This is a genomic window from Plantibacter sp. AC185 (assembly GCF_979258065.1).
Genome location: NZ_OZ409831.1, coordinates 1,471,733 through 1,916,144, shown reverse-complemented (window position 1 = coordinate 1,916,144; position 444,412 = coordinate 1,471,733). Strand labels below are relative to the sequence as shown.

442 protein-coding genes, 1 tRNA gene and 2 pseudogenes (2 of these 445 cut by a window edge) are annotated in these 444,412 nt (G+C 69.6%); 233 read left to right on the top strand and 212 right to left on the bottom strand.

The window, feature by feature from the left end:
- Positions 1-165, top strand: partial view of an NADPH-dependent FMN reductase gene (locus ACZZZB_RS09150; RefSeq protein WP_192018993.1) — the final stretch only. 420 nt of this gene lie to the left of the window's left edge; only the last 165 of its 585 coding nucleotides appear in the window; the start codon falls outside the window, past its left edge; the stop codon is at positions 163-165.
- A gap of 114 nt (positions 166-279) precedes the next feature.
- Here ACZZZB_RS09150 and ACZZZB_RS09145 read toward each other — a convergent pair whose 3' ends face one another.
- Positions 280-1,395, bottom strand: a complete 1,116-nt coding sequence (locus ACZZZB_RS09145; RefSeq protein WP_463529507.1) for a zinc-binding alcohol dehydrogenase family protein — start codon at positions 1,393-1,395, stop codon at positions 280-282.
- Positions 1,396-1,495: 100 nt separating this feature from the next.
- Between ACZZZB_RS09145 and ACZZZB_RS09140 the strand changes: the two genes are divergently transcribed.
- Positions 1,496-2,062 carry a TetR family transcriptional regulator gene (locus tag ACZZZB_RS09140; RefSeq protein WP_229940595.1) on the top strand — a complete coding sequence of 189 codons (567 nt, stop codon included), beginning with the start codon at positions 1,496-1,498 and terminating at the stop codon, positions 2,060-2,062.
- On the opposite strand, the gene ACZZZB_RS09135 is transcribed toward ACZZZB_RS09140, so the two are convergent.
- Positions 2,059-2,373 (bottom strand): hypothetical protein, encoded by a 315-nt coding sequence (locus ACZZZB_RS09135; protein WP_137242740.1) that lies wholly within the window; start codon positions 2,371-2,373, stop codon positions 2,059-2,061. The genes ACZZZB_RS09140 and ACZZZB_RS09135 overlap by 4 nt on opposite strands.
- A 73-nt stretch (positions 2,374-2,446) precedes the next feature.
- On the opposite strand from ACZZZB_RS09135, the gene ACZZZB_RS09130 reads away from it, so the two are divergent.
- Entirely contained in the window at positions 2,447-3,064 is a 618-nt protein-coding gene (locus ACZZZB_RS09130; RefSeq protein WP_463529506.1) for a hypothetical protein, read from the top strand.
- Positions 3,065-3,090: 26 nt separating this feature from the next.
- Here the strand turns inward: ACZZZB_RS09130 and ACZZZB_RS09125 are convergent, their stop codons facing one another.
- Entirely contained in the window at positions 3,091-3,360 is a 270-nt protein-coding gene (locus tag ACZZZB_RS09125) for a hypothetical protein (protein ID WP_463529505.1), read from the bottom strand.
- 70 nt (positions 3,361-3,430) lie between these two features.
- Positions 3,431-4,477 carry a LacI family DNA-binding transcriptional regulator gene (locus ACZZZB_RS09120; protein ID WP_137242738.1) on the bottom strand — a complete coding sequence of 349 codons (1,047 nt, stop codon included), beginning with the start codon at positions 4,475-4,477 and terminating at the stop codon, positions 3,431-3,433.
- Positions 4,478-4,643: 166 nt separating this feature from the next.
- Between ACZZZB_RS09120 and ACZZZB_RS09115 the strand changes: the two genes are divergently transcribed.
- The 9 genes from ACZZZB_RS09115 to ACZZZB_RS09075 all read left to right on the top strand — a co-directional run bounded on the left by ACZZZB_RS09115 (position 4,644) and on the right by ACZZZB_RS09075 (position 21,957).
- Complete coding sequence (locus tag ACZZZB_RS09115; protein ID WP_137242737.1) at positions 4,644-5,939, top strand: ABC transporter substrate-binding protein; 1,296 nt, start codon at positions 4,644-4,646, stop codon at positions 5,937-5,939.
- Between the two features lie 77 nt (positions 5,940-6,016).
- Positions 6,017-6,934 carry a carbohydrate ABC transporter permease gene (locus tag ACZZZB_RS09110; protein ID WP_137242736.1) on the top strand — a complete coding sequence of 306 codons (918 nt, stop codon included), beginning with the start codon at positions 6,017-6,019 and terminating at the stop codon, positions 6,932-6,934.
- Between the two features lie 2 nt (positions 6,935-6,936).
- Positions 6,937-7,860, top strand: coding sequence for a carbohydrate ABC transporter permease (locus ACZZZB_RS09105; RefSeq protein WP_463529504.1), 924 nt, complete (start codon positions 6,937-6,939; stop codon positions 7,858-7,860).
- 2 nt (positions 7,861-7,862) lie between these two features.
- A complete protein-coding gene (locus tag ACZZZB_RS09100; RefSeq protein WP_463529503.1) occupies positions 7,863-9,830 on the top strand; it encodes a glycoside hydrolase family 127 protein in 1,968 nt (655 codons plus the stop codon).
- 203 nt (positions 9,831-10,033) lie between these two features.
- Entirely contained in the window at positions 10,034-16,294 is a 6,261-nt protein-coding gene (locus ACZZZB_RS09095; protein ID WP_463529502.1) for an OmpL47-type beta-barrel domain-containing protein, read from the top strand.
- A gap of 184 nt (positions 16,295-16,478) precedes the next feature.
- On the top strand, positions 16,479-20,324 hold the full coding sequence (locus tag ACZZZB_RS09090) for an OmpL47-type beta-barrel domain-containing protein (protein ID WP_463529501.1): 3,846 nt from the start codon (positions 16,479-16,481) through the stop codon (positions 20,322-20,324).
- Positions 20,325-20,523: 199 nt separating this feature from the next.
- A complete protein-coding gene (locus ACZZZB_RS09085; protein WP_137242733.1) occupies positions 20,524-21,009 on the top strand; it encodes a DUF2975 domain-containing protein in 486 nt (161 codons plus the stop codon).
- Positions 21,009-21,221 carry a helix-turn-helix domain-containing protein gene (locus ACZZZB_RS09080; RefSeq protein WP_137242732.1) on the top strand — a complete coding sequence of 71 codons (213 nt, stop codon included), beginning with the start codon at positions 21,009-21,011 and terminating at the stop codon, positions 21,219-21,221. Before ACZZZB_RS09085 ends, ACZZZB_RS09080 begins: the two co-directional genes overlap by 1 nt.
- Before the next feature lie 70 nt (positions 21,222-21,291).
- The gene (locus ACZZZB_RS09075) at positions 21,292-21,957 is read left to right on the top strand and encodes a DUF805 domain-containing protein (protein ID WP_463529500.1); all 666 of its coding nucleotides are present in this window, start codon (positions 21,292-21,294) and stop codon (positions 21,955-21,957) included.
- A gap of 18 nt (positions 21,958-21,975) precedes the next feature.
- On the opposite strand, the gene ACZZZB_RS09070 is transcribed toward ACZZZB_RS09075, so the two are convergent.
- Positions 21,976-23,250: an RNA polymerase sigma factor gene (locus ACZZZB_RS09070; protein ID WP_192019611.1), complete on the bottom strand. Its 1,275-nt coding sequence runs from the start codon at positions 23,248-23,250 to the stop codon at positions 21,976-21,978.
- Between the two features lie 22 nt (positions 23,251-23,272).
- A complete protein-coding gene (locus tag ACZZZB_RS09065; RefSeq protein WP_463529499.1) occupies positions 23,273-23,716 on the bottom strand; it encodes a YciI family protein in 444 nt (147 codons plus the stop codon).
- 214 nt (positions 23,717-23,930) lie between these two features.
- Here ACZZZB_RS09065 and ACZZZB_RS09060 point away from each other — a divergent pair, with 214 nt between their 5' ends.
- Positions 23,931-24,134: a three-helix bundle dimerization domain-containing protein gene (locus ACZZZB_RS09060; RefSeq protein WP_064295795.1), complete on the top strand. Its 204-nt coding sequence runs from the start codon at positions 23,931-23,933 to the stop codon at positions 24,132-24,134.
- A gap of 20 nt (positions 24,135-24,154) precedes the next feature.
- Here ACZZZB_RS09060 and ACZZZB_RS09055 read toward each other — a convergent pair whose 3' ends face one another.
- Positions 24,155-24,343 (bottom strand): hypothetical protein, encoded by a 189-nt coding sequence (locus ACZZZB_RS09055; protein ID WP_137242728.1) that lies wholly within the window; start codon positions 24,341-24,343, stop codon positions 24,155-24,157.
- Between the two features lie 189 nt (positions 24,344-24,532).
- Between ACZZZB_RS09055 and ACZZZB_RS09050 the strand changes: the two genes are divergently transcribed.
- Both ACZZZB_RS09050 and ACZZZB_RS09045 read left to right on the top strand, forming a co-directional pair.
- Entirely contained in the window at positions 24,533-25,333 is an 801-nt protein-coding gene (locus ACZZZB_RS09050; protein WP_079704551.1) for a sugar phosphate isomerase/epimerase family protein, read from the top strand.
- A 391-nt stretch (positions 25,334-25,724) separates the two neighbouring features.
- Positions 25,725-27,161, top strand: coding sequence for a glucose-6-phosphate dehydrogenase (locus tag ACZZZB_RS09045; RefSeq protein ID WP_079000708.1), 1,437 nt, complete (start codon positions 25,725-25,727; stop codon positions 27,159-27,161).
- Between the two features lie 84 nt (positions 27,162-27,245).
- On the opposite strand, the gene ACZZZB_RS09040 is transcribed toward ACZZZB_RS09045, so the two are convergent.
- Positions 27,246-28,427, bottom strand: a complete 1,182-nt coding sequence (locus ACZZZB_RS09040; RefSeq protein WP_079704553.1) for an alcohol dehydrogenase catalytic domain-containing protein — start codon at positions 28,425-28,427, stop codon at positions 27,246-27,248.
- Positions 28,428-28,517: 90 nt separating this feature from the next.
- A complete protein-coding gene (locus ACZZZB_RS09035) occupies positions 28,518-29,441 on the bottom strand; it encodes a LysR family transcriptional regulator (protein ID WP_086472698.1) in 924 nt (307 codons plus the stop codon).
- Between the two features lie 72 nt (positions 29,442-29,513).
- Between ACZZZB_RS09035 and ACZZZB_RS09030 the strand changes: the two genes are divergently transcribed.
- On the top strand, positions 29,514-30,452 hold the full coding sequence (locus tag ACZZZB_RS09030) for a DMT family transporter (protein ID WP_463529498.1): 939 nt from the start codon (positions 29,514-29,516) through the stop codon (positions 30,450-30,452).
- A gap of 6 nt (positions 30,453-30,458) precedes the next feature.
- Here ACZZZB_RS09030 and ACZZZB_RS09025 read toward each other — a convergent pair whose 3' ends face one another.
- Genes ACZZZB_RS09025 through ACZZZB_RS09010 form a run of 4 tightly spaced genes read right to left on the bottom strand, consistent with a single transcriptional unit; the run spans position 30,459 to position 32,317 of the window.
- A complete protein-coding gene (locus ACZZZB_RS09025) occupies positions 30,459-30,842 on the bottom strand; it encodes a hypothetical protein (protein ID WP_463529497.1) in 384 nt (127 codons plus the stop codon).
- Positions 30,842-31,459 (bottom strand): Asp23/Gls24 family envelope stress response protein, encoded by a 618-nt coding sequence (locus ACZZZB_RS09020; RefSeq protein WP_079706159.1) that lies wholly within the window; start codon positions 31,457-31,459, stop codon positions 30,842-30,844. Before ACZZZB_RS09020 ends, ACZZZB_RS09025 begins: the two co-directional genes overlap by 1 nt.
- The gene (locus ACZZZB_RS09015; protein WP_079704557.1) at positions 31,456-32,007 is read right to left on the bottom strand and encodes an RNA polymerase sigma factor; all 552 of its coding nucleotides are present in this window, start codon (positions 32,005-32,007) and stop codon (positions 31,456-31,458) included. The genes ACZZZB_RS09020 and ACZZZB_RS09015 overlap by 4 nt, the downstream gene beginning before the upstream one ends.
- A 7-nt stretch (positions 32,008-32,014) precedes the next feature.
- Complete coding sequence (locus ACZZZB_RS09010) at positions 32,015-32,317, bottom strand: hypothetical protein (protein WP_085511243.1); 303 nt, start codon at positions 32,315-32,317, stop codon at positions 32,015-32,017.
- 131 nt (positions 32,318-32,448) lie between these two features.
- On the opposite strand from ACZZZB_RS09010, the gene ACZZZB_RS09005 reads away from it, so the two are divergent.
- Positions 32,449-32,970, top strand: a complete 522-nt coding sequence (locus tag ACZZZB_RS09005; protein WP_079704559.1) for a MarR family winged helix-turn-helix transcriptional regulator — start codon at positions 32,449-32,451, stop codon at positions 32,968-32,970.
- 282 nt (positions 32,971-33,252) lie between these two features.
- Here the strand turns inward: ACZZZB_RS09005 and ACZZZB_RS09000 are convergent, their stop codons facing one another.
- Positions 33,253-33,570: a DUF7882 family protein gene (locus ACZZZB_RS09000; RefSeq protein ID WP_194643152.1), complete on the bottom strand. Its 318-nt coding sequence runs from the start codon at positions 33,568-33,570 to the stop codon at positions 33,253-33,255.
- Positions 33,571-33,671: 101 nt separating this feature from the next.
- The gene (locus tag ACZZZB_RS08995) at positions 33,672-33,986 is read right to left on the bottom strand and encodes an ArsR/SmtB family transcription factor (protein WP_064295809.1); all 315 of its coding nucleotides are present in this window, start codon (positions 33,984-33,986) and stop codon (positions 33,672-33,674) included.
- An 82-nt stretch (positions 33,987-34,068) separates the two neighbouring features.
- Here ACZZZB_RS08995 and ACZZZB_RS08990 point away from each other — a divergent pair, with 82 nt between their 5' ends.
- Positions 34,069-35,304: an MFS transporter gene (locus tag ACZZZB_RS08990; protein WP_463529496.1), complete on the top strand. Its 1,236-nt coding sequence runs from the start codon at positions 34,069-34,071 to the stop codon at positions 35,302-35,304.
- Positions 35,305-35,326: 22 nt separating this feature from the next.
- On the opposite strand, the gene ACZZZB_RS08985 is transcribed toward ACZZZB_RS08990, so the two are convergent.
- On the bottom strand, positions 35,327-35,818 hold the full coding sequence (locus ACZZZB_RS08985; RefSeq protein WP_463529495.1) for an Lrp/AsnC family transcriptional regulator: 492 nt from the start codon (positions 35,816-35,818) through the stop codon (positions 35,327-35,329).
- Positions 35,819-35,909: 91 nt separating this feature from the next.
- Here ACZZZB_RS08985 and ACZZZB_RS08980 point away from each other — a divergent pair, with 91 nt between their 5' ends.
- Complete coding sequence (locus tag ACZZZB_RS08980; RefSeq protein WP_194599807.1) at positions 35,910-36,578, top strand: YitT family protein; 669 nt, start codon at positions 35,910-35,912, stop codon at positions 36,576-36,578.
- A gap of 93 nt (positions 36,579-36,671) precedes the next feature.
- On the opposite strand, the gene ACZZZB_RS08975 is transcribed toward ACZZZB_RS08980, so the two are convergent.
- A complete protein-coding gene (locus ACZZZB_RS08975; protein WP_463529494.1) occupies positions 36,672-37,898 on the bottom strand; it encodes a pyridoxal phosphate-dependent aminotransferase in 1,227 nt (408 codons plus the stop codon).
- Between the two features lie 82 nt (positions 37,899-37,980).
- Positions 37,981-38,829, bottom strand: a complete 849-nt coding sequence (locus ACZZZB_RS08970; protein WP_463529493.1) for an Abi family protein — start codon at positions 38,827-38,829, stop codon at positions 37,981-37,983.
- Between the two features lie 361 nt (positions 38,830-39,190).
- Here ACZZZB_RS08970 and ACZZZB_RS08965 point away from each other — a divergent pair, with 361 nt between their 5' ends.
- The 4 genes from ACZZZB_RS08965 to ACZZZB_RS08950 all read left to right on the top strand — a co-directional run bounded on the left by ACZZZB_RS08965 (position 39,191) and on the right by ACZZZB_RS08950 (position 45,357).
- A complete protein-coding gene (locus ACZZZB_RS08965) occupies positions 39,191-40,177 on the top strand; it encodes a 3-oxoacyl-ACP synthase III (RefSeq protein ID WP_194718740.1) in 987 nt (328 codons plus the stop codon).
- Positions 40,171-42,849, top strand: coding sequence for an alpha/beta fold hydrolase (locus tag ACZZZB_RS08960; RefSeq protein ID WP_463529492.1), 2,679 nt, complete (start codon positions 40,171-40,173; stop codon positions 42,847-42,849). The genes ACZZZB_RS08965 and ACZZZB_RS08960 overlap by 7 nt, the downstream gene beginning before the upstream one ends.
- Positions 42,846-43,814: an NAD-dependent epimerase/dehydratase family protein gene (locus tag ACZZZB_RS08955; RefSeq protein WP_463529491.1), complete on the top strand. Its 969-nt coding sequence runs from the start codon at positions 42,846-42,848 to the stop codon at positions 43,812-43,814. The genes ACZZZB_RS08960 and ACZZZB_RS08955 overlap by 4 nt, the downstream gene beginning before the upstream one ends.
- A 412-nt stretch (positions 43,815-44,226) precedes the next feature.
- Entirely contained in the window at positions 44,227-45,357 is a 1,131-nt protein-coding gene (locus ACZZZB_RS08950; RefSeq protein WP_463529490.1) for an epoxide hydrolase, read from the top strand.
- A gap of 8 nt (positions 45,358-45,365) precedes the next feature.
- Here the strand turns inward: ACZZZB_RS08950 and ACZZZB_RS08945 are convergent, their stop codons facing one another.
- Complete coding sequence (locus ACZZZB_RS08945) at positions 45,366-45,812, bottom strand: MarR family winged helix-turn-helix transcriptional regulator (protein WP_463529489.1); 447 nt, start codon at positions 45,810-45,812, stop codon at positions 45,366-45,368.
- A 63-nt stretch (positions 45,813-45,875) separates the two neighbouring features.
- Between ACZZZB_RS08945 and ACZZZB_RS08940 the strand changes: the two genes are divergently transcribed.
- From ACZZZB_RS08940 to ACZZZB_RS08890, 11 genes and pseudogenes are all read left to right on the top strand, one after another.
- Positions 45,876-46,244, top strand: coding sequence for a VOC family protein (locus tag ACZZZB_RS08940; RefSeq protein WP_463529488.1), 369 nt, complete (start codon positions 45,876-45,878; stop codon positions 46,242-46,244).
- A 33-nt stretch (positions 46,245-46,277) separates the two neighbouring features.
- Positions 46,278-46,811, top strand: coding sequence for a P-loop NTPase family protein (locus ACZZZB_RS08935; protein ID WP_463529487.1), 534 nt, complete (start codon positions 46,278-46,280; stop codon positions 46,809-46,811).
- 142 nt (positions 46,812-46,953) lie between these two features.
- On the top strand, positions 46,954-48,000 hold the full coding sequence (locus ACZZZB_RS08930; protein WP_192019625.1) for an NAD(P)-dependent alcohol dehydrogenase: 1,047 nt from the start codon (positions 46,954-46,956) through the stop codon (positions 47,998-48,000).
- Between the two features lie 191 nt (positions 48,001-48,191).
- Positions 48,192-49,553 carry a type III glutamate--ammonia ligase gene (gene glnT / locus ACZZZB_RS08925; protein ID WP_064295821.1) on the top strand — a complete coding sequence of 454 codons (1,362 nt, stop codon included), beginning with the start codon at positions 48,192-48,194 and terminating at the stop codon, positions 49,551-49,553.
- Between the two features lie 5 nt (positions 49,554-49,558).
- The gene (locus ACZZZB_RS08920) at positions 49,559-50,557 is read left to right on the top strand and encodes an alpha/beta fold hydrolase (RefSeq protein WP_463529486.1); all 999 of its coding nucleotides are present in this window, start codon (positions 49,559-49,561) and stop codon (positions 50,555-50,557) included.
- Between the two features lie 58 nt (positions 50,558-50,615).
- A complete protein-coding gene (locus tag ACZZZB_RS08915) occupies positions 50,616-51,353 on the top strand; it encodes a TetR/AcrR family transcriptional regulator (protein WP_463529485.1) in 738 nt (245 codons plus the stop codon).
- A 168-nt stretch (positions 51,354-51,521) separates the two neighbouring features.
- A complete protein-coding gene (locus ACZZZB_RS08910) occupies positions 51,522-52,841 on the top strand; it encodes an ammonium transporter (protein WP_463529484.1) in 1,320 nt (439 codons plus the stop codon).
- 145 nt (positions 52,842-52,986) lie between these two features.
- On the top strand, positions 52,987-53,667 hold the full coding sequence (locus tag ACZZZB_RS08905; RefSeq protein ID WP_191940116.1) for a DedA family protein: 681 nt from the start codon (positions 52,987-52,989) through the stop codon (positions 53,665-53,667).
- Positions 53,668-53,672: 5 nt separating this feature from the next.
- Complete coding sequence (locus ACZZZB_RS08900; RefSeq protein ID WP_228501443.1) at positions 53,673-54,908, top strand: sensor histidine kinase; 1,236 nt, start codon at positions 53,673-53,675, stop codon at positions 54,906-54,908.
- Positions 54,905-55,573 carry a response regulator gene (locus tag ACZZZB_RS08895; protein WP_137242701.1) on the top strand — a complete coding sequence of 223 codons (669 nt, stop codon included), beginning with the start codon at positions 54,905-54,907 and terminating at the stop codon, positions 55,571-55,573. Before ACZZZB_RS08900 ends, ACZZZB_RS08895 begins: the two co-directional genes overlap by 4 nt.
- Before the next feature lie 118 nt (positions 55,574-55,691).
- Positions 55,692-56,801, top strand: a pseudogene (locus tag ACZZZB_RS08890) (acyltransferase family protein); the annotation flags it as partial.
- Between the two features lie 165 nt (positions 56,802-56,966).
- On the opposite strand, the gene ACZZZB_RS08885 reads toward ACZZZB_RS08890, so the two are convergent.
- Positions 56,967-57,542, bottom strand: coding sequence for a TetR/AcrR family transcriptional regulator (locus ACZZZB_RS08885; protein WP_137243165.1), 576 nt, complete (start codon positions 57,540-57,542; stop codon positions 56,967-56,969).
- Between the two features lie 46 nt (positions 57,543-57,588).
- Between ACZZZB_RS08885 and ACZZZB_RS08880 the strand changes: the two genes are divergently transcribed.
- Entirely contained in the window at positions 57,589-58,635 is a 1,047-nt protein-coding gene (locus ACZZZB_RS08880; RefSeq protein ID WP_463529483.1) for an NAD(P)-dependent alcohol dehydrogenase, read from the top strand.
- Positions 58,636-58,638: 3 nt separating this feature from the next.
- On the opposite strand, the gene ACZZZB_RS08875 is transcribed toward ACZZZB_RS08880, so the two are convergent.
- The 3 genes from ACZZZB_RS08875 to ACZZZB_RS08865 all read right to left on the bottom strand — a co-directional run bounded on the left by ACZZZB_RS08875 (position 58,639) and on the right by ACZZZB_RS08865 (position 62,141).
- Positions 58,639-60,540: an FAD-binding monooxygenase gene (locus tag ACZZZB_RS08875; RefSeq protein ID WP_463529482.1), complete on the bottom strand. Its 1,902-nt coding sequence runs from the start codon at positions 60,538-60,540 to the stop codon at positions 58,639-58,641.
- A 133-nt stretch (positions 60,541-60,673) separates the two neighbouring features.
- Positions 60,674-61,207, bottom strand: a complete 534-nt coding sequence (locus ACZZZB_RS08870; protein WP_463529481.1) for a hypothetical protein — start codon at positions 61,205-61,207, stop codon at positions 60,674-60,676.
- A 34-nt stretch (positions 61,208-61,241) separates the two neighbouring features.
- Entirely contained in the window at positions 61,242-62,141 is a 900-nt protein-coding gene (locus tag ACZZZB_RS08865; protein ID WP_463529480.1) for a pentapeptide repeat-containing protein, read from the bottom strand.
- Positions 62,142-62,376: 235 nt separating this feature from the next.
- Between ACZZZB_RS08865 and ACZZZB_RS08860 the strand changes: the two genes are divergently transcribed.
- Positions 62,377-62,733, top strand: a complete 357-nt coding sequence (locus ACZZZB_RS08860) for an XRE family transcriptional regulator (RefSeq protein ID WP_463529479.1) — start codon at positions 62,377-62,379, stop codon at positions 62,731-62,733.
- A gap of 130 nt (positions 62,734-62,863) precedes the next feature.
- On the opposite strand, the gene ACZZZB_RS08855 is transcribed toward ACZZZB_RS08860, so the two are convergent.
- Entirely contained in the window at positions 62,864-63,433 is a 570-nt protein-coding gene (locus ACZZZB_RS08855; RefSeq protein WP_463529478.1) for a hypothetical protein, read from the bottom strand.
- Between the two features lie 105 nt (positions 63,434-63,538).
- Between ACZZZB_RS08855 and ACZZZB_RS08850 the strand changes: the two genes are divergently transcribed.
- Entirely contained in the window at positions 63,539-63,955 is a 417-nt protein-coding gene (locus ACZZZB_RS08850; RefSeq protein WP_079704590.1) for a hypothetical protein, read from the top strand.
- Between the two features lie 21 nt (positions 63,956-63,976).
- Here ACZZZB_RS08850 and ACZZZB_RS08845 read toward each other — a convergent pair whose 3' ends face one another.
- On the bottom strand, positions 63,977-64,822 hold the full coding sequence (locus tag ACZZZB_RS08845; protein ID WP_463530552.1) for a helix-turn-helix transcriptional regulator: 846 nt from the start codon (positions 64,820-64,822) through the stop codon (positions 63,977-63,979).
- A gap of 100 nt (positions 64,823-64,922) precedes the next feature.
- On the opposite strand from ACZZZB_RS08845, the gene ACZZZB_RS08840 reads away from it, so the two are divergent.
- The 3 genes from ACZZZB_RS08840 (at position 64,923) to ACZZZB_RS08830 (ending at position 67,887) form a co-directional block, all read left to right on the top strand.
- Positions 64,923-65,678, top strand: coding sequence for an SDR family oxidoreductase (locus tag ACZZZB_RS08840; RefSeq protein ID WP_463529477.1), 756 nt, complete (start codon positions 64,923-64,925; stop codon positions 65,676-65,678).
- A 189-nt stretch (positions 65,679-65,867) separates the two neighbouring features.
- Positions 65,868-66,836 carry an alpha/beta hydrolase gene (locus ACZZZB_RS08835; RefSeq protein ID WP_192004184.1) on the top strand — a complete coding sequence of 323 codons (969 nt, stop codon included), beginning with the start codon at positions 65,868-65,870 and terminating at the stop codon, positions 66,834-66,836.
- 64 nt (positions 66,837-66,900) lie between these two features.
- Positions 66,901-67,887: a CdaR family protein gene (locus ACZZZB_RS08830; protein ID WP_192004185.1), complete on the top strand. Its 987-nt coding sequence runs from the start codon at positions 66,901-66,903 to the stop codon at positions 67,885-67,887.
- Between the two features lie 51 nt (positions 67,888-67,938).
- On the opposite strand, the gene ACZZZB_RS08825 is transcribed toward ACZZZB_RS08830, so the two are convergent.
- Positions 67,939-70,377, bottom strand: coding sequence for a glycoside hydrolase family 2 TIM barrel-domain containing protein (locus ACZZZB_RS08825; protein WP_463529476.1), 2,439 nt, complete (start codon positions 70,375-70,377; stop codon positions 67,939-67,941).
- A 167-nt stretch (positions 70,378-70,544) separates the two neighbouring features.
- On the opposite strand from ACZZZB_RS08825, the gene ACZZZB_RS08820 reads away from it, so the two are divergent.
- Positions 70,545-71,603, top strand: coding sequence for a LacI family DNA-binding transcriptional regulator (locus tag ACZZZB_RS08820; protein WP_463529475.1), 1,059 nt, complete (start codon positions 70,545-70,547; stop codon positions 71,601-71,603).
- A 51-nt stretch (positions 71,604-71,654) separates the two neighbouring features.
- On the opposite strand, the gene ACZZZB_RS08815 is transcribed toward ACZZZB_RS08820, so the two are convergent.
- Positions 71,655-72,554, bottom strand: coding sequence for an NAD-dependent epimerase/dehydratase family protein (locus tag ACZZZB_RS08815; RefSeq protein WP_463529474.1), 900 nt, complete (start codon positions 72,552-72,554; stop codon positions 71,655-71,657).
- A 65-nt stretch (positions 72,555-72,619) separates the two neighbouring features.
- On the opposite strand from ACZZZB_RS08815, the gene ACZZZB_RS08810 reads away from it, so the two are divergent.
- Positions 72,620-72,931: a metalloregulator ArsR/SmtB family transcription factor gene (locus tag ACZZZB_RS08810; protein WP_064295846.1), complete on the top strand. Its 312-nt coding sequence runs from the start codon at positions 72,620-72,622 to the stop codon at positions 72,929-72,931.
- Between the two features lie 73 nt (positions 72,932-73,004).
- Here ACZZZB_RS08810 and ACZZZB_RS08805 read toward each other — a convergent pair whose 3' ends face one another.
- Positions 73,005-73,901 (bottom strand): alpha/beta hydrolase fold domain-containing protein, encoded by an 897-nt coding sequence (locus ACZZZB_RS08805; RefSeq protein WP_463529473.1) that lies wholly within the window; start codon positions 73,899-73,901, stop codon positions 73,005-73,007.
- Between the two features lie 172 nt (positions 73,902-74,073).
- On the opposite strand from ACZZZB_RS08805, the gene ACZZZB_RS08800 reads away from it, so the two are divergent.
- Entirely contained in the window at positions 74,074-74,568 is a 495-nt protein-coding gene (locus ACZZZB_RS08800) for a GNAT family N-acetyltransferase (RefSeq protein WP_079704598.1), read from the top strand.
- A 24-nt stretch (positions 74,569-74,592) separates the two neighbouring features.
- Here ACZZZB_RS08800 and ACZZZB_RS08795 read toward each other — a convergent pair whose 3' ends face one another.
- Complete coding sequence (locus ACZZZB_RS08795) at positions 74,593-75,486, bottom strand: DUF808 domain-containing protein (protein ID WP_463529472.1); 894 nt, start codon at positions 75,484-75,486, stop codon at positions 74,593-74,595.
- A 133-nt stretch (positions 75,487-75,619) separates the two neighbouring features.
- Here ACZZZB_RS08795 and ACZZZB_RS08790 point away from each other — a divergent pair, with 133 nt between their 5' ends.
- The 4 genes from ACZZZB_RS08790 to ACZZZB_RS08775 all read left to right on the top strand — a co-directional run bounded on the left by ACZZZB_RS08790 (position 75,620) and on the right by ACZZZB_RS08775 (position 78,831).
- A complete protein-coding gene (locus ACZZZB_RS08790) occupies positions 75,620-76,021 on the top strand; it encodes a (R)-mandelonitrile lyase (RefSeq protein WP_463529471.1) in 402 nt (133 codons plus the stop codon).
- 131 nt (positions 76,022-76,152) lie between these two features.
- A complete protein-coding gene (locus ACZZZB_RS08785) occupies positions 76,153-77,325 on the top strand; it encodes a hypothetical protein (RefSeq protein WP_463529470.1) in 1,173 nt (390 codons plus the stop codon).
- A 210-nt stretch (positions 77,326-77,535) separates the two neighbouring features.
- A complete protein-coding gene (locus ACZZZB_RS08780) occupies positions 77,536-78,480 on the top strand; it encodes an alpha/beta fold hydrolase (protein ID WP_463529469.1) in 945 nt (314 codons plus the stop codon).
- Between the two features lie 90 nt (positions 78,481-78,570).
- On the top strand, positions 78,571-78,831 hold the full coding sequence (locus tag ACZZZB_RS08775) for a hypothetical protein (protein ID WP_064295852.1): 261 nt from the start codon (positions 78,571-78,573) through the stop codon (positions 78,829-78,831).
- Between the two features lie 40 nt (positions 78,832-78,871).
- Here the strand turns inward: ACZZZB_RS08775 and ACZZZB_RS08770 are convergent, their stop codons facing one another.
- Positions 78,872-81,163, bottom strand: coding sequence for an FdhF/YdeP family oxidoreductase (locus tag ACZZZB_RS08770; RefSeq protein WP_463529468.1), 2,292 nt, complete (start codon positions 81,161-81,163; stop codon positions 78,872-78,874).
- Positions 81,160-82,038, bottom strand: coding sequence for a formate dehydrogenase accessory sulfurtransferase FdhD (fdhD, locus tag ACZZZB_RS08765; protein WP_463529467.1), 879 nt, complete (start codon positions 82,036-82,038; stop codon positions 81,160-81,162). The genes ACZZZB_RS08770 and fdhD overlap by 4 nt, the downstream gene beginning before the upstream one ends.
- Positions 82,039-82,131: 93 nt before the next feature.
- On the opposite strand from fdhD, the gene mobA reads away from it, so the two are divergent.
- Genes mobA through ACZZZB_RS08750 form a run of 3 tightly spaced genes read left to right on the top strand, consistent with a single transcriptional unit; the run spans position 82,132 to position 84,313 of the window.
- Positions 82,132-82,809 (top strand): molybdenum cofactor guanylyltransferase, encoded by a 678-nt coding sequence (mobA, locus tag ACZZZB_RS08760; protein WP_463529466.1) that lies wholly within the window; start codon positions 82,132-82,134, stop codon positions 82,807-82,809.
- Positions 82,806-83,078 carry a DUF6457 domain-containing protein gene (locus ACZZZB_RS08755; protein WP_192004195.1) on the top strand — a complete coding sequence of 91 codons (273 nt, stop codon included), beginning with the start codon at positions 82,806-82,808 and terminating at the stop codon, positions 83,076-83,078. Before mobA ends, ACZZZB_RS08755 begins: the two co-directional genes overlap by 4 nt.
- Positions 83,075-84,313: a molybdopterin molybdotransferase MoeA gene (locus tag ACZZZB_RS08750; RefSeq protein ID WP_463529465.1), complete on the top strand. Its 1,239-nt coding sequence runs from the start codon at positions 83,075-83,077 to the stop codon at positions 84,311-84,313. The genes ACZZZB_RS08755 and ACZZZB_RS08750 overlap by 4 nt, the downstream gene beginning before the upstream one ends.
- Before the next feature lie 12 nt (positions 84,314-84,325).
- On the opposite strand, the gene ACZZZB_RS08745 is transcribed toward ACZZZB_RS08750, so the two are convergent.
- From ACZZZB_RS08745 to ACZZZB_RS08695, 11 genes are all read right to left on the bottom strand, one after another.
- Entirely contained in the window at positions 84,326-85,138 is an 813-nt protein-coding gene (locus ACZZZB_RS08745; RefSeq protein WP_463529464.1) for an HAD family hydrolase, read from the bottom strand.
- Entirely contained in the window at positions 85,135-86,289 is a 1,155-nt protein-coding gene (locus tag ACZZZB_RS08740) for a cysteine protease StiP family protein (RefSeq protein ID WP_463529463.1), read from the bottom strand. Before ACZZZB_RS08740 ends, ACZZZB_RS08745 begins: the two co-directional genes overlap by 4 nt.
- On the bottom strand, positions 86,286-87,680 hold the full coding sequence (locus tag ACZZZB_RS08735; RefSeq protein WP_463529462.1) for a phosphoribosyltransferase domain-containing protein: 1,395 nt from the start codon (positions 87,678-87,680) through the stop codon (positions 86,286-86,288). Before ACZZZB_RS08735 ends, ACZZZB_RS08740 begins: the two co-directional genes overlap by 4 nt.
- Positions 87,677-88,870, bottom strand: coding sequence for an HpcH/HpaI aldolase/citrate lyase family protein (locus ACZZZB_RS08730; RefSeq protein ID WP_138945983.1), 1,194 nt, complete (start codon positions 88,868-88,870; stop codon positions 87,677-87,679). The genes ACZZZB_RS08735 and ACZZZB_RS08730 overlap by 4 nt, the downstream gene beginning before the upstream one ends.
- A 2-nt stretch (positions 88,871-88,872) precedes the next feature.
- On the bottom strand, positions 88,873-89,730 hold the full coding sequence (locus tag ACZZZB_RS08725; RefSeq protein ID WP_463529461.1) for a hypothetical protein: 858 nt from the start codon (positions 89,728-89,730) through the stop codon (positions 88,873-88,875).
- Positions 89,731-89,733: 3 nt separating this feature from the next.
- Positions 89,734-90,285, bottom strand: a complete 552-nt coding sequence (locus ACZZZB_RS08720) for a TerD family protein (RefSeq protein ID WP_064295863.1) — start codon at positions 90,283-90,285, stop codon at positions 89,734-89,736.
- Positions 90,285-90,800, bottom strand: coding sequence for a hypothetical protein (locus ACZZZB_RS08715; RefSeq protein WP_463529460.1), 516 nt, complete (start codon positions 90,798-90,800; stop codon positions 90,285-90,287). Before ACZZZB_RS08715 ends, ACZZZB_RS08720 begins: the two co-directional genes overlap by 1 nt.
- A 54-nt stretch (positions 90,801-90,854) precedes the next feature.
- Positions 90,855-92,066, bottom strand: a complete 1,212-nt coding sequence (locus ACZZZB_RS08710; RefSeq protein ID WP_079704610.1) for a toxic anion resistance protein — start codon at positions 92,064-92,066, stop codon at positions 90,855-90,857.
- 52 nt (positions 92,067-92,118) lie between these two features.
- Positions 92,119-92,697, bottom strand: a complete 579-nt coding sequence (locus tag ACZZZB_RS08705; RefSeq protein ID WP_463529459.1) for a TerD family protein — start codon at positions 92,695-92,697, stop codon at positions 92,119-92,121.
- 58 nt (positions 92,698-92,755) lie between these two features.
- Positions 92,756-93,346, bottom strand: coding sequence for a TerD family protein (locus ACZZZB_RS08700; RefSeq protein WP_138945985.1), 591 nt, complete (start codon positions 93,344-93,346; stop codon positions 92,756-92,758).
- 129 nt (positions 93,347-93,475) lie between these two features.
- Positions 93,476-94,699 carry a TerC family protein gene (locus ACZZZB_RS08695; RefSeq protein WP_079704613.1) on the bottom strand — a complete coding sequence of 408 codons (1,224 nt, stop codon included), beginning with the start codon at positions 94,697-94,699 and terminating at the stop codon, positions 93,476-93,478.
- A 122-nt stretch (positions 94,700-94,821) separates the two neighbouring features.
- Between ACZZZB_RS08695 and ACZZZB_RS08690 the strand changes: the two genes are divergently transcribed.
- Positions 94,822-95,313: a MarR family winged helix-turn-helix transcriptional regulator gene (locus tag ACZZZB_RS08690; RefSeq protein ID WP_463529458.1), complete on the top strand. Its 492-nt coding sequence runs from the start codon at positions 94,822-94,824 to the stop codon at positions 95,311-95,313.
- A 10-nt stretch (positions 95,314-95,323) separates the two neighbouring features.
- Here the strand turns inward: ACZZZB_RS08690 and ACZZZB_RS08685 are convergent, their stop codons facing one another.
- A complete protein-coding gene (locus ACZZZB_RS08685) occupies positions 95,324-95,821 on the bottom strand; it encodes a GtrA family protein (RefSeq protein ID WP_159876993.1) in 498 nt (165 codons plus the stop codon).
- 4 nt (positions 95,822-95,825) lie between these two features.
- Positions 95,826-97,346: a glycosyltransferase family 39 protein gene (locus tag ACZZZB_RS08680; RefSeq protein ID WP_463529457.1), complete on the bottom strand. Its 1,521-nt coding sequence runs from the start codon at positions 97,344-97,346 to the stop codon at positions 95,826-95,828.
- Between the two features lie 207 nt (positions 97,347-97,553).
- Between ACZZZB_RS08680 and ACZZZB_RS08675 the strand changes: the two genes are divergently transcribed.
- Positions 97,554-98,207, top strand: a complete 654-nt coding sequence (locus tag ACZZZB_RS08675; protein WP_463529456.1) for a hypothetical protein — start codon at positions 97,554-97,556, stop codon at positions 98,205-98,207.
- A 1,018-nt stretch (positions 98,208-99,225) separates the two neighbouring features.
- Here the strand turns inward: ACZZZB_RS08675 and ACZZZB_RS08670 are convergent.
- The 3 genes from ACZZZB_RS08670 to ACZZZB_RS08660 form a co-directional block, all read right to left on the bottom strand.
- Complete coding sequence (locus tag ACZZZB_RS08670) at positions 99,226-100,497, bottom strand: HNH endonuclease signature motif containing protein (protein ID WP_229939333.1); 1,272 nt, start codon at positions 100,495-100,497, stop codon at positions 99,226-99,228.
- Between the two features lie 272 nt (positions 100,498-100,769).
- Positions 100,770-100,943, bottom strand: coding sequence for a CsbD family protein (locus ACZZZB_RS08665; RefSeq protein ID WP_086472763.1), 174 nt, complete (start codon positions 100,941-100,943; stop codon positions 100,770-100,772).
- Between the two features lie 199 nt (positions 100,944-101,142).
- Complete coding sequence (locus ACZZZB_RS08660; RefSeq protein ID WP_137242670.1) at positions 101,143-101,871, bottom strand: VIT1/CCC1 transporter family protein; 729 nt, start codon at positions 101,869-101,871, stop codon at positions 101,143-101,145.
- 160 nt (positions 101,872-102,031) lie between these two features.
- Between ACZZZB_RS08660 and nhaA the strand changes: the two genes are divergently transcribed.
- On the top strand, positions 102,032-103,333 hold the full coding sequence (gene nhaA / locus ACZZZB_RS08655; protein WP_463529455.1) for a Na+/H+ antiporter NhaA: 1,302 nt from the start codon (positions 102,032-102,034) through the stop codon (positions 103,331-103,333).
- A 99-nt stretch (positions 103,334-103,432) separates the two neighbouring features.
- On the opposite strand, the gene ACZZZB_RS08650 is transcribed toward nhaA, so the two are convergent.
- The 8 genes from ACZZZB_RS08650 to ACZZZB_RS08615 all read right to left on the bottom strand — a co-directional run bounded on the left by ACZZZB_RS08650 (position 103,433) and on the right by ACZZZB_RS08615 (position 108,720).
- Positions 103,433-103,822, bottom strand: coding sequence for a type II toxin-antitoxin system VapC family toxin (locus ACZZZB_RS08650; protein WP_161578572.1), 390 nt, complete (start codon positions 103,820-103,822; stop codon positions 103,433-103,435).
- Positions 103,819-104,085, bottom strand: coding sequence for a hypothetical protein (locus tag ACZZZB_RS08645; protein ID WP_191940151.1), 267 nt, complete (start codon positions 104,083-104,085; stop codon positions 103,819-103,821). The genes ACZZZB_RS08650 and ACZZZB_RS08645 overlap by 4 nt, the downstream gene beginning before the upstream one ends.
- Positions 104,086-104,185: 100 nt before the next feature.
- A complete protein-coding gene (locus tag ACZZZB_RS08640; protein WP_463529454.1) occupies positions 104,186-104,515 on the bottom strand; it encodes a CHY zinc finger protein in 330 nt (109 codons plus the stop codon).
- Positions 104,512-105,108, bottom strand: coding sequence for an energy-coupling factor transporter transmembrane component T family protein (locus ACZZZB_RS08635; protein WP_463529453.1), 597 nt, complete (start codon positions 105,106-105,108; stop codon positions 104,512-104,514). The genes ACZZZB_RS08640 and ACZZZB_RS08635 overlap by 4 nt, the downstream gene beginning before the upstream one ends.
- Positions 105,109-105,112: 4 nt before the next feature.
- Entirely contained in the window at positions 105,113-105,823 is a 711-nt protein-coding gene (locus tag ACZZZB_RS08630; RefSeq protein WP_463529452.1) for an energy-coupling factor ABC transporter ATP-binding protein, read from the bottom strand.
- Positions 105,820-106,968: a thiolase family protein gene (locus ACZZZB_RS08625; protein WP_463529451.1), complete on the bottom strand. Its 1,149-nt coding sequence runs from the start codon at positions 106,966-106,968 to the stop codon at positions 105,820-105,822. Before ACZZZB_RS08625 ends, ACZZZB_RS08630 begins: the two co-directional genes overlap by 4 nt.
- Positions 106,961-108,118, bottom strand: coding sequence for a class I adenylate-forming enzyme family protein (locus ACZZZB_RS08620; RefSeq protein WP_463529450.1), 1,158 nt, complete (start codon positions 108,116-108,118; stop codon positions 106,961-106,963). The genes ACZZZB_RS08625 and ACZZZB_RS08620 overlap by 8 nt, the downstream gene beginning before the upstream one ends.
- Entirely contained in the window at positions 108,115-108,720 is a 606-nt protein-coding gene (locus tag ACZZZB_RS08615; RefSeq protein WP_274499086.1) for a biotin transporter BioY, read from the bottom strand. The genes ACZZZB_RS08620 and ACZZZB_RS08615 overlap by 4 nt, the downstream gene beginning before the upstream one ends.
- A gap of 94 nt (positions 108,721-108,814) precedes the next feature.
- Here ACZZZB_RS08615 and ACZZZB_RS08610 point away from each other — a divergent pair, with 94 nt between their 5' ends.
- Complete coding sequence (locus ACZZZB_RS08610; protein WP_159877011.1) at positions 108,815-109,426, top strand: TetR/AcrR family transcriptional regulator C-terminal domain-containing protein; 612 nt, start codon at positions 108,815-108,817, stop codon at positions 109,424-109,426.
- Between the two features lie 107 nt (positions 109,427-109,533).
- Complete coding sequence (locus ACZZZB_RS08605; protein WP_202939515.1) at positions 109,534-110,034, top strand: MarR family winged helix-turn-helix transcriptional regulator; 501 nt, start codon at positions 109,534-109,536, stop codon at positions 110,032-110,034.
- A gap of 28 nt (positions 110,035-110,062) precedes the next feature.
- Here ACZZZB_RS08605 and ACZZZB_RS08600 read toward each other — a convergent pair whose 3' ends face one another.
- The gene (locus ACZZZB_RS08600) at positions 110,063-110,911 is read right to left on the bottom strand and encodes a DNA/RNA non-specific endonuclease (RefSeq protein WP_202939514.1); all 849 of its coding nucleotides are present in this window, start codon (positions 110,909-110,911) and stop codon (positions 110,063-110,065) included.
- Between the two features lie 234 nt (positions 110,912-111,145).
- Here ACZZZB_RS08600 and ACZZZB_RS08595 point away from each other — a divergent pair, with 234 nt between their 5' ends.
- The 6 genes from ACZZZB_RS08595 (at position 111,146) to ACZZZB_RS08570 (ending at position 117,328) form a co-directional block, all read left to right on the top strand.
- Positions 111,146-112,447 (top strand): ABC transporter substrate-binding protein, encoded by a 1,302-nt coding sequence (locus ACZZZB_RS08595; RefSeq protein ID WP_137242659.1) that lies wholly within the window; start codon positions 111,146-111,148, stop codon positions 112,445-112,447.
- Between the two features lie 89 nt (positions 112,448-112,536).
- Positions 112,537-113,601: a carbohydrate ABC transporter permease gene (locus ACZZZB_RS08590; RefSeq protein ID WP_192019902.1), complete on the top strand. Its 1,065-nt coding sequence runs from the start codon at positions 112,537-112,539 to the stop codon at positions 113,599-113,601.
- Positions 113,598-114,497 carry a carbohydrate ABC transporter permease gene (locus tag ACZZZB_RS08585; RefSeq protein ID WP_229939317.1) on the top strand — a complete coding sequence of 300 codons (900 nt, stop codon included), beginning with the start codon at positions 113,598-113,600 and terminating at the stop codon, positions 114,495-114,497. The genes ACZZZB_RS08590 and ACZZZB_RS08585 overlap by 4 nt, the downstream gene beginning before the upstream one ends.
- Positions 114,498-114,591: 94 nt before the next feature.
- The gene (locus ACZZZB_RS08580) at positions 114,592-115,566 is read left to right on the top strand and encodes a LacI family DNA-binding transcriptional regulator (protein WP_463529449.1); all 975 of its coding nucleotides are present in this window, start codon (positions 114,592-114,594) and stop codon (positions 115,564-115,566) included.
- A gap of 161 nt (positions 115,567-115,727) precedes the next feature.
- Positions 115,728-115,982: a hypothetical protein gene (locus ACZZZB_RS08575; RefSeq protein ID WP_192019903.1), complete on the top strand. Its 255-nt coding sequence runs from the start codon at positions 115,728-115,730 to the stop codon at positions 115,980-115,982.
- A 65-nt stretch (positions 115,983-116,047) separates the two neighbouring features.
- Complete coding sequence (locus ACZZZB_RS08570; protein ID WP_463529448.1) at positions 116,048-117,328, top strand: hypothetical protein; 1,281 nt, start codon at positions 116,048-116,050, stop codon at positions 117,326-117,328.
- A 27-nt stretch (positions 117,329-117,355) separates the two neighbouring features.
- Here the strand turns inward: ACZZZB_RS08570 and ACZZZB_RS08565 are convergent, their stop codons facing one another.
- From ACZZZB_RS08565 to ACZZZB_RS08555, 3 genes are all read right to left on the bottom strand, one after another.
- The gene (locus ACZZZB_RS08565; protein ID WP_463529447.1) at positions 117,356-118,360 is read right to left on the bottom strand and encodes a zinc-dependent alcohol dehydrogenase; all 1,005 of its coding nucleotides are present in this window, start codon (positions 118,358-118,360) and stop codon (positions 117,356-117,358) included.
- Positions 118,361-118,557: 197 nt separating this feature from the next.
- Positions 118,558-120,030, bottom strand: a complete 1,473-nt coding sequence (locus ACZZZB_RS08560) for a serine hydrolase domain-containing protein (RefSeq protein WP_463529446.1) — start codon at positions 120,028-120,030, stop codon at positions 118,558-118,560.
- Positions 120,031-120,073: 43 nt separating this feature from the next.
- Complete coding sequence (locus ACZZZB_RS08555) at positions 120,074-120,358, bottom strand: MerR family transcriptional regulator (protein WP_079704638.1); 285 nt, start codon at positions 120,356-120,358, stop codon at positions 120,074-120,076.
- A 160-nt stretch (positions 120,359-120,518) separates the two neighbouring features.
- Between ACZZZB_RS08555 and ACZZZB_RS08550 the strand changes: the two genes are divergently transcribed.
- Positions 120,519-120,944 carry an Hsp20/alpha crystallin family protein gene (locus ACZZZB_RS08550; RefSeq protein WP_071261327.1) on the top strand — a complete coding sequence of 142 codons (426 nt, stop codon included), beginning with the start codon at positions 120,519-120,521 and terminating at the stop codon, positions 120,942-120,944.
- A gap of 138 nt (positions 120,945-121,082) precedes the next feature.
- Positions 121,083-121,409: a hypothetical protein gene (locus ACZZZB_RS08545; protein ID WP_426738671.1), complete on the top strand. Its 327-nt coding sequence runs from the start codon at positions 121,083-121,085 to the stop codon at positions 121,407-121,409.
- A gap of 12 nt (positions 121,410-121,421) precedes the next feature.
- Here ACZZZB_RS08545 and ACZZZB_RS08540 read toward each other — a convergent pair whose 3' ends face one another.
- Genes ACZZZB_RS08540 through ACZZZB_RS08525 form a run of 4 tightly spaced genes read right to left on the bottom strand, consistent with a single transcriptional unit; the run spans position 121,422 to position 124,222 of the window.
- Positions 121,422-122,381 carry a hypothetical protein gene (locus ACZZZB_RS08540; protein WP_463529445.1) on the bottom strand — a complete coding sequence of 320 codons (960 nt, stop codon included), beginning with the start codon at positions 122,379-122,381 and terminating at the stop codon, positions 121,422-121,424.
- A 20-nt stretch (positions 122,382-122,401) separates the two neighbouring features.
- Entirely contained in the window at positions 122,402-123,157 is a 756-nt protein-coding gene (locus ACZZZB_RS08535; protein WP_426738673.1) for an enhanced serine sensitivity protein SseB C-terminal domain-containing protein, read from the bottom strand.
- Positions 123,158-123,197: 40 nt separating this feature from the next.
- Positions 123,198-123,890: a cation diffusion facilitator family transporter gene (locus ACZZZB_RS08530; RefSeq protein ID WP_192019912.1), complete on the bottom strand. Its 693-nt coding sequence runs from the start codon at positions 123,888-123,890 to the stop codon at positions 123,198-123,200.
- The gene (locus tag ACZZZB_RS08525) at positions 123,887-124,222 is read right to left on the bottom strand and encodes an ArsR/SmtB family transcription factor (protein ID WP_085511700.1); all 336 of its coding nucleotides are present in this window, start codon (positions 124,220-124,222) and stop codon (positions 123,887-123,889) included. The genes ACZZZB_RS08530 and ACZZZB_RS08525 overlap by 4 nt, the downstream gene beginning before the upstream one ends.
- Before the next feature lie 212 nt (positions 124,223-124,434).
- On the opposite strand from ACZZZB_RS08525, the gene ACZZZB_RS08520 reads away from it, so the two are divergent.
- Positions 124,435-124,998: a manganese efflux pump MntP gene (locus ACZZZB_RS08520; RefSeq protein WP_202939510.1), complete on the top strand. Its 564-nt coding sequence runs from the start codon at positions 124,435-124,437 to the stop codon at positions 124,996-124,998.
- A gap of 7 nt (positions 124,999-125,005) precedes the next feature.
- Here ACZZZB_RS08520 and ACZZZB_RS08515 read toward each other — a convergent pair whose 3' ends face one another.
- The 3 genes from ACZZZB_RS08515 to ACZZZB_RS08505 all read right to left on the bottom strand — a co-directional run bounded on the left by ACZZZB_RS08515 (position 125,006) and on the right by ACZZZB_RS08505 (position 128,437).
- Positions 125,006-126,448, bottom strand: coding sequence for a sugar porter family MFS transporter (locus ACZZZB_RS08515; protein ID WP_463529444.1), 1,443 nt, complete (start codon positions 126,446-126,448; stop codon positions 125,006-125,008).
- A 64-nt stretch (positions 126,449-126,512) separates the two neighbouring features.
- The gene (locus tag ACZZZB_RS08510) at positions 126,513-127,190 is read right to left on the bottom strand and encodes a response regulator (RefSeq protein ID WP_463529443.1); all 678 of its coding nucleotides are present in this window, start codon (positions 127,188-127,190) and stop codon (positions 126,513-126,515) included.
- A complete protein-coding gene (locus ACZZZB_RS08505; RefSeq protein ID WP_463529442.1) occupies positions 127,187-128,437 on the bottom strand; it encodes a sensor histidine kinase in 1,251 nt (416 codons plus the stop codon). The genes ACZZZB_RS08510 and ACZZZB_RS08505 overlap by 4 nt, the downstream gene beginning before the upstream one ends.
- Before the next feature lie 166 nt (positions 128,438-128,603).
- Here ACZZZB_RS08505 and ACZZZB_RS08500 point away from each other — a divergent pair, with 166 nt between their 5' ends.
- Entirely contained in the window at positions 128,604-129,311 is a 708-nt protein-coding gene (locus ACZZZB_RS08500; RefSeq protein ID WP_194643297.1) for an ABC transporter ATP-binding protein, read from the top strand.
- Positions 129,308-130,618: an ABC transporter permease gene (locus tag ACZZZB_RS08495; protein WP_463529441.1), complete on the top strand. Its 1,311-nt coding sequence runs from the start codon at positions 129,308-129,310 to the stop codon at positions 130,616-130,618. The genes ACZZZB_RS08500 and ACZZZB_RS08495 overlap by 4 nt, the downstream gene beginning before the upstream one ends.
- Positions 130,619-130,800: 182 nt before the next feature.
- Here the strand turns inward: ACZZZB_RS08495 and ACZZZB_RS08490 are convergent, their stop codons facing one another.
- Positions 130,801-132,111, bottom strand: a complete 1,311-nt coding sequence (locus ACZZZB_RS08490; RefSeq protein WP_463529440.1) for an FAD-dependent oxidoreductase — start codon at positions 132,109-132,111, stop codon at positions 130,801-130,803.
- A 58-nt stretch (positions 132,112-132,169) separates the two neighbouring features.
- Between ACZZZB_RS08490 and ACZZZB_RS08485 the strand changes: the two genes are divergently transcribed.
- The 3 genes from ACZZZB_RS08485 (at position 132,170) to ACZZZB_RS08475 (ending at position 135,512) form a co-directional block, all read left to right on the top strand.
- Positions 132,170-132,766 (top strand): hypothetical protein, encoded by a 597-nt coding sequence (locus ACZZZB_RS08485; RefSeq protein WP_463529439.1) that lies wholly within the window; start codon positions 132,170-132,172, stop codon positions 132,764-132,766.
- A 465-nt stretch (positions 132,767-133,231) separates the two neighbouring features.
- A complete protein-coding gene (locus tag ACZZZB_RS08480) occupies positions 133,232-134,506 on the top strand; it encodes an HNH endonuclease signature motif containing protein (RefSeq protein ID WP_463529438.1) in 1,275 nt (424 codons plus the stop codon).
- A gap of 562 nt (positions 134,507-135,068) precedes the next feature.
- On the top strand, positions 135,069-135,512 hold the full coding sequence (locus ACZZZB_RS08475) for a BLUF domain-containing protein (RefSeq protein WP_463529437.1): 444 nt from the start codon (positions 135,069-135,071) through the stop codon (positions 135,510-135,512).
- A 42-nt stretch (positions 135,513-135,554) separates the two neighbouring features.
- Here the strand turns inward: ACZZZB_RS08475 and ACZZZB_RS08470 are convergent, their stop codons facing one another.
- Entirely contained in the window at positions 135,555-136,268 is a 714-nt protein-coding gene (locus ACZZZB_RS08470; protein ID WP_463529436.1) for an HAD family hydrolase, read from the bottom strand.
- An 80-nt stretch (positions 136,269-136,348) separates the two neighbouring features.
- On the bottom strand, positions 136,349-136,903 hold the full coding sequence (locus ACZZZB_RS08465) for a hypothetical protein (RefSeq protein ID WP_463529435.1): 555 nt from the start codon (positions 136,901-136,903) through the stop codon (positions 136,349-136,351).
- Between the two features lie 99 nt (positions 136,904-137,002).
- On the opposite strand from ACZZZB_RS08465, the gene ACZZZB_RS08460 reads away from it, so the two are divergent.
- The 5 genes from ACZZZB_RS08460 to ACZZZB_RS08440 all read left to right on the top strand — a co-directional run bounded on the left by ACZZZB_RS08460 (position 137,003) and on the right by ACZZZB_RS08440 (position 141,816).
- Entirely contained in the window at positions 137,003-137,752 is a 750-nt protein-coding gene (locus ACZZZB_RS08460; RefSeq protein ID WP_463529434.1) for an ABC transporter ATP-binding protein, read from the top strand.
- On the top strand, positions 137,752-138,576 hold the full coding sequence (locus tag ACZZZB_RS08455) for a hypothetical protein (RefSeq protein WP_463529433.1): 825 nt from the start codon (positions 137,752-137,754) through the stop codon (positions 138,574-138,576). Before ACZZZB_RS08460 ends, ACZZZB_RS08455 begins: the two co-directional genes overlap by 1 nt.
- A gap of 14 nt (positions 138,577-138,590) precedes the next feature.
- The gene (locus ACZZZB_RS08450) at positions 138,591-139,817 is read left to right on the top strand and encodes a serine hydrolase domain-containing protein (RefSeq protein ID WP_463529432.1); all 1,227 of its coding nucleotides are present in this window, start codon (positions 138,591-138,593) and stop codon (positions 139,815-139,817) included.
- A 68-nt stretch (positions 139,818-139,885) separates the two neighbouring features.
- The gene (locus ACZZZB_RS08445; protein ID WP_463529431.1) at positions 139,886-141,157 is read left to right on the top strand and encodes a sensor histidine kinase; all 1,272 of its coding nucleotides are present in this window, start codon (positions 139,886-139,888) and stop codon (positions 141,155-141,157) included.
- Positions 141,154-141,816 (top strand): response regulator, encoded by a 663-nt coding sequence (locus ACZZZB_RS08440; RefSeq protein ID WP_463529430.1) that lies wholly within the window; start codon positions 141,154-141,156, stop codon positions 141,814-141,816. The genes ACZZZB_RS08445 and ACZZZB_RS08440 overlap by 4 nt, the downstream gene beginning before the upstream one ends.
- A 259-nt stretch (positions 141,817-142,075) precedes the next feature.
- Here ACZZZB_RS08440 and ACZZZB_RS08435 read toward each other — a convergent pair whose 3' ends face one another.
- Complete coding sequence (locus tag ACZZZB_RS08435; protein WP_463529429.1) at positions 142,076-143,776, bottom strand: AAA family ATPase; 1,701 nt, start codon at positions 143,774-143,776, stop codon at positions 142,076-142,078.
- A gap of 607 nt (positions 143,777-144,383) precedes the next feature.
- Here ACZZZB_RS08435 and ACZZZB_RS08430 point away from each other — a divergent pair.
- From ACZZZB_RS08430 to ACZZZB_RS08420, 3 genes are read left to right on the top strand one after another with little or no spacing between them, the layout of a single operon-like run.
- On the top strand, positions 144,384-145,427 hold the full coding sequence (locus ACZZZB_RS08430) for an ABC transporter substrate-binding protein (RefSeq protein WP_463529428.1): 1,044 nt from the start codon (positions 144,384-144,386) through the stop codon (positions 145,425-145,427).
- 50 nt (positions 145,428-145,477) lie between these two features.
- Entirely contained in the window at positions 145,478-146,533 is a 1,056-nt protein-coding gene (locus ACZZZB_RS08425; protein ID WP_463530551.1) for a FecCD family ABC transporter permease, read from the top strand.
- Positions 146,530-147,315: an ABC transporter ATP-binding protein gene (locus tag ACZZZB_RS08420; RefSeq protein WP_463529427.1), complete on the top strand. Its 786-nt coding sequence runs from the start codon at positions 146,530-146,532 to the stop codon at positions 147,313-147,315. The genes ACZZZB_RS08425 and ACZZZB_RS08420 overlap by 4 nt, the downstream gene beginning before the upstream one ends.
- On the opposite strand, the gene ACZZZB_RS08415 is transcribed toward ACZZZB_RS08420, so the two are convergent.
- The 6 genes from ACZZZB_RS08415 to ACZZZB_RS08390 all read right to left on the bottom strand — a co-directional run bounded on the left by ACZZZB_RS08415 (position 147,281) and on the right by ACZZZB_RS08390 (position 156,585).
- The gene (locus ACZZZB_RS08415) at positions 147,281-148,189 is read right to left on the bottom strand and encodes a PhzF family phenazine biosynthesis protein (protein ID WP_463529426.1); all 909 of its coding nucleotides are present in this window, start codon (positions 148,187-148,189) and stop codon (positions 147,281-147,283) included. The genes ACZZZB_RS08420 and ACZZZB_RS08415 overlap by 35 nt on opposite strands.
- A 9-nt stretch (positions 148,190-148,198) precedes the next feature.
- Positions 148,199-150,385 (bottom strand): alpha-galactosidase, encoded by a 2,187-nt coding sequence (locus tag ACZZZB_RS08410; protein ID WP_463529425.1) that lies wholly within the window; start codon positions 150,383-150,385, stop codon positions 148,199-148,201.
- A 27-nt stretch (positions 150,386-150,412) separates the two neighbouring features.
- The gene (locus ACZZZB_RS08405) at positions 150,413-152,404 is read right to left on the bottom strand and encodes a DUF2264 domain-containing protein (RefSeq protein ID WP_463529424.1); all 1,992 of its coding nucleotides are present in this window, start codon (positions 152,402-152,404) and stop codon (positions 150,413-150,415) included.
- Positions 152,401-154,332 (bottom strand): heparinase II/III family protein, encoded by a 1,932-nt coding sequence (locus ACZZZB_RS08400; protein WP_463529423.1) that lies wholly within the window; start codon positions 154,330-154,332, stop codon positions 152,401-152,403. The genes ACZZZB_RS08405 and ACZZZB_RS08400 overlap by 4 nt, the downstream gene beginning before the upstream one ends.
- Before the next feature lie 29 nt (positions 154,333-154,361).
- On the bottom strand, positions 154,362-155,390 hold the full coding sequence (locus ACZZZB_RS08395; RefSeq protein WP_463529422.1) for a hydroxyacid dehydrogenase: 1,029 nt from the start codon (positions 155,388-155,390) through the stop codon (positions 154,362-154,364).
- Between the two features lie 103 nt (positions 155,391-155,493).
- Entirely contained in the window at positions 155,494-156,585 is a 1,092-nt protein-coding gene (locus ACZZZB_RS08390) for a LacI family DNA-binding transcriptional regulator (protein ID WP_463529421.1), read from the bottom strand.
- Positions 156,586-156,726: 141 nt separating this feature from the next.
- Between ACZZZB_RS08390 and ACZZZB_RS08385 the strand changes: the two genes are divergently transcribed.
- From ACZZZB_RS08385 to ACZZZB_RS08375, 3 genes are all read left to right on the top strand, one after another.
- Positions 156,727-157,722, top strand: a complete 996-nt coding sequence (locus ACZZZB_RS08385; RefSeq protein ID WP_338000138.1) for an ABC transporter permease — start codon at positions 156,727-156,729, stop codon at positions 157,720-157,722.
- Positions 157,719-158,606 (top strand): carbohydrate ABC transporter permease, encoded by an 888-nt coding sequence (locus tag ACZZZB_RS08380; protein ID WP_079704680.1) that lies wholly within the window; start codon positions 157,719-157,721, stop codon positions 158,604-158,606. Before ACZZZB_RS08385 ends, ACZZZB_RS08380 begins: the two co-directional genes overlap by 4 nt.
- A gap of 83 nt (positions 158,607-158,689) precedes the next feature.
- Complete coding sequence (locus tag ACZZZB_RS08375) at positions 158,690-160,348, top strand: extracellular solute-binding protein (protein ID WP_463529420.1); 1,659 nt, start codon at positions 158,690-158,692, stop codon at positions 160,346-160,348.
- 13 nt (positions 160,349-160,361) lie between these two features.
- Here ACZZZB_RS08375 and ACZZZB_RS08370 read toward each other — a convergent pair whose 3' ends face one another.
- Both ACZZZB_RS08370 and ACZZZB_RS08365 read right to left on the bottom strand, forming a co-directional pair.
- Complete coding sequence (locus ACZZZB_RS08370; protein WP_463529419.1) at positions 160,362-163,214, bottom strand: hypothetical protein; 2,853 nt, start codon at positions 163,212-163,214, stop codon at positions 160,362-160,364.
- A gap of 48 nt (positions 163,215-163,262) precedes the next feature.
- The gene (locus ACZZZB_RS08365) at positions 163,263-163,922 is read right to left on the bottom strand and encodes a HEAT repeat domain-containing protein (protein ID WP_463529418.1); all 660 of its coding nucleotides are present in this window, start codon (positions 163,920-163,922) and stop codon (positions 163,263-163,265) included.
- A gap of 106 nt (positions 163,923-164,028) precedes the next feature.
- On the opposite strand from ACZZZB_RS08365, the gene ACZZZB_RS08360 reads away from it, so the two are divergent.
- Positions 164,029-164,355, top strand: a complete 327-nt coding sequence (locus tag ACZZZB_RS08360; protein WP_463529417.1) for an NIPSNAP family protein — start codon at positions 164,029-164,031, stop codon at positions 164,353-164,355.
- Positions 164,356-164,400: 45 nt separating this feature from the next.
- Here the strand turns inward: ACZZZB_RS08360 and ACZZZB_RS08355 are convergent, their stop codons facing one another.
- Positions 164,401-165,483 carry a sensor histidine kinase gene (locus ACZZZB_RS08355; RefSeq protein ID WP_463529416.1) on the bottom strand — a complete coding sequence of 361 codons (1,083 nt, stop codon included), beginning with the start codon at positions 165,481-165,483 and terminating at the stop codon, positions 164,401-164,403.
- Complete coding sequence (locus tag ACZZZB_RS08350) at positions 165,480-166,136, bottom strand: response regulator (protein WP_463529415.1); 657 nt, start codon at positions 166,134-166,136, stop codon at positions 165,480-165,482. Before ACZZZB_RS08350 ends, ACZZZB_RS08355 begins: the two co-directional genes overlap by 4 nt.
- Before the next feature lie 227 nt (positions 166,137-166,363).
- On the opposite strand from ACZZZB_RS08350, the gene ACZZZB_RS08345 reads away from it, so the two are divergent.
- From ACZZZB_RS08345 to ACZZZB_RS08335, 3 genes are read left to right on the top strand one after another with little or no spacing between them, the layout of a single operon-like run.
- Entirely contained in the window at positions 166,364-166,516 is a 153-nt protein-coding gene (locus tag ACZZZB_RS08345; RefSeq protein WP_426738123.1) for a hypothetical protein, read from the top strand.
- The gene (rffA, locus tag ACZZZB_RS08340) at positions 166,516-167,730 is read left to right on the top strand and encodes a dTDP-4-amino-4,6-dideoxygalactose transaminase (RefSeq protein WP_463529414.1); all 1,215 of its coding nucleotides are present in this window, start codon (positions 166,516-166,518) and stop codon (positions 167,728-167,730) included. Before ACZZZB_RS08345 ends, rffA begins: the two co-directional genes overlap by 1 nt.
- On the top strand, positions 167,721-168,953 hold the full coding sequence (locus ACZZZB_RS08335; RefSeq protein WP_463529413.1) for a rhamnosyltransferase WsaF family glycosyltransferase: 1,233 nt from the start codon (positions 167,721-167,723) through the stop codon (positions 168,951-168,953). The genes rffA and ACZZZB_RS08335 overlap by 10 nt, the downstream gene beginning before the upstream one ends.
- Positions 168,954-168,986: 33 nt before the next feature.
- Here the strand turns inward: ACZZZB_RS08335 and ACZZZB_RS08330 are convergent, their stop codons facing one another.
- The 4 genes from ACZZZB_RS08330 to ACZZZB_RS08315 all read right to left on the bottom strand — a co-directional run bounded on the left by ACZZZB_RS08330 (position 168,987) and on the right by ACZZZB_RS08315 (position 173,011).
- Complete coding sequence (locus ACZZZB_RS08330; protein WP_463529412.1) at positions 168,987-169,493, bottom strand: hypothetical protein; 507 nt, start codon at positions 169,491-169,493, stop codon at positions 168,987-168,989.
- Between the two features lie 127 nt (positions 169,494-169,620).
- Positions 169,621-170,949, bottom strand: a complete 1,329-nt coding sequence (locus tag ACZZZB_RS08325; RefSeq protein ID WP_463529411.1) for an MFS transporter — start codon at positions 170,947-170,949, stop codon at positions 169,621-169,623.
- Positions 170,949-171,965, bottom strand: coding sequence for an alpha/beta hydrolase (locus ACZZZB_RS08320; protein WP_194643373.1), 1,017 nt, complete (start codon positions 171,963-171,965; stop codon positions 170,949-170,951). The genes ACZZZB_RS08325 and ACZZZB_RS08320 overlap by 1 nt, the downstream gene beginning before the upstream one ends.
- Positions 171,962-173,011 (bottom strand): alpha/beta hydrolase, encoded by a 1,050-nt coding sequence (locus ACZZZB_RS08315; RefSeq protein ID WP_463529410.1) that lies wholly within the window; start codon positions 173,009-173,011, stop codon positions 171,962-171,964. Before ACZZZB_RS08315 ends, ACZZZB_RS08320 begins: the two co-directional genes overlap by 4 nt.
- A gap of 110 nt (positions 173,012-173,121) precedes the next feature.
- Here ACZZZB_RS08315 and ACZZZB_RS08310 point away from each other — a divergent pair, with 110 nt between their 5' ends.
- The 3 genes from ACZZZB_RS08310 to ACZZZB_RS08300 all read left to right on the top strand — a co-directional run bounded on the left by ACZZZB_RS08310 (position 173,122) and on the right by ACZZZB_RS08300 (position 176,720).
- Positions 173,122-174,129: a LacI family DNA-binding transcriptional regulator gene (locus ACZZZB_RS08310; RefSeq protein WP_463529409.1), complete on the top strand. Its 1,008-nt coding sequence runs from the start codon at positions 173,122-173,124 to the stop codon at positions 174,127-174,129.
- A 78-nt stretch (positions 174,130-174,207) separates the two neighbouring features.
- Complete coding sequence (locus ACZZZB_RS08305) at positions 174,208-176,529, top strand: carbon starvation CstA family protein (RefSeq protein ID WP_463529408.1); 2,322 nt, start codon at positions 174,208-174,210, stop codon at positions 176,527-176,529.
- The gene (locus ACZZZB_RS08300; protein ID WP_463529407.1) at positions 176,529-176,720 is read left to right on the top strand and encodes a YbdD/YjiX family protein; all 192 of its coding nucleotides are present in this window, start codon (positions 176,529-176,531) and stop codon (positions 176,718-176,720) included. Before ACZZZB_RS08305 ends, ACZZZB_RS08300 begins: the two co-directional genes overlap by 1 nt.
- 26 nt (positions 176,721-176,746) lie before the next feature.
- Here ACZZZB_RS08300 and ACZZZB_RS08295 read toward each other — a convergent pair whose 3' ends face one another.
- Together ACZZZB_RS08295 and ACZZZB_RS08290 are read right to left on the bottom strand one after the other, a co-directional pair.
- The gene (locus ACZZZB_RS08295) at positions 176,747-177,262 is read right to left on the bottom strand and encodes a hypothetical protein (protein WP_191940212.1); all 516 of its coding nucleotides are present in this window, start codon (positions 177,260-177,262) and stop codon (positions 176,747-176,749) included.
- Positions 177,263-177,272: 10 nt separating this feature from the next.
- Positions 177,273-177,569: a hypothetical protein gene (locus ACZZZB_RS08290; RefSeq protein WP_079704698.1), complete on the bottom strand. Its 297-nt coding sequence runs from the start codon at positions 177,567-177,569 to the stop codon at positions 177,273-177,275.
- 379 nt (positions 177,570-177,948) lie between these two features.
- Between ACZZZB_RS08290 and ACZZZB_RS08285 the strand changes: the two genes are divergently transcribed.
- On the top strand, positions 177,949-179,220 hold the full coding sequence (locus ACZZZB_RS08285) for an HNH endonuclease signature motif containing protein (RefSeq protein WP_463529406.1): 1,272 nt from the start codon (positions 177,949-177,951) through the stop codon (positions 179,218-179,220).
- A 213-nt stretch (positions 179,221-179,433) separates the two neighbouring features.
- On the opposite strand, the gene ACZZZB_RS08280 is transcribed toward ACZZZB_RS08285, so the two are convergent.
- Both ACZZZB_RS08280 and ACZZZB_RS08275 read right to left on the bottom strand, forming a co-directional pair.
- The gene (locus tag ACZZZB_RS08280; protein WP_463529405.1) at positions 179,434-180,750 is read right to left on the bottom strand and encodes a hypothetical protein; all 1,317 of its coding nucleotides are present in this window, start codon (positions 180,748-180,750) and stop codon (positions 179,434-179,436) included.
- On the bottom strand, positions 180,747-181,934 hold the full coding sequence (locus ACZZZB_RS08275; protein WP_192019717.1) for an ATP-binding protein: 1,188 nt from the start codon (positions 181,932-181,934) through the stop codon (positions 180,747-180,749). The genes ACZZZB_RS08280 and ACZZZB_RS08275 overlap by 4 nt, the downstream gene beginning before the upstream one ends.
- A 197-nt stretch (positions 181,935-182,131) precedes the next feature.
- Here ACZZZB_RS08275 and soxR point away from each other — a divergent pair, with 197 nt between their 5' ends.
- A complete protein-coding gene (gene soxR, locus ACZZZB_RS08270) occupies positions 182,132-182,575 on the top strand; it encodes a redox-sensitive transcriptional activator SoxR (RefSeq protein ID WP_255377972.1) in 444 nt (147 codons plus the stop codon).
- An 18-nt stretch (positions 182,576-182,593) separates the two neighbouring features.
- On the opposite strand, the gene ACZZZB_RS08265 is transcribed toward soxR, so the two are convergent.
- From ACZZZB_RS08265 to ACZZZB_RS08250, 4 genes are all read right to left on the bottom strand, one after another.
- On the bottom strand, positions 182,594-182,983 hold the full coding sequence (locus tag ACZZZB_RS08265; RefSeq protein ID WP_192019716.1) for an MmcQ/YjbR family DNA-binding protein: 390 nt from the start codon (positions 182,981-182,983) through the stop codon (positions 182,594-182,596).
- Positions 182,984-183,006: 23 nt separating this feature from the next.
- The gene (locus ACZZZB_RS08260) at positions 183,007-183,528 is read right to left on the bottom strand and encodes a hypothetical protein (RefSeq protein WP_463529404.1); all 522 of its coding nucleotides are present in this window, start codon (positions 183,526-183,528) and stop codon (positions 183,007-183,009) included.
- Positions 183,529-183,608: 80 nt separating this feature from the next.
- The gene (locus ACZZZB_RS08255; RefSeq protein ID WP_463529403.1) at positions 183,609-184,394 is read right to left on the bottom strand and encodes an MBL fold metallo-hydrolase; all 786 of its coding nucleotides are present in this window, start codon (positions 184,392-184,394) and stop codon (positions 183,609-183,611) included.
- Between the two features lie 59 nt (positions 184,395-184,453).
- The gene (locus ACZZZB_RS08250) at positions 184,454-185,104 is read right to left on the bottom strand and encodes a TetR/AcrR family transcriptional regulator (protein WP_463529402.1); all 651 of its coding nucleotides are present in this window, start codon (positions 185,102-185,104) and stop codon (positions 184,454-184,456) included.
- A gap of 198 nt (positions 185,105-185,302) precedes the next feature.
- Here ACZZZB_RS08250 and ACZZZB_RS08245 point away from each other — a divergent pair, with 198 nt between their 5' ends.
- Both ACZZZB_RS08245 and ACZZZB_RS08240 read left to right on the top strand, forming a co-directional pair.
- The gene (locus ACZZZB_RS08245; RefSeq protein WP_463529401.1) at positions 185,303-185,671 is read left to right on the top strand and encodes an antitoxin HicB; all 369 of its coding nucleotides are present in this window, start codon (positions 185,303-185,305) and stop codon (positions 185,669-185,671) included.
- Positions 185,672-185,771: 100 nt separating this feature from the next.
- Positions 185,772-186,551, top strand: coding sequence for a CPBP family intramembrane glutamic endopeptidase (locus ACZZZB_RS08240; RefSeq protein WP_197977368.1), 780 nt, complete (start codon positions 185,772-185,774; stop codon positions 186,549-186,551).
- 3 nt (positions 186,552-186,554) lie between these two features.
- Here ACZZZB_RS08240 and ACZZZB_RS08235 read toward each other — a convergent pair whose 3' ends face one another.
- The 4 genes from ACZZZB_RS08235 to ACZZZB_RS08220 form a co-directional block, all read right to left on the bottom strand.
- On the bottom strand, positions 186,555-187,265 hold the full coding sequence (locus ACZZZB_RS08235) for an SOS response-associated peptidase (protein ID WP_463529400.1): 711 nt from the start codon (positions 187,263-187,265) through the stop codon (positions 186,555-186,557).
- 17 nt (positions 187,266-187,282) lie between these two features.
- Entirely contained in the window at positions 187,283-188,266 is a 984-nt protein-coding gene (locus ACZZZB_RS08230; RefSeq protein ID WP_463529399.1) for a TerC family protein, read from the bottom strand.
- Positions 188,267-188,625: 359 nt separating this feature from the next.
- Positions 188,626-189,663: a LacI family DNA-binding transcriptional regulator gene (locus ACZZZB_RS08225; protein ID WP_086472833.1), complete on the bottom strand. Its 1,038-nt coding sequence runs from the start codon at positions 189,661-189,663 to the stop codon at positions 188,626-188,628.
- Entirely contained in the window at positions 189,656-191,239 is a 1,584-nt protein-coding gene (locus ACZZZB_RS08220; RefSeq protein ID WP_191940226.1) for a sugar ABC transporter ATP-binding protein, read from the bottom strand. Before ACZZZB_RS08220 ends, ACZZZB_RS08225 begins: the two co-directional genes overlap by 8 nt.
- Positions 191,240-191,507: 268 nt before the next feature.
- On the opposite strand from ACZZZB_RS08220, the gene ACZZZB_RS08215 reads away from it, so the two are divergent.
- The 5 genes from ACZZZB_RS08215 (at position 191,508) to ACZZZB_RS08195 (ending at position 199,995) form a co-directional block, all read left to right on the top strand.
- Positions 191,508-192,506, top strand: a complete 999-nt coding sequence (locus ACZZZB_RS08215; RefSeq protein WP_086472835.1) for an ABC transporter substrate-binding protein — start codon at positions 191,508-191,510, stop codon at positions 192,504-192,506.
- A gap of 117 nt (positions 192,507-192,623) precedes the next feature.
- Positions 192,624-194,150, top strand: coding sequence for a sugar ABC transporter ATP-binding protein (locus tag ACZZZB_RS08210; RefSeq protein ID WP_079704714.1), 1,527 nt, complete (start codon positions 192,624-192,626; stop codon positions 194,148-194,150).
- Positions 194,147-195,271 (top strand): ABC transporter permease, encoded by a 1,125-nt coding sequence (locus ACZZZB_RS08205; RefSeq protein WP_124768368.1) that lies wholly within the window; start codon positions 194,147-194,149, stop codon positions 195,269-195,271. The genes ACZZZB_RS08210 and ACZZZB_RS08205 overlap by 4 nt, the downstream gene beginning before the upstream one ends.
- Positions 195,268-196,311 (top strand): ABC transporter permease, encoded by a 1,044-nt coding sequence (locus ACZZZB_RS08200; protein ID WP_079704715.1) that lies wholly within the window; start codon positions 195,268-195,270, stop codon positions 196,309-196,311. Before ACZZZB_RS08205 ends, ACZZZB_RS08200 begins: the two co-directional genes overlap by 4 nt.
- A 72-nt stretch (positions 196,312-196,383) precedes the next feature.
- Positions 196,384-199,995 carry a family 43 glycosylhydrolase gene (locus ACZZZB_RS08195; RefSeq protein WP_463529398.1) on the top strand — a complete coding sequence of 1,204 codons (3,612 nt, stop codon included), beginning with the start codon at positions 196,384-196,386 and terminating at the stop codon, positions 199,993-199,995.
- Positions 199,996-200,085: 90 nt separating this feature from the next.
- Here the strand turns inward: ACZZZB_RS08195 and ACZZZB_RS08190 are convergent, their stop codons facing one another.
- Positions 200,086-201,018 (bottom strand): NADP-dependent oxidoreductase, encoded by a 933-nt coding sequence (locus ACZZZB_RS08190; protein ID WP_463529397.1) that lies wholly within the window; start codon positions 201,016-201,018, stop codon positions 200,086-200,088.
- Between the two features lie 91 nt (positions 201,019-201,109).
- Here ACZZZB_RS08190 and ACZZZB_RS08185 point away from each other — a divergent pair, with 91 nt between their 5' ends.
- Positions 201,110-201,604 (top strand): MarR family winged helix-turn-helix transcriptional regulator, encoded by a 495-nt coding sequence (locus tag ACZZZB_RS08185; protein ID WP_463529396.1) that lies wholly within the window; start codon positions 201,110-201,112, stop codon positions 201,602-201,604.
- 12 nt (positions 201,605-201,616) lie between these two features.
- Here ACZZZB_RS08185 and ACZZZB_RS08180 read toward each other — a convergent pair whose 3' ends face one another.
- On the bottom strand, positions 201,617-201,970 hold the full coding sequence (locus tag ACZZZB_RS08180) for a MerR family transcriptional regulator (RefSeq protein WP_463530550.1): 354 nt from the start codon (positions 201,968-201,970) through the stop codon (positions 201,617-201,619).
- Between the two features lie 212 nt (positions 201,971-202,182).
- On the opposite strand from ACZZZB_RS08180, the gene ACZZZB_RS08175 reads away from it, so the two are divergent.
- Complete coding sequence (locus tag ACZZZB_RS08175; RefSeq protein WP_463529395.1) at positions 202,183-203,688, top strand: SulP family inorganic anion transporter; 1,506 nt, start codon at positions 202,183-202,185, stop codon at positions 203,686-203,688.
- Positions 203,689-203,718: 30 nt separating this feature from the next.
- Here the strand turns inward: ACZZZB_RS08175 and ACZZZB_RS08170 are convergent, their stop codons facing one another.
- Both ACZZZB_RS08170 and ACZZZB_RS08165 read right to left on the bottom strand, forming a co-directional pair.
- On the bottom strand, positions 203,719-204,297 hold the full coding sequence (locus tag ACZZZB_RS08170) for a TerD family protein (RefSeq protein WP_463529394.1): 579 nt from the start codon (positions 204,295-204,297) through the stop codon (positions 203,719-203,721).
- Between the two features lie 121 nt (positions 204,298-204,418).
- Positions 204,419-205,171 carry a GAF and ANTAR domain-containing protein gene (locus ACZZZB_RS08165; RefSeq protein WP_463529393.1) on the bottom strand — a complete coding sequence of 251 codons (753 nt, stop codon included), beginning with the start codon at positions 205,169-205,171 and terminating at the stop codon, positions 204,419-204,421.
- Between the two features lie 85 nt (positions 205,172-205,256).
- Here ACZZZB_RS08165 and ACZZZB_RS08160 point away from each other — a divergent pair, with 85 nt between their 5' ends.
- Positions 205,257-205,976, top strand: a complete 720-nt coding sequence (locus tag ACZZZB_RS08160) for a tyrosine-protein phosphatase (RefSeq protein ID WP_124768373.1) — start codon at positions 205,257-205,259, stop codon at positions 205,974-205,976.
- Between the two features lie 97 nt (positions 205,977-206,073).
- Positions 206,074-206,244, top strand: a complete 171-nt coding sequence (locus tag ACZZZB_RS08155; RefSeq protein ID WP_192004800.1) for a hypothetical protein — start codon at positions 206,074-206,076, stop codon at positions 206,242-206,244.
- Positions 206,245-206,287: 43 nt separating this feature from the next.
- Here the strand turns inward: ACZZZB_RS08155 and ACZZZB_RS08150 are convergent, their stop codons facing one another.
- From ACZZZB_RS08150 to ACZZZB_RS08135, 4 genes are all read right to left on the bottom strand, one after another.
- Positions 206,288-206,974, bottom strand: coding sequence for a potassium channel family protein (locus tag ACZZZB_RS08150; RefSeq protein ID WP_240043972.1), 687 nt, complete (start codon positions 206,972-206,974; stop codon positions 206,288-206,290).
- Complete coding sequence (locus ACZZZB_RS08145) at positions 206,967-208,346, bottom strand: TrkH family potassium uptake protein (RefSeq protein WP_463529392.1); 1,380 nt, start codon at positions 208,344-208,346, stop codon at positions 206,967-206,969. Before ACZZZB_RS08145 ends, ACZZZB_RS08150 begins: the two co-directional genes overlap by 8 nt.
- A 251-nt stretch (positions 208,347-208,597) precedes the next feature.
- Positions 208,598-211,573 carry a helix-turn-helix transcriptional regulator gene (locus tag ACZZZB_RS08140; protein ID WP_463529391.1) on the bottom strand — a complete coding sequence of 992 codons (2,976 nt, stop codon included), beginning with the start codon at positions 211,571-211,573 and terminating at the stop codon, positions 208,598-208,600.
- Positions 211,570-211,752, bottom strand: coding sequence for a hypothetical protein (locus ACZZZB_RS08135; RefSeq protein WP_192004280.1), 183 nt, complete (start codon positions 211,750-211,752; stop codon positions 211,570-211,572). Before ACZZZB_RS08135 ends, ACZZZB_RS08140 begins: the two co-directional genes overlap by 4 nt.
- Positions 211,753-211,945: 193 nt before the next feature.
- Between ACZZZB_RS08135 and ACZZZB_RS08130 the strand changes: the two genes are divergently transcribed.
- Positions 211,946-212,134, top strand: coding sequence for a hypothetical protein (locus ACZZZB_RS08130; RefSeq protein WP_463529390.1), 189 nt, complete (start codon positions 211,946-211,948; stop codon positions 212,132-212,134).
- A gap of 49 nt (positions 212,135-212,183) precedes the next feature.
- Here the strand turns inward: ACZZZB_RS08130 and ACZZZB_RS08125 are convergent, their stop codons facing one another.
- Together ACZZZB_RS08125 and ACZZZB_RS08120 are read right to left on the bottom strand one after the other, a co-directional pair.
- Positions 212,184-213,041, bottom strand: a complete 858-nt coding sequence (locus ACZZZB_RS08125) for an SDR family oxidoreductase (protein WP_463529389.1) — start codon at positions 213,039-213,041, stop codon at positions 212,184-212,186.
- A gap of 11 nt (positions 213,042-213,052) precedes the next feature.
- Positions 213,053-213,280, bottom strand: a complete 228-nt coding sequence (locus tag ACZZZB_RS08120) for an RNA-binding S4 domain-containing protein (RefSeq protein ID WP_124768382.1) — start codon at positions 213,278-213,280, stop codon at positions 213,053-213,055.
- Positions 213,281-213,380: 100 nt separating this feature from the next.
- Between ACZZZB_RS08120 and ACZZZB_RS08115 the strand changes: the two genes are divergently transcribed.
- From ACZZZB_RS08115 to ACZZZB_RS08080, 8 genes are all read left to right on the top strand, one after another.
- Positions 213,381-213,527, top strand: a complete 147-nt coding sequence (locus ACZZZB_RS08115; protein ID WP_157579891.1) for a hypothetical protein — start codon at positions 213,381-213,383, stop codon at positions 213,525-213,527.
- Between the two features lie 120 nt (positions 213,528-213,647).
- A complete protein-coding gene (locus ACZZZB_RS08110; RefSeq protein WP_463529388.1) occupies positions 213,648-214,844 on the top strand; it encodes a M20/M25/M40 family metallo-hydrolase in 1,197 nt (398 codons plus the stop codon).
- Positions 214,841-215,737 carry an oxidoreductase gene (locus tag ACZZZB_RS08105; protein ID WP_463529387.1) on the top strand — a complete coding sequence of 299 codons (897 nt, stop codon included), beginning with the start codon at positions 214,841-214,843 and terminating at the stop codon, positions 215,735-215,737. The genes ACZZZB_RS08110 and ACZZZB_RS08105 overlap by 4 nt, the downstream gene beginning before the upstream one ends.
- A 45-nt stretch (positions 215,738-215,782) precedes the next feature.
- Entirely contained in the window at positions 215,783-216,943 is a 1,161-nt protein-coding gene (locus ACZZZB_RS08100) for a hypothetical protein (RefSeq protein ID WP_124768385.1), read from the top strand.
- A 16-nt stretch (positions 216,944-216,959) separates the two neighbouring features.
- Entirely contained in the window at positions 216,960-217,529 is a 570-nt protein-coding gene (locus ACZZZB_RS08095; protein WP_137242572.1) for a hypothetical protein, read from the top strand.
- Between the two features lie 45 nt (positions 217,530-217,574).
- Positions 217,575-218,090 carry an ASCH domain-containing protein gene (locus ACZZZB_RS08090; RefSeq protein ID WP_191940243.1) on the top strand — a complete coding sequence of 172 codons (516 nt, stop codon included), beginning with the start codon at positions 217,575-217,577 and terminating at the stop codon, positions 218,088-218,090.
- A 36-nt stretch (positions 218,091-218,126) separates the two neighbouring features.
- On the top strand, positions 218,127-218,612 hold the full coding sequence (locus ACZZZB_RS08085; protein WP_229939788.1) for an NUDIX domain-containing protein: 486 nt from the start codon (positions 218,127-218,129) through the stop codon (positions 218,610-218,612).
- Entirely contained in the window at positions 218,609-219,271 is a 663-nt protein-coding gene (locus ACZZZB_RS08080) for an HAD-IA family hydrolase (protein WP_463529386.1), read from the top strand. The genes ACZZZB_RS08085 and ACZZZB_RS08080 overlap by 4 nt, the downstream gene beginning before the upstream one ends.
- Here ACZZZB_RS08080 and ACZZZB_RS08075 read toward each other — a convergent pair.
- The 6 genes from ACZZZB_RS08075 to ykgO form a co-directional block, all read right to left on the bottom strand.
- A complete protein-coding gene (locus ACZZZB_RS08075) occupies positions 219,221-220,894 on the bottom strand; it encodes a RecQ family ATP-dependent DNA helicase (RefSeq protein WP_463529385.1) in 1,674 nt (557 codons plus the stop codon). The two genes, ACZZZB_RS08080 and ACZZZB_RS08075, sit on opposite strands and share 51 nt — an antisense overlap.
- Positions 220,895-221,102: 208 nt before the next feature.
- Complete coding sequence (locus ACZZZB_RS08070; RefSeq protein WP_463529384.1) at positions 221,103-221,912, bottom strand: class I SAM-dependent methyltransferase; 810 nt, start codon at positions 221,910-221,912, stop codon at positions 221,103-221,105.
- Positions 221,909-222,706 (bottom strand): ABC transporter ATP-binding protein, encoded by a 798-nt coding sequence (locus ACZZZB_RS08065; protein ID WP_079704734.1) that lies wholly within the window; start codon positions 222,704-222,706, stop codon positions 221,909-221,911. The genes ACZZZB_RS08070 and ACZZZB_RS08065 overlap by 4 nt, the downstream gene beginning before the upstream one ends.
- Positions 222,703-223,707: an ABC transporter substrate-binding protein gene (locus ACZZZB_RS08060; RefSeq protein ID WP_274499164.1), complete on the bottom strand. Its 1,005-nt coding sequence runs from the start codon at positions 223,705-223,707 to the stop codon at positions 222,703-222,705. Before ACZZZB_RS08060 ends, ACZZZB_RS08065 begins: the two co-directional genes overlap by 4 nt.
- 34 nt (positions 223,708-223,741) lie before the next feature.
- The gene (locus ACZZZB_RS08055) at positions 223,742-224,803 is read right to left on the bottom strand and encodes a FecCD family ABC transporter permease (protein WP_463529383.1); all 1,062 of its coding nucleotides are present in this window, start codon (positions 224,801-224,803) and stop codon (positions 223,742-223,744) included.
- Positions 224,800-224,922: a type B 50S ribosomal protein L36 gene (gene ykgO, locus ACZZZB_RS08050; RefSeq protein ID WP_064295097.1), complete on the bottom strand. Its 123-nt coding sequence runs from the start codon at positions 224,920-224,922 to the stop codon at positions 224,800-224,802. Before ykgO ends, ACZZZB_RS08055 begins: the two co-directional genes overlap by 4 nt.
- 317 nt (positions 224,923-225,239) lie before the next feature.
- Here ykgO and ACZZZB_RS08045 point away from each other — a divergent pair, with 317 nt between their 5' ends.
- On the top strand, positions 225,240-225,584 hold the full coding sequence (locus ACZZZB_RS08045) for a hypothetical protein (protein WP_463529382.1): 345 nt from the start codon (positions 225,240-225,242) through the stop codon (positions 225,582-225,584).
- Between the two features lie 19 nt (positions 225,585-225,603).
- Here ACZZZB_RS08045 and ACZZZB_RS08040 read toward each other — a convergent pair whose 3' ends face one another.
- Complete coding sequence (locus ACZZZB_RS08040) at positions 225,604-226,506, bottom strand: serine hydrolase domain-containing protein (protein ID WP_463529381.1); 903 nt, start codon at positions 226,504-226,506, stop codon at positions 225,604-225,606.
- Between the two features lie 74 nt (positions 226,507-226,580).
- On the opposite strand from ACZZZB_RS08040, the gene ACZZZB_RS08035 reads away from it, so the two are divergent.
- Positions 226,581-227,051 carry a hypothetical protein gene (locus ACZZZB_RS08035; protein ID WP_274499168.1) on the top strand — a complete coding sequence of 157 codons (471 nt, stop codon included), beginning with the start codon at positions 226,581-226,583 and terminating at the stop codon, positions 227,049-227,051.
- Positions 226,951-227,439 (top strand): TetR-like C-terminal domain-containing protein, encoded by a 489-nt coding sequence (locus ACZZZB_RS08030; protein WP_274500053.1) that lies wholly within the window; start codon positions 226,951-226,953, stop codon positions 227,437-227,439. Before ACZZZB_RS08035 ends, ACZZZB_RS08030 begins: the two co-directional genes overlap by 101 nt.
- Here the strand turns inward: ACZZZB_RS08030 and ACZZZB_RS08025 are convergent.
- On the bottom strand, positions 227,398-227,970 hold the full coding sequence (locus ACZZZB_RS08025) for an RBBP9/YdeN family alpha/beta hydrolase (protein WP_463529380.1): 573 nt from the start codon (positions 227,968-227,970) through the stop codon (positions 227,398-227,400). The two genes, ACZZZB_RS08030 and ACZZZB_RS08025, sit on opposite strands and share 42 nt — an antisense overlap.
- A 99-nt stretch (positions 227,971-228,069) precedes the next feature.
- Between ACZZZB_RS08025 and ACZZZB_RS08020 the strand changes: the two genes are divergently transcribed.
- The 3 genes from ACZZZB_RS08020 to ACZZZB_RS08010 all read left to right on the top strand — a co-directional run bounded on the left by ACZZZB_RS08020 (position 228,070) and on the right by ACZZZB_RS08010 (position 229,749).
- Complete coding sequence (locus ACZZZB_RS08020; RefSeq protein WP_426738159.1) at positions 228,070-228,525, top strand: Lrp/AsnC family transcriptional regulator; 456 nt, start codon at positions 228,070-228,072, stop codon at positions 228,523-228,525.
- A 105-nt stretch (positions 228,526-228,630) separates the two neighbouring features.
- Complete coding sequence (locus ACZZZB_RS08015) at positions 228,631-229,137, top strand: GNAT family N-acetyltransferase (protein ID WP_191941229.1); 507 nt, start codon at positions 228,631-228,633, stop codon at positions 229,135-229,137.
- Positions 229,138-229,212: 75 nt separating this feature from the next.
- A complete protein-coding gene (locus ACZZZB_RS08010; protein WP_463529379.1) occupies positions 229,213-229,749 on the top strand; it encodes an MOSC domain-containing protein in 537 nt (178 codons plus the stop codon).
- 26 nt (positions 229,750-229,775) lie between these two features.
- Here ACZZZB_RS08010 and ACZZZB_RS08005 read toward each other — a convergent pair whose 3' ends face one another.
- The 3 genes from ACZZZB_RS08005 to ACZZZB_RS07995 all read right to left on the bottom strand — a co-directional run bounded on the left by ACZZZB_RS08005 (position 229,776) and on the right by ACZZZB_RS07995 (position 231,164).
- Positions 229,776-230,093: a transcriptional regulator gene (locus ACZZZB_RS08005; protein ID WP_463529378.1), complete on the bottom strand. Its 318-nt coding sequence runs from the start codon at positions 230,091-230,093 to the stop codon at positions 229,776-229,778.
- Positions 230,093-230,602 carry a hypothetical protein gene (locus ACZZZB_RS08000; protein ID WP_463529377.1) on the bottom strand — a complete coding sequence of 170 codons (510 nt, stop codon included), beginning with the start codon at positions 230,600-230,602 and terminating at the stop codon, positions 230,093-230,095. The genes ACZZZB_RS08005 and ACZZZB_RS08000 overlap by 1 nt, the downstream gene beginning before the upstream one ends.
- Positions 230,603-230,744: 142 nt before the next feature.
- On the bottom strand, positions 230,745-231,164 hold the full coding sequence (locus ACZZZB_RS07995; protein ID WP_463529376.1) for an Lrp/AsnC family transcriptional regulator: 420 nt from the start codon (positions 231,162-231,164) through the stop codon (positions 230,745-230,747).
- Between the two features lie 70 nt (positions 231,165-231,234).
- Between ACZZZB_RS07995 and ACZZZB_RS07990 the strand changes: the two genes are divergently transcribed.
- Entirely contained in the window at positions 231,235-231,861 is a 627-nt protein-coding gene (locus ACZZZB_RS07990; RefSeq protein ID WP_463529375.1) for a LysE family transporter, read from the top strand.
- Positions 231,862-231,896: 35 nt separating this feature from the next.
- Here ACZZZB_RS07990 and ACZZZB_RS07985 read toward each other — a convergent pair whose 3' ends face one another.
- Both ACZZZB_RS07985 and ACZZZB_RS07980 read right to left on the bottom strand, forming a co-directional pair.
- A complete protein-coding gene (locus ACZZZB_RS07985; protein WP_463529374.1) occupies positions 231,897-232,418 on the bottom strand; it encodes a tetratricopeptide repeat protein in 522 nt (173 codons plus the stop codon).
- A 76-nt stretch (positions 232,419-232,494) separates the two neighbouring features.
- A complete protein-coding gene (locus ACZZZB_RS07980; protein WP_463529373.1) occupies positions 232,495-233,022 on the bottom strand; it encodes a GNAT family N-acetyltransferase in 528 nt (175 codons plus the stop codon).
- A gap of 136 nt (positions 233,023-233,158) precedes the next feature.
- Here ACZZZB_RS07980 and ACZZZB_RS07975 point away from each other — a divergent pair.
- Positions 233,159-233,296: pseudogene (locus ACZZZB_RS07975) on the top strand (epoxide hydrolase N-terminal domain-containing protein); the annotation flags it as partial.
- Between the two features lie 61 nt (positions 233,297-233,357).
- Here ACZZZB_RS07975 and ACZZZB_RS07970 read toward each other — a convergent pair.
- Positions 233,358-233,654 (bottom strand): iron-sulfur cluster assembly accessory protein, encoded by a 297-nt coding sequence (locus tag ACZZZB_RS07970; protein ID WP_079704745.1) that lies wholly within the window; start codon positions 233,652-233,654, stop codon positions 233,358-233,360.
- A 94-nt stretch (positions 233,655-233,748) separates the two neighbouring features.
- Between ACZZZB_RS07970 and ACZZZB_RS07965 the strand changes: the two genes are divergently transcribed.
- A complete protein-coding gene (locus ACZZZB_RS07965; RefSeq protein ID WP_463529372.1) occupies positions 233,749-234,267 on the top strand; it encodes a hypothetical protein in 519 nt (172 codons plus the stop codon).
- A gap of 34 nt (positions 234,268-234,301) precedes the next feature.
- Here the strand turns inward: ACZZZB_RS07965 and ACZZZB_RS07960 are convergent, their stop codons facing one another.
- From ACZZZB_RS07960 to ACZZZB_RS07950, 3 genes are all read right to left on the bottom strand, one after another.
- Positions 234,302-234,817, bottom strand: coding sequence for a MarR family transcriptional regulator (locus ACZZZB_RS07960; RefSeq protein ID WP_463529371.1), 516 nt, complete (start codon positions 234,815-234,817; stop codon positions 234,302-234,304).
- Positions 234,818-234,884: 67 nt separating this feature from the next.
- Complete coding sequence (locus tag ACZZZB_RS07955) at positions 234,885-236,120, bottom strand: DUF2254 domain-containing protein (RefSeq protein ID WP_463529370.1); 1,236 nt, start codon at positions 236,118-236,120, stop codon at positions 234,885-234,887.
- A gap of 141 nt (positions 236,121-236,261) precedes the next feature.
- Complete coding sequence (locus ACZZZB_RS07950) at positions 236,262-237,740, bottom strand: TrkH family potassium uptake protein (RefSeq protein WP_463529369.1); 1,479 nt, start codon at positions 237,738-237,740, stop codon at positions 236,262-236,264.
- Positions 237,741-237,834: 94 nt separating this feature from the next.
- Between ACZZZB_RS07950 and ACZZZB_RS07945 the strand changes: the two genes are divergently transcribed.
- From ACZZZB_RS07945 to ACZZZB_RS07910, 8 genes are all read left to right on the top strand, one after another.
- Positions 237,835-239,301: an alanine/glycine:cation symporter family protein gene (locus tag ACZZZB_RS07945; protein WP_274499182.1), complete on the top strand. Its 1,467-nt coding sequence runs from the start codon at positions 237,835-237,837 to the stop codon at positions 239,299-239,301.
- Positions 239,302-239,420: 119 nt separating this feature from the next.
- Positions 239,421-239,966: a hypothetical protein gene (locus ACZZZB_RS07940; protein WP_463529368.1), complete on the top strand. Its 546-nt coding sequence runs from the start codon at positions 239,421-239,423 to the stop codon at positions 239,964-239,966.
- Between the two features lie 136 nt (positions 239,967-240,102).
- Positions 240,103-241,314: an inorganic phosphate transporter gene (locus ACZZZB_RS07935; protein ID WP_202939206.1), complete on the top strand. Its 1,212-nt coding sequence runs from the start codon at positions 240,103-240,105 to the stop codon at positions 241,312-241,314.
- Between the two features lie 11 nt (positions 241,315-241,325).
- The gene (locus tag ACZZZB_RS07930; protein ID WP_085512127.1) at positions 241,326-241,634 is read left to right on the top strand and encodes a hypothetical protein; all 309 of its coding nucleotides are present in this window, start codon (positions 241,326-241,328) and stop codon (positions 241,632-241,634) included.
- Positions 241,635-241,660: 26 nt separating this feature from the next.
- Positions 241,661-242,368, top strand: a complete 708-nt coding sequence (locus ACZZZB_RS07925; RefSeq protein WP_463529367.1) for a DUF3349 domain-containing protein — start codon at positions 241,661-241,663, stop codon at positions 242,366-242,368.
- An 81-nt stretch (positions 242,369-242,449) separates the two neighbouring features.
- The gene (locus ACZZZB_RS07920) at positions 242,450-243,316 is read left to right on the top strand and encodes a hypothetical protein (RefSeq protein ID WP_463529366.1); all 867 of its coding nucleotides are present in this window, start codon (positions 242,450-242,452) and stop codon (positions 243,314-243,316) included.
- 132 nt (positions 243,317-243,448) lie between these two features.
- Positions 243,449-244,918 carry an MFS transporter gene (locus ACZZZB_RS07915; protein ID WP_192004311.1) on the top strand — a complete coding sequence of 490 codons (1,470 nt, stop codon included), beginning with the start codon at positions 243,449-243,451 and terminating at the stop codon, positions 244,916-244,918.
- Positions 244,911-245,915 (top strand): alpha/beta hydrolase, encoded by a 1,005-nt coding sequence (locus tag ACZZZB_RS07910; protein ID WP_463529365.1) that lies wholly within the window; start codon positions 244,911-244,913, stop codon positions 245,913-245,915. Before ACZZZB_RS07915 ends, ACZZZB_RS07910 begins: the two co-directional genes overlap by 8 nt.
- On the opposite strand, the gene ACZZZB_RS07905 is transcribed toward ACZZZB_RS07910, so the two are convergent.
- Positions 245,910-246,731, bottom strand: a complete 822-nt coding sequence (locus ACZZZB_RS07905; protein ID WP_463529364.1) for a sulfite exporter TauE/SafE family protein — start codon at positions 246,729-246,731, stop codon at positions 245,910-245,912. The genes ACZZZB_RS07910 and ACZZZB_RS07905 overlap by 6 nt on opposite strands.
- Positions 246,732-246,838: 107 nt before the next feature.
- On the opposite strand from ACZZZB_RS07905, the gene ACZZZB_RS07900 reads away from it, so the two are divergent.
- The 3 genes from ACZZZB_RS07900 to ACZZZB_RS07890 all read left to right on the top strand — a co-directional run bounded on the left by ACZZZB_RS07900 (position 246,839) and on the right by ACZZZB_RS07890 (position 248,009).
- Entirely contained in the window at positions 246,839-247,120 is a 282-nt protein-coding gene (locus tag ACZZZB_RS07900; protein ID WP_079704757.1) for an ArsR/SmtB family transcription factor, read from the top strand.
- 112 nt (positions 247,121-247,232) lie between these two features.
- Positions 247,233-247,529 (top strand): hypothetical protein, encoded by a 297-nt coding sequence (locus ACZZZB_RS07895; RefSeq protein ID WP_079704758.1) that lies wholly within the window; start codon positions 247,233-247,235, stop codon positions 247,527-247,529.
- A 126-nt stretch (positions 247,530-247,655) separates the two neighbouring features.
- A complete protein-coding gene (locus tag ACZZZB_RS07890; RefSeq protein WP_463529363.1) occupies positions 247,656-248,009 on the top strand; it encodes a hypothetical protein in 354 nt (117 codons plus the stop codon).
- Between the two features lie 79 nt (positions 248,010-248,088).
- Here the strand turns inward: ACZZZB_RS07890 and ACZZZB_RS07885 are convergent, their stop codons facing one another.
- Together ACZZZB_RS07885 and ACZZZB_RS07880 are read right to left on the bottom strand one after the other, a co-directional pair.
- Complete coding sequence (locus ACZZZB_RS07885; RefSeq protein WP_274499192.1) at positions 248,089-248,721, bottom strand: NAD(P)-dependent oxidoreductase; 633 nt, start codon at positions 248,719-248,721, stop codon at positions 248,089-248,091.
- Positions 248,722-248,747: 26 nt separating this feature from the next.
- Positions 248,748-249,413, bottom strand: coding sequence for an SDR family NAD(P)-dependent oxidoreductase (locus ACZZZB_RS07880; protein WP_192004314.1), 666 nt, complete (start codon positions 249,411-249,413; stop codon positions 248,748-248,750).
- 120 nt (positions 249,414-249,533) lie between these two features.
- Between ACZZZB_RS07880 and ACZZZB_RS07875 the strand changes: the two genes are divergently transcribed.
- Positions 249,534-250,097, top strand: coding sequence for a TetR/AcrR family transcriptional regulator (locus ACZZZB_RS07875; protein WP_159877231.1), 564 nt, complete (start codon positions 249,534-249,536; stop codon positions 250,095-250,097).
- Between the two features lie 246 nt (positions 250,098-250,343).
- Positions 250,344-251,351 carry a glycosyl hydrolase gene (locus ACZZZB_RS07870; protein WP_206428294.1) on the top strand — a complete coding sequence of 336 codons (1,008 nt, stop codon included), beginning with the start codon at positions 250,344-250,346 and terminating at the stop codon, positions 251,349-251,351.
- Between the two features lie 104 nt (positions 251,352-251,455).
- Here the strand turns inward: ACZZZB_RS07870 and ACZZZB_RS07865 are convergent, their stop codons facing one another.
- Entirely contained in the window at positions 251,456-252,661 is a 1,206-nt protein-coding gene (locus ACZZZB_RS07865) for an ROK family transcriptional regulator (RefSeq protein WP_463529362.1), read from the bottom strand.
- 92 nt (positions 252,662-252,753) lie between these two features.
- Here ACZZZB_RS07865 and ACZZZB_RS07860 point away from each other — a divergent pair, with 92 nt between their 5' ends.
- The 10 genes from ACZZZB_RS07860 to ACZZZB_RS07815 all read left to right on the top strand — a co-directional run bounded on the left by ACZZZB_RS07860 (position 252,754) and on the right by ACZZZB_RS07815 (position 265,664).
- On the top strand, positions 252,754-253,623 hold the full coding sequence (locus tag ACZZZB_RS07860; RefSeq protein ID WP_086472883.1) for a LacI family DNA-binding transcriptional regulator: 870 nt from the start codon (positions 252,754-252,756) through the stop codon (positions 253,621-253,623).
- A gap of 154 nt (positions 253,624-253,777) precedes the next feature.
- Positions 253,778-255,076, top strand: coding sequence for an ABC transporter substrate-binding protein (locus ACZZZB_RS07855; RefSeq protein ID WP_192004317.1), 1,299 nt, complete (start codon positions 253,778-253,780; stop codon positions 255,074-255,076).
- A gap of 82 nt (positions 255,077-255,158) precedes the next feature.
- Complete coding sequence (locus tag ACZZZB_RS07850) at positions 255,159-256,118, top strand: carbohydrate ABC transporter permease (RefSeq protein ID WP_085512119.1); 960 nt, start codon at positions 255,159-255,161, stop codon at positions 256,116-256,118.
- Positions 256,115-257,035 carry a carbohydrate ABC transporter permease gene (locus ACZZZB_RS07845; protein WP_236555343.1) on the top strand — a complete coding sequence of 307 codons (921 nt, stop codon included), beginning with the start codon at positions 256,115-256,117 and terminating at the stop codon, positions 257,033-257,035. Before ACZZZB_RS07850 ends, ACZZZB_RS07845 begins: the two co-directional genes overlap by 4 nt.
- Positions 257,032-259,518 (top strand): glycoside hydrolase family 2 protein, encoded by a 2,487-nt coding sequence (locus tag ACZZZB_RS07840; RefSeq protein WP_463529361.1) that lies wholly within the window; start codon positions 257,032-257,034, stop codon positions 259,516-259,518. The genes ACZZZB_RS07845 and ACZZZB_RS07840 overlap by 4 nt, the downstream gene beginning before the upstream one ends.
- 11 nt (positions 259,519-259,529) lie before the next feature.
- A complete protein-coding gene (locus ACZZZB_RS07835; protein WP_463529360.1) occupies positions 259,530-260,528 on the top strand; it encodes an ROK family protein in 999 nt (332 codons plus the stop codon).
- Positions 260,525-263,260 (top strand): CIA30 family protein, encoded by a 2,736-nt coding sequence (locus ACZZZB_RS07830; protein ID WP_463529359.1) that lies wholly within the window; start codon positions 260,525-260,527, stop codon positions 263,258-263,260. The genes ACZZZB_RS07835 and ACZZZB_RS07830 overlap by 4 nt, the downstream gene beginning before the upstream one ends.
- Positions 263,260-264,465: a mannose-6-phosphate isomerase, class I gene (manA, locus tag ACZZZB_RS07825; protein WP_463529358.1), complete on the top strand. Its 1,206-nt coding sequence runs from the start codon at positions 263,260-263,262 to the stop codon at positions 264,463-264,465. Before ACZZZB_RS07830 ends, manA begins: the two co-directional genes overlap by 1 nt.
- Positions 264,466-264,663: 198 nt before the next feature.
- Positions 264,664-265,116: a VOC family protein gene (locus ACZZZB_RS07820; RefSeq protein ID WP_463529357.1), complete on the top strand. Its 453-nt coding sequence runs from the start codon at positions 264,664-264,666 to the stop codon at positions 265,114-265,116.
- 17 nt (positions 265,117-265,133) lie between these two features.
- A complete protein-coding gene (locus ACZZZB_RS07815) occupies positions 265,134-265,664 on the top strand; it encodes an N-acetyltransferase family protein (RefSeq protein ID WP_463529356.1) in 531 nt (176 codons plus the stop codon).
- A gap of 3 nt (positions 265,665-265,667) precedes the next feature.
- Here ACZZZB_RS07815 and ACZZZB_RS07810 read toward each other — a convergent pair whose 3' ends face one another.
- Positions 265,668-266,096, bottom strand: coding sequence for an NUDIX hydrolase (locus tag ACZZZB_RS07810; RefSeq protein ID WP_463529355.1), 429 nt, complete (start codon positions 266,094-266,096; stop codon positions 265,668-265,670).
- A gap of 655 nt (positions 266,097-266,751) precedes the next feature.
- Here ACZZZB_RS07810 and ACZZZB_RS07805 point away from each other — a divergent pair.
- The 3 genes from ACZZZB_RS07805 to ACZZZB_RS07795 all read left to right on the top strand — a co-directional run bounded on the left by ACZZZB_RS07805 (position 266,752) and on the right by ACZZZB_RS07795 (position 270,412).
- Complete coding sequence (locus ACZZZB_RS07805; protein WP_463529354.1) at positions 266,752-267,039, top strand: hypothetical protein; 288 nt, start codon at positions 266,752-266,754, stop codon at positions 267,037-267,039.
- 208 nt (positions 267,040-267,247) lie between these two features.
- Positions 267,248-267,460, top strand: a complete 213-nt coding sequence (locus tag ACZZZB_RS07800) for a hypothetical protein (RefSeq protein ID WP_411557629.1) — start codon at positions 267,248-267,250, stop codon at positions 267,458-267,460.
- Positions 267,461-268,066: 606 nt separating this feature from the next.
- Entirely contained in the window at positions 268,067-270,412 is a 2,346-nt protein-coding gene (locus ACZZZB_RS07795; RefSeq protein WP_463529353.1) for a DUF6923 family protein, read from the top strand.
- Between the two features lie 143 nt (positions 270,413-270,555).
- Here the strand turns inward: ACZZZB_RS07795 and ACZZZB_RS07790 are convergent, their stop codons facing one another.
- Together ACZZZB_RS07790 and ACZZZB_RS07785 are read right to left on the bottom strand one after the other, a co-directional pair.
- Complete coding sequence (locus tag ACZZZB_RS07790; RefSeq protein WP_463529352.1) at positions 270,556-273,834, bottom strand: DUF5979 domain-containing protein; 3,279 nt, start codon at positions 273,832-273,834, stop codon at positions 270,556-270,558.
- 346 nt (positions 273,835-274,180) lie between these two features.
- Complete coding sequence (locus ACZZZB_RS07785; protein ID WP_463529351.1) at positions 274,181-275,959, bottom strand: sigma-70 family RNA polymerase sigma factor; 1,779 nt, start codon at positions 275,957-275,959, stop codon at positions 274,181-274,183.
- 410 nt (positions 275,960-276,369) lie between these two features.
- Here ACZZZB_RS07785 and ACZZZB_RS07780 point away from each other — a divergent pair, with 410 nt between their 5' ends.
- From ACZZZB_RS07780 to ACZZZB_RS07770, 3 genes are all read left to right on the top strand, one after another.
- Complete coding sequence (locus ACZZZB_RS07780) at positions 276,370-276,918, top strand: hypothetical protein (RefSeq protein ID WP_463529350.1); 549 nt, start codon at positions 276,370-276,372, stop codon at positions 276,916-276,918.
- Between the two features lie 334 nt (positions 276,919-277,252).
- Positions 277,253-278,764: a helix-turn-helix transcriptional regulator gene (locus tag ACZZZB_RS07775; RefSeq protein ID WP_463529349.1), complete on the top strand. Its 1,512-nt coding sequence runs from the start codon at positions 277,253-277,255 to the stop codon at positions 278,762-278,764.
- 469 nt (positions 278,765-279,233) lie between these two features.
- The gene (locus ACZZZB_RS07770; RefSeq protein ID WP_463529348.1) at positions 279,234-282,779 is read left to right on the top strand and encodes a DUF5979 domain-containing protein; all 3,546 of its coding nucleotides are present in this window, start codon (positions 279,234-279,236) and stop codon (positions 282,777-282,779) included.
- A gap of 142 nt (positions 282,780-282,921) precedes the next feature.
- On the opposite strand, the gene ACZZZB_RS07765 is transcribed toward ACZZZB_RS07770, so the two are convergent.
- The 4 genes from ACZZZB_RS07765 to ACZZZB_RS07750 all read right to left on the bottom strand — a co-directional run bounded on the left by ACZZZB_RS07765 (position 282,922) and on the right by ACZZZB_RS07750 (position 285,182).
- Positions 282,922-283,305, bottom strand: a complete 384-nt coding sequence (locus ACZZZB_RS07765) for a YybH family protein (RefSeq protein ID WP_463529347.1) — start codon at positions 283,303-283,305, stop codon at positions 282,922-282,924.
- 86 nt (positions 283,306-283,391) lie between these two features.
- On the bottom strand, positions 283,392-283,874 hold the full coding sequence (locus tag ACZZZB_RS07760; RefSeq protein ID WP_463529346.1) for an RNA polymerase sigma factor: 483 nt from the start codon (positions 283,872-283,874) through the stop codon (positions 283,392-283,394).
- Positions 283,875-283,906: 32 nt separating this feature from the next.
- Complete coding sequence (locus ACZZZB_RS07755) at positions 283,907-284,404, bottom strand: hypothetical protein (RefSeq protein ID WP_463529345.1); 498 nt, start codon at positions 284,402-284,404, stop codon at positions 283,907-283,909.
- A gap of 704 nt (positions 284,405-285,108) precedes the next feature.
- Positions 285,109-285,182 (bottom strand) — tRNA-Gly (locus ACZZZB_RS07750).
- Positions 285,183-285,455: 273 nt separating this feature from the next.
- On the opposite strand from ACZZZB_RS07750, the gene ACZZZB_RS07745 reads away from it, so the two are divergent.
- Positions 285,456-286,547, top strand: coding sequence for an alpha/beta fold hydrolase (locus ACZZZB_RS07745; protein ID WP_463529344.1), 1,092 nt, complete (start codon positions 285,456-285,458; stop codon positions 286,545-286,547).
- A gap of 358 nt (positions 286,548-286,905) precedes the next feature.
- Here the strand turns inward: ACZZZB_RS07745 and ACZZZB_RS07740 are convergent, their stop codons facing one another.
- The 3 genes from ACZZZB_RS07740 to ACZZZB_RS07730 form a co-directional block, all read right to left on the bottom strand.
- Positions 286,906-288,276: an LLM class flavin-dependent oxidoreductase gene (locus ACZZZB_RS07740; protein WP_192004341.1), complete on the bottom strand. Its 1,371-nt coding sequence runs from the start codon at positions 288,274-288,276 to the stop codon at positions 286,906-286,908.
- A gap of 83 nt (positions 288,277-288,359) precedes the next feature.
- Positions 288,360-289,784 carry an APC family permease gene (locus tag ACZZZB_RS07735; protein WP_463530549.1) on the bottom strand — a complete coding sequence of 475 codons (1,425 nt, stop codon included), beginning with the start codon at positions 289,782-289,784 and terminating at the stop codon, positions 288,360-288,362.
- A gap of 94 nt (positions 289,785-289,878) precedes the next feature.
- The gene (locus ACZZZB_RS07730) at positions 289,879-291,300 is read right to left on the bottom strand and encodes an HNH endonuclease signature motif containing protein (protein WP_463529343.1); all 1,422 of its coding nucleotides are present in this window, start codon (positions 291,298-291,300) and stop codon (positions 289,879-289,881) included.
- Positions 291,301-291,446: 146 nt separating this feature from the next.
- Between ACZZZB_RS07730 and ACZZZB_RS07725 the strand changes: the two genes are divergently transcribed.
- Entirely contained in the window at positions 291,447-292,901 is a 1,455-nt protein-coding gene (locus ACZZZB_RS07725) for a threonine/serine exporter family protein (RefSeq protein WP_085512105.1), read from the top strand.
- Between the two features lie 131 nt (positions 292,902-293,032).
- On the opposite strand, the gene ACZZZB_RS07720 is transcribed toward ACZZZB_RS07725, so the two are convergent.
- The 11 genes from ACZZZB_RS07720 to ACZZZB_RS07670 all read right to left on the bottom strand — a co-directional run bounded on the left by ACZZZB_RS07720 (position 293,033) and on the right by ACZZZB_RS07670 (position 304,510).
- Positions 293,033-294,268: an MFS transporter gene (locus tag ACZZZB_RS07720; RefSeq protein ID WP_463529342.1), complete on the bottom strand. Its 1,236-nt coding sequence runs from the start codon at positions 294,266-294,268 to the stop codon at positions 293,033-293,035.
- A gap of 49 nt (positions 294,269-294,317) precedes the next feature.
- Positions 294,318-294,458 carry a hypothetical protein gene (locus ACZZZB_RS07715; RefSeq protein ID WP_159877259.1) on the bottom strand — a complete coding sequence of 47 codons (141 nt, stop codon included), beginning with the start codon at positions 294,456-294,458 and terminating at the stop codon, positions 294,318-294,320.
- Positions 294,448-294,900, bottom strand: a complete 453-nt coding sequence (locus ACZZZB_RS07710) for an SRPBCC family protein (RefSeq protein WP_191940288.1) — start codon at positions 294,898-294,900, stop codon at positions 294,448-294,450. The genes ACZZZB_RS07715 and ACZZZB_RS07710 overlap by 11 nt, the downstream gene beginning before the upstream one ends.
- Before the next feature lie 154 nt (positions 294,901-295,054).
- Positions 295,055-295,741, bottom strand: coding sequence for a response regulator (locus ACZZZB_RS07705; protein WP_159877263.1), 687 nt, complete (start codon positions 295,739-295,741; stop codon positions 295,055-295,057).
- Positions 295,738-298,233: a sensor histidine kinase gene (locus tag ACZZZB_RS07700; protein WP_463529341.1), complete on the bottom strand. Its 2,496-nt coding sequence runs from the start codon at positions 298,231-298,233 to the stop codon at positions 295,738-295,740. The genes ACZZZB_RS07705 and ACZZZB_RS07700 overlap by 4 nt, the downstream gene beginning before the upstream one ends.
- Before the next feature lie 76 nt (positions 298,234-298,309).
- Entirely contained in the window at positions 298,310-298,918 is a 609-nt protein-coding gene (gene kdpC / locus ACZZZB_RS07695; RefSeq protein ID WP_191940291.1) for a potassium-transporting ATPase subunit KdpC, read from the bottom strand.
- A gap of 34 nt (positions 298,919-298,952) precedes the next feature.
- Positions 298,953-301,118: a potassium-transporting ATPase subunit KdpB gene (kdpB, locus tag ACZZZB_RS07690; RefSeq protein WP_463529340.1), complete on the bottom strand. Its 2,166-nt coding sequence runs from the start codon at positions 301,116-301,118 to the stop codon at positions 298,953-298,955.
- 95 nt (positions 301,119-301,213) lie between these two features.
- Positions 301,214-302,887 carry a potassium-transporting ATPase subunit KdpA gene (gene kdpA / locus ACZZZB_RS07685; protein ID WP_194643523.1) on the bottom strand — a complete coding sequence of 558 codons (1,674 nt, stop codon included), beginning with the start codon at positions 302,885-302,887 and terminating at the stop codon, positions 301,214-301,216.
- Entirely contained in the window at positions 302,887-302,976 is a 90-nt protein-coding gene (gene kdpF / locus ACZZZB_RS07680) for a K(+)-transporting ATPase subunit F (RefSeq protein ID WP_056009336.1), read from the bottom strand. Before kdpF ends, kdpA begins: the two co-directional genes overlap by 1 nt.
- 209 nt (positions 302,977-303,185) lie before the next feature.
- The gene (locus ACZZZB_RS07675) at positions 303,186-304,106 is read right to left on the bottom strand and encodes a phosphotriesterase family protein (RefSeq protein WP_463529339.1); all 921 of its coding nucleotides are present in this window, start codon (positions 304,104-304,106) and stop codon (positions 303,186-303,188) included.
- Positions 304,103-304,510 carry a carboxymuconolactone decarboxylase family protein gene (locus ACZZZB_RS07670; RefSeq protein WP_463529338.1) on the bottom strand — a complete coding sequence of 136 codons (408 nt, stop codon included), beginning with the start codon at positions 304,508-304,510 and terminating at the stop codon, positions 304,103-304,105. Before ACZZZB_RS07670 ends, ACZZZB_RS07675 begins: the two co-directional genes overlap by 4 nt.
- Before the next feature lie 53 nt (positions 304,511-304,563).
- Here ACZZZB_RS07670 and ACZZZB_RS07665 point away from each other — a divergent pair, with 53 nt between their 5' ends.
- Positions 304,564-305,112 (top strand): CGNR zinc finger domain-containing protein, encoded by a 549-nt coding sequence (locus tag ACZZZB_RS07665; protein ID WP_463529337.1) that lies wholly within the window; start codon positions 304,564-304,566, stop codon positions 305,110-305,112.
- Positions 305,113-305,154: 42 nt separating this feature from the next.
- Here ACZZZB_RS07665 and ppk2 read toward each other — a convergent pair whose 3' ends face one another.
- Both ppk2 and ACZZZB_RS07655 read right to left on the bottom strand, forming a co-directional pair.
- Positions 305,155-305,979, bottom strand: a complete 825-nt coding sequence (gene ppk2, locus ACZZZB_RS07660) for a polyphosphate kinase 2 (RefSeq protein WP_463529336.1) — start codon at positions 305,977-305,979, stop codon at positions 305,155-305,157.
- A 180-nt stretch (positions 305,980-306,159) separates the two neighbouring features.
- On the bottom strand, positions 306,160-306,837 hold the full coding sequence (locus ACZZZB_RS07655; RefSeq protein WP_191940296.1) for a FadR/GntR family transcriptional regulator: 678 nt from the start codon (positions 306,835-306,837) through the stop codon (positions 306,160-306,162).
- A gap of 138 nt (positions 306,838-306,975) precedes the next feature.
- On the opposite strand from ACZZZB_RS07655, the gene ACZZZB_RS07650 reads away from it, so the two are divergent.
- The 3 genes from ACZZZB_RS07650 (at position 306,976) to ACZZZB_RS07640 (ending at position 310,842) form a co-directional block, all read left to right on the top strand.
- Positions 306,976-308,646 (top strand): 2-isopropylmalate synthase, encoded by a 1,671-nt coding sequence (locus ACZZZB_RS07650; RefSeq protein ID WP_463530548.1) that lies wholly within the window; start codon positions 306,976-306,978, stop codon positions 308,644-308,646.
- 50 nt (positions 308,647-308,696) lie between these two features.
- Positions 308,697-309,863 carry a hypothetical protein gene (locus tag ACZZZB_RS07645; protein ID WP_463529335.1) on the top strand — a complete coding sequence of 389 codons (1,167 nt, stop codon included), beginning with the start codon at positions 308,697-308,699 and terminating at the stop codon, positions 309,861-309,863.
- Positions 309,864-309,975: 112 nt separating this feature from the next.
- Complete coding sequence (locus ACZZZB_RS07640) at positions 309,976-310,842, top strand: helix-turn-helix transcriptional regulator (protein ID WP_463529334.1); 867 nt, start codon at positions 309,976-309,978, stop codon at positions 310,840-310,842.
- A gap of 25 nt (positions 310,843-310,867) precedes the next feature.
- On the opposite strand, the gene ACZZZB_RS07635 is transcribed toward ACZZZB_RS07640, so the two are convergent.
- Entirely contained in the window at positions 310,868-312,094 is a 1,227-nt protein-coding gene (locus tag ACZZZB_RS07635) for an MFS transporter (RefSeq protein WP_426738267.1), read from the bottom strand.
- Positions 312,095-312,321: 227 nt separating this feature from the next.
- Between ACZZZB_RS07635 and ACZZZB_RS07630 the strand changes: the two genes are divergently transcribed.
- Together ACZZZB_RS07630 and ACZZZB_RS07625 are read left to right on the top strand one after the other, a co-directional pair.
- Positions 312,322-312,969 carry a TetR/AcrR family transcriptional regulator gene (locus tag ACZZZB_RS07630; RefSeq protein WP_064296018.1) on the top strand — a complete coding sequence of 216 codons (648 nt, stop codon included), beginning with the start codon at positions 312,322-312,324 and terminating at the stop codon, positions 312,967-312,969.
- Positions 312,970-313,032: 63 nt separating this feature from the next.
- Complete coding sequence (locus ACZZZB_RS07625) at positions 313,033-315,924, top strand: MMPL family transporter (protein WP_463529333.1); 2,892 nt, start codon at positions 313,033-313,035, stop codon at positions 315,922-315,924.
- A gap of 501 nt (positions 315,925-316,425) precedes the next feature.
- On the opposite strand, the gene ACZZZB_RS07620 is transcribed toward ACZZZB_RS07625, so the two are convergent.
- From ACZZZB_RS07620 to ACZZZB_RS07610, 3 genes are all read right to left on the bottom strand, one after another.
- Positions 316,426-317,676, bottom strand: coding sequence for a type II toxin-antitoxin system HipA family toxin (locus ACZZZB_RS07620; protein ID WP_463529332.1), 1,251 nt, complete (start codon positions 317,674-317,676; stop codon positions 316,426-316,428).
- Entirely contained in the window at positions 317,673-317,993 is a 321-nt protein-coding gene (locus ACZZZB_RS07615) for a helix-turn-helix domain-containing protein (protein WP_229939967.1), read from the bottom strand. The genes ACZZZB_RS07620 and ACZZZB_RS07615 overlap by 4 nt, the downstream gene beginning before the upstream one ends.
- A 137-nt stretch (positions 317,994-318,130) precedes the next feature.
- The gene (locus tag ACZZZB_RS07610) at positions 318,131-318,778 is read right to left on the bottom strand and encodes a pyridoxal 5'-phosphate synthase (protein ID WP_191940303.1); all 648 of its coding nucleotides are present in this window, start codon (positions 318,776-318,778) and stop codon (positions 318,131-318,133) included.
- Between the two features lie 157 nt (positions 318,779-318,935).
- Here ACZZZB_RS07610 and ACZZZB_RS07605 point away from each other — a divergent pair, with 157 nt between their 5' ends.
- A complete protein-coding gene (locus tag ACZZZB_RS07605) occupies positions 318,936-319,781 on the top strand; it encodes an alpha/beta fold hydrolase (protein WP_463529331.1) in 846 nt (281 codons plus the stop codon).
- Positions 319,782-320,088: 307 nt separating this feature from the next.
- Here ACZZZB_RS07605 and ACZZZB_RS07600 read toward each other — a convergent pair whose 3' ends face one another.
- Positions 320,089-321,588: a PucR family transcriptional regulator gene (locus ACZZZB_RS07600; protein ID WP_137242516.1), complete on the bottom strand. Its 1,500-nt coding sequence runs from the start codon at positions 321,586-321,588 to the stop codon at positions 320,089-320,091.
- Between the two features lie 73 nt (positions 321,589-321,661).
- Here ACZZZB_RS07600 and ACZZZB_RS07595 point away from each other — a divergent pair, with 73 nt between their 5' ends.
- The 6 genes from ACZZZB_RS07595 to ACZZZB_RS07570 all read left to right on the top strand — a co-directional run bounded on the left by ACZZZB_RS07595 (position 321,662) and on the right by ACZZZB_RS07570 (position 329,771).
- The gene (locus tag ACZZZB_RS07595; protein WP_085512084.1) at positions 321,662-322,798 is read left to right on the top strand and encodes a DUF917 domain-containing protein; all 1,137 of its coding nucleotides are present in this window, start codon (positions 321,662-321,664) and stop codon (positions 322,796-322,798) included.
- Positions 322,795-324,405, top strand: coding sequence for a hydantoinase/oxoprolinase N-terminal domain-containing protein (locus tag ACZZZB_RS07590; protein ID WP_191940307.1), 1,611 nt, complete (start codon positions 322,795-322,797; stop codon positions 324,403-324,405). The genes ACZZZB_RS07595 and ACZZZB_RS07590 overlap by 4 nt, the downstream gene beginning before the upstream one ends.
- Before the next feature lie 108 nt (positions 324,406-324,513).
- On the top strand, positions 324,514-326,106 hold the full coding sequence (locus ACZZZB_RS07585) for an ABC transporter substrate-binding protein (protein ID WP_191940308.1): 1,593 nt from the start codon (positions 324,514-324,516) through the stop codon (positions 326,104-326,106).
- 2 nt (positions 326,107-326,108) lie between these two features.
- Positions 326,109-327,161 carry an ABC transporter permease gene (locus ACZZZB_RS07580; protein ID WP_463529330.1) on the top strand — a complete coding sequence of 351 codons (1,053 nt, stop codon included), beginning with the start codon at positions 326,109-326,111 and terminating at the stop codon, positions 327,159-327,161.
- Positions 327,162-327,165: 4 nt separating this feature from the next.
- Positions 327,166-328,986 carry a dipeptide/oligopeptide/nickel ABC transporter permease/ATP-binding protein gene (locus ACZZZB_RS07575; RefSeq protein ID WP_463529329.1) on the top strand — a complete coding sequence of 607 codons (1,821 nt, stop codon included), beginning with the start codon at positions 327,166-327,168 and terminating at the stop codon, positions 328,984-328,986.
- Positions 328,983-329,771 carry an ABC transporter ATP-binding protein gene (locus ACZZZB_RS07570; RefSeq protein WP_463529328.1) on the top strand — a complete coding sequence of 263 codons (789 nt, stop codon included), beginning with the start codon at positions 328,983-328,985 and terminating at the stop codon, positions 329,769-329,771. The genes ACZZZB_RS07575 and ACZZZB_RS07570 overlap by 4 nt, the downstream gene beginning before the upstream one ends.
- 362 nt (positions 329,772-330,133) lie before the next feature.
- Here ACZZZB_RS07570 and ACZZZB_RS07565 read toward each other — a convergent pair whose 3' ends face one another.
- The 5 genes from ACZZZB_RS07565 to ACZZZB_RS07545 all read right to left on the bottom strand — a co-directional run bounded on the left by ACZZZB_RS07565 (position 330,134) and on the right by ACZZZB_RS07545 (position 335,701).
- A complete protein-coding gene (locus ACZZZB_RS07565; RefSeq protein ID WP_463529327.1) occupies positions 330,134-331,522 on the bottom strand; it encodes an MFS transporter in 1,389 nt (462 codons plus the stop codon).
- A 209-nt stretch (positions 331,523-331,731) separates the two neighbouring features.
- Positions 331,732-332,730, bottom strand: coding sequence for an ABC transporter substrate-binding protein (locus tag ACZZZB_RS07560; protein WP_463529326.1), 999 nt, complete (start codon positions 332,728-332,730; stop codon positions 331,732-331,734).
- A gap of 60 nt (positions 332,731-332,790) precedes the next feature.
- Positions 332,791-333,642, bottom strand: coding sequence for an ABC transporter ATP-binding protein (locus tag ACZZZB_RS07555; RefSeq protein ID WP_085512078.1), 852 nt, complete (start codon positions 333,640-333,642; stop codon positions 332,791-332,793).
- Positions 333,639-334,694, bottom strand: coding sequence for a FecCD family ABC transporter permease (locus tag ACZZZB_RS07550; RefSeq protein WP_064297044.1), 1,056 nt, complete (start codon positions 334,692-334,694; stop codon positions 333,639-333,641). Before ACZZZB_RS07550 ends, ACZZZB_RS07555 begins: the two co-directional genes overlap by 4 nt.
- A complete protein-coding gene (locus tag ACZZZB_RS07545) occupies positions 334,691-335,701 on the bottom strand; it encodes a FecCD family ABC transporter permease (RefSeq protein WP_463529325.1) in 1,011 nt (336 codons plus the stop codon). The genes ACZZZB_RS07550 and ACZZZB_RS07545 overlap by 4 nt, the downstream gene beginning before the upstream one ends.
- A 169-nt stretch (positions 335,702-335,870) precedes the next feature.
- Between ACZZZB_RS07545 and ACZZZB_RS07540 the strand changes: the two genes are divergently transcribed.
- Both ACZZZB_RS07540 and ACZZZB_RS07535 read left to right on the top strand, forming a co-directional pair.
- A complete protein-coding gene (locus tag ACZZZB_RS07540; RefSeq protein ID WP_463529324.1) occupies positions 335,871-337,145 on the top strand; it encodes a CaiB/BaiF CoA transferase family protein in 1,275 nt (424 codons plus the stop codon).
- Between the two features lie 71 nt (positions 337,146-337,216).
- Positions 337,217-338,050, top strand: coding sequence for an FAS1-like dehydratase domain-containing protein (locus ACZZZB_RS07535; RefSeq protein ID WP_463529323.1), 834 nt, complete (start codon positions 337,217-337,219; stop codon positions 338,048-338,050).
- Between the two features lie 37 nt (positions 338,051-338,087).
- Here the strand turns inward: ACZZZB_RS07535 and ACZZZB_RS07530 are convergent, their stop codons facing one another.
- From ACZZZB_RS07530 to ACZZZB_RS07520, 3 genes are all read right to left on the bottom strand, one after another.
- Complete coding sequence (locus ACZZZB_RS07530; protein WP_463529322.1) at positions 338,088-339,032, bottom strand: PDR/VanB family oxidoreductase; 945 nt, start codon at positions 339,030-339,032, stop codon at positions 338,088-338,090.
- 123 nt (positions 339,033-339,155) lie between these two features.
- On the bottom strand, positions 339,156-339,782 hold the full coding sequence (locus ACZZZB_RS07525) for an MSMEG_1061 family FMN-dependent PPOX-type flavoprotein (protein WP_191940317.1): 627 nt from the start codon (positions 339,780-339,782) through the stop codon (positions 339,156-339,158).
- Positions 339,783-339,907: 125 nt separating this feature from the next.
- Positions 339,908-340,465 (bottom strand): TetR/AcrR family transcriptional regulator, encoded by a 558-nt coding sequence (locus ACZZZB_RS07520; protein WP_086472932.1) that lies wholly within the window; start codon positions 340,463-340,465, stop codon positions 339,908-339,910.
- 172 nt (positions 340,466-340,637) lie between these two features.
- Here ACZZZB_RS07520 and ACZZZB_RS07515 point away from each other — a divergent pair, with 172 nt between their 5' ends.
- A complete protein-coding gene (locus tag ACZZZB_RS07515) occupies positions 340,638-341,642 on the top strand; it encodes an SDR family NAD(P)-dependent oxidoreductase (protein ID WP_463529321.1) in 1,005 nt (334 codons plus the stop codon).
- A 257-nt stretch (positions 341,643-341,899) separates the two neighbouring features.
- Here the strand turns inward: ACZZZB_RS07515 and ACZZZB_RS07510 are convergent, their stop codons facing one another.
- Complete coding sequence (locus tag ACZZZB_RS07510) at positions 341,900-343,096, bottom strand: ROK family protein (RefSeq protein WP_463529320.1); 1,197 nt, start codon at positions 343,094-343,096, stop codon at positions 341,900-341,902.
- Between the two features lie 117 nt (positions 343,097-343,213).
- Here ACZZZB_RS07510 and ACZZZB_RS07505 point away from each other — a divergent pair, with 117 nt between their 5' ends.
- The 3 genes from ACZZZB_RS07505 (at position 343,214) to ACZZZB_RS07495 (ending at position 345,462) form a co-directional block, all read left to right on the top strand.
- Positions 343,214-344,350: a Gfo/Idh/MocA family protein gene (locus ACZZZB_RS07505; RefSeq protein ID WP_463529319.1), complete on the top strand. Its 1,137-nt coding sequence runs from the start codon at positions 343,214-343,216 to the stop codon at positions 344,348-344,350.
- Positions 344,347-345,093, top strand: coding sequence for a ThuA domain-containing protein (locus tag ACZZZB_RS07500; protein WP_207568176.1), 747 nt, complete (start codon positions 344,347-344,349; stop codon positions 345,091-345,093). Before ACZZZB_RS07505 ends, ACZZZB_RS07500 begins: the two co-directional genes overlap by 4 nt.
- A 102-nt stretch (positions 345,094-345,195) precedes the next feature.
- On the top strand, positions 345,196-345,462 hold the full coding sequence (locus tag ACZZZB_RS07495; protein ID WP_463529318.1) for a DUF7218 family protein: 267 nt from the start codon (positions 345,196-345,198) through the stop codon (positions 345,460-345,462).
- A gap of 22 nt (positions 345,463-345,484) precedes the next feature.
- On the opposite strand, the gene ACZZZB_RS07490 is transcribed toward ACZZZB_RS07495, so the two are convergent.
- The gene (locus ACZZZB_RS07490; protein ID WP_463529317.1) at positions 345,485-345,802 is read right to left on the bottom strand and encodes a DUF7882 family protein; all 318 of its coding nucleotides are present in this window, start codon (positions 345,800-345,802) and stop codon (positions 345,485-345,487) included.
- Positions 345,803-346,053: 251 nt separating this feature from the next.
- Between ACZZZB_RS07490 and ACZZZB_RS07485 the strand changes: the two genes are divergently transcribed.
- Positions 346,054-346,335, top strand: a complete 282-nt coding sequence (locus tag ACZZZB_RS07485) for a DUF7882 family protein (protein WP_064297054.1) — start codon at positions 346,054-346,056, stop codon at positions 346,333-346,335.
- A gap of 60 nt (positions 346,336-346,395) precedes the next feature.
- Positions 346,396-346,545, top strand: a complete 150-nt coding sequence (locus tag ACZZZB_RS07480; protein ID WP_463529316.1) for a hypothetical protein — start codon at positions 346,396-346,398, stop codon at positions 346,543-346,545.
- Between the two features lie 67 nt (positions 346,546-346,612).
- On the opposite strand, the gene ACZZZB_RS07475 is transcribed toward ACZZZB_RS07480, so the two are convergent.
- Complete coding sequence (locus ACZZZB_RS07475; RefSeq protein WP_159877319.1) at positions 346,613-346,813, bottom strand: hypothetical protein; 201 nt, start codon at positions 346,811-346,813, stop codon at positions 346,613-346,615.
- A 103-nt stretch (positions 346,814-346,916) separates the two neighbouring features.
- Between ACZZZB_RS07475 and ACZZZB_RS07470 the strand changes: the two genes are divergently transcribed.
- Complete coding sequence (locus ACZZZB_RS07470; protein ID WP_085512067.1) at positions 346,917-347,258, top strand: hypothetical protein; 342 nt, start codon at positions 346,917-346,919, stop codon at positions 347,256-347,258.
- Positions 347,259-347,308: 50 nt separating this feature from the next.
- Here the strand turns inward: ACZZZB_RS07470 and ACZZZB_RS07465 are convergent, their stop codons facing one another.
- Both ACZZZB_RS07465 and ACZZZB_RS07460 read right to left on the bottom strand, forming a co-directional pair.
- Positions 347,309-347,614 (bottom strand): DUF7882 family protein, encoded by a 306-nt coding sequence (locus ACZZZB_RS07465; RefSeq protein ID WP_137242495.1) that lies wholly within the window; start codon positions 347,612-347,614, stop codon positions 347,309-347,311.
- Positions 347,615-347,774: 160 nt separating this feature from the next.
- A complete protein-coding gene (locus ACZZZB_RS07460) occupies positions 347,775-347,975 on the bottom strand; it encodes a DUF2795 domain-containing protein (RefSeq protein WP_161578564.1) in 201 nt (66 codons plus the stop codon).
- A 183-nt stretch (positions 347,976-348,158) separates the two neighbouring features.
- On the opposite strand from ACZZZB_RS07460, the gene ACZZZB_RS07455 reads away from it, so the two are divergent.
- Positions 348,159-348,821, top strand: a complete 663-nt coding sequence (locus tag ACZZZB_RS07455) for a dihydrofolate reductase family protein (protein ID WP_124768480.1) — start codon at positions 348,159-348,161, stop codon at positions 348,819-348,821.
- 27 nt (positions 348,822-348,848) lie between these two features.
- Here the strand turns inward: ACZZZB_RS07455 and ACZZZB_RS07450 are convergent, their stop codons facing one another.
- Positions 348,849-349,589 carry a GAF and ANTAR domain-containing protein gene (locus ACZZZB_RS07450; RefSeq protein WP_124768481.1) on the bottom strand — a complete coding sequence of 247 codons (741 nt, stop codon included), beginning with the start codon at positions 349,587-349,589 and terminating at the stop codon, positions 348,849-348,851.
- Complete coding sequence (locus tag ACZZZB_RS07445; protein WP_124768482.1) at positions 349,586-350,290, bottom strand: GAF and ANTAR domain-containing protein; 705 nt, start codon at positions 350,288-350,290, stop codon at positions 349,586-349,588. The genes ACZZZB_RS07450 and ACZZZB_RS07445 overlap by 4 nt, the downstream gene beginning before the upstream one ends.
- Before the next feature lie 208 nt (positions 350,291-350,498).
- On the opposite strand from ACZZZB_RS07445, the gene ACZZZB_RS07440 reads away from it, so the two are divergent.
- The 7 genes from ACZZZB_RS07440 (at position 350,499) to ACZZZB_RS07410 (ending at position 356,386) form a co-directional block, all read left to right on the top strand.
- The gene (locus ACZZZB_RS07440; protein WP_137242492.1) at positions 350,499-351,497 is read left to right on the top strand and encodes an SDR family oxidoreductase; all 999 of its coding nucleotides are present in this window, start codon (positions 350,499-350,501) and stop codon (positions 351,495-351,497) included.
- Between the two features lie 5 nt (positions 351,498-351,502).
- On the top strand, positions 351,503-352,981 hold the full coding sequence (locus tag ACZZZB_RS07435; protein ID WP_463529315.1) for a phytoene desaturase family protein: 1,479 nt from the start codon (positions 351,503-351,505) through the stop codon (positions 352,979-352,981).
- 33 nt (positions 352,982-353,014) lie between these two features.
- Positions 353,015-353,596 (top strand): SRPBCC family protein, encoded by a 582-nt coding sequence (locus ACZZZB_RS07430; protein WP_124768485.1) that lies wholly within the window; start codon positions 353,015-353,017, stop codon positions 353,594-353,596.
- A gap of 12 nt (positions 353,597-353,608) precedes the next feature.
- Positions 353,609-354,115: a DUF6328 family protein gene (locus tag ACZZZB_RS07425; RefSeq protein ID WP_086472945.1), complete on the top strand. Its 507-nt coding sequence runs from the start codon at positions 353,609-353,611 to the stop codon at positions 354,113-354,115.
- Positions 354,116-354,155: 40 nt separating this feature from the next.
- Positions 354,156-354,578, top strand: a complete 423-nt coding sequence (locus tag ACZZZB_RS07420) for an HIT family protein (protein ID WP_202938652.1) — start codon at positions 354,156-354,158, stop codon at positions 354,576-354,578.
- A gap of 78 nt (positions 354,579-354,656) precedes the next feature.
- A complete protein-coding gene (locus tag ACZZZB_RS07415; protein WP_463529314.1) occupies positions 354,657-355,754 on the top strand; it encodes a type I restriction endonuclease in 1,098 nt (365 codons plus the stop codon).
- A gap of 92 nt (positions 355,755-355,846) precedes the next feature.
- Positions 355,847-356,386, top strand: a complete 540-nt coding sequence (locus ACZZZB_RS07410) for a flavin reductase family protein (protein WP_082916284.1) — start codon at positions 355,847-355,849, stop codon at positions 356,384-356,386.
- On the opposite strand, the gene ACZZZB_RS07405 is transcribed toward ACZZZB_RS07410, so the two are convergent.
- Complete coding sequence (locus tag ACZZZB_RS07405; protein ID WP_463529313.1) at positions 356,387-357,349, bottom strand: proline dehydrogenase family protein; 963 nt, start codon at positions 357,347-357,349, stop codon at positions 356,387-356,389. It abuts the gene before it with no gap.
- Positions 357,350-357,451: 102 nt separating this feature from the next.
- On the opposite strand from ACZZZB_RS07405, the gene ACZZZB_RS07400 reads away from it, so the two are divergent.
- The gene (locus ACZZZB_RS07400; protein ID WP_229939514.1) at positions 357,452-358,024 is read left to right on the top strand and encodes a YdeI/OmpD-associated family protein; all 573 of its coding nucleotides are present in this window, start codon (positions 357,452-357,454) and stop codon (positions 358,022-358,024) included.
- Positions 358,025-358,044: 20 nt separating this feature from the next.
- Positions 358,045-358,650, top strand: coding sequence for a maleylpyruvate isomerase family mycothiol-dependent enzyme (locus ACZZZB_RS07395; RefSeq protein WP_463529312.1), 606 nt, complete (start codon positions 358,045-358,047; stop codon positions 358,648-358,650).
- Between the two features lie 379 nt (positions 358,651-359,029).
- On the opposite strand, the gene ACZZZB_RS07390 is transcribed toward ACZZZB_RS07395, so the two are convergent.
- From ACZZZB_RS07390 to ACZZZB_RS07380, 3 genes are all read right to left on the bottom strand, one after another.
- Positions 359,030-360,301 carry an HNH endonuclease signature motif containing protein gene (locus ACZZZB_RS07390; RefSeq protein WP_463529311.1) on the bottom strand — a complete coding sequence of 424 codons (1,272 nt, stop codon included), beginning with the start codon at positions 360,299-360,301 and terminating at the stop codon, positions 359,030-359,032.
- Between the two features lie 716 nt (positions 360,302-361,017).
- A complete protein-coding gene (locus ACZZZB_RS07385; protein WP_463529310.1) occupies positions 361,018-361,449 on the bottom strand; it encodes a hypothetical protein in 432 nt (143 codons plus the stop codon).
- 142 nt (positions 361,450-361,591) lie between these two features.
- Entirely contained in the window at positions 361,592-362,239 is a 648-nt protein-coding gene (locus ACZZZB_RS07380; RefSeq protein ID WP_079704852.1) for a TetR/AcrR family transcriptional regulator, read from the bottom strand.
- A 132-nt stretch (positions 362,240-362,371) separates the two neighbouring features.
- Between ACZZZB_RS07380 and ACZZZB_RS07375 the strand changes: the two genes are divergently transcribed.
- The 6 genes from ACZZZB_RS07375 to ACZZZB_RS07350 all read left to right on the top strand — a co-directional run bounded on the left by ACZZZB_RS07375 (position 362,372) and on the right by ACZZZB_RS07350 (position 370,208).
- The gene (locus ACZZZB_RS07375; RefSeq protein ID WP_229939518.1) at positions 362,372-364,030 is read left to right on the top strand and encodes an ABC transporter substrate-binding protein; all 1,659 of its coding nucleotides are present in this window, start codon (positions 362,372-362,374) and stop codon (positions 364,028-364,030) included.
- Between the two features lie 168 nt (positions 364,031-364,198).
- On the top strand, positions 364,199-365,071 hold the full coding sequence (locus tag ACZZZB_RS07370) for an ATP-binding cassette domain-containing protein (RefSeq protein WP_191940331.1): 873 nt from the start codon (positions 364,199-364,201) through the stop codon (positions 365,069-365,071).
- Positions 365,068-365,865 carry an ABC transporter ATP-binding protein gene (locus ACZZZB_RS07365; RefSeq protein WP_056009243.1) on the top strand — a complete coding sequence of 266 codons (798 nt, stop codon included), beginning with the start codon at positions 365,068-365,070 and terminating at the stop codon, positions 365,863-365,865. Before ACZZZB_RS07370 ends, ACZZZB_RS07365 begins: the two co-directional genes overlap by 4 nt.
- On the top strand, positions 365,862-366,845 hold the full coding sequence (locus ACZZZB_RS07360; RefSeq protein ID WP_194643585.1) for an ABC transporter permease: 984 nt from the start codon (positions 365,862-365,864) through the stop codon (positions 366,843-366,845). Before ACZZZB_RS07365 ends, ACZZZB_RS07360 begins: the two co-directional genes overlap by 4 nt.
- Before the next feature lies 1 nt (position 366,846).
- Positions 366,847-367,899 (top strand): ABC transporter permease, encoded by a 1,053-nt coding sequence (locus ACZZZB_RS07355; RefSeq protein WP_463529309.1) that lies wholly within the window; start codon positions 366,847-366,849, stop codon positions 367,897-367,899.
- On the top strand, positions 367,896-370,208 hold the full coding sequence (locus ACZZZB_RS07350) for an exo-beta-d-1,3/1,6-glucosidase (RefSeq protein ID WP_463529308.1): 2,313 nt from the start codon (positions 367,896-367,898) through the stop codon (positions 370,206-370,208). Before ACZZZB_RS07355 ends, ACZZZB_RS07350 begins: the two co-directional genes overlap by 4 nt.
- A gap of 139 nt (positions 370,209-370,347) precedes the next feature.
- Here ACZZZB_RS07350 and ACZZZB_RS07345 read toward each other — a convergent pair whose 3' ends face one another.
- From ACZZZB_RS07345 to ACZZZB_RS07335, 3 genes are all read right to left on the bottom strand, one after another.
- The gene (locus tag ACZZZB_RS07345; protein ID WP_079704859.1) at positions 370,348-370,650 is read right to left on the bottom strand and encodes a DUF7882 family protein; all 303 of its coding nucleotides are present in this window, start codon (positions 370,648-370,650) and stop codon (positions 370,348-370,350) included.
- A 181-nt stretch (positions 370,651-370,831) separates the two neighbouring features.
- The gene (locus ACZZZB_RS07340) at positions 370,832-371,098 is read right to left on the bottom strand and encodes a hypothetical protein (RefSeq protein ID WP_086472956.1); all 267 of its coding nucleotides are present in this window, start codon (positions 371,096-371,098) and stop codon (positions 370,832-370,834) included.
- On the bottom strand, positions 371,095-371,415 hold the full coding sequence (locus ACZZZB_RS07335; RefSeq protein WP_064297077.1) for a DUF7882 family protein: 321 nt from the start codon (positions 371,413-371,415) through the stop codon (positions 371,095-371,097). Before ACZZZB_RS07335 ends, ACZZZB_RS07340 begins: the two co-directional genes overlap by 4 nt.
- Before the next feature lie 193 nt (positions 371,416-371,608).
- On the opposite strand from ACZZZB_RS07335, the gene ACZZZB_RS07330 reads away from it, so the two are divergent.
- Positions 371,609-372,172: a Dps family protein gene (locus ACZZZB_RS07330; protein ID WP_086472957.1), complete on the top strand. Its 564-nt coding sequence runs from the start codon at positions 371,609-371,611 to the stop codon at positions 372,170-372,172.
- Between the two features lie 92 nt (positions 372,173-372,264).
- On the opposite strand, the gene ACZZZB_RS07325 is transcribed toward ACZZZB_RS07330, so the two are convergent.
- Positions 372,265-372,393 carry a hypothetical protein gene (locus ACZZZB_RS07325; RefSeq protein ID WP_255467562.1) on the bottom strand — a complete coding sequence of 43 codons (129 nt, stop codon included), beginning with the start codon at positions 372,391-372,393 and terminating at the stop codon, positions 372,265-372,267.
- Positions 372,394-372,510: 117 nt separating this feature from the next.
- On the opposite strand from ACZZZB_RS07325, the gene ACZZZB_RS07320 reads away from it, so the two are divergent.
- On the top strand, positions 372,511-373,689 hold the full coding sequence (locus tag ACZZZB_RS07320) for an aromatic acid exporter family protein (RefSeq protein WP_463529307.1): 1,179 nt from the start codon (positions 372,511-372,513) through the stop codon (positions 373,687-373,689).
- A gap of 23 nt (positions 373,690-373,712) precedes the next feature.
- Here the strand turns inward: ACZZZB_RS07320 and ACZZZB_RS07315 are convergent, their stop codons facing one another.
- On the bottom strand, positions 373,713-374,552 hold the full coding sequence (locus ACZZZB_RS07315; protein ID WP_229939522.1) for an SDR family oxidoreductase: 840 nt from the start codon (positions 374,550-374,552) through the stop codon (positions 373,713-373,715).
- 202 nt (positions 374,553-374,754) lie between these two features.
- Between ACZZZB_RS07315 and ACZZZB_RS07310 the strand changes: the two genes are divergently transcribed.
- The 3 genes from ACZZZB_RS07310 (at position 374,755) to ACZZZB_RS07300 (ending at position 378,533) form a co-directional block, all read left to right on the top strand.
- A complete protein-coding gene (locus tag ACZZZB_RS07310; RefSeq protein ID WP_463529306.1) occupies positions 374,755-376,539 on the top strand; it encodes a glycoside hydrolase family 15 protein in 1,785 nt (594 codons plus the stop codon).
- 130 nt (positions 376,540-376,669) lie between these two features.
- Complete coding sequence (locus ACZZZB_RS07305; RefSeq protein ID WP_463529305.1) at positions 376,670-377,578, top strand: SMP-30/gluconolactonase/LRE family protein; 909 nt, start codon at positions 376,670-376,672, stop codon at positions 377,576-377,578.
- Positions 377,579-377,636: 58 nt separating this feature from the next.
- The gene (locus tag ACZZZB_RS07300) at positions 377,637-378,533 is read left to right on the top strand and encodes an SDR family oxidoreductase (protein WP_192004391.1); all 897 of its coding nucleotides are present in this window, start codon (positions 377,637-377,639) and stop codon (positions 378,531-378,533) included.
- A 96-nt stretch (positions 378,534-378,629) separates the two neighbouring features.
- On the opposite strand, the gene ACZZZB_RS07295 is transcribed toward ACZZZB_RS07300, so the two are convergent.
- The 3 genes from ACZZZB_RS07295 to ACZZZB_RS07285 are packed head-to-tail and all read right to left on the bottom strand — an operon-like array spanning position 378,630 to position 380,390.
- Positions 378,630-379,703, bottom strand: coding sequence for a YihY/virulence factor BrkB family protein (locus tag ACZZZB_RS07295; RefSeq protein ID WP_240043967.1), 1,074 nt, complete (start codon positions 379,701-379,703; stop codon positions 378,630-378,632).
- The gene (locus tag ACZZZB_RS07290) at positions 379,696-379,938 is read right to left on the bottom strand and encodes a DUF3618 domain-containing protein (RefSeq protein WP_064297084.1); all 243 of its coding nucleotides are present in this window, start codon (positions 379,936-379,938) and stop codon (positions 379,696-379,698) included. The genes ACZZZB_RS07295 and ACZZZB_RS07290 overlap by 8 nt, the downstream gene beginning before the upstream one ends.
- The gene (locus tag ACZZZB_RS07285) at positions 379,935-380,390 is read right to left on the bottom strand and encodes a phage holin family protein (protein ID WP_071261765.1); all 456 of its coding nucleotides are present in this window, start codon (positions 380,388-380,390) and stop codon (positions 379,935-379,937) included. The genes ACZZZB_RS07290 and ACZZZB_RS07285 overlap by 4 nt, the downstream gene beginning before the upstream one ends.
- Positions 380,391-380,557: 167 nt before the next feature.
- Here ACZZZB_RS07285 and ACZZZB_RS07280 point away from each other — a divergent pair, with 167 nt between their 5' ends.
- Positions 380,558-381,472, top strand: coding sequence for a VOC family protein (locus tag ACZZZB_RS07280; RefSeq protein ID WP_079704870.1), 915 nt, complete (start codon positions 380,558-380,560; stop codon positions 381,470-381,472).
- Positions 381,469-382,101: an alpha/beta hydrolase gene (locus tag ACZZZB_RS07275; protein WP_191940339.1), complete on the top strand. Its 633-nt coding sequence runs from the start codon at positions 381,469-381,471 to the stop codon at positions 382,099-382,101. The genes ACZZZB_RS07280 and ACZZZB_RS07275 overlap by 4 nt, the downstream gene beginning before the upstream one ends.
- Positions 382,102-382,118: 17 nt before the next feature.
- Here ACZZZB_RS07275 and ACZZZB_RS07270 read toward each other — a convergent pair whose 3' ends face one another.
- A complete protein-coding gene (locus ACZZZB_RS07270; protein WP_124768505.1) occupies positions 382,119-382,583 on the bottom strand; it encodes an Lrp/AsnC family transcriptional regulator in 465 nt (154 codons plus the stop codon).
- Between the two features lie 106 nt (positions 382,584-382,689).
- On the opposite strand from ACZZZB_RS07270, the gene ACZZZB_RS07265 reads away from it, so the two are divergent.
- Both ACZZZB_RS07265 and ACZZZB_RS07260 read left to right on the top strand, forming a co-directional pair.
- The gene (locus ACZZZB_RS07265; RefSeq protein ID WP_463529304.1) at positions 382,690-383,163 is read left to right on the top strand and encodes a DUF2000 domain-containing protein; all 474 of its coding nucleotides are present in this window, start codon (positions 382,690-382,692) and stop codon (positions 383,161-383,163) included.
- A 59-nt stretch (positions 383,164-383,222) separates the two neighbouring features.
- The gene (locus ACZZZB_RS07260; RefSeq protein ID WP_086472966.1) at positions 383,223-383,921 is read left to right on the top strand and encodes a Pr6Pr family membrane protein; all 699 of its coding nucleotides are present in this window, start codon (positions 383,223-383,225) and stop codon (positions 383,919-383,921) included.
- A 68-nt stretch (positions 383,922-383,989) separates the two neighbouring features.
- Here the strand turns inward: ACZZZB_RS07260 and ACZZZB_RS07255 are convergent, their stop codons facing one another.
- Positions 383,990-385,030: a medium chain dehydrogenase/reductase family protein gene (locus ACZZZB_RS07255; RefSeq protein ID WP_463529303.1), complete on the bottom strand. Its 1,041-nt coding sequence runs from the start codon at positions 385,028-385,030 to the stop codon at positions 383,990-383,992.
- Positions 385,031-385,123: 93 nt separating this feature from the next.
- Positions 385,124-385,669, bottom strand: a complete 546-nt coding sequence (locus tag ACZZZB_RS07250) for a TetR/AcrR family transcriptional regulator (protein ID WP_463529302.1) — start codon at positions 385,667-385,669, stop codon at positions 385,124-385,126.
- Positions 385,670-385,726: 57 nt separating this feature from the next.
- Between ACZZZB_RS07250 and ACZZZB_RS07245 the strand changes: the two genes are divergently transcribed.
- A complete protein-coding gene (locus ACZZZB_RS07245; protein ID WP_085512028.1) occupies positions 385,727-386,212 on the top strand; it encodes an SRPBCC family protein in 486 nt (161 codons plus the stop codon).
- 8 nt (positions 386,213-386,220) lie between these two features.
- Here ACZZZB_RS07245 and ACZZZB_RS07240 read toward each other — a convergent pair whose 3' ends face one another.
- Complete coding sequence (locus tag ACZZZB_RS07240) at positions 386,221-386,982, bottom strand: YqjF family protein (protein ID WP_463529301.1); 762 nt, start codon at positions 386,980-386,982, stop codon at positions 386,221-386,223.
- Positions 386,979-388,187 carry an FAD-dependent monooxygenase gene (locus ACZZZB_RS07235; protein WP_274499262.1) on the bottom strand — a complete coding sequence of 403 codons (1,209 nt, stop codon included), beginning with the start codon at positions 388,185-388,187 and terminating at the stop codon, positions 386,979-386,981. The genes ACZZZB_RS07240 and ACZZZB_RS07235 overlap by 4 nt, the downstream gene beginning before the upstream one ends.
- A 129-nt stretch (positions 388,188-388,316) precedes the next feature.
- Here ACZZZB_RS07235 and ACZZZB_RS07230 point away from each other — a divergent pair, with 129 nt between their 5' ends.
- Positions 388,317-389,300 (top strand): alpha/beta fold hydrolase, encoded by a 984-nt coding sequence (locus ACZZZB_RS07230; RefSeq protein ID WP_124768512.1) that lies wholly within the window; start codon positions 388,317-388,319, stop codon positions 389,298-389,300.
- A gap of 62 nt (positions 389,301-389,362) precedes the next feature.
- Here the strand turns inward: ACZZZB_RS07230 and ACZZZB_RS07225 are convergent, their stop codons facing one another.
- Together ACZZZB_RS07225 and ACZZZB_RS07220 are read right to left on the bottom strand one after the other, a co-directional pair.
- The gene (locus tag ACZZZB_RS07225; RefSeq protein WP_463529300.1) at positions 389,363-390,826 is read right to left on the bottom strand and encodes an FAD-dependent monooxygenase; all 1,464 of its coding nucleotides are present in this window, start codon (positions 390,824-390,826) and stop codon (positions 389,363-389,365) included.
- A gap of 153 nt (positions 390,827-390,979) precedes the next feature.
- Positions 390,980-391,573 (bottom strand): class I SAM-dependent methyltransferase, encoded by a 594-nt coding sequence (locus tag ACZZZB_RS07220; protein ID WP_463529299.1) that lies wholly within the window; start codon positions 391,571-391,573, stop codon positions 390,980-390,982.
- 109 nt (positions 391,574-391,682) lie between these two features.
- Here ACZZZB_RS07220 and ACZZZB_RS07215 point away from each other — a divergent pair, with 109 nt between their 5' ends.
- The 3 genes from ACZZZB_RS07215 to ACZZZB_RS07205 are packed head-to-tail and all read left to right on the top strand — an operon-like array spanning position 391,683 to position 393,542.
- Entirely contained in the window at positions 391,683-392,060 is a 378-nt protein-coding gene (locus tag ACZZZB_RS07215) for a GntR family transcriptional regulator (RefSeq protein ID WP_138946205.1), read from the top strand.
- Positions 392,053-392,904 (top strand): ABC transporter ATP-binding protein, encoded by an 852-nt coding sequence (locus ACZZZB_RS07210; RefSeq protein ID WP_463529298.1) that lies wholly within the window; start codon positions 392,053-392,055, stop codon positions 392,902-392,904. Before ACZZZB_RS07215 ends, ACZZZB_RS07210 begins: the two co-directional genes overlap by 8 nt.
- Positions 392,901-393,542 (top strand): ABC-2 transporter permease, encoded by a 642-nt coding sequence (locus ACZZZB_RS07205; RefSeq protein WP_463529297.1) that lies wholly within the window; start codon positions 392,901-392,903, stop codon positions 393,540-393,542. Before ACZZZB_RS07210 ends, ACZZZB_RS07205 begins: the two co-directional genes overlap by 4 nt.
- Positions 393,543-393,553: 11 nt before the next feature.
- Here ACZZZB_RS07205 and ACZZZB_RS07200 read toward each other — a convergent pair whose 3' ends face one another.
- The 3 genes from ACZZZB_RS07200 to ACZZZB_RS07190 all read right to left on the bottom strand — a co-directional run bounded on the left by ACZZZB_RS07200 (position 393,554) and on the right by ACZZZB_RS07190 (position 397,543).
- On the bottom strand, positions 393,554-394,789 hold the full coding sequence (locus tag ACZZZB_RS07200; RefSeq protein WP_463529296.1) for an MFS transporter: 1,236 nt from the start codon (positions 394,787-394,789) through the stop codon (positions 393,554-393,556).
- Between the two features lie 155 nt (positions 394,790-394,944).
- Positions 394,945-396,342, bottom strand: coding sequence for an alpha/beta fold hydrolase (locus ACZZZB_RS07195; protein ID WP_463529295.1), 1,398 nt, complete (start codon positions 396,340-396,342; stop codon positions 394,945-394,947).
- Positions 396,343-396,346: 4 nt separating this feature from the next.
- On the bottom strand, positions 396,347-397,543 hold the full coding sequence (locus ACZZZB_RS07190; RefSeq protein ID WP_463529294.1) for a DUF418 domain-containing protein: 1,197 nt from the start codon (positions 397,541-397,543) through the stop codon (positions 396,347-396,349).
- A gap of 46 nt (positions 397,544-397,589) precedes the next feature.
- Between ACZZZB_RS07190 and ACZZZB_RS07185 the strand changes: the two genes are divergently transcribed.
- Positions 397,590-398,168, top strand: coding sequence for a TetR/AcrR family transcriptional regulator (locus ACZZZB_RS07185; protein WP_463529293.1), 579 nt, complete (start codon positions 397,590-397,592; stop codon positions 398,166-398,168).
- A gap of 621 nt (positions 398,169-398,789) precedes the next feature.
- Here the strand turns inward: ACZZZB_RS07185 and ACZZZB_RS07180 are convergent.
- The 8 genes from ACZZZB_RS07180 to ACZZZB_RS07145 all read right to left on the bottom strand — a co-directional run bounded on the left by ACZZZB_RS07180 (position 398,790) and on the right by ACZZZB_RS07145 (position 406,679).
- Positions 398,790-399,395, bottom strand: a complete 606-nt coding sequence (locus ACZZZB_RS07180; protein ID WP_463529292.1) for a DUF6578 domain-containing protein — start codon at positions 399,393-399,395, stop codon at positions 398,790-398,792.
- Entirely contained in the window at positions 399,392-399,994 is a 603-nt protein-coding gene (locus tag ACZZZB_RS07175) for a GNAT family N-acetyltransferase (protein WP_463529291.1), read from the bottom strand. The genes ACZZZB_RS07180 and ACZZZB_RS07175 overlap by 4 nt, the downstream gene beginning before the upstream one ends.
- 94 nt (positions 399,995-400,088) lie before the next feature.
- Complete coding sequence (hpaD, locus tag ACZZZB_RS07170; protein ID WP_463529290.1) at positions 400,089-401,228, bottom strand: 3,4-dihydroxyphenylacetate 2,3-dioxygenase; 1,140 nt, start codon at positions 401,226-401,228, stop codon at positions 400,089-400,091.
- A gap of 52 nt (positions 401,229-401,280) precedes the next feature.
- Positions 401,281-402,795, bottom strand: coding sequence for a 5-carboxymethyl-2-hydroxymuconate semialdehyde dehydrogenase (hpaE, locus tag ACZZZB_RS07165; RefSeq protein WP_463529289.1), 1,515 nt, complete (start codon positions 402,793-402,795; stop codon positions 401,281-401,283).
- Entirely contained in the window at positions 402,792-403,538 is a 747-nt protein-coding gene (locus ACZZZB_RS07160) for a GntR family transcriptional regulator (protein WP_463529288.1), read from the bottom strand. The genes hpaE and ACZZZB_RS07160 overlap by 4 nt, the downstream gene beginning before the upstream one ends.
- Positions 403,535-405,040: a fumarylacetoacetate hydrolase family protein gene (locus ACZZZB_RS07155; RefSeq protein ID WP_463529287.1), complete on the bottom strand. Its 1,506-nt coding sequence runs from the start codon at positions 405,038-405,040 to the stop codon at positions 403,535-403,537. The genes ACZZZB_RS07160 and ACZZZB_RS07155 overlap by 4 nt, the downstream gene beginning before the upstream one ends.
- A 59-nt stretch (positions 405,041-405,099) precedes the next feature.
- Positions 405,100-405,912: an HpcH/HpaI aldolase family protein gene (locus ACZZZB_RS07150; protein ID WP_463529286.1), complete on the bottom strand. Its 813-nt coding sequence runs from the start codon at positions 405,910-405,912 to the stop codon at positions 405,100-405,102.
- Positions 405,897-406,679, bottom strand: coding sequence for a 2-keto-4-pentenoate hydratase (locus ACZZZB_RS07145; RefSeq protein ID WP_463529285.1), 783 nt, complete (start codon positions 406,677-406,679; stop codon positions 405,897-405,899). The genes ACZZZB_RS07150 and ACZZZB_RS07145 overlap by 16 nt, the downstream gene beginning before the upstream one ends.
- Positions 406,680-406,836: 157 nt before the next feature.
- Here ACZZZB_RS07145 and ACZZZB_RS07140 point away from each other — a divergent pair, with 157 nt between their 5' ends.
- The gene (locus tag ACZZZB_RS07140; RefSeq protein ID WP_138946222.1) at positions 406,837-408,210 is read left to right on the top strand and encodes an MFS transporter; all 1,374 of its coding nucleotides are present in this window, start codon (positions 406,837-406,839) and stop codon (positions 408,208-408,210) included.
- A 6-nt stretch (positions 408,211-408,216) separates the two neighbouring features.
- Here ACZZZB_RS07140 and ACZZZB_RS07135 read toward each other — a convergent pair whose 3' ends face one another.
- The 3 genes from ACZZZB_RS07135 to ACZZZB_RS07125 form a co-directional block, all read right to left on the bottom strand.
- Positions 408,217-408,915, bottom strand: a complete 699-nt coding sequence (locus ACZZZB_RS07135; protein ID WP_463529284.1) for an IclR family transcriptional regulator — start codon at positions 408,913-408,915, stop codon at positions 408,217-408,219.
- 79 nt (positions 408,916-408,994) lie between these two features.
- The gene (locus ACZZZB_RS07130; RefSeq protein WP_463529283.1) at positions 408,995-409,879 is read right to left on the bottom strand and encodes a TolB family protein; all 885 of its coding nucleotides are present in this window, start codon (positions 409,877-409,879) and stop codon (positions 408,995-408,997) included.
- A gap of 66 nt (positions 409,880-409,945) precedes the next feature.
- Positions 409,946-410,518: an NADPH-dependent F420 reductase gene (locus ACZZZB_RS07125; protein WP_463529282.1), complete on the bottom strand. Its 573-nt coding sequence runs from the start codon at positions 410,516-410,518 to the stop codon at positions 409,946-409,948.
- Positions 410,519-410,623: 105 nt separating this feature from the next.
- Here ACZZZB_RS07125 and ACZZZB_RS07120 point away from each other — a divergent pair, with 105 nt between their 5' ends.
- Entirely contained in the window at positions 410,624-411,106 is a 483-nt protein-coding gene (locus tag ACZZZB_RS07120) for a MarR family winged helix-turn-helix transcriptional regulator (protein ID WP_079001201.1), read from the top strand.
- Positions 411,107-411,203: 97 nt separating this feature from the next.
- A complete protein-coding gene (locus tag ACZZZB_RS07115; RefSeq protein WP_463529281.1) occupies positions 411,204-411,485 on the top strand; it encodes a hypothetical protein in 282 nt (93 codons plus the stop codon).
- An 80-nt stretch (positions 411,486-411,565) separates the two neighbouring features.
- Here ACZZZB_RS07115 and ACZZZB_RS07110 read toward each other — a convergent pair whose 3' ends face one another.
- Positions 411,566-412,774, bottom strand: coding sequence for a cysteine desulfurase-like protein (locus tag ACZZZB_RS07110; protein ID WP_463529280.1), 1,209 nt, complete (start codon positions 412,772-412,774; stop codon positions 411,566-411,568).
- A 327-nt stretch (positions 412,775-413,101) separates the two neighbouring features.
- Here ACZZZB_RS07110 and ACZZZB_RS07105 point away from each other — a divergent pair, with 327 nt between their 5' ends.
- Positions 413,102-413,596: an FBP domain-containing protein gene (locus ACZZZB_RS07105; RefSeq protein ID WP_463529279.1), complete on the top strand. Its 495-nt coding sequence runs from the start codon at positions 413,102-413,104 to the stop codon at positions 413,594-413,596.
- A 59-nt stretch (positions 413,597-413,655) separates the two neighbouring features.
- On the opposite strand, the gene ACZZZB_RS07100 is transcribed toward ACZZZB_RS07105, so the two are convergent.
- Positions 413,656-414,261, bottom strand: coding sequence for a TetR/AcrR family transcriptional regulator (locus ACZZZB_RS07100; protein WP_463529278.1), 606 nt, complete (start codon positions 414,259-414,261; stop codon positions 413,656-413,658).
- 97 nt (positions 414,262-414,358) lie between these two features.
- Here ACZZZB_RS07100 and ACZZZB_RS07095 point away from each other — a divergent pair, with 97 nt between their 5' ends.
- A complete protein-coding gene (locus ACZZZB_RS07095; protein ID WP_137242445.1) occupies positions 414,359-415,159 on the top strand; it encodes an SDR family NAD(P)-dependent oxidoreductase in 801 nt (266 codons plus the stop codon).
- A 51-nt stretch (positions 415,160-415,210) separates the two neighbouring features.
- Here ACZZZB_RS07095 and ACZZZB_RS07090 read toward each other — a convergent pair whose 3' ends face one another.
- The 3 genes from ACZZZB_RS07090 to ACZZZB_RS07080 all read right to left on the bottom strand — a co-directional run bounded on the left by ACZZZB_RS07090 (position 415,211) and on the right by ACZZZB_RS07080 (position 419,227).
- Positions 415,211-416,086, bottom strand: a complete 876-nt coding sequence (locus ACZZZB_RS07090) for an endonuclease domain-containing protein (RefSeq protein ID WP_463529277.1) — start codon at positions 416,084-416,086, stop codon at positions 415,211-415,213.
- A gap of 109 nt (positions 416,087-416,195) precedes the next feature.
- On the bottom strand, positions 416,196-417,344 hold the full coding sequence (locus ACZZZB_RS07085) for a substrate-binding domain-containing protein (protein WP_085512005.1): 1,149 nt from the start codon (positions 417,342-417,344) through the stop codon (positions 416,196-416,198).
- Complete coding sequence (locus ACZZZB_RS07080; protein ID WP_463529276.1) at positions 417,341-419,227, bottom strand: hypothetical protein; 1,887 nt, start codon at positions 419,225-419,227, stop codon at positions 417,341-417,343. The genes ACZZZB_RS07085 and ACZZZB_RS07080 overlap by 4 nt, the downstream gene beginning before the upstream one ends.
- Positions 419,228-419,427: 200 nt before the next feature.
- Here ACZZZB_RS07080 and ACZZZB_RS07075 point away from each other — a divergent pair, with 200 nt between their 5' ends.
- The 14 genes from ACZZZB_RS07075 (at position 419,428) to ACZZZB_RS07010 (ending at position 431,845) form a co-directional block, all read left to right on the top strand.
- Positions 419,428-420,447, top strand: coding sequence for a hydroxyacid dehydrogenase (locus ACZZZB_RS07075; RefSeq protein WP_198425031.1), 1,020 nt, complete (start codon positions 419,428-419,430; stop codon positions 420,445-420,447).
- Complete coding sequence (locus ACZZZB_RS07070; RefSeq protein ID WP_463529275.1) at positions 420,447-422,459, top strand: DUF2264 domain-containing protein; 2,013 nt, start codon at positions 420,447-420,449, stop codon at positions 422,457-422,459. Before ACZZZB_RS07075 ends, ACZZZB_RS07070 begins: the two co-directional genes overlap by 1 nt.
- A gap of 104 nt (positions 422,460-422,563) precedes the next feature.
- On the top strand, positions 422,564-423,832 hold the full coding sequence (locus ACZZZB_RS07065) for an ABC transporter substrate-binding protein (protein ID WP_124768539.1): 1,269 nt from the start codon (positions 422,564-422,566) through the stop codon (positions 423,830-423,832).
- Between the two features lie 96 nt (positions 423,833-423,928).
- Entirely contained in the window at positions 423,929-424,837 is a 909-nt protein-coding gene (locus ACZZZB_RS07060) for a carbohydrate ABC transporter permease (protein WP_124768540.1), read from the top strand.
- Positions 424,837-425,799 (top strand): carbohydrate ABC transporter permease, encoded by a 963-nt coding sequence (locus tag ACZZZB_RS07055; protein WP_159877437.1) that lies wholly within the window; start codon positions 424,837-424,839, stop codon positions 425,797-425,799. Before ACZZZB_RS07060 ends, ACZZZB_RS07055 begins: the two co-directional genes overlap by 1 nt.
- A complete protein-coding gene (locus ACZZZB_RS07050) occupies positions 425,796-426,497 on the top strand; it encodes a hypothetical protein (protein WP_463529274.1) in 702 nt (233 codons plus the stop codon). Before ACZZZB_RS07055 ends, ACZZZB_RS07050 begins: the two co-directional genes overlap by 4 nt.
- A gap of 49 nt (positions 426,498-426,546) precedes the next feature.
- Positions 426,547-427,425: a lysostaphin resistance A-like protein gene (locus ACZZZB_RS07045; RefSeq protein ID WP_463529273.1), complete on the top strand. Its 879-nt coding sequence runs from the start codon at positions 426,547-426,549 to the stop codon at positions 427,423-427,425.
- 41 nt (positions 427,426-427,466) lie between these two features.
- Positions 427,467-428,126, top strand: coding sequence for an IMPACT family protein (locus ACZZZB_RS07040; protein WP_463529272.1), 660 nt, complete (start codon positions 427,467-427,469; stop codon positions 428,124-428,126).
- A gap of 85 nt (positions 428,127-428,211) precedes the next feature.
- Entirely contained in the window at positions 428,212-428,823 is a 612-nt protein-coding gene (locus ACZZZB_RS07035; protein WP_192004425.1) for a DUF1349 domain-containing protein, read from the top strand.
- 69 nt (positions 428,824-428,892) lie between these two features.
- Positions 428,893-429,270 carry a PadR family transcriptional regulator gene (locus ACZZZB_RS07030; RefSeq protein ID WP_159877445.1) on the top strand — a complete coding sequence of 126 codons (378 nt, stop codon included), beginning with the start codon at positions 428,893-428,895 and terminating at the stop codon, positions 429,268-429,270.
- Positions 429,267-430,028, top strand: a complete 762-nt coding sequence (locus ACZZZB_RS07025; protein WP_463529271.1) for a hypothetical protein — start codon at positions 429,267-429,269, stop codon at positions 430,026-430,028. Before ACZZZB_RS07030 ends, ACZZZB_RS07025 begins: the two co-directional genes overlap by 4 nt.
- Complete coding sequence (locus tag ACZZZB_RS07020) at positions 430,025-430,669, top strand: hypothetical protein (RefSeq protein ID WP_463529270.1); 645 nt, start codon at positions 430,025-430,027, stop codon at positions 430,667-430,669. Before ACZZZB_RS07025 ends, ACZZZB_RS07020 begins: the two co-directional genes overlap by 4 nt.
- Before the next feature lie 51 nt (positions 430,670-430,720).
- Positions 430,721-431,314, top strand: a complete 594-nt coding sequence (locus ACZZZB_RS07015) for a short chain dehydrogenase (protein WP_411557768.1) — start codon at positions 430,721-430,723, stop codon at positions 431,312-431,314.
- A gap of 117 nt (positions 431,315-431,431) precedes the next feature.
- Entirely contained in the window at positions 431,432-431,845 is a 414-nt protein-coding gene (locus ACZZZB_RS07010) for a phage holin family protein (protein ID WP_229939553.1), read from the top strand.
- Positions 431,846-431,868: 23 nt separating this feature from the next.
- Here the strand turns inward: ACZZZB_RS07010 and ACZZZB_RS07005 are convergent, their stop codons facing one another.
- On the bottom strand, positions 431,869-433,161 hold the full coding sequence (locus ACZZZB_RS07005) for a helix-turn-helix transcriptional regulator (RefSeq protein WP_463529269.1): 1,293 nt from the start codon (positions 433,159-433,161) through the stop codon (positions 431,869-431,871).
- 101 nt (positions 433,162-433,262) lie between these two features.
- Between ACZZZB_RS07005 and hxlB the strand changes: the two genes are divergently transcribed.
- The 5 genes from hxlB (at position 433,263) to ACZZZB_RS06980 (ending at position 437,179) form a co-directional block, all read left to right on the top strand.
- Complete coding sequence (gene hxlB, locus ACZZZB_RS07000) at positions 433,263-433,880, top strand: 6-phospho-3-hexuloisomerase (protein WP_463529268.1); 618 nt, start codon at positions 433,263-433,265, stop codon at positions 433,878-433,880.
- A 69-nt stretch (positions 433,881-433,949) separates the two neighbouring features.
- A complete protein-coding gene (gene hxlA / locus ACZZZB_RS06995; RefSeq protein WP_085511986.1) occupies positions 433,950-434,576 on the top strand; it encodes a 3-hexulose-6-phosphate synthase in 627 nt (208 codons plus the stop codon).
- A gap of 270 nt (positions 434,577-434,846) precedes the next feature.
- The gene (locus ACZZZB_RS06990) at positions 434,847-436,382 is read left to right on the top strand and encodes a carboxylesterase/lipase family protein (RefSeq protein ID WP_463529267.1); all 1,536 of its coding nucleotides are present in this window, start codon (positions 434,847-434,849) and stop codon (positions 436,380-436,382) included.
- Between the two features lie 104 nt (positions 436,383-436,486).
- On the top strand, positions 436,487-436,663 hold the full coding sequence (locus ACZZZB_RS06985; protein WP_159453388.1) for a hypothetical protein: 177 nt from the start codon (positions 436,487-436,489) through the stop codon (positions 436,661-436,663).
- Between the two features lie 351 nt (positions 436,664-437,014).
- Positions 437,015-437,179 (top strand): hypothetical protein, encoded by a 165-nt coding sequence (locus ACZZZB_RS06980; protein ID WP_162852292.1) that lies wholly within the window; start codon positions 437,015-437,017, stop codon positions 437,177-437,179.
- Between the two features lie 90 nt (positions 437,180-437,269).
- On the opposite strand, the gene ACZZZB_RS06975 is transcribed toward ACZZZB_RS06980, so the two are convergent.
- Complete coding sequence (locus ACZZZB_RS06975; RefSeq protein ID WP_463529266.1) at positions 437,270-438,019, bottom strand: type 1 glutamine amidotransferase; 750 nt, start codon at positions 438,017-438,019, stop codon at positions 437,270-437,272.
- A gap of 135 nt (positions 438,020-438,154) precedes the next feature.
- Here ACZZZB_RS06975 and dcd point away from each other — a divergent pair, with 135 nt between their 5' ends.
- Positions 438,155-438,745 (top strand): dCTP deaminase, encoded by a 591-nt coding sequence (gene dcd, locus ACZZZB_RS06970; protein ID WP_056009122.1) that lies wholly within the window; start codon positions 438,155-438,157, stop codon positions 438,743-438,745.
- Positions 438,746-438,808: 63 nt separating this feature from the next.
- On the top strand, positions 438,809-439,336 hold the full coding sequence (locus ACZZZB_RS06965) for a hypothetical protein (RefSeq protein WP_071261813.1): 528 nt from the start codon (positions 438,809-438,811) through the stop codon (positions 439,334-439,336).
- A 31-nt stretch (positions 439,337-439,367) separates the two neighbouring features.
- Here ACZZZB_RS06965 and ACZZZB_RS06960 read toward each other — a convergent pair whose 3' ends face one another.
- Positions 439,368-439,853, bottom strand: a complete 486-nt coding sequence (locus ACZZZB_RS06960) for a MarR family winged helix-turn-helix transcriptional regulator (RefSeq protein ID WP_463529265.1) — start codon at positions 439,851-439,853, stop codon at positions 439,368-439,370.
- 45 nt (positions 439,854-439,898) lie between these two features.
- On the opposite strand from ACZZZB_RS06960, the gene ACZZZB_RS06955 reads away from it, so the two are divergent.
- Together ACZZZB_RS06955 and ACZZZB_RS06950 are read left to right on the top strand one after the other, a co-directional pair.
- Positions 439,899-440,849, top strand: a complete 951-nt coding sequence (locus ACZZZB_RS06955) for an EamA family transporter (RefSeq protein WP_463529264.1) — start codon at positions 439,899-439,901, stop codon at positions 440,847-440,849.
- Positions 440,846-441,283: a DUF1905 domain-containing protein gene (locus tag ACZZZB_RS06950; RefSeq protein ID WP_463529263.1), complete on the top strand. Its 438-nt coding sequence runs from the start codon at positions 440,846-440,848 to the stop codon at positions 441,281-441,283. The genes ACZZZB_RS06955 and ACZZZB_RS06950 overlap by 4 nt, the downstream gene beginning before the upstream one ends.
- 60 nt (positions 441,284-441,343) lie before the next feature.
- On the opposite strand, the gene idi is transcribed toward ACZZZB_RS06950, so the two are convergent.
- Positions 441,344-441,889 (bottom strand): isopentenyl-diphosphate Delta-isomerase, encoded by a 546-nt coding sequence (gene idi / locus ACZZZB_RS06945; protein ID WP_463529262.1) that lies wholly within the window; start codon positions 441,887-441,889, stop codon positions 441,344-441,346.
- An 85-nt stretch (positions 441,890-441,974) separates the two neighbouring features.
- Between idi and ACZZZB_RS06940 the strand changes: the two genes are divergently transcribed.
- The 3 genes in view from ACZZZB_RS06940 to crtI are tightly spaced (each overlapping or abutting the next) and all read left to right on the top strand, a layout consistent with a single transcriptional unit that may run on beyond the window.
- Positions 441,975-443,048, top strand: a complete 1,074-nt coding sequence (locus tag ACZZZB_RS06940; RefSeq protein ID WP_124768556.1) for a polyprenyl synthetase family protein — start codon at positions 441,975-441,977, stop codon at positions 443,046-443,048.
- Complete coding sequence (locus ACZZZB_RS06935) at positions 443,045-444,013, top strand: phytoene/squalene synthase family protein (protein ID WP_463529261.1); 969 nt, start codon at positions 443,045-443,047, stop codon at positions 444,011-444,013. The genes ACZZZB_RS06940 and ACZZZB_RS06935 overlap by 4 nt, the downstream gene beginning before the upstream one ends.
- Positions 444,010-444,412 carry the beginning of a phytoene desaturase family protein gene (gene crtI, locus ACZZZB_RS06930; RefSeq protein WP_463529260.1) on the top strand. It continues 1,178 nt past the right edge of the window, so the window shows 403 of its 1,581 coding nt (coding positions 1-403); its start codon is at positions 444,010-444,012; the stop codon falls past the right edge of the window. Before ACZZZB_RS06935 ends, crtI begins: the two co-directional genes overlap by 4 nt.

Below are 444,412 nucleotides of genomic sequence, written 5' to 3'. Positions count from 1 at the left end.
TGCGTCATCAACCCGTACACGGCCTACCTGTCGGAGCGGGACTGGGAGCGTCCCGAGGCGCTGAAGGCGGACCGCGCCGAACGTCTCGCGAAGACGATGAGCGTGCATGCGGAGCTGTCGGCGCTCCTCGCCGAGCGGAGCTACCGCTCGGTCTGGGAGGTGTGAGACGCGGTCTCGCCAAGACGATGAGCGTGCACGCGGAGCTGTCGGGGCTCCTCGCCGAGCGGAGCTACCGCTCGGTCTGGGAGGTGTGAGGGCTGAGCGCCACGGTCCCGCGCCTCACAACCGCACGACGAGCTTGCGGGCTGAGACGCCGCCGTGGAGTCGGTCGAGGGCCGGCTGGATCGCTTCGAGGCCTTCGCCGACCACCTCGGGGGCTGGCGCGCAGACGTGTCGTCCGCCTGCGAGCGCGCCCGGCAGGTAGTCCTCCCACAGCATCGGCCCGACCTCGTTGGTCATGAGGGAGCTGCCCCACACGTACCGCGCCGAGATCCCCGCCCGACGGGCACGGATCTGGAGCGCGACGTTGGCCGCCACGAGCCGGGTCATGGTGCGGACGAACGTCAGACTCGGGCCGGCCCGACGAGGCAGTGACCCGAACGACACCGACGGGCTCGCGAGTGCGACGCGGCGCGCACCGGTGGCGGCGGCGACGGCGACGGCGGGTTCTGCGGAGCCGGTCCCGACGGCGAGCACGCCGACGACCGAGGAACCACGGAGGGCGTTGACCAGATCCGCCACGACGGTCGGGCTGCGGTAGTCGAGCACGATGTCGGCACCGAGCTCGCGCATCCGGTCGTGGTTGTGCGGCGAGGCGGTGGTCACGACCCGGTGGCCGGAGGCGACAGCGAGCTGGATGGCGTTGCTCCCGACGCTCGTGGCGCCGCCCCAGACGACGACGGTCGTCCCGGTGGGAGTGGGGTGCTCCGAGGGGTGGAGGAGCGCGAGGTGGTCGCGTTGGAAGAGGGCGGTCGCGGCCGTGGAGATCCCGAGCGGCAGGACGACGGCGTCCTCGTCTCGCAGACCGTCCGGGATCGGGGCAGCGAGGTCCGCCCGCACGACGGTGAACAGCTGGAACCCGCCCTCGGCGTCATGGCGCCGACCGCGCTCCATGCCGACCGCGTACGCGACGACCCGGTCGCCCACGGCGAAGCGACGGACGTCCGGCCCGACGGACACGACCTCGCCCGCGACGTCCTCACCGAGCACGGCGGGCGAGGGGAGCCACCGGTACATGAGGTTCCCGGTCTGCTGCTTGACGTCGTCGAGCGGATTCACCGCGACCGCACGGTTCCGGATGAGGAGTTCGCCCGGGCCGGGTTCGTGCATCGCAGCGGGACCGACGACGAGGTCCGCGCGGGGTGCTGGCAGCCAGGCTGCGGTGTTCGTCGGCATGAGGCCTCCAAGGGTGTTGCGGATTGGCGTAGCGATGATGACACGGTGTGCCATCACTCTACACCTGACGACACGACGTGTCATCGGCTATCCTGATCGCATGGCACGCTGGGCACCCGACGCCGCTCTCCGACTCGAGAGCGCTGCGATGGCGCTGTTCGCCGAGCGGGGCTTCACGGCGACGACCGTCCCGGAGATCGCCGAAGCCGCCGGGCTCACCACCCGCACGTTCTTCCGTCACTTCGCCGACAAGCGCGATGTGCTCTTCCTCCGCGAGCGCGAGCTCCCGACCGTGGTCGGACGGCTGGTCGCTGCGGCGCCACCAGGACTCGACGCGCTCGCGCTCGTGATGTCCGGCCTCGAGACCGTGGCCGCCGGTGAGCTGCAGCGCTGGCGGGACGACATCGCGGCCCGCCGCGCCGTCATCCGGTCGGAACCGCAGCTGCGCGAGCGGGAACGGCTGAAGTCGGCGGTCCTCACCGACGCGATGCACGATGCCCTCATGGAGAGTGGTGTCACGTCAGCCGACGCGGCGCTCGCCGCATCCATCGGTTCGGCACTCTTCGACGCCTCCCTCGAGCAGTGGCTCGCCGGACCGGGCGACGTGCTCCTCGTCGACGTGCTCCGCGCGATGCGCGCCCGACTCGGCGACCTCGCGGGTCGCTAGGGCCGATCCCGGCTCCGCGTCTGCTGCTCGGGGAGCCCGACCTGCCACAGGATGAACGCCACCGCGCTGCAGACCGCGAGCGCGGCGCCGATGATCAGTGCAGCCGTGCCGGTGGAGGCGAGCCAGTCGTGGTGGCTGATCCAGCCGGGATCGTCCTGCGGGAAGTCGAGGAACGACGCGTAGGTCGAGATGCTCACGACGCCTGCCCCCAGGAACGCCGCGGCCAAGACTGATGCGCACCAGGACAGGGTCAGCCAGCCTCGGGCCTGGGTCGCGCCCGGGCGCGCTCGTGTGCCTCGCGATTCCCCCATGCAGCGAGGCTATCGCGACGCCGTGCCACGAGGTCGATCGATGGAGCGGCGTCCGATGGTCGAGGATGAGGGCATGTCGAAGCAGCAGTCGGGCTCGCAGGAGCACCGCGATCCCACCACCAACCCGTACCGGATGAGTCGACGGCGCATCACGACGTGGACTTGCGCGCTCATCGCCTCCGTGGTGCTGCTCGTCGTCGTCGCGATCGTCTTGGCCGCCATCGGCGGCGACAGTGCCGAGTCCTGGGTCGCGATCGTCCTGTTCGTGGCGTTCGGCGTACCCGTCGCTGCGGCCGCCGTCTTGGGCGGGTTGGCGATCGCCTCATGGGGGTGGGTGGCCGGCACGGTGTTCGGTGTCGGGTGGCTGACGCTGCTCGTCGTCGTCGTGAACAACGGGTTCCATCTGCTCTTCGACGGTCAGGCTGTGGGACCCGTGATCTATGACGAGGCGATCTGGCAGGCAAGCGGGGTGGGCGGACTGGTCGTCGGTGGGGTGTTGTTCTTCGTCGCCGGCTGGCAGGGCGATGTCCCGATGTGGATCGGCGGGCCGGCCGGGGGAATCGACGTCTCGCGCAGGCGCTTGAGGGGTAGAGAAGGCGACTCGGTCGGCTCTGGCGCGGTGGTCCCGCCACCGAAGCGGAAGCCGCGTCCGAAACCGAAGCGTCGCCCGAAGCAGCAGCGACGTCGCTGACGGCTCACGCGGCCCGGGCGGACCGGTCAGTCGCCGCCGCCCCCACCGCCCCCGTCTCCGCCGCCGCCGGAGTCGCCGCCACCGCCACCGTCCCAACCGCCGGAGTCGCTTCCGCCGTGGTGGCCGCCTCCATGGTGACCGTCGCTGTCGACGATGAACGGCATGCCGGAGTCCGAGGTCGTACCACCGCGATGCTTCGACCCGCCGCTACGTCGTCTGGCCTGCACGGTGATCGTGAAGACGATGACCGCGACGGCGGCGAGGACCACGATCATGATGACGGTTGAGCTGTCCATGGCTCGACCGTAGCGATGTCCGACGGCTGTCGCATCACCCGCGCGGCGAGTATCGGCGTCCGACCGGACTTCAGCGCCTCGGGATCGTGGAACCGCGGAGGACGAGGCGGCCCGGCAGGTATTCGACCCCCTGCGCGACCTCCGTGCCCTCGATCGCCTCGAAGATGCGGGTGGCGGCGAGCCGGCCGAGCTGTTGCAGGTTGGCGTCGATCGACGACAGCTCCGGGCGCGAGTTGGTGGCCAGGATCTCCCAATTGTCGAAGCTGACGACCGCGACGTCGCTCGGGACGTCGCGCCCGAGGTCGCGGACGGTGTCGAGCACGCCGCGGGCGATCTGGTCGGAACCGGCGACGATGCCGTCGATCTCCGGGTGCTGTGCGAGCAGCATCGCCGCCGCATCGCGACCCCAGTGCTCGGTCCACTCCGAGAACATCGGCGAGCCGACGAGCTCCAGTCCCGCCGCCGCGAGGGCGTTCTGCACGCCCGTCACGCGGTCCCTGGCAGCCGCGTACTGCGGCTCACCCGTGATCATCGCGATGCGGGAGCGCCCGCAGGCGATCAGGTGCTCGACGGCGAGGCGCCCGCCGTCGCGGTTGTCGGGGGTGATGGACACGTCCGTCGGATCGTCGGACGGTGCGTACGCGTAGACGACGGGGACGGGCAGCTTGTGGCCGAGCGAGGGCCGTGGGTCGGTGCTGCGACCCACGACGATGATGCCGTCGACGCGCCGGGTGAGCAGCGCGTTGAGGTGGTGCTGCTCGCGGATCGCGTCGCCGCGGGCGTCGCAGAGGAACACGTTCACCTGGCCTGCGCCGAACGCGTCCTCGGCGCCCATGAGGATGGGGATCACGAACCGGCCTTCGAGGTCGCTCGTGAGGAGGCCGACGGTGCCCGTCCGGCCGTTGATGAGGCTCCGGGCGAGTTCGTTCGGGGTGAACGAGACGGACTTCGCGGCATCGAGCACGCGCTGTCGGGTCTTCGGCGCGACCTCGCTCCGCCCGTTGATCGCCTTCGACGCCGTGGCGATCGAGACGCCCGCGATGCGCGCGACGTCACCGAGGGTCGCCGCCCGACCGGCAGCGATCCCGGTCGTCGCCGAAACATCGTTGTCTGGCATGAAACGCCCCCTCTTCATCTCTCGGAAACGTTACCGGATATTCCTCTTGACGCTACTCTGATCCCAGGCTAGCTTTACCGAAAGGGCTTTCGACAGTTTCGAAACCTCTCCCGAAGCACCGCCGGACCCGACCGGTCCGCTCAACGAAGAGTCAGAGGAGTCACACATGCGCAGCACGCACATCACACGCAAGCAGCGGGTCGGAGGGGTGTTGGCGGCCAGCGCCCTGCTCCTCGGCCTCGCCGCCTGTTCGTCCAGCGGCGGTGGGAGCGCCCCGCTCGCCAGCGCCGGACCCGAGGGCGTCGACGACGGCTCGGAGCTCACGCTCTGGACCCGCGCCCCACTCGAGAAGCAGGCGAAGCTCCTCGTGGAGGCCTACAACGCCTCGCACGAGAACCAGGTGAAGCTCACCGTCGTCCCGAACGACGACTACGTCGCGAAGGTCGGTGCGGCGGCCGGCTCCGACAGCCTCCCCGACCTGTTCGCCGCCGACATCGTGTACGTCCCGAACTGGGTCGAACAGGGCCTCTTCCAGGACCTCACCGCGAACATCGACGGGCTCGACTTCAAGGACGAGATCAACCAGGGCCACCTCGCCGCCGGCACCGCGGACGGTAAGGAACACGTCCTCCCCTTCGTCCTCGACCTCTCGATGCTCTTCTGGAACAAGGAACTCTACAAGGAGGCGGGCCTCGACCCCGAGCAGGGTCCGACGACCCTCGCCGAGTTCGCCGAGGACGCCAAAGCCGTGCAGGCGCTCAACAAGCCGGACACCTACGGCACCGCCACGGGCCTCAACTGCGGCGGCTGCCTCGTCTTCACCTGGTTCCCCAGTGTGTGGGCCGACGGTGAGCAGGTCATGAACGAGGACGGCACCGAGTCGCTCCTCGCCGAGGACGGCGCGAAGGAGGTCTACAGCACGTGGGCCGATCTGTGGAAGTCGGGCGCCGTGCTCCCCTCCTCGAAGGACGAGGCCGGACCCACCTGGACCGCCGGCTTCACCGAGGGCAAGGTCGGCGTCATGCCCTACCCGGCGACGCTCCTCTCCTCGACCCCGTTCGACGTCGGCGTGTCCGGCATCCCGGGGCCGAAGGGCGGCGACTCGACCTTCGTCGGTGGCGACGGCATCGGTGTCTCCAAGGACAGCAAGAAGGCCGCGCAGTCGTGGAACTTCCTCAGCTGGCTGATGTCCGAGGACGCCCAGGTCGGTGTTCTCGCAAAGGACAACGACGTGGTCTCCCGCTCCGACCTCGCGGAGAACGAGTACTCGAGCAAGGACCCGCGCCTGGTCACGATCAACGAGGTCGCATCGAAGGGTGACACCCCGTACTCGTTGAACTTCCAGGAGGCCTTCAACTCGCCGACCAGCCCCTGGCTGACGCTCGTGCGCAACGCGGTACTCGAGGGCACCGACTCCGTCGACGCCGACAACGACGCCATCACGGACGTGCTCTCGCAGTAGTCCGACCGCCGGTGCGCCGCCGTGATCCCCCCATCGCGACGGCGCATCGGCACCCACCCGTTCGAAAGGTCCCACCCATGAGTACCACCCTCGCCAGACGAGGCCCGACGGACTCGGTCGGTGCCAGGAAGCGCCGCGCCGCGCAGGCCCGTACCGGCTGGCTGTTCGCGCTCCCGACCGCCGTCTTCGTCATCCTCCTCTTCCTCGTCCCGCTCGGGCTCGTCTTCCAGATGGCGGGGTCCGACTGGCCGCTCCTCGGCGGCAACCAGGGTGTGAACTTCCCCGAGAACTTCCCGAAGGCGATCGACAACCGCTTCTTCCTCGACTCGGTCGTCTTCACGCTGAAGTACACCGTCATCGCGACGGTCCTCCTCATCGGCCTGGGGCTCGGCCTCGCGCTCCTCGTCCAGGAGTCCAGCCGATGGAAGGGCTTCCTCCGCACCGCCTTCCTCATCCCGAGCGCGCTCGGCCTCGCCTCGGCGTCGCTCCTGTTCTACGTGCTGTACTCGCCGATCGCCGGCCCGTTCGCGGACCTCACCAAGGCGATGGGCTTCACCTTCCTCGGGACCCCGGACGCGGCGCTCTGGTCGACGGTCTTCCTCATCGTCTGGCGTTTCGCCGGCTTCTACATGCTGCTCATGCTCGTCGGGCTGCAGGGCATCCCGGAGGAGGTCTACGAGGCCGCCCGCATCGACGGCGCGTCGCGTTGGCAGACCTTCCGCGACATCACCGTCCCGCTGCTGAAGCCGACCCTCGCCCTCACCACGGTGATGTGCGTCACCGGCTCGCTCCTCGCGTTCGAGCAGTTCTACATCCTCACCAAGGGCGGTCCCGACAACAGCACCATCACCATCGTCCAGCTCATCTACAACGTGGCGTTCCAGGGCCCGAACAACCTCGGCGTCGCCGGCGCGCTGTCGGTCATCGTGCTCGCCGCGCTCATCGTCATCAACATCGTGCAGATCCGCGCGTTCAGCAAGAAGGTCGAGGACTGAGCATGACCATCACCCGAAAGGAACCGGCCACCGTCACCTCGACGATGCCCGACGTCCGTGGTCACGGACGCACTCGCGGCCGCGGACGGGACGGGAAGCCGACGAACTTCTTCGGTATCGCCATCCGGATGCCGTTCTGGATCTTCACCGCGGCGCTCGCCGTGATCTTCCTCTACCCGCTCGTCTGGACCGCCGTCCGCTCGGTGTCTCCGCTTGCCGGTACGAACCAGACCGAGGGGTGGGGGCTCGGCAACTACATCACCCTCGCCGGGTACCAGGACGGCATCCTGCAATACATCGGCAACTCGGTGTTCGTCTCGCTGCTGACCGTGATCCTCACGCTCGTCATCTCGCTCTTCGGCGGGTACGCCTTCGCGAGGTTCCAGTTCCGCGGCAAGAACGCCCTGTTCCTCGCCACCATCGCGATCCTCATGGTCCCGTACGCCACGCTGCTCATCCCGCTCTACGTGCTCCTCAACCTGGTCGGTCTCTCCAACTCGCTCGTCGGGGTGGCGCTCGTGCTCACCATGTTCCAGCTGCCGTTCTCGACCTTCATGATGCGGATCGCCTTCGAGTCGATCCCGAAGGAGCTCGACGAGGCGGCGATGGTCGACGGCTGCAACTCCTGGACCGTGCTCTGGAAGGTGCTCGTCCCGGCGGTCAAGCCCGGCCTCATCACCGTGGGACTGTTCGCGTTCTTCGCCGCCTGGAACGACTTCATGGCGCCGCTGATCCTCATCAACGACTCCGCGAAGATGACCCTGCCGCTCGCCGTCTCCAACCTGCGCGGCCAGGTCCAGGGCGTCGTGGACTACGGCGCGACCGAGGCCGGCGTCGTCGTCCTCGCGTTGCCGTGCATCCTCCTCTTCCTCATCCTCCAACGTCACTACGTGCGCGGCTTCATGTCCGGCGCATTCAAGGGGTAACCATGAGCACCACCATCAGGACCACAGCAACGGGCACGGGGACCAGCATGGCCCCGGTCGTCCCCACCACCGGTGCGCTCACCCCGCTCGGGCTCGACGAGGTCGGCATCACCGAGGGGTTCTGGGCGGACCGCCAGCGCGTGAACGGCACCGCGACCCTCGCGCACGTCGAGCACTGGCTGGAGCGGGAGGGCTGGATCCGCAACTTCGACCTGGCCGCCGCCGGCACCCTGCCGGAGGGTCGCCGGGGTCGCGAGTTCGCCGACTCCGAGGTCTACAAGTACCTCGAGGCCGTGGCCTGGGAGATCGGGCGACGGGGCGGTGACGACGCGCTCGAATCCCGGTTCCGCAGCGTCGTGGACCGCGTCGTCGCCGCACAGGAGTCCGACGGGTACCTCAACACCCGCTTCGGCCGGCCCGGCCAGGGCGCGCGCTGGTCGGACCTCGAGTGGGGCCACGAGCTCTACTGCCTCGGTCACCTGTTCCAGGCGGCGGTGGCGCGAGCGCGCACGAGTCCCGGTGCCGACGACGGCCTGCTCGGCATCGCGACGCGTGCCGCCGACCTCATCTGCGAGGTGTTCGGCGCAGACGGCATCCAGTCCGTGTGCGGGCACGCCGAGGTCGAGGTCGGTCTGGCCGAGCTCTCCCGCGTGACGGGGGAGTCGCGGTACCTCGACCTCGCGTCGCTGTTCGTGGAACGTCGTGGCCACGGGGTCCTCCAGGACATCGAGTGGGGGCGCGCCTATTTCCAGGACGACCTCCCGATCCGCGACGCCGAGGCGCTGCGGGGACACGCTGTCCGGGCGAACTACCTCGCCGCCGGTGCGACCGACATCGCGGTCGAACACGGGGACACCGGGCTGCTCGACGCGCTCCGCGGCCAGTGGGACCGCACGATCGCCCGGCGCACCTACCTGACCGGTGGCCAGGGGTCGCACCACCAGGACGAGGCCTTCGGTGAGGACTTCGAGTTGCCGTCCGATCGCGCGTACTCCGAGACCTGCGCCGGCATCGCCTCCATCATGTTCAGCTGGCGGCTCCTCCTCGAGGACCGCGACGTCCGGTACGCGGACCACATCGAGCGAGTGCTGTACAACGTCGTGGCGACGTCGCCGTCAGCCGCCGGCACCGCGTTCTTCTACGCCAACACGCTGCACCAGCGGACGCCCGGGGAGTCGAGCCCGGACGACGAGGTGTCGCCCCGGGCGTCGTCGTCGGAGCGCGCGCCCTGGTTCGACGTCTCCTGCTGCCCGCCGAACGTCGCCCGCACGCTCGCGAGCCTCGCGGCCTTCATCGCGACGACCGACGACCACGGCGTGCAGATCCATCAGTTCGCCTCCGCCACGATCGACACCGTCGTCGGCGGTGAGCACGGCGGCCGGTTCCGGGCCGAGCTGGTGACGGAGTACCCGCGGACCGGGGTGGTCTCGCTTCGGATCGTCGAGGCTCCCACCCAGGCACTCACGGTGTCGCTGCGCGTCCCGTCCTGGGCGGACGACGCCCGGCTCGTGGTGCAGACGGCCTCGGGCTCCCGCGACGAGCATGAGGTCCCGACCGGGTACGCGGACGTCACCCGCGCGTTCTCCGCCGGCGACGTCGTCGAGCTGTCCTTCAGCATCCGGCCTCGGGTGACGCACCCCGACCCGCGCGTGGACGCGATCCGTGGCACCGTCGCGATCGAGCGCGGCCCCGAGGTCTACTGCGTCGAGTCGGTCGACCTTCCGGGTGGCGACGAGTCGCTCGCCCGCGTCGAGATCGACGAGCACGCGGACATCGAGGAGGCGTCCGACGGGCGCCTGACGGTCGTGCTCCGGACCCGCCCGGTCGTGGACGCCGCCTGGCCGTACGCGGACGGGTTCGACGCCCCGGGTGACGCCGATCCGTTCACCGCGAGCATCGCCCCGTACCACTCCTGGGCGGAGCGCGGTCCGTCGACGATGCGCGTCTGGATCCCCACGACGCGGAGCTGACCGACGCCCGCGGAGCGCCGTTGAACGCCCGACACCACACCGGAACAGCTGGACTTTCGGTATGGTGTCGGGCGCTTTCGTCGTGCTGTCATCCGATTTCCGCCCGGTGTGCCGAAACTTCCGAAAAGCCTTGCGAATGCTGCGAATGTCCCGATAACCTCCCCGGGAGTGTCCTACTCACTGACGAGAGGGAATTAGACAGCGTGGTCAGAACACAGCAATCCACCCCCAAGCGGGGGTCGCGTGGATGGCGTGGCGGGATCGCGGCGACAGCCGCTCTCGCCGTCATCGGCACGACCTTCCTCACGGCGCCGGCGCAGGCCGCGAACGCCGACATCGGCTACCCGACGTTCTCGGGCAGCGACACCCCGGTCCCCGCCACCGGCACCGGCTACACGGCCGGCAACCAGCTGCAGGCGATCTTCGACGCGGACGTGGCCGCTGGAGCCGGAGCCCTCGGCGGGCCCGACTTCTGGATGGACCGGATGCTCCAGCGCACCGGCACCACCGGCAGCTTCGGCGACGACAACCAGTGGCTCTTCAGCCGCGGCCGTGCCGTGTTCATGAAGGAGCACGACCCGTCGAAACTCGGCTTCGGCGGCCAGGTCGCCTACTGGGAGGCCATCGACGGCAAGGCCGCGTACACGGTCGCGGCGAAGATCGACGGCTCCGACGTGACGCTCACGGAGGACACGGCGAGCCGGGTGCAGACGCCGAGCTACTGGCGCAGCGTGCACCGCCACGCGGCCTCGGGGATCGAGGTCGTCCAGACGAAGTACATCACCGACGGGAACGTCGCGGTCACCGGGCTGCAGGTCCGCAGTACCAACGGCGCGCACACCGTGCAGCTCACGGCCAGCTCGGCCTACACGACGACCGTCGAGGGCGATGAGCTCACCGGCGTCGTGTCCGCGGCCAACAAGCTCACCACGATCTTCCCGCGGCTCTCCGGCGACGGCTTCACGCCGGACGGCGGCGGCATCACGGCCAGCCTCGCCGTCCCGGCCGGCGGCACCGTGTCCACCAAGGTGCAGCTCGGGTTCGTCACCGACGAGATCGCGGAGTCGCGCACCCAGTACGACGCCGTCCGCGGACTCGCGCCCGACGCCTCGTACACGGCGCAGGTCACCGCGTACAACCAGTGGTGGGCCGACAACGTGCCCTACCTGGACACGCCCGAGGACAACATCGACAAGACGCTGTACTACCGCTGGTGGCTCATGCGCTTCAACTTCCTCGACGCCGACATCCCCGGCAACGACTACCAGTTCCCCACCTCGATGGAGGGCGTGCTCGGCTACAACAACGCCATCGTGCTCACCACGGGCATGTTCATCGACGACCTCAAGTACTTCCGCAACCCGATCTACTCCTACGGCCCCTGGGTGTCGGCGGGGGAGACCTCGAAGAGCTACAAGTTCGTCGACAACCCCGGTGACCCGGCGAACTGGTCGAACAGCTACACGCAGTACATCTCCGAGGCGGCGTGGCGCTCCTACCAGCTGCACGGCGGGCCGACGGCGATCGCCGAGAACCTGGCGGAGTACGCCGAGGACGACGTGAAGGGCCTGCTCGACGCGTACGACACCGACGACAGCGGCCTCATCGACTACAACTGGGGTGCCATGACGGGCAACGACGCCGACGCGGTGTCGTTCCACGAGCGCCCGAACGCGTACATGGACCGCACCGAGAACGCGTACCTGTACTCCAACGCGCTCGCCTCGGCCGCCGCCTACCGGACGGCCGGCAATGAGGCGAAGGCCGTCGAGATGGACGAGTTCGCGCAGGGCATCAAGGACAAGGTCGTCGAGCTCCTCTGGGACGCCGACGCGAAGGTCCTGAAGCACCGGTTCACGTCCGACGGCAAGCTGGCGAAGTGGAAGGAGATCAACAACTTCTACCCCTTCACCGTCGGCCTCATGCCGAAGCCGGGCGACGCGGACTACGCCGACGACTACGTCAAGGCGCTCGACCTCTTCGCGGACGACGCCCAGTACCCGATCTTCCCCTTCTACACGGCGAACCAGGCCGACCAGGCGGACTACGGCGGACCGGGCAGCAACAACTTCTCGGTGATCAACTCCACCGTGACGTTCCGCATGCTGGCGAAGGTGCTCCGCGACTACCCGACGAAGGCGATCGACGCCGAGTGGTACAAGAAGCTCCTGTACTGGAACGCGTGGTCGCACTACCAGAACGGTGGCGACAACCGCCTGCCCGACCAGAACGAGTTCTGGTCCGACGGCGACGCCGACCCGCAGAACATCGGCTACCGCTCCTGGATCCACCACACGATCCTCGGCGCGACGAACTTCACGATGATCGAGGACACCATGGGGCTCCGTCCGCGGAGCGACGCGAAGATCGAGCTGGACCCGATCGACATCGACTGGGACCACTTCACGGCGAACAACATCGCCTTCCGCGACCAGGACCTCACCATCACCTGGGACGCACCGGGCGGTGAGCGCCACTACGGCGACAGCATCCCGGAGGGCTACTCGGTGTTCCTCGACGGCAAGCTCGCCTTCACCATCGACTCCCTGAGCAAGGTCGTCTACGACCCCGCGACGGGCACGGTCGAGGTGGCGGACGACGTCACCGTCCTGTCCTCGACGACCGCCTCGCTGCAGGCGCCGCAGGACGTCTCCTTCGCCGCCGGCGACCGGGTCGTGGACCTCTTCGCCAAGGCGGGCGCCGACGTGGACCCGGCCAGCGCCGGATCCGCGAACGCCGCCGAGGGTGCCGAGGTCAGCGCGAGCTTCTCCGCGCCGAGCCGTCCCGCCACCGCGGCGGTGGACGGCACGACCGCCAACGAGCCCTTCTGGGGCACCGCTGGGTCACCCAACGCGAAGGACTCGCTCGTGGTCGAACTCGGAGGCACCAAGACCTTCGACGACGCCAGGGTGTACTTCTACAACTCCTCGTCCACCGCCACCGTGCAGGGGTACTCGGAGCCGGCGACGTACTCGCTCGAGGTCCGGAACGGCGACACCTGGACGGCGATCCCGGCCCAGGCGCGTGGCCCGGTCTACCCCCGAGCCAACTACAACCATGTGCAGTTCCCCGAGGCCACCGGCGACGCCGTGCGGCTGACGGTCAACCACGCCGCCGGGTTCAAGACGGGGGTCAAGGAGCTCCAACTCTTCGCGACCGGCGTTGCGGCACCCGCCTCCACCAACCAGGCTCCGTCGGTGAACGCCTGGGTCGACCAGGCGAACTCCGCCGGCGGCACGCTCGCGCTCGTCGGCGAGGTCAAGGACGACGGGCTGCCGCTCGGCGACGTGACCTCCTCGTGGTCCGTGGTCGACGCCCCGGACGACGGTCTCGTCATCTTCGGTGACGCCACCGCGGCGTCCACGACCGCGAGCTTCACCGCCGAGGGTTCGTACACGCTGCGCCTCACGGCCAGCGACGGCGAGCTCACCAGCACGAAGGACCTCGTGGTCCAGGGTGCGGCGTCGGCGGGCGGTCAGAACGTCGCCCGCGAGGCGACGCCGACTGGCGAGTTCACGGCGGGATGGAACAACGTCAACGCGGTGAACGACGGCACGGTCCTCCACAGCGGCGGATCTCAGGCCGACATCTGGGGCACCTGGTCGGGGAGCCGCCCGGCCACCCGCTGGCTGCAGTACGACTGGGCGAACCCGGTCCGGGTCGACGCCGCAACGGTGTCGTTCTGGGCCGACCAGACGGACCCCTCCTCCGGCGCCGGTGTGAACGTGCCGAAGTCCTGGAAGGCGCAGTACTGGACCGGCGACGCCTGGGCCGACGTCACGGGCGCTTCCGCCTACGGCGTCGAGCGCGACGCACCGAACGCCGTCGACTTCGACGCCGTGACCACCACCAAGCTCCGCCTCGTGCTGAGCGCGGCCGGTCCCGGCACCGGAGCCGACCCGTACGCCGGTGTCGCGGTCAGCGAGTGGGAGGTGTTCGCGGTCGCGCCGACGGCGATCGAACCCATCGATGTGCGCACCACCACGGGTGTCGTGCCGACACTGCCGTCGACGGTCGACGCGACGTTCGCGGACGGCAGCCACGCCGACCTCCCGGTCTCGTGGGCGTCGATCACACCCGAGCAGGTCGCGGGTGAGGGCAGCTTCTCCGTCGTCGGTCTCGTGACCGGCTCCGCGGTGCCGGCGAAGGCGACCGTCTGGGTGCGGGCGACCGCTCCCGGGCAGATCAACGCCGTCGACCCGGTCGCGGTCACCACCGCAGCCGGGGTCGCACCCGCACTGCCGACCTCGCTCGGTGTCCTCTACAACGACGGGTCCCGCGAGGACCTGCCGGTGATGTGGGCCACCGTCGATCCCGCGTCCTATGCGGCTGAAGGTGTCTTCGAGGTCGCGGGGACGGTCGAATCGGCCCTGCCGGGAGCGAAGTCGGCGACCGCCACCGTGACGGTCGGCGCCGGTGGCGGCGAGGAGGACGACACCGCTCCGGTGGTCGCCCTCACCGCCGACCCGGCGGCCCCGGCATCGGGCTGGCACACGGGAGCGGCGACCGTCTCGGTCACCGCGACCGACGACCGCGACTCGGCGCCTGTCGTCGAGGTGTCGGTCGACGACGCCGCCTGGGCTCCGTACACCGGTCCGATCGCCGTGAGTGGTGACGGTGTCCACACCGTCGCCGCCCGCGCGACGGACGCCACCGGCAACCGCTCCGCCTCCTCCGACGTCACCGTCCGGATCGACGCAACAGCGCCGTCGGTGACCCCGGTCGCCGACGCCGCGGCCCGCACGGTCAAGGCGACCGCGACGGACGCCGGTTCCGGCCTCGCCTCCATCGAGGTCCGCATCGGTGACGCGGCGGAGTGGACGCCCTACACCAAGGCGGTCCTCGTGGGCCTGGAGGAGACCACGGTCCACTTCCGTGCCACCGACACCGCGGGCAACGTGTCTGCGGACACCACGGTCGTCGTGCAGAAGAGCGACGGTCAGCTCCGCCGGAACGTCGCGATCGGCGCCGTCCCCACGGCCTCGTTCACGGCCGCCTGGAACACGGTGAACGGCCTCAACGACGACGTCGCTCCGACCTCATCGGGTGATGTCACGCCGAACGACAACGCGACCGTCTGGGGCGCGTGGCCGGAGATCGGTCAGCAGTGGGTCCAGTACGACTGGGCGGAGGCGGTCACCGTCGGCGAGACCGGGGCGTACTTCGTCTCGAACCTCGACGACGCGGGCCTCGGCATCGAGGTCCCGGCGTCCTGGAAGGCGCAGTACTGGGACGCCGAGGCCGGAGACGGCGCCGGCGCATGGGTCGACGTCGAGGCGCTCGGTGCGTACGGGACCGAGGTCGACGCGTTCAACCCGGTCGCCTTCACCCCGGTGACGACGACGAAGCTGCGTCTGCTCCTCGAGGCCTCGGGCACCGAGAGCGGCAAGGGCAGCCTCGGGATCAAGGAGTGGCAGGTGTTCGAGGCGGCCGACCAGCCGGTCCCGGACGTCACCGCTCCCGTCGTGACCACCACGGTCACCCCCGAGCGGCCCGCCTCCGGATGGTTCCGCGAGGACGTGAGCGTCTCGGCGACCGCCGTCGACGACCGCGACCTCGTCGCGACCCTCGAGGCGCGGGTCGGGACCGGCGAGTGGGCGGTGTACACCGGCCCGGTCGTCGTGACCGATGACGGGGTCGCCACGGTGTCCTTCCGTGGAACGGACGCCGCCGGCAACGTGTCGGAGCCGTCGGTCGTGGAGGTGCGGCGCGATGCGACCGTCCCGACAGCCGCAGGGACGTTCGACGGCACCGCGCGCACCGTCACCGTGACCGCCGAGGACGAGCACTCCGGTGTCGCCTTCACGGAGGTCCGGGTCGGGGACGGGGTGTGGTCCACGTACACCGCACCCGTCGCCACGGGTGATGCGGCGACCACGGTGGCCGTCCGCGCCACCGACGTCGCGGGCAACGTCTCGGAGTCCGTCTCCGTCGACGTCCCCGCGAAGCCGGTCACGCCGGAGCCGACGCCGACCCCGGTCGACCCGACGCCGACGCCCGGCCCGAGCGAACCGAGCGGTTCGCTGACGGGTGACGAGGTGCTGCGACTCGGCGTCACGAGCGTGGCCCCCGGCGGAGCGCTGCCGGTGTCGCTGACGGGAGCCCAGCCGGGCGCGGTGTTCCGCGTCGAGCTGCGGTCGACGCCGGTGACGCTCGGGACGCTCACGGTGGGTGCCGACGGCACGGCGAACGCGGTGTTCACCGTCCCGTACACGACCACGGCCGGCGTCCACACGCTCGCCCTGGTCCTGCCTGGCGGCGAGGTGACGGCCCAGGTGACCGTCATCACGCCGGGTGCCAGCACGCCGGACGCCATCGCGTCGACCGGTGTGCCCGAGGAGGCCGCCACGTTCGGTCGCCTCGCCGCCCTCGCGGTGCTCCTCGGAGCCGCCGCCGTGCTGATCGCCCGCCAGCGGGCCGGACGCACGCAGCTCGAGCGCGGACCGACCGGACCGCTCGTCTGATCGCCTCGGCAGGCCCGGGGAGCGCATCCCGCTCCCCGGGCCTGCCCCGGCTGCCGCCCCTGCCCCCTGCCGGTCCCTGAGCCCGTTCACCCCGGTCCGTGAGCCCCTACCCCGGTCCCCTACCCCGGTCCCTGAGCTTGTCGAAGGGCCACCCGCACCACCACACCGATCACTGGAGATCCTCGTGTCCCGTCCCCTCCGCCTCGCCGCTCTCGGAGCCGCGACCGCCGTCCTCGCCTCACTGCTCACGGTCGTCGTCGGTTCACCACCGGCTGAGGCGGCCACGCAGAACCCCATCATCGGCGACGGCTCCGTGTACTCGGCGGACCCCGCCACCCTGGTCGTCGACGACGAGCTCTACATCTACGCGGGGCGGGACGAGGCCGGCCCAACCACGAACGACTTCATCATGAACGAGTGGCAGTCGTTCTCCACCGGCGATCCCGACTCCGGCACCTGGGAGCGCCACCCGTCGCTCATGCGTCCTGAGACCGTCTTCGACTGGGCGACCTCCGGCCGCGCCTACGCGGGGCAGGTCGTGGAGGGTGCCGACGGCCGCTTCTACTGGTACGTCCCGGTCCACGAGGCGGCGAGCACGTCGGAGGACCAGTTCGGCATCGGCGTCGCGGTCGCCGACGACCCGCTCGGCCCGTGGACGGACGCGGTCGGCGGCCCGATCATCTCCCAGGCCATCCTCGGCAACACGATCCACAACATCGACCCCACGGTCTTCGTCGACGACGACGGTCGTGTCTACCTCTACTGGGGCAGCTTCAGTCAGCTCCGCGCGGTCGAGCTCGAAGCCGACATGGTGACGCTCACGGGTGACGTGCGCACGATCTCCTCCGGTGTCGACGGCTTCTTCGAAGCGGCGTGGCTGTTCAAGCGCGGCGCCACCTACTACCTCGCCTACGCGGCGAACAACGCCGGACCCGACTCCACCTGCACCCCGGCGACCTACCACGCGTGCATCGCGTACTCCTCGGCCGATTCGCCCTTCGGGCCGTGGACCCAGCGCGGCCGCGTCCTCGCCCCCGTGTCGTCCACGACCTCGCACCCGGCCATCACCGAGTTCCAGGGCGAGTGGTACATCGCGTACCACACGGCCGACGCCGTCGGCGGGAACCACTTCCGTCGCTCGGTCGCCATCGACAGCGTGGAGTGGGACGACACGACCGTGCCGCCGACCATGCGCGAGGTCGTCACGACCCCGGAGCGCGGCCCCGACCTCAGCCCACGGCGCAACGTCGCACCCTGGGCGACCGCCTCGGCCTCGAACGAGCCCGTCCCGACGCAGTACTGGATCGACGCCCTCAACGACGAGACGATCCGACCGAACCCGCTGCCGCCCGACGTGTGGGGCAGCTGGTCGGCGGAGCGTCCCGCCCAGCAGTGGATCCAGTACGACTGGGACCGCCCCGTGCGCATCGACAGCGCATCGATCAAGTTCTTCCGCGACGTCGCACCGGGGACCGGCAACGGGGTGTCCGACCCGTCGAGCTGGAGGCTGCAGTCCTGGAAGTCCGGAGCCTGGGTCGACGTCGTGAACCCGAGCGGCTACCCGACCTCCACGACCGCGGAGCACACCGTGACCTTCGAACCGGTCACCACCACCCGGCTCCGGGCGGTGCTCAACGCCTCGTCCAACGGGGCGAACCCGCCGGCGTATTCGGCGCTCGCCGTCGAGGAGTGGCGCGTGCTGGCCGCCGAGACGACGGGGTATCAGCCGGTCGTCGTGTCGACGATCACCGGGACGCAGCCCCTCCTCCCGGAGACCGTGCTCCTCGACGACGCGACGGGCGGCTCCGTCCGCGCGACCGTGCACTGGGACCCCGTCCCCGCGGACCAGCTCGCCGCGCCCGGATCCTTCACCGTGCTCGGCACCGCCGAAGGCTATGCGGCCGGCCGCGTCGAGGCGACCGTGACGGTCATCGACGGCACGGTCACCGAGGACACCCAAGCGCCGACGCTCGACGTCGAGACGATCGGCGTCGACGGCGCGGGGGACTGGTTCCTCGGTGACGTCACGCTGCGGGCGACGGCGCTCGACGCGGCGGACCCCACGCCGCTCATCGAGTTCCAGCGGGACGGCGGCGACTGGACCGCCGTCGCCGGGCAGCGGACGGCCGTGCAGACGATCACCGGTGACGGACCGCACAGCGTGGCCATCCGGGCGACGGACGCCGCCGGGAACACCTCCGAGGTCTGGAACGCGTCGTTCCGGATCGACTCCGGTGTACCGACCGTCGACGCGGCGTTCGATGCGGAGAGCCGCGCGGTCACGGCGTCGGCCGCCGATCCTGGCGCGCCGGAGACCGCGTCCGGTCTCGCGGGCCTCGAGGTCGCCGTCGACGGACAGGACGCCTGGGAGCCGTACACCGCGCCGGTCATGCTCGACCTCGAGGCGCACGACGTCTACCTGCGTGCGAGCGACACCGCCGGCAACGTGTCGGCGGTCACCGCCATCACCGTGCAGCGCTCGGCGGACGCCCCGCTCGAGGGCGACATCGCGTCGTTCGCCACGGCGACCGCCTCCTACTCCTCGCCGTGGACCACGGTCGACGCCGTCAACGACGGCAGTGCCTCGGGTGCGTCCTGGGGCACCTGGCCGATGGTCGGTGAGCAGTGGGTGCAGCTGAGCTGGGACCGCGAGGTCACGCTCGACGCCGCGTCGGTGCACTTCTTCGCCGACGCCGCAGACGAGGCGAACGTGGGGGTGATCCCGCCGCGCAGCTGGGTGGTCGAGACGCTCGCCGCGGACGGCTCCTGGGTGCCGGTCGACACCACGGACCCGTACACCCGGGACCGCGACGTCGCCAACGCCGTGGGCTTCACACCGGTCGCGACGTCGGCCCTCCGGGTGCGCATGCAGGCTTGGGGTGCGGCGGAACAGGGCGGATCCGTCGGGATCCTGGAGATCACGGTGAACGCGGTCGCTCCGGCGGGGGAGCCGGACACGACGGCGCCCACCGTGACGCTCGCGTCGAGTCCGGCCGAGCCGACGGGCGAGGCCGGTTGGTATCGCGAGGGCGTGTCGGTCGCGGTCGACGCTGACGACGACGTCGACGACGCCCCGATGGTCGAACTCCGGCTCGGCGACGGCGCGTGGACGCCGGCGGAGGAGGTCGACGCGTTCGACCCGGAGACGCGGGTGCTGATGCTCGGCGCCGATGGCGTGTACGTGGTCGCGGCCCGCGCGACCGACGCTGCTGGGAACGTCTCCGAACCGGTGGCCCTGTCCGTGGACATCGACACGACCGCGCCGGAGGTCGAGGCGGTCACCACACCGGAGGCCCCCGCGACCGGACCGGTCACCGTGCGGTTCGACGCGACGGACAAGGGTTCCGGGGTCGCCCTGGTCGAAGCGGCAGTGAGGTCGGGCGACGCGGGTTCGGGTGGTGCCGGCCAGGACGATGCCGGCTGGTCGCCGGTCTCCGATGCCGGGCTCGTGCTCGACGAACCGGGCGAGCACCTCGTGCGGTACCGCGCCACCGACGTCGCCGGCAATGTCGGCGCCGAGCGTTCGGTGACCGTCACGGTCGTCGAGACGCCCGTCGACCCGGAGCCGGGGGACGGCGCCCGGGTGGTCCTCGGTGCCTCATCGGTGACGGCGGGCGGTTCCCTCGCGGTCGCCGGTTCGGGTTTCGGCGCCGGTGAGCAGGTGACGGTCACGCTCTTCTCCGACCCGGTGCGGCTCGCCACCTTCACCGCCGACGGCTCGGGTGCCGTCTCGGGTGTCGTCGCCGTGCCGGTCTCGACGCCGAACGGGGTGCACACGGTCGAGCTCCGAGGTGTCACCACCGATCGCGCGGCGACGGCCTCGCTGCAGGTGACGGGCGGTGGAGCCCTCCCGGGCACGTCTGTCGGAAGCCCCGGTGCCTCGGCGCCCGGAGCCGGCGGGGGCGGTGGTGGCGACGACCTCGCCAGGACCGGCGCCGCGCCGGCCGCGGCGCTGCTCATCGCCGCACTCGCCCTCCTCTCCGGTGTGCTGCTCGTCGCGAGGCGTCGTCAGGAGGCGTTCCGAGGTTGAGTGCGCCCTTCGACAGGCTCAGGGACCGGAATTGCTCTGGGACCGGGATGGCCCTGGGACCCGACGGACTCGGGGACTGGAAGGGCTCTGGGACCGGATGGGCTCAGGGACCGGAATGGCTCAGGGAGCGGGATGGCGTCGGCTTGCGCAATCTATCGAATAACGATAGCTTTCCATTGTTCTTCGATGGAGGTGCGCGATGCGCGGAGTGACGGTCCTGGTGCTGCGGGTGATCCTCGCGGTCGCTCTGGTGGGTTCGCTGGTGGTGCAGGTGGTGATGGTCCCGTTGCTCTGGGCGGACCTCGACGGCGTGGACGAGGTGCCGCGGACCCTGTTCGCGATCATCGTGATCGCCGAGATCATCACCTTCCAGCTCTGCGCCGTGTGTGTCTGGGCGCTCCTCGACCTGGTCCGTCGGGGGCGGGTCTTCTCGGCTCGCTCGTTCCGGTTCGTCGACGTCATCATCGGTGCGATCGCCGTGTCCGCGCTGCTCACGTTCGGGCTCGCCGTCCTCCTCGCTCCGGGCGGGATCGCGCCGGGGGTCATCGGTCTCCTCTGCGGCGCCGCGCTCGTGACCGCCGGTGTCGCCCTCGTGGTCGTGGTCATGCGGTCCCTGCTGCGTCAGGCCGTCGACCGCGAGATCGAGGCGCAGGGGCTCCGTTCCGAGTTGGACGACGTGATCTGATGCCGATCATCGTGGACATCGACGTCATGTTGGCTCGCCGCAAGATGTCGGTCGGTACCCTGTCGGAGCTCGTGGGGGTGACACCGGCCAACCTCGCGGTACTGAAGAACGGCCGTGCGAAGGCGGTCCGATTCACGACGCTCGAAGCGCTGTGCGTCGCACTCGACTGCCAGCCGGGCGACCTCTTGCGCTGGGAGGCCGCGTCGGAGTGATCCGCCCCGATGCCCCGGTCGCCATGCCGGGCATACTGGAGGCACCTCGACCAGCGATCCGGAAGCAGTCATGACGTATCCTCCGAACCCTCCAGGTCCGCAGTCCCAGCTGCCGTACGGGCAGCCGCAGTACGGCCAACCGCCCTACGGCCAGCCGCAGTACGGCCAGGCACCGTACGGTCAGCCGCAGTACATCGCGCCCCCGCCCAGGGGCGCCAGCTCGCCGGAGGACCTGTCCCTGCCGCTCTACGGGGCGACGTTCCGCCAGGCCACCAGGCGGTTCTTCAAGCAGTACGCGAACTTCTCGGGTCGGGCGTCGCTCAGCGAGTACTGGTGGAGTGCGCTGCTCACGACGCTTCTGATGCTCATCCCGACGCTGCTGATCACCATCGGCGCGATCATGACCGCAGTCTCCGCGGCGACGGCTGCCGCGCAGGAGCAGGGGCTGTCCGGGAGCGAATACGACCTCGCGGACCCTGGACCCATGGGGTTCGGCGTGCGCGTCCTGCTCATCGTCGGCGTCGTACTGTTGCTCGTCGCCTGGGTGGCGCTCATCGTGCCGAGCCTGGCGATCGCCTGGCGGCGCCTGCACGATGCAGGGTTCCCCGGCCCGTACTATTTCCTCACCCTCGTGCCGTCTGTCGGGAGCATCATCGTCCTCGTCCTCATGCTGCTGCCGTCGAAGCCCGAGGGGCAGCGCTTCGATCGCCCCTCGCAGGTGTCGTCCGGACGCTGAGGTCGCAGGAGACGCGGTTCACTGCGGCAGTCCGGCGGCCTTCCGCAGCAGGACGTCGCGCTCACGGTCGTTCGCTGCGAGGTGCGCGGCGGTCAGGAGTTCCGAGCGGGCCTCCTCGGTGCGCCCCAGCCGTGCGAGCAGTTCGCCGCGGACGCTCGGGATGAGATGCGACCCCCGCAGCGACGCATCGTCGGCGAGGCCGTCGACGATGCGGAGCGCCGTCGCCGGGCCGGTCGCCATCGACACCGCGATCGCGCGGTTGAGTTCGACGACCGGATTAGGGGCGATCCGTTCGAGCGCCTCGTAGAGGATCACGATCTGCTCCCAGTCCGTCGCGTCCACGCTGGGGGCGACCGAGTGGCACTGCGCGATGGTCGCCTGCAGTGCGTAGGCGCCGCGTCCGCGGCCGAGCGCGTCGGCGCGGGCCAGCGCCGCCGTTCCGCGGCCGATCTGCGCCCGGTCCCAGCGCTCGCGGTGTTGGTCGGCGAGCAGGGTCGCGGAGCCGTCGGGTGCGACGCGGGCGGCGAAGCGTGAGGCCTGGAACTCCATGAGCGCGACGAGCGCGTGCGCCTCCGGCTCGCGGGGGACGAGCGCGACCAACCGTCGGCCCAGCCGCAGCGCCTCGTTCGCGAGCTCGGCGCGGATCCAGGTCGGTCCGCTCGTCGCCGCGTACCCCTCGGTGAAGAGCAGGTAGACGACGCCGAGGACGGCCGACAGGCGCCGCGGCCACTCGGCCGGGTCCGGCGCCTCGAAGTGGACGTTGGCCGCGGCGAGCGTCTTCTTGGCGCGGGTGATCCTCGCCTGCACCGTCGGCACCGGGACGAGGAGCATCCGGGCGATCTCCTGGGTGGTGAGCCCGCTGACGACCCGCAGCGTCAGCGCCACCTGCGACTCCCGCGACAGCACCGGGTGGCAGGCGGTGAAGACGAGACGCAGGACGTCGTCCCCGATCGGCTCCCAGTCGAGGTCGCTCGCCTGCTCAAGATCCCGGGCGAGCGACCGGTACCGCTCGTCCAATGCCGCCCGGCGTCGCCAACCGTCGATCGCGCGACGTTTCGCCACCATCGTCAGCCACGCACCCGGGTTGCGCGGCACGCCGTCGCGCGGCCACTGCTCGAGGGCCTCCAGCAGCGCCTCCTGGGCGAGATCCTCCGCCAGACCGAGGTCGCCGGTCAGCTTCGTGAGGGTGGCGACGATCTGCGCGCTCTCGATCCGCCAGACGCTGTCGACCACGCGGCGGGCGGCCTCATCGCCGTCCGCCGCGCCGGTGTCGGTCAGGTCGGCGTCGGTCATGTCCGTCTCGCGTCGGTCGTGCTCAGGCCGGGTCGGCCGCGGGCTTCGCCACGCCTTCCTGCGCCCGCCACTCCTGCTCCTTCTGGAGGTACTCGTTGTCGGCGTGGTCGGCGAAGTCCGTCTCGTCGGTCACGCGGCGCACCTCGATCTTGTTGCCGGGGCCGAGCGGCGCACGGCCGGCCCATTCGATGGCCTCCTCGCGGGTGGCCACCTCGATGGTCCAGAACCCGTTGAAGAGTTCGTGGAGTTCGCCGTAAGGGCCGTCGGTGACGATCGGGGCCTCGGTCGTGAACTCGACCACGGCTCCCTGTGCGGCGTCGGTGAGGCCGTCACCGCCGACCATCACGCCGGCGTTGATCATCGACTCGTTGTAGGCGCCCATCGCGTTGATGACCGCTTCGAAGTCCATGTCCTCGAGCCTCTCGACGGACCCGCTGTTGCGCATGATGAGCATGTATTTCGACATCGTCTTCTCCTGTCGTCAGGGGCGCTGATCGCCCGCCTCACTCTGACGTCGAACGGCGAACACGGAAATCGACATCGCGGTCAGAATATCCTCGGCGGGTGCCCGATGGGGAGGGTGAACGGATCGCGGCGGCCAGGTGTCCGGCGGGAGAACAGCGGCGGACGGAAGTCGCGATTCACAGCCCAGGCAACAACTGTGGGTTGATACTGAGTCCATGGCAACTGAGATCGACCACGAAGAGATCATCCGTCAGCTCACTGCGAAGCTGAGCGAGAAGTACTCGGGGGTCGATTCCGCTCGGATCGGCGAGCTCGTGCGCGAAGAGGTCAGCGCGCTCGCCGAGCGTCCTGTCCAGGATTACGTGACCGTCCTCGCCGAGCGCGCGGTCAAGAAGTCCCTCAAGCGCTCCGAGAAGTAACGGTCCCGCCACCGGTCGGACTACGGCCGGTCGGGTCTGCTCGTCAGCGCCTCGATCGAGACCACGATCACGATGCAGATGACGAGCACGGTGAACACGTTCGGGTTCAGGGTCAGCGCGTAGACGACCACGGCGATCAGGGTGAGGGCGCCGATGATGACGATCGCGCGCAGTGGTGATCTCCGCTTCGTCCGGTTCGGTTCTGACATGGTGCACCCTCGCTGATGGTCGGTCGATTCTCCAGCCTATGAGTGCCTCGGCGCCCCGCACGTCCAGTCTCTGTCGCTAGACTCACCTCGGGTACTTTTGTCGACGAGTCGACAGAAGCGGTTCCGCGCTGTGGGAGACACGCGCGGAAGCGCCCGTCGGTGCCCGCCCGAAGCTACGAAGGAGTACCCATGAGCGCACCGTCCGTGCAGCTGTACACCGTCCGCGACGCCATCGCCGAGGACCTGCAGGGCGCCGTCGCCCGCATCGCCGAGATCGGCTTCACGAAGGTCGAGCCCTACGCGTTCGTCGAGCGCGCTGCCGAGTTCGAGACCGCTTTCGCCGCCGCTGGTGTCACGGCCCCGTCCGGCCACGCGCCCGTCATCGACGCCGCCGACCCGGCGGTCGCGTTCGACGCGGCATCGCGGCTCGGGATCGGGACGGTCATCGACCCCTTCATCCCCACCGATCGCTGGCAGACCGCCGACGACGCGGCACGTCTCGCCGAGCGCGTCAACGAGCTCGCCGTCCAAGCAGCGGCGTCCGGCCTGAAGTTCGGTTACCACAACCACAACTGGGAGTTCTCGACCCACGTCGACGGGCGCCCGATCTTCGAGCTGTTCGTCGAGCAGCTGTCGCCCGAGGTCGTCCTCGAGATCGACACCTTCTGGTCGACGGTCGGCGGTGCCGACACCCCGGCGTTCCTCCGTTCGCTCGGTGACCGCGTGCAGTTCCTGCACATCAAGGACGGCATCATCTCCGGTGACATCGCCACCGCACTGCCGAGCAGCGAGAGTGCGCTCGTCGTGCCCGACGCGCTCGCTCAGGCGTTCGCGAACCAGCAGCCCGCGGGTCAGGGCCAGGTCGACATCCCGGCGATCCTCGCTGCCGCACCGCACGCGACCCGCGTCGTGGAGTTCGACGGCTACAGCAAGGAGATCTTCGGCGGCGTCGCCGAGTCCTACGCCTGGCTCGCCGAGAACGACAAGTAGGCGCGCACCTCGACAGGCTCGGTGAGCGGGGCGCCCGTTCCCCGAGCTGCGCCGCACTGAGCCTGTCGAGGTGTCGAAGGGCCCACGGGGAGTCGTTCTGTGGCCGTGGACGTGTGCTCGGGGGCACTTCGACAAGCTCAGTGACCGAAGTTGGCTCAGTCACCGAGGTCGGCTCAGTGACCGAGGTCGGCTCGGTGAGCGGGGCGCCCGTTCCCTGAGCCTGTCGAAGGGCCTACGGGGGAGTCGTTCTGTGGCCGTGGACGTGTGCTCGGGGGCACTTCGACAGGCTCAGTGACCGAAGTTAGCTCAGTGACCGAAGTTGGCTCAGTGACCGGGGCGCGGGCGTGCGCAACCCCACGACGATCATCCGGCTCTCGGTCAGGATGGAATCATGAGCGACCAGTCCGACACCACCACCCAGCCCGATCCCGACACCGTACCCGGCATTCCGGATGCGGAGTCGCTGGAACCGACGAAGCGCACCATCGCGATCCTCGGCGCCAACGGCGACCTGGCCAAGCGGCTCCTGATCCCCGGTCTCGGTGAGGTCGTCGACGCCGCCCGCGACATCTCACTGCAGATCATCGGTGCCGCTCGCACGCCGCAGCCGAACGAGGAGTGGCGTGCGACCGTCCGCGCCAGCCTCGAGGACGCCGGCATCGGCGCCCGGACCGTGGACGCGCTGGTGTCGACGACGGAGTTCATCCCCACCGACGCCTCCGACCCCGACGAACTGCGTGCACTGCTCGACGCCTGCACCGGCTCGCCGATCCTCTACATCGCGCTCCCGCCGTCCGCCGGGCGCAAGGTCGCCGAGGCGCTCGCGCAGATCGACCTGCCCGACGACCTCCTCATCGCCATCGAGAAGCCCTTCGGCGACGACCTCGCCGACGCCCAGGCACTCAACGCGGCGCTCGCCGACGTCGTGCCGGAGGAGCGTCTGTGGCGCATCGACCACTTCCTCGGCAACGCGACCGTCCTCGGGATGCTCGGTCTCCGCTTCGGCAACCGACTCCTCGAGGCCGGCTGGAACGCGGAGCAGATCGAGAAGGTGGAGATCCTCTACGACGAGGAGCTGGGGCTCGAGGGGCGTGCAGCGTTCTACGACCAGACCGGCGCGCTCCGCGACATGCTGCAGAGCCACCTGCTGATGGTCCTCGCCCTCACCGCGATGGAGCGGCCGGACGCGGTGACGCCGACCGACGTCCACGACCGCATCGCCGAGGTCCTCGGCGCCGTCCGGCTGTGGAAGGACGATCCGTCGACCGCCCGTCGCGCCCGCTACACCGAGGGCCGGGTCGGCGACCGACTTTTCCCCTCCTATGTGGACGAGCCCGACGTCGACGCCTCCCGTGAGACGGAGACGCTCGCACAGCTCCTGCTCCAGGTCGACACCCCGCGCTGGCAGGGGGTGCCGTTCGTCCTGCGCTCCGGCAAGGGGATCGGCGACCCGCGCCGCGAGGTCGCCGTGCACTTCCGACGCTCGGCGGCGCCGACCGGACTGGACGCTCCCGACGGACACGCCGACACCGTCCTCCGCATGTCGCTCAAGGGCGGCGCGGTGCACCTCGACCTCATCGTGACCGGAGCCGATGACGTCGACGGCCTGCGCCGGGTCGAGCTCGAGGCGGACCCTGGAGCCGCGACCCTGAGCGCCTACGCGCAGGTGCTCGCCGGCCTCCTCCAGGAGAACACGCTGCTGTCTGTGCGGGGCGACATCGCCGAGCAGTGCTGGCGCATCGTCACCCCGGTCGTCACCGCGTGGGCCGCTGGCGAGACGCCGCTCGAGGAGTACGAGGCGGGGAGTGCCGGTCCGACGGACTGGTGACCGGGTCCTGACACACTGCTGACCGCCTGACACAAGACGACCCGCGCCGAATGATCGGCGCGGGTCGTTTCGTGCAGCGGGCAGCTATGCCGACGGCTTCAGGACGACCTTGATGCAGCCGTCCTCCTTCTTCTGGAAGGTCTCGTACATCGCCGGAGCTTCTGCGAGCGGCACCCGGTGGGTCGCGAGGTCGAGCACGCCGAGCGGGTCGGTGCTGTCCTCGACGAGGGGGAGCAGCGTCGGGATCCAGCGGGCGACGTTGCACTGACCCATCCGGAGCGACACCTGCTTGTCGAACATCGACTTCATCGGCATGATGTCCGCCTCACCGGCGTAGACGCCGCTCAGGGACACGACGCCGCCACGGCGGACGAGCTCGAGCGCGGTGTGCAGGGCGGCGAGCCGGTCGATGCCGGCGTGCTCCATGGCCGGTCGCGCGATCGCGTCGGGCAGCACGCCGACGGCCGTCTGCGCCGCAGCCGCGATCGGTGAGCCGTGGGCCTCCATGCCGACGGCGTCGACGACCCCGTCCGGGCCGCGTCCGCCGGTGGCGTCGCGGAGCTCAGCGACCACGTCATCTGAGAGGTCGAGTGCACGGATGCCGTAGCGCTCGGCGAGGGCACGGCGCTCCGGCACCGGGTCGACGGCGAAGACCTCGAGACCGCGGTGCTTGGCGATGCGAGCCGCGAGCTGGCCGACCGGGCCCAGGCCGAGCACGGTGATCGAGCCGCCGTCCGGCACCTCGGCGTACTCGACGCCCTGCCAGGCGGTCGGGAGGATGTCGCTCAGGTAGAGGTAGGACTCGTCGGGCAGGTCGCGACCGACGACGATGCAGTTCGCGTCGGCGAGCCGCACCTGCAGGAACTCGGCCTGTCCGCCCGGCACCTGGCCGTAGAGCTTCGTGTAGCCGTACAGGGAGGCGCCGCTGCCGTGCTCGGTGACCTGGGTCGTCTCGCACTGCGACTGGAGCCCGTTGCGACACATGAAGCACTCGCCGCACGCGATGGTGAAGGGGATGACGACCCGGTCGCCGACCGCGACCCGGGTGACCTCGGAGCCGACGGCTTCGACGACGCCCATCGTCTCGTGGCCGAGGACGTCGCCGCGGTCGAGGAACGGGCCGAACAGTTCGTAGAGGTGGAGGTCGGAGCCGCAGATGGCTGCCGAGGTGACACGGATGATCGCATCGGTGGGGGCGGTGATCGCGGGGTCCGGGACGGTCTCGACCGACACCGACCGGCGACCCTGGTACGTGAGTGCGCGCATGGATGCTCCTTCGTCGTTGTCCATCCACCCTGCGCCTCCCGGGCGTCGGGCGGCTGGGGGTGGACGTCTCGTCGGAGGGCTGATACGAGCTCAGTGTGTCGCGTCTGCGGCCACGCGCTGGAGGCTGGCGAGCACCGACCGGACCGCGGACCGCGCCATCGCCTCCGGTCTCGCCAGGACGTCGACGTGCCGGACGAGGACCGCGCCGGCGACCGGTCGGAGGACCATGCCGTCGACGGCCAACGGTGCCGCCGTGGTGCGCGGCATGACGGCGATCGCAGCCCCCGTGCGGACGACCTGGGCGGCGACCGAGAACTCGTTGATGCGGTGGTCGATGCGCGGCGCCCGGCCGCTCAATGCGCCCAGATGATGGAGGACGCCGGCGAGCGGGAAGCCCTCGTGCGTGGAGATCCAGCGTTCGTCGCGCAGATCCTCCGGTCGCAGCTCCGACCGCGCCGCCAGCGGATGCGCCTCGTGCATCGCGATGTCGAGGGGTTCGACGAGCAGCGGTGTCACGACGAGGCGGTCGAGCGGCCACGCCGGTTCGTGCGGGAGGCGGTGGGCGATGACGAGGTCGTAGTCGGCGGTGAGCCCGGCGAACCGGTCCTGCGCGACGTCGGCGTCGGCGAGGATGAGCCGCGGAACCGGACCGGTCGCATCGGCTCCGGGAATGGGGCCGCTCGCGAGCAGCGGTCCGAAGAACGCCAGCCCCGCGCTGTGGAACGCAGAGACGCTCACGGGGCGCTGCTCGTGTTGGAGGAAGGAGTCCACGGCGTCCCTGGCCTCGGCGAGTGCCTCCTCGACGCGCGCGGCGGCGACCGCGAGGGCTTCGCCGGCCTCCGTGAGGACGAGCCGACGTCCATGCTTCTCGGTGAGCGGCACCGGCATGGTGGCCTGCAGCGCGGCGAGCTGCTGTGACACGGCCGAGGCGCTGACGTGCATGGCTGCGGCGACCGCGGCGACGCTGCCGCGATCGCCGAGTTCGCGGAGGAGGCGGAGGCGCGCGGGATCCATAAGTCATTCCTTCATCGTCGATCCAGACACTGCCTGTTGTTCTGTCGTGTCCGTCTCCTGGAGAGTAGCGGCATGGCCCGCCGCGCACCCTCCGAACTCATCGTCGATGTGCTGCTCGTCGGGGTCGCGGCGGTGTGGGGCGCCAGCTTCCTCGCCGCGAAGGACCTCGCCGCCGTCACCGGTGTGCCGGCCGCGGTCGCCCTGCGGTTCCTGGTGGCGGTGATCGCCATCGGGCTCATCTGTCTCGTGCGACGGGAGCGGCTCCCTCGCGGACGGGGCCTGCTGATCGCGGCGGCACTCGGCTGCTCGCAGGCCGCGATCATCGGCCTCGAGACGTGGGGCGTGCACCTGACCTCGGCGACGAACGCCGGGCTGCTCATCAGCCTCGCGCTCGTCATGACGCCGGTCCTCGACGGTGTCGCGTCGCGATCCTGGCTCCCGCGGTCCTATTTCGTCGCCGCGGTCGCGGCCGTGGTCGGTGTCGCGCTGCTCGTGTCGGACGGCGGTCTCCGCGCACCCACCGCGGGCGACGCGCTCGTGATCGCTGCGGCCGTCGTCCGTGCGGTGCACGTGACGTCGAGTGCGCACCTGACGCGAGGTCGAACCGACAGCACGCTCGGCGTCGTCTTCGTCCAGATGCTCGTGTGCGCCGGGGCGTTCAGCCTCATCGCCGGTGAAGGGCTCGCGGCAGCTGTCACGCGGCTCGATCTGCGCGGCTGGCTGGACGTGCTGTTCCTCGGTCTGCTGTGTTCCGTGTTCGCGTTCGTCGTCCAGCTGTGGGCGGTGCGGCGGACCTCGGCCTCGCGCGCGAGCATCCTCATGGGGACGGAACCCGTCTGGGCGCTCCTCGTCGGCGTGCTCATCGCGGGGGAGGTGATCGGCTCGCTGGGTGCGCTCGGTGCGGCGCTGATCATCGTGGCGAGCTATGTCGGCCAGGCGATCGAACGCCGCCACCGCGCGCGGACGAGCGGCACGGCACCCACGGTGCAGCAGGAGCCGGCGCCCGTCTGACGGGGTCTACAGCGTGGTCGCCGCGCTCGTGAGCGGCGTTCCCAGCGATGCTGCGTCCTCGATCCGGCACACGCGGACGTCGATCTCATGGATCGGCGTCCCCTCCATCGACGTCGCGAGTACCCCGCGGATCGCATCGCCGACGAGGCGCAGGGTCGCCGGGACCGGGGCCCCGTCGGTCACGCCGATGGTCGCGCCGATCGTCAGCGCGCCGTCGGCTCCGCGACCGACGGCAACCTTCGTCGGCCCGTCGTCGTCACGGCCGACCGCATCGGCGACGGTCCGTAGGACCGCTCGGATCGGAGACCCGGACGCGTAGACCGTCGTGACCCCCGGTGTCGCGGCGACGACGGCGGTGAGCTGCTGCGAGAGTGCGGCATCGGTGTCCATCAGGAGTCCTCCGGCCGCGCGACGCGCTGCGTGTGGATGTCGATGATCGTGACGTCGACGGCGACCACGTTGAGCTCGGTGTGCGTGGCCAGTTCCGCGACGACCCGATCCCGGATGAGCTGCGACAGCCGTTCGAGGTTGTTGCCGAACGCGGCCGAGGCGGTGATCGCCACCGTGATGGGCGCGTCCAGGGTCGTCACATCGCCGTCGAGGCGCACCCGACCGACGATGACCCCGCCGACGCTGTCGCCCACCCCGCGGATCAGGGTGCGGACGGAGCCTTCCGTGATGCGCAGGTGTACCTCGGGGTCCGGGTGCCTGAGCGGGATGTCCCGACCGGCGTGCGCCTCGAGCGAGATGTTCTGGAGCACCGCGTGCATCCAGGAGCGGTCCTGCTCGGAGTGCGTCGCCGCCTCCGACTTGAGCAGTGCCCAGGTCTGGGTGCGCAGCCGGAGGAGGGCGTCGAGGGCGAGTTGGCAGCCGGGGGAGGCTTCGATGTCGGGGTCGAGGGGCTCACGGCCGCTGTCGAGGTAGTCGGAGAGCTCGTCGATGGTGTGCCCGTCGAGGTCGGCGCCGGCCAGGCCGTCGAGCATGGACTCGTGGTCGTCGTCGTTCATCGCCACACCTCCATCTCCCGCAGGACGGTCTGTCTGGCTCGCGCGAGCTGACCGCGCACCGTCGACGTCGGGACCCCGAGCGACTCGGCGATCTCGACGTACGACAGCCCGCCCGTCTCCTTGAGCATCCAGCACTCGCGCTGCATGGCGGGCAGTCGGTCGAGGACCGAAGCGAGTGCGCTCATCTGCATGCGCACCTCGACGACCCGTTCCGGGGACTGATGGGACGGGGCGGGGGCATTCCAATCCTCGATCTCGCTGTGTTCGCGGCGGCGTCTGATGCGGTCGATCGCCCGGTTCGAGACCATGCGCATCAGCCAGGACTTCACCGCGTTCGGGTCGTTCAGCCGGTCCAGCTGGCCCCACGCCTGGATGAGGACGTCCTGCACGACGTCCTCCGCCTCCGACTGGTTGCCCAGCACGCGGACGGCGTAGGCGCGCATGAGCGAACCGTGCCGGAAGACGAGGACCTCGAAGGCGGTGGCGTCTCCGTCGGCGGCGCGCTCGGCGAGGATGCCGTCCGGGAGCACCTCGAGCGAGCGCTTCACGGAGTGGTTAGAGGACGGCGAACGCGGTGAAGGCGACGGCGGTCGCGGACACGATCGCGGACGCGGCGACCGCGGCGACGTACGGAAACTGGAGCGTCTTCGCCGGGCCGTTCTCCACCGCCTCCTTGGCGCGGAGCAGGGAGACGAAGACCCCGAGGTCCTTGCCGGTGCTCGAGGCGGCGACGAAGCGGCCGTCCCGGAACTCGACCATGCCGGCGTACTCGCCGTCGACCGAGGCGACCCAGAGGGTCGCGTCCGGCTCAGCCCAGGCGACCGTGGTCGTCGTGCCTCGCTCCAACACCGTGCTCATGACTGCTCCTTGCTCAACGTTCGTGTTGTTAGAGAATCTAGTTATTCATGCGTCTGCATGTACCCCACTTGACATGGCGATCCGGACTCCGCTAGACAATCTCGTTACGAGAACCACTACTGTTGGACTTCATGACCGCCCAAGCCGTTGACGCCCAGCACTACTGGTACGAACAGGACGAGCACGAGCGTGGCCGCCGCATGCTCGAGGCCATGCGTCTGTACCGTGCCGCCGAGGCCGCCATGCGTCGTCGGACCCGCGACGAGATGCACATGGGCGAGAACGACCTCCTCGCGCTGCGGTTCATGCTGCGCGCCAAGCAGGAGCACCGCCTGGTCAGCCCGACGGATCTCGGTGCCTACCTGGGCATCAAGACCTCCTCGGTCACGGTCATGCTCGACCGCCTGGAGGCAGCGGGCCACGTGGTTCGTCGGCCGAGCGAGACCGACCGTCGCCGCGTCACTGTCTCGACCACCGACTTCGCCGACTCCGAGGTCCGCAAGACCTTGAGCCACATGCACCACCGCATGATGGAGGCGACCACCGGGATCGAGCCGGAGATCGCGGCCGGCATCGTCGACTTCCTCGACCGCATGCGCGAGGCCGTCGACTCGATCGACCGCACCGAGCCCGAGGGACAGCCGCAGCACTGAGTGGTCGGACTGAGCCGTCGATGGGCTGGGAGGTCACTCCGTCGGCCCCCTGGTCTGAGGGGAAACAGCGAGGCGGGCCGCACGGTCTGATCCGTGTGACCCGCCTCCGAATGTCTTCGACGATTTCGACCGCGCGCTGCGGGCCCTCCAGGCACCGCTCGAGCCGACTCTCAGAAGTCCCCGACCTTCGATGATCCGATGGTAATCGAGCACGTGTCGGACGACCGATGCTTGAACGGTCGGACCGCTTGTGCTACCCGGGATCGTGCCGGTGGCTGTGCCTCAGTTGTCGGCGGACAGCTCCGGGTAGTCGGCCTCCGGCATCAGCTCGAGCCCCGCCGGCGTGTAGGTGCGGTCGAGCATGGCCTGCAACCAGGCACGGTTGAGCGCGACCGGGCGGGAGCCGGTGAACCGGAAGACGATCGGGACGCCGGTCTCGATCCAGATCGCGTAGCGGCCCGAGCCGTGCGCGGGGTCGATCGTCCACGAGAGGAGGAACGCCTCACCCTTGCGGAGTTTGGAGACGACGACCATCTGCACATGGGCGAGGGTCCGGTCCTCGAGTTCGAGTGCTTCGTTCCCGTACCGCAGCGTTCCCATGTTCCCCAGCCCCCTGTCGTCGTGTGCGCGGTCGATCACCGCGCCGACAATTCTGGCAGCTCCCGTCCACGAGCGGCGAACCCGAGGGGCGGGGGCACCGGTCAGTCGGCGTCGAGGACGGCGTCGAGGAGGCCCGGGAACCGGGTGTCGAGGTCGTCACGCCGCAGGGTGAGCGTGCGGTGGCGACCGTTCGGCTCGTTCCGGATGACGCCGGCCTCGCGGAGCACCTTCATGAGATGGGACTTCGTCGACTTCGGGATCGTGGGGTCGAGGGCGGTGCAGTTCGCGGCGTCCATCGGTCCGTCCCGAAGCTGCCGCACCATCTCGAGTCGGTCGGGATCGCTGAGCGCGAAGAGCACGGCCGGCAGCTCGATCGCCTCGCGGTCGGGGTGCGTGAGATCGGCTGGTGCGGGCATGGTTCGATAATAGTTGAACAATGAGCGGAAAGCGCGTATCGTCCAATCGTTCGATATTTTTGGAACCAAAGGATGCCGCCCCGTGCAGACGACGACCCCGTCACCCCCGACCCGACCCGTGCCCACCGCGGCTGCCGGCGCGCCCGTGCTGCCGCGCCGTCGCTTCGGCTTCGTCCTCGCTGGGCTCGGCAGCACGCTCATGCTCGCCGGCGCCAGCGCTCCGTCACCGTTCTACCCGGAGCTCCAGGAGCGGCTCGGCATCGGCCCGATCGGCGTCACCATCGCCTTCTCGGCCTACGCGCTCGCCCTGCTCGTCGCGCTCCTCACGATCGGCTCGGTCTCGGACCACCTCGGACGTCGCCCGGTCATCACCGCAGGGTTCGTCGTGCTCGCCGCGAGCATGCTGCTCCTCTGGCACGTCGACTCCGGAGCGCTGCTGTACCTCGCCCGCGTGCTCCAAGGGCTCGCCAGTGGGGCACTGCTCTCCACGCTGTCGGCGACCATCATCGATCTGGCCCCGCCCGAACGGCCACGCGCGGCGACCCTGCTGAACGCCATCGCACCGATGATCGGTCTCGCCTCCGGCACGATCCTCGCGGGCGTCCTGCTGCAGACGGTCGCCGACCCGTCGAGCTGGACGTTCCTGCCGCTGGCGATCGCCTATCTGCTCATCGCGGCGTCCATCTGGATCGTGCCGGAGACCTCCGCCCGCGCTCCCGGATGGGCTCGCGCCATCCGTCCCCGCGCAGCCGTCCCCGTCGACGCCCGACGGTTGTTCGTCGTGAGCATCCCGATCGTCCTCGGCGGGTGGGCGACCGGCGGGCTGTTCCTCTCCCTCGGGCCGAGCATCATGCACACGGAACTCGGCGTCGACGGCCAGCTCGGGGGTGCGCTGCTCATCGGGCTGCTGCCGGCCGCTGGGGCCGTCGCCGCCGCGGTGCTGCACCGTCGCCGACCCGTCGTCGCGGCCGTCTACGGGGCGTCCGCACTGTCCGCCGGGACCGTGCTCCTGCTCGTCGCGCTGATCCTCGGGTCGCTCCCGATCGCGGTGGTCGCCGTCGTGATCGCCGGAACCGGGTTCGGCACGGCGTTCATGGGCACGATCGCCTCGCTCGTCCCGCTCGCGCCGGCCGACGAGCGCGCCGAGCTGTTCGCCGCGCTGTACATCGTCGCCTACCTGTCCTTCGGGGTCCCGGCCGTCATCGCGGGTCTCCTCGCCTCGGCCATCGGGCTCCACGCCACGGTCCTCGGCTACGGCACGGTCGTCGCGATCGCCGCGGGCACCGCCGTCGTGGTGCGTGCCCGATCAGCGCGCTGACGGCTTCAGTGCAGTGGCGGATTCAGCGCGCTGACGTCCCCGCGGCGAGGCGATCGAGGAGGGTCGACGCGCGGTAGGGGATGACCTCGATGAGTGAGACCTTCGTGTTCGTCCGGACCACGCCCGGAGCCGCGAGCAGCACCCCGGCGATGCGGTGCAGGTCCTCCGTGTCGTGCGCGACGACCTTCGCGAAGAGGTCTGCGTCGCCGGTGGTCGCGTGTACTTCGACGATCTCCGGGATCGACTCGAGGGCCGCGTAGGCCTCCGTCGCGAGGTCCTGCCGGATGGAGATCTCGATGAACGCGGTGAGGGGGTAGCCCAGCGCCGACAGTCGCACCCGGCGACTCGGGGCGCCGAGTGCGCCGCTCGTCTCGAGTCGACGCAGGCGGGCGTGGACGGTGTTCCTCGCGACGCCGAGGCTGCGTGAGAGGGCGAGCGCCGTCATGGACGGGTCGTCATCGAGCGCGGTCAGGATGCGCGCGTCGAGGTGGTCGATGGTGGCGGGATGAGGCATGTTGCTCACTCTCAGGCTGGGAATCGAGCACGATGACCACTGCACTCTACTCGTGTTGCGCAAGACGATGAGCTGACGCATCGTTGGCGGAATGAGCACCCAGCAGCCGAGCGCCGCGCCGTCGAGCGCGCAGCAGGCTCCCTCCACACCTGCCCCGGCCCCGTCTCCGGTCCGACACGGGGTGGTCGAGGACATCCTCGGCCTGCTCGTCGGCGTCACGGTGGTGTCGTTCGGGCTGTTCATCTTGAAGGCCGGTTCGGCGGTGACCGGCGGGACGGCCGGACTGTCGCTCCTCGTCAGCTACCTCGCGCCCGTGCCGTTCCCGGTGCTGTTCATCGCGATCAACCTGCCGTTCTTCCTGCTCGCGATCCGCGGCAAGGGCTGGGTGTTCACGCTGCGGAGCGGCGGCGCGATCGTGCTCGTGTCCGTCCTGTCCGGGGTGCACCCGCTGTTCCTGCCGGTCGGGCACATCGACCCGTTCTACGCGGCCGTCGTCGGCAACGTGCTCTGCGGCGTCGGCATCCTGATCCTGTTCCGACACCGAGCCAGTCTCGGTGGGTTCAACATCGTCGCGCTGATCCTCCAGGACCGGTTCGGCATCCGCGCGGGCTACGTCCTCATGGCCGTCGACACCGTGGTGGTGCTCGTGTCACTCGTCGCCGTGCCGCCGCTCAACGTGCTCGTCTCGGCGCTCGGCGCGGTCCTGCTGAACCTCATCCTCGCGCTGAACCACCGGCCGGGTCGCTACCTCGGCGTCTAGGGCAGGAGATCCGCCCGGCAGCAGGACGCGCTGCTCGACGACATCCTGCCACCGCGCTGATGTCCTGCTGCCGCGCCTCCTGCTTGACGGCGCCTACTGCTTGTAGGACGACAGGAAGTTGCCGAGCCGCTCGATCGCGTCGGTGAGAACACGCTCCTCCGGCAGGGTGACGACCCGCAGGTGGTCGGGGTCCGGCCAGTTGAAGCCCGTGCCCTGGACGAGCAGGATGTGCTCCGCCACCAGCAGGTCGTGGACGAGCTGCTCGTCGTCGTGGATCTCGTGGACCTCCGGGTCGAGGCGAGGGAAGGCGTAGAGCGCGCCCATTGGCTTGGTGCACGAGACGCCCGGGATGGAGTTGAGACCGGCCCAGGTGGCGTCGCGCTGCTCGAGCAGGCGGCCGCTCGGTGCGATGAGGGCGTCGATCGACTGCACGCCGGAAAGCGCCGCCTGCACGGCGTGCTGCGCCGGCACGTTCGGGCACAGACGCGTGGACGCCAGGAGGTTGATGCCCTCGAGGAAGCCGCGCGCATGGTCACGCGGTCCCGTGATGACGAGCCAGCCGGACCGGTAGCCGGCGACGCGGTAGGTCTTGGACAGGCCGTTGAAGGTGAGGCAGAGGAGGTCGGGGGCGACGGTCGCCATCGGGATGTGGACGGCGTCGTCGTACAGGATGCGGTCGTAGATCTCGTCGGCGAGCAGCAGCAGCCCGTGCTCGCGTGCGACCCCGGCGATCTGCTCCAGCACCTCGCGGGAGTAGACCGCCCCCGTGGGGTTGTTCGGGTTGATGACGACGATCGCCTTGGTGTTCGGCGTGATCTTGGAGCGGATGTCCTCGATGTCGGGCGCCCAGTCCGCCTCCTCATCGCAGCGATAGTGCACCGGGGTGCCGCCCGCGAGGCTCGTCATCGCCGTCCACAGCGGGTAGTCGGGCGCGGGGATGAGCACCTCGTCGCCGTCGTCGAGCAGGGCCTGCATCGTCATCGTGATGAGCTCGGAGACGCCGTTGCCGAGGAACACCCACTCCGGGTCGACGCGGGGGAACCCCTCCATCTCCTCGTAGCGGTAGGAGACGGCCTGGCGCGCGGAGAGGATGCCGCGGCTGTCGCTGTACCCGTGGGAGTGGGGGAGCGCGGCGATCATGTCGCGCACGATCTGGTGCGGTGCCTCGAAGTCGAAGATGGCGGGGTTGCCGGTGTTGAGTTTGAGGATGCGGTGCCCGTCGGCCTCGAGACGCACGGCCTCGACGAGGGCCTTCCCCCGGATCTCATAGAGGACGCTTTTCAGCTTGGAGGACTGGTCGAGGGTGCGGCGGGTGGTCATCCCCACAGGCTACTGCGGCGACCTGCGCGCGTGGCAGTGCCACTGCCAACCGCATGGCTCGTGAGGCATTCGGGCGGGATGGTCACGCGTCGCTGGGATCCGAGACCCCCTGCCAGTACAAGGAGCTGCTCGTCACCAAGCGGTGAACCGCGTCCGCGAACGTGGTGTCGTTGCGGACCTGCATGACCATGTGCCCGAGGACGGAGATGACGCCCCACGGTGCGCCGACGAAGTCGCGAGGCCTGACTCCCGGCGCAAACGCTCCGGAGAACAATCGTGGCTGATCCTGTTGGACAGGCCGGTTCCAGATGCGGCTGTGGTGCGCGCACACGTTCCTGAATACGGCGACCGCACGAAGGTTGGACGAGGCCGAAGACAAGAGCCCGTCGTCGTAACCGAAGCGCTTCGCCACCCGCCGCTGGGTCTCCCGGTCGGCGAGAAGCCCGAACATCCGAGACAGCGTCCCGAACGACATCGCCTCGGTCGCGACCCAGAGCGGCACCGAACCGTCTCCCGTCGCGCGATGATGCCTGACGTGACGCTCCTTCGACCGCGCGATGTCGTCGCGAATGTCTGAGAGCAGTTTCGCTCGGTGGCTTCTCCCGCTGGCATCGACTCTGTCCGAGTAGGTCGTCTCCTGGAGATACTCGGCCCCCAGGCCGCCCGGTGTACACAGATTTGCGATCAACGACGCCCGGAGCGCCACTTCGACCTCGGAGATGCCTTCGAGCAGGAGGTTCCGAAGCTCAGCGTCGAGGCGGTAGATGTCGAGGACCTCCAAGAACTCCGTTCCATGAAGGAATGCGTTCCTCCCTGCACTCGGATCGATCTGGAAATACCGCCAGTACCCAGAGAGCCGGAAGTAGCCGTGTGTCATGAGCGCGCGGGGGAGATGGCCCGCCTCGTCGACGAGTCCCCGGGCTTCGAGCAACCCGACTTGCTCAGAGATCGAAAGTGAGCGCTTACCCCCGCCCGCCGCGTGCGTCGACAATGGCCCCCCGACCGATACAAAAAGGCCCCCCGACCGATCCCGGCATCCGCTGAAGGACACTGCAGGATCCCCGGGGGGAACTGTTAGGACAATCGTAACAGGCCCATCCCGTGGCGAACATGCTTGTGGACAGTTCGCGGTGGCGCTGTCGGGCTGGGTACCCGCTGTCAACAACGGGGACACGATTCGTCCACGTTCAGGGTAGAGGAGTACCGTCAGACGCTGGCGGTCAAGACTGCCTGGTCAGAGGCACGGAGGAATCGTGACCGGAAACGCAACTACCCGATTCGACAATGTGGCCATGTTGTCGGTGGCGAGCACGCTGCCGTCCGCAGTGGTGACCTCGGTCGAGATCGAAGAGGGCCTCGCGGCCGCGATGAAACGCGCCCGCCTCCCGAAGGGCATCCTGCGACGTGTCGCCGGTGTGGTCGAGCGACGACACTGGGGGCCCGGCGAGAACTCGGACGACGCCACGGTGTCCGCCGGTCGCCGTGCGCTCGCCGAGGCCGGCATCTCGCCCTCGCAGATCGGGCTCATGATCAACACCTCGGTCACGCGGCAACACCTCGAGCCCTCCGTCGCCGTCCGCATCCACGACGGTCTCGGCCTCCCGAGCTCGGCCATCAACTTCGACATCGCCAACGCCTGCCTCGGCTTCGTGACCGGCATGACGATGGCGGCCGCGATGATCGAGTCCGGCCAGATCGAGTACGCGCTCATCGTCAACGGCGAGGACGCGAGCGAGGTGCACGCCAACACGATCGAGCGCCTCAGCGGCAGCACCATCGATCGCGACGACTTCATGAGCGAGTTCGCCTCCCTCACCCTCGGCTCCGGGGCCGCCGCCGCCGTCATCGGGCCGGCCGACCGTCACCCCGAGGGACACCGCATCCTCGGCGGCGTCACCCGCGCTGCGACGGAGTTCAACCACCTCTGCGTCGGCAGCGTCGACGGCATGTTCACCGACGCCCGAGCGCTTCTCAAGGGCGGGCTCGACCTCGTCGTCTCCGCCTGGAAGGAAGCCGCCGGCGACTCGTGGCGCTGGTCGAAGATGGACCGCTACATCACCCACCAGGTGTCGTCCATCCACACGGACTCCATGGTGAAGGCCGCCTCGCTCGACCGCAGTCGCGTGCCGGTCACCTATCCCTACCTCGGCAACGTCGGACCGGCCTCCATCCCGATCACCCTCGCCGACCAACAGTCGACGCTGAACAAGGGCGACCGCGTCCTCCTCATGGGCGTCGGCTCGGGGCTGAACACCGGCCTCATGGAACTCGCGTGGTAGCGGGCACGGTCGCCGCGAACGTCGGCCTGCGGACCATGGGCGTGCGCGCCGCCGGTCTGCCGGGCCTGCCCGCGCGGTACTCGCACCGCATCGACGTCCCCGGTCGCCTGGCCGACGACGGCGTGACGAGGAACTGGCACTACCTCGACACCGCCGAGGCGCTCAGCGACGCCGGTGTCGAGCCGGTCGGCACCATCCTCGCCGTCCACGGCAACCCGACCTGGTCGTACCTCTGGCGTTCGCTCATCACCCGGTCCGTCGAGCAGGCCCAGGCCGGCGGGACTGCCTGGCGCGTCGTCGCCGTCGACCAGCTCGAGATGGGCTGGTCCGAGCGGACCGAGGTCACCCGCACGCTCGAACAGCGGATCGCCGACCTCGCAGCCTTCTCCGACGCACTCGGCCTGACCGGTCCAGTCGTCACCCTCGGTCACGACTGGGGCGGCGTCATCTCCCTCGGCTGGGCCACCGAGCACCCTGAGCTCCTCGTCGGGTCGATGCTGCTCAACACGGCCGTGCACCACCCGGAGGGCACCCCGATCCCCGCGCCACTGCGGCTCGCCGGCGCTCGCGGCATGCTCGGTGCCGGCTCGGTCCAGACGACCGCCTTCCTCGACACGACGTTGTCGCTCGCCTCCCCGCCGCTCGACCGCGACGTCCGCGAGGCATACCGCAGCCCGTACTCCGCGCCCGCGCGCCGTCGCGGCATCGGCGCGTTCGTCGCCGACATCCCGGCGACCCCGGAGCATGTCAGCTTCCCGCGTCTCGAGCGCCTCGCCGACGACGTCGCCCAGCTCCGCGTCCCGGCGCTCATGCTGTGGGGCCCGCGCGACCCGATCTTCAGCGACCGCTACCTCGACGACCTCGCCGACCGCCTCCCGCACGCCGAGGTCCACCGCTTCGCCGGCGCGGGTCACCTCGTCATCGAGGACGCCCCGGTCGCCGAGTCGTTGCTCACCTGGCTCGACGACAGCCTGCCGCAGGGCGCGCCGGTCGAAGCGGCTCCGATGGAGTCCGCCGCCGCGACGACCGAGCAGCCCGATTTCGAACCGCTCTGGCGGCGGTTGGACGAGCGGCGTACCGACGACAGCGATGCGATCGTCGAACAGCGCGGTTCGGGTGCGGCCCGTCGCGTCAGCTGGCGGCAACTCGACGACCGCGTGACACGCCTGGCCGCCGGCCTGCACCGCTTCGGTGTCCGGCGCGGCGACCGCGTCTCGCTGCTCGTCACGCCCGGCGCCACGCTCACCGCCGTGATCTACGCCTGCCTGCGCATCGGTGCGGTCGTGGTCGTCGCCGACGCCGGTCTCGGCGTCAAAGGCCTCCACCGTGCGGTCCGAGGCGCGTGGCCCGCGTACGTCATCGGCGAGACCAAGGGCCTCGCCGCTGCGCGCGCGCTCGGTTGGCCGGGCATGAAGATCTCCGCCGCCCGCCTCCCCGGCGCGACCGCGACGGCCCTCGGCGTCTCGCACAGCCTCAAGGACCTGCTCGACACCCGTACGACGCCTGAGCTGCCCAGCGAACCCGGCCCGACCGACCTCGCGGCGATCCTGTACACCTCGGGATCGACCGGCCCGGCGAAGGGCGTGAAGTACACCCACGCGCAGCTGTCGTCCTTGCGTGACGTCCTCTCGGAACACTTCGCGATCACCGCCGATTCGGGGCTCGTCACCGGGTTCGCGCCCTTCGCGCTGCTCGGCCCGGCGCTCGGAGCCCGTTCCTCGACGCCGGAGATGGACATCTCGGCGCCCCGGACGCTCACCGCTCGAGCGGTCGCTGCGGCCGTGGCGGAGACGGACGCCGACATCGTGTTCCTCTCGCCGGCCGCCATCCTGAACGTGGTCGCGACGGCCGACGCGCTCGACAGTGCGGACCGTCAGGCGCTCCAGGGCGTCAGGACCGTGCTCTCGACGGGCGCGCCCGTCAGCCGCCAGCTCCTCACGGCACTCGTGGGTGTCCTGCCCAACGCCTCTGCGCACGCGGTGTACGGCATGACCGAGTGTCTGCTCGTCTCGGACATCACCCTCGACACGCTGCCCGACGAGGACACCGAGCACGCGGGGGTGTGCGTCGGGACGCCCATCGGCGGCGTCGACGTGCGCATCAGCCCGCTCGACGAGGCCGGACGCGCCACGGGTGCGCCGACGCAGGACGCGGACCGCCTCGGCGAGGTCATCATCTCGGCCGAGCACCTCAAGTCGCAGTACGACCGGCTCTGGCTGACCGACCTGGCCGCCGTCCGCGACGTCGCCGATGACGGACGCTGGCACCGCACCGGCGATGTCGGGCATCTCGACGCCGATGGCCGCCTCTGGATCGAGGGCCGTCTGCCGCACGTGATCGCGACCCAGGACGGACCGATCGCTCCGGTCGGATCGGAGCAGGCGATCGAGACGGTGCCGCTCGTTCGCCGCGCCGCCGTCGTGGGCGTCGGCCCCGAGGGCCTCCGCCAGTGCGTCGCGATCGTCGAGACGACCGCGGGCACGAAGCGGGTCCAGCTCGCCGAGGCCCAGCTCGCAGCACAGGTGCGGGACGCCTCACCGCAGCCGCTCGTCGCCGTCTTCGTGGTCCCCGAGCTGCCGACCGACATCCGCCACAACTCCAAGATCGACCGCACCCACCTGTCGGTGTGGGCGGAAGGCATCCTGGCCGGTGAACGGCTGAGCACCCCGTGACCGTCCTCGTCACCGGCGCGAGCGGCATGCTCGGCCGCGAGGTCGCCCTCGAGCTGCTCCGCGGTGGACATCCCGTCCGGGTGCTGCAGCGTGGACCGTCGGCACTCACCGACGTCGAGGAGGTGCGCGGATCCATCACCGACGCATCAGTCGTCGAGTCGGCGATGGAGGGTGTCGACGCGGTCGTGCATCTGGCCGCGAAGGTCTCGTTGGCGGGTGACCCGGCGGAGTTCGAGCGGGTCAACGTCGCCGGGGCCGAGGTCGTCCTCGACGCGGCTGAGACCGCGGGCGTCTCGCGGTTCGTCCACATCTCCTCGCCGTCCGTCGCGCACGGTGGCTCTGCGCTCGTGGGTGTCGGTGCGGAACCGGCCGATCCGGGCGCGGCTCGCGGTGAGTACGCGCGCACGAAGGCGCAGGGCGAGCTGCTCGCCCTCGCGCGGGACCGCCGCGGCTTCGCGGTCGTCGTCGTGCGGCCGCACCTCGTCTGGGGTCCAGGCGATCCGCAGCTCGTCGAGCGCATCGTCGACCGTGCGCGCCGCGGCCGGTTGCCCCTGCTCGACGACGGCACCGCGCTCATCGACAGCACGTACGTCGCGAACGCAGCGTCGGCCATCGCCGCGGCACTCGAACGTGCGGAGACGGCACATGGCCGTGCGTTCGTGGTGACGAACGGGGAGCCGCGTCCGGTCGGCGAGCTGCTGGCAGGCATCTGCCGTGCTGCCGGCGTGAAGCCGCCCGCCTTCAGCGTCCCCGCCGGTGTCGCCCGAGCTGCCGGTGGGCTCGTCGAGCGCCTGTGGAGCATCCGCCCCGGCGCCGATGAGCCGCCGATGACGCGCTTCCTCGCGGAGCAGCTGTCGACCGCGCACTGGTTCGACCAGCGCCAGACCCGCGCGGCCTTGCACTGGACGCCGGCTGTCTCGATCGACGAGGGCCTCGAGCGCCTGGCGGCGCACTACCTCGCCTGAATCAGACACCGGGCAGGTGTCCTGCAGTCGGTCACTGATACTCAGAACCAGACCCGCCGCAACGTTCCAGACACCCGAATGCCGGCTCAAGCGGCGGCGGGGTCTGGGCCACAACCGGGCGAGGGAGCCCGGTACAGATCATGTTACGCGCTGAATCCGGTCGTTTCGGCGGAATGCTCGGTCCGTTCGCAAGATGGCTATCCGAACCTCGGTACCGGAACCCAGCCCCGCCGCTGCGATCCAGACATTCGGGTGCCGGCTCAAGCGGCGGCGGGGTCTGGGCCACAACCGGGCGAGGGAGCCCGGTACCGGCGATGCTACCGGTCGCGACGGGCGGTGTCATCAGTGGGTTGTGCAGCATCGCGCCCTCGTCTCATGCCCCCTGTCGGACGTCTGCTCTAGCGTCGAGCGCATGCGTTCGTTCCGGATCCAGGTGCCCGATGCCGACCTCGAGGACCTGCGGCGGCGTCTCGACGCGGTTCGCCTCCCCGCCGCGATCGGTGACGCCGGCGAGGAGAGCGCCCTCTCGCTCGACCGGTTGCGGTCGCTCGTCGTCCGCTGGCGGGACGGCTTCGACTGGCGGCGCATCGAACGCGAACTCGATGACGTGCCGCAGTTCGAGGCGGAGGTCGACCGGCAGCGGCTGCATGTCGCGCGGCTACCGGCGCCGGACGGCGTCACGGTGACGGTCCCGGTGATCGCGTTCCACGGCTGGCCCTACTCCTTCATCGAGATGCTGCCGCTGGCGAAGGAACTCGCAGGACGCACGGTCGACCTCGGCGACGGCCGGACACTCGGCTTCGAGGTCGTCGTCCCCTCCCTGCCCGGGTACGGGTTCTCAGCGCCCCTCGCAGGCCGGCCGTTCACCGGCCCGGTGGTCGCCGAGCTCATGCACGCGCTCATGACCGAGACGCTGGGGCACGCGAGCTACCTCACCTACGGCGAGGACGTCGGGTCGACGACGAGCGACTGGCTCGCGGCGCTCCATCCCGAGTCGGTCGTCGGTCAGTTCGCGACGCATGCCGCCTTCCCGTCGGCGTCCCGAGCGCGCGACCTCACCGCCGAGGAGCAGGACTGGCTCGATCGACACGACCAGGAGTGGGCTCGCGGTCTCGCCTATGCCCGGGTGCAGGCCACCAGGCCCGAGATCCTCGCGACGGCCCTCAACGATTCGCCGGTGGGCCTCGCCGCATGGATCGTGGAGAAGCTCCTCGCGTGGGCGGGAGAGGGCGACTGGTGGACCGACGACGAGCTGCTGACCACGGTCTCGCTGTACTGGTTCACGCAGAGCGTCGGATCATCGTTCCGGCCGTATCGCGACCACCCGAAGCAGCCCGAACTCCCGCTGATCGACGTGCCCGTGGCCGTCGCCGTGCAGACGGGCGAACGCGGATTCCCGCGCTCCTACGCGGCGAGGGCGTACAGCGACATCCGGAGCTGGACGGAACTGGATCGCGGGGCGCACTTCACGGCCTGGCAGGTCCCGGTCGCTGTGGCGGACCGGATCCAGGCGTTCGTGGAGACCCTTCCCATCACCGACTGACGGGCGCCTCAGCGCTCGTCGTCGCGAAGTGATCGGATCATGCTGCGCAGGACGACGAGTGCCTCCCGCTGCTGATCGGCGTTCAGGCCGCTCAGCATTCGGACCTCGACCGATCGCACGGCGGCGGTCGCCTGCGCGAGGTGCTCACGACCGAGCGGCGTGAGCCGGGTCGGCAGCGCCTTGCCGACGGGGGCCTGTTCGGGGCGGCTGACGAAGCCGTCGCGCTCGAGGGCCTGCAGGAGCACGTTCATCGACTGTCGGGTGACGAAGGCGCCGCGGGCGAGGTCGGAGTTCGACAGCCCAGGTCGCTGGGCGAGGAGTTCGAGGCAGGAGTAGTGCGTGATCGTCATGCCGAGTGGTCGCAACACCGCCTCCATCGCTGAGCGGAGCGCGCTCGACGCCTCCTTCAGGAGGTACCCCAGCGAGGTGTCCAGTTCGATCCCGTCTTGACTCATGTCAGTATTCTGACATAGGCTGAGTGTGTCAGGTAATTGACACGACAGAAATGGACGCACATCATGCCCGTCACCGGACCGGACTTCATCTCCCTCCAGGTCACCGACCTCGACGCCTCGCAGGCCTTCTATGAGCAGTACCTCGGCCTCGTCCGCTCGCAGGCCGGCCCGCCGCACGCGGTCGTCTTCGAGACGTCGCCGACCGCCTTCGCCCTGCGCGACATCGTCCCCGGAACCGATCTCGCCTCCGCACCCCAGCCTGGGATCGGCGCGGCGATCTGGCTGCACGCCACGGACGTCCAGGAGATCCACGACACGCTCGTCGCCGACGGGCACACGATCGTCTCGGCTCCCATCGACGGCCCGTTCGGTCGCACCTTCACCTTCGCCGACCCGGACGGCTACCAGCTGACCCTCCACGACCGCGCCTGAGCTCGTCCGCGTCCGACCGGTCAGAATGGACGGATGCGACGATCGAGAGTGCACGTGATGGGTGCGAGTGGCAGTGGCGTGACCACGCTCGGGCGGGCGCTCGCCGACCACTGGTCCGTCCCGCACGCCGACGCCGACGACTACTTCTGGGTGCCGACCGACCCGCCCTATGTCACCAAGCGTTCTGACGCGGAGCGGGTGCAACTCATGCGCGAGCTGTTCGTACCGCGCGAGGCCTGGGTCCTGTCGGGCTCGATGCCCGGCTGGGGTGACGAGATCGTCGCCGAATGCGACGCGATCGTCTTCGTGATTCTCGATCCGGCCGAGCGGCTGCGGCGTCTGGAGGCCCGAGAGATCGAGCGGCGGGCCGGCGAACCGCATGACGACCGTGCGTGGCGGGAGTTCCGTGAATGGGCGAGCGGCTACGACGACCCTGCGTTCGACGGCCGGAGTCGGGCGTCGCACGAGGCCTGGCTCGTGACCCTGCCGCAACCGGTCCTCCGGGTCGACGGTGGTCTGTCGCGAACCGAACTCCTCGACGTCGTCCTGGCCTGGGAACCGTCCTGACGGGTGTCGACGGCCCGGGCTGTCAACGGGGTGCCGGCCGCCGGATCGAGGCGCATACTGGAACGGTCAGACTTATCTGACACACGTCGCTTAGTGAGCGACTGCGGCGTGCGGTTCCGACGCTCGAGGAGGATGTCTCACCATGAAGGCACTGCGGTACACGAAGATCGGCTCGGCCCCCGAGGTCGTCGAGATCGAGAAGCCGACACCGGGGCCGGGTGAGATCCTCCTGAAGGTCACCGCCGCCGGTGTCTGCCACTCCGACGACTACGTCATGAGCCTCCCCGAGGAGGACTACCTCGCGCAGCAGTACCCGCTGCCGCTCACGCTCGGACACGAGGGCGCCGGCGTCATCGAGTCGTTCGGTGAGGGTGTCGAGACGGGTCTGCAGATCGGTGACGCGGTCGCCGTCTACGGACCGTGGGGCTGTGGTCACTGCCTGAACTGCTCGCAGGGCAAGGAGAACTACTGCACGAACGCCGTCGCCGAGGGGATCCGTCCTCCCGGACTCGGCAGCCAGGGCTCGATGGCCGAGTACATGATCGTCGACGACGTGCGTCACCTGGTGCCGATCGGCGACCTCGACCCCGTGAAGAACGTGTCGCTCACCGATGCCGGCCTCACGCCGTACCACGCGATCAAGCGCAGCCTGCCGAAGCTCGGAGCCGGCACCTTCGCCGTCGTCATCGGATCCGGTGGCCTCGGTCACGTCGGCATCCAGATGCTCAAGGCGCTCTCCGGCGCGACGGTCATCGTCCTCGACGTGAGCGACGAGAAGCTCGAGCTGGCGAAGCACGTCGGCGCCGACGTCACGCTCATCAGCGACGAGTCGGCCGCGGGCAAGATCCGCGAGCTGACCGGTGGCGTCGGGGTCGACGCGGTGTTCGACTTCGTCGGCGCCAACCCGACGATCGCCACGGCCACCGCGGTCGCCGCCATGGAGGCCGACGTGACGATCGTGGGCATCGGCGGCGGATCGGCGACCATCGGCTTCGGGTCGATCGCCTACGACGCCGCCGTCCGGGTGCCGTACTGGGGTTCGCGGAGCGAGCTCATCGAGGTCTTCGAGCTCGCGAAGGCGGGCAAGGTCGACGTCGAGGTGCAGCCGTACTCGCTCGACGACGCCCCGAAGGCCTACGAGGACCTGCATGCGGGCACGATCCGCGGTCGCGCGGTCATCGTCCCGTAGCCACGACTCGCGGAACCGGCGTCCGTCGCACTCGCGGCGGGCGCCGGTTCTGTGTTCCAGTGCACCTCAGTGCAGGGTTCACACCCCGGAAACATTTTCGACACTGCATCGAAACTCCACCCACGCATACTTTCAATACAGTATCGAAATGAGTCGCGGCGAGGGCAGCGACGCAACCGGAGGAGCATCCCATGACCGTCGTCGAGACCGTTACCACCGTGGAGTCCGTCCGCGCCCGACTGCAGGAGGCCGGCGTCAAGTACGCCATGGCGAGCTTCGTGGACATGCACGGCAGCATCAAGACCAAGTTCGTCCCGCTGTCGCACCTCGAGCGAATGGCCGGGGGATCGGAGCTCTTCACCGGGGCTGCGCTCGACGGCCTCCCGCAGGCGATCAGCGACGAGGAGCTCTCCGCGCGCCCCGACCTCGACAGCGCCGTGCAGTTGCCGTGGCGGAAGGACGTCGCCTTCTTCGCGAGCGACCTCTACACGAAGGGCGAGCCGTTCGAGGCGGCGTCGCGTAACATCCTCAAGCGCCAGCTCGACGCGGCGGCCGAGATGGGCTTCACTTTCAACCTCGGGATCGAGACCGAGTTCTTCGTCCTGAAGGACACCCCGGAGGGCGTGACCGAGGTCAGCGACCGCGACGACCTCGCGAAGCCCTGCTACACGGCGACCGCCGCGCTCGACAACCTCGATTGGCTCACCGAGCTGGTCGAGGCGATGACCGAGATGGGCTGGGGCGTGTACTCGTTCGACCACGAGGACGCCCCGGGGCAGTTCGAGATCGACTTCAACTACTCCGACGCGCTCACCATGGCCGACCGCGCCGTGTTCTTCCGGCTGATGGCCAACGAGATCGTCCGCAAGCACGGCTACTTCGCGACCTTCATGCCGAAGCCGTTCGCCGACCGGAGCGGGTCGGGTGCGCACTTCAACATGTCGCTCGCCGACATCGAGACCGGCGAGAACCTCTTCGAGACCGATGACGACCCGCGTGGTTGCGGCATCTCGGAGCTCGGCTACAAGTTCATCGCCGGTGTCCTCAAGCACGCGCCGGCACTCTCGGCGGTCATCGCGCCGACGGTCAACAGCTACAAGCGGCTCGTGCGTCAGGGCAGCATGTCGGGTTCCACCTGGGCGCCGGTCTTCGTGAGCTACGGCAACAACAACCGGACGAACATGCTCCGCGTGCCGCTCCAGGGCGGGCGCGTGGAGTGCCGGGCGGCCGACATCAGCTGCAACCCGTACCTCGGGGCGGCGCTCATCCTCGCCGCAGGCCTCGAGGGCATCCGTGAGGACCTCGACCCGGGAGCGCCGCACACCGAGAACATGTACGACTACACCGAGGCGCAGGTCGCGCAGCTCGGCATCGGCATGCTGCCGCGCAGCCTCGGCGAGGCGGTCGACGAGTTCGCCACCGACTCGCTGTCGCGTGCCGTGTTCGGCGAGGCGATGTACGACGCGTTCATCGACTACAAGCGCCAGGAGTGGAACGAGTACCAGGCGCACGTGTCGGACTGGGAGACCGCTCGCTACCTGAAGTTCTTCTGATCCCGATGCACCAGGTCCTCGACCTCGGGAGGTTCGCACTGGAGTCCGGCGCGGACCTCCCGGAGGCGCGGCTCGCGTACACGACGCAGGGCGCGCTGAACGCCGACGGCGACAACGCCGTCCTGCTCCCGAGCTACTACACCGGGACGCACGCGAGCTACGAGCCGTGGATCGGGTCGGGCCGGGCGCTCGACCCGGCCCGCTGGTTCATCGTCTCGGTGAACCTGTTCGGCAACGGCGTCTCGACGTCGCCGTCGAACGCGGCTGAGGAGGTGCGCGGTGCCGCGTTCCCCGAGGTCTCGATCGGCGACGACGTCCGTGCGCAACGGCAGCTCGCCGAGCACCTCGGTGTTCGTCGCTGGCGGCTGATCGCCGGCTGGTCGATGGGCGCGCTGCAGGCGTACGAGTGGGCGGTGCGGTACCCGGAGTTCGTCGACGCGTTCCTCCCCGTCGCCGGTGCCGCGCGGTGTTCCCCCCACAACGCCGTCTTCCTGGCGGGTGTCGAGGCGGCGCTCCGGGCAGATCCGGCCTTCGATGGCGGCCGCTACACGACACCGCCGCGGGCCGGACTCCGCGCATTCGGGACGGTGTATGCGGGGTGGGCCTACTCGCAGGCGTTCTTCCGCGACGGGACCTACCGAGAGCTCGGGTACGCCGACGTCGCCGACCTCCTCGAGGGCTGGGCGGCCGACCACGAGCGGTGGGACGCGAACGACCTGCTCGCGATGCTGCGCACCTGGCAGCGGGCGGATCCCGGGCGAGGGGTCGAGGGCGGGTTGGCCGCGGCGCTCGGCGGAGTGCGCGCGCGGAGCCTCGTCATGCCGTCGTCGACCGACCTCTACTTCACCGTCGAGGACAACGTCCTGGAGTCGGCGATGATGCCTCGGAGCGAGGTGCGGGTGATCGAGTCCGACCTCGGCCATGTGGCGGGGCGGCCTGGCGTGCGTGCCGCCGAGACGGCCGTGATCGAGGCGGCCATGCGGGAGCTGCTGGGCGAGAGGTGAGCTGCTGTGCCCGCCCGTAGGATTGGCGGAGGTGTCCGCGAGCAGGGAGTGGTGATCGATGGCCGGCCGCACAGGAGCATCGCCCGGTCGTCCTCGCGCGAGCGGCATCGCCGCCGAGGATCCTCGTGAGGAGATCATCCAGGTCGCGACCAGGCTGTTCGCCGAGCGCGGGTACGAGCGCACGAGCATGACGATGCTCGCCGAGGCGTGCGGGATGAAGCAGTCCTCGCTCTACTACTGGTTCGCCAACAAGCGTGAGGTGCTGCGGGCGACCGCCGCCTCGAACCGCCAGTCGGTCGGCGCCGCGGAGGCCCTCGGCCCGATCGAGGCTGAGGTTCCCGCGAAGCTCTACCGCGTCCTCTACGAGGACGGCGTCGCGATCTGCGAGGCGCCCTTCGACTACAACGAGATCGAGCGGCTCGCGGCGGAGCATCCCGACGACCTCGCGTCGTTCTGGGACGACTACCGCACGCTGTTCTCGTTCATCGCCGGACTCATCCGCGACGGCGTCGAGCAGGGGACCCTCGTGCTCGGCGGCAGCGAGACGCCGGAGTGGGCGGCAGCGGCCGCACTCCACGCCAACGAGGGCATGCAGAAGGCCTACCGCTATGGCTCCGGCGACATCGCCGCGCAGTACCCGCCGGTCGAGGCCGCCGAGGGTGCGAGCGAGACGGACCGCATCAGGGCCTTCGCGCGGCGCACCGCCTCCGCCACCCTCCACAGCCTGTTGGTCGACCGCGCTGCACTCGCAGACGTCGAGCGGGCTGCCCTCGCGCTCGACCTCGCGGCCGGCTGATCCCCCGACGGTACGCCGCGGCCCTCTGGAGGGTGTCCGCTCCGCTGATCCCGTAACGAACACGAAACGGATTCGATACTGCATTGAAACCGGTCGTCACGACAATTGGATGACCTATTGAAAATGCGGTCGTCCGCTTCGGATCCCGCGCGAACCCTGGAGGTCCGGATGGATACGGCTGCAATCGCGGGCAACACGGCATGGCTCCTGACGGCGGTGGTGGCCGTGGCGCTGATGCTGCCCGGTCTGGCGATGTTCTACGGCGGGATGGTCAGTCGTCGCGTCACCATGAACATGATGATGATGATCTTCGCGTCGTTCTGCCTCGTCGGGATCCTCTGGGTCGCGTTCGGCTACTCGATGGTCTTCGGCGACAGCCTCGGCGGCCTCGGGCTCATCGGCGACCCCACCGAGTACCCGGGCCTCGGTCAGTTGCTCGTCGCGCCTGAGGGGAGCGCCCTTCCGCCGCTGGCGCTCGCCGCACTCCACCTGATGTTCGCCGGTCTCACGATCGGGATCGTCGCCGGTGCTGCCGCCGGTCGGATGAAGTTCAGCGCATGGATGGTCTTCGCCGGTGTCTGGTCGACGCTCGTCTACTTCCCGGTCGCGCACTGGGTCTTCGCCTTCGACTCCGCTGACGGCAGCGTGCAGGGCGGGTGGCTCGCCAACACGATCGGCTCGATCGACTACGCCGGCAGCACCGCGATCCACGTCAACTCCGGGGTCGCCGCACTCGCCCTCGCCATTGTCCTGGGCAAGCGGAACGGCTTCCCGTCGCAGCCCAAGGCGCACAGCCTCCCGCTCACGCTCCTCGGCGCCGGCCTGCTCTTCGTCGGCTGGATCGGCTTCGACGGCAGCGCCCTCGGTGCCGCCGACAACAACGCCGCCGTCGCCGTCTTCAACACCGTCGCCGCGACCTGCGCGGGCGTCATCGTCTGGCTCGTCGTCGAGAAGCTGCGCGACGGTCACCCCACCACCCTCGGTGCCTGCTCGGGCGCGATCGCCGCACTCGTCGCCATCACCCCGTCCTGCGGTGCGGTCACCCCGCTCGGCTCGCTCGCGATCGGTGCCGCAGCAGCAGTCGTCTGCTACTTCGCGGTGAGCCTCAAGGTCCGCCTCGGGTTCGACGACGCCCTCGACGTCACCGCCCTGCACTTCGTCGGCGGCGTGGTCGGTGGCCTCCTCATCGGTGTCCTCGCGGTGCCGCTCGCGCCGAGCGGTGGAGAGGGGCTCCTCGCTGGTGGCGGCTTCCTGCTCCTGGGCAAGCAGGCGCTCGCGATCGTCGCCGTCTTCGTCTACACCTTCTCCATCACCTGGGTGCTCGCGAAGGTGCTCGACAAGACGATGGGCATCCGAGTCTCGGCCGAGACGGAGGCACAGGGTCTCGACGTCGTCCTCCACGCCGAGAACGCCTACGAGGTCAGCACGCACGAAGCGCTCGCCCCGCGTGGGCACGCCGAACCGAAGGTCCCGGCCGTCGTCGACTAGGACCGGCACCGGCGAGGACCGGCACCGGCGAGGACCGGCACCGGCGAGGACCGGCACCGGCGGCGTCGCAGAACACCACCGGGGTAGGGGGTCCGCGATACCCCAGGGTGATGCTGCGGCGCCGTCCGCTTCGTAGCGTCGGAGCATGGACGTCATCAACGAGCTCATCCTCAACGCAGTGACCTCACCGTGGCTCTACGTGGTGATGTTCGCGACCGCCGTCATCGACGGGTTCTTCCCGCCGATCCCGAGCGAGACGGTGCTCGTCGCCGCGGCAGCCGTCGCGGTCTCGACCGGCGGATCGAACCTCCTGCTCCTCTGCGCCGTCGCGGCCGTGGGTGCGGCGATCGGCGACAACATCGCCTACCTCATCGGCCGCGGGGTCGGCACGACGCGCTTCGCGTGGATGCGGCGTCCCCGGATCGCGGCGGCTTTCGATCGGGCAGGGCGGACGCTCGGGCATCGAGGCGCCCCGCTGATCCTCGGGGCGCGGTACATCCCGGTCGGCCGCGTCGTGGTCAACATGTCCGCCGGTGCCCTCCGATACCCGTGGCGACGGTTCCTGCCGCTCAGTGTCATCGGGGGCGCGACCTGGGCCGCCTACAGCGCGATCATCGGCGTGGTCGCCGGCAAGCTCTTCGAGGACCAGCCGTTCCTCAGCTCCGTGCTCGGTGTGGGCGTCGCGCTCGTCCTCGGCCTGGTCGTCGACCGGGTCGCAGCCATCCGTCGTCGTCGCCGTGAGCGGTCCGATGCGGCCGGCGACGGGACGCCGGCGGAGTCAGACACCGAGGAGCACCCGCCGGCCCTGGCGCTGATGGGACAATGACCCTCATGGATCGGACGGCGCGCGGCACCTCCCGCCGCACCGTCGGACTCTTCGTCCTCGCGGGCGTCGGCGTCGTCCTGCTGAGCGTCCTCGTTCCGATCCAGAGCCTCCTCTACGGCACCGTGCTCCCGGCGTCGTTCCTCCTCGGAGCCGCGGTCTGTGGCGCGCCACTCCTGTCCGTCGTGCTCCCACGCGTCGCGGTCGTGCTGTTCTCCGCGGCGGCCTTCGTGCTCCCGCTGGTCGCCTCGCCCGACCACGATCCGGTGTGGCCGTGGCCATGGTCGGTGCCCGCGCTCATCGCCTTCGCCGTGTTCGTCGGTGTCGTCACCTTCCTCCACGACTGGCTGTTGGGACTCATCCCGTTGCTCGTCGGCATCGCGGGCTCGCTCGTCGCGGCGCTCCTCGTCCCGTCCGCCGCCGACGCGACAGCCATGGCCGCGGACCTCATCGTCGCGTCATCCGTCGCGGGGGTGGCATATCTCGTGGCGCTGCTCGTCTCGGGACGCGTCCGGGTGGGCGAGGAACTGACCCGGGAGCGTGAGATCTCCGCCGCCGAGCAGTCCCGGCGCGTGCTCGTCGAGGAGCGTACCCGGATCGCCCGCGAGCTCCACGACGTGGTCGCGCACAGCATGTCCGTGATCCAGGTGCAGGCCTCGACGGCGAAGTACCGCGTGCCCGGCCTAGCCGAGGACGCCGCGGCGGAGTTCGACGACATCGCCGCCACCGCGCGCGGCTCGCTCGTCGAGATGCGGCGTCTGCTCGGCGTCCTGCGCACCGAGGACCAGGTCGCAGAACTCGCTCCGCAACAGGGCTTGGACGACCTCCCGGCGCTCGCCGACGGCCTGCGTCGCGTCGGCGCCGACATCACCCTCTCGATGGACCGTGGCGACGAGGGTGTCCCCGTCCCGCCGACCGTGCAGATCGCGGCGTTCCGCATCGTGCAGGAGGCGATGAGCAATGCGGTCCGGCACGCACCGGGCGCGCCCATCGTCGTCGACGTCCGAGTCGATGCGACCGCGGTGCAGCTGCGCATCCACAACGGTCCTGCGCAGAGCGCGGGGGAGCACGGCGCTGGTCACGGCCTCCGCGGCATGCTCGAACGCGCCGCCCTTCTCGACGGCACCCTCGACGCCGGCCCCGACGGTGTCGGCGGTTGGCTCGTGACGGCCGTGCTGCCCACCGGCGAGCCGACCTCGACGCCCTCTCGCCCCCGATCCAGCTCGACGAAGGACCGCCAATGACGATCGACGTCCTCATCGCCGACGACCAGGCCATGGTCCGAGCGGGGTTCGCCGCGCTCCTCGACGCCCACGACGGGATCCGGGTGACGGGGCAAGCCGCGAACGGAGCCGAAGCGGTCACGCTGTCGGCGCGGCTCGACCCCGACGTCATCCTCATGGACGTCCGCATGCCCGAGCTCGACGGCATCGAGGCGGCGAAGCGCATCCTCGGCCCGGGCTACCCGGCGGCGAAGGTCCCCCGCATCATCATGCTCACCACCTTCGACATCGACGACTACGTCTACGACGCCCTGCAGGCCGGGGCGAGCGGCTTCCTGCTCAAGGACGCGCTGCCCGAAGACCTCGTGCACGCCGTGCGGGTGGTGGCGGCCGGTGACGCACTGCTGGCCCCCAGCGTCACCCGGCGGATGATCGCCCAGTTCGCCGCGCAGAAGCCCCGCGCCTCGCATGGCGCCGCGCGACTGGCGGAGCTCACCGAGCGCGAGCGCGAGGTGCTCGTCCTCATCGGCCATGGGCGGTCGAACAGCGAGATCGCCGCGACCCTGTTCATCGCGGAGCAGACCGTGAAGACCCATGTCGGCAAGGTCCTCGCCAAGGTCGGCGCGCGCGACCGCGTGCAGGCCGTCATCTTCGCTTACGACACCGGACTCGTCGCACCGTGCTGACGCGGACTCCGCGCGTCGGCGCCTCACCCCTGGGTACGGGGCGCGACGACACCGCCGGGTGATGTGCCCTCGGGTGCCGCGTTCGTAACCTCCTCGGACATCACCGAGGAGGACCGTCATGGCCATCACCCACGCAGCACCGATCGACGCCAGAATCGATCGCACCAGACCGGTCCGCACCGGGCTCGATCGCACCCGGGGTGACCGTGACCGCGGCATCGACCTCGTGCGTGCCTGCTGCATCGTCGGTGTCGTCGTCCTGCACGCGATGATGGTCGGCGTGACGGTGACCTCCGCCGGTCCCGTGTTCGAGAACGCGAGTGACGGCAGCGCCTGGATCGCCCCGCTCAGCTGGATCCTGCAGGTCATGCCGCTCTTCTTCGTCATCGGCGGGTTCGCCGGCCTGCTCGCGTACCGACGCCACCGGTCGCACGGTGCGCCGGCCTCGGCGTTCGTCGCCGCGCGGCTCCATCGCCTGTTGCTCCCTGCGATCGTCACCATCGGTTATGTGGGAGCCGCCCTCGCGATACTGACCGTGGCCGGTGTCCCCGCCGACCTCGTCGCCATGGCCGGCTTCCGGTTCGGCCAGCCACTCTGGTTCCTCGGCGTCTTCCTGCTCTGCCAGGCACTGCTGCCTGCGCTCGCCGCCGCCCACGAGCGCGCACCGCTCCGGTCGATCGCGTCACTCGCCATCGCCGCCGTGCTGGTCGACGTCCTGCGTGCTGCCACTGGTGTCGACGCCCTCGGATTCATCAACCTCGTCCTCGTCTGGACCGCGCTCCAGCAACTCGGGTTCTTCCTGGCGGACGGCTCGATCGGCGCGCTCAGCCGGCGTGTCCGGGCGCTCGCCGGTGTCGGGGCGGTCGTCGTCCTCGTGCTCACCTGGTGGGCCGGCGTGTACTCGAGCGACCTCATCGCGAACATCAACCCGCCCACCGCGGCGCTGCTCCTCGTCGGGGTCGCCCACACGGCACTGCTGTCGCTCGTCCGCGAGCGACTCACTCGGCTGAGCGCGCGTCGCCGGGTCGCGTTCGTGACCGACTTCGTCACCCGTCGCGCCATGACGATCTACCTCTGGCACATGCCGGTACTCCTCGCCATGGCCGGTGCGTCGGCAGTGTTCGCGCTTCTGACCGGCATCGCCCTCCCCGCGCCGGACAGCCTCGGGTGGTGGTTCGGACGGCCCCTCTGGCTGGCGGTGGCACTGACACTGACCGCACTGGTCGCGACGGTGTTCGCCCGTGTCGAGGCGGTTCCGCCTCCGGTCGCGATCGGTGCACGACGGCGCCTCGCGATCGCCGTCCTACTGGGGCTGGGCGCGATCGTGGCGCTCCTCGTGATCGGTACGACGGTGCTCAGCGCGGCGCTCGCCGTGGTGCTGATCCTCGCCGCGCTATTCCTGAGTGCAGAGGCCGGCGCGGATCGTCGCAGCCAGCGCCGAGCGCCGACGGTCGTGGACCTCGGGTGCGTCGGCGGACGTGGCGACCACGGTCATGGACGCCTGCGCCCACGTCGCCGCGGTCGAGATGAGCAGCGCCCAGACGTCGGCCGGGTCGAGGTCGGGACGGATCGATCCCGCTCGCTGCTCCGCCTCGATGTCCCGGAGGTGGCGGCGGTCGTGGTCCTCGAGGCCGCTGTAGAGGTACCCGGTGCTCTCGCGTTCGAGCCGCTTCCACATGACGAGGCGGGCGAGCGCCGGATCGGCGAGGTAGTCGTCGTACAGCCGGGCCGCGTACTCGGGGAGCTCGGCCGCCGTGAACGGCACGCGATCGCCGTTGGCGATGACGTGCGCGTCGAAGACGGCGTCGAACAGCTGGTCCTTGGCGCCGTAATAGGCGTAGATCATCGGCTTGCTCATGCCTGAGCGCTGGGCGATCCTGTCCACCCGTGCGCCGGCGATGCCGTGGGTGGCGAACTCCTCGGTCGCGGCGTCGAGGATGCGCTGACGAGTCTGTTCTGCGGTGTTCATCGATCGAGTGTATCGATACTACCAACTAGTAGGTAGTATCGGTCGTATGCGCACAACCGCCCTCATGTCCACGGCCGCCCCTCGGTCGCTCCAGCAGACCGTCATCGAACGCCGCGAGCTCCGACCGGACGACGTCGATGTCCGCGTCACGCACTGCGGCGTCTGTCACAGCGACCTGCACGCGCTCGCCTCCGTGGGCCCGGGTGCGGGGCTCGTGCCCGGTCACGAGTTCGTCGGCGAAGTCATCGCCGTCGGCTCGGACGTGACGTCCTTCGTGCCCGGCGACGCCGTCGCCGTCGGCAACATCGTCGACTCGTGCGGAACCTGCACGATGTGTCTGCGCGATCAGGAGAACTTCTGCGTCGAGTTCCCGACGCTCACGTACGCCGGCCGCGACCGCGTCGACGGCAGCACGACGCTCGGCGGGTACTCCGGGCGCTACGTCGTGCGCGACAGCTTCGTCTACCACCGCCCGATCTCCCTCGACCCGGCCGGTGTCGCACCCCTGATGTGTGCGGGCATCACCGTCTGGGAGCCACTCCGCACCAACGGCGTGGGGGAGGGGACGCGACTCGGCGTCGTCGGCCTCGGGGGTCTCGGTCACCTCGCCGTCCGCCTCGGTCGCGCGCTTGGCGCCGAGGTCACCGTCTTCACCACGTCTGAGGGCAAGGCGACCGATGCGCTGCGGCTCGGGGCGTCCCGAGTGGTGGTCTCGACCGATGCCGACGCCATGGCTGCGGCAGCCGGCAGCCTCGACCTCGTCATCGACACCGTCTCGGTGGAGCACGATCTCGTGCCGTATCTCCGCGTCCTCGACCTCGACGGGACGCTCTGCTCGCTCGGCTACCTCGGCCCGATCGACATCCAGGCCATGGACCTGCTCCTCGGCCGGAAGCGTCTGACGTCGGCCGGGAGCGGTGGTCGCCGGTGGACGCAGGACCTCCTCGACTTCTGCAGCACCCACGGCGTGACAGCGGACGTCGAGGTGGTCCCGGCAGCCGACGTGGACGTCGCGCTCGATCGGCTGGCCCGCAACGACGTCCGGTACCGCTTCGTGCTGGACCTCGCCGACATCGACGCCGAGCTCGCCTGACGATCAGGCGTTCGCGGTCGTCGTCTGCCGTCCCATCACGCCGTCGAAGAACGCCGCGAGCTCTGCGGTGGCCGTGAGCGGGAGCACGTGGGCGACGTACTGGTCCGGACGCACGACGACGACGGCACCCGCTCGGTCGACGCCGCGGTCGGCGAAGATGTCGACGTCGGGATGGCGGGCGTAGACCTTCTCGTAGTCGATGAGGCCGAACGGGCCGACGCGCGGCAGGAACACCGGCGGGACGGCGCCGAGGTCGATGTCGGTGTGGCGCTGTTGGTAGACGATCTTCACGTCGAACCAGTCGTCGGCCAGCACGCCGTCGGGGACCAGGTGGAGGGGCGACTCCGGTGCGTCCTGCAGCCAGGCAGCCAGCTCCGTCGATCGGTCCGACGACGGCGAGGCGTCATCCGCGAAGACGTAGATCCGCCAGCGCCCGTCGGCCGTGGCGTGGTGTCCGAGATGGATGTGGTTGGCATCCGCGACGCGCGAGGTGAGTGCGGACTTGAACCGCTTGCCGATCGGGAAGCCGCTCGCGAGGTGCTGGTGGGTCGCCTCGCCGACGATTTCCGACGGGGTGTACTCGGTCATGAAGCCCGCCGGGAACTCCGCCGTCCGTACGTAGAAGTCGGCGAGCTCGGAGGGATCGTCGAACTCCTCCGGCCGCTTGGCCATGAGGCTCGACCACTCGCGGTCGAAGTCGATGAGCTCCCGGGCGACGACCTGACGCTCGGCCGAATACGTCGCCAGCAGGCTCTCGGGGCTCCGGCCCTCGAGCACGTGGCCGAGCTTCCACGCCAGGTTGAAGCCGTCCTGCATCGACACGTTCATCCCCTGCCCGGCCTTCGCGCTGTGGGTGTGACAGGCGTCACCGGTGATGAAGACGCGCGGCGTGCGCGAGCCGAGTTCGTCGATCGGGACGTCGTCGAAGCGGTCCGTCAGGCGATGGCCGACCTCGTAGACGCTGTGCCAGGCGACATGCTTCACGTCGAGCCGGTAGGGGCTCAGGATGGTGTTCGCGTGGTCGATGATCTGCTCGATCGAGGTCGACCGCACGGCCTCGCTGCCGCCCGACGGCACCTCGCCGAGATCGACGTACATCCGGAAGAGGTGTCCGCCCTCGCGAGGGATGAGCAGGATGCTGCCGCCGGAACCCGACTGGATGGCGCACTTCGTGCGGATGTCGGGGAAGTCGGTGACGGCGAGGGCGTCCATGACGCCCCACGCGTGGTTCGCCTGGTCGCCGGCCAAGGTGCAGCCGATCGCCTGGCGGACGGCACTCCGGGCACCATCGGCTCCGATGACGTACTTCGCGCGGACGGTCCTGGTCTCGCCGGCGGACTCGTCGCTCGTGTCCAGCAGCGTGACCGCGACCGGGTACTCCGCGTCGTCGTCGATCTCGAGTCCCTGGAACGCCCACCCGTAGTCGGGTCGCATCCGGGTCGGGGCGTTCGCCATGTACTCGGCGAAGTAGTCGAGCACTCGGGCCTGGTTCACGATGAGGTGCGGGTACTCGCTGACGCCGGTGGTGTCGTCGAGTGGCCGGGCGCCGCGGACGATCTGACCTGGGTCCTCGGCGTCGGGCTGCCAGAACGCCATCTCGGTGATGCGATACGCCTCGGCGGTGATGCGCTCGGCGAAGCCGAAGGCGTCGAAGGTCTCGACACTGCGGGCTTGGATGCCGTCCGCCTGACCGATCGCGAGGCGTCCCGGTCGACGCTCGACGATGCGCGTGGTGATGGACGGGAAGCGGGACAACTGGGCGGCCGCGATCATGCCGGCCGGTCCGCTGCCGACGATGAGGACGTCCATCTCGTCCGGGAGATCGTCGGGTCGGTCGACCCCGACGCCCGCTGCGGGCAGGACCCGCGGATCACCGGAGACATAGCCGTGGTGGTGGAACTGCATCGATTCCTCACTTCATCGTCAAGAATTCGATAATGGAACACGCTGTTCGCTTATCGCACGGCAGACATTACCCTGCACCGGCGCACGCTGGAAGACCGTTCGCCGGTGCAGGTGCAGCTCGAGTCGCGGGAGATCAGCCCTTCGTCGCCCAGGTGCCGAGGTCCTTGACCTCGACGGCCGTGGGCAGAGCGTCCTTGTCGCCGAGGAAGGCCTGGCAGGCGACCAGCGGGGCGTCGGGGGACACTCCGGCCGTCGCGTTGCCGTCCGGGGTGCAGTCGAACTGACCCAGGACCTTGATGGGCTGGTAGCTGCCCGTGCCGCTGAGCTTCCATTCGTCCGTCGTCGGCACGGGGAGCGCGGAACGGTCGGCGTCCTTGATGTCGCCGTCCGTCAGCGTGACCGAGTAGGTGACGAAGTACGGGGTCTTCCCCTCGTCCGACGGCGTCGACTGCACGCCCATCTCGGCGAGGTCGCTGAGCTTCCCCTCCCGGACGTCGTCGATGGCGAACGACATCTCGACGCCCGTCCCGACCTCGACGGTCACGCCCATGCCGAGCGCCAGAGCGTCGTCGGGTGCCTGCTGCGGGCTCGAGCACCCGGTGAGGGCGATCCCGGCGGTCGCTGCGACGAGGGCGGTCAGGGCGAGGGTGCGGTGCAAGCGGATCATGTCATCGACGGTATCGGGGACGGCCGCCCGAGGCCTACGGGGACAACTCCCCATCTGTCGGGGAGGAGGTGTGACTCGCCGTCGTCCAGTGCCCCGGCCGGTCGAGGGTGGCCGGCAGGAGCGTCGCCTCGTCACCTCGTGCCGCGTCGAGCTGCATCTGGGTGAGGAACAGGGCGTCCGAGAGGTCGGCTCCGTCGAGTCGTGCACCGCGGAGATCCGCGCCGAGCAGGTCGACGCCCGCCAGGTCCGCTCCACGGAGGTCTGCGCCGATGAGGATAGCCCCGCGCAGGTCTGCTCCGCACAGTCGACGAGCGCGCAGGTCGCGGCCGGCGAGGTCCGCCGAGGGGTGGAGGTCGTCGCCCGGCTCGGTGTCGGCGCCGGCAAGGTACCCGCCCCGCGCCTCCTCGCTGACGTCGATCAGCACACTTCGGATGTCAGCGCGGAGGGACTCGACGTCGCAGGCGAGGATCCCGGAGGTGCCACCGTCGAGCGTCCGCTGGATCCCGGTACGGAGCCGGCTGACGTGCACCACCAGGTCTGACGCGGCCGTCCGCTCGGCGGCTTCGACGAGGTACCAGCGCATCTCCTGCAGCTGGCGCACCACGGAGAACGTGGCGAACATCTCGGCGCTCGTGTCGGGGCGTTCCCGCCAGCTCGTCCCGCTGAAGAGCTCCTGCGAGACGAGCTGGCCCGCGCCGAAGCAGTCGAAGACGGTGCATCCGCTGAACCCTCGTGGGCGCAGGGATTCGTGGATGGTGCAGGAGAAGTCGTCCGCCAGATTGAGGCAAGGCGTGCCTGCTGGTTTGTCGATCGGGAAGTCGGTCGATCGTTGGAACCCGAAGGCGGTGCAGCAGAGCGCGAAGCAGTCAGCGCAGTTCGCGCGAAGCGCCGAGCGGTCGTCGGAGGGGGTGGAGGAAGCGTCGATGGACGTCATGTGTGGGTGTTCTTTCCGGAGTGGTTTCGAGTGGGAGCCGGGGTGCAGGGGAACTCCGCAGGGAGCTCCCTTTCCGGGCGCACGAAATCACCGCCCCTCGTGGGAGGAGCGAACGGGTGTCGCTGGAGGGGCTCTGGGTCACAGAGGGAGAGAACGGTTCACTGCCCTCAGGGTATCGGAGGGTGCCGAATCGGCATGCTCGATCGGATTGCAAGCAGAACCCAAGGGTTCTAAGGTGAACAGCGATTTCGTGAATGGCAGAAGGGTGATGACGATGAGTGAGAAGCCAGTGAGTTGGGGGAGCGCGCGCGCGAAGTTGGGCCGAGATCCGGAGCGCGTCGCCGCCGCTCGTCATGCCGCTAAGGCAGAAGTGCTCGCTTATCAACTGGTCACGCTGCGGAAGGAAGCTGATCTGACGCAGACGGAGCTCAGTAAGACGATGGGCGTATCGCAGCGACGTGTGTCGGCCATCGAACACGGGCAGCTCGAGTCGTTCGAACTCGACACCATCAGGAAGTACGTCGCCGCGTTGGGTGGTCAGGTCCGGGTTGTCGCCGACTTCGGGGATCGCAGCGTCACCCTTGCGAGTTGACCTTCTCGCAGGCCTGTGATCGCATCGAGCAGATGAGTGTGCGTCCACTGGTCCTCTCGGGTGGCCCTCAGGCAAGTCCAGCACACCTCGCCTGGCCGTTCGACCGCGTGGATGGCTGAGACCCAGGGGGTCAGCGGACCGAAGGGGTGAAGGCTGAGCTCGAGCGTGACATCGGAATCGCGCCGGGGAACGGCTCGCGTTTCGGCTCCCAGCCCGGGTTGGCCGCCCGCAGCTCGGCGATCTTCTTCGTCTGCCCGTCCCAGATCCTCGTGAGGACGTTGCCGGTGCGTCGGCTCAGCATCGTGGTGATCAGGTTGAGTGGCGAGATCGGGACGGGCATCTCGACGTCGAGCAGGATGCAGAGCCGACCCGAGTACAGGAAACCCGGATCGTGGTTCACGAACCACCCGCCGCCGCCGATCCGCAGGTAGGTCTCGCCGATGTATCGCGTGGCGCCATCGGTGAAATCGGTGTCCTGCTCCTGCGCGAAGACATGGCGGTCCGGCCAACGGTCGATGATGAGCTGCTCGAGGGAGACGAGCGAGTCCCGCGTGTAGTCGGTGACGACCTCGCGCGGTGTGAGGAAGTCCTCGAATCGCGCGAGGCGTGGTTGCATCATCTCCAGCCACTCGATCAGCAGCTTGTCCTGCTCTGGTGTGTGTGACTGCTCGCCGGTCTCGGTGCGTCCGTCGTCGCTCATCCCTCGAACGTACGCGGTGCGCGACGGGCAGGGAATGGGGACATCTCCCCTCGGTGTGGTTGGCTGGGCCACATCTGATCGAATTCGTGACCCTAGGAGGTAGCCGTGCGTGTCTTCGGTGTCTTTGCCCTCGTACTCGCCGCTCTCGGCCTCGTGGTCGCCTCGCTGGTCGTGATCGGCAATCCGGATCTGGCCGCACCCGGTCCGCAACTCCTGCCGTACCAGGCGTACGACTCCTGGCGCTTCACCCTCGGCCTCCTGCTGTGGGGTGCGGGTGTCTGGCTCGCGGTCGGCATCCTCGCGGTGTCGCGTCAGCCGGGGCTCGCATGGCTCGTGCTGCTCGCGTTCATCCCGCTACTCGTGGTCGACCTGATCGGCGGCGGGCTGATGCCGAGCTTCGTCCTGGCGCTCCTCGCGGTCGTCGTCCTCGGCCTGGTCGTCCCGGTGATCGTCGGGGTCGTCGGCGTCGCGATCGGCGGGGCTGTCCGGCGTCGGAAGCTGCGGACAGCACCGACGGCCTGAACCGTTCGGCCGGCGCTTCCGCTACCGCGCACCCTCGAAGGTCTGCGTCCCGAGCACGGCGAGGAGCTTGAGCTTGCTTGCGGCCTCGGTGTGCGGCGCGGCCGTGAGGACGAGGAGTGCCTGCGACTGGTCCTCGGTGAACAGGGCCTGGCAGTCCAGCTCGATGGGGCCGATCTCGGGGTGGATGAGCACCTTGTGGTCCTCGAAGCGCCGCCCGACCTCGTGCGTCGCCCACAGCCGCCGGAACTCCTCACTGTGCCCGGTGAGCGCCTCGACGATCTCGCCGGCCGGCGACTGCGCCCCCAACGAGCCGTAGGCCGCACGCAGCGACGCGACCTGCGCGCGACTCTGCCGGTCCCGGTCCTCGGCGGGGTATCGCTCGCGTTCCTCGGGGTGCAGGAACCAGCGGTAGATCGCGCTGCGCTCCAGGCCCCGGTACCGGTTCGCATCGCCGAACAGCGCCCGGGCCGGGTCGTTCTGGACGAGCGTCTCGCCGAGCGCCGACAGGATGAGCGCGGGTGCGTCGGTGAGCCGGTCGAGGACGCGCAGAAGCGCCGGCGCGACGTAGTCGGTCGCTGCGAGGCGGGTCGGTGCGTTGTGTCCGGCGATCCGATACAGGTAGTCGCGTTCCTCGGCACTCAATCGGAGCGCCCGCGCGAGTGAACCCAGCATCTGCGTGCTCGGCTGCGGACCCCGCTGCTGCTCGAGCCGCGCGTAGTAGTCGGTCGACATCGCTGCGAGCTGTGCGACCTCCTCGCGTCGGAGCCCGGCCGTCCGTCGCCGAGGTCCGCTGCTCAGACCGACGTCCGCGGGCTGCAACGCCGATCGGTGTCGGAGGAGGAAGTCGGCGAGCGCTGGGCGATTCATCACGCCAGTATCCGCCTCCGCGGCCACGCGATCCAGGGATCGCGGATCCATGGATCGCTGCACCCTGGTGCGGCCGTCGTCACCGACGGAGACTCGATGCATGCAGATCACCGGAAACACCGTCTTCATCCCTGGCGCGACGAGCGGCATCGGCCTCGCTCTCGCACGACGCCTCCACGCAGCCGGCAACACCGTCATCATCGGCGGGCGACGCACCGAACTCCTCGAGTCGATCGCCGCCGACGAGCCCGGCCTCCACACCGTGCGGATCGACACAGCAGATCCTGCGAGCATCGAAGCCGCGGCGAAGCAGGTCATCGCGGAGCACCCGGAGATGAACGTGCTCATCACGATGGCCGGCGTCATGCGCGGCGAGGACTGGACCGGTTCCGACTTCGTCGCGACCGCCGAGGAGATCATCACGACGAACGTCCTCGGGCCCATCCGGCTCATCGGCGCGTTCAGCGAGCAGCTCCGCAGCCGACCGGACGCCACGATCATGACCGTCTCCTCGGGCCTCGCTTTCACCCCGCTGCGGGTGACGCCGACCTACAACGCGAGCAAGGCGGCCATCCACATGCTGAGCGAGTCGATCCGCCTCCAGCTGGCGGACACGGGCGTCCGTGTCGTCGAGCTCGTCCCGCCGGCCGTCCGCACTTCGCTCATGCCCGGCCAGGAGGAGAGCGACTTCGCGATGCCACTCGACGCGTTCGCCGACGAGGTCATGGGCCTCATCGAGTCGCAGCCCGACGCCACGGAGATCCAGGTCGAGAACGTCAAGTTCCTGCGCTACGCCGAGGTCCGCGGCGAGTACGACCAGACGGTCGCGATGCTCAACCGCCTCGACCCGCACTAGGCGCGTTCGTTCGCCCGGATCTGCACGAAATCAGGCTGAGATCGTGCAGAATCGGGCGACTCAGCGCGTGCGGAGCCCGCCAGATGGCGGTGCGATGCCGGGAAGACGGGCACGTTCGGCGGGTGAGTCGGGCAGTCGCGAGCAGCAGACTGGGGACACCGTCATCCGCTGTGGACATTGGAGTTCATCATGACCGCGACCGCGAACCACCCGCCCTTCGATCCCGAGCTCGCCGCGGTCCTCGCCGCCGTCGGCGATCTGATGCCCTCGACCCTCACCGCCGACATGATCCCGATGCTGCGCCAGGCGTCGCCGGTCTCGCTCCCCGTGGACGAGATGCTCGCCGAAGCCGGGGTCGAGCGCCGCGATCTGACCATCGCCGGGTACGAGGGTGCCGAGATCTCCGTCTCCGTGCTCGCGCGAGCCGGCAAGGTCGGCACCGGCCCCGGAGTGTTCCACACTCACGGCGGCGGGATGGTCATGGGCGACCGCTTCGTGGGGCTCGGCCAGTTCCTGCCGTGGATCGTCGAACTCGACGCCACGGTCGTCACCGTCGAGTACCGACTCGCACCGGAGTTCCCCGACCCGTACCCGGTGGAGGACTGCTACGCCGCACTCGTCTGGACGGCGGAGCACGCGCAGGAACTCGGCATCGATCCGGCTCGGTTCATCATCGCCGGAGCGAGCGCCGGTGGAGGGCTCGCCGCTGGTGTCGCGCTCCTGGCCCGCGATCGGAGCGGTCCGGAGCTCGCCGGCCAGGTCCTCATCTACCCGATGCTCGACGATCGCGACGCCACCGTCTCGACCACGCAGATCGACGGGGTCGGCGTCTGGGACCGGGGCAGCAACATCACCGGCTGGACCGCACTGCTCGGCGACCGTGTCGGAGGCGACGACGTCTCCATCTATGCCGCCCCGGCACGCGCAATCGATCTGACCGGCCTGCCACCCGCCTTCATCGACTGCGGCAGTGCAGAGGTCTTCCGTGACGAGGACGTCGCCTACGCGACGTCGCTCTGGCAGGCCGGCGTCCAGGCCGAGCTCCACGTGTGGCCGGGTGGGTTCCACGGATTCGACATGCTCGCGCCGCACGCCGAACTCGCCCGGGCCATGACCGCCGCCCGGAACGCCTGGGTCGCTCGCCTGCTCGCGCCCTGAGGTCATCGCCTGTGACGACCCGGTTCCCTATGCTGGGTCGTCACAGGCACATCGGAGTGACGCCATGCAGGAACTCGTCGGCCGCCTCACCGCCTTGGATCCCGAGGCGAGTGAAGGTCTGAAGGTCATCGCCTACTTCGACGCGCTCGTCGCGGGCGGGGTGAACACCGAAGCGCTCACCCGCGGAGCAGCCGTTCTGGCCGGGGTGCCAGCAGGAGCGCGTACCCCGGAGGCTGCCGTCCGCGTCGATCCTGCCGGCCACCGGCTGCCCGTCGAATCCGCGGACTGGCCGACGCGCACGGTCGCCGGTGACGGGTCCGTCTGGTTGGAACGCGTCGGAGTCGCCCACGCCAACGACGCAATCGTGCTCGAACGGTTCGCGCTCGCCGTGGCCCTCCTGCGGTCGCGGCGTCACCCGCAGGCGGATTCGTCGGTGCAGATCCTGCTCGATGCCGATCGTTCCGAGTCGGAACGATCGCAGGCCGCCGAACGACTGTCCCTCTCCGGCTCCGCCCTGCGGGTGATCGCGACGTCACCGTCGGTGCACCCGCAGGGCGGTCCGTCGGCCCTCACGGTCGGCACCGGTGGCGTGCTGCGGGCGACGATCATCAGCGGTCCCGACTCGGTGCCGGGACCGTCTACTGTCGACGGCGTCGCCGGAATCGGACGCCCGGGCGTCGCGACCCAGCTGGCGCGATCGTGGGCGGACGCGCAGATGGCCATCAGCATGACGGACGCCTCCCACCGGGTCGTCGACATCGCGGACCTCGGTATCCTCGCTGACGCGGTCCGGGAGTTGGCCGCCACCGCGGCTGGGGTGCCGGACGTCTCGGCGCTCGCCGCACTCGACGATCGTGCCGTGCGGGTGCTCGACGCGCTGGTGCGAGGTGACAGTGTGCGGTCAGCAGCGCAGGAGCTCGGCATGCACCACTCGACGTTGCAGGGCAAGCACGAGCACTTCACCCGGATCCTGGGATACGACCCTCGTGAGCCGGTCGGCCGGGCGCGCTACGAACTCGCCTCGCTGCTGCTCAGATCCATGGGGCGTTGAGTCGCCCCGTTCTGCACGGAATACGGCGATATCCGTGCAGAATCGGGCGACTCAGCGAGCCGCTGCCTCCAGATCCACGACGACGTCGTCGAGGCCGGCGCCGCTCACCGTCACCGTGATGGCACCGGGCCCGCTCGGCCGGACGATCGCCAGCGCCCGTCCGTCGAAGGTGGTGCGCGTGGTCGCGTCGAAGCGCTCGGTCGTCTTCGGGGTGCCGGTTCCGAAGCCCGCGAGCCGACCCGCGCCCGCGACGCTGACCGAGACCGCGCGGTCGGCGCCGGTGACCAGGACGCCGGCCGCGTCACGCAGCTCGATCGCGATGAAGGCGAGATCGGTGTCGTCGGCGCGGAGCGTCGTCCTGTCGGCGGTCGCCACGAGCCTGGTCGGGCCGGTGGCGGAGACGAGCGCGGTGCGGCCGACCTCCGCGCCCGAGCGGAACGCGACCGCCTCGAGCGTGCCCGGCCGGTAGACGGTCTCGAACTCGGCGAGCTTCGGCCGGCGTCCACCCACCGGCCCACGCGCCACCTCCACACCGTCGAGCAGTAGGGCCACCTCGTCGGCGTCGGCGGCGACCTCGACCGTGACCGGCGCGCCCTCGAAACCGGGCCATGTCCACGAGTCGACCGAGTCGCTCCACGCCCACGGGGACTGCATCGTGATCGTCTGCCCGTGCCGTTCCGGTCGGAGCACCGCGATGGCCGGCTCGGACCGCAGACCGAAGACGATCTCCCGGTAGTACGACACCGGCCGCCGCCAGCCGGTGATGTCGAAGTCGCCGCACCACGCGGTGAGGTACGGGAACTCGCGCTCGAGTGCACCGTTCGCCTCGGGATCTTCAGCGTAAGAGGTCGCACCGATGCCGACCTCGCCGAGGTAGTCCCAGCCGGTCCAGGTGAAGTCACCGATCACGTTCGGGTTCGCCTCGACGAGCGGCCAGAGGTCGCCGATCTGGGTCGGGAAGGTCTCCGAGCCGACGATCACGCGGTGCGGGAACCGCTCGGCATCGCTCGCGTAGCGGCCGTCCGCGTAGTTGAGGCCGAGGACGTCGAGGGCCGCACTGGACTCCTCGGTGCGCGTCGTGACAGCTTCGGAGGAACCGATGAGGCTCATCATGTTCGCGCCCGCTTCGCCCATCAGCTCGTTCAACCCTTGGTCCGCCGCCATGATGCCGTCCAGATCGTCGAGCACGGCCAGGGTCGCGTTCACGCCGTTCGTCACGAGTCGTGTCGGATCCAACGCCCGCACGTGCTCGGCGAGTTCCCGCGCCTGGATCGCGCCGTGCGGGGTGCCGACCTCGACGATCTCGTTGCCGATCGAGTACATGATCACGCTCGGATGGTTCATGTCCTTCGCCACCATCGACTCCAGATCGGCCCGCCACCACTGCGCGAAGTCGAGGGAGTAGTCGTTGTCCGTCTTGCCCCGGCCCCACATGTCGAAGGCCTCGTCCATGACGAGCATGCCGATGCGGTCGCAGGCGTCGAGCATGGCGGGCGACGCCGGATTGTGGGCCGCGCGGATCGCGTTGAAGCCGGCGTCCTTGAGGAGCTGGATACGCCGTTCCTCGGCGCGCGCGATCGACGCTGCACCGAGCGGACCGTTGTCGCTGTGGATGCAGGCCCCGCGCAGGAGTACCGGCTCACCGTTGATGCGGAGACCCTTGCGCGGGTCGACGGTGACCGTGCGGATGCCGTGGACCGTGTGGACGACGGCTGCCTCGTCGGCGGGTCGGTCGTCGACCTCGAGCGAGGTCCGCGCCGAGTACAGCGCCGGTGAGTCGACGCTCCACAGGGCCGGGTCCGGCACGTACAGGCGCTGGCGGATGAGCGCGCTATCGCCTGGCGCGACGGTGACCGGCGTGCGCTCGCCCTCGACCACGCTCCCGTCAGGGCCGGCGAGTTCCGTCGCGAGGATGCGTGCACTCCTGGTGAGACCCCGGTTGACGACGGTCGTCGCCACTTCGAGCACCGCCTGGTCGTCCTCGACCCGGATCGTCGTGATGCGGACACCGTCGGGCTCGATGTGCGTGGGTTCGTCGACGTGCAGGAGGACCGGGCGGTGCAGGCCGGCTCCGGCGTACCAGCGGGAGTCCTGCCCTGCGCGGGTCTCGATGCGCAGCGTGTTCGTCTCGCCGAAGCGGAGGAACGGGGTGAGCTCGACGAAGAAGCGCGCGAAGCCGTCGGCACGATTGCCGGCGAACTCGTCGTTGAGGTACACCATCGCGTGTCTGAACGCGCCCTGGATCTCGAGCCGGACGATGCGACCGGACCACTCGGCAGGGACCTCGAAGGTCTTCACCTGGCTGAAGGCGCCGGCGGGGAAGTAGGCGGCCCCGCCCTTGGCGAGTGCGTCCGGCGACCGCTCGGCGTCGCGCAGGGCGTCGTGCGGGAGGGTCACGGCTCGCGAGTCGTCAGCGCCGCCCTGGACAGCGGCGAAGGGGCCTCGGGGTGCGCGGACGATCCAGTCGCCGGTGAACGGGATGGTGGTCATGACGTGCTCCAGTGCAGATCGGGATGACGAAAGTTTTTCGGCGTCGTGCGCCGTGATCCCGACGGTAAGCGAGACTGCGTGACGTCGTCAACGCGTCGATTCGAAACTGTTTCGCTAGGCTGGGCGCGACCGGCGGCCGCCCGCTGTGGGACGAGGGAGGGGACTCCATGGCACGAACACCGATGACGGGTCCGACGCTGGCGTCGATCGCAGAGCGCGCCGGTGTCTCGATCGCGACCGTCTCGAAGGTGATCAACGGTCGATCGGGCATGTCCGAGGCGACCCGTGCCCGGGTCGAGACGGCCGTGCGCGAGCTCGGGTACCGCCCGACACCCCGGTCGATCCCCGGTGCTCCACGAAGCATCCACGTCGTGTTCGACACCCTGCACAGCGTCTACTCCCTCCGTGTCCTCGACGGCATGGTCGCCGCGGCACAGCGGTCGGACATCGATCTCGTGACGCGGGTGCTGTCGCCCGGTTCCGGCTTCGGGTCCACGGATGCGACCGGAGACGAGGTGGCGCTCGACCGCGGCTTCGTCGACGGCGTCGCGGCGCGAGGGGCGATCGGCATGATCGTCGTCACGACGCCCATCGCCGCCGACGTCGTCGACGCGTGCCTCGACGCGGGCATCGCGCTCGTCGCGGTCGACTCGCCTGATCCGCTCGACCGCTCGGTCGCGAGTATCGGTTCGAGCCACGCCGCCGGCGGGCAGCAGGCGGTCGAGCACCTCGTCGGCCTCGGGCATCGGCGGATCGCCTTCGTGGGCGGACATCCGGCGAATCCCGGCCTCCATGCGCGGGCGGTCGGCTATCGAGAGGCGCTCTTGTCGGCCGGTGTCAGGCTCGACCCAGGGCTCGTCTCGGAGGAGGGGATGGGCACCTCGGCGCGGGCGGTCGAGCGCATGCTCGCACTCGACGACCCGCCGACCGCCGTGTTCGCGACCAACGACGCCGACGCCTTCGCCGTCATCCGCACGGTCGTCCAGGCCGGTCTCCGCGTGCCGGAGGACGTGAGCGTGGTCGGCTACGACGACACGTACTCGGCGATGCTGACCGTTCCGCTCCTGACGACCGTCCACACCTCGATGCACGACATCGGCCGGGCGGCGGTCGACACCGTCCTCCGCCTGCATGCCGGCGAGCGGCCGTTCTCCCATCACCTCGAGCTCGCGACGACGCTCATCGCGCGGGAGTCGACGGGGCCGGTCCCGCCCTCGACGCCCTGAGTTGCCCGAATCTGTGCGTTTCAGCCCGAATTTCGAGCAGTTTCGGGCGACTCAGCGGGACGAGCGCGGCAGGCGGAGGTCGTGGAGCGTGAAGCGGCCGACGGGGAGCGCGGCACGGATCCGGGACTCGTCGAAGCGGCGTGAGGGACGGAGGTCCGCGGGGAGTTCCGGTGCCGCTGGGGCCGCCTCACTCACGCCCTCGGCCAGCATCTGCGCCTGCGCCTTCGCCACCAACGGCGTCTTCATGAGGCGTTCCGTCGCGCGCGCGAGCAGGCGGATCGTCCACACGGGGACCGGGACGTAGAGCGGGCGGCGTCCGGCCACGTGCGCGATCCGGCGCACGGCCGCACCCAGCTCGAGCTCCTCGGCGCCCATGACCGCGACGGTCGGTTCCGACACCCGGCCCTCGAGTGCTGCGACGAGGACGTCGACGGCGTCCGCGACCGGCACCGGACGCACGCGGCGCTCGCGGTAGCCGACGGTCGCGAACACCGGGAAGGTGCGGACGGCCTTCGTGACGTGATCGACCATGTGGTCGCCGGCGCCGTAGATCATGCCGAACTTGAGGACGGTGTGCGCGATGCCCGAGCCCCGCACGATCTCCTCGGCCGCCCACTTCGTCTCGTGGTACCCGGAGCCGCAGTCGGGTCGCGCGCGGAGGAAGCTCACCAGCACGATGCGACCGACGCCGGCGCGACGGGCCGCGTCCACGACCGACCGGGTGCCATCGACGTGCACGCGCTGGAAGGTCTGCTCGCCGAGCTCGCGGTTGATCCCGGCGCAGTGTGCGATCGCGTCGCAGTCGGCGAACGCGGCGGTCAACGCCTCGACGTCGTCGATCTCCACGCCGGTGCGTCGGGAGACGACGACGATCTCGTGCCCGTCGTGCTGCAGTCGCTCGGCCAGGTGTCGTCCGACGAACCCGGTCCCACCGGTGATGGCCACTCGCATGCTGTCTCCTTCGCTTGTTAGCAATATAGCGAAACTGTATATCGCAATTGTGCTAGATTGCAAACATGGCAGATACAGCGTCGGACATCTTCGCCGCGCTCGCTCATCCGACGCGGCGGCAGATCCTGCAGGACCTCAAAGACGGCGAGCTCGCCGCGGGGGAGATCGCCGCACGCTTCGACGCCACCGGTCCGACCATCTCGCGGCACCTGAGCGTCCTGCGCCAGGCCGGCCTCGTCTCCGAGCGCCGCGATGCGAACCGCATCCTCTACTCGCTCGTCGGTGAGCGCCTCGCGCTGTCGGTGGGCGACTTCCTGTCGACCGTGTGCCCGGAGCAGATGGTCCTGCGTGAGGTCCGCAAGCGCCGGACCGCGTAGCTCGGTCTCGATCCGGCGCTGAGTCGCCCGAAGATGTCCGATTCCGCCGCGATCTCGAGCCGTTTCGCGCGACTCAGCGCAGCCCGCGCGTGACGCTGCGGACGATCGTCTGCGTGGCGGCCTCTCCGGCGCGGGTCGGCAGTAGTGCCCAGACGTGGAACTGTCCGGTGCCCTCGTGGTAGTCGACGCTGACGCCGGCCGCTTCGGCTCGTTCGACGAGCAACTCTGCGTCGGGGTTGAGGACGTCGCGGGTCCCGCTCAAGAGCGTGAGTGGTCCGAGCCCGGCGAAGTCGCCGAAGAGGGGGCTCACGGTCGGATCGGTGATGTCCAGATCGCCGCGCCAGTGCTCCGCGAACACGCGTCCGCCGGGCGTCGCCAGCCAAGGGTCGCTCGGCTGCACGAGGGGGATCCGCGGGTTGCTCCAGGTGAGGTCGAGCGCCGGTGACAGCAGGGTGGTCATCGGCAGGACGACGCCCTCGTCCCGGAGTCGGAGCGCAGCCGACAGGGCGATCTGACCGCCGGCCGAGTCGCCCGCGAGGACGGTCGGCCCGTGCCGCTCGATGCTGCGCCGGACCAGCTCGACGACGCCGTTCTGCGCCACCGCCGCGGTGCCGTAGGGCACGAGCGGGTAGATCGGGAGTGTGACCACGGCGCCGGTCTCCGCGGCGATGGTGGCCGCCAGCGTCCAGTGCTGCGGTGCGATCTCGCCGACCCAGCCGCCGCCGTGCGCGTACACGACCCCGCCGATCGCCGGTCGTCGCGTGGGGGACACGGTGTACACCGGCCACTCTCCGAAACGTTCGACGTCGACCCGGACGTCGCTGCGGAGGGTGCTGGGTGGACCGTAGGACGCCGGCCGGAGGGTGCGCTCTCGGATCCGGCGACGCGCGCCGGCCTCACTCACGAAGGCGCGGTTCGCGCGGATGAGTCGGAGCGCTGGGCCGACGACGACGCCTGGGATGGTGAGCACGGTGCCTCCGCGGTTGACGGGTTCCTGGGGCTCGCCACGGTAGCAGCGCAGGCTGGGCAGGAGTCCCCGTCATGCTGGAGGTGAAGCGCTCCGACGGGTCTTCGTCGTGGGACACTGGCAGACGGCGTCGACGTGCCGATCGCGCCGCAGCAGCCCGTCCCGAAGGAACCGCATGCCCGAGCTGAACCCCGTCGTCATCGAGCGAGTCGCCTGGGACGACGAGCGGGCCGTGCGGCTCCGCGCCGCGATGGACGAGGAGATGGACGCCCGGTACGCGTCGGCCTGGGAGGACTGGGACCCCGAGGCCGCCGAGCGAGCGCTGACCGCGTTCACCGTCGATCCTGCCGACATCAGTGCGACCTTCCTGGCCCTCATCGACGGCGAGCCGGTCGGCCACGCCGCCCTGCGCCGACTGCACGGCGAATGGGAGCTCAAGCGCGTCGTCACCCTCCCGGCTCATCGCGGGCGGGGCGTCTCGAAGCGTCTGATCACCGCCGTCGAGGACACCGCCCGTGCCGAGGGGGCGTCCCGCCTCATCCTGCAGACCGGCGACCGCCAGCCCGAGGCCGTGCGGCTCTACGAGTGGCTCGGCTACGAGCCCATCCCGATCTACTCGCCGTACGAGGTCATCCCGATGTCGCTCTGCTACGCCCGCCCGCTCCGCTGACGCTCGGCGGCGCGACTGTCGTCGCTAGTGAGCAGCCTTCGCGGGCTGGTTGCGTGAACGCAGGCGCGAGATTCCGGTCACGATCGCGACGACGATCAGACCGAGGACGAGTCCGAACACGGCGGACATCGCTGTGTCGGCGATCCAGACGACGACCGGTCCGGCGGCCTCGATCGCGTGGGTGACGACGTGCACGAGGTCGTACGGGCCGTGCCAGAACGTCTCGGCGAGGTTCGCGATCACGAGGTGGCCGCCGACCCAGAGCATCGCGACCGTGCCGACGATGCTGATGACGCGGAAGACCGCGGGCATCGACGCGACGATCCGTGCGCCGGTGCGGCGGACGCCGCGTGACGGGTTCTTCATGAGCCGGAGTCCGATGTCGTCGATCTTCACGAGCAGGGCGACCGCGCCGTAGACGACCGCGGTCATGACGAGGCCGATGACCATGAGGGCGCCCAGTGTCATCCAGATGCCGAGCCCCGAGTCGAGGCTGGCGAGGGAGATGAGCATGATCTCCGTGCTGAGGATGAGGTCGGTGCGGACCGCCCCGGAGACGAGCTTCTTCTCGTCGCGGACGTCCTCCTCCGCCTCCGCGTGGTGCATGCCGAACCACTCCATGACCTTCTCTGCACCCTCGAAGCAGAGGTAGGTGCCTCCGATGATGAGGAGGAACGGCAGCACCCAGGGGGCGAACGCCGTGAGCAGCAGGGCGATCGGGATGATGATGACGAACTTGTTGATGAGGCTGCCGCGGGCGATCCGCCACACGACCGGCAGTTCCCGCGCGGGGGTGAGCCCCTGCACGTACTGCGGGGTGACGGCCGCATCGTCGATGACGACGCCGGCGGTCTTCGCACTCGCCTTGAGGGCTGCGCTGAGGATGTCATCGACAACGGCGAGCAGGCCGACCGACATGTGCTTCTCCTTGGCTCGGGGATCACGCCGCCGCAGGCTCGGCAGGGACGGAGTCCACAGTACTGTCGTGATCGCCGAAGGGTGTACTGCTGGACACTCCCTCGCCGACGTGCACGGCCGTAGCGTCGTCCGTATGCAGATCCAACCGAAACCCGCGACGATCAAGAACCCCGCCGAGCAGTTCACCGGCGACGTCTACCTCGACCTGCTGGCCGCGCCGCAGCAGGACGGCCAGCACATGATGGTCGCGAAGGTGCGGTTCCTCCCCGGCGCCCGCACCGCATGGCACTCCCATGCCAACGGGCAGACCCTCCACGTCACCGAGGGAGTCGCCCTCATGGGCACGCGCGACGGTGCCGTTCTCGTCGTCCAGCCGGGCCAGACGGTCTACACCCCACCCGGCGAGGAGCACTGGCACGGAGCCACGCCCGACGACTACATGGAGCACCTCGCGATGTTCGAACAGGCGGACGACCCGGCAATGAGCACGACCTGGCTCGAGCACGTCGCCGAAGCCGACTACCACCGCCCCTGACCGACTGCCCGACCGCGACCCGGCTTCTCCGCTGTGGAGAAGCGGGGTCCTCCCCGGAGGTAGGGAGGCCTCCCTTCCATGCGGATGCCACCCCGGTACTGTTGGCACTCACGACAGATTGGGGATTTCGAATGGTCGAGACCACACCGCGCCGCTCACGGTCGGCCGTGCTCGCGCTGACCTTGACGATCGGAACGCTCGTCGCGGCGGCGATCATCGGCGGATACTTCATCATCGTCGGCGATCAGGCCGACATCGCCGGGCGGGTCTGGCTCACGCTGCTGCTGCTCGCGGCCTTCGTCGGGGCCGTGTCGCTCGACGCCGCAGCCGGCCACGGACCCAACAAGTGGTACCTCGCGGTGTCGACGTTGGTGAACATCTTCCTCGTCACCGTCGGCCTCCTGAAGCTGTGGAACGGGTGGCTCCAGCCGCCGAACACCTCCGACGGGTTCGTCTGGTCCACGCAGATCATGCTGTTCCTCGGCATCCTCATCATCGTGCGTCTGGCGCTCATCATCATCCAGGTGTACTTCCTCCACTTCGTCACCCGCGCCACGTCCACCGTGGTCAGGGCCACCGGCATCGTGACGATCGCGCTCATCATCGCCACGGTCCTCGTGCTCGTGCTGCCCATGGCGTTCCCAGAGGGCACCTGGGCTGACTGGTGGTGGCGCATCGCCGCGGCCACGACACTCGCTGCGGCGATCTCCGCCGTGATCCCCGTCATCGTCCGGGCGTTCTCGCCGAAGCCGGAGGGCGAGCGGGTGTCCTACGGGCAGCAGCCGTACCGTCCGGAGGTGTACCAGCAGGCCGCACCCGGCTACCCGGTTCAGAGCTACCCGGGGCAGCAGGGCTACCCGGGCCAGCAGCCGTACCAGGGGCAGCCGTACCCGCAGCAGCCGCACCAGGGGCAGCAGCAGCCGTACCAGGGGCAGCAGCAGCCGTACCAGGGGCAGCAGCAGCCGTATGGCGGCCAGCCGAATCCCGGCCAATATGGGCAGGGCTACCAGGGGCAGCCGTACCAGGGGCAGCCGGCCCCGCAGCAGTTCACCCCGCAGCAGCCGGGCCAGCAGTGGCCCACGCCGTCCTGGCAGGGCTCCGCGCCCGGGCAGCCTGCTCCGGCACAGCCCGCGCCGCAGCAGTGGGGGCCTCCGCAGCCGCAGGTTCCCTCGTCGCCGGTTCCGCCTGCGTCTCCGCAGCAGGACCAGCAGCGTCCGCAGGAGTCCCGCCCTCCGCAGGAACCGAAGCAGCCGACGGAGCCGCAGCAGCAGGCGCAGCCGCAGAGCCCGCCGCCCGCCGAGTAGGCGAACCGACGACGGAGCCGGCTGGAAGCTGACCGCTTCCAGCCGGCTCCGTCGTCGGTCGCACTCGAAGCCGGGCTCCGCTTGCGTACAACTGCGTAGCTATGTCGGGCACGTCTTCGCCCAGCGGCGGATGTGGCGATGCGCTCGCTCCGTGAGTATGGAATCGGCGCGGTGCGACCGCCCGCCGCCGACTCCTCACGATGGGTGACGATGCGCAAGCTCCTGAAGGTTCCACTGATCTCGATCGCCACGATCGCCGGCCTCGTCGCGGCGGGCCTCGCGACGACGAGCATCGTGAACGCCGTCGCGAGTTCGTCGGAAGCGAGCGAACTGCAGCCCTACGGGCAGTTGGTCGACGTCGACGGCAAGGACATGAACGTCGTCATCAGTGGTTCCGGCGCCGAGACGATCGTCCTGCTGCCCGGGCAGGGCACCGCGGCACCCGGCCTCGACTTCGAGCCGCTCGTCGACGAGCTCCGCGACCAGTACCGGGTGGTGGTCGTCGAGCCGTTCGGCTACGGCCTCAGTGATCAGACGGACGTGCCCCGGACCTCGGCCAACATCGCCGGAGAGGTGCACGCCGCCCTGCAGCACCTCGGCATCGACCGCTACGTCCTCGCCGGACACTCGATCGCCGGCATCTACGCCCTCGAGTATCTGGAGCGGTTCCGCGCCGAGGTGACGGCGTTCATCGGGATCGACACGAGCGTCCCGACCCAGCCCGGAAGCGACGAGCCGACGCCGACCGACGGCGTCGACACGCTGCACGCGCTCGGCATCCTCCGCCTCCTCACCGCCATCGCGCCCGACCCGTACGAGGGCCTCCCGTACGACGCCGACACGAAGCGCCAACTCGCGATCCTGACGAACCGCAATGCGATGTCGCCGACGCTGCTCGACGAGATCGCCCACACGCCCGGCAACTTCAAGGCGGCCCGATCCCAAGCGTTCCCGGCCGACCTGCCGATCCTCATGTTCGTCGTCGGCGACGACCCGGAACTCTCCGACTGGGTGCCCCTCCACGAGGAGCAGCTCGCCGGAGTCGACCGGGGTGAACTCGTCCGACTCGACGGCGGCCACTACCTGCACCACACCGAGGCGGCGGTGATGGGCGAGGACATCAAACGGTTCCTCGCCGACACGCCGGGAGACTGAATCCCCGGCCGATCCGGGCTGGCGTGTCGTCGGATGTCGGGTTAGGCTCACTCTCTATCGAACGTATGTTCGAACGACGGGAGGCCACGCATGTTGATAACGAGCACCGAGATCGCGGTCTGGACGACGCCGGCAGGCGTGCCGGAGCGACTGTTCTGGGACGGAGCCCGGTACCTCGTCACCGACACCCCGACCCCGCTCGAGCCGAACGTCTCGTTCGTCACCCATCCGCCCGCGGCGACCCCCGCCTGGCGGTTCCAGGCGACCGCTGCAGACGGCCGGTCCTTCGTCTTCGACATCCGACTCGACGCCGCGCGCGGACGCTGGCAGCTCCTCCGAGCGTACGAATGAACCGCTCAGACCATCGCCCGGGCCGACGTCGCTCCGGCTGTCAGGCGGCCGGCTGCAACCGCACGACGATCGCCTTCGAGACCGGGGTGTTGCTGCGGTCGGCCGTCGAGTCGAGCGGGACGAGGACGTTCGCCTCGGGGAAGTACGCCGCGGCGCATCCACGAGCGGTCGGGTAGGAGACGACGCGGAAACCGCGGAGCTCCCGATCCGGCTGCCCGGCCCACTCGCTGAAGACGTCCACCGTCTGCCCGTCCTCCAAGCCGAGGTCACGGAGGTCGTCCGGGTTGACGAAGACGACGTTCCGGCCCTTCTTGATGCCGCGGTACCGGTCGTTCAGGCTGTAGATCGTCGTGTTGAACTGGTCGTGCGAGCGCAGGGTCTGCAGGAGCAGCCGACCGGGCGGGCAGTGGATCGGTTCGAGCTCGTTGACCGTCAGCAGGGCGCGACCCTCGGGGTTCGTGAACGTGCGGGAATCCCGCGGTCCGTTCGGCAGGACGAAGCCGTCCTCGCGGCGGATCTGCTCGTTGTACCCCTCGCAGCCCGGCACGACCCGTCCGATGTGTTCGCGGATCGTGTCGTAGTCGTCCTCGAACGCCTGCCAGGCGATGCCCGAGTCCTCACCGAGCGTCGCACGCGCGAGGCGCGTGATGATGGCGACCTCGGAGAGCAGACCGGGCGCTGCCGGCGGGATACGGCCGTGCGAGGCGTGGACCGCGCACACCGAGTCCTCCACGCTGACCATCTGCGGTCCGCTCGCCTGCAGGTCGATCTCGGTGCGCCCGAGGGTCGGCAGGATGATCGCCGCCTCGCCCGTGACCGCGTGCGAGCGGTTGAGCTTCGTGGAGATCTGCACGGACAGCTGCGTTCCGCGGATCGCGGCCTCGGCGGCGGCGGTGTCGGAGATCGCCGCGACGAAGTTGCCGCCGAGCGAGATCCAGGTGCGGACCTCGCCCCGCTGCATCGCTCGGATCGCGTTCACCGCGTCGACCCCGTGCTCCCGCGGCATCGGGACCGCGAACTCGCGCTCCATGGCGGCGAGGAAGGACTCGGGCATCTGCTCCCAGATACCCATCGTCCGGTCGCCCTGCACGTTGCTGTGCCCGCGGATCGGCGATGCCCCGGCGCCAGGCTTGCCGATGTTCCCGCGGAGGAGGAGCAGGTTGATGATCTCCTTGATCCCGTTGACCGCCGCCTTGTGCTGGGTCAGACCCATCGCCCAGGTGACGATCGTCGCCTTCGACGCGATGTAGCGCTCGGCGAGTTCGTCGATCTGCTCGCTCGTGAGGCCGGTCGCCTCGAGCACGGCGGCCTCGTCGAGGTCGGCCAGGTGGGCCGTCAGCTCCTCGAGTCCGAGGCAGTGCTCGGCGAGGAACGCGTGGTCGAGGATCGTCCCCGGAGCTGCCGCCTCGGCCTCCAGGACCCGCTTCGAGACCGCCTGCAGCAGCGCCATGTCGCCGCCGAGCCGGATCTGCAGGAACTGGTCGGAGATGACCGTGCCGCGCCCGACCATGCCGCGGACCGTCTGCGGGTTCTTGTACCGCTCGAGCGCCGCCTCGGGGAGCGGGTTCACCGAGACGATCGTCGCGCCCGCTTGCTTCGCGTCCTCGAGCGCCGTGAGCATGCGCGGATGGTTCGTGCCCGGGTTCTGGCCCATGACGATGATGAGGTCGGCCTGCTCGAAGTCCTCGTACCGGATCGTCGACTTCCCGACGCCGATCACCTCGCCGAGCGCCGTGCCGGTGGACTCGTGGCACATGTTCGAACAGTCGGGGAGGTTGTTGGTCCCGAAGGCGCGAACGAAGAGCTGGTAGACGAAGGCCGCCTCGTTCGACGCGCGGCCGCTCGTGTAGAACACGGCTTCGTCGGGGGACGCCTGCCCACGCAGCTGCTCACCGACGATCGCGAACGCCTCGTCCCAGCTCACCGGCCGGTAGTGGTCCGAACCGGCCGGCTTGTAGACGGGCTCCGACAGCCGACCCTGCATGCCGAGCCAGTACTCCGACTTGTCGGCGAGATCGCTGAGCGGGTGTTCGGCCCAGAAGGCGCTCGGGATGACGACCGGCGTCGCCTCCCAGATGACGGCCTTCGCGCCGTTCTCGCAGAACTCGAGCTTCTTGCGGTCGTCCGGGTCGGGCCAGGCGCAGCTCATGCAGTCGAAGCCGCCGCGCTGGTTGATCGAGGTGAACAGCTCCGCGGTCCGCTTCGGTCCGAGCTGCCGGAGGGCGGGCTCCATCGAGTGCAGGATGCCGGGCAAGCCGACGGCGACGTGCTTCGGGTGGGTGACCTCGATGTCGGCGTCCGTGACGTCCTCGACGGGCGGTTCGGCGCTCATGCGTTCGCTCCGGTCTGGAGTGCTGCTGGTGCCGAGCCTTCGGCCGGGTCGGCGAGCCGGTGCGCTCCGCTGTAGACGACCATCGAGTCGCCACGGAGGAAGCCGACGAGCGTCATCCCGAGTTCGGTGGCCAGTTCGGCGGCGAGCGACGACGGAGCGGAGACGGCGGCGAGCATCGGGATGCCGGCCATCGAGGCCTTCTGCGTGAGCTCGAAACTCGCGCGCCCCGACACCATCAGGACCATGGAGCGGAGCGGGAGCAACCCCTCCTTCGCCGCCCATCCGACGACCTTGTCGACGGCGTTGTGTCGGCCGACGTCCTCGCGGAGCACGAGCATCTCGCCGGTGCGGGCGTCGAACAGGCCGGCCGCGTGCAGACCGCCGGTGCGTTCGAAGACCGCCTGCTGTGCCCGGAGGCGGTCGGGGAAGGTCACGAGGAGCGCCGGGTCGAGGAGGAAGTCGTCGTCTGCGACCGTGTACCGCGAGCTCGTCCGGACGGCGTCGATGCTCGCCTTGCCGCAGAGGCCGCACGAGCTGGTGGTGAAGAAGTTCCGTTCCAGGCTCGGATCGGGGGCGGGGACGCCGGGGGACAGGGCGACGTCGAGCACGTTGTACGTGTTGACGCCCTCGTCCGTCGCGCCGGCGCAGTACCGCGCGGTCCGGACGTCGTCACCCCGACCGATGACGCCCTCCGAGACGAGGAAGCCGATCGCGAGGTCGACGTCGTGGCCGGGCGTCCGCATCGTGATGGCGAGCGAACGACCACCGACGCGGATCTCGAGCGGCTCCTCGACGGCGAGGACGTCCTCGCGGGTGCGTGCGGGCTGTCCCACCGTGATGCGGGTGACGCGTCTGCGCGCCGTGATGCGAGTCATGGCTCATGGCTATCACCACCATCGGACGAGGGCAAGGTGCCTCACCGGATCCGCAGCCGCCTCGGGGGCTGGATCGCGGCTTAGGCTGGTGCCATGTCCGTCGACGCGATCATCCTCGCGGGAGGGCGGTCCTCCCGTCTCGGCGGCGTCGCGAAGGCGTCGTTGTTCCGCGACGGCCGGACGCTCCTCCAGCTCGCGGTCGATGCTGCGCGGGCGGCCGGCGGCCGTGTCGTCGTGGTCGGCCCCGAGGCCCGGACGACCGCTCCGGTCCGCTTCGTCCGTGAGCGCCCCGTCTTCGGCGGCCCTGCCGCGGCCATCGCCGCAGGCCTGGACGCCCTGCGTGATGGCGTCGCGGCCGAGGGCCCCACGCAGGTCGCCGTCCTCGCCTGCGACATGCCGGATGCCGCACCTGCGCTCGCCGCGGTGCTCGACGCCGCCACAGCCGCGACCGGGACCGAGACCGACGGCTGGGTCGCTGTGGACGACTCCGGTCGTGAGCAGCCGCTGCTCGCCGTCTACGACCGGGAGGCCCTGGAACGCCGGGTCGCCGCACTCCGGGCGTCGCAGCCGAGCGGTGACCTCGCGGGTGTCTCCGTCCGCCAGCTGCTCGCCGGACTCGTCCTCCGACAGGTGCCCATTCCCGACGGCGGCTCGGCCGACGTCGACACCTGGGCCGACGCCGCCGGACTCGGGGTCGTCACCGCCGTCGAGTCGCCGACGCCGACCGCGTCCACCACACCGACCGCCGACCCTGAGGAGCGTCTCCGATGACCGATGACCTGCATGCCGTCCTCGCCGACTGGACCGACCGGGTGTCCGCCGAGCTGGAGCTCGGCGACGTCGCGGTCGACATCGACGCCGTCCTCGGACTCGCGGGCACGGCCGCGCACGCCGTACGGCGTCCGGCCGCCCCGCTCACCACCTACCTCGTCGGCATCGCCGTCGGGAAGGCGCTCGCGATCGGGGCGGATCCGGTCGCCGCCGCCGAGGCTGCGACCGCGGCCGTCGAGCGGCTGGTCGCCTCGGACTCGACCGCATGACGAGGTCCTCCTGGTCGGACGCCCGCACCATCGCGCATGCGGCGGGTGCCGCGCAGCGGTCCGACGTCGTCGACACCCTGGCGCTCACCGAGGCCCTCGGACACGTCCTCGCGGCGCCGCTCGTCTCGCCCATCGCGATCCCGCACTACGCCTCCTCGGCGATGGACGGCTGGGCGGTGGCCGGGGTCGGCCCGTGGACCTTGCTGACCGGTGGAGACGCCGAGCGCGCACGATCGGTCGGACTCGGCGACGGTGTCGCGGTCGACGTCCTGACCGGTGGACTGATCCCGGCGGGCGCCGAGGCGGTCCTCCAGCTCGAGCACGGCGTGGTCGAGCAGAGTTCGGGTGCTGCCAGCCTCCACCTCGCGCCGTCCGCGCCGAGCGAGGAGCCGCGGCCGGGGCGGCACATCCGGCCCGCCGGAACCGAGTCACCCGCGGGGTCGACCGTCCTCGACGCCGGCACGCGTCTCGGTCCCGTGCACCTCGCGGTCGCCGCCGGCGCCGGCTTCGACCGCGTGCCCGTCGTGCCGCTGCCGCGGGTCCGCCTGGTCCTCACGGGCGACGAGGTCGTCACGAGCGGCGTGCCCGCGCCCGGGTTCGTGCGCGACAGCTTCGGCCCATCCCTCCCGGGAGTGATCGCCTCGCTCGGTGGCGTCGTCACGTCCAGCGTCCGTGTCGGCGATGATGCGTCCACCACGGCCGCCGCCCTCGGGCTGACGAGTGCGGTCGGCGTCCCGGCCCGCCAGCAGCGGGACCTCGTCGTGACCACGGGTGGTACCGGTGACTCGCGCGCCGACCATGTCCGAGCGCTGCTCCGCGACGCCGGCGCGGACTTCCTCGTGGACGGCGTCGACGTCCGCCCGGGTGGCCCTGCGCTGCTCGCGCGGCTGCCGGACGGTCGTCTGTTCGTCGGGCTGCCCGGCAACCCGCTCGCCGCACTGCTCAGTGTCCTCACGCTCGTGCACCCGGTGCTTGCGGGCTTCCAGGGACTCGAGCTCCCGGCCCTGCGACCGGCGGTGCTCGCCTCGCCCGTCGACGGGGCTCGCTCAGGGACGGTGCTGCGCCCCTACCGCTCGGTGCACGATGCGGACTCGCCGACGCCGCATGCGGAGCCGACGCCCTGGCACGGGGCAGCCATGCTCCGCGGGCTCCCCGACGCCGATGGCGTGCTCGTGTGCCCGGGCTCCGGCACAGCCGCGGGCGGCCTGGTACCGAGTCTCGACCTGCCCTGGTGATCGGGCCTCGGGTCAGCGGCCCCGGACGGCTGCCGCCGTCATCAGCCGCAGCAGTTCCTCGCCGGCGAGGATGCCGCGCCGCTCGGTGACCGTCAGCGTGTCGATCGTGAAGCCCTCGTCGTCGAGCTCGCCGTGCGCCGGCCGGAACGCGAGGTCGGCGGTCTCCAGCATCGACTGGTCGAGGAGCGAGTCACCGGCCGCGAGGACGAGTGGTCCGTCGAGGCGGCGGGCGACTTCACTGACGGCATCGTGCTTCGTGAGCGTCCGGGGTACGCAGTAGAGCTTGCGTCCCTGCAGGGACACCGTCCATCCGAGCCGTTCGCACTCCTGCTCGACCTGTTCGAGCCAGCCCGCCGGGATCGCGTCGCGCTCGACGATCGAGTAGAAGAACAGCGCATCCGCGACGTTCGTCTTGAGGATCCAGGTGGGCGACGCCAGCTCCTCGAAGCGCGCGAGCGCCTCGTCCAGCGGAGCGGTGTGGTCGGTGAGGTGCGCTCGCACCCGGTCACGCCAGTCGGCGTCGGGGACGCCGTCGACGAGGATCTCGCCGCCGTTGCTCGTGATCGCGTATGCGGGCGCGCCGCCCGGCAGCTGCACCCGCTGATACTGCGCCACCGTGCGCGTCGTGACCGGCATGAACACGGCCTGCGAGCGCAGCTCGATCAGCAGTCGCTCCGACTCGCGCGTCATGAACGAGATCGGCACACCGTTCCAGAGCTCCGAGACGACGATCGACGGCGCCTCGGGGTCAGGCGTCTGGAGCCAGAACGCCTTCGGCGAGTAGATGAGGGTGCGGTCGAGGTCGCAGGCGACGAGGGCGCTCACTGGGCGTCTCCCGCCGCGGCGTCGCTCAACGGGTTGATGAGTCCGACACAGCTGTAGGGCAACCCGGGCACGACCTCGACCGGCACACCGCGCTGCTCGGCGAGCAGGAGCACGTGCGCGACGTCGTCGAGGGCGTCCGGTGACACGAGCACCTTCCACGGCACCCGGCGGAGCAGGACGCGGGTGGTCTCGCCGACACCCGGCTTCACGAGGTTCACCGTCGGGATGTCGTACTGTTCCCGGATCCGCTCGACGGCCTCCCAGCCGATCCAGCTCGGTTCGCGATCGGCCGCCGAGGCCTCCTCGACGCCCGCTACGACGTCGTCGACCACCTCGGCGAAGCGGCTGGAGACCGCGTCGAGGAAGGCGCCGGAGACGTCGTGACTGCTCAGCTCGCGGTAGAACTTGGCGCCGTGGAACTGGTCGTCGGAGAGCAGCTCGCGGTTGTACACCGTGCGGGACACGAGGCCGGAGACGGTGGAGTTCAGGCACGCCGAGGGGATGAGGTAGTCGTCGCGGGTGCCGTACACGGGCACGCAGTGGCCGGGGTCGGCGAGGACCGCCAGCTCGTCGGAGAAGCGGATGCCGTCGGTCTCGGCGAAGAGTTCCAGCGCCGCCGTCAGTTCGCGCGCGATGGCGCCCTTGCCGGTCCAGCCGTCGACGAACGCGATCTGCTCCGGGTCGTGGTGCGCCGCGAGGTAGCGCAGCGCGGTTCCGTCGACGCCGACACCGCGCACGATGCTCATCGTGTAGTGCGGCACGTCGATCCCACGGACCTCCTGCGCCCAGCGACGCATGAGGATCCCGATGGGCGTTCCGGCGCGGGCGAGGGAAACCAGCACCGGCCGGTTCGCACGGGACGCCAGGACGAGGTCGGTGACGACACCGACGGCCACCGCGAGACGTCGGCTCGAGCGCGCGAGGGCGTCCCGGTAGAGCTCCTCGTACTCGGGGGAGGGCAGGTACTCGATGGGCAGCGACTCGGCGTAGTGCGCGCGACCGCTCTGGATCGCGGCCTCGCGTTCGGAGGCGTCGGCCTCGAGGCGGGTGTCGCCGAGGTCGGTGAGCAGCCAGCGCACCTCCGAGGCGTCGTAGGACCCGAAGTCCGGTCCGGTGAGCGGCTCGGGGAGGGCGGCGGCGTCGATGGTCACGGTGCGGGGTTCCATTCGGCTGGGGTCGGGACGGATTCGGAGAGGAGGACGACGATGACGTGGTCGGTGACGGTCCGCAGTGCCTCGACGACGCCGTCGGGCCGAAGCAGGAGCTCGCGGTCGGCGCCCGGCTCCGGGAACAGGACCACCGCCGCGAACCGTGAACCACCGCGGGAGAGGTTGTAGGCGAAGCGGGGTCCGAAGCCGTCGATCGTGCGGTCGTGACTGGTGAAGGACACCGCGCTCGCGATGGCGTAGTCGTCACGGTCGATGACGGCGATGGGGGACCGCGTGGTGGTGGAGAAGCGTGTCGCTCCGCGGGCGCGGTCGAGGTGGGCGGCGACGGCCAGCGGGACCGCGATGAACTCCTCGGAGCCGAGCACCACCACCTCGCCGTCCGGCAGCTCCGGAAGGACCCGGTCGGCGATCGCGGCGGTCACCGCGTCGTCCAGGCGTCCTGTCGCACCGAAGCGCGCGCTCCGCACGGGCGGCAGGTCGGAGGCGTCCACGACGACGACGTCGCCGGTTGCGGTCGATCCGGCTACCGACGCGGCGGGTGCGGCGTCGATGACCGCCCGCGCGCGGGCGAGGACGTCCTCCGGAAGGTCGACGGCACCCACGCCGAGCGCCACGACGGTGATCCGGGTGCCGAGGCTGTCGGCGAGTTCATCGAAGCGCTGTCGGTCCGCATCCGAACGCAGGTCGATGAGGCCTGCGACCACCCAGTGCGCCTGCGGCGTGGTGGCGTGCAGCGCGGTGATCGTGTTGCGGACGGTGCGTCCGGTGCTCAACTCGTCGTCGACGAGCACCGTGGTGCCGCCGACCGTGGCCCACGCGGGGTCGCTCGGGTACAGGCGGTGGTCGCTCGCGTGCGAGTGCTCCTCCTCGAACGGTGTGAAGGGCACGTCCGCCTCGTGCCTCGTGGAGTGGAGGTACGGCGAGCCGAGCGCGTCGGCGACGATGTGGCCGAGCCCGGTCGCCGTCTCGGCATAACCGACGGTGACGAGCTCCGGCCCGGCCGGTGGCGCCGCATCGCGGAGCTGGGCGAGGTGCTCGCGGACGGCGGTGAGGGCGGCGAGACCGTCAGCATCCGGCCGTTCCCGACGGGCCAGGAGCTGCGCCACGGTGTCGAACGGAGTCGTCTCCGGATCGCCGCCGTCGAGCGCGCTCCGCACCAGCAGTCCGAGCAGTTCGCCGGCGGCGAGTGCCAGACCGGGCACGGTCGGCACGTGTTTGGCGAGGACCGTCGACACGAGCAGCTGCGCGCGTTTGGGGTTGTCGCGGAGCGCGAGACCGACGAGGTCCTCCACCGGGATCAGGCTCCGGGACGCGTTCGAGCGCAGGCCGATGCCGACGGCGTCACTGACGAAGCCGCCCGTCCATACGGTCACCGCATGCTCGTCTCGAGGAGGTCGACGAAGGTCGTCTCCTCCGCTGCCACCCCGAAGGCATCCGCGCGGAGCAGGGTCTTGCGCGCCCATGCCTGGTGCGGCTTCATCTCGTTCATCTTGTTCCGGTAGGGGGAGGCGTTGGCGCCGCCACCCACGTCGCCGACGACCGAGAGGGCGTCGACGTACTCCTCGTGGCTCACGACCGACATCGCGTGGACGACCGGCACGTGGCTCGGGTGGATGACCGTCTTGCCGAGCAACCCGTTCGCCTGGTCGAGCGCGATCTCGCGGATGAGGCCGTCGAGTCCTTTGAGGAGCAGCTTCTGACGCAGCTGCGCCTCGTTCGCGTCCTGGAACGGCGTCATGCGCAGCTGCGGGCGCATGAGCCGCTCCGCGTTGTGGAAGTGCTCCCAGACCGTGCCGGTGATGACGAAGTCGTCGCCCGGTCGACCGAAGACGTTGACGACGTCGGCGATGACCGAGGAGACGAGTTTCACGTCGTACACGGTGAGGTCGCGGGAGCGCCGGAGCGAGAAGGCGCTCGAGAGGTCGGTGGCGCCGATCCGGACCGCGAGTACGTCCTCGCGGTGGGCCTTGGTGACGTCGACGATCCCGGAGAGGGTGTCGTCGCGGGTCTCGCGGTGGATCATCCGCGGCGACTCGAGGATCGGCATGACCCGGAGCCGACGCGCGCCGTTCGACCCGTCCTGCCCGTAGTCGCGCTGCACGCGACCGAGCGCTTCGAAGAAGCGGTCCGCCACCCCGTCGCTGTTCTCGTACTTGGGGATGACGAAGCCGCTCAGGAGGTCGAGTCCCGGACCGAGGAGCCCGGCGACCCGCTCGAGCTGCTCGGGCGTGCGGACGCGGATGAAGAGCAGCGGCAACACCGGGCGCTTGGACCCCGAGCTCTTGGCGGCGAGCTGCTGCATCGCCTCCGCGACGTTCGTCTCGGCGAACTCGACCGCGTCGTCGGGGACCGAGTCCTCGAGGCACAGCACCATGCTCAGGCAGCCGTGCTTCGCCTGCTTCACGACGTCCTTCGCGAGCGTCGGGCGCGTGCCGGGACTGTAGAGCGTGGCGCCGAGTGCCGCCGCCACGTGTTCCGGCGGGGAGTCGATGCTGATGGGGCTCGGGAGCTTGTGGAACAGCCGCGACGCGCGCTTGTCGTCGACGTAACTGAAGTGGCGCATGGTCATCGTCTCCGGGGTTCGCGGGCGACGACGTACGGCGTCGGCTCGAAGCCGAACTGCTGCAGGAGCGTCTGGAGGGGGATCTCGGCGGGAAGGGGTTCGAGGCGGAGTTCGAGTCTCGACCCGATGCGCAGCAGCGAGACGACCGGCGGTGCGCCGGTGTCGTCAGCCGCGGCGAAGCTCTCGCCGTCGAAGAGCTGGACCGTCAGCGGACGACCGGCTGCGCCGACGAACAGCGCTCGCCGGATGAGGTGCACGTGACGGAGTGCGAGGATCGCGTCGCCGCCGTCGAAGCCGAGCAGCGGCCGGTTGCCGGGCGTCGTCACGGGCGTGCCGTCGACACCGTCGGCGGTCGCGACGCCCGTCACGAGTTCGACGGCCTCCCACACGATCGCCGTCGCTCCGCCGACGATGAGGCTGCCGATCGCGGACTGACGAGGGTCGAGCCGGACCAGCGGGGTCTCGTCGTCGAGGACGCGGACCTCCTCGGCCGTCGGGGCGGGGAAGGGCTGTGGGGTGCTGGGCGTCGACGGGGGCGGCGACGCCGCGTTCACCGAGGGGGTCACCACGGCGGGCGTCGAGGGCCCGCCAAGCGTGAGTCCCGTCGACGGTGCCGACGGTGCCGACGGTGCCGACGGCGCTGTCGATGCCGCCGGGGCAGGGGGTGCGGCGGCGGGCGTCGACGGCCCGCCGAGCGTGAGTCCCGTCGACGGTGCTGCCGACGCGGCGGGCGCTGCGGGGGCAGGTGCCGCCGGGGCGCCCGCCACCGGCTCGACCTGCGCCACCGGCTCCGGCCTCGGCTTCACCCGACGACGGAGGTAGTCGATGTCCCGTCGCACCGGGGAGGTGTTGAGCGGCACGGCTCAGAGGTCGATTCTGAAGTCGCGCGCCACGCCGGCGAGACCACCGGCGTACCCCTGCCCGAGGGCACGGAACTTCCAGTCCGAGCGGTGCCGGTACAGCTCGGCGAGGAGCAGCGCCTGGCTGCTGCGGACCTCGGCGATCGGCACGTCGAAGCGCACGAGCTCCCGACCGTCGGGCGTGGCGACGCGGACGAACGCCGAGCGCACGGGCGAGAAGTCGCCGGGACCGCGGACGTCGGGGTCGATGTAGAGCAGGAAGGCGATCTTCGACACGGCATCCGGCACGCGCGACAGCTCGACGTCGATCTCCTCGTCGTCGGCCTCGGACGAGAAGGTGACCGCGCCGTCCTGGCTCTCGACCTGGTTGAAGAACACGAGGTGGTCGTCGGACAGCGCCTTGCCGTCGTCGCCGCACATGATCGCCAGCGGCACGGGTTCGCTCTGCGGCCCACGGCTCGCGATGACGTCCCAGCCGAACCCGATGAGCACGGCGTCGAGACCGGGGTTCTCGGCGGTGAGCGCGGCGTTCGCGCCCGCGATCAGCGACGCCATCAGTGCGCACCCAGCACGAGACCGGCGTCGGGCTCCTGGAACTTGTCGGAGAGGAACCGACCGTGCGTCGAGAGTTCGGCGATCGCGCCGATGCGGATCTGGTTGAGGAGGTCGCGGATGGTCTCCTCGATGAGCTCCAGCTGACGGGCGAAGACGATCGTGCTGCGGGAGTCGTCGGTGCGGTCCGCGGCCGGCAGCGCGAGGAAGGAGCGCAGCGGGCTCGGGAGGTAGTCCGTCACCATCGCGGCGAGGAGCACGCGCTGCTCGGTCGACGCACCCTGGTCGGCGATCGTCGCGACGACGAGGCGCAACTGGTCGTCGATCTGTCGGAGCTGCGAGGTGAGCAGCGTGGGCAGGTCGCGCCCCACGGAGCGCACCGAGTTGCGGAGTTCGTCGAGGTGCCGGGCCGTCTGCTCGTCCTCGGTCTCACCGACGGGTGCCGGCGTGGCGTCGACGACGCCGAGCGGCTCGGCCCCGCCGGTCCGCAGTGCGTTCAGCAGTCGTCCGAATGCCATCCCTCGTCCCCTTCGTCCTCAGCGACCCGTGCGCCCGGTCACCCGAGCGTGAGGCTACCGCAGTTCGCGCTGCTCGGCCTGACGGCTGCGCTCGAGGTACGGCTTCGCCTTCTCGAGGCCCGACTCGAGCGCGTTGACGGTGCCCTCCATGTTCTTGGCGGCTTCGGCACGGAAGGTGTCGATCGCGTCCATGGTCTGGAAGACGTTGTCGAACGCGCGCTGCAGGGTCTCGACGCTGACGCCCGCGGTGGAGGCCTGCTGGTGGATGCGCGTGGTCTGGTCCTTCAGCATCTCGCTCGTCTGCAGGATCATGTTGTTCGTCGTGGTGTTGATCGCGTCGATCTGGTCGAGGACCATCTTCTGGTTCGCGAGGGCCTGCGCGACGACGACGGCGGTCCGCAGGGCGGCGATCGTCGTGGTGCGAGCGCGGTCGACACCCTTGATGAGCTCGAGGTTGTTCTTGCGGATGAGGTCCATCGCGAGGTAGCCCTGCACCGAGACGGCGAGCTGCGTGAGGATGTCCTGGTGGCGCTGGCGGACGGGGAAGAGGACGTCGGCCTCGAGCTTCTGGGCCTCCTCGATGCGTCCGGAGGAGCGGGCTTCGTCGATCTTGGCGACGCAGGCGGCGTCGAGGGCCTTCGCGAAGACGGCGTACTCGCTGAGCGCCTGCATCGTCTCCCAGAGCTGGACCTTCTCGCCGGCGAGGGCGGCGTTGTCCTTCAGGAGCTCGTCCTGGCCGGCCATGAGCGACTTGATGATCTTGTCGAGCTGGGTCTGCGCGGACTCGTACTTCTGGAAGTACTTGGCGAGTTTGTTGCCGCCCGGGATGAACCCGAGGATCTTGCGGCCGACGCCGAGGTCCGCCTGGTTCGGCGTGAGGTCCTCGACGGTGCTGCGGAGGTCGCCGAGCGTGGTCGCGACCTTGATCTGCGCGCTGTCACCCGAACGCTTCGCGCCGGCGACCGAGGTCGACGAGCGGTCGAGCATGCGGGAGGAGTACCCGCTCGACTGCACCATCTCCTTGCCGCCGATCTGGGAGATGCCCTCGATCTTCTGCGTGAACTCGGGTGAGCGCGGGTCGAGCGTCGCGACCTCGGTCACGAAGGAGCGCGCCTGCTGCTGGATCTCCGTCTGGCGCTCCGCCGGGACCGGGACCATGCCCGGTGCCTCTTCGGCCTGCACGACGTCCGGTGCATCCGGAGCGTGCAGCACGAGGGAGGCTGCTGCCTGTTCGTTGGCGTCTGGCGGAGTGAGTGGCGTGCTCATGCGGTCGACCTTGCTCTCGTGTGTGGCTTGCTCGTGGTGGAGGCGTCGGTGCTCAGCCGAGCGGGACGCCGAAGTCGCCGGCGATGCCGGCGAGACCGGTGGTGTAGCCCTGGCCGACGGCCTTGAACTTCCACTCGGATCCGTTGCGGTAGAGCTCCGAGAACAGCATGGCGGTCTCGGGGGCGGCGTCCTCGCTGAGGTCGAAGCGGACGATCTCGGTGCCGTCCTGGTCGACGATGCGGCAGTACGCGCCGCGGACCTGGCCGAAGTTCTGGCGACGCTCGTCGGCCTTGTCGATCGACACGGCGATGATCACGCGCTCGACGTCTGCCCCGACCGCGTTCAGATCGACCGAGATCTGCTCGTCGTCGCCCTCGCCGTCGCCGGTGCGGTTGTCGCCGAGGTGCTTGACGGAGCCGTCCGCTGAGGCGGGCTGGTTGTAGAAGATGAAGTCGGCGGAGGAGCGCACCTTGCCGTTCGCGCCGACGAGCAGCGCCGAGGCGTCGAGGTCGAACGCCTCACCGCTCGTGGTGCGCGGGTCCCACCCGAGACCGATCGTCGCGACGGTCAGGCCGGGGCTGGTCTTCGTGAGCGAGAGGTTGTTGCCCTTTTCGAGGGTGAGTCCTGCCATGGTGATCGCTTCTCCTTCGGAACTGCGCTGTCGCGCGGGGGACTGCTGCGGGTGGTGCTCAGAGCGCCTGGGCGGCGGGGCCGAGGAGGTCCATGACGGAACGCCCGTTGGCGCGCTCGCCGATCGCCTTGAAGGTCCAGCCGTTGCCCTCGCGCGAGACCTTCGACATGATCATCGCGGTGTGCGGACCGGAGTCGGTGAGCTGGTAGCGGGCGACCTCGGGGGAGCCCGGGGTCGAGTCGTCGATGATCCGGCTGAAGGCGTTCTGCACGGTGTCGAAGGTCTGGCGGCTGTAGCTGCTGATCACGAAGACGATCTGCTGGACGGACGGGGCGACCTTCGAGAGGTCGACGAGGATCGTCTCGTCGTCGCCGTCGCCGGCACCCGTGAGGTTGTCGCCGGTGTGGCTGGCCGAGCCGTCCTTGCTCGCGAGCTGCTGGAACCAGATGGTGTCGAGCACCTTGCCGGTGGCGTCGAAGAAGATCGCTGAGGCGTCCAGGTCGATGTCGGGTGCGGACGAGCGGCCGAAGAAGCCGCGCTTCACCGGTGCGACGCCGTCCCAGCCGAGACCGAGGCGGATCCGCGTGAGCGAACCGCCGTCCTGCTTCGTCAGTGAGAGCGACTGGCCCTTTTCCAGACTCAGACCCATGGTTCCGTCTCCTAGATGCTTCATCGTGTTGCTGGTGGTGAGGTGTGGGACGTGCGCCCCCGGCCGAAGCTGGGAGCGCACGTCCACGTTATCGGTTCAGCCGGGCGAGCGCCCGGATTCCCGGTCCGTTCAGAGCAGGCCGCGTGAGTCGGAGCTCTTCGCCTGCAGCTCGTGGGCCCGGGCGAGCAGCCGCTGGAGCTCCTCGTCGTCGGCCGCCTTCGCCTGGTGCTTGGGCTTCAGGTTCGCGAACGACTTCTGGCGCTCGACCATGCGGGTGTAGCTCGTCTCGAGTTCGACCTCGTCCACGTGGTGGCCGTCCGGGATGTCCTCCGGGGAGTCGGCGTGGTCGACGATCTTCTTCGCCTGGGTGCGGGCGTCGCTGATGATCGTGTGCGCACGGCCGGCCGGGCTGAGGAGCGAGGCGAGGACCGTGACGGTCAGGATGCCGATGATGACGATGAGCGAAAGGCCCGTGCTGATCTCGAACACCGGGATGTGCTCGCCACCGTTGAGGAACGGCAGGGTGTTCTCGTGCAGCGCGTGCAGGACGAGCTTCACACCGATGAATCCGAGGATCGCCGCCAGACCGTAGCTCAGGAAGATGAGGCGGTCGAGTAGGCCGTCGATGAGGAAGTAGAGCTGACGGAGGCCGAGCAGCGAGAACGCCGTCGCGGTGAAGACGATGTACGGGTTCTGCGTGAGGCCGAAGATCGCGGGGATCGAGTCGAGCGCGAAGAGCAGGTCGGTGCCGCCGATGGCGACCATGACGAGCAGCATCGGCGTGAGGACCTTCTTGCCGTTCTCGATGGTGACGAGCTTGTCGCCGTCGTAGCGGTCGGTCGTCTTGAAGAGACGCTTGGCGAGACGGATGACGAAGTTGTTCGCGTCGTCGCTCTCCTCTTCCGGGCGGAGGAGCTTGATCGCCGTGAAGATGAGGAACGCGCCGAAGATGTAGAACAGCCAGGACCAGGCGTTGACCGCGGCGGCACCGAGGAAGATGAAGCCGGTGCGGGCGATGAGGGCGAAGACGATGCCGAAGAGGAGCACCTTCTGCTGGTCGGCCCGCGGCACGCGGAAGCTCGACATGATGATGAGGAAGACGAAGAGGTTGTCGACCGACAGGGCCTTCTCCGTGATGTAGCCGGCGAAGTACTCGGATCCGAGTGTGCCGCCGCCGAAGAAGAGGACGCCGAGGCCGAAGACGATGGCGATACCGACGTAGAGGGCCGACCACTTCGCGGCTTCCGGCAGCGTCGGCTCATGGGCCTTGCGCACGTGGAAGATGAAGTCGAAGGCGAGGAGGGCCAGAATGCCGACGATCGTCAGCAGCCAGACGTATCCGGGGATTTCCATGGGCTGTGTTCTCCGCAGCGCTCGAGGTGGGGGACGGTTGATGTTTAGTTGGTGCCGTCCCACTATATAGTTGGTATGGTCGAACCAACACCCGAATGCACGTATTCAGAAAGAATTCAGCTATGAGCGATGACGTCGACCCCGCCGAGGCGGGAGCCGTCATCCAGGCGTCCCTCGCGACGGTGCTCCGCTGGTCCACCAGGGCCGACAATCGGCGTTCGCTGCACGACGCCGAGGGTGCCGCCCTCACCGCCACGGACGCGTGGCTCCTCGAATACGTCATCACTGCCGGACCGATCCGCATGTCCACGGTCGCGGGCTGGATGGACGTCGACAAGTCGACCGCGACGGCCGAGGTGCGTCGCCTCGAGAAGGGTGGTCTCGTCGTCCGGGCGACGGATCCGAGTGATCGCCGCGCGGTGCTCGTGAGCGCGACGGAGGAGGGACGGACCGCCCTCGAACGACACCGGCAGGCGGCGCAGCAGGTCTACAACACCCTCGTCGGCAAGTGGAGCGAGCGCGATCGAGCGGAACTCGCCCGGTTGCTCTCGCGGTTCGTCGACGAGTTCTCCTGGGTCAGCGACGCCGTCTCGCAGCACAACGCGAGTCGCTGACTGGACGGCCTCACGGGTCGACGCGCACTGGGATCGGCCCCGTCCGCTCCGCCCGCGGTCCGTACACCCAGAAGCGGTAGAGCACGAAGCGGAACGCGGAACCGAGGGCCAGCCCGACGATGTTCGCCGACACGTTGTCCGCCAGCGGCGTCGTCAGGTGCATCGCGTCGTGGGAGACCCAGAGGCAGGCCAGGGCGATCGCGCCGCCCGCGAGACTCACCAGACCGAATTCGAGCGCTTCGCGGGCGACGTCCGAGCGCCGATGCGCGCGGAAGGTGAGGAGCCGGTTGCCCACCCAGTTGGCCACGATGGCGAGTGTCGTCGAGATGCCCTTCGCCACGAGCAGCCCGGAGGTGCCGGTGTGGAGGAACACGGTGTACGCGAGGAGGTTGAAGACCCCGACGTCGACGAGGAAGCCGGCGCCGCCGACGAGGCCGAAGGTGGCGACCTCGCGGACGATCGGTCGCCGGAGCAGTGCGCGCGGATCGGGAAGGGCTCGGATCACCATCGCGTCACGACCTGACCAGCTCGAAGACGATGCTGCGGTGGACGGGGATCCGCTGCTCGACGTGGTAGCCGAGCGCCTCCAGATCCGCCACGTTCGGAGAGGTGCTCGAGCCCTCGACGACCCAGACCGTGTCGTGGCCGATGAGCCGGTCGTGGATCTCGGACAGCGGCGCGGCCAGGTCCCAGAGCTCTGGGCGGTCACGGTAGCTCGTCTCGAGCGCGACGTCGTCGAGGCCGGCGAAGGCCTGCGGGTAGAGGTCGATCGCGAGCCGCGACTTGCGCGAGGGCTTCACCGACTGGTCGAAGACGACCGCGTCGCCCGGCGAGGCATGGGCCTGGACGACCTCGGCGGTCTGCCGGAGGTCGCTGCCGTCGTCCTTCGCGAACGGGCCGCGCTGTTCCGCGAGGACCGGGGTGGCGAGCGCCAGCACGAGCGCGACACCGATCGCGGTCGCCACCGCGCGGTCCACCCGCTTCGGCAGGAGGTCGACGATCGCCCGGAGTCCGAGCGCCATCATGATGGCGACGGCCGGGACGCAGAAGGTGACGTAGCGGAGGTTGTACATCGGCGTCACGAGGGTGTTGCCGATGATGAGCAGCGCGGTCGGTGCGAGCGCCCAGACGGCGATCATCGCCAGGGCGCGACGCTGTCGGGAGGATCGGCGGACCACGAGGACCCCGATGGGAGCGAGCACGATCAGCAGCCACGCGACCACGGCGAAGGCCGGCGTCTGGAACCACTGGCCGACGAGCACCGATTCCGGCGTCGCGTAGTCCCGCCTGCCGAGGAACGCGATCTGCTCGCGCTGCGCGATGCCCGCGATCACGATCGGAGCGCCGAGGACCAGTGCGCCGACCAGGGACCAGCCCCACGCTCGCATCACTCGCCGCCCTGGGCGTTGGAGCACCATCCACGTGGCGTGCACGAGGAGGAGCATCGCGAGGTACAGGAACAGGTACATCGAGGCGGCGCTCGCGATGGCGAAGAGTGCCCAGCTGCGGCGTGATGTGGACCGACGACGCACGAGCGACACGAACCAGACCGTCAGCCACACGACCGCGGCCATGCCCAGCGCATAGGAGCGCGTCTCGGCGCCCATCCTGGTGACCTGGGGGATGACGGCGAACACGAGGCCCGCCGTGATGCCGATCGCCGGGGTGAAGATGGACCGTGCGAGCACGACCGTGCCGGCCGCGGCCAGACCGACGCCGATCGCGCTCGGGAACCGCGTGACGGCCTCGGCGGTCCCGAAGGCACCGGTCCAGACGTGCAGGAACGCGTAGTACAGGCCGTGGACGGCGTCGATGTGGCCGATCATCCCGAACATGACGGGGAGGGGGCGTTCGGCGGCGAGGACGCTCGCCGCCTCGTCACCCCAGTACGACGGCGTCCCGATGCCGATGAGGGAGACGACGGTGGCGAACAGGCCGACGACCCATGGAGCGGCGCGGCCGCCGAGGAGGGTGTGGAGGGCGTCCCACCGACGGCGCGAGGGCGCGGTCGGCACGGTGATCGTCGCAGTCATGGGTTCCCCTCGGACGCGACAACCTGGCGCGTCGTCTCATCGTCCGCCGCTCGGATGAACGCCAGCAGAGAGATTCCTGTGAGGGGGTGGGGGATCCCGCCCGGACCCGACGGCAGGTGGTGGGCCGCCCCGGTGGGGAGTTGTCCCCATCGCGTGGCGGTGGCGCGCGGGACAGACTGCTGGAGTCCGCCGCCGAAAGGAATCCCGATGCAGCTCTCCCGCGTCACCGCCCTGATCACCCTCCCCGTTGCAGCCATGCTCGTGCTGGCCGGGTGCTCCACGCCGTCGGCCCCCGACGCGAAGCCGACTGAGAAGCCTTCGTCGTCCGCGACGTCGAAGCCGACCTCGACCGGGTCGGCGGACGGCGAGGTCACCGAGCCTGGCGCGCAGGTCGGGATCGACGAGCCGATCGTCTACGAGTCGCAGGGCACCGACGGCGTCACCGCGCTCATCAGCGCGAAGCTGACTGAGGTCACCCCCGCGACGGCCGACCAGGTCGCGTTCCTCAAGACGCAGTTCGACGGCGGGGAACTCGACGGCTACGACATCACGCTCATCCGGCTCGAGATGACCAAGGTGTCGGGCGACCCGGTGGCGTTCAACAGCGACGCGACCTCCTTCTCGCCCGTCGACGCCGATGGCGAGAAGGTCCAGGAGGCCACGCTCATCGGGTGGGACGAGTGCGGATCCGAGTCGTTCACCGAGGAGTTCGACGGTGGCACGCCGATCACGCAGTGCTACGTCGCGGCGGCTCCCGCCGGTGGCAAGGCTCCGGCCGGCCTCATGTACGACGGCGGTTTCACCGACCCGAACCCCTACGACTCCTTCGACGGCGACCCGATCCTGCTCATCAAGGACTAGCTGTACTGCAGGCCTGAGTGCCCTTCGACAGGCTCAGGGACCGGAGCGTCGCGGGTGAACCTCTCCCGGTCACGGAGGTGGCGCAACCGGAGTGCCCTTCGACAGGCTCAGGGACCGAATCGTTCCGGGTACACCTGTCCCGGTCACTGAGCTTGTCGAAGTGCCCACGAGGATGCCGTTCGGCACGTCGTCGGGCTCTGGGACCGGAGCGCTTCCGGGCCCACGTCTCCCGGTCACCGAGGTGATGCGGCCCGAACTCCCCTTCGACAGGCTCAGGGACCGGAGCGTCGCGGGTGAACCTCTCCCGGTCACGGAGGTGGCGCAACCGGAGTGCCCTTCGACAGGCTCAGGGACCGAATCGTTCCGGGTACACCTGTCCCGGTCACTGAGCTTGTCGAAGTGCCCACGAGGATGCCGTTCGGCACGTCGTCGGGCTCTGGGACCGGAGCGCTTCCGGGCCCACGTCTCCCGGTCACCGAGGTGATGCGGCCCGAACTCCCCTTCGACAGGCTCAGGGACCGGAGCGTCGCGGGTGAACCTCTCCCGGTCACGGAGGTGGCGCAACCGGAGTGCCCTTCGACAGGCTCAGGGACCGAATCGTTCCGGGTACACCTGTCCCGGTCACTGAGCTTGTCGAAGTGCCCACGAGGATGCCGTTCGGCACGTCGTCGGGCTCTGGGACCGGAGCGCTTCCGGGCCCACGTCTCCCGGTCACCGAGGTGATGCGGCCCGAACTCCCCTTCGACAGGCTCAGGGACCGGAGCGTCGCGGGTGAACCTCTCCCGGTCACGGAGGTGGCGCAACCGGAGTGCCCTTCGACAGGCTCAGGGACCGGAGCGTCGCGGGTGAACCTCTCCCGGTCACGGAGGTGGCGCAACCGGAGTGCCCTTCGACAGGCTCAGGGACCGAATCGTTCCGGGTACACCTCCCCCGGTCACTGAGCTTGTCGAAGTGCCCATGAGGAACCCTTCGACACGTCGACAGGCTCAGCGCGGCGCAGCTCAGGGGCCGGCGGGGGTCAGAACGGCGCGGGATCCGGTTCGGTCCGGTGGCGTTTCCCATCGGGCGTTGTCCAGTCGAGTACCCCGCCGGGTCCGTGGTCGAGGTTCCATCCGGGCAGATGCTTCATCCGGTGGTGATGTCGGCAGAGACAGGCGAGGTTCCCGACATCTGTCGTCCCGCCGTCCTCCCAGGCGACCGAATGATCAAGGTCGCAGGCTCTGGCGCGCCTGCCGCAACCGGGTGCACGACAGGTGCCGTCCCGAAGCCGCACCGCGCGTTGCAGGTCGGCCGGAACTCGGTACTGATTCCGCCCGACGGAGAGCAACGCGCCGGTCTCGGGCTGGACGAGGATCCGGGTGAAGCTGGGTGCGTTCACCGCGATACGGGCTGCGGTCTCCGGGTCGATCGGACCATAGCCATCGAGCATGCCGGGTGCGTCGGAGACGCCGGCCATCGTGAGCGCCGGGACGGTGATCTGCACGGTCGGCTTGATGTGCTCCTGGACCTCGATCGGGTGCGGCAGGACTGGGCTGGTCATGATGTCGTCGGGTGTGACGCCGGTGAGCGCGAGCGCCGCAAGGGCGTCAGCCTGCAGCTGAGCGCACGTGCGGGTGTCACCCGCTGAGCGGGAGTCGGTGGCTGCTGCTTCGACGCGCTCGATGATGCCTTGCGCGATGGGCGCGGTGGTGAACAGGTGCACCCATGCCATGCCGTCGGCGGCCGGCTCGAACTCGACGCGGCGGTCGGCCTCGGAGCGGACCGCGCGTGCGGTGATCGACTCGGGGTGGAGTCGCTCGCGCAGCACTCGGGCGCGGCCCTTGAGCCTGGCGGCGGTCATGCGCTCCGCCACGGGGAGGACTGCTTCGAGGAACGCGGCCCGGCCCGCGGGTGGGACGTCGCAGAGCTGGTCGGTGATCACCTGTGCGTGCCGCGCCGAGATGCGGCCCGCTTCGAGCGACGCCAGCACGGCCGGTGCGTCGTTCACGAGACGTTCGGCGTCGTTGGTCGCACGCTGGATCGTCCGTTCCGGCGTTCGCGTCGCCATCGCAAGGGCCGCGCAAGTGGAGCGGCGGGAGAGGTCCTGCCGTTCGGCCGGCGGGAAGATCGCCGGGACCGTGGCGTCGGCGAACGCGTCCGCATAGGCGGCGGAGCGGGCCAGGAGGCGCGCTTTGCGGGCGTCGAGGACGGCTTGTTGCCGGTGGAGCTCTGCCCATTCGTCCGAGAACTCCGCGAGCTGCGCGGCGTACTCGTCGCCGACGCGGATCGCGGTGAGGGTGGTCTCGGTCATGGAACCAGTCCACCATGGACCACTGACATTCCAGATGCTGAGTCGGGACGGCTGTGGAAGTTGCTCGTGGGCCCTTCGACAGGCTCAGGGAGCGGAGGAGGCATGCCGGACTCGTGGGGTTCACCCGTGGGCCCTTCGACAGGCTCAGGGACCGGGGGAGGTCCACCGGGTTGGCGGGGTTTCTCCGGGGGCGGTGAGCCGAGTCGGCCCCCCCGCAGACAGACGAACGCCGGTGACCCGAGCGGGGCACCGGCGTTCGTGTGATCGGGAGGTCAGTTCTTGAACGCGTCCTTCACGTTCTCACCGGCCTGCTTCACGTCGGACTTGGCCTGGTCGGCCTTGCCCTCCGCGACGAGCTTGTCGTTGTCGGTCGCCTTGCCGACGGCCTCTTTGGCCTTGCCCGCGAGGTCTTCGGCGGCGTTCTTGATCTTGTCTGCTGCGCTCATATGGTGCTCCTCACATGTTCTTCGGGCTGTCGATCCGCACTGATCGAATCCGACAGGGCGACCTGGTGGACGCCCTTCACTTCTACACCCGGGAGCTCCACGTCCGGGCGGGGCTCCAGCAGACTCCCAGAGAACTCCCCGGACCGCTGCACCAGCACACCCGTCGTCGGTTCGTCCCCGACAGCCAGGACCCTGGCCATCAGACCACGCCGCTCGTGCCGAGCAGGGTGCCGATGGCGAAGGTGACGGCGAGGGCGAGCGCTCCACCGACCACGACCCTGACGGTCGGGCGGAGCGCGGGGTTGCCGCCGATCCTCGCGCTCGTGAAGCCGGTGAGCGCCAGCGCGATGAGCACGACGACGAAGGTGATCGGGACGCGCACCTCGGGTGGCGGCAGCAGGATCGCGAGCAGGGGGAGCAGCGCCCCGATCGTGAAGGCGAGCGCCGACGCGCCGGCGGCCGCCCACGGGCTGACGACCGCGTCCTCGGTGATGCCGAGTTCGGCCTCGAGGTGTGCCGTGAGCGGGTCGTGCGCGGTCAGCTCCTCGGCGACCCGCCTCGCGGTCGTCGGCTGGAGCCCCTTCGCCTCGTAGATCCCGGCGAGTTCCGCGAGCTCCGCCTCGGGGTCGTCGGAGAGCTCCCGCCGCTCCTTCGCGATGAGGGCCCGCTGGCTGTCCCGCTGGCTGCTCACCGACACGTACTCGCCGAGGGCCATGGAGATCGCGCCACCGACGAGCCCCGCGACACCCGCTGCGAGGAGCGGGGCGCTGTCGGTCGTGGCACCGGCGACTCCGACGACGAGGGACGCGACGGAGACGATGCCGTCGTTCGCGCCGAGCACACCCGCACGGAGCCAGTTCAAGCGGCCCGCGAGGTCACCGCGGTGCGGTTCGTCCGGGTGGCCGCCGGTCGGTGGTGAGGAGCTCATGGATGCATCCAAGCACTGCGCAGGCCGCCTGCGCACGGTTCCCGGCCGATCCCCCACCCGATCGCCTAGAATGGAGGCTGGTGCGCCGGGAAGTCTGGTCGGCGGGCGATCGATCGAGATCGCTCTGCTGCTCGACCGAACCCTCACCCGAAGGATCCGCATGCCCGACGCGCACCGCTCCCACGACCTGCCGGCCGACCAGGCCCCGCACTCGATCTGGCGAGGCATCCACCAGACGCTCCAACAGGACACCGTCGGTGGTGCCCTCCTCGTCGTCGCCACCGCACTCGCGCTCGTGCTCGCCAACACCGGCGCCTCCGAGTTCTACCTGAGCGTCCGGGACTTCACCTTCGGTCCGGAGGCGCTCCATCTGAACCTCTCCGTCGGTGCCTGGGCGGCCGACGGGCTCCTCGCGATCTTCTTCTTCGTCGTCGGCTTGGAGCTCAAGGAGGAGTTCGTCGCCGGCAAGCTCCGGAACCCCAAGACCGCCGCGCTCCCCATCGCCGCTGCGGTCGGCGGCGTGGCCGTGCCCGCCGTCATCTACGTCCTCGTGAACCTGAGCGCCGGGCCCGACGCGCTGCAGGGATGGGCGATCCCGGCCGCCACGGACATCGCGTTCGCCGTCGCCGTGATCGCGGTGGTCGGCACGTTCCTGCCGCCGGCACTGCGGACCTTCCTGCTCACGCTCGCCGTGGTGGACGACCTCATCGCCATCAGCATCATCGCGATCTTCTACACCGACCACATCGAGTTCCTGCCGCTGGCGCTCGCCGCGGTGCCGCTCGCCGTCTTCGCCGTACTCGTCCAGCGTGGCGTCCGGGCCTGGTGGGTGCTCATCCCGCTCGGTCTGTGCACCTGGGCGCTCATCCATGCCTCCGGGATCCATGCGACCGTCGCCGGCGTGCTGCTCGGCTTCATGGTGCCCGTCTTCTCGACCAAGCGCGCCCGCGTTCAGGTGGGGACCACCGCCGAGGGGCGCCCGGTCTACGACGGCCTCGCGGCGCACTTCGCCGATCGCTGGAGCGTCGTCTCCACGGCGGTCGCCGTCCCGATCTTCGCGTTCTTCTCCGCGGGCGTGGTCATCGGCGGGATATCCGGGCTCGTCGAGTCCTTCCAGGACACCATCGCGCTCGGCATCATCGCCGGGCTCGTCCTCGGCAAGCCGATCGGCATCCTCGTGACGACGTTCCTCGTCACCCGTCTGCCCGGCCTCGGCCTCGACCCGTCGATCCGTTGGGTCGACCTCGTCGGGATGGCGTTCGTCGCGGGCATCGGGTTCACGGTGTCGCTGCTCGTCGGTGAGTTGTCCTTCGGCGTCGGCAGTGCGTCCGACGACCACGTCAAGGTGGGCGTGCTCGCAGGGTCGCTCATCGCCGCCACCATCGGTGCCGCGATCCTCGCCGCCCGCAACCGCGTCTACCGGCGGGCGGTCACGGCTGGATCCGAGCAAGCGCCGAGGTAGGTGCGGGCATCCGATCAGAGCCCTGCAGGGTGGTACCGCATCGTGTGGGAGTGGCTTCCGGAAGAGTGTGGCTGGAGCGCCTCGCGCAGCGCTGCGGTGTCACGACCCGAGATCAGGGATCAGGCGGCCGGCGCGGCTCGCGATGCCGGCCAATTGACGGTCGAAGGTCGCGAGGGAGACATCGTACTTCTCTGCCGTGGCGAGAACGCACGTATCGGGCATCTTCAGCCCCCACTGTGCTCGCAGTCGGGCCAGGGCGAGCGGTTCGTCGGAGCCGAGTTCGGCCACCTCGACGCCAATGCCTCTCAGGTCGTGCCAAACCTGATCCTCGATATTGCGTTTCGCGGGCCCCACGAGGATCTCGGCAGCGGTGAGTGGGTGAACGAGGTAGCCGGTGGGGTGTTCTTCGAGCAGGGCGACAGCGGCGCCGTGGTGAGCATCCGACCCATCGAGGAAACCGATCAGAACGCCCGCATCGAGGACGATCACTCGGCCCAGCCTTCGCGGACCTGATCCAAGTAGTCGGCTTCATACAGTCCGGTGTACCTGCCCGCTGTGTCGAGGATGCGCGCGCGACGGCGCTCCGCGGTGGACTGCTCGCCGGCTTCAAGCGCCTTCGCCCCTGCATCCAAGAGGTTCAACAGCAAGGCGCTCTCACGATCCTCGTTCGGCCAGTGCATCCGAGCGACCTCGAGTGCGTGTTTCACCTGCGGCGTGTGGGTGAGGTTCGTGCGAGCGTGCTTCGTGGGCATAACTCAGTGTAACACTGCGCGTGTCGGTGTAACACCGAATTCTGCCGACCGCGCGATTCCCGAGCGTGCACCGTGGGCTCGATGCAGTGAGCGTCTACGGTCACGGCTGGAAGTAGTACGCCGAGTGCAGGCGGCAGCCCGGATTGAACCGGGCGTCGCAGTTCGGGCAGGCGTCGACCTCCAGGTAGCGGTCGATCGTCAGTTCCGTCGAGCACACGCCGCACAGGATCGCCTCGCGGCCGCGCTGCTCGCGAGGCCACTGCTCGGCCGGGTGGTCGGCGCACTCCGCGTGGCACAGGTGGCACGGGTAGTACTCGCCGCAGCAGGCGAAGCGGATCGCGATGACGTCGAGCGCGGTCGCGTAGTGGACGCAGCGTGTCTCGTCGTCGACCGTTTTGCCGTGGACGCGCACGGTGTCGTCGCCGCTCATCGGACGCCCCGGGCGGTGAGGGCCTCACCGAGCTCGTCTGCGTGCTTCAGCGACACCACGAGGAACGGCACGACGAAGGTCACGAGGTTCGACCCGGCCCCGCGCGCCCGCTGCGCTTCCCGGACGCTCGTGGCCAAGCGGGCGAGGACGGGCACCGTGTTGATGGCGACGGCGAGCATCAGGGCGATGCGCGAGGGGTCGACACCGAAGCGACCCAGGGGCTGGAGGACGCGCTCGAAGGCGTCGAGCAGGTCGGCGACGCGCGTGCTCAGCACGAGGAGCGCCGCGAGCAGGATGGCGGCGACGATCCGGGACGTGTTCGACACCGCGGACTCGACGTCGAGGAACAGCAGTTGGCCGGCCACCGTGATCGTGATGATCCAGCGGATGAGCAGGAGCTGCCGTCCGAGCTCGCCGAGGCCGAGGCCCGAGGCGAGGTAGGCGAGGACGGTCACGGTGGTGGCGATGCCCGCGGTCCACCAACTCGTCGGCAGGAGCGAGATCGCGAGCACCACGACGAGGATGCCAAGCGCCTTCGGGCCGGCCGGCGCGCGATGGAGCCAGCCGGAGCCAGGGCGGTAGAGGGTGATCACGCCGTCACGACCGCAGACTCGCGCGGTAGGCCGCGATCACGTCCTCGGGTCCACCCTGCGCGACGACCCGCCCGCCGTCGAAGAGCAGCGCGGTGTCGCAGCGGGCGGCGAGTTCCAGGTCGTGGGTGACGAGGAGGAGCTGATGGCCCGCCTCGGGATGCAGGAGGTGGTCGGCGACGGCGGCGCTGTTGCGGGCGTCGAGGTAGGCGGTGGGTTCATCGGCGATGAGCAGCGCCGGCCGCCGGATCACGGCCCCGCAGAGCGCCAACAACTGCTTCTGGCCACCGGAGAGTTCGTAGGCGGACCGGTCGGCGAGCGTTGTCAGACCGAACTCGTCGAGCGCGTCGGCGACCTGGGCGGCGATGTCGGCCTTCGATGCCTTCGTGCCGCGGAGGGAGAACGCGACGTCCTCCGCCACCGTCGGCATGACGATCTGTGCGTCCGGGTTGCTGAACACGATGCTGACGAGTCGTCGAAGCGTCGCCGTGTCCTTCGCGGCGTCGACGCCGTGGACCTGGACACTGCCGGCGGTCGCTCGCGTGAGGCCCCCGACGAGCCGGGCGAAGGTGGACTTGCCTGAGCCGTTCGCCCCGATGACCGCGATGCGCGCGTCGTCGAGGTGGAGCGTCACGTCGTCGAGAGCGACGGTGTCGCCGAGACGTGCGGTGACGCCGTCGAGACGGATGGCGGATGACTGGTCGATGTCCCCGATCATCGCACGACCTCGAACACCGCGGCGACGCCGAGACCGCCGCCGACCGAGGCCGCCGCCACCCCGATCGTGCCCGCCGGAGCCCCGCCGCGGACGAGCCGCGAGAACAGGCGGACCACGGCGACCGCACCGCTCGCGCCCCACGGATGACCGAGCGCGAGGGCGCCACCGTCGGCGCAGAGACGCTCGTCGTCCTCGGCGACACCGAGTCGGTCGAGCACGGCGAGCGTCTGGGCCGCGAACGCCTCCACGATCTCGAACGCGGCGACCTGCGCGAGGTCCACGCCGGCCCGATCGAGGGCGTCGAGGATCGCCGGCGCGGCCCCGATCCCCGGGAGTGCCGGGTCGCAGCCGACGACGGCGTGTGCCCGGACGGCGAGGCCGGGCGTCGTGCTCCCGTGGGCGGGCCCGCCGGGCATGACGAGCACGGCTGCCGCACCGTCGCTCACCCGGCAGGTGTTGCCTGCCGTGAGTGAGCCTTCGGAGAAGAGCGGGGTGAACCGGGGGAGCAGACGCTCGATCCCGCTGCGCGGCGCCTCATCGTGCTCCGCCGCCCCGACCAGCGCGACGAGCTCGTCGGTGAACCGCACGGCGGCGACGGCGCTCGCCGCTCGGTGCGTGCTCCGCGCCGCGTAGGCGTCCTGGCGGCCGCGGGAGATCCCGTCGTGCTCGGCGAGGTCCTCCGCGGCCCTGGTCATGTCGGGGTCGTGCCATCCCGCCGGTGCGAACGGTGCCCGCGCGTAGGCGATGCCGTCGACGGAGCGGGTCGGCGCGGTCGACGCGCTCTCGACCCCGCCGGCGATCCGTGGCCGATGGTCGCCGGCGCTGATCGCCGTGGACGCCTCGATGATCGCCGCGAGGCCGCTGCCGCACTGCCGGTCGACGGTGAGCCCTGGAACGTCGAAGCCGAGGCCGGCCCCGAGTGCGGCGACGCGGGCCGGGTTGCCGCCGGGGCCCATGCAGTTCCCGAGGACGACGTCCCCCACCACCGGCGGCAGGCCCAGGACGTGCGTCGCATCGTCCTGCACGGCGCGGACGACGGGGACCGCCAGCTGCTCGACCGTGAGTGCGGCGAGGGCGCGCCCGCGCGTCGCGATCGGCGTCCGTCGGGCCGCGACGATGCGCGGGAGGGCGTGCGACTCAGTCAAGGGACGCCACCGTCCCTGCCGCGAGTCGGTCGGCGAGCTCCGCGCGGGCGGCCTTGCCGGTGACGGTGCGGGGCAGCTCGTCGACGACGAACCAGCGTCGGGGCCGAGGGGTCGGGGGCAACAGCGGTGCGAGGGCGTCGCGGAGCATCGCGCGGGTCGGACGCGCGCCCGGGTGCAGTTCCAACACGGCCGTCACGAGCGATCCGACCCCGGCGTTCGGCAGACCGAGCACGACGGCGTCGTCCACCTCGTCGAGTCGGCGCAGAGCCTCCTCGACATCGGCGGGGATGACGGTCGCCGCGGCCGTGAGGATCGCATCGTCGGATCGTCCGAGGAGCGTGACGATCCCGTCGTCGATCCGTGCGCGGTCGCCGACGGAGGACCAGTCGCCGTCGCGTCGGAGCGGGCCCGAGCCCCCGAGGTACCCGGTCGCGACGAACGGCGATCGGACCCAGAGGACGTCGTCGTCGCGGACCTCGAGCTCGACGCCGGGGAGCGCGCGGAGGCCCGGCCGATCCGGATCGACACCGTCGTCGACCGCCACGAAGGAGAGCTCGGCGGCTCCGTAGTAGGACACGACACGGATGCCGAGGTCCTCCGCCCTGGCGCGGAGTCCGGGGTCGAGTGAGGCGCCTCCGATCAACGCCACCCGCAGGCGGGGCGGCACCTCGCCGTCGAGCAGTGCCCGGAGGCCGTTCGGGGTCCCGTGGAACCGGGTCGCGTCACGGGCGTCGTCGGGGGTGAGCGCGTGGGTGGTCGGGAGGGCGAGCGAGCAACCGACGGCGGCCGCATGGGCGACCGAGAACAGCGACAGCGACGACGCGGGCGGCGACGACAGCGCCAGGACGTCGTCCGGCCCGAGGTCGAGCAGCGCGCCGACGGCCGGAAAGGAGTCCGCCCACGACGCGGCGGTCCTGAGCACGATGCGCGGCTCGCCCGTGGTGCCGGAGGTCAGCGTCGCCCACCCCTGGCCAGGCTGTGGACCGGACGCGGTGCTGCGGTCGCGGACGGAACGCCAGTACGACACGCTCCACCGGTCGTCGCCGATCAACGGCACGCCGCCGGCCGCCCGCACCTCGAGCGCCCGACGGACGAGGTCGGTCGGCGCCCCGCCGCGCAGCGGGACGAGGTGCCCTGGACGCACGGTCATCCGATCCGGGCGGGCTCGCCGGGACGCGTGGAGCCGGCGCCGGCCGCGTTGCGGAACGCGCGCGGGTAGGCGCGGGCGAGCGTCATCGTGATGACCGTCGCGAGCACGACCTTCACGAGGTCGCCGGGCACGAACACGAGGCTCTGCAGGGCGGTCTCGCCGAGTGGCAGGCGGGTGACGAGCGACTGCACCGGGATGCCGAACGCGTAGATGACGCCGATGCCGCCGACGAAGACGCCGAGCGCGGTACGCCACCAGCGCAGCCGACTCCTGCCAGCGTGCACGATGAGCCCGATCACGAAGACGCCGACGATCCAGCCGAGGAGATATCCGGCACTCGGTCCGACGAAGACGCCGATCCCGCCGCGACCGCCGGACAGGAGGGGCAGGCCGATGGCGACGAGCGCCAGCAGCACGAGCATGGAGAGCATGCCGCGCCACGGGCCGAGGATCGCGCCGGCGAGCATGACGCCGAGGGTCTGCGCCGTGATGGGCACCGCGCCGAGCACCGAGAACGCGCCGGGCAGGCCCAGGGCGGCCACGATGGCGGCGAACACGGCGATGCGTGCGATGTCGGTCGCGTCGATCCGGAGTCTGCTCATGCTGGGTCCTTCGTCGGGATGGTCGGTTCGCCTGGGGCGGGTGGATCGCACCTGAACGGTGTTCACCTGAACAGCGTTCACTATAGTGGTGCTCATGTCCGGTCCCGAAACAGTGCGTCGCCATCGGCGCGACGATGTGGCTCAGGTGGCCCTCCGCATCCTCGACGATCACGGCCTGGCCGACCTCACGATGCGCCGCCTCGCCGCGTCGCTCGACGTCCAGCCGAGCGCGCTGTACTGGCACTTCGAGAACAAGCAGACCCTCATCGCCGAGCTCGCCGACCGGATCGTCGATGCGCACCCGGCACCGGGTGACGCGGTGTCCGAGGCCGGTTCCGACTGGCGCGAGCGGACGCGCGTGGAGGCGGAGGCGCTGCGCGACGCCCTCCTCGCCTATCGCGACGGGGCCGAGGTGGTGTCGAGCACCTACGCGCTCGGGCTCGGTTCCGGACGTGCGCTCACCCGGCTGACGGATGCGGTGTCGGTGGCCGGGTTCGACGAGGCGACGAGTCGACGTGCGGGCACGGTGCTGCTCCACTTCATCCTCGGGCACGTGTCGCACGAGCAGCAACGGATGCAGTACGACAGCGTCGGCGTGCTGGCAGACGCTGCGACGGATCCGCTCGGACAGGAGGACCAGGCACAGGCGTTCGCCTTCGGGGTCGGTCTCCTCGTCGACGGCCTGGCGGCGCTCTCCGTCCGCTGACGGCTCTCGGTCCGCCGATAGCACAGCGTGGATGGAACCGCCCACCGTCTGGATCGGTGGCGGCCCACGGTAGCGTTGGTGCAGGCAGGACGTGAGGGAGGCCGGTGATGGCGAAGGGTGATGACGACGACGTCGACATCGTCATCGACGCCTGGGCGAACGCACTGCCCGACGTGGACTTCGCACCGCTCGACGTGGTGTCCCGTCTCCGTCGGCTCGTGCCGCACCTCCAGGAGGTTCGACGACTGTCGTTCGCCGCGAGCAACCTGCGGCCGTGGGAGTTCGAGTTCCTCTCCATCCTCCGCCAGCACGGAGCGGACGGGCTGACGCCGTCCATGCTCGCCACCCGACTGGGTATCACGAGCGGCAACCTCGCGAGTCAGCTCGATCGCCTGGCCGCTCGCTCGCTCGTCGCCCGACAGAAGAACGAGGCCGACGGCCGGAGCAAGATCGTCGTCCTGACGACGCTCGGTCAGCAGCGGGTCGACGAGGCGATGCGTCGACTGGTGGATGACGAGAAGGCGATGCTCGCCGGGCTCAGCCATGAGCAGGTGGCCGTGCTCATCGAGAGCCTCCGGGTCATCGGCGCGGCGCTCGAGCGTCGGTAGGGCTCTGGGTCGAGGTTCCGGACCTGCCTCAGAACCGCAGGTCGGACGGGCCGCTCAGCTCGATCCAGGTGTCGGTGTCCGGGCGCACCGTTGCGGGAGCCGGCTCGAGGACGTCGGCGGAGGCGAGGGCACCGAAGTCGAGACCGGTGACGCTCGCGAGGTCGAGGATCGGCAGCTGGAAGGTCCGGAACGGGCCGAGTGGGGGCACGGCGGTGGCATCGTGCGTGTCGTCGATCGCACTGGACCGGCCGAGGTCGAGGTCGTCGAGCTGCGCCGACTGGTCGAGGAGGTAGCCGCTCGCCGCGAGCGCTCCGTCGTTCGACCACGCCGCCACCTTCCAGAACTGCCGCGGGATCTGCACGCCGCGGTAGAGCGGGTCCGTGTCGGCGAACACCGGCCCGGTGAAGACCGACAGCCGCCGGCGCCCGGCCGAGGCGTACTCGAGGACGAGGTCTTCCAGACCGTTCCAAAGCTCGAGTGACTGGTTGAAGTCCGCAGCCTGCGGGGCGGCGTTCGTGTAGCAGAAGGTGTCGACGTTGGCCTGCCGGGCGATCTCGACGGGCCCCCAGACCGGGTCCCTCCGCCGCACGAGGTGGCCGCGGTCGAGGTCGTTGCGCGCGTAGAGTTCCGGGCCGGCCTGCTCCTCCACCGGGACGCGGTCGTCGAGGTGCCAGTCGTCGCCGCGCCCGAGGTCGAGGAGGGCGGCGCCGTCGATGTCGACCCCGGTCGCGGCTGCCAGGCGGCGTTCGGGGTCGAGGAGCACGGTGAAGTGCGTGTAGTCGAGACGGCGGAGGCGCGCCAGCTCGGCGGGGTCGGCCGGGGCCGGGAGCTGCAGCTGGTCGGCGAGGTCGAGGAAGCCTGAATCGAAGCCGGTCATGGCAATGAGTCGATCATGAATCCGATCGAATCGGAACGGGGACCCGCCCGATGGCCACGACGTCACCGACCGTTCACGATCATGCACCCGTTCCGCAACAAATGAGAGCGCTCTCTTGACCTCGTCCAACCCAGCGCTTAGTGTGTCCTGCATGCCCGTGGGAACGTTCCCACGGCGTCGCGTCGCGGATCCCGGATGGGTGGCCGGCCGACACCGAAGCGCACACACAAAGGAGTGACTGTGAACAGCAAACGCCGCGGCATCACCGCCGCATCCATCGCGGGGGCATCGATCCTCGCCGTCCTGGCCTCGGGGTGCAGTTCCCCCGCCGGCAGCGGCGGAGACGAGAAGATCACCCTCTCGGTCACCACGTTCGGCACCATGGGGGTCGACGCCAACTACGAGAAGTACATGGAGGAGCACCCCAACATCACCATCGAGGCCACCAACTTGGAGGGTGGTGGAGCTGCGCGCGACGACGCCTACGCCAAGATCGCCGCCGGAACCGGCCTCAGCGACGTGGTGGCCATCGAGGAGGGCTGGCTCGGAACCATCTCCGAGGTCAGCGACTCCTTCGTCGACCTCCGCGACTACGGCATCGAGGACGTCAAGGACACCTGGCTGGACTGGAAGTACGAGCAGGGCACGGACGCCGACGGTCGCGTGATCGGCGCCGGTCTCGACATCGGCCCGCAGGGCATCTGCTACCGCGGTGACCTGTTCGCGGCAGCCGGTCTGCCGAGCGAGCGCAGCGAGGTCGCCGCGTACTTCGGCGGCGAGGACGCGACCTGGGACCGCTTCTTCGAGGTCGGTGAGGAGTACGTCGGTGCCACCGGGAAGGCGTTCTATCACAGCCCCCGGTTCTTCTGGAACTCCTTCGTGAACCAGCAGGAGGAGGGCTACTACAAGGCCGACGGCGAGACCCTGAACATCGAGGGCAACGACGTGCTGAAGGAGCAGTTCGCGAAGATCGTCGAGGCCGAACAGGCCGGACTCGGTGCCGGTCTTCCCGGCTGGGACGTCGGCCCGGAGGCCAAGGAGGGCAAGTTCGCGACCTACATGTGCCCGAGCTGGATGCTCGGCATCGTGCAGGGCTACTACGACGAGGGCACGACCGACAGCGGTTGGGACTTCGCCGACGTGATGCCCGGCGGCGCGGCCAACTGGGGCGGTGCGTTCCTCGGCGTCGCCGAGAACTCCGAGCACAAGGAGGAGGCGGCCGAGCTCGCCCTCTGGCTCGCATCCCCTGAGGCGCAGGCCGCATCGTTCGAACTCGCCGGTCCGTTCCCGAGCACGCTCGACGGCCAGGAGCTCGTGAAGGACTCCACCAACCCGTTCTTCAACGACGCACCGGTGGGCGAGATCTTCGCCGCACGGTCCGAGGGGGTCGTGGCCCAGGTGAAGGGTCCTGAGGACTCCAACATCCAGGACAACGTGTTCGGTCCGATCCTCGACCGCGTGAGCCAGGGCGAGATCACCGACGGTGACACCGCCTGGAACGAGGCGCTCAAGCTGCTCGACCAGCTCGTCGGCTGACCTCCTCTCCGACGCAGCTCGCCGGGGCGTCCGTTCGCACGCGGACGCCCCGGTACCCCTCCCGCTCCCTCTCCCGGATTGGCAGAGCCATGACCAGCACCGCAACCGTCCGCCGGCCACCTGCCGCGTTGACGTTCCGACAGAAGCTGAACCGCTTCGACTACCGCGCCTCGCCGTACCTGTACATCGCGCCGTTCTTCATCCTCTTCGCCCTCATCGGCATCTTCCCGATCGTCTACACCTTCAACGTGTCGCTGTACGAGTGGCATCTGTTGAAGGGCCAGGGGGACTTCGTCGGACTCGACAACTACGTCTCCGTCCTCTCGGACCCGTTCTTCTGGAACGCGTTCGGCAACACCGTCAGCATCTTCCTGCTCTCGGCGGTGCCGCAGCTCGTCATCGCGACGCTGATCGCCGCCCTCCTGGACCAGACGCTCCGCGGTCGCACGTTCTGGCGGATGAGCATCCTGCTGCCGTACATCGTGGCGCCGGTCGCCGTCGCAGTCATCTTCCTGCAGATCTTCAACCAGTACCACGGACCGGTCGCCGGCCTCCTCGAGCTGTTCGGGCTCGACCCGATCCGGTGGGCGTTCGACGTCTTCCCCTCGCACGTCGCCATCGCGAGCATGGTGAACTGGCGGTGGACCGGCTACAACGCCCTCATCCTCCTCGCAGCGATGCAGGCGATCCCACGGGACGTCTACGAGTCCGCCGCGCTGGACGGCGCGAACAAGCTCCGACGGTTCTGGTCGATCACGATCCCGATGATCCGTCCGACGCTCATCTTCGTCGTCATCACCTCGACGATCGGCGGGCTGCAGATCTTCACGGAACCGAAGCTGTTCGACCCCCGGAGCAACGGCGGATCCGACCGGCAGTTCCAGACAATCGTCCTGTACCTGTACGAGCTCGCCTTCCCGAGGCGGGACTTCGGTCGAGCATCCGCCACCGCCTGGATCCTGTTCCTCGTGATCATCCTCGCGGGCCTGATCAACTTCGCGATCACCAGGGCCATCCGGACGAACGACGCACGTCCGGTGCGGATCCCGAAGGTGCGCGACACCCTCATCACGACGCGGTCCGTCAGCACCAGCCCGGCCCGCTCGCGTTCAAAGACCACGAGCACCACCGACCAGCGAGGCGGACGAGCATGAGCACCCTGATGGAACGCACGCGGACCGAACCGGCCGCGACCACGGAGGCCCCGCGATACCGCAAGGGCAAGGACCACGAGCGGCCGGGCATCCTCACCTACGCCATCCTGATCGCGTTCTTCGCCATCTCGGCGTTCCCGTTGTGGTGGTCGTTCGTCATCTCGAGTCGGCAGTCCTCCGACACGAACCTCGTGCCGCCCGCCGTCCTCCCCGGCCCGAACTTCCTCGGCAACGCGGCGAAGGTGTTCGAGACCGCGCCGTTCCTGCAGGCGCTCGCGAACAGCGTCATCATCTCGGGCGCGATCACGGTCTCGGTGGTGTTCTTCTCGACCCTCGCCGGCTACTCCTTCGCGAAGCTGAAGTTCCGGGCCAGCAACGGGCTGCTGCTCGCGGTGATCGCCACGATGGCCATCCCCACGCAGCTCGGCATCATCCCGTTGTTCATGCTCATGGCCGAGTGGGAGTGGGTGGGAACGCTCCAGGCGGTGATCCTGCCGGGGCTCGTGACCGCGTTCGGTGTGTTCTTCATGCGCCAGTACCTCGTCGACGTCATCCCCGACGAGCTCATCGAGGCCGCGCGCGTCGACGGCGCGTCGATGTGGGGCACCTTCTGGCATGTCGCGCTGCCGGCCGCCCGCCCGGCGATGGCCGTCCTCGCGCTCTTCACCTTCATGGCCGCGTGGACCGACTTCCTCTGGCCACTCCTCGTCCTCGGTCCGCGGAACCCGAGTGTGCAGACGGCGCTCGCGGCCCTGAGTGCGAGCGGCGGACAGACCCCGGACCACTCGCTCGTGCTCGCCGGCGCGGTGCTCTCGGTGATCCCACTGTTGATCCTCTTCGTCCTCGCGGGGAAGCAGCTCGTGGCGGGCATCATGCAGGGCGCGGTCAAGGGATGACGCCTGCGCCGCATACAGTGTCTTCACACCGGCACGACTGAGGAGACACACCATCGACACCGAGACGGACTCCACCGTCCCCACGCTCATCGCGGTGGCAGCGCTCGCGGGCGTCTCCAAGTCCACCGCCTCCCGCGTCATCAACGGGTCCTCCCAGGTGACGCCGGAGGCGGTCGCGTCGGTGACCGCCGCCGTCGAGCAGCTGCACTACGTCCCGAACCGCGCGGCACGCAGCCTCGTGCGTCGGCGTGCGCAGACGATCGCGATGGTCATCCCGCAACGCACCGCCGAGTTCTTCGCCGATCCCTACTTCGCCGAGGTCATCCAGGGTGCTGCGATGTACGCGTCGTCGACCGACTACACGCTGACCCTGCTGATCGAATCCGACGTCGACCCGGACAAGACCCGTCGGTTCCTCACCGGCGGCAACGTGGACGGCGCGCTCGTCCTCTCGCATCACACGAGCATGCAGGCGTACGCGAAGCTGTCGACGTCCCTCCCGGTCGTGTTCGGGGTGCGGGCGCTCGAGGAGACGACGCCACCTGGGCACGTCGTCGACGTCGACAACGTGGAGGCGGGCGCCTTGGCGACCCGGCGTCTGGTGGAGGCCGGTCGGTCCCGCATCGCCACGATCACCGGCCCGCTCGACACCGCGGCCGGTATCGACCGCCGTGCCGGGTGGCGGCGCGCCCTCCTCGAGGCGGGACTCGAGCCGGGACCGGAGGAGGAGGGGGACTTCACGCCGACGAGCGGCGCGCGGGCGATGGAACGGCTCCTCGCAGACGGCCGGCAGGTCGATGCGGTGTTCGCGGCGTCGGCGCAGATGGCGACGGGCGCGCTCGGTGTGCTCCGCGACCGCGGGATCCCGGTGCCGACGCGGATCGCCATGACCTCGGTCGACAACAACGTGTTCGCGGTGGACGCCTATCCCGCGTTGACGACGGTCGATCTGCACACCGCGGAGAAGGGTGCGCTGCTCGTGCAGACGCTGCACCGCCTCATCGCCGGCGACGATGTCCCGGAGATGACGACGATCCCGTGCGAGCTCGTGGAGCGCGCCTCGGTCTGACCCCGCTGCGTGGTCGTCCCGGCGGGATCGACGTCGGTCGTGGCTTCGAGCCGGTCATGGCCTCACGCGTTCGGGAAGATCGGGGGCGCTGAACGCGAGCGATTCTCGTTCCTGATGAACTCATACTTCAGTTTCTATCCAACATATGATATTTTACCTGTATGTCCTCGAACGTCCGGAACCCACACCGATCCGACGACGCCCGCGTCCTGATGGCGCTCGTGTCGTCCACCTTCCTCCTCGACGCGTTGATCGTGTTCGGCATCGGCTTCCTCCCCGGCGTCTCTCCGTTGGAGGGTGAAGCCACCGCGGTGACCGCCCTGGTGCTGACGGCAGCCCTGTTCGCCGTCCAGTTCGTCATCGTCGCCGTCCTCGCTCGCCTCGCCCGAGCCTCGGTGCTCGACCCCATCGCCTGATCCATCCGACGTGACCGCGCTCGTGGTCGCCACCAACCCGAACACCGCCAGATCGGAGCATCACCATGCATGACCACAACGACCGTCCGACGCGGAGACGCGGTCTCCGACCGAGCGCGTGGGCGCTCGCAACGACCACCGCCCTGTCCTTGCTCGTCCTCGCCGCACCGCAGTCCGCCTCGGCGGCGGCGGTCATCGACCCCATCGGTGACGCCCGGGCCGGTGAGGGCCTCGTCATGTCGTTCACCACCGGCGAGACCGGCACCCTCGTCGTGACCGCTCCGGAGCATGCGACGATCGGCATCGTGACGACCGGCGGCTGCGACACGCGCTACGCCACCCAGGTCCGCTGCGGTACGGACGCGAAGGTCTGGACGTCCGAGCTGATGGCGACGATGCGCGTCGACCCCGACGCTCCAGCCGGGACGCTGACCGGCGGTTCGATCGCATTCGAGGTGCGCGGGACCGTGGTCGCGTCGACCCCCTTCACCATCGAGGTGCTCCCACCGCACCTCGCCCAGGCTGCGGCGGGGCAAGCACTCACCGTGGAGGTGCCGGTCAATGGCGGCACCTCAGGGGTCATGCGGTTCACGGCTCCCGATCGGACGACCATCGTGGGAACCGGTGCGCCGGACTGCGTCATCGGCCCCGACGGCTCGACCGCCGACTGCGGCACGGAGAGCAGCGTCTGGGACGGCGTGCAGACCGTCGACCTGGCTGTGGACGCCGATGCCCCCTACGGCACCCTCCGCGGAGGCACCATGGGCTTCGTCCAGAACGGTCGGATCGCGTCCACCACGCCGTTCGAGCTCGAGCTCACGCCCGGCGCCGCGACCATCACTGCGCCGGCCGACGGCGTTCTCGCGCCCGATGCGACGCTGAGCGGGACCGCGCCCGGCGGCACAGAGGTCGGGATCGAGGTCGACGGTGTTCCGATCGGGACCGCTGAGGCGACGATCGAGGAGACCTGGGCCTTCCGGCCCACCGAGTCGCTCGCCGAGGGAACACACACGGTGACGGTCCGAGCCCGTGCCGGTGGACTCGCCGGTGCTGCGACGGACCTCGTCGTCACCGTCGTCGCCCCATCGGAGCCGGTCGCGCCCGAGATCCCCGAGAACCCCCGGGTACCCGAGGGTCCTGCGCTTCCGGGCGGGCAGCAGGTGGAGCCCGCGACCTCGACTGCGACCGCCATCAGTGCAGGGTCGTCACATCGAGCGAGTGAAGACACGCTGGTGCGGACCGGCGCCGACGCGGCCCCGTTCGCGCTCGCGATCGCCCTGCTGCTGGGAGGTGCGTTCGTGGGTGTCGTCGGCCTCGCCCGCTCCCGCATGAACGGTCTCGGCTGATCTGAGCCGGTCCCGGCCCCGCGCGATTCAGAAGCGGATCTGTGTCTTCGGTCCGCCGCCGGCCGCGCGGGGGAGTCCCTCGGCGAGCACCCGTGGCACCTCGTCGAGGGTGATCACGGAGCCGATCAATCGGCGGACCGTGTCGCCCATGGTCGCGAACCGCCGCGCAGCCTCGTCGATGTCGGCCGAGCCACCGAGCACCGCGTGGACGGTGGCGTCGAGGGCGATGAGTCTCCCGGACGGGAGTCCGACGTCGCCGCCGGGCACGCCGAGCAGGGCGATGCGGGCGCCGGCGGTGGCGTTGTCGAGGAGGCGACGGGTGACCTCGGCTGAACCCGTCGCCTCGATGATCACGTCGAAGCGCTCGTCTCCGAGGTCGGTCGGGTCGCGGGTCTCGAGGCCGAACCCGGCCACGAAGCTCCGGTCGGAGTCGCGTCGGGCGACGACGGCCACGCCGGCTCCGGCGTCGGCGGCGAAGAGCGCGGCGAACATACCGAGGGTTCCGGCGCCCCAGACGAGCACGCGGTCGCCGGGGCCCACCTCCGTGAGCCGGACGCCACGGAGCGAGCAGGAGGCGGGCTCGACCATCGCGCCGAGGTCCGCTTCGACCCCGGCCGGGAGGCGATGGACGGCGCGTTCGGGGACGACCAGGAGCTCCGCGAGGGCACCGTCCAGTTGCCCGAGGACGCCGAGTTCGAGGTGGTCGGGACAGAGGTGGTGTCGGCCCGAGGTGCAGAGCGTGCAGACGCCGCACCCGATGAAGGTGTCGCCGGTGACGAGGTCTCCCGCTGCAGTCGAGGTGACACCCTCGCCCACCGAGACCACCCGACCGGCCCACTCGTGGCCGGGTTGGAGCGGCAGGGTCGTGCGGCCGTCGGCGAGGTACGGCATGGTGCCTCGGAAGAGCGCGACATCCGTGCCGCAGAGTCCTGCGCGCTCGATGTGGATGAGGACCTCACCCGGTCCGGCCTGTGGATCCGGGCGATCGAGGACGGTGGCCTCGTTCGGTGCGGTGATGCCTACGGCTCTCATGCGGTCTCCTCGTCGTGACGGCGCTGGTCAGAGCGTAGTGGGGGTATGCCGCCGTCGATCTGCATGCGGAAGGACGAGGTGTCCTCGTGGGCACTTCGACAGGCTCAGTGACCGGAGGGGGTGTGCTCGGGACGCTCTGGTCCCTGAGCCTGTCGAAGGGCAGTCGGGCCGGGTGGCCTCGGCTCGCCCGCGTCAGTTCACCAGGACGACTTGCCTCCGCCTGCGACGACCGCGCTGGGCCGCTGCACCTCGGCGAGTCGGGAGGTCCGGAGCGGCGTCGTCTCCCACCAGGCGTCGAAGGTGCCGGCCGCCGGGTCGATCTCGAGGTGCATGCGGTGGGGTGTCTCGATGAAGATCGCGTCGACGCGGAGGACCCGCGCTCCGTCCTCGCCGCCGGTGCCCCAGGCGGCACTCGCCGTGATCGGTCCATGCGTCCGCCACGCGCCGACACCGGGGACGAGCTCCACCCGGTCGTCGCCCTCGTGCACGACCAGCACGGTGTCGTCACCCTCGCCCGCCGTCACCTCGAGCGCCGTCAGCTGCGCCAGGCCGGTGTCGGCGGCGGCCGCGAACGTCCGTCCGACGAGTTCGCGCAGTGACGAAGCCGCGCCGGTCTCGTCCGACACGTCGAGCGGCGGCAGGGCGAGCCCCGCCAGGTGTGCGAGCAGCGACTGATCGGCGTCCGAGGTCGGACTGCGGTCTGCGTCGCTGCGCTCGGCGGTCCCGAAGGCCGGCAGCAGGTGCTCCCACGCGGCGTTCAGCACGGCCTGCATGTCGAGACTCTGCCCCGTGATCGCCAGGACGACGTCGTGCTCCGGCAGGACGACGCAGTACTGACCGTAAGCGCCGTCGCCGCGGAACCCGTGACGGGCCATCCAGAACTGGAACCCGTACCCCTGCGCCCAGTCCGACTCAGGGTCGTCGCCGTTCGCGATGTGGGATCGTGTCGCCTCGGCGACCCAGGCGGCCGGCAGCAACTGTCGACCAGCCCACTCGCCGCCCTGCAGATAGAGCTGACCGAGTGCGGCGATCGCTTCCGTCGTCGCGTGCAGGCCGCTGTACCCGAGCTCGAAGCCCTCGTCGTCCTGCTGCCAGTCGAACTCGCCGATACCCAGTGGCTCGAGCAACCGCGGTCGCAGGTAGTCGGTGAGCGTCCCGCCCGTGACGCGCTGGACGATCGCCGCGGCAGTGTAGGTGCAGGGCTGGTTGTACGCGAAGACGGTTCCCGGGTCCTCGTCGGGCGGGAGGAGCAGGAAGCCGCGGACGAGGTTCGTCGGGTCGATCGCAGCGGCCCGCATGATCGTCTCCTCGCGGTGGCCGCTCGCCATCGCGAGCACGTGGCGCACGCGCATGGCGCGGCTGCGGGGGTCGGTGATCTCGGCGTCGAGCTCCGGGAAGTGGCTGATGATCGTGTCGTCGAGTCCGAGCAGACCCTCCTCGACGGCGAGGCCGACGGCGGTCGAGGTGAAGCTCTTGCTCAGCGAGTACAGCAGGTGCACCCGCTCGGCCGAGTACGGCGCCCACCAGCCCTCGGCGACGACGTTCCCGCCGCGCAGGAGCATCAGGCTGTGCGGTTCGACGTTCGGCGTGTGCTCGAGGGCGGTGATGAACGCCTCGATCCCGGCGGCGTCGACGTGCTGGGCGGACGGAGTGCTTCGCTGCAGGCTCATCCCTCCATGCTGCCACCTGCCGGCGGCCGGATCGACCCGACCCTCAGTCCTGGTCGGCGTCGAGCTGGTCGCGGAGCCCCTGGTTGATGTCCTCGAGATCGAGCACGCGAGCGATGCCGGCGAGGTTGACGCCGTCGTCGCGGAGGTCGGTGACGCGCTTGAGTCGCTCGATGTCGTCCTCGCTGTAGCGACGGGTGCCGCCTTCGGTCCGGGACGGGGTGAGGAGGCCTTTGCTCTCGAAGAGCCGCAGGGACGCCTCCGGGACGCCGGCGAGCTGGGCTGCGACGGCGATGCCGTACACGGGTGTCGCGCCGTCACGATCGGCCATGCTTGAGATTTCCTTTGAACGGGTTGCACTGGATCAGGTTTCGGATGTATAAAAAATCTACACCACGAAGTACAGATCCGAACCCCCGGATCTGAGACTTCCGGGCACTGACAATCAATGAGCCCGATCCGTCATCGGGCGACAGGGAAGGAGAACACCCATGGCAATGACCCTCGACCCCATCAGCCAGCTCGACCGCTTCGCGGCCTCCGTACTGGACTCCGTGCGCGCACCCCGGCCCATGCCGGTGGACCTGTTCCGTGACGGCGACCGGTACATGATGGTCGCCGACCTCCCCGGCATCGACCCCGGATCCATCGACGTCGACGTCGACGGTGGTCAGCTCACCATCCGTGCCCAGCGCACGGCCGACAGCCGCGAGGGTGTCCGCTGGCTCGCACGTGAGCGCGGTGGCGGCCACTTCCTGCGGCAGTTCACCCTCGGCGAGGGAGTCGACCTCGACGGCATCACCGCGTCCTACGACAGCGGTGTGCTCTCCGTGATCATCCCGGTGAGCGAGCGTGCGAAGCCGCGGAAGATCACCGTCGACTCCACGACCGACCACCCGCAGTCGATCAACGCCTGAGCCGGGATCGACACTGACCCGGGATCGACACTGAGCCGGGATTGACACCCGTCCGGATCGAACGAACCGAACGCCCCGCCCACGATCCGTGGGTGGGGCGTTCGCCCGTGTGCGACCGGCGGTCGGCATACTGGGGGCATGTCCCGCGTCCAACGGATCCTCGTAGCGTCAGCCCTGCTCGTGATCGCCGCACTCGGCCTGTTGGTCGCGGCGACGCAGACCACGATGATCTGGTACCAGGCGCCGGGTGCCGACGGCATCGCGACGGAACAGGTCGCGGTGTTCGAGCCGGCGGTGGTCGGCACTGTGGTCGCCGCGGTGGCGGTGCTCGCGCTCCTGGCGCACCTGGTCCTCGTGATCCGACGCGCGGTGCCTCGGATGCAGTGGGTCGTCGCCATCGCGCTGACCGTCGTGACCGTGATCGCCGCGGTCCTCGTGTCCATCGCGGACCGGCCGGTGTTCTAGCGCACGTCGAGCTCAGCCGAGCAGCTCGGCCAACAAGGCCCGAGTCGTCTCCTCGCTCGCCCCGGGGGCCTGCAGACGCACCCAGTCGTCGCCACGTCGAGCGTGCGCCGAGTGCTCGCTCCCGGCCGCATCCACGGCGCCGACCGGACTGTCCTCGCGAAGCACCCACGCACCTCCGGGGAGCACCGTGAACCGGACGAGCTCGCGGGAGTCCGCGGACAGCAGTCGGCAGTCGAGTCCGCCGACCCGCTGGAGCGAGTCCTGCACGAGGTGGTAGCTCGGTGTCGCGGTGCTCACGTAGCTCGCGCCGGTGGCGGCTGCGCCGAGGTGTGCTGCAGCGATGTCCACCGGCAGCGCCGTGGCGCACGAGCGCGAGGTGGGCGCCGATGACGGGGGTGCGGCGGGCGCCGGAACCGGGGCTGCCGCGAGCGCTGCGCGAGCCAGTTCCTCTGTGCGCGTCCCTGCCGGGTCGTCGACCCCCGCCGCATCGACCTCGATGAACCGCTCGCCGTCGAGGGCGTGGACGGAGCAGGCGCCGTCCGAGCACATCGTCCCGTTGATCTCGCCGACGCTCGCGCTCCAGTCGGTGTGCTCGTACCAGTGGTTGAAGGTTGCCCAGTGGTCGACACCCTCTCCGACGAGTCGGACGGTCAGTGAGGTGCCGGCCGCCTCATCGGCCCAGGCGCAGACGGTCCCGCCGTCCTGCAGGACCGGGGCGTCGTCGACGGTGAGCGGTTGCGGCGCGGCTGCGGCGCCCAGGAAGGATGCGACCTCCGCGTCGGGGACGAGCGCGTCGCAGGCGAGCCCCGGGAAGGTGGACGTCGGCGCGGGTGGGAGCGCCGCCGATGCATTCGGTGCGGATCCGGTCGGAGTCCCGGTGGGCACCCCCGACAGTGGCGCGCTACACGCTGTGAGGACGCCCAGCAGCGCGGCGATCGTGAGGACGCGTGCGCCACGTGCGATCGCGGGCACCGTTCGACTCAGCCCACTGCTCATCGTCGCCGGAACAGCCCTCGCTTGCGGCGATGGAACGGCGGGACACTGGTCAGGAGATGCTTCGCGCCAGGCGCCACGTACATGACGTCGATCGGCACGCTCGCCGAGTACGTCGCGAGGGCGCGTGCGAGCGGACCGCTGATCGTCTCACGGGCGGTCGGGGCGCCGACGATGACGAGGAGGTAGCACTCGTCGAACGTGCCGCCCTCCTGCGGGGTGACCTTCCAGCCCAGCACCGCTTCGTCGACCTCGCCGTACTCGGCGAGGACCGCGGTCAGGGTCTCGGTCATCCCTGGTGGGATGCGAGCCGGCTGTCCCACCATGACCTCGGTCTCGCGCTCGACCACGCGTGGTGTGAGCACCGCCTCGCCGTCGAGCAGCTGGGCGACTTCGCCGGGGAGGAACTCCTTGCCGTGTGTGGAATGCGGGTTCAGGACCAGCCTCGCGCCTCGGGTCATCTGCCACAGGACGCGGCAGGGGAGGGCGAGGAGGTGCTGTTCGAACGACGGGACGACCTGGAGCGTCTCCTGGAAGCGCGCCTTCGAGGTGTAGAACGGCTGCACCGAGCTGCCGTCCGAGTCGAGGAGGTCAGCCAGGGTCGCCATGCCGTCGTCGGTCACGGTCCCTGCCACGATCACGGTGCTCTCGAGGAGCGCCGTCAGGAACGCGGGGGCGTTCGAGCGGTCGTTCGCGGCTGCGGCGAGGAGGGCTTCGATGTCGGGAGCGTCGGGTGCGTCGTCGGCGGCAGGCATGCCAGCAGCGTATCCCGGCCGTGTGGGAAGGTGCGCGTGCTCAGCAGCAGTCGCAGGTGTCCGTGTTCTCCGAGGTGAGCGATGAGACCGGCCGCTTGCACGCGTCTCCACGCCAGGCTTCGACGCCCTCACGGACCGCGAAGCCGGCGATGACGAGGGCGGCGACGCCGTCCGCCCAAGCCCAGCCGAGGGTGCTGTTGAGGACCAGCCCGATGAGGACCGCGGCCGACAGGTAGGAGCAGATGAGCGTCTGCTTCGAGTCCGCGACGGCGGAGGCGGATCCGAGTTCCTTGCCGGTCCGGCGTTCGAACAGCGAGAACGCCGGCATGATCACGACGCTGACCGCCGCGAGGACGATACCGACGGTCGAGTGCTGGACTTCGGCGAACCCGAGCAGCGAGCGGGCGGCGTCGACGCTCACGAACGCGGCGAGGCCGAAGAACGACAGGGCGATCACCCGGAGGGCGATCCGTTCCCGACGATGGGGATCGGGGCTCGAGAACTGCCAGGCGACCGCGGCGGCGGACAGGACCTCGACGATCGAGTCGAGACCGAAGCCGACGAGGGCCGCTGATGAGGCGACGGTCCCGGCCGACAGGGCGATGACGGCCTCGACGACGTTGTAGGCGATGGTCGCCGCGACGATCCAGCGGATCCGGCGCTGCAGCGTCGCGCGTCTGGCGGGGCTCAGCTGGGCGCGGAGACGGGGGCTCGGCAGGCCGACGGCGCTCATGCGCAGGTGCAGCTCTCACCCGAGCAGCAGGCGGGATCGACGACCAGGACGAGCCGGAGGAGGTCGTCGAGCGCCGGCGCCAGGTGGCTGTCCGCCAGGCGGTACCAGGTGTTGCGTCCTTCCTTGACGCCTTCGACGAGGCCGCAGCCGCGGAGACAGGCGAGCTGGTTCGACATGACCTGTCGGGAGACGCCGAGTGCGTCCGCGAGGTCGGAGGGGAAGGCCGGTGCCTCGCGCAGGGTCAGGAGGATGCGGGCCCGGGTCTCGTCCGACAGGGCGTGCCCCAGCCTCGCAAGCGCAGCGGTGTGCGTCAGGGTCGCGGTCGGCGTCATGGTGTCGGTCACGCGAACGACAGTACACGAAACGCTGTATCGAGCAACCCTCGCGGTCGCCCGAACAGCCGCGTTAGGCGAGGCGAAACGCTGGCAATCGGGCGTCTCGGCTTGCCGCCGCCGCACCGCGCTGGCAACGTTGACGGGTCCTCGCGGCATGGCGCCCGAACGCATCTCCGCGTCCAGGACGCATCACAGGAAGACCTCGCGACATGACGTTCTGGCCGCTGCTCCTCATCGCGCTCGGCGTCTCCGCCGACGCCTTCGCCGTCGCCCTCACCAAGGGCCTGCACATGCGGCGGTTCAACGTGCGTCACGCGCTCGTGATCGCCGGGACCTTCGGACTCTTCCAAGCGGTCATGCCGCTCATCGGCTGGTTCCTCGGCACGCAGTTCGCGCGGTACATCACGGAGGTCGACCACTGGGTCGCCTTCGGCCTGCTCGCCCTCGTCGGCGGCAAGATGCTCTGGGAGGCGTTCTCGAGCCACGAGGACACCGAGGTCGACTCCGACCGCATCGACGTCCGGCGACTCCTCATCCTCGCGCTCGCCACGAGCATCGACGCGCTGGCCATCGGCATCACGCTCGCGTTCCTGCCCGGCTCCATCGTCGAAGCCGTCGTCCTCATCGGACTGACGACGTTCGTGCTCGCGTTCCTGGGCGTCTTCATCGGCCGTCGCGTCGGTCAGCGCTTCGGCAAGCCGGCGGAGATCGCCGGAGGGGTCATTCTGATCCTCATCGGCACCAAGATCCTGATCGACCACCTCACCGGGTAGTCGGAGGTCACCGCTTCCGGGTGAAGATGGCGCCGGTCGACACGTCCTCGCCGAGCGCCTCGAGGCTCCGCCCCCGCGTCTCGGGTACCTGGGTGGCGACGAACAGGAGCGCGAGCGCGCCGACACCCGCGAACACGAAGAAGGTCCCGGTGATGCCGAGGCCGTCGACGAGCGACGGGAAGTACAGCGCCAGGAACCCGTTGGCGACCCAGAGCATGAAGATCGAGACGCCCATCCCGAGGCCGCGCATCTGGAGCGGGAAGACCTCGGCGAGGTAGACCCAGACCGCCACGTTGAGGAACGTCTGCATCGAGCCGACGAACACGACCACGAGGACCAGGATGACCCAGGGACGCATCGGGTCGCCCGGCTCGAGCATCATCGACGAGAAGCCGATGAGCAGATGGCACGCGGTCGTGAGCGAGAAGCCGATGACGAACGTCTTCCGTCGGTCGAGTCGGTCCATGTAGGTGAGGGCGATGAAGCCACCGACGACGGCGATGATGCCGGGCGCGATGTTGGCGATGAGCGCGGCGCTCTCGTCGAAGCCCGACTCCACGAGCACGGTCTGCCCGTAGTACATGATCGAGTTGATCCCGGTGAGCTGCTGGGCGATCCCGACGCCGACACCGACGAGCAGGATGCGCACGAGCCAGGGGTTGCGGAGGACGGCCCCGAGCCCGATCCGGTGTTCGTCGCGCTGCGCGGTGATGGACGCGTCCACCTCCGCGAGTTCGGCGATGGCGCGGTCGTCGGAGCGGACGGTCCGCAGGACGTCCAGCGCGTCCTCCCGGCGACCGTGGTCGACCAGCCAGCGCGGCGACTCGGGCATCCGCAGCATGCCGACGAACAGCGCGACCGCCGGGAGGGCGCAGACGGCGAACATGATGCGCCACACGCTCGTGTGCTCGCTGAACACGGTGCCGATGACCGCGTTGATCACGAACGCCGACAACTGTCCGAGGACGATCGCGACCTCGTTCCGGCCGGTGATCGACCCACGGATCTCGTAGGGCGCGAGCTCCGCCAGGTAGACCGGGACGACGGCGGAGGCACCGCCGACGGCCAGTCCGAGGAGGACGCGACCGGCGACGAGGAGCTCGACGTTCGGCGAGCAGACGACCACGAGCGTCCCGACGAAGAAGAGCACCGCCAGTACGATGATGCTCCGCCGCCGGCCCCATGCGTCCGACACCCGACCGCCGAGCAGTGCACCGACGGCGGCCGCGAAGACGAGTGAACTCGTGACGATGCCCTCGGTGATGGGCGTGAGCCCGAGTTCCGCGGTCATCGGACGCAGCGCCCCGTTGATCACGCCGGTGTCGTAGCCGAAGAGCAATCCGCCGAAACAGGCGACGATCGAGATCAGGCCGAGGTGGCGGCGGTGCGGCCCGGACGTGAGGGCCGGCAACGTGCTCGCCGTCTGTCGGGCTGTGGGGGATCCGGCCATCGTGTTTCCTCGTCTGCTGGGCCCGCGCGCCGAACGGCGTCGTGGACAGGACGACAGTACCGGTTCAGTCGTCGGCGCCCGGCCGCAGCAGGCCGCTCTCGTACGCGAGGATGACGAGCTGGGCGCGGTCGTGGGCGGCGACCTTCGTCATGATGCGGTTCACGTGGGTCTTCGAGGTGTGCGGTGAGATGACGAGGTCGTCGGCGATCTGCTGGTTCGACCGTCCGCGGGCCACGAGGAGCAGCACCTCGAGCTCCCGTTCGGTGAGCAGCGTCAGCTCTGCGGGGATCGGGCGTGGACTCGTCGGTTCGTCCGCAGCGACGACGTACTTCGTGATGAGGCTCCGGGTCGCCGCGGGGGACAGGAGTGCGTCGCCGGCGTGCACCGCGCGCACGGCGCGGACGATCTCCTCCGGCTCCGAGCCCTTGCCGATGAAGCCGCTCGCGCCGGCTCGCAGGGTGGCGATGAGGTTCTCGTCCTCCTCGAACGTGGTGAGGATGAGGACCCGGGTGTCCGCGAGCTCGGGGTCCGCGCAGATCGCCGAGGTCGCGCCGATGCCGTCCAGCACCGGCATGCGGATGTCCATGAGCACGACGTCCGGTCGCAACTCCTGCGCGAGCGACACCGCCTGCGCGCCGTCGACGGCTTCGCCCACGACCTCGAGGTCGGCCTCGGACGAGAGGATGTCGGCGACGGCCTGGCGGATGAGTGACTGGTCGTCGACGACGAGCACGGTGGTCATGCGGGGGACTCCTCGGGGTGCGTCGGGGTCGGGTGTGTCGGACCGGCGTGCGTCGGCTCGCCGGTGGGGAGGGTCGCAGACAGCCGCCAGCCGCCCGGGGTCGCGCCGACGTCGACGGTCCCGCGGACGGCCGCGACGCGCTCACGGATGCCGAGGAGTCCGTGCCCGGGGGTCGGCGCCGCGTCGGCCGGCTCACGCGGGACGCCTGGTGCCGTCGGATTGCTCACGCTGACGATGATCCTCCCGTCGCCGCCTTCCACGAGCACGTGCGCCCGACGCTCCGGACCGTGCTTCAGTGCGTTCGTCAGCCCCTCCTGGACGACGCGGTAGGCGACCGTGTCCGTGGCGGTCGAGAGCTTCGGTGCGTCGGGGTCGATCCGTGTCGTGATGTCGAGGCCTGCGGTGGTGAACTCGGCGATCAACGCGTCGAGTCGGTCGAGTCCCGGCTGCGGCAGCGTTCCGCGGGAGCCTGCGCCAGCGTCCCCGCCGTCGCTGCGCAGGACCTCGAGCAGGTCACCGATCTCGCCGAGCACCGTCCGCGACGCCCGGCGGATCGAGACGAGCGCCTCCTTCGCCTTCTCCGGTCGCGACTCCAGGGAGCTCGACGCCACCCCGGCGTTCAGACTGATCACCGAGATCTGATGGGCGACGGTGTCATGGAGGTCGCGCGCGATCCGGAGACGCTCCTCCGTCACCCGACGCCTCGCCTCGGCCTCGCGGGTCTGTTCGGCCCGTTCCGCGCGTTCGGTGATCGCCAAAATGTACGCGCGGCGCGAGCGCGTCCCGTCACCGGCCGCCGCGGCGAAGGCGATCATCACCGCGAACTGGACCGTCCGCGGATCGAAGCTGCCGATCGACGCGAGCAAGCTGAGGAGGGCGACCGCGACCATCGTCGCGACTGCCGTGATGAGGGTCGTCCGCCGCGCAGAGCGCACGGCCACCCCGAACATCGCGATCGCGGCCGCGATCACGACACCGGGAGCGAGGGTCCCCGTGATCGCCGCCGCACCGTAACAGGCGATGACGGCAGCGAGCACCGGGATGGGCCAGCGCCGACGGAGCGGGAGGAGGAGCGCGGGCGCGACGACCAGGGCGACGACGAGCGGGCTGCCCGGCCGGAACTCCGCGTTGGGGAACGGGATGAACGCCGAGGCGATGATGAGGACCGCGGCGACCACATCGCCCACCCACGCCGGGGGTCTCGGATGCGGATCGCGCACCCGGTGATCCTGCGTCGCGGAGGTCATGGGCCCAGTCTGCCGGGAACCGGCGCCCGGCGACTCCTCCGCACGTGGCATTCCGCGGTACCACGGACGCGGTACACGGGTGTCCGCCGGAGGGGGACGCGTCGGACGGGCGTCGCGGCGAGTCTGGAGTGGTGCCGGAGCACCCGGCCCCAGACGAGGAGACACCATGCAGAGCACCACAGCGCCGCCGATCATCTCGGTCCGGGACGTCCGGCGTTCCTACGGTCGCGGTCAGAACCGGTTCGAGGCGCTGAAGGGGGTGAGCTTCGACATCCAGGCCGGCGAGAGCGTCGCGATCGTCGGGAAGAGCGGCTCCGGCAAGTCGACGCTCATGCACGTGCTCGCGCTCCTCGACGCACCGAGTTCCGGCACCGTCGAACTCGAGGGGGTCGACACGAGCACCCTCCGCGGTCGCCGCCTCAACACGACCAGGAACAAGACCTTCGGGTTCGTGTTCCAGCAGTTCTTCCTCACCGCCAACGCGACGGTGCTCGAGAACGTCCTGCTCCCCATGAAGATCGCCGGCGTCCGCCGTGGTGACCGACGTCGCCGGGCGCTCGCCGCACTCGCGCAGCTCCAGCTCGAGGACAAGGCGCGGAACCGCGCGGTGAACCTCTCCGGCGGGCAGAAGCAGCGGACGGTGATCGCCCGCGCGCTCGTCAACAACCCGCGGATCATCTTCGCCGACGAGCCGACCGGCAACCTCGACACGGCGACCGGCGCCGTCGTGGAGGACATCCTCTTCTCCCTCAACCGGGAGAGCGGCATCACCCTGATCGTCGTCACGCACGACGAGGAGTTGGCGGCACGCTGCGACCGGCGGATCCTCATCCGCGACGGACTGCTCGTCGAGGACGAGGCGGTGGCCGCATGAGAACCGTCGACCTCATCGGGACCGCTGTCGCGAACACGTTCCGGTCCAAGACCCGGACCATCCTGACCATCCTGGCGATCTTCGTCGGAGCGTTCACCCTCACCCTCACCAACGGGCTCGGCACCGGCATCAACGCCTACATCGACGACACGGTGTCGAGCGTCGGTGCGTCCGACACGATGACCGTCACCAAGACGGCCGACACCGGCGGCGGTCTGGGTGCGGCGACGAGCGGGCCGAAGGAGTACGACCCGGACGCGGTCGCCTCCACCGGTGCCGGTGCGCCGGGATCGACCGTCGTCGCCCTGACACCGACCGATCTCGACGAGCTCGGCGGGATCGACGGCGTCCTCGACGTGCAGGCCGTCAAGTCGATCTCGACCGACTACATCGAGGCGGGCGGCGGCACGAAGTACGTCGTCGGTGTCGGTGGACTCATCTCCGGGCAGAGCGTCACGCTGCTGGACGGTGCACAGCCCGACGACGACACCGACACGCTCCAGCTCGTGCTCCCCACGTCCTATGTGGAACCGCTCGGCTTCAGCAGCGACGCCGACGCGGTCGGGCAGACGGTCACGGTCGCGATCACGGATGCGCAGCGCACGCAGCACACCGTGGATGCGACCGTCGTCGGAGTCGCCGAGGAGAGCCTCGCCTCGCCCACCGGTGCCTCGATCGTGCCGAACGCCGCGCTCACCGACCTCCTCTACGCGACGCAGAACATCGGCGTCCCGTCCGACCAGGTCGAGCGGTACGCGCAGGCGTCCATCCGGTTCGGCGCGGACGCCACCGACGAGCAGGTCACGGCGTTGAAAGACCGACTGGCCGACGCGGGCTACACCGGCACGACCGTCGCGGACCAGCTCGGCACCATCAAGACGGTGATCGACGGGATCGTCCTCGTCCTCAACGCCTTCGCGATCATCGCGCTCCTCGCGGCCAGCTTCGGGATCGTGAACACGCTGCTCATGTCCGTGCAGGAGCGCACCCGCGAGATCGGTCTGATGAAGGCCATGGGGATGGGCAGCGGGAAGGTCTTCGGGCTGTTCAGCCTCGAGGCCGCGTTCATCGGCTTCCTCGGCAGCGCGATCGGCGTCGGTGTCGCGGTGCTCGCCGGCACCGGCATCAGTGCCGCGCTGTCCGGATCGCTCCTCGCCGACCTGCCGGGCCTCGACCTCATCGCGTTCGACCCGGCGTCGCTCGGGATCATCGTCCTGGTCGTCATGGTGATCGCGTTCCTCGCCGGCACCCTGCCCGCCGCCCGTGCCGCCAAGGCCGATCCGGTGGAGTCGCTCCGCTACGAGTGATGCGCGGAGGTCCGGCATGCCGGGTGGCGACTGTGGGGCGTGGCGGAAGCGGCGCCCCACAGCCGCGCCGGCGCCAGGTTGAGGAGCAGCGCCGGCGCAGACGCTCAGGTCGCGTCTGCGGCGTCCACGTTACGACAAGCGGCCGTCCCGTCGTCGGAGGTTGAGGCTCCGCGCCCGCTCTTCTACGCTTCGCGCTGTGGGGTGGTGACGTGCTCGGGCCTGAGTCCGATCCCGATGAACCTCGCCGCAAGCGGTCGGATGACGGGGCTGGCGAGCCGCATCAGCCGGATCACCCACCGCGGCGCGATGTGGGCACCCGTGGTGGTGCGGGAGATCACCCGATGCCCCGCTCGCTGGATGCGCTGCATGATCCTGACCGGCAGCTCACGTCGACGTTGGACGGCCGCGAGGACCCCGGACGGTGCGTCCCCTGCGGCGAGGTGGCCGGCGATCGCGTTGGACAGGGCGACCGCATCCTGGATCGCGTAGTTGACCCCGACGCCGAACATCGGTGACATCGCGTGCGCGGCGTCGCCGATGGCCATGAAGCCCGGGCGGTACCAGCGGTCGAGGCGGTTGAGCTGGACCGAGAGGAGCTTGACCTGGTCCCAGCCGGTCAGGGTGTCGACCACCGGGCGCAGGACGGGCGCGGCATCGACGATCCTCTGCCGGAGCGACGGCAGGCCTTCGGCTCTGAGCTGCTCCGCGCCGCCCTTCCGGATGACCATGCCGGACTGGTACCGGTCACCCCGGTCGATCGTGAGCACCATGCCGCGAGGCGAGAGGTAGGCGAGAGTCGGGGGCGGAGGGTCGGCCGGCTTCGGCAGGCTGAACCACAGGACGTCGATCGGGACGCCGCTCTCGTCGGGGATGAGTCCGGCCGCGTCGCGGAGTGCCGAGGTGCGTCCGTCCGCCGCGACCGTGAGGGTGGCTCGGATCTCGATGTCGGTGGAGGTGCTGGTCGCTGGGTCGGTGTCGGTTGCTGGGTCGTCGGCGGTCGTCGTGGTCGCGCGCAGGCCGCGGACCCGGCCATGCTCCACGACCAGGCCGGTCGCCTCGGTGCAGAGGCGGAGCTCGAAGTTCGGCAGTACGGCGGCCTCCTCGGCGAGGAAGTTCAGGAAGTCCCATTGCGGCGCGAGGACGAGGAACCGGTCGGGTGCCGGCAGGGTGCGGAAGTCGACCATCGTCATCCGTAGGCCGTCGATCACGGCGTCCATCGTCTCTAGCCGGTTGAGCGGCAGCCGCAGGAACCGCTCGCGCAGGCCGAGCTCGCCGAGCAACGTGATGGTCGACGGGTGGATCGTGTCGCCGCGGAAGTCGCGGAAGAAGTCGGCGTGTTTCTCGAGCACGGTCACGCGGAGGCCGGCCCGGGCGAGGAGGTAGCCGAGCACCATGCCGGCCGGGCCGCCACCCGCGATGACGCAGTCGCGGTCGCTGGTGTGGTCGACGGTGTGGTCGCCGTGATCGCTGTCGGTGCGGGTCGTCGGTTTCATCGCGCTGCTCCCGTCGGTCTCTTCCGGACACTACTCCGGAACCCATATCGTCGACATCATGCGTCTGTTGCAGCGGGCAGGACTGCCGCTTCTCGTCTCCGGAACGATCGTGCTCGCGCTGACGGCGTGCACCGGTGGGAGTGGGCCCGCTGGCGGCTCCGCCGGCAGTGCATCGCCCGCTGCGTCGGTGCCGGCGGAGTCGTCGAGCGGGGGCTCGGGAGACGGATCGTCCCTGCAGGTCGACTGCGCGGCGGTGGAAGCGGCCGTCGCGCCGTACATCGAGGGACTCGTCGCGCGGGAGGACAACGGGGCGGACGAGTACGGGACCGTCTGCGGCTGGGAGGCGCCGGAGGGGACGATCGATGCGGCGGACATCCGGTCGGTGGAGGTCGTCGTCTCGCCCGAATCGAGCGAGGCGCTGTCGGCCGATGAGCTCGCCGCCGCCGGGCTCACGCCGATCCCGGATACGACCATCGAGGCTGCCGGAGGGACCGCTTACAGCGCGACGGTCGAGACCGGTGTCGCCGCGGTGATCGTCACGACGGTGGTGCTGCCGGAGACGGAGATATCCGTCACCGGTGGGCAGTGGGCGGGTCATCCGTCGCTCGACGGGCCTGCCGCGATCGCGGTCGTGAAGGCGCTCATGGGCCGGTGAGTGGACTGGGAGCCGCGGAGTCCCTCCGGTCCCCGAGCAACCCTCGCCCGTCCCTGAGCAACCCTCGCCCGTCCCTGAGCAACCCTCGCCGATCCCTGAGCAACCCTCGCCGGTCCCTGAGCCTGTCGAAGGGTACTCGCAGGCACTTCGACAAGCTCAGTGACCGGGAGAGGTGCACCCGCGCTCACTCCGGTCTCCGAGCAACCCCTGCGGTCCCTGAGCCTGTCGAAGGGCGCACGAGGAAGCGTCCAAGACCAGCGACACCCATCCGGTCCCTGAGCCTGTCGAAGGGCACTCGTAGGCCCTTCGACAGGCTCAGTGACCGGGAGAGGTGCACCCGCACTCACTCCGGTCCCCGAGCAACCCCATCCGGTCCCTGAGCCTGTCGAAGGGCACGCGAGGAGACTTCCACATCCGATACCACTCAGCATCTGGAATGTCAGTGGTCCATGGTGGACTGGAGTCATGGCCGAGACCACCACCACCACCGCGATCCGCGCGAGCGACGAGCACGCCGCGCGCCTCGCGGAGTTCTCGGACCACTATGCGGACATCCAGCGTCGGCGTGCTGCTCTGGACGCCGAGGAGGCCCGGCTGCTTGCTCGATCTGCCGCCTACGCGGACGCCTTCGCAGACGCCACGGTCCCCGCCATCTTCCCGCCCGCGGAACGTCAGGCCCTCTCCCGCCGGTCGACCTGCGCAGCCCTCGCGATGGCGACGCGCACGCCTGAGCGGACGGTTCAGCGTGCGACCAACGATGCCGAACGGCTCGTGAACGAAGCGCCGGCTGTGCTTGCCTCACTTGAGGCCGGTCGTATCTCCGCCCGGCACGCGCAAACCATCACCGACCAGCTCTGCGACGTCCCGACCGCAGGGCGAGCGGTGTTCCTCGCCGAGGTCCTGCCGGTCGCCGAACAATCCACCAATGCGTACCTCCGGAAGCGTGCCCGCGTGCTCCGCGAGCGTCTCCACCCCGAGTCCATCACGGCTCGCGCAACCCGTTCGGAGGCGGACCGTCGGGTCGAGTTCGAACCTGCCGCCGACGGCATGGCGTGGGTGCACCTGTTCACGACGGCACCGATCGCGCAAGGCATCATCGAGCGGGTCGAGACGGCAGCTGCGGAATCGCGCAAAGCCGGTGACACCCGCACCTGCGGACAACTCCAGGCCGACGCGCTCGCGGCGCTTGCACTCACCGGCGTCACACCCGACGACGTCATGTCCAGCGCGGTCCTCCCGCACCCGATCGAGGTGCAAGAACACATCAAGCCGACCGTGCAGATCACGGTCCCGGCGCTCACGATGGCCGGCGTGAGCGATGCCCCGGCGACGCTCGACGGCTACGGACCCATCGACCCGGAGACCGCGGCGCGTATCGCGGTGAACGCCCCAAGCTTCACCCGGATCCTCGTCCAACCCGAGACCGGCGCGGTCCTTTCCGTCGGGCGGAATCAGTACCGGGTTCCAGCCGACCTGCAACGCGCGGTGCGGCTTCGGGACGGCACCTGTCGCGCACCGGGCTGTGGCAGACGAGCCCGGGCCTGCGATCTCGACCATTCGGTCGCGTGGGAGGACGGCGGCGGGACGGATGTCGGCAATCTCGCCTGCTTGTGTCGACATCACCACCGGCTGAAGCACCTCCCAGGCTGGAACCTCGACCACGGACCCGGCGGGGTGCTCGAGTGGACTACACCTGACGGCAAACGCCATCGGACCGAACCGGACCCCGCACCGTTCTGACCATTTCCGGTCCCTGAGCCTGTCGAAGGGTTCATCGTGGGCACTTCGACAGGCTCAGCGACCGGGAGAGGTGTGCCTGGAACCGATTCGGTCCCTGAGCTTGTCGAAGGGCACTCGGGTTGCGCTGACTCAGTGACCGGGAAGGGTGTGCCCGGAACGTTGAGGGGTCCTGGTGGGCACTTCGACAGGCTCGGTGACCGGGAGAGGCGTACCCGGAACCGATTCGGTCCCTGAGCCTGTCGAAGGGCACTCGGGGTGCGCTGCCTCAGTGGCCGGGGAGAGGTGTGCCCGGAGCGTTGAGGGGTCCTCGTGGGCACTTCGACAGGCTCAGTGACCGGGAAAGGTGCGCCCGAACCGTTTCGGTCCCTGAGCCTGTCGAAGGGGTTTCTCGTGGGCACTTCGACAGGCTCAGTGACCGGGGAGAACAGGCTCAGTGACCGGAAGAGGTGTGCCCAGAACGTTTCGGTCCCTGAGCTTGTCGAAGGGCACTCGGGTTGAGGGCACGCAGCGCGGGGAGCGGCTTCCGGGACCGCCCCCGCACCTCGCCGGGTAGGCTCCAAACGTGGGCACCGACGAAGACCAGATGCTGTCACTCGTGTACGCGAGCACGGCGACACAGCCGTTCAGCGATGACGACCTCACCGCCCTGCTCGCCGTCTGCCGCGAGAACAACGCCCGCGCACAGCTCACCGGCATGCTCGTTTACCGCGACAGCCGGTTCCTCCAGGTCCTCGAAGGACCGGAGCCCGCCGTCCGTGAGCTCATGGACACCCTCGCGGCCGACCCACGCCACACCGGCATCCGCGTGATGTTCGAGGAGCCCATCCGCGAACCCCAGTTCGCCGCCTGGACCATGGGCTTCGAACGCGCCGACACCGGCTCCGCCGCAGACCTCGACGGCTACCGCGACACCTTCGACGACCTCGACCGCGACGACCCGACCGCCACCATGCGCGCCCTGCAGGAACTCGCCCGCTGGTTCCGCAGCCGCGCCACGCGGAGCTGAGCCGCGCTCAAGCCCGCGGTCAGCCCGCGCTCACACCCGCAATCAGCCTGCGAGCTTGCCGATCGGGCTGTCCGCGAGGTTCGCGAGCAGCTCGGCGACGTCGCCGTAGACCGCGACCGCACCGGCGTCACGGAGCTCCTGCTCGCCGAACCCGCCGCTTCGCACGCCGATGCACTCCACACCGGCCCGCGCAGCCGCCTCGATGTCCCAGACGGCATCGCCGACCATGACGGCCCGCGACGCCGGCACGCCCGCACGATCGAGCGCGACCTCGACGATGTCGGGCTCCGGCTTGGCGGTCTCGACGTCGCCGGACGAGGTCGCCGCGAAGATCGCATCGTCGACGTCGAGTAGTTCCCGCAGGATCTCGAGTTCGTTCTCCGGAGCCGACGTCGCCAGCACGACCGCGATCCCGCGCCCCGCCAACTCGCCGAGCAGCTCGCGCGCACCGCCGATCACCCGCAGCCGGGAGGTGTTCTGGAGGTAGTACTCGCTGTGCAACTCCTTCGCCCGCTCGCCGTACTGCTCGACCTCGTCGGAACCGTCCAGCAGCGATTCGAGCAGCTCACCGCCGTCCTTGCCGATCGAACGGTGGATGCGCCATGCGTCGACCGGCCTGCCGGCATCGGCGAACGCGCGATCCCACGCGTCGACGTGCAGGTAGTTCGAGTCGACGAGCGTCCCGTCGATGTCGAAGAGCACCGCGATGCGGTCGTCGGAGTTCTCGGGGACGGTGGTGTCAGCTGATTCGGACATGCATCCAGTCAAACCCGCGAGCCCGCGATTGTGAAGCGGTGGTCATTCGCCGCAGAACGTGCGAGCCGCAGTGCCGCCCGCTACTGGAACCGGCTGGTGAGGATCACCGAGCTGGTCGCGTCGTCGAGGAACACCTGCGTCACTCGACCGTCCTGCGAGAAGGCGTCGTCGAGAGCGGACGAACGCACGAACGGTCCCGGCGGCAGCGCGTCGTCGAGTCCGGCGTCGAGGTCCGGAAGCTCCGCCTCCGCGTCCGAGCCCGCCTCAGCGGGGGCGAGCGCCCGCAGTTCCGCGTACCCGGCCTCGTCCAGGACGACGACCGCGTCGATCCAGTACGTGCTCGGGCCCGGAACCCGCTCGTCGCCCATGGTCCCCGACATCCAGGTCGCCGAGAGCGCGCTGGCGAGTTGTGGGAATCGGTCGGTGAGTGGGCCGAGCTCATGCCGGATCTCACCGGTGCCCGAGCGGGTGGCGGAGTCCGATGCCGATGTGGATGCCGCTGTCGTCCGGTCCGGCGCGGGTGATGACGCGCAGCCGGCGAGCAGACCTGCGACCACGGTGACCACTGTGGCCACGACGGTCGCGCGCGGCGCGAGACGGTGACGTCGATCATGCATCCGAGCAGTCGTGTCCATGCCAGCAGCCTAGAGGTCGTCGATCACTGTCCGTTCGGCCAGCCCGGGACTGTGCGGCAGGCGGGGGTGCCCGGAACGGCTTGCGCCGAGGCTGGAGCCATGAACCTCTCCACCGCCCATCCCATCGAGGCTCGCGGGCTCCGCAAGACCTTCCACGGTCGCCCGCGCGTCGATGACGTGTCCTTCACCGTCGCCCCTGGCCGGGTCGTCGGACTCCTCGGCCCCAACGGCGCCGGGAAGACCACCACCATCCGCCTGCTGCTGGGACTCGCCCGTCCCGACGCGGGGGACGGTCTCATCCTCGGCCGCCCGTACCGCGAGCGTGATCAGCCGGCGCGCACCATCGGCGCCGTCCTCGACGCGGGCGGACTCCACCCGGCTCGCACCGGTCGGCAGCACCTCCGCATCGCCGCCGCGCGGATCGAGGTCGACGCCTCCCGGGTCGACGCGGTCCTCACCGAGGTGGGGATGGCACGCGACGCCGACCGCCCCGCCGGCGGGTACTCGCTCGGGATGCGTCAGCGCATCGCGATCGCCGCAGCCCTCCTCGGCGAGCCGGCCGTGCTCATCCTCGACGAGCCGTCGAACGGCCTGGACCCGGCAGGCATGCAGTGGCTCCGCCTCCGGCTGCGTGCGTTCGCCGACGCGGGTGGGACGGTGCTGCTGTCGTCCCACCTTCTCTCCGATGTCCAGGACATCGCGGACGACGTGGTCGTCATCACCGACGGTCGCGTGCTGGCGCAGTCGTCGATGGTCGACATCCTCGCCGCGTCGGACGGCGACCTCGAGGCGTACTACCTCCAGGTCACCGGAACCGCCCAGCTCACCGAGAACGGGCAGGTGCGCTGATGTTCCGCGCTGAACTCATCGGGCTCGTCACCACGACCGCGACGAAGGTCACCGCGGCGGTCGCCGTCGTGGGACTCATCGTCACGCAACTCGCCTTCGTCACCCTCATGCCCGCCCTCGCCGACGGCGAGATCGGACCGGGACTCGACGCCCTCGGGAGCGACTTCCCCGTCCTGGACCTCGCCACCCGTGCCGTCCAACTCGACGCGCTCAACCCCCTCGGTGCGTCGATGGGCAGCGGCTCCATCGGCGTCGCACTCCTGGCGATCACTTTGCTCGGTGTGCTCGCCGGCACGAGTGACGACCGCTACGGCGGCATCGTCGGGGCTGTCCTCGCCTCGCCGAAGCGGTTCCGCATCGTCGCAGCCAAGGCGGGCGCGGTCGCACTCGTCGGCGCCGCCCTCGGTGTCGTACTCGCCCTCGTCAGCCTGGTCACGCTCGTGATCACCCTGGCAGCGGCCGGGACGCCGTTCGTCCTCGGTCTCCCGGACCTCGCGGCACGGTTCGGGCTCGGTGTCCTCGCGGTCACCGCCCTGTCGGTCATCGGCCTCGCGGTCGGACTCATCGTCCGCACCCAGCTCGCCGGCGTCCTGACGATGATCGGGATCCTCATCCTCGAACCGATCGTCGTCTCCTCGATCCAGCTGATCACCGGCGGCATCGTGCCGGTCTGGACCCAGTTCCTGCCCGTCGCCCTCGCACAGGGCGTCATCCACGGCGGAACGGACGGGCTCGGACCGATCGTCGTCATCTTCGCCCTCGTGGCCCTCACCGCCGCCCTCACTGCGGCCGCATCCGTTGCGCTCTCGCGCCGCGACATCTGAAAGGAACCACCCACATGAACGACCAGACCCAGACCCACACTCAGACCAAGACGCAGCACCAGACCCGTCACCGCACGATCATCGCCGTCTCGGCCGCCGCCGCCCTGCTCGCCGGAACCGTCTCCCTGAGCGCCTGCTCCAGCGCAACGGAGCAGACCGCCGGTCCCGGCTCGGAATCCGGCCCGCTGCAGGACCGGATGCAGTCGCTCGTCGACGCCGGTTACCCCGCGGCGCTCGCCTCGGTGATCGGGCCGGACGGTGAGGCGATCGATGTCGCCGCCGGCATCGGCGACCTCGCGACCGACGAGCCGGCCCCGGTCGACGGCGAGGTGCGGATCGCGAGCAACACGAAGATGTTCGTCTCGACCGTCGTGCTCCAGCTCGTCGAGGAGGGGAAGGTCGCCCTCGACGCCCCGATCGACACCTACCTCCCTGGGCTCATCACCGGCGACGGTATCGACGGCACCCGCATCACGGTTCGTCAGCTGCTCCAGCACACGGCAGGGCTCCCCGAGTACGCCGACCAGATCGCCGCCGACGCGTTCGCGGCACAGGAGCGGTACACCTCGCCCCGCGACATGCTCGACATCGCCCTCGCCAAGCCGGCCGTGTTCGCGCCGGGGGAGCGGTGGGCGTACAGCAACACGAACTACCTCGTGCTGGGGCTCATGGTCGAGAGCGTCACCGATCGAGCGCTCGCCCAGCAGATCGACGAGCGCATCGTCAAGCCACTCGACCTCGAGCACACGTACTTCCCGGCGCCGGGCGAACGTGAGCTGCGCGGTGAGCACCCGCACGGGTACCACGCGAAGACCGTCGGCGACCTCCTGGACATCACCGCGCTCGACACCTCGTTCGCCTGGTCCGCAGGTGCGCTCGTCTCGACGCCGCACGAGCTCAACGTCTTCATGAAGGCCCTGCTCGACGGTGAACTCCTGAACGAGGAGACCCTCGCCGAGATGCAGACCACGGTCCCGGCTGGTGACGAGCTGTGGCCGGGGGCGGGCTACGGGCTCGGCCTGCAGAGCTACCCGCTGAGCTGCGGCGGTGTGGCATGGGGCCATGGCGGCGACATCCCCGGAACCCAGACGCGCAACGCGGTCGGTCCCGACGGCACGGCTGTCACCATCGCCGTCACCTCGCTGCCGTGGGCGGTCGTGTCGCCCGACGACAACGAGCGGTTGATGAAGCAGTACCGGATCGTCGTCGACGCCCTCGACGCGATCCTCTGCGAGCGATGATCACTTCCCACCGGACGCCGAGCGCCGGCCCCAACCGGGGTCGGCGCTCGGCGTGGTTGACTCGACCCATGACCTCTCCCGCGCGGCCCGCCCCTGTCGCGGCCCGTCTGCGCTCGGCGCTCCCGCCGGTCCTGGTCCTCGCCGGTGCGGTGGGGTACCTCGGGGTCGTCCCGTGGGTCGACGAGCTGCACGCCGTGCCGGGTCGGATCCCGCCGTGGGTGCACGCGGCCCTGGTCGTGCTCCAGGCCGTCGCGTTGCTGCTGCGGGCCCGTTACCCGGTGGTCGTGTTCGGGGTCGTGGTCACGCTCGACCTCGTGATCCTCGGTAGCACCGGCGGCGAGCTCGGGATCGGCTCGTTCGGCGTGATCCTCGCCACCTATGCGCTCGCTCGTCACGAGGAGCGGCGGACGGTCGTCCGCGCGCTGGTGGCTGGCGCGTTCGCGACGACGGTGGTCGGCGGCATCGCGATGGTCTTCGGGTCGTCCGAGGAGCCGCTCATCCTCGTGTTCGCGGCCGTCGCGCGCATCGTGTTGCAGTACGTGCTCCCGGCCGGTGTCGCCGAGTACGCCAGGGGTCGTGAGCGCTTGCTGTCGGCGATCGAGGACCAGGCGCGTATGGCCGAGAACGAGCGTCGGATCAGCGTGCAGAACGACCTCCGCGCGGAACGCACCGCCCTCGCGCGGGAGCTGCACGACATCGCCGGACACCACCTGTCGGGGATCATCGTCAGCGCGCAGGCGGCCAGTGCTCTGGTGGAGCGCGACCCGGAACGCGCTCGGGAGATGCTCCAGACGGTGCAGTCGGACGCACGAACGACGCTCGTCGACCTGCGGCGGACGGTCGGCCTGCTGCGCAGCGATGACGCGGACGCCCAAGGTGGCGGAGACGGATCGACCCTCGGCCCGGCGACCACCCCGACCATTGCGGCGATCCCGGAACTCGTCGAGGCGGCGCGGTCGCGGGGGCAGCACGTCGCCTACACCGTGACCGGTGAGCCTCGTGTGCTGGGGCCGCTCGCGGAGACGGCCGCGTACCGGACCGTCCAGGAATCGCTGGCGAACGCCGCCCGCCATGCGCCCGGAGCCGTCTGCCGTGTGGCGGTGCGGTTCGAGGCGGACGCGATCGAGCTCATCGTGACGAACGCCGCGTCGTCGCAGCGGCCTGCGTCGCCGTCGCGCGACGGCTACGGTCTCTGGGGCATGCGCGAGCGTGCCGAGCTCATCGGGGCGCGATTGACCGCGGGGCCGACGGACGACGGCGGGTGGCGCAACCGCCTCACCATTCCTGACGAGCACCGTCCTGACGAGCAGGGTCCCGACCAGCACCGGAGTGACGCATGATCCGCCTCCTCATCGCCGACGACCAGGCGGTCGTCCGCGCCGGCCTCTCGGTGATCCTCGGTGCCGAGCCCGACATCGAGGTGGTGGGCGAGGCGATCGACGGTGCCGACGCGGTGCGGTTGGCGAAGGAGCTGCGTCCGGACCTGATCTGCATGGACATCCGGATGCCGGGCACGGACGGGATCGCGGCGACCCGCACGATCACGGCGGATCCGGATCTCGACGCCGACGTCCTCATCCTCACGACCTTCGACGTCGACGCGGACGTGTTCGCCGCCCTCGAGGCCGGTGCGGCCGGCTTCCTCCTGAAGGGCGCGGACGAGGCGACGCTGCTCGCCGCGATCCGTTCCGTCGCAGCGGGGGAGGGGACGCTCGACCAACGCCTCACCCGTCGCATCCTGCGCGAGTTCTCCGAGCGCCGCAGCACGACCGCGCCGGCCACCACAGCTCCGGCCGAGTCACCGCTCACTGACCGCGAGTTCGACGTCCTCCACCTGTTGGCCGAGGGCCTGTCCAACGCGGAGATCGCGGACCGGCTCTTCGTCGAACCCACCACGGTGAAGTACCACCTGGCCGGTCTGCTGCAGAAGACCGGCGCGCGCGACCGTCTCCAGGCCGTGCTCTGGGGCATCCGAGCGGGGCTCGTCGACCCGCGGTGAGGGGTGGCGGTCCTACGGCTAACCTCGGTTTTCTGGTGAACCGAGGTCAAGGGCGATGCGTCGGGACGGTTGGGAATCAGCGCGGACCGGGTGAGAGGCAATGCTGGTGGCTGTATCTGACACTGCAAACCAGAGCGCAGGGCCGTACTCATCGCCCCACTCCAACATGGCGGGGATTTTGGAGGGGGTGGATGTCTTGGCCGCTGACCGACCATGGCACGCGGCCTAAGGGCCACTATCTACCTCATCGTCGGAGTGCTCAGGTGTGGGCGTTCGCGCGCTCGATGAGAGAAATGACGGATTCCACTTTCCTTTTAAGATCGAATGGCATTTCCGATTGCCAATGTTCCGTTGCGGCACGGGCGATGGCAGTCTTGCTCGGCTTTCTGATTCCAAGACGACTGGCGTCCAATGGATTGGACCAACGTGATTGAGGCGAAAAGGCTGCGTTGGTGGTGCTGGGGTGAGCGATCTTGATTGCCTCTGTCAGGACGGACTCAGGTACGTAATTTTCGATTGTGTACCCGGCAGTAACCCAAGAAACGCCGGTAGTCGGGTCCTCGTCTAGCGTTCGCACCACGCGTGATTTACTTGCATTTACAGGCTTTCTCGCGGATGTCTTGTCTGAATCTATGAGTACACACATGTACCGATTCAGCGCGCGCAGAGAGATGAAGTCGTTGACCTCTTCTTGATCGAGTGGAGACAATTCGCTAAGGAGCGAGCCTCCATAGAACATAATCGAGTAGTGCGTGCCCTCGATGAAGACATTTGGTTTGAGCATCTCGATCCAGTGCTTCAGGTAGGTCCGATCAGACGGTCCCTCGACCCAGAGAATCGCGTTTGTCTGCACGAGGTCGGATGGTCGGTAACCTAGGTCGGCACAAACCGCTGCACGGTCCCGCGCGGAACCGGCGTATCGAATGTTCGATGAGCCATCACGGAGCGTTACGTGAAAGATCGTGCCAAGGGCGGAGTCGAGCATGTGGGCCGAATGGGTCGCAATGAAGTACTGGTTCGTTGTACTCTCGGCCAGATAGCGAAGGAGCTTGCGCTGTAATATCGGGTGCAAATGTACTTCCGGTTCCTCCACGCAAATCACCGAGTGAGTGATTATGGTCGCAGCGGCCGCCAAGATCACCACCTCGTGCACGCCACTTCCGACGTATTCGATCGGGAGGGTGCGTCCTCCTTGGCTTACATGAATCGTGGATAGGTCATAGGGCACGTCAATCGTCACAGATTCGTCATCCATCACTGCCCTGACGAAGTCTTGAATCTGTTGAAAAATCTTCTTGTCTCCAAGCCTATCTGAGCTCGGGGCCTGCAGCTCCAGCAGACGTCGCTTAATGCTTCGACCATTGAGGTCGGGATCATCCTCGCTCGCGGTAGAGATCTCTCGTACGCCCTCAATCCGATGGGCCTTTGGCCACTCCGGCTGCCTCTTACTGATCTCGTTGATGACGCGCAATGCGTCCTCACCATGCCCGCCGCCGGTAGTGCCCGTCAGCGCTCCAGAAAGTTCCTGTGAGTAGTGGTTGCCGCCGATTGCGGCTGCCCACTCCTGGTACAGCCCTGCGGCGGCCTCATCGTTCTTCGGCGCCAACCAAACCTCGTCCGAGGCTGTAAGACTCAGGGTGCTGAGGGCGCTGAGAAACTCGCGAAACTTCTCGTCAAAGAGATAAACGCGCGGCTCGGACCGGATCCAGCGTGCAACCTCCTCGACCTCATATGCGACTAAGCGGACTGGGCGGTGCTCCGCGTCCCCCAGCGGACGGTCCCAGGACTCTCGCGCCGAGACCTCATTGAGAGTGTCTGCAACCACGCGGAGCACGTTCGACTTGCCTACATTGTTCTGACCTGCGATTAGGTTGATCTTGGACAGTGGGGACAGCTCGCTCAACGAGGAAGATGAGAAGCTTCGATAGCCCGCGAATGCGATGCCTTTGATGAGGTCCATGAGGGTCATAATGCCGCATGTCTGCGCAGGCCGCAGGGTGCTACCTCGTCGTTATCAGGGGAACTGCATCGTTCCTAGGATGGCGACGTCAGCGATGGCGACCCAGGTGATTCATCGGAGACAGGCGCCTCTAGGCCATGGTCAGTCGATCCGGTGCGAAGGTGAGCGTACGCGACTGCGTTGCGTGGTCGGCTTCGCTGCCTCCGAGCGAGGAGTCTCGCTCGTGGATGAGGTCTGATAGCGCTAGAGCGTTGCGCGGCCCGGACCAACGAGTGCAACTGCATCCGTGGTTGGGAGGCCGTGGCGACGAGCGTCGATGACGATTGCGAGCTGCTCCGCGATGACGGCGGGGTATAGCGGCGAACGCGCGGCTCTGATGCCGGATTTGCGTGTTGTATCGCTCTGCAACGGTGCGTCCTTGTTCTACTGCAGAAGCCAGGAAAGCCGGTGAGTGCGTCTAGGGCCGTGCTCTGGGCATCGCGCGGGGCTCGTTGACCCGCGCTGAGCATCGCGGACGGCTCGACCGTCTGCCCCTCTCCCGATTCGCGCCCTCCAGTCAGGTAAGGCTATCCTTCCTAGGTCCCACCCCTCGAATGAAGGAGACGACGTGCACCAGCGCGCCGCCATCAGCCTCGTCCTCGCCGCGGCACTCGCCGTCGGACTGTCCGCCTGCGGCGCGTCTGAAGCGGTCGAGCCCGCATCGACAGCCGCCGCCGGGCAGGGCGCGGCCGACTACCCGCTCACACTCGACAACTGCGGCACCGAGGTCACGATCGACGCCGCACCACAGCGGGTCGTCTCCCTCGACCAGAACTCCACCGAGATCCTGCTGTCCCTCGGGCTCGAGGACCGCATCGTCGGCACCGCCTCCTGGACGGACCCCGTCCTCGACTCACTCGCCGACGCGAACGCCGACGTCCCGCGCCTGGCCGACAACGCCCCCACCTACGAGGTCGTCCTCGGCGCAGACCCGGACTTCGTCACCGCCTCGTTCGGCCGCCACTTCAATGAGGGCGGCGTCGCACCACGCGAGCGGTTCGCCGAGACCGGTGTCGCCAGCTACCTCTCGCCCACAGACTGCGACAACGGGACGAGCATCAACGGCGGCGGGACGCGCACGACGCCGCTCACCATCGACGCGCTGTACCAGGAGATCACCGAGATGGGCGAGGTCTTCGACGTGTCCGACCGCGCAGCAACGCTCGTCGCCGACCTGCAGGGTCGTGCCGCGAAGGCGACCGAGGGTGTCGACTTCGACGGCACGACGGTCGCGTTCTGGTTCGCCGACACGAAGACCCCGTACGTCGGCGGTGGGCTCGGATCCGCCGCGCTGCTCGCCTCGACCACCGGGCTCGACAACGTCTTCGGGGAACTCGAGGACGACTGGCCGGCCACCACCTGGGAAGACCTCGTCGACCGCGACCCGCAGGTCCTCGTCCTCGGCGACCTGCAGCGCGACCGGTTCCCCGGCGACCGCCTCGACGACAAAGTCGCCTTCCTGGAGTCCGACCCGCTCACGAAGACCATGGACGCGGTGCGCAACCAGCGCTACATCGCCCTGCACGGCGCCGAGCTGAACCCGTCCATCCGCTTCGTCGACGGCCTCGAGAAGATCAAGGCGTGGTGGGTCGAGCACGAGGACGAGCTCTGAACCCGGAGACGGTGACGAGCGGCGAACCGGTGACGAGCGGCGACACGCTGATGAACAGCGACACGGCACGGCGACCGGCCTCGCGCGCACGCCGCGCGACGATCACCGGCCTGCTCGTCCTCGCCGGCGTGGTCCTCCTCCTCGTCTCGGTCGGCGTGGCGATCACACTCGGACCGGCGGACATTCTGCTCGTGAACGTGCGGGACATCGTCGCGAACCACCTCGGTGTCACCGACATCCCCGTGAAGCTGTCGAAGGACGCGATCGTGTGGGAGGAACGGTTGCCGCGGGCTTTCGTCGCGGCAGCCTGCGGTGCCGGGCTCGGGCTCTGCGGCGTCATCATGCAGTCGCTGCTCCGCAACCCGCTGGCCGATCCGTTCATCCTCGGCATCTCCTCCGGTGCGTCGACCGGTGCCGTCGCGATCGGGATCCTCGGACTCGGCGGGGCGTCGATCGGCCTCTCCGGCGGCGCGTTCATCGGCGCGCTCGTCGCCTTCGGACTCGTGCTCCTGCTCTCCCGTCTGTCGGGCGGCGGGACCGACCGGGTCGTGCTCGCGGGCGTCGCCAGCACGCAACTCTTCTCCGCACTGACGTCGCTGATCATCTTCGCGTTCGCCGACTCGGACGAGACGCGCGGCGTGATGTTCTGGCTCCTCGGCTCACTCGAGGGCGTGCGCTGGGACGATGTCGCGCTCTGCGCGATCGTCGTCGTCGCCGGGTCGATCCTGTGTCTCCGGCACGCCCATGCGCTCGACGCCTTCGCTTTCGGTGAGGACGTCGCGGCGTCGCTCGGGATCCACGTCGCGAGGACGCGTGCGATCCTGCTCATCGCGACGGCGCTCATCACGGCGACGCTGGTGAGCGTCGCGGGAGCGATCGGCTTCGTCGGACTCGTGCTGCCCCACGCCGCCCGCCTGCTCGTCGGGCCCCGTCACGGTCGTCTCATCCCGGCCACAGCGATCATCGGTGCCATCTTCATGGTCTGGGTGGATGCCGGCTCGCGCGTCGCGTTCTCACCGACGCCGCTGCCGGTCGGCGTCGGGACTGCGCTCGTCGGGGTGCCGGTCTTCATCGCCCTGCTGGCGCGGAGACGGAGGCGCGGATGACCCTGCATGCAGAGCACGTCTCCTGGAACCGCGGCGGTGCGCTCGTCGTCGACGGCGTGACCCTGCACCCGGAGCCGGGACAGACCGTCGGCCTCCTGGGTCCGAACGGGTCGGGCAAGTCGTCGCTCCTGCGGGTGCTCCACGGCCTCGTGAAGCCGACCGCCGGACTCGTGACGCTCGACGGCGTCGACCTGGCGTCGGTCGGTCGGCGGCGCATCGCGCGTTCGGTCGCGTCGGTGACGCAGCACGCCGACACCGACGTCGACATCACGGTGCGCGACATCGCACGACTCGGCCGGATCCCGCACCGCTCGGGACTCGGCGGTGACACCGCAGCAGACGAGACCGCCGTGGACCGCGCCCTCGCCCATGTCGGCTTGGCTGATCAGGCCGGCCGCCTCTGGCACACCCTCTCCGGAGGTGAACGTCAGCGCGCGCAGATCGCGCGGGCACTCGCTCAGGAGCCACGCGAGCTCCTCCTCGACGAACCGACCAATCACCTCGACATCCGACACCAGCTGGAGCTGCTCGACCTCGTCTGCGCGCTCCCGGTCACGACCGTGATCGCCATCCACGACCTCAACCTCGCCTCGATGTACTGCGACACTGTCGTCGTGCTGCGGGCCGGTCGGGTGGTCGCTGCCGGGGCGCCGGGCGAGGTACTGACCGCGGCGCTGATCGCAGACGTCTACGGCGTGGTGGCCGAAGTGACGCTGGACGTCGAGCGCGGGTATCCGGTGGTCACGTTCACGAGATCGGCTGGGCCGTCCCCGTCACGGTGATGCCGCCGGAGGCCGGGACGTCGACCGCCAGCAGACTGGGCGCGCCGACGTGGTGGCCCTGCCGGATGAGGATCCGGGCCGGAGGGGTGAGGAGACCGAGCGCCCGCAGGTAGCCGCCGAGGGAGGCCGCTGCTGAGCCGGTCGCCGGATCCTCGGTGATGTCTCCGACCGGGAAGAGGTTGCGGGCCTCGACGTGCAGGTGGCCGGCGTCGTCGAAGCCGTGATCGTGCACGATCGTGGCGGTCCCAGCCCAACCCTGCTCGTCCATCAGCGTGCGCAGGACGGTCGGGTCGAAGGTGAAGGCGTCGAAGACCTCCTGCTCCCGGACGGCGACGACCGGGTGGCGGTTGCCGGCGAACGACTCACGGAGCGGCCACCGCTCGTCGAGGTCGGAACGCTCGAGCCCGAGCAGCGACAGCAGGCGATCGGCGACCTCGGCGTCGAGACCGCGCACGGTGGGTTCGACGCTCGTGAACGACGCGGTGATCGAGCCGGTGTCGCTGTTCGTGTCGGCGTCGGCGTCTGCCTCGGACGCGGTCTCGACGACGAGGGGCCCGACGTTCGTCTCCAGCGTGAAGCGTCCGACGCCACGGCGCTCAGCCAGGGCGACGGCGGTGGCGATGGTCGCGTGACCGCAGAACGGGACCTCGGCGCCGGGGGAGAAGTAGCGCAGGCGCACGTGGCGGTCGTCACCGCCGACACCCGGGTCGACGACGAACGCCGTCTCCGGATACGCGACCTCGGTGGCGATCGCCTGCATCTCGGCGTCCGACAGCGCCGAGGCGTCGAGGACGACCCCGGCAGGGTTCCCACCACCCGGCTCGGCTGCGAAGGCGGTCAGGCGGAGGATCTCGGGAGGTCGCGTGGTCGACATTCGACGATGCTAACCCGCGTCGCCGTCCTCGCCGACTGCTGAGACCTCCACGATCCAGGCCCGTTCCGGTGCGGACGACGGGGTCTGGAGGCCCGAGCGCGACAGCACCGCCCCGGAGGCGACCACCCCGGTCCACCCGGCGAGCGGGCCGTCCACCTCGTCCTCCTCGCCGAACCAGGCGGGCACGGCGCGACCGCCGGTCGGCTCACCGATGCGCAACGGCCGAACCCGGTAGCGACGCTCCGGGTCGAGTCCGCGCAGGGTGAACCGCCCGATCCTCGCGACGTCCGAGCGGCTGAGGAACGTGAGTGAGAACAGGGCACGCGACCGGTCCTCGGCCACCACACCCGTGATCTGGAGCGCGTCGTCGAAGACGTCCTCGCGCACGAGCCTCCCCGTGTGCAACAGGTCACGCGTCCGGCGGTAGAGCCCGAACCATCCGCGCAGTTCCTCGAGTTCCGCCGGGGACGCCTGCCGCAGGTCCCACTCGACCCCGAGATGACCGAAGAGCGCGGTCGCCGCACGGAAGGACAGCTCGTGCGAGCGGCCCGTGGTGTGCGAGCGCCCGGAGGCGATGTGGGCGCCGAGCCGTTCGAGGGGGACCAGCTGGGCGGTCCAGCGGTTGATCTGCTGCCGCTCGAGCGGGTCGCTGCAGTCCGAGGCCCACACGCGGTGCGTGCGCTCGAGGACGCCGAGGTCGACGCGTGAGCCGCCGGAGGAGCAGGACTCGATCTCCAGCTCCGGGAATCGACGCGTGAGTTCGTCCATCAACCGGTACACGGCCGCCGTTTGAGGATGCACGCCGGCCCGACCGTCGGGTGCCGACCCGGCGTCGACGAGGTCGCGGTTCTGATCCCACTTGATGTACGCGATGTCGACCTCGGTCAGGATCGCGGTCATCCGTTCCAGGACGGCGGCGAAGGCCTCTGGTCGGCCGAGGTCGAGGACCTGCTGGTTCCTGGCGGGGATCGGCAACCGTCCGCCCGTCTGCATGATCCAGTCCGGGTGCTCCCTGGCCAGATCGGAGTCGAGGTTCACCATCTCCGGCTCGAACCACAGACCGAACTCCATCCCTAGGCTCCGGACCCGGTCGGCGAGCGGCTGCAGCCCGTCAGGCCACACCTCCTCGTCGACGAACCAGTCGCCGAGCCCCGCGCGGTCGTGTCGTCGCCCGCGGAACCAGCCGTCGTCGAGGACGAACCGCTCGATCCCGAGTGAGGCCGCGACCTCGGCCAACTGCAGCAGGGCCTCGGCGTCGTGATCGAAGTAGACCGCCTCCCACACGTTGAGCGTGAGTGGTCGATCCCGTGACGGATGGCCGGGTTGCGCGCGCAGGTGCTCGTGGAACAGCGCGGCCTGGGCGTCAAGCCCGTCCCCGTAGGCGCCGTACACCCAGGGGCTCGTGTAGGCGTCACCCCTGGCGAGGCGGATCTCGTCCGGCAGCAGCAGTTCGCCGCCCCCGATCACCTGATCACCGGTCGAGAGCCGTTCCGCGAGGTGTCGCTGGTTGCCGCTCCACCCCACGTGGACGCCCCAGACCTCGCCCGTGGCGAAGCCGAACCCGGGGACGCCCACGTTCAGGACGAGCGGCGCGTCCGGCCCGGTCCGCCCGCGGCGGTCCTCGCGCACCCAGGCGCCGACCCGGAGCGGCGAGCGCTGCGGCGTCCGCTCCTTGCCCCACCGGCCGGCGAGGTCGAGGACCTCCCGGGCGCGAGCCGGGATCGGGAGCGCGAGATGCAGGTCGTCGAGCCGGTAGACGCCGTCGGCGACGTTGCGGAGCGTCGCGCGGACACGCAGGAGACCGGCCTCGCTCAGCTCGAACTCGATCCGGATCGCCAGGCCCGCCTCGGCGTCCTCGCCGTCGACGGTCACCGTGCGCGGGGTCACCTGCGCCGGCTCCATCGTGAACAGCGGCGACCAGTCGCGTCCGTCCCGGCTGCCGGTGATGCCCGGCCGACCGAGCCAGGCCTCGCTCTGCTCCGGCAGCACCGCGAGGCGGGTCGGGCGGTCGGGGGCGTTCTCCGTGACGAACCGCTCCGCGCCGCGCACGACATCGGCGAGCTCCGCAGCGTCGAGCTGACCGAGGTCGGCTCCCCAGTGCGCGATCGACGGCAGATGTCCGTCGCGCAGGTCGATCACGACGCTCACGGCGCGCGATCGCAGGTGGACGACGGACTGTCGGGTGTCGGTGGACATGGGGTCCTTTCGGATGGGGTGCGGTGGTCAGTCCGCGGACGGGCGTGCGAGCTGGCCGTCCCAGGGGACGAAGGTGGCGAGGTCGACGTCGTGCACGGTTCCGTCGGTCCACCGTGCGACCAGCCGGGTCCCGGTCACGTCCACCGCGACCGGCAGGTCGGGTGTCTCGCCGTCGTCGAAGCGGAGGGTGTGGAGTGCGGCCAGGACGGTGTGCCCCGGAGCGCTGACGGCGTACAGTACCGGGACCGCCGAGTGGGGGCCGAACGCGTTGGCGTCACGGTAGGCGACGGCCTCCGCGCGGTCCCAGCCGTGCAGCCCGACGATGGTCGCTGCGAGCCCGTCACGACCGACCACCGTGGCCCGCGGCGCGGCCCCGGCGGGATCGACCACGGTGCGCAGTACCGCGTCGTCGGCGACGGCCGCACCGCCCTCGCGGACGGTCCAGGCGTGCGTCGATTCGACGAGGTGCGCGCGGAGCTCCTGATCACCGTGGACGATGCTGACCGTGGTGACGGCGCAGCCCGGCCACACCCGGCCGTCGAGCTGTGGGAGGTGCACCGAGCCGGAGACCTCGCCGACGGTCCGCATCCCGCGGATCGCGGCGCGTCGACTCGCCCGCCCGTCCTCGTCGAGCAGCGCGAGATGGCCGTCGACGTTCTCGTCCCACGCCGCGCCCGTCCCCGGGGCCGTATGCGAGGAGTACCCGAACTTGGCGTAGTGCGGATCGTCCGCGTCGGCGCGAGCGGGCTCCACGGGGATCTCGCAGTGGTCGCTGCCGTGGTTGGCGAGCGTCACGACACCGTCCCGCTGCGAGCGCAGGATCCACCCGACCGCCGGCAGCACGGTGGTCTCCGGCGGTCCGTCGGTCGGCTGCGGGCGTTCCGGAGCGGTCCACACCGGGTCGTCGCGGTCGATTGCGAGCCCGAGGAACCCGATGCCCGCGAGATAGGGCGAGCCGAAGCCGCTGTAGCTCTGCGCGGTGGGCTCCCACGGCCCGTACCAACCGAGGCTCAGTGGACCGTCGACGCCGACGCCGTGCCGGACGAAACCCGAGACCACCCCGGAGGCCAGGCGACGCGTCGCGCCGGGACTCAACGGGTTCACCCCCGAGAGCTCGGCGCACCAGAGCGCGGCGAGGGCGGCCGTCCGATAGCTCAGCGAGCGGCCGACGTGCACCATTGACCCGTCGGGTGCGACCATGCGCGCGAAGGAGCCGGTGAAGTCGTGCAGCCGTTCCAGATGCCGTGAGCCGTCGGCCGTGCCCGTGCGGTCGGTCATGCGGTACCAGGCCCAGAGGTAGGGGTGGATCGCCCACGCGTTGTAGTAGTCGATCGCGTGTTCCGGACCGTCGGTGTACCAGCCCTGCTCCAGGTGCCACGACTCGACGCGGGCGACGTTCCTCGTGCCGTTCAGCCCGGTGACGTCCTCGTCGACCGAGCGGAGGAACGCCTCCGCCATCGCCGGGAAGAGCTGCCAGTTGTTGTGCCAGACCTCGAGGCGCGCATGGTGGCGCAGCCAGTCGGCGATCTGCACCTGCTCCTTCCGGGTGAGCCCCGCCCACAGCCGGTCGCGACTGACGTACAGGCCGAACGCGATGTTCGCCGCCTCCACGATCGAGTTGGTGACGCCCGTGCCGGGGGCCCGACACGTCACGCCCAGCGGCCAGGACTCCGGACCGTCCGGGGCCGTACCGGCGAGGAGTGCCCGGCTGTACCAGGTGACGAGGTCCTCGACCCCGTCACCGTCGCCGGCACCAGGGCCGTCGCCACCGCCGGCGATCCGTGCTGCGGCGAGGAGGAAGGAGCGACCGACCGCCTCCATGCCCTCGCGGGCGACACCGTCGCGGGTGACCCGACCTGGCAGCCGAGGGATGCCGCCGAGCGGGCTCTCGAACCGGCGGACCTCCGCCAGCCACCGGTCGGCCGTGGCCTCCCAGTGCGCTCGCGTCCACCCGGTGAAGGGTGCGGCGACGGGGTCCGCGGCCGGTAGACGGAACGGCGGGAGCGGGTCGGGCGTCATCGTGGGGCCTCCATCGGTGCTCCCGGTTCCGGGTACTGTTGCGCGCGGCGCACCCGCAGCGTGTGTGACCCGCTCGTCGCGGTGGCGCGCTGCACGAGCCGGATGCGGAAGACGGCCGACCCCCAGACCTCGTGGAGCTTCGGGTCGTCGATGTCGATCCGGTCCACCGCCACCTCGAACGCGGGGTCGGTGTCCAGGCGGGCGTCGCCGACCAGGACACCGTGATCGTCGGCGACCGGCTCGGCGGCCGTCAGGAAGGTCAGCGTCATCTGCGACGGTTCGGCGAACGCCCAGTGGTCGTCGACGAGGACGGTGCCGGCGGCACGGTCGAGCGTCACCGCGCGGTCCAGGGCTGTGAGGCGGGCCTCGCGCGGATACGCACCCAGGAGGGACGTGGCGAGGACGGAGCGGTCGCCCTCGTCGGAGAACCGTGTCCCGCTCGCCGTGAAGGCCCGACCATACGGTTGCTCGACCCCGGCAGGGAGCGGGACGTTGTGGAAGGCGCTCCGCATGGTCCAGATGCCGTAGCGGGTGTCCGGCATGAAGGTGTCGCGGTGGTACACGCCGACACCCACGTCGATGAGGACGGGCTCGCCGTCGAGCGAGACGATGACCCCGCCGACGTCGTTGTGGTTGTGGCTGACGTCGTTGTGACCGCCCTTCGCGGCGACCGCCCAGCCGTCCACTCGGCCGGCCTGCTCGCGGAACACCGCCACCTCCGTTCCCGGTGCGTACCAGGAGGAGGGCATCCCCGGCGTGGCGTCGCCGGCCGTGGTCCACGCCGGGTCGAGCAGCTCCGCAAGCGTGCGGCGGAACAACGGAGCCAACTGCCCCGAGAAGCCGAGCGGATGCGAGCGCCCCATCCAGCGGGCGTGGGCAGCCACCTCGTCGTCGCCCACGCGCTCGCCGAAGCGGGCGAGCAGGTTCCACGTCGCGTTCGCCGGCAGGCTCGCGGACCCGTCCGAGAAGTTGACCTGTGACGTGGCCGACAGCTGCATGACCATCGGGAACCGGGCCATCGCGGCGACCGGCGGGACCGCGAAGCCGTCGAAGGCGCCGCCCGTCAGGTCGCCGAGCAGGTCGAGGGCCTCGAACAGGGTCGCGCCCGCCCACCACCAGTACGTCGCACCCTCGTCGCAGCTCCCGTCCTCGGCGTACCCGGCACGGAAACGGTCGAGGACGGCGACCGCGCGGTCCACCGACGCCACCAGCTCGGACCGATCGGTCTCGACCACGGCGGAGCACACGAGCACGTTCGAGACGATCCACGGGGCCCAGTTGTTCGGCGGCCCGTCGAGCCCGTGCCAGAAGTCCACCTCGTCGCGCCACTGGTCCAGGACCCGGCGACGGATCTCGGCGTGCACCCGAGCGCGCAGTCCCGGGAAGGTCCGCTCCAGGCGGGCCCCGGCGATCGTGTCGATCGCGGCGAGCATCCCGCCGATGTAGGCGTCCGAGAGGTCGAGCACGTCACGACCGGGGATCGGGAGGAAGGGGCGCTCGCCGGACTCGGGCAGCGCGTAGTGCGAGGGCAGACACCAGGCGGTCAGTTCGCAGAGCCGCCAGATGCGGTCTCCGAGCTCGCCGACCCAGGCGTCGTCCCCCGTGGCGCCGAGCGCGAGTGCCGAGGCGGCGACCGAACCGAGGAGCGCCTGCTGTGCCGTCTCGTACGGAGTCCGGTCGCCCTCCGCGCTGTACCGGGCCCAGAGCGACAGCGTCGGCGGGTTGTGGTCCGCCTCCGCGCACCAGCGGTGGGCCGCGTCGACGAGGGCCACCCGGTCGCGCTCGGCGACGCGGCCCCAGGCCTCGCGGTCGTCGACCGACGGTGCGGCGCTCCAGTCCCCGACCCGCAGTGAGCGGCGGGCCCGGTCGTCGAACCGTCCGGCGAAGCTCGTGGTCGTCGGCGCGGTGCGGTCTGTCTCGAGGGTCATGGTCTGGCCTCTGGTGTTCGGTGGTCGGTTCACGCCTGCAGCGCGAGGGCGGCGAGGGTGATCGGTCGATGGAAGGTGCCGAACCGGACGAAGTGCAGGGCCTCGTCGACCGTGTTGGCTGCGAGACGTGCGAGCTCGTTCCCGGCCGAGCCGGCGATGTGCGGCGTGATGACCGTGTTGGGGGTCGACCACAGTCGGGAGGAGGGCGGCAGGATCTCCGGCGAGGTGACGTCGAGGATCGCGACCAGGTCGCCGCGGTCGAGTCGGTCGGCGAGCGCGTCGTGGTCGATGAGGTCGCCTCGGGCGGTGTTGATGACCGTGGTCCCGGGCCGCATCAGCTGCAGGAGGGACCGGTCGACGAGGTGCCTGGTGGAGGGGAGTGCCGGGGCGTGGAGCGTGACGATGTCGCTGTGCGCGGCCAGCTCGTCGAGCGTGACGCAGGGTACCCCGAGGGCCGCCTGTTCCTCGTGGTCGAGGGTCGGATCGGCGACGACGACCCGCACGTCCAGGGAGGCGAGGCGCTCGACGACGAGTCGGCCGATCCGGGAGGCGCCGACGACGCCCACCGTGATCCCGTGGCTGCCGACCGTCGGCCACGCCCGCTCCGCATCGACGGGGGCTCGAGAGGCCCGCAGCGTCTCGGCGGCCCAGAACGTGCGCTTCGCGGCGAGGATCACCATCGCCATCGTGAACTCGGCGACCGGGACCGCGTTGGCCGTCGCACTGGAGGTGAGGGCGACCCGGCGTTCGAGGAGGGCGTCGGTGACGATGCCGCGCACGCTGCCGGCCGAGTGCGCCACGGCCCGCAGTGACGGCAGGGATCGCAGGAGCGTCTCGTCGAGCACGGGGGAGCCCCAGCCCGTCACGAGCACCTCGACCGCGGCCAGCCGGGCGCGGTCCTCCGCGCGCTCGAGCCGGAGCGGGCGGTCCGACGGCAGCCTGGCGTACGGCTCCGACCGCAGGCGGGTGAGGTCCGGCTCGGAGAACACCCGGTCGAAGGTGCCGTCCGGCATGAGGAAGCCGATCGTACCCGTCCGGGCGCTCTCGCTCTGCGGCATCGTCGCCTCCTGGTCGTCTCGGCAGCAGGCTCAATCCCAATCGGAGCCGCCCGATCGTGTCAAGCACGCCCGTTCAAACGAACAGGAATCGAACAGCGCAGGGCTATCGCGGTGGCGCGGTCGACTCGCGGAGGCTCAGACTCGGCCGCAGGCTCATGTGGCGGGCGGAGAAGCCCTGCTGGGCCGCGGCCGAGATGCGCTCGAAGCACATCGTCGCCGCGAACCGGCCGATGTCGCGTTTGGGCGGCGCGACCGCCGTGAGCGGCACCCTGGCGAGCCCGGCCACCTCGTCGTCGTACGCCACGATCGACAGGTCGTCCGGGATCGAGAGCCCGAAGTCGAGCGCCGCGTCCGCGAACTCGACGGCGTAGTGGTCCGAGTGCATGAACACCGCGGTCGTGCCGGACGCCACGCACGCCTCGAGGTACCGCCTCGTCTGCTCGCCGACGCCATGCCGGTCGTCGATGATCGCCGTGCTGGCGTCCTCGCGCAGGCCGAGCTGGCGTCGGGCGCGCTCGTAGCCGAGCCGCAACGACGGCGTCGTCGGGGTGTCGAAGGCCGCCATCCCGATCCGCTCGTGACCGAGGGCGGCGAGGTGCCGGAGCGCGATGGCGGCGCCGGCGGCATGGTCGGTGCGCACGAACTCGAGTCCGTCGCCCACCGGGGACTCCGCGACCGAGCGCTCCACGAGGACGACGGGGACCGGTGCGCGCTCGAGGAGCTCGAGCGTCGCGAAGGCGTCGAGGACCGAGGTGGTCACGAGGAGGCCGTCCACCCCGCCGGCCAGCAGCCGTTCGATCTGGTCGCGCTCGCGGGCGGGGTCGTAGCGCGAGACGCCGAGGACGATCCGACCGCCGAGCGACTGCGCCCGCTCCACCGCGCCGGCCACGATCGTCGGGAAGTAGTAGCTCGGATCGGGCACGACGAACCCGAAGGTGAACAGGGTGTCGGCCGCACCCGGGGCCGGCGTGGGGCGGGCGCCCGGCCGGTGCGGGATGCCCGTGGTCGGCTGCGTGTCGATCGAGACGGCGCCGCCGTGCACCCGACGGAGGCGGCCCTGCTCCCCGAGCTCGCGCAGGTCCCGCCGGACGGTCATCGCGGAGATGCCCATGCGCTCGGCGAAGTCGGCCGCGGAGAGACTGCCGTGGATCCGCAGTTCGGCGAGGATGCGGTCGTGACGTTGCGAGAGCTCCATGATCGACTCCGATGTTCGATATCTGTTCGGATGATTAGATGATCTTGACTTTACTCAACGGCCCCGCGAAAGATTGCCAACGTTCGAGAGAACGACGCGGAAGCACCCGACGGGGCCTCCGCTGCGAGCAAGGGAGCTGCTGTGAGCGCGACGACGACCGATCGGCCGGAGACCATCCGACCACCGATCGCACCCGCAGGGTCCGGCGGCCGGCCGACGAAGCGCAAGGTGCCGTTCGGGATGCAGTTCCGTCGCGACTCGCCACTGCTCATCATGGTGACGCCGGCGGTCGTGCTGCTGCTGCTGTTCGTCTACATCCCGCTGCTCGGGAACGTCATCGCGTTCATGGACTACCAGCCGTACATCCCGATCCCGGACAGCCCGTGGGTGGGCTTCGCCAACTTCTCGGCGCTCTTCGGCGATCCGGCGTTCTGGAACGCGGTCTCCAACACCCTCCAGATCACGTTCATCCAGCTGGTCCTCTTCTTCCCGGTCCCCATCGCGCTGGCCATCTTCATCCACTCGCTGACCTGGCCCTGGCTCCGCTCCATCGTGCAGTCGGTGCTCTACCTGCCGCACTTCCTGTCCTGGGTCATCGTCGTCGGCTTCTTCCAGCAGAGTCTCGGATCGGGAGGGGTGCTCAACACCTGGCTGCGGCAGCTCGACCTCGGGACCGTCTCCGTCATGTCCGACCCGGCCACCTTCAAGCTCCTGCTGTCCTCGCAGGTGATCTGGAAGGACGCGGGCTGGGGCACCATCATCTTCCTCGCGGCGCTCGCGGCCATCGACGACTCGCTCTACGAGGCCGCCGCCATCGACGGAGCGGGCGCCTGGAGCCGGTTCTGGCACATCACCCTGCCTGGGATCCGGCCCATCATCGTGCTGCTGCTCATCCTGCGGCTCGGCGAGGCGCTGTCCGTCGGCTTCGAGCAGATCATCCTGCAACGCAACGCCGTCGGCCCCGGAGCCGCCGAAGTGCTCGACACCTACGTCTACTACCACGGCGTCATCGACGGGAACTGGAGTACCGGCATCGCCGCCGGCCTCATCAAGGGTCTCGTCGGTCTCGTCCTCATCCTCGTCGCCAACAAGGCGGCGCACATGCTCGGCGAGCAGGGAGTGTATTCCAAATCATGAGCACCATCGTCCGACCGGTCTGGGCGGGGAAACCGAAGCCCGTCGTCCTCGCGCTCAAAGCGCTCGCGATCGTCATGATCCTCGCCGTCATCCTGTTCCCGTTCCTCATCGTGGTCTCCACGAGTGTGTCGACCGCCGAGGACGTCACGGCCGCCGGTGGCTACGTCGTGTGGCCAAAGTCCTTCACGCTCGACGCGTACCAGCAGATCCTCGCCGGGGGCGTGGTCACCCGCGCGATCCTGGTGACGCTGTTCGTGACCGTCGTCGGCACGCTCATCAGCCTCGTCTGCACCGTGTCGGCAGCGTGGGCCCTCAGCCGGCGTTCGTTCTTCCAGCGCCCCGTACTGATGATCGTGCTCGCCACGTTCCTCTTCACCCCGGGGCTCATCCCGCTGTACCTGATGGTGAAGCAGCTCGGCCTGCTCGACAACGTCTGGGCGCTCATCCTGCCCGGTGCGTTCAGCGTGTTCAACATGGTGGTCGTCCGCGGCTTCATGATGGGCATCCCGCAGGAGCTCATCGACAGCGCGAAGATCGACGGCGCCGGGGAGTTCCGCATCCTCGGCACGATCGTCCTGCCGCTGTCCCGCGCGGTGATCGCCGTCGTCGCCCTCTTCTACGCGGTCGGGTACTGGAACGCGTTCTTCAACGCGCTGCTGTACATCAACGACACCTCCAAGTGGACGCTCCAGCTCGTCCTGCGCACCTACGTGCTGCAAGGGTCCTCGCTCGTCGGTGGAGCTTCGGACGCCTCGGTGCTGCCGCCGGCCGAGTCCCTGCAGATGGCCGTCGTGCTCATCGCCATCGTCCCGATCCTCATCGCCTACCCACTCGTGCAACGCCACCTCACGAAGGGTGTACTGACCGGCGCCGTCAAGGGCTGACCGGTCCGCACACCTCCACCCGGCACCGTCGCCGGGACCTCACCCGCGCCCCTGGCGCCAGCCCCACCTCGAAGGAGACCACGATGAACGACACCACCCCCGGCCTGTCACGCCGCACCTTCCTCACCGCGGCCGGCGTCGGCCTCGCCGTCCTCGGCCTCGGTTCCGCGCTCGCCGGCTGCACGCCAGGCGGCGCGACATCCGGTGCCGCGGGTTCCGGAGCCCTCGTCCCGCTGCCCACCTACGTGCCGATCACGAAGGGACCGACCCCGGACCTCGCCGGCTCGGCCACGGTCCAGCCCGTCTACCTCTCGGCACCGAAGGAGGCCGAGCTCTTCACCTCGGTGTCCGGGAAGGCCGCCGTGAGCGGCACGGTGTCCGGCTTCGTCATCTCGTACAGCCCGCCGGCACCCGCGTCGAACAGCTACCTCCAGGCGGCCGAGCAGGAACTCGGCTGCAAGCTCGACCTGCAGGTGGTCCCGGCCGATTCGTTCGCGCCCAAGTTCGCGACGGTCATGGCCGGCGGCAGTGTGCCGGACCTCGTCGAGTTCCTCGCGTTCCAGCTGCCGCCGTCCTACCCGCAGCTGCTGAAGGCCCAGTTCGCGGACCTGTCCGACCACCTCTCCGGCGACAAGGTGAAGGCGTACCCCAACCTCGCGAACCTGCCCACCCCGTCCTGGGAGGGCTGCCGGATCAACGGCCGGATCTACGGCGTCCCGGTGAACCGGCCGCCGTTCGGCAACATGCTCATCTCCCGACCGGACGTCATCAAGGACCTCACGGGAGCGGAACCCGCTCCGAAGACGAAGGACGAGTTCACCGAGCTCTGCAAGGCGGTCACCGACGCCAAGCGCAACCGGTACGCCATCAGCGGGCAGAGCAACGGCGACAGCGTCGACTGGGGGTACGACTTCATGGGCGCGATGTTCGGGGTGCCGAACGGTTGGGAGCTGCAGGGCTCGAAGCTCGTCCACAAGTGGGAGTCGGACCGCTGGCTCGAGACGCTGTCGTACATCAAGGAGTTGAAGGACGCCGGGTACTACCACCCGGACACCCCGAGCATCTCCGGCTCCCAGGCGAAGACCTACATGGCCAACGGCACGGTGCTCATGCACCAGGACGGCATCTCGGCGATCATCGACCCCAGTGCCCCCGAGGGCGTGGTCTACGACGCGATCCTCCCGTTCGCGGCGGACGGCGGCGCCGGCATCGTCTACCAGGGCTCGTCGATGTTCTCGTTCACCGCCATCAAGCAGGCGGACGACGCTCGGGTGAAGGAACTGCTGACGCTGCTCAACCACCTCGCGGCGCCCTACGGCAGCACCGAGGGGTTCTTCCTCCAGTACGGCCGGGCCGGCGAGCACCACACGCGTGAAGCGGACGGTCGCGTCGTCCTGACCGAGGCGGGTTCGGCACAGATCGGCCCCACCTCGTTGAACCGACTCGCCGCCGCACCGCAGATCCTCGCCAGCGCGGTGCCGATGGAGGAACGGCTGCGTCGCTCGCACGCCTGGCAGGAGCAGGCCTCCCCGATGCTCCAGAAGAGCCCGATCACCGGGCTGTACTCGGAGACTGCGGGCAAGACGTCGTCGGCGACGAACGCCCTGTCGTCGACGATGAACGAGTACGTCCTCGGCCGGACCGGTTTCGACGCCGTGAAGTCGGGCATCGCCTCGTGGAAGAAGTCGACGAACGACAAGGTCCGTGCGGAGTACCAGGAGCAGCTCGAGAAGCTGTCCTGACGGCGGCCGGCGGTCAGGCGCGGGGTCTGGCCCACATGACGACGCCGTACCAGGCGATGACCGCCACGACGCCGGCGATCAGCCCTCCGAGGACGAGGTCACCGAACGGGTCGTCGCCCGCGACGCCGTTCAGGGTCCAGATGCCCAGGATCACCGCGGCGGCGAGGGCCGACGGGGTCAGCCAGTGCACCGCGTCGCGGAGCAGACCCGGCTTCGGGGCCCGGCGCCGGGCCGACCCGAGGGCGCCGATCACGGAACCGAGGATGGCAAGCCCGGCGAGGACCACCGTGAGGAACCCCGGTGCCAGCGCCGCCGTCCGGGCCCAGGCCGCGGCATCGGCGTCGGTACCGGCGACCGTCCCGGCCGGGAGGTCGAGGACCACACCGAGGTCGTCGCCACGGACGTCGAGCGGCCATCCGCCGTCGTCGTCAGGCGTGAGCTCGATGGTCGCCGTCTCGCGGCCGGAACCACCCTCGGACGCCGCCGGCCGCCAAGTCCCGGCCTCGATGGGGGTCCACCCGGCATCGACGGCGTCGTCGAGGAGTTCGTCGTCGGCGGTGAAGCTGAGCCGGAACGGCCCCTGCGCGACGTCCTCGTCCCAGGCGACACCGCTCGTCCAGCCGTCGAGGAACCCGACCCAGCTGACCCGGTCGACGTCCCCTCCATCGACAGTCGCGGAGACGGCCGGCCTCGTGGCGGTCGTCTGGATCACGACGTCGTGCAGGCCGGTGCGCACGTCGGCGAAGGTCGTGCGGAGCAGCAGCCGGCCCTCCGCCCGTTCCGTCGTGAAGGGCGCATCATCGCCGTCGACCGTCACCCGGTCGACCGTGAGGCCGAGGTCCTGGCCGTCGACGACGGCGGGCCATTCGCGCACCACCTGTGCGGGCACCGAGCCCTCGTCGGAGAAGTCCACACCGAGCCGTTCGGTGACGCGTAGTCGCGCACCGTCGCCGTCGGTCCGCGTGAGCTCCGCGTCGAGGTCGGCTGTCGCGATCGTCGTGAGGGTCGATCCGGGGATGTCGCCCGTGTAGGAACGGGGTGTCTCGGACTCCAGCGACGGCGCCGGGAGGACGTTCACGGCGACGATCGCGCCGACGACGAGCAGCACGGCGAGCACCCGGACGGCGATGCGCGGTCCGGTCAGGAAGCCCGCTCTCGACCCGTCGGCGCGCGAGGCGCGATCGGCCGCGGCCGCCGGCATCGTGATCTCCGGGGCGATCAGCGCGGCGACCCGTCTGCCCGTCACCCGAGGCGGAGCGCCGAGCACGGCGTAGGGCAGGAGGCGGTCGCGCAGGGTCGCGCGATCGAGCAGCTGCGTCCGCTCGGCGTAGACACGAATGCCGAGGAGGTGCTGCTTCACGAGCGCACCCCTGCGGGTCAGCGGCCGGGCGGTCAGGGCGATCGCGAGGACGATGACGGCGAAGACGGTGGAGAGGCCGACGAAGGCGAGCGGCCACCACACCACCGCGAGCACCGTCTGATGGGAGAGCTGCCGGACGATGCCCCACTGGAGGAGGGTCAGCGCGATCGGTGCGGCGATGAACCAGTCACGCACGAAGCCCTTCGGCACCCGGCGGAGACCCGCCTGGATCTGCCCGGCGCGTTCCGGCCCGGTGAGGTACCGACGCAGGGCACGGGGTCGGTCGCCCAAGCGTCCGGCCCGCTTGGCGGCACCGGCCGCCGCGATGAGGCGCGCCTGTCGTTTGGCCGGCTGCTTCGTGCCGCTCACCGCGGCGTCCTTGAGTTTTTCGGCGAGCTCCATCGTCGCGGGCGACCGGAGGAGGTGCGCGGCGATGCGCGGCGAGATGCCCTCCGGCGGTTCCGACTGGGCGAGGTACCACGGACGTCCACGCGCGTCACCCCACGCGACCGCACGGGCCGCGAACGACAGCAGGAGCGTCGCAGCGAGGACGAGCATCGGCAGGACGGGGCCGAAGGTCTGCACCCAGAAGATCCAGGACTGCGGGGGCATCGTGATCGAGCCGGCTTCGAACGGCATGGTGAACCGCGCCTGCGCGTGCGGTGGGGCCGCGTCTTCGCTCGTGAACGCGTAGGCCACCTCGCCGGGTGGGGCGTCCGGCTCCGGGGTCAGCCACTGCCCGGCACCCACGAGGGTCCATGCGAGGGAGCCGCGCGGTTGCCGGACGAGACGGTCGTCGAGCTCCTGTGGGATGGTCACCCGCACATCGAGTTTCGCCACGGCCTGCTGCAGGTCGGGGCCGAACACGTCCCATCGGAGGAAGTCGACGGGCTGCCCGGTAGCTGGGTCGGTGTCGACGTAGGCGAGATCGGAGAGCTGGTACCGGATGACGAGCTCGTGGTCGCCCGTGAGCTGCTTACCGGGGTCGACGACGAGCCTGAGGAAGACCGCTGCCCGCTCCCGGGTCACGTCCTGCTGCACGCCGTCCAAGGTCACCGTGATCGCTGACGGGTCGAGGGCGTGCCCCTGGTACTCGGTCGCGAGCACCCGTTCGATGGTGTGGTCGTCGAGGTCCTTCGGGAAGAACGCGTCGATGCGCTCCTCGACATCGGTGACGAGCCGGCCGTCCTCGTCTGTCGTCACGCGGTAGTCGGCGCTGAAGGAGCGGGCGATCCAGGTGTCGGTGACGTCGGATGCCTCGTCGGTGAGGTCGTCGAGAGTGAGCGGCGGATTGATGACCGGACCGACGAGGAGGATGATCCCGCCGACGGCCACGAGCCCCCAGAGCTGGCGCAGCCCGCTGCGGAGGCGGGAGCCGCCACGCGACTGCAACCATCGCTCGACCCGCAGGAGCCAGGCGGAGAGGACGGTCCACAGTGGCGTGTGCCGTGGCGCGGGATCCGGGATGCGGGTGTCGGGTTCGCCCACGCCGTCCGGTTCCGTCACGTCGTCGAGTGTAATCCCGTGGCGCCGAGCGACAGTCCGTGGACCGGCTCAGTCACCATGGCGGAGCGAGTGCTGGGCCTCCTGCATCGCCTCGTCGAAGTCCAGTTCGGGGTCGTGGAGGATCCGGGCGGTCGCGCGAGCGTGCGCGCGGGCCTCACGCTCGACCGCCTCGGATGCGGCTGTCTGTTCGACGGGTTCGATCGAGGGCTCGCCGATCGTGGCGAACGCGCGGGTGAGGCTGAGCTGCACCTCGCGGTCGCCCCGGCCGAACTGCCTCGCCAGCAGCTCGGCGAGCGCCGACGCCTCCCGCTCCGGGACGACCCCTGCGGCGGTGCGCCAAGCGGCACGGGCGACCTGATCCTCCTCGTCCTCCAGCAGTGCGAGGGTGATGGCCGACCAGGTGCGGGGGTCTCCGGTCTTCGAGAGGGTGTGGAGCGCCTGACTGCGTGCCTGTGGGAAGACCGACCCGAGTTCCTCCATCAGGCGAGGAACGGTCACCTCGGGGTCGTGCCGCACGAGTGCCCAGGTGAGCATGTCGCGCACGAAGAAGTCGGGCTCGACGGCGCAGCGGTCGATGAGGACCTCGATGTAGGCGGTCTTCGGGGTGGTGCCCGCGGCGAGCGCAGCCTGGAGCCGGTTTGAAGAGGCCGGCACGCGGAGGGCGCGGGCGAGCCCGTTCGCGGCGGCGTCGTCGTATTCCGAGGACATCTCGACCACCTTCCGGGGTGTGGGGACGGGTTTCCAGCGTAGGTGTCCGGTGACGCCGACGGCCCCCTATGACGGCGCTCGTCGCGCGGACGGCCAGACTGGACCCATGATCACCATCCACCTCCGCTACCAGATCGACCCCGAGCAGCTCGACACCTTCACCGAGTACGGGCGGCGCTGGATCCGCCTCGTGAACCGGCTCGGTGGCGACCACCACGGCTACTTCCTCCCAGCGGAGGGCGACAACGACGAGGCGTTCGCGCTGTTCAGCTTCCCCTCGCTCGCCGCGTACGAGCAGTACCGCATCGCCGCGACGACGGATCCGGAGTGCATCGAGGCCTACGAGCTCGTACGGGGCACCGGCACCATCGTGCGCTTCGAGCGTCGCTTCCAGACGCCGCTGTTCGGCGACGAGGCGGACCGCCGACCCTGAGCCTCAGTGACCCTGGGCCTCGGTGGCCCTGAGCCACGGTGAGCGTCAGTAGGGCGCGCGGAACGTCAGGGTGAACCGGGTCGGCGCGTCCTCGGTGAGGAGGGACCCGTTCAGGAGTTCGGCGCGTTCGCTCAAGCCGACGAGGCCGTGGCCCGCGGACGACCACGAGCTGTCCGACGTGCGTGCGGGTCGGGCGTTCCGGATGACCACGGTGACCTCGTCTGCGGAGGCTTCGGCGCGCACGTCGACCGCGGCGCCCGGCGCATGCTTCCGCGCGTTCGTCAGTCCCTCCTGCACGGTCCGGTAGATCGCCCGCTGCACGGGTGCGGGGAGGCCGTCCGGCAAATCGATGGCGGAGGTGACGGCGATGCCGCTGTCCGCGATCAACCGGTCGAGGTCGTCGACCGTCGGTTGCGGCGCGAGCGGCGCATGTCCGCTCTCGGCCCGCAGCAGCGTCACCATGTCCCGCAGCTCGTCGAGCGTGCGCGACGCGAGTGACCGGATCGTCACCGCCATCCGCTTCGTCCCGGGTTCCTCGGTCTGCACCTGGATCGCGCCGGCCTGGACAGCGATCAGACTGACCTGGTGGGAGACGACGTCGTGCATCTCCCGGGCGATGCGCGTGCGCTCCTCGACGAGGACGTCGGAGGCGATGCGCGCCCGCTCGCTGCGTCGGACCTGTTCGAGGTCGTGTATGCGGTCGAACAGTTCGCGGCGGGTGCGGACGAGCAGGCCGAAGGCGATCGGTGCCGCCGCGTAGAGCGCGGCGTACACGATGGACAGGATCGTGTAGTTGGGCGACGTCCACCCCCACCACGGCACCGCGGCGAGGACGAAGACCACGGCGCCCGTCGTGACGAGCCGCCAGCGTCGCCGTTCCCGCACCGCGACGGAGAAGAGCGACGCCAACCCGGCCAGGGTGGCGAGGTTGAGGGTGAAGGCCGGTACGGCGAGGAGGAGCGACAGCCACGGCCAGCGCCGCCGGAAGACGAGGCCGACGGCGGCGGCGATCGCCAGGCCGGACTCCCAGGGCGTCGCCCACTCGAGCGTCGTCAGGCTCTCGACGGCCGCCGCCGCGATGAGGGCGAGTTCGAGGAGGACCGACCAGAGCCGGGAGCGCCGCTTCACCGGGGCTCCGCCTCGTCGCCACGAACGCCGGCACGCTCAGCGATGATGGCGGCTTCGAGTCGGGTCGTCACCTCGAGTTTGCCGAGGATGGCACTCACGTGGTCCTTCACGGTCGCGCGGCTGAGGTGCAGTGCCTCGCCGATCTCGGTGTTGGACGCGCCGGTCCTGAGCGCGGCGAGCACATCCTGTTCGCGGCCCGTCAGCCCGGACAGACGCCGTGCCGCCTCGCGGTCGGCGGTGCGGGCGAACCCGCCGACGAGGGTCCGGGACACCTGCGGGGAGAGCACGATGCCGCCCGCGGAGAGGGATCGGAGCAGCATCGGGAGCTGCTCCGGGTCCGTGTCCTTCACGAGGAACCCCGCGGCGCCGCTGCGGAGGGCGCGGGCGATGTAGTCGTCGGAGTCGAAGGTGGTGAGGATCGCGACGACGGGCGGGTCGTCCCAGGTCTGCAGTTCGTCGAGGATGTCGAGCCCGTTGCGCCCGGGCATGCGGACGTCCAGGAGGACCACGTCGGGACGGCTCGAGCGGATCGCCTCCACGGCGTCGATCCCGTCGACCGAGGCGACGACCTCGATGTCCTCGACGGCACCCAGGATGAGTTCGAATCCGGACCGTACCAACGCCTCGTCGTCGACGATGGCCACTCCGATCACGGTGTCCTCCTCAGCTCGACTCTCACCCTACGAGTCCCGGGAAGCGGCCGGCGACGGCCGGGAGGCGGAACCCGCCAGGTGGCGGGGGTGGAATAGCCCGCAGCAGGATGCGGGTCGTGCCCGCCGAGGCGGAGACTGAATCGCTTGGTCCCGTAGAGCGGAACCTGGCGCGTCCGGGATCGACGATCTCGGACGGACGATGGGGGAGCACGCATGGGGGACATCACGTGAGGTCACGACAGGGGAGTGGCGCGCGCCGCCGGACCGGCGTCGACGACGCGCCGACGGTCGGTATCGGGATCCTCGCGTCCGTCGGCGTCATCCTGTTGCTGGTCCTGGCCGGCGCGTTCGTCACGACCCTGGCCCTCGGTGGTCGTTGATGGTCGAGGTCTCCCTCGCGCAGCGAATCCCGCTGTCGAAGCCCTTCCACGCCGCCGGTGAACTCGAACAGCTCGAACGCGTCCTCGCCGGAGACCACGTCCACGGCGACGGTGCCTTCACCGCGTCGGCATCCGAGCGCCTCAGGGACCTCACGGGCGCGCAGCACGTGCTCCTGACCACCTCGGGGACCCACGCGCTCGAGATGATGACCCGCCTGATCGGCGTCGGTCCCGGCGACGAGGTCATCCTGCCGACCTTCACCTTCCCGTCGGCGGCGAACGCGGTGGTCCTCACCGGCGCGACGCCGGTCTTCGTCGACAGCGACCCGGTGACGGGCAACCTGGATCCCCAGCACGTCGCGGACGCCATCGGACCACGCACGCGGGCGATCTCGATCATGCACTACGGCGGTGTCCCGGTGGACGTGCCGGCGTTCCAGCAGCTCACGGACGAGCACGGGTTGCACCTGCTCGAGGACAACGCGCACGGCCTCGGGGTCGCCGGTGACGGTGTCCGCCTCGGCACGGTCGGAGCGATGGCGGCCCAGAGCTTCCACGACACGAAGAACGTGCACTGTGGCGAGGGCGGCGCCCTGCTCATCTCCGATGAGACCGTCCTGCTCCGCGCCGAGATCATGCGCGAGAAGGGGACCGATCGGGCCCAGTTCCTCCGCGGGCAGGTCGACAAGTACAGCTGGGCGGACCTCGGGTCGAGCTACCTGCCGAGCGAGCTCAACGCCGCCGTCCTCGACGCCCAGCTCCGCGACTTCGACGTCATCCAGGGGCATCGGCATCGCATCTGGGACCGCTATGCGGCCGAACTCGCCGAGTGGGCTCACGATCGCGGCGCGACGCTCATGGACCCGCCCGGTGGTGTGCATGCCGCGCACCTGTTCTTCCTCCTGCTGCCGGATGCGCAGGTGCAGCAGGAGTTCCTGCGTCACCTCCAGGCGCACGGTGTCGGAGCGGCCTTCCACTACGTGCCGCTGCACTCGAGCGCGGCGGGCCGGCGCTACGGCAGAGTGGTCACCGAGCCGCAGCACGCGGTCCGGTTCGCCGAGCGTCTCGTCCGGCTCCCGTTGTGGCCCGCCATGACGGACGACGAGGTGGACCGGGTCATCACGGCGGTCCGCGCGTTCGGACCCGTGACACCAGCGGCACCAGCAGCACTCGCAGCGACGGCATCGACGGGACAGGACTCCAGATGGGCATGATCGGGCAGGGGCTCCGAGCCATCCGCGGCGAGGGCGTCCGGTCGACGCTCTGGCGCGCCGCGCACTTCGCCGACGGACGGTTCAACCCGATGCGGCGCAAGCCGACGGACCTGTACCCGAGCGACGCCATCGCCGCGGACTGGACGGTGCCGCGGAACTTCAACGCCGCCGAGTTCCCGGAGCGCCCGTACGACGTGGCGTGGTTGATCTCGCCGCCGAGCCGGACCTCGGGCGGGCACCAGAACGCCTTCCGGTTCATGGAGTTCCTCGAGCGCGCCGGGCACCGGCTCACGATCTACCTGTACCAGGCGTCGGCCCAGCCCGCGGTCGACATCCCCGGGATCCGGGCGATGATGGCCGCGAGCAGCGCGTACCCGGAGCTGCAGGCCGACCTCGTCCGGTACGACCCGACGACCGGCATCGCGCCAGGCGCGGACGTCGTCGTGTCCTCCGACTGGCAGACGGCCTACCCCGCGTTCCGCTACGAGGGGCCGGCCAAACGGTTCTCCTTCGTGCAGGACTTCGAACCGTGGTTCTACCCGGCCAGCAGTGAGTACGTGCTCGCGGAGAACACCTACCGGTTCGGGTTCCACGGCTTCTCCGCTGGGCCGTGGCTCGCGCAGAAGGTCGCGGACGAGTACGGGATGAGCTGCGACCATTTCGACTACTCGGTCGACAAGCAGCACTACTCGCACGTGAACGACGCGCCCCGCACCGAGATCCTGTTCTACGCCCGCCCGCCGACTCCTCGACGCGGTTGGGAGATCGGCGAGCTCGCCCTGACCGAGTTCCACCGGCTGCGCCCCGACATCACGATCAACCTCGTCGGCTGGGACATGTCGGGATACGAGACCGGGTTCCCGTTCGTCAACCGGTCGGCGATGGACATCTCGGAGCTCAACGCGGTCTACAACCGGTGTGCCGCGGGTCTCGTCCTCTCGCTGACCGACATGTCGTTGTTGCCGCTCGAGATCATGTCCTCCGGCGTCGTGCCCGTCGTCAACGACAGCCCGAACACGACCGGGGTACTCGACAGCGAGCACATCGAGTACGTCCCGTTGTCGCCTGCGGCCATCGCCCGTCGCCTCGTCGACATCGTCGAACGGCCCGACGCGGTCGAGCACGCGAAGCGGATCTCGGCGTCCATCACCGCCGCGGACTGGTCCGACCCGGGCGCGCAGTTCGTGGCGCAGTTCGAACGCGCGATGCGCACGTCGATCTGACGACCCTCCGCAGCGTCAGCCAGCCTGCACGGGTCAGCCCGCCCGCACCTGTCGGCCACGCGAGTCGATGTCGGGCACCGTGGCGGTGGTGGCCGCTTCGCGCGAGCCGAGGGCGGTGAGTGCAAGCTCGACCGCCTCCCGCACGCTCAAGCCGGTCGCCGTGAGGGTGTTCAGCTGCGCGAGGGCCTCGGCATCCACGATGACGACCGAGACGGGCGACTCGGGCCCAGCCTCGCCCACGGCGGACCCGGCGCGAGCCCGACGGGTGGCGAGCCCGCGAGCGATCCACGCCCGGTTCCGCTCGACGTCGATCTTCAACAACCGTTTGTTGTTCCGGACCCGTTCGGCGACGAGTCTGCCCTCGTGGATGTCGGAGTACACCTGCCAGCGCGGGTAGAGGAGCCGGGTCGCGAGGTCGGTCGGTCGCAGGGGGACCGGGAGGTCGTCGATGAAGTCCTGCAGCACGGCGTCGGCGAGCGCCTCGCGGAGCGGTCGCCGCTGCAGGGTGTCGTCGGGCGAAGCTGGGAACGGCAGGGTCATGGGGATCCGGTGGTCAGAGGTCGGGTATGGTCCAGTGTCACTCCGGGTCCTGCGCCCCGGGTGGACTTCACCTGGAAACCACCCCGGAACCAACCCCTGCAAGCCGTTGACCGTGCAGGTGCCGGTCTCATCGCACGGACCTGATCGGCAGCACGGCGAGTCCGCCCAGGACGGCGAACACGATCGCCGCGACATACAGCGCGTGATAGTTCTCCCCGCCACCGAGCGCGAGCAGGGGGACGGCGACGATCGGTACGAGCAGCTGTGGGAGCTGATAGGAGAGGGAGACGATGCCGAGGTCCTTGCCGGCCTCATCGAACGACGGCAAGACCTCCGTCATGAGGGCGATGTCGACGGACACGTAGGCCCCCTGCGCCGCTCCGACGATGAAGATGCCGACGAGGAACACGGTGACGTCGGGGGAGATGATCGCGACCCCGAGCCCGACGGCGCTCAGGAGGCTGGAGACGAGCACGATCGGCTTCCGTCGCCCGGTCCGGTCGGAGATCCAGCCGAACAGGACCGTCATGACGATGTTCCCGACCGTGAAGATGATGAGCGCGTTCGCCTGGACGCCCGAGGCCTGCTCCTTCGGGATGCCCAACTGGTCGATGATGAAGAACAACAGGTAGATCGACACCGAGACGATCGACATCGTCACGAGCAGGCGGCAGGCCCACGCCCAGAAGAAGTCGCGATAGCGCCCGGGGTTCAGCCAGTAGGTGGACAGGACGTCGGCGAGGCGCAGCGGCGGAGCAGGGACCGTCCGCACGATGTCCCGGAGCCCGAACACGAGCGCGGTGCTCAGGACGCCACCGATCAGGCCCGGGACGACGAACCAGGTCCACCGAGCATCATTGGGGAGGGCGGCGACGATCTGCGCACCGACGATCAGGGCGAGCCCGCCCGAGACGCTGGCGGCGGCTGCGACACGCGCCCGGATCCGCGCCGGGATCTGATCGGCGAGCAGCGCGTGCACCGCCATGTTCGTCGCACCGAAGCCGAGCTGCACGATGCTCCACCCCAGGATCGTCACCGCGAGGCTGTCACCCGTCGCCAGGATCGCGACCCCACCGAGCGCCACGACCGCGCCGCCGAGCATCCACGGCCGCCGCATGCCGAAGCGCGAACGCGACCGGTCGGACAGCCGGCCGAACAGCGGCGTGATGATCATGATGACGACACCACCCACCGCCGCGACGATCGAGAGGTTCGTCCCTTTGGTCGCATCGTCGAGGAAGGCGAGGGCCTTCGGGATCGACGCCCCGCTGATGGTGCCGAGCGCCAGCGTGACCCCGAACCAGGCCAGGACGAACAGCGGCAGGAAGCCGCGCGCCTGCGGTGACCCGGGGACGGCGTCCGGATCGACCGCCGCGACGGGGACGGCGTCACCGATGCGCGGCTCCGGCTCGGCGGGCCCCGTGGACGGACCGGTGGGTGGGGTGTGAGCTGACATCATCGTCTCCTCGGCTGGGTCGGTTCGGGCGCGAGCAGGTTCGTCCCGTAGGCCTCACGGAGCGCGGTGGCCTGGACCGCCTGCCACTCCCTCGCCCCCGCCATGACGGCCGTGAGACCACCCGACGCATGGACGTGGCCGCGCCCGATCCACGTCATCGTCGAGACCCCCGCCTCCACGAGTCGGCGTCCGTACGCCAGGCCCGCGTCGCGGAGCGGGTCGTGCTCGGCGACCTGGATCAGCGTGGGTGGCAGGTCCGAGAGGTCGTCGGCCTCGAGCGGGGACGCATAGGCGTCCGCCGCACGCGGACCGCCGAGGTAGAGGGGCACGAGTGCCTCCGCGTCGTCCAGTCCGAACCCGCGCGCGTACCGGGTGGCGGAGTCGCCCGACGGGGTCAGCGACACCGCGGGGACCTCGAGCGCCTGATGCACGAGGGGGAGGTCACCCGAGTCACGCAGGTGGAGGACGGCGCTCGCCGCGATCCCGCCGCCCGCCGAGTTGCCGGCGATGCCCAGGCGGCCGGGGTCGACGTCGAAACGGCTCGGGCCCGCTTCGGTCGTCAGGACCCGCAGGGCGTGGATGGTGTCGTCGACGGCGGCCGGATAGGGGTGCTCGGGCGCGAGCCGGTACCCGAGCGCGACGACCTGGATCCCGGCGGCGAGGGCGCGGGCGGCGAGCAGTCGGTCGTTCAGGAGCTCGTGGACGGTACCGGACGTGAAGCCGCCGCCGTGCAGCGCGAGCTGGGTCGGCGCCGGAGAGGGGAGTCCGTCCGGGCGGTATCGGCGGAACTCGAGCGGCCCGGCCGGTCCGTCGATCCAGCTCGTGGTGATCTCGACCGACGACGGCGCGGGTTCGGTGAACTCCTCCGCCAGGAGGTCGGAGAGCCGCCGCGCCGCCTGCCGACGGAGGGCGAGGTCCGAGGAGCGGAGTGCTGGCAGCTGCTCCGCGTGCTGCTCGATCCGCGCAGCCCAGGCGAGGATGCCCGGGTCCAGCCGCAGCTCCTCCACGGACGTCACCGCGAGGCCTCCGCCGGCTCGCGGAGCGGCGCGCCGTAGCTCACCGGGTCCTCGTGCAGCGTCCGCAGGGTCGTGATGACGTCGCGATGCAGGTGGTCTGCGGCCGGGACGTGACCGGTCAGCCCGCCGGAGGTGTGCGTCTGCCCGATGTACCGGACGCAGCTCACCGGCACGCCGGCCTCGCTCAGCACGCGGGCGTAGGTCTCGCCGTCTCCGCGGAGCGGGTCCATCTCCGCCGTGTAGATGACGGCCGGCGGCAGACCCCGGTGGTCGGTGGCGAGGAGTGGCGACGCATACGGTTCGCGCTGCGTCGCCCGGTCCGGCCCCAGGTACTGGAGCACGAGCTGGCGCGCGAGGCGACGCAGGATGGCACCCGGGACCTGCGTGATCCCGCGGGCGTCGAGGTGTCCGCGGGTCAGGTCGAGCGACGGCGCCTCGAGCAGCTGCAGCCGGATCGGTCGCTTGGCGCGGTCGCGGTTCATGAGGGTCACGGCGGCGGCGAGGTTCCCGCCCGATGATGCACCGCCGATCGCGAGTCGGTCGGGGTCGCCGCCGAGTGAACGTGCGTGCTCGGCCGCCCACTCGAACACGGACCAGCACTGCTCCGGTTGCGCGGGGTACCGGACCTCCGGCGCCAACGAGTACTCGCCGGCGACGATGATGACGCCGGCCTCCCTGGCGCGGCGACGGAACCCGGCGTCCCAACCGATCCAGTCGATCCCGGCGATCGTGAAGCCACCGCCGAAGAAGTACACGAGGACGGGCCGGCCACCGGACGCACCGTCGGCCAGGGCGGGGAGTCGCTGCTGGTCGGGCCAGTAGACGCGGAGCCGTGCGTCCGGGTGGCCGGGCACGTGGACGGTGTGGTCCTCGGTCGCCGCCACGAGGGTCTCGGTCCCGAGCGCCTCGGAGGACACCCGGTCGAAGGCGGCCGCGTGTGCACGCCGGCCGACGGGATCCTTCGGCTCGGGCGTCTGCTGCAGTGCTGCCAGACGCCCCGAGACCGCCGTGACGAACGCGTCGACGGTGGGCTTGCTCCGAGCCATGGTGTTCCTCCGATCCCGGCATCGATGCCGTGTCCGGTTCGAGTATCCGCTATCGAAGAACTTCGATCAAAGAACTTTTCACGAGCTAGGATCGTCGGAGGAGGTGTCCCATGGACGAGCGACCGCAGAAGGCGACGATCTACGCGGTGGCCAAGCGTGCCGGCGTGAGCATCTCCACCGTCTCCCTGGCCATCAACCACCCGCAGCGGGTGAACGAGGCGACGCGACGATCGGTCATCGCCGCAGCGACGGAGCTCGGCTACCGCGGTGGTGCCGCCGCGAGCGGTGCTCAGCGGATCGCCGTCGCGGCGCCGTTCTCGAGTTACGCCTCCTACTACCGGCGACTGTCGGGGATCATGGAGCGCGCCGCGACGGACTCCGTCGAGATCGTCGTGCACGACCTCCCGTCGGCGGCGGGAAGCGACAGTCCCGTCCTCGACGTGCTTCCCATGCGTGCGGGGATCGACGGCATCATCGTGATGGGTGTGCCGCTGTCACCGGCAGCGTTGGAGTCGAAGGCGCTCCCCGGCCCGCCCGTCGTCCTCGTCGACGTCCCGGACGGCGCCCAGCGACGGCTCGGACTGCCCTCCGTCCTGATCGACGACGAACGGGGTGGTGAACTCATCGCCCGACATCTCGCGGAGCTCGGTCACGAACGCGTGGTGTTCCTCCACGAACCGCAACGCTCGGAAGAGTACGTGTCGGCCGGCATGCTGCGGGCGCGCGGGCTCGGCCACCTGCTCTCCGTCTCCGAGGCCGTGGCCGACGTCGCCGCGACGGACCTCGTCGAAGCCGTCGGTGCCGCGCTCGAGCGGGCGTTCCGGGCCGATCCGGAAGCGACCGCCGTGGTCGCCAACCACGATGAGCTGGCCGCCGCCGCGCATCGGGCGTTCCGCGTCACCGGCGCGCACCTGCCCGAGGGCCGCTCGCTCGTCGGCTACGACGACGGACCGCTGGCGTCGGCACTCGACCTCACGACGGTCCGCCAGCCGTTCGAGGAGTCCGGGTACGCGGCGCTCGATCTTCTACTCGGTCGGCTGTCGGGTGAGCACGCCCGCGTCTCATCGGTCCAGCTCGCACCCGACCTGGTCGTCCGCGGCACCACCTTCCGCGTCTGACCCCGACGCCGCGAGCGCCCGCCGCAGCGACGCTGTTACCCTCGACGCACGAACACCACCGTTGAGGGAGGAATCGTCATGGGCAACGACGCCGGACGACAGGACCGAGCACGCGCAGGATCGAAGCGGGACGGAGCGCTGCAGCCCGCGGGCGGCGGGGAGGTCGAACCCGTCCTGGTCCAGGATCCGGAGCTGCCGCCCACGGCGGTCGACGAGGCCGACCTCGCTCCGAGATGGACCCCGGCGAAGGTGATCCTGTGGGTCGCCATCGCCCTCCTCGGCGGTCTCGCCTGGACGATGCTCGCCCTCGTCCGGGGCGAGACGGTCAATGCGATCTGGTTCGTCTTCGCGGCGGTCTGCACCTACCTCATCGCCTACCGTTTCTACTCGAAGCTCATCGAACGCAAGCTGCTGCGCCCCGACGACCGGCGGGCGACCCCGGCCGAGTACCTCGCCAACGGCAAGGACTTCGTCCCCACCGACCGCCGGGTGCTGTACGGCCACCACTTCGCGGCGATCGCCGGAGCCGGTCCACTCGTCGGCCCGGTGCTCGCGGCACAGATGGGCTACCTGCCCGGCACCATCTGGATCATCATCGGCGTGATCCTGGCGGGTGCGGTGCAGGACTACCTCGTCCTCTTCTTCTCGATGCGCCGTGGCGGACGTTCCCTCGGCCAGATGGCGCGCGACGAACTCGGCGTGATCGGCGGCACTGCGGCGATCATCGCGACGCTCGCGATCATGGTCATCATCGTCGCGATCCTCGCCCTCGTGGTCGTCAACGCGCTCGGCGAGAGCCCGTGGGGTGTCTTCAGCGTCTCCATGACGATCCCGATCGCACTCTTCATGGGCGTGTACCTGCGCTTCATCCGGCCGGGCAAGATCACCGAGATCTCGATCATCGGCTTCGTCCTCCTCATGTTCGCGATCGTCGCCGGCGGCTGGGTCGCCGAGACCGAGTGGGGCGCCGCGGCGTTCACCCTCGACCGCACGGTCATCGCCGTCGGGATCATCGTCTACGGCTTCGTCGCCGCGATCCTGCCGGTGTGGCTGCTCCTCGCACCACGCGACTACCTCTCCACGTTCATGAAGATCGGCACGATCGTGATGCTCGCGGGCGCGATCGTCCTCGTCCGCCCGGAGATCACGGTGCCGGCGTTCAGCGAGTTCGCCGGTGGCGACGCCGGCCCGGTCGTGAGCGGCTCGCTCTTCCCGTTCCTCTTCGTCACGATCGCGTGCGGCGCCCTCTCCGGTTTCCACGCACTCATCGCCTCGGGCACCACGCCGAAACTGATCGAGAAGGAGCGCCAGACCCGCTTCATCGGATACGGCGGCATGCTCATGGAGTCGTTCGTCGCGATCATGGCCCTCGTCGCGGCACTGTCGATCGACCGCGGCATCTACTTCGCGATGAACTCCTCCGCCGCGGCGACCGGTGGCACCGTCGAGGGCGCCGTCGCCTTCGTGAACTCGCTCGGGCTCGCCGGGGTGAACCTCACCCCCGACGTGCTCACGCAGACCGCCGCGAACGTGGGGGAGGAGTCGATCGTGTCCCGCACCGGTGGTGCACCGACGCTCGCCCTCGGCCTGGCCCACATCATGCAGCAGCTCATCGGCGGCACGTCGCTCATGTCGTTCTGGTACCACTTCGCGATCATGTTCGAGGCCCTGTTCATCCTCACCGCCGTCGACGCCGGAACGCGTGTGGCCCGGTTCATGCTGCAGGACACCTTCGGCAACATCATCCCGAAGTTCCGCGACCCGGACTGGCGGGTCGGAGCATGGATCTGCACCGCGGTCATGGTGGCGGCGTGGGGAGCGATCCTCATCATGGGCGTCACCGATCCGCTCGGCGGCATCAACACCCTCTTCCCGCTGTTCGGCATCGCGAACCAGCTGCTCGCCGCCATCGCGCTCGCCGTCTGCATGGCGATCGTGGCGAAACGCGGGAACTTCCGCTGGCTGTGGATCGTCGCCGTCCCGCTGGCCTTCACCGCCGTGGTGACGATCACCGCGTCGATGTTCAAGATCTTCTCGCCGGTTCCGGCCGTCGGCTACTGGGCGCAGAACGCGGCGTTCCGTGAGGCGCTCGCGGCGGGCGAGGACAGCTTCGGCAATGCACCGACGCGGGCGGCGATGGAGGCGGTCGTGCGGAACACCACGGTGCAGGGGGTGCTCTCGATCCTGTTCGTGACCCTCGCGATCATCGTCATCTTCTTCGCGATCCTCCACACCGTGCGGTCGTTCCGTTCGGGTGGCGGGCCGAGTTCGGAGGATCCGGCGCTGCCGTCGCGACGGTACGCGCCGTCGGGGCTCATCGCCACGAAGGCGGAGAAGGTGCTCGAGCGCGAGTGGTCGACCGTGGACGCCGACAAGCGACCCGCGCGGTCGGGGCACTGATGTCCGGCTTGCGGCGGGGTTGGGCGTCGGTGCGGTGGTTCGTCACCTCGCTGATGGGCGACACCGCCTACGCCACCTACGTGGAGCACCAGCGTCGCGTCCATCCCGAAGCAGCAGTCCCCGACGAGCGCACGTTCTGGCGGGAGCGCTTCGCGGAGCAGGACCGGACGCCCGGCTCGCGCTGCTGCTGAGCTGCTGCTGCTGCTGCTCCAGCGGTTCAGGCCCGCGAGCGCCGCTTCCAGCCGGTGAGCCGTTCAAAGCGTCTGCCGTCGATCGGGACCGTGCGGTCGGGCAACGACAGTGAGGCCTGGTGGGTCCCGCCGACGGCCCTGGTGGCCTGTTCGGTGGCGGCCGCAACGCGTTTGGCGACCATGCCGACCGTCCCGGCTTCGCCCCGGAAGCCCCACACCGTCGTCGTGTGGAGGACGGAGCCGTGTTCGGTCGGCCGGACGGCGACCGGCACCGCGCATCGCGCGAACGGCCGACGCACGCCGAGCAACGAGAGGAGCGGCACGATCTCCAGGGCGAACCCGCTCCAGTTCGAGGCCGCGTCATCCCCGATGACGGCGTAACGGATAGTCCAGGGACCGGCGGCGTACTCCTCGGGAACCACGGTGAAGCCGTCCGTCTGCAACGCCGACAGCAGTGCCGTCATGGTGTCGGTCGGCGGGAGCGGGGAAACGACCTCATGGACGCGCACCATCGATCCGATGGCGAACGCGTGGCCACTCATGCCGGTGTCCCTACTGGTCCACGGCGTGGACGGAGAGGACGACCTGCTCCTCCGGCACGAGCGCCTCGAGGGCCTTGCGAGCGCTCGGGTAGTCGCGGCCCTCGGCCTCGATGGTGCGGGTTGCCGTCGGTCGGAAGACCGCGGTGCCGACGAGGTCGCCGTTCACCCGGCCACCGCCGTGCAGCCCGGCGAGGGCGTGCCCGGGCGGGGTGGAAGCGAGGACGGCGGCCCGCAGGGCTGCGACGTCGGGTGCGGAGGCTTCGGTGGTGATGGTCGCGCGGTCGCGGACGGTGGCGATGAGCTTCACCCCTCCAGCCTACGGAACGTCGTGTTCTGGGACGAACCCCTTCCGGTCCCTGCCGAGGGACCTCCCGAATCCGGTGATCTTCTCCCGGTCCCTGAGCAACTTCCACCGGTCCCTGAGCCTGTCGAAGGGCACACGTGGGACCTCTCGCTCCGGTGATCTTCTCCCGGTCCCTGAGCAACTTCCACCGGTCCCTGAGCCTGTCGAAGGGCACACGTGGGACCTCTCGCTCCGGTGATCTTCTCCCGGTCCCTGAGCAACCTCTCCCGGTCCCTGAGCAACTTCCACCGGTCCCTGAGCTTGTCGAAGGGCACACGAGCAACTTCCGCAACCGGTGCGACTCGGCATCTGGAATGTCAGTGGTCCATGATGGACTTGTTCCATGACCGAGACCACCCCAACCGCGACCCGCGTCGGCGATGACTACGCCGCGCACCTCGCGGAGTTCTCGGACGAGTGGACTGAGATCCACCGGCAGCAGGCCGTACTCGACGCACGGAAAGCGCGCCTCCTCGCCCGCTCCGCCGCCTACGCCGATGCCTTCGCGGACGCCACGGTCCCCGTGATCTTCCCGCCGGCCGAGCGTCAGGCGCTCTCCCGCCGGTCGACGTGTGCGGCCCTCGCGATGGCGACCCGAATACCGGAGCGGACGATCCAACGTGCGACCAACGACGCCGAGCGCCTCGTGAACGACGCACCCGCCGTGCTCGCCTCACTCGAGGCCGGCCGCATCTCGGTCCGGCACGCGCAGACGATCGTCGACCAACTCAGTGACGTGCCTACAGCAGGGCGGGCAGTGTTCCTCGAGCAGGTGCTGCCGGTCGCCGAAGGTGCGACCGTCTCGTACCTCCGGCAACGCGCTCGCGTCCTGCGGGAGCGCCTCCACCCCGAGTCGATCACGGCTCGAGCGGTCCGGTCGGAAGCGGACCGTCGGGTGGAGTTCGAGCCCGCGGCGGACGGTATGGCGTGGGTGCACCTGTTCACGACGGCACCAATCGCGCAGGGCATCATCGAGCGCGTCGAGGCGGCCGCCACCGAATCCCCCTCAGCGGGTGACACCCGCACCTGCGCCCAGCTGCAGGCCGACGCCCTGGCGGCGCTCACGCTCACCGGCGTGACCCCGGAAGATGTGATGTCGAGCCCGGTGCTCCCACACCCGATCGAAGTGCAGGAGCACATCAAGCCAACGGTGCAGATCACGGTCCCGGCGCTCACCATGGCCGGCGTCAGCGACGCCCCGGCCACCCTCGACGGGTACGGCCCGATCGACCCGGAGACCGCAGCACGTATCGCGGTCAATGCACCGAGCTTCACCCGGATCCTCGTCCAGCCGGAAACCGGCGCGGTCTTGTCGGTTGGGCGGAATCAGTACCGGGTTCCCGCTGACCTCCAACGGGCGGTGCGGCTTCGGGACGGCACCTGTCGTGCACCCGGTTGCGGCAGGCGCGCCAGAGCCTGCGACCTTGATCATTCGGTCGCGTGGGAGGACGGCGGCGCAACAGATGTCGGCAATCTCGCCTGTCTCTGTCGACATCACCACCGGATGAAGCACCTGCCCGGCTGGAGCCTCGACCACGGACCAGGCGGGGTACTCGACTGGACGACACCCGACGGGAAGCACCACCGGACCGAGCCTGATCCCGCACCGTTCTGACCTGCCTCGACGTACTCGGATCGAAGGGTTCCTCGTGGGCACTTCGACAAGCTCAGTGACCGGGATGGGTGTGCCCGGAACGATGAGGAGTCCTCGTGGGCAGTTCGAAGAGCTCAGTGAGCGGGATGGGTGTGCCCGCGTAGCTTCGGTCCCTGAGCCTGTCGAAGGTTCTTCGTGCGACGTCGTCTGGTCCTGGCCGGCGGCCGACCTGGCTCAGGGTCGCTGAACGGAGGGCCCGCCAGGCGATTCCGGCCGTGCCGATGCACTCGCAGAGCGTCCCGGGCGCGGGTCATCGCCTCCGAAGGCGACGACGCGGTCCCACAACCAGTCGGTGAGGCTCGCGGCCACCTCTTCGTCGTCACGTCCGGCGGCACGACGGACGAGCCGTCCGCCGGAACCCTCGATGAGGTAGGCGCCTGCATTGTCGGTGAAGAGCTGCGTGTAGTAGTCGCGCTCGGCATCCCACTGCGGCCACGCTTCCGGGTCCCGTTCGATCGCCTCGTCCATCTCGCCGATCTCGGCGCCGCTCATGAGACGGAACGGGCTGCCGTCGCCCCAGCGCCCGCCGGTGCCGGGGAGTTGCCCGTCGTGCCAGGCGAGCACCTTGTCGTCACCGCCGCTCGCGCCCGCGGCATCGGAGTCGAGCGGCGGGCGCAGCGAGGCCGCCAGCTCCTCCGGGAGCAGCGGGTCCAGAGCGGCCAACGCCTCGCGGAGCCCGGCTTCGAACACCTTGTCGCGGAGGATCCGCCAGGCGATCTCGCCCATGCCGGCCCGGCGCAGGTCGTCCATCGTCCCGACACCACGCTCGATGGGATCGAGGAACGCTCGCGCGACGATCATCCCGCCCTGGGCGACCTCGTCCGTCGGATCCTCACGCAGGACCCGGGCCAGGAGTTCCAGTGCATCCTGCGGACGGTAGTCGTAGAGGTAGGCGAAGGCCAGTGCCGTCGAGAGTGTCGTCTCGCTCGGATCCGCCTCGATCGCCTGCTGCGCGGCGACGAGGAACCGGCCAGGTGGAGTGCCCGTCGACAGGAAGTGCAGGGCTCGGAGTCCGAGCGCGCCGGCGTACGCCTCCGGGGCGGTCCGTCCGGCCAGCTCGACCGCGTCGTCGATCAGCGCCCACCCGCGCTGGGGATCGGCGGCCATCGCGACGGCGGCCGCGTGGTCCATATGGTCGAACCAGTCCGCCTCCGGGTCCTCGCGGAGGACGAGTTCGCCGAGCCGCATCGCCTCCGCGAAGTCGCCCTCGGACCCTTCGAGATCGCGCAGGCGACGCAGTGCACCGAGGAACTGTCGGTCGCGTCGGCCGAGCAACTCCCGGAGGAGGCGTCTGGCCTCATCGACGTCGCCGCAGGCCTGCCGGTGCATGGAGAGCAGGATGATCATCCCGGTGAACTGCGGCGCCCGGGCGAGGACGCTCATCGCCAACTCGGGGATGCGTGGGTGTTCGGGCTGGAAGTCGTAGAGCTCCCAGGCGAGGTCGCGGTCGTGTTCGATGGCCTCGCGCTCGGCACCGACAGGGTCACTCATCGGAGCCCGTGCTGCACGCGGTACGCCCGGAGCTGGGCGAAGGTGCCGTCGTCGACGCCGTATTCGAGCACCGGTGCGACCTGGTCGAACCATGATGCCGTCGAGGGGATGAGCCCGGCGGCGGCATCGAGCAAGGCCCGCGTCGTGACCGGCACGATCGCCCCCGCCTGCATCGACGCCGTGAGCGACTGCTGCAATGCGACCCGCGACACCTGCGCGATGTCGGCCCCGGAGAAGCCCTCGGTCGCTGCGGCCACGGCGATGACGTCGACACCGTCGGCCGGCTTGCCTTCGAGGTCGCCCTGCAGGATCGCAGCGCGCGCGACTGCGTCCGGCGGCAGGACGAGGACCGTCTTGTCGATGCGGCCGGGGCGCCGCAGCGCCGGATCGATGTCCCATGGGCGGTTGGTCGCGGCGAGGAAGTAGACGCCGTCGTTCTCGTCCGCCACCCCGTCGAGCTCCTCGAGGAGCTGCGTCACGATCGTGCGCATCGACTGCGATCCGCCCCCGGACGTGCGGCGGCCACCGAGTGCGTCGAACTCGTCGAAGAATATGACGCACGGAGCGGCGGCGCGAGCATCGTGGAAGACACTCTGGATCGCCTTCTCGCTGTCGCCCAGCCACTTGCTCAGCAGGTCAGCGAGGGTGACGTGGATGAAGGACGCCCCGAGGTCACCGGCGATCGCCTTGGCGATGAACGTCTTGCCGCAGCCGGGAGGGCCGTACATGAGCAGTGAACCGCCGGGCTTCTGCCCGAACGCTGCGGCGAGCTCCGGGTTCCGGAGTGGCGCGAGGAACGTCGAGTCGAGGTGTTGCTTCACATCGGCGAGTCCCGCCACGTCCGCGAGCGTGACGGCCGGTCGTTCCGCGTCCCAAAGGCTGGGCTGGTCGATCGGCATGGTGGCGGTTTCGGCTGCCGACGGGGCGGGGACCGCCGAGCGGTCGGGCTCGGTCGTGGTGTCGGCCGCCGACCCCCGGAGTCGCGCCGCCATCACGCGGGCGCGCAACAGCCGGACCCGCGCCGGGTCGCCGCCGAGTCGCTCGAAGGTCGTCACCTCCTGCGCCGCGCGGTCGACGTCGTGCTGCAACAGCAGGGTCACGAAGTCCTCGCGGAGCGCGGCGTTCTGCGGATCCTGCGCGACCTCCGCCGCGATCACCTCGAGGAAGTCCTCGTCCTGCGTCATGTCGTCCCCCCGGTCGATGTGCGATTCCGACCATCCTGCCAGCGGCACACTGATCGGCGACAGGTGTCCGCCGGCATTGGTCGAGCGTGCGGATGGGGAGCGCTCCCCATCCGCCCTGACCCGCTCGTGTACCGTCGAAACGAGCGTCGGACCTGAAGGCGGCTTGAGGTCGATGCGAGGAACGAGGGTGAGACACCGTGCACAGTCCGGACGAGTTGCTCAGTGTCGGCGAGATGAGTCGTCGCACCGGCGTCGCGGTGTCGGCGCTGCACTACTACGAGCGGCTCGGCCTCATCGGGTCCGAGCGGACCGCCGGCAACCAGCGGCGATACCCCCGGCACATGCTGCGTCGCGTCGCGCTCATCTCGGTCGCGAAGCGCCTCGGTATCCCGCTCGAAGACGTGGCGGAGGCGTTCGCCGACGTGCCACTCTCCAGCACCCCGAGTCACGAGGACTGGCAGCGGGCCTCCCGCCGCTGGCAGAAGGTCCTCGAACAGCGTCGGCGCGGGATCGAGCAACTCGAACGCGAGCTCACCGGCTGCATCGGCTGCGGCTGCCTCTCGATGAAGGCGTGCACGCTCCTCAACCCCGACGACGAACTCGGCGACACCGGTACCGGCGCCAGGCGCATCCCGGTCTGAGTGCTGCCGGCCCGGTGTTCAGCCGTCGCGGCGCTGTCCGAACGTCGCTGGATCGACCGGGCGCAGCCGTTTCGGCAGCCCCTCGACGACGAGCAGGTACGACTCCGTGACGAGGTCGTCGACGAACGCCGGTTCGAGCTCGCCGTCCGGCTTGAGCGAGATCCAGTGCCGTTTGTTCATGTGATAGCCGGGGATGATGTCGGGGAAGGCCTCGCGCAGGCTGCGGCTGTCCTCGGGGCGCGCTTTCAGGGTGACGATGGGTTCGCCCGTCGCCCCCGTCTGCAGCATGAAGACCTTGCCGCGGACCTTGTAGACGTCCCACTCCTCGCCGAACGGGTGCGTCAGCTCCGCGCCGGGGAGTTCGTCGGCGCGCCGTGCCGCCCGGTCCTGCAACTCCGAGCCGTGCATCGTGGTCCTCCTCGGCGTCGGCGTCAGCCCTGGGTGTCCGTGGGCCTGAGCCCCGCCAGGTTCTGCAGCGGACACCAGGCGCCGAGGCGCGGGTAGTCGATGGTCACGCCGACGACCCCGTGCTCGCCGAAGGACCGGACCCAGTCGATCGCCGCAGGCATCGGGACTGCGAGCAGCGACACCGTGGCGTCCGGCGGGACCAGCCCGTTCGCGTACGCGGCCTCCTGCGCTCGCGTCCCGCTGCTGTAGATGCCGACCAGGTTCCCCGGTTGCGCTGCGAGCGCGTACGGCCGCGGGTTGTCCTCCGGACCACGGTTGATGAAGACCCACCGGTCGAGTGCGGCAACCGCCCGCCAGAGTCGGATCTGCGCGTCGATGTCGTCCGGCGCCGCACGGCAGGCCTCGTTCAGTGCGTCGAGCTCGGCCAGTACCTCGGGAGCCGGTTCGAGGGTGCGGCCCTGGTTCGGCTGATCTGGGACGTCGGTCCGCTCGGGGTTCGAGCTGTCGTCGTTCGGGCTGTCGTCGCGGCGGAACGGGTTCTTCATGGTCACTTCCTCGTGGCTCGGGATCCGGGTTCGGGGACGTGGCCAACGCTATCGCAGGGGTCCGACGGGGAGCCGGAGGTTCAGAACGCACTCCCGAAGGCGAGGGCTTCGGCCGCTGCCTGCGCCGGCGAGCCGAAGAACGCCGGGCCGTGTCCCGGCAGCACGACGGAGGCCGGGAGTCCGGCCAGCGTGGTCAACGACTGGCGGGCGCGCTGGAGATCGCCGTGGAACATCTCGGGGAGCAACTGCGGGCCGCCGTGCGGGCTGGTGGGGTGGGCGGTGACGAGTGCGTCGCCCGCGACGAGGACGCCGTGCTCGACGAGGAGGAATCCGAGGTGCCCCCGCGTGTGGCCGGGGAGGGGGAGCGGGCGGACCGCGACACCGAGGGTCGCGCGGAGCTCGGGCACGTCCTCGATCGCGGTGACCGACGTCGGCGGCACGACCTCGAGTCCGCCGGCCTCGACGGCGTGGTTGACCCAGGCGGCGACCCCGGGACGTTCCAGATGTGGCTGCACGTCGGCGAGTCCGACCTGCTCGAGCACCTCCCGGCGGACGTTGGGGATCTCGTCGCGGGACGCGAGGATGTCACACTCCGCCAACCCGGCGATGAACGTCGCGTTGCCGATGTGGTCGCTGTGTCCGTGAGTGAGGAGGATCGCCTGGACGTCCTCGACCGCGTAGCCGAGCGCGCCGAGGGTTGCGGTGACGTCCGCGCCGTCGCCGGGGTAGCCGGTGTCGATGAGGACCGGGCCGAGATCGCCCTCGACGATGATCCAGTTGACGGACGGACCCTGCACGAGGTGCACGCGATCCGCGACCGTGGTGCTGCGGGTGGTGCCGTTCGGCACGGCGTCGATCTGGGACATTGGCGTCCTTCCGATTGCGGAGACGGGGTTCGGGGGAGGGGTCGGTGCTCGGGAGAGGGTCAGTGCTCGGTCGGTCCGGCGACGAGCTCATGAGCGGCCGCTGCGGCGGTCGTCGTGGCTGCAGCGCCGGCGGGATCGACGGTCGCGAGGATCGGCCGGATCAGGGTGATCAGTCGCTCGCCGAGCTCGGCCGCATCGTCGTCGCCCACCGTCGTGGTGACGAGTCCGAAGCAGGCGTCGAGCAGGACGTCCGCGACGCCGTCGAGGTCCGGGAGGTCGAGATCGTGCGCTGCGGCCTCCATGCGGAGGTTCGTGCGGGTGTAGGCGCGCCAGTCGAACACCGTGTAGACCGGGTCGTCCATCCGTGGCAGTTCGTGCAGGAGCCGGATGGCGCCCATCGCGATGGGGGATCGCTGTGCTTCCTGCGCGGAGGCGAGGATCATCGTCACCCAGCGGAGCGCGCCGTAGGGCACGCCGATCCGTGCGTCCGCCGCCTGCCACCGTTCGTCCTGCTCGGCGATCACCGCGTGCGCGAGACTCCGCTTCGACGGGAACAGGTGGTACCCGATGACCGATTTCGGCTTGCCCATGACGGACGCGATGCCGGAGAACGACGTCCCGGCGTAGCCGTTCCGGCCGAACTCGAGCCCGGCGGCGTCGATGATCTCGTCGCGGACCTGGTTCATCGCGTACTGGCGCAGACCGCTCACGAGCGCTCCTTCGAGGTGGAGGGCCCGGGGCTCGGGCCGCTAGACGATCGTCTGAGTCAGACGTTCGTCTAGCTTAGACGAGCGTCTGTCAGGAAGCTGGGACCTGGGCAACGGCCCTGATTCGACCTCTCCGACACGTGTTGTCGAGGGGGCCTAGACATTGACGATTTAGCCCCCCTAACCGTGATGGTCAAGCCGATGAACGTCACAGCGACCGCGCAGAAGTGGGAACACGGTTGGGAACTCCACCTCGATGGTGAGCCGGTCAGCCAGGTCGCAACGCTCGACAAGGCCGAGCAGCAGATCCGCGACTATCTCGACACCGACGACCCCGACGTCGATCACAGCGGGTGGTTGGTGACCGTGATTCCTGAAATCGGTGCCCTCTATGACGAGGTCGTCGCCGCGCGTTCCGCTACCGAAGAGGCGACGGCAGCGTCCGCCGCGGCGGCAGCCCGCGCACGTGCAGCGGCTCGGCATCTTCGCGAAGCGGGATTCTCCGTGACGGACTCCGCCGCGATCCTCGGCGTCTCGCGAGGCCGCGTGTCTCAGCTCGTCGCACGCTGATCGGCCCGCTATCGGAAGCGCTGAGGCGATCATCGATTCGAGCGCTTGCGTCCGATACATTGGAGCGTCGATTCCCCCGCCGATTGGAAGGCAACAGCCTATGCGCGTCACCCCTCGTGTCTGGATCGGCCTGGCGATCTACGTCGGTTACGTCGCCGTCATCTTCGTCGTATCGAAGCTCAGTGGGGTGGCGTACACCGAGATCGGGACGTCCGCAGAGTTCACGTGGCGAGGGGCGGTGCTCGACCTGGCGGTCGGTGCGGTGCTACTGGCCATCACCACCTGGCTGTTGGGGTGGTGGAGGCCCGCCCTGTTCGAGCGGAGACGCTCCCACCACAAGTGGCCGATCTTCGTTCCCGCGCTCATGCTGGTCGTCGCCGTCGCGAACCTGGTCAACACCGACTGGTCGAAGTTCGACCCGTCGTTCCTCCTCTCTCTGCTCGCGCTGGGCCTGGCGGTCGGGTTCTGTGAGGAGCTGATGTCGCGCGGTCTGCTGCTGACGGCATTCCGCTCACGTCTTTCCGAAGTGTGGGTGTGGCTGCTGACCTCCCTGCTCTTCGGGGCCATGCATCTGGTCAATGCAGCACTCGGCGCTCCATTCCTCAACACCCTCGGACAGGTGGTCCTCGCCGCGATGTCGGGCACCTGCTTCTACATCGTGCGGCGGGTGACCGGCTCCCTCATCTGGGCGATGGCGTTGCACGGCATCTGGGACGTCGCCGCGTTCTCGGTGGGCTTCGCCCCGCTCGGCACGCCCTGGGCGGCCTACCTGACGCCGGTCATCGGCATCCTCGCCGTCGCGGTCGTGTACTGGGTGATCACGGGGACAGACGAGCGGCAGGCCGGATCCCGAACGGACGCGACACCCGCCCTGAGCTGACACTCAGACCGGGAGCGGCTCGATGAGGTGCGGGCCCGTGTTGCGGACGTTGTTCACGTCCCGCGTGACCTCGTAGTGCGTGAGATCGTGGGCGACCGCGAAGGACTCCCGGTCGAGCAGCTGCAGGAGCTGGTCGGTGTCGAGGTGGTCGCCGAGCCAGTCGTCGTAGCCGTCGGGGGTCAGACAGGCGGGCATGCGGTCGTGGACCTCGCCCGGTGAGACGTGCGCGTCCCGCGTGATGATCGCCATCGACAGACGCCACTTGTCCGGGTCGTCCTCCGCCTTGCCCGGGTCGGGCCAGGCACTGATGATGCCCGCCATCGCGAGCTCGGCCTCGGAATCGTGAATGAAGTGGGGCTGCTTGCCGGTCTCGGTGACCACCCACTCGTAGTAGCCGGTCGCCGGGACGATGCACCGTGCCGAGGCGAAGGCCTTGCGGAACATGGAGGCGGTGGCGACCGTCTCCATGCGCGCGTTGATGGGTTGTGGCCGTTGCTTGGCGAAGTCCTTGGCCCAGCCGGGGACGAAGCCCCAGCGGGCGCTGGTCGCGGCCCGTTCCTCGTGCCGGGTTCGGACCACGGTCACCTCGGTGGTGGGGGCGACGTTGTAGTCGGGCGCAGGCGCCTCGAACTCGGCCACGAGGTCCGCGAGGAGGGTGGACGTGGAATCGGTGACGACGAAGCGACCGCACATGCGCTCAGCTGAGGAGCGCATGTGCGGTCGGTCGACCCCTACCGCTCGATGCCGGCCCGCGCATCGCGGCGGGTCTTCGCGAGCGAGGCGACCGTCGCCACGGTGATGGTCACGGCGATGAAGAGCAGCGAGAACCAGATCGGGATGTCGGGGATCCAGTCGATGTGCTGACCGCCGTTGATGAACGGCAGCTCGTTTACGTGGAGGGCGTGGAACACGAGCTTCACGCCGATGAAGGCGAGGATGACGGCGAGACCCTGGGCGAGGTAGACGAGACGTTCCAGCAGGCCACCGATGAGGAAGAACAGCTGGCGGAGGCCCATGAGGGCGAACGCGTTCGCGGTGAACACGATGTACGCCTCCTCGGTGAGGCCGTAGATCGCGGGGATCGAGTCGACCGCGAACACGAGGTCGACGAACCCGATCGCGACGATCGTCAGCAGCATCGGCGTGAAGAAGCGCTTGCCGTCGATTTTCACCGAGAGTCGGTCGCCGTGGTAGGTGTCGGTGATCGGGAGGATGCGGCGGGCGAATCCCACGACCTTGCCGTTCGCCGGGTCACTCTCGTGGCTGCCGAACGCCTGGCGGTACGCGAGGAACAACAGCAGCGCACCCATCAGGTAGAAGATCCAGGAGTAGTTCTCGATGAGTGCGGCGCCGACGGCGATGAACGCACCGCGCATGATGAGCGCGATGATGATGCCGATCATCAGCACCTTCTGCTGGTACGCCTTCGGGACGGCGAACCCGGCCATGACGATGAGGAAGACGAACAGGTTGTCGATCGACAGCGCCTTCTCGGTCAGGTACCCGGCGAAGTACTCGCCGCCGTACGTCCAGCCGGAGACGAGGCCGATGCCGACGCCGAACAGCAGGGCGAGGCTGACGTAGAAGATCGACCAGCGTGCCGACTCGGCGATCGTCGGTTCGTGGGGCTTCCGCACGTGCGCGAAGAACTCGTAGACGAAGAAGAGGATCGTGACACCGATGGTGATGATCCAGATCAGCGGGGTGACGGCCATGGTGGCTCCAAGGGCTCGAGGACGGGACTCCGACGCGATGGTCGGAACACGGTCTTCTCCACTCTCGATGAGAGCCGACACCCCGGGACCCGATGGCGGATCCGTACTGACGAGCATGTCGCGAAGGAGTACTCCCCCTGCTCCGACAAGTGTAGGTCAGGGGGTGGACGTGGTACCTGGGAATTCGCCCTTCGACAGGCTCAGGGACCGGGGGAGGGGCGGCTCAGGGACCGGAGGAGGGGCGGGCTCAGGGACCGGGTGAGGCTCAGGGACCGGAGGAGGGGCGGCTCAGGGACCGGGATGGGGCTGAGGGACCGGTGTGGGGCAGGGACCGGGTGAGGCTCAGGGACCGGAGGTGCTCAGGGGACGTCGACCCGGCGCCTCGCCAAGCGCTCGGCGTTCGCCGTCGCCGTGGAGTCGCGCAGGATCAGCTCCGGTACCGAGGGTGGCACCGCTCCCGGGGGTTCTCCGTTGACGTGGTCGAGCAGGGTCGCGAGCAGCGTCCGGCCGACCTGTTCGAAGTCCTGCCGCACGGTGGTGAGCGGCGGTGAGAGGTGCTCCGCCTCGGGGATGTCGTCGAACCCCACGACGCTGAAGTCGAGCGGGACCCGGAGTCCGCGCTCGGTGAGGGAGTGCATGAGCCCGAGGGCCATCTGGTCGTTGGCAGCGAACACCGCGGTGACCTCGTCGTCCAGCTGACGGCCGAGAGCGTATCCGGAGGTTGGCGTCCAGTCGCCGGTCCCGACGACCTGCGCGACGAGACCCGCGGTGGCGAGTTCGTCTCGCCAGCCGCGCTCGCGCTCGCGGGCGTCGATCGCGTCCGGTGGTCCGGCGAGGTGCCCGATGCGCCGGTGGCCGAGCCCGATGAGATGGGCGGTCGCGGCACGCGCGCCGGCGTACTGGTCGACGCCGACGGTGACCATACCTGCACGTGGCGTGGCGTGCAGGGCCACGAGCGGCACGCTGAGTTCCATCCCCGCCACGATGTCGGTGACCCCCTCGCGTGCGCTGATGACGGCGATCCCCTCGACGTTCTGGCGCAGGAACCCCTCGACCGCTGCACGCGCGGAACCCGGGTCGCTGTCCACCATGTTCGCGGTGAAGACCGACCAGCGTGCGTCGCGGGCCGCGGCGTTGAAGTGCAGGACCGAGGACGAGGGCCCGAACTCGGTACCGCCGGTGGCGATGAGGCCGATGGTCCGGGATCGCTTCGTGACGAGCGTCCGCGCGGCGGGGGAGGGGACGTAGCGCAGCTGCTTGATCGCTTCGTCGACCCGCGCCTTCGTCGCCGGGCGCACGTTCGGGAGGTCGTTGAGCACTCGTGACACGGTCTGGTGCGAGACCCCCGCGAGCCGCGCGACGTCGAAGATCGTCGCATGACGGGACGGCTCAGCCACGCGGTCCCCTCTCGTCGTCGGCGGTCGTGATCGGTTCCGGCGGGGCCTCGTCCGGCCCCTCCGAGATCGCGGCCAGCAGCTTCGAGACGGTGAGGTCGTAGTTCGGGAGGTCGGCGACCTTCCGTCGGTCGCGCAGCACGGCGATCCGGTGGCTGATGCGCAGGACCTCCTCGAGTTCGGCTGAGATGAACACGACCGACAGACCGTTCTCGGCGAGCCGGGTCACGAGCTTCTGGATCTCGGCCTTGGCGCCGATGTCGATGCCTCGGGTCGGTTCATCGAGCACGAGCAGCCGAGGAGCGAGCGCGAGCCACCTCGCCAAGAGTACCTTCTGCTGGTTCCCGCCTGAGAGCTCCTTCATGAGCGCATCGGGATTCGCGGGTTTGATACCCATCGCCTGGATGTAGCTCTCGGCCAGTTCGTTCTGCCGACGCAGCGGGATCCGTCTGAACCACCCGAGGTCCGCCTGGAGGGCCAGCGCGATGTTGTCGCGCAGGCTGAGGTCGCCGATGATCCCCTCGGTGCGACGGTTCTCCGACGCGTAGACGATCCGTTGTTTGAGGGCGCGGCGCGGGGATCCGAGGCGGGTGGCCCTCCCGGCCACCTCCACCGAGCCGGTGTCGGCCCGGTCGACACCGGTCAGGAGTCTGGCGAGCTCCGTCCGTCCTGAGCCGAGCAGGCCGGCGATGCCGACGATCTCGCCCTCGTAGACCTTCAGGTCGATCGGTTCGATCGCACCCTGGCGCCCGAGCCCGATCGCCGCGACGAACGGGTCCTCACCGTCCAGGGCGTCGCCCTCGTCGGAGGTGTCGAGCCCGCGTCGGATCTCGTCGAAGGTCGCGAGCTCCTTGCCGATCATCTTGTGGACGAGGTCGATCCGGAGCAGTTCGTGCGGGAGGTATTCGCCGACGAGTCGGCCTTCGCGCAGCACCGTGAGTCGGTCGGAGATCTCGTAGACCTGGTCGAGGAAGTGCGAGATGAAGAGGATCGCGACGCCCTCGGCCTTGAGGATCGAGATGACCCGGAAGAGTTCGGTGACCTCGTCGTTGTCGAGGCTCGAGGTCGGTTCGTCGAGGACGAGCACCTTGGTGCGCACGGCGATCGCCCGGACGATCGCGACGAGCTGCTGGATCGCCGGCGGGTGGGCGGAGAGCTGCGAGGCCGGGTCGATGTCGAGTCCGACGACGGCGAGCAGTTCGCGGGCGCGCTCGCGCATGCGCCTCCCCGAGATCCCTCCCCAGGCATGGCGTGGTTCGCGGCCGAGGAGGATGTTCTCGGCGACGGTCAGGTTGGGGAGGAGGTTGACCTCCTGGTAGACGGTGCTGATCCCGTGCGCCTGGGCGTCGGCGACGCTCGAGAACGACACCTCTCGTCCCTCGAGGAGGATGCTTCCGCTGTCGATCCGATGGACCCCGGTGAGCGACTTGATCAGGGTCGACTTCCCCGCTCCGTTCTCGCCCATGAGGGAGTGGACCTCACCGGGGAACAACCGGAGGTCGACGTCGTCGAGCGCTTTGACGCCGGGGAAGCTCACGGAGACACCGCGCAACTGCACGAGTGGCGTGGGCGAGGTCATCTGCAACTCTCCATCGAGGTGGTCGCGGCCGGGGTGTCCGCTGATCACCTGACTCTAGCGCGCGCGACGGCGCCGCCGGGAGGCCGCTCCGGAAGAATTGTGAGGGCTAACATTGCCTGTTGACAACCGGTTCGAGCCGTGGCTAATGTTCAGCACAACGCAGATGTGATCGCTAACAATCACCGACCACCTGCGTCACCGCAGCACCACGCACGTCACATTCACGCCGCACCCATCGTCGGGACCGCGGGTCTCAAAGAGGAGAACAATGTTCAAGACAACACGTGTCCGCGCACTCGCGGGCCTCGCCCTGGTCGGCGCTCTCGCGTTCAGCGCGACCGCCTGCTCCAGCGGTTCCGGAAGCTCCGACGGCGACGCCGGTTCTGACGGCGAACTCACCACCATCGGCTTCGTGGCCGTCGGCCCTGAGGGCGGATGGCGCACCGCGAACGAGAAGAACATCCAGGACTCGTTCTCGAAGGAGAACGGCTTCGACCTCAAGTACGCACCGGCGACGAACGGCGACCAGAACTCGCAGATCACCGCCTTCACCTCGTTCATCGACGAGGGCGTCGACGCCATCCTGCTGTCCGCCACCGAGGCGACCGGCTGGGAGAGCGTCCTGGAGCGCGCGAAGGAGGCCGAGATCCCCGTGGTCCTGCTGGACCGCGGCATCGAGCCGAACGACACCGAGCTCTACACGAGCCGCATCGCCCCCGACAACGTCGGCATCAGCGCCTCGGCCGCCGAGTGGGCGAACGGTCAGTTCCCCGACGGCGCCAAGTACGTCGTCCTCGAGGGCCCTCCCGGCCTCTCCGTCGTCAACGACCGCAACAAGGGCTGGGACGACACCATCGACCCGAACTTCACCAAGCTCGAGTCGCAGTCGGCCAACTGGTCCACCGAAGAGGCGAAGAGCGTCTTCGAGACCATCCTCAAGGCGAACAACAACGACGTCCAGCTCGTCTTCGCACAGAACGACGAGATGGGCCTCGGCGCTGCACTCGCCGTCGAGGAGGCCGGCCTGAAGCCCGGAACCGACGTCAAGATCATCACGATCGACGGCACCAAGGCGGCGCTCGAAGCACTCGCCGCCGGACGCCTGAGCTTCGTCGCCGAGTACAACCCGCTGTTCGGTGAGACCGCGATCGACATCGTCAAGAAGGCACTCGCCGGCGACAAGGTCGAATCGGACATCGTGGTGCCGAGCGTCACGTTCGACTCCCCGGACGCCGCGACGGCAGCACTGCCCGAACGCGCCTACTGATCCGACCCGGTCGCCCGGCAGCCACTCCCTCGCTGCCGGGCGACCGCCCACCCGCTTCCCGGGGACCAGACTCCCCGGCGACGACGCCGGATCGACCGGCAGAACGACCAGGCAGACATGGCAATCACCGAGCCGATCGTCGAGATGCAGCACATCTCCATCGAGTTCCCAGGCGTCAAAGCCCTGCAAGACGTGGACTTCCGTCTCTTCCCCGGCGAGGTCCACACGCTCATGGGCGAGAACGGCGCCGGCAAGTCGACGCTCATCAAGGCGCTCACCGGTGTGTACAAGATCGACTCCGGTACGATCCTGGTCGCCGGAGGCCCCCGTTCCTTCTCCGGAACGGCGGACGCGCAGAGCGCCGGCATCTCGACCGTCTATCAAGAAGTGAACCTCTGCGACAACCTCACCGTCGGCGAGAACGTGATGCTCGGCCACGAGGTCCGCGGTCCCTTCGGCATCAACTGGCGCCGCACCCACGAAGCTGCACACGAAGCGCTCGTCGGGCTCGGCCTCGGGCACATCGACCCCAAGCAGCCGCTCTCGAGCATCTCGCTCGCGCTGCAACAGCTCGTCGCGATCAGCCGGGCCATGGTCACCAAGTCGAAGGTGCTCATCCTCGACGAGCCGACCTCCAGCCTCGACGCCAACGAGGTGGAGGGCCTCTTCCAGGTCATGCGCCGACTGCGCGACCAGGGCGTCGCGATCCTCTTCGTCTCCCACTTCCTCGACCAGGTCTACGCGATCAGCGACCGACTCACGGTGCTCCGCAACGGTGAGTTCGTCGGGGAGTACCGCACCGCCGACCTCAACCGCACCGAGCTCATCTCCAAGATGATCGGCAAGGACTACGGCGCGCTCGCCGCCCTGGGTTCCAACCGCGGCCGGACCGCCACAGCCGACACCCCGGCGTTCTACAGCGCCAAGGACCTCGGGCGGAAGGGCTCGATCGACCCCGTCGACATCGAGGTCCACGCCGGCGAGGTCGTCGGTCTCGCGGGGCTCCTCGGGTCGGGCCGCACCGAGCTGGGTCGGCTCATCTACGGTGCCGACCGTCCCGACTCCGGCACGGTCACGATCGACGGCACGACCGCCGAGGTCCACACGCCCATGGCCGGCCTGTCGAAGCAGATCGCCTTCTCCACGGAGAACCGACGCGACGAAGGCATCATCGGCGACCTGACCGTACGGGAGAACCTCATCCTCGCCGTCCAGGCCCGCAGGGGCTGGGCGCGCCCGCTCTCCCGCCGCGAGCAGAACGAGCTCTGCGACAAGTACCTGCTCGAACTCAACGTCCGCCCCTCCGACCCGGAACGACCCATCAAGAACCTCTCCGGTGGTAACCAGCAGAAGGTGCTCCTCGGCCGATGGTTGGCGACGAAGCCGCAGCTCATCGTGCTCGACGAGCCGACCCGCGGCATCGACGTCGGCGCCAAGGCCGAGATCCAGGAGGCGATCGCCGCGCTCGCCGAGGACGGGATGTCCGTCGTGTTCATCTCCTCCGAGCTCGAGGAGGTCGTGCGTTTGAGCGAGCGGATCGTCGTGCTGAAGGACCACCGTAAGATCGGCGAGATCGTCAACGGACCCGAAGTCACCGCAGACACCATAGTCGACCTGATCGCCACCGAAGGGAGCGCCACGTGAGCGCCACCAGTCAGGGGCCGGCCCGTTCCGGTTCCTCCGCACGCGGCGGCCAGGGCTCAGCCCGCGGCGTCGTCAGCACCATCGTCCACCAGCCCTACATCTGGGCGATCGTGACGTTGCTGCTCCTCCTCATCATCAACCTCGTCAAGGACCCCGGCTACCTCGGCGTCTCCGTCAACGGCACGACCGGCAACCTGTCGGGCAACCCCATCGACATCCTGCGTGCGAGCGCCCCGATCATGATGATCGCGGTCGGGATGACGCTCGTGATCGCCACCCGCGGCATCGACCTCTCGGTCGGTTCCGTCATGGCCGTCTCCGGCGCCGTGTCGATGGAGTTCATGAGCAACCAGAGCGGCGGCGACGCCGGTTCGGCCATCGTCGCAGCGCTGCTGGCGCTCGCCGTGAGCGCCTTCCTCGGCACCGTCAACGGAGTGCTCGTCTCGATCGTCGGCCTACAGCCGTTCATCACCACGCTGATCACGATGCTCGCCGGCCGCGGCCTCGCGAAGGTCATCACCTCGGGGCAGAACACCTCCGCCACGAACGAGCCCTTCCGCTGGCTCGCCAACGGCACCGTGTTCGGATTCCCCGTCGTCTTCATCATCGCCGGTGTCATCGTCGCGATCGTCGCCTTCCTCGTCCGGCGCACCGCGCTCGGCCTGATGATCGAGTCCATCGGTATCAACCCGCGCGCCGCCCGGATGGCGGGTATCCGCCCCATCGGCATCCTCATCGCCGTCTACATCGTGAGCGCCGTCCTCGCGGGTGTCGCCGGGATCTTCAGCACCGCCAGCGTCATGACGGTCGAGGTGGCGAAGACCGGGTTGAACGCGGAGATGGACGCCATCCTCGCGGTCGTCATCGGTGGCACCTCGCTCGCCGGCGGCAAGTTCTCCCTCACCGGCAGCGTGATCGGCGCGCTCCTCATCGCGACCCTCGACAAGACGATCGTGTTCCTCTCCATCCCCTCCTCGGCGACGCCGGCGTTCAAGGCCGTCGTGATCGTGATCATCTGCCTCCTCCAGTCACAGCGCGTGAGAGCCCTGTTCGCCCGGCGGAAGTCCCGGACGACGCCCACGGCGTCGGTCCCCACGCGAAAGGAAACGGTGTCAGCATGAGCACCCTCACCGACCGACCGGCGCCCGACGCTCCGGTGCTCCCGCGGCGCTCGCTGCTGTCCCGGCTGACGCCCAACCTCGAGACCCTGCCCACCCTGGCGGCCGTCGTCATCTTCATCGGCATGGTCGTCTACGGCGAGATCGCCTACGGACGGATCGTCCAGGCCAGCACGATCTCGAACCTGCTCATCAACAACGCCTACCTGATCATCCTCGCCGTCGGGCTCACCTTCGTGATCCTCACGGGCGGCGTGGACCTCTCCGTCGGTGCGATCATCGCCATCAGCAGTCTGATCGGGGTGATGCTCGCGAACTCGGGCTGGAACCCGATCGCGGTCATGGTGATCATGATCCTCATCGGCTCCGCGTTCGGCGTCTTCTCGGGCGTGCTCGTGCAGTACTTCAACGTGCAACCGTTCATCGCCACCCTCGCGATGATGTTCCTCGGGCGCGGTCTCGCGTCGATGCTCAGCACCACCCCGGAGCGTCTCGCCGACGACTCGCCGATCCGTTCGCTGTCCACCGAGTGGAAGGTGATCGACGGCCCGAAGATCAACGACCTCATCACCACCCCGAACGTCCTGATCGCCCTGCTCGTCGTCGCCGCGGCGTTCGTGGTGCTCCACAAGACCCGCCTCGGCCGGACCGTCTACGCGATCGGCGGCTCGGAGCAGTCGGCGCTGCTCATGGGGCTGCCGGTCGTCCGCACGAAGCTCATGGTCTACGTGATCAGCGGCACGCTGGCCGGTCTCGCGGCCGTCGTCTACACCTCGAAGCTCGGCATCGCCCAGAACATCACGGGCGTCGGCTGGGAGCTCGACGCCATCGCCGCGGTCATCATCGGCGGCACGCTGCTGACCGGAGGCGCCGGCTTCGTCCTCGGCTCCGTCGTCGGTGCGCTCGTCCTCGGCCTCATGAACGTGCTCATCACCCGCGACGGCAGCATCCCGCCGGAGGCGACGACCATCATCACCGGTGGCATCCTGCTCGTCTTCGTCCTCCTCCAGCGACTCGTGGTCTCGCGCAAACGCAAGACCTGACGCCCGCCCCCCCGCAGCACCACCCGTTCCATCCCGCTCGACAACGACGCCGAACCAGGAGAACCAACCCCCATGAGACAACTGCGCCTCAAAACGGTCGTCGCGACCTCCATCGCGGCCCTGATCCTGCCGCTCGTCGGTGCCTCCGGCGCTGCCGCAGCGGTGTCGCCGGGGACCGCCCCGGCAGCGACCTCCCAGTCCGGCTTCCGAGCCGCCCCCACGGCGCAGGAGGATCTGGACGCCGCCGCGGCGGCGCTCTCGATCGCGAACGTCGACGACGTGCGCGGCAATCTGACCCTGCCGGGAGCCCCCGAGGGGATCGACATCGCCTGGGCGTCGTCGGACACCACCGTGATCACCACCGACGGTGTCGTGACGCGGCCCGCCACGGACACCACCGTCACCCTGACCGCCACGCTGAGCCAGGGCGAGGCGACCGCGACGCGCGAGTTCACGGCGACCGTTCGCGCCGCGATCGCGGCCCCCGACTACGAGGGCTATGCGTTCGCCTACTTCACCGGCAACTCGCTCGCCGGCGAGAACATCTACTTCGCCGCCAGTGAGGGCAACAACGCGCTCGACTGGAACGAACTCAACGCCGGACGCCCGGTCCTCACCTCGGACGAGGGGACGAAGGGGCTGCGCGACCCGTTCCTCATCCGCTCTCCCGAGGGCGACACCTTCTACCTCATCGCCACCGACCTCTCGATCGGCAGTGGCACGTCCTGGGGTGACTCGGTCCGGAAGGGCAGCCACTACCTCGAGGTGTGGGAGTCACACGACCTCGTGACCTGGTCCGACCAGCGGCACATCGAGGTCGCACCGGAGAACGCCGGCAACACCTGGGCGCCTGAGGCGTACTACGACGACACCATCGGCGCGTACGTGGTCTTCTGGGCTTCGTCGCTCTACGGCGCCGACGACCCGGACCACACCGGGAACAGCTACCACCGCATGATGTACGCGACCACCCGCGACTTCACGACGTTCAGCGAGCCGCAGGTCTGGCAGGACCAGGGTGTCTCGCGGATCGACTCGACGGTGATCAAGTCGAGCGACACCTACTACCGCTTCACCAAGGACGAGGGTGCCGGTGGCACCGGGTGCGCCGACATCATCCAGGAGTCCTCGACGGACCTGCGGGCCACGCTCGCGTCCTGGACGGTGCTCGACACCTGCATCGGTCGCGATGCCGGCACCAGCGCGGTCGAGGGGCCGACGGCGTTCGCCGCCAACCCGGGCGACGTCAACGGTGACAAGTTCTACCTCTTCGTCGACGAGTACGGCGGACGCGGCTACATCCCGCTCGAGACCGAGGACATCGCGAACCCGGACTGGCAGGTCGCGAAGGACTACGACCTGCCCGCGAGCCCGCGCCACGGTACCGTGCTCCCGGTCACGGCCGCAGAGCTGCAGCTGCTCGAGGACAGCCTCGGCGGAGCACCCGAGCCGGTGCCCGCGAACGAGGACGGCGAGATCGTCCGGTACGACTTCGCCGGGTCCGCAGGCTCGACGCTCAACGACGTGTCCGGCAACGGCCTCGACGCTGCGGTCGAGGGCGGTGCGAGCTTCTCCGACGGCGCGCTGCAGCTGGACGGCGGCGACGACTACGTCAAGCTGCCGGACAACCTGCTCGCCGGCGTGACCGACGTCACGGTGGAGGCGGAGGTCTGGATCGACCCGACACAGGCCAACCCGTACTTCATCTACGGGCTCGGCAACACCACCGGTGGCGCCGGCGACGGCTACCTCTTCAGCACCGGCAACGCGTATCGGACGAGCCTCGCGACCGGCAACTGGAGCACGGAGCAGACGGTGTCGCAGGGCAAGGACCTGACGCGGGGTCGTTGGGCGAAGCTGACGTACACGTTGCAGGGCACCACGGCCACGATCTACCTCGACGGCATCGCCGTCGGGACCGGGACCGTGACGTCCGATCCGGGCGACATCGGCGGCGGATGGACGAGCGCCAATTACCTGGGCCGTTCGAACTATGATGCCGACAACCGCCTGAAGGGAGCGTTCCGCGAGTTCGCGATCTACAACCGCGCGCTCTCGGCGGACGAGGTGCTCGCCGGCTCCGGGAACACCGCTGCGCTGACCGACATCGGCCTCGAGGAGGACGTGCTGAAGACCGCCCCGATCGTGGACAACGACCGCCACGAGGTCGTCTTCCCGGTACAGCCCGGGACGGACCGCACCGCCTTGAGCCCGACCTTCACGACCGCGGCCGGTGTCACGGCGAGCCCCGCCTCGGGGACCGCCGTCGACCTCAGCAGCCCGGTGACCGTGACGTTGACGCCGACCTCGGGTGAGGCCGTGACGTGGACGATGCGGGCCGTCGAGATGAAGAGCCCGGTCATCGCCGGTCTCTATGCCGACCCGAACGTCTTCGTCTGGGGCGACACTTACTACATCTATGCGACCACCGACGGCTTCGCCGGTTGGGGTGGCAAGGAGTTCTTCGTCTGGTCGTCGAAAGACCTCGTCGACTGGGAGCGTTCGGCGGAGCCGATCCTCACGCTCGACGGCGCGAACGGGAACGTGCCGTGGGCGACCGGCAACGCCTGGGCGCCGACGATCGGGGAGAAGGACGGGAAGTTCTTCTTCTACTTCAGCGGCCACAACCCCTCGGTCGACCGGAAGACCATCGGTGTCGCCGTCGCGGACAGCCCGGCCGGTCCGTTCGCGGCTCAGCCGAACGCGATGATCCTCAACGACGAAGCGGTGACCTCGGGACAGGCGATCGACCCGGCCACGTTCACCGACCCGGTGACGGGGAAGAGCTACCTGTTCTGGGGCAACGGCTCGCCGGTGTACGCCGAGCTGTCGGACGACATGCTGTCGATCAAGGCCGACACGCTCAAGCGCATCGACGGCCTGACCGACTTCCGAGAGGGGGCCTTTGTCAACTACCGGGACGGGATCTACCACCTGACGTACTCGATCGACGACACCGGTTCGGAGAACTACCGGGTCGGGTACGCGACGGCGACGAGTGTGGACGGCCCGTGGACGTACCGCGGTGTGATCCTGCAGAAGCAGCCCGAACTCGGCATCCTCGCCACCGGTCACAGCTCGATCCTCAACGTGCCGGGCACCGACGACTGGTACATCGTCTACCACCGGTTCGCCATCCCGGGTGGTGACGGCCAGCACCGCGAGACGACGATCGACCGGCTGACGTTCGACCCGGAGACGGGCCTCATGAACCCGGTCGTCCCGACCCTCGAGAGCGTCGGTCCACAGCGGATCGCGGTGCCCGGTGCCGAGGGCACGCTGACGATCGACCAGCCGTCGGTGCGGGTGGGTGAGTCGATCTCGGTGTCCGGGTCCGGCTTCGCCGCGGGGGAGCAGGTGCGGTTCACGCTGTTCTCCACCCCGACCGACCTCGGGACCGTCGTCGCGGACGCTTCAGGTGCGTTCGTGGCGACGCTCACGGTGCCCGCTTCGGTGGTGCCGGGTGCACACACCCTGCAGGCGCTGGGCGCGGACTCCGGCATCACGGCCGAGGCGGCGCTGACCGTCCTGGCCGCGGATGCCGCGGCTCCCGGCGCTGCGGGCTCCGGTCCTGGGGCGCTGTCGACCACCGGTGTCTCGGTCGTCGGATTCGTCGGCCTGGCCGGGCTGCTCCTCGCAGCCGGCGCGTGGCTGGTCGTCCGTCGCCGACGCATCGCGTCGTAGCCCGCGCCGATACAGCATCGATCCCGTCCGAGGTGACCATCGTCACCTCGGGCGGGATCGTTGCAGTTCTGTCGCAACGAACCGGGCGGATCATGCCGGCAGGACGATCACCTTGCCGGCGATCCGGCCGGCAGCGGCTTCGGCGTGGAGCGCGGGCAGTTCGGCGAGCGGGATCCGGCGCGTCACCTCGACCGTCAGCGATCCCTCGTCGACGAGCGACACGAGGGTGGACAGGCGGTCGCGGTTCCGCAGGACGAAGACGGTCGCCGAGCGGACGCCTCGTGACTCGTCCCCGGGTGTCGGCATCCACGCCGTGGTGCTGACGACCACGCCGCCGTCGCGCACGAGTCCGACGAGCGCCTCGAACTGCTCCGGATCGATCGGCGCGAGGTTGAGGAGGACGTCGACCGGCTCGGAGACCTCGTCGAGCAGGTCGGCGGCTGTGTGGTCCACCACCTCGTCCGCTCCGGCGGCCCGCACGGCCGTCTCACTCCGCGGGCTGGCCGTCGCGATGACGTGCACCCCGGCGCGCTTGGCGAGTTGGATCGCGTACTTGCCGACGACCCCGCCGGCGCCGACGATCAGGACGCGCTGACCCGACTCGAGACCGCCGTCGTCGAACAGCGCCTGCCAGGCGGTCAGGGCGACCGAGGGGAGGGCGGCGGCGTCCGCGAGCGGGATGGTCGTCGGTGCTGCGACGAGGGCCTCCGCCGGTGCGACGACGTACTCGGCCGCGCCGCCGTCGAGCTCCATCGGGAGGAAGCCGATCACGGCGTCGCCGACGGCGAGTCCCTCGACGCCCTCGCCGAGCGCGTCGACCGTGCCCGACACGTCGTAGCCGGGGACGTGGGGGAGCTGGACCGGGATCGGCAGGAAGCCGGCCCGCATGCCGTTGTCGGCCGCGTTGAACGCCGACGCGGCGACGCGAATGCGCACCTGCCCCGCGGCTGGAATCGGCTGCTCGATGTCGCCGTAGTGGAGGACCTCGGGTCCGCCGACCTCGTGGAACTGGACTGCCTGCATGATGCTCTCCTTCGTCAAGTGCTTCGAATTTGAAGCAACTGGCATGACGATAACACTGCTTCGAACTCGAAGCAACACCTAGAATGAATTTATGGCCGACACTCCTGCATCCCTCACCCCGACCGAGCTCGGCGCGTACTTCGCGTTCACCGAGGTGAGCAGCCTCCTGCGTCCGGCGGTCGAGCAGCAGCTTCGCGAGGCGGGGGAGTTGAGCTACGTCCAGTTCCAGTTGCTGGCGCGCCTCGGTGATGCGCCGGAGGGTCTCCAGCGCATGACGGATCTCGCCGACGGCGTGGTCTACAGCCGCAGTGGCCTCACCTATCAGGCGCAGTTGCTCGAGCAGCGGGGGCTCATCACGCGCTCGCCGTCACCGGACGACGAGCGCAGCACGGTCGTGGCGATCACGACGGCCGGCCGGGACGTGCTCGCCACAGTGTTCCCCGGCCATATCCAGGCCGTCAGGGATCTGCTCTTCGCGCCGCTCGACGGCGACGATGTCAGCGAGCTCGCCCGCATCCTCGGTCGGGTCAGCGAGCACCTCCGGGCAGCTCCGCCGCGCTCGGCAGGACGTCGCCGGAAGGCGTGAGCGGGGTCGCGGTCAGCGGCGGGCTTCGAGGAGTGACACGAACTCGTCCGCCATCGCGAGCTGCTGTTGTAGCTTGGCGCGGCGCTCGGCCGCGTCGGTGATGAAGTCGTCGAGGATCGTGCGGGTGTCGTCGTCGGGTGCGGTGTCCATGGCGTCGATCACCCGGAGGAGCTCGGCCATCTCCTCAAGCGAGAAGCCGAGCGGTTTCATGCGCCGGATGAGGATGAGGCGGTCGTAGTCGTCCTGCGTGTACAAGCGGAATCCGCCCTCGGTGCGCGCGGAGGCCGAGACCAGACCGACGTCGTCGTAGTGCCGCAGCGTGCGGAGCGAGAGTCCGGTGCGCTCGGCGAGTTCGCCGATGTGCATGGTGGTCGGTTCGCTCGTCACGGTCGCCTCACTTCAAATCAACCCTTACGTTAGGGTAGAGTCATCGCTGACGGCCGGTCGGGCCGCATCTCCCCACCATTCTCCCGCGCGTGAGGCCCCCGCGCGGTCGGTGGCGTGCGCACCGCAGCGCCGGACCCAGACATTCCCATCCGGTCCTCGCGCTGAGGACCCCGACTCCGACAGGAGCACTCATGGCCACTGGCCTCACATCCGCCGCACCGGACGCCACCGTCCTCTCCGCCCTCCGCAGCCCCCGCATCCTCACCAGAGAGGTGCTGGCGGGCCTCGTCGTCGCCATGGCGCTCATCCCGGAGGCGATCTCCTTCTCGATCATCGCGGGTGTCGATCCGCAGGTCGGGCTGTTCTCCTCGTTCGTCATGGCCGTGGCGATCGCCTTCCTCGGCGGCCGCCCGGCGATGATCACGGCGGCCACGGGAGCGATCGCCCTGGTCATCGCCCCGGTCGCCCGCGAACACGGCCTCGACTACTTCATCGCCACGGTCATCCTCGGCGGTGTCTTCCAGGTGGTCCTCGGTCTCCTCGGCGTCGCGAAGCTCATGCGCTTCATCCCGCGCAGCGTCATGGTCGGGTTCGTCAACGCCCTGGCGATCCTGATCTTCACCGCTCAGCTGCCGAACCTCATCGGCGTGCCGTGGCTCGTGTACCCGCTCGTCGCGGTCGGCATCGTGGTCATGGTCGTCATGCCCCGCCTCACGAGTGTCGTACCGGCCCCGCTCGTCGCGATCGTGCTCATCACCGCGGCGACCGTGGTCACCGGACTGAACGTGCCGACCGTCGGCGACCAGGGCGAACTGCCGCGCAGCCTGCCGACCCTGTTCATCCCGAACGTGCCGTTCACGCTGGAGACGTTCACGATCATCGCCCCGTACGCCGCCGCGATGGCGTTGGTCGGGCTCCTCGAATCGCTCATGACGGCCAAGCTGGTCGACGACGTCACCGACACCCCGTCGGGCAAGACCCGCGAGTCGCTGGGCCAGGGGATCGCGAACGTGCTCTCCGGGTGCTTCGGCGGCATGGGTGGCTGCGCGATGATCGGCCAGACCATGATCAACGTGAAGGCCTCTGGCGCGCGGACGCGGATCTCGACCTTCCTCGCCGGGGTGTTCCTGCTGGTCCTGGTCGTCGCGCTGGGCGATGTGGTCGCGGTGATCCCCATGGCCGCCCTCGTCGCGGTGATGGTCATGGTGTCCGTCGCGACCTTCGACTGGCACAGCATCAACCCGAGGACCCTGCGCGCCATGCCCCTCGGCGAGACGGTCGTCATGGTGGCCACGGTCGTCGTGGTGGTCCTGACGCACAACCTCGCGATCGGTGTCGTGGTCGGTGTGATCGCCGCGATGGTCGTGTTCGCGAGGCGGGTCGCCCACCTCGCCTCCGTCGAACGCACGGTCGACCGGTCCGCCGCGACGCCCACCGCCCGGTACACCGTCACCGGAGAGCTGTTCTTCGCGTCCAGTAACGACCTCACGACGCAGTTCGCCTACGCCGACGACCCGGAGCGGATCGTCATCGACCTCTCGCAGTCGCACGTCTGGGACGCGTCGACCGTCGCCGCCCTTGACGCGATCACGACGAAGTACGAGCGTCGCGGGAAGCGGGTCGTCATCGAGGGGATGAACGACGCGAGCACCCGGATCCACAGCCGGCTGGCCGGCAAGCTGACCGGCGGTCACTGACCGCCGGTCGTGCGGGTGCCTGGTCCCGACTCAGTCGAGCGGGACGCCGAAGTCGCCCGCGATGCCGGCGAGACCGGTGGTGTACCCCTGGCCGACGGCGCGGAACTTCCACTCGCCGTTGTGGCGGTAGATCTCCGCGAAGAGCATCGCCGTCTCCTGCGAGGCGTCCTCGGTGAGGTCGTAGCGGACGATCTCCTGCTGGTCCTGGTCGAGGACCCGGCAGAAGGCGTCGCGGACCTGGCCGAAGTTCTGGCGGCGGTTGTCGGCGTCGTGGATGGAGACCGCGATGACGATGCGAGAGACGTCGGGCTCCACGGCGCGGAGGTCGATCGTGATCTGCTCGTCGTCGCCGTCACCCTCGCCGGTGCGGTTGTCGCCCTGGTGCACGACCGAGCCGTCGGGCGTCGACATCTGGTTGTAGAAGATGAAGTCCGCGGGGCTGCGGATCTTGCCGTTCTCGGCGACGAGGATGGCGGATGCGTCGAGGTCGAACGCGACGCCGACGGTGGTGCGCGGGTCCCACCCGAGACCGACCGTGGCGATGGTCAGCCCGGGGCTGGTCTTCGTGAGCGAGAGGTTGTTGCCTTTGGAGAGGCTGAGGCCTGCCATGGGTGTGTTCCTTCGAGAGTGCTCGGTGATGTTCGAACCTCCATCCTGCCTTGTTCCGGCTGAGTTTGGAGTGGGTTGTGGCGCATCGATCCGGAATCCCACCGTGGGTGGGCAGCGGCGATCAGGCGTCGTCGGTGTCGGGGGAGCCCGTCGCCACGACCTCGTCGAGCGGGACCTCCTCGCGTGCGACCGCGGCCGCGACATCGCCGAGTCGTCGCTGCCGGGACCGGGCGTACTGCCGGATCATGCCGAACGCCGTGTCCATGTCGACGCCCGCCGCCCGAGCCAGGTACCCCTTCGCCTGTTCGATGGCGACCCGGCCGTCGAGCGCGCGCTGGAGCTGCGCGGTGGCGAGCGTGGCGTCCTCGATCGTCCGCTGCTGGAGGAGGCTGATCGTCGCGACATCGGCCAAGGCCTGGGCGGCGCGGGCGTCGGCGCCGTTGAGGGCCCCCTCGGTCTCGCGGAACAGGTTCAGCGACCCGACGATGGTGTCGCGGAGGCGCAACGGGATCGCATGGACGCCGATGTACCCGCTCGCGTTCGCGGCCTCCGCGAACCTCGGCCAGTAGGTGTGGAGCTCGTCAGCCGTCTCCACCGTCACCAGGTGGCCCGAGGTGACTGCGGCGATGCACGGGCCCTCACCCGCGTTCAACTGGAGGAGCCCGAAGAAGCTGCTGCGCTCGCTCGTCGAGGCGACGACCCGGAGGTCGCCGTCGCGGTCGGCGAGGTGGATGGCCCCGGCCGCGGCGTCGAACAGCTCCACCGCGCGATCGACGAGGATCTGTAGGAGCTCGACGACGTCGTAGTCGTCCACGAGGCTGTCCGTGAGCGTCACGAACGTCTCGACGAGCCGTGCTTCGCGCGTGTGGTCCATGGGTGGGTTCGTCCTCATCTGTTGATCAGCGGATCCACGGTAACCGAGCGGACGGCCATCCGCATGGTCCGGTACGCTCTGGCGGATGCGGAATCTGGACTGGGACGGCCTGCGGAACGTCAGGGACCTCGGCGGCTTGCCGACACCCTGGTCGTCCACCGGCGCCACACGCCACGGGATGGTGGCGCGGGGTCCCCGACGCGAGCTGCTCACCGCGGAGGGATGGGACGCGGCGATGGCGTGGGGCCTGCGGTCCGTCGTCGACCTCCGCAGCGCCGATGAGACGGGTGCACGCGCGGCGGACCCGGACGTCCGTCCTCCGGTGGACCTCACGATCACCCTGGCGCCGACCGAGGATCAGACCCGTGCGGAGTTCCGCGAGGTGTGCCTCCCGATCCTCGACTCACCGGAGTACTGGCAACACAACGTGCGTATCCTGCCGGAGCTGGTCCGCGGCGCTCTCGAGGCGATCGCCTCATCCCAACCCGGCGTCCTGGTCCACTGCGCCGCAGGCCGTGACCGCACCGGCCTGGTCAGCGCGCTGCTCCTCGCCAATGCCGGCGTCACCGAGGACGCGATCGTCGACGATTACGCCGACTCGGTGCGCGCGATGGCGGGGACGGCGCCTCACGGCGGCCCGACCCACGATCGCCAGGCATCGTGGACGCCGGAACAGGTCGACGCCTTCCTCGCGGAGGTGACGCCGCACGTCCACGCTTTCGTCGCCGACGCGGACGGCGTCTTCGACACCCTGTGGGTCGACGCCGAGACTCGCACCGGCTTGCGTCGTCTGCTCCTGCCGTGACGGCACCAGGCCGGCTCGGATGCCGTCCTGCTACGGTCCTAGCGGATCGTCATCCGCTCCCGTCAGTCACCTCACCATCGGAACAGGAACTTCACCCGTGCAGAAGATCGCCGTCGTCATCGTCGTCCTCCTCGTCCTCTGGGCGGCCCTCTCCATCGCCGGATTCGTGCTGAAGGGCCTGTTCTGGCTCGGGATCGTCGGCCTCGTCCTCATCGTCGGCACCATCGCGGTCGGCGCGGTGCAGCGCTCGCTGAACAACCGCCGCTAGGCCCGGCACACCGGATCGGTCTCCGGCCCAGCCGCCACGACCACTACCGCGGCAGCGCTGCGAACCGCTCCGTCTTGTCCGTCGGGCCGAGGACGAGGAGCCGCTGGCCGGCGGTGAGGACCGTGTCGCCGGTCGCGTAGGTCCACCGGTCGTCCTGGCGGACGGCGACGACGGTCACGCTGAACCGGTCGCGGATGCGCGCGGCGGTCAGCGTCTGCCCGACGACCTCTGCCGGAGCGGTCGTCTTGGCCATGACGAAGTCCTTCTCCACCGCGAGGAAGTCGAGCATCCCGCCGCCGCGGACGAGGTGCGCCACGCGACGCCCCATGTCGGACTCCGGGTAGACGACGTGCTCGACCCCGATCTGCTCGAGGATCAGGCCATGCTGCTCGCTGACGGCCTTCGCCCAGATGTTCGTGGTGCCGCGGCGCTTGAGGAGCGACGCGGTCAGGATGCTCGCCTGCAGGTCGGTGCCGATGGCGATCACGACGCGGTCGAACTCGTCGATGCCGAGCTGGTCGAACACGCCGTCACGGGTAGTGTCGGCACGCACCACGTGGGTGAGGACGCCGTTGAGCGACTGGACGATGTCCTCGTCCGTGTCGATCCCGAGGACCTCGGTGCCCGAGTCGACGAGCTCGACGGCGAGGGCACGCCCGAACCGGCCGAGGCCGATGACGACGACGGACTCGACGCCACGCTGACGCTTGTTGCTGAACGGTCTAGCCAATGATCGGACGCTCCTTCGGGAGTTCATACAGACGGTTCTCGGTCCGAAGCGCGAGCGCGGAACCGAGGGCGATGGGGCCGATGCGGCCGACGAACATGAGGACCACCAGGATCAGCTGCGCGGCGACCGGTAGGGAGGCGGTGATGCCGGTGGAGAGCCCGACCGTCGCGTACGCGGAGATGACCTCGAACAGGACGCGGTCGAGGCTGTAGTCGGTCATCAGCATGATCGCGGCCGTGGCGCCGACGACGAGGCCGACGGACAGGAGCGCGACGGTGATGGCCTCCCGGTGCGTCGACCGCGGGAGACGCTTGCCGAACATGTTCACCGCCGCACCGCCGCGCAGCTCGGTGACGATGATGAAGAACAGCACCGCGAAGGTGGTGATCTTGAGTCCGCCGGCGGTGCTCGCCGGGCCACCGCCGATGAACATGAGGATGTCGGTGACGAGCCACGTCACCGGGTGCATCTGGCTCACGTCGAGGTTGTTGAACCCGGCGGTGCGGGGGAGGACGCCGGCGGTGAACCCCGCGAGCAGTCGGTCGGCCGGGGCGAGGGTGCCGAGCGTCGCCGGGTTCGACCACTCCAGTGCGGTGATGAAGCCGCAGCCGACGACGAGAAGGATCAGGGTGCCGACGACGACGGTCATGGTGTTGAGCGTCCACCGCGAGGGCGTTCGGAACCGCCGTCGGAGTTCCAGGATCACGCCGAATCCGAGCCCGCCCAGGATGACCGCCCCGCAGATGGTCAGCGAGATCCACGGGTCGGTCGCGTACCCCATGATGCTGTCGCTGAACAGGGCGAAGCCGGCGTTGTTGAAGGCCGACACCGCGTGGAACACCCCGTACCAGATCGCATCGCCCGGTGCCCAGTTGTAGCCGATCATCCAGCGCAGGGCGAGGATGATCGCGCAGAGGGCCTCGACGCCGAGCGCGATGAGGATGACGCCGCGCAGGACCCGGCGCACGTCGCCGATCGCCAACGTGTGGGTCTCACTGACCGCGGTGAGCCGTGTCCGCAGACCGAGCCGCCGAGCGACGAGTAGACCGAGAAGTGTCGCGAACGACATCACCCCGATGCCGCCGATCTGGATGAGCGCGAGGATGACGGCATGCCCGAACGGCGTCCAGAACACCGGGGTGTCGACGATGATGTGGCCGGTGACGCAGATGGCGCTCGTCGCGGTGAACAGCGCCTCGATGAGGTTCGCGCCGCCCGGGCCGGTCTTCGAGATGGGAAGCATCAGGAGCAGGGTGCCGACGAGGGTCGCAGCCCCGAACGCGATCGAGATGACCTGGACGGGACGCGCGGCGGCGAGTTGCCCACGGCGGCGGGCTCTGCCGCCGGCCGACCTCGATCCGTCTCTCGCCACCCGAGAACCATAGCGGCCAGTGCGGCTCGTCGGTGATGCGGACCGATGTCGCGCGTGCTCCGGATGACGATGCGGTCATCAGTACAGATGTTTGGAGCGCTCGGCTATCCACAGAGCGCAACGGGCCACGCGACACCCGGCTCCGTGATTACGCTGATGCCCGACAGGACCCTTTCGCCCTGTCCGGGTCCCCGGCCGGCTTCCCCTCGATTCCGGCCGGGACCCACTTCACCGCCAGGCGGACGTCAGGCTCAGTCGGCGTGATCGGCGCTCGCCGCGAGCAATCCGCTCGCTCCGGCGACCATCGCGGCCTCGGTCCGGGTCGCCGCTCCGAGCTTCCGCAGGATGGCCGAGACGTGGACGCTCGCGGTCTTCGCGCTGATGAACAGGCGCTCGCCGATCTGTCGATTGCTGAGCCCCTCCGCGATGAGCTGCAGCACCTGGCGCTCCCGGGCGGTCAACTCGATGGAGCCGCTCGTGCCACGCGCTCGGGGGCGGCCGTCGAGGTTCGGCGACGCTCGCTCCGCCAACGCCCGCGCACCGTCGAGCACGAGGCCGGCACCGAGCGTCGTCGCCTCGGCGACCGCGACGACGAGCGTGTCCTGTGCGCCGGCACGATCGCCGGCGGCCACCTGCGCCTCCGCGAGCCGGAGTGCGGCGTAGGGCGCGAGCACGGCCGGTGCGAACGGTCGCTCGGCCATCGCACGAGCCGTCTCCCACGCGCCGACGTCGTCACCGGTGCCGTCCGGTCCGCCGAGTTCGGCGTCGACCAGCGCGCTCCACAGCGGTGCGGTCGGCCAGAACCCCTCCTCGGCGAGCAGCGCCCGCCAGCGTTCCTCCAGCTGCCGGAGCTGATCGTCGTCGACGCCCGCGAACGGGCCGGACTCCACGTCGAGCGTGCCGGTGGCCAGCGCGACACGGACCCGGGCCAGGACGCGTGCCGCGTCCGCCAGCGCCGGCAGGTCGTACGCCGGCATCGGGCGGTGGTCCGGTGCTTCGAACACGCCGACCCCCGACGGCGACCAGGCCCCGGCGAGGTCTCCGGCCGCCAAACCGACCTGCATCACGACGCGGGCGACACCGAACCTCGTCTGCACCTCCAGGCCGGACAGGGAGAGCATCCCCTTCCGCCACCGGCGGTACATGGTCGCCGCACTCTCGGTGTCGCCCCGCCAGAGGGTGAGCAGGATCAGCGACTGGCGGAGGTACACCGAGAACGCGAGGGGCGGCTGCAGTGCCAGGGCCCGATGCACACGCTCCTCCGCTTCGTCCCAGCGTCCGAGCGCCACCAGCGGGTCGACCGCGTTCGACGACAGGATGAGGCCCGAGCTGCGCTCGACACCCAGCTCCTTCGCCCGCTCGACGCCTTCCAATGCCGACGCGAGCGCCTCCTCGTACGATCCGAGGAGGTTCGCCATGTCCGAGGCGTTCACCCGGTAGCGGAGCAACGCACTGCCGTCGCCGTCGGCCAGTGGCTCCGCCGTCGCGAGGAGCGCCCGCCCGGCTTCCAGCTCGCCGTGGTGGATCCGCGCGATGCCGCCGATGTTCGCCGCGACCGAGGCGTTCCGCGCCGAACCGGTCCGCGCCGCCTCCCGGGCCGCCTCGTCGGCGTACTCGATGGCCCGCTCCAGCCGCCCGATGATCATGTGACGAGCGCCGAGGCTCGTCAGTAGCACGCCGCGCAGTTCGCCGGGCGTCTCGGGTGGAACCCGGTCGAGCGCCTGCTCCAGGAGATCGACCGAGCCCGGCCGACCGAGGTTGGCGAGGTAGAAGGCCTTGTCTCGAAGGAGCTTGGCCTGGTCGAGGTCGTCGCGGTCCTCGGGCGTCGCGAGCACCTCGTCGACCATGGCGATCGCCCGGTCCGTCCAGCCGGCGTTCCGCAACGCGCTCGCCGTCCGTCGCATGAGCTCCGAACGCGAGCGGCCGACGAGTGCCGCGGCATCGGGGACCTGGTCCCAGATCTCCAGGAGACGCTCGCCGAGCTGCGACTCCGTGCTGTACGCGTATGCCGCATGCGCCTGCTCCATGGCGCGGACGGTCGCGGGGAAGGCCCGTCCGAAATCGCGAGCGAGCATCCAGTGGTGCGACACCGCGGCAGCGACCGGCTCACCACCGACGCCTGCCTCCAGCGCCTCGGCGAACCCCGCATGGAACCGGCTCCGTTCGCCGGGCAGCAGATCGTCGTGGATCGCCTCCCGGACCAGTGCGTGCCGGAACTCGTACGTGGTCGCATCAGCGACGAGGACGTTCGACCCGATCGCCTCCCGCACACCGGTGTCGAGAGCGTCGGGGCCGCCCGTGAACACCCGCTCCAGGAGGGCGTGCTCGACGCAGACGCCACCGGCCGAGATCACGCGCAGCAGCTGTTGTGTCGCGGGCGCGAGTCGCTCGTAGCGTGCGAGCAGGAGTTCACGGAGCGTGTCCGGGAGCTCGTCGCCGTCGCCGTCGCGGTCCTGGTCGAGCCCGAGCAGCTCCTCGACGAAGAACGGGACGCCCTCGCTCCGCGCGTACACGCTGTCGATCGAGACCGTGTCGAGCGACGTGCCACGGATGGCGATCGCCTGGCGGAGCACGTCGCTGCGGCTCAACCGTTCGAGACTGTGCCGCTCGACGCGCCTCGTGCGGTCGAGCTCGGCGAGGAACCCACGCAACGGGTGTCCGCGGGGGACGTCCTCGCTCCGGAAGGTGAGCACGATCATCACGCGATCGCAGGTGAGCGCGCGGACGAGGAACGCGAGCAGGCTGAGCGTCGCGCCGTCTGCCCAGTGGACGTCCTCGACGACGACCACGACCGGCCGGTCGCGGGAGAGCGCTTCGAACAGCACGGCGACGGTCTCGTGGAGCCGCCCGACGCCGCCCTCCCGCTGATCCTCCGCATCGGGACCGAGTGTCGGCAGCAGCGTCGCGAGGGAGGCCTTGCCCGGGCCCGCAGCCTCCAGCACTGCGTCGCGCCCGCGCTGCGCGACGAGGTCCTTCATGAGGCCGAGGACCGGTGCGTAGGGCGCGGCGACGTCACCGAGGTCCACGCACTGACCCCTGATGACGAGCGCCGACGACCGGATCGACCGCGCGAACTCGGTGAGCAGGCGCGTCTTGCCGATACCGGCCTCGCCGCTCAGGACCACACTGCGTGACTCGCCGGCGGCGACGGCGTCGAACACGGCCTGCAGCGCTCCGAGGTCGGAGGCGCGCCCGATCATCGTCGGGCTGGTGGTGGGCAGGCTCACCACTCCATGGTCCCACCCTCGTCGGAGTCGGCCGCGGCCTCCGCGAGTCGCCCCTGCTCCTCGAGGCGTCGTTCCCGGCGGCGACGCTCCCGCTCGAGATCCCGCTGGAGTTCCTGCTCGATGAACCGTCTCGTCTCGACGGATGTGAACGGGCTGTGACTGGCGCTCGTGATCAACATGGTTCCTCCGCTGCGCACGGTGCTCGTGTCCGTGCTCGACGACTCACGTTCCTCGCTGAGGCCTGATGCCTACCTCGGGCATCTGCCCTAGTTCCGTCGGAAGCGCGTCGCTGTGGAGCCGTAAGACGGGTTCGCACCGCTCGATGGCGTGCGGTTGCCGTTCGCGCACCATGACCTCATTGAGGACATCACGATGGAGCGCACCGCGCTGTCCGGGGGCGGTTTCGTCGACTTGGACGTTGTCGGCGAGTACTTCGCGAGCGTCTTCGTGAGCCCTGGGACGTCCATCTACTTCACGACCAACGACGTGTCCGAGTTGACGCACGTCGACCTCAGCCCCACGGAAGCGGTCGACTGGGAACTGGGGTTCTACGGCCTGTGATCCAGCGGAGCGGTGGTGCCCGGTCGATCGATCGTCGGACGGGGAGTCCTCAGTTCGCGTTCGCGCGCAGGTAGGTCTCGAGGTCCATCGGTGGGACACCGGTGACGTCCTCGATCGACGAGCTCACCTCGGCCATCACACCACTGGCGATGGCTGTATAGGTGCTCACCCAGGCGTCGACCTCCCAGTCGGGTGCGCCGTAGGAGGCTCGCGACGCGTAGGCCTCCTCGATCGTCTCGTCGTGGAAGGTGACCTCGCGGTCGCGTACCCGGCTGATCGTCGCGGCGACCTCGGCCATCGAGAGCGCCTCCGGTCCGGTGAGGTCGTAGGTGCGACCGGCGTGGGACGCCGGGTCGACGAGGATCGCCGCGGCGGTCCGTGCGATGTCGGCGCGGGCGACGAAGGAGGCGCGACCGTCACCGGCCGGCCCGCGGATGACGCCGTCCTCACCCACGAGGGCTTCCATGAAGTCGAGGTAGAAGCCGTCGCGAAGGAACGTCCACCGCATGCCGGACGCTCGGATGTGCTCCTCGGTCGCATGGTGGTCGCGCGCCAGGGTGAACACGGCATCCGGTGCCGCCGCAGCGAACGAGGTGTACACGAGGTGCTGCACGCCGGCGGCTGCTGCCGCATCGATGAACGACCGGTGCTGGTCGACCCGGTCGGCGCTCTCGGAGCCCGACACCATGAACAGGGTGTCGACGCCCTCGAGCGCCGCGCGGGCAGCGTCCTGGTCCGTGTAGCTGAACGGGTGCACGGTGCTCTGCGGGTGCTGCGGCGCCTTCGCCGGGGTGCGCACCAGCAGACGCTGCGGGATCCCGCGAGCGGCGAGATCGTGCGCCACCAGGCCGCCGAGCACACCGGTCGATCCGGTGACGGCGATGGGTCGGGGTGTGCTCGGGTTCACGGGGGTTCCTCTCAGGGGCGGACGCGGACGGCGCGTCCCTCGATCGAGACGACGTCGTCGATCTGGAGCTGGCGACCACGTCGGAGGTCGACTTCGCCGTTGACGCTCACCACGCCGTCCGCGATGGCCGCTTTCACGTCGCCGCCGGAGTCGAGCAGACCGGCGAACTTCAGGAACTGCCCGAGTCGGATCGAGTCGCCGCCGATCGGGACGTCGGTGATGTGTGCCGGGTTCGTCATCCCCGAATGCTAACAAGGATGGGTTCACTGGACTCGGGGACAGCATGTGGTTGTACCCTCAGCGGTACCGGGCCATCGTGGCTCGCAAAGGAGCAACACCATGGGCGAGAAGTCCGCACGGAAAGAAGGCGGCAAGACCGCACCGGCGAAGACGCTGAAGGAGAAGCGCACCGCCAAGGCCGACAAGAAGGCCGGCAATGCGCGTTCGGAGAACACCGACGCGGTCACGCGGGTCAAGAACCGCTAGTCCTGATCAGCGGCCCATCGTGGTCGGTGATGCGCTCAGGCGTCTGTCCCCTCACGGAGACGGGCGCCTGTTCTGGTCTTCAGGCGTCTCCGTGACGAGCCGTCCCGCTATCGTCGTGGCATGTCCGACCTCAGCCCCGGCGACGACGCGCTCGAGCTCGCCCGCCTGCTCATCTCGATCGACTCCGTCAGTCCGAGCCTCGTCCCGGGGGCTCCCGGTGAAGGACGGATCGCGGCGGTGATCGCGCAGCGACTCGAGGGCGCCGGGTTCGTGGTCGACCTCGTTCCCGCACCGGAGGACCCGCAGCGCGTCAGCGTCGTGGCCGTGCACGCAGGATCGCAGCCGGGTCCGACGGTCGTGTTCAACGGCCATCTCGACACCGTGGGCGTCGAGGGCATGGTCGACCCCTTCAACCCGCGGATCGCGGACGGCAAGCTCTTCGGGCGCGGCGCCAGCGACATGAAGTCCGGCCTGGCGGGGTTGATCGTCGCCGCGGAGCGACTCGCCGCGGCGGACCACCCCGGCACGGTCGTCTTCACGGGCGTCGCCGACGAGGAGGACGCGAGCGTGGGGGCCGCTGCCGTCCTCCGACACCTCGCCGATCGTGGTGTGACGGCGGACGTGTGCCTCATCGCCGAGCCCACCTGGTTGGATCGGGTGTCGGCGCACCGGGGGTACGCAGTCGTCGAGGTGACGCTGCAGGGGACGGCCGCGCACTCGTCACAGCCCGGTCTGGCCGTCGATGCGATCCGCGCCCTCGGCGCGCTGCTGCAGGAGGTGGAGCGGGCCGACGACGAGCTCCATCGGCGACCGGCGCACCCGTTGCTCGACCACGGTTCGTTCACTACGACGGTGGTCCGGGCAGGGAGCGCCCCGTTCACGATCGCCGCCGACGCGACCCTCGTCATCGAGCGACGCACCCTGCCGGGTGAACGCGCGGAGGATGCCCTGGTCGAGGTCCAGGCGATCCTCGACGCGGTCGCCGCCCGGATGCCTGGTCTCCGCACGGGCGCGCGGCTGACCCATCAGCGCGAGGCCTGGGAGGCGGACGAGCATGGGCCGGCTGCGCGGTTCGCCGACATCCTCGCCGCCGAGCTCTCCCGGGAGGCCGAGGCCGCACCGGCGGCGGTCGGAGCGCCGTACTGGATGGAGTCGGCGCTCTGGCAGGCGGCGGGGATCCCGACCGTCGTCTGCGGCCCAGCGGGTGGCGGACTGCACGCCGCCGAGGAATGGGTCGACCTCGACCAGCTCCGCCGGTTCCCGGAGGCGGTCATCGCCGCGACGATCGACTCGCTGTCCGAATCGAGCGAGGCATGACGCCCGGTGGGCCCGACCGCATCGCGGTGATCGGGCCGGGCGCGATCGGAACCGTGGTCGCCGCAGCGCTCCATGAACAGGGACGGACGCCGTTCATCGCTGGGCGGTCGAAGCGGCCGGAACTCCAGCTCCAGGTCGACGACGAGACGGTGACGGTCCCCGGGCCGGTCCACACCGATCCGGCGGAGTCTCCGGGCACCGCGGACCTCGTCTTCCTGGCGGTCAAGGCGACCCAGACGGCCGCCGCTGCCGACTGGCTCGCCGCGTTGTGCGGCCCGGAGACGGTCGTGTGCGTCCTGCAGAACGGCGTCGAGCAACGCGAGATGGTGGAGCCACTCGTCCGAGCGGGAACGGTCGTCCCCGCGGTCGTGTGGTTCCCGGCCACCCGCGAGCCCGGCGGCCCGGTCACCCTGCTGAGCCCGCCGCGCCTGTCCCTGCCGGAGGCACCCAGCGCCATCGTCGTCGAGGACGCGCTGCGCGGCTCCCGCTGCACCGTCGAGGTCTCGACCGATTTCACGACCCTCGCCTGGCGCAAGCTCCTGCAGAACGCCGCCGCCGGACTCATGGCGTTGACCGGACGCCGATCCGGCATGTACCGGCGCGACGACATCGGCAACTTGATGCTCGGCTACCTCGAGGAGTGCGCGGCCGTCGCGCGCGCGGAGGGTGCGCGGTTGACCGACGACGAACCTCGACGGCTCCTCGACCAGTTCCGAGCCGCCCCGGTCGACCGCGGGACGTCGATCCTCGCCGACCGCGAACAGGGGCAACCGCTCGAATGGGATGTCCGCAACGCGGTGATCCAACGGCGGGGGAGCGTGCACGGCATCCCCACGCCGATCAGCGACGTGATCGTGCCCCTGCTCGCCGCGACGAGCGATGGACCCGGCTGAACCGCCGGCGGTGGTGGGATCGAGCGCTTCGATAGGGTCGAAGGCATGCTTCGTCTGATCGCCTTCGCGGCTCTCGGTGCTCTGCTCGGCGGCGTCATCGTGATCACCGTCGGTCCGCCCGACGTCGGGTACGCAGTCGCCGGTGTCGCACTCCCCGTCTTCATCATGACCTCGGTGCTCACGCTCGTGGCCCGGTCGGTGGGTAACGCCGTCGGTGCTTCGCCTCAGGCCGTCCAGCAGGCCAAGGACGCTCGTCGGCTCGGGGTCGCCCGCGTCGATGCGCTCCGTCAGACCGGCACCCAGATCAACGACCAGCCGCTGTGCGAACTCGACCTGACCGTCCAGCCGCTTCACGGAGCGGCGTTCGCGAGCACGATGCGCACCGTCGTCCCGCTGACCGCCATCCCGATGTTCCAGCCGGGCACCGAGCGCGATGTCGCGATCCTGCTCGACGGCGGCCCCGAGGTCGCCTTCATCGACGCCGGCGAGCTCGCTCCGGCGGAGCGTTCACGGTTGCGCGTGCCGGCTCGCGCGTCCGTCCCGTTCCTCCCCGTCGAGCCGCACCGGCGCATCGTCGACGGACGGCGACGCGGACCGTTGCTCGGCGTCGGCCGGGCCGGTCGTCCCGGCCGCTTCGCCCTGTTCGCGATCGTCGCCATCGCGGCAGCGGCCATCGTGGTCGTGCCGTACCACCAGTCCGTCGCGCAGGCGATCGCTGCCCTCGAGGACGGACGCCTCCGACCCGACCTCCGTCGCCCGGGGGCGCTCGCGGAGGCGCAGCGCGCGCTCCAGGAAGCGATCGGTCATGACCGTGTGGTGTCGATCACGGTCGCCGCCGATTTCGTCATCGTCCAGGCGCCGCTCACCGTGGGGGACACGAAGACCGACCGGTGGGAGTACCGGTATGGCCAGGTCACCAACGACGGCGCGGCGAGCATCCAACCCGAATCGGCGGCCGAGCAGTTCTCCTGGTCGGACGTCGCGCTCGACCGCGTCTGGGCGTTGATGCAGGACGGCGCAGAGCAGGTCGGCCTGCCCGTGGGTGACGCGCTCGCATACGTCGTCCGGTCGACCGACACCGACGTCGACAGCCCCACGTTCGCCCGTTCGGCCGGACCGCCGCAGATCACCTTCAGTGTCGGGGACGACTACGGTTCCACCTCGTTCGTCGCCGATGCGGACGGCTCGGGCCTCACCGCGCGGTGAGCGGCATACTGTCCTCATGAACGGTGCACCGCAGTCCTTCCCGCCACTCGTCGTCGGCTCCGACCCGGTGCGTACGGAGCGGGTGACCCGCCCGGCGTTCGTCTTCACCCTGATCGGAGCGGCACTGATCCCGGTGCTCGGGATGCTCCTCGCCGTGCTGACCACGACGTCCGGCGGATTCGCCCTCGGCATGCTGTCCGGACTGTCCTTCAGCGTCATCTCCTGGCTCATGCTGTTCGCGGTGGTGCAGTTCGCGACGGTCCGTGGAGCGCAGTCAGTGGCTCGCACGGTACTGACGCTCGACGCCGACGGCCTTCGTGGGAGCATCCCGCAAGGAGAGGTCTTCCTCCCGTGGGGAGCGATCGAGCGCATCTCGGTACGCTCACGCGGCAAGTGGCGGATCCTGACCTTCCACCTCGTCCCCGGTCTGACCGCGCAGTCTCCGGGCGTCTCGACGACCCTCCCGCCGAGGTCCTTCGCCGCGCTCGGCAAGCTCGGTTTCCAGGTCGGCGAAGTGGCGATCGACACACCCGTCGACACCGTCCTCGCCGCGACGAACGCGTTCACTGGAGGCCGTCTGCGCTGAGCCATGGTCGACGGGTCTGTCGGATGGTCTGGCACGATCGGATGTATGGACTCCGCACACGCCGCCAGCCCGGTCGCCGCCCCCGACGTCGATGCCGCGAGGACGATGTGGCAGGCGTATGCCGAGCATCGCGGCGGCGCGGGACTGGACGACGCCGACTACACGGTCGAGCACTTCGGCGACACGGCCGGGCTGGCCGACGAACTGCTCGACATCGTCCTGACCGGGCGGAAGCGGGCCACCGCCGAACTCGTCTCGGAGTTCGCGCACCGCGGGGACCCGCTCCCGCGGATCGGGTCGCACTGGATCGCGTGCGACAGTACCGGGGCCCCGCGGATCATCATCCGCAGCACCGCGCTGCGCATCGGACCGTTCGCGAGTGCAGACGCCGCGTTCGCGTTCGCCGAAGGTGAGGACGACCGCACGCTCGAGAGCTGGCAGCGCGAACACCGACGCTACTGGGAGCGGACCAGCGCGGCCCGGGGTGCGGCGTGGTCGGAGTCCGAGGACATCGTCTTCGAGTACTTCGCCGTGGTGTGGCCGCCGGAGCACGCCGACTGACACGTTCCGGTCAGACCGGTTCCGTAGACTCCCCGCATGCCGATGTCCGACTACGTCGCCTCGATCCGCGCCCACATCGGGACCGGGTTCCTCATGCTCCCCGGGGTCACCGCGGTGATCAGGGACGGGGACCGGTTCCTCCTCGGTCGCCATCACCACTCCGGCTTGTGGAGCCTCATCGGCGGCGGCGTCGAGCCGGGCGAGGAGCCCGCCGACGCCCTGCTCCGCGAGGTCCTCGAAGAGACCGGCGCCCGGGTCCGCATCCGCGGCATCGTCGGGGTGTACGGCGGTGAACCGATGATGGTGCGCTACCCGAACGGCGACCACGTCGGGTACGTCACCACCGCCTACGACTGCGAGCTCCTCAGTGAGGCGACCGCAGATCCCGAGGAACTTCTCGAACTCGGTTGGTTCGCTCGGGACGAGATCCCGACCCTGCCGCGACGCGATTGGATCGATCGCGTCATCGGCGACGCCCCTGGACATGAGTCGGCGGGTAGCGAGGAACGGGTCGGGTCGTGATCAGCGTCGTCCTGTTCGACCTCGACGGCGTGATCCGACACTTCGATCCGGCACCGGTTTCCGACATCGAGGTCAGGTACGGGCTGCAGCCCGGTGCGCTCGCCGGGATCGCCTTCGCGGCGCCGCTCATCGACGAGGTCACCACCGGCCGGATCACGAGAGTCGAATGGGTCAGCCGGATCGGACACCTCGTCGGTGACCAGGCGGCAGCTGAGGAATGGGGTGCTCAGACGTGGTCGGTCGACGACGCGCTACTGGACCTGTCCGATGAGATCCGCGCCGCCGGGCTGAGGACGGCGGTGCTCACGAACGGCACGGACACCATCGCTGCGGAGCTGGCGACGTCCGGCATCGCCGACCACTTCGACGCGATCTTCAACTCGGCGGACATCGGCTTCGCGAAACCCGACGTCCGAGCGTTCCAGCACGTGCTCGATGCGCTGCAGGTGCGGGGCGAGGACGTGTTCTTCACCGATGACTCGGCAGCGAAGCTCGCCGGAGCAGCACGCATGTCGATGTCCACGCACCGGTTCACGACGGTCGACGACCTTCGGGGTCGTCTGCACGCCGCGGGAGTACCGGTTCGCGGTGCGCAGGCGCCCGAGCGCTCAGGCAGAGGCGAGTTCCCTGGCCGTGAGGACGCCGGTCTCGAGCGCTGAGAGCGCCACGACCTTGTAGCCCTCCGCGTCGAAGAAGATGGTGACGCGGTCGGGCTCGACGCCCATCACGGTGCCTGGACCGAACTCCTCGTGGTGCACCGCCTGGTCGACGCGCAAGGGGGAGGCGTCGCTGGCGCTGTCCGTCCCGGCGTGCTGCTGTGCCCGCTCCTGCTCCTGATGCGCTTCGTGCCGTTCGCAGCCGTCGCAGTTCCCGCACCACTCCGGGGCCTCGACACCGAAGTACTCCAGCAGGACCCGCCGGCGGCAGTGCGACGTCTCGGCGTAGGCGCGCATCATGGCCAGCCGCGACTCCGCGATGCGTTCCCGCGACGCGAGCGTCTCGCGGACGGCGGCGACGGCTCGCTTGGGACCGACCTCCTGGACGGCCCGGATGCCGTCCACCGTGTCGACCAGCCGTGCGTCGGCGAGGTCGTTGACGAGCCTCGCGACGCTCCGTTGCGGCTGGTTGACCTTCGTCGCGAGATCGCCGACCGACAGGCCGGGCGTCGAACGGACGGCCCGCCAGACGGCGCGCAGTGCGGATTCCGACACCGAACGCTTGGTGAAGAAGCGCCGGAGACCGAGATCCTCCGCGCGGTAGTGGAGCGCGGTGGTGGCCGGTTCGCCGTCCCGCCCCGCACGACCGACCTCCTGATAGTAGGCGTCGAGCGATTCGGAGGTCGTGGCGTGCAGGACGAAGCGGACGTCTGCGCGGTCGATCCCCATGCCGAACGCCGAGGTGGCGACGACGACGTCGAGTTCGCCGGCACGCCAGCGGTCGTGGACGGCGCGACGCTCCTTCGACGACAGGCCCGCGTGGTACGCGGCCACCTGTCGTCCGTCGGCGGCGATCTCCTCCGCATATCGGGTCGTCTCGGCTCTCGTGGCCACGTAGACCAACCCGGGTGCGGTCCAGCTGCGAGCCTCGTCGACGACCGCTGCCCGTTTCTCCGCTTCGCTCTCGTGGCGGCGCACGAGGAGCCGGATCTCCGGTCGGTCGACGCCGTGGACCTGGACGTCCGGGTCGTGCATGCGCAACCGTTCGATGATCTCCGAGCGGACGGGCCCGGAGGCGGTGGCCGTCATGGCGAGGACGGGCGGGTCGCCGAGGTCGTGACGGACGTCGGCCAAGCGGAGGTAGTCGGGCCGGAAATCGGTCCCCCACGAGGACACGCAGTGCGCCTCGTCGACGACCATCAGGGACACGCCGGCCACCCGGAGTCGAGCGACGGTCTCCTCGTTCGCGAGCTGCTCCGGAGCCAGCAACACGTAGACCGGGCCGCCCTGAGCGATGAGGTCCCATGCCGCGGCGACGGCGGCCGTCCCGAGCGAGGCGTTGAGCGCGACGGCCGGCGGTGCGTCCGGTGCGTCGGCGATCGAGGCGATCTGGTCGGCCTGCAGGGCGACCAGCGGTGAGATCACCAGGGTCACGCCGCCGCGCTGGGCGCCTGCGACCTGGTAGACGGCCGACTTCCCGCCGCCGGTGGCGAGGACCAGGAGCGTGTCCCGGCCGGCGACGGCCGACTGGATCGCCTCGCGCTGTCCCGGCAGGAACGTGTCCCACCCGAAGTCCTCGCGGGCGATGCGGGCGAGGGAAGCGGCGGACGAGCGAGAAGAACCCATGTCGGCGACGCTACCTCCGCGCACCGACGTGCAATTGACTCTTGACGACCGTGCCTGGCTCTGCAACAGCGATCCGTCGAACGCTGTCGGTGGCCTCGTCTACCGTGGGATCCGGTCGACGTCGCATCCTGAGCAGACAGTCCTCGGGCCTCACCGGTGAGGCCCCCGCGAGACATCTTCGCGACGTCGGCCCACCCCGGCGTGGCGATCAGTGCGGCATGATGCCGTAGAGCACGTGGTCGTCGAGGTACTGCCAGACGGTCCCGGTCTCGGCGAATCCCGCGCTGCGGAGCGTCTCGAGGTGGAAGCCGAGGGTGACCTTCGGCGGAGCCTGGTGGATCGACTCGCCCCAGACCTCGTCGCGTCGGCGGAGCGCGTCGGCGTAGCGCGGCGTGGCCGCAACCGCGTCCCACCAGTCGTCCCACGTGTCGGTGTCGCCCGAGAAGGTCTCCTGCTGCATCGCTTCGTCGTCGGCGCGGGCGATCCCGGCCAGGGTCGGTTCGTGGTGTCCGCCGTACAAGAGGTGATCGCCGTTCAGGACGATGCCGCCCGGCCGGATGAGTGCGGGCAGCGCCCGGTAGACCTCAACGAGCTCGGCGGGCTGCAACCAGTGCAGCGCGGTCGACGAGACCACGGCGTCGAATGGTCCGTCGCCGATCTGCGGATGCGTGATCCAGTCGCTCAGGGACAGGTCGACCTCGGCGATCGAGAGCCGCGGGTCAGCGGTCGCGAGGTCGGCGGCGATGGCGAGGAGCGCGGGGTCCTTGTCCGCGACGACCGCCTGACCGTTCGGGACGGTCGCGAGGACGTGCTCGGCGAGGGAGCCCGTCCCGCCCGCGAGATCGAGGATGCGGGGCGCGGGCGAATCCGCGCAGATCGCCGCGACGACGCGCGCGATCGTGTCGAACCGCTCGGCTCGATGCCTGATGTAGCCGGTCTGCTGCGCATCCCAGCGCGATGCGAGGCTCCGAGCGGTCGCGAGCGTCGTCGCGTCGCCGGCTGAAGTGGATTCGGTCATGAGGACTCCTTGGTGTCGGGGTGGAGGTGTCGTTCGGGTGGCAGTGAGAATTCGAACCGCACCCGGCCGGCCGCGTCTTCGAGCCGCTGGGTGCTCACGTCGTAGACCCGGTCGATGAGGCCGGGATGCAGGACGTCGCGGGGCGGGCCTGCCCCGGCGACGCGGCCGTGGTGGAGGAGGACGAGGTGGTCGCAGACCCGTGCCGCGAGGTCGAGGTCGTGCAACACGACCACCACGGTGGGCGCGATCGTGCGCAGGAGTGCCACGACCTCCAGCCGATGTCTGAGGTCGAGGTGGTTCGTGGGTTCGTCGAGCAGGGCGTGCGGTGCGCGCTGCGCAAGCGCCCTGGCGAGTGCGACCCGCTGGAGCTCGCCGCCGGACAGGGTGGCCAGGCGGTCGAACGCGCGAGGGGTCAGCCCGACCGTGTCGATCGCACCGGCCACCTGCTCATCGTGCGCGGTGCCGCCGGCGCGCAGCACCCCTCGCTCGGCGAGACCACCCAACGACACCTCGTCGACGACGCGCAGCCCCGGGTCAGGGTCGATGCGTTGGCCGACCTCGGCGACCGTTCGGGCGATCCACCGTCGGCGCCGCGTACGGATGTCCTGACCGTCGACGGTGATGCGTCCGCTCACGACCGGGACGGCCCGCACGAGCGCGCGCAGCAGTGTCGTCTTCCCGCCGCCGTTCGGCCCGACGATGCCGGTCACGCTGCCGGTCGGCGCGGTGAAGGAGACGGCGTCGAGCAGCGTTCGGCCGCCGGAGCGGACGGTCACCGCCGCGGCTTCGATCATCCCAGGCCGTCCAGGAGTCGGGCGAGCTCGCCGGGCCCCCGGACCGAAAGCACGCTCGGCGGATCCGTGTACGGGAAGCGGAGGGCCACGACTCGGTCTTCACGGACAGCACGCAGTCCGGAGACGCCCGGCGTGCTCAGGAAGGCGTCGATCGTACTCTGCGGGTCGCCGCTCGAGTACAGCAGCACGATCGTGCCGGGATCACGGGAGATGATGTCCTCCACGCTGGCGTCGAAGACCCGCTGATCGGAGTCCGCGTACACGTTGGTGAGGCCCGCGGCCGCGAAGACCGGGGTGACCATGCTCGGGCCGCCGTATGGTGACAGCACGGCGCCGCCGGACGAGACGTAGAGTGCCGCGGCCGTCCCCGCAGCGGGAGCAGATGATTGCACCGTCGCCTTCGCCGCGGCGATGGCTTGCTCCGCTTGGTCGCCAGCTCCGAGCAGACTTCCGAGTGACCGGACCTCGTTCCAGACCCGGTCGAAGGTCGCGGTCGTGCTGAGCTCCGGGTCCGGGTTCGAGCAGTACGCGGTGGGGGAGTAGACGGGGATTCCACTCGCCGCCAGGGCGTCGCGGTCCACGGCGTTCTCAGGGGCGATGACCAGATCAGGTGACGCGCCGAGGATGCTCTCCTGGGAGACGACCGAACCACCCGTCGCATTCTGCTCGGTGGTGAGCGGCGACAGGGCGTCGAGCGCGTCGTACGTGGCGTCCGCATACAGGCCCGGTTGTGGGGTCGCGGTAATGGCGACGATCCGGTCGACGGCTCCGAGCGCCTCCAGGTTGGGGAGCTCGTCGTCGTTCACGAGCACGATGCGTCGGGCGGGTGCGTCCAACGTGATCGTCGAACCGCAGTTCTCGATGGTGACCGGGAAGCCGGCGTCGCTCGGAGCGGGCGACGTCTCGGCGGCGGTGGTGGCCGTGCAGCCGCTCAGCAGGCCGAGCGCGAGCACGGGGACGGTCGCGGCGAGGAGCGCTCGCCGGAATCGGGGTGTGGTCATCGGTGTCTTCCGTTCTGATGGATGGGTGGGGAGCTCATGCCTCAGACCGGGCGCCTTGGCCCTGCCGGAGGAGCACGAGGAGGAACGGGGCGCCGAGGATCCCGGTGATCACGCCGACCGGGATCTCCTGCGGGGCGAACGCGGTTCGGGCGATGGTGTCGGCGACGACCAGGACGATGCCGCCGAGCAGAGCGGCGACCGGGATCACCGCCCGGTGGCGTCCGCCGACGAGTCTGCGCGCGAGATGCGGGATCACGAGACCGATGAAGCCGACCCCGCCGACGGCCGCGACCGTCACGCCGACCATCGCCGAGACGCCGACCATCAGTCCGATCCGAGCTCGCTCGGGATCGATCCCGACCGATCTGGCCGAGTCGTCGCCCGATGCGAGCGCGTCGGTCCACGGTGCGAGGACGATGAGGGCGCTGAGACCGATGGTCGCCGAGACGGCTGCGGCGAGGAGCGCGACCGGCTGCACCGACGCCAGCGACCCCAGGAGCCAGAACAGCACGGAGCGCGCCGCCTCCGGTGCGTCGCTGGAGAAGACGAGGAAGCTCGTGGTGGCGTTCAGTGCGTATCCGACAGCGAGCCCGGCGAGGACCAACCGCAGGGGCCCGCGGCGGTTCGCGACCCCGGCGAGCAGAACGACCAGCACCACCGCACCGATGGCCCCGGCCAGGGCGGCACCGGCGACCAGGAGTGCGCCGCCACCGCCGATGACGAGCACGACGAGGGCGACACCCGTCGAAGCGCCAGAGTTGAGCCCGAGCAGGTACGGGTCTGCGAGCGCATTGCGGACGAGGGCCTGCAGCATGACTCCGGCGACGGCGAGCACGGCGCCGGCGACGAGCCCCATGGCCACCCGCGGCGCTCTCGTGATCCAGACGATCTGATCGACCGAGTCCGGCCAGGGGCCGGGCGCGGCCCCGACGAGGTGCCGGGTGAGCACGCCGAGGACCGTCGCCGGGTCGATGGGGACTGGGCCGATCGCCACGGCGACCAGGATCGTCGCCACGGCGAGCAGGACCAGGCCGACGGTCATCGCCGCGTCATGCCAGCGGCCACGCCGGATGGACGCGACGACGACCTCGCTCAACCCTGACGCGCCTTGAAGCGCGGGTTGAGCTTGTTGATGACGAACACGCGACCGCGTCGACGCACCACTTGTGCGCCCGGCATCTTCTTGAGCGACTTCAACGAGTTCCGGACCTTCATGAACGCAGCCTCCGTATTGATAATGGTTATCAATACCATAGCGCGAGCAACGAACCGCTGTCACATCGGGCGGCCGCTCCGAGGTGTGCTCGCCCGACAGTGGGCGTGGTGCGCGGAACGACGGTGCCGCGGCCACGACCGCGATCACGACGATGATCGCCGTCGACCACGGTGCTGGTCCGCATGAGGCGTGGGTGGGTGGTGCGGTGGGGTTCGGATCCCGTGCACCGCGGGTGGTCCCGGCGCTGGTATCTTACGGATGGCGCCGACACCATCGGGGTATGACTCCGGATGCGGTGACGAGTGACGAGGTATCGATGCGAACGGTCGGCGTACTGGACAGTGACGACCGCGCCCGCGCGTCTGCCCTGTCCTGGCTCGGCTCCAACGCACCTGATCTGCAGGTGACGATCGCGGCGTCGTCCTGGGGCGAGATGCTCACGAACGAGCGCTTCCCACCGAGCGCGGTCGTCTTGTGCCCGCGAGCCGGGGACCGCGTCGACATCGCGTACAAGGCGCGTGTCTGCCGCATCCTCGACATCGACGTGGTCGTGCTCTCCGACGCTCCGCAGCAGGAGATCCGGTCGGGGCACCGGAGCGTCGGCGCCACGTTCGTCTCGACCGTCGAAGCGGCGGCGGGAGTGCTCCGCGCAGGAAGCTGACCCGCGCCCGCAGGCGGGCTCAGTCCGCGGTGTCGGTGAGGAGCGAGGACACGGAGGCCGCGATGCGGTCGGCCCCCTCGTGGTCTTCGGCCGTGATGGTGACCACAGCGTCGCCGGCGAAGACGACGAGCTGCCCATAGGCACCGTGGAGTCGCCAGGCCGCGCCCGGACCGTCCCATCCGGCGAGCGCATACCGCTCGTACCCGGCGCCGGTTCCGGAGGTCACCCAGTCGGCGTGCATGGCGTCGATCCACTCCGGCGACAGGAGCTGTTCGCCTCCCCACCGGCCGCGGTCGCGGATGAGTCGTCCGATGCGGGCGAGTTCCGTGGTGCGGAGCTGCAGCCCGCCGCCGGATGCGATGAATCCGCGGGGGCATCGCTCCCAGGGTGCGTCGTGGATGCCGAGCGGCGCGAGGAGTCGCTGCTCGAGGTAGTCGCCGACGTCACCGACCCGGGTCTCGAGCGCGCGCATCGCCGTGTAGGTGCTGGCGTTCGAGTACTGGAAGACGCGACCGCGGGAAGGCCTGCTCAAGAACTCGAGCGCCAGGTCCGGCCAGTCGGACAGCAGGGTCGGTGACCAGGGGAGGTCGACGCCGCTCGTCATGTTCAGGAGGTGGCGGAGGGTGACGTCGGCGGTGCCCTCGCCGAAGTCGGCTTCCGGGAACACGGCGCCCAGCGTGGTGTCCATCGTGATGAGGCCGTCGTCGATGGCGAGGCCGGCGGCGAGCACACAGACGCCCTTCGCCGCGGAGTGGATGTCCTCACGGACGTCCTCGGTCCAGCGATGCCCAGCCTCGTCGTCACCGGCGAGCACGTGCAGGCCGTGCGCGCCGAAGCCCTGCTCAGCGATGTGCTGGACGATACGGTCGCGGAGGAGGGCTGCTCGGGTGGTGTCGGCTCGGATCGGGTCGGATCTGGTCACCGGTCCAGTCTGCCCGACGGGCGTCCCCGGCACCTACGCTGGAGACCTTGGTCCATTCGGGGAGGGATCGCATCATGCGTCGGACAATGCTCGGCCTCATCGGCATCGTCCTCGCCTGCGCGCTCGCAGGCTGTGGATCGTTGCAGATCAGGCCGGACTACGACACCACGAAGTCGGAGGCGCTCTCGCTCCGTGCCGAGTTCGAGGCGACGCTGCCTGCCGACAGCGCGTCGACGGGGGTCGAGGACGACGTCGACATCCAGTGCACCGGTGGCGCCGCGCAATTCAACGGGATCCTGACGGTCAGCGTCGCAGCGGACTTCGACCGTGCCGCCTGGTTGGACGATGCGGCCGCCATGTACGCCGGACGCGCGGGATGGAAGATGGAGAAGAAGGTCGCCGCGGATGGATCGTCAGACGCCACTCGGGCCGTGGCGTTCACGTCTGACGACGGGTTCTACCTGCGTCTCGGGGAGTTCGCCGACGCGCCCGAAGTGGGCCCGGTCATCGTGTTGTCCGCCTCGGGGCCCTGCAGCGTCCGCTGATCACGTCGGAGCGCCGGTCGCACGCTGCGCTCACCGTCGTAGGCCTTCGCCCGCCTTCCAGGACTCCCCGATCACCCGGGCGCTTCCGGGGCTCGTGTCCGACCTCGAGGCGGATCCGGCGTTGCGCGAGGTCTTCCGCCGCGACTACTTCGAGGCTCGCCGGGCGACCTCTCGAGCGGTACTTGAACACGCAGTGGAGCGCGGCGACATCCAGGGCGGCCTCGACATGGAACTCACGCTCGACCTTCTGGCGGCCCCGCTCTACTACCGTGCCTTGTTCGGGCACCAGCCGATCGACGACGGCCTGGCCGAACGGACCGTGCTGAGCGTCCTGAACGGCGTCGCGTCAGCCGACTGGCAGCGCCACCACCGAGCGCGGCCCGCCTGAGATCCTCCCGACCCCCGCGCTGAACGCGGTCAGCAGTCGCCGGCCCTCCGGCCAGGCGCCGAGTCCACTGGCGGAGTTCACGTGGCCCTGCCGCCCGATGCTGATCCGAGGCACGCCCCACGTTGCGGCGAACCCGGCTGCGCGCGCCTCCGAACAGTACGGGTCGTCGTCACTGGTCAGGAGCACTGCGGGTACGGATGGCCGGACATCGAGATCCTCGGCGAACGCAGCGGCGACCCTCGGGAACCGCGGCCCGTCGGGATCGGGGGCGGCGACGAGGAACAGCCCGGCGACTCGTGCAGGGTTCGCCGCCGCCCAGCGGACGGCCAGCAGACACGAGAGGCTGTGGGCCACCAGGATCGCCGGTTCGTCCGCCACCGCCCGGTCGAGCGCAGCGGACCAGTCGTCGAGATCCGGCTCGTCCCAGGAAGCCGGTGCGAACCGTCGGATCGCTGGCGTCGCGCGCTCCCAGTGGGACTGCCAGTGGGCGTCGTCGGATCCACCGATCCCGGGCATGGTGATGATCGACATGGGATTCCTTCGTCGTGGCTGGGTGATCTGCCCTCAGCGTGCCAGTCGAACGCTCGGTGTCAGCAGCTGGAGCGTCCTCATCCGTTGTTTACTAAGCAGATGACGGACGATGCTTCGCTTTCCTTCGATCGAACGGATCAGACGATCCTCGACGTGCTCCAGGTCGACGGGCGAACCACGATGACCGACCTCGCCCGGCTCGTGCATCTGTCCCAGCCGGCGGTGTCGGCGCGGGTCCGCAAGCTCGAGCTCGCCGGCTACATCACCGGCTACGGGGCGCGGGTGTCGCCGCAGACGCTCGGGCTCACGACGCACGCCGTCGTCCGACTCCGGACGACCCACGCGCAGATCCAGGCGTCACTGAACCAGTTCGACGAGCTGCCGGAGATCCACCGGATCTACCGCGTGACCGGCGAGGACTGTTTCGTCCTCGATGTGCACGCCCCCTCGCCGGAACGCCTCGAGCAGATCATCGACGCCATCGGCCGGTTCGGTCCCGTCAGCACGGCCCTGGTGCTGCGCGAGTACCGGGCCCACCCCATCGCCAGCCGCTGAGTCTCGCTCAGCGATACGCACGTCGCATCGGGGTGGTCGAGTGCGCCCGGCGGCGACTACCGTTGACGGGTGTTCACCGTGATCAACCTCGCCGACGGCATCGACATGCGGCCCTTGGAACTCGGCGACGCGAGGGAACTCGCTGCGGCGTACTCGCGGAACCGCGACCATCTGGCCCCCTGGGAGCCGGCTCGATCCGACGAGTTCTTCACCGAGGCCGCGCAATCGGCTGACCTCGCCAGCAAGCTCGCGTCGAGTGCCGCCGGGAGCGGATACTCGCTCGGCCTGTTCGACGGCACGACCATCGTCGGCAGGTTCAACCTGTCGGGGATCGTCCGTGGCCCGTTCCAGAACGCCGGGTTGGGCTACTGGGTGGACGCGGGGTACGCGGGCAAGGGCCTCGCGACGGCCGCCGTGCAGGCGATCGTCCGGGTGGCGCGCGACGACCTCGGCCTGCACCGGGTCGAGGCGAGCACCCTGCTGCACAACCACGGTTCGCAACGGGTGCTCCGCAAAGCGGGGTTCGAGCACATCGGCATGGCTCCGTCGTACCTGCGGATCGCCGGGACCTGGCAGGACCACAACCTGTACCAGGTGATCCTGCACCGCTGAGTGTGCCAGCTCGCGCGCCGGGACATGAGTATCGGGGACTTCCGTCGGTCCTGTTCGCCCAGGCAGACTGGGGAGATGACAAACGCCCGTGTCGTCTCGGTCAGCAGCGACGATGAGCACCGTTTCTCCAAGCCGCGACGGGACGCGATCACGCTCGTCGCCGGGCTGGGTGTCGAGGGAGACGCGCATTTCGGTGCGACGGTGCAGCATCGATCCCGGGTGAGACGAGACCCCTCGCAGCCCAACCTCCGGCAGGTCCACCTCATCCACCGGGAGCTGTTCGCGGAGGTGGACGCCGATCTCGCCCCGGGTGAGCTGGGCGAGAACATCACCACCGAGGGACTGGAGCTCCTCGACCTCCCCGCGGGTGCAGTACTCCGACTCGGAACCGATGCCGTCGTCGAGGTGACGGGGCTTCGGAACCCGTGTGTCCAGATCGACCGCTTCGAACCGGGCCTGCTCAAGCAGGTCGTCGGTACGGATGCCGAGGGGCGCACTGTCCGCAAGACGGGAGTCATGGGTGTGGTGCTCGTCAGTGGCGTCGTGCAGCCCGGTGACCCGATCACCGTGGAACTGCCGGACGGAGCCCGGGAACCCCTCGCGCCGGTGTAGATAGCGCTGAGATGGTCACCCCGGGATCATTCGACCGGCACTCCCATGGCGATGTTCGCCAGTGCGGCGAGGTGCGCTTCGAGCGCGGTCGATCCGGTCGGCGTGAGCGTGACCCAGGTGAGTCGCCGCGAGTCGGTTCGGGCGCTCGACCGTTCCTTGCGCAGTGAGACCAGGCCGGCGTCGGCCAGCACCTTGAGGTGCTTCGAGAGCTTTGCGTCATCGATCGCGAGCGCGTCACGGACGACGGAGAACTCCAGTTCGTCGACACTCCGGAGGAGTCCGCAGATCCTCAGTCGCAGGGGTGCGTGGATCAGGTCGTTGAAGGCGGGTGCGGGACTGCTCATCAGGCAGGCGTGGTTGTCGGGGCCGCGATCTCCTGGCGGAGGGCGTCGTCGTATCGACGTCCCAGCACGACGGTCGCCACGAACGTTACGCCAGCCGGGACGAGTGCCCACCACGGCGAGACGTCAAGGAACTTGAACGCCAGGCTGCATGACATGGCCGCGACGAGTACGACGAGTGTCGCGATCAGCAAACGCCTGCTGCGAGGACCGGCCGGCTTCGTGACGACGACCCCGGAGACCCGGGCGTACGTCGTGGTCAGGACGGGGAGCGCGATGATCCCCAGGGTGATCGCGGCGATCGGCCAAACCCCGGGGAGGGCGTGGGCAGCGGCGAAGACCGACGTGATGAGGCCGAGAGCCGGGTGGTACCACCACGGCGTGATGATCCGGGTGGCGAGTCGCTCGCGGTCGCGCGTGATGTCGTCGAGCGTGGTCTGAGCCTGCGTCCGCGACGCCCGGTGCGATCCCGACGGTGCGTCTGTCGCATGGTCCTCAAAGTGGCTTTCCATGATCGCAACTCTATGTTCTCAGTTGCGAGTGTCGCAACTGATTGCCGAAGGCTGACGGTGTCGGGTCCCGACGTCTCGGACCGGGGTCGTTCGTCCGATTATCGAGCGGGCGTCCTGACGCCGACTCGTGCCGACTTCATGCCTACCGGAGCGCCAGCCGCGTCTGTGTGTGGGTCGCCCCTCCGTCGTTCTTCATGCTGCGGAGGAGGCGGTCGAGGGCGGCGGTGCCGGCGACGCGGATGTGGACGAGGTAGTCGTGGGCGCCGGTGACGTGCACTGCGTCTCTGATCTCGGGGATCCGTCGTGTCCACTCCAGGAACTCCTCCGACTTGCGCGCGGGGTCGAGTCGGACGTCGATGAACGCCTCCAGGCCGTCCTCGGCGACCGGGGCATCGGAGCCGAGGATCGCTCGGTACCCGGTGATGACGCCGCTGTGCTCCAGGCGACGCACACGGGCCGCCGTCGCATTCGTGCTCAACCCGATCTGACGGCCGAGCTCACTGAACGATGTCCTCGCGTTCAGCTGCAGCACGCCGATGATTGCACTGTCGAGATCGTCCATGCGACACAGTATGCCGTCTCACTGCCGGAACGCACTGTCGGGACCAGTGCGCTGCGCCAGAGTCGTCGGCATGGATGTCCTCCTCGCCCTCCTCGCCGGTTCCGTCGCCGGCCTCGCTCTGGCCGCGCCGCTCGGGGCGATCGGGCTCCTGCTCCTCCAGGAGGGCATCACGCGCGGGCTGCGCCGTGGACTTCCTGCGGCGGCTGCCGTGGCGACGGTGGACGTGTCGTACTGCACGGCCGCCGTCGCTGCCGGTGCGCTCGCCGGCCCCATCGTGAGCGGCTGGTCGCCCTGGCCGCAACTCCTCGGTGGTGTCGCCGTCATCGCGCTCGGAGCGCACGGTCTGCTGCAGGCCCTCCGCACGAGGCCGTCAGCCGGGGAACCGCCCGCTGAGCGCTCGGGCACCTCGCGTCAGCGCTACCTGCTCTTCCTCGGCCTGACGGCGATCAACCCGGCCACCCTGGTGTACTTCGCGGCGATCTTGACCGGGCTGGCCGAGTTCACGGAATCAGGGTCGACGGCGGTCGCCTTCATCGTGGGTGCCGGACTCGCATCCTTCGGCTGGCAGGCGCTGCTGGTCGCGCTCGGAGCCGGACTCCGGCGGAGGACGGGCGCGTCCTTTCGGAGGTGGACGGCCGTCGTCGGCAACGGCTTGATCGTCGCATTCGGTGTCGCCCTCATCGTCCAGGCGCTGTGACGACGTGAGGCCCATGGCCTGCGGCGTCGGCGCCGTCAGTCCTCCGTCGTGGACCGGGGCTCCTCGTCCAGTGACCGGAGGTACTCGGCGTTGCCTCGCAGGGCCGGCTTGTAACGCGTGAGCTCACGCGCGTCGACGTGCTCGGCCAGGAGTTCGAGGAGGCTCGACAGCGCGGCGTTCGCCCGCCCGGCGGCGTGGAGGGTCAGGGCTTCGAATGCTCCGAGCGCGACTGACCCCGGGAACTCTGCACGCGCCCGTGCGAAGACCTCCAGCGACTCATCGATCCGGTCGAGGTTGCGGAGGGTGCTTCCGTACTGGAGGTAGCAACGGCGACGGATGTCTCCCGCCAGGCCGCTCTCCATGGCCCGCTCGTAGAGGTCGAGTGCTCTCGCCTCCTCGCCCGCGGTGTCGTAGGCGCCACCGAGCTCGTAGAGGACTCTCGGGTGGTGAGGGTGCTCGTCGTAAATGGGCAGCAGCGCTTCGATGGTCGGACCCATGTCAGCCCGGTCTCGAGCCGCGAAGATGCTGTCGAGCTGTGCGTCGAGCGTGTGCGTCATGGTCGATTCTCCGGGAGCGATCGGGCTGGATTCGGTGGAGACAGGCTATCGGGCGTGCCGAGCTGGACCCTCGGCTTCAGGAGCGATCGTCGTGAGACGGCGATTCCCAACGGACCTCGCCGTCCTCGATGCTCGATGTCGGGCGTAGGCCCTGGCGGTACGCCACCCACTGAGATGCCGTGTGCTCCGGATGGATGTGCGCGGTGAGCCGGGTGACCCCTCGAGCGTGCAGCCAACCGATCAGGGCGGCCGTCGCTTCGGAGGCGAAGCCTTTGCGTTGGTGGGCTGGATCGACGACCCACGCGATCTCGGCCAGCGTGTCCTGGGCCTGGGACGTCACGGTGGCCTGGACGAACCCGACGAGCGCGCCGGTGTCGTGCCGCCGCGCGATCCAGTTGAACCAGGCTTGCGAGCCGTCGGCCGGCCCGCGGATCTGGGCGGCGTATCGAGTGGAGAGTGCGTCGAGCGTCGGCGGCTCTCCGCCGGTGAACGTGTACAGGGAGGGGTCGGAGGGGACGTCGACCATCGGCCGGGCATGGTCGAGCGACAACGGCTCCAGCGCGAGGCGCTCGGACACCAGCGGTTCGATCACAGGCCATGGCATGAATCGAGCATCGCACCCATCGCTGTCTGTCGCTCCGCGCATCTCAGCGGAGGACAGGTCGTGTCCTCGTTCGTTCCTATCGTCGCTCCCGTGACGTGGCTCGCTCGAGCCTGCACGCGATGGAAGGAAACCTGTCATGCACGCCGGTATCCAGCCGTTTCGAATCGACATCCCCGCGAATGCGGTGGACGACCTCAGCCGCCGGCTCAGGGAGACACGTTTCTCAGCGGCTCTGCCGGGCGACGATTGGGCGACGGGGGTCCCGATCCGCTACCTCCGCAGATGCGCTTGCGCCCGCGACCACTCGACAGCGGATGGGGTCTCCGGCTGCGGGTCTACAACAGCGCGGGCCGTTCCTGGTCGCGAACCTCGAACCGCACGCTGCCACCGTCGATCAGGGCGTCGAGTTCCTTCTTCTCCATGCGAGGACAGGCGACAGGGTCGAGGAAGACTCTGGCGCCGCGGTCTTCGACGACCTCGTCGCCGATCTCGGGCTCGGTGGCGAGATCGACCGCGAAGTGCGACGCACGCTCCGCTTCGGATCGGATGCGAAGACCGCCGGTGCGTGGGTCGTCGGTTCGGGTTGCGAGCGTCCGGATGACCGTGACGGCGTTCTGGGTCAACGTGAGCATGGTGTTCCTTCCGGTGATGAGTCGGCTTTCCCTTTCAGCTTGAGGTGATGTGTGCATGAGTGCAACAGTTGCCCTGTACCGATACCGAATGGAGATGTCCGTGGACGACCTGAATCTGCTGGAGGCCGCCCAGCGACCGCTCCAGAACGAGCTACTCCAGACCGCTCGACGATTGCTCGACGCTGGGACGTCCGATGATGATCGTGCGGCCGCGATCAGTCACCTTCGCGACGAGTCCGAGGACGCCTGGGAGCGTTGCAACGCGTTCTTGCTGGCCTACGCGATCAGTCGATGCTGCGAGCCTGCCGAAACCGTCGATGCCCGAGGCGTCCGCTCCGGCCTGCATGACCGGTTCGCAGACGAATTCATCGATGCGGTCGCCTCGGGACTGCCGGCGCTCGCCCTCGAGTGCTGGACCCATCCGCCGATGCTGATACCGCCGTTGCCGCCGATGGCGAAGCAGACGGCGATGCTCGTGGCGGTGCTGGATGAGGCGATTCGACGCCAGGCCGGCCAGTCGGGTCCGCAGCCCCTCGTCGATGCGTTCCCCGACGGGGTCTGGATCGAACTCTCCGACGACCCAGCCCACGTCGGCGTCAACACAGAGCCCTAGGGCTCGGGAAGCTTCCTGGCGGCACCCCGATCGATCAGAGGCCGAGGTCGAGCAGTTCCGTCGCGGCAGGTTCGCCGGCGGCGAGCGCGAACCGGTTGAGTGCGTCCACGAGTGCATGCTGGTCGGTCATCGGCATCCGCTCGAGGATCCGTGCGATCTCCTGTCGTCGGCGTTCCGTCACCTCCGACACGATCGCGGCGCCGGATTCCGTGATCTCCACGAGGACCTCCCGGCGGCTGTCGGAGCTCGGAACGCGACGAACCCAGTCCTTCGAGGTCATCCGGTCGATCACCCGGGAGAAGGTCGACGGGTGCATGTGCAGCTGCACGGCGAGCCGCCCGATGCGCAGTCGTTCCTGCGTCGAGAGGATCACGAGCACGCGGAACTGCGGCAGGCTGATCTCCTGCAGGACCCCGGTCAAGGAGCGGGCAACCACGCCGAGGAGTGCCCGCGAGGCGATGAGGGTCGCTTCCACCGCGGCCGTGTCCTCGACCTCTGCCACCTGACCGACCTCCACCCGCGTCCGATACGCGACGTCTTCGCTCGTCATCGTACAAGTCGTCCACACCCGGCGGGCGCGGCGACATCGCCCGATGACGGGGTGTGTGCGTGCGTGCTCAGGCGTTCAGTCGCCGGTGCAGTGCGTCGAGCACTGCGACATCGGCGTCGTCCAACTTGGTCGACGAGCGCTGCAGGGCGAGTGTCGCGGCGGTACGGAACGTGTCCGCTTGGTCGGGTGCGGTGGCCGCCAGCGCTGCGAAGCACTTCTGCAGTCGCATCTGGACTTCGAGGATGCCGGCGCCATCGCGCGAGAGCGGACGGAACGCATCCATCACGAGGTCCTCGAGGGTGACGCTGCGGACCCAGACCAGCGGGTAGTCGACGTCGACGTCGCGCGTCGTGGTGAGGGTCGCCGTGAAGACCCGTTGCAGGGCTCCGATGATCTCGATCGCCGTGCCCGGGTCGTTCGTCGCCGGCGAGAGGGCCCGGCTGCCGATCTCGGCCAAGGCGATCACGCCGAGACGCGGGTCCTGCTCGTAGGTGCGATGGGCCGCGATCCGGAAGGCCCGCCGGATCGACGCCTGCAGCTTCGTCCCCGTCTCGCCCTCGACGATCGCGAGCGGTGTCGTCGCGTCGGCGACCCGGCCTGCCGTCGCGACCACCTGGATGGAGACGTCGGCGTCCGCCGCGGCTTGGTCCAGCATCGGCAGGTCCACGAAGACGACGTACCCGGGCTTGTCGGCGAACACGGTTGTTCCCTGGCGGTCCGGTCCGGCGAGTGGGTTCGCGCCAAGTGACGGCGACTCTGCATAGGCGCTGAGCGACGTCGTGGCAGCGGACTCGACGCGGTCGATGATGTCGGACATGCGGCCGAAGGTGGAGAGATGGGCGATCCAGCGCAGGAGCGTCACGACGATGATTGTGATCATCACCAGTGTTCCGACGAACAGGATCGTGCGTCCCTGGTCGCCGTAGTAGCCCGTCGACAACGCGATGATGCCGACGAGGGAGAAGGTGAAACCGCCGACGAACGTTGACAGCGCGTTCTGCGAGGTGGTGTCCTCGACCATGAGCTGCGTCGCTCGCGGCGTCGCGATCGTGGTCGCCGACGAGTAGACGGTCACCATCGCGGTGATCGAGAACGTCGTGACCGCGAGCATCGAGCTCGCGATGATCTGCAGGATCGATCCGACGGAGTCCTGACCGAGGTCGATCACCAGCCGGAACGGGAGGAGGCCCCCGATGAAGCCGGCCGCGAGAGCGAAGGCGACGGCCATCAACGTGAACACGGCGGCCCTGGCCCACACCTTCTTACCGAGCAGGAAGAGGAACCTCGAGAGACCTGTCTTCATGATGTCCTTGCGGTCGACGGCGGAACACCATCCTGCCGGAGAATGCAGTCGCACCGTCACCGCCGGATTGACCGGCCCATCTGATCGGCGGAGCGAGCGGAAACGTCGTCGGGCACCCTCGACCGAGGTCGGGCGTGGGCGTCAGCCGACGATGGGGCGCTCCTCAGGAGCGGTGAACAGCAGGTTCCGTTGCCGGATCGCCAGTGCTGCAGCGAGCCCGATCGGACCGACACGTCCGGCGAGCATGAGCGCGGCGAGGACGTACTTGCCGAACGGTTCCAGTTCTTCGCTGAGCCCGACGGACAGGCCGCACGTCGCGAAGGCGGAGATGGCCTCGAACAGGATGCGGTCGAGCGGGGCGTCGCTGACGCTCATGAGCAGGGCTGTGGCCGTGAGGACGAGTGTCGCACCGAGGAACGTGACGCTGATGGCGACGCGGAGGGTATCGCTGGGGATCCGACGGGAGAACACCGTCACATGTCGATCGCCTCGGGCCTCTGCCACGATCGCGAGGAGGAGCACCGCGAGGGTGACGACCTTGATGCCTCCGGCGGTCGAGGCCGATCCACCTCCGACGAACATGAGCGCGTCGGTCGCGAGCAGGGTCACGGGGTGGGAGTCTCCGACGTCGGTGAGGGAGAATCCGCCCGAGCGCATCATCGTCGAGGCGAAGAGCGCATGGAAGACCTTGTCACCCACCGAGAGTTTGCCGATCGTCTCGTCGTTCGACCACTCGAGGGCACCCCAGAGCACCGCGCCGATCACGAGCAGGATCGTGGTGACGGTCAGGGTCAGCTTGGTGTGCAGTGTCCAGCGCTTGTAGTCGAGTCGCCGATTGAGGAGGGTCAGGAACACGGGGAACCCGAAGCTGCCGACGAACACTCCGACCATGATGGGGACGAGGATGAACGGGTCACCGTCGAAGCGTCCCAGTCCTCCCTTGTTGAGGACGAAGCCGGCGTTGTTGAACGAGGAGATGGCGTAGAAGAGCCCGTGCCAGAGCCCTTCGGACCAGGACTCCTCCACCATGATGAATCGGGGAATCAGGACCAGGGCGAGGACGAGCTCGATCGTCAGGGTGGTCAACACCACGATTCGCAGCAGCGTCCCCACCTCGCCGAGCTTGGACGTACCGATGCTCTGTTGTGCGAACAGTTTGCTGCGCACCCCGAGCTGTCTCGTGACGACGCGGGCGAGGAGGAGCGCGATCGTCACGATGCCGAGCCCGCCGACCTGGATGCCGACGAGGATCACGACCTGGCCGAAGAAGGACCAGTGCGTCGCGGTGTCGACGGTGACGAGCCCGGTCACCGTGATCGCGGAGACCGCCGTGAACAGCGAATCATGAAGCGGCGTCGCACGGCCGTCAGCCGCCGCGATCGGCAGGCTCAGCAGTGCGGTGAAACCGGCGGCGGCCGCGAGGAAGATCAGCAGTGCGACCTGTGCGGGAGATCGTTTGGTCAGTTCGGGGAGCAGATGATGAGGCCGCGGTGACGGGGCACGCCGCCACCAATCGGCCAGGGCGGCACCTACGGAACGAAGCCCCCCGACGTCGTCGCGAGGCCCGGGGCCGTCAGGCCCGCGATCGGGACCTCCGTGGGTGTTCTTCGATCCGGCCACGCGTGCATCGTAGCGTTCCCCGGCCCACGCATCGAGTGGGCCGGGGAACGGACGGATCGTGCGCAACGACCGTGGCCTGCGCCATACTCTCGGGATGGACATCCTGAACGAAGTGATCCTGGCCGGTGGCGATCTGTTGTGGACATGGGCGGTGCTGCCCGTCCTCGGGCTCCTCGGTCTGTACTTCACCGTTCGCTCGGGCGTGGTGCAGTTCCGGCTCATCCCCGAGATGTTCCGCACCCTCACGAACAAGACGCCGCTCGGTGACGACGGTAAACCGCAGTCGGTCTCGGCATTCCAAGCGTTCACGATCTCGGCCGCGTCGCGGGTCGGCGTCGGCAACATCGCGGGTGTCGGGACGGCGATCGCGATCGGCGGACCCGGAGCGGTGTTCTGGATGTGGACGATGGCGTTCATCGGAGGCGCGTCGAGCTTCGTCGAGTCGACCCTCGGCCAGCTGTTCAAGGTGCGGGACAAGGACGGGTTCCGCGGCGGTCCTGCCTACTACATGCAGCACGGCCTGAAGGCGCGTTGGATGGGGATCATCTTCGCCGTCATCCTCATCGTCTGCTTCCCCTTCGCGTTCAGCTCGCTGCAGGCCAACACGATCAGCGCAACCGTGTCGTCGAGCTTCGGCGGCGAGATCGGCTGGATTCCCTGGGTGATCGGGATCCTGCTCGCTGCCCTCACCGCGCTCGTGGTGTTCGGTGGAATCCGCCGCATCGCGAGCGTGACCCAGGCGGTGGTGCCGGCCATGGCACTCGGCTACCTGCTGCTCGGCCTCGTCATCGTCGGGATGAACATCGACCAGCTGCCGGTCGTGTTCGCGTCCATCTACACGCAGGCGTTCGGGTTCAACGAAGTGGTCGGCGCAGCGCTGGGCACCATCATCATGACGGGCGTGAAGCGGGGCATGTTCTCGAACGAGGCCGGTCTCGGTTCAGCGCCCAACGCTGGTGCGAGCGCGGCCGTGACGCACCCGGTGAAGCAGGGCCTCGTCCAGACCCTCGGCGTCTACTTCGACACCTTCCTCGTATGTTCGATCACGGCGTTCATCATCCTCGTGTCCTCACCGGACCTCGCCGGGGCGACCCGCGGCATCGGACTCACCCAGAACGCCATCGTCGGCAACCTCGGTGAGTGGTCGAACGTCCTCCTGAGCATCATCATCTTCCTCCTGGCGTTCAGCTCCATCCTCGGGAACTACTACTACGGCGAGTCGAACATCGAGTTCATCTCGTCGAGCCGTCGTGTGCTCACCGGGTACCGGGTGCTCGTCGTCGCCGTGATCTTCCTCGGTTCGATCGCCTCGGCCGACGTCATCTGGAACACCGCCGACGGCATCATGGGACTCATGGCCCTGGTGAACCTCATCGCGATCGGGTTGCTGTCGGGCATCGTGTTCAAGCTGTTGAAGGACTACTCCGCGCAGCGGCGTGCCGGCCTCGACCCGGTCTTCACCCGTGACCGGTTGCCCGAAGTCAGCGGGATCGAATGCTGGCAGGACGCGCTCAGCGTGACCGGCCCCCTTCCCGTGCAGGAGGCCCGCACCGTTCGCTGACGCGGGATCAGGCTCGAGCGTCTACACTCGACAGCGGTGCGCCGGGAAGTCTGGTCGGCGGGCGGTGAACACACCGCTCTCGTTTCCGACCGAACCCGGTCGGCCGTCCGAGGAGCACCATGCCAGCCGTCGACGCCCCGCCAGAGCCTGCCTCCCGTCCCGCCCTGAACGTGGTTGGAGGGCCACACCCGGTCGTCGACGTGCTCGAGCGATGTCTCGGTGACGCGGACATCCCGGTCACCCACGCCATCGCGGACGGTACGTGGCATGTGGTGATCGTCGAGGTCCCGCCGGGAGCACGGCGTCACGGTGCCGAGCAGTGCTCCGATCTGGCGGGCCTGCTGCGGGATCTCGTCGCCGTGCAGACGGGCGCGGTCGAGGTCGTGGTGCTGGTGGATGCGGGTGAGCATGCCGACGACCGCCGGTTGGCCGGGAAGTTCCAGACGGTGCTGACCAGGATGACCGCGGAGGCGCAGATTCTCTTCGGGGTCGCCAGCACGATCAACGGCATCGACGTGTCGGGTGAGGTCGACGTGCCGCTGCTCTGCCGCCGATTGATCGAGTACTTCGATCAGTCGGAGACCCTCGTCACCGGCGAACTCCTCGTCGCTGAGGATCTTCGACAGCACTCGATCGGCACGTTGCTCTCCAACCGCTTCGCCTGACCCGGGCCGGACTGTACAAGCGGAGCCGGCCGACGATCTCCGCGTCGCCCCTCCGGCCCCCTCCCCACGTGAACAACGGGTGAATCCGCCCGCGCACCCGTTGTCGATCCAGCGATCGAGGAGCAAGCTCGTCGCCGTGGACCCCATCATCCTGCTCTCGCTCGTCGTGATCACGGCGCTCGCCTTCGACTTCACCAACGGCTTCCACGACACGGCGAATGCGATGGCCACCTCGATCGCCACCGGTGCGCTGCCGCCGAAGGTCGCGGTCACCCTCTCGGCGGTGCTGAACCTCGTGGGCGCGTTCCTGAGCATCGAAGTCGCGCTCACCGTCACGAACGCGGTCGTGAAGATCCAGGACTCGTCGGGAGCTCCCGATCCGGCGCTGCTGGAGGGCGGCGGCTCGGCGCTCCTGCTGATCGTGCTCGCCGGGCTCATCGGTGGCATCATCTGGAACCTGCTCACCTGGCTGCTCGGTCTTCCGTCGAGCTCGTCGCACGCGCTCTTCGGCGGGCTCATCGGCTCGACGCTCGCAGGCCTCGGCCTGAACGGCGTGAACTGGGCCGGTGACGGCTCGAAGCTCGACGGCGTCGTCGGCAAGGTCATCCTCCCGGCGCTCATGTCGCCGTTGCTCGCCGGCGCGGTGGCTGCGATCGGCACCTGGCTCGTCTTCCGCGTCATCGGCAACCTCGCCCAGGGGCGGCTCCACCGCGGCTTCCGGATCGGGCAGATCGGCAGCGCGTCGCTCGTCTCGCTCGCCCACGGCACGAACGACGCACAGAAGACGATGGGCGTCATCACCCTCGCGCTCATCGCTGCCGGCGGCTGGGACGACACCGAGTCGGTCCCACTCTGGGTGAAGCTCGCGTGTGCCCTCGCGATCTCGCTCGGCACCTACATCGGCGGGTGGCGGATCATCCGCACCGTCGGCAAGGGCATCGTCGAGTTGAACACACCGCAGGGCATGGCCGCCGAGAGCTCCTCCGCCGCCGTCATCCTCGCCTCGAGCCACCTCGGCTTCGCCCTCAGCACGACGCACGTCGCGACCGGATCGATCCTCGGCTCCGGGGTCGGACGGCCAGGTGCGCAGGTGCGCTGGCGGGTGGCCCTGCGGATGGTCGTCGCCTGGATCATCACCCTCCCGGCCGCCGCGCTCATGGGCGCGGTGATGTGGTGGGTCGGTCACCTCGCGGGCGGGGCGATCGGCGGAATCCTCATGGTCGCAATCCTCGTGGGTGTCGCGCTCGCCATCTACCTGCGGTCGCGCCGCGACAGCATCGGATCCCACAACGTGAACGACGACTGGCAGGACGCCCCCGCCCGCTCGTCGCAGAAGACCGCAGCGTAAGGACGTCGGACATGTTCATGCTCTTCCTCGAAGCCGCCGCCCAGGTGGCCGTCATCGCGCTCGTGCTCGGCGCCGGGCTTCCCGCGCTCTTCGCGCTGGGTGTCCGCTCGTTCGCGGTCGCCGGAGGCGCCGGGTCCGACGACCGGAGCGGGTCGGGCACGCCGACGATCCCGTCGGGGCTCCTCCGTGCCATCGGCGTGCTGTGCTTCGCCGTCGTCGTCGCCGCGGTGCTGGTCGGTCTCACGATCATCGTGGCCACCGGCCTGGGGCAGGAGGTCAGCTTCGACCACGTGTTCCCGACCTTCACCCCGAAGGACTGAGCGTGTCGCACGAGAACGGCCCAGACGTGAACGACGCAGACGCGACCGGCGTCGGGGTCACCGCCCACGGGTCCGGTGTGGTGGCGCGCGTCGTCGGTTGGCTCCGCGCCGGATACCCGACGGGCGTGCCCGAGCACGATTACGTGCCGCTGCTCGGTATCCTCCGACGGAGCCTCACGCCCGAGGAGCTGGACGAGGTCGTCGGCGGACTACTCATCGATGCGGAGCAGGCGGAGGCGTCCGGCGAGCCGATCGGTCAGGATCGTCTGCGGGCGCGCGTCGAACAGCTCCTCCTCGGTCCGGCGCTCCCGGAGGACCTCGTCCGCGTCTCTGCCCGGCTCGCGAGCGCGGGGTGGCCGCTCGGCAGCCCGGACGACGTCCGCGCGGTGGCGACTGACCAGGACGACGCCGGCCGAGAGGCGCGTGCGACCCTCCTCGAGGAACGCGGAGGGCTGGTCGCCCGCATCGTGCGCTGGCTCCGAGCCGGGTACCCTGCAGGATTCCCCGACCAGGACTTCGTCCCGCTCGTGGCGCTCCTCCGTCGTCGGCTGAGCGACGCCGAGGTGGCTGAGGTGGGTGCGCGCCTCGCGGCGGAGGGCGACACGTCGCTCAGCCGGGTCGACGTCGCGACCGCGATCGCGCGGGTCACCGCGGAGCTGCCGAGCGATGAGGACGTGGAGCGTGTCCGCCGGTCGCTCACCGACCACGGGTGGCCGAGCGACTTCGCGGTCTGACGGTCGAGCGGTGGTGCTGACGTGACGACCACTGCATCCTCGCTCGTGGCCGGTGTCGGGGGCCCGTCGTAGGTTCGGCTCGTGCCGGAACGTGTCGAAGCGTGGTGGGCCCGCCGTCAGTGGTCGAAGGGCCTCGAGACGCCGTACCCGGTGGGCGCCTACCGGCAAGCCTGGGCGTCGTTCCCAGCGCTGTGGCGTCAGTACCATGCGGATCTCAACGCCGGGATCGTCCTGAGCCAGGTGCCGCCGGCCGCCGACGTCCTGCTGCAGTGGCAGTGCGATCGGGGGCACCGGTTCGTCGCAACGCCGGCCGAGCAGCGCTCGCGGCCCGGACGCGAGCGTCGCCGCAGCGCGTGGTGCCCGGAGTGTTCCGACGAGGCCGATCCGTCGAGGGTCGTCGCACTGCCGATGCGGGAGTCGGTGACCGACCCGGTGCCCGCGGTCGCGGGGCTCATCCGGGAGCGTCGTGCGCGCCCGAAGCCGTCGCTGTGCGAGAAGACCCCTGACCTGCCGGTGGGGGAGGCCTTCTCGTCTGTGTGCGCGCCGAAACCGGCGTCCGCTGTCGAGGCCCAGCTGCGCGCGGACGTCCATGAGCGGCTGGCGCTGACGGAGGGACTGAACGCGGTGCGAGTGCAGCGTCCGTTCTTCCAACACCTGGAGGTGTGGCCCGACCTGGTCTACCCGGAACTGCGCATCGCCATCGAGTACGACAGCATCGGCCGGCACGGCCTCGAGCACGTCGGACGCCGCGAGGAAGTGGATCGACGAAAGGACCGCGCGTTGCGGTCCGCCGGCTGGGAGGTGGTCCGCCTTCGCACCGGGAAGCTCGAGCCCCTCGGGCCCTTCGATCTCCAGCTCTCGTCGTGGAACCGACGCGCGCTCGACCGGTTGGTCGATACGCTCAGGGCCATCCGGGGTCCGTTCATGGTCGACGCGTATCTGCGCTGATCCGCGAGCGCCACGAGAGGGCGATGATGCGTTACCCTCGTCGCAGAGGGAAAAATCCCGTCGTGCTTCGGCCGGCGGAAACGCACAAGCGTCTCGTGGGAGTCGCCACTTCTTCATCGAAGGAGTGCGCCCATGCTCGAACCCTCAACCTCCACGGCTGTCGAAGACTCGCCGCCACGCCTCCGCGACGCGTGGGTCGCGCTGGCCGGCCTCTCGGGCGTGTTCCTGTTCGAGATGCTCGACAACTCCGTCCTGAACGTCGCGCTCCCGACCATCGGCCGTGACCTCACCGCTTCAACCGCGTCACTGCAGTGGGTGTCGGGCGCGTACTCGGTCACGTTCGGCGGACTGATGTTGCTCTTCGGTGCGGTCGCCGACCGGTTCGGTCGGCGTCGGGTCATGCTCGTCGGTCTGACGCTGCTCGCCGTCGTCAGCGTCTTGACCGTGTTCGTGGGCTCGGTGGAGCAGTTGATCGCCGTACGCGCCCTGATGGGCGTCGCCGCGGCGATGACGACTCCGGGATCGATGGCTTTGGCGTTCCGCCTGTTCGACCGGGACGACCTGCGTGTCCGCGCGCTGACGGTCATCTCGACCGCTGGGCTGGTCGGCCTCGCCGCCGGGCCGACGATCGGCGGCTTCGTGCTCGCCGTGGCGCCGTGGCAGGTGCTCATCGTCGCCAACGCCCCGATCGCGGTGATCGCCTGGATCGGGATCCGCGCCGGGATCGGTGCCGACGAGTGGTCGCACCTTCACCGAGACCGGATCGATGTGCTCGGCGCTGCGCTCGGGACCGCGACCGTCGTCGGCGTCCTCTTCACCCCGACCCTGTTCGTCGCCGGCACCGACGTCCCTGCGGCCTGGGGCGCGGCTGCGGCAACGGTGACCGCCGCGATCGGCTTCGTCGTCAGGGAGCGCACCGCCCGCCACCCGTTGCTGGATCTTCGTCTCGTGGCTCAGCCGCTCGTGGCCTCCGGCTTGGCGTACAAGGCCGCCGCCGGGCTGGCGATGGCCGGCTTGTCGTACCTGGCGACCCTGCAGCTGCAGTTCGCCTGGGGGTGGCCGCCGGCCTTGGCCGCTGTCGCGATGCTCCCGCAGGTCGTGGTGCTCTTGGCGAGCGGTCGCTTCGTCGGCCCGTTCGTGCACCGCGTGGGACTCGATCGTGCGGCATGGATGAGCGCCGCCGCGGTCGTCTCGGGGCTCGCCGTGTTCGCGCTGCTGAGCCGGTTCGGCTACCCGTGGGTGCTCGTCGCACTCATCCTCGTCGCCGCCGGGATGCGGGTGGTCGGAGCCGTCGCCGGCAACAACGTCCTTCGCGGGCTTCCCGCGGACCGCACGTCCATCGGTGCGGCCCTGGTCGACACCGCGAGCGAGATCGCCACCGCTGTCGGGATCGCCGCGACCGGGACGATCCTCGCTGCGGTCGTCGGCGGCGGCATCACGACCGAGTACTTCACCCCGGCCCTCGTCGCGTCGTTCCAGCAAGCGATCCTCATTGCGGGATCGACCATCGCCGTCCTCGCTGCAGCCCTCGTGGCTGTCGGTGTCCTCCGTTCACATCACGTCCCATCTCAGCCCGCAACCCAGGAGCCATCCCATGTCTGACCTCATGCCCCGTCCCCCGTTCGATCCCGAACTCACCCCCTTCCTCGCCGCGCTCGAGGCGCGCGGGCCGTTCAGGCTGACGACCGAGATGCTGCCGCGGATGCGCGGCCTCGACACGACCGAGGAGGCCCTCGACGAACGGCTGCGCTCGCGCGGGTTCGAGCGGCGCTCCCTCACGGTGCCCGGCCATCTCGGGGATCCGATCACGCTCGCTGTCGTCCAGCGGATCGGGCGCTCCGGCGCGACGACGGCGGTCTATACGATCCATGGCGGAGGGATGATGTTCGGTCATCACCTCGGCAACCTCGAGTCCTACGACGACTGGCTCCTGAACGACCACGACGTCGTGCTCATCAGCGTCGACTACCGCCTCACCCCCGAGTACCCCGACCCGTACCCGGTCGAGGACTGCTACGCCGGACTCGTCTGGGTCGCGGAGCACGCGGATGAACTCGGTATCGACCCGGACCGCATCGTGATCGCCGGGCAGAGCGCTGGCGGCGGGCTCGCGGCCGGCACCGCCCTGCTCGCCCGGGACCGCCGTGGGCCGGCCCTCTTCGGGCAGATCCTCGTCTCGCCGATGCTCGACGATCGGGATGCCACCGTGTCGACGATGCAGATCGACGGGGTCGGGGTCGCAGATCGGCAGATGACCCGGTTCGGCTGGGAGGCCTATCTCGGACACCGTCGCGCCGGTGAGGACGTTTCCATCTCCGCCGCGCCGGCGCGGGCGACCGATCTCACCGGGCTTCCGCGCACCTACCTCGACTGTGGCAGCGCCGAGGTGTTCCGTGACGAGACGGTCGCCTTTGCCAGTGCGATGTGGGCTGCGGGTGGCGACGCGGAACTGCACGTCTGGCCGGGGGCGTTCCACGGCTTCACGAGCATGGTGCCGAGAGCCGCCATCTCGCGGGCCGCCATCGCGGCCCTGGCCGACTGGACGAGGCGACTGCTCGGAACACCCGCCGGCGAGGTCGCTCTGCCGGGTGCATCATGAACCGGTGAACTGCACCACGGTGTCCCAGGCCAGCTTCACGATGAGGATGGACAGGGTCACCAGGAACACGATCCGCACGAAGCCGCTTCCGTGTTTCGTCGCCATACGGGCGCCGATGAACCCTCCGGTGATGTTCATGACGGCCATGGCGAGACCGAGCGCGAGCAGGACCTCGCCATGCACCCCGTACACGACGAGAGCGGCGAGGTTCGTGGTGAGGTTGGCGATCTTCGCGTTGACGCTGGCTTGCAGGAAGCCGTACCCGAGCACGCCGACGATGAGGATGACGAAGAACGAACCCGTTCCCGGTCCGAGGATGCCGTCGTAGAAGCCCACCAGCAGCCCGATCAACGCCGCCCGCCAGGCGACGGCGGTGGCGCGGTCATGGCGGGGTTCGTGGTGCAGGCCCATGGTCGGCTTGAAGAGGGTGTACAGCGCCACAGCGATCACGGCCACGAGCACGATGGGCGTCAACACGTCGCGAGGGACGTACCGCGAGAGGGCGGCACCGACGGTCGACCCGGCGTATGCGCCGGCGACGAGGGGCACCAGGAGCACGAACTGCACCCTGATCTTGCGCAGGTACACCCAGCTCGCCGACAGGGTGCCGAAGAACGATGACAGCTTGTTCGTACCCAGGATGAAGGGGGTCGCGACATCGCTCGGTACGGCGATGACGAGCGCGGGCAGTTGGATCAGTCCGCCGCCACCGACGACCGCGTCGACCCAGCCGGCCACTCCCGCCGCGACGAGGAGGAGGACGAGCGCGGCCACCGAAACGGGAAGCCATTCGGCGATCAGCGGTCCATCGAGCACAGTCGCCCAGCCTAATCGTCAGAGTGATGATCCATCGGGCGGACGTCGAACGGGGTCTTCGAGGGTTCAGGCGATCCTGATGCATTCACATCTGCTTATATGTATAGATGAACGAGGATCTCGAACCCGCTGCCGAGTTGTTCAAGGCCCTGTCCTCCTCCTCGCGGTTGCGGTTGCTGCGCATCCTGGCCGCCGGCACGTCCACGGTCGGTCAGCTCGCCGAGCAGAGTCAGTTGTCGCAGCCGTTGGTCTCGCAGCACCTGCGGACGCTGCGATCAGCCGGCCTGGTCTCGGTGCAGCGGATCGGCCGAGAGGCGCACTACGACGTCGCTGACGTGCACGTCTCGCACATCGTCGACGACGCCGTGCAGCACGCACTCGAGGGATAGCGAGAACCACTATCAATTAGCTGCATGTATTGCAATTCGCTTATGAATGAGATGTACTGATGACGCGTCGCCGCCCGTCGCGACACCCGATCCATTCCCCCGAAAGGCAATCATGAGCACGACTGACATCCACGCCGAGCACTCCGTCACCGAGCACGAGCACGGAACGGACTGCGGCCACGAAGCCGTCCAGCACGACGACCACACCGACTACGTGCACGGCACGCACCACCACGCTCTGCACGACGGTCACTACGACGAGCACGAGAGCGTCGCCGAGCACACCGTCGCCGACCACGAGCACGGTGCGGCGTGCGGTCACGACGCCGTCGACCACGACGGTCACGTCGACTACGTTCACGACGGCCACCAGCACGCGGCGCACGGCGAGCACTACGACGAGCACTGATCGCTCGTCGTCGTACGACGCACGAGGGGGCCGGCTCTCGAGTCGGCCCCCTCGTGCTGTTGGTGGGCTGGCGTTCGGTCAGTCATCCGTCAGTCGTTGTTCCTGGATGGCCGTTACGCTCGCTGCATGGAACCGGACTGGATCGAACACCGGCGCTCGGAGGATCGGGAGCGACTGGGGTGGATGAAGCCTGTCGGTGAGGGGTTCGTCGTCATCGATCTCCTGGGCCGTCAGCGAACCGATGCGCTGGACTGGTTCCATGCCGAGGAGGTGCTCGACGAGATCGGCATGGGCTATCTCGCCGACCCGCACGAGCTTCGTCTGGAGGACGGCTCCTGGTTGCGGGTTCGTATCGCCGAGGTCTCGATCGCCGGGATTCGGGTGAAGAAGGATGACTGGGGCGACATGACCGCCACGCAGCTCTACTACGAGGTGTCCTTCCCCGTGACCGAGGACCAGCTGCGACCACTGCCTCGCTGAGCGGCGTGGTGGCCCGCACGCTCCGGGCCACCACGGCCCGATGTCGGGATCGCCGACGGCGGGGCATGGAGCAGCGTTGTCAGTTGCTGATCCGGAGCTCCTGCTGGGCGTATCGCAGGTCATCGGCCTGGGCGAGCATGAACCGGGCGAGGTCGGTGCGAGCGATGCGCAAACGGACCCGGTCGCCGGATCCGCTCGCGGTGCGCACCCTGACCGTTCCCGTTCCGGGCTTGTCGTGAGGCATCGTGACGACCACGGTCGTCCAGTCGCGATCAGAGCCGCGAATGGCCTCGCCCACCTCGGTGGACTCGGGCCCCAACCTGAGCAGGCTGTAGCTCGCTCTGCTCAATGCCCGCATCAGCGGGCTGCGGGGGATCAGAATGCTCGGCCCCCAACTGAAGACGAGTCGGCGGACCCCGTGCGTGCGCATCGCGGCCACGATGTTGCGCGTTCCGGCTGCGACGGGCATGTCCTTGGACCCGCCGACGATCTGTGGAGTCAGGGTGGCCAGGACGGCGTCGGCACCGCGGACGACGTCCTCAACGGCGACCGCGTCGGTCAGCTCGCCCTGCACGACCCGTAGTCGGTCGTGGCGCAGGTCGAGCTTCGCCGGATTGCGGATGAACGCCACCACGTCATGCCCGGCGGCGAGTGCCTGTTCGACCAGGTGGATACCGGTGCGCCCGGTGGCGCCGAAGATGATCAGCTTCATGACGTCTCCCTTGCGAAGCCTGCGGGTCAGCCGTTGTAGGCGACGTAGTGCAGCTCGGCCTGCTGACGCTCGTCGTGCAACTGCGCCAGGGCCTCCGCGATGACCTCGGGCTCGGCGTCGGGGTGGCCGCCTCCGATGAGTGCGGTGATGCCCAGGTGTGCGACGTAGACGCCCTTCGGTTGCAGTGCGTTGTGCAGGTTGAGGGCCCAGTTGCGAAGTCCCGCTGCGGCGATGTTCACGTTGCCGAGGAAGGGCATGGGGCTGATGGATCCGCCGCCGGTCGTGATGAGGACGGTCCCCTTGCCTGCTGCGATCATGTCCGGCAGCACTGCCCCGACGGCGGCGAGCGCGCCCCCGAGATAGAAGTCGATCTGTGGTTGCAGGTTCTCCGTCGTCACCTCGAGGACGTCGACGGGCGTGAGGGACGGGTCTGCGGGCGAGAACTCGAGCACGTCGATCGGGCCGAGCGTGTCCGTGATCGAACGCAGGGCGGCGGTGACGGTGTCCGGTTGGCTCACATCGGCAGCGAACCCGTGAGCGGTGATGCCTTCGCCCGCGAGGGTCTGGGCGAGCGAGTCGAGCTTGGACTGCGTTCGTGCGACCAGCGCGACGTCGAAGCCCCTGCGTCCGAAGGCGCGGGCGATCTCGAGGCCGAGGCCTGGGCCGGCTCCGATGATGGTGATGAGCGGCATGATGTGTCCTTTCGAATCCCACGGGTTCGTGGGGCGTTGCGTCGTTGAGCTAAGTTGAGGGTGTCCTCAAACAAGCTCGAGCATAACTTGAGACCACCCTCAATATCCATAGGAGCCGGCATGACCGCGGAACGGAGTCTGCGTCGCGATGCTCAGTCGAACGTCGAGAAACTGCACGCGGCGGCGCTGGCGGTGTTCTCGGATCGAGGTCTGTCCGCTCCGTTGGAGGACATCGCGAAAGCAGCCGGGGTGAGCATCGGCACGCTCTACAACCGAGTGGGGTCGCGCGATCAGTTGATCGATGCCGTCATCCCCGCGGTCGTGGGGGAGAAGCTCCTTGCGGTCAAAGAATGGACCATGGCGGAGCCGACTCCGCGAGCGCGGCTGGAGAGGTTCGTCACCTGCATGATCGACCTGCAGCTCAGCGATCCGGCCCTCAACGACGCGATGCTCCGGCGGTTCCCCGACGCAACGGCGCTCATCAACGCCTGCGATCGGTCAACGGCCTTGGGGGCGGAACTCATCGAGGATGCGCACGCCGCCGGTGTCCTCTCCCAGGACTTCACGACCGAAGACCTCATGGCGGTGTTGTGGATGGCGGGCACGGCGAGTCACGACCCGAGAGCGCCTTCCGGATGGCGACGACTCGTCGAGCGTGGTGTCGCTGCCGCCTGGATCGAGTAGATCCGGCGGCTGACGGTCGCCGTCACCAGCGCGACGTTCACGGGTCCGTGCGGCTGCAGCTGGGCGCCGGGGTGGCGGCCTCAGCTCTCGACCTCCGCCTGCGGGCGCTCGTGGACCTCGTCATCGTTGTGCTGACCTGATGACGACTTTGATTAATTAGTCATGAAAGTTCTTGACCTCTGAAGGAAGACAGGGGAGCCTGTTGGGACCGCCGCTTCAACGAGGAAGCGCGGGGAGGAGACGATGATGAAATCACATGTTCGTGCCGGACGACTGGCGCTCGCCACCGCGCTCGTGCTCGGCTTGGCAGGAGCGGCGGTCGGGCAACCGGCACCCGCTGAGGCGTTCCCGGCCAAGACGAAAGCGTCGGTGATCCAGTACCTCCGTTCGATCACCGGCTCGAACGTCGTGTCGGGCCAGCACAACAAGGAGCCCGCGAGTGCGCCGGGCCAGTACACCCAGCAAGTGAAGGACATCACCGGTCAGTATCCCGGTCTCTGGGGCGGTGACCTGATGTTCCGAGCGCAGGACGCGGCCAACCGTCAGCGAGTGATCGATCAGGCGAAGACCGAGTGGGCGAACGGTTCGCTCGTCGCGTTGACGTGGCATGCATGCTCACCGACCGGCCCCTCGACCTGTGAGTTCGACGGCGGTGTCAAGACGCAGATCACCAACGCGCAGTTCACGCAGATCGTCACGGGCGGCACCGCTCTCAACACCACCTGGCGGCAGCGGATGGCCGAGGTCGTCCCATATCTGCGGCAGCTCAAGGACGCCGGAGTCCCGGTCCTCTTCCGGCCCTTCCATGAGATGAACGAGACCTGGAACTGGTGGGGCGGCCGATCGGGAGCGAACGGCGGGGCGAAGATCTTCCAGCAGATGCGTGACTACTTCGACTCACAGGGGCTCGACAACCTCATCTGGGTGTGGAACGTGCAGGACAACCCGGCGGGAGGGTGGGCGAACTACTACCCGGGGAACTCCTACGTCGACGTGGTCTCACTCGACGTCTGGTACAAGAACTATCCGAGCGCGGCCGACTACCAGCAGATGCAGACGATCGCCGGTACGAAGCCGATCGCGATCGCGGAGTTGGGGAAGGCGCCGGATGCGAACCTCCTGCAGTCGCAGACGCGTTGGTCGTACTTCATGATCTGGTCGGAGCAACTGCGTGGCAACAACTCCAATGCCGAGATCCAGAACGCGTACTTCCATCCGCGGGTGTTCAATCAGGGTGAAGTGGTCCTGCCGTAGGCGGGATGCCGTGACCTCGTCGGTCCGCGCCCGCGACGATGGCGCGGCCGTCGGGGCGACCTCCTGAACGAGCTGGGAGGCTGGGCCGTCGTCGAACCGGCGACTCAGCGTGTGAGCGCCGGCCCGTGTCCCGGGGCGATCGTGCCTTGTAGGACCAGCGACGCGGCGCCGATCGCTGCCGCGTCGCGCGGGTTGGCGGAGAGCTCGACCACGATCGGGTGGGCCCGCCGGGCGAAGAACCGCTGCTCGAGACGTTCGCGGATCGCACGGGCGTAGAGCGAACCGGCCACCGCCATGCCAGGGCCGGCGAGGACGAGCCGATCGAGGTCGAGCAGGTTCGCGAGTGTCACCGTGGCCGCGGCGACCCGGTCGGCCGAGTTCTGGATCAGGTCGAGCGCCACGTCATGGCCGCTGACGGCGGCTCGGGCGAGCTGGTCGAAGTCGCGGCTGAGCGTCTCCGGTGCGAAGCCGAGCCCGAGTCCGTCGAGGCGATCCCGCGAGGCCTCAGCCGCCGCCATCACGGCTGCCGGTGCCGCGTAGCGCTCCAGGCATCCGCGGTTGCCGCAGTGGCAGGGGACGCCGTCGACCTCGATGCTGATGTGACCCAGCTCACCGGCGTTGGAGCTCGAACCACGATAGAGCGCACCGCCCAGCACCATTCCTGCGCCGATCCCGGTGCCCATGTAGACGCATGCGAAGGACTCCGTGCGCGACACCTGGCGACTCCAGAACTCACCGACCGCGGCGGCGGCGGCGTCGTTGTCGACGACCACCGGAACGTCGAGGCTCTCCTGCAACGCCTGCTGCAGGGGGAAGTCGTCCCAGCGTACGAGCGTGGGCGGACCGAGGAGGACACCGCCGAGTTGGGCGATCGGGCCGGGGGCGACGACGGCGACGCCCGCGATCGACGGGGCCGCGAGCCCGACGCCGGCGACGAAGTCGCGGTAGAGCGTGACGAGTCGGTCGGTCACCTGCTCCGGCGTGGCCGAGCCTGCGCCGTCGACGAGCTGTCGGCCGACGACGCCGCCGCGGACGTCGGTGGCGACGAGCGTGATCGACTCGAATCCGAGCTGGATCCCGACGGCGTACTTGGCGCTCGCGTTGATCTCGAGGAGGGTCCGCGGCTTGCCGCCGCGGGGCGCGGCCCGACCGGTCTCGCGGACGAGTCCGTCCTCGATGAGGCGGCGGACGATGTTGGAGATCGACGGCTGGGTCAGACCCGTCGCCTCGGTGAGCTCGGTGCGGCTGATGGTGCCGGCCGAGCGGATGAGGTCGACGATGAGCGCCTGGCTGCCGGGACCCGACTGCACGGACTCACGTCTGGCCAACTGTCCCTCCCGGCGATCTTCGAGCGCGTAGTGTGAGGGCCACACGACCACTCCTCACGAAAGGCCGCGTCCCGATGGGTCTCGATGCCGAACAGACTATCGCGCAGCCCCGGCCGATCGGCCTCACGCTGTTCCGGGCCTCGGAGATCTACGGCGCGGAGCCGTTCTACCACGAGCTCATCGCCGGCATCGATCGCGTCGTCCGCCCGCACGGCCTGTCCGTGTTGCTCCGCGTGCTGCCGACGCGGGAGGAGGAGCTGCTGCAGCTCGGGCGCTGGCAGCAGGACGGAACGGTGAGCGCCGTCATCCTCGTGGACCTCATCGACGACGACGAGCGGGTGGCCTTCGTCGAGCGGTCCGCGATCCCGGCGATCGTGATCGGCGCTCCGACGACGGCTCAGGGGCTCCCGGCGGTCTGGACCAACGACGCGGTCACGATGCACGAGGCCGTCGACCACCTCGTCTCGCTCGGGCACCGGCGTCTCGCGCACGTCACGGGTCCGCGCGAGCTCACCCACACGCTGTCCCGGATGGAGGCGTTCACCCTCGCCTCCGACCTGCCCGACGTGGACACGGTCTCGATCGGCGGCGATTACTCGCGGACGTCCGGCTACCAGGCCATGCAGACGCTGCTCGCCCGAGAGCCCAGACCGACGGCGGTCGTCTTCGACAGCGACGTGATGGCGCTCGGCGGGCTGCAGGCGGTGCAGGAGGCCGGGTTGCGGGTGCCCGACGACCTGTCGATCGTGGCGTGGGACGATTCGGCGCAATGCCAGCTGTCGGACCCGCCGATGTCGGCGCTCAGCCACGACGTGCAACGCATCGGCGAGATGGCGGGCGAGGAGCTGCTCGAGCTGTTGGCGGGTCGCCCAGGTGCCACACGGGAAGCGCCGCACGCCGTGGTCATCGAGCGCTCCACCTCGGGTCCCGTCCCCGTCGCCTGAGGCTTCGAAGGTGACCGGAGGGCGGATTTCCTGTGATCGATTTGTTATATAAATTAATAATGTTTACTCTTGACGGGTGCTGGGCGGCAGACGATGCTGGACAGCGAGCGACGAGGCGACCCGGCCCTTCGCCCTCATGAACGAAGGAGTTCCCATGTCCCGGAGACCGATCATCGGCCTCGCCGCAACGGCTGCGGCCGCGGCACTCGTCCTCAGCGGCTGCTCCGGAGGAGCGGCCAACGACGACGGCGACCCGAGCGGCGAGATCACCGTCCTCACGAACCGTACCGACCTCGTCGACACCACCTTCAAGGACTACGCGACCGAGTTCGAGAAGCAGTACCCCGGCACCACCGTCAAGTTCGAGGCTCTGACCGACTACGAGGGCGATGCCAAGATCCGGCTCAACTCGAAGGACTACGGCGACGTGCTCCTCATCCCCTCGTCGAACGTCACCAAGGACCAGTACGCGAACTTCTTCGAGCCGCTCGGCAGCACCGAGGAGCAGTCCAAGACCTACCGCTTCGCGAACGAGGCCTCCTTCGACGGCACGGCCTACGGCGTCTCGACCTTCGGTTCCGCCATGGGCTACGTCTTCAACCGCGACGTGTGGACCAAGGCCGGGATCACCGAGCCGCCCGCCACCGAGGAGGAGTACCTCGCCGCACTCGAGAAGGTCAAGGCGAACGGCTCGATCCCGTACTACACGAACTACAAGGACGGCTGGCCGCTCGCGACGCTCGAGGGCAACCTCGGAGCCGTGCAGGGCCCGAAGGTCCGCACCGAGATGATCGCGACCGACAGCCCCTGGACCGAGGGCAACGACCAGTACAACATCGACGGTCTCCTCTTCGACACCGTCGCCGCCGGCCTGAGCGAGCCGGACCCCACCACCACCAACTGGGAGGAGTCGAAGAACCTCCTCGCCTCCGGTGAGATCAGCTCGATGGTGCTCGGCTCCTGGGCCGTCTCGCAGATGCAGGACGCCGCCGAGAAGGCCGGCGAGTCCCGCGACGTGATCGGCTTCTGGCCGATGCCGTGGAAGACCGACGAGGGGTTCACCTCCGTCACCGCCTCCGACAAGTTCCTGGCGGTCAGCAAGTACTCGAAGAACAAGGCGACCGCGAAAGCCTGGATCGACTGGTTCACGAACGAGTCCGGATTCGCCGCGAGCCAGGGTGCCATCAGCCCCGTCATCAGCGACCCGGCGCCCGACACGCTGGCCGACTTCTCCGATCTCGGCGTCACCTACCTGGAGCTCGCTCCGGACCCGGTGGGCAAGGAGGCCGTGATCAACGACATCGCCAACGCCGCCGAGATCGACCTCTTCGGCAACACCTACCGCCAGAAGCTCATCGACATCGCCCGCGGCGCAGCCGACGGCGACAAGGAGAGCGCCTTCGCCGACCTCAACGAGCGCTGGGCGGCCGCCCGCGCGGACGTCGCCGAGTAGCACCCATCCGATCGACACCCGGGCCCGTCCCCACGGCGGGCCCGGGTGTCCTCCACCCCGCGCAGCGAAGAAGGCAACCAGCATGGTCACAGTCCAGGGAGCGTCACCCGCCACCCGAGCGGTGGTGACGAACCATCCACGCCCGCCGCGCACCCTGCGCCCGGGCAGACCCCCGAAGGCCACCGGGTCGCGTGTCACCCCCTGGCTCTTCCTCGTGGTGCCGCTCGCCTTCCTGATCGTGCTCACCTACGTGCCGGTCGCGAACATGTTCTGGTACAGCCTCACCTCGTGGGACGGACTCGAACCCGAGCAGGAGTTCGTCGGCATCGACAACTTCGTGCAGATCTTCACGAAGCCGGAGATCTTCCAGGTCTTCTTCGTGAGCCTGTACTACCTCGTCGGGGCCGTCGCCCAGCTCGTCCTGGCGCTGTACCTCGCCACGCTGTTGAGCTTCCGCACCCGCTTCAAGAACCTCTTCAAGGGCGTCATCTTCTTCCCCTACCTCATCAACGGGGTCGCGATCGGGCTGGTCTTCCTCTACTTCCTCCGCCCAGGCGGCACCCTCGACGCCCTCCTCGCGGCGGTCGGCGTGCAGGACACCCCGCAGTGGCTCGGCGACCCCTCGTTCGTGAACGCCTCCCTCGCCGCCACGTCCGTCTGGCGGTACATGGGCCTCAACTTCGTCCTGTTCCTCGGTGCGATCCAGTCGGTCCCGTCCGAGCAGTACGAGGCCGCGGACCTCGACGGCGCCAACTCGTGGCACAAGTTCCGCTTCATCATCCTGCCGAGCATCCGGCGCATCCTCGGCCTCTCGTTCATCCTGGCCATCGCCGGAGCACTGTCCGCCTTCGAGATGCCGTACGTCATGACCGGCGGTGCCAACGGCTCCGAGACCTTCGTGATCCAGACGGTGAACACGGCCTTCAAGTTCTCGAAGGTGGGTTTGGCGTCCGCGATGGCCGTCGTCCTGCTGCTGATCGTCCTGATCATCACCTTCGTCCAACGCCGGGTCTTCCCCGACGAGAAGGGAGGCGAATCGTGACCGCCACCGCCGACCGACCGGTCTCCGCTGCCACACCCGAGCCCCGACGCGCACTGCGACGGACGCGGCGCGGGCCGAAGCGCCCACAGGGTGCCGCCGCCCTCACCGCGACGACGATCAAGTACGCCTCGCTCATCATCGCGAGCCTCTTCGCGGTGGTCCCCCTGGCCACGATCTTCATGCTCGCGTTCAAGACCGACCGCGAACAGCGGACGACCGGTCCCCTCACCCCGCCGTCGAACTGGTTCAACTTCGACAACTTCGTCGTCGCCTTCGACCAGGGCGGCATGGTCACCGGCTTCCTCAACACCGCGATCATCCTGCTCGTGTCCGTCGCCGGGACCATCCTGATCGGCACCATGTCGGCCTACGCACTCGACCGGTTCCGCTTCCGCGGACGGAAGCTCGTCATGGGCCTGTTCCTCCTGGCGACGCTCGTGCCGTCGGTCACGACCCAGGTGGCCACGTTCCAGGTGGTGTCCGCACTCGAGCTGTTCAACACCCGTGGCGCCGCGATCCTGCTCTTCATGGGGACCGACATCGTCGCGATCTACATCTTCCTGCAGTTCATGCAGTCGATTCCCGTCTCCCTCGACGAGGCCGCGATGCTCGACGGCGCGAACCGCTTCACGATCTACTGGCGCATCATCCTCCCGCTACTGAAGCCCGCTGTCGCGACGGTGGTCATCATCAAGGGCATCGCCATCTACAACGAGTTCTACATCCCCTTCCTGTACATGCCGTCGCAGGACCTGGGGGTGATCTCCACCTCGCTGTTCCGGTTCATGGGACCGTTCGGCGCCCAGTGGCAGATCATCGCGGCCGGGACGATCCTCGTGATCATCCCGACGCTCGTCGCCTTCCTCTTCCTGCAGCGATACATCTACAACGGCCTGACCTCTGGAGCAACCAAGTGAGCATCATCGACACCGCCACCGTCCGTCCCCTGACCACCCGCCTCGTGCACGAGGGGTGGAGTCTGCGTGCGGTCGGTGGCGCGATCCCCGAGGCATTCGTCGGGACGAGCGTGCCCGCGACGGTGCCCGGCCTCGTGCACACGGACCTCCTCGACGCCGGGCTCATCCCCGACCCCTTCCTCGACCGCAACGAGCACCTCGTGACGTGGATCGGATCGACGGACTGGGAGTACCGCACCACCTTCACGTGGGAGCCGGACGGCCACGAGCGGCACGACCTCGTGTTCGAGGGACTCGACACCGTGGCGACGGTGACCGTGAACGGCTCGGTCGTCGCGACCACGCGGAACCAGCACCGCACCTACCGCATCGACGTCGGTGCCGTCCTGCGCGAGGGTGAGAACGAGCTGGTCGTGCACTTCGCCTCGCCCGTCGCGGCTGCCGACCTGGCCAGCCTCGAGATCGGCTACCGCCCCCACACCTACTCCCACCCGTTCAACGCCATCCGCAAGGCCGCCTGCAACTTCGGCTGGGACTGGGGACTCGACGCCGCCTCGTCGGGACTCTGGAAGCCCGTGAGTCTGCAGTCATGGTCGACGGCCCGGCTCGCCTCGGTGCGTCCGGTCGTGACCGTCGACGGCGGCGAGGGCCGGGTGGCCGTGCACGTCGACGTGGAACGCGCCGGCGACGGTGACGCGCCCCTCGCGCTCACAGCGACGGTCGCCGACGCGAGCACTGATGTCGTCCTCGCGGCCGGTGCCGACACCGCGGTGGTCGAGCTCACCGTCGCGGATGCCGAACTGTGGTGGCCTCGCGGGTACGGCGAGCAGCCGCTGTACGACCTCGACGTCGTGCTCGGACAGGACGAGGCACGCCTCGGCGAGTGGTCGAGGCGTATCGGGTTCCGGACCGTCGCGGTCGAACTCGAACCCGACGCGGAGGGCACCTCGTTCCGCTTCGTCGTGAACGGCGAGGCCATCTGGGTGCGAGGCGCCAACTGGATCCCCGACGACGCCTTCGTCACCCGCGTGGATCGCGCACGGCTCGCGCGCCGGATGGACCAGGCCGAGTTCGCGAACCTCAACCTGCTCCGTATCTGGGGCGGCGGCTACTACGAGTCCGACGACTTCTACGAGCTCTGCGACGAGCGCGGGATCATGGTCTGGCAGGACTTCCTCTTCGCCTGCGCGGCCTATGCCGAGGAGGAGCCGCTGTGGAGCGAGGTCGAGGCTGAGGCACGCGACAACATCACGCGCATCATGCCACACGCGAGCCTCGTGCTGTGGAACGGCAACAACGAGAACATCTGGGGCTTCGAGGAGTGGGGCTGGGAGAAGCGCGTCCAGGGCCGTACCTGGGGCATGGGCTACTACCTCGACCTGCTGCCGCGGCTCGTCGCCGAGCTCGACCCGGCCGGCAACTACACCGCGGGCAGCCCCTGGTCGGGAACGCCGGACATCCCGGCCAACGACCCGGACCACGGATCCGTGCACCTCTGGGAGCTGTGGAACCGCGTCGACTACCCCGCCTACCGCGACGTCTCGCCGCGCTTCGTGGCCGAGTTCGGTTGGCAGGGTCCGGCGACGTGGTCGACGATCGATCGAGCCATCTCGGACTCCCCGCTCACGCCGGAGTCGCCCGGCATGATCCACCACCAGAAGGCGACGGACGGGAACGACAAACTGACCGACGGACTCGTCGCGCACCTGCCGCTGCCGGACGACACCGAGGACTGGCACTGGGCGATGTCGCTCAACCAGGCCAACGCCGTGACCGTCGCGATCGAGCACTTCCGGTCGTGGAGCCCACGCTGCATGGGGTCGATCGTCTGGCAGCTGAACGACTGCTGGCCAGTCACGTCCTGGGCGGCCGTCGACGGCGACGAGCGCGCGAAGCCGCTGCTCTACGCCTTGCGACACGTCTACGCCGACCGGCTCGTGACCGTGCAGCCGCGAGGGGAGTCCCTCGTGGTCGCCGTGCTCAACGACGGCCCGGACGCCTGGGCGGACGACCTCGTCATCCGGCGCCTCCGGTTCGACGGGACCGAACTCGCCTCGGTGCGCGTCCCGGTCGACCTGGACCGACGCTCCTCGACGCTCGTCGAGATCCCCGAAGCGGTCGCGGTCGCGGGCTCGGCACCCGATGAAGTGCTCGTCGCCACAGTCGGGGCGGAACGCGGCTTCTGGTCCTTCGCCGAGGCACGTGATTCGACGATCCCCGCCCCTCGGTTCAGCGCCGAGGTCGCCCGCCAGGAGGACGGTTACGCCGTGACCATCACGGCCGAGTCGTTCCTTCGCGACCTCACGCTGCTCGTCGACAAGCTGGACCCGGCCGCCGTCGTCGACGACCAGCTCGTGACCCTCCTGCCGGAAGAGCGCGTGACGTTCCACGTGCGGACCGAGGTGGAACTCGGCGAGGACGAGCTCCTGTCGACCCGGGTCGTGCGCACCGCGAACCAGCTGGTCGAGGACTGGGCACGGTGACCCTGGCGGACATGACCGCGGAGAGGGATCCGTCGGGGTCGGTCGCGCTCGCGGTCGACCTCGGCGGCACCAAAGTGGAGGCCGCGCTCGTCACGGCCGAGGGCGTCGTGGTCGACGGCAGCGCGCATCGGGCGCCGACGGGGCCCGATGCAGGGCGCCGTGCACTGGAAGACGCCGTCGACCGAGTGGTCCTCGCCTCGATCGCGCGCCTGCCAGACGGTTCCGCGCTCGTCGGCGTCGGCATCGGTTCGGCGGGTCCCGTCGACCTCGGCCGCGGCACCGTGAGCCCGAAGAACCTCCCGCGACTGCACGGCTTCGACCTCCGGACACACGTCGCGCGGCTGTTACCGGACGCCCCGGTGGTGGTCCGTCTCGACGGGACCTGCATCGCGCTCGCGGAGCACTGGCTCGGAGCGACCCGCGGCACCGAGAACTCGATGGCGATGATCGTCTCGACCGGTGTCGGCGGCGGGATCATCCTGCACGGGCGGTTGATCGCCGGCCGGAGCGGCAACGCCGGCCACATCGGTCAGGTGCAGATCGCCTCGCGCGTACCTGGAGAGTCCGCCGACGACGCGACGCTCGAGCGCATCGCCTCCGGACCACGGAGCGTCGCCTGGGCGCGGGCCCACGGCTGGGACGGCCGCACCGGCGAGGAGCTCGCCGTCGACGCCTCGGCGGGGGATCCCGTCGCGCGGTCCGCCGTCGTCCGTTCGGCCACCGCGGTCGGACAGGCGATCGCGAGTGCCGCGACCCTGCTCGACCTGGAGGCGGTCGCCGTCGGCGGCGGGTTCACCGCCGTCAGCACCGACTATCTCGACCTCGTCCGTGCCGCGGTGCAGGACGCCATCGTCCTCGACTACGCGGCCGGCGTCGTCGTGACCGGTTCCGCTCTCGACGGCGCGGGTCCGATCCTCGGCGCCGCAGCACTCATCCACCGACCGGAGGCACTCGGCCTCCCACCGCTCGACCCGATGCACCATCCCAGACGAAGGAGCCTGGCACGATGAATCGCACCCCCGACCCCCGCCCATCGCACCGCGACACGAGCGGCCGCCTCGCCGCCGGCATGCTCGCGGCGGCCGTCACCGCCGCACTGCTCCCGGCGCTCGCGGCGCCGGCAGCTGCCGCCCCGGCCGACTGGACCTCGCTCAACACCTCGTTCGTCGAGCGTGACGGCTCCCGCCTCGTGCTCGACGGCGAAACCTTCCGCTTCAGCGGTCCGAACATCTACTGGCTCGGTCTGGACGAGAACGTGGGCGGGGTCGACTACCCGACTGCGTTCCGCATCGCTGACACCCTCGATGCGGCGGCCAGGATGGGTTCGACCGTCGTGCGGACGCACATGATGACCTCGACGGGCCAGGACGGTGCGAACCCCCTGGCGATCATGCCGGCCCTCGGGCAGATGAACGACGAGGCGTTCGCGACGATCGACTTCGCCGTCGCGTACGCCGGCAAGCTCGGCATCCGGCTGGTGCTCCCGCTCACCGACGAGTGGGAGTACTACCACGGCGGGCATCGCGACTTCACGACCCCGTACGGGCTGACGTCGGCCGACTTCTACACCGACGAGCGGCCGATCGCCGCGTACCAGGCCTACGTCGACGCGATCCTGCAGCGGACGAACGCGCTCACCGGCGTCCGGTACACCGAGGACCCGACGATCATGGCGTGGGAGCTCGGGAACGAGTTGGAGGGGATGACCGCGCCGTGGATCGACCGGCAGGTCGCGTTCATCAAGGAACGCGCCCCGCAGCAGCTCGTCGCGGCCGGTCGTCGATTCGACATCGACCCGGACACGCTCTCGGCGCCGGGGCTCGACATCGTCGATGTGCACTACTACCCGCCCACCGCCGCACGCGTGTCCGCGGACGCGGCCACGGTCACCGCCGCGGGCAAGGTCTACCTGGCCGGCGAGTACGCCTCCACTGCTGCGAGCCCGGCGTTGCTCGAACCGCTCGTCGCCGACCCGAACGTGACCGGCATGCTGTTCTGGTCGCTGTTCGGCAACAGCGACCGTGGTGGGCTCGTCCCGCACGACGACGGGTTCACGATCCATGCACCCGGTGCGACCGATGCCGAGCGCGCCCGGGTCTCGGCGATCACCGCCTATGCCGCTGCGATCGGTGCCGTGCCGGCTGCTCCCGCCGTCGGGACACCGCTCATCACAGCGGTCGACCGCGCGGACGGCATCAACACCGTCCGATGGCGCGGGGCCGGCGGCGCGGTCTCGTACCGGCTCGAACGCTCGCTCGACGGGATCTCGTGGACCGCGGTCGACACCGGCGCGCTCCGGGCCGATGCCGGGTCCGCGACGGACTTCGCCTCGCCGACGGGAGCGGTCTACCGCGTCGTCGCGATCGACGGGGCCGGGGCCGACGCGGCGCTGTCGGACCCGGTCATGACCGAGACCGACACCCGCGTGCTCGTCGACCCGCTCGAGTCCTGGCTGCTCACCGAGGCGCACGACGGTGCGACGATCGTTCCACGCGCAGATGGGACGAGCGTGGTCGCCGCCTCCGATGGAGCCAGCGTCACCTGGAAACAGGACCGACTCTCGGCGGCGTCGTTCATCGTCTCCGGATCGGTCGTGGTCGAGTCCAGCGCTGACGGTTCAGCCTGGGTGACCGCCGCGGCCGAGGTCGGACCCGGCGGCACGGTGATCGCTCGCGATCTGGCGGGGCCGTACCTCCGGGTGACCCTCGCCGCCGACGCGACCGTGTCGCGGGCCACCATCTGGTCGGTGGTGGACGCTCCGAGCGGGCCGCCGGCGGCGTTCGCATCCGTCTCACCGGCGCCCGGCACCGTCGATGTGACCGCGACGCCGACCTTCACCTGGGAGTCGGCGGCCGGTGCGGCCTACTACCGCTTCACGCTCGCCGCGCAGGCCGACCTCGGAAACCCGGTCGTCGTCGTCGACGGTGTCGGAACCCCCTCGGTCACCCCGACGGTCTCCCTCACGCCGGGACAGCGGTACTGGTGGTCGGTCACCGCGGTCAACGGAGCCGGGACGACCGCCTCGAGCGCGGGAGCGGCGGACTTCCTCATGAAGGCGCTGCCGAGCGAACCGCTCGTCGTCGAGGACTTCGAGTCGTACGCCGATGACGCCGCCTTGCAGGCCGCCTACGTGCGGAACACCGGGGGCGGCGCCGTGACACCGACGCTCACGCCGAACCCCGACACCGGCACGAACGCGATGTCGGCCGCGTACGACCTCGCCGGTCCCGGCTATGCCGGCGTCGTCCGCACCTTCCAGACACCGCAGGACTGGTGGGGCTACACCGGGCTCCAGCTCTGGGTGCAGGGGACACCGGGCGACGATGTCACCGTCCAGTTCGTGACGAGTGGGACGTACTGGGAGACGGTCGCGCCCATCGAGGGCGAGGGTTGGCAGCTGATCGAGATCCCGTTCTCGGCCTTCGCCCCACCGGCCTGGGCCGGCGAGGCGGCGTTCGACCCGACCTCCGTCACCCAGATCGGGTTCTACCTCGGTGGTGAAGGAGCCGGCACCCTGCTGGTCGACGACGTCGTCACGACGGTCGCGGCGGTGGAGCCGGAACCGGGCACGGGACAGCCGGGCACGGGACAGCCGGGTGGGTCTGACGGCGCTGACCCGGTGGCGCCGACGGACGACCTCGCCCGCACCGGCCTGGACGCCACGCCCTGGATCGTCGGCGCGTTCGCGCTGCTCGCGATGGGTGGTCTGCTGCTGGTCCGCGGTCGACGGCGGGCTCTCTGATGGCGCTGCACCGCATCACCAGCGACCCCAAGCGGTACGCCTGGGGGTCGACGACGGCCATCCCGGAGCTGCTGGGGGTACCCGCTGACGGTTCGCCCCAGGCGGAGCTCTGGCTCGGGGCACACCCTGGCAGCGTGACCGAGTTCGTCGAGCCGGGTCACGGTCGTCCCGACAGCCTCAACGACTGGATCGCGTCGGACCCCGACGCGGCTCTCGGTGGGCGCTCCAGGATGCCGTTCCTGGTGAAGCTGTTGGCCGCCGCGAGGCCGCTCTCCCTCCAGGTCCACCCCACGCCCGACCGGGCCAGGGCGGGGTTCGCGGACGAGGACCGCCGCGGCGTGTCACTGGACGCACCGCATCGGAACTACAAGGACGCCTGGCACAAGCCGGAGATCATCGTCTCCCTGCAGGACGGCTTCCGCGCCCTCTGCGGATTCCGGGCGGTCGAGGAATCGCGCGCATTCCTCATGCACCTGTCCGCCTACGTCGAGGGGCCGGACCGGATGGTGCTCGAGGCGTTCGAGGCGGAGCTCCGTGACGCCGGTCTGGAACCGACGGTGCGAGCGGTGCTCGAACGACGGACGCCCGGCGTGGTCGCCGCCCTGGTGACGGCCGCCGGTGTCGGCACCGGCAGCGGAGCGGTCCCGGACGCCGACCGTCGATCGCGCTGGTCGGCCGAGCGCGAGCTCATCCTGCAGCTCGCCGAAGAGTACCCGGGGGACCCCGGCATCGTCGTCGCGGCGCTCCTCAACCTCGTGACGTTGCGGGAGGGTGAGGCGTTGTTCCTGCCCGCGGGGAACATCCACGCCTACCTCTCCGGCTTCGGGGTCGAGGTCATGGCCTCGAGTGACAATGTGCTCCGCGGCGGACTGACGCCGAAACACGTCGACGTTCCGGAGCTTCTCGCGGTTCTCGATTTCGAACCATCGCCGGTCCCGTTCGTCGAGCCGACCGTGCGAACCGGCGGTGGGGTCATGTACCCGGTGCCGGTCGACGACTTCCGGCTCGTCCGGATCGGTCCCGGGACGGCGACCGACCTTGCTCGCGGCCAGGCGGCGGTGATCCTCGTGACCGGCGGTACGGCGCGGGTGGAACAGGGTGCGGAGACCGTCGTGCTCGAGCGCGGGACAGCGGTGTTCGTCTCTCCGGGGCCGGAGCCGGTGACGGTGTCCACGGACGGTCGGGTCTTCGTCGCCACCGGCTGACCGGCCAACACTGTCGGTGGCTGCTGTCCGCCACATGGAGGCGTGAATCCGTGCGCGGAGGTTCCGTCGTGACCACAGGCGTGCGCTGCTCGATCCGCTTCGCGTCGGATGACTCTTGACGTCGTCGAGCATCCTCGCCATCATTCGAGTGCGATCGACGGCAACGAGCCGCCGGCAACCTCGAGAGAGACGGCCCCGATGTCCACCATGATCTTCGTCAACCTGGCCGTCAGCGACCTGCGCCGGTCACGGGTGTTCTTCGAGGCACTCGGGTACTCGATCAACGAGGGGTTCAGCGACGAGAACGCGATCAGCGTGGTCATCAGCGACACAATCACGGCGATGCTGCTCACGCGGGAGTTCTTCGCGGAGTTCACGAGCAAGTCGATCATCGACGCCACGACCTCCACCGAGGTGCAGCTCGCTCTCAGTGCCGAGAGCAAGGGCGACGTCGATTCGATTGTCGAAAAGGCCATCGCGAGCGGGGCTACGCCTGCCGGCGAACAGGACCATGGCTTCATGTACTCGAAGAGCTTCGACGACCTCGACGGCCACCACTGGGACTTCGTCTGGATGGACCCGGAGGCGGCCGCCGGCGGCGCGCCGGAGATGACCGTGGAGGAGATGCGGGCGAACACGACGCACAGCTGAGCGCGGCGATGGACGACTTGACGATTCGTCGGGCCGTCCTGGCGGATGCACCTGCGGTGTTGGCACTGTTCGACGAAGCGATCGCCTGGTTCGTGCGGATCGGCAACACACGGCAGTGGGGTACCGAACCTGCATCTGGGCAGGAGCGCTGGACCACGCGTGCCGAGCAGTGGTGTGCCTCATCCGATGCCTGGGTCGCCGAGCACCCCACGGTCGGCGTCTGCGGAGCGCTCGTGCTGGGGGAGGCGCTCGAGTACGTGCCGGCCGCCACCGAGCCGGAGGTCTACGTCCGCGTATTGATCGGCTCGCGCGATCCTCGCGTGAAGGGCACCGGTCGCCGCTTGCTGGCATTCGCCGAGGAGCGCGCCCAGGCCGCCGGGGTCGGTCGCATGCGGGTCGACTGCTACGCGGGTGGCTCGGGAGATCTCGTCCGCTTCTATGAGGCCGCCGGCTACGAGCGTGACGTGGCATTCACGGTCGGTGACGGGGCTGACGCGTGGCCGGGCCAGGTGTTGTCACGGCGGGTCGATGGAAAGAACGGCCCGTAGCGATCAGGTCGTGAGTGCCGAGGGGCTGAGGAGGCGTGTGACACCTGCCGGGTAGAAGGGGTGATCGGTCTCGCTGATCGACACCCACCGAACAGGACTTCCCTCATCCAGGACGTGCAGTCGGGCGTCGAGCGGGATGGCATCGATCTCGGCGGACTCGACGGCGAAGATGTGGGCGATCTCATGGCCCGGCTCACCTTCGTATTCGAAGATGTTCTCCGCGACGTCGAGGAGCGTCACGCGGCCCAGTGTGACGCCGAGCTCCTCGACGAACTCGCGGCGCAGAGCGGTTTCCGCGGTTTCGCCGAACTCGATGCCGCCCCCAATCGCGCGATGGAAGGCCTCGTTCTTCACGGTGTCCAAGCCGTTCAAGACGAGTACGTGACCGTCTCGGATGGGAAGGCCGACGGAGATGTTCCGAATCGAGGGCATGTCGTCGACTCTAGAGCGACCGCTGACCTGGTGTATGGAGCGGATGACGGGAATCGAACCCGCGCTATCAGCTTGGGAAGCTGAAGTTACCAACTGTCGGCTAACTGGGGCTCACTAGAGCGAACTTCCGCGTGATTCCGGGGGAGGGTGAACCGGGATGAGGCGTGGTGTGCTCGATTTCTTGGTGAGAAAAGGGTGAGCGTTCCTCCGTCGAGAGCACGTGAAGGACAGTAGGGCGTGGGGCCGACGACGGTCACGATCCCGGGTCGTCCCAAGATCCAGCACGAAGGTCGCTCGCCGCAGCCTGCCGCCGCGAATGGCGCAGAATGGGTCTCCTTGGACTTCGCGCCGAATGTCTCGTGTGCGAACCGGTTTCTCGATCCGTGCCCTTGGGTGTCGCGTGGCAGTGGGTGGCGAGGCCGTCGACGACTATCGTCACTCATCCCTTCGGCGGGTCTCCGCGCTGGTCGCACACTGTTCCACCGCGGAGAAGGCACCACCCGCATCACAAAAGGCCGAGCGGCACGTCTGCAGCCTGTAGGCGCTTCCCCGCCTGATCGAGTGAATCGCCGAGGGCAGCTTCGTTTCTCGATTCCTTCGGTCACCTGCTCATTCCCCATCTCGGACGAGACTGGAAATCTTGAAAGGACCAACCATGACCCACGCAGCGCAGAAGCGCCCGACCCGCCGAGCAGCTTCCCCCCGCGCCGACTATCCGGGCAAGAAGCTCGGTCTCGTCGGTCTCATCCTCGCAATCCTTATGCCGGTCGTCGGCTTCATCCTCAGCATCGTCGCCCAGAACCAGTCGTTGGCTGCCGGCTACCGGAATCAGCTGGCGACATTAGGTGTCATCATCAGTGCGGTGATCCTCGCGCTCGGCGTCCTCGTATCGCTCCTGTACGTCGGCGTGCTCGGTTCGCTCGGCGCCAGCAGCGGCGACTGATCGCTGCTCTGCGGCAGCTGCAGCATCGACGAAGCGCCGGTCTCGTCCTCGCCGTCGGGACGGGGATGACGGCCGGCACGCGCGGCACCGCTGTGATGTACTCCGCAACGCTTGGTGTTCGCGTCATAGTCGCTGCTGATGGCCGTCTGCGTGCCTGAAGGATTCGCTTCCCAGTGCCTGCCCACGGCCACAGCGACATGGTGCACAAATGATCATCTCCGAGCAGCAGAGATCGTGGTTTCCCCCGGTCATCGAGGGACAACGTGTGGTCGTCACGACGCGAGAGATCGGGCGGAACAACGTCATCGTCGGAGTCGTGACGAGGTCCGGCCGTCAACTCCGCGTGGGGACCGTCCTGCTCTGGGATGACGACGGTGGCCCGAATCTGCTCGCGCGTGTGATTGCCAGCGAACCGAACTGATCGGCGCCGCACAGCTCGAAGCGTTCGACCACTGACGGGCGTTTCGATCATCCGCGTACGGACGAACGAATGGATCCGGTGTCGAATCGACGCCGAACAGAGTCTCGTGCCATCTGCGTCATGAACGCCCCGCAGTCCCGTCTGTGGCTGTGAACGCAACAGCGCCCGTTCGGGCGGGCGTTGTCGTTCTCGGATCCGAGCGCCCATGCTCGGTCCCAGTGCCGGCCGGCACGGTGGGTGGTGATGGTTCGGGCCAACACCACCCACCCGTAGGCCGACGTGCAATGGCAAAGGCTCATCAGCATTGCTTGCGACCAGCGTCTGCACCAGTAGCTCTCCCACGACCGATCTGGTCAACCACGGTTTGGCGTCACGAAACGAGGGCACGTGCGTCCGCTGGAATGAGGAGACCGATGTCTCCCGACCAATAGAGGTGGAGAGAACATGAAACAATCGCATGCTCATTCGAGCGTTTTCCGAAGACGTGCCCGGACCGCCTTGGCGTTGGGCATCTCACTGTCGATCGCCGTCGCAGCCCTGGCGGGCGTGGGTGCGGTGATCGCAGCTCCCGCACACGCTGCATCCGGAGACCCGTTTGACCCAGCCGTGCCGACGGTTTTCGTCGCCCAGGGGACGCCCACCCAGCTCTACAAGGCCGAGACGTCCGGCGAGGGCGGCTACACCTTCGCCGCAGAGGGCATCGCTGCGCCAGTGCGGCACAGCGCCCTCGGTTTCAACCCCGCGGACAACTACCTGTACGCCATGGTCGATCAACGAGACACGGCGGAGTTGCCGTTCGGATCACTGGTCCGCATCGGCCAGGACGGAAGCATGCAGCGCGTTGGGACACGTGTGTACAGCCACACCGGCGGAGGGAACCGCTGGTCGTCTGGCGCGTTCAATCCCGACGACGGCTTGTATTACGTCGCAGACGCCGGGACGGTCGCCGTGAACAATCGATCGGTGCTCGCGATCGATGTGAGCACAGGTGCTGAAGTGCGACGCCTCGAGCTCACAGAACCACTCCGAGCTCAAGACTTCACGATCAGCGATGGCTTCGCCTGGGGCGTCGGCCCGAACGGAGCGATGCGTCGACTCAACCTGTCGAACGGGCGCATCCGCACGTTCGTCGGTGTCCTACCGGCGACCCCCAGCGGTTACGGAGCAGCCTGGACGTTCGGCAACGGGAACTTCGGATTCTCGGACAACGACACCGGCCGCGTGTATCAGGTCAGCGTCACCGAACCGACTGCAGCCGACCCGACGTTCGACCTCATCTCGAGTGTGGCGGGCCCTTCGTCGGATTTCAGCGACGGTGCCGCAATCCCTGGACTGCCGACCGATCTTACAATCGCCAAGGACGGCCCTGCGGCCGTCATCTCGGGAAACCGGATCGAATACACGCTGACGGTGACCAACAACGGACCAGGGGTATCCAGCGGCTGGACCGTCTTGGATGTGCTCACGTCCTCGCTGACCAACCCCTCGGTGACCGGCGACGTCAGCTCGGCGATTGAAGGCTCCGAGGTGGTCGTCTCCGGCGGGAGACTCGATCAGGGGCAGTCGATGACGTTCCAAATCTCCGCAGACGCGACCGGAAGTGACGGCGAACTCGTCGTCAACACTGCTGACGTCGTCGGCGATCAGGAAGATCCGGTCCAAGCGAACAACAGCGCGACCTCGGAAGCGGTGATCTCCAACCGATCGTTCACACTCGAGCAGTCGGCCGACGTTTCCTCGACGCTTGCCGGCGATACGGTCACCTACACGGTGAAGGTCACCAATACCGGGCAGGCCGACTACACCGCCGACGCACCAGCCTCGTTCGAGGATGACCTCGCGGGCGTTCTCGACGATGCGACCTCCGTCGGAGACGCTTCTCCCGGGGTGAGCATCACCGGGAAGAAGCTCAACTGGGCTGGCGCGCTGCCGGCAGGCACGTCTGTCGCGGTGTCCTACTCCGTCACGGTGAACGATCCGATCACCGGCGACCGGTCACTGGTCACCACCGTCGTACCCACCGGGGTCAACGGGAGCTGCGTCACTCCAGAGCGTTGCTCGACCAGCATCCCGGTCGGCTCCTATGACGTGTCCCAGACAGCAGACGTCGCGAACGCACTTCCCGGAGACCGGGTCCGCTACACGGTCACCGTCACCAACACGGGTTCGGTCGGATATTCGGCGCAGAAGCCGGCGAGTTTCACGAGCGACCTCGCCGGTGTCCTCGATGACGCCGTCTACGACGACGACGCCACGAATGGTGCCTCAGTCAGCGAGTCCACGCTCACCTGGTCCGGCCCGCTCGCTGTCGACGAGACGAAGACGATCACGTACACGGTGACGATCGGCGCTGCCGGCGCAGGCGACTTGCTCCTGCGCAACACGGCGGTGGCCTCGGGGCCGGGCGGGCGGTGCAGTGAAGCGTGCGAGACGCTGACGCCGATTGGATCGTTCCGCGTCTCCAAGACGAGCGACCACGAGACCGCGGTCCCCGGAGATGTCGTGTCGTACCGGATCTCGGTGACCAACATCGGCCAGGTGGCATACACGGCTGACCGTCCGGCGTCGTTCACTGACGACCTGAGCCCTGCCCTGGCCCTCGGTTCGTACAACCGCGACGTCACACAGGGGGCCGTGTACAGGAACGGAGTTCTGTCCTGGTCGGGCGCGCTCGATGTTGGAGAGAGCGTCACCGTCACGTACTCCTTCACGGTCGCGGATGTGGGCGAGGTGACGAACGTCGTCGTCACTCCGGACGGCGCCGGAGCCAACTGTCCGACCGGTGCAGGCGATGACGCGTGCACCGCCACCACGGTCATCCTTCCGCCCGGCTTGGCGAACACCGGTTCAACACTGGCGATCGGCGGCGGCATCGCGGCGGCGGCGCTGCTCCTGATCGGGATCCTCCTGATCGCGCGTCGTCGGACCCGCACGGTGAGCGCAAACGTCTGAGGCTGCCGTGTGCGCGAAGGTGCCGTCGGTGGATTCACCGACGGCACCTTTGCGCTGCGTGTGCGTGAGGCGCGCGGCTGGAGCGCCGCGTCACGGTCCCGTCGGACACGTGGGGCCACGGCCCCGTGTGTCCGACGGGGGTACTACCGGGTGCGCCGGCGGCGGTTTCGGAGCATCAGCCCGATGCCGCCGAGGAGCAGCAGGCACGCCCCGAAGGCGACGCTGAGGAGCTGGGCAGCCTCCACCCCGGTCTTGGCCAGTGGTCCCGCATCCTCGGCCGTGGGCGGCAGCACAGGACCGTCCGTCGCCGAGAAACACGCCGCGCTGCTCGCGCCGAGGACGTCCACGGTGACCGCGTCCGGGTCGAGAGCAGAGACTCCGTCCGGAGCGATGTACTGCGCTCCGACGAGGTACGCGCCGGCACGCTGTTGCGCAAGGAAATCACGCACGGACGCTCCGGTCGCGAACGACTGGGAGCCGACGACGTAGGTGATCCCGGTGTCATCCACGGGGATGGGGGTGACGTCGTCGGACGCAGTCCCCGTGTCCGCGGCTCGAGCGTCGAACGTCACCGGTTCTGGTTCTGCATGAGTCGGTGTGTACACGGTTGAACCGGTCGTGTAGCCAGGCAGTGTTGCGGAACACAGCTTGCCACCCCCGGTGAGCGTGAGCGTCGGCTGCGTGACGGAATACGGTGTGATGCCCTCTCGCGACAGGGGTTCACCCGTATTCATCTGCTCGAGGTGGAAGGACAAGGTGCCCTCACCCGGTGTGGCAGAGCGGACGGATGTCGTCACCGTTCCAGTGATGCCGACCGGAACCGACTCTCCCCAGGTCTCGATGATGGGACGGAGACACGCGTCGAAGTTCGCCACCGACCTGTCGGCACAGGTGGGGGAGTCTTCGAGCAGCGCGTTCATGGCCGCGAGCTGAAGCCGGTAGTCGGCGGCCACCTCCGGGCTTGTAGCCCCGAATGAGAACTGGAACACGGCGTAGGTGTCGGCGTCTGAACCATCGAGAGGCCAATCACCGTCGTACGTCAGAACCGGAACCGGATAGCTCACGCACGGTTTCTCGACGGTGTACACCAGCTTCATATCAGACCGCCCGACCCCGACTCGGTCATGCACGGTGTAGGACCCGTCGAGTGGCGCGTCGGAGTCGTTCCTGGTCGAGTACACGACGCTGACGGCGTCTCGGTCGGCGACACACTGTGCCGGGGGAGCCGTGTAGCGGTTGGTGACCGTGACGGTGGCCGCGGTCTCAGACCCGATCGTTACCTGGCCGTCCTGGTCGCCGTCGGAATCGTTGAACGTGGCGGTGAAGTTCGCACGCTCCGCCTCGCTGACGCTGCAGGTCGCTCCGGCGGGGATGCCGGTGATGTTCCGGCTTCCGCCTGCCAGCAGGTCGAATGTCTGATCGGATTCGGCCAGCGCGACTGCGCTGTCCGCGACGCGGCAGCTCAAGCCGAAGGTGAACTCGGTCGCTGGCGATGCCGGGTCCCCGGTGACCGTTTTCGTGACGGTGAGCGAGCCCGGTTCAGGTGCCGGATAGGTGTTCGTGACGACGATCGTCGACTCGGTCTGGGAACGGACCAGAACGGTGCCATCGCTCTCGGCGCCCGGTGAATCGATGTCGGAGTCCAGGTAGCTCGTGGTGAAGGCACCCGCACTGAGTTCTGCAGCCGTGCAGCTCGCGCCAGCCGGAGCGCTGATCGATCGATGTGCTCCGCTCGTCAAGGTGAACGTCTGATCGGCGGTCGGGAGTACCACCGGTTGTCCGTCGACGGTGCAGGTGAGGGTGAATGCGTAATTCGTGTCCGCGGTGGGCGCGGTACCGCCGTCGACGACGGTCTTCGATACGACGACGGTGCCGGGCTCCGTTTCTGGACGGTCACAGACGGGATCTGAGACCGTGGTGACGGAGGTGTCCCCGTTACCTGCTTCGTTCCAAGCGGAGACACGGAACTGGTAGGCGACGTTCGGATTCAGACCGGCGACGGTCTCGTTCCACGTGGTCGCGGTCGCGGTCGGCACGACGGCCCAGGTTGTGCCGTCATCCGCTGATCGCTCGATGACATAGTCTCGGACGGGCGTCTGGGCGTCTGCGGTCACCCCTTCGGTGACGCCAGCCCAGTTCACCTCCACGCTGGTCCGATCGATCGCGCCAGTTGGAACTCGGTCACCATCGACTGCGCAGGCGTAGCTCGCACGCACAGCCGTCACCGGGTCAGGCGTTCGGGCGAGGATCTGGACTCGCGTGCTCGCGGTGCCCTCGGCCACGGTCACGTACAGGAATCCGCGGGCATCGAACGCGATGCCGCGCACCGTCTGCGAAAGCTGTCCGTTGGCGCTTCCTGAGCCGAAGGCCGAGAAACGGCCCAGGTATGTGCCATCCGCGGCGAACGTATAGAGCTGGCCGTTCTCCATCGCGACGAACAACTCGCCCGTCTTCGGGTCGACAGCCAGCGCGAAGCCGTTGGTGTTGTTCGGGAGGGCACCGACACCGATGGTCTGGACGAGTGCGCCGGTCGAAGCGTCGATGCGCTCGACCATCTGGCCTCGTCCTGAACCGGCAGCGGTGTAGTTCACCAGGATGTCACCGGTGATGGGGTCGACTGCGAGCCCGTTGGGGTTGCGGAATCCGGCATCGCCCGCGTAGGCGGTGTTCGCCGGTCGGTCCAGGAGGATGTTCCGCACCCATGTGCCGTCAGGTTGGAACTCTTGGAGCAGGTCCGCGGTCGTGGATGAGATGAGGACGTTCCCGGTCGTGAGCTTGGCGACTCCGACGGGGTACAGGAGGCGGCCGGGTTCATAGCGTTGCGCCCACGTCGCCGACCCACCGAATGAGGCGCCCTCGGATTCGTCGGCCGCGATCAGCCTGATGTTCTTGCCCGCGTTGGATGCGATCGCACTCCCGATGAAGGTGTCCGAGTCGGCGATCCACGCTGTCCCGTCATCGGCTATCGCGAGACCTCTGACGCCGCCGAACTCACCGTTCGTCATGCCCGGCTCGGTCCCGGACAGGACGGTCGCGTCCGCCAGCGACTCGTAGTTCGCGCCGATGCCACCATTCGCCCCGGCAGGCGGGGCCGCATAGGTCCCGTTTCCGGCGTACTGGCCGACGGCCCAATCCGTGCCCACGGCCGAGTAGTGCATGACGCGGGACTCTCCGACGTAACAGACGCCACCGAAGAGCGTCCCACCGGCGAACCCGCAGATCAGCGAGCTGCTGGTGTAGATGGCTTTCGCCGAGTCGGTGACCCAAACGCTGCCGTCCAGGGGACTGACGGCGAGTCCGTAGGAGTACACGGCGCCGGCGTTGCGGGTCTTGATGTCGCCGACATATCCCCAGAGACCCGAGCCGCCAGCCTTCCCTTGCGTGGCCGCCGCCGAAGTCGTCCCTGCCGGGGTCGTCCTCACAACCGGGTTTCCGACTGTGGCTTGGGCAGGGGTTGCCATTGTGACGGCTGCGCCCGCTGTCAGCAGGGCGCTCATGAGGAACACGCCCAGTTTACGGCGTATTCGTCGCCGTCCAGACGTGCGTGGTGGTTGCGGTATGAGGTCCATTGTTCGCCTTTCCGTGCAATGCGCTGTGCATGCTGCGACGTGCTCAGCCGATGCGCGTGCACCAGGCGGCCGTCAGGAACGGAGACGATTCGTATCGGCGATCGTGACGGCACTCCGCTGCGGTGTGCCGCGCGAGTGCGCCATCCCCACTCGCCGAGAGGACCCGGCCACGAAGGCCTGCGGTGGCGGGCCGACGCGTCTAGCTGAACGGAACGACGGTGGTCCGCGGTGGTCCTGAGCGATCTCCGACGACGTACTGGACGGATACCTCATGCACGCCAGCTGAGGGAACCCACGTGAACGTGTCTGCCCATCCGTGGGCACCCAGGAAGCCAGGAATCAGCTCGTGAACGCCCCAGTCCATGCTCCGGTCGGTGAGGAGCCGGATCGATCCAGGCGCCGATCCGAGGACGAGGATGGTGAACCCACCACTTCCCGCGGCAGCGAACAGGCTTGGGGAAGCGTTCAGCGTCACGCGGGTGGTGGCCGGCGGTGACGTCGAGCCGTTCACGGTCGTCTGCGTGACCGAGAGGACATACGTGCCCTGCCCGAAGCCGGTGAGCTGTTCGGTCGACCAAGATCCGTCGAGATCGGCCGTCACCGTGACATCAGCCGAGGTTCCGTTGCTCAGCGTGATGACCGCGCGTGGTTCAGCCGTGCCGGAGACGATCGGGTAGAGCAGGTTCTGTTGCGCTCCTGTACCGGTGTCCACGAGGAGAACCGTGGGAGCCGAGAGCGCGTCGGGAGTCGAGTGCGGTGTCGATGACGGCGCGGGCTGCGGTGTCGGATCGGGTACAGGGACGGGTGTGGGTTGTGTGTTCGGCGGGGGAGACGCTGAAATCACGTCGGAGCCGACCGGAGGGATCGGAGTCGGCGAGCTCTCGGGTGACGGCGAGACAGGTCTTACCGGTGGCTGCTGGGTGGATCCCTCGCTGTCAGGATCCGTGACGACGAGCGGTTCAGGTGAGCGGCCAGATGTGTCGGACGGTGTGACCGCGCGAGGCAGGTCGACTGCAGACGACTCGGGCGGTGTTACGAGCGAGCTGGAGAGTGCGACCACAGCCCCTCCGAGTGCGGCCACCGTCACGACAACCAGGCTGCCGACGAGGAGTTGTGCGTTCGGGGAGGCCCCCGAGAAGCGATTGCTGATTCGTCGGATTCCGGACGGCCGCACGCTCGCGACCATCTGCGCAGAATGTGCACTGCCGCCGAGGAACATCGTCACGGCGCCCATCCCTCCAACGAGAGGGAGGAGCGCCCAGGGTAGGACTGAGGCGACACGTTTCGATTCCGCGGCCACCCGCGTACAGGCCGCGCATTCTCGAAGATGGGCGTCGATCTTGACCTGTTCCCGCTTCGCCACTTTTCCCCTCGCGTGCGCTCCGAGGCGTTCCACCGTCCAGCGGTGGTCACCGTCGAGCTTTTCAGACGCGAGGTGTGCTTGGATCCAGGCTTGGCGCAGACCCTCCTTCGCGCGGTAAGCGAGTGCGGACACGGTGTTCGGGGTCATGCCGAGTTCGGGCGCGATCTCGCGGGGTTTTCGTCCGTCCACCTCCGTGTACCAGAGGACTTCCTGCCATCGCTCCGGCAGCATCGTGAACGCCTTCGTGATGAGATCCCGGTCCACCGCATTGGCGTTTGCGATCTCGCCGGCCGTGGGATCAGCGAGTTCATCCATGTTGTCGAGTGGCTCGGCCTCCCGGCGGCGGCTCCAGGAGACGGCGACGTTCTGAACCGTTCGCACCAGATAGGCGCGAAACGCTGTCGAAGGCCCCCCTCCGTTGATGATCGCCCGGTAGACGCGCGTGAACGCCTCGGCGACGAGGTCATCGGGATCAAAGCTCGTGGTGAATGAGAGCGCGGCTGCTCGAGCTGGGCCTGCATATCGGCGCCAGAGTTCCGTGTACGCGCTTCGATCGCCCTCGCGGGTGCGCGATACGAGGTCCGCGTCGGGGATGGTTGTGAGTTCGGGGCTCAAGGGGTTCATGCTTCTCCGGGAGTGGGCTGACCAGGTCGGGGGAGGGACAGCCAAGACGAACGCTCAGACGCAGGGCGAGATGGTTGATGACGCCGCAGATCAGATCTGCCGGGTGCGGTCCGTCGGGTGGGGAGCGCACCGACCGGGTGGTGCCGCTTCGAGCGTTCACAGCCTCGCGTCGCCCAGGGGCCCGCCAGGTCCTTCGCGGCGGATATCACCCTCTGAATCACCCTGGAGCGAATGCACGGAGTTACACCGCGGTTCTGCTCATCAGCACCGCCGAGTGTCCGACCGTCAGCGGTCTCCGTTGACGGAGGACGGGTTGACGACGAGTCAGGCGGCGCACCGCGTCATGAGTGACAAGGGTTCGCGTCTGCATCAGCGGATTACTCAACGGAAGAAGGTTCGCCATGTCGTCACAGCCCCGACCGCCGCAACAGACTTCGAACTCGAACGGAGCCACTCGGACTGAAACGCACGTGCGACAGGGTGCACGGAGCAGACTCAAGCGACCGGATCTTTCCGAAGTGACTCGTGAGCGTCAACATCTGGATGCAGCCCTCGTTCAGGACTTCCTCGACGACCTGCCCGATCCCGTCGGCGTGACCGAGCTCGCCGCGGTCCTCGCGATTCCCCGGGCGGTCGTCCACGGCCGTCTCCGGCGCGGCGCACTCATCGGTGAGAAGACCCCGAACGGTTGGGACATCGACATCGAGGCAAACCGCGACTGGATCGCGGCGCAGTGGAAGAGCTCCATCAGGCGCCGCGACTGGAGTGAAGCTGTGCGCACCGACCGCATGCATCTCATTGTCGACGACCCGCGAGCCCTGACGATTCTGCGTGCGTTGACCTCCTCCCCGATGGCACCTGCCGAAGCCATCGTCACCGCGCTCATCGCGTTTCACGGCTCGGACGGCAGCAGTCTGGCCCGGCATGAAGGGGCCGAACCGGCGTCCTGACGTAGATCTCGGAGCAGTCTTCGCGCTCAGCGGGGGCGAACGTGCTGTCCGCTGTCACCTCGCGAACACGCTCGACGAGCTCGCCCACCCCCGACGCGCAGAACGAGCTGGAGCGACCATCTCGGTGACGATCTTTCAGTTCTCACGTCATGGTTACCGGTCAAGGTTGTCTACGCAGCCAGCAGGAGCATCGGCTCAGGCAAGCACGACGGCTGAGGAGGCCCACATGTACAACGCAGGGTCCTCTCTTCTCCTCATCCCACGACTGGCAGACCATTGTGAGCGTCATGGTGGTTAGCTGGCGTGGGGGATCACGTATCAGGAAGGGCCTCTGATGACTCGAGATGAGTCCGTCTCGTCGTCGGAGGCGGGTTCCGCGCTCCGGGCTGCGCTGGTTGGACAGGACTGGGATGTGGTCGCGGAGGTCATCAACGCTCATTGGTCGATCCTGCTTGCCCAGGACTTGCCGTTGTTGGAGGAGGCGCTGTCTGGAGCTCCTGATCGGATTCGACAGGATCAACCGCAATGGGCGACTGCTGCCGCATACGTCGGGTTGGTCGCCGGGGGTGTCAGTGCGCCGACGACCTACCGTGATGTGGTCTCTCGTCCGCGTGTTGAACGGAGCCTGCTCGACAGGGTGTCTGAACTGACCAGCCGCTCGGCTGGACGGCGGGCAGTCGGTGATTTCGACGCTGCCGTCGAAGCTGCTCAGCGGGCGACGGATCTGTTGCATACCGCCGCGGACGAGGAACGGGTGCTCATGAAGTATGTGCTCCCGCATCTGCTGATCCAGTTGGCTCGGAGCTTCGAGCTCGCCGGCGACGAGCGGCTTGCCCTCACAACCTTCACTGAGGCCTACGATCTCGGACGCGTGGTCGACGACGATCACGCGGCTGCTCTGGCGGCGAGCTGGATCGCCTGGATCCATGCGCTGGCCGGCCGACGATTGCTCGCTGAACGGTGGCTCCTGAGGACGGACACGCGGCTCCCGCTGCCCGTTCCGCTCCGTATCGGGGAGATGCTCACACGTGCCCTGCTCGCGGTTGATGCGTTGGACTTCGATGCCGCCCGAGCCTTCCTGGAACAGGTTGTCCCGGATTCAGGCACGGAGTGCTGGGCGGAGATCCTGTTGGTTCGCGCTTCTCTGGCTCGGCCCGAGGAGGGTGACCAGATCATCCGGACCGTGGAGGAAGAGATCGCCGGACTGCCCACGGCCCTGTACTCGCGTGGTACGAATGCGGATTGCCTGGCGATCGTCATCGTGCTCGCCCGTCAACTGCAATCGCAGCGGGGGAGAGCGAGTACCGATCTCCAACGACTCGGGATCGGTACGTCGACGGCCGCGACAGCCCTGGCCCATGCGTTCGCGAACGCCTCGAACGGCGACCGAGCTGCCTCCGTGAAACTGGCCCGGTCGGTGCAGAGAGGGTCATCAAGTCATTCGCGTTGGTCGATCATGGCTTCCTTGCTGCTCCACGCCCTGGGAGACGCGTCTGAGCGTGAACTGCGAAGCGTCGTATCGGCTGCGATCCAGGGAGAACAGCTGCGCTCATTGAACGTCATCCCGACCTCCGAGATCCCCTCGCTCGGGCTGCCTCCTGAGATCGCAGACCGGCTGGGGAAGACGCCGGTTTCCGAAAGTCTGGGCCCGATCGTCACGCTCTCTGAGCGAGAGCGGCAGATCCTCGTGCAACTCGAACAGGGCGACTCTGCTGTGGCCATCGCCGCGTCGCTGTTCATCAGCCTCAACACGGTGAAGACGCACCTGAAGAACATCTATCGCAAGCTCGGCGTGACGCGAAGGGACGAGGCAGTCGCGATCGCGCGCGAACTCGGCTGGGCCTGATATCAGCTGAAGCGACTCGCATTGTCCTGCTCGCGCTCGCGCTGACCGTGTTCTTGAGTGCGAGATCAACGGCAACCTGGCATTCCGCTCCATCTCCCCGGGGCGTAGAGCATTCGTCGGTGAGCTTCTCCATCACCCAGGCCCGGAGGCTCATGGTCGGGACCGTTCGGCGGGCGTTGTGCGCGAGTCCGCTTGCACCGGGCGCTGCCTCGTCCGGGCGAGCACCGCGGTACTTGTGGGTCTTGTCGGAACTATGCCTCCTCGGCGTCACAGATGAGCTCGCTCAGCGTCCTTGCAGGAGAGAGCACTCGGGAAGAACTGTCATCTGATCACATTCGACCGTGGGTTCTGGGATCTTGCTGGCACCTCGTGCACCGCTCGTGAGAAATAACGACGTTCTGACCAGACGTGACCCCGGTCTCACCTGCACAGGTGAGCCCCAACCTCAGAACAACTGAAAGAGAGCCCGATGACTTTCCGAACACTGATCGACTCGAACGAAACGAGAGGTCTGACGCGCCGGGTAGCGCTTGTCGTAGCGATGGCCCTCGCGGCGAGCACTTTCATCCTGGGCGGCACCACGTCGGCGCAAGCTCAGCCGCCAGCTTCGTCGGTCAACGACCCGTCCGCAGAGCCAGCTGCTCCCGCGGCGGTGGCTGAGCCCGCGCCCGGAGCTTCCATTGATCTCCAGGTCATTCTGGCGGGCCCCACCAGCAGCTCAGGAGGATCGGCGTTCAGCTATACCATCCAGCTGACCAACAACAGCCTGCCCGACGCAGATGGCTCGACATTCTCATTCGCTGCCCCGGCGGGGTCGACCAACGTCACCGCAACGTGCACGAACGCTACGAACGGAGCGAGTTGCGCGACCATCACCTCGACAACGGACTCGGCCGTTGATGGCGCTCTGCCAGTCCTTCCGCATCTCGGAACGGTCTTCATCACGGTCAGCGGCAACTATGCCGTGGGCACACCTTCGGTGACAGCTACGGCAACAGTTGCACCGCCAGCCGGCACGACCGATCCGGATCCGTCGACCAACAGCAGCGACGTGTCGACCGCACTCACCGTCCGGGTGGACACCGCAGTCACGAAGTCTGTCGACTTGCCGAGCATCACCCCGGGGGATTCCGCTACGTACACGCTGACGTACAGCAATGCGGGTCCGTCCAGCGCCGATGGTGCAGCCATCTACGACCGGCTCAGCGCGGTCAGTGCGGGCAGTGAGTTCTCGAGCATGCACATCCGGTTCCTCGGCTGCACGACGAGCGGCGGTGCTGTGTGCCCGACGTTGACGGATAGCGACAGTCCAACGAACAGCGCCGTGGTGCTCCAGACGTCGATCCCGACCTTCCCCGGTAACTCGACGGTCACGATCACGTACAAGGTCACCTTCGACCGGGGAAGCGGATGCTCAGCTTCCAGCAACCCGCTCGTGTACAACAGCGCCCGCGTCGATCCACCCAGGAACACGATCGAAACGAATACCGCCAATCAGACCTTCGATCTGTTCACGCCGGCCAACGTCACCAACTGTCCCCGCGTGGACACCACTGCTACGAAATCCGTCGACCTGGCGACCATCTCGCCCGGCGACACCGCGACCTACACACTCACCTTCAGCAACAACGAGTCTGGTTCAGCCGATGGTGCCACCATCTACGACCGGCTCAGTGCGGTCAGTGCGGGCAGTGAGTTCTCGAGCATGCACATCCGGTTCCTCGGCTGCACGACGAGCGGCGGTGCTGTGTGCCCGACGTTGACGGATAGCGACAGTCCCACGAACAGCGCCGTGGTGCTCCAGACGTCGATCCCGACCTTCCCCGGTAACTCGACGGTCACGATCACGTACAAGGTCACCTTCGACCGGGGAAGCGGATGCTCAGCTTCCAGCAACCCGCTCGTGTACAACAGCGCCCGCGTCGATCCGCCCGGGAACGTGATCGACACGAACGCCGCCAATCAGACCTTCGATCTGTTCACGCCGGCCAACGTCACCAACTGTCCCCGCGTGGACACCACTGCTACGAAATCCGTCGACCTGGCGACCATCTCGCCCGGCGACACCGCGACCTACACACTCACCTTCAGCAACAACGAGTCTGGTTCAGCCGATGGTGCCACCATCGTGGACCAGCTCAACCGCACCAATGCGGGCTCCGCGTTCAACGGAACGAGCGTTCATTTCACCGGTTGCACGACCACCGGCGGCGCGGTCTGTCCGCAACTCACAGATCGCGTCAACGCAGGAAACAACTCAACGGTCCTGCAAACGGTGCTGCCAACGTTCCCGGGCAATTCCAGCGTGACCATCACGTACGAGGTCACGTTTGGGAAGGCGGCAACCGGCGCGTGCAGCAGTAGTGGCAGGTCCGACATGTACAACTACGCCCGGATCGGCGCGCCAACGGACACCATCGATACGAACACGTCGAACCAGACCGTTGATCTGTTCACCCCTGTGATCTGCGCCGAAATCACCGTGAACAAGTCCGTTTCCCCAGCGAGCGTGCAAGCCGGACAGACGGTCACCTACGCGGTGAGTGTCTCGAACGCGGGAGCCGCGTCGGCCGATTCCATCACCTTCTCCGACCCCCTTCCGACGAACTTCCTCTACTCGTCGGTGGCCTGTGCCCCGCTTGCCGGTTCGCCAGTCTGCCCGACCGCGACGTTCGACGCGGCAACGAACACAGTCAGCGCGGTCATGGATCTCGCCGCTGGTGATGGTGCGACCATCGTCATCACCGGGACTGCTGGGGTCGTTCAGGGGACATATGCCAACACGGCCTCTGCCACTCCGAGCGCGACCAGCGTCTACTTCGATCCCAACCCGGCAACCGACTCCAGCAAGGTCAACCTGCAGATCTTCAACACGACGTCCTCGATCACCGTGACGAAGCGAATCGCAGGACTCCCGGCAGAAGGTCTTCCCGCGCCAGAAACATTCACCGGGTCGATCACTTGCGCGACGCAAGGATCAACACAGTGGTCGGTGACCGTCCCGGCCGGAAGCGACAGTGCTTCGGCCTCACCCATCCAGTTCTTCGACGGGGAGTCCTGTTCGATCCAGGAGGATACGCCGAGAGGCACGCCAGCCGGATATGCATGGGTCGGGTCGCCGACCATCACACCAGCCGTCATCGCCCAGCTCGGCCCGACAAGCCCGGTCGCCGTCACGGTCACGAACACCCTCGCGGCGCTACCGGCGACGTCGGCCTCTCTGGTGATCACGAAGAACATCGCTGGATCGTCACGAGCCGGTACGCAATCCGACCAAGTGTTCTCTGGGCAGATCGTCTGCACCGACCCTGACGGCGGCGTCGACGTGACGCAGGACTGGGCCGTCACGGTCCCAGCGGGACAGTTGAGCGCGTCGACCTCACCGATCGATGAACCAGCAGGCGCTTCCTGCGCGGTCGTTGAGTCGGCACCGACAACGGCTCCCCCCGGTTACACCTGGAGGGCACAACCGGAGATCTCTCCGACGTCGACCGGCGCGCTCAGCGCCGGCCAAATCGTCCCGATCACCGTCACGAACACCCTGCAGGCGGACCCGTCAGTTCCCAGCGGATCGTTGGCACTGACGAAGAACATCGCAGGCGGACCGACGACCGGCACGACCGGCGCCTTCGGTCTCACCGCCTTCTGTGGCCACGACGGAACCTACGCGGCAGTCATCAGCATCACTGAAGGAACGACCGGATCTGCTGTGATCGCGAACATCCCCGATGGAGCTCAGTGCTCCGTCCAGGAATCATCCGTCACCGCAGCACCCGCGGGCTTCACCTGGAACGCTCCCGAAGTCAGTGCCCAAGCCGTGACCATCGAGGCTGGCTCTGCCACCCCGATCACGGTCACGAACCCTCTTCGAATCAAGGAAGGCGCACCTTCGATCAACCAGTCCGGCGACCTCGCTTCTACCGGACTAGCGATCGGATCATCAGTCGCTACCGCGGTACTGCTCCTTGCCTTCGGAACGTGGTTCGTCGTCGGACGCCGACGGAGGCGCGTCTAGCCACAAGAGCACGTCCAGCTCGGTTCAGGGCGCAGCCCGCCCCACCACGGAGGACGGGCTGCCGAAGGCGGCAGGAGGACACGAAGCACCGAGCCCCCGATGCCGCGACGATTGGCGATCGCCGCGGCATCGGGGTCGTGCGTCAGGCGGTTCCGAAGGGGTTGTCGATGACGTATCGCCATCCGTGCTCCTCGTCGTACACGGCGACATCGGAGGTGGTACCGGCGAGCTCGACGTCGGAGCCGTCGGGGCTGACGCCCTCGATCGTCCAATCGGCGACCGCGAGGCCGGTGGTGCCGCTCTGGAACACGCGACGGACGTTCATGCTGATGGGCAGGTTGAGGCCGAGGAACTGGCCGAAGGCACCGCGGACGGCCTCTTCGCCCTGCACCGGCCGTCCGGGCACCGGCACGAAGACGGCGTCAGGCACGTTCAACGCCAGCAGGGCGTCGACGTCCTGTGCGTTGAAGCGCTCGGCAAACGCGAGGTTGAGCTGGTCAAGTGATTCGACCCGGGGGTACGACATGGCTGGTTCCTTTCGAGATGACGCCCGCGGAAGCGGGTTCATCGAGAAAGACGGGAGCCGTCGAAGAATGTGACAAGACCGCCGGATCAGCCGCGGAGTGCCCGTCGGGCCCGCGCGATCCGCTGCCGGACGGTTGCCGCGGAGAGGCCGAGCTCCTCCGCGATGTCACCCGTGGACCTGCCGTCGATGACGAACAGGAGCAATGGCTCACGAAGGGGCGGGGGGAGAGCGGCGATCGCTTGAAAGGCAGCGGTCAGCTGCTCCTGCAGTTCCACCTCCCGGGCGACGTCCTGACCCGACTCCAGCCGTTCGCAGAGCACCTCGCCGAGGTCATCCTTCCGGGCCCGGTGCATGTCGATCGCGGTCGTGCGGACGATCGTGTCCAACCACGAGCACACCGATCCGCTGTCACTGGAACGCAGCGCATCGACCGAACGCCAGGCGCGGAGTGCGGCGTTCTGGGCTGCGTCGTCGGCGTCCGAGACCGGGACACCCAACGAGATGCTGCGACGTCGAAGCCGCTGCGGCTCGGCCTGGAGCATGGCCGCGAGGCGGTCAGGAGCTGTCATCCTGCTGACGGACGGACGTTCGGCCAGAGCCATCAACGCGCTTTCGGATTGAGTCCGTCGACAGCTCGATAGACGTCCAGCACAACGGCTACGCTGTTGGGCTCAGGTCTGAGCGGCTCAATGGAATGAAGCACCGTTTGCGCCTGGTCGAACGAAGCGATCGCTGTTCCGAGCAGCCATAGCTCCCATCGTGGTGCTCGTCGCTCCAATACGGTTTCCTGTGTCGTCGCGAGCCACCAAAGCGTCCAAGTGCCCTTGCCGCGATTGTCGTCGTCTCCGTCGCGACGCCAATCTGTTCCGAACGGATACCAGTTCCTGCCGCCTTCGCTGTCCGCGGTTCGGCGGGGGTCTTCTCTGACGAAGAGGGCTTCAGTACTGTATCTCGTGAACCCGGTCGGAGACGCATCTCGTTGCGCGACCGCACGCTCGAGCGCCGCCGAGCGGGGTCGGATTCGTCGGTCTGAATCGATCGAGTCCTCATCGACCATCATTCGGTCGGGCCGCTGCGGAACGTCGTTGCGTTCAGCCATCGATACTTCGCATCGCTCACGCGCCTCATGGGACTCCTCCACCGCATGGTCAGTTACCACCACGTCCCGTGGCTGGTCAAACGCATCGACGTGCGCACGACGCCTTCATGACGCGGCGAACAAGGACTTTCGACAGATCGGTGCCATCCTGGGTGCTGCGAGGGTGGGCAGCCTGTTCGTTGCGAACCTCACGGATCTGCTCGCAGTTCGTCTGCCTGCTGACGCCGCCACTGCGGCTGGGGGAAGCAACTCGTTCACTCCGGCACTGGTACGAGATGCCGAGCAGTGCTGGGCGCTCGGCCACCGACGTCCACCCCGTCACCGCGTGCGCGCACCCAAGCAGAACACCGCGCAACGTCATCACGCCGGTCGCGATGTCGAACCATCGTCGCCCGAATGGCCGATGCGTCCGCTGCGTGGACAGCTGGGGAGGCATGAGTACCAGCACTTCCGCACGGTCGCTCCGCGGGCGGCCGATCACTCCTCGGCGTCACACTTCGAGAGGTACCCAGCATTGCGGCGGACACGAGTCGCGAGTTTACGGTGAGTAACGGGTGACTCACCGTCAAGAGAACCATTCAGCAGAGTGTGAATAACCTGATGAGAGTACATATCGCAAGCATCGGCTTGAGAATGGCGTTTGCTCACGCGGCAGTTCGAAGACGGCCCCATGGTCGTGAAAAAATCACCGCTGACCAGGTATTTGGAGCGGATGACGGGAATCGAACCCGCGCTATCAGCTTGGGAAGCTGAAGTTCTACCATTGAACTACATCCGCGTGGCGCCGGAGCGTCCTGAGTAATCGTACATGACCCGGTGGGCCTCCGTTCGGTCCCTGTGTGCGGCCCCCTGTCGGACCCTGAGCTTGTCGAAGGGCGGGGTGTGGTCGTGTGCCCTTCGACAGGCTCAGGGACCGGGGTTGGGCTCAGGGACCGGGGTTCGGCTCAGGGACCATGGACAGCTCAGTGACCGGAGCCGGCTCGGTGAGCCGGGTGGCTCAGAGCTAGGCTGGTTCACCGTTCCCCGAGCGGGACGGGATCGAGGGTGTGACGTGAAGCGCAGTGCAGGTGTCGTCGTGGCCGGCCTCGCCGCCGTTGCCGTCGCAGGCTTCGGGGTCGCGAGCGCCATGGTCGCCCGTCGCGTCGTCGGAGCCGGGCGCGTGCACTACAGCGAGGTGTTGCCGACCTCGTCGCCGATGACCGTACGGCTCGAACGGAAAGCGGCAACGGCGCTACCGGGACGATACGGACTCGAGTTCGACGACGGCTCGCGGGTCATCGTCGGACCGGTGATCGGTCGCGAGACGACGGACGGCTCCGTGATGCGGAGTGTGGTCAGCGGCCGCGTTCCCGCAGGTGCGACCCGTGCGCGGTTCACCGGCGCGGCCGTGACACCCGCGGAACTCGGCGTGGACGAGGCGCGAGTGCCGAGGACACGGTCGGGGGCGTGGCGATTCGAGGGGACCGTAGACGGCGACGCTCATGGCGACACCTGGGTCGTGCACACCCACGGACTCGGGGCCTCGCCGCTCGCGACTCTCCGCTCCGTGCAGGCCGTGCAGCGCGCGGGACTGCCGTCGCTCGTCACCTGCCTCGGGTCCGCGTTCGCCGAGCGTCGCTCCGGGGCTGACGCCACGGACGTCGACCGCGTCATCGCGGCCATCGACGACGCCGTGGCGCTCGGTGCGCGACGGGTCATCGTCTGCGGGTGGTCCTACGGCGCCGCACTGAGCCTCGCAGCGGCACGCGAGCGACCCGATGTGGTGCAGGGCGCGATCCTCATCTCGCCGATGCTCGGCCTCAGCGAGACGGTGCTGCACGCTGCCGCGGTCGCCGGGGTGCCGCGGGTGCTCGTGCACTCGGCGCTCGCCGTGCTCTCGACGCCGGTGCTGGCACGATCGGCCGGCGTGCGCGGAGCGGTTCCGGTCCGCGCGCTGTCCGCCGGGCCGATCGACGGTCTGCCGACGCTCGCGATCCACTCGCCCGGCGACACGACGATCCCCGTGGAACTCACGCGGGCCGTCGCTCGCCGCGTACCCTCGTTCGAGCTTGTCGAGGTCGCCGCGGCGCCGCACGGCTTGGAGTGGAACGTCGCGCCGGAGGCGTTCGAAGCGGCCGTGAGGGAGTGGCTGGGAGTGCGCTGATCGGGCGACGCTCGGTGCCTGAGCGCGTCGAAGGGCGGGGTGTACTCGTGCTGCCCTTCGACAAGCTCAGGGACCGAGGTAGCTGGGGGCCGGGTCGCGGTCGGTTGGGTGCGTTGTGCCCTTCGACGGGCTCAGGGAGCGAGGTGGCTGGGGGAGCGGGTCGCTGTCGGTTGGGTGCGTGGTGCCCTTCGACAGGCTCAGGGACCGGGATGGTTGGGGGAGCGGGTCACGGTCGGTTGGGTGCGTGCTGCCCTTCGACAGGCTCAGGGACCGAGGTGGTTGGGGCTCAGGGGCCGGTGCCTTCGACAGGCTCAGGGACCGGTGCCCTTGACAGGCTCAGGGACCGGCGGGGCCGGACCTACTTCGCGTAGCGGTAGCGAGCGCCGGTGTGCTCCTCGGGGAGACGGTCGCCACGACCGTGGAGCTTGTGGCGGAGGCTGCCCTCGACGTACTCCTCGGGGTAGGCGCCACGACGACGCAGCTCGGGGATGACGAACTCGACGATGTCCTCGAAGGTGCCCGGCGTGATCGCGTAGGCGAGGTTGAAGCCGTCGACGTCGGTCTCCTCCACCCACTCCTGCAGGGTGTCGGCGATCTCCGACGCACTGCCGACGATCCGCGGACCGAGCCCACCGATCGCGCCCATGCGCGCGATGTCCTTCACCTTGAACTCGCCACCCTCCTCATTGGCCGCCTGGTAGTTGGCGACCGCCGACTGGATGGCGTTGCTCTTGACGTTACCGATCGGCTCCTCCGGGTCGTACTGCGACAGGTCGATGCCCATCCAGCCCGACATGAACACGAGCGCACCCTCCTGCGACGCGTACTGCAGGTAGTCCTCGTGCTTCGCCTGGGCCTGCTCGCTCGTCTCGTCGGTGATGATCGTCAGCAGCGTGTAGATCTTCGCCGAGTACCGGTCACGACCGGCGGCCTCGAGGGCGTCGCGGATGCGTCCGACCGTCGCCTTCAGGCCGGCCTTCGTCGACGCACCGACGAAGATCGCCTCCGCGTTGCCCGCGGCGAACTGGATGCCGCGCGGCGACGCACCGGCCTGGTAGATCACCGGCGTGCGCTGCGTGGACGGCTCGGACAGGTGGATGCCGGGCACCGTGTAGTGCTTGCCGAAGTGCCCGATCTCGTGGACCTTCGTCGGGTCGGTGAACACGCCCGTCTCGCGGTCGCGCACGACAGCGTCGTCCTCCCACGAGCCCTCCCACAGCTTGTACAGGACCTCGAGGTACTCGTCGGCGACGTCGTACCGCTCGTCGTGCTCGAGCTGGTCGTCGTGCCCCATGTTGCGCGCCGCACTCGGCAGGTAGCCGGTGACGACGTTCCAGCCGACCCGCCCCTTCGTCAGGTGGTCGAGCGTCGACATGCGCCGCGCGAACGGGTACGGGTGCTCGTAGGCGGTGCCGGCCGTGACGCCGAAGCCGAGGTGCTTCGTCACCGCGGCCATCGCCGAGACGAGCAGGATCGGGTCGTTCACGGGCACCTGCGCGCCGTTGCGGATCGCGGCCTCGTTGCTGTCGCCGTAGACGTCGTACGTGCCGAGGACGTCGGCGATGAAGATGCCGTCGAAGTTGCCGCGCTCGAGCAGCTGCGCCAGGTCCGTCCAGTAGGAGAGGTCCTTGTAGGTGCTCGAGCGGTCGTCGGGGTGACGCCACATGCCCGACGCCTGGTGGGCGACGCAGTTCATGTCGAAGGCGTTGAAGCGGATCTGTCGGGTCATACGCACGATCCTGCATCACGAGTCCCGGACGTCGCCTGGCAATCGGCCTCGCCCGTAACAGGGCGTCATCTGGGCGCAGCGCACTACCCGCGCGAGGTGTCCTCCGCGGCGATCGCCTCGGCGTACTCCGCGTCACTGAGGGCACCGACCGTCGAGTGCCGACGCCCGTACCCGAGGTAGAGCGCCGCGCCGACGAGCATCCAGATGAGGAACACGATCCAGGTCGTCCCGCCGAGCGACACCATCAGCCCGAGACACATGACGATGCCGAGCGCCGGGACCACCGGGAACAGCGGGACGGAGTAGCTGCGATCGAGATCGGGGCGCAGGCGACGCAGGAGGATGACCGACAGGTTCACGAGGGCGAACGCGAACAGCGTGCCGATGCTCGTGGCGTCGGCGAGCTCGCCGAGCGGGATGAGGGCGGCGACCACGGCGACGACCGCACCGACGATGACGGTCCCGGCGACGGGTGTCCCGCTGCGGCGACCGACGCGCGAGAACACCCGCGGCACCATGCCGTCCTGCGCCATCCGGTACAGGATGCGCGTCTGCCCGTAGTAGACGGTGAGCACCACGCTCGCGATGGCGATGACCGCGCCGATGGAGAAGAACAGGGCGACGATCGGCTGTCCGGTGATCTCGGTGAGGATGCCGACGAACGCGGACTCGTCGTCGGCGAACTCGGTCCACGGCCGGGCACCGATCGCGGCGATGGCGACGAGGATGTAGACGGCGGTGACGATCACCATCGACAGGATGATCGCGCGCGGCAGGTCGCGACGTGGGTTCGTCGCCTCATCGCCGGCGGTCGACGCCGCGTCGAACCCGATGTAGGAGAAGAACAGCCGGCTGGAGGCTGCCGCGATACCGGCGACCCCCATGGGCGCGAGCGGTTCGAAGTTGCCGAGGGAGAACGCCGAGAACGCGATGACGACGAAGACGAGGAGCACGGCGAGCTTCACGAACACCATGATCGTGTTCGCCCAGGCGCTGTCCTTCGCGCCGCGGACGAGCAGCAGCATCGCGAGGAGGACGAGGGCCGCGGCCGGCAGGTTGATCAGGCCGTCGGCGACGCCGATCGGGTTCGCGAGTGCCGGCGGCAGTCCCAGACCGAAGACCGCGAGCGCCTCGTTCACGTACTGCCCGGCACCGACGGCGACCGCCGCGACGGAGACTCCGTACTCGAGCACGAGACACCACCCGCACACCCAGGCGACGCCCTCACCCATCGTCGCGTAGGCGTAGGAGTAGCTGGATCCGGAGACGGGTACCGAACCGGCCATCTCGGCGTAGGACAGGGCCGACAGGAGTGCTGCGAGCCCGGCGACCGCGAACGCGATCCAGACGGCGGGTCCGGCGAGCGGGACGGCGGTGCCGAGGACGACGAAGATACCGGTGCCGAGTGTCGCGCCGACGCTGATCATCGTGAGCTGCCAGACGCCGAGCGAACGGCGGAGCGACGTCCCCGAGTCGGCGGGATCCGTCCCGAGTCGGACGAGCGGCATGCGCCGGCGCAGCTGCACGTGGAGCGGGAGTCGGCGGTTGGTCACGGGTATCCATGGTAACCGTGGGTGCGGGGAGCGTCGGGCGCGCTCGCACTCACCCCGTCTCGGCGAGCTCGGGTCTGGTCTCGTGTCGTCGGCCGTCGGGTGTGGTCCAGGTGAGGATGCCGCCGGGGTGGTGCTCGAGGTTCCAACCCGGCAGGTGTTTCAGCCGGTGATGATGTCGGCAGAGACAGGCCAGGTTGTCGACAGCTGTGGTGCCGCCGTCCTGCCAAGCGACCGAGTGGTCGAGGTCGCAGCTCCGGGCGGCTCGTCCGCAGCCCGGAGCCCGACACGTGGTGTCTCGCAGGCGGACGGCGCGCGCCAGGTCTGCCGGTACCCGGTACTGCTCGCGCCCGACGGACACGACGGCTCCCGTTTCCGGTTGGGTGAGGATACGGGTCATGGAAGGGGCCGTGACGGCGAGTCGGGCGGCGGTGTCGGGGTCGATCGGGCCGTAGCCGTCGAGCACGCCGGGTTCGTCGGTGACGCCGAGGGTGGACAGGGCCGGGACGGTCATCTGGACGGTGGCCCGGATGCGGGCCTCGATGCCGACGGGCTCGGCGAGCAAGGGGTCGGCCCCGGCGGCGACCGCCTCCTCCGCGATCCTGGCTGCGTCGTCGAGCGGCGCGGAACCGGGCAGCCAGGTAAACGCCCCGGTCGTCTCCGGGTCGACCGCGATGGGACCGACGTCGTCGCTCACCGTGCCGGCCACGGCGAGCGACGCGAGGGCGTCGGCGCGCAGCTGCGCGAGCGTGCGGGTGTCGCCCGCGATCCGCGCCGGGACCGCGACGGCGTCGAGGCGGTTCCTGATCGCGTGCGCCAGCGGGGCGGTGGTGAACAAGTGCAGCCAGGCCATGCCGTCGGCCGCAGCTTCGAGCTCGACACGGCGGTCGGTGATCGAGCGCGTGCGTCGAGCGGTGATCGATTCGGGGTGCAACCGCTCCCGTACGACCCTCGCGCGCTGCCGGAGGCGTGCGGTCGTCGATCGGAGGGCGACGGGCAGCACCTGCTCCAGGAACACCGCGCGGCCCTCCGCCGGGACGTCGCGGAGTTGGTCGGTGATCGCGCGGGCGTGACCGCCGCTGATGGAACCTTGCGCGAGCGCCTCGAGCACGACGGGTGCGTGGTGGACGAGCGCCTCGGCGTCGCCGACCCGCGCCTGGAGCGTCGGCTCGGACATCCTCGTGGCGATCGCGAGCGACGCGCACATCGACCGCCTCGCGAGGTCGCGGGCGTCGGTCGAGGTGGTGCTCGCGGAGACGAGCGCTGACGCGGTCGCATCGGCGTAGGAGAAGGCCTCGGCCAGCAGCTGCGCCTCCTCGGCGTCGAGCGCCGCGCGGCGCCGGCCGAGGTCGACGAAGCGGTCGGTGAACGACGCCATCCGAGCGGCGAACACATCGCTCGGGTGTTCCGGGTGCTCCGGATACCCCGAGCGCTCGTGCACCTCGGGGCCCTCGAACGTGGCGGTCTCGGTCATGACTCCAGTCCAACATGGACCACTGACATTCGAGATGATCACGAGGATCCGGGCCGCTCTGACCCGCCCATCGCCTCGCACAGACGACCGCCGAACACCAGGGCGAGCCCGCCGTCACCGGTGGCTCGTACGATGAGCGGGTGGGTATGCGTTCGCTGCTGAGTCAGCTGGCCGGGGGAGTCCGAGGAGCGGCGCCGGAGGGCGTCGACGAGCAGGCGGTCGTCCGCCTCAACGCGGAACGGCCCGTGCGCGAGGTGCTCGAGCTGGCCGGCCGGATCGGCGAGTCGATGCTGGCGCTCGGAGCCGCAGCGGCCGAGGTCACCGACGCCATCCGCCGGGTGTGCCGCGCGTTCGACCTCGAATGCCAGGTCGACCTCACCTTCACCTCCATCCTCATCGCTCACGACGGGTCCGAGCTGTCACCGGGCGTCACCGTGCTCCGCGTGGTCCGCTCGCCCTCCGCCGACTTCGACCGCCTCGCCAAGGTCGTCGTGGTCGCCGAGGGCATCACCAACCGGTCCGAACCGATCATGACGGTCACCGACGTCGCCCGCGACGAGGAGGCCGACCTCCGCGACGAACTGCACGCCCGCCTCGGCGCCGCCCACCGCGACCTCGACCGCATCCTCACCGCACGACGGACCTACCGCCGCGGCTTCGTCACCGTGCTGCTGTCGACGATGGCGGCGGCCGTCGCCGTCCTCCTCGGTGGCGGCGTCGTCTCGATGCTGCTCGCCGCCGCCACCACCGCGCTCATCGACAGCGCCTTCCGCGCACTGAACGTCTGGAAGCTGCCGGTCTTCTTCCTGCAACTCACCGGGGCGGCGATCGCCACGACCGTCGCCGTCCTCATCTCGATCCTCAGCCCCTACGTCCCGGACGACCTCTCGGCCCTGCCGCCCGCCCTCATCGTCGCGTCGGGCATCGTCGTCCTCCTCGCCGGCGCTTCGCTCGTCGGGGCGGCCGACGACGCGATCAACGGGTTCCCCGTCACCGCGAGCGGACGGCTCGTCGAGGTGATGCTCCTCACCATCGGGATCGTGGTCGGCATCGGTGGCGTCCTCGACCTCGCCCGGCGCCTCGGCATCTCCCTCGTCCTCTTCGACCTCCCGGTGAGCCCGTGGCCCGTCGCCGTGCAGATCGTCGGCGCGGCCGTGGCCTCCGCCGCCTGGGCGATGGCCTCGCAGGCGGCCCTCCGTGCAGCGTTCTTCGCCGGGGTCACCGGCGCGATCGCGTTCTCCGTCTTCGTGTTCGTCTCCGGCAGTGGCGTCGCGCCCGCCGCAGCCAGTGCGCTCGCCGCGCTCATCATCGGCTTCGCCGCGGAGGCGCTCGGCCCGCGGCTGCGCATCCCGGCGATCATCCTCACCATCTGTGGGATCGTGCCGCTGCTGCCCGGGCTCGCGATCTACCGCGGCATGCTCGCGCTCGTGAACGGCGAGCAGGGTTCCGAGGGGGTCGAACAGCTGCTGCAGGCGGGCCTCACCGGCCTCGCGCTCGCCGCCGGCGTCACGCTCGGCGAGATCCTCGCCCGCCGCACGGGCGTCTCCGGCCGCGTGCTGCTGCCCGGATACATCCGGCGCTCCAAGCGGCACCCGCGCTGAGCAGCCCCGGTCACTGAGCTTGTCGAAGTGCGCCCTTCGACAGGCTCAGGGACCGGGATGGTGTTGCTCAGGGACCGGGATGGTGTTGCTCAGGGACCGGCGACTGCGGCTCAGGGACCAGCGGTTGCGACTCAGGGACCGGTAGGCGAGGCCGTCCGCTGCCGCTCCTGCGGCTTCGCCGCGGACGTCAGGAACGACGCCAGGACGACCACCGCGAGCACGACGATCATCGCGCCGCGCAGACCGAAGTGCTCCCCGAGGAATCCGAGCAGCGGCGGCCCGACGAGGAACGCGACGTAGCCGGCCGAGGCCACGGCGCCGACGGTCGTCGTCGGATCGTCGCTCTCACCCGCCGCCGAGAGGGTCACCGGGAAGCCGAGCGCCGCACCGAGCCCCCACAGCAGCACCGCGAGCCCTGCGACGAGGACACTGTCGGAGAAGACGACGAGCGCGATCCCGACCGCCGACACCAGGGCGCTCACCCGCAGCACGTTGGCCTTGCCGAAGCGGGCGAGGAGCGGTTCACCGGCGAAGCGACCGATCGTCATGGCGAGTGCGAACCCGGCGAAGACGATCGATCCGACGGCGGCCGTGGTGCCGTGCCCGTCGACCATGATGAGCGGCAACCAGTCGCCGGCGGCGCCCTCGGCCAGCGCGAGGGCGAGCACGATGAGGCCGAGGAAGATCACGCGCTGCTGCCGCCAGACCGCGAGCTGTGCACGGATCCCGGGGGAGCCGGCACCCATGTCCGACTGTCGTCCCGTCTCGGCGGGGATCTTCGGGATCGCCCACAGCAACGCCGCCAGCGCGACGGTCGCGACGATCAGCAGATGGATCGTCACCGGGAAGGCGATCGCCGTGAGCGCGATGCCGGCGACCGAGCCGATGACGGAACCCAGGCTGTAGCAGCCGTGGAGCACGGGCAGGATGGACCGCCCGGACAGCTGCTCGATCATCGCGCCCTCGATGTTGATCGCGATCTCGGCGAGGCCGAAGCCCAGACCGATGCCGATCAGACCGAGGAAGACACCGACGCCCTGCCCGGCACCCGCCATGAGGGCGAGGAGCGCGAGTCCGATGACGAACGCCGCTCCGCCGATGATGATCGGGCGACGCGCACCGAACCGACGGACGAGCGCTGCGGACGACAGGATGCCCGTCATCGACCCGACGGAGATGCCGAAGAGGATGAGTCCCATCTCGGCGGTGCTCGCGTGCACGAGGTCGCGGACGGCCGGCGTCCGGACGATGAAGGACGACAGGCCCACTCCGACCGTGAGCATGAAGACGAAGATCGCCCCGCGCCGCCGCCGAAGAGGGGCGGACAGCGCGGGGCGGGGGTTCGCCTGACCGGCGCGAGCACTCATGCTCCGAGCCTAGAGGCGGTGGGAGTACCGGCCGGCAGGATTCAGGTGATCAGCCGGACGGGTTCTCGACGGGGTCGCCCTCGGCGTCGGTCCCCGTCTCGGGGTCGACCTCCTCGGGCTTCGGCACATCGTGCTTCACGTCGTCGTCGTGCGTGTGCGGGGGACCGGGGCGGGGGCCGTCACTTGACATCGCCACGCCATCCCTGTCCGGTCTGGCCCTCGGATTCGACGAGCTGCTTGAAGTTGCCGAGGTCCTTCTTGACCGCATGGCCGGCCACACCGACGGCTGCGCCGAGGTGCTCGAGGAGCCCCTTGGGCTCCCAGTCGAGCTGCACGGTGACGCGCGTCTTGGCCTCCTCGAGGCGGTGGAACGTCACGACGCCGGCGTGGTCGACCTCGCCACCAGTGCTGGTCCAGGCGACGCGCTCGTCGGGGTGCTGCTCGGTGATCTCCGCCTCGAAGGTGCGGGTCTGTCCGGCGACGCTGACCGTCCACTCGGTAAGGGTGTCGGTGACCTGCGTGATCGAGTCGACCTCGTCGAGGAACTTGGGGAAGTCCTCGAAGCGGGTCCACTGGTTGTAGGCGACGGAGACGGGAACGTCGACGTCGATGGTTTCGATGACCTGGGTCATGGGCGCCATCCTCTCTGGTTCTGCGGTACCTGCATGGGTCTCGTCCGGAAAGCCCGGACGCGACTGCGACGGTACGCGTGCAAGCTGCGATTCCGGGGGCATGGCCTCGGGCGCTGCAACCTGTTACCCTGCCCGTCGCGACGCGAGCGCTCGCTCAGAGCTGGAAGCGGTACCCCATGCCGGCCTCGGTGAGCAGGTGGCGGGGAGTGGCCGGCTCAGGCTCGAGCTTCTTCCGCAGCTGCGCGATGTAGAGGCGCAGGTAGCCGGTGTCGGTCACGTGCGTCGGACCCCAGATCTCAGTAAGCAGCATCTGTCGGGTCACGAGCTTGCCGGCGTTCCGGATGAGCAGCTCGAGCACCTGCCACTCCGTCGGCGTCAGGCGGACGGTGGCCGGGGACGCACCAGGGGTCTGCCTGGTGACCTGCTTCGCAGCGAGGTCGACCACGATGTCGCCGAACCGCACGGTGGGTTCAGCCTCGGCGCCGGGGACCCGCCGGGTGAGGGCGCGGATCCTGGCGAGCAGTTCGTCGATCGCGAAGGGCTTCGTCACGTAGTCGTCGGCTCCGGCGTCGAGGGCCTCGACCTTGTCGGTCGAGCCGGCACGACCGGACACCACGAGGATGGGCGCGTCGGTCCAGCCGCGGAGGCCCTCGATCACCTGCCGCCCGTCGAGCCCCGGCATGCCGAGGTCGAGCAGGTACAGGTCGGGCCGGTGCGTCGTCGCGGCGTTGAGCGCAGCGGTGCCGTCCTCGGCCGTGATGATCTCGTAGCCGCGGGCGGTGAGCGTGATGCGCAGGGCCCGGAGGATCTGCGGGTCGTCGTCGGCGATCAGGATCTTCATCGAGCGCTCCCCTCCTGATCACGTGCCGCAGGCAGTGACACCACCATGGTGAGGCCCCCACCCGGCGTGTCCTCCGGTTCGAGTGTGCCACCCATCCCCTCGACGAAGCCCTTCGACAGCGCGAGTCCCAGGCCGAGACCGGTGAGGTTGTCGGTGTCGCCGAGCCGCTGGAAGGGGACGAACACGTCCTCGCGTCGGTCGGGCGCGATGCCCGGGCCGTGATCCACGATGCGGATCTCGACGGCGTCGCGGAACCCGCTCGTCGCGATCCGGACGGGGGTGTCGTCCGGGCTGAAGCGCTGCGCGTTCGTCAGGAGGTTCACGATGACGCGCTGGAGGAGGCCGGCGTCCGCGAGGACGGGCGGGAGGTCGGGGGCGAGGTCGAGCTCGGCGTCCTGCGGCCCGATGCCCAGTTCGTCGAACGCCGGCAGGATCGCGTCCTCGACGTCGATCGGCGCGACGGTCACGGCGAGGACGCCGGCCTGGAGACGACTCACGTCGAGCAGGTTCGTGACGAGGGCCGCGAGCGTGCGCAGGCTGTCGTCGGCGGTCTCGAGGAGGTCCTGGCGGTCAGCCGTGGTGAGCTCGACGTCGGTCGCGCGCAGACCGGTGACGGCGGCGGTCGCGGCGGCGAGGGGGCGCCGGAGGTCGTGACTGACCGCCGAGAGCAGCGCGCTCCGCACCCGGTCTGTGGCAGCCAGCGGGCCGACCTCCCGGGCGGTGGCGCGCAGATCGGTGTGTTCGAGTGAGGCGTCGAGCTGCGCTGCGATGACGGCGAGCAGGCGGCGGTCGGACGCGGCGAGCACCCCGCCGTGCAGTTCGAGTACCGCGCGGGTGCCGATCGGGATGCTCGTGAAGTCGCCGCCGCGGGTCGGTTCGCCGTCGACCGCGAGGACCTGCTCACCCGCGACGAGGCGCACCCCGGCGAGCGAGAAGGACTCGCGGGTCCGGCTGACGAGCGCCTGCAGGGCGCCCTCGCCGCGGAGCACGCTGCCCGCGACCGTCGCGAGCAGCTCGGACTCCGCGGCCGCGCGCCTCGCCGTGCGAGCCCGTCGCGCCGAGAGGTCGACGACCCCGCTCACGATCACGGCGATGACGACGTACAGCACGAGCGCCACGAGGTGCGCCGGATCGTCGATCGTCACGGTGTAGAGCGGTTGGACGAAGACGAAGTCGAGCGTGACGCCCGACAGGACGGCAGCGAAGACCGCCGGCCAGAACCCGCCCACGAGCGCGACGAGCACGACGAGCAGCTGGTACGACAGCACCTCGCTCGTGATCGACTCCTCCGTGCGGGCGAGGTGGAGGAGCCAGGTGACGAGCGGCCCGCCGATGAGCGCGAGCGCGAAGCCCGCGATGTGGCGCCGTGCGCTCAGGGCGCCACCGAGCTTCGGCAGCCGGAACCGTCCGCCGGCCGCTTCGTGGTTCACGATGTGGACGTCGATGTTGCCCGACTCGCGGATGACCGTGTTGCCGATGCCGGGCCCCGTGACCGCGGCGGACAGGCGACTGCGCCGGCTGACACCGATGACGAGCTGCGTCGCGTTCGCCGCCTTCGCGAAGTCCACGAGCGCACGCGGCACGTCGTCGCCGACGACCTGGTGGAAGGTGCCGCCGAGGGTGTCGACGAGCGCTCGCTGCTGCGCGAGTGCACCGGGGTTCGCGGACCGGAGGCCGTCCTGCGTCGTCACGTGCACCGCGATGAGCTCGCCACCGGAGGAACGGGCGGCGATCCGTGCGCCGCGTCGGAGCAGGGTCTCGCCCTCCGGCCCGCCGGTGAGGGCCACGACGACCCGCTCGCGCGCCTCCCAGGTGCTGTCGATGCCGTGCTCGGCGCGGTAGTCGCGGAGGGCGGAGTCGACCTCGTCGGCCAGCCACAGCAGTGCCAGCTCGCGCAGTGCCGTGAGGTTGCCGAGGCGGAAGTAGTTGGACAGGGCGGCGTCGATCCGCTCGGCCGGGTAGACCCGGCCACCGGCGAGCCGGTCGCGGAGGGCCTGTGGAGCGAGGTCGATGAGTTCGATCTGGTCGGCCGCCCGCAGCACGGCGTCGGGGATCGTCTCCCGCTGCGGCGCCCCGGTGATCTGCCGGACGACGTCGTTCAGCGACTCGATGTGCTGGATGTTCACCGTCGAGAGCACCGAGACACCGGCGGCGAGCAGGGCCTCGACGTCCTGCCAGCGCTTGTCGTTCGTGGAGCCGGGGGCGTTCGTGTGGGCCAGTTCGTCGACGAGCGCGAGTCCGGGGCGGCGCGCGAGGACGGCCTCGAGATCCATCTCGTCGAGCGTCACGCCCCGGTGCTCGACACCCCGACGCGGCAGCGTCTCGAGCCCCTCGGTCAGGGCGGCGGTCGCGGCCCGACCGTGGGTCTCGACGACCGCGACGACCACGTCGACGCCCTCCCCGGCGAGGCGGTGCCCCTCCTCGAGCATGGCGTAGGTCTTGCCGACCCCGGGGGCCGCGCCGAGGAGCACCCGGAGTCGTCCGCGCTGCATGGTGTTCAGTCCTCCTGGAGCATGGCGCTCTGCCTGCCGACCTCGGGGGCCGCGCTGTGTCGTCCGCGCTGCATGGTCATCCGTTCAGTCGGGCCACGGCGAGGTTCAGCTGCAGGACGTTGACCGTGGACTCCCCAAGGTAGCCGAGGTCGGGGCCCTGCGTCAGACGCTCGACGAGCGCACGGACCTCGCCCTCGTCGAGGCCGCGCTCGGCGGCGACACGGGGCACCTGCAGCAGTGCGTAGGCCGGGCTGATGTGCGGGTCGAGGCCGGACGCGGACGCCGTCAGCGCGTCGGCGGGGATGTTCGACGGATCGACGTCCTCGAAGGCGGCGATGGCCGCGCGGCGCTCCTCGATCGAGGCGACGAGGTCGGTGTTCTCCGGCCCGAGGTTGCTGCCGCTCGACGCGCCACCGTCGTAGCCGTCGCCGGCCGCCGACGGACGCGACTGGAACCACTGCGGCAGCGGCTTGCCGTCGGCGTCGGTGAACGACTGCCCGATGAGCGCCGAGCCGACCGTCGTGCCACCCTCGGTGACCGCGGATCCGTTCGCCTGCCAGGACATCGTCGCCTGCCCGATGCCGGTGACGATGAGGGGGTATCCGACGCCGAGGACGACGGTGAGGGCGAGCATGGCCCTGATGGCGACCCAGTACTGGGCGATGCCGCTGCGGGATGCACTCATGATGATCTGTCTGCTTTCGTGTGCTGGGTGAGGTTCAGAAGCCGGGGATGAGGGTGACGACGAGGTCGATCAGCTTGATGCCGATGAACGGCGCGATCACGCCACCGAGCCCGTAGACCAACAGGTTGCGGCTGAGGACCTTCGAGGCGCTGAGCGGTCGGTACTTCACACCGCGGAGGGCCAGCGGGATCAGGATCACGATGATGATCGCGTTGAAGATGATCGCCGAGAGGATCGCCGACGCGGGGGAGTGCAGCTGCATGATGTTGAGCAGTGCGAGCCCCGGGAACACCCCGGCGAACATGGCCGGGATGATCGCGAAGTACTTGGCGACGTCGTTCGCGATCGAGAACGTCGTGAGCGCGCCACGCGTGATGAGCAGCTGCTTGCCGATCCGGACGATGTCGATGAGCTTCGTCGGGTCGGAGTCGAGGTCGACCATGTTGCCGGCCTCCTTCGCAGCGGAGGTGCCCGTGTTCATCGCGACACCGACGTCGGCCTGCGCGAGCGCCGGAGCGTCGTTCGTACCGTCACCGGTCATCGCGACGAGGTTGCCGCCCTCCTGCTCCTTGCGGATGAGCTCGAGCTTCTGCTCGGGCGTCGCCTCGGCCAGGAAGTCGTCGACTCCGGCCTCGGCGGCGATCGCCTTCGCGGTGAGCGGGTTGTCACCCGTGATCATGACCGTGCGGATGCCCATGGCGCGCAGCTCGGCGAACCGCTCCGCGATGCCGGCCTTCACGACGTCCTTCAGGCGGACGACGCCGAGCACCCGCGCGGTGCCGGCGGTGTCGGTCTGCGCGACGACGAGCGGGGTGCCGCCGCCGGCGGACACCGCCTCGACGTGCTCCTGGAGCTCGGCGCGGGTCGCCTCGGCGAGGGGGCCGAACGACTCCACCCAGGCCAGCACAGCCGAGCCGGCACCCTTGCGGATCTGTGCGCCGTCCGGCTGGTCGAGGCCGCTCATGCGGGTCTGCGCGGTGAACGGGACGATCTCGCCAGCCCCGGACCCGTCCAGGTGGATGCCACGCTCGGCCGCGAGGTCGACGATCGACTTGCCCTCGGGCGTCGGGTCGCTGAGCGAGGACCGGGCGGCGGCCTGAGCGAGCTCTTCCGGCGTGACGCCGCGGAGGGCGATGAACTCGACCGCCTGCCGGTTGCCGTAGGTGATGGTGCCGGTCTTGTCGAGCAGCAGGGTCGTGACGTCGCCGGCGGCCTCGACCGCGCGGCCGGACATCGCGAGTACGTTGCGCTGCACGAGTCGGTCCATGCCGGCGATGCCGATCGCCGAGAGCAGGGCGCCGATCGTCGTCGGGATGAGGCAGACGAGGAGGGCGATGAGGACCGGGACGCTGACGGGAGCCGCCGCATAGGAGGCGATCGGGTTGAGCGTCAGCGCCACGACCACGAACACGATCGACAGGCTCGCGAGCAGGATGTTGAGCGCGATCTCGTTCGGCGTCTTCTGCCGCGCCGCACCCTCGACGAGGCCGATCATGCGGTCGACGAAGGTCTCGCCGGGCTTCGAGGTGATGCGGACGACGATGCGGTCGGACAGCACGCGGGTGCCGCCCGTGACGGCGCTGCGGTCGCCGCCGGACTCGCGGACGACCGGGGCCGACTCGCCCGTGATCGCCGACTCGTCGACCGAGGCGATGCCCCAGACGATGTCGCCGTCGCCCGGGACGAGCTCGCCGGCGGTCACCACGACGACGTCGCCGAGGGTGAGGTCCGCCGAGGAGACCTGGCCGATGGCGGCGTGCTCCGCGGACGGGTCCGCCGAGGCGTCGTAGGCCGTGACCTGGTTCGCCATGGTCGAGGTGCGCGTCTTGCGGAGGCTGTCGGCCTGCGCCTTGCCACGTCCCTCGGCCACGGACTCAGCGAGGTTCGCGAAGACGACCGTGAGCCACAGCCAGATCGCGATGCCCCAGGTGAACGACGCCGGCACGGCCGACCCACCGGACTCCTGCGCGCCACCGAGGAACGGTTCGGCGATCGCGAGGACGGTGGTCAGTGCCGCGCCGACCTCGACGATGAACATGACCGGGTTCTTGACCATGAGTCGCGGGTCGAGTTTGCGGAAGGCGCCCGGGGTCGCGGCGAGCAGCTGTGCCGGGCCGAACGCGGCCTTCGCGGGCTCGTGGTGGTGGTCCTGCTCCTGCTCGGGTTCCGCCGGGGCGGGAAGCGTGTGCGTGGTGGACATGGTTTATGACAGCCCTTCCGCCAGGGGACCTGGCGCGAGTACGGGGAAGGAGGTGAGTGCGGTGATGATCACGCGGTGTGCGTCGTGGACCTGGCTCATGACAGCCCTTCCGCCAGGGGACCCAGCGCGAGTACGGGGAAGTAGGTGAGTGCGGTGATGATCACGGCGACACCGGTGAGGAGGCCGACGAACTGCGGCCGGTTGGTCGGGAGCGTTCCGGCGGTCGAGGGGACCCGGTCCTGTGCGGCCAGCGAACCGGCGAGCGCGAGGACGAGCACGATCGGGACGAAGCGGCCGAGGAGCATGGCGACACCGAGCGCCGTGTTGAACCACGGGGTGTTCGCCGTGAGGCCGGCGAACGCGGAACCGTTGTTGTTCGACGCAGAGGTGAAGGCGTAGAGGACCTCGGAGAGGCCGTGGAGGCCCGGGTTCCAGATCGACGTCGTCTCCACGTCCGAGCGGACGCCGGGGATGGCGAAGCTCAGTGCGGTGCCGGCGAGCACGAGGGTCGGCGTCACGAGGATGTACAGGCTCGCGAGCTTGATCTCCCGTGGGCCGATCTTCTTGCCGAGGTACTCCGGCGTCCGGCCGACGAGCAGCCCACCGATGAACACGGCGATGACGGCGAGGACGAGCATGCCGTAGAGGCCTGAGCCGACGCCGCCGGGGGCGATCTCGCCGAGCATCATGTTGATCATCGGCATCATGCCGCCGAGTGCGGTGTACGAGTCGTGCATCGAGTTGACGGCACCCGTCGAGGTGAGTGTCGAGGTCGAGCCGAACAGCGTCGAGGCGAAGACGCCGAAGCGCTGCTCCTTGCCCTCCATCGCGCCGCCGGCCGCCATCGGTGCCGCTCCGAGGCCGCGGGCTTCGAGCGCCGTGAGGATCGAGAACGAGGCGAGGAAGATGACGCCCATGACCGCGAGGATCGTATAGCCCTGCTTGTGGTCGCCGACCATGCGGCCGAAGGTGCGCGGCAGGGAGAACGGGATCGCGAGCATGAGGATGTTCTGCACGAGGCTCGTCCAGGCGGTCGGGTTCTCGAAGGGGTGCGCGGAGTTCGCGTTGAAGAACCCGCCGCCGTTCGTGCCGAGGAGCTTGATGGCCTCCTGCGAGGCGACCGGCCCGCCGGGGATGGTCTGCGTCGCGCCCGTGATGGTCGTGACGTCGGTGAAGCCGTTGAGGTTCTGGATGGTCCCGCCCGCGATGAGCACGACCGCCATGACGACGGAGAGCGGCAGGAGCACGCGGAGGGTGCCGCGGGTGAGGTCGACCCAGAAGTTGCCGATGGTGCCGCTGCGGCGACTCGCGAAGCCGCGGACGAGGGCGATGGCGACCGCGATGCCGACGGCCGCGGACACGAAGTTCTGCACCGCGAGGCCCGTGAGCTGCACGGTGTAGCCCATCGTGACCTCGGGGGAGTACGACTGCCAGTTGGTGTTCGTGACGAAGGACACGGCCGTGTTGAACGACAGGCCCTCGGGGACGGCGGGGAGGCCGAGCGCGAAGGGCAGGACGGCCTGGGCGCGCTGCAGGGCGTAGACGAGGAGGACGCCGACGAGCGAGAAGGCGAGCACCCCGCGGAGGTAGGCCTGCCAGGTCTGCTCGGAGCGGGCGTCGACACCGATCACGCGGTAGAAGCCGCGCTCGACGGCGAAGTCCTTACTGGAGGTGTACACCCGGGCGAGGTACTCACCGAGCGGACGGTAGAGCAGCACGAGGACCAGGACGAGGGTAGAGACCTGGAGGATCGCGAAGAGGGTCTGCATCAGAACCTCTCGGGTTTCACGAGCGCGTACACGAGGTACACGACGGCGGCGACGGCCAGGACGGCGGCGAGGAGTTCGAAGACGATCACAGTCTCTCCACTCCCCGGGCGACGAGGCCGACCAGAGCGAACACGGCGATGACGCCGAGTACGTAGACGAGGTCGAGCAAGAGGACTCCAGTGGGTGCGTGGTGCGGGTGCGTGGTGCTGTGTCCCGTTCGGGACAGCTCAGAGCCAACACCCGTCAACGACCTCCGACGGCGGTCCTCACGGTTTCCATACGCCTTCCGCGTGGATCCTCACGACCTCCCTACGGTGCGTGGTGCGCGGGGCTCGAACGCCCACGCGCGGGCGGGGTTGTCGCGGGTGATCGTCGACACCGCTTCCGCGCCGAGGGCCCTCGTCAACTGCGGTGCGACGGTCGTCAGGAGCGCTGTAGGACCGTACTCCTCCGGCCGCGCGCGGGAGGCGGACGTGGTCGTGTCGGCGCCGAGGAGCAGCGCGGGCAGGTGTCCGTCGTCGATGAGGATCTCGAGGATCCGCGCCAGTCGAGCGGGGTCCATCGGGTGGCCGGGCGACGGTGTGTCGATGCATACCCACGCGCCGGAGCGAGCCGCTGCGAGGATCTGGTCGACGTGAGGATTCCGGCCGAGATGCCCGAGGACGATGGACCTCGGGTCCACCGCCTCGGCGTCCAGCGCCTCCAGGACGCGGTCGGGCGCGGCTCCCTGCTCGAGGTGCACCGCGATGGGCACACCGGTGGCGTGATGCGCCATCGCGGCGGCCCGCAACGCGTCCCGCTCGTCCTCGGCGAGGCGGTCGGGGCCGACACCGATCTTGATCAGTCCGCACCCGTGCCGGTCGACGTCGTCGATGAACGCCGCGGCGAGCCCGTCGGCCGAGCGCGCGGGTTCCGCAGCACCGTCGGGGTAGACGCGTCGCAGATGTCGTCCGGTCGCCGCCACGACGTGGACCCCCGTCGACGCACTGATCCGCCGGAGTGCCGGGAGGCCGCGTCCGAGACCTCGAGGCGTCCACTGGACGACGGTCCTGCCGCCCGCCGCTGCGAACCGCTCGACCGCGGTCGTGGCGTCAGGCTCCTCGACGAGGTCCTCACCGGCCAGGACCGGTGTCCGCAGGAAGAGGTGGTCGTGGGAGTCGACCACGCCCGCGGTGGCCGGGTCGATGTCGCCGAGCACCGTGCGGATCACCCGGGTCATCGCGTGTCGGCATCCACGCCGGTCGCCGCTTCGGGGAGGAGTCGCAGGGCCGCCATCACCCGGGGCAGCCCGACATACGGCACGAGGTGGACGAGCGCCTCGGCGAGCTCCGTCCGGGTCATCCCGATCCGGAGCGACGTCGTGAGGTGGCCGCTGAGTTGCGGGTCGACGCCGCCGAGCGCCGTCAGCGCGCCGATGATGAGCAGTTGTCGGTCGCGCGGCGTCAGGCCCTCGCGCTGATACGTCCCACCGAACACGGCGCCGACGATCCACTCGTCGAAGCCCGGCGCCGCCGCATCGACCGTAGCGCGCCAGGCCGCGGTCGTCGTCTCGTCCTGCAGCTCCGCCAGTCGTTCGCGGCCGGCCGCCACATCGAACACCCCGTGCATCGTCTCTCCCTGCATCATCGTTCCCTCGCTCGTCCCAGTTGTAACGGTTGACACGTTACACTCGAACCATGACGACCGAGACCGACTTCCGCTTCGACGGCGGAGCCACCTGGCTGAACCTGCTCGCCACGCAGGGACAGAGCTTCGGAACGCGGCCGGTGGAGCGGATCGGGACGCCCGAGGCGGCGCATCGGTGGCTCGGCCTGGTCGGGTTCGGTGTGGATGGCGAGCTGAGCGCCGACGACCTCGACCGCCTCGTGCGGCTGCGGGAGTCACTCCGCGAGCTGGCGATGGCGTCGGTCGCCGGGCGCGAACCGGCCCCGGATGATCTCGCGCAGGTGCGTCGGCACGCGTCGAGGTCGGCCGGAGCGCTGTGGAGCGGTCCCGCTCCGGATGGCGTCCCGCTCGACGCGGCGCTCGCCGCGATCGCCATCCAGGCACTGGTCATGCTGCAGGGGCCGGACCGGGCGTTGTTGCATCAGTGCGCCGAGGTCGACTGTCGCTGGGTGTTCCTCGACACCTCCCGCAGGCGGCACTGGTGTCCGTCGCCGGCCTGTGCCAGTCGGGGTCGGGTCCGCGCCCACCGCGCACGACAGGGTGGCCCGAGCGCCGACTGACTCGGGCCGACCCTCCTCCGCGACGTGCAGTGCCCGCGATGCTCAGTGCCCGAGCGTGTGGGCGTGATCCGGCACGTACCGGTACCGTTCGCGCGCGGGTCGGTCGTACCCGTCGGCGCCCGGCCGCTCGGGGATGTCGATCGGCTCGGGGGCGCGCTGCTCGTAGGGGATCTGAGAGAGCAGGTGCGAGATCGCGTTCAACCGGGACGCCCGCTTGTCGTCGCTCTCGATCGTCCACCAGGGTGCGTCCGCGTGGTCGGTGGCCTCGAACATCTCGTCCTTGGCGCGCGAGTAGTCCTCCCAGCGGGTGATCGACTGGAGGTCCGTGTCGGACAGCTTCCAGCGACGCATCGGGTCGTCGAGACGCGAGCGGAACCGCTGCTCCTGGACGTCGTCGGAGACCGAGAACCAGTACTTGATGAGGATGATGCCGTCCTCGACGAGCATCCGCTCGAACACGGGAGTCTGGCGGAGGAATCGCCGGTACTGCTCAGGGGTGCAGTAGTCCATCACCCGTTCGACGCCGGCACGGTTGTACCACGAGCGGTCGAACAGCACGATCTCGCCCGCCGTGGGCAGGTGCTGGATGTAACGCTGGAAGTACCACTGACCACGTTCCTGCTCACCGGGTGTCGGCAGGGCCGCGACCCGGGCGGACCGTGGGTTCAGGTATTGGACGATGCGCTTGATCGCGCCGCCCTTGCCTGCGGCGTCTCGGCCCTCGAAGACCACGACGACCCGTGCGCCGGTCTCGATCACCCAGCGCTGCATCGCGACCAGTTCGATCTGGAGTCGTTCCAGTTCCGCTTCGTAGCGGTCCTTCCGGATGCGTTTGGGTGGCTTGTTCCGGTTCGGAGCCTTCGACATGCTGCGTGTTCCCGCCTGTCCCCGCGAGGACTGGTTCGACGCCTGATCGGCGCGTTGGTGCAGTGCTCGGTGCCCGCCCCGGCGGAGCGGTACTCCCGCCCAGCCTGCGCCTGCCGATCGATATCCGTGGGGGCGTGTCATCCGTGCGCCGACAGGCGTATAGTCACGCGCGCGCTGCGATCAGTCCGAACGGGTCAACCCGTCGCGGAGGGCGACGAGATGGGTGCGGCTGCGGTCGAAGGCCGCGGTGGCATCGCGATCCACGACCGCCTGCACGATGTGCTCATGGACGAGCTGGTCGTGGTCCGTCCCCGGCGCGCCACTGAGGCGGAGCATCTGGATCATCGCCTCGCGGCTGCGCTCGGCGAAGGTGTCGAACAGTTCGGTGAGGATCTCGTTCCCGCTCGCGGCCACGATGCTCCGGTGGAGCGCCGTGTCGGCGTCGACACGACCCTCGATGGTCGCGCGATCGGCGTTCCGATGGGCCAACGCTGCCCGGATGGCGGTCAGGTCGGACGCCGTGTGGCGTTGCGCGGCGAGGGCTGCCGCTTCACACTCGATGGCGATGCGCGCCTCGATGACCGAGCCGATCGCGGTCCGCAGGACGAGCGCGTCCCAATCCTGGACCGGCGTGCGCGACCGGAGGAAGTTCCCCGATCCCTGCCGGCTCGACAGCACGCCCTGGCCGGCCAGCTGGCGGATCGCCTCGCGCATCGTCGACCGGCCGACACCGAGCTGCGGTGCCAGGGTCGTCTCGCCGGGCAGCTTCTGGCCGATCTCCCACTCACCGGCCTGGATGCGCTGCAGGAGCAAGCGTGCGACCTGGTCGGAGAGTGATTCGCGGTGCACGGTGTCCATGTGTCGATCATAGTCCTCAGCTTGTCTGACAAGTTGTGTTAGCGTAGCCGCGTGATCCCCGCAGACTCCCGACTCTCCACCCCCGCCGGTCCTGTCCCGCCCTCCGCGCCGAGCTGGAACCGACAGCGGCACTCCCAGATGCCGTCCCATCGCTACCAGGACCTGTACTCGCGGGTGGACGTCCCCCTCCTCGACCGCACCTGGCCGTCGAGACGGCTGACCGAGGCGCCGCTCTGGGTGCCGGTGGACCTGCGCGACGGGAACCAGGCGCTTGCCGAACCCATGGACTCCGAGCGGAAACGGGTCTTCTTCGAGCTGATGGTCACGATGGGGTACAAGGAGATCGAGGTCGGCTACCCCTCCGCCTCGCAGACCGACTACGACTTCGTCCGCCTGATCGCCGAGACCGACATCGCTCCCGAGGACGTCACGATCGTGGTCTTCACACCGGCCCGCCGCGACCTGATCGAGCGCACCGTCGAGTCGATCCGTGGGATCCGGAACCCGGTCGTCATCCACCTGTACACCGCGACGGCGCCGCTCTGGCGGGAGGTCGTCCTCGGACACGACCGCGACTCACTCCGCGCGCTCATCCTCGCCGGCGGCGCCGACGTCCTCGAGTTCGCCGGCGATCTCGACGGGGTGCGGTTCGAGTTCTCCCCGGAGGTCTTCAACCTGACGGAGCCGGACTACGCCCTCGAACTCTGCGACGCGATGACGACCCTCTGGGACGCCTCGACGGACCGACCGGTGATCCTCAACCTGCCCGCGACCGTCGAAGCGGCGAGCCCGAACGTCTACGCCGACCAGATCGAGTACATGCACCGGAACCTCGACCGGCGCGACGCCGTCATCCTGTCGGTCCACCCCCACAACGACCGCGGCACGGGGATCGCGTGTGCCGAGCTCGCGGTCCTCGCGGGCGCCCAACGCGTCGAAGGGTGCATCTTCGGCAACGGCGAGCGGACCGGCAACGTCGACCTCGCGACCCTCGCGCTCAACCTGCACGCCCAGGGCGTCGACCCGATGATCGACTTCTCCGACATCGACCACATCCGGCGGGTCGTCGAGCACAGCAACCGCATCGAGATCCACCCGCGCCACCCCTACGTCGGCGAGCTCGTCCACACCGCGTTCTCGGGGACGCACCAGGATGCGATCAAGAAGGGCTTCGCCGAACACCGGGCGCGGGCTGAGGCCACCGGCAGCCGCCCGGAGGACCTCCCGTGGCGGGTGCCCTACCTCCCGGTCGACCCCGCGGACCTCGGCCGGAGCTACGAGGCGGTCATCCGCGTGAACTCGCAGTCCGGCAAGGGCGGCATCGCCTACCTGCTCGAACGCGACTACGGCATCGAGATGCCCCGTCGTCTCCAGGTGGACTTCTCGCGTCGCGTCCAGCAGCAGGCGGACGAGACGGGTCGCGAACTGGACGCCGAGGCGCTGCTCGCGGCGTTCGAGCGCAGCTACCTGTCGGCGACGCCGTCTCGGGTCGAGCTGCTCGAGGTCGATGTGGCGACGACCGGCGAGACCTGGCGGACGACGATCGGTCTGCGGATCGACGGGGACCGCCATGAGGCCACCTTCGCCGACGTCGGTCCGGTCGAGGCGGCGACCCGTCTCCTCGCCGACCACGGCGTCCACGTCGAGATCGTCTCCCTGCATCAGACCTCGCTCAGTGCCGGGAGTGGCGCCGAGGCCCTGACCCTCCTGGAGATCCGCCGCGGGGCGGAGACGGTGTGGGCAGCCGGGCGCCATCGCTCCGTGCTGGAGGCGTCGGTCCGCGCCGTCGTCAACGCTGCGAGCCGGTAGTCGCCCTGCCCTACGCTGGGAGGCTGAGGGCGTCGAGGGGATCTGGATCAGTGGAACTGCGGTGGCTGACGGCGCCCGAACACGAGGTCGCCGCGGCGATGGCGGACGAGCGTCGCTCCGGCCGGCCCAAACGGGTGCCCACCGGGCGGAGAGTGCTCTTCCATCTCTACTTCAGCCTCGTCCTCTGGTACCTGGCGATCGCGCTCGTCTCGGTCGGGGTCAGCGTCGACGAATACCACGACCGTCGCGTCGAGCCTGATGACGTCATCGGCCTGGTCGTCGCCGCGCTCGTCCTCGTCGGGCTGCTCGTCGGTGCCTGGTTCCTGTACCGCTGGTCGCGACGCCCGCCGTCGCCGAAGGCGCGTCTCGCCGGATGGCGGACCCATCTGACGGCGGTGGTCAACGGCTTCGAGGAGCAACCGAAGGGTCGGGCGATGTTCTCCTCGCTCATCACCACGACGGGGAAGTACAACAACGCCTTCATCTCCACGCCGGGACCGCAGGTACAGTCGTACCCGCGATTCGTCCGCGGGAACATCGAGTTCGGCAACCTGGTCGACGACGTGAAGCGGTCGAGGGACTGGCATTACCTCGTGGTGCGGCTGCCGGCACCCCTCCCGCACCTGCTGCTCGACGCGACGACGAACGACACCGTCCGCAGCGACCTGCCGCCGGGCCTCGACCGGGGTCTGCAGATCTCCCTCGAGGGCGACTTCGACCGGTGGTTCCGCGTCTACGCGCCGTCCGGGTACGGAGCGGACGCGCGATACGTGCTGACCCCCGACGTGATGTCGTCGCTCGTCAGCACCGCGGCGTACTACAACGTGGAGATGGTCGACGATCGGGTCGTCTTCTTCAGCAGGCCGGCCGCCGACTTCGCCTACGCCGCTCCCTGGGTCGCCATCGATGCGATCCTCACCGACCTGGTGCCGCGTCTCATCACGAGGGCCGAGCGGTACCGCGACGAACGGGTGGCGGGACAGGACGCCGAGAGCGTCCTCGAGGCGGCGCGGGACGCCATGGAGGCTGAGCAGGTCTGGACCCGGAAGGAGACGGTCGTCGGCGAGGAGGGCCGTCGCCTCACGGTGCGCGCGCGCTTCCATGCGGTCTGGGTGGCTGTCGGCGCGGTCAGTTGGCTCGTCACCCGCACGCTGCTCTACTTCATCCCCGCCGCCTTCGCCTTCGCGGGGTTCATGTCCGTGGTGGACGGGCGCTAGCCGCGACCGAGTCGCCCGAATCTGCTCGGATCCACGTCCAGATCGGACAGATCCGGGCGACTCAGCGGGCAGGTCGCGGAACATCCGGCGGCGCCTTCGCGTTCGCATCGGTGTGACCCTCACCGCGACCCCTCCAGCGTCGACGATCGACACCTTCGATCGCGCACTCGCGAGCCTCGAGTGGACGATCCACGGCACCGACCGCGACCGCCTCGCCGCGGGCACACCGCTGCGGCGACCGCACACGGCGTCCGGTTTCGTCTACCTCTCCAGCGGACGCGTCCGCCTCACCGCCGCCGACGGCACCCGCGACCTCGACGCCGGCGACCTCGTCTTCTTCCCCCGCGCCCACGCCACGACGGTGGTCGCGCTCGAGGACGCCGAGCTCCTCGACGTCGCCTTCACCCGGCCGGGTCAGCGCCAACAGGTGGCGGAGACGCTGCCCGAGCACCTGTACGTCGCCGACTTCGCCGGTCAGGAGCCCTCGATGGTGGCGCTCATCAAGGGCATGGGCTGCCCGCAGGCGACTGGTCGTCCGCGGCCGGGCGACGCCGTCATCTGCAGCCGCATCGCGACCACCATCGTGTCGGCAGCGCTCCGCACGTGGAACGAGGCCGGCTGCGCGCCGGATCGCTGGCTGCAGCGCATCGGCGACCCGCACATCGGCGCGGTCCTCGACGCCCTGCACGCCGAACCGGGGCGACCGTGGACCTTCGAGACGCTCGCCCGCATCGCCATGATGTCGCGGTCGGCGTTCGCGGAGCGGTTCCGCGAGGTCGTGGGGCACACCCCGCGCGCCTACCTCACGACCGTTCGCATGGAGACGGCCAAGGGACTCATCCTCACTGGCGACGCGTCCGTGGCCGAGCTCGCCGGCACGCTCGGCTACGTGTCGGAAGACGGCTTCGCGCGCGCCTTCCAGCGGTACACGGGCCTGACGCCGGCCCGTTGGCGCGCTGAGGCGGCGCAGGCCGCTTAGGTGCTCGGTCGGACCGCCCTCGGCATCACCGCGCGGTGCGCGCCGACCCGAACACGATGCCGCCGACGATCGCGGAGATCGCCGCGACCGTGAGCGCCGGGACGATGCCGACCGCGTCGACGAGCAGTCCACCCGCTCCGGCACCGACGGTGATGGCGAGCTGGAACCCTGCGACGACGAGTCCGCCACCGGACTCCATGCGGTCCGGCACGAGGCGACCCATCCACGTGCTCAGGGTCGTCAGCCAGGCGCCGAAGCCCATGCCCCAGGTGGTGATCGCGATGGTCACGATCCAGGGTTGCCCCGGGAACAGGGTCACGAGCGCGATCGAGATGCCGATGAAGGCCGGGACGACGTAGCGCAGGGCCGCCAGGTGGCGGTCGACGAGGAGTCCGATCACGAAGTTGCCGACCACGCCGCCGAGACCGAACGCGGCGAGCAGGACCGCGACACCGGCCGCGTCGAGGTCGGGCACCCGCTCGATCGCGAGCCGGATGTAGGTGAAGGCGATGAAGTGCCCGAGGACGGTCAGGATGTGCCCCGTCAAGCCGACGCGGATGCCGGGGACCCGGAGCGTGTCGACGAGTGACCGCAGACCGCCGCTCGACGGAGCCGGCGCGACGGGCGGGAGGACGAGCCGCAGCGCGACGGCCACCACCGCGGTGATGACCGCGACGCCGGCGAAGATGAGGCGCCAGTCCATGACCGAACCGAGGTAGGTGCCGACCGGGACGCCGGCGACCGTCGCGACGGTGGTGCCGGTGTTCACGAGCATGATCGCCCGGCCGAGGTGGTGCGGCGCGGACAGTCGGGCGGCGATCGCGATCGACATCGCCCAGAACGCGCCGAGGGCCGCGCCGAGCAGGAGTCGGGCGATGAGCAGCATCACGAAGTCGGCGGAGATCGCGACGAGCGCGCTCGACACCGCGGCGGCGGCCGCGAGCAGCACCAGCAGAAGACGGCGGTCGAGTCGCGGGACGAGGATGCCGATCGTCGGTGCGGTGAGGAACCCGATGAAGGCGGTCGCCGTGACGGCCTGACCGGCCTGGCCCTCGGTGATCCCGAGCGACGCGGCCATCGACGGGAGCAGGCTCGGCGGCAGGAACTCGGCGAGCACGAGCACGAAGCTCGTCGCCATCATGACGGCGACGGCCGCCCATGCGGTCCGCGTGCGCGGGGCGTCGGACGCGGCTGCGTTCGTCGTGGGGACCGAGCCCGTTCGTGGTGCGTCGAGCTTCTCGTCTGTCGTCATGCTCTCAGCTTGCCGGAGCCGTGACCCCTCCACCCGACGCCCAGTCCACCCGACCCGACCGTCCGTCCACCCCGGCACCCGTCCCGGCGTCGCTGAGTCGCCCGTTCCTGCACGAAAGTCGCGGATATTCGTGCAGGTTCGGGCGAGTCAGTGCACCTTCCTGGCAGATCGGTGAACACCGCGTCAACAAGTTGCACTGAGTGCATCGGTGCACGTAGTGTACCCACGTGTCCACCACCGCCCCCGCCGAGGATCGACGCGCCGCCCTCCGCGCGCGCCACCATCGGGCGATCCTCGACGCCGCCCGCGTCATGATCGCGGAGCAGGGCATCGCCGGCTTCAACGTCGACGTCATCGCCGAACGCGCCGATGTCTCCCGTCGCACGGTGTTCAACCACTTCTCCTCGATCGACGACCTCGTCACCACCTCATGCACCGAGGAGCTGGCCGTCGTGATCGAGAGCTTCCGGTCCGCCGTCAACGCACGGCCGGCAGGCCCGGGGTCGCGCGTCTCGATGTTCGAGGACGTCGCCGCAGCGCTCCGCACGACCGACATCCCCCGCGTCATCGCCTTCCTCTGGAACGCGCTCGGCGGCTTCGCACCCGACGACTCGCGCCCGCAGCAGCTGTTCCAGGCCACCTTCTCCCGCACCACCCAGGAGCTCGCCCACGAGCTGGCCGAGCGCAACACCGACGTCGACGAACTCGAAGCCGGCTTCCTGGTCTCCTCCCTCATGCACGGTGTCGAAGTGCTCGCCCATCACTGGATCGCGAGTACCGGCGCCACCACGGACGATGAAGCCCGTGCCCTCTGGACCGACCTGCTGGAACGGCTCATCGCGAGCGTCCGCACCGGCTACGCGTCCACGCACTGATCCGCTTCCCGCTCCGTCCCCGCACACGTCACCAGCACCACCTCCCGAAGAATCGAGACTCCCTTGGCTGAACTGCTGTATCGCCTCGGACGCTTCTCCGCGCGTCGCGCGTGGGCCGTCCTCATCTCCTGGATCGTGATCCTCGGCATCTCAGTGGGTGCGTTCCTCGCCTTCGGTGGCACCCTCTCGAGCGCCGTCACCATCCCGGGCACACCGACCGCGAAGGTCACCGACCAGCTCGAGGAATCGTTCCCGAGCGCCTCCGGTGGCACCGGGGCGATGGTGTTCCACACGAAGGACGGTGACGCCTTCACCGACAGCCAGAAGACCGCGATCGGTGAGCTGCTCGATGAGACGGCCGACCTCAAGGGCGTCGACTCCACGGTCAACCCCTTCGAGACGCAGGAGACGATCGCCGACCAGGCGAGGCAGATCTCCGACGGCAAGACGCAGATCGACGACGGCCGCACCCAGCTGACCGACGGCCAGACGCAGCTCGACGCCGGACAGCAGCAGCTGACCGACGCGCAGACCCAGCTGAGTGCCGCGCTCGCCCAGGCGCAGCAGGCCGCGGGCGGCACACTCCCGGCCGCCGCACAGGCCCAGTTCGACGCGCAGCAGACCGCGATCACCCAGCAGCAGACGGCGCTCGACGCCCAGCAGGCCACCATCACCGAGAACCTCGCGAAGCTCGACGAGCAGAGCACGAAGCTCGAGCTCTCCTCGCAGCTCCTCGACCTCTCCTCGGGTATCCGCACCGTCTCGACCGACGACACCACCGCGGTCGCGAACGTCGTCTTCGACAAGCGCCAGCAGGAGGTCACGCCGGAGACGAAGCAGTCGGTCATCGACCAGGTGAAGGAGGACGTCCCGTCGGGCGTCGAGGTCGAGTTCTCGAACGAGCTCGCGCAGAGCCTGCCGCAGCTGTTCGGCGTGGGTGAGGCGATCGGCCTCATCATCGCGGCGATCACGTTGCTCGTCATGCTCGGCACGGTCATCGCCGCATCGCTCCCGCTCGTCTCCGCGATCGTCGGCGTTGGCGTGGGCGTCACCGCGTCGCTGTCGCTCTCGGGCGTCGTCGACATGCTCTCGATCACGCCGGTGCTCGGCGTCATGCTCGGGCTCGCGGTCGGCATCGACTACTCGCTGTTCATCCTGAACCGGCACCGCAAGCAGCTGCTCGCGGGCGTCGAACTGCACGAGTCCATCGGCCTCGCGAACGGCACCTCGGGCAACGCGGTCGTCTTCGCCGGATCGACCGTCCTCGTCGCGCTGCTGGCGCTCAACGTCACCGGGATCCCGTTCCTCGGCCTGATGGGCACCGTCGGCGCGATCTGCGTCGCCGTCGCCATCCTGCTCGCGGTCACCCTCACGCCCGCCCTGCTGTCGCTGCTCGGCCTCCGCATCCTCAGCCGGAAGGCACGCGGCACCATCGGCACGCCGCGCCCGGACGCCGTCCCGACCAAGCCCATGGGTACCCTGCGCGCCGTCGGCACGCTCGTCGCCGGACTCGTCGTGCTCGGCGTCGTCGCGATCCCCGCGCTCGACATGCGTCTCGGCCTGCCGGACGGCAGCTCGGAGGCCGTCGACTCGACGCAGTACCAGTCCTACACGCTCATCGAGGACAAGTTCGGTGCCGGCGTCAACGGTCCGCTGCTCGTCGTCGCGACGCTGCCCGACGCCGCCACCGACGAGGAAGTCCTCGAGGAGCAGGTGCGGATCGGCCAGGAGATCGCCGACCAGGACGACGTCAAGGCCGTCGCGCCGGTGGGCGCATCGGACGACAACTCCGTCCTCGCCTTCCAGGTGATCCCGAAGGAGGGGCCGAACGCCGTCTCCACGGAACAGCTCGTCCGCGACCTGCGCGACCTCTCGCCGCTGTCGGGCGATGTCGAGCTCGGCGTGGCCGGCAGCGCGAGCGGCAACATCGACGTCTCGAAGCAGCTCTCCGACGCCCTTCCGCTCTACCTGGCGCTCGTGGTCGGCTTGTCGCTGATCATCATGATCCTCGTGTTCCGCTCGATCCTCGTGCCGCTCACCGCGACGCTCGGCTTCATGCTGTCCCTCGCGGCGACCTTCGGGGGCATCACGGCGATCTTCCAGTGGGGCTGGCTCGGACCGGTGTTCGGCGTGCACGACCCGGGGCCCATCCTGAGCTTCCTGCCGACGATCCTCATCGGCATCCTCTTCGGGCTCGCGATGGACTACCAGCTGTTCCTCGTGTCCGGCATGCGTGAGGCGTTCGCCCACGGTGCCCCGGCGCGCCTGGCGGTCCAGCGCGGGCTGCACGCCGGCCGGACGGTCGTCGTGGCAGCGGCGATCATCATGATCTCCGTCTTCGGCGGGTTCATCTTCTCCCACTCGGCGATGATCCGGTCCATCGGCTTCGGTCTGGCGTTCGGCGTGCTCGTCGACGCGTTCGTCGTCCGCATGCTCCTCATCCCGGCGGTCATGCACCTGCTCGGGAAGAGCGCCTGGTGGATCCCGAAGTGGCTCGACCGCATCCTGCCGAACGTCGACGTCGAGGGTGCCGCGCTCGAGCGCAGCCACCCGGCGCATCACGTCGAGGCCGGTGACACGGGTTCGGTCGCGACCGCCCCGTCGAGCGGCGAGCCGCGGAACGCGGTCGACGGCGCGGAGACGGCTGCCCTCGGTGCCGGCGTGACCGCGGGGACGGCCGCACACGTGGCCGCACCGTCGAGTGAGCTGACCCGCCGGGAGGCGGCCGCCGCCGAGCGGACGCACCCGGCGCACGTGCTCACGACCGACCCCGACCCGGCCGACCAGCAGGTCTCCCGGGTGGAGCCCGGGCTCGACGTCATCGTGCACCCGGCGACCGCCGGTGTGCAGCGCGTGGCCGTCGGTGCCTACGTCATCGCGGTCGACGCCGACAACGGCACCGCGGTCGTCGAGCCGCCCGTCGGTGGCGTCGTGGTCGTCCGCGCGCCGAGGTAGCGCGGGCCCCGGGGCCCTGAGCTGCCTGCCCGGTCCTTGAGCGGCCTACTCGGTCCCTGAGCTGCGCCGCACTGAGCCTGTCGAAGTGTCGAAGGGCCAGCCCCCGGTCCCTGAGCTTGTCGAAGGGCATTTCGACAGGCTCAATGACCGGGTCTACTCGGTCCCTGAGCTTGTCGAAGGGTGAGGTTCTCCGGGTGCATTTCGACAGGCTCAATGACCGGGTCTACTTGGTCCCTGAGCTTGTCGAAGGGTGAGGTTCTCCGGGTGCATTTCGACAGGCTCAATGACCGGGTCTACTTGGTCCCTGAGCTTGTCGAAGGGCATGTCGACAGGCTCAATGACCGGGTCTACTCGGTCCCTGAGCTTGTCGAAGGGCATTTCGACAGGCTCAATGACCGGGTTCGGGCTCAATGACCGGGTTCGGGCTCAATGACCGGGCTCGGCTCCATGACCGGGTTCGAGCTCAATGGCCGGGGACTTCCCGGTGGCCGGGCCGCTCGGTCACTGGGAAGGCATCTCGAGGGCACGGTGCCGGTTGTCGCCGTCGAACGCACGCTCGGCCACGACCGCGGCTTCAGGCGAGATGCCGTAGCCGATCGCGACCGTCCGCCAATCCATCGTGCGCTCCGCTGTTTCGCGGATGATCGAAGCGGCGGCCGTCGCCGAGAGACGGAACGCATCGTGCACGGCGCGGAGTTCGCGGATGTCACGACCGTATCGTTCGCCTCCTTCGGTGATGGGCGTGGCCTCCACTCGGTCTGGGCGCCGGTTCGGTTCCAGGTCGAAGACCGGTGACAGCTTCCAGCCGGTGTGTTGCCGGAGGAACCCGTGGTTCCGGAAATGGTCGTCCACGTTGCCGATGAGCAGGCTGAGTGCGACTCGTCGGAACAGTTCGGCGAGATCCACTCGCGGGGTCGGGCTTGCGAACGCGACTGCTTCGGCCAGATGGACGTACGACAGAGGCTGGTCCTCCGGTTTCGTGGTGAGCGAGTGAGCACTGAGATACCCGATGCGCTGCTCGCCGACGCGGTCGAACCGTTTCGTGAGCAGGATCGACCGGCCCTCGGCGATCCGCTCCAGCTCGAAGGCGGGTGTCTCGACACCTGACTGACGGGCGAGCGCGAGCGCCGTCGCCTCCCAGGCCATCGGGTCGGAGTATTCGGTGTCGCGAGCGAACTTCGCCATCCAGAGTGCGTCGTGATGACGGACGACCGCCTTCGGGCGCGCTCCTCCGGCGCTGGTCCCTGCTTCGATCAGCACCGCGAGCTCCTCGTCGGACTCGGTGCCTGTCTCGAATGCCCGTGCTGCTGCAAGGATCCGTGGCAGGTCGTGAACCTGAGCCACGGGATGGGTGCGTCGCCCGAGGAACGTGCCTTTCGCCGCGAAACGCAAGGCACCCTGGCGTGTTTCGTCATTCACGTGCAGCAGGCAGTCCAGCCCGCTTCGCGCCTGCGTTCCCGCGCGGATGATCCGACGTCCCCAGCTGTCAGGCATGGCATCGCCGAGTGCACCGAGCGATTCACGGCCCGACCACGCACGGAGCGGACCAGCGCTCCGTGGCATGTCCGGCGACAGATCGTAGCCGCGTGGATCGAGGAGGAACGATTCCGCGTATCGGAAGACGATGCCGGGCGCCGCCGACCCCGGGAGCCCGTCGGTCGTGACCCGCCCGGCTGGGACTTCGGCGCCGTCTGGCAGCACCAGGCTCACGTTTACCTCGATCAGGTGGTCGGGCGCCATGTCGACGGTCATCGTGGATCGTCTGAGGACGTCGGCGTAGGGATCCGGACGCGCTCGACGCCAGTTCGAGCGAAGTTCCGCGAGCCGAAATCGCTCGCCAGTGGATCGGACGCGTCGACGACCTGGGACAGGATCCCGACAGCTCGGAGCGCCGCGAACAGATTCTCGGAGGAGGTCGACCGTCCGTTCTCGATGGCGCGCAGCGTGTCCCGCGAAATACCGGCGCGCTCAGCGACGATGTCCGCCGTCAGGCCGATGATCTTGCGCCAGGCTCGGACGTTCGATCCGAGACGGACCATCTCGCGGCTCAGACCTGGACCACTGGCCATCGTGTACCTCATCCCATAATGACGATAATGTTCGTCACTATACGCTGTAACGGCGGACATTCTCTTCATACGCAGGGATGGACGTGCCGGGTCGCATTTCGAGAGGTTCGGTGGCACAAGCTGTTCGAACGGCGTGGCTACGGCTGCAGGCGGTCCACGATCCAGCCGCCGTCGGCTGCGAGATAGCGGAGGCGCCGGTGCATGCGGTCGCGGCTGGCGTGCCAGAACTCGACCATGTCGGGGACGAGCCGGAACCCGACCCACGTGGCCGGCCGGGGCACGTCGTCGCCCTCGCGCTCGAGCAACGCGTTCGCCTGCGCGATGAGGGCGTCGAGGGTCTCCTCCGGGCCGTCGCGGAACGGCGTCGACTGGTGGGCGACCGCCGTCGCCGCTCGTGACTTCGGTGAGCGATCGGCGAACAGCGCGTCGGACTCCTCGGCGCTCAGCTGCTCGACGCGGCCCTCGAAGCGGAGCTGCTGCATCGTCTCGCGCCAGTACACCTGGAGAGCGGCGCTCGGGTTCTCGGCGAGCTGCCCGCCCTTCCGGCTCTCGGTCGAGGAGCCGAAGATCAGGCCGCGATCGTCGAGCGTCTTCACATCGACGGTCCGCGCGCTGACGACGCCGACCGAGGTGGCGGTCGCGAGGGTCATCGATCGGGGTTCGCTGACGTCCCGCTCGATCGCTGCGGCGAGCCACTGCTGAGCGAGCAGCATGGGTTCGGCGGGCGGGGTGTCGAACTCGGGCAGCTGCAGGGTGTCGTCTCCGGAGAGGGGTTCGGCGCTCATGTCGCGAGCCTACCCGCGTTGTCCTCGGTGCCGACGGCTGGGGCGCCGGCACAGTCTCCACCGGAACCGTGGTGTCCGGGCACATGGTGCATGGTCAGGCCGCGGGCTAGCCTCGGAACGCCCGCCAGGGAGCACGTTCGAGGAGAGTGAGCACCGCATGCCGTACACCGACACCGACGACGTCTCGATCTACTACGAGGTGGAGGGCGACCCCGCCGACCCGGTGATCGTGCTCATCGCGGGCGGCGGTGCGCAGCTGCTCACCTGGCGTGACCCGTTCCGGGCGATGCTCGTGGACGAGGGTTTCCGCGTCGTGCGGTTCGACAACCGCGACGTCGGCTTCTCGCAGCGGTTCGGTGGTGAGACCGACCTCGACGGCGGGTACTCGCTCGCCGACATGGGTGACGACGTCCTGCGGGTGCTCGACCACCTCGGGGTCGAGCAGGCGCACCTCGTCGGGCACTCGATGGGCGGCATGATGGCGCAGATGGTCGCGCTCGACCATCCGGAGCGCGTGCTGAGCCTCGGTCTGCTGTCCACGATCCCTGGCCAGGACCCGCGCTACATCCTGCACGGCGACCGGCGCGAGCTGCTCGTCGCGCCTGTGCGGTACACCCGGGAGGAGTCCGTCGCCGCGATGGCGGAGCTCGCCGCACCCGTGCCCGGCGCGCGCTACCAGCCGGACACCGCGTGGGAGGTGTGGGCGACGGGCGAGGCCTACGACCGCGGCTACGCGCCGGAGGGCTTCAGTCGGCAGTGGGCGGCGCTCCTGCGTGCGCCCGAGCGACTCGAGCGGTTGCGCGACGTGACCGTCCCGACCCTCGTGCTCCACGGTCGCGAGGACGACGTCCTGCACTGGACCTCCGCGGTCGACATCGCCCAGGCGATGCCGGCGGCCGAGCTCCACGTCCTCCCCGGCATGGGGCACCTCATCCCCGCCGAGCTCTGGCCGACGCTCGCCGCGGGCATCGTCCGAGTGGCGAGGAGCTCGTCCGGTCATTGAGCTTGTCGAAATGCGGCACGGAGGACGTGTCGCCGACGGGAAGGCACCGCGTGGGCCCTTCGACAGGCTCAGGGACCGGGAAGACCTGTGCCCGGTCATTGAGCCTGTCGAAATGCGGCACGGAGGACGTGTCGCCGACGGAAAGGCACCGCGTGGGCCCTTCGACAGGCTCAGGGACCGGGAAGACCTGTGCCCGGTCATTGAGCTTGTCGAAATGCAGCGAAGAGGACGTGTCGCCGACGGGAGGGCTATGCGTGGGCCCTTCGACACGCGGTTCCTGAGCCTGTCGAGGGGCAGGGACCGGGTCCTACGGCATGCCGATGAGCCGCACCCGGCAGGCGAGCTCCGCGGCGAAGCGGACGTCCGGGTCGGCGAGGTCGAGTTCGAGCGACTGCTCGATGCGCCGGATCCGGTAGTTCACCGCGTTCGGATGCAGGTTCAGCTCGGCCCCGGCCCGCGCGAGGGAGTTCCGATGGCTGAGGTAGGAGAGGAGCGTCCGCACCGAGATCGTGGCCCGCTCCGGCCCGAGGGCGTCGAGCGGCGAGAGGATGTCGTCGAGGAGCGTCCGGCTGAGCGGTGAGGCGTAGAAGTCGAGGAGCACCCGCCGCAACCCGGTGACGTCCGTCGCCTCCATGGTGCCGAAGCGGCCACCCGCGATGGCCGCTTCAGCCGCGACCCGCGCCTCGGTCGCGGACTGCCGAAGCCCCGCCGCCCCGCTCTGCGGCGTCCCGAGTCCGACCGTGAAGGTCCACTCCGGCCCCGCGATCGTCGCAGCGTGCGCGACGATCCGCTCCATCACGTCGCGCAGGCGCCGCTGGTGGTCGGGTGCGCCGAGCTCCTCCGACGCGATGACGACGATCTCGTCGCGCCGCATCGCAAGGTGCCACTGCTCCTCGCGCTGGTCGACGAGTTGCAGTGCGAAGAGCTCGACGGAGGGCGCGAGGACGGTGGGTGCGCGGCGGTCGGGATCGCTCGCGTGCTTCGGGGTCAGCCACGCCACCGCGTGCGACAGCTGCAGTGGCAGACCGGCACGGACCGCGTCCATCGCGAAGCCGTCGATGCGGGACGACTCCGCGAAGATCAGCTCGATGATGAGCTCCGCCCGCGAGCGAACCGAACCGAACCGTCCGTGCAGCTCCCGTTGTAGGGCGCGCGAGAGGACGGAGGCGATGACCGGGAGGGCGATCGCCGCGGCCGGGTCGTCGCGCTCGGCGTGGACCCGGCCGATCGGGATCTCACCGATGCACACCGCGTCCGGTTCGAGCCAGCTCGCGCTCGCATCCTCGACGAGCGTGACGGGCACCCCGAGCGTCGTGCTGGCGACCTCGAGGATCGCCTCCCGCACGCCGACACCCGACGCCTGCTCCGCTTCGGCCGCGGACGCGCTGATCACCCGTTGGATCGCGAACTCGGCGCGCGACATCGCCTCCTCGGCACCACCGCGGATCGTGCGGTCCATGAGCACGGCGAGGTCGGAGGCGATGCCCTCGCTCATGATCACCGGCAGACCACCGCGGTCCGCGAGGGCCCGCGAGGTCTCGGCGACGGGGAACGCACCGACGAACACGAGGCCCGCGCACCCCGCGGCGATGGCCCGGCGGATGGCGATGTCGACCTGGTACGGCCTCGGGACGGCGCCGTCGGGGGTCGTCACGATGGCGATGGAGTGCTCGGTCGCGTCGTTCAGCTCGTCGAGCGCGAGGATCTCGACGCCGGTGACCGGGACGCCGGCGGGGGCACCGGCGACGCAGCGGGCACCGAGATGCTCGGCTTGGAGGATGACGTCGGCGACGGTGACTTGGGCCATGAGCACATTCTGCCCCGATTGTGTGGGCCATGGGAACATTGTCGTGGTTCCCCGCCCTGCCTACGCTCGGTACATGTCAACGAACCACCCCGCTGCACGCTCCGCAGCGTCGGCCACGCCGATCACCAGCATCACCCTGGCCGACGTGCCGGCGCTCGCCGCAGGATGCGCCATCTTCGGTACCGGTGGCGGCGGCGCGGTGCAGACCCCGCAGCTCGGCGTCGAGATCGCCCTGGAGCAGTTCGGTCCGGTCCCCGTCAAACAGGTCGCCGACCTCGACGCGGACGACGTGGTCGTCGCCATGTCCGGCATCGGCGCGCCCTCCGTGGGCTTCGAGATGCTCGGCGCGAGCGGCCAGGCCGAGATCATCGTCGAGGAGATCGAGCGCCTCACGGGCAAGCGCATCACCACGATCATGGCGACGGAGATCGGCGGCAGCAACGGCGTCGGCCCTGTCGGCTGGGCCGCGAGCCTCGGTCTCAGCATCCTCGACGCCGACGGCATGGGACGCGCCTTCCCGGAAGCGCCGATGACCGCGATGAACGTCGCGAACCTCCCGCCCGGGTATGCGGTCCTGAGCGATGTGATCGGCAACGTCTCGATCCTGCGACCGGTCAGCCTCGCCTGGCTCGAGCGCCACGCCCGCGCCCTCACCGTGGCGAGCGGCGCGATCTCGATCGGCGCCAACTACGTCATGGACCGCGACACCGTCCGGGGAGCTGTCATCGAGGGCAGCGTCAGCCGCGCCGTGCAGGTCGGGCGCCGGCTCCTCACCGCCACCGACCCCGTCGGCGCGCTCACGGACGAACTCGGGGCGTCCCTCATCACGGGTGGCAAGGTCGTCGACATCGAGCGCCGCACCGAGGGCGGGTTCACACGCGGCTCCGTCACGGTCGAGGGGATCGGCGAGCACCGCGGTCGCCTCACCCGCGTGGAGATCCAGAACGAGAACCTCGTCGTCATGGAGGACGGAGCGGTCATCGTCAGCGTCCCCGACCTCGTCACGATCGTCGACTCCGAGACGGGCGACGCGATCTCCACCGAGATGCTGCGCTTCGGGCAGCGGGTGAGCGTCCTCGCCTGGGCGTGCGATCCACTGTGGCGCACCGAGCGCGGCCTCGAACTCGCCGGCCCGCGCGCGTTCGGCTACGACCTCGACTACGAGCCCTTCGGTGTGAGCGCCGACGAGACCATTGGAGCGACCCGATGAGCGCCGGCACCACTACCAGCACCGTCACCGACACCTCGGGCGAACTCGCGATCGGCATCGACGTCGGCGGGACCAACACCGACGCCGTCGCGCTCTCGGGCACGGGCGAGGTCGTCTCATGGACGAAGCAGCCCACCACCCGCGACGTCACGGGCGGTATCCGGGCGGCGCTCGCCGAGGTCCTCGACCAGCTCGGCGACGACCGGAGCCTCGTCACCCGCGTCATGCTCGGCACCACCCACGCGACCAACGCGATCGTCAACCGTCGCGACCTCGGTCGCGTCGTCGTCATCCGACTCGGCTCGCCCGCCGCCACCTCGCTCCCGCCGCTCGCAGGCTGGCCGCGGGAACTGCGCGACGTCGTGCTCGCGGGGAGCATCCTCGCGGGCGGCGGCCACCTCGTCGACGGCTACCCGATCGCCCCGCTCGACCGCGACCTCATCCGCCGGGAGCTCGACGCCCTGGCCGGCACCTTCGACGCGGTCGCCGTCTGCGGCATCTTCAGCCCGTCGTTCCCCGAGCAGGAGCTCGAGGTCGAGGCGCTCGTCCAAGACCACGTCGGGGTCGACATCCCGGTGTCGCTGAGCCACGAGATCGGCGCGCTCGGGTTGTTGGAGCGCGAGAACGCGACCGTCCTGAACGCGTCGCTTTACGCCGTCGCCCGCGACGTGACGAACGCGCTCACGACCGTCGTCGCCGAGGAACGACTCGACGCGACCACCTACTTCGCCCAGAACGACGGCACGCTCATGGCCGTCGAGTACGCGGCGCGTTACCCGGTGCTCACGATCGGTTCCGGGCCGGCGAACTCCATCCGCGGGGCCGCCTTCCTCTCCGGTGCCGACAACGCGATCATCATCGACGTCGGCGGCACGACGAGCGACCTCGGCGTGCTCGTCGACCGGTTCCCCCGCGAGTCGACGCTGCCCCGCGAGGTCGGTGGCGTGCGGACGAACTTCCGCATGCCCGACATCCTGAGCGTCGGCCTCGGTGGCGGCACGATCGTCGACACCGCGACCGGTGTCCCGCGGCACGACTCGGTCGGTTACCGCCTCACCGAGGAGGCGCTGCTGTTCGGCGGCACCACCCCGACCCTCACCGACGCGGCCTCGCTCCAGTTCGGCATCGCCGACCGCGAGCTGCCGCCCCTCGACCGCGCGACCCGCCAGGCGCTCGAGCACGCGCTCGGCGTCGCCCACGAACGCATCGAGTCCGCCGTCGAGCGCATGTCGCTCGGCCGCACCGGCCTCCCGCTCGTCGTCGTCGGCGGCGGAGGATTCCTCGTCCCGGACGCCGTCCTCGGCGCGAGCGAGGTCCTGCGCCCGGCGCGCGGCAACGTCGCCAACGCCGTGGGCGCGGCCATCGCGCTCGCCGGCGGGCGCTCCGATCAGCTCTGCGACTTCGCCGACCGCGCAGCCGCCATCGAGGAGGCAGGACGCTCCGCGATCGAGAAGGCGATCCAGGCCGGCGCAGACCCGCGCTCGGTCGAGATCGTCGACGTGCTCGAGACCCCCGTCTCGTACGCGACCCGCCCCACCCTGAAGGTCTCCGTGAAGGCTGCGGGTCCCCTCGCCCGCATCGGCACGGCGACCCGACAGCGCATCTGACGCACCACCGCACCAGCACCGCTCTCCACCAGCACCAGCACGGCACCTCTCACCCCATCTGATCCGGCCACCCGCGCACCACGGCCACCCGAGTACGAAGGATCCAGCATGAACAACAAGCGGAAAGCCGCGGCGGCACTCGCCACCGCGGCCCTCACCGCGGTGGCCCTCACCGCGTGCACCTCCTCGCAATCCTCCGATTCCTCCGGCGAGTACGTCTCCGGCGGCACCTTCGTCACCGCCATGAGCGGCGACCCGGGGAGCCTCGTCCCCATGACGGGCATCAGCCTCGAGGCCCGCGAGATCATCAGCTTCCACTACGAGTCGCTCGTGTACGTCAACGCCGACGGCGAGCTCCTGCCCTGGCTGGCCGAGAGCTGGGAGGAGGACGCCACCTCCACCTCCATCACCTACACGCTCAAGGACGGCATCACCTGCGCCGACGGCACCCCGTTCACCGCGGAGACCGCTGCGGCGAACATCACCTACAACGCCGACCCGGCCAACGCGACCTTCTACTACGGCGCGCAGGTCTCCGAGCGGATGACCGCGACCGCCGACGGCAACCAGCTCACCGTCACGAGCTCGACGCCCGACCCGTTCATCCTCGCCAACACCGGCACCGTCGAGATGGTCTGCCAGGCCGGCCTCGACGACCCGGACTCCCTCGTCGAGACGATGAACGGCACCGGCCTCTTCACCCTCGACAAGGCGACCCCCGGCTCCAGCTACACCTTCACGAAGCGCGACGACTACACCTGGGGTCCCGAGGACGTCACGAGCGACACGAAGGGCCTGCCGGACACCTTCGAGGTCCGCGTCGTCACCGACCCCGGGACCGCCGCGAACCTGCTGCTCTCCGGTGACGTGAACGCCGCGAGCATCGGCGGCGCCGACCAGGACCGCGTCGAGGCCGCCGGTCTCGGCAGCGAGGGCGTGCGCAACCCGATCGGCGAGATGCTCTTCAACGAGCGTCCTGAGCGCCCCACCTCCGACCCGCTCGTCCGTGAGGCCCTCGTCACCGCGATCGACCGCGAGCAGGTCGGTGAGGTCGTCACCGACGGCACCGCCGAGGAGTCGAAGTCGCTCGTCGTGAAGAGCCCGTACCTCTGCGTCGCCGACGGCCCGCAGTGGACGCTCCCCGAGACGGACGTCGAGAAGTCCGGCGAGCTGCTCGACGAGGCGGGCTGGACGCTCGGTTCCGACGGCAAGCGGTCGAAGGACGGCGAGCCGCTGACGATCAAGTTCATCTACGACGCGGCCACCCCGAGCCACGCGGCAGCGGCCGAGCTCGTGCAACAGACCTGGGACGAGCTGGGCGTCACGACGGAGCTCTCGGGCAACGACGCGAACGCCTGGTCCGAGCAGTTGTTCTCGACCTTCGACTGGGACACCGGCTTCGTGCAGATCGCTCCGGGCGGACCGGTCATCGTGAACACCTTCTTCGGTGGCGAGACCCCGGACAAGGGCGGCAACAACTTCATGTTCGTCGACAACCCGGAGTACGACGCGCTCGCCGAGCAGGCCAAGACGGCCAGCCCGGAGGAGACGTGTGACCTCTGGCAGCAGGCCGAGGCGAAGCTCATCGAGCGGACGGACGTGTTCCCGATCGCCGACGCGCAGGACTTCCTGTACCTGAACGGCGCCGAGGTCGAGCGTCCGAACTTCATCCGCCCGACGAGCATCCGGATGGTCGGCTGATCATGACGATCCCCTCGACCGTGACCACCGAGCAGGCCACCGAGCAGGCCCCGGGCCCCGGCGGCCCGGCGGTCGCGCGTCGAGGGGGTCGCGGCGTCCTCGGCGGACTCTCTCCGCGGACCTCGTTCATCCTCCGACGACTCGGCCGGGTGCTCGTCTCCCTCGCCATCGTCATCGTCGCGACGTTCCTGATCGTGCAGCTCGTGCCGGGCGACCCGGTGCGGGCTGCGCTCGGGAACAGTGCGACCCCGGAACTCGTCGAGCGGACGCGCGCCGACCTCGGCCTGAACGTGCCGGTGCCGGAGCAGTTCGTCAACTACGTCAGCGGGCTGTTCCGCGGCGACTTCGGGACGGCGATCGGGTCACAGCGGCCGGTCGCCGACACGATCGCGCAGCGCTTCCCGGTGACGCTCACCCTCGCGGTCGCGTCCTTCCTCCTCGCGGCGATCGGCGCCTTCCCCATCGGCGTCGCGACCGCGGTGTCCTCGCGCACCGGCCGCCGTCGCCTCGCCGACCTCGGCGTCTCGGGTCTGCTCGGCGTGCTGATCGCCATCCCGAGCCTGCTGCTCGCCGTCGGTCTCATCGCGGTGTTCAGCATCGGGCTCAAGGTACTCCCGGCCGCCGGCTGGGGAGGCTTCGACCAGGCGATCCTGCCGGTGGTGGCCCTCGCGGTCGGTCCGATGGCCTACCTCGCCCGCATCGTGCACGTGGAGATGCTGGCCGTCCTCGAGATGCCGTACATGACCACGGCACGGAGCAAGCGCCTCCCGACACACCTCGTCTACCTCCGGCACGCGCTGCCGAACATGGTGACCTCGACGCTCACGATCGGCGGCATCATCCTCACGGGCATGGTCGCCGGCACCGTGCTCATCGAGACGGTCTTCGCCATCCCCGGTCTCGGGACGAGCATCGTGTCGTCGATCACCTCGAAGGACTACCCGATGATCCAGGGCATCGTGCTCGTGTACGCGATCCTCGTCCTCGGCCTCAACCTCCTCATCGACATCGCGCTCGCGACGATCGATCCGCGCTCCTCGATCACGGAGGGCTGAGCTCATGAGCACTCGTCCGACCACCTCCAGGCCCACGCCCTCACGCCGGTCCCCGGTGCTCGACCGCCTCCGCACCCCGCGCGGCCTGACCGGCGCGATCGGAGCGCTCCTCATCATCGTGGTCGCGGTCGTCGGCCCGACCGTCTGGGGGTCCGCCGCCGACACGACGTCCGTGGCCGACCGCCTCGCCGGTGCGAGCCTCGCCCACCCCTTCGGCACCGACGAGCTCGGCCGCGACGTCTTCGCACGGGTCATGGTCGCCACGCGGGTGTCCGTGCTGCTGACCCTCGGCGCGACGGCGATCTCCGTCGTCGGCGGCGTCCTGCTCGGGGCCGTCGCGACGGTCCTGCCTCGACCGCTCCGCCGACTCGTGACCGCACTCATCGACATCCTGCTGTCGTTCCCCTGGCTGCTCATGGCGCTGTTCTTCTCGGTGATCTGGGGCGCGAGCGCCACCGGCGCGATGCTCGCCGTCGGGTTCGCCGGCGTGCCGACCTTCGCCCGCCTCACCTACACGCTCGCCTCGTCGCTCATCGGTCGCGACTACGTGAAGGCCGCGCGGATCGCGGGTGTCGGGCAGGCGGAGGTGCTCGTCCGGCACGTCATGCCGAACATGCTCCCGCCGATGCTCGTGAACGCGGCGGTCTCCGCCTCCGGCACGCTCCTCGCCTTCGCCGGCCTGTCCTTCCTCGGTCTCGGGGTGCAGGCGCCCGAGTACGACTGGGGTCGCCTCCTCGGCCTCGGTATCGCCCGCATCTACGGGAACCCGATGGCAGCGATCGGTCCCGGCATCGCGCTCGTCGTGTGCGGCGTCATCTTCACGCAGCTCGGCGAACTCTGGAACGAGTCGTCGAAGCGGCTCCTCGGACTGCCGGCGCCGGCGCGACGTCGCACCGCGGCTCCCGCGACCGCCTCGGCTGCGGCCGCGACGCCGGCCGACCAGGAGCCCGTCGTGCAGGTGCGCGACCTCCGCGTCGCCTTCCCGGACCGCGACGGCCGACTCGTCGAGCGCGTCCACGGCATCAGCCTCACGATCATGCCCGGCGAGGTCGTCGGTGTCGTCGGCGAGTCCGGATCGGGCAAGTCGGTGAGCGCGATGGCGATCGCCGCCCTCCTCGGGCCCGACTCCTCGGTGCAGGCCTCGGAGCTGAGCTTCCGCGGGATCGACATGACCGCACCGCTGACGAAGGCCGAGCGCAGCCGCCTCGGCCTCGAGCTGGCGATGGTCTTCCAGGACCCGCTCACTTCGCTCAACCCTTCGCTCACGATCGGCAAGCAGCTCCGCGAGACCGTCGAGGTCCATGAGGGGCTGTCGGCGGCCGAGTCGACGAAGCGCGCCGAGGCCGCACTCGAGTCGGTGCGGATCCCGCTTCCGGCCAAGCGCCTGAAGCAGTTCCCGCACGAGCTGTCCGGCGGCATGCGCCAGCGGGCCATGATCGGCATGGGGCTCATGGGACGCCCGAAGCTGCTCATCGCCGACGAGCCCACGACGGCGCTCGACGTGACGGTGCAGCGCCAGGTCCTCCGCGTGCTCCACGAGGCGCAGGAGCAGACGGGCGCTGCGATCCTGCTCATCTCGCACGACATCGCCCTCGTCAGCGGGTTCTGCGACCGCATCCTCGTCATGAAGGACGGCCGCATCGTCGAATCGCTCGACGCCGACCGCCTCCACGAGGCGCGGCACCCGTACACCCGCGGGCTCATCGCCTGCGTCCCCGACATGACCTCCGACCGCACCATGCCGCTCCCGGTCATCGGTGCGATCGACGAGGACGACCTGGCCGATCGGGACCAGCCCATCACCACCGAAGGACAGCGCGCATGACCGGTCTCGAGTTCTCCGGCCTCACGGTCCGCTACGGCCACGGCGCGTCCGCGCACACCGCGGTCGACGGCTTCGACCTCACGGTCCGCCCGGGCACGTCCCACGGCCTCGTGGGGGAGTCCGGCTCGGGCAAGTCGACGGTCGCCGCGGCCGCCGTCGGCCTCGTCATGCCGAGCGCCGGTGGCATCCGACTGAACGGTGCCGACATCGTCGGGCGCTCGTCCGCTGCCCGCCGTGCGCGTCGACGCGTGCAACTCGTCTTCCAGGACCCGTACTCCGCGCTCGACCCACGCATGCCGATCGGTCTGTCGATCGCCGAGGGGTCCCGGGCGACCGGGCGCTCCTGGAGCCGCTCCGAGCAGCGGTCCCGGGTGGGCGAGCTGCTCGAGCGCGTGCACATCGACCCGGACCGGGCTGGCGACCTGCCGTCGGCGTTCTCGGGCGGTCAGCGGCAGCGCATCACGATCGCCCGAGCGCTCGCGGCCGAACCGGAGGTCCTCATCGCCGACGAGATCACCTCGGCGCTCGACGTGTCGGTGCAGGGCGTCGTCCTCAACCTGCTGCGCGAGCTGCAGCGTGAGCTCGAACTCACGGTGCTGTTCATCTCACACAACCTCGCCGTCGTGAACTACATGTGCGACTCGGTGAGTGTCATGCAGGCCGGCCGGGTCGTCGAAGCGGGCCCGACGGCCACCGTCCTGGCCGCTCCCGAGGACGCCTACACCCGCGAGCTGCTGGCCTCCGTGCCCGTGATGGGCCGTCGCATGACCTGGGACGAGGACTAGCCAGGGACCGGGGGTCACCGGGTCGGCCTCTTCCGGTCACTGAGCTTGTCGAAGTGCCCACGGGTGACGTCGCCCTTCGACAGGCTCAGGGACCGGGTCTGCGGGCCAGAGCCCTCCCAATTACTGAGCGCACCTCTCCCGGTCACTGAGCTCACCTCCGCCGGTCACTGAGCTTGTCGAAGTGCCCACGGGTGACGCCGCCCTTCGACAGGCTCAGGGACCGCGTCTGCCGGGTTGGCCTGGTTCCGGTCACTGAGCTCACTTCTTTCGGTCACTGAGCTCACCTCCGCCGGTCACTGAGCTTGTCGAAGTGCCCACGGGTGACGTCGCCCTTCGACAGGCGCAGGGACCGGGGGGGCAGGTCAGCCGCGCTGCTTGCGCGGCAGGGTCTCCGGGAGGAACGCGATCCCGACGATGCCGATCGCGCTGAGCACCAGCAGGTACGCCGCCACCAACCACGGTGCGCCACCGCTCGCGGCGACGAGCGCGGTCGCGACCAGCGGGACCGTCCCGCCGACGAGGGCGGCCGGGATCTCCCGCGAGAGTGCGATGCCGCTCCAGCGCATCGAGGTCGGGAAGATCTCGGCGAGCAGTGCACCCGAGGTGCCGATGGTGGCCCCCTGGATGACGGCGAGGCCCAGGATGAGGCCCAGTGCGACGAGGGCCGACTGCTCCGTGTCGTAGAGCAGGAACATCGGGAACGCGTAGACCACGCCGAAGATCGCGGCGCCCATGAGGACGGGCTTCCGACCGATGCGGTCGGCGAGGCGACCGAACAGCAGCGCCGTCGGGATGGTCAGGACTTCGGCGACGATGAGCCCGATGAGCGCCTCCGTCGGGTTCACGCTCAGCGTGCCCGTCACGTACGACAGCGAGAACACCTGCACGACGTAGACCCACGGCAGCGCGAACGCGAAGAGCCCCATGCCGCAGAGGATCACCCGCCAGTGCGAGCGGATGGCGCCGACCAGTGGTGCCGAGGTGACCGCGCCGCGCTCTTCGGCACTCTCGAACGCCTTCGTCTCCTTGACCCGCAGACGGAAATACAGCGCGAACGCGACGATGACGACGCTCGCGAGGAACGGGATCCGCCAACCCCAGCTCTGGAACTGCTCGATCGGGAGCGTGCTGACCACGGCGAAGACGGTGGTCGCGAGCGCCATGCCCACGTAGACGGAGGCGCCGGGGAACGACGCGGCGAACGCGCGGTGCTTCACATCGGCGGACTCGCTCGCCATCGTGATCGCGCCGGCGAATTCGGCGCCCGAGCCCATGCCCTGGAAGATCCGCAGCACGATGAGCAGGATCGGCGCCCAGATGCCGATGGCGTCGGCGGTGGGGAGGAGGCCGATGAAGGTGGTCGCGACGCCCATGAAGAGGAGCGTGATGAGCAACGTCGGTTTGCGCCCGAGCTTGTCGCCGTAGTGGGCGAAGATCAGGCCGCCGATCGGGCGGGCACCGAAGCCGACCGCGAAGCCGGCGAACGCGCCGAGCAGGCCGGCGAGGTCACCGGCGCCGGGGAAGAACAGCGGCGCGAACACGAGCGCGGAGGCCAGCCCGTAGAGGGTGAAGTCGTACCACTCGATGACGGTGCCGACCGAGCTGGCGAGGATGGCGCGGCGACGCTGCACCCGGGAGTCGAGGCCGTCGCGATCGATGTCGCTCTGGCCGACGGCGGTGGTGTCTGCTCCGCGTGGGTCGCTCTCGCGCGGGCTGTGGATGGAGATGGCACTCCTTCGTGTTGGGCGCACCCGGACGGCCGGGACGCCTGACGAGGCTACCGGCCGTCTGGAGGCTCAGCCCATGTGCGGTCGGCACACTCCGAAGCCGATCCGGTGCGTCGGGAGCACACGGGGTGGGGTTCGCCCGAGCGGCGCGCCCCACCCCGGACGATCACCGAGCTTGTCGAGGTGCAGGAGAGAACCAGCGCCCTTCGACAGGCTCAGGGACCGGGTGCCCGCTACAGCGCCTTCGACTCGCGGAGGATCCCGGCGAGGGTCTCCATCTGCTTCGCCTGCGACGTGTAGTCGAGGGCGGCGGTGTTCCAGGAGTGGATCTGACCGGCGACGAGTGCCGGGTGCGAGGCGAAGGTCGCCTGCGCCTCGAGGTCGCTCTGCTGGAAGCCCTCGACGTTGACGAGTAGGACGTCACCGGTCATCGCCTGGCCCGCGTTCTCCCAGCTGTAGATGTCCCAGTAGTAGTAGCCGTCCGGGTTCGCGTTCGTGTACTTCACGCCGAGTTCGCTGTACAGCTCCGTCTCCGGCTCGTCCTGCGGCTTGACGACGTAGACGCCGCTCGCGTCCGCATACATCTGCGTGACCTCGAGGTCGGTCTCCTTCGCCGCGGCGGTCAGGTCTGCTGCAGCGGCGTCGTATTTCTCCTTCGCCGCGGCGATGGTGTCCTCGTCGGCTCCGAGCGCCTCGGACAGCTTGTTGAGCGAGGCGATGACGTCGGCACCCTTGCCGCCGACCTTGATGGCGACGACCGGCGCGATCTTCTCCAGCTGCTCCTGCTGCTCGACGTCGGCGACGCCGTAGTACGGACCCTTGAGGTCGAGCGTGCCGTCGCGGTCGGTCGGGTAGATCCCGGTCACGATGAGGTCGGGTGCCGCCTCGGCGAGTGCCTCGAGGTCGATCTCGCCGTAGCTGTTGCCGACGATGGCCGTGTCGCCGAGGTCGTAGTCCGAGAACCGCTTGTCGCTGGCGACGTCGACGCGACCGAAGACCGCGACGGGGTCGATGCCGTTGCCGTGCAGGCCGAGCGCGTAGTCGGCGAAGCTCGCGACGCGCTTCGGCTGCTCGTCGAGCTTGACCGTGGTGCCGGTGTCGTCGGTGTAGCTCCAGGCGCCGCTGGAGTCGGCGTCGGATGCGGCGGTGGGGGAGCAGCCGGCGAGGCCGACCAGGGCGAGCGCCGGCACGAGTACGAGTGCGGCGCGGCGGAGGCGTGAAGAGATCGTCATGATACTTAGGGTAGCCGAACCTAAGTCACGAAACGATATCGGAATGCCCGATCGCCCGGATCACTCCGCGTCGAGGGCGATCGCGTCGTCGGGGTCGACGGGCACGATGAGCGGCGAGCCGCTGCTCGGGTCGGGGATGACGATCGCATCGAGGTCGAACGCCTCGCGGAGTACGGCCGGGGTGAGGACCTCCCAGGGAGTGCCGTCGGCGATGACCCGGCCGCCGCCCACGACGACGAGCCGGTCGGAGTACCGGCCGGCGAGCGTGAGGTCGTGCAACACCATGACGACCGTCGCACCGCGCTCGCGGTTGATCGACCGCACGAGTCGGAGGACGTCGAGCTGGTGGCTGAGGTCGAGGAAGGTCGTCGGCTCGTCGAGCAGGATCGTGGGGGCCCGCTGCGCGAGGACCAGGGCGATCCAGGCCCGCTGCAGCTGGCCGCCCGACAGGGAGGCCGTGTCGCGGTCGGCGAGGGTCTCGAGGCCGGTGGCGGCGAGCGCTTCGTCGACCGCGATCGTGTCGGCGGGCGTCCACGGCTTGAGGAGGCTCTGGTGCGGGTGCCGCCCGCGAGAGACGAGGTCGCGGACGGTCGTCGCCGACGGTGTCAGGGGCTTCTGCGGCAGGATCGCCAGTCGGCGCGCGACCTCACGGGTCGGGATCGACCGCACGCCGCGACCGTCGAGCTCGACCGTGCCGGCGGTCGGGGTGAGCAGGCGACCGAACGCCTTCAGCAGCGTCGACTTGCCGCAACCGTTGGCGCCGATGAGGGTCGTGACCTCGCCCGTCTCGATGCGGAGGTCGAGCCCCTCGAAGACCACCGTCTGGTCGTAGGCCAGGGAGACGCCCCGAGCCTCGAGGGCGGGCGTCGGGCGCTCCTTCACGAGCGAGGGGGTCGTGGCGGGGTCGGTCATGCGGAGGTCTCCCGTTCCTTGCGGCGCGTCAGCAACCAGATGAGATAGGGCGCGCCGACGATCGCGGTGATGATGCCCACCGGGATCTCGCCCGGCAGGACACCGCGGACGAGTGCGTCGCCGCCCGTCACGATGACGGCGCCGAGCAGCGCGGAGGCGAGCAGGGGCGGGCGACCGGTGCGGGCGAGGCGGCGGGCGATCTGCGGTGCGACGAAGGCGACGAACTCGATCGGCCCTGCGGCGGACACGGCTGCGGCGACGAGCAGGACCGCGCACGCGATGACGACGATCCGATGCCGCTGGACCGCGACGCCGAGGCCGGTCGACAACTCGTCGCCGAGCTGGCTGATGTCGAGGCTGCTCGTCTGCAGGACCGCGATCGGTGTCAGGATCACCAGCGCGACGAGCACCGGCCACACGCTCGACCAGGAGATCCCCGAGAGGCTGCCGACGAGCCACTGCGCCGCCGCTGCCGCCTCGGTGATCTGCGCCCGGGCGATGAGGTAGCTCGTGATGCCGCCGAGCGTCGCGGTGGCACCGATGCCGATGAGGATGAGTCGGAAGCTGTCGACCCCGCCGCGCCAGGACAGCGCGTAGACGGCGGCGGAGGTGACGAGCGCGCCGATCGCGGCCATGGCGGGCAGGCCGAGACTGAGCGCGCCGGCGCCGACGGAGTAGCTGCCACCGACGAGGACGATCGCGGCCACGGCCCCGAGCGCGGCACCCGAGGTCACGCCGAGGATGTCCGGGGTGGCGAGCGGGTTGCGGGCGAAGGTCTGGGTGAGGGCGCCGGCGAGTCCGAGGGACGCACCGACGAGGAGACCGCCGACGACCCGGGGGAGGCGGAGCTCGAACACGATGAGTTCCTGACCACCGGTCCCGCCGCCGAGCAGGGTGGTGATGACGTCGGGGATCGTCAGGGACGACGAACCGGCGACGATCCCGAGCAGGGCGAACGCCAGCGCGACGACGAGGCAGGCGATCGTGACGCCGACGACCCGCCCTCGCCACAGACGGCCGAAGAAGCGGCTGCCCTCCCGCACGGCGCTCACAGCTCCGCCATCCGTCCGCGGCGCACGATGGCGATGAAGGCGACCCCACCCGCGACGGTGAGGACGACGCCCACGGGCACCTCGGCGGTGCCACCGATGAGTCGACCGATCACGTCGCACGCGAGCAGTACGCTCCCGCCGACGAGTCCCGAGGCGGGGAGGAGCCAGCCGTGATGCCCGCCCACGAGGGTGCGGGCGATGTGCGGGGCGGTGAGTCCGACGAAGGCGATCGGGCCGGTCAGGGCGACGGCGGCGGCCGTGAGCAGGGTGATCGCGGCGAGCCCGACGAGTCGCGCGCGGATGAGGTTCTCGCCGAGACCGTTCGCCAGCTCCGTCCCGAGCGCCAGGGCGTTCAGCGAGCGGATGTTGGCGACAGCGAACACGAGGCCGAGTCCGGCGAAGACGAGGGCTGCGTCGACGCCCGTGAGCGATCGGCCGGACAGCGAACCGACCACCCAGATGCGGTAGGCGGCGAGGGTCGTCTCGTCGGACAGGACGAGGTACGAGGTCAGGGCGACGAGGAGGGCCGAGACGGCGGTGCCGGCGATCGCGAGCGGGACGGGACTCGACAGGCCGCGACCGAGAGCGGCGACGGAGAACACGACGACGCTGGCGACGGTGGCGCCGAGCAGGGCGAGCCAGAGGGTGGTGACCACCGAGCTCGTGCCGAGCACGTAGACCCCGACGACGACCGCGAGACTCGCGCCGGCGGAGACACCGAACAGGCCGGGGTCGGCGAGCGGGTTGCGGGTCTGCCCCTGCATGACGGCACCGGCGATCCCGAGGCAGACGCCGACGAGGACGCCGAGCACCGTGCGCGGCACCCGTGACCCCCAGACGACGGCGCCGGTGTCCTGGGCGGGGTCGAACAGGGCGGTGAGGACGGCCACGGGACTGATGAGGTTGCTCCCGAGCATCAGACTCGCGAGGGCGACGACGAGGAGCGCGGCGGCCAGAGTGCCGACGGCGAGCGCATGTCTCGATCGGAGGAGGGTCGCGCTGCGCATGGAGTTAGCCTAGCCTCACCTATCCCCGTCATGATGCACACCCGTCGTCGTCGGTGACGGACGGGCGGTCCATGGATCGGCGCTGGAGGTGTGGGGTTCACACATGGGTGAGGCCCCCATCGCCCGATACCGTTGACCGGTACGGAGTACAGCGATCAGGAGGACACGCATGGCCGAGCAGCCGTCGACCGGAGCCGACACCGAAGCGGTCCTCGCCGCCACGGAACGACTCGCCGTCCCGCCCGGCTCGCTCGAGGGCGTCGTGGTCCTCGACCTCTCCCGCGTCCTCGCCGGCCCCTACGCCGCGTCGATGCTCGCCGACCTCGGCGCGACCGTCATCAAGATCGAGAACCCGAACGACCCCGACGTCTCCCGGGGCTTCCCGCCCTACCTGCGTGACGGCGACGAGGAGTTCAGCGGCTACTACGGGCAGTACAACCGCGGCAAGTTCGGCCTGGCGCTCGACCTCGCGAGCGACGCCGGCAAGGAGGTGCTGCGCGACCTCGTCGCGAGCGCCGACATCCTCGTCGAGAACTTCCGACCAGGGACGATGGCGAAGCTCGGCCTGCCGTACGAGGCGCTCGCCGCCATCAACCCGAAGCTCGTGTACACCGCGATCTCCGGCTACGGGCAAACGGGTTCACGGAGCCGCCGTCCGGCGTTCGACAACACAGCACAGGCCGCCGGCGGGCTCTGGTCCATGAACGGTTACGCGGACCAGCCGCCCGTGCGCGTCGGCGTCACGATCGGCGACCTCTCCGCGACGATGTTCGGCGTCATCGGCACCCTCGCCGCCCTCCGGCACGCCGAGCGCACTGGCGTCGGGCAGCTCGTCGACGTCGCCCAGGTCGACAGCATCATCGCGATGACCGAGACCGCCGTCGTCGACTACACCGTCGACGGCACCGTCGCCTCGCCCTCCGGCAACGAACACGCCTGGGTCCGGCCCTACGAGCTGTTCCCCTGCGCCGACGGTCAGGTGTTCTTCGGCGCGTACACCGACAAGCTCTGGAAGGCGAGCTGCGAGCTGTTCGGCACGCCCGAGGCGATCGCCGACCCCGAGATCGACACCATGCGCAAGCGCTTCGACGAGGAGGTCTACGCCCGACGCGTCAAGCCGCTCGTCGTCTCCTGGTTCGCAGACCGCACCCGCGCCGAGCTCGAGGAGCTGGCCGGCGACGTCGTCCCGCTCACCGCCGTGAAGACCATCGGCGAGGTCGTCGAGGACCCGGGGACCGCCGAACGCGACATGGTCGTCGAGACCGACTACGGCTCCTTCGGCACCCTCCGCTCCTTCGGCCAGCCGATCAAACTGAGCGCGACCCCCGCGACCACCGACCGTCCCGCGAACCACATGGGCGAACACGCGGACGACGTGCTCACGGCGCTCGCCGGGTACGACGCTGAACGCATCGCCGCGCTGCGTTCCGACGGGGTGATCTGAGTGGGAGCCGTGGAGCGGACAGAGCAGCCTGCCGACCGCATCGCCGCGTTGCGTTCCGACGGGGTGATCTAGTGGACCGCGAGGAGACGCTCGATCTCCGTCCCGCCTCCTGGTACCGCAGCACCTTCGCGACCGCGGCGCCGAAACCGGTCCCGGGCGAAGAACTCCCCGCCGGCTGGGAGGGCGTCCACTTCCCGTTCGAGACGCCGTTCGCGCAGCTCCGCGAGGACGGCTCACCCGCGGAGGACGGCGTGCTGCCGGTCATCGACCTGCCGCGCCGCATGTACGCGGGCGAGGACACGGAGTTCCTGGCGCCCCTCCACTACGGCGACGTGGTGACGCAGCGCACGAGCCTCGGTTCGCTCGTCGAGAAGCAAGGGCGGGCCGGACGGCTCGTCTTCGCCGACCTCGTGCGTGAGTACCTCGTCGACGGCGAGGTCGCCGTCCGTAGCACCTGGCACGACGTGTTCCTCGAGGCGCAGCCCGCGGTGCCCTCGCCGCGGACGGCGGCACCCGAGGTGGCCGCCGAGGATGCGCTCGATCTCGACGCCGGAGCCGACTGGACCGTGACCCGGTCGCTCGACTCCCGCCAGCTGTTCCGCTTCTCGGCCGTGACGGGCAACACGCACCGCATCCACTACGACCGCCAGTGGGCGCGTGAGGTCGAGGGGCTCGATGACCTCCTCGTGCACGGCCCGCTCACCCGCATCCTGGTGCTCGACGCCCTCACGGCGAACGCCGTTGGTCGTCGGCTCGCGTCGGTCCGCTTCCGGGCGAAGGCGCCGGTGCTCGTCGACACGGCGTTCCGCATCGCGGGGACGGCCGGCCCGGAGGGCACCTCGGTCGTCGTGCGGGCCGTCGACGGCACGGTCCTGGCCTCCGCCGACGCCACCTGGCGTCCCTGAGTCGCCCGGCACCGAGCCTGTCGCAGTGTCGCCCCGGCTACGCGTCGATCACGAGCGTCGGCGTCAGCGACCGCGACACACACGGGTACATGATCATCGACGCGTCGTCGGTCGTCAGGGAGTCGCGATGCTCCGGCGTCCCATCCACCACCTGCACGGCACAGGAGCCGCAGACGCCGCGCATGCACGACCCGGCGACACCGACCCGCGCGGCCTGCATCGCCTGCAGCATCGTCTGTCCGGCCGGAACCTCGACGGTCCGCTCCGACCTCGCGCACTCGACGGTGAACGCCGTGTTCGGCAGGTAGGAGCGGGGCTTCGGCTCGAACCGCTCGAGGTGCAACCGGCAGTCCTCGGGCAGCGTCTCGGCCAGGTTCGTGAGGGTGTCGGTGAACCCGCGCGGCCCGCAGGCCGACACGTCGGTGCCCGGCTCGAGTCCCGCGAGGAGGCCGGCCAGGTCGAGCCGGCCGCTCTCCGCGCTGACGTGGATCCGCACGTGGTCGCCCAGGGCTTCGAGTTCCGGCGCGAACGCGATGTCCTCCCGCGTGCGCACCGCGTAGACGAGGGTCCAGTCGGCGTCGCCCGCGGCCAACCGCCGAGCCATCGAGAGCAGCGGCGTGATCCCGATGCCGGCAGCGAGCAGCAGGTGCCGCTTCGCGTCCGAGAGCGGGAACAGGTTCCTTGGTGGCCGGACGAACACCTTCCGACCGACCTTGAGGAAGTTGTGGATGTAGTGCGAGGCGCCCCGCGAGTGCTCCTCCCGCAGGACGGCGATCCGGTACCGGAACTCGTCCGCCGGATCACCGCAGAGCGAGTACTGCCGTTCGTGGCGGGTGATGAGCTGCAGGTCGATGTGCGCTCCGGGGTCCCACGGCGGGAGCCGGCGACCTTCCGGATCGGCGAGCACGACGCTGACGATCGTCGGCGTCTCGCGCACGATCTCCTGAACGATGAGCGGGGTCATGCCCGCGCGATTGCGCATCAGGAATCCCTCATATCGATGGCATCGCCGATCTGGAGATCAGGACCGGTCATGCCCGCGCGGTTGCGCATCAGGAATCCCTCGTGCTTCCAGTCATCAGTGCAGGCTCGTTGCTTCCAGCCATCAGTACAGGCTCTGGTTCCCGACGGCGACCGCCTCGTCGATGGCGTCGCCGACCTCGGTGCTGAGGCCCGACATGCTCGCCCAGATCCGGCCCGCACTCGGCACCTCGGCCGCGAGCTCCTGCATCTCGGCGTCCCACAGCCCGCCGCGGAGGAGTGCCCGCCCGCAGTGCAGGTAGACCTCCTCGGTGCGCACGACGATCGCGAGCTGCGGCGTCACGTGGTCCTGCTCGAGCATCGCCATGAGCGCCGGGTCGTCGGTGACGGTGGCCCTGCCGTTGATCCGGAGGGTCTCGCTCATGCCGGGGACGAAGCACAGCATGCCGATGTGGCCGTTCTGGACGATGTTCTGCAGGGAGTCGGCCAGCCGGTTGCCGAGGCGCTCCGGGATCACGAGCGTGCGGGTGTCGAGCGCCCGGACGAACCCCGGGTAGTCCCCGCGCGGGGAGTTGTCGCACCGGCCGTCGGCGTCGGACGTCGCGATGGTGCAGAACGGCGAGTGAGCGAGGAAGGCGAGGCAGTTCTCGTCGAGCTCGTCCATGATCTTGGCCGTCGCCGCGGGATCCGGTTCGCCGAGGGAGCGACGGATGGTGTCGACGTCGATCGACGCGAACGCGCTGGCCTGCATGGCGGACCCCTTCTCTGTCCCTCCGACCCTACGGTCGTCCCTCGCACGCCTCAATGGGCTGTCGGCACACGGTTCGCAGGTGTCCTGTGCCACCGACCCAGTCGCGTCGATCGTCCCGCCCCGGTTCATCGGCCGAACGAGCGGCGGAACATCGCCTTCGCGCGCGCCGCGGTGTCGGCTCGATGGGAATCGGGGATGCGGGTGAGGGTAGCCCCCACCATCGAGATCGCCATGAGGATGTCGTCGGGCTCGACGTGGTCGGCGATGCGGTGCGCAGCCAGTTCCTTGGCATGCAGGGCGTGCGCGAGGCGGTCGAGGCGGGTGCCGAGCGCGATCACGCGTGGGTCGTCGCCCTCGCCGAGGATCGCCTCGACGAAGGGCGAGGTGACGAGGGCCTGGTCGATCACGACGTCGAGCAGGGTGTCGAGGGTCGCATCGGGTCGCCCGGCGTGCTCCTCCAGCTCGCCGACGTTCTCGTCGAGCACCGCGAGGGCGAGGGAGAGTCGGTCGGGGAAGTGCCGGTACAGGCTGCCCTGTCCGACGCCTGCCCGCCTCGCGACCGCGCTGAGGGGAGCGCTGAAGCCGTCCGCGGCGAACACCTGACGCGCCGCGGCGACGAGCGCACGGCGGTTCTCGGGTCCCGCGCTCGGGCCGCGGTTCGGCTTCGGGGGCGTGGACGACATCCCGGTAGCGTAACGCCGCGCGGCCGGTCCGGAGCACCCGGCTGGGAGCTGACCGTGAGGGCTGGCGGCCGTGCAATGGACGGCGTAACGTGTACCGGACAATGATGTCCGGTATGGATCGAGGCCCATGCGATCCCGCTGCTCATCGCCCTCCCGAGAACGAAGGAACCCCATGAGCGCCCTCACCGCCAACACCCCGATCGCCGCGTGGCTCGCCGACCCCACCGGCGGTCCGCTCATCCGCGGCCTCCTCACCCAGCTGGGCACCGAGGAGTCGCAGCTCGCCCCGATCTCGGGCCTCCCGCTCCAGCAGCTCGTCGCCCTGAGCCAGGGCAAGCTGCCCCAGTCACTCATCGACGACCTTGTCCTCGCCGCGAACGACGGCGTCGCACCCGTCGACGACGCGCCCCAGGGGTGGCAGGAGCGCATCACCGCCGGCCGGTTCGCCGGGAAGACCGTGATCGTCACCGGGGCTGCCTCCGGGATCGGCCGTGCAACGGCATCCCGCGTCGCACGCGAAGGCGGCCGGGTCGTGGCCGTCGACCTCTTCGAGGACAAGCTCGCCGACCTCGCCTCGAGCCTGCCGGACGCCGACCTCGTCACGGTCGCCGGCGACATCACGAAGCAGGACGACATCGACGCGATCGTCGCCGCAGCAGGGGAGCGGATCGACGCGCTCGCCAACGTCGCCGGCATCAACGACGACTTCTCCCCGCTCCACGAGACCTCGGACGCGACCTGGGAACGGGTGATGGGTGTGAACGTCACCGGCGCCTTCAAGCTGACCCGCGCGGTCCTGCCGTCGATGGTCGCGGCCGGATCCGGTTCGGTCGTCAACATCGCGTCCGAGGCCGGGCTTCGCGGCAACGCCTCGGGGAACGCCTACACGACCTCGAAGCACGCGGTCGTCGGCATGACCAAGAGCGCCGCCTTCATGTACGGACCGCACGGCGTCCGGGTCAACGCCGTCGCTCCGGGCGGTGTCGCCACGGGGATCCCCTTCCCGCCGAACGTCTCCGAGGCCGGCTCGGCGCGGCTCGGACCGTTCCAGGCGGCGATCCCGACGATCGCGACCGCGGAGCAGCTCGCGGCGTCCATCACCTTCCTGCTGAGCGACGACGGCGTCAACGTCAACGGCGTCATCCTGCCGTCCGACGGCGGATGGTCGGTGCAGTAGCCGCGCTCGCGCAGAACTTCAGCAATCGATAAGAACAACGATTCTTAACGACTGCTCGGGGCCGGATGAACGCGTTTCTGCTGCGAATCTTGAAGTACACGGGCCGCTCTGCGTCGCCCGTCCCCTGCGAACGCTCTGAACGAGTACGGCCGGAACGACCGTTCGCACTGCGGTGACACCGCTCACAGGGCCCCACCGATCTTGGCGGAAGGTGGGGCCCTGCGCCGTGTCCGCGCTGATCTGCCCCGTGTGCGGGCTCAGTGCGGGATCGCAGCGGCGAAGCGCCACGGCTGGGAGCGGATCGTCGCGACGGCCCGCGTGATCGCACCGAGGGCGACGACGTCCGCACCGAGTCGCGAGGCCCGCACGATCGGCGTCGGCGCGTAGGTGCCTTCGTCGAGCCAGGTCTGCGCCGCGGCGATGACGGGTGAGGCGACGCGGGCCACGCCGCCGGCGACGACGACCTCGTCCACGTCGAGCAGGCTGCCGAGCAGGACGCACACCCGCCCGAGGCGCTCCCCGAGACGTTCGACGAGTTTGCCGGCATAGGCGTCGCCCGAGGCTGCGGCGTCGATGATGCGGCCGACATCGAGGGTGCCGATCGGCATCCGGGCGAGCGGGGAGGCCGCCGGCACCGCGCCGGATCGCTGATCCTCCTCCAGCCACGACCGTGCCGCACCGTCGAGGCCCTCCGGCGAACCGACGCCCTCGACCATCCCGAGCACGCGGAGTTCGCCCGCACCGCCGGCCCCGCCGTGCAGCAGCACGCCGTCGACGATGAGTCCCGCGCCGAAGCTCGCCTCGGCCAGGAGGACGGCGATGGACTCGCGTGCCACTTCTCCGAGGGCGCGCTCGGCCGTGGCTGCGAGGTTGGCGTCGTTCTCGAGCACGACGTCGCCCCAGGGGCCGAGGCGGCTCGCGAAGTCGGGGTTCATCCGGGCCCAGTAGTCGTGATCGCCGCGCGGGGAGCGGCCGTGCGCGTCCACCGGTGCCGGGACGCCGACGGCGGTCACGAGCACCTGCCCCGGCGTCGCGCCGGCCTGCACCGTCGCCTCCTCGACGACGGTCCGCGCGGTCGCGAGCCGGAGGTCTGGGTCTTCGTCCCCACCCGCGATGGGGCGTTCGGCTCGGCCGACGACCTCACCACGGAGTGTCGCGACGAGCGCCGCGACCCGATGCTGGCCCACGTCGAGTCCGACCACGAACGCGGTGTCCGCGGCGAGTTCGTAGCGCCTGGCGGGTCGTCCCCGCCGGTAGTCACCGGCGGCCCGGGCGTCGTCGAGCTCCCGGATCCAGCCGCGGTCGGCGAGTGCGTCGCAGGCGTTCAGCACGGTGGCACGGGTCAGGCCGGTCCCGTCCATGACGTCGCTCGCCGTGAACGCACCGTGGTCGAAGGCGTAGGCGGCGACGAGTTCGACGCTCGCCCTGCCCGTCTCGATCCCCGGTTCCACCATGGGGTGACTGTAGCAGGGTTGCATTACTAGATATGGCCGCTATATTTAGTGGCGAAGGTCGACCACCGCCGGTCACGACAGTGCTCGGCTCCGCACCCCGAAAGGAACCGTCCGAGCATGAGCACCAGTACCGCCCCGACATCAGCAGACGCTCCGGACCTCCGGGTCGGCGTCATCGGCCTCGGCTTCGCCGGGACCACGCACCTGGACGCCTTCACCGCGCTCCCCGGTGCCACCGTCGTCGCCCTGTCCGGCCAGGAACCGGCGCGCCTCGCCGAGCTGGCCGAGAGCCGTGGGGTCCCCGAGACCTACGCCGACTGGGAGGACCTCGTCGCCCGCGACGACCTCGACATCGTCTCGATCGGTGTGCCGAACGCCCTGCACCACCCGATCGCCGTGGCCGCGCTCCGCAGCGGCAAGCACGTCTTCTGCGAGAAGCCGCTCGCCACGACCGCCGACCTCGCCGCCGAGATGGTGGAGGCGGCGACCGCCGCCGACCGCGTCCTCGAGGTCGCCTACAACCACCGCCGTCGTGCCGACGTCGCCTACCTCGCGCGTTACCTCGCCGAGGAGCCGATCGGTCGCGTCTACCACTCGCGCGCCTCCTGGCTCCGTCGTCAGGGTGTGCCCGGTATCGACTCCTGGTTCACGAATAAGGCTGCTGCCGGTGGCGGGCCGCTCATCGACCTCGGCTCCCACGTGCTCGACATCGCGCTGTCGCTCCTCGGCGAGCCGCGCGTGACGCACGTCTCGGCCGTCGCGTACAACGAGCTCGGCCGCGCCGGTCGCGGTGGCTCCTCCGGCGGCGGTCCGGTCTCGAGCCGGTCCACGCACGCCTTCGACGTCGAGGACTTCGCGTCCGCCCTCCTGCGGTTCGAGGACGGCGGCAGCCTGCACCTCGAGGCGTCGTGGGCGTCCTACTCGAAGGCCCACGAGGACATCTCGGTCGAGCTCCTCGGTTCGGAGGGCGGCGTCCGCCTCCACGTCGACAACTACAACACCGAGGGAACGGTCACGATCTACCGCGACGTCGCCGGTGCGCCGACGATCGAGCGACCCGCAGTCCAGGTCCCGGCCGGCCACCACCAGTCGGTCATCTCCGAGTTCCTCGACACCATCCGCGCAGGCGAGACCGCCGGCGGTGAACTCCGGTTCGCCGGTCACCACGGCGAGTACGCACTGCACCGCAGCCGCGTCATCGACGCCGCCTACGCCTCGGCCGCCGCCGGGCACGAACTGGAGGTCCCCGCATGAGCACCACGACACCGATCCGCATCCGCGTCTGGAACGAGTTCGTCCACGAGTCCCGCGGTGACGCCGTGGTGCTCGGCCACTACCCCGACGGCATCCACGCCGTGATCGCGGCGGGCCTCGAGGAGTCGCTCGGCGACGCCGTGTCCGTCTCGACCGCGACCCTCCAGGATCCCGAGCACGGTCTCACCGAGGAGGTCCTCGCGAACACCGACGTCCTCTTCTGGTGGGGGCACATCGCCCACGACCAGGTCTCCGACGAGGTCGTCGAGCGGGTCGTGCGCCACGTCCACGCCGGTATGGGCATCGTCGTGCTGCACTCCGGGCACTACTCGCGGGTCTTCCAGCGGCTGATGGGCACGAGCTGCGCCCTCAAGTGGCGGAACGACGGCGAGCGAGAGCTCGTCTGGACGGTGCTCCCGGACCACCCGATCGCGCAGGGCGTCCCGCACCCGATCGTCATCGACCGCCAGGAGATGTACGGCGAGCAGTTCGACATCCCGCGTCCCGACGAGGAGGTGTTCCTCTCCACCTTCGCCGGCGGCGAGGTCTTCCGGTCCGGTGTCGCGTACCACCGCGGTCGCGGGCGCGTGTTCTACTTCTCACCCGGTGACCAGGAGTACCCGGTCTACCACCACCCCGACATCCGTCGAGTGCTGGCGAATGCGGCCGAGTGGGCCCGCCCGACGATCGAGCGCACGCCGCCGACCGCGGACCAGCACCCGAGGGACTGGTTCCTGAACTAGCGCGTCCGCATCCCTGACACCAGCCCCTCCACCGATCCGTCGGGCAGCGAGAGGCTGGTGGCAGGCCGATCGGCCGATCACCGGACGACCAGGGAGGACGACATGCCCGGGAAGCAGAACCCGTCACTGAAGGACCCCGAACTCTACGAGAAGCTCCGCGACGACGGAGCGTCGAAGGGCAAGGCCGCCCGGATCTCCAACGCCGCTGCGAAGCAGGGGCGCTCGACGATCGGGGAGAAGGGCGGCGAGGCCGGCTCCTACGACGACTGGACCGTCGCGCAGCTCCGCGAGCGCGCGAAGGAGATCGGTCTGAGCGGCTACTCCGGCAAGCGGAAGAGCGAGCTCATCGCGATGCTCCGGGACAGCTGAGCAGGCGGCGCTGCCGCCCGGGCTACTTCGCCTGGGCGGTCGCGTCGTCGCCGGTCGTCGCGTGCACGACGACCTCGCCGGTGTTCGCCTCGTGCATGAAGCCTTCGAGCAGTGCGCGGTCCATTTCGCCGACCTCGTCGGAGTCGAAGGAGAACTGCAGGGCGATCGCCGGGTGCAGCCAGAGCGTCGTGCGTCCGTCGCTGATGGAGTCTTGTCGGATCGTGAGCGCGAACGACTCGTTCCGTCGCAGCTTCATGAGCGCGATCGTCTTGACATGGGCGAGCGTTCGATCGTCGAGCCGAACGCGTGCATCGCCGGTGCCGTAGACCAGTTGTCCCATGGGATCCCTCGACTTCCGACCCCTGCGATGGCCGACGACGCGAGCGGCCGACTGCTGTGCGCATCCCGACGGGGTCCGGGCCGGTGAAGCGCTCTCTCAGGATACGAGACATTCTTGGCGCGCGCCCGATTATCCACAAGGCGGTGACTGTTCGCCGACGCGCATTGTCCGCTGCCCGAGCCATCCGCGCAATGGCCCGGGCGCCCCCATCTCTGCGCGCTAGCGTGGCACACCTGAGAAAGGGGCTGACGATGGGATTCCTCCGCCTCGGTGCGCTCCGATCGCAGGTCGACGATCAGACGCTCGCCCAACTGGAACGGGTGATCCTCACGCGCATGCTCGGCGAACGGTCGTTCCGACTGCAGCTCCACCGCGGGCGCTTCCAATCGTCCGAGCCGGTCACCGTGTCGCCCGAGCAGCCGATCGTCTTCGCGTTCGACGCGGAGTTCGAGCCACCGATCGACGAGCGCATGGCCGCCGAGATGCTCGAGGAGATCGAGATCACGGGCGGATTGCACGTCGTCGTCGCCTGACCAGCAGCAGACCGACACCAGTACCACATCGAAACCACCACCACAGGAAGCAGGAGCGACATGAGCGACTTCACCGGAGCAGACGCATTGGGTACCGACCCGGACATGGTGGTCGGCACGCCGCCCACCGAGATCCCGGACGAGTCGACGGATGAGGACACGGCGGACGAGCCGGACGTGCTCGAGCAGCCGGACACGGACACTCGCTGAGTCCATCACACGCGGAAGCGCCGCCGACCCTCGGGTCGGCGGCGCTTCCGCGTGCAGCGGGCGGGGCTCAGCCCTGCTCGGTCTCCTCGGGGTCCGCGCCCGGCCGCACGGCCGCGTCGTCGCGGATGTCGATCCGGGTCACGCCGTCGCCCTGGTCGGTGACGTCGATGCGGGGAGCCGCGTCGGCTTCGGTCGCGTTCGGGGCGGTCGTCAGCTGGTCGTGGCGGTTCTCGTCGTGCGTGGTGGGAGTCTGGTCGCTGTCGGTCATGCCCAGACGATAGCGCACGGGCACGCGGTGCCTCCCGGTATACCCTCCGGGTTGCGGATGCAAGGTCTGACGGCCCGACCGCTTCGGTTCCCAGAATGGTCGTATGAGGAAGTTGCACTACGCCGGCGGGTACCTGCTGATGGCCGACCAGACCTGCAAGGCGCTCCTCCGGTATGCGCGAGCCCTCGCCCAGACCGGCGAGTCCGACATTGCTGTGGTGCCGACCATCTCGGACGGTGGCAGCCTCGGGTACGCCCACCTCCTTGTCGGACCCGCGAGCCAGTTGTTCTCGACCCCTGTGGAGAACGCCTCGAAGGAACCCTTCGACGAGGAGATCATCGCCGAGCTCGAACGGCGGACCGCCGCGCTCCAGCCGGCGCGACCGGAGTGGGCGACCGAACTCACCGACGTCGACGATCTGGAGTTCGACGAACGCTCGATGTGAGGGCAGACCGGGCTGCGATCACGACCGCGAGGTGCGCGCGACCGCGAGGTTCAGGTGCGCGGACCCGGCTCCGGCACGAGGACGAGACCCTGGTTCGAGTCGGCGCTGACCGCGAGGGCATCGAGCCAGGCGCGATTGAGTTCGACCGGGACGCTGCCCGCGTACTTGAACCGGAGGGACATCGCCGGGTGGAGCCAGATCGTCGTCCGGCCGTCGCCTGACCGCGGATCGTCCTTCCACCCGAAGTAGAACGCTTCGCCGCGACGCAACTTCGCGCCGATGACCTGTTGCAGGTGGGCGAGGACCCGGTCGTCGAACGTCACCGACACGTCTGCGTCGTAGATCATCTTGCCCATGGGTTCTCCTGCTCCGCTCTCCGGTTTCCACCGTAGGCCCGGTCCTGTGGAAGCACCACGTTCCCCGAGGGGGTTGCGAACCGGCGCGAGTCACCGGACCTGACACGCAGAAGCGGCATCGGCGCGATGCCGGTGCCGCTCAGCGGTGGTGCGCGATCGCTCAGACGCTGATCGGCAGCGCCTCCGCGATCGAGGTGCGGTGCAGGACGTCCCAGCGGCTGGTGTAGCTGCGCTCGGGGAGTGAGCGGAGCGCCTCGACCAGGTGGGGCGGGAGCAGGTCGCGGCGGGCCTCACGCGTCAGGTCGCTGGGGCGGCAGGGGTACTCCATGCCGCGTAGGAATTCGTCGAGCTCGGTGAACACGAGCATCTCCTCTCTGGGCGCGTCGTGGCACCCGATGTCAGGCGGGCCGGCTGCGTCGACCGGTCGTCAGACCGCCGTGCCCTCCTTCGAGTGTCCATCCCGTTCGGCCGCTCGGCGCGCTCTTGCCTTTCCGTCGTCGAGCTGCTACTCGACGGGCCCGGACGTTCGGACTAGCGTGTGCCCATGACGACGCTCCGGGTCCACAATCTCGCCGTCTCGCTCGACGGGTTCGCCACGGGCGAGGGCCAGTCCTTCGAGACCCCCTTCGGCCACGCCCAGCACCGGCTCATGCAGTGGTTCTTCCCGACCCGCACCTTCGTGTCCATGAGCGGGCACGAGGACGAAGCGGTCGGCGCGGGGACGCGTGGGGTGGACGACGCGTTCGCAGCGGCCACCGGTGACCGCATTGGCGTCGAGATCATGGGCCGGCGCAAGTTCGGTCCGCAGCTCGGACCGTGGGAGGACGAGAGTTGGCGGGGATGGTGGGGCGAGGAACCGCCGTTCCACACGCCGGTCGTCGTGCTGACCCACCATGAACGCCCGGACCTGGTGGTCGGTGAGACGACGTTCCTCTTCCGTGACCTGTCCGCCGTCGACGCGTTGTCGTTCGCGACGTCGCTCGCCGACGGACTCGACGTCCGTCTCGGCGGAGGACCGACGACGGTCCGCCAGTTCCTCGCGGCCGACCTCGTCGACCATCTCCATGTGGTCGTCGTCCCGATCCTGCTCGGTCGTGGGGTGCGGCTCTGGGACGGGCTCGAAGGCCTCGAGGAGCGGTTCACGGTCGAGGTGACCGCATCACCGAGTGGCGTCGTGCATTATGTGTTCGCGCGGAAGCCGCGCTGAAGGTCGACCGGGGCCGGTGACCGGGCCTCAGAGCTCGAGGCGTCGCTCCACGATGTCGCGGGCGACGTCGGCCAGGGCACGACGTCCGCCGCGAGCGTGCTTCCGGATGCGCTCGAAGGCCTCTTCGACCGAGATCGCGGCGGTGTAGGCGACGACGCCCTTCGCCTGCTCGATGACGACCCTGGACTGCAGCGCGGACTCCAGCTGCTCGCGGGTCGCGTCACTCTCGCGGAGGGTCCGCTCGTGCAGGATCCCGATGGTCGCGACGTCGGCCATCGCCTGTGCGGCCTGGGACTCGAACCGGTCGAGGGCTTCCGGAGTCGTGCGGAACAGGTTGAGGGTGCCGATGGTGGTCCGGCGGAGTCGCAGCGGGAAGGCATGAGCCGACCGGAATCCCGCGGTCGCCGCGACCTCGGCGAATCTCGGCCAGTCGGCTGCGACCGCGGCGATCTCGGGGATCGACACCGGCGTCGCATCACGGAAGCTGTCGATGCAGGGGCCTTCGTCCGCGCTCAGCTGGATGAGTTCGACGAGCTTCCCGGACTCGCTCGTCGACGCGATCAGTTCGAGATCACCGTTCGGGTCGGCCAGGAGGATGCCCGAGGCCTGGACGTCGAGGAGGTCCACGGTCGCGTCGACGAGGGTCTGGAGCAGGTCGACGACGTCGTACTCGTCCACCAGGGTGTCGGCGAGCGTCGCGAACACGTCGAGGAGGGCGGTCGAGTGACGGAGCTCGGAGCCGGTCCCGTCGTCGCCGCGCGCGCTCATCGCTCGTCTTCGATCGTGTCGTCGCGCAGCACGTAGCCGGTGCGACGTTCGAGGATGTCCTCGGCGACGTCCGACATCGAGCGGTTCTGGGCGAAGGCCTGAGCTTGGATCAGCAGGTGGGCGTCGTCGGGCGTGAGGCCGAGTTGCGCGATCACGAACCCGGTCGCCTGATGGATCCGTCGTCGGGCGTGGGGCTTCAGCTGCGTCGTGTCGGGAAGGCTCGCGAGTTCGAGGGTGCGTCGGAGCACGTACCGGCTGAGCGGGCGAGTGAGGGACATCATGTCCTCGACCGCCTGCGCGTCCAGCGTGCGCTCCTCGGTGTCGTACAGCTCGACCGCGCCCACCTGGAGCGGCCCGACGCGGAGGGGGAAGGCGAAGATGGAGCCGACCGCGTGGTCGCGGATCGCCTCGGTGAACGACGGCCAGGAGTCGTAGCCGTTCCGCTTGACGGCCTCCTCGAGCACCGGGCGGCCGCTTCCGACGGCGTCCCAGCAGGGGCCCTCGGAGAGGTCGAACTGCAGCTCGTCGATGAGCGCGATCTGCTCGTCGCTCGCGGCGATCGTCTCGGGGCTCAGGGTGTCGCCGAGCGTCGCGATCGAGACGCCGCTGAGGGGCATGAGCCGGAGGATCGGCTCCACCAGCTGGTCGTCCTCGTCGACCCGGTCGAGTGCGCTGTACACGATGGCGAAGGTGTCGCTCATGTCCGCATTCCTTCCGGGCTCAAGGGTGGTCTCCGCTCATCGTACGGCTATCCCGCTGCGATCGCCGGGTGGCGATCCGTCCTGCCTGGGAAAGCAAGGGGCCGCCTTGGCGGGGTGGATTCGCCTAACGTGGCGTCATGCCTCTGACGACGACAACCTCTCCGCGCCCCTCCGCCCACCGGTCCGCAGCAACCGATCGGTCGGCGCGATGAGCCGCGGGGTCGCCGTCGTCACCGGCGGAACCGCAGGGCTCGGTCGTGCGACCGTCCGTGAACTCGCGAAGCGCGGCTGGGACGTCGCGGTGCTGGCGCGTGGCGAGGACGGACTCGATGCGACCATCGCCGAGGTCGAGCAGGCCGGGCGTCGTGCTCTCGCGGTGCCGACGGACGTCGCCGACCGGGAGGCCGTCGAGCAGGCGGCGGACCGGGTCGAGGCGGAACTCGGACCGATCGAGCTGTGGGTGAACTGCGCCATGGTCGGCGTCTTCGGGGACTTCCTCACGACCGAACCGGCGGACTTCGAGCGTGCCGTGGCGGTCAACTTCTTCGGCTTCGTCAACGGCACCAGGGCCGCCCTCTCGCGAATGACGCCGCGCGATCGTGGACACGTGATCCAGGTCGGTTCCGCCCTCGCCCACCGCGGCATCCCGCTGCAGGCCGCGTACTGCGGGTCCAAGTTCGGCGCCCGAGGCTTCACGGAGTCGGTGACCGCCGAACTGCTCCACGACGGCAGCAACGTCAAGCTCTCGACCGTGGACATGCCGGCGCTCAACACCATCCAGTTCAGCTGGGTGAAGTCGCAGCTGCCCGAGCACCCCCAGCCGGTGCCGCCGATCTACCAGCCCGAGGTCGGTGCGACCGCCATCGCCGACGTCGCAGACCGACCGAGGCGACGCACCTGGGTGGGGGAGTCCACCGTCGGCACGATCCTCGGCGACCGCTTCGCCGGCGGATTCCTCGACTGGTTCCTCGCCAGGACCGGATACTCCGGCCAGCTCGCGCCGGACAAGCACGACCCGCGCATGCCCGACAACGTCTACACGCCCGCCCCCGGTGACCACGGCGCTCGTGGCGTGTTCAGCGACAAGGCCCACTCGTGGAGCCCGCAGACCTGGGCGATCCGCCACCGGCGGGCCGTGTACGCGACCGCCGCCGGCACCCTCGCAGCGGGTGTCGCCCTGGTGGCCGGCGCGGCGAAGCGGCGCTGAGCACGATGGCGCGGCGCGAGCAGTTCGACGCGGTGGTCGTCGGCGCGGGCCCCAACGGGCTCGCTGCCGCGGTGACCCTCGCTAGGGCCGGCCTGCACGTGCAGGTGGTCGAGCGGGGCGACACGATCGGTGGTGGTGCCAGGACCGCCGAGCTGACGTTGCCCGGCTTCCACCACGACATCTGCTCCGCGGTCCACCCGATGGCGCTCGCCTCCGGGTTCTTCCGGTCCTTCGGCCTCGAGCGCCGCATCGACCTCGTCGTACCGGAGATCTCCTACGCCCACCCGCTCGACGGTGGACGGGCCGGGATCGCCTACCGAGACATCGACCGCACCGCCGACGCCCTCGGACGCGACGGCGACGCCTGGCGCTCGCTCATGGGCCCGCTCGCCGCCGACGCCGACCGCGTCTCGCAGTTCACCGGCGGCAAGCTCCTGCAGGTGCCGCGCCACCCGGTCACGGTCGCACGCTTCGGCCTCCGCGCCCTCGAGCAGGGGAGCCCGGCCTGGAATCTCCGGTTCCGCGAGGAGACGGCCCCGGCCATGCTCAGCGGTGTCGCCGCCCACTCCATCCGGCCGATGCCGAGCCTGTCCACCTCGGCCGCCGCCCTGTCGCTCGGCGCGTATGCGCACGCCCGCGGTTGGCCCATTCCCGTCGGCGGCAGCCAAGCGATCGTCGACGCGCTCGCCGCCGACCTGCTGGCCCACGGCGGTGAGATCGTCACCGGAACCGAGGTGCGCTCCATCGACGAGCTACCGTCCGCCCGCGCCGTCCTGTTCGACACGACGCCGAAGGCGCTCGCCGAGATCGCGGGCAGTCGACTGCCCGACGCGTACCTCCGTCGTCTCTCCCGGTTCCGGTACGGCGACGGCGTGGCCAAGGTCGACTTCGCGCTCTCAGGTCCCGTCCCGTGGACGAACCCTGAACTGGCCCGGGCCGGCACGCTCCACCTCGGCGGCACCCGCCCGGAGATCGCCGCCGCCGAGCGCGACGTCGCCCGCGGTCGGCACAGCGAGTCGCCCTACGTCCTCGTGTCGCAGCCCGACGTCGGCGATCCTGGTCGCGCTCCTGGTGACGCTCAGGTCCTCTGGGCGTACACGCACGTGCCGAGCGGGTCCGGTCTCGATCAGACCGAGGCGATCATCCGGCAGATCGAGCGCTTCGCCCCCGGGTTCCGCGACGTGATCCTGACGTCGGCGTCGATGACCGCCCGCGACATGGCGCGGTACAACCCGAACTACGTGCTCGGTGACATCGCGGCCGGCGCTGCGAGCTTCGCACAGCTCGTCGCGCGTCCCGTGCTCTCGAACGACCCGTGGCGGACGCCGACGCCGGGGATCTTCCTCTGCTCCTCGTCGACTCCGCCCGGCCCGGGCGTCCACGGTCTCGCCGGCTGGCACGCCGCCCGCAGCGCCCTCCGCTCGGTCTTCGGCCGCGACCGCATGCCGTCGCTCGCGCCCGACCGACCGCGTCCGACCCCCTGACCTCGTCCCTGCTCCAGCGAAAGGAACACCACCGTGTCCCACACCACTCGGATCCTCGACTGCCCGCCCGACCGTGTCTTCGCCGTCCTCGCCGACGGCTGGCTCTTCCCGGCGTGGGTGGTCGGTGCGTCCCGCATGCGCGACGTCGGTGACCGGTGGCCGCACGTGGGTGGGAAGCTGCACCACTCCTTCGGTGTCTGGCCGGCGGTGCTGAACGACGAGACGACCGTGCTCCAGTGGGATGCTCCGCACCGGTTCGTCATCCAGCCGAAGGGGTGGCCGCTCGGTGAGGCCCGCGTCGCGGTCGAGGTCGAGCCGCACGAGCGCGGGTGCATCGTCCACCTGCATGAGCACGCCGTGACGGGCCCTGGTGCGCTGATCCCGGTCTGGCTCCTCGACATCGGGCTGCACATCCGCAACATCGAGACGCTGCGCCGACTCGCCCACCTCGCCGAGGGCGGCGCCGGCGGCACCCACCTGGTCGAGGCGGCCGAGCCGACGGCCGAAGATCGGAAGCGCGCCGAGTTCCCGAAGCGATCGTTGTTCGCGCGGGCGGCGTCGGTCCTCGTCGTCGCCGTGCCGGTGGTCGCGGTGGCGCGCAAGCTCGCCCGCTGACGGTGTCCGGTCATGCCCGCCGCAAGTGATCCGGCCGACGCCCTGCCCGGGGACGGTCGCGACGAGACGCTGAACGAGCGATCCGACCGCAACTGGTCGGAGCTGCTGCAGGAGTTCCGGGTCCTGCAGACGGGCACGCAGATCCTCGCGGGCTTCCTGCTGACGCTGCCGTTCCAGCCGCGGTTCACCGAGCTCAGTGGATTCGACCACGTGCTGTACCTCGTCCTCGTGGTCCTGGCCGTGACGGTGACGCTCCTGGCGCTCGCGCCGGTCATCATGCACCGGCTCGTCTTCGGACGGTTGGAGAAACCACAGCTGGTGCGGTTGTCCAGCAGGATCCTCATGGTGTGTCTCGGGGCGGCGTCGCTGCTGTTCGCGGGGATCGTCCTCTTCGTCTTCGACTTCGTCGCATCGCCTGCGGTCGGGCTGTGGGCGGGTGGGGCCGTGGTCGTCGTCATCGGGCTGGTGTGGATCGTCGGCCCGCGCCTGATCCGGGGTGCGCGCGACCGCGTGTCCTGAGGTGATCGACGTGCCCGCGGTGAGCGCCGAGAATGGGACGATGCCCGACACCTGCACCTTCTGCCGCATCCTGCGTGACGAGCCCGACGACATCACCTGGGTGGAGCGCGAGGACGAGGCGGTCGCCTTCCGGCCGTTGCCCGAGTCGGAGCTCGCGCCCGGCCACACCCTCGTGCTGCCGCGGGCGCACAGCGTCGGCCTGCTCGACGCCGATCCGCGAGCCCTGCAGGCGACGACCGCCCTCGCTCAGCGGGTGGGACGCGCGATGCGGGCGGCGCTCGGTGCGACCGGCGTCGTCGTGCTGAGTGCGTCCGGTGCCGACGCCGGGCAGAGCGTCCCCCACCTCCATCTCCACGTCGTCCCGTGCTGGGATGACGACGGGGTCACGTTCTGGCCCGAGGGCCGCTCGAAGCACCGGGTCGACGGCGACCCGCACGAGCTCCTCGCGGAGATGTTCGAGTAAGGCCCAGCCAGCCGCGGTCTCAAGTTCCCATGAACGAGTCGGTGCACCAACTATGGTGATGCTGACCCAGGAGGAACAATGGAGTTTGAAGAGCGTCTGGCCGCGTTGGCCACGAAGGTCCGCAATCAGCGGGCGGCCATCCAGACAGAAGAGGCCACGAAGAACGCATTCGTCATGCCGTTCATTTCGACGATTCTTGGTTACGACGTCTTCAACCCGATGGAGGTCGTGCCCGAGTTCACCGCCGACGTCGGAGTCAAGCGTGGCGAGAAGGTCGACTACGCCATCATGCGCGACGGCGAGGTGCAGATCCTCATCGAATGCAAGAAGTCCACCGAACCGCTCAAGATCGAGCACGCTTCGCAGCTGTTCCGATACTTCTCCGTGACGAACGCACGGATCGCCGTGCTCACCAACGGTGAGGTGTACAACTTCTACACCGACCTCGACTCTCCGAACAAGATGGACGATCGACCGTTCCTCGTCCTCGATCTCGCGGACATCGACGAGACGCTTCTGCCTGAGCTGCGAAAGCTGACCAAGGAGGTGTTCGACCTCGACTCGGTCATCAGCGCTGCTGAGGAGTTGAAGTACGTCGGCGCACTCAAGCGTTCGATCGCCGCCCAGTTCCGCGAGCCCGAGGAGGACTTCGTCCGGATGTTCACCTCTCGTGTGTATGACGGTCGATTCACCCAGGACGCCCGTACACAGTTCACGACGCTCGTCGCGAAAGCGTCGAAGCAGTTCCTGAATGAACAGGTTAACGATCGGTTGAAGACTGCTCTCGGAGCGTCGTACAGTGCGCCTCTCGGGGCCGAGGCTCCAGCCGAGTCGGTCGCGAGCGCCGGTGTCGCGGAGAGCGATCTCGACCGCGACACTGAGATCGAGACGACGCTCGAAGAACTCGAGGGCTACCAGATCGTGAAGGCGATCGCCTGCAGCGAAGTGAAGCCGGAGCGAATCGTCCACCGCGATGCGAAGTCGTATTTCGCGATTCTGCTCGACGACAACAACCGCAAACCCATCGCCCGCCTGTGGTTCAACGGGAAGAAGCAGAAGTACCTCGGCCTCTTCGACGAGGCGAAGGTCGAGACGAAATATCCTCTGGAGACCCTCGACAGCATCTACGAGCACGCAGAGTACATTCGGGCGAGTGTCCGGAGGCTGTCCGCGTAAGATCCGGGCGGGACGGTGCGGCGCCGAATCACATCCTCATAGTCCTCTCCTTGAGTTGACCTCAAGACCGATTGAGGTTCTACGGTTGAAGCATGACCATTCCCACCACGCCGTCCGCTGATCCCGATGCCCTCGCCCGCGCCGCGACCGTCGACGGGTTCAAGACGGCGTTCCGTGACCACCCGGCGGGCGTCGCGCTGATCAGTGCCTCGACCGATCGGGGAGACGTCGGGCTGACGGCGTCATCGGTCGCGTCGGTGGCCGTCGACCCGCCGATGCTGTCCTTCTCGGTCACGCGGGCGACGGGATCCGCGGGCGGACTGCTCAGCGCGGGAACGGTCGTCGTCCACCTCCTGGCGGACCACCACCTGGAGGTCGCGAAGGCGTTCGCCAAGACGGGGGAGCCGCGCTTCACCCCGGAACAGCACTGGGAGCGACTCGCGACCGGCGAGCCCTACCTGCCGAGTGCCCGTGCGGCGCTGCGCTGCCGGATCGTGCAGACGGTCCCGGCCGGCAGCTCGATGCTCGTCATCGCCGAGGTGCTGGAGGTCATCCCGCCCGGCACGGACGCGCCGGCGCTCGTCTACCAGAACCGCAACTTCCACCGCCTGGAGTCCGACCCGCTGGGCTGATCAGGCGAGGAGCGCGATCGGGCCGATGTCCGCGATCGCCTCGATGACCCGCTCGGGGTGCTCGGCGATCCGGTTGAGGACGTAGAGCCACCACTCGGGTCCGTAGACGAGGTACTCACGCGTCGCGAACCCGCGGCGGCGAAGGTCGTCGAGCAGCTCGGTGCCGAGTCCCTGGAGCATCTCGAACTCCACGTGCGGCTGACGGAGGTCGTCGCCGAGCGCGCCCTCGAGTGCGGCGACGAGGTTCGCGTCGTGGGTGGCGACGTTGACCCGGTGGCCCGACCCAACGAGTCGCGTGACCATGCTGATGTAGGCCGCGGTCATCGGCGCCGAATCGCGGGGGTAGGCGACCTCGGTCGATTCGAGGAACGCTCCCTTCACGACGCGGATCGGTCCGGGCCGATCCAGCACTCGGTCGAGGTCCGCGGGGGTGCGGTGCAGTCTCGCCTGCAGGGTGATGCCGGTCTCCGGGAACCGGTCGGCGATCTGCTCGAAGAGCGACAGCACCAGGTCCGTGCGGTCGGAACCCTCGGCGGAGATCATGAGCGAGGTGCCGGCGTCCCGTGCCGCCTGTGCGAGCGCCAGGCCGTTGCGCAGGCCGAGCTCGGGCGAGACGACGGAACCGATGTGGGAGAGGTCGAGCGAGATGGTCGCGGTCTGGTCGGATTCGCTGATCCGGCGGGCGAGGTCGATGAACTCCGCGGTCTGCTCGTCGGCGACACGTGCGTCGCGGACGGACTCGCCGAAGAGCTCGATGCTCCAGCGATGCCCACGATCGGCGTTCGCTTCGAGGAGCCGCAAGGCCGAGGCCGCGTCTTCGCCGGCGATGTATCGCAGGGCGGCCCGCTTGGCGACGGCGGCGGCTTCAGGGTGAGCGAGAACCCGTGCTTTGAGGTCCTCGTCGAGGGCCCAGGTTCGCAGGGTGTCGGCGGCGCGCGACAGCGTCTCGTCGTTCATCAGCATGCTTCGACCCTATCCAGTCGTGGGTGGCGGTCCGGTCGGCACCGGGGCCCGGACGGCACCAGGGTCTGGGCTGCGTCGCCCGTGCGCGCTACGCTCGCTCACGTGGCGAGCTTCGAGGAGAAACCGATCCTGGACCTCACACTCGATGAGTGGGAGGCCTACCTCGCCGGTGCGCCGAGCGACGCGGGCGTGCGGTTGAAGCTGCGGAAGAAGACGTCGAAGGCGTCGGGGATCACCTGGTCGGAGGCGCTCGACGTCGCCCTCTGCTACGGATGGATCGACGGACAGAGCAAACGGTTCGACGACGATTACACGCTGCAGGCGTTCACGCCGCGGCGGAAGAGCAGCCCGTGGTCGCAGATCAACCGGGAGCACGTCGCCCGCCTCATCGAGGAGGGGCGGATGCGTCCCGGTGGGCTCGCGGAGATCGAACGAGCCAAGGCCGACGGGCGGTGGGACGTGGCGTACCGGCAGAAGGACGCCGTCGCACCGGATGATCTCCAGGCTGCGCTCGATGCGAGCCCCGAGGCGGCGGCGTACTTCGCGACGCTCGGCCGCACCGACCGTTTCCGCGTCTTCTTCCGCCTGAGCAACATCAAGACGCCCGCGATCAGGGCCGCCCGCATCGCGGACGTGGTCGAGAAGGCCGCTCGGGGCGAGCAGCACTACCGCTGATGGTGGGTGGATCGGCGCGGATGAGGGTCTCGCCAGGGACCGTCTGGCCGCTCGTCCACGAGGAGCGTCGGCGGCTCGTCGCGGACCTGTCGGTGCTGGGGGACGAGCAGTGGGGGACGCCGTCGCTGTGCACGGGATGGGATGTGCATGACGTCGTGGCTCATCTCGTCGAATCGGCGAAGACGACGCGGCTGGGATTCGCCCGTCGGCTCATCGCGGCGCGGTTCGATTTCGACCTGGACAACGCACGCGGGGTCGAGCGGGAGCGGAGGAACGACCCGCAGGAGACGCTCCGCGCCCTGGCGGACACCACCGAGCTGACGTGCACCCCGCCGGCGAACCTCGCGACCAGGCTCGTCGAGGCCATCGTGCACGGCGAGGACGTCCGTCGGCCGCTCGGCATCCGCGCGGACTACCCGACAGCCGCGGTCCTCGTGGCGTTGGAGTACCAGCTCCGCACCGGCGTCTCGATGGGCGGTGGAAAGGAACGCGCCCAGGGGGTTCGGCTCGTCGCCGAGGACGCCGGGACGAGCTGGGGCGCGGGCGATGAGGTCCGCGGATCGGCGCTCGACCTCTTGCTCGCGGTGTCAGGGCGACCGACCGGGCTGGCTCTGCCTGGGCGGTGAGGGACGGGCTGGAAGTCACCCGCGCGTGCCTCTTCCGTGTGTCGAGGTGTCGCGGCTCGGCTGCCCTTCGACAGGCTCAGGGACCGGATTACTCCCGGTGAACCTCCTCCGGTCACTGAGCTTGTCGAAGTGCCCACGAAGGACCCCTCGACAGGCTCCGGGACCGGGTGCATCCGGGTGAACCTCTTCCGTTGACCGAGGTTGCGCGGCTTGGCTGCCCTTCGACAGGCTCAGGGACCGAAATGGTTCGGGCACACTTCTGCCGGTCACTGAGCCTGTCGAAGTGCCCACGAGCACGCCCCATCGTTCCGGGCACACCGGTCCCGGTCACTGAGCTTGTCGAAGTGCCCACGAGGAACCCTTCGACACGTGGACACGCTCAGAACGGCGCGGGATCGGGTTCGGTCCGGTGGTGTTTCCCGTCGGGTGTCGTCCAGTCGAGGACCCCGCCGGGCCCGTGGTCGAGGTTCCACCCGGGCAGGTGTTTCATGCGGTGGTGATGTCGACACAGGCAGGCAAGATTGCCGACACCTGTCGTCCCGCCGTCCTCCCACGCGACCGAATGATCGAGATCACACGCTCTGGCCCGTCTGCCGCAGCCCGGTGCCCGACAAGTGCCGTCCCGCAGCCGGACCGCCCGCTGGAGGTCGGCCGGGACCCGGTACTGGTTCCGCCCGACGGAGAGGACCGCACCCGTTTCCGGTTGGACGAGGATCCGGGTGAAGCTGGGGGCGTTCACCGCGATACGGGCGGCGGTCTCGGGGTCGATCGGACCGTAGCCGTCGAGCATGCCGGGTGCGTCGGAGACGCCGGCCATGGTGAGCGCCGGGACGGTGATCTGCACGGTCGGCTTGATGTGCTCCTGCACCTCGATGGGCTGCGGGAGGACCGGGCTCGACATGACGTCTTCCGGGGTGACGCCGATGAGCGCGAGCGCCGCTAGGGCGTCGGCCTGCAGTTGTGCGCAGGTGCGCGTATCTCCTGCTGCTCGCGACTTCGCCGCCGCTGCTTCGACCCGCTCGACGAGCCCCTGGGCGATCGGGGCGGTGGTGAAGAGGTGCACCCACGCCATGCCATCGGCTGCGGGCTCGAACTCGACCCGGCGGTCGGCCTCCGACCGCCGGGCGCGTGCGGTGATGGACTCGGGGTGGAGTCGCTCGCGGAGCGTGCGGGCGCGCTTGCGGAGGTTCGCGTTGGTCGTCTGCTCGGCGACCGGCAGGACTTCCGCGAGGAACGCTGCCCGCCCTGCGGTCGGCACGTCACTGAGTTGGTCGATGATCGTCTGCGCGTGCCGCGCCGAGATGCGCCCGGCCTCGAGCGACTCGAGCACTGCTGGGGCTTCATTGACGAGGCGTTCCGCGTCGTTCGTCGCCCGCTGGACCGTCTGCTCAGGCGTTCGGGTCGCCATGGCGAGGGCCGCGCAGGTGGAGCGGCGGGAGAGCGCAAGGCGCTCGGCCGGCGGGAAGATCGCCGGGACCGTGGCGTCGGCGAAGGCGTCCGCGTAGGCGGCAGAGCGGGCGAGGAGCCGGGCCTCCTCGGCGTCCAGAGCCGCGCGGCGGCGGTGGATGTCCGCGAAGGCATCCGAGAACTCCGCCAACTGCGCGGCGTACTCGTCACCAGCTCGAACTGCGGAGGCGGTGGTCTCGGTCATGGAACAAGTCCACCATGGACCACTGACATTCCAGATGCTGAGTTGGCATAGTTGTGGAAGGTGCTCGTGGACCCTTCGACAAGCTCAGGGACCGGGGGAGGTTGGCCGGATTGGCGGGGTATTCCGTGGGCCCTTCGACAGGGTCAGGGACCGGTGGAAGGGCGCCGGATTCCTGGGGTTCCTCGTGTGCCCTTCGACAGGCTCAGGGGCCGGAAGGGGTCCGCCGGATTGTCGAGGTCGTGTGCCCTTCGACTGGGTCAGGGGCCGGAGGAAGGGCACCCGGATTAGGGGAGTCTTCCGTGTGCCCTTCGACAGGCTCAGGGACCGGGAGAAGATCACCTGAGCAGGAGGTCCCTCGTGGGCCCTTCGACAGGCTCAGGGGCCGGAAGGGGTCCGCCGGATTGTCGAGGTCGTGGGCCCTTCGACTGGGTCAGGGGCCGGAGGAAGGGCACCCGGATTAGGGGAGTCTTCCGTGGGCCCTTCGACAGGCTCAGGGACCGGGACGGGATCACCGGAGCGGGAGGGTCCCTCGTGTGCCCTTCGACAGGCTCAGGGACCGGGACGGGATCACCGGAGCGGGAGGTTGCTCGTGTGCCCTTCGACAGGCTCAGGGACCGGGGCAAGGGCGCCCGATTCGCGGGTCCGCGGGGCCTTCTGCAGGGTCAGGGACCGGAGTAGGGCACTCGACGAGCGACCGGCCCAGCGGCCGGACGGGGTCAGACGGCCCGGGTGAGCAGGTCCGCGACGCGCTTCGCGACGGCGTCGTTCCACGCGGTGACCCCGAACGCGGTCGGCCACAGGTCGCCGTCGTCGAGCTTCGCGGAGTCGTTGAACCCGATGGTCGCGTAGCGCGCCTTGAACTTCGCCGCCGCCTGGAAGAACACGACCGCCTTGCCGTCGGCACCGACGTAGGCGGGCATGCCGTACCAGGTCTTGGCCGCGAGGCCGGAGTCGCCGCCCATGATCAGCTCGTGCAACGGCTCGGCGATCGCGCGGTCGGCGTCCTCCATGTCGGCGATCGCCTCGACGACGGCCTGCAGAGCCTCCTCGCGACTCGCGGCCGCCTTCAGCTCCTTGGCGCGCTCCTTCATCGCCGCGCGTTCCTCGGCGCTGAATCCGCTCTTCGTGCTCGACTGCTTCTCGGCCATGTCGGTGTCCTTCCGCCCGGGGCTGTGGTCCGCCTCTCACGGTAGCCCTGCGAGCCCCACGGCGCTTCTCGAATCCTGCTCGGCCCACTCAGTTGCCCGGAAGCGCTCGAAAACGGCCGGAAAACGGACCGATTCGGGCGACTCAGCCGTCCAGCGCGCCCGGCCCGAGCACCGACTCGACGATGACCCGGATCGCGTACTCGCTCGTCTCGGCGAGGTCGACGTCCGCAGGGTCGATGAGCCACTGCACCTGCAGGCCGTCCATGACCGCCAGGATCGACGCCGCCGCACGGTGGATCGTCTCGGGCGCATCCACGCCCCGCTCGGCGCACACCACCTCGAACGCTTCCGCGATCTCACGCCGCAGGGTCCGGTAGCGGTCGTCGAAGTAGTGCCTGGCCGGGTGGTCCTCCGTCACCGACTCCGCCGACAGGACGACGAACGCCTGCACGATCCCGGCGCGCTGCGCGTTCGCGGCGGCGGTGCGGATCAGGTGCTTGAACAGGTCGATGCCGCCGGGGATGTGCTGGTCGTCGAGGTCCTGGACGTCCGTCGCGTCGCGGTAGCTGAGTACCTCGAGGAGGAGCTGGTCCTTCGACCCGAAGTGGTGCAGGATGCCCGCCGGCGTCATGTCGACGAGCTCGGCGATGTCGATGAGGGTTCCGTTCGCGTACCCCTTGGCGCCGAAGACGTCGAGCGCCGAGCGGACGACCTCGGCTCGCCTCGCCACGGTCGCCGGGCGTGGCTGGGCCGGTCGTTTCGCCGTGTTCTGTCGTTTCACCGTGCTCATGGTGTCCGTTCCGCGGGGGCCTCGATGCGCCCGACACTACCGCGCTTGCCAACTTACTGAATGGTCAGTAAGTTATCACCGAATCCCGACTTGCGCCGCACTGCCGCAGCGCACACCCAAGAGGAGAAAGCGATGAAGCTGAGAACCCCACTGCTGGCCGCGTTCGCGGCCACAGCCCTGCTGCTCACCGGATGCACCGGTGGCGGCGGGTCGAGCGACGGCCCCGAGAGCGGCGCCGCCCTGACGATCGCGAAGCCGGACGGCTCGATCGCCACCGAATCCAACAACCCCTACGTCGGCGACTCGTCCGCGATGAAGCTCGGCTACATCAACGCGATCCTGGAGCCGCTCGCGATCGTCAACCTCGTCGACCCGAGCGCCGAGGTGAAGCCGTGGCTCGCCTCCGAGATCGCCTGGTCCGACGACTACACCTCCGTCGCGCTGACCGCTCGCGAGGGCGTCACCTGGAACGACGGCGAGGCGTTCAGCGCCGACGACATCGCGTTCACCTTCCAGCAGTTCATCGACCACCCGGAGCTCGACAACTCGGCCCTCGGCCTCACCTCGGTCGCGACCGAGGGCGACACCGTCACCCTGTCGTTCACGAACCCCATGTTCGTGAAGCAGGACAAGGTGCTCCTCAAGCAGATCGTCCCGAAGCACGTGTGGGAGTCCGTCGACGACCCCGCCACCTTCGAGAACCCGGAGCCCGTCGGCACCGGTCCGTACACGCTGACGAGCTTCAGCACCGAGAGCGTCGAACTCTCCGCCCGCGACGACTACTGGGGTGAGCAGCCGGCCGTGCCGACGCTCTACTACGTGTCGTACAACGACAACACGGCCCTCACCACCGCCCTCGCGAACGGCGACGCCGACTGGGCGCAGGCCTTCATCCCGAACGTGCAGTCCGCGTACCTCGACAAGGACAAGGAGCACAACGTCTACTGGGCGGCCGCCGGTCTCGCCGTCGACGCGATGTTCGTGAACACGCAGACGAAGCCGTTCAACGACCCCGCGTTCCGCCAGGCGGTGAACCTCGTCATCGACCGCGAGCAGCACCAGCAGATCGCCCGTGAGGGCGGCGTCCCCGAGCTCAGCTCGGTGACCGGTCTCCCGACCCCGGCGGGCGACGCGTTCATCGCCTCCGAGTTCGAGGGCGAGGACTACACCGTCGACGCGAAGGCCGCCAAGCAGGTCCTGACCGACGCCGGCTACACCTGGGAGGACGACGTCCTCACCGACCCGTCCGGCGAGGCCGTCACCTTCACGCTGTCGGTGCCGCAGGGCTGGAACGACTACGTGACCGGCATCAGCCTCATCGCCGACTCGGTCAAGACGCTGGGCGTCACCGCCACGGTCGACACCCCCGACCAGGACACCTGGTGGGCGGCGAAGTCGGACGGCGACTTCCAGGCGATCCTGCACTGGACCGACACCGGCGCGACGCCGTACGACCTGTACTCCGACATCATGGACGGCCGCTGGCTCGTCGCCGAGGGTGAGGCGGCCGACTTCAACTTCGGTCGGTACGACAGCCCGGAGGCCACCGCGGCGCTCGCCGCCTACGCCAACGCGACGGACGACGCCACACGCGCAGCCGCCCTCGAGACCGTGCAGAAGCTCTTCGTCTCCGACGTCCCGGCCATGCCGATCGGCACGCGCCCGTTCATCGGTTCGTACAACACGCGGAACTACACCGGATGGCCGAGCGAGGACGACCCCTACGCGCCCGCCGACCCGACGCAGCCGACCGCGGTCTACATCCTCACGCAGCTCAAAGCCGCGAAGTAGACACGGGCACCACACCGACGGGCGGGGCGCTCATCCGCCCCGCCCGTCACCTCCCGCATGCGCAACGGCATGCACCGCGATCAGCACAGAACGGACTCATGCAGTGACCAACGACGACCTGCTGACGGTCCGGCACCGCTCTTCATCAGCACAGAACGGACTCATGCAGTGACCAACGACGACCTGCTGACGGTGTCCTCCTTCAGCGTCACCTACGACGTGGAACCACCCGTCGAAGCCGTGCGCGACGTCTCGCTCACCCTCCGCCGCGGCGAGATCCTCGGCCTGGCCGGCGAGTCCGGCTGCGGCAAGACCACCCTCGCCTACGGCCTGCAACGGCTCCTCAAACCACCGGCGGTCATCACGGGTGGGACCGCCGTCTTCCACGACGAGTCCGGCGAGGACATCGACCTCGGCCGGCTGGGCGAGGAAGAGATGCGCGCGTTCCGCTGGGACAAGGCCTCCATGGTGTTCCAGGGCGCGATGAACGCCCTCAACCCGGTCACCTCGATCGGGCGGCAGCTCGACGACGTCTTCACCACGCACCGCCGGGGTTTGTCGCGAGCCGAACGCCGCGAGGAGGCGGGCAAGCTGCTCGACATCGTCGGGGTCGGCCGCGACCGCCTGAAGTCCTACCCGCACGAGCTCTCCGGCGGCATGCGTCAGCGGGTCATGATCGCGATGGCGCTCGCCCTGAAGCCGCAGCTGATGATCATGGACGAGCCGACCACCGCACTCGACGTGCTCGTGCAGCGCGAGATCCTCCAACAGATCTCCGAGCTCCGCACCGAATTCGGCTTCTCGGTCATCTTCATCACCCACGACCTCCCGCTGCTCCTCGAGATCTCCGACCGCATCGCCGTCATGCGTGCCGGCCGGCTCGTCGAGATCGACACGGCGGAACGCATCTACCGACAGGCGAAGGACCCGTACACGCGCAAGCTGCTCGCGTCCTTCCCGAGCCTCACCGGCGAGCGCGGCGACTTCGTCCGCGGGACCGGTGCCGCCACGTCGGCCACCCAGGCAGGAGTGACCGCATGACCACCCTCGAGTTCTCGCACGTCTCGAAGCGCTACCGGGTCCGTGGCTCCGGTCACATGCTCGCGCTCGACGACGTCAGCTTCACCCTGCGGTCCGGCCAGACGCTCGCCCTCGTCGGACAGTCCGGCAGTGGCAAGTCGACCATCGCGAAGATCCTCACCCAGCTGGAACGGGCGACGAGCGGCGACATCCTGCTCGACGGCAAGGCGATCCCGCGTCGTGGTCGTGCACTCCGCCGCTACCGCCAGCAGGTCCGCATGGTCTTCCAGGACCCGTTCGCCTCGCTGAACCCGTCGCACACGATCCGTCACCATCTGGAGCGACCGCTGCGCCTCGACCACGTCGTCCCCGAGGCCGAGGTGGAGGACGAGGTGCACCGCCTCCTCGAGCGCGTGCAGCTCGATCCGGCCGGCACGATCGACCGTCGGCCCCACGAACTGTCCGGCGGTCAGCGCCAGCGGGTCGCCATCGCCCGTGCGCTCGCGTCGCGTCCGTCCCTCCTCATCGCCGACGAGCCCGTCTCGATGCTCGACGTCTCCATCCGGCTGGGTGTCCTCAACCTCCTGGCCGAGCTGCAGCGCGAGTCGCAACTCGGCGTGCTCTACATCACGCACGACCTCGCGACCGCGCGGCACTTCAGCGACGAGATCATGGTCCTGCACCACGGCGAGGTGGTCGAGCGGGGCCCGGCCGACGATGTGATCCTCCGCCCGCAGCACCCCTACACGCTCGCCCTCCGCAACGCGTCGCCCGACCCCGACCGCCACTTCGCGGGAACGGAGACCATCGCATGACCTTCTTCCTCCGTCGCGCCGCCTTCTACGCGTTCACCGCGTGGGCCGCGATCACGATCAACTTCTTCCTGCCACGGATGCTCAAGGGCGACCCGGTCTCGGCGTACATCGCGAAGAACCAGGGCCGCATCAGCCCCGAGGCGGCGGACTCGCTCCGCACCCTGTTCGGACTCGACGCCGACAGGTCGATGCTCGAGCAGTACCTCGACTACTGGCGGCTCCTCTTCTCGGGCGACCTCGGACGGTCCTTCTCGAAGGGCCTCGCGCCCGTCACCGACGTGATCGCCGCCGCCCTCCCGTGGACCGTTGGTCTCGTCGGGATCGCGACGATCCTGTCGTTCGTCCTCGGCACGTCGATCGGCGCCCTCATCGGATGGCGACGCGGCAGCAAGGCGGACTTCATCGTCCCGCTGTCCACCTTCTTCTCGACGGTGCCGTACTTCTGGATGGGCCTCATCGCGATCGCGGTGTTCTCCACCCTGCTCGGCTGGTTCCCCGCCTCCCACGCCTACGGCAAGGGGTCGAGGCCCGAGTTCTCGCTCGACTTCTTCGGGCAGGTGATCGCGCACGGCTTCCTGCCGGCGGCGACGATCGTGCTCGCCTCGCTCGGCGGCTGGATCCTCGGCATGCGCAACATGATGGTCACCGTCCTCGACGAGGACTACGTGACCGTCGCCCAGGCGAAGGGACTGCCGACCCGGCGGGTGCTCGTCGACTACGCCGCACGCAACGCGATGCTGCCGCAGCTGTCGAGCTTCGCCCTGTCGCTCGGCTTCATCGTCGGCGGCACGATCGTCATGGAGATGGTCTTCTCCTACCCGGGCGTCGGCAAGCTGCTGCTCGACGCCACGACGGCGAAGGACTACCCGCTCATGCAGGGGCTCTTCCTCGTCATCACGCTCACCGTCCTCGTCGCGAACATCCTGGCCGACGTCGCCTACGCGGTGCTCGACCCCCGCACCCGCCAGATGGAGTCCTGACATGACCATCCCCACCACCGAGGCCCTCGCCACCGCCGAGGCGCCCAAGCCGACGCCCGCTGGTCGCTCGTTCGCCGCCCGGTTCGCGTCGTCGTTCGCGATGTTCCGGAACGGCAAGTCGATCGCGGGGCTCTGCATCCTCGGGTTCTTCGTCCTCGTCGCGGTCTTCGGCGACCTCATCGCGCCGTACGGCCCGCTCGAGAAGGACTTCACCGCGCTGCGCCAGGCTCCGTCGGCCGCGCACCTGCTCGGCACGACGCACATGGGTGAGGACGTCCTGAGCCAGCTGATCTACGGCACCAGGGGCGTGCTCCTCGTCGGCTTCCTGGCCGGGATCTTCGCGACGATCATCGCCGTCGCCATCGGGGTCACCGCCGGGTACGTCTCGGGGTTCACGAGCGAGTCGCTGTCCGCGCTGACGAACGTCTTCCTCGTCATCCCGGGGCTCCCGCTGATGATCATCGTGGCGTCCCAGTACGACAACCCGAGCCTGTTCCTCATCGCCGGTGTCCTGGCGCTCACCGGGTGGGCGTGGGGCGGGCGGGTGCTCCGCGCGCAGACGATGTCGCTGCGGAACCGCGACTTCATCCAGGCGGCGAAGGCGAACGGGGAGTCCCTCTTCCGGATCATCACCGTCGAGATGCTGCCGAACCTCACCGCCATCATCGCCTCGAGCTTCGTCGGCACGGTCACCGCTGCGGTGCTCGGGCTCACCACGCTCGCGTTCATCGGCGTCATCCCCATCACGAACCTCAACTGGGGCACCATCCTGTTCTGGGCGCAGCAGAACGGCGCGTTCCCCGACTTCTGGTGGTGGTATGTGCCGGCCGGTGTCTGCATCGCCCTGCTCGGCGTCGCGCTGTCGCTCATCAACTTCGGGATCGACGAGTACGTGAACCCGAGACTCCGCTCGGCGGGTGAACGCGCCAGGGCCCTCCGCAAGCGCGGCATCAAGCCCGGGGCGAGCGTCACCGCTGTCCGGACCGAGACGACCGGCGCGTCCACGATCACCGACACGACCCACACCGAACGCGCTGGAGCCACCGAACGATGAAGACCGACACCGCCCGCCACCTCGAGGACGCCCGCTACCTCGACCCCGCGCTGCCGATCGCGGCCCGCGTCGACGACCTCGTCGAGCGGATGACCGTCCGCGAGAAGGTCGGGCAGATGATGCAGCTCGACGCCCGCGACGACATCGAGGCGCACGTGCTCGAGACCCACGTCGGCTCGATCCTGCACGCGTCACCGGAGCGCCTCGCGGTCGCCCATGAACTCGTCGGGCGGACGCGACTGCGGATCCCGCTGATCGTGGGGGAGGACTGCATCCACGGTCACTCCTTCCACCTCGGCGCGACGATCTTCCCCACGCAACTGGCCATGGCCGCGAGCTGGGACGCGGGGCTGCTCGAACGGGTCGCCAGGGCCACGGCCGTCGAAGTCGCTGCGACGGGTGTCCACTGGACGTTCTCGCCGGTGCTCTGCATCGCGCGCGACCTCCGCTGGGGACGTGTCGGCGAGACCTTCGGTGAGGACCCGTTCCTCATCGGTGAGCTGGCCTCCGCGATGGTGCGCGGCTACCAGGGCGACGGCCTGTCCGACCCGACCGCCATCCTCGCGACGGCCAAGCACTTCGCCGGCTACTCCGAGACGCAGGGCGGGCGCGACGCGAGCGAGGCCGACATCTCCCCGCGCAAGCTGCGGTCATGGTTCCTCCCGCCGTTCGAGCGGGTCGCCCGCGAGGGCTGCGCCAGCTTCATGCTCGGCTACCAGTCGATCGACGGGGTGCCGATCACGGTCAACGAGTGGCTGCTCAACGACGTCCTGCGCGGTGAGTGGGGGTACGAGGGGACGCTCATCACCGACTGGGACAACGTGGGCCGCATGGTGTGGGAGCAGCACGTCAGCCCGGACTACGTGCACGCCTCGGCTGCCGCGATCCGCGCCGGCAACGACATGGTGATGACCACGCCCGGCTTCTTCGAAGGTGCCCTGGAGGCGCTCGAGCGCGGGCTGCTCGAGGAGGCCGACCTCGACCGGGCGGTCCGTCGCATCCTCACCCTGAAGTTCGCGCTCGGCCTGTTCGAGCGCCCGCGGCACCCGGACGCCGCGGAGCAGCTCGCGGTGATCGGCTCGCCGGAGCACACCGGACTCAACCTCGAGACCGCGCGTCGCTCGCTCGTCCTGCTCCGCAACGAGGGCGTGCTGCCGCTCGCCGGCGGCTACCGGGCGGACGAGGCAGGCAGGGCGATCGTGACGCCGGAGGCCGGGCCGCAGCGCATCGCCGTCGTGGGTCCGCTCGCGGACGACGCGCAGATGCAGCTCGGCGACTGGGCGGGCAACTCCGGCCAGGCCGGTTGGCTGCCCGACGGCCAGCCGCGCGAGATGATCACCACCGTGGTCGACGGCCTGCGTGCGGTCGCACCCGCCGGGAGCACGGTCACGACCGCGTTCGGAGCCGACATCCTCACGCTCTCGCCCGATCCAGCGGGCGCGACCTTCCCCGACGGCCAGCCGCGTCCACCGCTCGTCACGCCCGCGGAACCCGACGATGCGCTCATCGCGGAAGCCGTCGCGCTGGCCCAGGACGCCGACGTGGTCGTCGCCGTCGTGGGTGACCGCATCGAGCTCGTGGGGGAGGGCCGCTCCACCGCGACGCTCGAACTCATCGGCGGACAGGTGGCACTGCTCGACGCCCTGGCGGCCACCGGGAAGCCGCTCGTCGTGGTCCTGCTCGCCTCGAAGCCGCTCGTCCTGCCGCCGTCCGCGCTGCACGCCGACGCGATCGTGTGGGCGGCGAGCCCGGGCATGCAGGGTGGGCGCGCGATCGCGGAACTCCTGCTCGGTCTCATCGAGCCGACCGGTCGCCTGCCGATCTCTTTCGCGCGGCACGCCGGCCAGCAGCCGACCTACTACAACCAGATCCGCGGCCAGCACGGTGACCGCTACGCCGACCTCACCCAGGAGCCCGCGTTCGCGTTCGGCGACGGGCTGTCCTACTCGGGCGTCGAGTACGGTGCCGTCACCCTCGACCAGGACCGGTACGACGTCGGCGACACCGTGCGCGCCGTCGTCGAGGTCCGCAACACGGGGAACCGTCCGGTCCTCGAGACCGTCCAGGTCTACGTGAGCGACCTCGTCACCTCGGTCAGCTGGGCGGACCAGGAACTGAAGACGTTCCGTCAGGTCGCCGTCGAGCCGGCGGAGACGGCGCGGGTCGAGATCTCCCTGCCCGTCGCCGACTGCGCGATCGTCGATGCTCGCGGGCGACGGGTGGTCGAGGAGGGCGAGTTCGAACTGCGCGTCGGCGGCTCATCGCGGGCCTCCGCGCTCCGAGCGGTCCGGTTCACCGTCGGCGCCTGAGGCGTCCGGGCCCTTCCGCTCGCGGAGAGTCGTCGCGGGAGCCGCACGAGTCCCATCCAGTCTCGTACAGCTCCCGCGGGCAGCGGGTCACGATGGCTCGTTCGACGGTGAACGATCCGAGACCCGCCCGGGCGGCGGGTCAGGCCAGTTCGCTCGCCTCTGGGCGAACCGTGACCTCGCCGCCGTTCGCACCGTGCATGAGGTCTTCAAGCAGGGGACGGTCCATCTCGAACGTCTCGTCCGAGTCGAAGCTGAACTGCAGCGGGATCGACGGGTGCAGCCAGAGCGTGACGCGGCCGCGCTCCGTCGAGGTGTCGCGCAGGGTCACCGAGAACGACTCGTTCCGGCGGAGCTTCATGAGGGTGATGGTCTTGACGTGAGCCAGCATCCGGTCTTCGAGGTGGAACCGGTTCTCGCCCGTGCCGTATACGATCGCGCCCATGTGCTGTGCCCTTCTTCGGGCCTCCGACGATCGACACGGCGAGATGCGCCGATGTCGAGCGGCCAGCCTGGAGACCCACTTCAATGTCCGCCGAACAAGTGTAGGAAACTTGAAATCGTCGCTCTGAACTGTTGATTTCCAGGTGTCGGCTGCGCTATGCCAGCTTCCGCTGGCGAGGCGGTCAGGACAGCAGGTCGGGGTCCTGTCCCTGGGGGAGTGCCGAGGACGGGGTGTCCTGGGAAGGACCGTCCGGTGTGCCCATCGCGATGCCGATCCCGGGGCCGATCAAGATGGTGATGGGCTCCAGCTGACCCTCACCGCGGTCGACCTGCAGCCACCGGAACTGTCCGGCGGAGATGCTGTCGAGCACCTCGGCGCGGAACTCGTCCGGATCCTCGACGGCGATCGAGTACGGAAGTCCCTGGTAGACGATCTCCATGCGGCTCATGCGACTTGTCCTGTCCGGCTCGGAGCGGGCTCCGCGATGACCGAGAGGCCGTGGGCGGAGTTCGCCGTGACGTTCAGCGCGTCGATCCACGCGCGGTTGAGGTCGATCGGGACACTGCCCGAGTACTTGAAACGCAATGGCACCGAGGGGTGGATCCAGATGACGCTGCGCCCGTCGCCCGCCCGCGGGTCGTCCTTCCAACCGAAGTAGAAGGCCTCGTTCCGGCGGAGCTTCGCACCGATCACGAACTGCAGGTGCGCAAGCAGCCGGTCCTCGAAGGTGATCGAGACCTCAGAACCGTAGATCAGTTTTCCCATGGCGGGCCGTGCTCTCCTCGTCGTGCGTCATGCGGTATCGCTCTGCGCTGTGTGTTGCTTCACCTTAAGACTCTCGGCTCCGAAAACCCAGCTGGCGGCCGCGCGGGCACGGATGGGACGCTTCGGCGTCGATGTCAAGGGCCCCGGGATCGACAGGTACGGTGCGTAACCTGCCGTGCAGGAGGTGCCAACCATGGCAACAGCAGAAAAGACCAGCAAGACCGAGAGCACGACCCGATCGGCTCCCGGAGGATCCGGGCCGAAGCCCACCCGTCGGCAGAACGCCGAGAAGGGCTTCGTCGCGTCGAAGGAACTCGACGCCAACATGCAGGCCGTCCTCGTCGACCTCATCGAGCTGTCGATCCAGGGCAAGCAGGCGCACTGGAACGTCATCGGACGCAACTTCCGCGACACGCACCTGCAGCTCGACGAGATCATCGACGCCGCGCGCGAGTTCAGCGACACCGTCGCGGAGCGCATGCGTGCCCTGCACGCCGTGCCGGACGGCCGCAGCGACATCGTCGCCGAGACCACGACACTGCCCGAGTACCCGCAGGGCGAGATCGACACCTCGGAGACGATCGACCTGATCACCGTCCGACTCGAGGCGGTCGTCGGCACGATGCGTCGGGTCCACGACGACGTCGACGATGAGGACCCGACGAGCGCGGACATCCTCCACGCGATCATCCAGCAGCTGGAGCAGTTCGCGTGGATGATCAGCGCGGAGAACCGGACGGCGACCCGCAGTCGTTGACCTGCAGGCGGTGACCCTGGGCGGCGCCCGACGACCACGCGTCGTCGGCAGCGCCGCCCGGTCGTTCGTCGACGACCAAGGGCCGGCGACGACTACTTGTCGTCGGCGCCGCCACCCGACGCCGTGTCCTCGCCGTCGTTCGGCTCGGAACCGTCGGAGCCCGAACCGTCGGGGATCTCTTCCGCGTCGGGACGTGAGGATGATGCAGATGCGTTCGTCATGTTCGCTTCCTTCCTGGGTGTCGCCATCGGAGATGACCAGACCAACGCTAGGCCGCCGAGCTGATCGGCGCGTGGGGGTTGACGCTTCGACAGGGCCAGACCAGCATGGCGGCTGTGATGAGCGGTGATGAGGTGACCGGGCGCGAGACCCCGACGGGGAGCATCCGCACACCGAAGCAACGGGTCGGCGCGTGGATCATGCCCGCGCTGCGCCCGTGGCGCCTCATGCTCGCGCTGAAGGTGGCCATCGCGGCCACCGCGGCCTGGTTCCTCGGCAGCCTGCTCCCGGGCGAGCTCGGCGACTTCTCCTACTACGCCCCGCTCGGCGCCCTCGTGAGCCTCACGCCGACGCTCATGGACTCGGTGCGCTCGAGCCTGCAGACCCTCATCGGTCTGGGCCTCGGCATCGGACTCGCGTGGCTGCTCATCATTTCGCCCGCGCTCGGCTGGGTGTCCGTCTCGCTGTCGGTGGGGCTCGGCACGCTGCTCGCCGGCCTGCCGGGGCTCGGACAGGGCCGTGACTACGTCCCCATCGCGGCGCTGTTCGTCATCATCATCGGCGGAGCGAACGCCAACGACTTCTCGGTCGGCTACCTCGTGCAGATGGCCCTCGGCGTGCTCGTCGGGCTCCTCGTGAACCTGCTCATCATGCCGCCGTTGTTCGTCCGCGAGTCGGCAGCCGGGATCTCGGCCGCGAGGTCACGGATGGTCGGTGCGCTCCGGAGCATGTCGGACACCCTCCGATCCGAGTCGGCACCGACCCCGGACGACCCGCCGTCTTGGGACAGCTCGCTGCTCGCCATCCGGCACGACGTCGACGCCGCGCGCGGGCTGATGAAAGACGCCGCGGAGAGCCGCCGGGCCAATCCGCGCACGCGGTGGAACCGGCACGACTTCCGCGGGGATGAGGGGGCGCTCGCCGCCCTCGAGCGGATCGCGCCGGTGGTCGTGGAGATCGGTGACGCCCTGCGTGCGGCGCTCTGGGGGATCCCGGTGCCGGTCGACCTCGACGAGGGCGTCCGGAGTGCGCTCGCCGATGCGATCGACGCCTCGGCCGACCTCGTCGAGGCGGCGATCGACGACGAGCGTCTCTCCGATGCGCTGCGTGCCTCCGACCAGGCGCTGACGATGCTGCGTCGGGCGGTGCGCTCGGCCCACGCGGGCGCGAACGGTGCGGCCGGTCGGGAGTCGGACGACGCCGACCCGGCGGAGGATGCGGGTGGCGAGAACCTGCTGTTCGCGCTGCGTCGCATCCACGCCGAGATCGAACGCTCGGAGCGGTCGCCGGACGCCTGAGCGGCGCCCGGCGCGCCCGGTCCTCAGAGGATCGGCTTGCCGCCGGTCACCGCGATGACGGCGCCCGAGATGTAGCTCCCCTCGTCCGAGGCGAGCAGCACGTAGGGCGGAGCGACCTCGGCAGGCTGGCCCGGACGCCCGAGCGGGGTGTCCGTCCCGAACGACTCGACCGTCTCCGGCGGCATCGTCGACGGGATCAGGGGCGTCCAGATCGGACCGGGGGCGACGGCGTTCACGCGGATCCCGTCACCACCGAGCATCTGCGCGAGCGACGCGGTCATGCTCGCGAGACCCGCCTTGGTCATGGCGTAGGGCATGAGCTGCGGCGACGGCGAGTCGGCCTGCACCGAGCTCGTCGCGATGATCGAGGAGCCCGGAGCCATGTGGGGGACGGCCGCCTTGCTCAAGTGGAAGAACGCGCTCAGGTTCGTGGCGAGCGTGTGGTCCCACTCCTCGTCCGGGATCTCGGCCAGGCTCTCCCGGGTCATCTGGTACGCGGCGTTGCTCACCAGGATGTCGACCTTCCCGAAGCGTTCGACCGTCGCGCGGACGATCTCGCGGCAGTGCTCTGGGCTCGTGAGGTCACCACCGATGCTGAGGGCGGTCCGGCCGGCCTCCTCGACCCAGCGGACCGTGTCGGCCGCGTCCTCGTCTTCATCGAGGTAGCTGACGACGACATCCGCCCCTTCGCGGGCGTAGGCGATCGCGACGGCCTTGCCGATACCGCTGTCGCCACCGGTGATGATGGCGACCTTGCCCTCGAGCTTGCCCGAACCCCGGTAGCCGGTCTCGCCGTGGTCGGCCTGCGGCGTGAGCGCTCCCTCGGTCCCGGGCGGCTGCTGCTGCTGAGCGGGCTGGTTCATGGTGTTCCTCCCTGTGCTGCTGTGGATCCGTGCTGCTGTGCGTGCCAGCATGCTGTGGTTGCGGTCCGTCCACCCAAGCCGATCCGAGCGATCCGCCTCCAGGGGTTGACGCCCGCCCGGCACCCGGCGTCCCGCGCTAGCAGCCGCGTGGCGGGGCCGCCAGCCCCGGCGATTCGGAGGTGCGGCTCGTAGGGTGAATCGCATGACCGCAGCTGGCGAGGATCTCCGTTCGTACGCACCGATCGGGGACGGCCGCACCGTCGCCCTCATCGGACTCCGTGGCCAGGTCGACTGGCTGCCGATCCCCGACCTCGGCTCCATGCCGGTGTTCGCCCGGCTGCTCGACGACGACTCCGGCGGGTGCATCGAGCTCGAGCCGGTCGGCGAGTACACCGTCACGCGACGCTACGTGTCCGGCACCAACGTCTTGCGCACGACCTTCACGACCGAGCACGGGCGTGCGACGATCACGGACGCACTCGTCACGGGCATCGCGGGTCGCCTGCCTTGGGCGGAACTCGCGCGCCGGATCGACGGGGTGTCGGGCAGTGTCGAGTTCACCTGGCGCGTCCGGCCCGGGACCGCACTGGGGACGGCCTCGCCCTGGATCGAGGACAGCACGCGCGGCCCCATCATCCGCTCCGGCGCGACGACGATCGCGGTCGTCGGCGACGAGTACGGGCCGGAGGCGGTCGAGGTCGACGGGGCCATGCCGACGGAGCTCTCCGGTCGCTTCACGACGACCGAGAACTCCCGTCACCTGCTGATCATCGTCGCCACCCACGGTGAGCCGATCCATCTGCCGGTCCCGGCGAACGTGGACGTGGGTATCGACCGGACGATCGACAACTGGCGCGCCTGGTCCCGGGCCTTCTCCTACGAAGGCCCCTGGGCGGATCAGGTGCAGCGCAGTGCCCTCGCCCTCAAACTCCTGATCTTCAGCCCCACCGGTGCCATCGCGGCCGCGGCGACCACCTCGCTCCCGGAGAACCCGCGCGGGGCCAAGAACTGGGACTACCGCTTCGCCTGGGTGCGCGACCTCGCGTACACCGCGCACGCCCTCGTCCGCTTCGGCCTCCGCGAGGAGACGCACGCCGCCGTGTCGTGGCTGCTGCGCACCATCCGCGAGAACGGACCGGAGCTGCACATCTTCTACGGCCTCGAGGGCGGCGTGCCCGATGGTGTGGTCGAGCACGACGTCGCCGGCTGGCGCGGCATCGGTCCGGTGGTCAGCGGGAACCCGGCTCAGGGGCAGCTGCAGCTCGGCGTCTACGGCGACCTCTTCGCGATCTGCCGCACCTACGTCGACGCCGGCAACGTCCTCGACGTCGAGACCGGCCGTCTCCTCGCCGAGGTCGCCGACCGCACCTGCGACCTGTGGCGGAACCGCGACGCCGGCATGTGGGAACTGCCCCAGGAGGAGCACTACGTGTCGTCGAAGATGGGGTGCTGGCAGGCGCTCGGTGATGCGGTGCACCTGGCGGAGCTCGGGCAGGTCGCCGGCAGTGCCGACCGCTGGCGCACCGAGCAGACCCGCATCCGGGAATGGATCGACGAGCACGGGTGGAACGAGGAACGCGGGGCGTACGTCATGTTCCCCGGGAGCGACGACCTCGACGCCTCCGTGCTGCTGCACGCGATGAGCGGGTTCGACCGCGGTGACCGGATGTCCTCGACGATCGACGCGCTGACGGCCGAACTCGGCGAGGGGGCGCTGCTGTACCGGTACTCGGGCGTGCAGCAGGAGGAGTACACCTTCGTCGCCTGTGCGTTCTGGCGGGCCTCCGCGCTCGCCTGCGTCGGTCGTCACGAGGAGGCGATCGCGGCCATGGACGAGCTCGTCGGCATGACCAACGACGTCGGGATCCTCGCCGAGATGATCGACCCGGCCGACGGCGCGCACTGGGGCAACCTGCCGCAGGCGCTGAGCCACCTCGCGCTCATCAACGCGGCCCTCACGATCAAGGAGCTCACCGAGGAGGATTGACGTCCCCGGTCCCTGAGCTGCGCCGCACTGAGCCTGTCGAAGTGTCGAAGGGCACGCACGCGGGTACCCGCCCGATGCTGGGAAAGCAAGCCCCGCAGGGACACCCGTCCGGGTCCGTACCGTGGAGGCAATGGATGTTCACCCACAGGTCTTCCGAGACACCCCCGCGATCCTCGTCGAGAGCATCTGGTGGGACGCCCGCACCGACGAGGTCGTCTGGGTCGACATCACCGCGGGCACGCTCCATCGTGGTCCGATCGACGGAGCCGTCGACGGCAGTGACGACCGCGTCACCGAACTCCCACCGCCGCTGAGCGCCGTGCAGCCGCGTGCCGCGGGCGGCTACATCGCCGCACTCGGTGACCGCATCGTCACCCTCGACGACGACGGGCTCATCGCCGAGACCCTGGCGAAGCTCGACCACGTCCACGCCGGCCTGCGCAGTAACGAGGCGAAGGTCGACCCGTTCGGCCGGTTCCTCGTCGGCTCCATGGACGTCACCACCGGCGAACCGAATGCCGCCCTGTACCTGCTCGACGACACCGGACTCCGCACGCTCCTCGGCGGCTTCGGCGTCACCAACGGCTTCGAGTGGTCCGACGACGGTCGTACCGTGTACGTGACCGACACCACCGTGAAGACGGTCTACCGGGCGAGCACGGGAGAAGACGACCGACTCGGGCCGCTGGAGCCCTTCCTCGTCGGCTACGACTCCGACGGCCTCGCGCTCGACACCGACGGTCGATTCTGGAACGGCGTCAACGGCGGTGGTCGCGTGCTCCGGTGGAGCCCGGACGGCACCGTCGAGGACGAGCTGAGCGTGCCGGCCCCGGGCGTCACGTCGGTGGCCTTCGGCGGGCCCGAGCTCACGACGCTCTTCGTCGGGACGGCCCGCGAGAACCTCACCGAGGCGGACCTGGTGGATGCACCGCTCAGCGGCGGCATCTTCCGATTCGACGGACTCGCGACCGGCCGACCCGTCAATTCCTACGGACGCCGATCGACCTCGGTGCCCGACCCTGCGACCGACCGCATCTGACCTGAACCATTCCGACCTGTCCGACCACGACCGAACACTGAACGAGAGGACCATCACCATGGCCAACGACCAGTACACCTTCACCGACCCGGCGAAGCTCTACGCCCACATCACCGCCGAGAAGCAGCACCAGCCCGAGCCCGGACTGGACGCCGAGCTCGACCCGAAGGCCGACCTCGGCGAGAAGAGCTACCGCGGCTCCGGCAGGCTCACCGGCCGCAAGGCGCTCATCACCGGTGGCGACTCCGGCATCGGCGCGGCCACCGCGATCGCCTTCGCCCGCGAGGGCGCGTCCGTCGCGCTGTCCTACCTTCCCGAGGAGGAGGAGGACGCGCAGCGCATCGCCGGCATCCTGCAGGACGCCGGTGCGACCGTGCTCACCCTGCCCGGCGACCTCCGCGACCCGGCCTACTGCCGCGACCTCGTGGAGCGCGCGGTCGAGGGCCTCGGCGGCCTCGACATCCTCGTGAACAACGGCGGCAAGCAGACGTTCAACGAGGACCTCACCACCCTCACGGACGAGCAGTTCGACGACACCTTCAAGACCAACGTCTACGCGATGTTCTGGCTCTCGAAGGCCGCGCTCCCGCACCTCCCGGCCGGCTCGTCGATCATCAACACGACGTCGATCCAGGCGTACTCGCCCTCCGACATCCTCGTGGACTACGCGTCGACCAAGGCGACCATCAACGCCTTCACGAAGGCACTGGCGCAGCAGCTCGCGCCCAAGGGCATCCGCGTCAACGCGGTCGCGCCCGGCCCGATCTGGACGCCGCTCCAGGTGTCGGACGGTCAGCCGCAGGACAAGATCGCGGAGTTCGGCGAGGACACCCCGCTCGGCCGCATGGGACAGCCGGCCGAGCTCGCGCCCGCCTACGTGTTCCTCGCGTCGGCGGAGTCGAGCTACGTGCTCGGTGAGACCCTGAACGTCAACGGCGGTATGCCCACGCCGTAACCCCGTCCCACCCCACAGCAGCCCGCGAACTGTCAGTTGCGGCTAGTCGGACCACCGTCCGACTAGCCGTTTCTGACAGTTCGCGGGCTGTTTGGGTCAGTCCGTGCGGTCCGCTGCACGTCGGACGCGACGGCCCTCGAGGGCGTCCTTCGCGTCGCGGTCGGCGAGCGCCTTGATCGCGGCGTCCGACCGCAGGGGCAGCTGCAGCTCCTGCTCGGCGGCGACACCCGAGGCGAGCTGGCGGCCACGCTGGATCTCGATGTCGAGCTGGGCACCGAACAGCAGTGCCAGGTTCGCGATCCAGATCCACAGCAGGAAGATGATGATGCCGGCGAGCGAGCCGTAGGTGGCGTCGTAGTTGCTGAAGTTGGCGATGTAGAAGCCGAACCCGACCGAGGCGAAGAGCAGGATCAGGAGTGCGGTGAGCGCACCGATGCTGATCCAACGGAACTTCTCCGGCTTGATGTTCGGCGTCGCTGAATACAGCACGGCGATGACGAAGACGAGCGCGGCGGCCATGACCGGCCACTTCGCGATCGACCAGACCGTGAGGCCCGTCTCACCGAGACCGACCGCCTGTCCGATGGCCTGCGCGACCGGGCCGGACACGATGAGTGCGAGGGCGATCACCGAGATGACGAGCAGGACGACGAGGGTCACGCCGAGCTGCGTCGGACGCAGGGACCAGATCTTGCGACCCTCCTCGACCCCGTACATACGGTTGAGCGCGCGCCCGAAGCCGCCCACGTAGCCGGATGCCGACCACACGGCACCGGCGATACCGGCGATGAGGGCGAAGCCGATCGCCGGTGACTCGACGAACTGGTTCACCGCGTCGGTCAGGAAGCCGAGGCTGTCGCCCGGGGCGAGGTTGCCGACGATCTCGAGGAGGGCGTCGGTGCCGCTGCGGCTCTGTCCGAAGAGGCCGAGGATCGAGACGAGCGCCAGGACCGCCGGGAAGAGCGACAGGATCGCGAAGTAGGTGAGCCCCGCGGCGAGGTCGGTGCACTGGTTCGAGGTGAAGGAGTGCAGCGTCCGCTTCAGGACGTAGCCCCAGGGGAGGGGGACGCGCTGGGGGTTCATCGTCTCTTCCGCGTGGTCCGCATCGCGGTTCCGCGGATCGTCCGGCGTGCTGCGCTCGAGACGGTCCTCCTTGGTTGGTTCAGACACGGTGCCCTCGGTTCGCACGCCACAGCAGGACACCGGCACCGACGACCGCGACCGAGGCGACGACGATGGCGGTGGTGCGCAGGTGGTACGCCACGGCGGTGCGGACGTCGAACTTCTGGAAGAGGAGGTCGAGCGTCTGCGCGAGGTGCTCACGCGTCTGCTCGACGTCGAGCTGCAGGGTGTTCAGACCGGCGCCCTCGGGGGGAGTGGGGCGGGCGAGATCCTGGTCGCTCATGCTGCGGCCTCCTTGGTGTCGTGCTTCGAGTCGTGCTGCTGGTGCTCCGCGAGGTGGTCGCCGGTGAGGGCTTCGACACTGCGCTCGGGAACGGGCTTCGCGCCGGCCTTGAGCTTCTTGACGCCGACGAGCGCCAGGATCCCGGCGACGAGGATGAGGACGACGCCGACGATGAGGGCGGCGAGCCAGGCGGGGAGCACGGTGGCGAGTCCGAGGACGGCTGCCGCGATGAGCGTCCCGAAGCCGAAGAGCACGAGCACCAGGGCGACGACGAGCATGCCCGCGCCGATCCCGAGGTCCTTGGCCTTCTTCGTCATCTCCGCCTTGAACAGGGCGATCTCGCCCGTGACGAGGCGGACGACGTCCTCGCGGAGGTCGGTGAGGAGGGTCTTCATGGGAGGAAGTCCGCGGCGACTCCGTCTGCGGTCGGCCGCGCTGCTGGCATCGGTCATGTGAGCACTCTTCTCGTTGTGGTCCTCCAGCCCACACCCCTCTCGCGCGCGAGACAAGGGCTTGACAGGCGTGTCGGCCGATCGCGGAATACGGCGACACTCAATTGGTTACATCTACAAGTAAACGGGGTAGCCTGTACCGACCCCATCACCCGATCGGAGACCGAATGTCCGCTGTGCTCGACGAGCGTCTGCTCGCCCCGGAGACGTCGATGGGCGCGGTCACGCTCCGCGTCGGCGACCTCGACCTCATGTCCGGCTACTACGCCAACGCCTTCGCGATGGAGCCGCTCGAGGAGCGCAGCCGCGACCGCGAGGTGCACCGGGTGCTCGGTCGTGGCGACACCCCGCTCGTGCGGCTCGTGCACACGCCAGACCTGCCGGCCGTCGACCGGCGGCAGGCCGGCCTGTTCCACACGGCGTTCCTGTTCGAGGACGAGTCGAGCCTCTCGGCGACGGTCTATCGGGCCGCGCAGGACCCCCGCGGACAGTTCGTCGGGTCGAGCGACCACTTCGTGAGCGAGGCGTTCTACTTCACCGACCCGGAGGGGAACGGCGTCGAGCTGTACACGGACCGCCCGCGCAGCAGCTGGGTGCGCTCGGGCGACCAGATCGCCATGACCACCACCTACCTCGACCCGAACGCCTACCTGCAGCGTCATCTCACGGAGGACGCCCTCGGCGCCGGGCCCTCGTTGGCCGGTGCCGTCGGGCATGTGCACCTGCAGGTGGGCGACCTCCAGACCGCCCGAGCCTTCTACGTCGACGCCCTCGGATTCGAGACCACGCAGACCGAGTACCCCGGCGCGATCTTCGCCTCCGCCGGCGGGTACCACCACCACATCGCGATGAACGTCTGGAACAGCCAGGGCGCCGGACCTCGCGCGGCCGCCCTCGGCCTCGGCGACGTGTCGATCACCGTCCCCGACCTCGCGAACCTCGATACGCTGGCCGCGAGGCTGCGCGCTCGCACGATCCCCTTCGACGCGGACGGTCGTTCCGTGACCGTCTCCGACCCGTGGGGGACCCGCGTGACGGTGGCCCTGCCCGACCTGTCGACCGAGGAGCTGCTGTCCCGATGACCACCGCACTGCGCGACGTCCGCTCCGTCGACTGGGCCGACGCCGCGTCGTCCGCTCCCGTCGTCGCGGTGCTCCTCCACGGCTACGGTTCGAACGAGCACGACCTCACCGGCCTCGTCGGGCCGCTCGCGCTCGGGATGCCCTGGGTGTCGCTGCGCGCGCCGCTCGAGATGGGTCACGGCGGGGCGGCCTGGTTCGAGATCACGACGCCGGGCAACCCGGACCCGGAGCCGATCGCCCGTGCCACGGACGCCGTCTGGGGTTGGATCGACGAGCACGTGTCGGCCGAGGCTCGCATCGTGCCCATCGGCTTCTCGCAGGGCGGCTTCATGGCCTCGCAGCTGCTGCGCACGCGACCCGAGCGGGTCGTGGCGCCGGTCATCCTCGCCGGGTTCGTGCTGAGTGCGCCGCAGCCCGGCGACGAGATGCTGGCAGCGACGAAACCCGCGGTGTTCTGGGGACGGGGTCTCGAGGACCGCGTCATCGCCGCGCCGGCCGTCGCGCGCGCCGCAGCGTGGTTGCCGCTGCACACGACCCTCACCGAGCGCACCTACCCGGGCCTCGCCCACGGGATCGACCAGGCCGAGATCGACGACGTCCGTGGGTTCCTCGGCGAGCACGTCGGCTGATCTGTCGCCACAGTCGCTCAGTCCCTCGTCTCCGCGGGCATCACCACGTGCGGTCGCACGTGCTCGTAGACGACGCTCGTCCGGACGTCGGCGACCTCCTCGCGTTCGGTCAGCTTGTCGATGACGAAGGCGTAGAGCGCGTCGTTGTCGGTGACGGCGACCTGGAGCAGGAAGTCCTCGTTCCCGGAGACGACGAACACGCCGATGGTCTCCGGGAGGGTGATCGCCCAGCTGCGGAACGCGTCGATGTTGACGCGCGACGGCGGTCGGATCCGGATCGCGATGAGCGCCTGGACGGAGCGACCGAGCGACGGCAGATCGACGTCGAGTCGCGCGCCGCGGATGACGCCGCGGCGGTACAGGCCGCGGGTGCGGTCGAGCGCGGTGGTGGGTGAGACGCCGACCGCGGCAGCGATGTCCCGGTTGGTGCGCCGGGCGTCGCGCTGGAGTTCGCGCAGGATCGCCGTATCAAGTTCGTCCATGCGGTCGATTGTGCCAGTTCATCCGGACGATGTACGGGGTTGAATTCGCTGTGGTGCCGCTCGACATAGCCTGATGGTCGATTCACGTACGACATCAGGGAGAGACATGACGGAACAACAGCTCGTCGGCTTCGCGCCGGAGGAGATCGACACGGCGGCGCCCACGCGGTCCGCCCGGCTGAAATGGGTCGTCGTCGTGCAGCAGGACCTCCCGGCCGGTCGAGCCGTGAATGCGGCGGCCTGCGTCGCTGCGGCGATCGGAGCCCGCGTGCAGGGACTCCTCGGGCCGGACGCCCTCGATGCCGACGGCTCGGCTCATCCCGGACTGCCGTGGGCCGGTTGCAGCGTGTTGTCCGCTCCGGCTGAGCAACTGGCGGTGATCCGGGCCAAGGCGGCGGGCTCGGACGGCGTGCTCGTCGTCGACATGCCGGAAGCGGCCCAGCTCACCCGGGTCTACGACGAGTATCTCGAAGCAGTGGCGGCGACCGCGCCGGACGAACTCGCCCCGCTGGCCGTCGCGCTGGTCGGGCCGCGCAACCGGGTGGACCGGATCGTCGGGCGACTGCCGCTGTTGGCCTGAAAGCGCATGCGTCAGGGCTTGAGGGAGGTGGGGTGCGGCGGGCTGGCTAGGGTTGGCGGGTGAGCACCACCGTCCATCCCACGCAGGTCGCGCCGTCCGCAGCCGTCGTCACCGCCAGCCGCGTGGTGTACCTCCTGATCGCCGTGATCATCGCGATCTCGCTCGTCATCCAGATCGTCCTCGTCATCACCGGCGGCGCCGACGCCCGCTCGGGTGGCGTGGACATGTCCGTCGGGCTGGCAACCCGCTTCGCTCGCATCTTCAGTGCGTTCACGATCCTCAGCAACCTCATCGTGCTCGCGGTGTCCGTCCTGCTGGCGATCGACCCCCTGCGCGACGGTCGGCTCTGGCGGGTGGCGCGGCTCGACGCCCTGCTCAGCATCGTCATCACCGGCATCGTGTACGCGGTGGTGCTGGCGCCGCAGGTGAACCTCACGGGGTGGGCGCTCGTCATCACGATCGGGTTCCACTACCTGTCCCCGTGGCTCACGCTCGGCGCCTGGCTCGTGTTCGGTCCGCGTCCGCGCTTCACTTGGAGCACCGTCGCCTGGGCGTTCCTCTGGCCGCTCGCCTGGGTGGTCTTCACCTTCATCCGTGGCGGCATCACCGGCTGGTACCCCTACCCCTTCCTCGATGCAACGCAGCTCGGCTTCGACGGCGCCGTCAGGAACGCGCTCATGGTGCTCGTGGTCGCGATCGTGTTCGCCGTGCTGCTCAAGCTCGTCGACCGGGTGCTGCCCGCCGCGCTCCGCCGCTGAGGTGAGGCACCTGGTCGCCCGGCGGCGTTCCGGGCGACCATCTGCCTCACCTCGGCCTGCGGCCCGGCTCACGGGTGCAGGACAACTTTCCCGTTGAGGGTCCGCGACTCGGCGAGCTCCATGGCGGCGACGATCTCGGTGAGGGGGAACCGGGCGGCGATGTTGGCCGTGATGTCACCGTGCTCGAGGAGCCGGAAGACCTCGCCGAGGTCGGCCTCCAGGCGGCGGCGGAACCTGGCGGGACGGAGGCGGTGGCCTGCCCACAGGTCGTAGAAGGTCGAGCTGCGGCCGTTCGGGAGGGCCGTCCAGAGCAGCGCCTGACCGATCGCCAGCAGGAACGGCGCCATCAGCGGTCCCGTGCCGCCCATCGTGGTGATGATCGAGTAGGTCACGAGCGTGCCGCCGCGGGCGAGGAGCCCGAAGGCCGTGCGGGTCGTCTCGCCGCCGACGTTGTCGAAGACGGCATCGACCCCGTTCGGCGCCAGCTCGCGAACCCGTGCGCCGAGCTCGGGGTCCGCGTAGTCGACGGGGATGACGCCCGCCGCGCGGAGTGCCTCGTGATGCCGGGGCGACGCCGCACCGATGACCCGGACGCCGTGGAGTCGCGCCAGCTGGATGAGGATTCCGCCGACGCCCCCGTTCGCACCGAACAACAGGATGGTCTGGCCCGGCTGGGCCCGCGCAGCGCGGTGCAGCATCTGCCACGCGGTGACGCCGTTCACGACGACCGTCTCGGCGTCCTCTGCGCTGACCCCGTCCGGCACGAGGATGCTGTCGCGCGCGGCCACGACGGCGTGGGTCGCCCAGGCGCCCGTCTTGGTCAGGGTCGCGACCCGTTTGCCGATGAGGGTCGCGTCACCTCCGGTGCCGACCTCGAGCACCCGTCCGACGAGGTCGTATCCCGGGACGAACGGGAACGCCGGCTGGCCGAAGTACCGGCCCTTGCGCATCGACTGCTCGGCGAAGGAGACCCCGGTGGCCTCCATCTCGACCAGAAGCTGGCCGGCGTCGGGAGTCGGCGTGGGCACGGTGGCCAGTTCGAGGCCGGCCGGCTCGACGAGGCCCGGCAGGACGACCTGGGTGGTGGTCGCGGATGGTGTGGTGTGCATGATGTGTTCCGATCTCGTGATGGTTGTGTGTGACTGAACAGTCACAACTGTGGGTACGAAAAACAGCAGGTGCGGTAGGTGGCTCTGAGTCGATCAGTCGTGCCGGATGCCGTGGTCGACGACGCGCGCCCAGTCGGCGTCGACGTCGCCGAGGCCCGCCTGTACGACGAGGTGGCAGAGCTGCCCGTAGGCGAGACTGCGCTGGACTGCGCCGGCGTCCGCCCCGGAGTCACGGGACATGACGCGCACCACGAGTGCGAGCCCGGAACGGACTGCCTCCTGGATCTCGGGAACGTCGCAGGCGCTCTGCGCGTGCACCTGGAGGGCGATGAGACTGCGGTCGCGGATGAGCTCGATGTACGCCTGGGTCATCGCGTCGAGCTTGTCGGTCGGGCTCCACTCCGGGTGGTCCTCGACGGCTGCGGACATCGCGTTCGCGACCTGCTCGTAGCAGTGCTCGACCGCGGCGACGAAGAGGCCGAGTTTGCCGTCGAACAGGCGGAAGACGTACGCGGGGGAGATCTTGGCCGCCGCAGCGACGTCCGCGACGGGGGTGGCGCGATAACCGGCGATCGAGAAGACCTCCACCGCACTCGCGATGGTGCGGACGCGTTGGTCCTCGGCGGTCGATCGGCTCATGTGACTGATTGAACACGAACAAACGATGTCCGTCAAGCACCCGTGCCAGGATGGGGCATGCCCGTCGTCGAATCCCGCTGCACCGTGCCTGTCCCGCCCGACGTCGCGTTCGCGATCTCCCAGACCACCGGCGAGACCCGGATGCGCTGGGATCCGTTCATCCGGAGGCAGTACTTCCTCGACGGCGCGAAGGAGGCCGCCAAGGGCGTCCGCACCTTCACCGTCCAGCGGTTCGGGTTCCGGATGGTCAGCGAGTACGTGTCGTACCACCCGCCGACCAACGTCGGTATGAAGATGACGAAGGGCTCATGGTTCTTCGAGCGGCTCGCCGGCGGCTGGCGCTTCAGCCCGGTGGAGGGCGACGACCAGCGCACCCTCGCCGTCTGGCGCTACAACTTCACGTGCAAGCCGCGGTGGCTGGCGCCGATCGCCGAGCGCATCGGTGCGATCGTCCTGCAGCGCGACATCGACCGCCGCATCCGAGGCTTCGCGCGCGGCTGTGAGGATCCCGCCGTGCTCGCCGCGGTCGCTGCAGCGGACTGATCCGCCACTCAGCGGGCGAGGAACGAGCCGATGCCGAATCGGGCGGTCACGCCGGGGCTGAAGAGCACCGAGTCGGGCTCGTGCTCGACGACACCCGGGAGGCCCGCCGCCGCGCAGAGCTCGTCGCGCAAGGAGGTGACGCGCGCCGGGTGGAGCACCCAGGGTTCGTGCTCGTTCGGCAACCACTGCGTCCGACCGAAGCGGCTCTGGAAGAGCCCCCACCGCGCCGTCAGGAACTGCGACAGTTCGTCGTCGACGGTCGTCGCGCGGTCGACATCGACGCCGAGCTGGAAGCCCGGACCTCGTGTCGTCGGCGACGTCGTGATCCGCCGCGACGCGTACTCCCAGCCGTCGTCCGTCGGTCGCTGCGCGGTCCGCGCCCACTGGTAGGGCAGGCCGAACATCGCGCGAGCCGCGAGGACCGCCGGCAGGCTGGACGCCTCCAGCGACCGGAACACGACGCCGCGACGCCCCTCGCTGTCGACCCCGTACAACCGGACGTTCACCTCCGTGAAGGAGCCGCCGACGGGCGACGGCGGCAGCGGACCGATGCGGGCGTCGCCCAACTGGAAGGCGATCAGCCCGACCCAGGTGGAACCGTCGAAGACGTCGGGGACCACCCCGCGCGGGAGCAGTGGCGCGACGGCGCTCGACGGGACGCGCCAGTGGACGAACGCCAGGTCCCGCCATTCCTGCGCGGCGACCACCGGGCCGGACAGTGCCGGTGCGGTCACGGAGATCGCAGCGGGCTTGCCGGTGGAGGTCGTCATGCCAGGTGCTCGTACTCGGGCAGGTCGATCTTGTCGGCCGGCGGGGAGAACAACTGCGCACCGACGAGTTTCGCCGGCTTCGACCCGGCCACGCGGAGTGCGGTGCGGAACGCCGCGACGCCGGCTTTCGAGGTCGGGTTGGCGAGCTGCGGCGTACCCGGCGGCAGCGACTGGGCCTGCTCCACGTACGGGCGCATGATGCGTTCGTACCCGCGGAAGGCGTCCCGGTGGTGCACGTGCGCTGCCAGCTCACCGGCCAGCACGTAGGCGCCGACGATCGACAGGCTCGTCCCCATGCCGCTGACGGGCGACGCGCACCAGGCCGCGTCACCGAGCAGTGCGACCCGTCCGGATGCCCAGCGGGGCGTCCTGACCTGGCCGATGGACTCGTAGTAGACGTCGTCGCTGTCGTCGAGATGCTCGAGGATCCGGTTCGCCTGCCAGGGGAGTCCGACGAACCGGTTCCTGAGATGCCGTCGCTGCGCGTCGAGGTCGCGGCGGGCGGGGACGACGCCGTCGCCGCGGTCGGACGTGACCTCCGTGAGGACGGCACGGGTGGTGCCGTGCCGGTCGGGTCGGAGCGTGACGCTGCGGCCGCCGACGCCCGAGTACCACTGCCACCACGGCACGTCGGCGTCGTCGCGCGGAATGGTGAGGTACGTCATCTCGAGTCCGAGGGACCGGGTCACCGCCTCGCCGGGGAAGGCCAGCTCACGCGTCGACGATCGGATGCCGTCCGCCGCGATCACGAGGTCGAACGCCTCATCCTCGCCATGTGCGAAGGACACGAGGACCCGTTCACCGTCGTCGTCGAGCCCGGTGATGTGGTCGCCGTACCGATAGCTGGTGGTGCCGTCCGTCGCCTCGATGAAGATGCGGGCCAGGTCACCACGGAGGATCTCGACCTCGGCGGTCGCGCCGTCGGTCTCGGAGTCCGACACCGGGAACTCGGCGATCGTCTCACCGGCGTCACCGACGAACCGGGTACCGCGCTCGCCGGTGGTCGCCTCGCGTGCCGCGTCCTCGAGGCCCGCGCGTCGCAGGACCTCGCGAGCAGCGCCCCGCACGTCGATGTTCTGGCCGCCGTCGCGGAACGCCGGCGCGCGCTCGACGACCGTCGTCTCCCAGCCGTAGCGGTTCAGCCAGAACGCCAGGCCGGGGCCGGCGATGCTGGCTCCGGAGATCAGGACGCGGGGAACGGTCATCGTGGTGCCACCTCTCAGGGAGCGTGGGATTGCCGCTCCGGTCGCCTCCATCATCGCGCTCGCCGATCCGAATCCCGCATGGTTGACAGCTCCGGCGGTGCAGGCGTCGCCCGCTTGTACGCTGGGGGCATGTCGAGGATCGAACGCAAGCGTCGCAAGCGGAGTGTGCGGGTCGATCGCGTGTACGACGGCGACGTCTACGTCCGGGTCAACTCCGTAGGGTCCAGCGGGGATCGCTCCTTCATCCTCATCCCCGGCATCGGTGTCTCGTCCACGTACTTCGAGCGCCTCGCGCCGCACCTCAACGAGTTCGGGCCGGTGCACGCGCTCGACCTCCCTGGCTTCGGCGGAGTGCCGCACCCCTCGTCGACGCTCACGATCCGCGAGTATGCGGACCTCGTCGGTCGGGTCATCGACGAACTCGATCTCAAGGACCCGATCATCGTCGGCCACTCGATGGGCAGTCAGGTGGTCAGCGACCTCGTCTCCCGTCGCCCCGAGTTGTCGACCCTCATCCTCATCGGGCCAGTCGTCGTGCCCGGTCAGCGGCGGGTGCTCACCCAGGCGGTCCGGTTCCTGCAGTCGAGTTGGCACGAACCGCTCACGGTGAAGGTGCTCGCCGTCAGCGCCTACGTCTTCTGCGGGTTCAAATGGTTCTCTCGGGTCCTGCCGGAGATGCTGACCTACCCGATCGAGGAGGCCCTGCCGAAGGTGCAGGCGCACACGCTCGTGATCCGCGGCGAGTACGACGCCGTCGCGCCGCGCGAGTGGGTGGAGCGGGTCGGCGAACTCCTGCCCTCCTCACGCCTCTGGGAGATCCCCGGCGCAGCGCACTCCGTCATGTACGCGCACGCCGAGGAGGTCGCGAAGCTCTGCGTCGACCACGCCAGGCGCACGGTGGCGGACGGCGACGACGACCGACTCCAGGTCTACCCCGAGGACTCGGACGGGAGCGACGACAAGGAACCGGAGGCTCCGCAGCCCGCGGCCATCATCCAGGCCGTCGGAGGTCGGATCGAGGAGACGATCGGGATCGTCACCGACGACGACGACCGCGTGGCCGAGGGGAAGTCGCAGGTGGCCGACGCGGTCGCCTCCATCGACCACGACTGAGCGCTCGCTGAGATGCGGCGGATCGTCGCTCAGCCTCGGGCCGGGCGACGAACCGCCTCACCTCACCGTGTCGGCTCGCCGAACCAGCGCCGGAGGGCCGGCTTGAGCGGCTCCCGCCCGTCGGCCAGCCAGACCACGTGACCATCCGGGCGCAGGAGGGCCGCCGTGGCCGCGAGCTCCGGGGTCGTGGTGGCGACCCGGTCGACGCGGTCCGCCCAGCAGGTGACGTTGTGGGTCCCGGTCTGGTCGAGCAGGAGTCCGCGACCCTCGTGGAGGAGGGTGAACAAGCGCCCGCCGTCGACCAGGGGGAGGTCGTGGAGCCGTCGACCGAGCAGCGACCCGTCGTCAGAGCCGTCGTCCACCGCTGCGCCGGGACCTCCGACGTCGTATCGGATGCCGGTGGACGCGATCCGCTCGCCCAGGAAGCGGGCCACGTCGTCGAACCGCATCAGCTCCGAGAACAGCCGACGCACCGCCTGAGGGCCGGGGTCGGGGGACAGGAGGACGCTCTGCGCTCGGGTGAGCGTGAGGACGTCGTCGGCGACCGGGCGGCGTTCCGTCGCGTAGGTGTCGAGGAGGTCGGCCGGTGCCCACCCGGCTAGCTCGGCGGCCAGCTTCCATCCGAGGTTGAACGCGTCCTGGACCCCGAGGTTGAGGCCCTGCCCGCCGAGGGGCGGGTGCACGTGGGCGGCGTCGCCGGCGATGAGCACCCGGCCGACCCGGTAGTGCTCGGCGAGTCTCGTCGCATCGGTGAAGCGCGACAGCCAGCGCGGGGAATGTGCGCCGAAGTCGGTCCCGGCGAAGCGCTCGAGCCGGGCCCGGAACTCCTCGATCGTGGGAGTCGCCAGGCGTTCGTCGGCGGGGGCGTCGGCGGGCGCCACCGCGCGGAAGAAGCCGTCGGACACCGGTCCGATGCCGAAGCCACGGTGCGTCTTCCGGACCTCCTCTGCGATGGCGGCGACCTCGTCGGCCGGGAGGGTGACCTGGATCTCCCCGAGGATCCACTCGGTCTGCGCGGGCTCGCCTGGGAAGCCGATGCCGAGGATCTTCCGGACGGTGCTCCGCCCGCCGTCGCATCCGACGAGCCACCGTGCCCGCAGGTGCTCACCGTCGTCCAGCTCGACGGTGACGCCGTCCTCGTCCTGTTCGAGGCCGACGAGTGCGCTCCCGCGACGCACGTCGGCGCCGAGCTCGACCGCGCGCTCGGTCAGCAGTCGATCGGTCACCGGCTGCGGGAGACCGAGGATGTAATCATGCGTGGTGTCGAGCGGCACGGGTCGCGGCGGGACGATGCCGGCGAAGTGACCGGTGGCGCCCGGGTACCGCGTGCCCTCGGCGAGGAACCGGTCGAGGATGCCGCGCTGGTCGAGGATCTCGATGCTCCGCGGGTGGAGGCCCAACGACCGCACGACAGGGCTCGGCTCGGCGTCCCGCTCGAGGACGAGGACGTCGGCGCCGTGGAGGCGGAGTTCGGCGGCCAGCATCATGCCGGTCGGGCCTCCACCGCTGATGATGACGTCGTGCATGAGGACCCCGTTCTCGTGGTCGGAGGCGACCCGGCCACCCATTCTGGAGGCCGGAGGGGGTCTTGCGGCAAGCCCCGGTGCCCGGCGTACTCTGGAACTGCGAGGAGACGCAGGCCCGCTGCGTCCAGCACCCCCCCGGCCCCACCCGAGGCGTCACATGCGGGTGGCGAGGATCGCCCCGTGCGGTCGCTGATCGAGGCTCGTCCTCGTATGCGTCTCGATGACCTCGAAGCCCGCTCGGCGCACGTGCTCGGCCAGCTCCGTGATCGGCCAGCGATAGGCCGTCACCACGGCATGGTCGAACGGCTCGACCGATGGCCCCTCGAAGCAGCCGATCAGGAGTTCGGCACCCGGCCGGAGCACGCGAGCGAACTCCGCGAGTGAGGTGTCGATCGTGTCGGGACGGTGGTGGATCAGCGAGTACCAGGCGAGGACGCCGCCCACCGAGCCGGTCTCCGCGTCGAGGGTGTCGAGGCTGCCGAGGTCGAACCGGGTCTCCGGGTGCTCGGCGCGGGCATGCGCGATGAACTCGGGGACCAGGTCGACGCCACGGATGTCGAGCCCGCGCGAGGCGAGGTACGCAGTCCAGTGCCCCGGGCCGCAGCCGGCGTCCAGCGCGGGACCGGCGATCCGGTCGGCCCAGGAGGTCACGAGCTGCCGGTCCGACGGGTGCACTGACGCCATCGTGCCCAGCAGTTTCGCGTACTCGGCGGACCGACGGGCGTAGGCGTCTCGGACGGTGCTCATGGCTCCACCGTAGCGAGCACGCGGCACGGTTCGACGATGGGGAAGGAAGGGCAGCCCTCGCGGTTTCGCACCCCAACTGTTATGGTGTTTATAAACAGATGGAGGTGCCATGGGCGTCGTGATCTCGAACAGTTCGGGAACACCGATCTACGAACAGATCGAGACCCAGTTGCGTGCGTCGATCCTCGCCGGGGAGATCCCCGTCGGGCAGACGCTCCCGTCCCTGCGGCAGTTCGCGGCAGATCTCCGGGTGAGCGTCATCACTGTCACCCGGGCCTACAACGATCTCGTCGCCGAGGGCCTGGTGCGGAGTGAGCACGGACGCGGGTTCGTCGTCCTCGATGTCGATCCCGAGACGGCGAGCACCCTCCTGCAGTCGCGAGTCGACGAGGTCATCCATGAGCTCGTCATCGCGGCTCGGCACGCGCGCCTCAGCAGGACCGACATCCAGACACGACTCGATCAGACTTGGAGTACCGATGACTGACAGCATCCTTCGCATCGACGGATTGCGCGTCCAGCGGCGATCATTCGCCGTCGACGACGTCTCCTTCGCGGTCGAACGCGGCACCGTCACGGGCCTCGTCGGACCCAACGGGGCTGGCAAGACCACCACCATCCGGGCACTGCTGGGCCTGCTGACCCCCGACGCCGGCGACATCGAGGTCCTCGGCCGGCCGGCCGGTTCCCCGGATGCGCTCGCACGCATCGGCGTCGTCCTCGATCAACCGACCGCGGCTCCGGAATGGCGGGTCGCATCGATCGGTCGACGACTCAGCCCGTTCTACCCGGCGTGGGATCAGCAACGCTTCGAAGCATTGCTCGATCGCCTCGGGGTGCCGCGCGAGCAGCGGGTCAGCGAGCTGTCCCGTGGCCAGGGTGTGAAGCTGTCGTTGTCGACCGCACTCGCGCAGCGGCCGGAACTCCTCATCCTCGATGAGCCGTCCAGCGGCCTCGACCCGGCCTCCCGTCGCGAGATCGGGGATCTGATCCGCGAGTTCATGGTCGACCCCGAGCACGCGGTGCTCTTCTCGACGCACATCACGACGGATCTCGACGAGCTCGCCGACGACCTGCTCGTCCTCGTGAACGGCCGGGTCGCCTATGACGGACGGTTCGCGGACACCGTCGACGAGTTCGCCATGGTGCGTGGCGCGGGAGCGCCGCCGACCGGCGAGGTGCTCGGGCTCGAGCGGCGCGGGGAACAGTGGTCCGCGCTCATCCGCACGACGCGGATGGCGGACTTCGGCCCGGAGACCGTGATCGACGCCGCCAGCGTCGACGACATCGTCATCCACTTGGCAGCAGCACACGGAAAGGCTTCCGCATGATCGGCTCATTCATCCGCTTCGACCTGACGTCCTGGCTGCCCCGGCGGCAGACGCTCCTCCTCCTCGGTTTCGTCGCCGTGATCGGGATCCTGCTCCCGGTGCCGGGGATGGCCCTCATGGGCGCGGCGATCGTCACCTCGCTCATGATCGCCGCGCCGTTCCTCGGGGATGAGCGCGGGCATCTCGACACCCTCTACGGCATCCTCCCCGTCTCGCGGTCGTCCGTCGTGGTGGGGCGGGCCGGTTCGATCGTCGTCTTCGCCCTCCTCGCTTCGGCGATCGCGTTCGCCGTGACCGTGCTCATGGCGAGTGTGCGCGGTGGTTCGCTCGATTGGGGCCTGCTGCTCGTGGTCCAGGCCGTCGCGATCGCCTTCGTCGGACTGTCGGCAAGTATCCAGTTGCCCGTCCTGTTCCGGATCGGGTACACCCGCGGCCGGCTGATCAGCTACGCCCCGGCGCTGGTCATCGCGGGCCTCGCCTGGCTCGCGCAGGCGATCGGTGTGCTGGACGGCGCGCAGGAGGCCGCAGTCGGTGTTCCCCTCCCGCTCGTGGTCGGCCTCGGGCTCACGCTCGGTGCCCTCGGGATCGTCGTCGGCGTCCTCGTCGCCGTGCCGCTGTACCGCAAGCGCGAACTCTGAGCGGCGCCGGATCACGCTCGCGGTGAGTCGTCCCCGGTGGACGACTCACCCGGCGTGAGCCTGGCGAGCGCCGCCGCGACGAGGACGATGACGGCTGCCGCCGCGCTGATGCCGACGACCGCGGTGGGTGCACCGGTCGCTTGGATGAGGACGCCGGCGATCGCACTGCCCGCTGCCGCACCGATGTTGTGTCCCGTGTTCACCCAGGTTGTCGCGGCGTTCTGCTGGTACCGCCCACCGGCTGCGTGCGCGGCGACGTAGGAGACGATCATGATCGGCGAGAAGAACAGGCCGGCGACCGCGAGGACGACGCTGACGGCGAGGAAGCCGGTCACCGCGGCGATGAGCGATGCCGAGACGAGGAGCGCCCCCGCGAGTGCGACCAGCTGGCGGACGGCCGACCCCGGGACCGAGAGCGCCCCGTAGAGCAGTCCGCCGAGGGCGCTCCCGCTGGCGAAGAGTCCGAGGGCGATGCCCGCGGCGGCCGCACCACCGTGTTCCGCGAGCACGACCGGTACGGCGACACTGATCGTGCCCGAGACCGCCCCGGCGACCAGCACCGGCAGAAGTATGGCGATGAAGCGGGCGTCGAGCAGGAGTGACCGCCCACGGTCCTGCCGAGGGACGCTGCGATCCTGCGGCGCCATGCTGCCGACGGTCGACGTGCTCACGAAGAGGAGTCCGCCGATGAGGACGAATCCGGCGGGCACGAGGAGTGCCGTCCCCGGGGCGATGACGGCGAGGGCCAACCCGGCCGCCGCGGGTCCCGCGAGGTAGAGGAGCTCCTCGATGACCGCATCCAGGCTGAGTGCCTTGCGCAGGAGTTCACCGTCGGGCGTGAGCCGACCCCAGGCGACACGCATCGTCGGGCCGAGAGGCGGAGCGAACGCGCCCGCCAGTCCTGCGAGCGTGATCAGCAGCGCTCCGGGAGCGGCGGTGAGCGACGCGACGGCCAGGGCCGCGATGGCGCCACCGAAGACGAGGATCAGGATGGCCAGGACGCGACGCGCGCCGTGGCGGTCGATGAACCAGGCCCGAAGCGGTGCGAGGAGGCTCGCCGTGGCGCCGTAAACGGCCACCGCGACACCCGCGAGGGCGATCGAATCCGTCGCCTCGGAGACCGCATAGAGCAGGGGAAGCAGCACCAGCGCGTACGCGGATCTGCCGACGAGAGCGGACCCGAAGGTCAGCGGGACATGGGGAAGTGCGAGCACGTCGAGATAACGCGCTGTCCGGATGGACGACATGGGAAGAACTCCAGTGAAACGGGCGCGCTCGACGGCGCGCGGGGTGATCAGGATCGGGACGACGAGCGTCGGGGACGACGCGCGGGCCGATCAATCACGAACTGGAGACATGTGGGGCAGCCTATCGGCAACGACGAGCGCCGTGCTGCCGTCCGCTACAGCGTCGTCAGGAACGCCCGGATGTCGTCCGCGAGGAGCTCGGGCTCCTCGTGCGGGGCGAAATGGCCGCCTCGGGGCATGGTCGTGAACCGTCGCACGTCGTAGCTCCGCTCGGCCCAGCTGCGCGGCGGGCTCGCCAGGTCGTGCGGGAAGAGCGCGACCGCGGTCGGCACCTCGACCCGGTCGACACGCGTCGTGATCCCGGTCGCGGACTCGTAGTACGGGCGGAGCGAGGTGCCGATCGCGTTCGTGAACCAGTAGACGGAGGCGAGTGTCGCGAGGTAGTCGTCGCTGAACCGGGACGACACGTCGCCGCCGCAATCGCTCCAGGCCCGATGCTTCTCGAGGATCCACGAGAGCAGGCCGACAGGGGAGTCGGACAGTGCGGGAGCGAGCGTGAGCGGACGCGTGTGGTGCTGATGCTCATACGCGCCCTCCTCGGCGTCCCAGGCCTCGACCCGGGCGAGATGCGCCTGCTCCTCCTCGGTGAGCGTCTCGGCGTCGACCTCGAGCGGCGCGGCGACCGCGAGGAGGTGGATGCCGGCGACCGCCTCGGGATGCGCCTGCGCGAGCCGAGAGGTGATCCCGGCCCCGAGGTCGCCTCCATGGGCGGCGTACCGGGCGAAGCCGAGGTGATCGTGCATCAGCGTGTGCCACAGCTCGTGCGTCTGGTCGCCGAAGGTCGGCCGTTGCGGCGAGAACGGCAGTCCGGGCAGCGCGGGCACGATGACGGTGACGGCGCTCGCCGGGTCTCCGCCGAAGTGGGACGGCGTCGCGAGGCGCCTGGCCAGCTCGACGAGTTCGAGCGCGGTGCTCGGCCAGCCGTTCGTGAGGACGATCGGGATCCCGCCTGGAGCCTCGGCGTCGAACCGGAGGTAGGCGATGGTGGCTCCATCGATCTCCGCCCGGTGCCACGGCAGGGCGTTGATCTCCCGCTGCTGTGCCGCCCAGTCGAAGTCGTCCGCCCAGTAGGTGACGAGTCGCCGCAGCTCGTCCTGGTCGGTGCCGGCTTCCCAACCGGCGGTCGGCCACCGGTCAGGCCAGCGGGTGTCGTGGAGTCTGCGGCGGAGGTCGGCGAGGTCGTCGTCGCTGACCTCCATGACGGTCCGGCCCGCTGGCGACCGGGTCACCTGGTAGCGGCGTTCGATGCCCGCGGTCGCGCGGCCCCACTCGCTGGACGCGACGCGGGCCTGGTGTGCTGCGAACGACTCGTCGCCCTCGAAGACCTCGGCGACGTCCCAGACGAGCGGGTCGTCCGTCGGCGTCACCTCGAATGACACGCACCCCGGTTCGGCGCGGGTGAGTGCGACATGCTCCGGCAGATGGGTCTCGACGATCGCCACGTCGGTCGGTGTTGCGCAGATCAACTGGCCGGTCAGGTGCACGGTGGTCATGGTCTCACCGTAGCGAGGGTCGGCCCTCCGGCTGCTTCGTCCCGAGCTCCGCACCGCGTTTCCAGAGCCACTCGACGGGGCCGAGCGCGAATCGCCGGAGCCAGAGGTGGGCGAAGCCGGTCACGAGCGCGGCGATGACGACGAACGCGGCGACGGTGACCGCGACACGCCAGGGAGCGGTGAGTTCGGCGAGGCCGAGACCCCAGCCGTAGAAGATCGCGCCACCGAGGAGGTTCTGGAGCAGGTAGGCGCTCAAGGCGACCTTGCCGAGTTCGCTGAGGCGTGAGGCGATCCAGCCGTCGGTGCCGAAGCGACGACAGAGCTCGACGGTGGCGCCGAGGATCCCGAGCGCCACGAGGGGTGCGGCCAGGTAGCGTTCGGCGAGGAGCCCCGCCGTACCTCCCCAGATCCCGAGGGCGAGGTCGACCGGCAGTGCGCACGCCCCGATGATCATCAGGCGGCGTCGGAGTCGACCACCGGTCTCACCGAAGACCCCGGCGTGGAAGAGGTGTGCGCCGGCGAGGAACATCGCGAGCGTGAGGAATCCGATCAGCGCGGGCTCCGCGCGGAAGACCCCCATGTTGTCGAGCCGGAAGGCCGCCAGGCCGAGGAACGATTCAGTGACGTAGGGGCTCGGTCCGGCGGGGAGCGGGAGGTCGCCCGACACCGCCGGCGTCGTGGCGATGAACGCGACGATCGCACTGATGAGGAGGACGTGCAGCGCGCCGAAGACGGCGATCATGGCGCGCTGGGCGCGGTGCCTGGTGAGCAGGAGCCACGCGACGATGGCGCCGGTGACCGCATAGCCCATGAGGACGTCGAACTCCGCGATGAGGACGTAGTTCACGGCACCGTCGATGAGGAGCAGGGTGGCGCGCCACAGGTACCGGCCCGGCCAGCGTTGCTCGCGTCGGCGTGCGGTGGCGTGCTGGATCGCGAGTCCCGCGCCGAACATCAGGGTCAGGAGGGCGAGGAACTTGCCCTGCGTGAGCGCCATGAGGGCGAGCTGGATCGTGCCCGCGGCGGGGCCGGTCTCCGGCGTCACCGGCACCGAGAGCATCCCGAGCAGGCCCCAGGGGTGCGAGAACACCCAGATGTTCGTGCCGAGCGTGCCGAGGATCGCGAGTCCGCGGACCACGTCGAGTGCGGCGATGCGTCGGGAGGTCGGCGGTGATGGCGGCAATACGCTCGTATTGGTCATGTGAAGACCGTACCCTGTCGAGTGGGCGATGGCGAAAGCGGAGGCGATGACCGAGCAGGACACGAACAGGGGTCGGATCCTCGATGCACTGCTGCGGATCATGGCGTCGCGCGGTGCCGATGCGCTGACCATCCGCACGGTCGCGAGCGAAGCCGGTGTCTCCGTCGGCGCGGTCCAGCATCACTTCCCGACGAAGGACCGACTGGTCGTCGCGGCGATGACCGAGGTCAACGAGCGGTTCCGTCGGCGCGTGGCAGCGCGGCTCGAGGCGGTGACGTCCGAGGAGGAGCGACTTCGGATCTTCTGTCGTGAGATCGCCTGTGTCGAGGGTGACGACCTGACCGACGGGATCGTCTGGGTCGCCTTCGCCGCCCGGGCGAGCACGGAGACCGAGGTGCGCGCGATCCACGCCGCTGACTGGGCCCGCACCGAGGAAGTCCTCCTGCGGCTGCTCGTCGCCGCGTTCCCTGATGACGGCCTGGCCGCGGACGATGCGGCGCTCCTGCTCGCGGTGCTCGACGGCATCGCGGTCGCGCGAGCAGCGGAGCAGTCGGACCGGATGACGCCGGAGCGCGCCGAACGGCTGATCGACGCGACGCTGCGGGGACTGCGCCGAGCGGACTGAGCCTCGCCGGTCCGGCTCAGTCGACTTCGAGCTCGACAAGGTAGCCGACAAGTCGTGGTTCGACCTCGCCCGGTGGTGGGATGGTCCCGCGCGCTGCATGTGCTTCGGCTTCCGCGTCCGCGGCCGCCTGTTCCGCTGCTCGCGCTGCTGACCGAGCTCGTGCTGCCGACCGGGCGTCGGCGCCCTCGACCCCGCGCCGGGGCGGAATCCGAGGCGTCTCCTCCACGATGGGCGGCCCTGGCACAGTTTCATGGTGCGTCACGAACGGGGAGTGCGGTACGCCGATGTACACGCCGCTGCCTGGGGGACCGATCAGTCGCCTCGCCGCAGGCAGGGCTCCGAGTGGCAACGGAGGGCGCTCCGTGTGGACGAGGCGCGAGAGCACGGACACCGTCGCCAGCCTCGACAGCGTGCCCGTCAAGCACTCCGGAGCGGGGTCCTCCTCGTGGTGCCTCTCGACACCGTCGATCCGCGCCGCGAGATCGGCCCCGATCTCATCGATCAGCCAGGTCCGCTGTGTGTCGTCGACAGGCCAGACGGACAGCGTCGCCTGCTCTCCGGTTACCAAGGGGCCGCCGCAGCAGCGCCACTCCCAGCGGGTGAGCCAGAGCGTCCGCCGCGTCATGCGCCCACCTCCGTGTCCGGGACGTCGACATCGAGTTCGACGAGATAGCCGACCAGTCGGGGTTCGATCTTGCCGGGCGGTGGGACGCACCCGGGCGCTGCTGCTTCGAGCGCGTCCGCCGCTGCTCGTGCGGCTCGGGCCTCGGCTCGGATCTGGGCGTGGTCCTGCTCCGATTCCGGCGGGACCAGGGACGCCTCACGCACCACGGGCGGCCCGGCGACGACGTCGTGGTGCATGACGTATCGAGAGGGCCGCACCTCGGCGAACACGGGGCTGTCAGGGGAACCGGGAAAGCGCGACCCTGGGCCGGCGACCCCTGGTGGCAGCGGTGGCCGTTCGATGAGCGTCAGGCGTGAGGGCACCGAGACCGTCGCCGATCGGACCACCGTCCCGGACAATCGCTCGGGGGCTGCAGCACCGTCATGGTGCTGTTCGATGGCGTCGATGCGGGTGGTGAGGTCCGCGCCGACCGTCTCGACCAACCAGGCTTTCCGGTCAGCTGCTACCGGCCACACCGCGAAGATGACAGCGTCGCCCGTCGCGAACGGCTTGCCGCAGCACTCCCACTCATCCGAGCTGAGCCAGACCGTCCGCCGGGTCATGCGCCCACGTTCGGATCCGGGACGCTGAGTCGCAACGCCAACTCGGCCGTCGGCGCGGTGAGGACCCGCAGCGCGATCGCGTCGCCAGGCATCGGTACCCGACCGGTCTCGGTGAGCCCCCAGTGGCGGTACATCGCGGCCACCGCGGTCGCCCGCTCGTAGACGCCGATGAACGTCTGCGATTCCGTCCGATCTCGCAGCAGTGCGGCGAGGCAGGTCCGTCCGATGCTGCGTCCGCGTTCGGATGCCGTGACGGCGAGCTCGTGGACCACGACGGTGTCGTCCGGCTGGGCGAGGGCGGCGCTCGCCGCGTCGCTTCCCTCGGCGAGCTGCGCGAGGATGCCGAGCCAGGCCGGGTCTGCGTCGAGGCCGTGGGCGAGGGCGAAGCCGACGAGGCGCCCGCCGTCCGAGGCGGTGACGAGCCGCCCACCCCGGTGTCCGAGGTGCTCGGGCCCCCACTGCCGGATCGTCCCGAGGTCGAGCGCGTCCTCGTTGTACGGCTCGGCGGTGAACGCCTCCACGAAGAGCGCGGTGACGTCGTCCCACGCCGCTCCGGGTGCGGATCCGGTGAAACTCTCGAAGGCGACCGGCTTCGTCATCAGGCCAGCATAGAGACGGCGCACCAGTGTTCGTTCGCCCATGTTCGGGCGAGCAGACACTGCGTCGCCCAAAGATGGGCGAACGAACCGAGGCCTAGAGCGTGTTGCCGAGCTTGAAGCCCTGCGCTTCGTCGCCCTTGCGGGTGTAGGAGAAGCCGTCGGCACCGATGGTGACCTCGAGTTCGGAATCGTCGGTTCGAGAGACGACCGGCTTCGGCTCGCCGTCGAGGTCGAGCACGAGCGACGCGTCCGTGTACCAACTCGGCACGACGGCGTTGCCCCACCAGTCGCGCCGCTGGTTGTCGTGCACGTCCCACGTGACCACCGGGTTGTCGGGGTCGCCGGTGTAGTAGTCCTGGGTGTAGATCTCGATGCGGTGGCCGTCGGGGTCGCGGATGTACAGGTAGAACGCGTTCGAGACGCCGTGCCGGCCGGGGCCGCGCTCGATGACGTCCGACATCCGCAGCGCGCCGAGCTTGTCGCAGATCGCGATGATGTTGTGCTTCTCATGCGTCGCGAACGCCACGTGGTGCATGCGCGGTCCGTCGCCACCCGTCATCGCGGTGTCGTGCACCGTCGGCTTCCGGCGCATCCAGGCCGCGTACGTCGTCCCGGCCTCGTCCTGGATGTCCTCCGTCACGCGGAACCCGAGGTCCTCCATGTACGCGACCGCCCGCGGCACGTCGGGCGTCACCTGGTTGAAGTGGTCGAGCCGCACGAGCGCGCCCGGCGTGTACAGGTCGTAGCGCCACGCCAACCGCTCGACGTGCTCCACGTCGTAGAAGAACTCATAGGGGAACCCGAGTGGATCCTCCACGCGCACCGAGTCGCCGATGCCCTTCACATACCCCTCGGCCCGACGCTCCACCCGGCACCCGAGTTCCGTGTAGAAGGCGACCGCGCGGTCGAGGTCCTCAGGACTCCGCACCCGGTAGCTGAACGCCGCGACGGCTGCCGCCGGCCCCTGCCGCAGCACGAGGTTATGGTGGATGAACTCCTCGAAGCTCCGCAGGTAGACGGTCGTCTCGTCCTCCTCCGTGACCACGAGGTCGAGGACGTCGACGTAGAACTTCCGGCTCGCGGCGAGATCCGTGACGACGATCTCCATGTACGCGCAGCGGAGGATGTCCGGCGGGGTAGCGGCGGGTGTCGGGATGCGGTTCACCGGCACGGGGATCGGGTCGGTGGCGGTCAAGATGGGCTCGGCCGACGACGGGGTGATGGGGTTCGACATGATCTGCGTCCTTGCTGATCTCGGTTGCTGGGTGGAGGTCGACCGGGAGCGGTCAGTGCGCGGCCTGCAGCGGCCCGCCGGTCCCGAAGCGTGGGGAGTGCGCCTGGTTCAGCGTGATGTGCACCGCCTGCTGGTCGGTGTAGAAGTCGATCGAGCGGTAGCCGCCCTCGTGCCCGAGCCCCGAGGCCTTCACCCCGCCGAACGGGGTGCGGAGGTCGCGCACGTTGTTCGAGTTCAGCCACACCATCCCGGCCTGCACGTTCTGCGAGAAGGTGTGAGCGCGCTTGAGGTCGTTCGTCCAGATGTAGGCGGCGAGCCCGTACTTCGTGTCGTTCGCGAGCGCGAGTGCCTCCTCATCGGAGTCGAAGGGGGTGATTGCGACGACCGGACCGAAGATCTCCTCCTGGAAGATCCGTGCGGTGGGTGGGACGTCCGCGAACACCGTCGGCGCGACGTAGTTGCCGGTCGGGAACCCCTCGGGGCGACCGCCGCCGGCGACGAGGCGGCCCTCGGTCTTGCCGATCTCGACGTAGCCCATGACCTTCTCGTAGTGCTCGGGGTGCACGAGCGCGCCGACCTCGGTGGCCGGGTCGTTCGGGTGCCCGACGACGATGTTGCGGGCACGCTCGGCGTAGCGCTCGACGAAGTCGTCGTAGACACTCCGCTCGACGAGGATGCGGCTGCCGGCGGTGCAGCGCTCACCGTTCAGGGAGAACACCCCGAACACCGTCGCGTCGAGGGCGTCGTCGAGGTCGGCGTCGGCGAACACGACGGCCGGTGACTTGCCGCCGAGCTCCATCGAGAGCCCCTTCAGGAACGGCGCGGCGTTCGCGAAGATGAGCTGACCGGTGCTGCTCTCGCCGGTGAACGAGATGAGCGGCACGTCCGGGTGCTTCACGAGGGCGTCGCCGGCGTCCTCACCGAGCCCGTTCACGAGGTTGAACACGCCGTCGGGCACGCCGGCGTCGCGGAAGATGTCCGCCCACAGGCTCGCCGAGAGCGGGGTGAACTCCGCCGGCTTCAGGACGACCGTGTTCCCGGTCGCGAGCGCCGGAGCGAGCTTCCAGCTCTCGAGCATGAACGGCGTGTTCCACGGCGTGATGAGCCCCGCGACACCGATGGGCTTGCGGTTGACGTAGTTCACCTGCCGCCCGGGCACCTTGTAGGTGTCGTCGTGCTGGGCGACGATCAGGTCGGCGAAGAACCGGAAGTTCTCGGCGGCGCGCTTCGCCTGCCCGAGTGCCTGCGTGATCGGCAGCCCGGTGTCGAAGCTCTCCAGCTCCGCGAGGCGGGCGTCCTGCGCTTCGACGGCGTCGGCGACCCGGTGCAGGATCCGGCTGCGCTCGCGGGGGAGGAGCCGCGGCCACGGACCCTCGTCGAAGGCGCGCTTCGCGGCGGCGACGGCGAGGTCGATGTCCGCCTGCTTGCCGGCGGCGGCCTGGACGTAGGTCTCGTTCGACACGGGGTCGAGGACGTCGAAGGTGTCGCCGTCGACCGAGTCGACGAACGCGCCGTCGATGAAGTGCCGGATACGGTCGGGCAACGCTGCCGGAACGTGCTGGGTCATGGGTGGTTCCTCCGGTCGGTGGTGGACGGCGGTGACGACGGCGGGCGGGCCGTGGTGGGGGGCTGGTGCTCCGCCTGGTACGCGAGCATGGCGTCGAGCGTCGCGGTGCGGTGGTCGCGGGCGGCGATCTCGATCTCGAGCGGCTGCGCGCCGGCGGCGATGAGTTCGAGGATGCCGTCGTGCTCGGCGACCGACTCCCGCGCGCGGCCGGGCACGAAGCTGAACGTCGAATCGCGGAGTGCGGTCAGCCGCCGCCAGCCGCGATGGACGAGGTCGAGGACGTGCGGGTTCGGGCACTCCTCGAAGAGGACGGTGTGGAACTCCAGGTTCAGCGCCGTGAACGCGTGCGGGTCGAAGTCGTCGAGCGTGCGGCGCATCCGCTCGTTGATCTCTCGAGCGCGGGCCAGATGGTCGTCGGTGAGGTAAGCGGCACTCATCGAGGTCGCTGCGCCCTCGACGAGGGCGAGCGTCTGCATCGTGAAGAGGTACTCGGTCTCGTGCAGCATCGCGACCTGCGCGCCGACGTTGCGCTCGAACGTCACGAGCCCCTCGGCCTCCAGCCGGCGGATCGCCTCGCGCACCGGGACCACGCTGATGTCGAGCTCACCGGCGATCTGTCCGAGCACCAGCCGGTACCCGGGGACGAAGCGCCCCTCCTCGATGGCCTCGCGGATGAACCGGTAGGCGCGCTCGGACTTGCTGAGCGACGCTTCCTGCCCGGTCGTCGGGTGTGGTCCGCTCATCGTCCCTGCTCGCTCTCGTATCGCGCCCGCCACTCGGCGTTCAGGGGGAAGAGGCCGTCGACGGCGGCACCACCACGGACCTGCTCGGCGATCCAGGCGTCCTCCGCCTCCTGCACGACCGCCTCCGCGGCGACCTCGGCGGCGAGCGCCCGGGGGATCGCGATGACGCCGTCGCCGTCCCCGACGATCACGTCGCCGGGCAGGACCGTCGCCCCGCCGCAGGTGACCGCGACGTCGATCTCCCACGGCACATGGCGGCGCCCGAGGACGGACGGGTGCGGACCCTGCGAGAAGGTCGGCAGCTCGAACGCCGCGACCTGCTCGGCATCGCGGATGCCGCCGTCGGTGACGACCCCGGCCGCTCCCCGCTGCTGCGCACGAAGCGCGAGGACGTCGCCGACGGTGCCCGTGCCGCGCTCGCCGCGTGCCTCGATCACGATGACCTCCCCGGCTTCGACGGTGTCGAAGACGCGCTTCTGCGCGTTGAAGCCGTTCCCGCGCTCGGCGAAGAGGTCGGGCCGGTAGGCGACGAAGCGCAGGGTGCGGGCCACGCCGACCATGCGCGTGCCCGGTCGCGAGGCTTGGACGCCCTCGATGAAGACCTCGGTGTACCCGCGGGCCCGCAGCTTGGCGCTGAGCGTCGCCGTCGTGACCGAGGCGAGCTGCTCGGCGACCGCGGTGTCGAGCGGTTCGGCGACCCGATCACCGAGACCGTCCCGGTCCCTGACCTTGTCGAAGGGCAGACCCGCCGCCGCAGCGTCCCCCCAGGCCTCGATGCGCTGATGGTCGTCGACGGCCGGCTTCGCGCCGAACCCGCCGAAGGGTTCGGTGCCCTCGACGACCGTCGTCACGAGTCGACCGCTCGTCGGGGTGCCGGGTGCGGTCGGTGCGTCGACCTCGACCTCGACGACGTCACCGGGCACGACGACGGAGGAGCCGGCGGGTGTGCCGGTGAGGATGACGTCGCCGGGCTCGAGCGTCGCGAGCTGCGAGAGGTCGGCGATGAGCTGGGCGAAGGGGAAGAGCAGCGTGTCGCTCGTGTCGTCTTGGACGACGACGCCGTTGACCCAGGTGCGCACGCGGAGGGCGGCCGGATCGATCTGCTCGGCGGGGATGACGGACGGGCCGAGGGGCGTGTAGCCGTCGCCGCCCTTCGAGCGCAGGTTCGACCCCTTGTCGGCACTGCGGAAGTCGTAGAGCCCGAAGTCGTTCGCCGCGGTGACGCCCGAGACGTGCTGCCAGGCGTCCTCGACGCGGACGCGGCGGGCCGCGGTACCGATGATGATCGCGATCTCGCCCTCGAAGGCGAGCAGTTCCGCGCCGGCCGGACGCTCGATAGTGCCGCCCGTGCCTGAGACGGAGGACCACGGCTTGAGGAAGTACGAGGGGTGCTCCGGCGTGCGGCCGCGCTGGGCCGCTCGCGACGGGTAGTTGAGGTGGACGGCGATGATCTTGCCGCCCCCGCTGTTCGGGAGGCCTTCGATGCCCTGGTGCCTACTCATCACACGTCCTCGTTGTCGGTATCCAGAATCGTATACGATCCGGACGCGGTGGGAAAGGGTCAGTACCCGTCGCTGCGGGTCGCGTCGCTCCGGCCGTCGATGAAGCGCCCCGCCAACTGCTCGGACGCGCGCGCGAGGAGCGACACGTCCGCACCGACCAGGACGAAGGACGCCCCGTGGTCGAGGTAGTGCTCGGCCATGACGGGGTCGAAGGCGTTCACGCCGGCCGGCTTCCCGGCGGCGGCGGCGGCATCGAGCACCCGCTCGACAGCGCTGACCACGGTGGGGTGCCCCTGCTGGCCGAGCAGTCCGAGCGACGCCGAGAGGTCGGCCGGACCGACGAACACCGCGTCCACGCCGTCGACCGCGAGGATCTCGTCCGCCTGCTCCACGGCCTCCGCCGACTCGATCTGCACCGTGAGCGACACCGAATCGTTCGCCTGCGCGAGGTAGTCCTCGACCCGGTTCCAGCGGGAGGACCTCGCGAGCGCGCTGCCGACCCCGCGGACGCCCTGCGGCGGGTACCGCGCGGCCTGCACGAGCGCCGCCGCCTGCTCGGCCGACGACACCATGGGCACGATGAGGTTCTGCGCCCCGAGGTCGAGCACCTGCTTGATGACGACCGCGTCGCCGAACGGCACCCGCACCAGCGGACACACCGGGAAGGCGGCCACCACCTGCAGCTGTAGCTGGATGCTCTCCAGGGTGTTCGCCGAGTGCTCGCCGTCGATGAGGAGCAGGTCGAGCCCGCTGCCCGCCGCGATCTCCGCCGCGATCGGGCTGCCAGACACCACCCACATGCCGATGAGGGGGCGATCCGCGGTGCGCAGGCGCTCGCCGAAGGTCGGCGGGAGGGTCATTCGAATCGGCATGTCACGGCTCCCAGCCCCTGGTACTCGGCGTGCACGGTGTCGCCGCGCTCGACCCACATCGGTCTCGTGAAGGATCCGGCCAGCACGATCTCGCCGGCCGCGAGGCTGCCGCCGTGCTGGGCGAGCTTGCCGGCCAGCCACGAGACGCCGAGCGCCGGGTGGCCGAGGACGGCACCGGCGACGCCCGACTCCTCGATGGTCTGGTTGCGGTAGAGGAGCGCCGACACCCAACGGGGGTCGATCGCGTCCGGGCGGACCGGATTACCCCCGAGCACCATCGCCCCGAGCGCCGCGTTGTCGGCGATCGTGTCGACGATCGTGCGCCCCTGCAGTTCGATGTGGGAGTTGAGGACCTCGAGCGCGGGGACGACGTAGTCGGTCGCGTCGAGCACTTCGAAGATGGAGCAGCCCGGCCCTTGGAGCGGTCGGCCGAGGACGAAGGCGAGTTCGACCTCCACGCGCACGTTGGAGTAGGCGTCGAAGTCGAGCGTGGCGCCGGAGTCGAACACCTGGTCGTCGAAGATCACCCCGTAGTCGGGTTCCGTGATGCCGGTGGCCTGCTGCATCGCCTTCGAGGTGAGGCCGATCTTGTGGCCGACGACGCGCCGACCGGCGGCGATGCGGCGTTCGGCCCACAGCGCCTGCACGGCGTAGGAGTCCTCGATGGTCATGTCCGGGTGCCGGGCGGTGAGGAGGGGGATGACGCTCCGCTCCTCGTGCGCCGCCGCCAGCTCGTCGGCGATCGCCTGTCGTTCGTGATTTTGCATCGCGTCCCGTCCTCATCTGCATCGACTGCGGCTTGCGATCACGATACGGTGCGTCGTCATCGACTGCCTCTTGCGCGGTGACCACGATTGTATACGATGTGGTGTACATTCTGGCGGTCCAATGACGGGCCGCGACGGACAAAGGGGTCTCGAGACAATGACAACCGCATCTCTGGCGCGAGCGACGACGCCCGCGGAACTCCGGCGCGTGGCCTTCGCCACCGTCATCGGCACCACGGTCGAGTGGTACGACTTCTTCCTCTACGCGAGCGCCGCTGGACTCGTCTTCTCGCAGCTCTTCTTCCAACCCGCAGGACCGCAGGCCGCGCTGTTGCTGTCGTTCGCGACCGTCGGTGTGAGCTTCCTGTTCCGGCCGCTCGGCGCGTTCGTCGCCGGGCACTTCGGCGACCGCATCGGCCGGAAGAAGATGCTCGTCATCACGCTCTTCCTCATGGGAGCCGCCACGACGCTCATCGGTCTGCTGCCGACGTACGACCAGATCGGGATCATCGCCCCCGCCCTGCTCGTGTTCCTCCGCATCCTGCAGGGGCTGTCGACCGGCGGGGAGTGGGGCGGCGCCGTCCTCATGGCCGTCGAGCACGCCCCCACCGGCCGCCGCGGCCGGTTCGGTGCGTTCCCGCAGATCGGCGTCCCGATCGGACTGCTCCTCGCCTCCGGCATGCTCGCCCTCATGACGGGCGTGATCTCGCCCGGTGCCGCGTTCCTCGAGTGGGGCTGGCGGATCCCGTTCCTGCTGAGCTTCGTCCTGATCATCGTCGGCTACGTCGTGCGCCGGAAGGTCGATGAGAGCCCCGTCTTCGTCGCCCTCGCCCGCAACAAGGAGCGTCGCCGGGTCCCGATCGTCGAGCTCTTCCGCCACCATTGGCTGCTCGTGCTGCTCGCGGCGCTCACCTTCGCCGGCAACAACGCCGCCGGCTACATGACCACGGGCGGCTACATCCAGAACTACGCGACGACGCCGCTCGCCGACGGTGGCCTGGTGGGTATGGAACGGACACCGGTCCTGCTCGCGGTGACCGGGTCGGCCATCGTCTGGCTCATCGTCACGTGGTTCGCGGGTTCGCTCTCCGACCGGATCGGCCGACGCAACACCTACATCATCGGCTGGGTCGCGTTCCTGGCCACTGTCTTCGTGCTCTTCCCGCTCGTGAACACCGGCAACCCGTGGTTGTTGTTCCTCGGGCTCGCGCTGTTCACGATCGGCAACGGGTTCACCTACGGGCCGCAGGCGGCGTACTTCGCCGAGCTGTTCCCCGCCTCGATCCGGTACACGGGCGTGTCGGTCACCTACGCGATCGGCGCCATCCTCGGCGGCGCGTTCGCACCGACGATCGCGACCTGGCTGGTGCAGGTCACGGGGTCGTCGACGAGTGTCGCGTTCTACATCGCCGGCATGATCGTCATCGCCTTCGCGGCGACCCTCCTCCTGCGCGACCGCACGGGTATCCCGCTCGGTGGCGAGGCGGAGGACGAGCAGAGCCGTGGTCAGGTCTACGGCGCGCGGAGGTAGCCGCGGTCAGACTGACGACACGATGGTCGCGGCCCCCTCGATGAGGCGGGCCGCGATCTCGGTTTCGGGGCGACTGCTGGAGACGTAGACGACCGCGAGGGCGGCTGCCGGCGAGCCGTGCGCGGCGAGCGGTACGGCGACGGCGCGGAGGCCGGTGATGACCTCGTCGTGGCTCGACGCCCAGCCCTGTTCACGGACCACCGTCAGCTCGGCGCGGTGGTCGTCGTCGAGGGCGTCCGGCCACTGCGACGCAGGCAGCCGGGACGCGATCGCCTTGCCGGGCGCGCCGACGCCGACCGGGTGCCGGGTGCCTGGCCGCTGCGCGATCGACCCCATCGTGTGCCGTGGCTCGACGCTGACGAGGGTCACGATCTCGTCGCCGTCCAGCACGGTGAGGAAGCAGGTCATGCCGAGCTCGTTCGCGATCGCCGTCAGCTCGGGCAGGGCGGCGGCCTGCAGGTCGTGGGAGACGCTGGCGGCGAGGGCTGCCAGGCGCGATCCGAGCGCGATCCGTCCGGCACCGTCGCGGACGACCAGGCGGTGGTCTTCGAGCGTGCGCAGCAGGCGGTAGGTGACGCTGCGGTGCAGGCCGAGCGTCGCGCTCAGGGCGTCGATCGTGAGCGGGGTGCGCGCGTCTGCCAGGACCTCGAGGATCCGGATGCCGCGCGAGAGCGTCTGGGAGTGGGCGCTGCTGGCATCGGTCACGCTCCGACCCTATCGACGAGCCCCCTGAGTTGCCCGGATCGGTGCGATTCTTCGCCGAAACCGCGCAGAATCGGGCGATTCAGCTCGTGATCGGGTAGGCGACGAAGGCGAACCGTGAGCTGTCGGGGGCCCAGCTGTTCACGTTGAGCGTGCCCTGGCCGCCGAACAACGGGTAGCGGCGGAGCGGGGTCGCCCAGTCGTCGGTCGAGACGAGCCGGACCTCGACGTCGAGATCGGCGGGGTGTCCGATCGTGCCGGCGGGGAAGGCGATGTACGAGGCCAGTCGAGCATCGGGGGAGAGGTGCGGGAACCAGTCGACGGTGTCGCTCACGACGAGCTGCTCGAGCTCGCCGCCGCCGTCCGGGATCCGCGCGAGCTGGGCATGGCCCGGGGCCGTGCCGAAGTGTTCCGTGTTGCAGAGCAGCCACCGGCCGTCGGGCGACCACTCCGGGCCGTCGAGGTGGCCGTCGCCCGTGTCGAGGACGGTGACGGGACCGCCGCCTTCGACCGCCGGAGCGAGCGCGAGTCGACCGGGGTGCTCGAAGCCTTCGAGTTCGACGTACGCGATCCGCGTGCCGTCGGGCGAGACGCCGTGGAGGAAGTGCCACCGGTCGTCGTCGGCGGTGAGCTTCGTGACCGGTCCGCCGGTGAGGGCACCGCGGTAGATGTGACCGTCCATCGCCGAGAGGAGGATGTGTTCGCCGTCGGGGTCGAGGACGTGGTCGTTGTTGAGCTCGGGGAGGCCGTGGAAGTCGATCGGCGTGAGCCCCGCGGTCGGGTCGTCGACCGTGAGCGCCCAGAGTCGCCCGTTGCCGTTGAGGTACAGCGTCCGGCCGTCGAGGGACCAGTTCGGCGCTTCGATGAGGAGCTCGTCGGTCTCGAAGAGGAGGACGGGCGCGTCATCGTGCGGCCCGCCGAGCAGGACGCTGGAACGCTGGCCGGGGACGAGGGCGCGGAAGGTCATGCGCCCATCGTCCTCCAGTCCGTCGTGATCCGGGAGGATCGTTCCTCCCGGATCACGATCCGACGACTACTTGACGAGCGCGAACCCCGCGGTCCAGGAGATCTTCTCCGACGCCGCCAGCGTGAGCTGCAGGAAGCCGATCGCCTCGAGTTCGTGGGCGCGCTTCAGGGACCCGGCGTCGACGGCCTCGAGGCCACCGGCGGTCACGAGCTGCTGGAGTGCGGCCTTGGCGTCGGCGTCGTCCCCGGCGATGAGGACCGTGGTGGCCACGTCGCCGACCTGCTTCGCGGCGAGGGTAGCGGCGAAGTTCGTGTTGAAGGCCTTGAGGACGTGGGAGCTCGGGAGCTTCGCCTGCAGTTCCGCTGCAGCCGAGCTGCCGGCGGGGACGGTGAGGCCGTCGAAGGTCGAGAAGTCGAGGGGGTTGGTGATGTCGACGACGACCTTGCCCGCGAGCTGGTCGGCGTACTGCTCGACGATCGTCGCGAGGGCCGGGTAGGGGACCGCGAGGACGACGATGTCGCCGGTGATCGTGCCGGTCTCGGCCGATCCGAGGTGGTCGACGGAGGCGCCGCCTGCTGCGAGGACACCGGCGATGGCGCTGCCCATGTTGCCGGTTCCGAAGATGGTGACGTTCGTCATGACGATGCTCCTTCTCGTGGCCGCCTGGTCACGGGTCAATTGGTTGTTGGTACAACTAACGTAACACCGGTTAGTTGTAGGCGCAACTATTGCTACGCTGGAGACATGACCGAGACGCGATGGCTGAGCGACGACGAGCAACGCTCCTGGGTGCGCTTCGCCGCGGTGCTCGAACTCCTGCCGGCCGCGCTCGACCTCCAGCTCACGCGGGACGAGCACCTGACGCACTTCGACTACTTCACGCTCGCGATGCTGTCCGAGACCCCGGGCCGCACGCTGCGCACCTCGGCGCTCGCGGCCCGGACGAACGCGACGCTGCCTCGTTTGTCGCGGGTGCTGACGCGCTTGGAGGAGGCCGGCTTCGTGGCACGGACACCGTGCCCGGAGGATCGACGGGCGACGAACGTGACGCTCACCGATGCGGGCTGGGACAAGGTCGTCCAGGCCGCGCCGGGCCACGTCGAGCACGTGCGGTCCCTGGTCCTCGACGCACTGACGCCGGCGCAGATCGAGCAGCTCGGCGAGATCTCCGCAGCCCTCCTGACGAAGCTCGACCCCGACGGACGGATGTTCGCCAGCGAGGCCTGATCTCCGTCACCTGGGGGATTCACGGCGGTCGAGGGCTGCGTAGCGTGGGGCTCGACGTCGTGGACACCACCGAGCGCGACGCGGATCGGAGCGAATGATGACCGGATCGACGCAGCCCGAACCTGCACCACACGGGGACGAGGTGCCCCAGGACGGTCCTGCCTCGGCGCAGCCCGAGTCGACGCCGCCACCCACATCGATGAACGGCGGGACGACCTCCGTCTGGTACTTCGTCGGCGCCACGTTCCTCTTCGCCGGACCCCTGATCTTCGGTGTCGACGACTTCGGGTTCTTCCGGATCATCACCCTCGTCCTCGGGGCGGTCGTCATGGTCGCCGGGTTCGTCGTCCTGCGACGTGAGAGCGGCAAGCGGTCCTGAGGGCGCTGTCGCCGGGCCGGCTCGCCAACCGTTCAACCGGCGAGCCGGTCAGCCAGCGAGCCGGTCAACCGGCGAGCCGGTCAGTCCGCGAGGAAGGCTCTGATGCCGTCGAGCAGGCGGTCGACGTCCTCGTCCGAGGTGTACGGGGCGACGCCGACGCGGAGGCCGCCGACGTCCTCGAGGCCGAGCGCCGCGAACGGCTCGACCGCGTAGAACGAGCCCGCGGGTGCGAGGACGTCGCGGGCGGCGAGGAACGCTGAGACGTCCGCTGCACGCCTGCCGGGGAACGTCATGAACAGCGTCGCCGTGCGCTCGGCGGCTCGCGAGTGCAGCTCGACGAGCGGGCCGAGGTCGGCGAGCTCGTCCTCGATACGGGTGCGCAGCTCGAGTTCCCGCTGGTGGACGGCAGCGGCGGAGGCCACGAGACGGTCTCGTCTCGTCGTGGCGTCACCGGGGTCGATCGACGCGAGCACGCCGATGGCCGCCGTCACGCCGGCCATGAGCTCGTAGGGCAGCGTGCCGAACTCGAAGCGCTCGGGCACCACGTTCGTCGACGGCAGCAGCTTGTCGGGGTGGATCGACTCGAGCAGCGCCGGCGACGCGGCGAGGACACCGCAGTGCGGCCCGAAGAACTTGTACGGCGAGCAGACGAAGAAGTCGGCACCGAGGGCCTCGACGTCGACGACGTGGTGCGCCGTGTAGTGGACGCCGTCGACCCAGACGAGCGCGCCGACCGCGTGCGCCCGGTCGGCGATCGTCCGCACCGGCGGGATGGTGCCGAGGAGGTTCGACGCTGCGGTCACGGCGACGAGCCGGGTGCGCTCGCCGAGGGTCGCGTCCAGCGACTCGAGGTCGAGCTCGCCGGTCCTGGCATCGAGCTCGATCCAGCGCACCGTCGCGCCGGCGCGTTCCGCGGCCTGGACCCACGGGCGGAGGTTCGCGTCGTGGTCCAGCCGGGACACCACCACCTCGTCGCCCGCCGTCCAGCCGCGGGACAGGTGCTTCGCGAAGTCGTAGGTGAGCTGGGTCGCGCTGCGACCGTAGACGATGCCGCTCGGGTCGGCGGCGAGGAGGTCCGCCATCGCAGCGCGGAAGGCGACGACCGCGTCGTCAGCCCGTCGTTCGGAGGCGACCGAGGTCCCTCGGTTCGAGAGCGGCCCGGTGAGGGTGTCGAGGATGGCCTGGCCGACGGCGAGCGGCGTCTGGGTGCCGCCGGGGCCGTCGAAGTGGGCGATGCCCGAGGCGAGGGAGGGGAATGCGGTGCGGAGGAGGGCGACGTCGAGGGTCATGCGTCCATCCTGCCGCGCCGGGAGCCTGAACGTGCGGACCAGGGGAGCGAGCGCGCCATCGCTTGATACAGTGCCTGTGTGTCCATGCTCATCGCTCCGCCCCGTGTCGGGCGTCTGGAGGTCGTCGGCGTCCGCAACGCCGGCCCGAGAGAGCAGCGCACCCGGTCGACCACCTCGCCCACCCGGTGAGGACGTCGGCCTCGTCCATCGCGCTCGTGCGAGCGACGACGACGGGGCCGCGCACCCTGACGCACCCACCGCAGCGCATCGACGCGCGGAGGGTCTCTCCGCCGTCTCCACGACGGCCCAGCCGAAACCGGTGAACCCATGATCCCCCTGAACGAATCCCAGATCCGAGCCTCCTTCGTCAACGCGTCGCGCAAGGAGGTCAGTGACGTGAGCCTTCCCGTCGACCTCGACACGCTCGACTTCGAGGTGCATGACTTCCTCGGGTGGCGCGACAAGAAGCTGCCGCGACGCGCGTACGTGGTCACGATCGTCGACGGCGAACCCGTCGGCATCCTGCTCCGGCAGGCCGACGCGATGCCCCGCACCCGGCCGCAGTGCGCGTGGTGCCAGGACATCACGCTCAGCAACGACGTCGTGTTCTACAGCGCGAAGCGGGCCGGACAGGCCGGCAAGAACGGCGACACGGTCGGCACGCTCGTCTGCGCCGACTTCCAGTGCTCGGCCAACGTGCGGAAGCTGCCGCCGCTCGCCTACGTCGGTTTCGACGCGGAGGCGGCCCGCCAGGAGCGCATCGCGACGCTCAGCGTCCGTGCCGCGTCCTTCGCCTCCTCGATCCTGAACGGCGTCGGCTGACCCGCTGAGTCGCCCGGATCTGCGCGAGATCCGGCTGATTTTGTGCAGATTCTGGCGACTCAGGGCTCGGGAGTCAGGCCCCGCCAGAAGAGGTCGACGGCACTCGTCACGAGGTCGTCGGCCGGGACGCCGTCGAGCAGGCCGCCAGAGGCGAGCGCGGCGATGCCGTGGAAGGTCGCGAACGCGACGAGCGCGATGTGGTGCGGATCGCCGGCGGTGATCGCCCGAATCTCCTGCCCGGCGGTGACGACCCGGACGACGATCTCCATCGAGGCGTGACCGGCGGCGAGCAGCTCCTCCCGGGCATCGGGCGCGTGCTTGAGGCCGAACATGAGCGAGAGGAGGGTCGGCTGAGCGAGCGCGAAGCCGACGTACGCTCGGGCCAGTGCGTCGACCTGTTCGCGGGCACCTGCCGACGACGTGACCTCGGCTTCGGTCGCCCGCTCGAGCGCCGCGGAGAGACGACGGAAACCGTCTTCGGCGAGCGCGTCGAGGAGGGCCTGCTTGTCGCGGAAATGTCGGCTCGGCGCCGCGTGGCTGACGCCGGCATCGCGGGCGAGGCGGCGCAGCGACAGCTCGTCGACGCCGTCCGTCTCGAGGCTGGCTGCGGCCGCCTCGAGGAGCGTCCGGCGGAGGTCTCCGTGGTGATAGGGCTGGGCTGACACGAGACGAGCCTACCGCCATGTTGACATTGACAACACGAGCAGAGACGGTGATGATGTCACTGACAACATTCGTGTACCGCCAGCTGAAGGATTCCCCATGACACTCGATCTCCGCGGTGGCACCGCACTCATCACGGGCGCGAGCTCCGGCCTCGGCGTCGAGTTCGCCAGACGGTTCGCGAACCGCGGGTCGAACCTGGTGCTCGTCGCAAGGCGCGCGGATCGCCTCGAGGTGCTGGCGGCCGAACTCCGGTCTGCCTCGGGTGTCGAGGTCACGGTTGTGCCGGCCGACCTCGCCGTCGCGGGTGCCGCCGATTCACTCCACGAGGAGCTGGATCGCCGCGGCATCCGGATCACCTCGCTCGTCAACAACGCCGGGTTCGGCAGCCACGGTGCCTTCGACCAGGCGGACCCGGAGCGCATGACGGGAGAGATCCAACTCAACGTCGGGACCCTCGTCGAGCTCACGCGTGCATTCATGCCGCAGTTGCTCGAGGGGTCCGGCGCCCTGGTGACGGTCGCGAGCACCGCTGCCTACCAGCCGACGCCGGGCATGGCTGTCTACGGCGCGACGAAGGCGTTCGTGCTGAGCTTCACCGAGGCGCTCTGGGCAGAGGCTCGCGGCACCGGGCTGCGGGTGCTCGCTGTGAGCCCCGGACCCACCAAGACCGAGTTCTTCGACGTCGTCGGGAGCGAAGACGCTGCCGTCGGCCGCAAGCAGACGAGCGCGCAGGTCATCGACACCGCGTTCCGCGCGCTCGACCGGGCTGACGGTGGCCCCAGTGTCGTGTCCGGCCGCAGCAACCACCTCACCGCGCTCGCGACTCGGCTGCTGTCGCGTCGGACGCTCGCCCGCACGAGCGCCCGTGTCCTCGGCGGCGTGCGGATGGCCCGCTGAGTCGCCCGGATCTGTCGAAAATCCGGCCAATTTCGTGCAGATTCGGGCGACTCAGCGGCCGGCGAGAGCGGCGCGCACCGAGGCGACGACGGCGCGGAGGTCACGGAGATCGTCGGCCGTCAGTTCGATGACCGTCCAGCCCGCGGCTCGCAGGCGGTTGGAGCGCGCGCGGTCCTTGCGCCACCGGTCGACCTCGACCCGGTGATAGTCGCCCTGGTATTCGATGACGATCCGCGCTGCACGGTGACAGAGGTCGGCGCGGGCGAGGAACGAGCCGTTCGCCGCCCGGATCTCCTGGTTCGGCTCGAACCCGATGACGCCTCCGCGGACGAGCGCGACGCGGACGATGGACTCGGGCGGTGATTCCGCGCGGTGATCGAGCAGCGGGAGTGCGGCGGCGATGGCTCCACGGCCGCGCCGACTCGGATAGCGGGCTGCAGCCTCCTCCAATTCGGCCAGGCCCGCGGTACTCGTCCGAAGCAGATGGTCGCCTGTCGCGACGAGATCGGCGAGCGGGAGCGTCGCGGCAAGGTCCAGCCACGTTCGAACCGGACTCGTCAGCCTGATGCCGCCGTGGACGATCACGTCGTCCTCGTCGTCGATCGTGATCGACCGACCGGCGATCCCGGCGGCGTGCGGAGCGCGAGCCGGGGCGGCCACGGCGAGGTCGAGGCGATCGGGGGTGGAGAGCCGGTACGGGAGCGGCAGGCCGAGCAGGAGCGCAGCGGTCGGACCGCAGACGAAGACCTGGTCGGACAAGCGGTGGAGGAATGCGCGGCAGCGATCCTCGACCGTCTCCACCGGACGGGCGGACCGGATCCCGTGACCCGGCCTCTCGAGCCGACGACTGCGGAGTTCGCCGGGTGTCATCCCGCTGCGGAGCGCGTCGCCGACGAGGAACGGTCCGTCCGGAAGTTCAGCTGGCATCCCTTCACTGTGCCTCCGCGGAGTGGTTCCCCGTCCACGTTCTCCACAGGTCCGCTGAGTCGCCCGGATCTGCACGGAATCCGGCCGATTTCGCGCAGATTCGGGCGACTCAGGCGGGCGGGGCGGTCAGGGACGAGGCGCGGACCTGCAGCTCGGGCAGGACCTGGGTGCGCTGCGTCGGGCGACGACGGCCTTCGGACAGGCGGGCGACCATCGTCTCGACGGCCATCCGACCGATGTGCTGCTTCGGCGGGCGCAGCGCGGTGATGGGCGGCTCGCCGTTCTCCGCCACCTCGTCGTCGTAGGCGACGATCGCGAGGTCCTCGGGGATCCGCACACCGCGGTCGAGGCAGTGGTGCTCGAGCAGGATCGCCTGCGGGTCGGCGTGCACGAACAGCGCGGTGGTCCCCGTGGCGAGGCATTCGTCGACGAGCGCACCCAGCCGGGCGTCCCTGGCACCGTTCTCGACGTCGTCGATCTCGGCGTTCACCGTCAGGCCCGTGTCCAGCCCCAGGTCGGCGGACGCCCTGGCCCACCCACGCCGCAGGTGGTCGGAGGTGGGGGAGTGCCGCGCCGCGGCGATGCCGATGCGACGGTGGCCCTGTTCGTACAGGTGGCGGACGGCGAGCACCGCGCCGAACTCGTGGTCCGTCGTCACCCACTCCAGTGAGCGCAGCGCGAGCGATGACGGCGCGCGGCGCTCGGCCAGCACGACCGGGATCGGCAGTGCATCGAGCCAGGCGAGGAGGGCGTACCCGTCCTGGCCCGCGGTGTCGGGTGCGGCGATGAGCCCGTGGATCCCACCCGTCTCGACGAGCGCGGCCATCTGCCGGCGCTGGTCGGCCGGGTCGTAGGACGATCCGCGGAGCACGAGCTGCGAGCGGCTGAGGGCGGCCGTGGCGCGGGCACCGTTGACGATCTGTGGCCAGTAGTAGCTGAGCGACGGCACGACCATGCCGATGCGGTACCTGGCGGGGCCGGCGGCGTCGGCTGATCGCGCGACCGTCTGGTCGAGGGAGCTCCGGGCGGTCGCGCCACCGTGGACCCGCGTGACGAGCCCGAGGTCGGCGAGTGCGGTGATGTCGCGTCGGATCGTCAGCTCCGTGACGCCGAGGATCACGGCGAGTTCGCGGACGACGACGGAGCCGTTGCGTCGGACCTCGTCCATGATGCGTTCGCGGCGCTCGATGCCGAAGACCTGCGAGGGTCCGGTGCCGCCCGTCGGTCCCCGGTCGCCGGAGACGCCGTCGTCGCTCATCGTGCTGCCTCCACGGTGACGAGCAGACGATCCGCATCGGGACGCGGGAGCAGCCGCACGCGGGTGATCGTGTCGCCCCAGGACGACCGCATCATCGGGTCGTCGAGTCGGACGACCTCGATCGCGACCTCGTCCGCGTCGTGCTGGAGCATCACGTCCCGGACGTCGGCGACCGGCCGGCGGACGCGCAGGGTCACCGGATCGACCTCGATCACGTCGCCCCACAGCATGAGGGTGACGGCCGTGCCCGCCGTGTCGTCGAGCGTCCAGACGTCCTCGATCACGACCCGCGACGACGTGCGGTCGAGCGTCGCGGTCCTGCGCCAGTGTTCGTGCTCCGCCAGACCGTAGGCCGCGGCGAGGTCCATCGACCAGCTCGCCTGCGCGCCCCGGTCTCCGCCCCGGCGATCGCGCGCCGCGAACGCCGGACCGTGCTGCTGCAGCAGACCGCGCGGTCCCGGGACGCTGTGCCAATCGCTGCGCATGCACCAGATGTCGTAGCGGTCCGGGCCGAAGGTCCGCGCGTCGTAGGTGGGTCGCCCGGGATCGATGACCGCGGGGACGCCGTCGAGCGCGACGATCACGCTCCCGAGGTCGTTGTGGTTGTGGTTCTCGTCGTTGTGGCCGCCCTTGAGGCCGACCGCGAGTCCGTCGGATCGCCCGTCGTGCTCACGGGCGAGACTCACACCGATCGACGGCAGGTCGACCGAAGCCGGCAGCGGCAGGGCTGCGCTCCGGGCGTCCGCGACCGCCCACGCATGATCGAGGCAGACGCGGACGAGACGCCCGAGTCCGGCCCGGTCCGTGGCGACGGGGGCGTCGGGATCGCGATGTGCCGTTGCGTACGCGACGACGTCCGGTAGCTCGAGTCGCCGGCCCCAGCGATGCAGCAGATCGAACGGGAGCGTCCGATCACCGCGTGCTCGGGCATCCGCGACGTTCACGTACCAGTCGGCGGACAGCTGCATCCGCAGCGGGAAGCGGAGTGACTCGGGCAGCAGGTCGAGGCCGTCGAGCGCGAGGCGACCTCCGGCGAGACGATCGAGGGTCTCGACCGCCTCGAGGGCGCGAGCCGCTCCGTTCCACCAGTACTCCCAGCCCTCGTCGATCGCGCCGTCCCGGGGGAGGCCCGCCAGGTAGCGGTCGATGCCGTCGACCGCTCGGTCGATGACGAGCTCGGCGCGGTCGGGGCTGCAGAGCACCGCTGCCGCGGCGATCGTGTTGCCGAGGATCCAGGGGTTCCAGTTGTGGAGGACGACCGGCTCGCCGTCAGGGTCGACATCGAGGCCGAGCCAGTGCCAGTCGTCGCGCTCCAGGAACGGCCGGAACACCCGCTGCTCGGCCTCGGCTCGCAGCCGGTCGGTGAGGCCCGGGTAGCGCTCGTCGAGCTCGTCGCCGAGGACGGCGATCGCCCAGGCGACGGCCGCGACCGCCTCGCCGGCGCCGAGGTCGAGGAACGGTTCGTCGAGCGACGGCGTGACCGTCCCGAACCGGCGGAACGCGTCGTCGTGGGCCGCCCAGCACCAGGTCGTCTGCTCCGCGAGGAGCCACAGGCCGTCGGCGACCTCGGCGAGCGGGTCGTGCGGCGCGGCCACCGCCACACCGGCTGCGGACGCGGCGGCGAGGACCACGGCGCGGGAGAGGCGTGCGAGTCGGTCACCGACCGCCGTCTCGTAGGAGAGGCGCTCCCCGGCGAGCGGGTAGGCGCTGTACTGCGAGAAGAGCGGCTGCGGCCAGGGCGTCGCCGCGCGGTCGGTGGTCGCGGACTCGCGCGTCGCCTGGGCGACGAAGGAGTCGAGCAGCCGTCGGTCGATCGAGCTCCAGTCGCCGTCCGGCACGATGGACCGGAGTGCGGTCGCCGGGCGCTGTGACCACGCCGTCACCAACGGGCCGCGCGATCGACGTCGCTCATCGATGGCCGGTGTAGCGGGTGCGGTCTGCGAGGGTGGATTCACGACGTCTCCATGATCATCTTCGATCGAGCTTGTTCGTTTGTGATCGACTGTTTTGACTCCGATCGGATTGGAGTATTCACTACCTGACAACCGCATGCAACCGCGGCCCACTCGAAGGAGAGCACCAGATGTCGAACGCCGCGCGCCCCGCAGCCCTGGTCGCCATGTGGCCCGACGTGTTCTCGACGCTCTTCGACGACGCCCGCCTGGCCCGGCTCCACGCACTGTGCGAGGTCCGCGACGACGAGACCACCGGCGACCTCGACGACCCGGCGCTCGCCGCACGGCTCGCGGAGGTCGAGGTGCTCATCACCTCGTGGGGCACCCCGCCGCTCACGGCGGAGCGACTCGACCGCATGCCCCGGCTGCGCGCGGTCTTCCACTGCGCCGGCACGGTCCGCTCGCTCGTGACCGACGCGGTCTGGGAGCGCGGCATCGTCGTCACCACGGCCGCCGAGGCGAACGCCATCCCGGTCGCCGAGTTCACCTTCGCCTCGATCGTGCTCGCCGGCAAGCGGGCACAGGTCTTCGCCCGCGACCCGCGGGCGCACCGTCGCGAGTGGCGCACCCTGCTCGAGACCACGAACCTGTCCAACCTCGGACGCCGCGTGGGCGTCGTCGGCTTCTCGCGCATCGGCCGTCGCGTCGTCGCCCTGCTCCAGCAGCTCGACGCGGTCGAGGTGCTCGTCGCCGACCCCTACGCCGACGCCACGGCCGTCGCCGCGGCCGGAGCCCGACTCGTCCCGCTCGACGAGCTCCTGCCGAACGTCGACGTGCTCTCGCTGCACGCCCCGGAGCTCCCGGAGACGAAGCGCATGATCGGGGCTGCCCAGCTCGCGGCGCTCCCGGACGGCGCCACGGTGATCAACACGGCCCGCGGGAGCCTGCTCGACACCGACGCCCTCGCGGCGGAGTGCGCGAGCGGACGCCTCGACGCGATCCTCGACGTCACCGACCCGGAACCGCTGCCCGTGCACTCGCCGCTGCTCGACCTCCCGAACGTCTCGATCACCCCGCACATCGCGGGCTCCCTCGGCCGGGAGACGCTGCGCATGACGGACGCGGCGCTCGACGACCTCGAGCGGTTCCTCAACGGCGAGCACCCGCGCGAAGCCGTCCGGGTCGCCGACCTGGGGGTGAGCGCCTGATGGTCGCGCTCCTGACCGCCCCGGCGTCGGAGACACTCGCCCTGGACCGTACCCTGTCACCGTCGACCGGCTGGACGCGCAGGCACTGGGAGGACCTCGCGGACCGGCTGCTCGGCGGTGCCGAACCCTTCACCTCGCCCGGTCGTGCCCGCATCCTGTTCCCGGGTGCGCCAGGCGGCTACGGCTCCGACATCGACGGCCTGGAGGGGTTCGCGCGGACGTTCATGCTCGCCGCCTTCCGCATCGCCGGTGATCCCGCACGGACGGGCGACCTCGTCGAGCGCTACGCCGCCGGCCTCGCAGCGGGCACCGACCCGGACTCCCCGGAGCGGTGGCCGCGGCCCGACGAGGTCGACCAGGCCAAGGTCGAGGCCGCAGCCATCGCGATCGGACTCCACCTCACCCGTGCCGAACTCTGGGACCGTCTCGACGACCGGACCAAGCGCACGACGATCGACTGGCTCGCCACCGTCATCGGCCAGCCGTACCCGCCCATCAACTGGGTGTGGTTCCGTATCGTCGTCGAGGAGTTCCTGCGCACGGTCGGCGGCCCGTTCTCGGAGGCGGACCTCGAGGAGGACCTCGCGATCGCGGACGGTTTCTTCCGCGAGGACGGTTGGTTCGCCGACGGCGGCACGCGCGCCTACGACCACTACACCGGGTGGGCGCTCCACCTCTATCCGGTGCTGTGGCGCACGATGCTCGCGCCGGGCCACCCGCATCAGGCTCGGCTCGACCGCTACGACGCCCACCTCGACCGCTACCTGGAGGACGCCGTCACGCTCGTCGGCGCGAACGGTTCGCCGCTCGTGCAGGGGCGGAGTCTCATCTACCGCTTCGCCGCCGCCGCGCCGTTCTGGGCCGGTGCCATGGCCGGGTCCACCGCGCTCTCGCCGGGACTCATCCGTCGAGCGGCCAGTGGAGTCGTGTCGCACTTCGGCGCCGCCGGCGCCCCCGACGACCGCGGGATCCTGACGCTCGGCTGGCACCAGGAGTGGAGGCAGCTCGCACAGTCCTACTCCGGCCCAGGTTCGCCCTACTGGGCGTCGAAGGGCATGCTCGGGCTCGCGCTCCCGGCCGACCACCCGGTGTGGACGGCCATCGAGGAACCACTGCCGATCGAACGGGGCGACGTCCTCCGCACCATCGTCGCCCCGGGCTGGATCGTCAGCGGGACGACCGCCGACGGCATCGTCCGCGTCGTCAACCACGGGACGGACCACGCGAACGACGGCGTCGCCCAACGCGACGCCCCGCTGTACGCACGCCTCGGGTATTCGACGGCGACCGCGCCGGTGCTCTCCGCCGATGCCCGCGACCCGTTCGACGGATCGGTCGTGCTCCTGGACGCAGAGGGTGTCCCGAGTCACCGTTCCGGGTTCACCCGAGGTGCCCTGACGCCGCTGCCGGCCTCCGACGGTTCGTCCTCCGGTTGGTCGACGTCCTCCGGTCTCGCCCGCTGGATCGACGCCGATGCCGACGGCCCGGACCATGGCCACGGCCACGCCGCGGACCGGACCCGGACCGGCGCGCGGATCGACCTCTGCTCAGCCGTCCGCGGGCCCTGGGAGGTGCGGTTCGTCCGCGTCGTCCCGGGCACCGGCGACGAGGTCCCGCTCGGCGCGCTCCGTGTCGGCGGGTGGACCGTCAGTGGTCGTGACCTGACCGTCGCCACCGACCAGACCTCGGCGGTCGCCGTCGCCGACGGCGTGCGTTCGGCCGTCGTCGCGCTCCCGAGCGAGCACGACCCGCTTCCGACCGGCGCGCTCCGGTCGGGCGTCCGGGACCTCGACGACGCCACCCCGCTCGGACCCCGTTCGGGCACGCCGTGGTGCGAGACCGACGGTCCCGTCCGCCCGGACCACTGGCACGCGTTCGCGCTCCTCCTGGATGGCGCCACGCAGCCGGGCGTCGTCGCCCCGGCGATGGCGGGCGTCGCCGGGTCCACCGCCCGCACGATCACCTGGCCGGATGGCGCGACGACGTCGCTCGACCTGCCCGCGTCGCACTGACGCCCACCGACCGCTCCGCCCCGCAGCATCCCCGTCCCACCAGCACCGCCACCAGCACCGCCATCACCACCGACAGCACCACTACTCACCGAGGAGCATCCGCAATGAAGCGACCCATCCTGACCATCTCCGCGATCGCCGCAGCAGCCGGCCTCGCCCTCACCGGCTGCTCAGGTGCCGGCTCCGCCCAGCAGGACGAGGACGGCCCCGTCACGCTCAGCGTCTCGGTCTGGAACTACGACCAGACGCCCGAGTTCAAGGCGCTCTTCGACGCCTTCGAGGCCGAGCATCCCGACATCACGATCGAGCCCGTCGACATCCTCGCCGACGACTACTCCGACAAGGTCACGACGATGCTCGCGGGCGGCGACAAGACCGACGTCCTCACCATGAAGAACGTGACCGATTACGCGCGCTACGCGAACCGTGGCCAGCTCGTCGACGTGGGCGACGTCGTCGACGACATCGGCGCGGACAAGCTCGCCGGGATCGAGCCGTTCGCCCTCGACGACACCTACTACGCGGCGCCGTACCGCCAGGACTTCTGGCTGCTGTACTACAACAAGGCCATCTTCGACGCGGCCGGCATCGAGCACCCCGACAACCTCACCTGGGACGAGTACGCGGACATCGCGGCGAAGCTCACCTCGGGCGACGGGGACTCCAAGGTCTACGGCACGTACAACCACTACTGGCGCTCAGTCGTCCAGTCGATCGCCGCAGCCCAGACCGGTGGCGACCTGATCAGCGGCGACTACGGCTTCATGCAGGACCAGTACGACCTCACCCTCGACCTGCAGGACAAGGGCTACGCACTCGATTACGGCACGGCGAAGACCCAGCAGATCAGCTACCGCACCATGTTCGAGACCGGCAAGGCCGCGATGATGCCGATGGGTACCTGGTACATCGCGGGCATCGCGCAGTCGATCGAGACGGGCGCGACCGACGTCGACTGGGGTGTCGCGCAGATGCCGCAGCTCGAGTCCGGTGAGGAGACGGTGACGTTCGGTTCGCCGACCGCATTCGCCGTCAACAAGAACTCCACGCACCAGGCCGCCGCGAAGACGTTCCTCGAGTTCGCCGCGAGTGAGGCAGGCGCGAAGGCCATCGCCGCGATCGGTGTCGTCCCCGCGTACCAGTCCGACGACGTCACCGCGGCGTTCACGGCCCTCCCGACCGACGACCTCTCGGTCAAGGCGTTCCAGGAGCCGAAGGACGTCGTCCTCGAGATGCCCGTGAGCGAGTACTCCTCCGACGTCAGCTCGATCCTCGACGAGGAGCACGACCTCATCATGGTCGGCGAGTCGGACGTCGACGACGCCATCACGAAGATGCAGGACCGCGTCAAGAACGACGTCCTCGTCGACTAGTCGCGATCGCGGGGCCGGCACGCCCGGTCCCGCGATCCTCGCGTCCGCCCGGCGCGTCCCCACCGACCCCGCACCACCGTCCTCGAAAGGCTCGTCATGGCGATCGCAGCCCCACCGCAACGCACCCGCTCCAGCAGTCGCGTCCGCAGGAATGCGCTCGTCGGCTGGAGCTTCATCCTGCCGAACTTCATCGGCTTCGCCCTCCTGACCCTCATCCCGATGTGCGCGGCGTTCGTCATCGCGTTCATGAAGTGGGACTCGTACTCACCGCCCGAGTGGGTCGGGTTCGCGAACTTCGCGCGCATGATGCGTGACGAGTCCTTCTGGATCGCGCTCGGCAACACCGCCTACTACGCGGCCGGCCACATCCCGCTCACGATCCTCGCGTCCCTCGGTCTGGCACTGCTCCTCAACCGCAAGCTGCGCGGCCTCGGCTTCTTCCGCACCGCGATGTTCTTCCCGTACATCACCTCGCTCGTCGCCGTCGCCGTCGTGTGGAACATGCTCTTCAACCCCACCGCCGGCCCGATCAACCAGTTCCTCGAACTCATCGGTGTCGCCGACCCGCCCGGCTGGACGACGAGCTCCGCGTGGGCGATGCCGGCCGTGATCATCACGAGCGTGTGGCGCGACATGGGCTACTACATGGTGCTCTACCTCGCTGGGCTCCAAGCGATCCCGCAGGAGTACTACGAGGCCGCCGAGGTCGACGGTGCGAACGCCTGGCAGCGGTTCTGGAACATCACGATCCCGTCGCTCCGTCCGACGACGTTCTTCGTGCTCATCATGGTGACGATCGCGAGCTTCAAGGTGTTCGACCTCATCGTCGTCATGACGGGAGGCGGCCCAGGCCGGTCCACGCTCGTCCTCTCGCAGCTCATCTACCGCGAAGGCATCACCGAGAACCGCTTCGGATACTCCTCGGCGATCTCGCTCGTGCTGTTCGTCATCGTGCTCGTCTTCACCGTCGTCCAGTTCAAGCTGCAGCAGAGGAAGGAACGCTGATGTCGACCAGTGCCACCACGCGTGCCTCGTCCACGGTCCCGTCGCAGGCGGAGGTCGCGATCGCCGAGGTCACCGACGCCATCACCCCGCCCGTGCTGCCCGGGGCTGGAGGCAAGCGCACCCGGGTGCGCCGCCACGGTCCGATCTCGCCGCTGCGCCGCGTGCTCATCTACGTGATGCTCACCGTGCTGACCGCGATCATCTTCGTCCCGTTCTTCTGGATGGTCTCGTCGTCGCTCAAGCAGAACAACGAGGTGTTCTCGATCCCCGTCCAGTGGATCCCCACCGAGTTCGTCTGGCAGAACTACGTCGACATCTGGACCCGCATCCCGATGCTGACCTACCTCAAGAACTCGCTGTTCCTGTCGGTCACCATCACGATCCTGCAGGTGCTCACCGGGAGCTTCGCCGCCTACGGCTTCTCGAAGATGCACTTCAAGGGACGTGACGTCCTCTTCGTCGCCTACATCGCGACGATCGCGGTGCCGTGGCAGGCCTACATGATCCCGCAGTACATCATGATGCAGAACGCCGGCCTCGTGAACACGCACCTCTCGATCATCCTGCTGCAGGCGTTCGGCGCCTTCGGGGTGTTCCTCATGCGGCAGTACTACCTGACCATCCCCGACGAACTGAGCGAGGCCGCCCGCATCGACGGCCTCAACGAGTACGCGATCTGGTGGCGGATCATCCTGCCGCTGACGAAGCCGGCGCTCGCGAGCCTCGCGCTGCTGACCTTCGTCTCCACCTGGAACGACTACATGGGTCCGTTCATCTACCTGACGAGCAACGACCTCTGGACCGTGCAGCTCGGTCTGCGCTCCTTCGTCGGGCAGTACGACGCCGAGTACGCGCTCATCATGGCCGGGTCCGTCGTCTCCGTCATCCCGATCGTGCTGATCTTCCTCCTCGGCCAGCGCTACTTCATCCAGGGCATCGCGACGAGCGGGATGAAGGGATGAGCGCGGTGACCGATCGGCGTGCGGACAACCGTGCCGGCGGCGTGCGCGGACTGCTGCAGCCGCGCCGGGAGACCTTCGAGTCGGTGTTCGGCGTCGTGTACAGATCCCTCATGGTCGGCGTCGGCGTCGGGATCGCCGCGCTCCCGCTGGCGGCCGCGATCGTCCTCGTCGCCGAGCCGCTCACGAGCTGGCCGTTCCTGCTGCTGTGCTCGCTCCCGCTCGGCCCCGCCTTCGCCGCCGGCTGCTGGTCGTTCCAGCGGTCGCGCGACGCCGCCGACGCCGCGCCGCTCCGCGAAGTCGGGATCGGTTTCCTGCGGACGTGGCGACCCGCGCTCGCCGTGTGGTCGCTCGTGTGTGCGCTCACGTTCGTCGTCGTGATCGACATCGTCGCGGTGTGGGGGACGCCGTTCGCGATGCTGCTCGGGCCGCTGCTCGTCGTCGTGCTGCTGCTCGCGGTCGTCGCAGCCTTCGGCGTGTTCGCCGGGCTGGCGGCCGCTCCGGGCCTGCGGTTCCGGGCCCAGCTGCTCGGCGGGCTCGTCCGGACCGTCCGTCGGCCAGGCATCTCGCTCCTGTCCCTCGTGCTCCTGGCAGCTTGGGCCCTCATCGTCCTCGCACAGCCGGTGCTCGGGCTCCTCGCCCTCGGCGGCTTCGTCCTCTACGCGGTCTGGAGCAACGCCGCGGCGGCGCTCGCCGACTGACGGCGCGGATTGTCCGACGCTCGGGTCAGTTGAGTGGTTGGATCGACGCATGGGCGAGCACAGAGGTCACGGGCACAGCGGTCAGCGGACACTCACCACCAGCGGATGGCACGACTTCTGGGCGAAGGGCGGTGTCGGGCGGGCGTTCCTGCTGGCGATCGTCTACCTTGCCCTGTACCTCGGTGCCGGATGGGTCGTCGGGCAGCTCTTCGGCTCGCAGATCGGCGAGGACGTCTTCGCGACCCCGCAGAGCGTGTTCCTCGGGCTCATGCTGCCGCTCGTCGTCGGCTCCCTCCTCCTGGCCGGCTTCGTCCTCTCGGTCGGATGGTTCCGGGAGCTGTTCGGAAGGCAGCCCATCCGCGGCCGGTGGTGGATGTGGGTCGCACCGATCGTGATCCTCGCCGCGGTCGTCCTGCGCCTGCTCGGCATCGACTACGGGAGCTACGAGGGTTCCGTGGTCGCTGTCGCGATGCTGTCCGGGGTGTTCATCGGGTTCGCCGAGGAGATCCTGACCCGCGGCCTGGTCGTGAAGATGCTGCGCGACGCCGGCAGCTCGGAGTGGATCGTCATGGTGGTCTCCTCGCTGGTCTTCGCCCTGCTGCACGCCTCCAACCTCCTGTCGGGCCAACCGGTCACGACCGTGCTCGTGACCGTCGTCTACACCTTCGGATTCGGCGTGTGCATGTACCTGACGCTCCGGGTGACCGGCAACCTCATCTGGCCGATCCTGATCCACGGGCTCTACGACCCGACGCTCTTCCTCTCGACCGGTGGGATCGACCACGCGGGAGCGGCCGCCGGTCAGAGCGTGTTCCTGGCGATCGCCGGTCCGGCCAACCTGCTCATCATGCTCGTCGCCGTGATCGGCTTGATCTTCGTCCGTGGGCACGTGCAGGCCCACCCGGCCGACGACGTGCTGCGGCCGTAGGCCGAACGGGTCTCGTCGACCGGCCGAGTACGCTCGGACGGATGACCATCGCGCGGCAGTACCCGGCGACGATCGCCGCGCCGGTCGAGCACGAACTCGTGATCAAGAAGTCGCGCTTCCTCGGCCTCGCGCATCCGGTCGCGTCGCCGGAGGACGCCGAAGCGGTCATCGCGCGGGTGAAGAAGCAGGCGTGGGACGCACGACACCACTGCGTCGCGATGGTCACCGGGCTGCTCGGCGACCAGGCCCGCTCGTCCGACGACGGTGAACCGTCCGGCACGGCGGGGATGCCGATCCTCGAGGTCATCCGGCGGCGGGAACTGACCGACGTGGTCGTCGTCGTCACGCGGTACTTCGGCGGCGTCAAGCTCGGGGCGGGCGGGCTCGTCCGTGCCTACTCCTCGGCGGCCTCCGAGGCCCTCGACCTCGCCTCGCTCGTGCGCCGTGAGACGCTGACCCGCGCGACCCTCGTCGTCCCGCACGCCGAGGCCGGGCGGTACGACAACCTGCTGCGCGATTGGGCCGGTAGCCACGGCGCGACGCTCGGCGATCAGACATACGGGGCGCAGGCGGAGCTGGAACTGTGGGTGCCGCCGGCGGAGCTGGAGCGGCTCCAGGCGGACGTCGCGTCGGCCTCAAACGGTTCGCTCGCCGTGGCCGTCGGGGAGGAACGCGTCGTCGACGTCCCGGCGCCTCGCTGAGCTGCCCGGATCTGCACGGAGTCGGCCGGATGCCGAGCAGATCCGGGCGACTCAGGGGAACGTGCGGTCCCGATAGGGTCGGACCATGCACACCGACGTGACCCGCATCGACGGGCTTCCCGACCTCGCCTGGACCTCGACCCCCGGAATCGCATCGTTCGACGCCGATGCCGGAGCGCTCACCCTCACCTCCGCCGCCGGCGTCGACTGGAGCAACAGCTCGCTCGGTGGGCCGCGTGAGTTGCGTGCCACGGCGCTCGCCTTCGACGCACCCGACCACTTCACGCTCTCGGCACGGGTCGCGGTCGTGGGCGAGCGCAGTACTTTCGACGCCGGTGCCCTCGCACTCTGGATCGACGACGAGCACTGGGCCAAGCTCTGCTTCGAGCAGTCGCCCCAGGGGCAGGCGATGGTGGTGAGCGTCGTGACGAACACCTGGTCGGACGACGTGAACTCGACGCACGTCACGGCCGACCACGTGTGGATGCGCGTGAGTCGTCTCGGTGAGGCCTGGGCGTTCCACAGCTCGACCGACGGTGTCACGTGGGACTTCGTCCGGGTCTTTCGTCTGCACAGCGACGCCCCGGTGCGCGTCGGGTTCCTCTCGCAGGCGCCGCTCGGTCCGCCCTGCGAGGCGCGGTTCGACGAGATCGCGTTCGGTGCAACACCCCCGACGGACCTCCGCGACGGGAGCTAGTCGTCCTCGACCGATGCGTCCGCGGATCCGGAGTTGACGTATCGGAACCTATCTTCCTATAGTGGCTCCATGGCACGCAGACGACCCGGCACGCTCTTCCCGCTCGAGCTCGACATCCTCGACGTCGGCACCGTGTTGCAGTCGACCGAGGGGAGCTTCTACGGGTTCGCCCTCGCGAAGCAGCTCGCCGAAGCCGGGGACGCCGCCCTCACCGCGCACGGCACGCTCTACAAGGCCCTGTCGCGGATGGCGGACGCCGGCCTGATCGAGGCGACCTGGGAGGACCCGGAGGTCGCGGAGGCGGAGGGTCGTCCTCGTCGTCGGCTGTACCGGATCACGGGTGAAGGCGCGACGGCCCGGGATCGGGAGCACGCGAGGATCGCCGGTGAGCAGGCCGCCGCGGCGAGGCCGGCGGGTGCGGCGTGGACGCAGGGGGCGATCGCATGACCGCCATCCGGACGCCGGAGTACCGCGCGGCAGCCCACCGGGTCCTGAACTGGTGCGGGTGGTACACGCGCGACCTCTCGCCCGATGTCGCCGGGGAGCGCCGCGACGAGATCGCGTCCGACCTGCACGAGCACGCCGTCTGGGCCCAGGAAGCGGGCGTCACGCCGCAGCGGCTCCGGCGGGACATCATGCTGCGGGCCATCCGCGGGATCCCGCACGACCTCTCGTGGCGCTCCGGGCAGTTGCGCTCGGGCCACGGCGTCGATCCGATGCCGCTCGGCATGCGGCGGGCCGGCGACGTCCTCGCAGCCCTCGTGATGACCGGTGGCGTCCTGGTCACCGGAGCGGCACTGTTCCTCCTCGTCCGGATCGTCCGTGCGCTCGTCATCGGCGACGTCGTCGAGGTGCCGGCGGGCGCGCTCGGTGTGGCGGTCGCCGCGGTCCTGGGCGTCGTGGGGCTCGTGCTGTCGCTGCGGCGACGCAGTCGATGGCTCGGCGCGGGGCTCCTTGCGCCCGCAGCGGTCCTCATCGGCGTGCTCGCGGGCGACATCATGTACCGCGTCAGCGCGACCGGCGTGCTCATCGTGTCCCGTCTGAGTTCGCACGGAGCCGGTGTCGAACCGTGGTGGGTGATGAGTGTGGCGATCGGAGTGGGTGCTGCACTCGGGTTCATCGGAGCCGCCGTGTGGTGGTGGCCGGGGGGCCGTCTAACGGCGGAACGGGACGCAGCGGCGTCGATGCAGGGGGAGACGGTATGAGCGGGAACGAGATCCACGACGGGCCAGAGGCGGCGCAGGAGGTGGCACCCGTCCGCCGGAGTCCCGGAACGCTCCGTCGACGGATCGGGCTCGGCATCGCGATGAGCGGGGTGCTCGCGGTGGCGGCCGGCGGGGTGTTCATCGGGGTGTCGAACGCCCAGGCGGCCGCTGACGACGCGCGATCCCTCGAAGCGGTCGCCGAGGCCGCAGCGTCGCTCGACGAACTCCCGCCCGTCGAACCCGTGGTGCCCGCGGATCCCACTGCCACGCCGGACGCTGGCGAACCCGTCTCGCCGGCGTCCGGCGTCGACTACTCGCAGACGCCGGAGGGTTGGTACGACGCGACCACCGACCCGGCTTCGATCGTGCCCAGCACCGACTCGTACCTCAGTGACGGGATCTGGGAGGCACAGCAGCAGATCATCGCGAAGTGCATGGCTGATCAGGGGTTCTGGTACGCGTGGACGAACGACCGATCGAAGATCCTGGATCCACTCTTCGGCATGGTCATGAGCGAGACGACCGACGCCGCCTTCCTGGCCCGGTGGGGGACGAACCCCGACGATCAACCGTACGACTGGAAGCTCGCCGGCTGCCACGGCTACGCCGTCCACGTCACCGGGATGGACGACGCCCACTGACGCCGTCGATCGACGATGCCGCCGTCGGGAGCCGGTGCTAGCGTCGCCCGCATGAGAATCCTGTTGATCGGTGCGAGTGGACATGTCGGACGAGCGGCGCAGGACGCCCTCGCGGAACGTCACGAGGTGGTCGCGGTGTCGCGCTCGACGGCGCCTGCCGTCGACACCACCGACGAGGCGTCGATCGAGGCGCTGTTCGCCGAGGTGGGCGAGGTCGACGCGGTGATCGTCGCCGTCGGATCGGTCCCGTTCAAGCCCGTCGAGGAGTTGACGCGCGACGACTACCGCGCGGCCTTCCTCGGCAAGGTGCTCAGCCAACTCGACGTCGTGCGGATCGGGACGCCGTTCGTCCGGGACGGCGGCTCCTTCACGCTCACGACGGGCATCCTCGCCCGCGAGCCGATCGCGACGGGTGCTGCGGCCTCGATGGCCAACGGGGCGGTCGAGTCCTTCGTGATCGGTGCCGCCCCGGAACTCCCGCGCGGCATCCGCATCAACGCCGTCAGCCCCACGGTGCTGGCCGAGGCCACCGGCTACCACGACGCGTTCCCGGGCTTCCCTCCGGTCGCGTCCGACGTGGTCGGCCTGGCGTTCGTCCGTGCCGTCGAGGGGGTCGGCACCGGACGGGTGCTCGCCCTCGACTGAGCCGTCCCGGCACTCCTGAGGGGAGGCATGTCGTCGTCCGGCCGTTCGCCAAGCGACGATCCGCCTCCGCTCAGTCGCGCTCTCGACGCGGCCGACACCCGGCGCTAGGGTCGGCACATGACCCGCTTCCTGCTCAGCATCGCCGTCAGTCTGCTGTCCTCGGCGATCGGGCTGCTCGTCGCCGACTGGGTCGTGCCCGGCGTCCGTCTGTCGCTCGGTGGCTTCATCATCGCCGTCGTCGTCTTCACGATCGCGCAGGGCGTCCTCGGGCCGTTCATCCTCCGCCTCGCGCGGCGCTACGCTTCGGCGATCCTCGGCGGCATCGGACTCGTGACGACGCTCGTGTCGCTCGTCATCGCGTCGATCCTCCCCGGCGGTCTCCACATCCGCGGTGTCCTCGCCTGGGTGCTCGCACCGCTGGTGGTGTGGTTGGTCACGGCGCTCGGGAGCTGGATCCTCGGGTGGGCGCTCATCACGCGACGGTTCGGCGATCGGGATCGCGACCGGGGCCGTACGAGCTCGAAGCGGTAGGCGGCGACGGAGCCCGGACAGGATCAGCGGCCGGCGGCCAAGGCGGCGGCCAGCTCGACGCGGCTCGCGACGCCGAGCTTCCGCAGGACGTTCGCGATGTGGAACTTGACGGTGTTCTCGCTGATGGTGAGGGTCTCGGCGATCGCCCGGTTCCGTGCTCCACCGGCGGCCAGCTCGGCCACGCTCCATTCGCGCTCGGTGAGCGCGGCGGCCGCCGAGTCGGAACGTGTCTGGGCTGCGGGCGGCGGGTCGAGCGGCAGTGTCACGTGCAGCTCCGAGCCCCACCCGGGCGTCGCCTGTACATCGAGACTGCCGCGGAGGGCGGCGACGCGAGCACTGAGTTGCTGCACGCTCGGGGTGTCGACGGTCAACTCGCCGGGGCCGTCGTCGCGGATCCCGATGAGCAGGTTGCTACCGTCGCAGTCCCACTGCACCCGGACCCGCCCGACCGACGACTGCTCGACGAGCGCGAGGACCGTGCCGCGGACGATCGCCCGTCCGGCGTGCGCCACCTCACCGGGGAGGGCCCGACCGTCGACGGGCGGCTCGATGAACTGGACCTCGGGGCCGCCGAAGCGGGCCAGGGGGCGGAGGTCCTCGCGGAGTCTGGCGAAGGCGCGCGCGACCGGTTCCTCGGCCAGCTGGCGGTCACGGTCGGACACCGCCCGCAGCTCGACCATGGCGGCCGAGGCGATCTCGGTCACCGCGGTTCGGGCGTCCTCCGCCGACGTCTGGCGCGACCGGGTGACGGCGAGGATCGACTCCAGCGTCGTCGCATGGGCGTCGGTCAGTTCCGCGATCGCGCCGGCCCGCTCGCTCGACGCCGCCCGCGAGTCGCGGAGGTAATCGGGGGCCGCCGTCGCGACCTGCTGGCGGATGCCCGCCGCGACGACCTCCCAGAGGGCGCCGACGAGCCGGTCGTCGATCGGTCCCTGCGGGTCGGTCAGGACGAGGAGGGCGCCGGTGTCGGCCAGCCACGCCGCGATCGGACGCTCCGCGCCTGCGATCACCGCCGACGTGGGCCGGTCGGCGTGTGGTCCGGCATCAGCGAGTGCCGTGGTGACCGGGCCGCGCGGGGTGCACTGTCGGACCGCGTCGAGCTCGGCGATCGTGACGCCCTCGACGATCGCGGGGTCGCCGGCCTTCTTCCGGGGGCGGCCGGTGCAGTCCTCGGTGAAGATCACGAGCGCGGAGTGGGCGACGACCGGCTCGAGGACCTCTCGGAACGCACCGGCGATGCGCAACAGCGAGCTCGACGCGACGGAGGCCAGGCCGTCGAGCAGCTCGACCGGGTAGGTGACAGCGCGTTCGATCATGTCCGCACCCTATCCCATCGGTCCACACCCACCCGTTCGGGTAGGTGGAACCGTTCGGGTGAGCGGCGGCATACCTACCCGATCACGCCCAGGATGGAGGGATGTCGAACCCCACGGCCTCCGTCCCTCCATCCACGTCGACGACGCCTGCGACCTCGACGGTCCAGGGGGCGCTCACTGCGATCGACGCTGAGCTGCATCGCACCGTGTCGAGCCTGCTGGAGGCCGATCCGGCTCCCTTCGCCGGCGCACTCGACCGCCTGCGAACGGCCGACCGCGTGTTCGTGTCCGGTGCCGGTCGTTCCGGTCTCGCACTCCGGATGACCGCCATGCGCCTCATGCACCTCGGGCTCACCGTGCACGTCGTCGGCGAGACGACGACGCCCGCCATCGTCGCGGGTGACGTCCTGCTCGTCGCCAGCGGCTCCGGTACGACGACGGGTGTGGTGCGCGCTGCGGACACGGCCGTCTCCGTCGGGGCGCAGGTGATCGCCATCACGACCGACCCCGCATCCCCGCTCGCCGAGTTGGCCGCCGAGACGATCGTCGTCCCCGCCGCGCAGAAGACCGACCACGGCGGCACGCGTTCCGTGCAGTACTCGGGGAGCCTCTTCGAGCAGGCGGTCATGCTGCTCGGCGATGCGTTCTTCCATGCGCTCTGGCAGTCCGCCGGCGTCAGCGCCGAGGAGCTGTGGCCGCGCCACGCGAACCTCGAGTAGTCACCCTCTTCCTTCCCACGCGCCCGGCGCACGCCGGCCGCATCCCATCACGATAGAAAGCAGCACCACATGAAGCTCCAGGTAGCCATGGACGTCCTCACCACCGAGGCAGCCCTCGAACTCGCCGGGAAGGTCGCGCCCTACGTCGACATCCTCGAGCTCGGCACGCCCCTCATCAAGAGCGAGGGCCTGCGTGCCGTCACCGCGATCAAGGACGCCCACCCCGACAAGATCGTGTTCGCCGACCTCAAGACGATGGACGCCGGTGAGCTCGAAGCCGACATCGCCTTCTCCGCCGGTGCGGACATCGTCACCGTCCTCGGGACCGCCGGTGACAGCACGATCGTCGGCGCCGTGAAGGCCGCGAAGGCGCACGGCAAGTCCGTCGTCGTCGACCTCATCGGGGTCGCCGACAAGGTGCAGCGTGCCAAGGAGGTCACCGCTCTCGGTGCCGCATTCGTCGAGATGCACGCCGGTCTCGATGAGCAGGCGGAGGAGGGCTTCACCTTCCAGACGCTCCTGTCCGACGGTGAAGCGGCCGCCGTGCCGTTCTCGGTCGCCGGTGGCGTGAACGTGTCGACGATCGCGTCGGTGCAGCAGGCGGGCGCGCAGGTCGCGGTCGCCGGTGGTGCGATCTACTCGGCCGACGACCCGGCGGCCTCCGCAGCAGCCCTCCGCGCGGCCATCGTCGCGTAACCCCGCTCGCCAACCCCGCACCCGACGGGCTGGCCAGCGCGGTGCGCTGACGTGAGCGCGGTGCATCGGACGTGAGCGCGGGTCTCCAGAGACCCGCGCTCACGGCTCCGGGGCGCGCTCGGGTCAGCGCACCGCGCTGGCGCATCGGGTGGGTCGGCTGGGTGAAGCCCGAACATCGAACGGGATTCGAAGACGGCACGGCATACTGGGCGGATCACCACGCGACGCTCGTCGGATGAGCGCGCGGCCGAGTACCCGGAGGATCCGCCGATGACGACCGATTCCAGCCCAGAGCAGCCCATCGCACGGACGACCTCGGGAGCGGTCCGCGGGACGCGCCGCGCCGACGGATCGGTCGCCTTCCTCGGCATCCCGTTCGCCGAGCCGCCGACCGGAGCGAGACGATTCCAGGCCCCCGAGCCCAAGGGGCCCTGGGACGGCGTCCTCGACGCGACCGCATACGGCGCGACACCGCAGCGGAAGGCCCTGGCCGAGATCACGACCATCCCGGAACCGTCGATCCCCGGCGACTCGACGCTCAACGTCAACGTCTTCACGCCCGACCCGAATCCGACCGACGAGGGCGCCGGTCTGCCCGTCCTCGTCTGGATCCACGGCGGCGGCTTCATCGCCGGGTCGCCCGCGAGCCCCTGGTACGACGGTCGGGCCTTCAACCGCGACGGCGTCGTCACGGTCTCGGTGTCCTACCGCCTCGGCTTCGACGGCTTCGGCTGGCTGCCCGACGCCCCGGCCAACCGCGGGGTCCTCGACTGGATCCTCGCGCTCGAGTGGGTGCGTGACAACATCGCGGCGTTCGGCGGCGACCCGCGGCGGGTCACGATCGCGGGCCAGTCCGCCGGCGGCGGGTCCGTCATGACCCTGCTCACGGTGCCGTCCGCGCAACACCTGTTCCAGCGGGCGATCTCCGTGTCCGGAGTCCCCGGCGACGTCCCGCTCCACGAGGCGCAGGCCCTGACCGGGCGACTCGCCGAGCACCTCGGCGTGCCCGCGACCCTGGCCGGCTTCGCAAGCGTCCCGGAGGACACGCTGATCGAGGCCCAAGGCTTCGAGGTCGTCTCCGGCGGTGCGACCGACCCGGAGTCCGTACTCCGCGGGATGACGACGATGAACGGCCGCCTCGGTCTCGGCCCGGTCGTCGACGGCGAGCTGGTCGTCGACACCGTCGAGGCCGGCATGATCGCGGGACGAGGCGCGGACAAGCCGTTGCTCGTCAGCGCGACCCGAGAGGAGTTCGCCGGGTTCTTCACCGGTCGGCTAGACCAGTTCGACGCCGTGGCGCCGACGCGTGCCCTGGAACTGATGGGCGTGCCGGAACCGCTCGCCGAGGCGTACGTCGCGACCCAGCCCGGCGAACGCACGGGACTCGTCGCGGGGCGCTTCGTGAGCGACGTCATGTTCCGGGAGCGCGTCATCCGATGGCTGGCGCTGCGGGACGACGCCGATACCTGGGTCTCCGACTTCGGGTGGCGCTCGACGGTGAGCGGGATCGCCGAGCACTGCCTCGACGTCCCGTTCATCTTCGACGTGCTCGACGACCCGGACGTCACCCGGGTGGCGGGCCCGCACGCGCCGCAGGAGCTCGCTGATCGGATCCACGGCGCGGTCGTGGCGTTCGTCCGAGACGGGTCGCCGGGCTGGTCGCGGTCCGATCAGGACGCCTCAGCGATCGAGGTGTTCGACGCGGCCGGGGCGCCGACGGTCGAGCCGTTCGCGAGTGCGCGCGTGCTCGCAGCGGCGAAGCGACTCGCGGAAGCGGCGTCGACGACGGCATCGACACCGGTCTGACGGGCCCTGGCACTCGGCTCCTAGGACGAACCGGGCCGTTCTGCCAGGGGGTGTGGCTGTGAGGCGTCCCGCGTTACCGTCGGGACACGAGGAAAGGAATCAGCATGAGCGACCCACGAGACGAGATGGACGACCCGATCGGCGACGCACAGGAGGCGATCTCCCGAGCGCTGCCCGACAACGCTCCCGAGAGCGATGATCCGATGGCGGCGCCGACGGTCGACGACCCGGGCTCCGAGCCCGGCGACGGCGACCCCGCCGACCAGCCGGGCCTCCTCTAGCGGAGCTCGCCGGGGCGACCCGCAGCTCGGGAATCCCTGGTCAGCGCGGTGCTGCCGACCGAGCTGTGCTGAGTCGGCGCCAGCGCGGTGCGCTGGTCCGAGCCCCTGGGATCAGGCTTCAGTGCGGCCCGTGCGCGTGGGCGCGACCCTCTGGAGACCCGCGCTCACGCGTGTGGCCCGCGCTCGCGTCAGCGCACCGCGCTGGCGCAAGCCGAAACGCAGGAGGGCGGAGGTGTGCAACGCGGGGGCGCTCCGCGCGCGTAGCGGAACGACTTCGAGCGATGTCAACCCCCGGGACGGAATGGTCGGGCCCCCATACGGTGGACGGAGTTCTGCGAAAGGAGCTTCACCATGAACATCCTGCTCATCATCGTCATCGTCGTTGCCATCGTTCTCGCCATCACCGGTGGGTTCGTCCAGTCCCTCAACTTCCTGCTGTGGGTCGGCCTCGTGCTGCTCGCGATCGCGATCATCGCGTTCTTGATCAGGACGATCACGGGTCGCAAGGCCCTCTAACTCGAATTCGAGTTCACGAAGCGGTCGGTCCCTCCGGGGGTCGGCCGCTTCGCTGTGTCCGGGGTGGTGCGTCCGGGAACGATCCGAGTCCTACCGCAGCGACGGGTCGACGCTCGTCCGCCGGAGCACCGCGTCGGCGAAGGCCCCGAACAACCGCTCGCCGGCCTCCCGCATCGGCCCCGCCACCGCGGCGACCTCGGCTCGCAGGCGGTCGGCGGCCTCCTCGGCGGTCCCCGTCACGAACGGCAGGTCGCGGAGCATGACCGGCTCCGCGAGCCACTGATCGAGCATCGGCGGGTCGACCTCGAGGTGGAACTGCGTCGCGAAGACCCGGTCCTCGATCCGGAACGCCTGATTCGGCGTCGACGGCGTCGACGCGAGGACCGTCGCTCCATAGGGAGCCTCGACGACGTCGCCGTGCCAGTGCAGCACCGGCAGGCGCTCGCCACGCATGCCGAGCTCGCTCTCGGTCAGGAGCTCGACGTCACCGACACCCACTTCATGCGCGGCCGCCGAGTGGAGCGTGGCTCCGAGGGCCGTCGCGATGAGCTGATGCCCGAGACAGACCCCGAACACCGGGATGCCGAGCACCGCCGCATCGCGCACCAGCTGCGCTTCGAGACCGAGACCCGGGTGCTCCTCCACGTCGAGCGCGCCCATCGGGCCGCCGAGGAGGACGAGCCCGTCGAACCCCGTGATCTCGCGCGCCGGCGGCAGCTCACGGCGCTCGACGATGGTGTCGAGCGTCCAGTCGATCCCCGACGCCGTCAGCACCTCGCCGAGCACCGCAGGTCGCTCCCAAGGGACGTGCTGCAGGACGAGGACGTGCGGTCTGGTCATCGGGCCTCCAGGTCGCTGGGGCGGCGCGACCCGTCTCCGCCGGGTCGCGGAGGTCGTCACCGTGCGAGCATCGTAGCGAATCCGGGCGTCGTCACCGGCCCGAGGCTTCGGGCTCCCGGCCGATACACTGTCACCGTGCTGCTCTCGGACCGTGACATCAAAGCCGAACTCGACGCCTCCCGCATCGCGCTCGACCCCTACTCGCCGGAGATGATCCAGCCGTCGTCAATCGACGTCCGCCTCGATCGTTTCTTCCGCCTCTTCGACAACCACAAGTACCCCTTCATCGATCCCGCGGAGGATCAGCCGGAGCTGACGCGCCTCATCGAGACGCTCCCGAACGAGCCGTTCATCCTGCACCCCGGCGAGTTCGTCCTGGGGTCCACGTACGAGCGGGTGTCCCTCCCGGACGACGTCGCCGCACGCCTCGAGGGCAAGAGCTCGCTCGGTCGTCTCGGGCTCCTCACGCACTCCACCGCCGGCTTCATCGACCCCGGCTTCACGGGCCACGTCACCCTCGAGCTCAGCAACGTCGCCACGCTGCCGATCAAGCTCTGGCCGGGGATGAAGATCGGTCAGATGTGCTTCTTCCGGCTCACGTCACCGGCCGAGCGCCCGTACGGTTCGAGCGAGTACAGTTCCAGGTATCAGGGACAGCGTGGACCCACCGCCTCCCGTTCCTTCCAGAACTTCCACCGGACCGACGTCGGCGAGACGCAGCGCTGACGCAGGACTGAGGCGGGCGTCCCGACGACGGGCGGGCAGGTGGACCAGCAGAAAGGCCCCGCCATGAGCACGTCAGAGCGACCCGACTTCGCCCGCGCGATCACCGCCGACGGGCCGACGCCGCTCTACCCGCGTCGCATGGTCCGGTTCGGGCAGTTCGTCGGGTCCTGGGACGTCCACTCGAAGCGCCTCGACGACGAGAGTGGCGAGTGGGTCGAGTCCGACTTCCGTTGGATCGTGTCGTACATCCTCGAGGGGCGGGCCGTGCAGGACGTCCAGCTCGTCGCGAACGACGCGGAACCGTCGGGCTGGGAGACGGTCAGTACGGCTCTCCGCGTCTACGACCGGTTGATGGGCGCCTGGCGGGTGAACTACGTCGAGCCACGGCGCGGCGAGTTCTGCCAGCTCGTCGCGACGCCGCACCGCTCCGACGGCATCCGGCAGGACGGCACGCGGAACGACGACAAGCTCATCCGATGGAACTTCAGCGGCATCACCGAGGACTCGTACACCTGGGAGAGCTGGGTGTCCGACGACGAGGGCGTGACCTGGTGGCTGCAGGAGCACAACGAGGGTCGCCGCATCGCCTGAGCGGATCCGCCTCCACCCTCCACCGCGAGACTCAGGGGTCGGTGCGCGCCAGGCGCTCCAGGAACGACGCCAGCTGCTCGCGCTCGGCCGTGGAGAAGCCGTCGAGGATGTGCTCCTCGGCGGCGAGGTGATCGGGCAGGGCCGCTTCGACGAGGCGCTTGCCGGCAGGGGTGAGGGCGACGACCGTGCCGCGCCCGTCCTGCTCGCTCGGACGGCGCGTGACGAGACCGCGCTCGACGAGCTTGTTCACGCGCTGGGCGATCGCGCTCGACGTCACCATCGACCAGTGGGCGAGGTCCTTCGGCGCGAGTTCGTGCGGTGAGCCGGCGCGGAGCAGGGTGGCGAGCACGTCGAACGAGGCGCTGTCGAGACCGTGCTCGGCGAAGGTCGAGGACAGACGGGCGTCGACCGCCGTCGCCGCTCGCGACAGTCGTCCGATGACGGCCATGGGCGAGACGTCGAGATCGGGTCGCTCGGTCCGCCACTGGCTCAGGATGTCGTCGACGCGCGTGCTCATGTAGCCAGCGTAGCAATTCGCTTAGTGCTGAGCTATTATTACTCAGTGCTTAGCAATCAAATCCGTATCGCCGCCGTCACCGCCATCGCCCCGATCAGCTGGGGGACCACCTACCTCGTCACGAGCGAACTGCTCCCGCCGGGACGACCGCTGCTGGCAGCCGTGCTCCGGGCGCTGCCCGCGGGCATCCTGCTCCTCGCGATCACGCGAACCCTGCCGGTCGGTGGCTGGTGGTGGCGGTCGCTCGTGCTCGGCACGCTCAACATCGGCGCCTTCTTCGCGTTCCTCTTCCTCGCCGCCTACCGACTGCCCGGCGGGGTCGCCGCGACCATGGGGGCGATCGGGCCCGTGCTCGTCGCCGTGCTCGCGAGCCTGCTGGTGGGGGAGGCGTTGACCGTACGTCGCGTCGTCGCCGGGTTCGCCGGAGTGGCTGGCGTCGCCCTCATCGTGCTGCAGGCCGACGCGCGTCTCGACGCGGTCGGCGTCGTCGCCGCACTCGCGGGGGCGGTCTCGATGTCGCTCGGATCGGTGCTGAGCAAGCGGTGGGGGAGACCGGAGGTCGGCCGCCGGATCGGCGCGCGTCGGCGCACGAACCCGGACCTCGACCCGACCGCGGCCAGCGGCGCACCGGTCTCCGGCCTCGCGCTGACCGCCTGGCAGCTCGTCGCCGGCGGTCTCGTCCTCGTGCCGGTGCTGCTCGTCGTCGAGGGACTTCCGTCGGCCGCCCCGGACGCAGCGGCAATCGGCGGGTACGCCTACCTCTCCCTCGTCGGCACGGCCCTCGCGTACGCCCTGTGGTTCCGTGGCATCGCCGCGCTGCCCGTCGGGTCAGTGTCCTTCCTCGGCCTGCTCAGTCCCGTCGTCGCCGTACTGGCAGGCCTCGTGGTCCTCGGCGAAGCGCTGAGCCTCGGACAAGTGCTCGGGATCGCGGTCGTCGCCGGCTCCCTCGTCCTGGTCTTCACCGCGAGGCCGCCCCGGGCCATACTGAGCGCATGAGATTCCGCACCGTCATCGAACTCCAGGGCAACAACACCGGCATCCTCATCCCCGACGCCGTCGTCGAGGGCCTGGATCGTGGCAAGCGCGTGCCCGTCGTCGTCACCGTCGGTGCAACCACCTACCGCAGTACCATCACGCCGATGGGCGGCCGGTACCTGATCGCATTGAGCGCCGCCAACCGCGCCGCCGCCGGGGTCGCAGGAGGCGACGAGGTCGACGTGGACCTCGAGGTCGACGACGCACCGCGCGTGTTTCCGTTGCCGCCCGAGCTCGAGACGGCGCTCGCGGGAGACGAGCAGGCGCTCGCCGCCTACGGAGCCCTGTCGTTCAGCCGACAGCGAGCGCTGGCCGAGCCGGTCGCACTGGCGAAGACGGACGCGACGCGCGACAAGCGGATTGCCGCGGCCCTGGACGCGCTCCGCCGCGCCTGACCTCGCCCAGTCGCCTGAATCTGTTCGAAAACCGGCTCGATCCGCGCAGATCCGGGCGACTCAGCGGGCTGTGGACTCCGCGAGCAGCGGCACGACGAGCGGCAGCTGGAGCGTCAGCCACGGGCTGAACGCGAAGGGCGCCTGCTCGACGGACGCCAGGAGCGATTCGGGCTCCGCCCAGGCCCACTCCACGACCTCGTCGGGGTTCGGCTCGGGTGTCGCGTCCGTGTAGGCGACGTAGACCGGGCAGATCTCGTACTCGACCACACCCGAGGCGTCGACGGCGCGATACCGGAAGTCGGGCAGCACCAGTTGCGGCGCGGAGATCGGCAGGCCGAGCTCGGCACTCGCCCGACGCAGCACGGCGTCGACGCTGTCCTCGTCCGGGCCGGGGTGTCCGCAGAACGAGTTCGTCCAGACGCCCGGCCACGTGAGCTTCGAGAGAGCGCGCCGGGTCACGAGGATCCGACCGTCGGGCCCGATGACGTGGCAGGAGAACGCGAGGTGGAGCGGCGTCTCCACCGTGTGGACGGTCGCCTTCGGCGTGGTGCCGATGCGGGTGCCGTCCTCGGCGAGCAGGACGACGAGTTCTTCGGGTACCGACATGCGTCCATTCTCCCCGACGATCGGGGTGAACGCGAATGGACAGCTAGCGTACTAATCTCGCCGCTCCGTGAAGTAGCCTCGTGATATGGAGACCCACCACGTCGTCGACGCGCCCTATCGACAACAGCATCAGGTCGAGGATGCCCTCGAGCGTTTCCTCGAACTGGCGAAGACGCAGGCGGTGTCGTTCGGCGGCGCCGGCTACCTGCGGCTCTGGGAGACCATCGAGCGCAGCATGGCCGGCGGCAAGCGGTTCCGCCCACGGATGGTCATGACGGCCTACGAGGCGCTGGGTGGAACGGACATCGTCGCCGCGGCTCACGTCGCCGCCGCCTACGAGCTCCTGCACACCGCGCTGATCGTCCACGACGACGTGATCGACCGCGACTTCGTCCGGCGCGGCAGCCCCAACGTCTCCGGCAGCTACCGCGACATCGCACAGACCGCGGGTATCCCGTTGCCGCTCGCCGAGCACCGCGGCATGTCCGTCGCCGTCATCGCCGGCGACCTCGCCCTGTCCGCGTCCTATCGCCTGATCGACCGGGCCGGGAGCGCCGACGCGGTCCGCACCCGCCTGCGCGAGATCCTCGACGACGCGATCTCCGCCTCCGCGGCCGGCGAGCTCGCCGACGTCGACTTCACGGTCGGCGGCGTCGTCCCGACGGTCGACGACATCATCCGCATGGAGCGCCTGAAAACCGCCTACTACTCGTTCGAGGCGCCCCTGCAGTCGGGCGGCGTCCTGGCCGGCGCTCCGGAGGCGACGATCGACGCGCTCGGAGCGTTCGGGCAGCAGATCGGTATCGCCTACCAGATCATCGACGACGTCCTCGGCGTCTTCGGCGACTCGAAGACGACCGGCAAGACGACGATCGGCGACCTCCGCGAGGGCAAGCTGACGGTCATGGTGGCGTTCGCGGCGGAGCAGCCCGAGTGGCACGCCGTCGAGCACCTCTTCGGCGACCCGGACCTCGACGAGGAGGGGGCCGCCGTCCTGCGCGACGTCCTCACGACGACGGGCGCCCGCCAGCACGCGACGCTGCTGGCCGGCGACTACGCCAACCGCGCCTGGGAGCAGCTGGCCTCGCCGAGCATCCCGGCGCAGCTCCGCGACGAGCTCCGCCCGATCGTCGCCACCGTGCTCGAGCGGTCGCGATGACCGCAGCAGGGGACGGGACCGGGCGACCGGCCGACGACGCCTCGGCGGTCGGCGACGCACGACAGCTGTACGACCGGGTCGCGCAGGAGACCGCCAGCATCGTCATCCGTCGGTACTCCACGTCCTTCGGACTGGCGGCCAGACTGCTGGGTGGCGACATCCGCCAGGACGTCGAGAACGTGTATGCGCTCGTCCGCATCGCCGACGAGATCGTCGACGGCGTGGCCGCGGCGGCCGGGCTCGACCCCGAGCGGGTCCTCCGCATGCTCGACGCGCTTGAACAGGACACCGAGGACGCGATGGAGACGGGGTACAGCAGCAACCTCGTCGTCCACGCCTTCGCCATCTCGGCGCGGTCGGCGGGGATCGAGGCCGACCTCACCCGTCCGTTCTTCGCGTCCATGCGCGCGGACCTCTCGCGCACCGTCCACACGCCGGAGACGTTCCGCGACTACGTGTACGGCTCCGCCGAGGTCGTCGGGCTCATGTGCCTGCGGATCTTCCTGCGCGGCCACGAGGTCGACGACGCCCAGCGCGCCGCGTTCGTCGTCGGCGCCAGGAGTCTCGGTGCCGCCTTCCAGAAGGTGAACTTCCTCCGCGACCTCTCGGCCGATCACGACGAGCTCGGCCGCAGCTACTTCCCGGGTGTCGCCGTCGACGAGCTCACCGAAGCGCAGAAGCACAGCCTGCTCGACGACATCGAAGCCGATCTCGACCGCTCGGCAGCGGTCCTCGGGCGGCTGCCGAAGTCGAGCCGTCGCGCGGTCGCCCTCGCCCAGGAGCTCTTCTCGGAACTCGCCCGACGCATCCGGACGACGCCGGCCTCGGCGCTCGTCCGCACGCGTGTCCGGGTGCCCGACCCGGTCAAGCTCCGCATCGCCGCCGGCGCGCTCGCCGGTCGCACACCGGCCACGACCGGTACCACCGCCTCCATCCCGACGATCGACGAGAGTTCGCAGTCATGACCACCTCCCACAACCGGACCGTCGTCATCGGCGGCGGCATCAGCGGTCTCGCCACCGCAGCCCTCCTCGCCCGCGACGGCCAGCGGGTCACGCTGCTCGAACGACGCGAGGTGCTCGGCGGCCGCGCCGGCACCTGGGAGCAGGACGGCTTCACCTTCGACACCGGCCCGAGCTGGTACCTCATGCCGGAGGTCTTCGACCACTTCTACCGCCTCCTCGGCACCTCTGCCGCCGAGCAGCTCGACCTCGGGCGACTCGACCCGGCGTACCGCGTCTACTCGGAGGGCCGCGACGGGCACCTCGACCTCGCCGCCGACCGGGCCGGCAACCTCGCCCTGTTCGAGTCGGTGGAGCCCGGTGCCGGCGCGAAGATGGACGAGTACCTCCGCAGCGCGAAGG

Bases quoted from the DNA above. Each gene is read 5' to 3' on its own strand.
- ACZZZB_RS08695 (WP_079704613.1), bottom strand. From the start codon at position 94,699: ATGGAAATCCCCGGATACGTCTGGCTGCTGACGATCGTCGGCATTCTG.
- ACZZZB_RS08010 (WP_463529379.1), top strand. From the start codon at position 229,213: ATGACAAACGCCCGTGTCGTCTCGGTCAGCAGCGACGATGAGCACCGT.
- ACZZZB_RS08940 (WP_463529488.1), top strand. From the start codon at position 45,876: ATGCCCGTCACCGGACCGGACTTCATCTCCCTCCAGGTCACCGACCTC.
- ACZZZB_RS07085 (WP_085512005.1), bottom strand. From the start codon at position 417,344: ATGAGCGACGACGGCGTCTCCGGCGACCGGGGACCGACGGGCGGCACC.
- ACZZZB_RS07160 (WP_463529288.1), bottom strand. From the start codon at position 403,538: ATGAGCGGACCACACCCGACGACCGGGCAGGAAGCGTCGCTCAGCAAG.
- ACZZZB_RS08095 (WP_137242572.1), top strand. From the start codon at position 216,960: ATGAACGGTGCACCGCAGTCCTTCCCGCCACTCGTCGTCGGCTCCGAC.
- ACZZZB_RS08810 (WP_064295846.1), top strand. From the start codon at position 72,620: ATGGCAGATACAGCGTCGGACATCTTCGCCGCGCTCGCTCATCCGACG.
- ACZZZB_RS08645 (WP_191940151.1), bottom strand. From the start codon at position 104,085: ATGCCCACGAAGCACGCTCGCACGAACCTCACCCACACGCCGCAGGTG.
- ACZZZB_RS07435 (WP_463529315.1), top strand. From the start codon at position 351,503: ATGGCGCGGCGCGAGCAGTTCGACGCGGTGGTCGTCGGCGCGGGCCCC.
- ACZZZB_RS07570 (WP_463529328.1), top strand. From the start codon at position 328,983: ATGACCGGTCTCGAGTTCTCCGGCCTCACGGTCCGCTACGGCCACGGC.
- kdpC (WP_191940291.1), bottom strand. From the start codon at position 298,918: ATGAGTGCATCCCGCAGCGGCATCGCCCAGTACTGGGTCGCCATCAGG.
- ACZZZB_RS08830 (WP_192004185.1), top strand. From the start codon at position 66,901: ATGCAGGAACTCGTCGGCCGCCTCACCGCCTTGGATCCCGAGGCGAGT.
- ACZZZB_RS07735 (WP_463530549.1), bottom strand. From the start codon at position 289,784: ATGCCGCTCGTCCGACTCGGGACGGATCCCGCCGACTCGGGGACGTCG.
- ACZZZB_RS07340 (WP_086472956.1), bottom strand. From the start codon at position 371,098: ATGAGCCGCATGGAGATCGTCTACCAGGGACTTCCGTACTCGATCGCC.
- ACZZZB_RS07350 (WP_463529308.1), top strand. From the start codon at position 367,896: ATGAAGACCGACACCGCCCGCCACCTCGAGGACGCCCGCTACCTCGAC.
- ACZZZB_RS08905 (WP_191940116.1), top strand. From the start codon at position 52,987: ATGGACGTCATCAACGAGCTCATCCTCAACGCAGTGACCTCACCGTGG.
- ACZZZB_RS07215 (WP_138946205.1), top strand. From the start codon at position 391,683: ATGGGCGTCGTGATCTCGAACAGTTCGGGAACACCGATCTACGAACAG.
- ACZZZB_RS07480 (WP_463529316.1), top strand. From the start codon at position 346,396: ATGAGCGACTTCACCGGAGCAGACGCATTGGGTACCGACCCGGACATG.
- ACZZZB_RS07035 (WP_192004425.1), top strand. From the start codon at position 428,212: ATGCACACCGACGTGACCCGCATCGACGGGCTTCCCGACCTCGCCTGG.
- ACZZZB_RS06940 (WP_124768556.1), top strand. From the start codon at position 441,975: ATGGAGACCCACCACGTCGTCGACGCGCCCTATCGACAACAGCATCAG.
- ACZZZB_RS08515 (WP_463529444.1), bottom strand. From the start codon at position 126,448: ATGGCCGGATCCCCCACAGCCCGACAGACGGCGAGCACGTTGCCGGCC.
- ACZZZB_RS07855 (WP_192004317.1), top strand. From the start codon at position 253,778: ATGTCCCGGAGACCGATCATCGGCCTCGCCGCAACGGCTGCGGCCGCG.
- ACZZZB_RS08915 (WP_463529485.1), top strand. From the start codon at position 50,616: ATGGCCGGCCGCACAGGAGCATCGCCCGGTCGTCCTCGCGCGAGCGGC.
- ACZZZB_RS08390 (WP_463529421.1), bottom strand. From the start codon at position 156,585: ATGGAGCTCTCGCAACGTCACGACCGCATCCTCGCCGAACTGCGGATC.
- ACZZZB_RS07955 (WP_463529370.1), bottom strand. From the start codon at position 236,120: ATGAAGACAGGTCTCTCGAGGTTCCTCTTCCTGCTCGGTAAGAAGGTG.
- ACZZZB_RS08885 (WP_137243165.1), bottom strand. From the start codon at position 57,542: ATGAACACCGCAGAACAGACTCGTCAGCGCATCCTCGACGCCGCGACC.
- ACZZZB_RS08525 (WP_085511700.1), bottom strand. From the start codon at position 124,222: ATGACGCCGACCGCGACCCTGACGCACACCGCTGCGCTTGCGAGGCTG.
- ACZZZB_RS08025 (WP_463529380.1), bottom strand. From the start codon at position 227,970: ATGTCGATCATCACCATGCCCGGGATCGGTGGATCCGACGACGCCCAC.
- ACZZZB_RS07580 (WP_463529330.1), top strand. From the start codon at position 326,109: ATGACGATCCCCTCGACCGTGACCACCGAGCAGGCCACCGAGCAGGCC.
- ACZZZB_RS09030 (WP_463529498.1), top strand. From the start codon at position 29,514: ATGGCCCGCCGCGCACCCTCCGAACTCATCGTCGATGTGCTGCTCGTC.
- ACZZZB_RS08310 (WP_463529409.1), top strand. From the start codon at position 173,122: ATGGACGAGCGACCGCAGAAGGCGACGATCTACGCGGTGGCCAAGCGT.
- ACZZZB_RS08815 (WP_463529474.1), bottom strand. From the start codon at position 72,554: ATGCGAGTGGCCATCACCGGTGGGACCGGGTTCGTCGGACGACACCTG.
- ACZZZB_RS08375 (WP_463529420.1), top strand. From the start codon at position 158,690: ATGAACGACACCACCCCCGGCCTGTCACGCCGCACCTTCCTCACCGCG.
- ACZZZB_RS08535 (WP_426738673.1), bottom strand. From the start codon at position 123,157: ATGCCTGCCGCCGACGACGCACCCGACGCTCCCGACATCGAAGCCCTC.
- ACZZZB_RS08770 (WP_463529468.1), bottom strand. From the start codon at position 81,163: ATGAGCGCCGAACCGCCCGTCGAGGACGTCACGGACGCCGACATCGAG.
- ACZZZB_RS07720 (WP_463529342.1), bottom strand. From the start codon at position 294,268: ATGAGTGCTCGCGCCGGTCAGGCGAACCCCCGCCCCGCGCTGTCCGCC.
- ACZZZB_RS07540 (WP_463529324.1), top strand. From the start codon at position 335,871: ATGGCCGAGCAGCCGTCGACCGGAGCCGACACCGAAGCGGTCCTCGCC.
- ACZZZB_RS08930 (WP_192019625.1), top strand. From the start codon at position 46,954: ATGAAGGCACTGCGGTACACGAAGATCGGCTCGGCCCCCGAGGTCGTC.
- ACZZZB_RS07250 (WP_463529302.1), bottom strand. From the start codon at position 385,669: ATGAGCCGATCGACCGCCGAGGACCAACGCGTCCGCACCATCGCGAGT.
- ACZZZB_RS07200 (WP_463529296.1), bottom strand. From the start codon at position 394,789: ATGTCGTCCATCCGGACAGCGCGTTATCTCGACGTGCTCGCACTTCCC.
- ACZZZB_RS08795 (WP_463529472.1), bottom strand. From the start codon at position 75,486: ATGTCGGTCGGCCTGCTCGCCGTTGTCGATGACATCCTCAGCGCAGCC.
- ACZZZB_RS07275 (WP_191940339.1), top strand. From the start codon at position 381,469: ATGACCACCGCACTGCGCGACGTCCGCTCCGTCGACTGGGCCGACGCC.
- ACZZZB_RS08945 (WP_463529489.1), bottom strand. From the start codon at position 45,812: ATGAGTCAAGACGGGATCGAACTGGACACCTCGCTGGGGTACCTCCTG.
- ACZZZB_RS07650 (WP_463530548.1), top strand. From the start codon at position 306,976: ATGCCGTCCCATCGCTACCAGGACCTGTACTCGCGGGTGGACGTCCCC.
- ACZZZB_RS09060 (WP_064295795.1), top strand. From the start codon at position 23,931: ATGGCAACTGAGATCGACCACGAAGAGATCATCCGTCAGCTCACTGCG.
- nhaA (WP_463529455.1), top strand. From the start codon at position 102,032: ATGCCCGACGCGCACCGCTCCCACGACCTGCCGGCCGACCAGGCCCCG.
- ACZZZB_RS08670 (WP_229939333.1), bottom strand. From the start codon at position 100,497: ATGACCGAGACCACCCTCACCGCGATCCGCGTCGGCGACGAGTACGCC.
- ACZZZB_RS08230 (WP_463529399.1), bottom strand. From the start codon at position 188,266: ATGGCCGTCACCCCGCTGATCTGGATCATCACCATCGGTGTCACGATC.
- ACZZZB_RS08235 (WP_463529400.1), bottom strand. From the start codon at position 187,265: ATGCGCTCCTCAGCTGAGCGCATGTGCGGTCGCTTCGTCGTCACCGAT.
- ACZZZB_RS08605 (WP_202939515.1), top strand. From the start codon at position 109,534: ATGGCGAAGGGTGATGACGACGACGTCGACATCGTCATCGACGCCTGG.
- ACZZZB_RS08395 (WP_463529422.1), bottom strand. From the start codon at position 155,390: ATGCCGCAGAGCGAGAGCGCCCGGACGGGTACGATCGGCTTCCTCATG.
- ACZZZB_RS07595 (WP_085512084.1), top strand. From the start codon at position 321,662: ATGTCAACGAACCACCCCGCTGCACGCTCCGCAGCGTCGGCCACGCCG.
- ACZZZB_RS08505 (WP_463529442.1), bottom strand. From the start codon at position 128,437: ATGACCTCCGCGACGCAGGATCACCGGGTGCGCGATCCGCATCCGAGA.
- ACZZZB_RS07710 (WP_191940288.1), bottom strand. From the start codon at position 294,900: ATGACCCAGGTCATCGAAACCATCGACGTCGACGTTCCCGTCTCCGTC.
- ACZZZB_RS07290 (WP_064297084.1), bottom strand. From the start codon at position 379,938: ATGAGCGACCAGGATCTCGCCCGCCCCACTCCCCCCGAGGGCGCCGGT.
- ACZZZB_RS08935 (WP_463529487.1), top strand. From the start codon at position 46,278: ATGCGACGATCGAGAGTGCACGTGATGGGTGCGAGTGGCAGTGGCGTG.
- ACZZZB_RS07140 (WP_138946222.1), top strand. From the start codon at position 406,837: ATGACAACCGCATCTCTGGCGCGAGCGACGACGCCCGCGGAACTCCGG.
- ACZZZB_RS08130 (WP_463529390.1), top strand. From the start codon at position 211,946: ATGGAGCGCACCGCGCTGTCCGGGGGCGGTTTCGTCGACTTGGACGTT.
- ACZZZB_RS06960 (WP_463529265.1), bottom strand. From the start codon at position 439,853: ATGAGCACGCGCGTCGACGACATCCTGAGCCAGTGGCGGACCGAGCGA.
- ACZZZB_RS08555 (WP_079704638.1), bottom strand. From the start codon at position 120,358: ATGGCCGATCGTGACGGCGCGACACCCGTGTACGGCATCGCCGTCGCA.
- ACZZZB_RS07385 (WP_463529310.1), bottom strand. From the start codon at position 361,449: ATGGCCGAGAAGCAGTCGAGCACGAAGAGCGGATTCAGCGCCGAGGAA.
- ACZZZB_RS07390 (WP_463529311.1), bottom strand. From the start codon at position 360,301: ATGACCGAGACCACCGCCTCCGCAGTTCGAGCTGGTGACGAGTACGCC.
- ACZZZB_RS08440 (WP_463529430.1), top strand. From the start codon at position 141,154: ATGATCCGCCTCCTCATCGCCGACGACCAGGCGGTCGTCCGCGCCGGC.
- ACZZZB_RS07675 (WP_463529339.1), bottom strand. From the start codon at position 304,106: ATGACCCGGGTGATCCGCACGGTGCTCGGCGACATCGACCCGGCCACC.
- ACZZZB_RS07875 (WP_159877231.1), top strand. From the start codon at position 249,534: ATGACCGCGGAACGGAGTCTGCGTCGCGATGCTCAGTCGAACGTCGAG.
- ACZZZB_RS07365 (WP_056009243.1), top strand. From the start codon at position 365,068: ATGACCACCCTCGAGTTCTCGCACGTCTCGAAGCGCTACCGGGTCCGT.
- ACZZZB_RS08360 (WP_463529417.1), top strand. From the start codon at position 164,029: ATGATCACCATCCACCTCCGCTACCAGATCGACCCCGAGCAGCTCGAC.
- ACZZZB_RS07415 (WP_463529314.1), top strand. From the start codon at position 354,657: ATGGAGTTTGAAGAGCGTCTGGCCGCGTTGGCCACGAAGGTCCGCAAT.
- ACZZZB_RS08575 (WP_192019903.1), top strand. From the start codon at position 115,728: ATGTCCTCGAACGTCCGGAACCCACACCGATCCGACGACGCCCGCGTC.
- ACZZZB_RS07740 (WP_192004341.1), bottom strand. From the start codon at position 288,276: ATGACCCGACAGATCCGCTTCAACGCCTTCGACATGAACTGCGTCGCC.
- ACZZZB_RS08965 (WP_194718740.1), top strand. From the start codon at position 39,191: ATGTTGTCGGTGGCGAGCACGCTGCCGTCCGCAGTGGTGACCTCGGTC.
- ACZZZB_RS08460 (WP_463529434.1), top strand. From the start codon at position 137,003: ATGAACCTCTCCACCGCCCATCCCATCGAGGCTCGCGGGCTCCGCAAG.
- ACZZZB_RS08510 (WP_463529443.1), bottom strand. From the start codon at position 127,190: ATGACCACCGTGCTCGTCGTCGACGACCAGTCACTCATCCGCCAGGCC.
- ACZZZB_RS08180 (WP_463530550.1), bottom strand. From the start codon at position 201,970: ATGCACATCGGCGAACTCGCCGAGCGCACCGGACTCTCGCTCCGCACG.
- ACZZZB_RS07020 (WP_463529270.1), top strand. From the start codon at position 430,025: ATGAGCGGGAACGAGATCCACGACGGGCCAGAGGCGGCGCAGGAGGTG.
- ACZZZB_RS09100 (WP_463529503.1), top strand. From the start codon at position 7,863: ATGAGCACCACCATCAGGACCACAGCAACGGGCACGGGGACCAGCATG.
- ACZZZB_RS07130 (WP_463529283.1), bottom strand. From the start codon at position 409,879: ATGACCTTCCGCGCCCTCGTCCCCGGCCAGCGTTCCAGCGTCCTGCTC.
- ACZZZB_RS07995 (WP_463529376.1), bottom strand. From the start codon at position 231,164: ATGGACGATCTCGACAGTGCAATCATCGGCGTGCTGCAGCTGAACGCG.
- ACZZZB_RS07030 (WP_159877445.1), top strand. From the start codon at position 428,893: ATGGCACGCAGACGACCCGGCACGCTCTTCCCGCTCGAGCTCGACATC.
- ACZZZB_RS08720 (WP_064295863.1), bottom strand. From the start codon at position 90,285: ATGGCGTCGCTGATCGCGGGCGCGAACGCCGCGCTCACCGCCGAGAAC.
- ACZZZB_RS08425 (WP_463530551.1), top strand. From the start codon at position 145,478: ATGAACAGCGACACGGCACGGCGACCGGCCTCGCGCGCACGCCGCGCG.
- ACZZZB_RS08260 (WP_463529404.1), bottom strand. From the start codon at position 183,528: ATGAAGAACCCGTTCCGCCGCGACGACAGCCCGAACGACGACAGCTCG.
- ACZZZB_RS08455 (WP_463529433.1), top strand. From the start codon at position 137,752: ATGTTCCGCGCTGAACTCATCGGGCTCGTCACCACGACCGCGACGAAG.
- ACZZZB_RS06935 (WP_463529261.1), top strand. From the start codon at position 443,045: ATGACCGCAGCAGGGGACGGGACCGGGCGACCGGCCGACGACGCCTCG.
- ACZZZB_RS07270 (WP_124768505.1), bottom strand. From the start codon at position 382,583: ATGGACGAACTTGATACGGCGATCCTGCGCGAACTCCAGCGCGACGCC.
- ACZZZB_RS08685 (WP_159876993.1), bottom strand. From the start codon at position 95,821: ATGGTGATCCGAGCCCTTCCCGATCCGCGCGCACTGCTCCGGCGACCG.
- ACZZZB_RS08880 (WP_463529483.1), top strand. From the start codon at position 57,589: ATGCGCACAACCGCCCTCATGTCCACGGCCGCCCCTCGGTCGCTCCAG.
- ACZZZB_RS08680 (WP_463529457.1), bottom strand. From the start codon at position 97,346: ATGACTGCGACGATCACCGTGCCGACCGCGCCCTCGCGCCGTCGGTGG.
- ACZZZB_RS07125 (WP_463529282.1), bottom strand. From the start codon at position 410,518: ATGACGAACGTCACCATCTTCGGAACCGGCAACATGGGCAGCGCCATC.
- ACZZZB_RS07500 (WP_207568176.1), top strand. From the start codon at position 344,347: ATGAGCACCACGACACCGATCCGCATCCGCGTCTGGAACGAGTTCGTC.
- ACZZZB_RS07405 (WP_463529313.1), bottom strand. From the start codon at position 357,349: ATGCTGATGAACGACGAGACGCTGTCGCGCGCCGCCGACACCCTGCGA.
- ACZZZB_RS07345 (WP_079704859.1), bottom strand. From the start codon at position 370,650: ATGGGCGCGATCGTATACGGCACGGGCGAGAACCGGTTCCACCTCGAA.
- ACZZZB_RS08105 (WP_463529387.1), top strand. From the start codon at position 214,841: ATGACGCCCGGTGGGCCCGACCGCATCGCGGTGATCGGGCCGGGCGCG.
- ACZZZB_RS08100 (WP_124768385.1), top strand. From the start codon at position 215,783: ATGCTTCGTCTGATCGCCTTCGCGGCTCTCGGTGCTCTGCTCGGCGGC.
- ACZZZB_RS08975 (WP_463529494.1), bottom strand. From the start codon at position 37,898: ATGACCACCCGCCGCACCCTCGACCAGTCCTCCAAGCTGAAAAGCGTC.
- ACZZZB_RS08450 (WP_463529432.1), top strand. From the start codon at position 138,591: ATGAACGACCAGACCCAGACCCACACTCAGACCAAGACGCAGCACCAG.
- ACZZZB_RS07225 (WP_463529300.1), bottom strand. From the start codon at position 390,826: ATGCACGACGTCATCATCAGCGGTGGAGGCCCGACCGGCATGATGCTG.
- ACZZZB_RS08300 (WP_463529407.1), top strand. From the start codon at position 176,529: ATGTCCGGCTTGCGGCGGGGTTGGGCGTCGGTGCGGTGGTTCGTCACC.
- ACZZZB_RS07455 (WP_124768480.1), top strand. From the start codon at position 348,159: ATGACGACGCTCCGGGTCCACAATCTCGCCGTCTCGCTCGACGGGTTC.
- ACZZZB_RS08530 (WP_192019912.1), bottom strand. From the start codon at position 123,890: ATGAGCGCCGTCGGCCTGCCGAGCCCCCGTCTCCGCGCCCAGCTGAGC.
- ACZZZB_RS07010 (WP_229939553.1), top strand. From the start codon at position 431,432: ATGACCCGCTTCCTGCTCAGCATCGCCGTCAGTCTGCTGTCCTCGGCG.
- ACZZZB_RS08240 (WP_197977368.1), top strand. From the start codon at position 185,772: ATGCGCGTCACCCCTCGTGTCTGGATCGGCCTGGCGATCTACGTCGGT.
- ACZZZB_RS08835 (WP_192004184.1), top strand. From the start codon at position 65,868: ATGACCGCGACCGCGAACCACCCGCCCTTCGATCCCGAGCTCGCCGCG.
- ACZZZB_RS08560 (WP_463529446.1), bottom strand. From the start codon at position 120,030: ATGAGCCTGCAGCGAAGCACTCCGTCCGCCCAGCACGTCGACGCCGCC.
- ACZZZB_RS07530 (WP_463529322.1), bottom strand. From the start codon at position 339,032: ATGCGCAATCGCGCGGGCATGACCCCGCTCATCGTTCAGGAGATCGTG.
- ykgO (WP_064295097.1), bottom strand. From the start codon at position 224,922: ATGAAGGTCCGGAACTCGTTGAAGTCGCTCAAGAAGATGCCGGGCGCA.
- ACZZZB_RS08780 (WP_463529469.1), top strand. From the start codon at position 77,536: ATGCGCAAGCTCCTGAAGGTTCCACTGATCTCGATCGCCACGATCGCC.
- ACZZZB_RS08415 (WP_463529426.1), bottom strand. From the start codon at position 148,189: ATGTCGACCACGCGACCTCCCGAGATCCTCCGCCTGACCGCCTTCGCA.
- ACZZZB_RS08825 (WP_463529476.1), bottom strand. From the start codon at position 70,377: ATGACCACCATCCCGTTCACCGGCGACTGGATCGTCCGCGCACCCCGA.
- ACZZZB_RS08920 (WP_463529486.1), top strand. From the start codon at position 49,559: ATGCACCAGGTCCTCGACCTCGGGAGGTTCGCACTGGAGTCCGGCGCG.
- ACZZZB_RS07620 (WP_463529332.1), bottom strand. From the start codon at position 317,676: ATGACCGTCGACATGGCGCCCGACCACCTGATCGAGGTAAACGTGAGC.
- ACZZZB_RS07190 (WP_463529294.1), bottom strand. From the start codon at position 397,543: ATGACCAATACGAGCGTATTGCCGCCATCACCGCCGACCTCCCGACGC.
- ACZZZB_RS08020 (WP_426738159.1), top strand. From the start codon at position 228,070: ATGACGGACGATGCTTCGCTTTCCTTCGATCGAACGGATCAGACGATC.
- ACZZZB_RS07560 (WP_463529326.1), bottom strand. From the start codon at position 332,730: ATGACGATCTCTTCACGCCTCCGCCGCGCCGCACTCGTACTCGTGCCG.
- ACZZZB_RS06985 (WP_159453388.1), top strand. From the start codon at position 436,487: ATGAGCGACCCACGAGACGAGATGGACGACCCGATCGGCGACGCACAG.
- ACZZZB_RS07725 (WP_085512105.1), top strand. From the start codon at position 291,447: ATGCGTTCGCTGCTGAGTCAGCTGGCCGGGGGAGTCCGAGGAGCGGCG.
- ACZZZB_RS08545 (WP_426738671.1), top strand. From the start codon at position 121,083: ATGTCCCGCGTCCAACGGATCCTCGTAGCGTCAGCCCTGCTCGTGATC.
- ACZZZB_RS07885 (WP_274499192.1), bottom strand. From the start codon at position 248,721: ATGAAGCTGATCATCTTCGGCGCCACCGGGCGCACCGGTATCCACCTG.
- ACZZZB_RS09105 (WP_463529504.1), top strand. From the start codon at position 6,937: ATGACCATCACCCGAAAGGAACCGGCCACCGTCACCTCGACGATGCCC.
- ACZZZB_RS09110 (WP_137242736.1), top strand. From the start codon at position 6,017: ATGAGTACCACCCTCGCCAGACGAGGCCCGACGGACTCGGTCGGTGCC.
- ACZZZB_RS08110 (WP_463529388.1), top strand. From the start codon at position 213,648: ATGTCCGACCTCAGCCCCGGCGACGACGCGCTCGAGCTCGCCCGCCTG.
- ACZZZB_RS07485 (WP_064297054.1), top strand. From the start codon at position 346,054: ATGGGATTCCTCCGCCTCGGTGCGCTCCGATCGCAGGTCGACGATCAG.
- ACZZZB_RS07655 (WP_191940296.1), bottom strand. From the start codon at position 306,837: ATGGACACCGTGCACCGCGAATCACTCTCCGACCAGGTCGCACGCTTG.
- ACZZZB_RS07015 (WP_411557768.1), top strand. From the start codon at position 430,721: ATGAGAATCCTGTTGATCGGTGCGAGTGGACATGTCGGACGAGCGGCG.
- ACZZZB_RS08700 (WP_138945985.1), bottom strand. From the start codon at position 93,346: ATGGGTCTGAGTCTGGAAAAGGGCCAGTCGCTCTCACTGACGAAGCAG.
- ACZZZB_RS07870 (WP_206428294.1), top strand. From the start codon at position 250,344: ATGAAATCACATGTTCGTGCCGGACGACTGGCGCTCGCCACCGCGCTC.
- ACZZZB_RS07780 (WP_463529350.1), top strand. From the start codon at position 276,370: ATGTCGTCACAGCCCCGACCGCCGCAACAGACTTCGAACTCGAACGGA.
- mobA (WP_463529466.1), top strand. From the start codon at position 82,132: ATGTCCGTCGACGCGATCATCCTCGCGGGAGGGCGGTCCTCCCGTCTC.
- ACZZZB_RS07475 (WP_159877319.1), bottom strand. From the start codon at position 346,813: ATGACCGACAGCGACCAGACTCCCACCACGCACGACGAGAACCGCCAC.
- ACZZZB_RS07320 (WP_463529307.1), top strand. From the start codon at position 372,511: ATGAGCGGTGATGAGGTGACCGGGCGCGAGACCCCGACGGGGAGCATC.
- ACZZZB_RS07065 (WP_124768539.1), top strand. From the start codon at position 422,564: ATGAAGCGACCCATCCTGACCATCTCCGCGATCGCCGCAGCAGCCGGC.
- ACZZZB_RS07810 (WP_463529355.1), bottom strand. From the start codon at position 266,096: ATGCCCTCGATTCGGAACATCTCCGTCGGCCTTCCCATCCGAGACGGT.
- ACZZZB_RS07445 (WP_124768482.1), bottom strand. From the start codon at position 350,290: ATGAGCGACACCTTCGCCATCGTGTACAGCGCACTCGACCGGGTCGAC.
- fdhD (WP_463529467.1), bottom strand. From the start codon at position 82,038: ATGACTCGCATCACGGCGCGCAGACGCGTCACCCGCATCACGGTGGGA.
- ACZZZB_RS07615 (WP_229939967.1), bottom strand. From the start codon at position 317,993: ATGGCCAGTGGTCCAGGTCTGAGCCGCGAGATGGTCCGTCTCGGATCG.
- ACZZZB_RS07860 (WP_086472883.1), top strand. From the start codon at position 252,754: ATGGGTCTCGATGCCGAACAGACTATCGCGCAGCCCCGGCCGATCGGC.
- ACZZZB_RS07765 (WP_463529347.1), bottom strand. From the start codon at position 283,305: ATGTCGTACCCCCGGGTCGAATCACTTGACCAGCTCAACCTCGCGTTT.
- ACZZZB_RS08215 (WP_086472835.1), top strand. From the start codon at position 191,508: ATGTTCAAGACAACACGTGTCCGCGCACTCGCGGGCCTCGCCCTGGTC.
- ACZZZB_RS07005 (WP_463529269.1), bottom strand. From the start codon at position 433,161: ATGATCGAACGCGCTGTCACCTACCCGGTCGAGCTGCTCGACGGCCTG.
- ACZZZB_RS09145 (WP_463529507.1), bottom strand. From the start codon at position 1,395: ATGCCGACGAACACCGCAGCCTGGCTGCCAGCACCCCGCGCGGACCTC.
- ACZZZB_RS07985 (WP_463529374.1), bottom strand. From the start codon at position 232,418: ATGACGCACACGCTCGACGCACAGCTCGACAGCATCTTCGCGGCTCGA.
- ACZZZB_RS07970 (WP_079704745.1), bottom strand. From the start codon at position 233,654: ATGCTCACGTTGACCCAGAACGCCGTCACGGTCATCCGGACGCTCGCA.
- ACZZZB_RS07305 (WP_463529305.1), top strand. From the start codon at position 376,670: ATGGATGTTCACCCACAGGTCTTCCGAGACACCCCCGCGATCCTCGTC.
- ACZZZB_RS09045 (WP_079000708.1), top strand. From the start codon at position 25,725: ATGAGCGACCAGTCCGACACCACCACCCAGCCCGATCCCGACACCGTA.
- ACZZZB_RS08875 (WP_463529482.1), bottom strand. From the start codon at position 60,540: ATGCAGTTCCACCACCACGGCTATGTCTCCGGTGATCCGCGGGTCCTG.
- ACZZZB_RS08870 (WP_463529481.1), bottom strand. From the start codon at position 61,207: ATGATCCGCTTGCACCGCACCCTCGCCCTGACCGCCCTCGTCGCAGCG.
- ppk2 (WP_463529336.1), bottom strand. From the start codon at position 305,979: ATGTCGAAGGCTCCGAACCGGAACAAGCCACCCAAACGCATCCGGAAG.
- ACZZZB_RS08075 (WP_463529385.1), bottom strand. From the start codon at position 220,894: ATGGGTTCTTCTCGCTCGTCCGCCGCTTCCCTCGCCCGCATCGCCCGC.
- manA (WP_463529358.1), top strand. From the start codon at position 263,260: ATGGCGCTGCACCGCATCACCAGCGACCCCAAGCGGTACGCCTGGGGG.
- ACZZZB_RS07760 (WP_463529346.1), bottom strand. From the start codon at position 283,874: ATGACAGCTCCTGACCGCCTCGCGGCCATGCTCCAGGCCGAGCCGCAG.
- ACZZZB_RS07670 (WP_463529338.1), bottom strand. From the start codon at position 304,510: ATGCAGGGAGAGACGATGCACGGGGTGTTCGATGTGGCGGCCGGCCGC.
- ACZZZB_RS08410 (WP_463529425.1), bottom strand. From the start codon at position 150,385: ATGTCCACCGACACCCGACAGTCCGTCGTCCACCTGCGATCGCGCGCC.
- ACZZZB_RS08985 (WP_463529495.1), bottom strand. From the start codon at position 35,818: ATGCCTCATCCCGCCACCATCGACCACCTCGACGCGCGCATCCTGACC.
- ACZZZB_RS08060 (WP_274499164.1), bottom strand. From the start codon at position 223,707: ATGACCACACCCCGATTCCGGCGAGCGCTCCTCGCCGCGACCGTCCCC.
- ACZZZB_RS08465 (WP_463529435.1), bottom strand. From the start codon at position 136,903: ATGGACACGACTGCTCGGATGCATGATCGACGTCACCGTCTCGCGCCG.
- ACZZZB_RS09115 (WP_137242737.1), top strand. From the start codon at position 4,644: ATGCGCAGCACGCACATCACACGCAAGCAGCGGGTCGGAGGGGTGTTG.
- ACZZZB_RS08550 (WP_071261327.1), top strand. From the start codon at position 120,519: ATGGCAATGACCCTCGACCCCATCAGCCAGCTCGACCGCTTCGCGGCC.
- ACZZZB_RS09120 (WP_137242738.1), bottom strand. From the start codon at position 4,477: ATGCCAGACAACGATGTTTCGGCGACGACCGGGATCGCTGCCGGTCGG.
- ACZZZB_RS07395 (WP_463529312.1), top strand. From the start codon at position 358,045: ATGAGGGTCTCGCCAGGGACCGTCTGGCCGCTCGTCCACGAGGAGCGT.
- ACZZZB_RS07120 (WP_079001201.1), top strand. From the start codon at position 410,624: ATGACCGAGACGCGATGGCTGAGCGACGACGAGCAACGCTCCTGGGTG.
- ACZZZB_RS07575 (WP_463529329.1), top strand. From the start codon at position 327,166: ATGAGCACTCGTCCGACCACCTCCAGGCCCACGCCCTCACGCCGGTCC.
- ACZZZB_RS08420 (WP_463529427.1), top strand. From the start codon at position 146,530: ATGACCCTGCATGCAGAGCACGTCTCCTGGAACCGCGGCGGTGCGCTC.
- ACZZZB_RS07235 (WP_274499262.1), bottom strand. From the start codon at position 388,187: ATGACCGTTCCCCGCGTCCTGATCTCCGGAGCCAGCATCGCCGGCCCC.
- ACZZZB_RS07600 (WP_137242516.1), bottom strand. From the start codon at position 321,588: ATGGCCCAAGTCACCGTCGCCGACGTCATCCTCCAAGCCGAGCATCTC.
- ACZZZB_RS08330 (WP_463529412.1), bottom strand. From the start codon at position 169,493: ATGACCCTGCCGTTCCCAGCTTCGCCCGACGACACCCTGCAGCGGCGA.
- ACZZZB_RS07245 (WP_085512028.1), top strand. From the start codon at position 385,727: ATGCCCGTCGTCGAATCCCGCTGCACCGTGCCTGTCCCGCCCGACGTC.
- ACZZZB_RS07820 (WP_463529357.1), top strand. From the start codon at position 264,664: ATGTCCACCATGATCTTCGTCAACCTGGCCGTCAGCGACCTGCGCCGG.
- ACZZZB_RS09140 (WP_229940595.1), top strand. From the start codon at position 1,496: ATGGCACGCTGGGCACCCGACGCCGCTCTCCGACTCGAGAGCGCTGCG.
- ACZZZB_RS08160 (WP_124768373.1), top strand. From the start codon at position 205,257: ATGCGGAATCTGGACTGGGACGGCCTGCGGAACGTCAGGGACCTCGGC.
- ACZZZB_RS07155 (WP_463529287.1), bottom strand. From the start codon at position 405,040: ATGAGTAGGCACCAGGGCATCGAAGGCCTCCCGAACAGCGGGGGCGGC.
- ACZZZB_RS08800 (WP_079704598.1), top strand. From the start codon at position 74,074: ATGCCCGAGCTGAACCCCGTCGTCATCGAGCGAGTCGCCTGGGACGAC.
- hpaE (WP_463529289.1), bottom strand. From the start codon at position 402,795: ATGACCCAGCACGTTCCGGCAGCGTTGCCCGACCGTATCCGGCACTTC.
- ACZZZB_RS07410 (WP_082916284.1), top strand. From the start codon at position 355,847: ATGACCATTCCCACCACGCCGTCCGCTGATCCCGATGCCCTCGCCCGC.
- ACZZZB_RS09070 (WP_192019611.1), bottom strand. From the start codon at position 23,250: ATGACCGACGCCGACCTGACCGACACCGGCGCGGCGGACGGCGATGAG.
- ACZZZB_RS07195 (WP_463529295.1), bottom strand. From the start codon at position 396,342: ATGACCACCGTGCACCTGACCGGCCAGTTGATCTGCGCAACACCGACC.
- ACZZZB_RS08135 (WP_192004280.1), bottom strand. From the start codon at position 211,752: ATGTTGATCACGAGCGCCAGTCACAGCCCGTTCACATCCGTCGAGACG.
- ACZZZB_RS07610 (WP_191940303.1), bottom strand. From the start codon at position 318,778: ATGAGCGCCGAACCCCTCTCCGGAGACGACACCCTGCAGCTGCCCGAG.
- ACZZZB_RS08750 (WP_463529465.1), top strand. From the start codon at position 83,075: ATGACGAGGTCCTCCTGGTCGGACGCCCGCACCATCGCGCATGCGGCG.
- ACZZZB_RS08255 (WP_463529403.1), bottom strand. From the start codon at position 184,394: ATGTCCCAGATCGACGCCGTGCCGAACGGCACCACCCGCAGCACCACG.
- ACZZZB_RS08200 (WP_079704715.1), top strand. From the start codon at position 195,268: ATGAGCACCCTCACCGACCGACCGGCGCCCGACGCTCCGGTGCTCCCG.
- ACZZZB_RS07705 (WP_159877263.1), bottom strand. From the start codon at position 295,741: ATGAAGATCCTGATCGCCGACGACGACCCGCAGATCCTCCGGGCCCTG.
- ACZZZB_RS08900 (WP_228501443.1), top strand. From the start codon at position 53,673: ATGGATCGGACGGCGCGCGGCACCTCCCGCCGCACCGTCGGACTCTTC.
- ACZZZB_RS08660 (WP_137242670.1), bottom strand. From the start codon at position 101,871: ATGAGCTCCTCACCACCGACCGGCGGCCACCCGGACGAACCGCACCGC.
- ACZZZB_RS09035 (WP_086472698.1), bottom strand. From the start codon at position 29,441: ATGGATCCCGCGCGCCTCCGCCTCCTCCGCGAACTCGGCGATCGCGGC.
- ACZZZB_RS08335 (WP_463529413.1), top strand. From the start codon at position 167,721: ATGGGCATGATCGGGCAGGGGCTCCGAGCCATCCGCGGCGAGGGCGTC.
- ACZZZB_RS09000 (WP_194643152.1), bottom strand. From the start codon at position 33,570: ATGGGAACGCTGCGGTACGGGAACGAAGCACTCGAACTCGAGGACCGG.
- ACZZZB_RS07510 (WP_463529320.1), bottom strand. From the start codon at position 343,096: ATGGTGGAACCGGGGATCGAGACGGGCAGGGCGAGCGTCGAACTCGTC.
- ACZZZB_RS08435 (WP_463529429.1), bottom strand. From the start codon at position 143,776: ATGGACCTCATCAAAGGCATCGCATTCGCGGGCTATCGAAGCTTCTCA.
- ACZZZB_RS07665 (WP_463529337.1), top strand. From the start codon at position 304,564: ATGACGACCGAGACCGACTTCCGCTTCGACGGCGGAGCCACCTGGCTG.
- ACZZZB_RS08315 (WP_463529410.1), bottom strand. From the start codon at position 173,011: ATGGCTCGGAGCAAGCCCACCGTCGACGCGTTCGTCACGGCGGTCTCG.
- ACZZZB_RS07890 (WP_463529363.1), top strand. From the start codon at position 247,656: ATGGAACCGGACTGGATCGAACACCGGCGCTCGGAGGATCGGGAGCGA.
- ACZZZB_RS08185 (WP_463529396.1), top strand. From the start codon at position 201,110: ATGGCCGACACTCCTGCATCCCTCACCCCGACCGAGCTCGGCGCGTAC.
- ACZZZB_RS07265 (WP_463529304.1), top strand. From the start codon at position 382,690: ATGACGGAACAACAGCTCGTCGGCTTCGCGCCGGAGGAGATCGACACG.
- ACZZZB_RS08715 (WP_463529460.1), bottom strand. From the start codon at position 90,800: ATGGCATTCGGACGACTGCTGAACGCACTGCGGACCGGCGGGGCCGAG.
- ACZZZB_RS09130 (WP_463529506.1), top strand. From the start codon at position 2,447: ATGTCGAAGCAGCAGTCGGGCTCGCAGGAGCACCGCGATCCCACCACC.
- ACZZZB_RS08210 (WP_079704714.1), top strand. From the start codon at position 192,624: ATGGCAATCACCGAGCCGATCGTCGAGATGCAGCACATCTCCATCGAG.
- glnT (WP_064295821.1), top strand. From the start codon at position 48,192: ATGACCGTCGTCGAGACCGTTACCACCGTGGAGTCCGTCCGCGCCCGA.
- rffA (WP_463529414.1), top strand. From the start codon at position 166,516: ATGGTCGAGGTCTCCCTCGCGCAGCGAATCCCGCTGTCGAAGCCCTTC.
- ACZZZB_RS09010 (WP_085511243.1), bottom strand. From the start codon at position 32,317: ATGAGCACGGTGTTGGAGCGAGGCACGACGACCACGGTCGCCTGGGCT.
- ACZZZB_RS07325 (WP_255467562.1), bottom strand. From the start codon at position 372,393: ATGACGAACGCATCTGCATCATCCTCACGTCCCGACGCGGAAGAGATC.
- ACZZZB_RS07900 (WP_079704757.1), top strand. From the start codon at position 246,839: ATGAACGAGGATCTCGAACCCGCTGCCGAGTTGTTCAAGGCCCTGTCC.
- ACZZZB_RS07915 (WP_192004311.1), top strand. From the start codon at position 243,449: ATGCTCGAACCCTCAACCTCCACGGCTGTCGAAGACTCGCCGCCACGC.
- ACZZZB_RS07335 (WP_064297077.1), bottom strand. From the start codon at position 371,415: ATGGGAAAACTGATCTACGGTTCTGAGGTCTCGATCACCTTCGAGGAC.
- ACZZZB_RS08950 (WP_463529490.1), top strand. From the start codon at position 44,227: ATGCGTTCGTTCCGGATCCAGGTGCCCGATGCCGACCTCGAGGACCTG.
- ACZZZB_RS07425 (WP_086472945.1), top strand. From the start codon at position 353,609: ATGCCCGCCGCAAGTGATCCGGCCGACGCCCTGCCCGGGGACGGTCGC.
- ACZZZB_RS08620 (WP_463529450.1), bottom strand. From the start codon at position 108,118: ATGACCGTGCGTCCAGGGCACCTCGTCCCGCTGCGCGGCGGGGCGCCG.
- ACZZZB_RS08190 (WP_463529397.1), bottom strand. From the start codon at position 201,018: ATGCAGGCAGTCCAGTTCCACGAGGTCGGCGGACCCGAGGTCCTCCAC.
- ACZZZB_RS09055 (WP_137242728.1), bottom strand. From the start codon at position 24,343: ATGTCAGAACCGAACCGGACGAAGCGGAGATCACCACTGCGCGCGATC.
- ACZZZB_RS08615 (WP_274499086.1), bottom strand. From the start codon at position 108,720: ATGAGCAGACTCCGGATCGACGCGACCGACATCGCACGCATCGCCGTG.
- ACZZZB_RS08485 (WP_463529439.1), top strand. From the start codon at position 132,170: ATGCGTCTGTTGCAGCGGGCAGGACTGCCGCTTCTCGTCTCCGGAACG.
- ACZZZB_RS09020 (WP_079706159.1), bottom strand. From the start codon at position 31,459: ATGAACGACGACGACCACGAGTCCATGCTCGACGGCCTGGCCGGCGCC.
- ACZZZB_RS07185 (WP_463529293.1), top strand. From the start codon at position 397,590: ATGACCGAGCAGGACACGAACAGGGGTCGGATCCTCGATGCACTGCTG.
- ACZZZB_RS08280 (WP_463529405.1), bottom strand. From the start codon at position 180,750: ATGAGTGACCCTGTCGGTGCCGAGCGCGAGGCCATCGAACACGACCGC.
- ACZZZB_RS08570 (WP_463529448.1), top strand. From the start codon at position 116,048: ATGCATGACCACAACGACCGTCCGACGCGGAGACGCGGTCTCCGACCG.
- ACZZZB_RS08785 (WP_463529470.1), top strand. From the start codon at position 76,153: ATGGTCGAGACCACACCGCGCCGCTCACGGTCGGCCGTGCTCGCGCTG.
- ACZZZB_RS07755 (WP_463529345.1), bottom strand. From the start codon at position 284,404: ATGGCTGAACGCAACGACGTTCCGCAGCGGCCCGACCGAATGATGGTC.
- hxlA (WP_085511986.1), top strand. From the start codon at position 433,950: ATGAAGCTCCAGGTAGCCATGGACGTCCTCACCACCGAGGCAGCCCTC.
- hxlB (WP_463529268.1), top strand. From the start codon at position 433,263: ATGTCGAACCCCACGGCCTCCGTCCCTCCATCCACGTCGACGACGCCT.
- ACZZZB_RS07315 (WP_229939522.1), bottom strand. From the start codon at position 374,552: ATGAACCAGCCCGCTCAGCAGCAGCAGCCGCCCGGGACCGAGGGAGCG.
- ACZZZB_RS07375 (WP_229939518.1), top strand. From the start codon at position 362,372: ATGAAGCTGAGAACCCCACTGCTGGCCGCGTTCGCGGCCACAGCCCTG.
- ACZZZB_RS07255 (WP_463529303.1), bottom strand. From the start codon at position 385,030: ATGCACACCACACCATCCGCGACCACCACCCAGGTCGTCCTGCCGGGC.
- ACZZZB_RS09080 (WP_137242732.1), top strand. From the start codon at position 21,009: ATGCCGATCATCGTGGACATCGACGTCATGTTGGCTCGCCGCAAGATG.
- ACZZZB_RS07585 (WP_191940308.1), top strand. From the start codon at position 324,514: ATGAACAACAAGCGGAAAGCCGCGGCGGCACTCGCCACCGCGGCCCTC.
- ACZZZB_RS08910 (WP_463529484.1), top strand. From the start codon at position 51,522: ATGGATACGGCTGCAATCGCGGGCAACACGGCATGGCTCCTGACGGCG.
- ACZZZB_RS07110 (WP_463529280.1), bottom strand. From the start codon at position 412,774: ATGACCCTCGACGTCGCCCTCCTCCGCACCGCATTCCCCTCCCTCGCC.
- ACZZZB_RS07505 (WP_463529319.1), top strand. From the start codon at position 343,214: ATGAGCACCAGTACCGCCCCGACATCAGCAGACGCTCCGGACCTCCGG.
- ACZZZB_RS07980 (WP_463529373.1), bottom strand. From the start codon at position 233,022: ATGCCATGGCCTGTGATCGAACCGCTGGTGTCCGAGCGCCTCGCGCTG.
- ACZZZB_RS07060 (WP_124768540.1), top strand. From the start codon at position 423,929: ATGGCGATCGCAGCCCCACCGCAACGCACCCGCTCCAGCAGTCGCGTC.
- ACZZZB_RS07945 (WP_274499182.1), top strand. From the start codon at position 237,835: ATGGACATCCTGAACGAAGTGATCCTGGCCGGTGGCGATCTGTTGTGG.
- ACZZZB_RS08000 (WP_463529377.1), bottom strand. From the start codon at position 230,602: ATGGAAAGCCACTTTGAGGACCATGCGACAGACGCACCGTCGGGATCG.
- ACZZZB_RS08500 (WP_194643297.1), top strand. From the start codon at position 128,604: ATGCAGAGCACCACAGCGCCGCCGATCATCTCGGTCCGGGACGTCCGG.
- ACZZZB_RS07330 (WP_086472957.1), top strand. From the start codon at position 371,609: ATGGCAACAGCAGAAAAGACCAGCAAGACCGAGAGCACGACCCGATCG.
- ACZZZB_RS08405 (WP_463529424.1), bottom strand. From the start codon at position 152,404: ATGACGCCCGACCCGCTCCCGCCGTTCCGTCTACCGGCCGCGGACCCC.
- ACZZZB_RS07025 (WP_463529271.1), top strand. From the start codon at position 429,267: ATGACCGCCATCCGGACGCCGGAGTACCGCGCGGCAGCCCACCGGGTC.
- ACZZZB_RS06975 (WP_463529266.1), bottom strand. From the start codon at position 438,019: ATGACCAGACCGCACGTCCTCGTCCTGCAGCACGTCCCTTGGGAGCGA.
- ACZZZB_RS07280 (WP_079704870.1), top strand. From the start codon at position 380,558: ATGTCCGCTGTGCTCGACGAGCGTCTGCTCGCCCCGGAGACGTCGATG.
- ACZZZB_RS08285 (WP_463529406.1), top strand. From the start codon at position 177,949: ATGACCGAGACCACCCCAACCGCGACCCGCGTCGGCGATGACTACGCC.
- ACZZZB_RS08165 (WP_463529393.1), bottom strand. From the start codon at position 205,171: ATGGACCACACGCGCGAAGCACGGCTCGTCGAGACGTTCGTGACGCTC.
- ACZZZB_RS08035 (WP_274499168.1), top strand. From the start codon at position 226,581: ATGCGTCGGACAATGCTCGGCCTCATCGGCATCGTCCTCGCCTGCGCG.
- ACZZZB_RS07470 (WP_085512067.1), top strand. From the start codon at position 346,917: ATGAGGAAGTTGCACTACGCCGGCGGGTACCTGCTGATGGCCGACCAG.
- ACZZZB_RS08790 (WP_463529471.1), top strand. From the start codon at position 75,620: ATGCAGATCCAACCGAAACCCGCGACGATCAAGAACCCCGCCGAGCAG.
- ACZZZB_RS07730 (WP_463529343.1), bottom strand. From the start codon at position 291,300: ATGACCGAGACCGCCACGTTCGAGGGCCCCGAGGTGCACGAGCGCTCG.
- ACZZZB_RS07355 (WP_463529309.1), top strand. From the start codon at position 366,847: ATGACCATCCCCACCACCGAGGCCCTCGCCACCGCCGAGGCGCCCAAG.
- ACZZZB_RS07835 (WP_463529360.1), top strand. From the start codon at position 259,530: ATGACCGCGGAGAGGGATCCGTCGGGGTCGGTCGCGCTCGCGGTCGAC.
- ACZZZB_RS06980 (WP_162852292.1), top strand. From the start codon at position 437,015: ATGAACATCCTGCTCATCATCGTCATCGTCGTTGCCATCGTTCTCGCC.
- ACZZZB_RS07070 (WP_463529275.1), top strand. From the start codon at position 420,447: ATGGTCGCGCTCCTGACCGCCCCGGCGTCGGAGACACTCGCCCTGGAC.
- ACZZZB_RS07700 (WP_463529341.1), bottom strand. From the start codon at position 298,233: ATGCAGCGCGGACGACTCCGGGTGCTCCTCGGCGCGGCCCCCGGGGTC.
- ACZZZB_RS08490 (WP_463529440.1), bottom strand. From the start codon at position 132,111: ATGAAACCGACGACCCGCACCGACAGCGATCACGGCGACCACACCGTC.
- ACZZZB_RS08480 (WP_463529438.1), top strand. From the start codon at position 133,232: ATGGCCGAGACCACCACCACCACCGCGATCCGCGCGAGCGACGAGCAC.
- ACZZZB_RS07300 (WP_192004391.1), top strand. From the start codon at position 377,637: ATGGCCAACGACCAGTACACCTTCACCGACCCGGCGAAGCTCTACGCC.
- ACZZZB_RS07420 (WP_202938652.1), top strand. From the start codon at position 354,156: ATGCCCGACACCTGCACCTTCTGCCGCATCCTGCGTGACGAGCCCGAC.
- ACZZZB_RS07800 (WP_411557629.1), top strand. From the start codon at position 267,248: ATGATCATCTCCGAGCAGCAGAGATCGTGGTTTCCCCCGGTCATCGAG.
- ACZZZB_RS08845 (WP_463530552.1), bottom strand. From the start codon at position 64,822: ATGAATCGCCCAGCGCTCGCCGACTTCCTCCTCCGACACCGATCGGCG.
- ACZZZB_RS08895 (WP_137242701.1), top strand. From the start codon at position 54,905: ATGACGATCGACGTCCTCATCGCCGACGACCAGGCCATGGTCCGAGCG.
- ACZZZB_RS08980 (WP_194599807.1), top strand. From the start codon at position 35,910: ATGAGCACCCAGCAGCCGAGCGCCGCGCCGTCGAGCGCGCAGCAGGCT.
- ACZZZB_RS07050 (WP_463529274.1), top strand. From the start codon at position 425,796: ATGAGCGCGGTGACCGATCGGCGTGCGGACAACCGTGCCGGCGGCGTG.
- ACZZZB_RS07495 (WP_463529318.1), top strand. From the start codon at position 345,196: ATGCCCGGGAAGCAGAACCCGTCACTGAAGGACCCCGAACTCTACGAG.
- ACZZZB_RS08640 (WP_463529454.1), bottom strand. From the start codon at position 104,515: ATGAGCGGCGACGACACCGTGCGCGTCCACGGCAAAACGGTCGACGAC.
- ACZZZB_RS07310 (WP_463529306.1), top strand. From the start codon at position 374,755: ATGACCGCAGCTGGCGAGGATCTCCGTTCGTACGCACCGATCGGGGAC.
- ACZZZB_RS06950 (WP_463529263.1), top strand. From the start codon at position 440,846: ATGAGATTCCGCACCGTCATCGAACTCCAGGGCAACAACACCGGCATC.
- ACZZZB_RS08365 (WP_463529418.1), bottom strand. From the start codon at position 163,922: ATGTCCTCGGAATACGACGACGCCGCCGCGAACGGGCTCGCCCGCGCC.
- ACZZZB_RS08630 (WP_463529452.1), bottom strand. From the start codon at position 105,823: ATGATCGGGGACATCGACCAGTCATCCGCCATCCGTCTCGACGGCGTC.
- ACZZZB_RS07465 (WP_137242495.1), bottom strand. From the start codon at position 347,614: ATGGGCAAGATGATCTACGACGCAGACGTGTCGGTGACGTTCGACGAC.
- ACZZZB_RS08755 (WP_192004195.1), top strand. From the start codon at position 82,806: ATGACCGATGACCTGCATGCCGTCCTCGCCGACTGGACCGACCGGGTG.
- ACZZZB_RS07830 (WP_463529359.1), top strand. From the start codon at position 260,525: ATGAATCGCACCCCCGACCCCCGCCCATCGCACCGCGACACGAGCGGC.
- ACZZZB_RS08495 (WP_463529441.1), top strand. From the start codon at position 129,308: ATGAGAACCGTCGACCTCATCGGGACCGCTGTCGCGAACACGTTCCGG.
- ACZZZB_RS07145 (WP_463529285.1), bottom strand. From the start codon at position 406,679: ATGCAAAATCACGAACGACAGGCGATCGCCGACGAGCTGGCGGCGGCG.
- ACZZZB_RS07095 (WP_137242445.1), top strand. From the start codon at position 414,359: ATGACACTCGATCTCCGCGGTGGCACCGCACTCATCACGGGCGCGAGC.
- ACZZZB_RS07770 (WP_463529348.1), top strand. From the start codon at position 279,234: ATGACTTTCCGAACACTGATCGACTCGAACGAAACGAGAGGTCTGACG.
- ACZZZB_RS08775 (WP_064295852.1), top strand. From the start codon at position 78,571: ATGTTGATAACGAGCACCGAGATCGCGGTCTGGACGACGCCGGCAGGC.
- ACZZZB_RS07490 (WP_463529317.1), bottom strand. From the start codon at position 345,802: ATGGGACAACTGGTCTACGGCACCGGCGATGCACGCGTTCGGCTCGAC.
- ACZZZB_RS07230 (WP_124768512.1), top strand. From the start codon at position 388,317: ATGTCGAGGATCGAACGCAAGCGTCGCAAGCGGAGTGTGCGGGTCGAT.
- ACZZZB_RS07910 (WP_463529365.1), top strand. From the start codon at position 244,911: ATGTCTGACCTCATGCCCCGTCCCCCGTTCGATCCCGAACTCACCCCC.
- ACZZZB_RS07240 (WP_463529301.1), bottom strand. From the start codon at position 386,982: ATGACGACCTCCACCGGCAAGCCCGCTGCGATCTCCGTGACCGCACCG.
- ACZZZB_RS07205 (WP_463529297.1), top strand. From the start codon at position 392,901: ATGATCGGCTCATTCATCCGCTTCGACCTGACGTCCTGGCTGCCCCGG.
- ACZZZB_RS07525 (WP_191940317.1), bottom strand. From the start codon at position 339,782: ATGCAGGCCAGCGCGTTCGCGTCGATCGACGTCGACACCATCCGTCGC.
- ACZZZB_RS07045 (WP_463529273.1), top strand. From the start codon at position 426,547: ATGGGCGAGCACAGAGGTCACGGGCACAGCGGTCAGCGGACACTCACC.
- ACZZZB_RS07555 (WP_085512078.1), bottom strand. From the start codon at position 333,642: ATGACCGACCCCGCCACGACCCCCTCGCTCGTGAAGGAGCGCCCGACG.
- ACZZZB_RS08275 (WP_192019717.1), bottom strand. From the start codon at position 181,934: ATGACGCAGGACGAGGACTTCCTCGAGGTGATCGCGGCGGAGGTCGCG.
- ACZZZB_RS07150 (WP_463529286.1), bottom strand. From the start codon at position 405,912: ATGCCGATTCGAATGACCCTCCCGCCGACCTTCGGCGAGCGCCTGCGC.
- ACZZZB_RS08520 (WP_202939510.1), top strand. From the start codon at position 124,435: ATGACGTTCTGGCCGCTGCTCCTCATCGCGCTCGGCGTCTCCGCCGAC.
- ACZZZB_RS07285 (WP_071261765.1), bottom strand. From the start codon at position 380,390: ATGACCGATGCCAGCAGCGCGGCCGACCGCAGACGGAGTCGCCGCGGA.
- ACZZZB_RS08710 (WP_079704610.1), bottom strand. From the start codon at position 92,066: ATGAGCACGCCACTCACTCCGCCAGACGCCAACGAACAGGCAGCAGCC.
- ACZZZB_RS07180 (WP_463529292.1), bottom strand. From the start codon at position 399,395: ATGACCCGGCGGACGGTCTGGCTCAGCTCGGATGAGTGGGAGTGCTGC.
- ACZZZB_RS07805 (WP_463529354.1), top strand. From the start codon at position 266,752: ATGACCCACGCAGCGCAGAAGCGCCCGACCCGCCGAGCAGCTTCCCCC.
- ACZZZB_RS07850 (WP_085512119.1), top strand. From the start codon at position 255,159: ATGGTCACAGTCCAGGGAGCGTCACCCGCCACCCGAGCGGTGGTGACG.
- ACZZZB_RS09050 (WP_079704551.1), top strand. From the start codon at position 24,533: ATGAGCGCACCGTCCGTGCAGCTGTACACCGTCCGCGACGCCATCGCC.
- ACZZZB_RS08690 (WP_463529458.1), top strand. From the start codon at position 94,822: ATGAGCGATGACGTCGACCCCGCCGAGGCGGGAGCCGTCATCCAGGCG.
- ACZZZB_RS08220 (WP_191940226.1), bottom strand. From the start codon at position 191,239: ATGACCTCGCCCACGCCACTCGTGCAGTTGCGCGGTGTCTCCGTGAGC.
- ACZZZB_RS07715 (WP_159877259.1), bottom strand. From the start codon at position 294,458: ATGTCAAGTGACGGCCCCCGCCCCGGTCCCCCGCACACGCACGACGAC.
- ACZZZB_RS07940 (WP_463529368.1), top strand. From the start codon at position 239,421: ATGCCAGCCGTCGACGCCCCGCCAGAGCCTGCCTCCCGTCCCGCCCTG.
- ACZZZB_RS08175 (WP_463529395.1), top strand. From the start codon at position 202,183: ATGGCCACTGGCCTCACATCCGCCGCACCGGACGCCACCGTCCTCTCC.
- ACZZZB_RS07450 (WP_124768481.1), bottom strand. From the start codon at position 349,589: ATGAGCGCGCGCGGCGACGACGGGACCGGCTCCGAGCTCCGTCACTCG.
- ACZZZB_RS08675 (WP_463529456.1), top strand. From the start codon at position 97,554: ATGCAGCTCTCCCGCGTCACCGCCCTGATCACCCTCCCCGTTGCAGCC.
- ACZZZB_RS07520 (WP_086472932.1), bottom strand. From the start codon at position 340,465: ATGTCGTCCACGCCCCCGAAGCCGAACCGCGGCCCGAGCGCGGGACCC.
- kdpA (WP_194643523.1), bottom strand. From the start codon at position 302,887: ATGCAGACCCTCTTCGCGATCCTCCAGGTCTCTACCCTCGTCCTGGTC.
- ACZZZB_RS07090 (WP_463529277.1), bottom strand. From the start codon at position 416,086: ATGCCAGCTGAACTTCCGGACGGACCGTTCCTCGTCGGCGACGCGCTC.
- ACZZZB_RS07075 (WP_198425031.1), top strand. From the start codon at position 419,428: ATGTCGAACGCCGCGCGCCCCGCAGCCCTGGTCGCCATGTGGCCCGAC.
- ACZZZB_RS07545 (WP_463529325.1), bottom strand. From the start codon at position 335,701: ATGCGCAGCGCGACCCTCCTCCGATCGAGACATGCGCTCGCCGTCGGC.
- ACZZZB_RS07515 (WP_463529321.1), top strand. From the start codon at position 340,638: ATGAGCGCCCTCACCGCCAACACCCCGATCGCCGCGTGGCTCGCCGAC.
- ACZZZB_RS08245 (WP_463529401.1), top strand. From the start codon at position 185,303: ATGAACGTCACAGCGACCGCGCAGAAGTGGGAACACGGTTGGGAACTC.
- ACZZZB_RS07055 (WP_159877437.1), top strand. From the start codon at position 424,837: ATGTCGACCAGTGCCACCACGCGTGCCTCGTCCACGGTCCCGTCGCAG.
- ACZZZB_RS08855 (WP_463529478.1), bottom strand. From the start codon at position 63,433: ATGAGCGACGACGGACGCACCGAGACCGGCGAGCAGTCACACACACCA.
- ACZZZB_RS07360 (WP_194643585.1), top strand. From the start codon at position 365,862: ATGACCTTCTTCCTCCGTCGCGCCGCCTTCTACGCGTTCACCGCGTGG.
- ACZZZB_RS07880 (WP_192004314.1), bottom strand. From the start codon at position 249,413: ATGCCGCTCATCACCATCATCGGAGCCGGCCCAGGCCTCGGCCTCGAG.
- ACZZZB_RS08115 (WP_157579891.1), top strand. From the start codon at position 213,381: ATGGGCGAGAAGTCCGCACGGAAAGAAGGCGGCAAGACCGCACCGGCG.
- ACZZZB_RS08005 (WP_463529378.1), bottom strand. From the start codon at position 230,093: ATGAGCAGTCCCGCACCCGCCTTCAACGACCTGATCCACGCACCCCTG.
- ACZZZB_RS08065 (WP_079704734.1), bottom strand. From the start codon at position 222,706: ATGATCGAAGCCGCGGCGGTGACCGTCCGCTCCGGCGGCCGAACGCTG.
- ACZZZB_RS09065 (WP_463529499.1), bottom strand. From the start codon at position 23,716: ATGTCGAAATACATGCTCATCATGCGCAACAGCGGGTCCGTCGAGAGG.
- ACZZZB_RS07990 (WP_463529375.1), top strand. From the start codon at position 231,235: ATGGATGTCCTCCTCGCCCTCCTCGCCGGTTCCGTCGCCGGCCTCGCT.
- ACZZZB_RS08400 (WP_463529423.1), bottom strand. From the start codon at position 154,332: ATGACCCTCGAGACAGACCGCACCGCGCCGACGACCACGAGCTTCGCC.
- ACZZZB_RS09025 (WP_463529497.1), bottom strand. From the start codon at position 30,842: ATGGACACCGATGCCGCACTCTCGCAGCAGCTCACCGCCGTCGTCGCC.
- ACZZZB_RS08995 (WP_064295809.1), bottom strand. From the start codon at position 33,986: ATGCCCGCACCAGCCGATCTCACGCACCCCGACCGCGAGGCGATCGAG.
- hpaD (WP_463529290.1), bottom strand. From the start codon at position 401,228: ATGTCGAACCCCATCACCCCGTCGTCGGCCGAGCCCATCTTGACCGCC.
- ACZZZB_RS07220 (WP_463529299.1), bottom strand. From the start codon at position 391,573: ATGAGCACCGTCCGAGACGCCTACGCCCGTCGGTCCGCCGAGTACGCG.
- ACZZZB_RS08070 (WP_463529384.1), bottom strand. From the start codon at position 221,912: ATGACCGAATCCACTTCAGCCGGCGACGCGACGACGCTCGCGACCGCT.
- ACZZZB_RS06965 (WP_071261813.1), top strand. From the start codon at position 438,809: ATGAGCACGTCAGAGCGACCCGACTTCGCCCGCGCGATCACCGCCGAC.
- ACZZZB_RS08600 (WP_202939514.1), bottom strand. From the start codon at position 110,911: ATGACCGGCTTCGATTCAGGCTTCCTCGACCTCGCCGACCAGCTGCAG.
- ACZZZB_RS08565 (WP_463529447.1), bottom strand. From the start codon at position 118,360: ATGAGAGCCGTAGGCATCACCGCACCGAACGAGGCCACCGTCCTCGAT.
- ACZZZB_RS08590 (WP_192019902.1), top strand. From the start codon at position 112,537: ATGACCAGCACCGCAACCGTCCGCCGGCCACCTGCCGCGTTGACGTTC.
- ACZZZB_RS08820 (WP_463529475.1), top strand. From the start codon at position 70,545: ATGGCACGAACACCGATGACGGGTCCGACGCTGGCGTCGATCGCAGAG.
- ACZZZB_RS07775 (WP_463529349.1), top strand. From the start codon at position 277,253: ATGACTCGAGATGAGTCCGTCTCGTCGTCGGAGGCGGGTTCCGCGCTC.
- ACZZZB_RS08085 (WP_229939788.1), top strand. From the start codon at position 218,127: ATGCCGATGTCCGACTACGTCGCCTCGATCCGCGCCCACATCGGGACC.
- ACZZZB_RS07105 (WP_463529279.1), top strand. From the start codon at position 413,102: ATGATCCCCCTGAACGAATCCCAGATCCGAGCCTCCTTCGTCAACGCG.
- ACZZZB_RS08015 (WP_191941229.1), top strand. From the start codon at position 228,631: ATGCGGCCCTTGGAACTCGGCGACGCGAGGGAACTCGCTGCGGCGTAC.
- ACZZZB_RS07175 (WP_463529291.1), bottom strand. From the start codon at position 399,994: ATGACGAAGCCGGTCGCCTTCGAGAGTTTCACCGGATCCGCACCCGGA.
- ACZZZB_RS07440 (WP_137242492.1), top strand. From the start codon at position 350,499: ATGAGCCGCGGGGTCGCCGTCGTCACCGGCGGAACCGCAGGGCTCGGT.
- ACZZZB_RS07115 (WP_463529281.1), top strand. From the start codon at position 411,204: ATGACCGGATCGACGCAGCCCGAACCTGCACCACACGGGGACGAGGTG.
- ACZZZB_RS08445 (WP_463529431.1), top strand. From the start codon at position 139,886: ATGACCTCTCCCGCGCGGCCCGCCCCTGTCGCGGCCCGTCTGCGCTCG.
- ACZZZB_RS08705 (WP_463529459.1), bottom strand. From the start codon at position 92,697: ATGGCAGGACTCACCCTCGAAAAGGGCAACAACCTCTCGCTCACGAAG.
- ACZZZB_RS07590 (WP_191940307.1), top strand. From the start codon at position 322,795: ATGAGCGCCGGCACCACTACCAGCACCGTCACCGACACCTCGGGCGAA.
- ACZZZB_RS09005 (WP_079704559.1), top strand. From the start codon at position 32,449: ATGACCGCCCAAGCCGTTGACGCCCAGCACTACTGGTACGAACAGGAC.
- ACZZZB_RS09135 (WP_137242740.1), bottom strand. From the start codon at position 2,373: ATGGGGGAATCGCGAGGCACACGAGCGCGCCCGGGCGCGACCCAGGCC.
- ACZZZB_RS07930 (WP_085512127.1), top strand. From the start codon at position 241,326: ATGTTCATGCTCTTCCTCGAAGCCGCCGCCCAGGTGGCCGTCATCGCG.
- ACZZZB_RS08090 (WP_191940243.1), top strand. From the start codon at position 217,575: ATGGACTCCGCACACGCCGCCAGCCCGGTCGCCGCCCCCGACGTCGAT.
- ACZZZB_RS08045 (WP_463529382.1), top strand. From the start codon at position 225,240: ATGCGAACGGTCGGCGTACTGGACAGTGACGACCGCGCCCGCGCGTCT.
- ACZZZB_RS08585 (WP_229939317.1), top strand. From the start codon at position 113,598: ATGAGCACCCTGATGGAACGCACGCGGACCGAACCGGCCGCGACCACG.
- ACZZZB_RS06990 (WP_463529267.1), top strand. From the start codon at position 434,847: ATGACGACCGATTCCAGCCCAGAGCAGCCCATCGCACGGACGACCTCG.
- idi (WP_463529262.1), bottom strand. From the start codon at position 441,889: ATGTCGGTACCCGAAGAACTCGTCGTCCTGCTCGCCGAGGACGGCACC.
- ACZZZB_RS08730 (WP_138945983.1), bottom strand. From the start codon at position 88,870: ATGCGCCACTTCAGTTACGTCGACGACAAGCGCGCGTCGCGGCTGTTC.
- ACZZZB_RS07380 (WP_079704852.1), bottom strand. From the start codon at position 362,239: ATGAGCACGGTGAAACGACAGAACACGGCGAAACGACCGGCCCAGCCA.
- ACZZZB_RS08295 (WP_191940212.1), bottom strand. From the start codon at position 177,262: ATGAGTGGCCACGCGTTCGCCATCGGATCGATGGTGCGCGTCCATGAG.
- ACZZZB_RS07605 (WP_463529331.1), top strand. From the start codon at position 318,936: ATGCCGTACACCGACACCGACGACGTCTCGATCTACTACGAGGTGGAG.
- ACZZZB_RS09040 (WP_079704553.1), bottom strand. From the start codon at position 28,427: ATGCGCGCACTCACGTACCAGGGTCGCCGGTCGGTGTCGGTCGAGACC.
- ACZZZB_RS08120 (WP_124768382.1), bottom strand. From the start codon at position 213,280: ATGACGAACCCGGCACACATCACCGACGTCCCGATCGGCGGCGACTCG.
- ACZZZB_RS07040 (WP_463529272.1), top strand. From the start codon at position 427,467: ATGACCATCGCGCGGCAGTACCCGGCGACGATCGCCGCGCCGGTCGAG.
- ACZZZB_RS08840 (WP_463529477.1), top strand. From the start codon at position 64,923: ATGCAGATCACCGGAAACACCGTCTTCATCCCTGGCGCGACGAGCGGC.
- ACZZZB_RS07965 (WP_463529372.1), top strand. From the start codon at position 233,749: ATGTCCGTGGACGACCTGAATCTGCTGGAGGCCGCCCAGCGACCGCTC.
- ACZZZB_RS09125 (WP_463529505.1), bottom strand. From the start codon at position 3,360: ATGGACAGCTCAACCGTCATCATGATCGTGGTCCTCGCCGCCGTCGCG.
- ACZZZB_RS08380 (WP_079704680.1), top strand. From the start codon at position 157,719: ATGAGCACCATCGTCCGACCGGTCTGGGCGGGGAAACCGAAGCCCGTC.
- ACZZZB_RS09085 (WP_137242733.1), top strand. From the start codon at position 20,524: ATGCGCGGAGTGACGGTCCTGGTGCTGCGGGTGATCCTCGCGGTCGCT.
- ACZZZB_RS08325 (WP_463529411.1), bottom strand. From the start codon at position 170,949: ATGTCAGCTCACACCCCACCCACCGGTCCGTCCACGGGGCCCGCCGAG.
- ACZZZB_RS08865 (WP_463529480.1), bottom strand. From the start codon at position 62,141: ATGACGTCCATCGACGCTTCCTCCACCCCCTCCGACGACCGCTCGGCG.
- ACZZZB_RS08470 (WP_463529436.1), bottom strand. From the start codon at position 136,268: ATGTCCGAATCAGCTGACACCACCGTCCCCGAGAACTCCGACGACCGC.
- ACZZZB_RS08610 (WP_159877011.1), top strand. From the start codon at position 108,815: ATGTCCGGTCCCGAAACAGTGCGTCGCCATCGGCGCGACGATGTGGCT.
- ACZZZB_RS08665 (WP_086472763.1), bottom strand. From the start codon at position 100,943: ATGAGCGCAGCAGACAAGATCAAGAACGCCGCCGAAGACCTCGCGGGC.
- ACZZZB_RS07635 (WP_426738267.1), bottom strand. From the start codon at position 312,094: ATGACGACAGACGAGAAGCTCGACGCACCACGAACGGGCTCGGTCCCC.
- ACZZZB_RS07895 (WP_079704758.1), top strand. From the start codon at position 247,233: ATGAGCACGACTGACATCCACGCCGAGCACTCCGTCACCGAGCACGAG.
- ACZZZB_RS08195 (WP_463529398.1), top strand. From the start codon at position 196,384: ATGAGACAACTGCGCCTCAAAACGGTCGTCGCGACCTCCATCGCGGCC.
- ACZZZB_RS07210 (WP_463529298.1), top strand. From the start codon at position 392,053: ATGACTGACAGCATCCTTCGCATCGACGGATTGCGCGTCCAGCGGCGA.
- ACZZZB_RS07960 (WP_463529371.1), bottom strand. From the start codon at position 234,817: ATGACGAGCGAAGACGTCGCGTATCGGACGCGGGTGGAGGTCGGTCAG.
- ACZZZB_RS08170 (WP_463529394.1), bottom strand. From the start codon at position 204,297: ATGGCAGGCCTCAGCCTCTCCAAAGGCAACAACCTCTCGCTCACGAAG.
- kdpB (WP_463529340.1), bottom strand. From the start codon at position 301,118: ATGTCCACCACGCACACGCTTCCCGCCCCGGCGGAACCCGAGCAGGAG.
- ACZZZB_RS08305 (WP_463529408.1), top strand. From the start codon at position 174,208: ATGGGCAACGACGCCGGACGACAGGACCGAGCACGCGCAGGATCGAAG.
- ACZZZB_RS09075 (WP_463529500.1), top strand. From the start codon at position 21,292: ATGACGTATCCTCCGAACCCTCCAGGTCCGCAGTCCCAGCTGCCGTAC.
- ACZZZB_RS08265 (WP_192019716.1), bottom strand. From the start codon at position 182,983: ATGCACGGCTCGGAGTTGCAGGACCGGGCGGCACGGCGCGCCGACGAA.